A 425,287-nucleotide genomic window follows, 5' to 3' on the forward strand; every position below is an offset into this window, starting at 1 on the left:
GCAGTGCATCAAGCGCGACCTTCGCTTTAAACGCGTCCGTAAAATTCCGGCGTCTCGCCATTCTCGTATCCCTTCAAATCAATGGGATACACCTTAACAACCTGTCCAAATTTCCGGGAACACTTCACCAGAGGACATGGTCACCGTGACGGGCCAGTAGACACCGTGCTCGAGCAACTCAAAACTGAAATCAAAAGAGAGGCAGAACAATGAAACTGCATTGGTCACCACGCTCACCATTCGTCCGCAAGGTCATGATCGTCTTGCATGAAACCGACCAATTGTCAGAGGTCAACTGCGAGCGATCCCTCGTTGCTGTTCATTTACCGCCTAATCCTGATGTCATTGCAGACAATCCGCTTGGGAAAATTCCAACGCTGATTCTCAATGATGGCACAGCGCTCTTCGACAGCCGAGTAATCTGCGAAGTGCTCGACCTGAAAGCTGGAACAGAATTGTTCCCATCCCACCCGCCAAGCCGAATTCCTCACCTGCGCTGGCAGGCTCTTGCGGACGGGTTGACCGACATTCTCCTGCTGTGGCGCACGGAACTGACCCGCGAGACAGGTCAGTGGGACGCCGTGACCAGCGGTTGGCTCATCAAGGTCCGTGAAGCCATGGCTGCACTGGAGCGCGAAGCCGAAGCTCTAAGTGACACCCCATTTGGTATCGGCCATATCGCGGTAATATGCGCGCTTGGTCAGCTTGATTTCCGCTGGCCAGACTGTGCCTGGCGCGATCACTTCCCGGCTTTGGCAAAATTGGAAAACAACCTGTCCCAAAGGCCTTCAACTCGCGCAACTGCTGTGACTGATGATCAGGCCCCTGGGGCAAACGATGTCACAGCATCCCAGCTGACTTTTTCAAAGTGAGGTCCTTGCCAAATATATCAAAAGACTAGTTTTTATGATAGATAGACAGTACAAGCATCGATATCCTGACACCTCATCGAGAACCGCAGGCATCATCACGAATGGCCGACCCTAAAGCCGAGAATGCGACCGTCAAGGCGCTGAAGAAAAGCAATGTGGCACGCTATATCCAGCTCGCCAGCCTTTTCCGAAACCGCATAGAATCCTCAGAATGGGGCGTGGGCGACAAGATCCCTAACGTCGAAGCCCTGGCTGAACAGTGCGGTGTTGCCACGATGACGATCCGGCAGTCTCTCGACATTCTGGAATCAGAAGGTCTGATCGAGCGGTTTCGCGCCAAGGGCACGTTCGTCAAGGAACGGCCCAACCAGGACCTGTGGTGCGAAGTCAAAACGGACTGGACCGGACTTCTCATCGCCCGGGAAAACGCCACCATTGATCTTCTAGGCGATGAACGTGAGGTTCAACTGCCCAACCGAGGCGGTCTGACGGGAAATCTGGCTCCTAGCTACCGGCACCTCAAGCGACGTCATTCTCGCGATGGCGTCCCGTTTCTTCTGGCAGATATCTATGTTGATGAGCGGGTCTGCCCGCATATTCCGGAAAGCGCCTACACCGAAGTAACAGCCATGCGGCTAGTGGCTGATATTCCTGGACAAAAAATCACGGATGCGCATCAGATTGTCACCATTGGCGCGGCAGATCTGGAGACCTCAAACGAGCTCAACCTGTCCATCGGCGATCCGGTGGCCAAAGTTCAGCGCGTGGTCATCAATCAGGTCGGAGATCTGATCCTGGTCGCCAACGGCACCTATCGCGGCGACATGATGAAGATCTCTGTCAAGCTGCGCTGACACCAAAGGGTCGACCGTGCTATGAGCAAAGTCGGCCCCATTAAGCCAAACAGCACTGAAAATCAGCTTTTGAAGACCGGCGTGCGTCTTTCAGAAAATGCAGCCATCGCTTCTGCAGTGTCTTCTGAGGTCGAGAGTGCCTTGGTCTGTCCCTGCTCAAATCGATAGCCTTCAAAAATCGACAGGTTTTCTGTAACCTGAAACGACTTCTTGGCCGCACGGACAGCAGACGGACTTGCCTTGGCAATGTCAGCGGCAATCCCTTGCGCTGTCTCTAGCAGAGCCTCAGGCGCGCAGCAGGCTGAGGCGACATTCATACGGTGTAGATCCGCCCCATAAAATCGCCGCGCCGTGTAAATCAACAGCCGGGCATCAGATTCGCCGAAATGGCGGCGAACATGGGCAACACCGCCAGCCAGACCGACATTGACCTCGGTCATCTGCAAAAAACCCTTTTCCGAGACCACCAGAATATCAGCGCAGAGCGCCGTCACGCAGCCAGCGCCAATGGCTGCACCATTCACGGCCGCAATGATCGGCTTCGGACATTCCAGAAGACAGTCAAAACTGGCCCGAACACGTCGATTGTGCGCTGTGTAATGACCTGGATCCTGAGTTGGGCGCTCAGACAAATCAGCCCCTGCGGAAAAGGCTTTGCCTTCACCAGTGATCACGATTGCACGCACATCAGTGCGATCTCCCAACTGATCGATCACCTCCACCAGCTCGTCGCGAAATGCATTGTTCTGCGCATTGACCGGCGGACGAGCAATGGTCACCGTTGCGATAAAGTCGGCAACGTCCAGAGTGAGTGTGCTGTATTTTTTCATGTTCTCGGTCTCATTCTCTTGGCCGAACTTCTGGGAGATGCAGCACGAAGACTATATAAAATCACTTTTATATCTTTTACAGCCTCATTCAGCCATTTGACGACGGCAAGATGGCTAGTGAATCACGCGTGCCCGGCAGCCTGTCCGTCATGCCGGCAGGCAAGGGAATTCGGTGTACATTCAACGTCATTGCCACCATCGAATAATAGCCAATCACAGCCGTCAATTCGACTGCCCCAACCTCGCCCCAGCGTGAAGCCACAGCACGATAGGCTTGATCAGCCACATCACCGCCCTGTACGAGTTGCTGGGCAAACTCGTACACTTCGCTGGCTTCTTCATCGTCAGAAAAATCCGGGGCAGCACAGGTCCGAATAGCCGCCACGATGCTCGGCGCCAACCCGGCCCTGTCCGCATCCCTCGCATGGATCGACCACTCAAGGTCGCTGTTCCAGCGCCGTGCAGTCACCAGAATAGCGAGTTCATTCAGGTGGGTGGGAATAGAGGTCTCGAACCGTAAAACTTGTCCCAGGCGCTGCCAACGATCCGCCAGAACCGGATTATGCAAGGCTGCGCGCAGAGGACCGACGAGCGCGCCTCGCGGGCCAGACACGATTTGATCGTACACGTCCTTTTGTGCGGCGTTCATTGTCTCAGGCGTCGGAAAGCTAATTCTTCCGCCAGAAACAGACACGTCATTCTGCCGATGATTGGTTTGATCATTCATGTATTCACTCTCCAAGACCAAGCGCGGCGAGAATATCTTGCGTGTGTTGCCCAAGCAGCGGTGGAGCAACATCAAAGCTGAGCGGAGCGTTACGGAAGTTCAGCGGGGAGACCACCTGTGACAGGCTTCCTCCAAGCGGGTGCGGGATATCGCGCAGTATGTTCCTATGCACGACCTGCGGCTCCTCAAACACACGATCGACCGTGTTGATAGGCCCTGAGGGAACGCCAGCCTCGGCAAAGGCATCGACCCATTCCGTGATCGTGCGAACGGCCAAAGCTTCCTTAAGGATAACTTCCAGCTCTTCGAGATTTTCCACACGGGCTGCATTTGTGATGTATTTGGGATCATCAGCGAGTGCAGGCCGCCCGACAACGGCTGCAAAACGACGGAACTGCTCGTCATTGCCAACCGCAAGAACAATATAGCCGTCAGACACCGGATAGACATCCTGCGGCTGAATGTTTGGATGGCGATTGCCACGGCGCTCTGGCGGCTGACCGGACACCAGATAATTCATCGCCTGATTGGCAAGCATCGCAACGGACACATCCAGCATAGCCAGATCGATATGTTCGCCCTTGCCGGTCTCGCCGCGGTTCGACACAGCCGAGAGCACGCCAATAGCCGCATACATTCCCGTCATGATATCGACAATCGGAACGCCGACCTTCTGCGGTCCACCGCCAGGCACACCATCCGGCGCACCGGTGACACTCATCAATCCGCCCATGCCCTGGATCATGAAATCATAGGCAGCATCACCTGCCTTGGGTCCAGTCAGACCAAAGCCGGTGATGGAACAATAAATCAGGCTCGGATTGATCTTGGAAAGCGCCTCATAGCCAAGCCCCATGCGATCCATCGTGCCAGTTTTGAAGTTCTCAAGCAGGATATCGGATTTGGCCGCCAGCGCCCTGACAGCGTCCTGCCCCTCTTTGCTCTTGAGATCCAGCTCGACCGACTTCTTGCCCCGGTTCACCGAGAGATAATAGCCAGCTTCCCTTGTTGGGTTACCGTCTTTATCCTTCAAGAAAGGAGGCCCCCAGCGCCGGGTGTCATCACCAGCCCCTGCCCGCTCGACCTTGATAACCTCAGCTCCAAGATCAGCCAGAATCTGGCCGCACCATGGTCCTGCCATAATCCGGCTGAGATCAAGGACACGGATGTGTGAAAGCGGTCCCGCCATCATCGGATCTCCTTGTATTTGTTTTTGTCGAAGCTTGATGAGAGGCTGTCCAAAACACTCAGGAACCTCATGTCAGAGCCTCTAGAAACGCCAACAGCACTTTGTTGAAAGCCTGAGGTCTTTGGAAATTCGGAACGTGACCTGCGCTCTCGATTACCTCAAACCGTGCGTTTTTAATGTCGCTGAACTGACGGCGCATCGCGTCCGGCATAACGCCATCATCGGAACCAGAAATGGCAAGAAACGGACAGGCAATGCTGGATGTGACGGCTGAGCAGTCATAGCTCTGCAAGGCATGGGTCGCGGCAGCAAAGCCTTCGACAGGTGTCGCAGCTACCATCCGGGCCAACAGAGAAACGTTCTCAGATGCGGCGCTTTCTCCAGGCAGCCACCTGTAAGCAGTATCCAGCCCCAGATCACCAAGCCCATGTTGGCGGGCAGTTTCGCGCTTCTCGCTCCAGAACGCCTCGCGGCCTGGCGCGCTTTTGGCAACACCATCAACAGCAACGAAAGCCTGAAAGCGACCCGGAGCAGAGCTCATTGCAGCCAATCCGGTCGGAACGCCCATCGACAGGCCAACATAGACACAACGAGCGATATCGAGATGATCCAGCAGCGCTAGAACATCAGCGCCATAGTCCTCAAATGTCATTGGTCCGACTGAAATACTCGACTGGCCATGGCCGCGCTGATCGTAACGCAACACGGAGAACCGTTCGGCCAACGCCGCAGTCTGGTGATCCCAGATGCCAAAATTGGTCAGAACCGAGTTCGATAGAACCAGCCACGGCGCGCCCGCCGGACCGGTATCAACCTGAACATGCAGAGTTGCGCCATCGGCAAGTTGAATATTATCGGAACTGCAAACCAAAATACCGTCCTCTATTGCGGGTAGAAATCAGGAAACCGTTCTTGATCCATACTCACGAAATTCAGAGGACAAATTATCTCGCCAAACCATAAAAGTCAATTTTATACTTTTATGTTTCCAGTTTGTTTTCAAAGCACCTTTTGGGTGATACGGATTGCCAAATTTCGAATAAAGGCGGATAGCCTTTGAGCTGCCATCTAGAAATGAAAATCCTCCTGCCTTTACAAAAATGGTCGCTGTGGCAGTGAGCTACAGCGACCATTTAGGAGTTCAGGTTTTCGGCAACTTAACGTAGTATCAGGACTTCTTTTTGCCTTTTGCATCCTGAAGACCATAGCCGGAAAAGGAATTCATCGTATCGGCTATGTCCGCTTCGCTGAGAAGCACTGGGCCGCCGATCTGCAGGCTCAGGTAATATTGCCGGGCGATGGTTTCCAGCTCAACCGCCCGCCACATGGCTTTGGCAAGGCTCTCACCGACTGCGATCATGCCATGATTTGCCAAAAGACAAGCCGTGCGGTCTTCAATCGCCTCAATGGCCAGTTTGGACAGCTCTTCCGTGCCGAAGGTGGCATAACCTGCACAGCGTACGTTGGTACTGCCGAAGGCCGCAATCATGTAATGGCAGGACGGGATTTCCTTGCGCGCCATGGCCAGCGTCGTGCAGTAGGTCGGATGGGCATGCACAACAGCCTCAGCGTCCTTGCGCTCACGCAGAAGCGCATGATGGAACCGCCATTCGGTGGAAGGCTTCAGCGGCCCCTCCCAGGCACCGGACGCATCATTCAGATCCACCGAGGCAATCATCTCCGGTTCCATCTGGTCATAGGGCGTGGCCGAGGGCGAAATCAGCATCCGGTCCTCAAACCGAGCCGAAATATTACCCGACGTACCTTGGTTGAGGCCATTTGTATTCATCTCCTGGCAACAGGCAATCAGCTCCTGACGCAGTGCGAGTTCGGCTTTTTTCATCTGACGTGTCTCCCGTCGATCTCAAGTGTGCAGTTGTTTGTTTTTCCCGCTAGAACCGGCTCAAACCGAACCAGCGACATGAGAAGAATTCAGAACCTCAGCTGGTCCATGGCAAAGTCCGGCACGACGCCCTCTTCCACGAGCCCGGCCTGAACCCCGGAGGTGATCAAAAGGCTCTGGCATCCGGCGTTTCTGCCCCCCAGAATATCGTGGTGCAGGCTGTCCCCCACCATCAGACAACGGCTAGGGTCCCGCTGGCCGAGCGCTTCAAGGCCAGCTTCGAACATCGCAGCGCTTGGCTTTCCGAAATAGTCGATCGTTCCTCCGGCGGCGATGTAATCCTCTGCCACAACGCCTGGACCGAACGCGGAGCCTTCCCCCGTATAGATGCTGGTGTCCGGATTGGCGCAGATGGCTGGTACACCCGCACGGGCCAATGGCGACAAAAGACGATTGTAATCATCACGACTGTGGGTTTCAGGCTCAGCGCCACTAATGATCACCAGTTGCACGTCATCGCCAAGTTCTGCGACTTGCAGCTCAAGACCATCGAGCAGACTGGTATCATTTCCCCGTGCAAGGATCAGAATTGAACTGCCTGATTTTAGGCGACCATCTGACAACCGGCTGACGAGATCGTACCGGGTCAGTTCGCCCGAGGTCACCATCGCCTTGAAGGCCGCCGAAGGAAAGCCGAGCCGAACCAGACGGTCCATATTGAGTTTTGCACGACGCCCGGAATTGGATAGGGCCACAAGAGGCAGGCCTCGGCTGTGAAGTGCCTCAACGCACTCAATCGCGCCAGGAAATGCGGCATGTCCATCATGCAGCACGCCAAATTGGTCAAGCAGCAGCGCATCGACGTTTGAAAGAATATCTGAAAGGTTTGAGATGGTTCGCATGATGTCAGATCATCGCTCCCCTTGCGACAAGCGCCGATCCAAAGGCTGCTTCTCCCGCCAGCACTGGCTCTGCCGGAACACCGAGCAAATTATGGCGGATACGAGCCCACACGGGATTATTTGCACCGCCCCCTACACTCCTGATGCTTGCCAGAGAAGGTGCGCCCAATTCGGACAGACGTTGATAGCCGAGCGCTTCAATCCGAGCGATGCCGGTAAGCAGGCCTTTGAGAAACTCTGCATCATCTATGGGCCTCGGCGTTTCGCGCGATGGCAAGGTCGGGTCATCGATCGGGAACCTTTCGCCCGGCGCCCGAAGCGGGTAGTAGTCTAGCTCACAAGGGCTTTCCGGATCGATCTGGCCTGAGAGACCCCTTATTTCGTCAGGCGTAAAATGGTCCAGCAGCGCGCCGCCGCCGCTGTTGGACGCCCCCCCAGCCAGCCACAGATCTCCAATCCGGTGGCTGTAGATGCCATATTCGGGCGCAAACAGCGGTCCATCGCTCAGCAGCTTCAGCGTCATCGTCGTGCCCAGCGCGGTCACACCATCGCCCGGCCGGTTTGCCCCCGTCGCCAGAAAGGATGCACAGCCGTCGGTCATGCCTGCGACAATGGAAATGCCGGACGGCAACCCAAAGGCCCCAGAGGTTTTGGCAATGACAGTGCCGGTCGGAACAACCTCTGGCAAAAGATCCATCTGAAGGGACGTCGCCTTGATCCACTCGGGCCACTGCCGTGCGACCGGATCATATCCGCTTTTCAGAGCATTGCTCTCGTCGCTGGGCACCGGGTGCCCGGCCAGACGCTCGGCAATCCAGTCCGCCTGATGCACAATGCGGGCGACCCCTGAGCATTCCTGCAACATGATAGCACGCGCCAGAGCGGAACTCGCGCCATGAGCCGCACTTTCCCTTGGTGCATTCGCCGTGATTTCCCCCAGGATCCGTTGATCCCCCACCGCATCATTGTACATCAGCGCCGAGCCAATCGGCTCATGTTTGCCGTCCAAGGCCAGAATTGTGCCGGATGTTCCGTCGACACTCAGGGCGGTGAAATCGGTAGGGTCAACCTTCTGGCAAAGTTCAGCAAGACACTCTCCCAGCGCCTGGTGCCAGACTGAAGGATCACGGCGAATGACGTCATCTGTTCCAAACTCTGCCCGCGCGATTGCGGAAACCTTAAGGTCCGGATCAACAGCCACAGCGCGAACGCCGGACGTACCGATGTCGATACCCAGAAACAGGGCGGATCGTGTCATGATCAGCGCCCTTCCCTGTTGAGAGACTGCCGGTAAACCTCGGCATCCCAATCCAGCAACTCGGCCTCTTGTGCTCCGGACAAGCGGGAAACAGAAACTTGCGGCTCGATCCGCACCAACACATCTCCGAGAGCACGGGCTAGAGCGATTTCCGAAGGGGTCGCACTATCCGGTATGGCGACACCCTGGCCAGGCATAATGACCAGCTTGCTTGGGAATTGCTGTTGCCCAGCGCAGGTCAGCACGTCCTTAAGCTGTTCCCCCTCTCGGACAACCGTCACACCAGGACCCAGAAAGACCAGATGATCCGGATAAAGCGTCCGACCATCAGCAAGTGCAAGCAACCGCGCATCATGGGCAATCTGTTGGCTCGGTCCATGCGGCACTGGTATCCACTCACTCCCAGACAACTTTTCACAGAACGCTGCCGTGATGTCCGCCGACCCAGCAAGCGTTGAAGGCGTCAAGCGGGCACTGACATCGCGAAGGAGGCTATCGGCCTCGGCAACTGTCGCGCCGCAGGTAACCAGCCCGTGGTTGCCCAGGATCAGGATCTGCGTTCCGGCAGGCGCGTGCTGACGTATGGCACGGGCAAGGTCGATCCCGGGTTTGGCATAGGGGATAAACGCATAGGGAAGTCCTGCCAGCTTGGCCGCCAGAAACGTCGGCGCGTCTGTTCTAACAGCTGCCGCAATCGTCGCGACGCAATGGGTATGCAGCACCACTTTGGCTGGCATAGAGGCATGAACAGTCGCCTCAATGGACGCCCGCAGCCCGGACGGGTTTTCAGCGGCACAGGTGAAAGGTCCGACATCATTAGCCCTGCCATCATCAGCCACAAGCGCTGCTGCCAACACTTCATGGTAGACGGGGACAAACAGGTCTGTGGTCAGCGCGTCCGAGAGCCATGTGCCTGACGCTTTAACCCACATCAGATCAGCTGACTTGATGGAGGTATTCCCCCCCGGTCCCTGAACCTGCAGTGGATCGGAGCCAAGCCGTTCGGACACAGCGCACAAGGCGATAAACTCCGGATTGGCCTGAAGCTTTGAGTAGAGTGTCATGCGGCCCCTCTTATGCCTGTCAGCCATGTCTCGACGGAGGCCTTCTCATCATCTGTCAGGAACAGACCATGCTTTGTCCGGCGCACCAGTATATCATCGGCAGTTCGAGCCCATTCATGCTCCAGCAACCAGCGCGCTTCGACCTCATAGAACAGCCCGCCGAAGTGAACACCCAGATCAGCCAGACCAGAGGCCCCCGCCAGCACCTTTGCCGTGTCCGTGCCGTAACAAAGAACATAGTGTTCAGCCAGGCCTTCCGGCAGCCACGGGTTTGACTGGCGGAAAGACGCCGCCCAGTCGCTGGATGCTCCCCCTGAAAAATCAGCGCCTGGCAGAGAGGCACTCGCCGTCCAGGCAGGCTTCATCTTCGGGAAGAACGGAACCAGGTGATCAAGGGCGTGTTCGGCCAGTTTGCGATAGGTTGTCAGCTTGCCGCCAAAGGCACTGAGCAGCGGCGCTTTGTCCTTCTCACCACCTATATCCAGCTCAAAGGTATAATCCCGGGTCACAGCAGAGGCTGATTTGTCATCATCATCATTGAATAGGGGCCGAACCCCTGAATAGGAGTGCAGGACATCCGATCCGCTCAACTGCCGGGTAAAGTAGGTGTTCAAGATGCCGAGTAGATAGTCGATCTCATCCTGATCGATCTTCACGTCTTCAGGCCGCCCGTCAAACGGCACATCTGTGGTGCCAACCAGCGCCAGCCCCTCAAAGTAAGGATTGACGAAGATGATGCGCTTGTCCGGTGCTTGCAGAACAAAACCATTGTCGCCCGTCCACCACTTGGGCAAAATGATGTGACTGCCCTTCACCAACCGGACAGACGAGCCTGACTTAACCTTGTCCACGGAAGACAGAACCTTCTCCACCCAGGGTCCTGCCCCATTGAAGATAGCTCTTGCGTAGATCTTGCGCTGATCACCGGTCTCCACATCGCGGACAGTGGTGCACCACAGCTCCCCTTGGCGCTGGGCACCGGAGAGTTCGCTCCGGGTCAGGACCTCTGCCCCGCGCCGCGCCGCGTCCACTGCGTTCAACACGACCAGACGCGCATCGTCGATCCAGACGTCCCAATAAGCAAAGCCACAGTGGAATTGTGGGTTGATCAGCCCCTCCGGCCATTCGGATTGAAGGTTGACGGCCTTGGACGCCGGAATACGCTTTCTGCCTCCCAGATGATCGTAGAGAAACAACCCAAGTCGAATGAGCCAGCGTGGCCGCTGCTCAGGACTGTGAACCAGAATGAGCCGCAGGGGCTTGGCCAGATGCGGCGCGACATCCAGCACGACCTCGCGTTCAATCAAGGCTTCTCGCACCAGACGGAACTCGTAGTACTCCAGATAGCGCAGACCGCCGTGGATATACTTCCCAGATCGCGACGAGGTGCCCTCGGACAGATCGCCCTTCTCGCATAGGACAACGGACAAACCGCGCCCGACCGCATCCCGGGCGACACCGACCCCGTTTATGCCGCCGCCCACAACAAGCAGGTCAACGGGATCGGCCTCGGTTCCGAGTGTCGTTTGGTGTGACACCTTACCTGTCATGGTCATGATGTCCTCAGCATGGGTTCACGGGCGGCTCGCCATCCAGCCAACGGCGGACTTCCTCGGCCGCTTTGGCAGCCGCAATCCGAACCGTCTTAAGGGAAGCTCCCGCAATGTGCGGCGTCAGGGTGACATTGGGCAATTGCAACAGCGGCCAGTCGGGCGGCGTTGGCTCAATGGCAAAAGTTTCCAGCATGGCCCCGCCCAGATGACCGGATACCAGCGTGTCATACAGCGCGTCGTAATCCATCAAAGGGCCTCTGGCAGTGTTCACCAGAAAAGCACCCCGTTTCATGGATGCAAGCTCTTTGGCACCTATCATGCCGCGCGTCTCCGCAGTCACCCGCGGATGAAGAGAAACCACATCGGAGGTTTGCAGCAAGACATCGAGAGAGACATGCTTCACCCCGGCCAGCGCATCCTCTGCAGACAACTGAACGTAAGGATCACACACCAGAACTCTGGTGCCAAAGGCGCGCAGCAGTCGCACGACCCGGCTTCCCACAGCGCCATAGCCGATCACGCCAACAGTCATGTCAGACAGTTCATCACCCGCGATATCAGAGCGATAGAGATCCCCCCGATATGTGCCCTCCCGCAGGCCTTCGTGGCCACGGGTAATGTTGCGCGTCTCCGCGATGATGGCCCCAATGGTGAACTCGGCGACGGCTGAGGCATTGCGGCCCGGTGTGTTCACCACCAGCACATCATGGTCGGCGGCAGCCTCCATTGCCACATTAACGGGACCACCCCGAGAAACCGCCACCAGCTTGAGTGCAGGTGCAGCCTGAAACACGGACTTTGACAAGGGCGCAAGGTGGGTCACCAGAACAGGCGCATCGCCCAAGTGCTCCAGAACCATCTCAGGCGTGCCCATATACTCTTTCAAGCCCTCCATACCCGGAACGGCATAACCGTGTTCCATTGGCTCATCAGGCCAGGCAAGATCGAGCATCTTGCAGGTGATGCGGTCCCCGCAGGCGTCCTTTAGCGCGGAGGCAAACATTTCGGACAGCATGAACCGGTCGCCGATAATGGCCACTTCTGTTGTCATGACAGGGTTCTCCGGGCGAGGTCTTGTGCATGCCATGTTTCGGACATGGCCATTCGGGTGGACTGATAGGCAGGAAACAAGGCGTCGTAAACGTCGGCAAGCTCCGGATCGGGCTCCTCGGCGGTCTCAACCAGAGGATCGACCCAGGCGCGCGTGACAGACGTCAGGTCCGGATAGAGCCCTTGCTGAACCGCTGCCATCATGACAGCGCCTGCCGCTCCGGCCTCCGGCTGAGCCACGGTCTTGACCGGTGCCCGCAGGGCTGCGGCCAGAAGCTTTTTAAGCGCGACGGACTTGGCAGCGCCGCCGGTCAGGTGGATTTCACCTGGAACACGGCCAAGCGCTGTGTAGCAATCCCGGGAAGCCAGAACCAGACCATCAAAGACACCGCGCAGGATGTCAAACCATCCGGTGTTCTGATCCAGTCCAGACAAGGACGCCCGTGCCAGAGGCTCGGAAAACGGCCCCCGCTCTCCGGCAGAGGAAATATAGGGGAGATAGAATGCAGCACCCGGGCGGGCAGCCAAAACCTGATCGTCCAGCCGGGCCAGAAGATCCGCCTGCGTTGCCTCAACGCCGACAGCAGACAGAACCTCCCGCATCAGGCCCAGCGCCCAATCGATGTTCAGCGTTGCCGCCATGTTGGTCTGGATCTGCGCGAAGGCTCCCCCGGAGAATGGCATTGTGTATCCGGTTCGGTCGGAATTGAGCACAACCTCGCTGGCACTGCCCACAAACCGCATATGCATGCCGGTGGAGCCGAGAATGGTCATGCCCCGATCTGCAGACGCATCATGCAGTCCGGCTCCCAGCGCGCAGCACATGACATCCACGCTACCAAGACAAACCGGAAGGCCCGCCGGCAGTCCGATCATCGAAGCTGCCTGCGCTGTCATGGCATGTGTTTGGCTTGTGCCATCGACAATCGGCGGCAGAAGATGTCGGTAGGCTCTCAAACCCAGAGCATCCACCACGGCTTCGCTATAGGTTCCGTTCTTGTAGGAGCCGAAGGTGAACCCGGCTTCTGACACATCGGAGGCCATGATGCCGGTCAATTTGAGATAGAGCCAGTCCTTGCAATGCAAGGCAGCAGCGCTGCGCTCAAGAAGCTCTGGTGTGGTGCGCGCCATATGAACCAGGTGGGTGCGCATCTGGCAGACATTCAGCCCCGTCGCCGTCTCGCGGTAAATCGTGTCGATTGCATCTGATGCGCACAGATCTCGCGCCGTCTCCGCTGCCCGCGCATCCAGCCAAAGCCAGCCGTCATCGACAGGCTCACCGTCCGCGTCAATCAACCATGTTCCATCCCCCTGCCCCGTGACACCCAGCGCGCAGACACTGGCCGGACCGCCGGGCAGTCGTTCAACCAATTCCTTGAGCACCACAACCGTGTCCTGCCATGTGCGCGCCATATCCTGCACCACCCCGCCATTTGGCAAGGTAGTATAGGTATTACGCCGGTGGGCGATGACAATCTGATGGCCCTTGAGATCATAGGCGACGGCCTTGATGACCGAGGTGCCTGCATCCAGCCCAATCAGTACTTCAGGTTTCATTCCACACCTCCCCCGTGAGAGAAGGCAACGCCTGTGGAGGAATGGAACAGATGAAGATCACCGGCATCCAGTTCGATGCCGATGTTTTGGCCGGGCGCATGATCGGCCCGGTCGTGCCGGACCGAAACGATGGTCTGTCCGGCGAAATGCGCCGCGATATGGGTCTGATCTCCTAGCCATTGATTGGCAAAGACTTCAGCAGGCTGGCCGGTTTCAATAATTTTCACCGCATGCGGGCGCACGCCCATTGTGAATTTTTTTTCACGCAGCAAACGCGCCTTGAGGGGCGGCGAAAAGGCACCGGTGGGAAAGGACAGACTAACTCCCTCTTCCAGATGCAGCTTGACGAAATCATCTGCAACCTCTGCCTGGGCAGGAAAGACGTTCATGGGCGGCTCGCCGATGAAGGTTCCTGTAAAGAGGTTCGCAGGACGCTCCTTGAGATACTCGGGCGTATCATATTGCTGAAGGAAACCGCCTTCCATGACAGCGATCCGGTCCGAAAGCGCATTGGCTTCGGTCTGGTCATGGGTGACGAGAATAGCCGTCAGACCGCGTTGTTTGATGAAGTGCTTGATCCGACCGCGCAAAAGCGCACGAAGCTGGGGCTCCAACTGTCCCATCGGCTCATCCAGCAAATGCAGATCGGCTTTGCGGATCAATGCACGGGCCAGACTGACACGCTGTTGTTGACCGCCAGAAATTGATCCGGGTGACCGCTCCAGAATGTCTCTGATTTCAAGCAATTGGGCTATCTCGGCGACCTTGGCCTGGATCTCAGACTTGTTGAGACGTTCAGACTTGAGCGCGAAGGCGATGTTCTCTGCCACGGAGAGTGGCGGATAGAGAGAATAGCCTTCAAAGGCCATGGCAACATTGCGCCTTGCCGGATGCAGCCCGTGAACCGCACGACCCTTGATCAGGATTTCTCCGGACGTCACAGCCTCAAACCCGGCAATCATGCGCAGGGTCGAAGTCTTGCCGCAGCCGGATGATCCAAGCAGCGCAACGATCTCACCAGCGGCGACAGTCAGATCCAGGTCGCTGACCGCCTGAACCGGATGACGGGAGGTCTCATTGTAGATCTTGTTGATCCCCTGGAGGATGAGCAAACCATCACTCATGCTGCTCTCTCCGCTGCCTGATTGTTGCCATTCGGATCTATGCGAAGCCCTGTCTCCCGATCGAATAGAACCGCATCGCTCGGATCTATCGTAATATGGGCAGTGCCGGACGCAGGTGCAGGCGTGCCCGATGGCCTAGACAGTAGGATTTCCCGCTTGCGCAATGTGGTGACCAAAGTGACAGATTTCTCATTGAAAGGCGTTTCGGCTTCAATGGTAACGGGCACGCCGTCGCTGGCATCGGTGAAACTCAGAGCTTCAGGCCGCAGGCCCAGAACACAGTGTTTGCCCGCATAGCTTGCCAAACCGGGATCAAGCTGGATCCGTTGGTCGGACAGCATGGCGTAGACCCCGGTTGCATCACTGATCGGAACTACATCGAGCAGATTGATGGTCGGATCGCCGAACAGCTTAGCGATGTTGATGGTCGCTGGCTTGCGGTAAATCTCCTCAGGCGTTCCATTCTGGATGATGTGGCCACCGTCAAGCACCGCAATCCTGTCCCCAAGCGCCATCGCCTCCCGGTAGTCCTGTGTCACATAGATGACCGTCGCACCCTGATCAGACAGCAAGCGTGGCAGCTCAAGACGCATCTCGAACCGCAGCTTCGCATCCACATTGCGCAAGGGATCATCCAGCAACAAAACCTTGGGTTCTGACACCAATGCTCTGGCCAGAGCCGTTCGCTGTTTCTGGCCGTTCGACAAGGCCTTGGGGGTATGATCCAGAACGTGATCGATCTTCAGCAGTCGTGCGACGGCCTCAACACCCTCACGGATCTGATCAACTGTCTTTTTGCGCGCGGTCAGCGGACTGGCGATGTTGTCATGAGCGCTCATATGGGGAAACAGCGCGAAGTTCTGAAACGCCATGCCGATGCCCCGGTGTTCCGGCAACACATCGCTTACGTTCGCCCCGCCCAGAAGCACGTCGCCGCTGTCTTGTTCGATTGCCCCGGCAATGCAGCGGAGCAAGACAGTCTTGCCAGCCCCCGAGGGGCCAAACAACACCAGTGTGCTGCCTTGGGGCACATCCAGGTCAATGCCCGACAGAACAACATCTTCCTTGAAGCTCTTGGTGAGATTTTTGATTTCTATGCGGCTCATGAGATCATCCTTTCACCGCGCCGAGCGACAGCCCTTCCACCAGATACTTCTGAGCCCACAGGGCAAGCAGCAAGGTGGGAGCAATTGACATGACGATTGCAGCGGCGATCTGGCCGTACTGGATGCCTGATGCCGTGACAAAGGCAAGCGCTCCAACGGTCACCGGCTGCTTGTCGGCAGAGGCCAGAACCAGAGCAAAAACGAAATTGTTCCAAGCAAAGATGAACGCCAGGAGGCCAGCGGCTGCGATGCCCGGTCCTGCCAGCGGCAGAGCAATCTTTCTGAACGTGGCGAACCAGCCATGCCCGGCAATCCGGTAGGCGTGTTCGATGTCCGGGGAGATATCCTCAAAGTATCCACGGACAATCCACAGGATCAAAGGCAAGCAGATCAGCTGATAGACCCAGATCAGACCGACATAGGTATTCGCCAGACCGAGCGACTGAAAGTACAGTGTCAGCGGCAACAACACCAACAAGGGCGGCGCAAACCTGAAAGACAGCAGCGTGAACGCGATGTCTTCAGAGCCTTTGAACTTGTGCCGGGCAAAGGCATAAGCTGCAGGCACACCGAGCACCAACGCCAGCGCGACTGAACCGACCGACAAAATGACCGAGTTCATCAGATTGCCCATGAAGTGAATGCTCATGGAGGCAACATTGGAATCCAGCCGTCCTGCAATGATTGCCGCATAGTTCTTCAAGGTCGGCACAAAGGACATGCTCGGCGGCGAGCGCAGAATAGTCTCATTGGTCTGCAAGGACATCAGCACGATCCAAAAGATCGGGAACATGAAGAACAGCACAACGAGCGTTAAGGCGATAGCGCGAAGAATACGCTCCAGTGGGGACCTGTGATCCATGGTCATGCCTCCCCTTTGGCGCGCTCGCGAAGGCGCAGCCAGTTTTTGACGAAGATGTTGGACAAGACATAGGTGATGGCCCAAAGGATCATCAGCAGAGCCGCAGATCGCCCGACATTGGTGGATTGGAAGAAGTTCAAATAGGCCTCGACCTGGAACACCATCAGCCTGTCACCGGGTCCCCCTTGCGTCATGGCGTAGATGATATCGAACTGCTGGATGGAATCGAGCAGACGAAACAAGGCTGCTGTCAAAATGTAAGGCGACAGCATCGGCAGCGTGATCCGCCAGAACTGTTCAAGCCTCGGCACGCCATCCAGCGCTGCAGCCTCAAACGGCTGGGTCGGCAGCGAACGAAGCCCTGCCAGCAGCAAGATCATGATGAACGGCGTATAGACCCACACATCGACAAGAACGACTGTCAAAAGCGCGGTATCCGGCGAAGACGCCCAGCGGAAATCATGAAACCCGGCAAGCTGCATAAAATAGCTCAGGATGCCGAAATTCGAATTGGTCATCAGTTTGAACATCAGCGCAGCCAGCGCAGGTGCGGTCATCAGCGGCATCAACAGCATGATTGAGACGAAGTTGTTCACCCGGCTACGCTTTTGCAGTAGCAGCGCGATCCCCAGCCCCAGCAACAATTCCAGAACCACGGTCAGTCCGGCATAGGTGAGCGAGACTTGCAGCGTGTTCCAGAAATCAGAATCGGTAAAGAAATTCAGATAGTTTTCGCCCCAGTTCATGCCCCGGTTCCACGGCTGGGACATGCGATAACGCTGCAGCGAATAATAAACAGCCGTCCCGAACGGGATCAGGATCCCGATACACACCAAAAGTGCCGGCAAGCTCAGCAAATAGGGGAGCATCGTCCTGGAGAGACGGCTGGACCGCCGCATAACCGGCATGTCAGCTTGAACAGACATAAAACCTCCGTGACAAAGCGGCCAGGCAGCGCTGCTGCCATTGCCGTTTCGTCGGAAAAATGTGCAGGGCATCGCCCTGCACAAGTCAGTTGGGATTAAGAAACCTTAGCGCAATCCGGCTTCCGCCAGCTGCGTGTTCATGCTGGCAGCGAGCTGATCCAGCCCCTCGTCAACCGGGACTTCCTTTGCGACCATCCGCTGAAGCATGGCGGCCCAATCAGTTGTCAAGTCGAAGAACAGCGGCTGTGGCGTGAACTTGATCGACGCACCGGGCGCAGACGCATTGTACATGTCAACATAGCCAGGATAGCCTTTGTTCAGCTTCTCCTTAAACATGTCGTCTTCCCAGACCGAATTGCGAACCGGATCAACGAAGTCCATCTTGCGTGCGCCAAACAGCGCATGCTCTGGTCCGGATGCCCACTGCATGAAGTACCAGGTCGCATCCAGATCCTTGGAGGCCTTGGTCATGGCCAGCGACCAGATCCAAATGTTCGGGGTCGGAGCCTTGGCTTCTGGATTGGCTGCAAAACCAGCATAGGCCAACTCGCCCGCCATGGCGTTGTCGCCGCCATTCATGAAGTAGCCCAGAATATCCGCGTCAAAGATCATCGCCGATTTGCCAGCGCCCAGATCCGTGCCGACCTGATACCAGGTATGGGTCGACCAGTCGGCAGCACCGCTGTCCTGGATCATCTTTACCCAATCCGCATGGAACGCTTTGGACCCGGCCGTGTTCATGGCAGCCGACAGCTTGCCATCATCGTTGGTCAGGTCCATTTCGCCAAAGTTGGCATAGGCGGACAGGAAGCCAGGGTGGATTGTTGCCCAGGAACGCGAGCCGCGAACACCGATACCGTAAATACCATCCGTATCAGCCTGAACCTTGGCGGCAGCTTCCATCAGTTCATTCATGTTGGTCGGCACGGCAACGCCGGCCTTGTCGAGCATGCCTTTGTTGAAGGTCAGGTTGTTCTGCTCGTAGCCCCATGGAATACACCACTGTTTGGCATCATCAGATCCCAACTCACCACCTGGAACACCATTCCAGGCACAGGACTTGCGCACGCCCTCCAGCATGTCTGTCCAATTGTACATCGGGTTGGTTTTTTCCGGGTCATTGATCCATTCATTGTGATCAACAATCCAGCCAGCCGGACCATAGGTCCAGGTCATATAGGCGCCGGTCATGAAGGCATCATATTCACTGGATCCGGACGACAGCGCCGCCGTGACCTTGTCGAAATAGACATCTTCCGGGAACACGTCATAGGTGACGTCCATCCCGGTCAGTTCCTTGAACGCATCAAGATTTGCGATCATGGCATCTGTATAGGGGTGCTTATTCAAAAGCAGCTTGATGCTTTTGCCGGAATGCTTCTTCCAATCGAAATCTGCCGCCAGTGCCTGGGTCGCCATCAGATTGTGCAATGTTCCAGCCGAAGCGGCTGTCAGACCCAGAGCCCCAAGCCGCCGGATCAAACTTCTTCTGCTCATTCCGCCGCTCAAGAACGTGGAAATGAGATCCTTTTCCTTCTCATGCATAGTCTTTCCTCCCAAAAAGCCCTGACTCTTAATTTGCTCTCCGCATTTATGTCGGAGGCAATGCGACGATAGCCCGGGCCGTGGCCTCGTCAGTTATCAACCCAGTCAACAAACCGCTGTCTAACGCAGCGCTGATTGCCGGTACCTTGGTTGCCCCACCAGCAATCGCCACCACTTCCCTACCCTTCAGACTTTGAAGCGGTGCGGCCATAACGCGGTCATCATATGGGCTGGATAAGATACTTCCGTCAGCGCTCAAGAACTGGCCGAGCAATTCAGCAACGGCTCCAGCCTGGCGCAAATCTTCAGCTGCCAACGCCCCATCCAGCATTGAGGCGCTGATGCCACCTTCACCGCTGCCGATGTCTCCCACGCCAACGACAATCAGCGTAGCCTGCTCAATCAGGTTCATGGTTTCCGAAATGCCGAACTGCTGCAGCATGACCTGTTTGTCTTCCGCCGAATTCGCATAAAGCGGCGCAGGCATCAGATAGGACGCAGCGCTGGTCTTTTGCGACAGACGATGGATCACGTCATAGGGATTGGCGGCAAAGGAACGCGTCAAACCGCCCAGAACAGACACGAATTGCACATCCGGGGAGGCCTGGCGGCCCATGGCATTGACCGAGGCCGCCAGGGTTCGTCCATTGCCAACGCCGATCACACTATGCTTACGGCCGGCTGCAGCCTGCATGATGAAATCGGCACCGACAACGGACAGTGTCTTGAGAGGTATTGGATTGGAATCAGGCACCTCCATGCCGATCCGGCAATATCCCAAGCCATAGCGCCGCATCAGTTCCGTTTCGATGTGGACGCAATCGGTCGCCTCGACATCGACGAAAATCCGCACCAGGCCCTCATTTTGAGCCCGGGCAATGTAGCGATGCGCCCGTGTATTGGGCACGTTGAGACGCTTGGCCACTTCGCTCTGTGTCATGCCGCCGACGTAATGTAGCCAAGCTGCTCTCGCAGCAAGGTCCGCATCACTGTCGCTCTTCGCGGTCGCCAGGCTTCGGCCTTCAATCATCTACAACGCACCCTTGAGTGAAATATAATTCGCTATTGGAATTTATTTCAATCATCATAAACACAGGCCTTCAGAGAGTTCAAGCCCTCAAAAAAATCCAATCACCAGTGCTGATGTCAGCAGAAAAGAGCATTTTAAACGAGAGAGGTATTACGTCGAAAAACCCGCAAAATATCATCTAAATCGGATTAGACATGATCGACAGATATAAAAACAGACTAATATCTTAATTATGTTTTCTTCATATATTCAATAACTTGAAATTCTTTTTTAATCTGAAAAACTAAATGCAGACAGTTATGCTTTTCAACGAATGCCAATAGCTTCGTCAGAGCTGATTAATCCAAACCTCGTGCCAACTGTGCGGAACGTCACAGGTGCACCCCCAGTTTTCAGCTTAAGCTCTGTTTGAACAACATGCAGTGAACGCTTGGCCACACTATCAGCACCGAATTTGAAATGCCTGACGTCAAATATCGAGAAACGAGACATGAATTTAGGCCACTTCAATCGCCTGCCAAGAAGGCTGCCAGAATGATATTGGAAGATCTTGTGTCTCCATTTGTAAATACACGTGACCACAGACACGCATCACGGGCCAGGATGAACCTTTCCTGCGATGAAGCGCACCTAAGGGCACAGATTTATACAGCTATGACCCAAATAGCCGCGCCAACAACCTCATCAGTCCGTCAACGTGTGGGTCAAAACTCGTCGCAATCACGCGAGATATCTCTTTGACACTTGCATCAAGCGCCAATTGCTGCAGGTATCTCGCCAGCCACTAAGGAGATTAGAATGTCAGAAACCTTGGAAGCCGGACCACAGACAACCTCGGCACCTCATCTGCCGCCGCCCCATCGCCATGCCGGGACAACCCGCCTGCTCCATTGGTTGATTGCAGCATTGGTGCTCATGACCTGGCCTCTTGGCATCGTGATCCAGTTCGTCAAAAGTGATGTCGCCCTGAACTTCTACATCTTGCATGAAAGCCTGGGATTTCTGGTCCTCTGGCTGATGCTGGTTCGGGTGGGAAACAAGCTGACCGCCCAAAAGCCCCCCGCTGAAGGCCCCTTCCTGGAACGAATGGCAGCAAGCGCGGTCCATGGTCTTCTATATGCATTCCTGATCATCATGCCGCTCAGTGGTTTTCTGGCAACAAATGCTCATGGATTTCCACTCAAATGGTTCGGTGTCCTGACCGTCTGGAGCCCGATTGGTAAGTCACCGGACATCGCCTGGACGCTATCCGCCATCCATGAATGGAGTGCATGGATCCTGCTCGGCCTGTTTATCCTGCATTTCGGAGCCGTCATTTTCCATCATGTCATCAAGCGTGACACGACACTCTACCGGATCGTCTGACCCTGCAGCAACGTGGCCGGCTCCAGCCGGTCACGTTCTTTTGCCTATAGTCCAGCGGCCAAATCCCTTTCGGACCACAAGCCGACCTGAAGATCTTTCTGGCGGCCACGGATCGCACTGATCTCCATACGCGGGGCAAAAACGCCACCATCTTCTGTAATCTTGGCAGCATCTGTAAGATCGCCCGACAACGCCACGCAGGAGTGGAAATTCTTTGCCACCTCTTGCAGCCGACTGGCCACGTTGACGCAATCCCCGGTCGCAGCGATCTGTTGCTGGTTGTCATGCCCCAAACGCGACAAGACAACCGGCCCAAAATGTCCTCCGACCCTCAAAGTGTTGATTTCTGCCTCCAGACCGTTCTCGACAATCCACCGACCAACATTTTGCACCAGATCGAATGCACACTGGCAGGCATCAGCCGCATTCCTGGCGCTGGAGTCCGGAATGCCAAATCCGAGCATAGCCCCATCGCCCATGAAATCGAGAACGAGGCCATTGTGCCGATCCGTCTCATTGACCACCAGCGTATGAAAGGCTTTGAGAACATCACGGGTCTTGGCCGGCCCCAGCCGCTCGCTCAATCCGGTGTAGCCGGACAGATCTACGAACAAGATCGCCACATCCTGCTCCACCGGGCTTAAAAGGAAAGATGGATCTTCGGCGATCCTCCTGGCGATCGCAGGAGCTTGAAATCGGCTCAGGGCTTCACGGGCTGCGACCAACCGCCGGGTCCGATACCGATCCAGCACTTGCCGCAAAATGACCAGGGCAACGACCGGCGGAAGGCTCGCAACAATAGGAAGTGCACCGCTGAACCAGTAACCTTGGCCAAAAAGGATTGTGATCGCCATCAACCACCCGACCAAAAGTCCAATAAAAGCCAGCGACGCATTGGCAAGAGGCAGCACGGCCACCGCCAAAATGCCAAGGCCCGTGATCAGGAGCGCTGCAGTAACATCAACGGATCGAACGGTTCTATTCCGGATCAAAGCGGACCCATCCAGGAGATTAGCGATGCCCGTTGCCTGAATTTCGACGCCTGGCAACACTTGATCGAAGGGCGTTCCAAACCGATCCCCCACGCCGGTTGCAGTCACTCCCAGAACCACAAGCCGCCCAGAAAGGTCACCCACGCGCGCTAAACCATCAAACAGGGACTTCGCGCTGAGGGTTGTGACCGTGCCTTGCGGGCCGTAGTAATTCAAAGGCAGGTGCCATCCAAGATCAAGCGGCTGAACGCGTCCGTTGAGCCGTAGACCATCAAGTGTCACGGGCGGAATTCCCTCAAGATAAAGCCCTGCTGCACGCAGTCCAAAGGATGGCTCCAAACCATCAGGCGTCTTGAACAATAAAGGCACGTGCCTTGGCGTCCCCCCCGCATCAGTTGCAACATTCACAAGACCGACTGAGGAAGCGTTGGCAAGTTCCTGCAGGGGCATAAGCTGTTCTCTAGCCACCGGAACGAGCGAAGAAAGCCCACTATCTGTGAATTGTCCTGCTGCGGCAATAACCGTAGGGATCGATCCAAGCGCACGGGCCAGACTGGCGTCATCGGCAGGCTCAGAAGCGCTCACGAGCAGGATATCAACAGCCAGCGCACGGGCCCCTGCAGCCCGGATCTTTTCAATCAAAAGTGCGAGGCGGTTGCGTCCGATTGGATAGGCACCAGCAGCTGCAACCGTTTTGTCATCAATCGCAACGATCACGACCTCATCTGGCGCGTTACGCACTCCGGTCACAAGGATACGCCAATCAAGCAGGACCATTTCGACCCGGTCGATCATACTGCCCGTTCCAGCCAAATGCCGTTGCCCAAGCCAGCCTGCCCATAGAAGGCCGCAGGCCAATACGCTAGCGATAACCCAGATGGGCAGATAGCGTCTCATCGTCCGAAACGAGCCAATAACCTCTCAACCTTTACCGAAGGCCAGCGTGTGATGATGAGAGGCTCTCCCTCAAAAACCTCAACGCCAAAGCCAGGGGAAAGTGACACACCCTCAGAACCGTCCGAATGAGATACAACAACCTCTCCCCGCATCACGAAGACAGATGTCGAATTGTCAGTTACGTCAACGGCATAGACAGTGCCGCGCACTGCTGCGATAGCATGAGGGGTCAGAATCTGGAAAGGGCCGCTTCCCGGTTCCACCTCAACCAGCACGCCATCCTTGGTCAACTCTACTGTGTTCGGGCGCCCCGAAGCACCATTCGAGACAATGCCAAGTGCCGCAGCAGCTTCCGCTTCTAGCACCAAGCCACCTGCACATTGATAGACCACTCGAGGCGGATCACCCAATTCACTTTTTGGGCAGTGATTGACTTGCTGGGCGGAACTTGACAAAGGAACCATGACGATCAGCCAAGTCAGGGCAGCGAATATTGCAGACACACGAATTGGCATAGGATCCTCGATCAGCGCTCGTGAAGGCAGTTTCCCACCTCATGATTTGAAGTGGCACAAATACACTTCCATCGTTGCTACCATCTTTATAGTAGCCCGAATTCAGAGTTGAAAGTGCAATATATGGATGACCCAAAAAGCATGCAGCCAGACCGTAAAGGACCTGAAAGCATAGCAAAAGAAGAGCTCCTGAGCCGCAGTATAGTTTTTAGAGCTTTGGACGAAAAGAGCCGCCGCGAGCTGGCATCTTTCGCCCATATCAAGCATTACTCGGCTGGCGATGTTATTTTTAATATGGGCGCGCAGGGCCAAAGCATGATGGCAATCGCGGAAGGTACCGTGCGCGTTGGTAGGGTAACACCGACCGCGAAGGAGGTCACGCTCTGCGAATTGACGATTGGTGATGTGTTCGGAGAGATCGCCCTTCTGGACGGCGGCGAACGATCGGCAGATGTTAAGGCCTTGACCAACTGTACGTTGGTTGTTCTTGAACGTCGTTCTTTGCTTGACGTCCTGCAGCGCAACCCGGATCTATCGATCCGCCTCATCGAACTTCTGTGCCAAAGGGTCCGAAAATCCGATGAACGGATGATGGAAATCGCATTTCTGGACCTGCCCGCCCGCCTTGCCAAAGCCTTGCTTCGCCTGACCATTGCCCCCCCTGGAACCGCTGAAAAGCCCTTGGGGAAATTGTCTCAGTCCCAGTCAGAAATTGCCCGAATGATCGGGAACACACGCGAAAACGTCAACAGATGCCTGCGCAAATGGCAGCGTGCGGGTCTTATCGATCTGAAGGATGGATGGCTCATCATCCGTGACCGGCCGCAGCTGGAACTCATCGCAGAGCCTGAATAAACCCTGTTCTTGAGAAAACAAATGCCATTCCTGTTTGCTGAGTGTCGCGCGTCACAGGTACAGGCCCAGAACATCCCTTAGGTATTGGTCATCGACGCAGAAACAATCGGCGTTGACCTGAAACCAAAAGGATACGCACATGTTTGGCAAATCAATCCTGACCGCAGCAACCATTGCTGCGATTACCATCACAACAGCTTCAGTCGGCACAACCTCGGCCTTCGCTGGCAACCATGGCAAACACGGCCACGGCTTTCACAACGGACATGGCCACCACTTCAAACACCGCGGCCATCGCAATCGCGGCTTTCACGTCCGCAAGTTCCGGAACTTTCATGTCTCGGTTCAGTTCGGCAGACAGCATACCAACTGGTGCTCCAATCGCTACAAGTCTTATCAAGCTTGGAACAACAGCTGGTTGCCTTACAACAACGGCCATCGGAAGCAATGTATTTCACCATTCTACCGCGGCTGATCTGCTCCACAGCAAACCTAGCGCTGCAAACCGCGGTATGACCCGAAAAGAAAACCCTCTGGCCTGTGCCAGAGGGCTTCTTGTTTATAGTTTCAATCCACGCTGGCGACATCCTGCGTAAAATCATGGGCTAGATCATCAGGCTGCATCCTTGAAGATACTGCTGAAGTCTATCGTTTAAACGCCCCGCAAATAAGCGAAGTCACCCATCAGACGACCTAAGCTTGCGACTGAGCGCCAACGCTGCAAGGGTGCAGGCGGCACCAGAGAACATGTAGAGGCCAACGTAGCCCAGGCCGACAGTGCTCGCGAGACCAAGGGCCACCAGAGGTGCGAACCCGGCACCGATCAGCCAAGCCATATTTGATGTCAGTGCAGCGCCAGAATAACGATAAACTCGGCCAAAGTGCGATGAAACAGCACCTGCTGCCTGACCAAAGGACAGCCCAAGAACCGCAAAGCCAATGAGGACAAAGGCTTCCTCACCGGCCTCCCCCGCCTCTAGCATAAAGGGGGCCGCCAGGCTGAAAATTGCAATCACGCCAGCTGCGATCGCAAGCAAACGCTGCCGTCCAATGCGGTCAGCAAGAATGCCCGACAACACAATCGTCCCAACGCAAATCAAGGCACCGACCATTTCAATCAGCAGAAAGCTTGTGATTTCGTGTTGCGAATAGAGCGAAACCCAGCTGAGTGGAAAAACCGTGACGAGATGGAACAGGGCAAAACTGGCCAGTGGTGTAAAGGTGCCAATCAACACATCCATACCATGGGTCCGCAGGAGGTCGGATGTTTTTACCGGTTTTAGCTCCTGACGGTCGAGCATGGATCCGAACTCGCCGGTTGCGACAAGGCGCAGCCTGGCAAACAGCGCGACCACGTTGATAGCAAAGGCCACGAAGAACGGATACCGCCATCCAAATGTCAGGAAGTCTTCCAAGTGGAGACTGGCATAAGAAAACGCAAACAATCCACTGGCCAGGATAAAGCCAATTGGCGCACCAAGCTGAGGCATCATTGCATACCAGCCGCGCTGGTTCTTCGGTGCGTTGAGGGCCAGAAGCGAAGCCAGACCATCCCATGCGCCGCCAAGGGCAAAGCCTTGTCCCAATCTGAAGATCACCAGGAAACCGACGGCCCAATACCCGATCAGATCATATCCCGGCAGAAAACCAATGCCAGCCGTGGACCCGCCAAGGACAAACAGTGCGATAATAAGTTTGGTGCCCCGGCCGTAAAGCCGATCAATGACCGTAAACACGACGGTCCCGATCGGGCGCGCGATAAAGGCCAAAGAGAAGACACAAAAGGACAGCAATATGCCGGTCAGATGGTCATACATCGGGAAAAAATGCGTAGGAAACACAAGAACCGAGGCAATCGCATAGACAAAGAAATCAAAGAACTCGGAGGATCGCCCAATAATGACACCGAGCGCGATCTTGCCCGGATCAGCCTCGGAGCCTGCATGAATCGCACGTGCATCCTTCTCCATATCAAATGAAGTCGGTTGCTCCATCGCATAGCTTCCTGAGCTCATTTTTATCTCTCTCCCTGGTCGCGGCCAATCAGTATGGACTGCCCACTCTTTCTAACCTTTGCTCAAGTTAAACTATTAAATAAATTATTCGAGCCGTCTATACGGGATCAGGGATTGAGCTCCATCACAATGCTTTGCGATGCTGAAAAATGACAATTCCAACTGTTTGGCTGCCGAGATTCATTTGCAGGTTCATGTTTTACAGTGTTTTTTTGCACTGCGGCAACTCACCTCATCCCATTGTTGATTTAGATCAAATATGGTTTAGTTGCTTGGGAGGGTAAACAATTTGGAATTGATCGGTTGAGCACCCCATTAAAAAATCTAATCAGATTTGGAACTGTAGCCGCATTTGGCGCGCTTCTATCTGGATGTAATTTTGTCGTCATGGCACCTTCAGGCGACATCGCTTCTCAGCAACGTGACCTTATTGTCATCTCGACAATCTTGATGTTGATCATCGTCATTCCGGTCATTTCTTTGACGCTGTTCTTCGCTTGGCGTTACCGGCAGTCCAATACAACAGCCAAATACGATCCCGAATGGAGCCACTCCACCCGGCTTGAAGTGATCATTTGGGCAGCGCCGCTGGCCATCATCATTGCCTTGGGCGCGATCACATGGATCAGTACCCATACGCTTGACCCTTACCGTCCGCTGGATCGTATTTCTGCAGACAAGCCTTTGAACGCCGATGTCAAACCCATCACGGTTGAGGTTGTTGCGCTCGATTGGAAATGGCTTTTCATCTACCCTGACCTGGGTATTTCAACCGTCAATGAGCTCGCGGCTCCCGTCGATGTTCCAATCAATTTCAAGATCACCGCAGCCTCTGTGATGAACTCGTTCTACATTCCCGCTCTCGCTGGTCAGATTTATGCCATGGCGGGAATGGAAACCAAGTTGCATGCGGTCATCAACGAACCTGGCGACTACACCGGCTTCTCGTCGAATTACAGCGGCGCGGGCTTTTCCGGCATGCGGTTCACTTTCAAGGGCCTTGAACAGGACGATTTCGATAAGTGGGTTGAGACCGTCAAGGCATCCGAAACAGACCTGACCCGGAATGCTTATCTGGAGCTTGAAAAGCCAACGGAGAATGCACCGGTCAACTACTACGCCAAGACTGATTCAAACCTCTACGATGTCATTCTCGACATGTGCGCGGATCCTTCCGACCAGTGCATGAGCGAATTGGCGATGGTTGACGCGGGCCTGATTTGCCTGGCCCCGCCGAAAGTCCTTGATCAAACGGCAGCTCTGGCAGATCGCCCTCGATTTTCACCAAGAGTTGAATAACAAGCCCGACGAACTGTAGCCCGTTCAAATAACAGCATCCGTGGCAGACCATGCTCGGATATCGAAACGATGTTCGATATTAAGGAAATTCGATGCTATCGAATCCGGATATACTCAAATTCCTATTTGGCAAATTGTCTTGGGAATCGATCCCCTATCATGAGCCAATTCTGGTTGTGACCTTCGCAGTGGTTGCCCTTGGTGGCATCACTGTCTTGGGCGCACTGACATATTTTCGCGTCTGGGGTTATCTCTGGCGGGAGTGGTTTACGTCGATCGATCATAAGAAGATCGGCATCATGTACATCTTTTTCGCTATCATTATGCTGCTGCGCGGTTTTGCTGATGCGTTGATGATGCGCTTGCAACAGGCCATCGCCTTCAATGGAGCCGAAGGCTATTTGCCACCGCACCATTATGACCAGATCTTCACCGCCCATGGCGTCATCATGATTTTCTTCGTGGCGATGCCCTTTGTCACCGGGCTGATGAACTTCGTGGTGCCCCTGCAGATTGGTGCTCGGGATGTGTCCTTTCCCTTCCTGAACAACTTCAGCTTCTGGATGACGGTTTCCGGTGGCACGCTGGTGATGGTGTCACTGTTTATCGGTGAATTCGCCAAGACCGGCTGGCTCGCCTATCCGCCGCTTTCTGGTCTGATTTACAGTCCGGATGTCGGTGTTGATTATTATATATGGGGTTTGCAGATCGCGGGGATAGGGACCTTGCTGTCCGGGGTCAATCTGGTCGTTACCATCCTGAAGATGCGCGCACCGGGCATGTCCATGATGAAAATGCCTATTTTCACCTGGACAGCCTTTTGCACCAACATCCTGATCGTTGCCGCTTTCCCGGTTCTGACAGCCGTTCTGGCGCTTCTGACGCTTGATCGCTACATGGATATGCATTTTTTCACCAACGCACTGGGCGGCAACGCCATGATGTATGTGAACCTGATCTGGATCTGGGGTCACCCAGAGGTTTACATCCTCATTCTGCCAGCCTTCGGTGTGTTCTCTGAAATTGTCGCGACCTTCTCGGCCAAGCGCCTGTTTGGCTATACCTCGATGGTTTATGCGACCGTGGTGATCACGCTGCTGTCCTACATGGTGTGGCTGCATCACTTCTTCACCATGGGGTCAGGTGCCAGCGTTAATTCCTTCTTCGGCATCACCACAATGATCATTTCGATCCCGACCGGTGCGAAGATCTTCAACTGGCTGTTCACGATGTATCGTGGCCGTATTCGTTTTGAAGTCCCGATGCTATGGACCATGGGCTTCATGGTGACCTTCGTGATCGGCGGCATGACAGGCGTTTTGCTTGCCGTTCCACCCGCTGATTTCGTGCTGCACAACTCACTGTTCCTGATTGCGCATTTTCATAATGTCATCATCGGCGGCGTGGTCTTCGGTGTCTTTGCTGGCATCACCTACTGGTTCCCGAAAGCCTTCGGCTTCAAGCTGGACCCATTCTGGGGCAAGATGTCTTTCTGGTTCTGGCTCACCGGCTTCTATTTCGCTTTCATGCCCCTTTATGTTCTGGGCCTGATGGGCGTAACACGGCGAATGAACCGGTTCGACGATCCCTCCTTGCAAATCTGGTTCGTGATTGCAGCCTTTGGTGCCCTCCTGGTCCTGATCGGTATTGCGTCCTTCCTGATCCAGATTGTTGTGAGCATCAGGAAGCGCGAAGAGCTGAAAGATGTCACTGGCGATCCGTGGAATGGCCGCACACTTGAGTGGTCAACCTCATCGCCGCCGCCGGCCTACAATTATGCCTTCACGCCAATTGTTCACGATCATGACGAATGGTGGTTCATGAAAAAACATGGCTACGTGCGGCCAGAAGAAGGCTTCATTCCGATCCACATGCCAAAGAACACGGCAACCGGCATTATTTTGGGTGGATTGAGTCTGGCGTTCGGCTTCGCCATGGTGTGGCACATTTGGTGGCTGGCAATTGCCTCAGGGCTTGCCATACTCGGTGTCACCATTGTTCACACCTTCAATTACAACCGTGACTTCCACATTCCTGCTGAAGAAGTCGACAGTGTGGAACGGGAACGCACCCGTATCCTCGCGGCGGAGGCTTGAACCATGACAGCCCAAACACTCGAAAATGGCGCACAGCCAGTTTTCTACACGACGGAAGAGCACCATCCTGAATCTGGTACATTGATCGGGTTCTGGATCTATCTGATGAGCGATTGCCTCATCTTTGCGGTGCTGTTCGCCACTTACGCGGTGCTCAGCCACGCCTACGCCGGGGGACCGACCCCGCAAGAGCTATTCGATCTGCCGCTCGTGGCCCTCAACACTGCAATGCTGCTGTTCTCATCGATCACCTATGGCTTTGCCATGTTGCAGATGGAAAAAGGTGTGAAGAATGGCGTCATCAGCTGGCTGGCACTCACCGGCCTGTTCGGGCTCGCCTTTCTGTGCATCGAGCTCTACGAGTTCTCCCATCTGATCCATGAAGGAGCCGGACCAGACCGTAGCGCTTTCTTGTCGGCTTTCTTTACCCTCGTGGGCACGCATGGTCTTCACGTTACCTGCGGCTTGATCTGGATGGTGACCTTGATCACCCAAGTCATGCGCCACGGCCTGATCCCTGAAAACAAACGTCGCCTGATGTGCCTGTCGATGTTCTGGCATTTCCTGGATGTGATCTGGATCGGTGTCTTTTCCGTCGTCTATCTCGTGGGAGTTCTATAATGAGCGCTTCACCGCACACAGATCACGCTGATGGGCATGATCACCACCACGGCGATCATGCCAGTCACGGCACCGTAAAATCCTACATCACAGGATTCGTGCTGTCGGTCATCCTGACCGCCATCCCGTTCTGGTTGGTGATGGGCAAGGTGTTCGACAATGCAGCGCTGACCGGAATTCTGGTGATGGCTTTTGCCTTGGTGCAAATCGTCGTGCACATGGTCTACTTCCTGCACCTCGACACAAAGTCAGAAGGCGGCTGGAACATGATGGCGCTTCTGTTCACAGTGATTTTGGTCATGATCGCCATCACCGGGTCGCTTTGGGTCATGCATCACCTCAACACCAACATGATGCAGATGCCTCCGGGCATGTTCATGTAGGGTTTGCCAATAAAAATGCCCGAACCAAAACGATACGAAACTGCTCGGAACCCGCAAGGACTGCTGATCGCCGTCCTTGCGGTATTCTTTTGTGCGGTCTTTGTGTCGCTGGGCGTCTGGCAGGTGGAAAGACTGTCCTGGAAACGGGATTTGATCGCCCGCGTCGATGCCCGCATTCATGCACCGGCAACTCCAATTCCCGAGCCCGACCAATGGCCAAAACTCACTGCAAAGAATGATGCCTACAAGCATGTCAGCGCTACGGGGCGATTGCAGAACGACAAGGAAAGCCTTGTCTATACCTCTACGCTGCTGGGACCGGGATACTGGGTACTGACACCGCTGATCCGCGAAGATGGCACAGCTATACTGGTCAATCGGGGCTATGTTCCGCTGGATCACAAGGATCCGGAAACCCGTCCGGAAGCACCCGTCTCAAAGCTGGTCACGATCACAGGGCTTTTGCGGCTGAACGAGCCGGACGGCACATTCCTGCGTTCGAATGTTCCTGATCAAAATCGCTGGTATTCCCGCGATGTCCGCGCCATGGCCAAAGCCCATGGCATTCTGACTGTCGCACCATTTTTCATCGATGCAGATGCAAGCCCTGCGGTCACCTCTGCCCCTCGTGTCTCGCCTCTTGGGGAACTGCCAATCGGTGGGCTGACAGTTGTCAAATTCCCCAACAGCCATCTCTCCTACGCCATCACCTGGTTTACCCTGGCACTCCTGTCCCTCGTCGGCGGCGTTGTCGCGGTTAGATTTGGCCGGGATACCACTGGCCACTCACCAGTTTCACAACAGCCGACACATACCGAAACGCATTAAGCCCCAAATAGACAAGATGGCGAAGATTCGCTTAAAGTCTAAATCAGAGGAAATGGATTGTATTTCAATCCACGTTGCCGACATCCTGCGCAAAATCATGGGCTAACTCGGACAGAATGCTATTTACCGCAGTTGCCGGTTCTGACATCGGCAACTGGCCAGAAACACACAGCGACATATGCGTTTTCATATTCGGTTGCGTAATACGGTAAATATGCGCGCCTTGAACTTGAGCGCCAATGGCCGTTGCTGCCGAAAACGGTAAAATCGAATTCGCGATTCCGTTACGGATGGCATCGATCATCAATGAGATAGATTCGGTCTCTGCAACAACGGACGCTGAAAGTCCGACACGTGTCAGCGCCGTATCGATGACTTTACGGACAGTATGCATACGGCTTGGCAAGATAAGGGGCAGTCCGACAGCATCGGAAAAGGCTATTTCATTGCCATCCGCAGCCTCGATCTTGGTACCGATGTAATAGAGCTCTTCACTTAAAACAGGTTCAAACGCCAAGCCGGGTATTTCACCGGGCTCATAGATCAGGGCGATATCAACCTTGCCCATCATGACCATCTCGCTGATCACAGCTCCGACGTTTTCATTGATGTGCAAAATGATCCCAGGGTGTCTGTCGCGAACACTCTGCATCAAACGGGACGCAAGCAAGGTTCCAAGGCTCAAGGGAGCAAGAGCAACCGAAACTGAACCGGAAATGTCTTCCGAACTGTCCACAATATCGATCTGCGCCTGATCCATCTGTTTCAGGATCTGCAGACTGTGACGATATAGGAGCTTGCCAGCCTCTGTTGGCGTCACACCGCGTTTGGAGCGCAACAACAGCGCCTTTCCAAAGTGGGCTTCCAGTGCTGCAATTTGCTGGCTGAGCGCCGGCTGCGCGATATGGAGGATGGAAGACGCACGGGTTATGCTGCCTATGTCGACAATTTTAACAAACGCGTGAAGCCGCCGGATGTCCACGAAGTCAGTCCTTTCCCGCAATTTTCCATGCCACGACGATGAAGCACGAAGTCGCCGCGAATAGAACCCCGTTCTGACCGAGTTTATGATCATTCACCACTTCAGTGTGAAGATGCATAAGCAAACACTATCATGTCAGAGCGAAGTGTTCTTTTGCCCTCAACTGACGACTGGCTAGGCTAAAGCGTGCAACAGATGCTACGTCCAACCGGAATAGATATGCGCCATAACTTATCGTTCAGCGCAAGGAATATAAATCCGGGACGTACAGAGGGGAACCGAACACATGAGAAAAATCACGAATTTGATCCTGGGTGCCGCGTCCTTGGTGGCTTTGGCTGGAGCTGCAATCCAGCCTGTCGCTGCCGAGACACAGATGCGTCTTTCTGACGTTCTACCTGACAGCAACTTTATGGTAAAAAACGCGAATAAGTTCGCAGAAGCTGTAAAGACCGCCACAGACGGAGAAGTTGTCATCACCGTCAACGCATCCGGCTCCCTTGGATTCAAAGGCCCAGATCAGCTTGGCGCGGTCCGGGACGGCCTCATTGACATGGCTGACATCAACATCAGCCAGCAGGTTGGTATCAATCCGCTATTCGGTGCTGAGGGCGTTCCATTCCTGGTCAGCTCCATGGATGAACTGCGCGACTACCACGCTTTCCTGCGTCCAGAGTTCGAAAAGCTTGCAGAGCAGAACAACCAGAAAATCCTTTATATGGTTCCCTCGCCGGCTCAGTATGTTTACCTGAACGAAAAGGTAGACACCATTGAAGGCTTCCGCGGTATCACAGTACGCGGTGCGGACAAGAACACGGTTGATATCGTGACCTCAATTGGCATGGCTGGTGTTGTCGTTCCTTGGGGCGAGCTGCTGCCAGCTCTCGCATCAGGCCGCGTCAAAGGCGTTGCCACCTCGGCGACATCCGGTGTCGATGGGAAGTTCTGGGAATTCCTGAAATACATCTACCCAACGAACCACACTTGGGGTTCGAATGCTGTAACGATCAACCTCGACAAGTGGAAGAGCCTGTCCGCTGACGACCAGGCTGCAATCGAAAAGGTTGCTGCAGATCTGGAACCAGAGTTCTGGGAAGTTTCACGTCAAGGCGATCTTTCAAGCATCAAAACTATGACCGAACACGGGATGGTTATCGTGCCGTTGTCTGACGAGCTGAAAGCACAGATCGCAGATCGTGCCAAAAGCGTACAGGATGCATACTTTGAACGCGTCCCAGCCGCCCTCCCGATCGTTGAGGCTTATCGCGCATCTGTTGGGACCAACTGACATGAATGAACCGTCTCGCTCGACCGATTTTTCGGAACCGCGCGGACCTGCTGCGGCCCTGCAAAGGGCCGCAGACATGCTGTCGCTCGGGGCAGCGTGGGCAGCCGGCATCTGTATCTTGATGCTGACACTCCTGGTTCTGCTCGATATCTTTCTGGCTATGCTGTCGGGCTTCATCCCCTCAGTTCCAACAAGCACAGGAATCGGATGGGAATACAGTGCCTATCTGATGGGGTCCTCCTTCCTGCTTGGCTCTGGCATGACACTGCGAGCTGGCCTGCAGTTGCGGGTCGAAGTTCTGCTGTCAGCCGTCGGCGCTCGCATGGCACACGTCTTCGAAACCCTTTCAGCAGCTCTTGGAGCCGCGGTGACGGTGTCCCTCACCCTATGGCTCTCCTGGTTTTGCTACCGGACTTACAACTATGGGGAAGTGTCTCAGGACAGTTTCACACCACTCTGGATCCCACAGTTGGTGCTGGCAATCGGCGCAGCCGTTTTGGCATTCCAAATGGTTGCTCGCCTGATTTCATGTATCGCCGGTCATCCCCTCAATCGGACTGACCTTGGCGCGGCAAGCGCGATTGAATAATCGCGTTCACCCCTTTGAACTCAACATTTTCGTATTTAGAAAGGAACCAGGATGGGTGCCATTGTCGCCAGTCTGTTTGCATTCTTGTTTGGCACGCTGGCCGTTGGCGCATGGATCGGCATCGCCCTTCTGACCACAGCCATAGGCCTGGGCTGGTTCTTCACCAGCATCCCAATTGACAAGCTTTTCCCACAGTATGTCTTCAACATCCTGACCACACCGGATCTTGTCGCTCTGCCGCTGTTTATCCTGATGGGTGAATTCCTGTTCAGAACCAAACTGTCAGAAGCCCTATTTACAGGTCTCGCACCTTGGGCAGGTCTCCTTCCCGGTCGGCTGCTCCATGTCAACGTCGTAGGTTGCTCAATCTTCGCTGCGATATCTGGCTCCTCAGCAGCCACGACGCAGGTCGTCGGCCGCATGACACTGAAAGAGCTGTTAGCACGCGGTTATTCTCCTGAAATCGCCATTGGCAGTCTCGCAGGTGCCGGTACGCTCGGCTTTCTAATCCCCCCCTCCACAGTCATGATCATGTATGGGGTGTTGGCCAACGAATCTGTTCTTCGGCTGTTCACAGCAGGTTTCATTCCCGGCATGCTTCTGTCAGCTGCCTTTGCTGGCTGGATCATGATCCGGACAACGCTCAAGCCGGAGCTGGTGCCTGAAAGCGAACGGGCCATGCGCCACATGCCGTTCCGGGACAGACTTGCCGCCCTCAAGGACCTTGCACCTGCATTGTTCCTGATTGTCTGTGTGTTGGGCTCAATGTACGGCGGACTGGCAACGCCTTCCGAAGCTGCTGCAATCGGTGTTTTGGGCGCGTTCTTCGTCTCCCTCTCGCAAGGAGCCCTTACGCTCCGTGGCTTGCGCGACATCATGCTGGGAGCCGTTCAGACCTGCTCAGTCATGGGCATCATTATTCTGGGTGCCTCTGTTCTTGGAAACGTCACCTCGATCCTCGGAATTCCATCAGCTGTTGCCAGCACGGTGACAGCGTGGGACCTGTCTCCAATCGTTCTGATCCTGGCTCTGATTGTGCTTTACCTCATTCTGGGTACAGCGCTTGAAGGATTCTCGATGATTGCAACGACCCTGCCTGTTGTGCTTCCGTTGGTTGAAGCGGCTGGTTTCGACAAGGTTTGGTTCGGTATTTTCATCGTGCTTGTGGTTGAGATGGCGCAGATTACACCGCCAGTTGCCTTCAACTTCGCGATTATTCAGAACATCACCGGACGCAGCACAGCGTTTATTGCAAGGGTCACATTTCCATTCCTGCTGATCATGATCGCCTTTGTGATCATGCTGGCACTTTTCCCAGGAATTGTAACTTTCCTGCCCAATCTTCTGCTGGGATAATCCAAAGCAGATCAGTAAGTTCAATCTGCCCTAGTCAAAGCAATAAACCTCGACCAGGGCAGATTGGATCAAACGTCTCGCAATACGACATAAAAAAGCCCGTGCACCTAGAGGAGCAAGGGCTTTTTCATTTTAGAAAGTCGACGGTCTTAGAGGTCGGTTGTCAGACCCTTCGCCTTCAAAACCGCTTCCAGATTACAAACGTCAATGATTGTACGTCCGGACTTGTAAGCAGCGATGAAACCAGCCTCGGCGTCTTCGCGTTCCTGGGACTTCTTTGCGACTTCAGCAGCATCTTCACGCAAAACAGTGACAAGACCATCTGCATCACCGCGGATCGCATCACCTGGACGGACCTCAACGCCACCCACAATAATGTTGCCGTTGATTTGGCCAAGTGTTTCCTTGACGGTGCCCTTGATACAAACGCTCAACGAGAAAACCGGCAGACCCAATGCGATAAGTTCTGCCGTATCACGAACGCCCGTATCGGTAACCACGCCAGCGATCCCTTTAGCAACGCAGGCATTGCCAAGCACATCACCGAAACTTCCAGCTTCTTCATACTCGCCAGATGAGACAACAATAACATCGCCAGCCTGTGCATAATGTATGGCCAGCTGCAGCATGATGTTATCGCGCGGTGCGCTCACAACCGTGAAGGCAGGACCACAAACCGACATCGACCGGTCAATCGGCTTGATCCGTGAGCTAAGAGCTCCCAAACGACCCTGCGCTTCATGAATGGTCGCGCTTCCGAACTTTGACAGTGCCGCGATATCCGCAGGGTTAGTTCGTTCAATCTTCGTGATGATATGTGGCATCGTCATACTCCAATAATGTCCTAATGTCCGACAACGCTGTCGCACCGCCGTGACAGTCGATCATAAGGACCAGCGTGAAACCGCGATAAGAGCCGTTCGCTCTGACGTGATTTCAGTTCCCGATGCAACACAGCAAAACTCAGTCATTCTAAACCAGTCTGACATCATCATTTTCTGCTCATGCTAAAAATTTGAAAGGAAATACGCTGCGTTTAATGCGCAGAATACAGGGATTTAAGCCGCACAATGACCGTCGAAGCCGCGCATCTGACCTCCATCATGGAATGGATGTCAGCAAAAGGTGTGAAGGAACTGGACCTGACCGAAAATGGCGTCAGGTTTCAGATTGTCCGGGATGAAAGTGTGCCACCTGTCACGGTTGGTGGAGCCTCAACAAAAGATCAGCAGTCCATCTTGCCTGCCTCCAAGCCCGCCCCGGACAACCTGACTATCAAGGCCGAAATGTCAGGCTTGTGCCATCTCAAGCCGAACCCCGCATCTGCGCCATTTGTGCAAGTCGGTGACACCATTTCTGCCGGGCAAACTCTCTATGTGATTGAAGCCATGAAGGTGATGACATCCGTCAGCGCGAAAGCAGCAGGCACCCTGGAGGAAATCCTGATCACCAACGGAGTTCAGGTCGACCCGGGAACCCCACTTTTCAGGATCTCGGCATGACCAAGACGCCGCAAACAGTTCTCGTCGCGAACCGTGGCGAAATTGCCCTCAGGATTATCCGCGCTTGTCGGTATCTGGGTCTGCGCGTCGTCTGCGCTCATTCTGAGGCAGACCGAGATGCTCCCTATTTAAAAGCCGCTGACCAGTCCATCTGTGTCGGACCGTCTGCCGCTGGAAAAAGCTATCTCAACATCCCTGCTCTTCTGGCCGCAGCCAAGACCTGCGGTGCAGACATGGTTCACCCTGGCTATGGGTTTCTGGCCGAAAGCGCCGAATTTGCTGATGCGGTTGCTGCAGCGGGTCTGCAATTCATCGGGCCAAGCGGCGATGTCATGCGGATGATGGGTGACAAAGTCTCTGCCAAGCGCGCCATGATCGCATCTTCCGTGCCTTGTGTGCCAGGGCCAGATTCAACACTACCCGAAGATCCAGAGACCATTGCGACGATTGCCGACGAGATCGGTTATCCGGTCATCATAAAGGCTGCTGGCGGCGGTGGCGGACGCGGAATGCGCGTCGTCGAAAGCGCAGATGACCTGATTGAAGCGGCAATGCTCACCCGCCAGGAAGCTGGTCGGTTCTTCGGCCAGTCCGATATCTACATGGAGAAGTTCCTCGGCAAACCACGCCACGTTGAAATCCAGATCATCGCCGACAGCCATGGCAACGCCATCTGGCTCGGAGACCGGGACTGCTCCATGCAGCGGCGTCACCAGAAGGTCGTCGAAGAAGCTCCAGCTCCTGGCATTGATCGTACTCTGATTGCGGAAATCGGAGAGCGCTGCGCCGCATCCTGTCGCGAGATTGGCTATGTCGGCGCAGGAACATTCGAATTCCTCTATGAAGACGGTCAGTTCTTCTTTATCGAAATGAACACACGCGTTCAGGTCGAGCATCCCGTGACCGAGATGGTCACCGGTCTCGATATTGTCGCCATGCAGATCGACGTGGCTCGGGGCAAAGCCTTGACCTTGACGCAGGATGATGTGCACTCGACAGGACATTCGATTGAATGTCGGATCAACGCGGAAGACCCAACCAGCTTCACACCAAGCGCGGGCACAATCACGAGCCTTCATCTACCCGGCGGCCCCGGTGTACGTGTCGACACCCATGCCACAGCTGGCATGACGATCTCTCCGTTTTACGATTCAATGATCGGCAAGGTTATCACCTACGGCAAGACCCGCGGCGAGGCCATCGCGCGCGCGCGCAGCGCACTGGCTGAAATGCAGGTCGAAGGCGTCCTGACCAACATTCCGTTGCATCGGCAAATCATGGACGAGACAGAGTTTTGCGCAGGCGGCGTGAGCATTCATCACATGGAACACTGGCTCAAAACGCGGGAGGCCAACAATGCAGATTGAGACTTCTCGCCTCTCCATGCTCGGCAGCCACGCTGTGCTTTTCACGCCAGATTGCCCGTTCGATCTCGCGCACCAGCAACGTATATGGGCTATCGCGGACACAGCTGCGAACTGGCCTGATGTCCGGGAAGCCATTCCCGGAATGACAAATCTGACGCTGTTGTTCAACGACATACCACAGGATCTCGACGCCTTGAGTTCTCAACTTGATGCGGCTTGGGACAGCGGCATGAGCAAGCTTGTTGAAGGCACACTTCTGGAAGTTGGCATCCATTATGGCGGCGAAGGCGGACCGCATCTGGAAGATGTTGCAGACATGACAGGCCTCAGTGTCCAGGACGTCATCCGCCTGCACTCAGAGGCAGAATACACGGTTTACGCTGTCGGCAGCCACGCTGGGTATTGCTACCTCGGCGGTTTGGATCCTCGGCTCGAAACACCGCGCCGCAAAGTGCCTTTGACCAGTCTTCCTGGCGGCTCCCTGTCGCTGGCTGGCATGCAAACCGGCGTTTCCGCCTCGGCTGGCCCAAGCGGCTGGAACACAATTGGCACTGCCGACGTCAAGTTTTTCGATCCTCTGCGCAGCCCGGCCTCTTTGCTGCGGCCTGGGGACAGAATCAAGTTCAATCCCCTGGCGGTGACCCCATGATTGAGATCCTCAGCATCCCCCCCCTTGCCACTGTGCAGGATCTGGGCCGGGACAATCACTGGTTTCAGGGTCTTGGCCGTGCTGGTGCAATGGATCCGGTTGCGTTGAAATTGGCCAACATGATGCTTGGCAATGAGGCAGGCGCAGCAACGCTGGAAATTCCTCTGTCTCCGGCAAGCTTTCGGTTTTCCGAAGATCAGGTCTTCGCTTTGACCGGGGCTGCCTGCGGAGCCCGATTAGACGATGTTCCGCTCCCGCGTTATTGGGCAGGACTTGCCAAGGCTGGTCAGGAACTTCACATCGGCCCGTTTCAACAAGGTGGCCGCGTCTATCTCGCTGTTTATGGCGGCGTCGATGTACCGGAAATCCTTGGCTCGCGAAGCACCCAGCTGCGCGAAAGTTTTGGCGGGTTCGAAGGCCGAATTCTGCGCGCAGGCGACATTTTGAAGCCAGCACTCACGCCCCCTGCTGATTTCCCTTCAAATGGCGTCAGCATTTCACTTCCCGAATTAAGCCAACCACGCGGCGAGACGATTGAACTGCGGGCCTTGCCAGCAGCAGAACACGACAGCTTCACAGATATTGCCCTTACAGCTTTCTGGTCTGAAACCTATCGGATAACGCCTCAGAGCAACCGGCAAGGCTATCGCCTTCACGGACCGGAGCTGACCCGCGATCATGTGGGGGAATTGCGCTCACACGGCATCATTCCAGGCATCGTACAGGTTCCGGGCGGAGGGCAGCCGATCATCCAGTTGGCCGATTCCGCAACCATGGGCGGTTATCCCAAAATTGCAGCTGTAATCAGCGCGGATCTCTGGCGACTGGGACAGGCCTTGCCCGGCGATAGCCTTCGGTTTGTGCAGACAGATCTGGACGGAGCACGCTCTGCCGAACGCGACATGCAGGAGCTGTTCTCCACGTTGGCCAATGACTGTAAAGCCATGAAACGCCTGCAACAGGGCTGGAGATAATCATGACCTCGGAAGATCTCGATCAGCTTGTCACGGCCATGCGGGCCAATGCTGTATCTTCGCTTCTCGTGGAGGCCCCTGACCTGACATTGCGGCTGGTCTTGCCAGCGGACAGCGTAGCGCCAATGGCGACCGCTCCAACGGTTGTAGCCAAACCCGCACAGATTTCGGCCAAAAGCCCAGGTATCGGAACTTATGCGCCAAGGGGGCTCGATGATGGCCTTGAGCCAATAGTAATCGGCCAGAGCGTCGCGAGCGGTGAAGTTCTCGGCTACGTCGCACTTGGTTCTGCACGACAAACAGTCTGCGCTCCTATTGCAGGCACTTTGACCGGTGATCTGCCCGAAGCAGGCCGTATCACCGGCTATGGCGACACTCTCCTGACCTTGGAACCAAGCTCATGAAAATCGACCTGAATTCCGACATGGGCGAAGGCTTCGGCCCTTATCAGATTGCCGATGATGCGGCCCTGATGGGCTTGGTCAGCTCGGCCAATGTTGCCTGCGGCTATCATGCGGGCGACCCTGTCATCATGGACCGGACTATCCGTCTGGCAAAGGAGCATGGCGTCGACCTTGGCGCGCATGTCAGCTATCCGGACCTGATGGGCTTTGGTCGCCGCCGGATCGACATGGCGCTGCCGGAACTGGAAGCTCATGTGTTGTATCAGCTCGGAGCTCTATCAGCACTGGCCACCCGTGCAAACCATAAGATTACCCATATGAACCCCCATGGGGCATTGGGAAATCTTGCCAGTTCCGATCCGGATACAGCCGAAGCGCTTGTCCGGGCCACACGGGCCTTTGATCCGGAGATTGCTTTTCTGGTCCTGCCGGGCAGTGCGCTGGACGTCGCTGCATTGGCAGCTGGAAGCCGAACGGTCAAGCTGTTTCTGGCAGATCGTGCTTATACTCCAGACGGACAACTCGCGCCACGTGCCCAGCCGGGCGCTGTCATTCATGAACCCGATGCCGTTTTAGCCCGGGTGCTCAAGGTGATTGAAACGGCGACCATTGAAGCCATCGATGGCACGACTATCGATATGCCCGTGCGATCCATTCTCATCCATTCAGACACCGCCGGAGCGGTCAAGCTGGCGCAAATGTTGCGCGACGGCATTGCCCTGGCTGGCGGCACCATCACACCGCTGTCGCAAGACAGCTAAAGCAAAACTAACGAGATATTCACTCTCCAGGAAGGACTACAATGCCATTCTCCGACTATAAGACAGCCATCGTGACCGGAGCTTCTGCCGGAATGGGCTGGGCTATCGCCGAACGTCTGCGCGCCAATGGCATCACCGTGCATGCACTTGCACGTAACGCCGAAAAGCTTGCAGACCTTGAAAAGCACTGCGGTGTCATCCCTCATGCCATTGATGTGTCAGACTTGAAAGCTGTCACAGAATTGCTCAGTGGTCTGGAAGTTGACATTCTGGTCAATAATGCTGGTGTATCACGTCCGGGCAATCTGCTGTCGTCCGATGCCTTCGATGTTGACGAGCAGATCGACGTTAACCTGCGCGCAGCACTGCACCTGTCCCGCCTTCTCTTGCCTGGCATGATGGAGCGCGACAGCGGCCACATCGTCAACATCACATCCATTGCCGGTCATTACGAATTTGGCGGTCATACGGTCTATCACGCCACCAAAGCTGCCATGCACACAGTGTCGCGCCAGCTGCGCGTCGATGCATTTGGACGTCGTGTACGGGTCACCGAAATCTGCCCTGGCCGCGTCGAAACGGACATATTTGCCAAGGTCGAAAAAATTGATCCTGCTCTGGCCAAGAAGAAGTATTTCGAAGGCTTCGAGATGCCGCAGACGTCCGACATCGCAGATGCCGTCGCCTACGCCATTGACGCTCCGCATTACGTCAACATCGGCATGATTGAACTGATGCCAACCCTTCAGGTTCCGGGCGGACTTCGCACGGCCAAGCGCGATGGCGACAACGTCATCCTCTGACCAAACAAGACGTAGCCTGACTTCTCAGGCTACGTTTTCAATTGTTGAACTGTTCTACAAGAAACCCAAAATCCGGAGTTGACCGTGTCAACCTTTGTTCCAGCACGTCGTGTTTCAGACATTAGCATCTCACCCAGCACTGCGGCCGCCCAAAAGGCCCGTGATCTGCGTAATGCCGGCAAGGATATTGTCGACATGACCGTCGGAGAGCCGGACTTCGACACACCGGAAACAGTCAAGGCCGCCGGGATCGCTGCGATCAAGGCTGGAGAGACAAAATACACCCCGGTCAACGGCACACCTGCTCTCCGCGATGCAGTCATGCATGACTTCAAGCGGCGTCTGGGTCTTAACTTCAAGTCCAGCCAGATCTGTGTGGGCGGCGGCGGGAAACAGATCCTGTTTCTGGCGCTGATGGCCTCTGTCGAAGCTGGCAGCGAAGTCATCATTCCGGCACCTTACTGGGTATCGTATCCTGACATGGTGATTGCCAACGGTGGCAAACCTGTTGTGGTCAAATGCGCAGAAGAAGACGGCTTCAAACTGAACCCGGCCACTCTTGAAGCGGCCATCACACCGGCGACCCGCTGGTTGGTGCTGAATTCCCCGTCCAACCCGACTGGTGCTGCCTACACCGAAGCTGAGCTCGTTGCTCTTGGAGAGGTTCTCTCCCGGCATCCGCAGGTCTGGGTTCTGTGCGACGAAATCTACGACCAGATCTGGTACACATCTGGCTCGGCACAAACAATCTCCGCTGTCGTTCCGGCAATCGCGGATCGGACATTGATCGTCAACGGCGTTTCCAAATCCTACGCCATGACCGGCTGGCGGATCGGCTATGCCGCAGGCCCACAGCCCTTAATCGACGCGATCAACAAGCTTCAGTCCCAGATGTCCTCCTGCCCATCTTCCATCAGCCAGGCAGCCGCAGCCGAAGCACTGACCGGACCGCAGGATTTCGTCACGGACAGCGTCGCCGTTTACCGTGAACGTGCCGATCTGGCCGTTGCCCGGCTCAACGCGATCCCCGAACTTTCGTGCCTTGCACCTGATGGCGCGTTCTACCTGTACCCATGCTGTGCTGGCGCAATCGGCAAGACGACGCCATCCGGTCAGGTGTTGAAATCGGATCTGGATTTCGTCATCTATCTGCTTGAAGAAGTCGGCGTTGCGTCCATCCATGGCACAGCCTACGGAATGTCGCCATATTTCCGCCTGTCCATCGCAACCAGCACGGAAGTGATTGAAGAGGCCTGCAACCGGATTGAAAAGGCCTGCAGCCAGTTGAAATAAAGCGCTGTTTTGCACCGCAAGCAAGGAAACCAGCTTCCGAGTTTGCGGGGCATTCATTTGAGATAATGTAATACTTCAGCCCTGCCTGCGACCACAGGCGGGGCTGTTTTATGTTCAGGCTTTGATCGGCAACAGGTCCATTCTTCCTAAATAAAAAGGGCGCTACCAGAGCGCCCTTTCCTGATTCAGATGGTCTAAACAGATTAACCGAAGGCTAGCTGCACCTTCATAGCCTGACTGCGATCACCGGCCAGATCGAACGCTTTGACCGCGTCTGCAAACCCCATTGTGTGGGAAATCAACGGCTTCACATCGATCTGTCCAAGCTGCATCAGCCGGACCGCAATGGCGAACTCTTCATGGAAACGGAATGAGCCGCGCCAATCGAGCTCCTTCGCCGTCATTGCCTGAACCGGAAGGCTCATATCTCCGCCAAGACCCAACTGCAGAATGACCGCCCGCGGCTTCAAGGTTGGGATGGCACCAGCCAGAGCCGGAGCTGCGCCAGAACACTCATAATGGACGTCAAAATAGCCTTTGCCTACGGCATAGGCTGACAGGGCCTCAGGTTCGCTTGCCGTGTTGATCACCCGGTCTGCCCCGACCTGCGTCGCATAGGCCAGAACACTGTCTGACAGATCCGTCACAACGATTTCCGCCGCACCGGCAGACCGCGCCGCCAAGACGCACAAAGCGCCGATTGGACCGGATCCAGTGATCAAAACCTTTTTGCCCAGGATCTCGCCAGCTCTGCGTGTGGCATGCAGGCAGACAGACAACGGCTCTGCCATGGCAGCTTCACCAGCAGACAAGCCATCTGCCTTCACGCATTGCACAGCCTGCGCGACAAGGCTCTGCTGAAAAGCCCCCTGAATATGCGGGAATGGCATGGCAGAGCCATAAAACCGCATGTTCTCACAATGGTTATGTTGGCCCTTCTGGCAATAGCTGCAGCCACCACATGGCCGAGACGGAGACACGGCAACCAGATCTCCTAGCGCCAGACCGCTGACACCTTCCCCAAGAGCGCTGATTTTGCCGGAGACTTCGTGTCCGAGAACCATCGGCTCTTTCAAGCGAACCACGCCGAAGCCGCCGTGGTTGTAATAATGCAGGTCCGAGCCGCAAATCCCGCCAGCGGCAAGGCTAACCAGCACTTCCCCAGGACCAGGCGTTCCAGCTTCCCGCTCTTCGACCCTCAAGTCCTTGGCAGCATGAATAACAATCGCTTGCATGATAGGTCTCACAGAACCGGGGTGAGCAGCGGCTCACCGTTAAAATGAGCGGTCAGATTGTCCCGCAAAAGTTTCCCCATCGCCTGACGGGTTTCGAATGTGCCCGAGGCATGATGTGGCTGGAGCAGAACATTGTCCAGCTCCAGAAAGCGTGGGTTAAGGGCTGGTTCGCCCTCAAACACGTCAAGGGCAGCTGACCCCAGAGTGCCCGTTTCAAGCGCAGTCAAAAGCGCCTCTTCGTCAATATTGGACGCCCGGGAAATATTGATAGCCATGCCTTCAGGTCCAAGCGCCTCAATCACGTCGCGGTTGACGATATGGCGAGTTTGCACAGAGGCGGCCAAAGTCACGAAAAGGAAATCCGAGCGGCGGGCCAGCTCAATCGGATCAGCCTCAAAGGTCCAGTCTGGTGCGTAGTCTTTTGCAGCAACATCGCTATAGGCAATGTCCATGTCGAAGCCCGCCAGACGCTTGGCAACTTCAAAGCCGATACGGCCGAGGCCAAGAACGCCAGCCCGTTTGCCGAACACACGTTTTTTGAGCGGGTAAAGCCCCTTGGAGGACCAGCTGCCGTCCCTCACCCAACTTTCAGCGCCAATCATACCGCGCGACTGCACAAGCATCATGGCAACACCCAGATCAGCAACGTCTTTGGTGAGCACATCCGGCGTGTTGGTCACGCGAATGCCGTGGTCACGGCAGGCCGCCAGATCCACAGCGTCATAACCAACTCCATAGACCGAAATCACTTCGAGTTTCGGCAAGGCTTCGATCATGGCCCGCGTCGCGCCCAGTTCTCCGCGGGTTGCAATTGCGCGCACCTGACCGGCCACCTGCTTCAGATAGTTTTCCTTGTCGTCGGCTTCAAAATAACGATGCATTTTGAAGGCCGCGTCCAAAGGGCCTTGGTCCCAATCCGGATAGGGTCCGACCTGAAGGATCTCAACAGGTTCTGGGCTGGACGTCATGAATATCTCCGTCAGTTTCGTTGACAATGTTACCGATAACATATAGAGACGAATGACCATTGTCGACGGCAAATTTTCAGGAGCGCCTCATGACCGAAACCGGCTTGTTCAGCTTGACTGGGCGCACCGCCCTCATCACCGGCTCTTCACAGGGCATCGGCTATGCCTTGGCCAAAGGCCTTGCAGAAGCAGGCGCTTCCATCGTCCTCAACGGACGGGACAAGACCAAATTGCAGACCGCTGCAGACAGTCTTGCAGATACCGGTGCAACCATCCATCAGCTCGCTTTTGATGCGACAGATCATGCAGCTGTTCAAAAAGCCGTCGATAGCTTTGAAACCGAACATGGCCCAATCGAAATCTGCGTCAACAACGCAGGCATGCAGCACCGCGGTCCGCTGGAAGACTTCTCGCCAGAAGACTTCGACAAGCTTCTGCGCACGAACATCTCGTCTGTCTTTAACGTTGGACAGGCAACAGCGCGCCACATGATCAAACGCGGCCACGGCAAGATCATCAACATCGCCTCCGTTCAGACTGTCCTCGCCCGTCCCTCCATTGCCCCCTACACAGCCACCAAAGGCGCGGTTGGAAACCTGACCAAGGGCATGGCAACTGATTGGGCCCGTCATGGTCTACAGTGCAACGCCATCGCACCTGGTTATTTCGACACGCCGCTAAACGCCGCGCTTGTCGCCGATCCGGAGTTCAGCTCCTGGCTGGAAAAGCGTACGCCTGCTGGCCGCTGGGGCAAGGTTGAAGAACTGGTCGGTGCCTGCATCTTCCTGTCCTCCAATGCATCCTCCTTCGTTAACGGACATACTCTGTTCGTCGACGGCGGCATCACGGCATCGCTCTGATATGAAGCGCATGGTCATCATCATGGGTGTTGCCGGCTGCGGCAAAACCACCGTCGGAGAACATTTATCAGAGGCTTTGGATTGGCGTTTTCTGGACGGCGACAGCCTGCATCCTGCGGACAACATCGAGAAAATGTCGAAGGGCACGCCCTTGACGGACGAAGACCGCTGGCCGTGGCTTGGAGCCGTGGGCAGCGCCCTTCAGGGCAGCGAAACCTCGATCATCATCGGCTGTTCATCGCTTAAACGGATCTACCGGGATGAGATCCGCAAGACAGCCCAAGGGCCGGTCAGCTTTGTTCATCTGGCCGGCAGCAAAGAGCTGATCGCATTACGAATGCAGGAACGCGCAGGCCATTTCATGCCTCTGTCCCTGCTCGAAAGCCAATTCGCGGCACTGGAAACACCGGGCAATGACGAAAACACCGTGACCGTAGACATTGCAAAGCCCCTGAACGAAGCCATCGCAGATTTGGTGAATCACTTTGGCAAAGAAGAAAAGTAAGCAGCTGAATTTAAATCAACTTATTCCATATAGCCCCGACTTTCAGGTGCCATTCAAAAGCAATTGAGCTATGTCTGAAGTGCGCCCTAGCGAATGAATTAGGCCTGGCTCCGGCGGCAGAACAACAGACTGGCATTCCCAAATTTTGGATAGCTGGCCTGTCTTCCCGAAGCCAGGTCTGCTCACCAACTGAGAGGCGTGATCACTGCTAACAGGACTTCACTGCCATGTTTGCAGTGCTTCACCGCCGCCTTTAGACGACAACATCCAACTCTGGCGGTTCTTCGCCAGACAAGAGAGTTCTCAGGTTGGAGATCATGCGGGTCACGGTTGGTGCGAATCCATCGGCGGAAATGGCTGCGATATGCGGTGTGTTGATTGCAGTGTCCAGACCGATCAGCGGGTTACCCTGTTCCACCGGCTCCTGAGAAAATACATCACTTGCGGCCCCGCGAAGATGCCCGGATCGCAGGGCTTCAGCCAGATCAGCCTCCACCACCACGCCGCCGCGCGCCGCGTTCACCAGCAATGAACCGGGTTTCATCAATCCCAGGGTCTGTCGATTGATCATTCCTCGCGTTTCGTCCGTAAGAGCGCAGTTCAAGCTGACCACATCCGCCTGTGCTAGCAGATCCTCAAGTAAGGCATAGCGCACATTCAGCTCGGCCTCGACATCTGCACTCATCCGTGTGCGGCCGGTGTATAGGATCTGACAGCCAAAACCGGACAGCAACTTTGCCAGGACCTTGCCAACATTGCCCAGACCGACAATCCCGACCGTCTTACCTGAAAGCCGCATGGACGTGACACCGAGCTCAGACTTGGGCCAGAGTCCTTTCGCCACAGCCACATGCCCGCGCACCAGATTGCGGTTCAGTGCCAGGATCAGGCCAAGAACAGTTTCTGCCACCGCAACCGCATTGGAACCGGTCGTGCGCAGAACCCTGACACCGTGGGCACGGGCCGCTGAGCAATCGATGCTGTCATAACCCACACCCCATTTATGCACAGCGCGCAGTCCAGAGGTGGCCATCATGTCTGCCGTCACCGGCACATCCGACACGATGGCGAAGTCTGCGCCCTGCAGAATGTCCATCTGATCTTGTGGAGCGCGGGAGACAGCAGTCTCCAGTGTCCAATCGTCCGGCAGGAAGGCCTTCACCCGATCCAAACGTTCGACAGGAACAGGGTCCAAAATAACGATCTTTATCAATTACTTGACTCCGCATCTTCATCGGGAGACTGATCCGGCCAGAAGCGCACGCCAGGTCGCGCCAAGCCCCCACCGATGCCGATTGCTGTCCCATCGGCACGCCAGCAAGCGGCACCACTCATGCCATCCTCATCAAAGGAAATCGCGTTCATCCCGCCGCCGATATGTGGCACCACTTTGACGTCATGGCCTTTTTCGCGCAGCGCATTTTCCATAGGAGCAAGCGGCTCTTCGATCTCCACCTCCTGGCCCTGTGTCCAGATACGAGGAGCTTCGACAGCCTCCTGCAAGCTCATGCGGTGATCAATCAAATTGACAATCGCCTGCATCGCCGAGGGGAAAATCCTCAATCCGCCTGGAAGTCCCAGCGCAAAGCGTGGCGTTCCGTCCTTGCAGATGATCATCGGAGCCATCGAGGTCGGCACCCGTTTGCCCGGTACAATGGACAGGGCCTGACCCGGGTGCGGATCGTAATTCATCATGTAATTGTTCGGAATAATCCCCGTACCGGGCACCATCATCCGTGCGCCGAACAACCCGTTGATTGTATGGGTGGCACTAACGATATTGCCGTCCTTGTCAGCCACAGTGACATGGGTCGTATCACGGCTTTCATAGCCGGGCGCTGCAGGAGCCTTCACGCCAAGACGCGCCCGACATTCGGCTGCATAGGCCTTGGACGTCAGGTGCTCCACCGGCACATCGACGAAATCAGGATCACCCGAGGAAGCGCGGCGGTCCGCAAAGGCCAGGGCGATGGTGCGCGCCAGAAGGTCAAGCGTCTCGGGGCTGCCAAACCCCATGTCAGCAATGTCGTAACCTTCCAGAATATTCAGCATCTGGGTGACATGAACACCTGAAGACGCAGGTGGCGGAGGTCCAACAATCTCAAAGCCGCGATAATTTCCCGTGATCACCCCACGCTCAACCGGACGATAGGCGCGCAAGTCCTCAAGCGTGACCCAGCCTGCATCCGGGCCTCCCGTTTGCATGGACTCGGCCAACGCCGCCCCCAGCGCGCCGCCATGCAGCGCAGCAGCCCCTTCCCGCGCAATCAGACGCAGGCTTTCGGCATAATCATGCATAAAGACACGTTCACCAAAGCGCGGCGGACGTCCTTCAGGCATCATCACCGCAGCAAGCGACCGATCAGCTGCCAGATCCTCCTTGAATTCATTCACGGAGCCACTGAGATAGTGGGTGGCGAAGAAACCACGAGACGCTGCCCGAATGGCCGGTTCCACAAGATCAGAAAAGGGAAGCTTGCCGTATTTCTGGTGCAATTGATGCCACCCGGCCAGATTGCCCGGCACCGCCACGGCAGACGGGCCCACTGTGTTCCGGCGGTCCTTTGTTTCCATATAGCGTGGCATTTCGTCAGAGATCGGCTCATAGATCTGCGAATGCATACCCTTGGCAGCGCAGGCCAGCGCATCCATGACCACATGCGTGCCATCCGCCAATCGCAAATGTGACAGACCGCCGCCAGCAATCCCCACCATCATGGGTTCGACGACCGTCAGCGTCAGGAGAGCAGAAACCGCAGCATCCACGGCATTACCGCCCGCCGCCAGCATTTCAGTTCCAGCTGAACTGCCCAGCGGATGATTGGTAACAACAATGCCGGCAGGTCCGTGGGCAGTCTGTTTTTCGCATTTAAACGGAAGAGGATGGGTCATAATTGTTCCCGTTGGAAATCTGATTATTTCCAAATTAGCAGTGCTGTGGCGCATTGCCCAAAAGGTAATTTTTTTCAATTTCAAAAGAAATTTTATGAGTAAGTAGAATAGCCGACGCCAACATAAATTTTTTTTTCATGTAGAAAATTTTTTTCAATTGGACATGCCCCAACCTTATGGCGCGAACTGAAGGGATAGCCGACATATGAAGCGGCATAAAACCTTCCAGCTATCAAAACGGGGTGACATCAAAATGCCCGATCTTTCCCAAAATAAGTTGAATGTCAGCAGGCGTTCTGTCCTGACAGGTATTGGTGCAGGCATGACCGCGCTGGCCCTGCCCGGCCAGACATGGGCCGCCGATGGCAAGACGCTACGCTATGGTTTATCAACTTTTCCTCCCGGGCTTTCCCCGTGGAACAATACCGGAAATTCTTCAAACAACGTGAAACTTTGCCTCTACCGAGGACTGATGGGCTATGACCCCGAAGCAAACTTGGTGGCGGAAGTCGCTGAAAGCTACGAATGGCCAGATCCCAAAACGGTCATTTTCAAGCTTCGCGACAATGCGGTCTTTCACAACGGCGAGCCTGTAACAGCCGAAGATGTGATCTTTACTTTTGACTCCATTGTCGCCGAAGAGTCCTCAGCCTATCTGAAGTCCTCCTTCCTAAACATCGAAAAGATCGAGGCTCTCGACGCGAAAACCGTCAAATTCTCACTCAAGCTCCCATCGGCTATCTTCCTCAAGGAGCTGTCCAATTACTGCGCCGGACTGGTCTGGAAAGGCAGCGCCCCGGACAACCCGATTGGCTGTGGTCCATTTGTCAAAACGGCAGATGAACGCGGCGTCTTCATCGAAGTCACGAAGTTCGATGACTTCTACAGCCCAGATCAACCGATTTGCGACAAAATCCGGTTCACGGCCTATGCGGATCAGAACCTTCGCTACGCCGCCCTGGAAACCGGCGACGTCGATGTCATCGAATATTTGCCTTGGCCCCAATTCGACGCAGTCGAGCAATCCGAAACGCTTAAAATTGGCGCTACGGTCAGCCCGTTCATGCTTATGTTGTTCAACGTCGCCAAAGAGGGGCCATTCAAAGATCCCAAAGTGCGCCAGGCGGTGGGTTATGCGATCCAGCGTCAGGACGTGGTTGACGGAGCTTTTGCCGGAAGAGGCACGCCTCTGGTCGGCATGCCAAACCCTCCCGGCTCACCCTATGATGTCTCAGACCCATCGATCGAATACACTTTTGACCCGGAAAAGGCGAAAGCCATGCTTGCCGAGGCAGGTTACCCCAATGGCTTCTCCTGCAGGTTGCTGGCAACATCAACCTACGGCATGCACCAGGACACCGCTTCAATCGTCCAAGCCTATCTACAAATGATCGGCATCAATACGACTCTCGACTTGCCGGACTGGGCAACCCGGGTGAAGAAGGGAAAGGAAGGCGATTACGACATAGCCGTGCACGGTCTTTCGGGCTACTACAACGATCCAAATGCCCTCTGGCCGCTGCTTCATTCCGGCCCCGCAAACTATACGCGGTCGTTCGGTTTTGAATCTGCACGGATCGATGAGCTGCTCGAAAAAGGCCGCGCCACAATGGATGAGGCCGAGCGCGGGGCAATCTACAAGGAACTGGCCAAGGCTTACTTCGAGGAAGTACCGCAGGTACCAATCAACTGGCGAGCCCAAGCCCATGCGATGCAGAAGCCCGTCAAGGGATTCAAGGCATTTCCGGGTTGGCTCAACAGCTCATCGGCCTATTCGTTTGATGTGTCAGAACCGAGCTAAGCCAAGAAATGATACGTTTCGCCCTCAGTCGCGGCCTGGCAGCCCTCCTGATGCTCTGGATCGTGGGAACTGTCGTTTTCGCGGTCCTGTTCATCGTTCCCGGCGACCCGGCAGAACTTCTGCTGTCGTCGGACGGGGAAGTTGCCAGCCAGGAATCCATTGACAATCTCAGGCACAAAATGGGGCTCGACAGACCCATTGCGGCTCAGTACCTCGACTTCTTAACCGGAGCAATTCAGTTCGATTTCGGGTCCTCCCTGATTGACAAGGTTCCCGTGGGCGAAACGATTTCCCTGCGCCTGCCAAGAACGCTGGAACTTATTCTGGCCGGTTTGGCGCTAGGTTTGATCACGGGCATTCCGGCGGGCACCTTAGCTGGACTTCGCCCAGGCAAAAGCTTTGACCAAGTGGTCTCTGCGGCCAATGCCATTCTCATTTCGGTACCCGGGTTTGTGACCGGTACCTTATTTATCTACATCTTTGCCCAATGGCTACGCTGGTTACCAGCGGGTGGGTACGTAAGCTTTTCAGCAGATCCCCTGTTGCACCTGAAGCTTTTGGCTCTGCCCGCCATAACAGTCGGATTACATCTGTTTTCAATCATTTTCCGGATGACCCGTGCCAGCGTTTTGGAAATGCGCACCCATGACTGGGTGCGCACAGCCGTCGCGAAAGGGCTGCAGCGCAAGCTGGTTGTGCGACGCCATGTGTTGCGCAATGCACTGGGGCCAATCGTGACGGTGGTTGGGCTGCAAATGGGGATATTGCTGGGTTCCACCGTGCTGATCGAGTTTGTCTACAATTGGCCCGGACTGTCGGGCTACCTGGTGACTGCTGTGCAGCAGCGGGATTATCCCTCCGTGCAAGCCGTGATCCTAGTTGTTTCAGCCCTGTTCATCCTGATCAACTTCATGGTCGAAATGATCTATTCGGCACTCGATCCAAGGATCCGCCTGTCATGACGTTTGCCCGTTTGCCAATACCACGCAGGATGATCCTACCGAGCCTGCTGCTGCTATTACTGGTGTCCGCAATGTTTGCAGCACCGCTGCTGACCTCTGCAGACCCGATTCAGATTGCAATCTCAAAGCGCATGGCAGGCCCATCCTGGGGTCACCCATTCGGCCAGGATGAATTTGGTCGGGACAGGATGGCAAGGGTTTTATACGGCGGCCAAGTGTCCCTCACAGTTGCCTTTCTCGCCAGTTTCATTGCGCTGGCGATTGGAACATTCATCGGACTGATCGGCGCCTATTTCCGAGGCCCGTTCGAATTCATCGCGATGCGCGTATCCGATGTCGTCCTGTTCTTCCCGCCCATCCTTCTGGCTCTGCTTGTCGTGACCATCTTTGGCCCAGGAGCAACAACGCTGGTTGCTGTGCTGGCGCTTTTGTATTTTCCCTCGTTCTCCCGCATTGCCTATGCAGAAACGCTTAGAGTGTCTGCCCTGGATTTCGTCGAGGCCTCCCGCGCTTTGGGAACAAGGCCGCGCAGAATCGTTCTATCGACGATCCTGCCCAATATCCTGGGTGCGATCTCCGTTCAGTTCTCATTGACGGCTGCTGCGACAATCACCGTTGAATCAGGTCTCTCTTTCCTTGGCCTCGGAGTTGTGCCTCCGGCCCCGTCCTGGGGTCAGATGATCCGCGGTGCTCGTGGATTCATGGATCAGGATCCTCTTGGAATTTTTGTCCCCTGTGCAGCGCTCTGCCTGACAATCTATTCCATCAATTTTTTCTGTGACCGGCTCCGCGACGTTCTGGATCCCAAGGGCATGGAGGACGGCAAGGATGCTGTTTCATCCGCCAGTAAAACAACATCTCAGATTGTCGAACTTGCCCCGGACAACGTGGCAGAACTGAGCAACCTAACATTGGTGTACGATCAGGATAAGTCCGGCACGCAAGTCGAACTGGTGCGCGACCTGACCTTGACCATCCAACGCAACAAATGCACCGCTCTGGTGGGCGAAAGTGGATCAGGAAAATCCCTGACATCGCTGGCACTGATGGCGTTGCTGCCCTCTGCAATTCGCCCGGCAAACGGACATATTGCCATCGAACGCAAATCCGGTGCGACCGTGGATCTCACGTCTCTGGACACAAAGACCGCAGAGGCGGTGCGCGGCAACGACATTGCCATGATCTTCCAGGAGCCGATGACCTCGCTCAATCCGGTGCTACGGGTCGGGGCACAAATGATGGAAACCCTTCAGGCTCATATGGAACTCTCGTCCGACGACGCGCGAGACCGTTGCATCGCAGCGCTTGAGCGCGTCGGCATCCCGGAGGCAGCCAGGCGCTTCGACAGCTATCCGCACGAACTGTCGGGGGGAATGCGCCAGCGCATGATGATTGCAATGGCCTTGCTCTGCGAACCCAAAGTCCTGATCGCTGACGAGCCAACAACTGCGTTGGATGTCACCATTCAGGCGGAAATCATCAACCTTCTTCGGGATTTGCGCGCGGATCAGGCTGCTGGACTGAGTATGCTGTTCATTAGCCACAATCTCGGTATCGTAGCTGACATCGCCGACAGCGTGGCTGTGATGTATTCAGGCGAGATTGTCGAACAAGGACCTGCAGAGCAAGTTCTATTCGATCCGCACCATCCCTATACGGCAGCCCTCCTGGAGAGCATGCCGTCGCTGCACAACGAACTGCACTCATCACGCGGCGACAGACTTGGTGCCATCGCCGGCACACCTCCCTTGCGACATTCACGCCCCTCAGGCTGTTCCTTTCGCGACCGATGCCCCAAGGCACAGGATCTCTGCGCCGAGTTTCATCCGGCCCTTTACAGCTCCGAAGACGGCATTCGTGCCGCGCGCTGTCTGCTTGCACCAGAAGCAACAGCAGCGACAGCAGCGACAGAAATGCTCAAGGAGGCAATGTGATGAAACAAGCTTTGCTTGAAGTCCGGGGGCTCAACAAAAGCTATCCCACATCAAAGAAGGGCTTCTTCCGTAGGAGCCGCATTCCGGTGCTTCGGGACGTTGATTTGAGCATCGCGCCTGGCGAAGTGCTGGGTCTCGTTGGAGAAAGCGGTTCCGGAAAGTCTACTTTGGGCAAAGCAGTATTGAAGCTGATCGAAGCCGATAGTGGCACAATTAAATTCGACGGCCGGGACCTAGCCAACTTGAGCCCGGAAGATTTGCGGGCGGTCCGCAAAGACATCCAAATCATTTTTCAAGATCCCTACGCCAGTCTGGATCCGCGCAAGTCGATCCGTGCCGTGCTGTCGGAAGCTCTCGACACCCATCAGCTTCATATGGGTGCCAAGCGCGAAGGCCGGTTGAATGAACTCCTTGAAATGGTCGGTCTCTCGCCGGAGTTTCTCGGCCGCTTGCCACACGAGTTTTCCGGGGGGCAACGACAGCGCATCGGCATTGCCCGCGCGATAGCGGTTGAACCACGGTTCATCGTCGCCGACGAAGCCGTCTCTGCATTGGACGTTTCAATCCAGGCTCAGGTTTTGAACCTGCTGGCGGACTTGCGAGAAAAAACCGGCGTATCGATCTTGTTCATCAGTCATGATCTCTCGGTTGTGCGCTTCATCTCAGATCGGGTGATGGTGCTGTATCTCGGCAGGGTGATGGAAATCGGCCGTGCGGACGACATCCACTTCAGCCCTGCTCATCCCTACACGGCCGCTCTGGTTTCCGCCGAACCAAGCCTGAAACCCAGTTTGGAGCGCATGCGGCTGACCGGTGAGATCCCCTCGCCCGTCAATCCCCCTCCAGGGTGCGTGTTCAGCAGCCGCTGCCCCTATGTGCAAGATGCCTGCGCAGCCGAAATCCCGAAATTGCGTCAGATCGAGGAGACACGCTTCTCGGCCTGTATCCGCGATAACATATTGAATGGAGTTCAATAAATATGAGTTGGTCCGAAACCGAAAAGCTAAAAATCGCAGAGCTGACAAGCGGGGAATCCCGCCAGTTCCTGACCGACGAAGCTGTTGTCCTTGTTCCAATGGGATCCCTGGAAGATCAGGGAACACATGCACCAATGGGTGATTATCTGGGCGCAGAGTGCGTCGCCCTGGACATGGCTCGCAAAGCACGCGAATTTGGCGTTCCAACGTTTGTAACACCAAGCATTCCATTTGGTGGCTCAGACTATTTTGGTTCGACCCATGGCGGGATTGCCATCTCGCAAACCACTTTGGTTGCAATTCTGGACGATATTTTCAAATGCCTGACCCGGCACGGCATTAAGAAGATCATGCTGATCAACGGGCACGGTGGCAACGTGACCGCCATCACCGAGGTAACCCATCGCTGGCGCCAGACGACGGGCGTCTTCGTGCCGTCCATTTACCTTTGGCAGCTCAGCTACGAATTGCTGAAAGACATCCTTGGAACGGAAGGCGCAGCAAAATCATCTGGGCATGGTGGGGATCCGCTAACCTCGATTGGGCTGCACTACTATCCTGAGATTCTTCGGCTGGATCTGCGCGAGAAACCGTCAACGAGCGGCAAGGTTCGCGGCGTCGACGTCGGTGGTATCAATGCGATCAGCTATGGCGGAGCCAAAATCCAGGCACCGGTCGAGGCTCTGGAAGCTGCACCCCACGGGGTTTGGGGCGGCGATCCGGCCTATTCCAGCGCTGAAACCGGCAAGGAGCTGAGTTCAAGGCTTGTTGCCATCGGCGCAGGCCTTATCAGGGACCATGTATCCAAGGGTTTTGAAACGACCTAATCAGAAGTAGGTTCTTTGAAACTGACGTAGCGCGGGTTGGCCTCACACCATTCCCGCGCTGCTTTCTCGGCAATTCCATATATTTGCCGTACTTGCGCCTTTCGGGCCCGGTTCATGTGCACCCAGCAAATATCAAGCGGGGCAATGCTTTCGTCCGTCTCGATCAATCTGAGCGCTCCAGACACAAGGTCGTCTTCCACCTGAGCCAGAGCGACAGCAGAAATACCATATCCCCGGCGCAACATTTCACAGATGGACGAAAGTGAATTGCCGACATGGCGTGCATTAGGTCTCGTGCGGCTTTCATTCAACATACGCGAAAGGACTTGTGTCAATGGAGAGCTGGGCGGGTAGAGAATGATCGGCAATTGCCGTAGGTCCCGATTGCTTAGCGGTTGAACCAGGTCACCAAGCAAATCCGGGCTGCCAACCCACCCAACGTTATATTGAACGGTAAAGCTGTTTGGCACGCGCCCCAGATCTGCCTCATCAGTCAGAAATGCCATATCCAGAACACCGGCGCGCAGCAGACGGCGCAACTCCTGATTTGTGCCGGAATGAAAATCCAACAGGACATTCGGAGCAGCCTCCGCAACCATATCCCGAAAAAGAACTCCCCAGGTCATGGTGACCATGGTCACCATTCCTACGGCAAAATGGCGCTGCCGTTTCTCATCCAGACGCGAGTTCATTGCCTCACCGAGATTGACGAACATCTCCGCATATTCAGCGACTTGCTGCCCCTGCTCCGTCAACTGAAAATGCGGCATATCCCGCTCGATCAACCGCGTGTTCAAGACATCTTCGAGAGAAGCGATCCGAGCTGATACGGCTGGTTGGGTCAGAGAAAGCCTTTCAGCGACACGGCGAAAACTCTGAAGTTGTGTCAGCCAGTAGAAGGCCTCCATTTGTTTGAAGTTCATGAATATCGGTTTCCTCTTGGGCCACGATAGACCAGTCGCGGACTCACAAATGACTATGAAAGGTCAGGAGTAGATATTCTATGTTACAAGATACGAAAACGCCAAAAAATACGTTTTGTTTCAGTTACTTGAAACGCGTGTCGGAGAGAAATACAACTCTTCCTCTAAAAAAGGGTAAGGGTTTGATCCGTAGCGTCAAGACATTCAGCCGGGTAACAAGACCTTTTTTGCCTGATGTTTCTTGCTGTTTTCGGGAAATTGGAGCGTCGTTTCAAGCGCCATTAGAACGTCAATTATGAGCCCTGGCATCGGCCAGTAACCCAAAATAAAACGCCCGCCCCTTGGATTAATGCCATGAGGCGGGCAAGCCCTTGATTTCTCAGACCTGTAGATCGTGGTCAACTATTCGAGGCTCAATAGCCGCGTTTGGCGTCTGCGACATCTGCTACGGTGCCTGTTTTCTCGAAGGTTTCGAGATTGGCGGCAATGATCCGGCTACCTGTGCCCGCATCAATACGGGAAGCAATATGCGGTGTGACCGTAATCGCAGGATGACTCCAGAACCAGTGATCGGAAGGCAATGGCTCTGTATTGAAGACATCCAGTGTGGCCTGGCTTATCTGACCGCTTTCCAATGCCGCCAGCAGATCGGCTTCAACAAGATGAGGCCCTCTGGCAGCATTGATGATGCAAGCGCCCTTGGGCAACTTGTTGAAAGTCTCCGCGTTCAAAATGCCTTTCGTCGCATCCGTCAACGGCAGCAGATTAACAAGAATTTCCGTCCCTTCCAGAAAGGCATCGAATGTTTCTCTGCCAGCAAAACTCGTAACGCCGTCTATCTCACGCGGGCTGCGCGCCCAGCCGAAAGTCTGAAACCCAAGCCCCGACAAGGTTTGCGCTGCTGCCGCGCCCAGATTACCCAACCCCATCACGCCAACGCGCCTTTGGGTCGCCGGAGCAACCTCCACTGCATCCCACTCAGAGCGAGCCTGGGCTGCGGCTTGATGGGGTCGGTTGCGGTGATGACGCAAGACATGCAGGGCTACATACTCACGCATGAATTGTGTCAGGTCGGCACCAACGGTCCTGATGATCGGAACATGTTTGGGCAACTCAGTGTCCATTAGAACATGATCGATACCCGCACCAATCGAGACAATCGCCTTCAGGTTTGGAAACCTGGCCATATCGCCGACACGCGGACGCCAAACCACGGCATATTGGACAGAGCCCGGATCGATTTCATCGTCCAATGCGTTAATGCTCCAGTCTGGCATCAAAGCGCGGAGACGCCCCACCCAGGCTGTTACGGTCGTTTCTAGCGGCGCATAGATGACGGCTTTCACAGTGCATTCCCTTTAGATATCAAAACGGACAAGAACATCGCTTCAAGATCCCAGTTTTTCTGCCACCATGGCGCTCGCGCCTGACATTTGCCCCAGATGAGTGCCTGCGGTGATCTTGGCTTCGCCAACAGCGCCTCTTGCCGTCTTTTCCTCGCCCACGGTAAGCACTTCATCCAGATCCTCAGGCGCAATAAAGAGTACGCCGCAGTCATCTGCCAGCACTGCGTAGCCCGGCAGAACTGCTGCACTACCAATTGAAACGGGAATATTGAACCCACCACCGGAATTATAAAGCCGTGTCGTCACCGGAGACGGACCACGAGACCACATGGGAAAATCCTGGTCTTCAATTTCCAAAGTGTCTGTGTGAGGGCCGTCAATGCAACCGCCCTCAAGCTTCATCATCGCAGCCATACGTGTCACCCCTCCACCCCAGCAGGCGTATTTGGTGTCGCCAAGACGGTCAACGGCAAGGAAATACCCTGGACCAACGTCGCTCAGGCAATGATGTAGAAGCGTTGAATCAAGGCCCGGAATGGCCAGCGTACAGACCGTTGCGGCAATCGTCTTTCCCCGCAGCACTGGCTGTATTGCAGGTGCTGCAAAGCCGTAGTGATAGAAATGGCCGATGGTTGCTGTTTCCAGCTTTGCAAGACGATCCAGCTTCTCCTGCGGGATTTTTTCTGGCATCGGATTTATCTTGTAGATGAGATTGCTCATTGTACGTCTTTCGAATCTATTGGCGAGATTATTGAAGATTGGGACCCAGGATCAGGTCCGGCAAAAAGGTGGCCATGCCTGGCACATAGGTGATCAGGATCAACACAAGGATCAGCGGAATCAGGAAGGGCAATACGGCCAGCGCCACCTTCTCGAACCGCAGACGTCCGACCTCCGCAACAATGTAGAGACCAATGCCCATCGGAGGTGTCGCAATGCCGATCAGCAAGCCTAGCTGGATGATGATGCCGAAATGCACCCGGTCGATCCCGTATGCATCGATGACTGGCAAAAGAGTGGGCACCAGGATCAATTTGGCAGGCACACCCTCAACCACACAGCCAACCATGATGATGAAGATCAGTAGAAGGGCTAGAAAGACATTGCGGTCATCTGTCAGGGCGAAAATCGCATCGGCTAGTTTTTGCGATGTCAAATCAATCGCCAGAAGCCAACCCATGGCAATGGAAAATGAAATGATGATCATGATCACAGCTGTCATCATCGCGCTGTCAGTGAGCGCCGTCATGAAGCCCTTCATGGTAAGCTCGCGATACCAGATCCCCAGTGCGATACAATAAAGACAAGCTAAAACTCCGGCCTCAGTCGCGGTGACGAAACCGGACATGATGGATCCAAGGATGATCGCCGGGGCCATGAGAGCCAGGAAGCCATGTTTGGCGGTGCCAGCAACCTGAGAGACGGTTGCCCGTGGTTGTGTTGGGAAGTTCTGGAATTGCGCAACAATCCGTACATAGGTCATGAGGGCAAGTCCGACCACAAGGCCCGGAACCAGACCAGCCAGGAACATTCTTTCAATCGACTGCTGAGCCAGAAACGCATAGAGCACCAGCCCGATCGAAGGCGGGATCAATGGCCCGACCACGGACGAGGCAACGGTGACGGCAGCAGCAAAGTCACCGCGATAACCATTTTCGCGCATCGCCTTGATTTCGATGGCTCCAAGCCCTGCGCAATCGGCCACTGCGGCACCTGAAATACCTGCAAAGATCATCGAGGACAGAATGTTCACCTGGGCCAGACCTGCCTTCAAGTGCCCGACCAAAGCATTGGCGAAGTTGAAAATCCGCTCTGTCACGCCGGAGGCGTTCATCAGGTTTCCAGCCATAATGAAGAATGGCACAGCAGTCAGGGATGCCTTGTTCACCCCCTCGAGCATCTGTTGCGGGATGATTTGCAGGGCGTTGGAGAAATCAGAGGTCAGGAAAGTGACAAGAGTTGCGGCACCGATGGCGATGGAAATCGGAACACGCAGGAGGATCAGCGCCATGAAGGAGCCGAAGAGAATATAGGCCATGCGTCAGACCTCCGGGTGGTGGATCGATATGTTTTCAGGCATCCCGGCAAATTGCTTGGCAAGGTCGAGAAGAGCGGTCAGAAAAATCAGGATGGCGGAGATGAACAATGGCACTGAAAGGGCCTGGCGCATCAGCTCCTTGCCACCTGGAAATATCGCACCATCCACAACGCCGGTCGACGTTGCCAGCACGGTTGGCATTTGCTGAAGGAGAATAAAACAAACGCCCAGGGCACATAGATCAGACAGGCTTCGGGTCACCGCATAACCGGCCGTGCCTATCCGGTTGGCAAGGAAGTCAATGCGAACGTCCTTGAGGCGCACAAAAATAGCGAAAAACCCGAAGAAACTCAGCCAGACAAAGAAGACCATCGTCCAGGGCCATATCCAATAGGCCGACCAGCCAAAAGGCCTTGCGACAATCGTCAAGGTCGTCAAACCCAGCATGGCAAGAAGACAGATGTTGCACAGTAAGATGAAGACACCTCCAAGACGCCAGTTCAGCGTGTCGAGGCGAAAGAGGGCACGCTGAAGCGCGCCCTCCGGTTCGAAATTTTCCGGGGTCATTTCGCGGTCCGCGCTGCCTCGACTGCCGCCATGTAACCTGCAGGCATTTCGCCGCTTGATTCCATTTCGGCGTAAAAGCCCTTCAGCTTATCAACGAAAGGCGCTGTATCGAGCACGACATATGTTGCCCCTGCATCTTTCATGCTCTTGATGCTTTTGTCGGCAACTTCAAACATGACTTCACGCGAATAAGCCCCAGCTTCATTATAAGCCTTGAGCAACCCGGCCTGTGTGCTCTCATCCAGGGCATCATAGGCTTTCAGGTTCATGATGAACCCGATCGACTGCCAATATTCATCTGTTCGGCTGATGTAGGAGGCGACTTCGTTGAAGCGCATGGATTGAACCAATGCGATTGGAGAATTCACCGCATTCACGATGCCCTTCTGAATCGCCTGATATACTTCAGTCCAGGGCAACGTAATCACTTCAGCACCCAGATCTGACCATGTCGCGATGGCAAGTTTTGAAGGGTGCATGCGCAACTTCAGGCCAGTCACGTCTGCCAGAGAGTTTACCGGTTTGTTTGAAACCATAACCCGGAACGGTCCACGCAGAACAGCTGTAGGATTGCCAAGTGGTTTGACACCCGAAACTTCCGCTGCCTTGTCGAACCAACCCGTAACCAAGTCCGATCCCATAAAACGGACCCAATGGTCATAGTCATCGAACATGAAGGCCGGGGACGTCCAGGACAACTCCGGCGCCCATTTTTTCATGTAGCTGTAGCCCTCGGCATAGATATTGACGATGCCGGCTTGCAATTGTTCCAGAACCGCATCTTCCTTGCCGAGCTGCTCGTTCGGAAACACCTGAATGGTCAACTTGCCGTCGGTATATTCCTTGGTCAGGTCAGCAAACTTTTGAAAGACTTGGCCTTCGGGACTGTCGACCGGCATCTTGGTGGCCATGCGCCAAGTCTCTGCATGAGCCGACGATGCGGTCAACGCCAATATCATTGCCGCAGTTGTGGCGAATTTGGAAAACATTTGAAGATCCTCTTAGGTCGGGAGCGTGCGCGTTGCCCGCGCTTTTTCGCCCTGAAAGTCTCCCTTGTCTGAAAGGCGGCGGTCAAATTAGAAAGATTTTTGATCAGACAATTGTTTTTTATCACTGCAGATCGAGACCGAACCCGCCTTACTTCTGGCACCCAGAACAGCAGTCAGGTTCGTTTTGATGATGTTGAAAACTCCTAGCCAACAGCGATAGGTGAAAGCAAAGCCCTCCAAAACTCACCTTCGTCAAAACCTAATCACCTGACGATACGCATCACGTTTGTTGATTTTAGAACGAAGAAAAGAAATATCTTTAAAATCTCGGCTTCTGCGATCTGCATGACTTTGCTCAGATTTTCAAACACCGAAACAAACAGGATCCGCAATCAGACAACAGCCACCGGGATAAAAGCATCAGCTGAAGTCGACTTTTAAGCATGCACGAAATTCAATTGAACTTATAGGCATCAGTACATGGCCCATAAGAACTCAAAGGCCAGAAACTTACTGTGATTCAACTCTAAAGCTGCATGGGACAGAAACAGAACATTAAGGCTTGTGGAACACAGTGAGAACAGCTATGGTACGTTCATGATTTGTACCCAGCCGGTTCGCATTGGAGAAGTTGACGATGCTCACGCGCAAGCAATATGAACTGCTGATGTTCATCCAAGAAAAATTGAAGGAAACCGGGGTTCCACCTTCCTTTGATGAAATGAAGGATGCCCTCGACCTTCGCTCAAAGTCCGGTATTCATCGGCTCATCACGGCGCTGGAAGAACGCGGATTTATTCGTCGCCTGCCCAACAGGGCACGGGCGATGGAGGTTATTCGTCTGCCCGAATCAATTTCCCCCGGTCTGGGTTCTCCCCCGCCGCGCGGCAGTTTTTCACCTGAGGTCATCGAAGGATCTCTTGGCAAGACTGCAGCGGCACCTGCGCCCTCCCCCATAGCGGAAGCTACTGGCATCGAAATACCTGTGATGGGACGCATTGCAGCAGGTGTTCCCATTGAGGCGATCCAGACCCACAGCCACTCGATCACCGTTCCGCCTGAGCTCGTTGGCAAGGGCGAACATTACGCGCTGGAAGTGCGAGGAGATTCCATGATCGAGGCCGGGATTCTGGATGGAGACACGGTTTTGATCCGACGTACGGAAACTGCCGAGAGTGGCGACATTGTCGTGGCCCTTGTTGACGATGAAGAGGCAACACTGAAACGCCTCCGTAAAAAAGGTGCTTCCATTGCATTGGAGGCCGCCAATCCAGCTTATGAAACCCGCATTTTTGGGCCAGGCCGCGTTAAGGTTCAGGGTCGGCTGTCTGCATTGTTTCGCAAGTACTGACATCTGCATCTTTTATATTTGCAAGTGCGCGATGATACTTTGATGGGCAGGCGTTTAACCAGGCAACAACCAAGCTGTGGTCTGTTGCTGATTCCAGGGCTGCTCAATGGTGCGAAATTTTGGAGGCATGAGGTGTCCTTCAGAATGTGGCCAGCATCAGGGACGTGGCCTATGCCAAGGGCGTGGCGGGCGGGTTTTCGCACTCAGCCACTTTGTTATGACAGTTTTGGGCGGAGTTTTTACGCTAACACTGTCTGAAGCGGCAGCATGATCCTTATTAACATTTGATGCAGGAACCATTCTGCTCGTCTTGCCAAACACCAAGTTCATTACGCTGCTGGTAAAGCCCAGAAGCCAGTTTTCAGTCGGCTCTTTGTTGGTCAATTGCGATTTGCCGTTGCCCCCTCCAACAGATCGGTCATTGGACGCAGGCCAATCTGCTGCTTCCAGCCAAAGTGAGAGGGCACCGTGCGCGCGCCGTTCAGCAGCACCGATAACCAGACTGACATCACAGTCTTTTGGAACTGTCAGCTCGGTCACAATGATATCTGCTTCGATGCAATCCATCGCCAGTGCCTCGGCCTTCTGAGGCATCGCAATGCGTATGGGCACAGGCTTGTAAACAAGGCTCCCGGTCCTGTCAGATGCCATTAGGGAACCAGTCCTCATGGGCGCATAAGCCAGATAGACGCAGCCATAGGGGTCACACCTGCGCTGAGGCGTGCCCATTTTCTGGACCGAAAAGGCATCCTCTGGCAACCCTTCCCGCTGCAGCCATATGTCTGTCTCAAACCCTGCCCGCTTTGCGCTGAAACGCAAGATCCCATCGGCTCCTCTTGCTGCGATGATCGCGCCCTTTTCAGAGATCTGAATGTCCGGCGGACGGTCAAACACAAGAAATGCGCCCGCTATAATACCCAAAGGCAATGCGCCCAATCTGATCCAGCCGCGCGCCAGAACACCAAGGAACAAAGCGGCCATCAGGAGCAAGGTGACATTGGCACCGGGCGGTGACACATGATCCTGCCCAATATCCAGGTTTGCTGTCCATTCAGCAAAGCCAAGCAGGACATCTAACCCGGCGGACATCACCTGAAGCGGCAAGCTGGCCAGGCCAAAGGGCATCAAGACCAGAGCGAGAACTCCCATCGGCATGATCAGCAGCGTGAACACAGGCATGCCCAGCAGGTTTCCGATGACACCCATGGGAGCGATCCGGCCAAAATGATGAACACCGATCACCCCTGTTGCCAAACCTGCGACCAGAGCAGTCGCCGTCAACCCGCCCCAGAACAACATGGTCTGCCAACCGATACGCGACCAGAACCTGGGGCGCATAGACAAGGCTTGAACGCCACGTCCTGCCGAGCTGGTTCTCCAAGTTTCATAGACGGCCACAAGACAAATCACGGCAGCAAACGACATCTGGAATCCTGGATGGAGCAATCGCTCAGGGGCAAGTATCAACAGCAGAAGCCCAGCCAGGGCTACACTGTGGAGGGTCAGCCCCTTTCGCGAAACAATCAGCCCGAGAAAAACCAGCCCGATCATCACAAAGGATCGTTGTGTGGCCAAAGACCCTCCCGAAATGCCGAGATAAAAAATCGCTGCCAAAAGAGCCACACAGGCAGCAAGTTTATGAGAAGGCCATCGTAAGGCTATTGCTTCCCAAAAACTCAGGACGAGCAAGATGGCTGCATAGGCTCCGCCAGCAAAAAGCGCCATATGCAACCCGGAAATCGCAAGCACATGGGCAAGACCGGCTTGTCTGAGGATATCCTCGGTCTCATCTGACAGGCCGCTCCGATCGCCCACCAGCAAGGCCGCCGCCAGTTCTGCGCTGTCGCCAGGTTCCAAAGCACTTCGGATCTGCCTGCCGATACCAGACCTCAGATCATCAAGCTGACGCTGGAACCACAAGCTCGTGGGCATAGGCCCAAAATCAACAGGAACCGGAACGCCGTAAACGAACCCGGTCGCTCCCAGCCCTTGAAAATAGGCCCAGAAGGAAAAATCATATCCGCCCGGTCGCACTGGCCCTGAGGGCGGAAACAATCGAGCCTTCATACGCAAACCATCGCCAATACGCACATCTGCGGCTTTTGGCGCGGAAAGACGCACACGCTCGGGAAGATTTCCAGCGCCGACCGGATCTCCTGGCAACCGACGGGTTCCCCGATCCTCATAAGCCAGTACAGACAGGACAAGACGCGGACCGCGCCCTGTCATTTGTCGATCAATGACCCTTGCTTCCAAGGTCACGGTTCGCGCTACGGCCAGCCTCGGCGCCTCAGCAAGCAGGGTTCGCAAAGAGGCACATGCAGTGCCTGCAAAACCGGCGAGAATGAGCAACGCCCAGATGCCGGAGCGCCCTCGAACAATGCCTGGAATCAGTATGAAAAAAAGTACAAGGAACAGGCCTGCAAGCGCCCAAAAGCTCGGCTCGGCGGGCAAAGCCATGTAAATCAGGATACCGATTGAAAATGCAAAACCGCCCCAAAGCAGGCCCTGTTCCTCGACAGCGGCAGGCCGGCTCTGTCCAGGATGAGACGGCGAAGACTGCAGCCCACGAGCAGATGTCTCCTTTAGGTCCGAAGAATAGCGGATAGGCCGGTCACTCCAGTCATGAACACGACCAGATTTGGCAGCACTCCTAAACGCCTTGAGTATTTCAGCTAGCCGACGGACAGGTGTGGCAGGCCTCTTGCCCGCAACATCTTTTTGATCAGTCCGCTCGTCCTTTGCGCTACCGGTATTTCCATCGGTCCCGGCGCGCGCGCCAGACAGCGGATCGGCACCTCCCACGGCCAAATCCCCTTCCACCTCTTTGGACTTTCACAAGCCTATGCTAAGACCCCGCCAACAAGGCGGCTTGTCGCCCAATTCCTCATTCTGTCAGAGACCTATATAAATCACCATGGCCAATCAGATCGTCACACGCTTCGCTCCTTCCCCAACCGGCTTCCTGCACATTGGCGGTGCCCGCACAGCCCTGTTCAACTGGCTGTTTGCAAAGCATCATGGTGGAAAAATGCTGTTGCGCATCGAGGACACGGATCAGGCGCGCTCGACCCAGGAAGCCGTTGACGCCATTCTGGACGGAATGTCCTGGCTTGGCCTGGATTGGGACGGTGATCCCGTGTCTCAAGTTGCCCGTGTTGAGAACCACAAGGCTGCTGTCGAGCAGATGCTGGCAAATGGAACGGCTTATCGCTGTTATTGCACACCGGAAGAACTCGACGAGATGCGCGAAAAGGCCAGAGCTGAAAGCCGCCCGCCACGCTATGATGGCACATGGCGCGACCGTGATGCCTCCGAAGCTCCCGCAGGCATTGATCCGGTGGTGCGCCTGAAAGCTCCACAGACTGGTGAAACCGTGGTGGATGACATGGTGCAGGGCCGCGTTGTCATCCCGAATAAAGATCTGGATGATCTGGTTCTGATCCGTTCTGACGGAACGCCGACTTACATGCTGGCAGTGGTGGTCGATGATCATGACATGGGCATCACTCACATTATTCGCGGTGTCGACCATTTGACCAATGCTGCCCGCCAGACCCTGATTTTTCAGGCTCTTGGCTGGGATGTGCCCAAGATGGCACATATTCCGCTCATCCATGGCCCGGACGGCGCAAAGCTTTCCAAACGTCATGGTGCAACCGGCGCAGAGGCCTATCGCGCACTTGGCTATTTGCCGCAGGCCATGCGCAATTATCTTGTTCGTCTGGGTTGGAGCCACGGCGATGAAGAATTTTTCTCCATTGAAGACATGGTCAAGCTGTTCAGCTTTGACTCTGTTGGTCAGTCCGCATCCCGTTTCGACTTCAAGAAGCTGGAGAACCTCAACGGCCATTACATGCGCAGCACTGAGGATAAGGAGCTCCTGGGCCACTGGAAGGCGTGTCTGGCCCATGTGGAAGGTGGTGACACAGTCCTTGCCTGGATGGCAGACGGCACAAATGAGGCAACGGTTCTGACCGCCCTGCCCGGTTTGAAAGAACGTGCGAAGACACTCGTCGAGTTGACCGAAAGCGCAAGCTATCTCTGGCGCACTCGCCCCCTCGAATGCGATGAGAAGGCCAAAAAAGTTCTGGACGAGTCAGCGCTTGCCATTCTTTCTGATCTCACATCCATTCTCGATGGTGTGGCAGATTGGTCAGCCGAGCCACTTGAAGTGGCTGTCAAAGCCTATGCCGAGCAAAAAGAAATCAAGCTGGGCAAGGTGGCTCAGCCGCTACGTGCTGCCCTCACAGGCCGTGGTACTTCACCTGGAATCTATGACGTTCTAGTCGCTCTCGGACGAGAAGAATCTCTCGGCCGAATTGCGGACCAAGCCTCATAAGCGAACAAAGTGATGCAAAGCAGCAAAATGGTTTACGCTAGGTTTTCAGCCGATTTAATAACTTGAAGCAAAAGCGATAGAACCATCAACTTGCGGCCATGCAACAAATGGGATACGCAGAACGCGATCATTTCAATAGCTGCATCTTGCAGGGCACGTTCACCATGAAAGAACGCCGCCGTCATTCAATTGAATGCTGCAAAGAGTTTCTGAAAAGGGGTTACCTGAATGGCCGAAAACAACGCCAAACTGAACGTTGAGGGTGCAGAGCACGATTTCAAGGTTCTTGAGGGATCCGTTGGCCCGTCTGTTGTGAACATCTCCGCGCTCTATAAAGAGACCGGCATGTTCACATATGATCCGGGCTTCACATCGACAGCATCTTGTGAATCCAAGATCACATATATCGACGGAGATGAAGGAACACTGCTGTATCGCGGCTACCCGATTGACCAGCTCGCAGATCACGGTGACTTCCTGGAATCTTGCTACCTGCTTCTTTATGGAGAACTGCCGACCAAGTCCCAGAAGGATGATTTCGTCAGCCGTGTGACTTATCACACGATGATCCATGAGCAGATGTCCCGCTTTTTCTCCGGGTTCCGCCGCGACGCTCATCCGATGGCTGTCATGTGTGGTGTTGTTGGTGCCCTGTCTGCATTTTATCACGATTCAACAGACATCTCCGACCCGCATCAGCGCATGATTGCCTCGCTTCGCATGATCGCGAAGATGCCGACAATCGCCGCGATGGCGTTCAAGTACCATGTTGGTCAGCCGTTCGTTTACCCACGTAACGATCTCGACTACTCGGCAAACTTCCTGCACATGTGCTTTGCAGTGCCATGCGAAGAATACAAGGTGAACCCAGTTCTGGCGCGCGCCATGGACCGCATCTTTATTCTCCATGCAGACCATGAGCAGAACGCGTCCACATCGACAGTCCGTCTGGCTGGCTCCTCCGGAGCCAACCCGTTCGCCTGTATCGCAGCTGGCATTGCCTGTCTCTGGGGTCCTGCCCACGGCGGAGCAAACGAGGCAGCCCTGAACATGCTGTCCGAAATCGGCTCCGTGGATCGCATCCCAGAATATGTGGCTCGCGCAAAAGACAAGAACGATCCTTTCCGTCTGATGGGCTTTGGCCACCGGGTCTACAAAAACTACGATCCACGCGCTAAAATCATGCAGAAGACCTGCCACGAAGTTCTCGGTGAGCTTGGCATCAAGGACGATCCGCTCCTCGACATTGCGATGGAACTTGAAAAGATCGCCCTGAACGATCCGTATTTTGTCGAAAAGAAGCTCTACCCCAACATCGACTTCTATTCCGGCATCACACTGCGTGCTCTCGGCTTCCCGACCACCATGTTCACTGTTCTGTTCGCACTGGCCCGCACCGTCGGCTGGATCGCACAGTGGAAAGAAATGGTTGAAGATCCATCCCAGCGTATTGGCCGCCCGCGTCAGCTTTACACAGGCTCGACCAAGCGCGATTACATCCAGGTGGAACAGCGCTAACAGCGCGTTTTTAACCTGCAAATATAAAAGGGCGCCCAACGGCGCCCTTTTTCATATCTGGATCAAATACATATATGTTCTAGATGTCAAAGCTCTAGACAAGATCAGCGGCCGGTTGCACAGCGCGCACCGGCCAAGGCACATGGCTCTAGCCGTGACGGTTCAAGACCTGAACAACGACATCAGCAGCGGCTTCACTCTGAGATCCGCCATGTTCAAGCTGCATCTCATGATCCAGTGCGCGGAGCCCATCAATTTGGTCTTGCCTCTGTGGTGTATCTTGCAGAAGCAGCAAAAGCACATCCCTCAGAGCAGCAGGGCGAACATCCTCATCCAAGAACTCCGGCACTACATTTCGCTGCAGAATGATGTTTGGCAGCACCATGGACGTCACACCTGCAAATTTGAAAATTCTATTCAACTGCTTCAATCGGCGGAAGAACCAGTCCACCCGGTAAGCCACGACCATTGGAATACCGGATATCCCCAATTCAAGGGAAACTGTACCTGAAGCGGCAAGGGCTGCATGAGCGCGTCTGAAGGCTGCATATTTAGCCTCCTCGCCAATCAGAATGTGAGGTTTCACAGGCCAATCTGAAACACCAGAGCGAATTTTTTCCTCAAGATGAGGGACAGCTGGCAGTAAGATTTCCAGATCCGGAAACCGCTTACTCACCAGCCCAATGGTCTCACCAAAATCAGTAAGTAAACGATCAACTTCGCTGCCTCTGCTTCCTGGCAGCACCAATAGAACTTTTTTGTCATTCGATATGGGCGTTCGTTCACCATCAGCGGGCCGTAATTCTGCAAAACGCTCAATCAGTGGGTGGCCGACATAATGGGTTGTTGGGCCTCCTAGCTTCCGATGAACATCTGGCTCAAATGGCAGAAGCGCAAGAAGTTCATCAACATAGACCTTCATCTTGCTTGCACGGCCAGATCGCCATGCCCATACAGATGGCGATACGTAACCAACAACTGGAATATGCGGAGCACGCTTACGCACCCGCTTGGCGACATTATGTGTGAAATCAGGGCTGTCAATAATGACCAGCACATCAGGATTCTCGGCAATTATCGCATCGACTGTCTGGTAGACTCGTCTGACAATAATAGACAAACGTGCCATGACAGCTGAGAGCCCCATCACAGAAATATCTGAAATATCAAACAGAGTGCACAGCCCAAGTCGCTGCATGCGCGCGCCGCCAAGACCGCAAAAAGATACTCTCTCACCAAGGCGCCCCTGAAGAGCTTCCATAAGACGTGCGCCCAAGAGGTCACCAGATTCCTCGCCCACAACGATGGCGATCTTTACAGGGCGCTGCGCGCTCATTCGGCCTCTGTCCCTGCCTCAAACCCGAAGAGAAACAGCCCTCCCTGGTCAGCAGCAGCAATAGTCAGAACACGCTCTGCGATCAATGCGCCACCAGCCTCCACGGCAATGCCCTCAAGCCCTGCTGCAATCGCCAGCTCAACTGTTTTCGGTCCAATAGTTGGAAGATCTACGCGAAGGTCCTGTCCCGGCTTCACCGCCTTCACAAGAACACCGCAGCGCCCCTTCGCACGCACCCGACCGCTCTGTAAAAGCGAAGAACACCTTTCTAACATGGCGTCAGTGCCTTCGGCTCCTTCAACTGCGATGACCCGACCACCAAGCGCGACAGCTGCCTGCCCGATATCCAGGTCGCCAAGCCGACGTGTCGCCTCGATTGCTAGCGCCAGATCCTCACGTCCAGCAGCACTCGGACCAACAGCACCAAGCTGGCCGGATCCAGCCAGAATTTCAGGTGCTATATCCTTGATGCCAACCACCGAAAAGCCCTCCAGTTCAAACAACCCGATCACCTTGGTCAAGAGACTGTCGTCCCCTCCGACCAATGCCTTGATGATTCGGGGCAAACGCTTCAATGTGCCAAGATCTCCCACAATAGAAGCAAAATCTGGCCGTTTTGACACACCACCGATCAATAAAACTTCGCGGCATCCAGTATTTGATAATGCTCTAAAAAGACGTCCGATTTCACCCCAGCCGAGGGTAATATCAGCGCGTTCAGCGACACCGGCAGTAATTTCGCCCCGGATACCAACGATCAGGGAGGACCGACCACGTGCTTCCAGTGCTTCGAGCACTTGCAGCGGAATACTGCCGTTGCCGGAAATGACAGCGACCGGCGCATTATCTGCGCCGGTCCGGGTCATTTCAGGGCCTTTGGAGCTGACAACCATCACCGCAGGCTCAGTCGCCGTCACGCGGCGTGCAGAAACGGCGGTTTTCTTTTTCCAAAATAAAATCAGTCACAACGCGCACCAAAGACTGGTCATCCGCCTCAGCAGCACAACGTTCAGCGCGCTCAAGCAAAGTACCCTCTTCACCTTCGAACATAGCCCGATAGGCTGCCCGAAGTGCATGGATCTGCTCGCGCGGAAATCCCTTTCGTTTGAGCCCGACCAGATTGAGACCTGCCAGCCGCGCACGGTCTCCAATGACGGAGCCAAAGGGAATGACGTCAAACTCAACACCAGTCATGCCGCCGACAATTGCACCAGTCCCAATGCGGCTCCATTGGCGCACAGCACTGAGGCCACCCATGATCACATGATCCGCCAGTTCGACATGGCCAGCCAGCGTTGCGTTGTTTGCCAGGATGGCATGGTCACCGACGAGACAATCATGCCCCACATGTGCGCCCATCATGAACAGGCCATTGTTGCCGATTTTGGTCACACCGCCGCCGCCGACCGTGCCCGGGTTCATGGTCACATGCTCGCGGATCTGATTGTTCTCACCAATCTCTAGACGTGTATCTTCGCCAGAGTACTTGAGATCTTGTGGTTGATGTCCAATGCTGGCAAAGGGAAAGATCCGCGTCCCCGTTCCAATGCTTGTACGGCCGGCCAATGCAACATGAGACTCCAGCACGACATCGGCAGCCAATTGGACTTTCGGGCCAATGACACAGTAAGGACCAATCCGGCAGCCGTCTCCGATTACAGCACCGTCTTCAATAATCGCAGTCGGATGGATATCGGTCATTATTTCCTCACGCATCCACCAACATGGCGCTGATTTCAGCTTCTGCAACCTTGACGCCATCAACTGTGGCAACGGCATCAAACTTCCAGATCGTTGCCCGTTGGCGAATTTTCTTCACATTGAAATGCACTTGATCACCAGGCACGACCGGCTTGCGGAACTTCGCCTTGTCGATGGTCATGAAATAGACCAACTGAGGCGGGCTATCCTTCCCCTTTGCATGAACGCACAGAGCACCGGCAGTCTGCGCCATAGCTTCAATCAACAACACACCAGGCATGATCGGGCGGCTTGGAAAATGTCCCGTAAAATGCGGTTCATTAATGGTGACGTTCTTAATCCCGATACAGCTGTCATCACCATCCATTTCAATGATCTTGTCGATCATCAGGAAAGGATAACGGTGCGGCAGAACTTCCATTATCCGCATGATATCTACGCTATCGAGTGTCTTTTTTTCTGTGTCGTCCATCTTAAAGCCCCTTGGCGCCGGATGCGCCCTGACATCTTTGGGTCGATCCAAGACCCGATTTAGGTTGTGGTTCCACGTTCAGCCAATTTACGAATGGCTGCAAGCTCACGGAACCATTGTTTAACTGGCTTGGCTGGCGTTCCGCCGTAGCGTCCACCTGCTGGAACATCGTCGTTCACAATACTCACGCCTGCAATTTGTGCGCCCATGCCGATCGTCACATGCCCGCGAACACCAGTTTGGCCGCCGATAGCAACAAAGTCTTCCAGCGTACAGCTGCCCGAAAGGCCGACCTGCGAAACGATAACGCAATGCCTGCCAATCACCACGTTGTGGCCAATCTGAACCTGATTGTCGATCTTGGTCCCCTCACCGATCATCGTGTCCCGATTGGCACCCCGATCAACGGTGGTGTTTGCTCCGATCTCGACATCATCCTGAATAATCACCCGGCCGATCTGAGGGACTTTGAGGTGGCCACCAGGCCCCATAGCATATCCAAAGCCATCCTGACCAATGCAGACGCCTGGATGCACATACACACGATTACCGATCAAGGCATGTTGAACGGATGAATTCACGCCAATAACGCAATCCCTGCCAATGCACACACCATCGTCAATGACAGCATTGGCGCGAACAACAGTGCCAGAGCCGATATCAACATTCGCGCCAATCACAGCTCCTGACTCCACAACAACGCCTTCCTCAAGACTTGCTGACGGGTCAACTACAGCTCGATCGGAAATACCGCTTCCAGTAACAGGCCGAGGCACCATAGCCGCCGGGTAGAGCTTGGCCAATACCAAAGCCCAGGAGCGATAAGGCTCACGGCACAGTAGGACAGCAACCCCTTCCGGCACCTTGTCCTTATGCTTGCGGCCAACCAAACAGGCAGCAGCACGGGTCTCGCCAAGCTTGTCGAGATAGCTCGTATTGTCAAAGAAAACGAGGGATCCGGGCGCGGCATCTTCCACCGGAGCAACACCGGAGACCATCAAGTCCTTGTCACCCCGAACAATTTCCGCATCAGCCCATTCAGCGATAGTGCCAAGGGTAACAGAATCTGGTGAGCAAAAAAATACAGGGTCAGACATCAAGCTCTCTCAATAAAAAAACGGCCGCCGGGATGAGGCGACCGTCTTATCTCACAAATCAGGCTCAGTTAGAACCGAGTGCCGCCACTCAAGCGGAACACCTGAGTCTTATCAGCGTCTTCTTTCATGATCGGCCATGCAAAGTCAGCACGCAGCGGTCCAAAAGGAGAACTCCAGCGAATACCGGCACCAACAGATGCCCGAAGATCGAACCCGTTGGAGATGACCCGATTTGAGCCGACAGCTTTAATGAGGTCCTTATCAGCGTCCCAGACAGAACCTGCGTCAGCGAAAACAGCACCACTGAGGCCAAACTCGTCCGGGATTGCCGGGAACGGGAATGTTGTCTCAACCGTCGCCGCGATAAACGCTGTTCCTCCAATCGCATCTTGCGTCGTGGCATCACGGGGTCCGATACCCTGGTTTTCAAAGCCTCGGATCAAGTCACCACCAACCATGAATTGCTCGGATACCCGAAGACGTTCGTCAGCAAGAGCCGTAATGTGGCCGCCCTTGAGGCTGACCTTACCAACAACACCGTAGTCAGCAAGCAGCTCTTTGTAAGCACGAGCTTCTGCAGTTGTCTTGATGTAGAAGGAATCTCCACCAACACCAGCGAACTCTTGACCAAAGGACGCAAACAGACCGTCTGTTGGGTTCAAGTTGTTGTCCAAGGTATTATGAACCAGCTTATATCCAACCAGCGATGTTACGTACGTTCCGAGGGAGTCACAGATCGCAGGAGAAAGGTCCGGGTTATTAGCACAATCCCCAAGGCCGGTCGCCAAGTTGTCCGGATCCGTCATCTTGGTCTGGAAGATCTTGTAGAAGAGACGAAGCGTCAGTTCTTCTTCACGCAATGGAAGGGAGAAGCCGAAGCCACCACCGATCCGGTCTTCATCATATGACCGGTAATCGTTTGCATCCGTCACTTTCTTGTAAACATCAAGATCAAGAGCAATACGGCGACCAAGGAAGAATGGTTCGACAAAAGCAAATTCGTAAGTCTGCGTGTCAGCGCCACCGCCCACTGCGAGCTTTACGAATTGACCACGACCGAGAAAGTTCTTTTCCGTGATGGAAACATCACCAATCACGCCATCGGATGTCGAATACCCAATACCGAAGGAAACTTCACCAGTGGCTTTTTCTTCAACAAAGACGTTGATGACAACACGATCAGGAGAAGACCCACGAGCTGTCGTAACGCTTACCTTCTCGAAGAACTGCAGGTTCCGCAAACGACGCTCAGCCTTGTCGACGAGAGCCCGATTGAATGCATCGCCTTCAGCTAGATCGAACTCGCGACGGATTACATATTCACGTGTCCGGTCATTGCCGATGATGTTGATACGCTCCACGTAAGCACGTGGACCTTCTTCGATATAGTAGGTCAGCGACATCGTTTTGTTCTCGTAATCACGAGACGCACGTGGACGAACCTGAGCGAAGGCGTAACCGTTTTCGGCAACCTTGACCGTAATATCTTCAACACTCTGCTCAACACGCAGGGAATTGAATGTCTGACCTGACTTTGTGCGAACCTGAGAGCGCAGATCTTCAGCATCCACCTCAGCAAGAGACGAAACAACTTCAACGTCGCTAATCGTGTATTGATCGCCCTCTTCAACCGTAAAGGTCACATGGAAAACGTTTTGCTCGCGATCAAGGTCAGCAGATGCCGAAACGATGCGAAAATCAGCATAGCCTTTTTTATAATAATACTGACGTAGAAGCTCCTGATCGGCTGACAGACGATCTGGGTCATATGTGTCAGTGCTGCGCAACCAGCTCAGCAATCCGCTTTCACGCGTCCTGATCACATCGCGCAAGCGGCCGTCGCTGAACGCAGAGTTGCCGATAAAGGTGATGTGCTCGACGCCGGTCTTTTCGCCTTCGTTGATTTCAAAAACCAGATCGACACGATTGTTTGTGCGATCAATGATCTTTGGCTCAACGGAAGCGCCATAACGGCCAGAACGACGATAAGCTTCCAGAATATTCTGAACGTCCGACTGAACCTTTGCGCGCGTCAGCATCGAACGTTCGGTCGAGCGCACTGCAGTTTTCAAGGCATCGTTCTTGAGCTTCTTGTTCCCTTCGAAGGAAACCCGGTTGATGATTGGATTTTCAGTCACCGTCACCACTACATTACCGCCCTGCGGAGTAATCTTGACATCGGCGAACAACCCGGTCGCAAACAGCGCCTTCAGGGATTCATCAACATCAGCAGCACTATACGAGCGGCCAGGCTGGATCGTCATGTAGCTGAGAACAGTTTCTTCCTCGATCCGCGTTGTACCGCGAACCACGATATTACGGGCAACCGCAGCTTCAGCTGTCGTCGCCGAAAACGGCCCAAACGTATCTGGAAGAATCGCACCCGTGGAAAACACGGCAGCCGCAAGAACTACGGCACGAGTAAATTTCTGCAATCGCTGCATTGGTGCGCTATGCCTTTTTGTTTTCAAATTCCCATATGCCAGAGCACATGGGTCACCCCAGATTCTCAGCATCAGAAATCTTTTTACAGCCTTTTGCCGATTACGCAACTACGCGAACGGCCCAAAACAGATTTCAATTGAATGCGTTGCGACGATGCCACGGTCATTTCCACGCTTTTTTTACATTCAGGCGAGAACGCTAGCTCTTCGTAAGATGAACAACGTCATTCCATGTCGCAAAGACCATCAACAACAAAACAAGTCCGATTCCGATCCGAAATCCGATATCCTGAACCCGCTCACTCAGTGGCTTTCCACGCACAGCCTCTGCAAAGTAGAAAACGAGATGCCCGCCATCCAGCATGGGAATCGGCATCAGGTTCAGCAAGCCAATTGAAATCGACAGGACGGCAGCAAGGCTTAGCAGTGGGATAATCCCCTGCGTGGCCACCTGACCGGACACCTGCGCCACACGAATTGGTCCACCAAGCTGATCTGCAGCCTCACGACCAGAAAGCACCCCCCAAAGATAATCCAAGGTACGCTCTGCGATGAATACAGTCTCTTTCGTGCCGGCAGCCACGGCTTCAAGCGGGCCATAGGTCTTTTGAATCAAGTCTTCCTTTTGCGGGCTACGCGACACACCCAGAAGCCCAAGACGCTGAACATTGCCGAACCGATCAGTCAATTCACGATACTGAGGGGTCACTGTCAGGGTCACAACAGATGTCCCACGCTCAACCTCCAGCAAGAGCGGCACATCAGCACTCACTGATACAATGCGCTGCAAATCAGCAAAGGTTGGAATTTCTTTCCCGTCGACAGACAAAATCAGGTCACCAGACTGAAGTCCTCCAATTTCTGCCGCGCTTTCAGCTTGAACAGTTTCGACAATCGGCAAAGTCACGATCTTGCCAAACGTCATGAAGATCATCGAGAAGATTACAATCGACAGAATGAAGTTGGCGATTGGACCAGCAGCAACGACTGCCGCACGCTGCCAAACCGGCTTTGCAATGAAAGCACCCGAGCGTTCCTCATCACTCATGGCGGCGACCCGCTCCCGATCAGGAACGCTGGCTGCGTTTTCATCGCCTGCAAATTTCACATATCCACCAAGCGGGATCATGCACAATTTCCAGCGCGTACCCTTGCTGTCATTTCGGCCGAAGATCTCACGACCAAATCCGACAGAAAAGGCATCAACCTTGACACTGCACCAACGCGCGACAAGGAAGTGCCCCAACTCATGAAAGAAAACGACGATGGTCAGAACAAAAAGAAACGGCACGATATAGCCGATCAGAATGTCATAGGCCGACGAAAAAAGTTCCATTACGTGATCCTGATACGGCGTCTAAAGGGTGCTGTTGATTACAACATATAGGCTTTTCAATTAAGGCGGGTTAAAGGTTGCTACCTTTTTTACCCTCAAAGTACACAGAACGAGTCATCTGTTATCTTGCGGCAACCCAGTCGCGGCATATGAGGCGAGCCTCCGCATCCACTGACAGAACATCATCAACATCCACCATGTGGCGCCCACCATGTGCCTTATCCAGCTTGTCCAGGCAAAACTCGACTGCAGCCGGAATATCCATGAAACCAATCCGACGATCCAAAAACGCCGCGACAGCAATTTCATCAGCCGCATTGAGAACAGCCGTAGCACCGCCTCCCCGCTTCATGGCCTGAAGCGCGAGTGACAGACAGCGGAACCGGTTATAGTCAGGTGCTTCAAAGGTCAGTGTTGATATTTTTGCCAGATCAAGCCGCTCGACCGGCACATCCATACGATTTGGCCAAGCCAGACAATGGGCGATTGGCGTGCGCATGTCAGGCGCACCCATCTGGGCCAATAGCGAGCCATCACGATACTGAACCAGACCATGAACTGCTTGCTGAGGATGCACCAGGATATCAAGCTGGTCACTCGATAGAGGAAATAAATGAAAAGCTTCAATAACCTCAAAGCCTTTGTTCATCATGGTCGCACTGTCTATGGTGATCCGGCTGCCCATGTCGAAATTGGGATGCTTCAGCGCCTGTTCCCGCGTAACACTCTGCATTTCAGCCAGAGGCATGGTGCGGAATGGCCCTCCAGAGGCCGTTAAAATCACTTTTTCAACGTGCTCGGCATTCCCGGTCTCAAAGACCTGGAATATCGCATTGTGCTCACTGTCCAGTGGCAGCAAGGTGACCGAGTTGCGCGCAACCTCCGACATGAAGAGATCTCCGGCCGAAACAAGGCATTCCTTGTTCGCCAGCGCAACCGCCCGCCCTTGCTTGAGCGCCCGCAAGGTCGGCTTCAATCCAGCAGCTCCGGCAATCGCTCCAACAACCATATCAGCAGGACGATCTATCGCCTCGAAGACCGCCGCCTCCCCGCAGCCACACTCAATGCCACTGCCAGATAGAGCTGCGGTCAACTCACGACCTTTGTCTTCACGCGCAACAACAGCGCATTGAGCACCAACCTGCCGCGCCAATCTGGCCAAGTCTTCAACGCTGGAATTAGCGACCAAAGCAACCACTTCGAACCGCTCCGGGTTACGAAGCACAATATCAAGTGTGCTAAGCCCGACGGATCCTGTTGCGCCCAGAATGGTCAATCGGAGCCGCTCGCCAGTCTGATTTCCGGGATTGGTATTGGGGGTCGAGGAAATATCCAAGTCGAGAACTTTCTGTTGAAGAAGAACCTCAACCAGTGATCAGCTTAAGCCGAGCCCGGCAATAGGATCACCAAGACGGCCTCCGAACATCAGCCCAAGCGCCGCAGCAAGAATTGCAGCAGCAACCAGACCATCGATGCGATCCATAATGCCGCCATGACCAGGGATAAGGCCACTGGAATCCTTGACATCAAACCGGCGTTTGATCGCAGATTCCATCAAGTCACCCCCTTGGGAGAAAATGGAGAGCACTGCAGCCAGAAGGCCCCACCGGATCAGATCCATCTGCCCCGCTATCGCAGCAAAGCCAACGCCGAGCACAACGGCAAAGAACAACCCGCCAAGCGCGCCAGACCAGGTCTTGTTGGGAGATACGCGGCGCCAAAGTTTCGGGCCGCCCGCATAACGTCCGACAAAATAGGCACATATATCTGTTGCCCAGACCACGATCAGGAGAAAGAAAACAAAAACACGACCGCTTTCGCCAACACGAGCAGCCATCAAGGACAGAAGAGCAAGCCCCGAATAGATGATGCCCTCTGCTCCCCAACGGGCGGCTTGATTGAAGCGGCCTGCGCTATAAACACCCATCGCTCCAAGAGCAACGATGACAAGACCGATAAAGGGCTGATCTAAGAGGCAAGCGGCAACAGCAGCCACCAGCGCGCCATAGCCAATCAACGCAGGTGCACTGCGATCATGCGTCCCTGTGATCGAGAACCATTCATGTTGGAAAAGAACAGCAGCGACCAACACAAGGGCGACAAATGGTAATCCGCCGAAATAAGCAATAGCCAGAACCGCTGGCCCAAGGATCGCGGCTGAGATCACCCGCAGCTTCAGATCAGACATCTTTGATTGCGATTTCTGCCCGCCATTTTGCCCTGCCTCTGCCATTCAGAGCGCTTTTGCATTCAGGCCGCCAAATCGGCGCTCACGACCCGCAAAATCGGCCAGGGCAAGATCGAATTCAGCTTCGTCAAAGTCGGGCCAATGGCACTGGCAGAAATAGAACTCGGAATAAGCTGCCTGCCACATGAGAAAATTGGACAAGCGCATTTCACCGCTGGTGCGAATAATCAGATCCGGATCAGGGATACCAACGGTATCGAGACGAGACCCGATCATATCGCTGGTGATTGCATCTGGGTCGAGTGTCCCGGCGGCGGCATCGCGCGCCAGGCTTTTGACAGCCCGGGTTATTTCGTCGCGTCCGCCGTAGTTAAAGGCAATCACAAGTGTCATACCCGTGTTTGCCCGTGTCATGTCTTCGGAATCAATTAGCAACTTCCGGATACCCGGCTCCAGCCCTTCACGATCTCCGATCACCTGAATACGCACATTCGCCTTGTGTATTTCAGACAGGTCGCGCTGAACAAACCGCCGCAACAGCGACATCAGAAAGCTGACTTCGGTCTCCGGACGGCTCCAGTTTTCAGATGAAAAACTGTAGATTGTCACGTACTCGAGGCCAATTGTTACCGAATGCCGGATCATGCGCCGCAGCGCATCCAAACCGTGGCGATGACCTTCGGACCGGGACAGCCCGCGCGCCTTGGCCCAACGGCCATTGCCATCCATGATCACACCAATATGCCGCACACCAACGGTACGCCCGTCCGGCGATGCTTTCATTATCTCGGCGTGATCTGGATTCGCGGTCATCCCGTCCCCTGCGCTGGCATTTTAAAAGAGCGGTTTCTTGCCCAAAGACTGGTCTTCAGACTTGGGAAATTTCCGCTTCTTTCTTTACCAGCATGGCATCGGCTTCAGCAATCAGCCCATCGGTCAACTTCTGGATTTCATCCGAAACTACACGGCTATCATCCTGACTGATTTTACCGTCTTTTTCGAGTTTCTTAGCCGTATCCATGCCGTCACGACGCACGTGGCGGATAGAAACCTTGGCCTGCTCGGAATACTTATGCGCGATCTTGATAAGATCCTTGCGCCGCTCTTCGTTCAATTCCGGGATCGGCAAGCGCAGAAGCTGGCCGTCTACCACCGGGTTCAAACCAAGGTTTGATTCGCGAATAGATTTTTCAACAGCGGCAACCATGGTCTTGTCCCAGACCTGAACGGCAAGCATCCGAGGTTCAGGAACACTGACTGTCGCAACCTGACTGATCGGCATGGACTGGCCATAGGCATTCACCATGATCGGATCCATCATGCTGGACGAAGCCCGACCGGTCCGCAAGCCAGCGAACTCTGTCTTGAGAACAGACAGTGCACCTTGCATACGGCGCTTAAGATCGTCTTGGTCTACACCTTCTACCGGCATAACATCCTCGCTTCATTCTTGTTTTGTTGGCTTACTGTGTTTCAGCCGCGGCAAAGATCGCACACTCGTGTCGAAACACAAGGCCTTCACCTATGGTTATTGGCAAAAGAATCAGTCGCAGACAACCGTATAACGACCGGTCTCCTGAAGAACACTGACGAGTGCACCTGGAGTGTGAATGGAAAACACAATAACCGGAATTGAATTGTCGCGCGCAAGAGCTATGGCAGTGGTGTCCATAACCTTCAAATCGCGCTTGATGACTTCCTCATATCCGAGCGTCTCATAGCGTTCCGCTTCCGGATTGGTCTTGGGGTCATCAGAATAAACGCCGTCAACCTGCGTGCCCTTCAAAAAGGCATCGCAGCGCATTTCAGCAGCGCGCAAAGCAGCGCCGGAATCTGTTGTGAAAAACGGATTGCCCGTCCCACCAGCAAAGACAACAACTTCGCCGTCTTCCATATAGCGTTCTGCAACGCGCTGGCTAAAAGTCTCACAAATGGAAGGAACGGAAACAGCTGACAGGACGCGAGCCTGAACCTTTAGGCGGCGTAGCGCATCGGCGATAGTCAGGGAATTCATGATCGTGGCCAGCATGCCCATGTGGTCACCAGTGACCCGGTTGCCCCCCTTGGCTGCCACAGCCACACCGCGGAAGATATTCCCGCCGCCAACGACCACACCAACCTGAGCACCTAGCGCAACTGCGTCCGCGATCTCTTTCGCAATCCGTTCAACGATCGCAGGATCAATACCAAAGGGCTGTGATCCCATCAGGGCTTCGCCAGACAGCTTCAGAAGCACGCGCTTCCAACGCAGGGGTTTGGTCATAGTGTGGCCTTTTCTTCTAGTTGGTCCTTCTAAAAAAAAGGCGCCGGTAAAACCGGCGCCTTTTGAAAGCTTACTGCCCGGAGGCTGCTGCCACCTCGGCGGCAAAGTCTTGCTCTTCTTTCTCGATCCCCTCGCCCAAGGCGAAGCGGACAAATCCGGTGAGCTTAACATCAGTACCAAGTTCAGTGCCCAGAGCCGCCACAGCTTGTTCAACTGTCTTGTCCGGATCAATGACGAAGGACTGTTTTACCAGTGTGACTTCTTCATAGAACTTGCGGATGCGGCCTTCGACCATCTTTTCGACGATGTTGTCTGGCTTGCCGGACTCACGCGCCTGTTCAGCAAAAACCGAACGCTCACGTTCGACAACAGCCGGGTCAAGCTCATCCGTGCTCAGAGCCAGCGGGCTCGTCGCAGCAATATGCATCGCAACCTGGCGGCCAAGTGCATTCAGCTTGTCTTTGTCGCCGGATGATTCCAGTGCAACAAGAACGCCGATCTTGCCAAGACCATCTGCCACGGCACCATGAATGTAGCTTGCGACAACGCCCTCAGAAACGGTGAGAACCGCAGTGCGACGCAGGTTCATGTTTTCGCCGATTTTGGCAATAACATCCGTGATCGTGTCTTTAACGTTCTTCTCCGAACCCGGATAAGAAGCATCAGCAACAGTCTCAAGAGTGCCATCAGTGCCAACAGCAACTTCTGCAACAGTCTTGACGAGTTCCTGGAACCCATCGTTGCGTGCAACGAAGTCAGTTTCGGAGTTAAGCTCGATCACAGCAGCTTTGCCGCTGGCCGACGCAACGCCGACTAGACCTTCAGCGGCCACACGGCCAGCTTTTTTGGCAGCTTTTGCAAGACCCTTGGTGCGCAGCCAATCAACAGCTGCTTCCATGTCTCCGCCCGCTTCAGTCAGGGCGGTCTTGCAGTCCATCATGCCCGCGCCGGATTTCTCGCGGAGCTCTTTTACCATCGCAGCGGTAATGCTCATACGATTGCCTCGTGGATGTGGGTTATTGAGAGATACAGATTAGCCAAATGGCACCGTATCTTTATGACGAAAGCACAAAAAACCGTGCCAGCGCCTGCGAATTCAAAAAGGAACCCGCCGCGTTACCGCGACGGGTCGAAATCATGCTGTAGCAGGTGTTTCCGCAGCAGCTGCTTCTTCAGCTGGTGCTGCAACTTCTTCAGCCACGACTTCAGCAAGAGCTTCTTCGACAGGAGCTTCTTCGCCGCCGCCGATATCCATGCCAGATGCACCCTGCGCACGTGAGATGCCGTCGATCGCAGCACGCGCAATCAGGTCGCAATAAAGTGTCAGCGCACGGCCAGCATCATCATTGCCAGGCACCGGGAAAGTGATGCCTTCTGGATTAGAGTTTGAATCGAGGATCGCAGCAACAGGAATACCCAAACGACGGGCTTCCTGAATGGCAATCGCTTCACGGTTGGTATCGATCACGAAGATAAGGTCGGGAATACCGCCCATGTCCTTGATGCCGCCAAGGTTCCGCTCGAGCTTTTCGCGCTCACGGTCCATGAAGAGGCGCTCTTTCTTGGTCAGCGAGTTTGCTGCCGAGGAGCCAAGGGTTTCTTCAAGCTTGCGCAAGCGCTGAATGGACTGGGAGATTGTCTTCCAGTTGGTTAGCATGCCGCCGAGCCAGCGTGCGTTGACGAAGTACTGCGCAGAGTTGCGGGCACTTGATGCAACAGCTTCCTGAGCCTGACGCTTTGTGCCAACGAGAAGCACACGGCCACCGCCTGCGACTGTGTCGCTGACTGCCTTCAGAGCCTGGTGAAACAGTGGAACTGTCTGCGCCAGATCGATGATGTGAACGTCGTTACGTACACCAAAGATATACTGGCCCATACGTGGGTTCCAGCGATGCTTCTGGTGACCAAAATGAACGCCTGCTTCTAGCAGCTGACGCATGTTAATATCGGGCAAAGCCATGGCCCTGAACTCCTGATTTTCCGGTTTAACCTCCGCAAGAGGATGTAGACAGTCGAAAAGTCCCGACTGTCACCGGATGGAGAATCCGATAAGCTCGGTCTCCGCCCCTTGCGTGTGGAATGCGCGCCTTATAAGCGGGTGCTCACGTAAATTCAAGAGCCAAAGCCCCGTTTTGTCTTCAAAATATCGAGCTTAGCCGTGTCCCTGGGGCGTCAATCGGTAGCAGTGCAAAATAACTGACAGAACCACCAATAGAAAGCCTGTAAAAAACGCTTCCGAACGCCCAACTGCGGCCCGTTGATAGGACAGCCAAATCAGGCCATCTGAACCTCGGTTACTCCGGGCACAGCTTTCAACGCCCCCGCAATTTCTGGGGACAGACGGAACCGGCCTGGCAATTTAACTTCGACCTCACGTGCTCCGTTCTCAAGCAGAACAATCACCGTCACCTCCCCCTCGCCCCGAACCGCCAGATGTTTCGCAAGGCTTGGGATTGGCCGGTCGTCCCGCAAGAACACCCGCATGCTCTTTTGAACACGCGCAGCCATCTTCTCGATGGGATCCACCTGCTCAATAATGATGGAAGGTTCATCGTCTCGCATGTCGGCACCAACAAGAATCACCATGGAGCGCCCCGGCTCAAGGGCATCGCGAAACTGCTCGAGCTTTTCCTTGAACAACAGGCCTTCGAATTGGCCAGTGCTGTCGGAAAACCGAACAATGCCCATCTTGTTACCGGACTTGGTTCTGCGTTCCTGCTTTGAAATCACAGTTCCGGCCAAACGGCCAGCGGACGCGCCCTTCTTGACCGCCTCTGAGAACTTGGCCCAGGGCTGAACCCGCATCTTCTCCAAAAGCTCGCTGTATTCATCCAGCGGATGGGCAGACAGATAGAAGCCGATGGACGCATGTTCGCGCTGCAGGCGAACCTCAGGGGTCCAGCCATCCACATCAGGCATTGTCAGCGGTTCTTCGCTCTCGCTGCCGCCAAAAAGTTCATCCTGACCAAGGCTTTTGTTTTCTTCCGTGCGTTGCGCAAGACCGATAATCCGGTCGAGGCCTTCCAGAACCCTTGCCCGGTTTGGTTCCAGCTCATCAAATGCACCTGCCGCAATCAGATTCTCAAGGGTCCTCTTGTTCAGCTGTTTCGGCGAGATACGCCGTGCAAAATCACCCAGGCTGGTAAATGGCGTGTCACCGCGCACCTCAACCAGATGCTCCACCGCCTGCTCGCCAACACCCTTGATCGCGCCCATCGCATAGATGATCTCACCGTCCTGCACATCAAAATGAACCATCGAACGATTGATCGACGGCGTGACGATCTTGATGCCCATTCGCCGGACTTCTTGACGGAAATCGCCTAGCTTTTCCGTATTGCCCATATCCAGCGTCATGGACGCTGCCATGAACTCGACCGGATGGTTCGCCTTCAACCAGGCTGTGTGATAGGAAACCAGCGCATAAGCTGCCGCATGCGATTTGTTGAAGCCGTAGTTGGCAAATTTTGCCACCAGATCGAAGATCGACCCGGCTTGGGCTTTTTTCACGCCGCGCTCAACTGCACCATCAACAAACCGCGCGCGCTGAACCTCCATCTCCGCAGCAATTTTCTTACCCATCGCGCGGCGCAGAAGATCAGCTTCACCCAGCGAATAGCCAGACAGTACCTGGGCGATCTGCATCACCTGTTCCTGGTAGACGATGATGCCGTTGGTCTCCATCAGGATTGGTTCAAGCAACGGGTGCAGGCAATCCGGCTCCTGCTCGCCATGTTTGACCGCATTATAGACCGGAATGTTTTCCATCGGCCCCGGACGATACAGCGCCACCAGCGCAATAATGTCCTCGAACCGATCCGGCTTCATACCAGACACCGCGCGCCGCATGCCCTGACTTTCCAGCTGGAACACGCCGAAGGTTTCGCCCCGTGTAAGCATATCGTAGCTGGGCTTGTCATCGATAGGCAGGGCTGCAACATCGACTGTGATGCCACGGCGTGCGATCAACTTCACCGCCGTATCAATGACGGTTAACGTCTTCAGGCCGAGGAAATCGAATTTCACAAGGCCCGCGTCTTCGACCATTTTCATGTTGAACTGGGCAACCGGCATGTCAGAGCGCGGGTCGCGGTACAGCGGCACCAGCTTTTCCAGCGGTCTGTCGCCAATGACAACCCCGGCAGCATGGGTCGAGGCGTGACGATAAAGCCCCTCAAGCTTCTGCGCCATGGTCAAAAGCTTGTCGACAATCTCTTCATCACGGGCAGCTTCGCGCAAACGCGGCTCATCCGCCATCGCCTGAGCAAGTGTCACCGGATTGGCAGGGTTTGCCGGAACGAGCTTGCACAGCCGATCCACCTGGCCGTATGGCATCTGCAGGACGCGCCCCACATCGCGCAGCACGGCACGCGCCTGCAGCGATCCAAAGGTAATGATTTGGGCGACCTGCTGCCGACCGTATTTCTCCTGAACGTAACGAATGACTTCTTCGCGGCGGCTCTGACAAAAATCGATATCGAAATCCGGCATCGAGACACGTTCCGGATTGAGAAACCGTTCAAACAGCAGCGAAAACTGCATCGGGTCCAGATCAGTAATCGTCAAAGACCAGGCGACCAGTGACCCGGCACCAGACCCACGACCCGGTCCGACCGGAATGCCCTGAGCCTTGCCCCACTTGATAAAGTCCGCAACGATCAGGAAGTAACCGGGGAATTTCATTCCCTCAATAATGCCCAGCTCATACTCGAGCCGGTCCCAATATTCTTTTTCCTCAAGTCCCTTCGCAAGGCCATGAACATCCAAGCGCATCTGCAGGCCTTCACGCGCCTGACGCTTGAGTTCCCCCGCCTCGACTCGGACCGCTTCTTCCGGATCCGCATCAGCGCCAGCGAACCGGGGCAGGATTGGATCACGGCGAAGCGGGCGATAGCTGCAGCGCTGCGCGATTTCGATAGTCGACGCCAAGGCTTCGGGCAGATCGGCAAACAGCGCCTGCATCTCGGCGCGTGACTTGAAATAATGCTCCGGCGTCAGACGGCGTCGATCATTTTCGATGATCACACGGCCTTCCGAAATACAGATCAACGCATCATGGGCTTCATAATCATCACGGGCCGGAAAGAAAGCTTCATTGGTCGCGACCAGTGGCAACTCTAACTCATAGGCCAAATTGACAAGGGCATCTTCGGTCCGGCGCTCAGCTTCCATGCCATGACGCTGGAGTTCAACATAACATCGGCCATTGAAAACATCCGACAGCTGCTCCAAAACCTCGCGTGCCAAATCCTTGTGGCCCGCCAACAAGGCCCGACTGACGGGCCCGTTCATACCGCCGGTCAGCAGAATGAGACCTTCGGATTTCTTGAATAAATAATCCGACAACACATGCGGTTTCAGGCCAGTTTCTGTATCGAGAAAGGCTCTGGAGCTCAGCTCCATCAGGTTCTCATAACCTTGCTCAGAACTTGCCAGAACCACCACATCAGACAGTTCAGGGCCGCCGCGATGACTGCCTTCACCGGTAGGCTGTTCAAAAGCCACCGCAAGCTGACAGCCAATGATCGGCTGAATGCCGGCGCCCCAGCACTTGGCAGAGAACTCCTGCGCTCCGAAAAGATTTCCGCTGTCTGTAATAGCAAGCGCTGGCTGGTCATCGGCCTTTGCAAGGTCAAGCAGCTTCTTGATCGGCAACGCACCTTCAAGCAGCGACAATGCAGAGTGAACACGAAGGTGAACAAATCCGACACGGCTCGCCATCGAGGCATTTGAAGGCATCACTGCGGTCATGTCGGCATCACGGGGCATGTCATATCACTTCGGCTTGAAGGCCAAGCCTCCCGGTTCTTCAGAATCACCTTCCAAGTGAACCGTGTCACATCGCCCCTGTCGACCCGCCGACATCACATCCGACCAAGTCATCACCGTTGTTCACGGTTGACGAGGACAATAATGCCCCTCGCCCCTCTTCAAAAATCAAAATCAGCAGATGCCGGTCAGTTGATCGCCATCAGCACATCACCCCAAACAACGAGCGTAGCACAAAAGGCAACCATGGAACCGAAGGCAGCAAAGTCACGAGCCATGTGGATCATCTGTCTCTCCATCACGATTTAATCATCACTATGGAAAGATTATGTTCCACTTATGTTCACATTGCAAGCACCTTTTGTTCCATTGATCCAATTCTATAAATCTTCGGCAACTGCAGCGGCCACATCAGAGGATTGAGTGAGATGATGGATCACGCCCGACAACACGCCAAGTCCCTTGAGCAAGTCGGTGCGGTCAGTCTCTTGAACAGCGTCCAACATCGCCGCAACGCGTATCCGCCACTCGTCCCGAATAGTTTCAAGGATCGAGGTGCCCTCAGCGGTGAGATGCAATTCAACAGCCCGCGTATCTGTCACAGATGTTTCTCGGCGTACGATGCCTTTTTTGTAAAGGCTCGCAAGACTGCGGCTGACCGTCGACTGGAACATTCCGGTTTGCTCGGTAATCGCAGACACGCCGCAACCCGGATGATCGTAGATCACCGCCATAATGATAGCATATTGTGTGGTCAATCCATGAGCCCTCGCATTGGACGGGCGGAATTGGGCAAATTCGACAGCCAGTCTCTCCAGAGCCAATGCAGCATCTCGTTCAGGCGTCTGTCTCGCAGCCTGATTACTCTCTTCGGTCATAGAACTCCCCCTGTTCAGGTTTTTTTCGCATCCATTTGTATGCGTCTAGTCCACTGCCGCTCCCTGACGAACTGAGGTGTCTTGGCGCTTGATCATTCCCGGGCAGAAAAGCCGGGAAAAAGATAACACAGCGACAAACACAATCGCGCCCACAAGGATCGACAACAGGCCAGCAGGCAACTCATACGGCCGGGCCATCTGCCGCCCGATAAAGTCAGCAAAGACGATCACTGCCCCACCAGCCAAGGCAGAGCCGGCAAATTGTGTCACAGCGCTGCGCAGACCAAGCGCACGGGCAATATGCGGCGCAGCCAGACCGACAAAACTGATCGGCCCGATCAACAGGGTGGCTGCAACGGTCAAAAGAGACGTCGCCAGAATGATCAGGAACCGCGCGGAGGCCAAAGGCAGGCCGAGTGAACGCCCTGTCACCGCACCCAGCGGCAGTATTTCAAGCCAGCGCAAGGTAGGCAGCGCCAGAACGAGACCAAGAACACTTATACCGGCCGGCAAGAACAGCGTGTCGAACGTAATCCGGTAAGTTGACCCGGACGACAAGGCCAGCACCTCACCCAGACGCGGATCCCCCGTGGCAAAGAAGACAAGGATCAAGGCATCAGCCAGCGCGGTGATTGCAATACCGACCAGGATCAAACTACGCGGATCAAAGGACTGCCGCCGCCCGAAGTAAAGCACCGCTGCAAAAACCAGCAATGATCCCAGCAGCGCGCCGATCGTCTGCCCCGCGGCTTCCGCCATCGGCAGCAAAAGCATGACAGCGATAGTCCCGGTGATAGCGCCTGCCGAAATGCCCATACTTTCCGGACTGGCCATCGGATTGCCGATCAGCCGCTGGGCAAGACATCCGGCACAGCCAAGCGCACATCCAGCCAAAAGCGCTGCCGCAACACGGGGCAGACGCCAGACGGATATGGCATCCAGCCCGGACCAGGGAACACTGAGCGCGATCACAAGGCAAAGCACCAGCAGAACGCCAAGACCGGCTATGATCCGAACTTGGATTGCTGTTCCATGATTGACTGGCGCGCGCAACATCGGAGTGTCGTCCAGCTCCGGCCTTCTGGTTGACATTTTCATCATCAGATAGAGCAGAAGCGGAGCGCCCAGAAGGCCAGCAAGTGCGCCAGCAGGCAGGAAGCTTGCCAGATCCTGAAGCGCAAATTGCAAGCCCTGATCAGCAACACCCAGCAGCAATGCCCCCATGACAGCAGCACAGAGCAGCTGGGGAACAACACAGCGCGCGCCCATCATTCGGGCAATATGCGGCGCGGCAAGTCCGACAAAGGCAATGATCCCAACTGTCGCGGTGATGGCGGCCGACATCAAAATGGCCGCGCTCAACAAAATCGTGCGCGACAGACCTGCAGATACCCCGGCAGAACGGGCTACATCGCTGCCAAGCCCCAGCAAGGACAGCTGCCGACTCAAAGTCAAGACAACAATAGCGCCCAGGGCCAGTTTGGGAAGGAGGAAGGCCGTGCCATTCCAGCCATTTTGCGTCAGATCTCCCGCGCCCCAGATGAACATACTGTTGAGATAGCTGTCCTTGAGAACAAATAGACAGGTTGTGATCGCAGCCAATGTAAAGCTCACGATCATGCCGGTTAAAACCAGTGTCAGCGGATCTTCGAGGCGGCGACCAGCCAAAAGCGCAACGACTCCCCACGCCAGACAAGATCCGGTAAGGGCAATCGCAAAGGCATGATTGGCATGAAACTCAGGTGCCAGCAAAAGCGCGACAGTCAAAGCCAATTGGGCGCCGGATGACACGCCAAGCGTTGCAGGGGACGCCAGAGGGTTCAGCAATGTCTGCTGAAACACAGCACCGGCAAATCCGAGCCCTGCCCCGCACAAAAGAGAGATCACCAATTGCGGTAGATAGACATAGGAAAATTGCAGTGCTGGCGCGCTGTCACCCATGGGGCCAACCATCGCCGCCTCAAAGATCGTCGCCAATGATATCGGCGCTCCAAGGATCGTGCTGACGTTGCCAAACACGAGATACAACAGAACACCGCCAAGGGCTGCAAGCGGCCAGACCTTTAGGATCGAGAACTCAGGATTTTTCATGATCGCATTCCGGCAAATCGGCAGCCATCAGCGCCTTTGCCAAGGCTGTGGCTTCAGGCAAGCCGCCAAAAGACCAGATGGCAGGCAGCACGCGATATCGCCCAGCCTGAACGGCAGGCAAACGATCCAGCAATGTGTCACTTGCTCCAAGTGATCTGTCCGGCTGCAGCTGGCGCTGAACGTCCAGGGGCACTGGCCCGACAATCAGCAGTCCCGCCTCTGGCTGGCGCAAGAGTGCATTCAGGGACGCTGTGCCATAGCCCCAGAAATTCGTTGGCCGCGTCCATGCATTTCGAATACCGGCGGCCTTGAGAACATCACCATAAAGACTGCCATTGCCGAAGACCCGAACATGCGTGTCATCAACGAAGTTGACCATCAGGAATTCACAGGCCTTTTGAGCAGGTGTCGCAGTCTCCCGAAGCGCGTCAAGAGCCGCTGTGCTTTGAGCAATCAACTGCACGGCATTATGATCAAGATGCAGCATCTGGCCAAGTTGGCGCGTGATCTCCGTGGCATTTGCCAAGGGGGTTCTGTCCGGTGTGAACGTGGCAAAGCTCCGGGTCTTAGCAACCAGATTCAAACGCGGCTCAATGCTTGAAAATTGCGGCGTGATCAAAATCAGATCCGGCTGCAGCTCTCGCAAACGTTCCATGTCCGGGGCAAGGCGCAATCCAAGATCGACAGCAGTTGCAGGGGCTTGTCCATCGCCGACCCAGTCAGCATAGCTCTTTTTCTCTGCTATGGCAGGCACAGCCGCACCAAGGGCCAGAAGCGTAGATGTCAGTCCCCAGTCCAACGAGATCACACGTGGTGGCTGATCCGTGTCCGCAAGCTCAGCACGAGGGGAAACCAAGTGTTGGCAGAGAAAAAGTCCGGCAACAGCTGCAAGAATAAACCGTCTCATCAGGCGATGTATCCAACCGAATAGCCTTCAGCCGGATGAGTGAAGACCTGAATTGGGATGTCATAGACTTCGCTCAGGATGTCAGGCTGCATGACGATCTCCGGTGTGTCGAAGGCAACGACCTGGCCATCTCGAAGCGTCAAAAGCTTATCGCAAAACCGTGCAGCAATATTCAAATCGTGCACGATTAAAACGACCCCGATCCCATTATCATGAGAAATCCGGCGAAGTAGATCGAGAGTGCGCGCCTGATGAGCGATATCCAGTGCCGAAGTCGGCTCATCCAGAAGCAGGAACTGCTTGGCCTGTGCCAGCACCATGGCGATCCAAGCGCGCTGCTTTTCCCCGCCAGACAGCGTCGAGACAAGACGATCCGCATGAGGTAGACAATCAGTTTGCCGAAGGGCTTCCTCAATCGCCTTGTAATCTTCATCAGACCGGCGGCGAAAAGGCCCGTGCCAAGGGTAACGCCCTAGGGACACAAGCTCTCGAACGGTGTGATTTTCATTGGTTGGCAGAGTTTGCGGGAGAAAGGCAACGCCACGCGCTAGAGCCCTGGGGTTCCAGGCAGACACCGACTTTCCGCAAAACAACACAGTGCCTGTGTCTGGCCGGACATGCCCGGCCAGCATTTTCATCAAGGTGCTTTTTCCGGCACCATTCGATCCGACAATGCCCATGACTTGCCCGGGATCAATCTTGAAGCTGACATCACTCAAGATCGCCCGGCCATCGCGTTGAAGGTGAACGGCCTCCACTTCAAAGCTGGAAGGAGCGGGCGACGCCTCCCCTTTCTGCTCAGGAGAATTATCAGATCGGATCATTACCATTCGTAGCTTAGTCTCGCTGTGAAGGTCCGTCGTTCGCCGTAATAGCAGGAATTCTCTCCAGCACAGGCCGCGACGTATTTCTTGTCAAACACATTGCCCACATTCAGAGAGAACTCTGCGTTACCATATTTGTAACCGACACCCGCATCCGCCACAACAAAGTTAGGTACTGTCAATGTGTTAGCAGAGTCGGCGTAAGATTTACCTACATAGCGAACACCACCTCCAACGCGCAAGCCCTCAAGTCTGTCGTCAAAGCTGTGATCAAGCCAAAGCGACGCCATTTGCTGTGGAACACCGACCGGAACTTTGCCTTCGTCGCCTCGGTTCGACTTGGTGATTTCCAGATCAAAATTGGTGTAGGACGCAAGCAGGTTCCACCCCTTGGCCAGGCTTGCCTGCCCCTGCAGCTCAAGGCCGCGAGAGCGCACCTCACCGGTTTGAATGTTGTAGGTCGGGCTGTTCGGATCACGGGTAAGCACATTGCCACGGGTCAGATCAAACAGGGCTGCCGTCACACGGAAGCGACCATCCGGGTCCTGATATTTCGCACCGATCTCATATTGGGTTGCCGTTTCCGGCTCGAACGCTCGTCCATTCGCATCTGTGCCCGACACAGGATCGAAAGACGTACCGTAGCTGACATAAGGTCTCAGCCCTGGCAGAACTTCATAGCTGGCTCCAACGCGCCCAGTGAGCGCCGTATCAAAGGTGTCGGTTTTGGTTCCCGTCATATGATTTTTGAGCGAACTGGACACCCAGTCCTGCCGCAGACCTGCAGTGACATCAAACCGGTCAGTGACAGAAATCTGATCTTGCAGATACAGACCCAGCTTCTGGGTCGTGGTGGTTGCATCCGTAGTATAGGCAGGTCTATCCGGATTAATTCCATAGACCGGATTCAGGATATCCAGCGGATAATAGCTGTTGCCCGGACCATTGGAGGTCCCTTGACGATTGTCAAAGTCCTCATAGCTGTAGTCCACGCCTGCGAGCAGGTGATGCCCGATCGGCCCCGTGTCCAGGTCACCCTCAAGGTGATTGTCTGTCTGAAAAATACCAACGCTCTGATCCGTCGCCATTGCCTGACGAAGCAGAAGCGTGTCGGGCAAGCTCGGGATAAAACTGCTGGCAAGGCCGAGGCCATAAATTGTCTCATAGTCGGTCGAGACATAAGAATAGCGGGTATTCTGTGAGAACTTAATGCCATTATCAAAGGCATGGTCGAACTCATAGCCCAGCATGAATTGATCACGCTTGTAACTGTCGAGATCAGTGTCACCCGTGAAGAAGTCCGTCGGAATACGCCCGAAGGAAGCTTGTTCAACCGTCGCACCAAATGGCAAGAAGCTGGTCGACGTGCCAGCTTCATCCTTTTGAAACTTGGCGAGGATGGTCAGCTGCGTATCTTCATTCGGCTTGAAGGTGATCGAAGGCGCCAGGAAGAGATGATTATCATCAACATGATCAACCTGGGTTTCGCCCAAGCGTCCAAGAGCGGTAAACCGAGCTAGAATTGTGCCGCTGTCGTTCAATGCACCATTGACGTCGACCGTTACGTCACCACTGAGCGGCGATCCAGCTGAGACAGATAAGCGCGTAAAGGTGTCATCCTGAGGGCGCTTTGAGATCAGGTTGACCAACCCGCCCGGACTGCCCGCACCATAGAGAGATGAATTTGGCCCGAGCAGAACTTCCTGACGCTCCAAGCCAAACGGATCGACGCGGAAGTTGGCAAAGGACTGGGAATGAAGTTGCAGGCCATCCAGATAGAGCCCCTGAGCCTGGGAAGAAAACCCGCGAATGAAATACCAGTCATAGCGCGTGTCAACGCCATATGCTTCGCTTCGGATTCCTGGCGTGTAGCGAAGAGCTTCACCGACAGTCTCAATACCCTGCACGTCCATCTGATCACGAGTGACAACTGAGATCGACTGGGGAACGCGATCAATATCCGTCGCAGTCTTGGTTGCAGTTGCCGTGGACTTGGCAACAAAGCCGTTGTCAGGCCCGTCGGGATTTCCCTGCGCTCCAGCATCCTTGACGACAATCGTCTCAAGTGCCGTGACGCTGGAATCTCCATCTTGCGCAAAACCAGGAGAAGTCAGTGCTGTCGTGATCGTGAGAAAAGCCACCAGTGGGTGGAAACGTGTACCCGGAGTGCTAAGCCGCATTATGCCCTCGCTTTATAGCCCCAATTAATATATCACTGGTATGTATATTAACATGAGTATACAAGTCAAGTTTGATTATTCAGCTTTACCAAGAAGATGCGTGGCATTCGACTCGACAGCTCAATAAGAGCAGATGAAATCTGCCGGCACTTGGGTTAGGTAATTTTACCGGTAAAATTCAGCCAACAAACCAGCGTAGGAAGTGCAATTTCGCGCAAACCAGCACCACAATAATGACTGAGTGAGGAGAGCCGCCGGAACCATTGTCCGGCGCGTTCATTTAAAGCGTGATCTGGATAACCTGACCGTCTCTCAAGGTGACGCAGCGATCCATTTGTGCGGCAAGTTCCATATTATGCGTAGCAAAGAGTGTCGCCACGCCAGAAGCTTGAACCAGTGCTTTCAGCGCCTCAAATACATAGTGGGCCGTTTTCGGATCCAGATTACCGGTTGGCTCATCCAGAAGCAAAACACTCGGCGCATTGGCTACTGCACGCGCGACAGCAACACGCTGCTGCTCCCCGCCTGACAGCTCAGACGGACGATGTCCACTGCGCTCACCCATCCTCATGTAATCCAGAAGCGACTGGGCACGTTCCGCAGCCTCGGCTTTTCCAAGCCCGGCAATCATCTGCGGCATCATGATGTTTTCAAGCGCGGTAAACTCAGGCAGGAGATGATGGAACTGATAGACAAACCCAACATCATGGCGACGGATCGCTGTGCGGGCATCATCATCCAGCTCGGCGCAATTCACACCACCGACAAAGACATCACCCTCGTCTGGATGCTCCAGCAAACCTGCCAGATGCAAAAGCGTTGATTTACCTGTTCCAGATGGCGCAACCAGCGCCACCATTTCGCCGGGCTGAATTGCAAAATCCGCACCGCGTAGAATATGCAGTTCCCGGTCGCCTTCGGAAAAGGTGCGAGTCACATCGATTAAGGCAAGCGCTGCACCTGCCAGGACCGAGCCGGACCGGGACATACCTTCGCTCTCTCCCGCCATTATTCGTACCTCAGGGCTTCAACCGGATCGAGCCGGGCAGCCCGCCAGGCTGGATAAAGCGTTGCCAGAAAAGACAAGACAAGCGCCATGACCAAAACCGATATTGTTTCACCCGAATCTATTTCGGCAGGCAATCTCGACAAAAAATACAGCGTTGGATCAAATAATTGGGTCGACGTCAGCCAAGAGACGAACTGGCGAATGCTTTCAATGTTCAGGCAAACTACAAGACCAAGGATGAACCCTGCAAATGTTCCGACAAAGCCAATACTGGCACCGGTGATCAAAAACACCCGCATGATAGATCCGCGTGTCGCACCAATGGTTCGCAGAACCGCAATATCACGGCCCTTGTCCTTCACCAGCATGATCAGACCAGAGATGATGTTCAGTGCAGCGACAAGAACAATCAGCGTCAGGATGATGAACATCACATTGCGCTCGACTTCCAGCGCAGAAAAGAACGTTACATTGCGTTGCCGCCAATCAGTCACGAATGCAGGCCGGTCGGCCGCATCCTCGACCAGACTGCGCATGCCGCCCACCAGATCCGGATCGATCGTGTAGACCTCGATTCCTGTCGCCTTGCCATCCATATTGAAGAACGCCTGGGCCTCTTGAATCGGCATGAAGATAAAAGTGCCATCATATTCACTCATTCCGATTTCAAAGATGGCAGACACCGGATAGGCCTTGATACGAGGCGTAACCCCCATCGGCGTGACACTGCCCCGAGGCGACAGCACTCTGACATTATCCCCGAGCGCCACACCCAGTTCCTGAGCCATGCGGGTTCCAATGGCAACGCCCTTGCCCGCATCAAAATCGTCCAGAGATCCTGAACGGATATTTCCAGCCACCAGCGGAATACGGCGAAGGTCACTCTCGGAAACACCGCGAACAAGCCCCCCCAGGTTGCCCGAAGGCCCGGAGATCAAACCCTGCCCTTCGACAAATGGGATGGCAGAGATCACCCCCGGAACGCCTTCAATCCGCAGTGCAACGGGATCATAATCCGTCAGCGGCATATCGATCGGCTGAACCAGCATATGCCCGTTGATGCCAAGAATTTTGCCCAGAAGCTCAGAGCGAAAACCATTCATGACCGCCATCACGATCACGAGTGTCGCAACGCCAAGCATGATGCCGGCGAAAGAAAACCCGGCGATAACCGAAATGAAAGTCTCCCGGCGCCGCGAGCGAAGATAACGCCCGGCAATCATCCACTCAAACGCCGCAAAGGGGCGCGTGCCCCTTGGCGCTCCGGCAGATGCTTCCGCTTCAGAGCTTTTGTTCATGCGTGCCGCCATGGACTATTCACCTAACTAACCGCCTCGACGAATCCAGTTGCACGAGGATCGGCGAGCCGCCTCAAACCGTCAATGCCGCAGTCAACTTGTTCAAGGTTGCTTCAGCAGACAGCATCTCTTTTTCACCGGTTTTGCGATCCTTGACCTCCAACAGGCCATCTTTGAGGCCTCTTGGTCCGGCTATCACCTGATACGGCAACCCAATAACGTCCATCGCGGCAAACTTCGCACCGGCGCGCTGATCAGTGTCATCGTAAAGGACTTCGATGCCAGCAGCTTCCATCTTGGCATAAAGGTCTTCGCAAACCGGGTCTGTAAGAGCATCGCCTGGTTTCAGATTGACAAGGCCGACATGGAATGGGGCAACGGAAGCTGGCCAGATAATACCATTTTCATCGTGGCTGGCTTCAATGATCGCGCCAAGCAAACGCGACACGCCAACGCCGTAAGACCCCATGTGGACCGGCACATCCTTGCCATCAGGGCCCGTCACTGTTGCGCCCATCGGCTCCGAATATTTGGTGCCGAAGTAGAATGTCTGACCAACTTCGATACCACGGGCAGAGATGCGCTTGTCTTCAGGCACAGACGCTTCGAATTCCGCCATATCGACGACATCTTCAGTCGCGGCATAATTGGACGTCCAATCAGCCACAATCGCGCTCAGATCGCCGTCAAAGTCGACGTCATTGCCCGGGATATCCTTTTCAAGAAAATCAGAGTGGCAATAGACAGCACTTTCGCCGGTCTCGGCCAGAACGATGAACTCATGACTAAGATCGCCGCCGATAGGGCCGGTTTCAGCACGCATAGGAATCGCCGTCAGACCCATGCGACGATATGTGCGCAGGTATGCGACGAACATCCGATTGTATGATTCGACGGCTTTTTCCTGATCAAGGTCGAAGGAATAGGCGTCTTTCATCAAGAACTCACGTCCGCGCATCACACCAAAGCGTGGGCGAACCTCATCGCGGAACTTCCATTGAATGTGATAAAGGTTCAGCGGCAGATCCTTGTAGGATCGCACGGATGAGCGAAAGATGTCAGTGATCATCTCTTCATTGGTCGGACCGAACAGCATATCGCGCTCATGACGATCCGTGATGCGCAGCATTTCCTTGCCGTATGCTTCATAACGCCCGCTTTCGCGCCATAGATCAGCAGACTGCACCGTTGGCATCAAAAGCTGAACAGCCCCAGCCCGATGCTGCTCCTCCTCGACAATCCGCTGGATCTTATTGAGCACCCGAAGGCCAAGCGGCAACCAGGAATAAATCCCCGCCGATTGCTGGCGGATCATTCCTGCACGCAGCATAAGCCGGTGAGAAACGATCTCCGCTTCCTTAGGGTTTTCCTTCAAGATTGGCAGAAAATAGCGGGACAGGCGCATGTGATCTCTCTTGATAAAGGCGTTTGCCGAATTGAAGCGCAGTCAAAGCGCAAGGACGTGGCAAAAACAAGCCCCAGAAGCTGCAATGGTCGAGAAAATTGCATCGCCAGGACCAGAAACGCCCTTACGAAAGTGCGGGGAATACGCTTGCCATGGGAATGAACCTTTTATGCGCAAGCAAAAATTATAAGCTATTCAGCACAAATAGGTGACAACTCAATTTTGATACAGTATTGTCATAAACATAAGAAAAAGAGCTGTGGGTAGCAATACTAAACATCTCAACAGACATCGCGGTCTGAGTCTTGGGAGGAAGATCCCTCTGGCGCACCCGAATAGGTCGCTGCCGACCTATCTAAATCGAAAGGTTTTGATAGGGCACGAGGGTATTAGACGCGGAACTTTTAATAAAGTGGGGCTTCGGCCCTGCTTTTTTTTTGCGCTTTCTTTATGAATTTTAGAATGAGTTCAGGAACACTTCGATCCAAATGTCTGCTGCCCCAACCTCTGTCGCTATGTAAACGACGAATTTCAGGCATTACAGAGCCATCATTGAGCGAATTGAAAAACACTGGACAATGTCTTGAACGCAGTTCAACCACCCGAAAGGCGCGGCAAACTCAGAAAATCAGGCAAACGGCTCACTGCCCCCAGAAGAACAGTCGTTTGTCAGCGCATGGAAGGCGGCGTCAGGAACGAAATATCTTCCAGGGTCAGACCTGACTCGCGGATCCAATAATAGCCGAGGAACACAATCGTCGTCACCACAGACGTCATGACAATGACTCTGAGGAAATGAGGCCGATCTGGCGCACTCGCCTCAGTACCGGGCGAAACCTCCCCTGCCTCTTCCTGGGTTCGGCGTATACCGAAGGGAAGAATCGCGAACAGGACAATCCACCAGACCATAAAATAGACAGCAAGACCAAACGTTAATGTCATGAACGTCTACGCCTCTTCCAGCTCGGTCAATGTGCCCAGAAAGTCCTTGGGGTGTAGAAACAACACAGGCTTGCCATGGGCGCCAATCTTGGGCTCGCCATCACCCAGGACGCGCGCACCCGCTGAAATCAGCTTATCACGTGCGGCAATGATGTCATCGACTTCATAACAAACATGATGAACGCCGCCAGAAGGGTTCTTCTCCAGGAACTTCGTAATAGGAGATGCCTCCCCCAATGGCTCCAGGAGTTCGATTTTGGTATTGGGCAGGTTGATGAAGACCGTGCTCACCCCATGATCTGGCTGAGCCACCTTCTCGGACACATCAGCGCCAAGCGTATCTCGGTAAACCGACGTTGCTGCCTCGATATCCGAAACCGCAATAGCCACGTGGTTCAAACGTCCGATCATGATCTTCACTCCCTGTCAGTTGATCCGAAAACCCTCATTTCCGGACCATCTACAGCTCATAGCCTTGTTACAAGCACCTGACAAAGCGTCTTTTTGCCCCATACGTCAAGGACAGCGGACCGTGCAGCCCGCCGGGCAGCCTCCCCCACAAGATCCTTGTCCTTGCGGCGCGCTTTGGGAATGCTCGTCACGGCGCCCACGATGGCCTTGGAGATAATTTCCTCCATTGGCTCACCTTCGTCATCAGTATCCGGCAGCCCCATCAAGGCCAGCTTTGGATCATCCAGCAGGTCGCCTTGACGGTTGATCACCAGAGACACCACAAGCGCGCCGGCATAAGACAGCTTGCGACGGTCCCGAACGCCCGTGACTTCTGGGTCATCCAGGATAGAGCCATCCTTGACCATAATACCGAACGGCGCTTCATCGATGATGGCAGCACGGCCCGAATTAATCCGGATGATGTCGCCGTTCTTACCTCGAATGACTTCAGGTACCTTCATGGAGCGTGCAAACTCAGCATGCGCAGCAAGATGCAGCGGCTCACCATGAACAGGCACAACAACCTTTGGCTTCAGCAGATTGTAGAGCTGTTCCAACTCACCGCGGCGCGGATGGCCGGAGACATGAACCAGCGCGTCTTTGTCCGTTACAATGGTAACTTCTGTATTGGCAAGATGGTTCTGAACCTCACCAACGGCCTTTTCATTGCCCGGAATGGTACGAGAGGAAAAGATCACCGTATCGCCCTTGGAAAGGCCAATGTTGCGATGGTCACCAGAGGCAATCCGTGACAAGGCAGCCCGTGCCTCGCCTTGTGATCCTGTGCAGAGCAGCACGGTCTTTTCACGCGGCAGGTAGCCATAGGCTTCCTCGTCGTGGAAGTTTGGCAGTCCTTCGAGATAACCAAGCTCACCAGCAACCTCGATCACCCGATGCATGGAGCGGCCGACAACGACCACATCACGGCCGCAGGAAGCTGCAGCCTCAGCAATAGCCCGGATACGCGCAACGTTGGATGCAAACGTCGTAATCGCAATCCGGTGCTTAGCTTCCTTCATGACTTTTTTCAGTTCGACAGCCACATCGCCTTCGCTCGGGCTCACACCATCGCGAACCGCGTTGGTGCTATCGCACACAAGCGACATCACGCCTTCCTCGCCCAGCTCTTCAAGACGTTTCAGGTCAATCGGCTTGCCGACACCAGGCGTATGATCAATTTTCCAATCGCCAGTATGGACGACCAGACCGGCCGTTGTGCGAATAGCCAGAGCGCAAGGCTCCGGAATCGAATGGGTCATGGTGATGAATTCGACGTTGAACGCGCCGATATCAATGCGGTCGCCCTGTTTGACTACAGTCACAGGAACCTTTTCTGCCCCCGGTTCGCTGGCAATTTTCGCTTCAAGCAAGCTGGCTGTGAATGCCGTCGCATAGACCGGGATCTTGAGAAAAGGCCAAAGGTGGAGGATGGCACCATAGTGATCTTCATGGGCATGGGTGATCACCATACCTACAATGTTATCAACCTCTTCTTCGAGGAACTTAATGTCTGGAAAGACCAGATCAATCCCAGGCAATTCCGGTCCGGCAAAAGAAACGCCACAATCGACCATCAGCCAGGAACGGTTGTCCTCAGGCCCGATGCCATAGAGGGCGAGATTCATTCCAATTTCGCCGACGCCACCAAGCGGCAAAAAGACCATATCGTTGGCAGAAGCCATGTATTACTCCAAATCACGTGTTCGGGGTGTCGGGCGAGCCAACAGGCTACGAGCCCTCAATAAAGACATCACCGGCAAGAATGGTTTCCCGTTGCCCATTCTCAAGACCAAGAATCATATGGCCCCGATCGTCCAGATCCAAAAAGGTGCCGGACATCTCGCGATCCCCGTTACGCACCTTGATAATTTTTCCAAGATGGATGGCCCGTGCCAACCACGCCTTGCGAACAACCTCAAAACCTTGTGGCTGCCGCCAGTGTTCAAGCCAATTTCCCAAGCTCAGCGCCAGAGAACCAAACAGATCCTCGGCTGTTATCCTGTAGCCAAGAGCTGCAAGGTCGACCGTTGGATAGAGCCCCTGTTTCGGATGCTGAACGCAGTTCACGCCGAATCCCAGAACCAGGGCAATTTGTTCGGAAGAAACAGTCTCCGCCTCAAGCAGGATGCCGGAGAGCTTGGCCCCGTCAACGAGCAAATCATTCGGCCACTTCAACCCGACCATTTGGTGCGTTCCGGCACATTTGTCAATCGCTTCAGCCAACGAAACGGCAGCGACCAGTGGAAGTTCGCCGATCCTGGACCTCGGCCCCGGGTTAAGCATCAGATAGCTTGCAAACAGATTGCCCCGCATGGAGGCCCACTGCCGACCACGGCGCCCCCGACCGGATGACTGATCTTGAGCAATGATCCAAAGATCACCGGGATCGCCAGAGCGAGCGCGCTCAAACGCGAGCGTATTGGTCGAAGCAACATCATCGTGGCGCTCAACGCGCAAACCCGACGCCATGGACGCCGGGTTTGAAATACAATTTTGTCGATCAACTTCGGTCAGAAGAGCGCCCCCGCAGCCGCACTCGCTGCCTGGACAATCGGTCCAGGCATGGCTGCAAAGAAGATCACACAGATGCCAGACAGTCCAAGAACCACCTTGAGTTCCACCGGCATGGTCTCAAAAGCCTCAGTAGGCTGATCAAAGAACATGACCTTGATGATCCGCAGGTAATAATAAGCTCCAACAACCGACATGACGACACCGATGATTGCCAGAGGATATAGACCCGCCTCAACAGCTGCCGAGAACACGAACCACTTGGCAAAGAAACCGATGAATGGCGGGATGCCTGCCAACGACCACATGAAGATCGCCAAAAGGATCGCCATTGGCAGGTTGGTCTGCGACAGGCCTGCCAACTCATTAATGTCCTCAACCATCCCGTTCTTGCGGCGCATGGACAGGATGCAGGCAAATACCCCGAGCGTCATTGCCAGATAGGCCGTCATGTAAATCACAACGCCTTCAACACCAATCTGCGTACCGGCTGCCAGACCAACCAGCGCATAGCCCATATGGCCAATTGATGAATAGGCCATCAGCCGCTTGATGTTGGTCTGTCCGATGGCGGCAAATGATCCAAGCGCCATGGACGCCAGTGCCACGAAGACAAGAACCTGCTGCCAATCGGATGTGATCGGCTCAAAGCCACTGATCACAATCCGTACCAGCATACCCATGGCCGCAACTTTCGGTGCAGCAGCCAGGAACGCTGTCACAGGTGTTGGAGCCCCTTCATAGACATCTGGTGTCCACATGTGGAACGGCACAGCAGAAATCTTGAAGGCAACACCCGCCAGCACGAATGTCATACCGATGATCAGCCCGAGGGAAGCGCCCTCATGGGACACGACCTCAGCGATCTGCGGGAAGCCAATCTGGCCAGAAAAACCGTAGACCAGTGACATACCGTAAAGCAGCATTCCCGAGGACAGCGAGCCAAGCACAAAGTACTTCAGGCCAGCTTCTGTCGAGCGAACTGACTCACGATTGATCGCCGCGATCACATAGAGCGCAAGGCTCTGCAGTTCGAGGCCGAGGTAAAGGGAAATCATGCCATTGGCAGACAGCATCAGCAGCATGCCGAGCGTCGCCAGAACAATCAGAACCGGATATTCGAACTTGTCGAACGACTGGCTCTTGGCGAAGGCCCAGGACATGGCAATCGCAAAGAACGAGCCTATCAGCACCAGCAGCTTCATAAAGTAGGCGAATTCGTCGAGAATAAAGGCGCCGCCGAAAGTGACGCCCAATTTAGCCCCGAACGGCAACACAAACAGTGCTGTCGCTGCGATGAGGCCCATCGACATTCCCGTAACCAGGAAGCTGACCCGCTGACCGCCGAAAGCCCCGATCATCAAGAGCACGAGTGCTCCGACGGCCAGGAAGATCTCCGGCAGAGCCGGCATGAGATCAGGCAGTTGTGTCATATCAGACATTGGCTTTCATCTCGTCTTCGGATCGTTAGTGAGCCGCCGCTGGGGCATGCTGGATATGTCCGGCTACCTCAAGCGCTGCATGGTAATGCGTAATCAGGTTATCAACCGCCCCCTGTGTGACATCCAAGATTGCCATCGGATAGAAGCCGAAGAAAATCGTCAGGACGACCATTGGAGCAAGGATGACCTTTTCCCGCAGGTTCAGGTCAAGGATTGATTTCAGGCTTTCCTTTTCAAGAGGCCCGAACACAACGCGTCGGTAAAGGAACAAGGCATAGGCTGCTGACAGGACCACACCGGTTGTCGCAAACACGGCAACCCAGGTGTTGACCTGAAAAGCCCCCATGAGAACCAGGATTTCGCCGACGAAACCCGACGTGCCGGGTAGGCCGACATTCGCCATCGTGAAGATCAGGAATGCTACCGCATATTTCGGCATCCGGCTGACCAGACCACCATAAGCAGAAATCTCGCGTGTGTGCATCCGGTCATAGATCACACCGACACAGAGGAACAGCGCACTGGCGACAATTCCGTGTGACAGCATCTGAAACAGACCACCTTGCACGCCCTGCGGCGTCATGGTGAAGATCCCCATCGTCACGTACCCCATATGGGCAACCGACGAATAGGCGATCAGTTTCTTGATGTCTTCCTGAGCCAGCGCCACCAAAGAGGTGTAGATAATCGCCACCACAGACAGGGTGAAGATAAACGGCGCGAACATGTCCGATGCAATCGGGAACATCGGCAAGGAGAACCGCAGGAAGCCGTAACCACCAAGTTTCAGCAAAATCCCGGCCAGGATCACAGAACCTGCAGTAGGTGCTTCAACGTGAGCATCCGGCAACCAGGTGTGAACCGGCCACATCGGCATTTTCACCGCAAAGCTTGCAAAGAACGCCAACCAGAGCCAGGTCTGCATTTCTGAAGGGAACGGGTGGTTCAACAACACAGTGATGTCTGTTGTACCTGCCTCGAAATACATCGCCATGATGGCAATCAGCATCAAGACCGAACCGAGCAGCGTGTAGAGGAAGAATTTGTAGGACGCATACACGCGGCGCGCGCCACCCCAGACACCGATGATCAGGAACATCGGTATAAGGCCTGCCTCGAAGAACACATAGAACATCACCAGATCAAGCGAGCAGAACACGCCGATCATCAGAGTTTCCAGGATCAGGAAGGCAATCATATACTCCCTGACCCGCTTCTGCACGCTCTCCCAGGAGGCGAGAACACAGAATGGCATCAGGAACGCCGACAGGATCACGAACAGGACCGAAATCCCGTCGACGCCCATCTTGTAATTAATGGAACCACCAAGCCAATCTCCATCTTCCAACATCTGGAAGCCTGGATTGCTGTAGTCGAAGAACCCCCAGATGAAGAGGGAAACACCAAAGGTGAACACCGTTGTTGCCAGCGCAACCATGCGAATGTTGCGCTTGCTGTCTTCGTCGTCACCCGGCACCAGCAGGATGAACAGAACACCAATCAGCGGCAGGAACGTGACCGTTGAAAGAATGGGCCAGTCAATCATCAGTGTGCTCCTCCGACGGTACCAACACCGGTGAACATCGACCAGGTGATGAGGGCAGCCACACCAATCAGCATCGCGAAGGCGTAGTGATAGAGATATCCGGTCTGAAGCCTGACGACCCAGGTTGTGACATCCTGAACGCGGGCTGCAACGCCATTGGGTCCAAAGCCGTCAATCACCTTGCCGTCCCCCTGCTTCCACAGCACGCGACCAAGCCACAGTGCAGGACGTATGAACAGGAAGTTGTAGAGCTCATCGAAATACCACTTGTTGAGCAGGAACTGATAAAGACCTGAATGTTCCTGAGCCAGTCTCTTGGGAGTTTCCGGAGACCGGATGTAGAACTGATAGGCAACCAGAAAACCGAAGACCATCATCACGAACGGGGCAAGTTTCACCCAGGTCGGAACATGATGCATCTCATGAAGAACGTGGTTCTCAGCACCGACAAAGAGAGCCCCTTTCCAGAAGGCCTCGTAACCCTCACCGACAAACGGTCCATAAAAGACCATTCCGGCGAACACGGCACCGATGGACAAGACGAACAACGGCACAGTCATCACCAAGGGAGATTCATGCACGTGCTTCATCACATCAACCGGCGCTCTTGGCTTACCGTGGAATGTCATGAACGTCAGACGCCATGAGTAGAAAGAGGTCAAGCCGGCAGCGAGCACCGTCAACCAGAAACCGTACCCTGCAAAAGGGTTACCATGCTCACTGGAGCTGGCCGCATAGGCAGCCTCGATGATCGCATCCTTCGAGACGAAACCTGCAAAACCGATATGGCCACCGATCAACGGAATACCGACACCAGTCAAGGCCAACGTTCCGATCATCATCGTCCAGTAGGTAATCGGGATATGCTTGCGCAATCCGCCCATCTTTCGCATGTCCTGCTCATCAGACACCGAATGGATTACCGACCCAGCACAAAGGAACAACAAGGCCTTGAAGAAGGCATGTGTGAAGAGATGGAATACTGCAACTGAATAAGCACCAATGCCCAGGGCAACAAACATGTAGCCGAGCTGGGAACAGGTCGAATAGGCAATCACCCGCTTGATATCATTCTGGACCAGGCCAACAGTCGCCGCAAAAAACGCTGTTGTCGCACCAAAGAGGGTCACGACGGTCAAGGCCGTATGGGACAGTTCAAACAGAGGCGACAAACGCGCAACCATAAAGACACCGGCGGTCACCATAGTCGCCGCATGAATAAGCGCGGACACAGGTGTCGGGCCTTCCATCGCGTCTGGCAGCCATGTGTGTAGGAGGAACTGTGCCGACTTGCCCATAGCGCCCATAAAGAGCAACAGGCAGATCACGGTCATCGCCGAATGGGCATCCAGATGATAGCCCAAGAAGCTCATCACTGCTTCGTGGCCTTCCCGCTCCATGATACCGGGAGCGTTGGCAAAGATCGTCGACATGTCGATGCTGTTGAAGACGTAGAAGACGCCGAAGATACCGAGGGCAAAGCCAAAGTCACCAACCCGGTTGACCACAAATGCCTTCATCGCAGCCGCTGTAGCTGATGGCTTTTGATACCAGAAACCGATCAGAAGATATGATGCCAGGCCAACACCTTCCCAGCCGAAAAACATCTGCAGCAGATTGTCAGCCGTTACCAGTGACAACATCGCAAAGGTAAAGAGCGACAGGTAGGCAAAGAACCGCGGCCGATGCGGATCATGGTGCATGTAGCCGATGGAATAAACGTGAACCAGCGCGGACACCGTGTTCACAACAACCAGCATCACGACCGTCAAGGTGTCGATACGTAGGGACCAGGAAACATCCAGCGCACCGGCTGTAATCCAGCGCATGATATGCACCTGATACAGCCCGGTTTCACCCATCCCGACGGAGAAGAATGCGACCCAGGACAAAAGCGCCGATACAATCACCAAACCAGTGGTGATATATTCGCTCGCCTTAGCACCCAAAGCCCGACCAAACAGCCCGACGATCAGGAAGCCTAGCAGAGGCAGGAATACGATTGCGGAGTACATTCGCCCCTAGCCTTTCATCATGTTGATGTCTTCCACGGCAATAGAGCCGCGGTTTCGGTGATACACCACCAGGATTGCAAGACCGATTGCAGCTTCAGCAGCAGCAACCGTCAGCACCAGCATGGTGAAGATTTGCCCCATCAAATCTCCAAGATGAGATGAGAAGGCAACAAAATTTATGTTCACCGACAACAATATGAGTTCGATGGACATCAAGATGACGATCACGTTCTTCTTGTTCAGAAAGATCCCGAAGATCCCAATCGTGAACAGAATGGCTGCGACCGACAAATAATGGGACAGACCGATTTCCATGGGCGCCTCGCCGTGCTCCCCTCGTTAAACCCACCGGACCTGGCGCGGAGTAGCTCGCCTTGGTCCGGTCTAGATGAATGACGCCGAAGCGTTAGATGCCTTTACCCGTTTCGACCTTGCGAACCTCGATAGAGGTTTCCGGCCCACGAGCAACCTGTACGTTGATGTCCTGACGCCTGACGTAGTCCTTGTGGCGAAGGGTGAGAACAATCGCTCCAACCATTGCCACCAGAAGCACAAGACCCGACACCTGGAAGTAGAAGATGTATTTCGTATACAGAACGCTGGCGATAGCCTCGACATTCGTGACTTCAGTCAGAGGCGGTATCGGTTCAGATCCGTGTTTCAGAACCTCCGGTGAAATCACCCAAGCTCCCAACCCAAGGAACAGTTCCACCAAGAGCACAATTCCGACCAATGCACCGACCGGAAGATACTGAAGGAAGCCCTGTCGAAGCTCGACGAAATCAACGTCAAGCATCATCACGACAAAGAGGAACAACACCGCCACGGCACCGACGTAAACGACAATGAGAAGCATCGCCAGATATTCAGCACCAAGCATGATGAACAGCCCGGCAGAGTTACAAAACGCCAGAATCAGAAACAGGACCGAATGCACCGGGTTACGAGAGGCAATGACCATAAAGGCCGATGCCAACAACACCCCGGCAAACAGATAGAAGAAAAATGCGTTCAGGATCATGGAAAGACCTGCCTGTCGTCTGGCCGAAACCGGCCCAAGGAAAGACTATTGGCCGGATTGCCAATACGCCTCAGTGGTGTTTTCGCCTTAACGATAAGGCGCGTCCATTTCGATATTCCGAGCAATTTCCCGCTCCCAGCGATCCCCGTTGGCAAGCAGCTTGTCTTTTGAATAGTAAAGCTCTTCCCGGGTCTCAGTGGCAAACTCGAAGTTCGGACCTTCGACAATGGCATCGACCGGACAGGCTTCCTGACAGAAGCCACAGTAAATGCACTTCACCATGTCGATATCATAACGAGTGGTCCGACGAGTGCCGTCATTTCGTCGCGGGCCAGCTTCAATCGTGATCGCCTGTGCAGGGCAGATCGCCTCACACAATTTGCAAGCGATGCAACGCTCTTCCCCGTTGGGATAGCGGCGCAGGGCATGCTCACCACGAAAGCGCGGGCTCACGGGACCCTTTTCAAAGGGATAATTGACTGTCGGCTTCGGCTTGAAGAAATAGCGCATGGCCAAAAAGAACGCCGAAACGAACTCCTTCAAGAACAGCGATTTGGCGGCCTGATCTAGTCCCATCGCCTTGTTGCCTTCCTTAATACTCATCCGACAAGTTGACTGCCGGCCAGATACCCGATGATCGGAAATCCAATCAACGGAAATGCAAAACTCAATCCCCGTAGAAGAGCGCCGTACCTGGCAACCAGGCCTCCGTCGCCTCCTCCACGTCTGTTCTTTCCCTCAATTGCTTCCAAGATCCCTTTCAGGATTTTCCAATCGATCCAGCCAAGGTATCCCCCAAGCGCTGCACCAATAAGACCAGCAATTGAAACACTCACGTTACGGCGCCCACCCCATCGTCATAAGGACAGCAGCAACGATCACAACCATACCCAGTGACAGTGGCAGGAACACTTTCCAGCCAAGGCGCATCAACTGGTCGTAGCGATAACGAGGCACCATCGCCTTGACCATCGCGAACATGAAGAACCCGAGAAGGCACTTCAGAATAAACCAGATAATACCAGGCACCCATGTGAACGGTGCGAAGTCGAATGGCGGCAGCCATCCACCCATGAACATAATCGTCATGAGCGCGCACATCAGACAGATGGCGGCATATTCACCAAGCATGAACATCATGTATGGCGTTGAGCCATATTCCACCATGAAACCGGCAACCAACTCAGATTCAGCTTCAGCCAGATCAAATGGCGGACGATTTGTTTCTGCCAAAGCCGAGATGAAGAACACCACAAACATCGGGAACAAAGGCAACCAGTACCAGTTCAGCATCGTGAACCACGGCACGCCCAGCATGTCGGCCAGACCGGTCTTCTGAGAATAAACGATTTCAGTCAGATTCAGCGACCCTGCGCAAAGCAACACTGTCACAATTACAAAGCCGATGGATACTTCATAGGACACCATCTGGGCTGCGGAGCGCAGCGCCGACAAGAATGGGTACTTAGAGTTCGAAGCCCACCCGCCCATGATGATACCGTAGATCTCAAGTGAAGACACCGCAAAGACGAACAGAATGCCAACGTTGATATTCGAGATCACCCATCCGTCAGAGACGGGAATAACAACCCAAGCGGCCAGAGCCAGCATCACCGAAATCAAAGGAGCCAGAAGAAACAGCACCTTATTGGAGCCTGCCGGAATGACCGGCTCCTTCAGGACGAATTTCAACAAATCCGCAAAACTTTGGAGCAATCCCCACGGCCCGACAACGTTTGGTCCGCGGCGAAGCTGGACAGCAGCCCAGATCTTGCGGTCAGCGTAGAGCACATAAGCAATGATCAACAAGAGAACGACGAGCAGCAACACGCTCTGGAATACCATCCAGAGGAACGGAAAGCCGTAGGTCGTCATGAAGTCCGACATGTCTGTCCCCTGCCCTTATTCCGCTGCTTCCGCAGCCCGTGCGTTGGCCAAGGCGGAACATTCCGCCATCACGGCCGATGCACGTGCAATCGGGTTTGTAAGATAAAAGTCGCGAACAACATTCGCGAAACCTGAGCTGCCCATCTTGGCCGACGTATTTGCCAGCTTTTCGATGTCAGCAGCATCACCGGATGCAATTTCGCCAATTTCAGCAAAATGCGGATGAGCTTCAAAGAGTTTGGCGCGCAAGCCAGGTAGGGAATCAAACTCAAGCGTTTGACCCAAAACCGCCGATAGTGCCCGTAGGATTGCCCAATCTTCACGCGCATCGCCCGGAGGGAAACCAGCCCGATCACCCATCTGAACACGGCCTTCCGTGTTTACATAAAGAGCCGACTTTTCCGTATAGGCCGCGCCCGGAAGGATCACATCAGCGCGGTGTGCGCCACGATCCCCATGAGTGCCCTGATAGACAACAAATGCACCTTCTGGAACTTCGACTTCATCCACACCGAGCAAGAACATCACATCCATTGCACCAGGTGCCAGCATATCAGATGTGTCTTTACCGCCTTCACCCGGAACGAACCCGAGATCAAGTGCGCCAACCTGAGACGCTTCGCTATGAAGGATATTGAAACCGTTCCAATCGTCCTTGATAACACCGAGCGACTTGGCTGCAGCAGCCAGAGTTGCCAGAATTTCCGCTCCATCCGGACGGTTCAAAGCACCCTGCCCGATGATGAACATCGTACGTTCAGCCTTTGACTTGGCATGCTCGAGGAATGGTTTCAGGCTGTCCGGTCCGGCACCAAGATATGTAACCGGATAGGTCAGATCGGCATTCTCACCAACCAGACCGATATGAACATTGCCGCGACGATACCGCTTGCGGATACGGGCATTTAGAACCGGTGCCTCAAGGCGTGGGTTCGTACCGATCAACATGATCGCATCGGCATCTTCAATGCCTTCGATCGTGGAGTTGAACAGATAGCTTGAACGACCATTTTTCGGATGCAGTGGTGATCCGACTGCCCGAGCGTCCATGTTGGCAACACCCAGTTTGCCCATCAGGCTCTTGAGCGCGAACATGTCTTCAACGCCAGCCAACTGACCCGCCAGAGCACCGATGCGCTCCGGATTGGCAGCTTTTACCTTGTCAGCAATGATCTGGAAGGCTTCGGCCCATGACACAGGCTGGAGCTTGCCGTCTTTCTTGGCATAAGGACGATCGAGACGTTGGGTCTTGAGACCGTCCCAAATGTAACGTGTCTTGTCGGAAATCCACTCTTCGTTCACCGCCTCGTTCAAACGAGGCATGATCCGCATGACTTCCTTGCCACGTGTATCAACGCGAATCGCGGAGCCAACCGCATCCATCACGTCGACGCTTTCGGTCTTGGTCAATTCCCATGGACGCGCATTAAAGGCGTAAGGCTTGGACGTCAGTGCTCCAACCGGGCAAAGGTCAACAACGTTGCCCTGCAACTCGGAGGACAGCGCCGCCTCAAGATATGTGGTGATTTCAGCGTCTTCGCCCCGGCCAACAAGGCCCATGTCAGCAACACCGGCAACTTCCGTCGTGAACCGAACACAACGGGTGCAGTGAATGCAGCGGGTCATGATGGTCTTGACCAGCGGCCCAAGATGCTTGTTCTCAACAGCGCGTTTATTCTCACCGAAGCGAGAATTATCGACGCCATAGGCCATCGCCTGATCCTGCAGGTCGCACTCACCACCCTGATCGCAGATCGGGCAATCCAACGGATGGTTGATGAGCAAGAACTCCATCACCCCTTCGCGGGCCTTCTTCACCATCGGGCTTTTGGTTTCGACAACCGGCGGCTCGCCATTGGGGCCCGGACGCAGGTCCTTCACCGACATGGCGCAAGACGCCGTCGGCTTAGGTGGTCCACCCTTTACTTCGACAAGGCACATCCGGCAGTTGCCAGCAATGGACAACCGGTCGTGGTAACAAAACCGCGGAACCTCGGCGCCAGCTTCTTCACATGCCTGAAGCAGCGTATAGTCCGCAGGGACATCCACTTCATTGCCGTCGACGATCAGCTTTGTCATCGCCTGCTCTCCAAATCCCGTTTCCGCGTTACTCAGCTGCAACCATCGCCGGGGCTTTGCCCTTGGCGACATAGTCGTCGATGCGCTGTTCGATCACTGGCCTGAAATTCTTGATCAGACCCTGGATCGGCCAGGCTGCTGCATCGCCGAGTGCACAGATGGTGTGGCCCTCAATCTGCTTGGTCACATTGAACAGCATATCAATTTCCTCGTAAGAGGACTGTCCCTTGACCATGCGCTCCATGACACGCCACATCCAGCCGGTTCCCTCTCGGCAGGGTGTACACTGTCCGCAGCTCTCATGCTTGTAGAAATAGCTCAATCGGGCGATTGCCTTGATGATGTCTGTGGACTTGTCCATGACAATCACCGCAGCCGTTCCAAGACCTGACCCCAGACCTCGAAGCGTATCAAAATCCATCGCCGTGTCTTTGATTTCCGCAGCAGTCAAACATGGCACGGATGATCCGCCCGGAATAACAGCCAACAGATTGTCCCAGCCACCTTGAATTCCGCCGCAATGCTTTTCAATCATCTCGGAGAACGGGATGCCCAGCTCTTCCTCAAAGGTCGCAGGCTGTGTGACATGTCCCGAAACGCAGAACAGCTTGGTACCAGTATTATTAGGCGTACCAAGCCCGGCAAACCAGCTGCCGCCCCGGCGCAGAATAGTCGGCGCAACAGCGATTGATTCCACATTATTCACAGTGGTCGGACAACCATATAGACCAACGTTCGCCGGGAACGGAGGCTTCAATCGAGGCTGCCCCTTTTTGCCTTCAAGGCTTTCCAGCAGCGCAGTTTCCTCGCCGCAAATATAAGCTCCGGCACCATGATGGACATAGATGTCGAAATCATAGCCGTTCTTGTTGTTTTTGCCGATCAGACCCGCGTCATAGGCCTGGTCAATTGCCGCCTGAAGCCGCTCGCGTTCACGAATAAATTCGCCGCGCACATAGATGTAGGCAGCAATCGCGCCCATCGCAAAACCGGCAACCAGACAGCCTTCGACCAGCGTATGCGGATCGTGGCGCAGAATCTCGCGATCCTTACAGGTGCCGGGTTCTGATTCATCGGCATTCACAACCAGATAAGCCGGACGCCCATCTGATTCTTTCGGCATGAAGGACCACTTGAGACCTGTCGGGAAGCCAGCACCACCGCGTCCACGAAGACCGGAAGCCTTCATTTCATCGATGATCCAGGCTTGCCCCTTGTCGAGCAGCCCCTTGGTGTTATCCCACTGGCCGCGTTTCTTGGCGCCATCGAGACCCCAGTCATTCAGCCCGTAAATGTTGGTGAAGATCCGATCCTGATCCTTCAGCATATCGTTCCCCTACCCTTCGTTCTTGCTGGACGGTACATCGCCCTTTGCAACACGTTTGGAGAAATCGGTCTCGCCGCCCTCTGCCAAAATCTTGGCTTGAGCGACCCAACCGTCCCGCTCGATCCGCCCCTTGAACTTCAAGCGACTGTCGACCCATTCGATTTCCGCGGCACCCCAACCAGCAACCTGATCGAAATGATAGAAGCCCAGCTCATTGAGCGTACCTTCAAGCTTCGGACCAACGCCCTTCAGCTGTTTGAGATCATCAGCCTTTCCATCGCGTGCAGCCTTGAGCAACTGGGGCTCTTTCTCCGCAACAGCAGGCGCGTCATCTGCCGGCTTCGCCTTGGATACCGGCGCCGGCGCATCCGCTTTGGCTGCAGGCTTTTCGGCCTTCTTGGCAGGCTCAGCAGCAGCCGGTGCCTCAGCCTTGGCGGCTGACTTTGCAGCGAAAGTTGCCTTTACCTTGGCGACTGCGTCTTCAGCTGGTGTTGGGACACCGTTGTAATCATTACCCTGGGCATTGATAGGTCCGCCAGCGAAAGCATGAGATGCATACTCATTGCCTTTGACCAAATGCGGGACCGGAAGAACACCCTTGGTGTCGTCATCAATCTCGGTGAGGCTCGTCTGTCCGCCTGCTGCCATGCCAAAACGGCGGCCGTTCTGTGGGCCGGGCGTCACTTCCTTGCCTTCGGAGATATCGTCGAGCAGCTTGTTGAAGCTGTCGGTCGTCAAATCCTCATAGGTGTCCTTGAAGATCTGGACCATCGGCGCGTTTACGCAGGCACCGAGACATTCAACTTCTTCCCATGAGAACATTCCGTCCTCGGAAATCTCATGCATATGCTTGGCAATGCGAGACTTACAGATGTTTATGAGATCTTCAGATCCGCGCAGCTGGCATGGCGTCGTTCCACACACTTGAATGTGGGCTTTCTTGCCCACCGGCTGCAGCTGGAACATCGTATAGAATGTCGCAACTTCAAGAACACGAATATGAGGCATGTCCAGCAAGTCCGCGATGTAGCGGATTGCAGGTTCACATACCCAGCCTTCATGCTGCTCCTGAGCACGCCATAACAACGGAATGACAGCAGAAGCCTGTCGGCCAGCCGGATACCGGTCGATCAGCTTTTTCGCCCACACGAGATTCTGCTCAGTGAAGCTAAAGCTCTCAGGTTGTTCCGCGGCAAGTCTACGAACCGCCATGGTGCTATCCCCGTCTTGTGTCGATGACCGGAGCCGAGATAGCGGCTGCCAAGGTCGAATTTACAGTGCGAAGGCCGCCGATCACCGGTCAACCTCGCCGAATACGATGTCCATGGATCCAAGAACAGCCGAAACGTCGGCCAACTGATGTCCACGACACATGAAGTCCATCGCCTGAAGATGCGCGTAGCCAGGAGCCTTGATCTTGCAGCGATACGGCTTGTTGGTGCCATCTGCGATCAGATACACGCCGAACTCACCCTTGGGCGCTTCAACCGCGGCGTAAATTTCGCCAGCAGGTACGTGATAGCCTTCAGTATACAATTTGAAGTGATGGATCAAAGCTTCCATCGAGCGCTTCATCTCAGCGCGTTTAGGCGGAACGATCTTGCCATCCTTCGAAGAAATCGGGCCCGTTTCAACCGTCAGCTTCTCAAGGCACTGCTTCATGATGCGCACGGACTGGCGCATCTCTTCCATGCGGATCAAATAGCGGTCATAGCAATCGCCGTTTTTGCCGATTGGTATGTCGAAATCCATATCCGCATAGCATTCGTAAGGCTGCGACTTGCGCAAATCCCAGGCAGCGCCAGAGCCGCGAACCATGACACCGGAAAAGCCCCAGGCCCATGCATCATCAAGAGATACAACGCCAATATCAACATTACGTTGCTTGAAGATACGGTTGTCGGTCAAAAGCCCTTCAATATCATCCAGCGTCTGTAGAAACGGATCGCAGAAATCCCAGATATCATCGAGCAGATCGCGTGGCAGGTCCTGATGAACACCGCCCGGACGCACATAGGCAGCATGCATACGTGCGCCGCAAGCCCGCTCATAAAACACCATCAGCTCTTCGCGAGGCTCAAACCCCCACAAGGGCGGTGTCAAGGCCCCGACATCCATCGCCTGAGTTGTGACATTCAGAAGATGAGACAAAATACGGCCGATTTCGGAGAACAATACGCGGATCAACTGGCCGCGCATCGGAACTTTGATATCAAGCATACGTTCGACGGCCAGAGCAAAAGCATGTTCCTGGTTCATCGGCGCAACATAATCGAGACGGTCAAAGTATGGGATCGCCTGCAGATATGTTTTCTGCTCAATCAACTTCTCTGTGCCGCGGTGCAAAAGGCCGATATGCGGATCAACCCGCGTTACGACCTCACCGTCCAGCTCAAGCACCAGGCGCAAAACACCGTGCGCTGCCGGATGCTGCGGACCGAAGTTGATATTAAAATTTCGGACTTGAGCCTCAGCCATTTTGAGGATCCTGTTCTGGGGCGTAAAGCGCGAAGACTTCCGGCCCCGTCATACGCTTGGTATCGTTTGCAAAAGCATAATTTGCAGGTTGTTCGTCAACGAATATCTCGCTCGTAAACTTAAACTGTGAAGGATCATCAAATGCCTGGGCTGACACAGAGTTATGGGATCCATCCTGCATCCGCCAGATAAGTGTTGACCCGCAATCCTTGCAGAACACCCGCTCGCCGTAACCAGATGAGCGATAAATTCCGAGCGATGCTTCGTCAGAGAACTCAACACTGGAGCCACAAGCAACAGCCATATAGGTTCCACCAGTCCATTTACGACACATGCGACAATGGCATACCGCCATTTCACCATCAGCAGGCACAGCCGTAAACTTCACCGCACCGCAGAGACAACTGCCTGATAGTCTTTCACCCATCACAAGGACCTCAGCTCGCTTTCTCATCGCCGGGCAGCACGTAATCCGTGCCTTCCCATGGCGAGAGGAAATCAAAGTTGCGGAATTCCTGGTTCAGACGAACCGGCTCGTAAACGACACGCTTCTTTTCATCATCGTAGCGCACTTCAACAAACCCGGTGACAGGGAAGTCCTTGCGCAGCGGATGGCCGTCAAATCCATAATCCGTCAGGATACGGCGAAGGTCCGGATGACCGGAAAACAGAATGCCATACATATCATAGGCTTCACGCTCGAACCATTCGGCACCGGGGAATAGCGCTGTCAATGAAGCAACAGGCGTCTCTTCATCGGTCGAAACTTTTACTCGAATGCGCTGGTTCTGTACCGGAGACAGGAAGTGGTAGACCACATCGAACCGCTTTTCACGAGCTGGCCAGTCAACGCCACAAATATCGGTCAGATTGACGAACTTGCAGGCGCTGTTGTCACGCAGAAACCGCACAACATCCAGAACGTCCGGGGTGCTGGCAACGAGGGTCAGCTCACCATGATCGACGGTCCAGGACAAAAGGGAACCGCCGAGAGCAGATTCAATATGCTCTGCAAGTTCCTTAAGTGTCTCGTCCATGTCTTAAGACCTCACTCCGTTGGAGCCTTGTGAAGAGGCGGAAACCGCCGCCTTCAAATCTAGGAATTTAGCGTTCGATTGTACCCGTGCGCCGAATTTTCTTCTGCAACATCAAGACACCGTAGAGAAGCGCTTCGGCTGTTGGTGGGCAGCCTGGAACATAAATGTCGACCGGAACAATCCGATCGCAGCCACGTACCACCGAATAGGAATAATGGTAGTAGCCACCGCCATTTGCACATGACCCCATCGAGATCACATATCTCGGCTCTGGCATCTGGTCGTAAACCTTGCGAAGGGCCGGAGCCATCTTGTTGGTCAATGTACCGGCAACAATCATCACGTCAGACTGACGCGGAGATGCACGTGGCGCAAAACCAAACCGCTCAGCATCATAGCGCGGCATGGACATCTGCATCATTTCAACAGCGCAACAGGCAAGACCAAATGTCATCCACATCAACGAGCCTGTACGTGCCCACTGAATCAGATTGTCTGTCGAGGTAACGATAAAACCTTTATCAGCCAGCTCATCATTCACGTCCATGAAGAACGGGTCATTCGCTCCCACCGGCTTACCGGTATTCGGGTCGATGATCCCCTTCGGGCTTTCCGCGATCAGCGGGCCGGATGTGGCGGTCAATCCCATTCCAGCGCTCCCTTTTTCCATTCATAGATGAAGCCGATTGTCAGCACTCCCAAGAATACCATCATGGACCAAAAACCGTACCAGCCTAGATCGCCAAATTTGACAGCCCAAGGAAACAGGAAGGCAACTTCCAGATCAAAGATGATGAATAGGATTGAGACCAGATAGAACCGCACGTCAAATTTCATGCGCGCATCATCGAATGCATTGAACCCGCACTCATAGGCAGACATCTTTTCCGGATCCGGATTTCTGTAAGCCAATACGAATGGCGAGACGAGCAGAGCGAGGCCTATCACCAGCGCGATGCCGATGAACACGACGATCGGGATATATTCCCGCAAGAGTTCTTCCATGTCTTTCGCGTCCTTCGCATATGGAGGGCGGATCGGGAGGAGATCCAGCCTACACGGATTTGACTTAACGCAGCATTTAAAGCGCGGAATAAGCCAAGCCCCGTCGGCTCTTGATTGGCCAACATGCGAGGGCACGATTAGCTCACCCCTTGCTGCAACGCAAGACCCTTGCCTGCCAAACAAATGTCATGCTTTTGCCAGTTTTGGCGCACCTTGGCGCGAACCTTACCTTTAGAGCTCCTGCAGAACGGTTGAAAACTTTGAAAAAGTATAAGAAAGCCCTGATATTATTCAGAAGGCGCACGCATTGCTAAAGAATCGCGACATTGGAAAACCACTTGTCAAAATACGGCCGCATCATGAAACAAGCGACAATGCAGCGCACCCTGATCTACCGCGAATGACCGCCTCCCCGGGAGGGGAATAAATTATTCCATAATGAAGGAGAAGAGAGGATTTTACCGTAAGTGGCGCGAGTGACGGGACTCGAACCCGCGACCTCCGGCGTGACAGGCCGGCACTCTAACCAACTGAGCTACACCCGCGTACTTAACGGTATATCTTAGCGCCTCTTCCTTTCCTCTCGAAAGAAAGTGGCGCGAGTGACGGGACTCGAACCCGCGACCTCCGGCGTGACAGGCCGGCACTCTAACCAACTGAGCTACACCCGCTTCGCAGCAACGACGTTATGTCCTTGCGAAGTGGCGCTGATGTACGGCGGCTGAAGAGTTAAGTCAAGCGCCTGAGAAGCCACTTCATGACGTTTTTGCAAAACAATCCAAAACCCTGCCTCTCCGGCCATCCCTGCCCGTGTCTTCACTGTGGATAAAATGCAATCATCAAAGGAACTTGGCACAAATCGCCGATGCAATTTCCCATAAAAATTTCGGATCTGGATCAATCAAGAGAAATTCGTTTTACCGGGCAGCATTTATCGGGAGGTGCAGAAGCTCGATCCGGAAATTTTGTTGCCTGGAAACGAACCGAATGCCTGTACACATCATGCTGAACATCCACACCATCGCAAAAATGACGCAGACTCTGGCCATCATATCCCGAAGGAGCTAAAGCCAAGTTCAGATAAACACAGCAAGACTTCATACGAGGTCATAATATAAATAAGGGGAATGGTGGGCGATGAGAGACTCGAAGTCTCACAGAACGCCAAAATCCGACTGATTTTACTACGCTTTTTCCGACGCAGTGATGATTATGTGTACCAGCCGGGTGCACTCGGGTCAACGCCAGTTGTTGTTGGCCGCTCAGCCGCTCCCACCGATTCTTGCTTGTAACGCCCAGCAAATCACGGAGCCGCAATGGATATTGGAACAGCCACACTAGCCCGCGACCTCGATTATGCCCGAATGAGCCGTGCGATGTTCGAGCCTGATGATATTGGCGCTATCATCCGCTCCCATCTCGAATCTGAACAAACACTCGACTATGTTCTTGGCATTGTAACTCAGGTCCGTTTCAAGCCCGAGAGATTCCGAAATTTCGGACCAAAGATCGAGCTACTGAAATTGTTCGGCACCGCCCCCACATGGCTTGCCGCTATAACCACCTTCAATAACAAGCGGAATGAATTTACCCATCGCGGCAAAGAGACGATCACTGAGCAAGACGTCTTGGACCGCTATCACAAGATCCGGCGCATCTACCCGGCGTTCATGGCGCGTTCCGTGTCATAGCTGAAGGAACTCATGAACTAGTCGCTTCGTTCGATAACTGTAGCATCCGGCAACGATACGTCACCCTCATTTACCTTTTACTCGCGGGCCTTACGGTGCTCGCTCAAATCCCCGGGGTCAACTCCAACCAATAACAATGGCGCGGATGGAAACTAATCCGCCCCCTGATCTGTCGCCTGAACTATCAGACATGCTCGCTCATACAGTTCGTCATAGGTCAAAATTTCCGGACGTTGCAGATTTCGCCTAAATCGTTCGAAGCAACCAAATTTTTGCTCATTAACACCGTGATCTTGCTCAAACTCGGTCAGTCGACCACAAATCACGAATGAACGAGGCTCTGTGGTATAAAGAGTCTCGCCGGTTGGCTCTCCGTCTTGTCGAGTAATATTTTCCGAACGGCTCCATCGCTCCAAAGCCGCCGCTACGGTCCCCTGAACCTGCGCTACCGCCCCCGAAAGTTCCTTAGAGGGCGACCAAATACCAGACCGGTAAGTCTGCTTCTCAACCAACTCAGTCTGATGATGCTTCAATTCAACGAAGGCGCTTGTGCTCAGCGCAGCCCTAGAACGCAACAACGCATCAACCCTTTTACCAGGCCCCAAAACATCACTTCCACGCACCGTCTGCTCAAGTTTGCGATCTTCCAGCGGACCAAAATTTATAAGACTTAACGAATAGCCGAGAATCCAGACGTTCTTCTCGAGGAACCGCTGCCAAACGCCCTCAGGACCAAGCCCTTTTTGTTCCCGGCATTTTTCGAAAAAAGTGTCGTCAGAGAGAAGTCGCTCAAATACCTTGAGTTGCTCCTTCCGGTAAGCTAGTGCCACCACATCCTCAGTTGTGATCTCACTGCGAGCCACCGCGGCTAGAAGCTCTTGGTTATCAGCAGCAATTCTGCGCAGTTGATCAGGCTTTAATAACAACTCCTCAAGATCACTGTCTTGGATGTTTATCCGATTGTCATCTGGAAAGTGAATTCTCCGAACATCCGTCAGGAACTTAAGCAATTTCCCCACCTCGGCAGGCAGAAAAGTAAAATGTTGCTTTGGCTCACCTTTTCCGGAGAATTTCTGAATAGTCACTGTTTGGAATGATCGATCATCCTGAATAAAAGTCGCCTTAATTTGAACCCGTTGCTTAGGCGTCTCTCTTAAAATGATCTCGTCCTCCACCTTGGCGAAGGCTAGACTTTCCTTACCATCGATCACCTTGTTCGCGATACGAATCTTTTTCCCATCCCCATCAAGACTGCTTATTGCCTTGCTGACATAGGTCTTAATTGGCAAGGAGTTCCGGTAAATCTCATCATCTGAAAATTCGGACATCTCTCAGTAGCTCCTGATCAACTTCGAAGGGCAAGCCGCCTATTAGACACCAAGCAGAAGTATACTTAGTGATTCATAGCTCGCACAAGTTGGCCCCGCTTTACTTCCCCCTGAAATTTCCAAAAAGAATCTGAGGCATCAACCTCGACAGGCGCGGATGTCGCTTTCCCTCGGCGGGACCCATTTTCGTTGAACCTTACGCAACCTTCATTGCCCCGGTCGGCCTCCGTAATCCTCACGCTAGGGTCCACCAAGTTTAGAATGTGGCCACCCACGGATTGACCCTCCACACCAACAGCTTTGGACCTTCACGCAAAACTTTCCAGAAGGAGTTCACAGCTGCATGGGCTGCTACGAACAGTTCCTTCGCTTCCTTAGGATATCGAGCCCCAAAGTACACCTTGACGTAATCCTTGACCATGACGGTCCGCAGTCGGTCACTAACGGGGACAGTTAGCGGACGACCGTGGGCGAGTTTTCTAACATCTGAGGGGAGCTGAACGAGAATATAGCAAATTTTTTACGATAAGTACGGGGGAAGCCATTACAACTATCATTGTGGACCAGCGTTGTGTACGAGACAGAAAGCCGGAACCCAAGAGAGGTCAAGAAGTTTAGTAAAATCAATTAAAGGTAATGGTGGGCGATGAGAGACTCGAACTCCCGACATCCTCGGTGTAAACGAGGCGCTCTACCAACTGAGCTAATCGCCCTAAGCGCTCTAGTCGTTCGCGCTTGGTGAGGTGCTTTTAAGCAGTTTTTTTCAGCAATGCAAGAACTACAATTCAGGTTATCAACAAGCCATCTAATTGATTTGCCAAAGGTTCAAAACACGGCAGATATCAAGGCTCAGGAGCGCAGTTCTGCCTGTGGGAAACGGTCCACCGGCTTCAGCCATTGCAAGCATCAGGGATTTGCCGATGCCCTCACGTACGCCTGTGAGCAGCACACAACGACCAGGGCCAGCTTGCCCCTTCCCTGCCCTCTTGGCCACGGTAGCCACCACTTATCGTTCCTTGGGTACGGACATAGACACAAGAACGAAGCAGAAGCATTAGGACGAAGCCTCAGGCAAAAGAAAACCTCGCGTACCATTGGCACGCGAGGTTGAAGCGAAGTCGCTCTGTAAAACCCTCTTAGGAGTTTACTGCATCCTTCAGGCCCTTACCGGCCTTGAACTTCGGTGTCTTAGACGCCGGGATCTGGATCGTCTCACCGGTGCGCGGGTTGCGACCTTCGGTGGCTGCGCGTGCAGAAACAGTGAAGTTGCCGAAGCCGATGATACGAACTTCGTCGCCGCTCTTCAGCGTTTCGGATACAACGTCAAACGTTGCGTCAACAGCTTCGCCTGCCTGGGCCTTCGTAAGGCCGGTCTTTTCTGCGACGGCTGCGATCAGATCGTTCTTGTTCATAGCAGATACCTTTCTAAGAAACGGCGGTTGGCCAACGATTCCCGTTAGCGCCGTTGCCGGAAAATCGGTCCAAATGGCTCCGAACGCAAGCCATTTTTTCGCAGAAAACCGCCATTTTCAGGGATTATTCATAAGAAAAGCCCCAGCGAGGCCGGGGCTTTCCAATTTTTGCACAAAATCAAGCGCATTTAGTGCGCAACGACACCAGACGAATCACCGTCCGCAGGAGCAGGTTTTGCTGCTGCATCCGCACGAGCCTGATCCCATTCAATGGCCACTGGAAGACGAACAAGAGCTGTCTTGAGCACCTCATCCATGTTCGAAACCGGGATAATATCCATCGAGTTTTTCACCGAATCAGGAATATCAACCAAGTCCTTGGCATTGTCTTCAGGGATCATCACCGTCTTGATTCCGCCGCGCAGAGCCGCCAGGAGCTTTTCCTTCAAACCACCAATCGGCAGGATGCGACCACGAAGAGTGATCTCGCCAGTCATTGCCACATCGCGGCGCACTGGAATGCCCGTCAGCGTCGAAATCACGGCCGTTGCCATGCCGATACCAGCAGATGGTCCGTCCTTCGGGGTCGCCCCTTCTGGAACGTGAACATGAATGTCCCGCTTGTCGAAAAACGGTGGTTCAATTCCAAAATCAACCGCACGGGAGCGTACATATGACGCCGCCGCAGAAATTGATTCCTTCATCACATCGCGCAGGTTGCCCGTCACGGTCATCTTGCCCTTGCCAGGCATCATAACGCCTTCAATGGTGAGCAACTCGCCCCCCACTTCTGTCCATGCCAAGCCCGTCACAAGACCTACATGATCTTCGCTCTCGACTTCGCCATAACGATAGCGCGGCACACCGAGATATTCCTCGACAATTTCCGGCGTCACCGTGATGGCGGTCTTCTCGTTCATCAAGATGTCCTTGACCGCTTTACGGGCCAGGGTCGCCATTTCGCGTTCCAGATTACGTACACCGGCTTCCCGGGTGTAACGGCGAACAATGAACTCAAGCGCTGCGTCTTCAATGTAAAACTCGCCGTCACGCAGACCGTGATCTTTCACCGTCTTTGGAATCAAATGTCGACGACAAATCTCGATCTTCTCCGGTTCGGTGTAACCAGCGATACGGATCACTTCCATGCGGTCCATCAAAGGACCGGGAATGTTCAGCGTATTGGCGGTCGTGACGAACATCACGTCTGAAAGATCGTATTCAATCTCCAGATAGTGGTCCATGAAGGAACCGTTCTGTTCCGGATCAAGCACCTCAAGCAGCGCAGATGACGGATCACCGCGGAAGTCCATACCCATCTTGTCGATCTCATCGAGCAGAAAGAGCGGATTGGACTTCTTGGCCTTCTTCATGGATTGAATGACTTTGCCGGGCATGGAACCGATATAAGTCCGTCTATGTCCACGAATTTCAGCTTCATCACGCACGCCTCCAAGGGACATGCGAATGAACTCGCGCCCGGTGGCTTTCGCAATGGATTTGCCCAAAGACGTTTTACCGACACCTGGGGGGCCAACAAGACACAGAATAGGACCCTTGAGCTTGTTCGCCCGCTTCTGGACGGCGAGATACTCAACGATCCGTTCCTTGACCTTCTCCAGGCCATAGTGGTCCGTATCAAGCACTTCCTCAGCAAGTTTCAGGTCATGCTTGACCTTGCTCTTCTTGCCCCAAGGAATACCGACCAACCAATCGAGATAATTCCGTACAACCGTTGCTTCGGCTGACATCGGGCTCATCTGCTTGAGTTTCTTGACCTCGGCGCCAGCGCGTTCCCGCGCTTCCTTGGAAAGTTTGGTCTTCTTGATTTTCTCTTCGAGTTCAGCCAGCTCGTCACGGCCGTCTTCACTATCGCCGAGCTCTTTCTGAATGGCCTTCATCTGCTCATTCAAATAGTACTCGCGCTGGGTCTTCTCCATCTGGCGCTTCACGCGCGAACGGATACGTTTTTCGACCTGAAGGACGGAAATTTCACTTTCCATCATGCCCAGAACGCGCTCAAGACGCTCGGCAACAGAAACGATTCCCAGGATTTCCTGTTTCTCGGGGATCTTGATCGCCAGGTGAGAAGAGATTGTATCAGCGAGCTTGGAGTAATCCTCAATCTGATTAACCGCGCCCAGAACCTCAGGTGAAACTTTCTTGTTCAGCTTCACGTAGTTCTCGAACTCGGCAATCACTGAGCGCGAAAGCGCTTGGACTTCGATGTTCTCGCCATCTTGCTCCGGCAGCACAGTCGCGCTGGCTTCATAGTAGTCCGCACGGTCTGTATAGGAATCGATACGCGCACGCGCACCGCCCTCGACCAGGACCTTCACCGTGTTATCGGGAAGCTTGAGCAGCTGCAGCACTGTCGCCAATGTGCCGACTTCATAAATCTCGTCGGAATTTGGATCGTCATCCGCAGCGTTCACCTGGGTGGCGAGCAGGATATGCTTATCCGTGCTCATAACCTCTTCCAGAGCGCGAATCGACTTCTCGCGACCAACAAACAGCGGAACAATCATGTGCGGAAACACAACTATGTCGCGCAGTGGCAGCACAGGATAGACAGACTTGCTGTCTTCATCAAAAGAGCCGATTTCTTGATCGCTCATTCTAATTCCTTTCTCTGCGCATCCCGTCCCCTGATCAGTCAAGGCGGTACGAAATGCTGAAAGACGGCAGCAGATGGGAGATATCTGCAAAGGCCAAACCGAAGCACCCCGATTGGGCATGCTGCCAGTCCACTTAGCCGTCATGTTATCCTATTAGGTGGACACCCATATGCCCGGTGTCAAGGCAGTGCAGAAACTTGAACGCCAAACACTGCCAAGACTTAGATACGCGGTGGAAAACTCGCAGTTACACACCGTAAATACGCAAAAATGCCGCCCTTGCAGGCGACATTTTCAACGAGGTTGCCCCACAGTGCAATCAGGTCGCCTTAAGCGCTGGTTGCCGTAGATTCTTCCCGGTCCTCGTAAATGTAAAGCGGACGCGCCTCACCTTTCACAACTTCCGGAGAAATCACGACTTCCTTGACCTCTTTCAGGCCTGGCAATTCATACATGGTATCGAGCAAGATCGATTCCAGAATGGACCGCAAACCACGAGCACCTGTCTTGCGCTCGATCGCCTTGTTGGCAATCGCCTTCAGTGCGTCTTCATGGAATGTCAGCTCTACGCTCTCCATGTCGAACAAACGCTGATACTGTTTCACCAGAGCGTTCTTGGGCTCTGTAAGGATCGTAACAAGGGCAGCCTCATCGAGATCTTCCAGTGTGGCGATAACAGGCAAACGACCAACGAATTCCGGGATCAGACCGAATTTCAACAAATCTTCAGGTTCCAGAACAGACAGCAGTTCACCGGTCTTGCGATCTTCAGGTGCGTGCACCTGCGCCTTGAAGCCGATGGATGTCTGCGTGCTGCGATCCGAAATGATCTTGTCCAGACCAGCAAACGCACCGCCACAGATGAACAAGATGTTCGTTGTGTCGACTTGCAGGAACTCCTGCTGAGGATGCTTGCGACCGCCCTGTGGGGGCACAGACGCCACTGTGCCTTCCATAATTTTCAACAGAGCCTGCTGCACACCTTCACCGGACACATCACGTGTGATCGAAGGATTGTCAGACTTGCGGCTGATCTTGTCGACCTCATCGATGTAAACGATGCCGCGCTGTGCACGTTCCACATTGTAATCAGCAGACTGAAGCAGCTTCAGGATGATGTTCTCGACATCCTCACCCACATAACCGGCTTCGGTCAGCGTGGTGGCATCGGCCATAGTGAAGGGAACATCCAAAATCCGCGCCAAAGTCTGCGCAAGGAGTGTCTTGCCGCAACCAGTCGGTCCGACAAGAAGAATGTTCGACTTCGCCAGCTCCACATCATTGTTCTTGGAAGCATGGTTCAGGCGCTTGTAATGGTTGTGAACGGCGACAGACAGGACCTTCTTCGCGCTGTTTTGGCCGATTACGTAATCGTCCAATACGTGGCGGATTTCCTGAGGTGTCGGGATTCCGTCCTGAGACTTCACCAGCGATGACTTGTTTTCTTCGCGAATGATGTCCATGCACAGCTCGACACATTCATCACAAATGAAAACAGTCGGGCCGGCGATCAGCTTGCGCACTTCATGCTGGCTCTTACCGCAGAATGAGCAGTAGAGCGTGTTCTTGGAGTCGCTGCCGCTGGCCTTGGTCATTTATTCAACCCCACGTTCATTAGGAGGACATTCCCTCCTTATCTAACAAGATCAAGCCAAATTAAGGCAATTGGCTCGAATATCCCACCTAAGACCAATTTTACTCTTTATGGCGCCCAATGTGACCATGGTTCGCCGAAAAAAATCAATATAGGCTTAAGGCGGCTCCGGAATTTGACCATATCTAGGGTCACCTCCAGAGGAATCCACCGGTTTTCCTCAACCGGTGGACTATATTTCTTTAGCTGGCGATATCGCCAGCAAGGCTTGCGCGATCAGAAATCACATTGTCGATGATGCCAAATTCTTTGGCGCGATCAGCAGTCATGAAGTTATCGCGCTCAAGAGCGGTTTCAACGGCATCAAGAGACTGACCCGTATGCTTCACGTAAATCTCATTCAAACGATGCTTCATTTTCAGGATCTCCTGAGCATGAAGCATGATGTCTGCAGCCTGGCCGCGAAACCCGCCGGACGGCTGATGCACCATGACGCGCGCATTCGGTAGAGAGAAGCGCAGGTCTTTCTCGCCGGCAGCCAGGAGCAAAGAGCCCATGGATGCAGCCTGTCCGATGCACAGGGTCGACACCGCAGGACGGATGAACTGCATCGTATCGTAGATTGCGAGCCCAGATGTCACCAGACCACCAGGAGAATTGATGTAAACAGCAATTTCCTTGGTCGGGTTTTCAGACTCCAGATACAGCAACTGCGCGCTGACGAGCGTTGCCATATGATCTTCAACCGGACCGGTCAGGAAGATAATGCGCTCCTTTAGGAGACGCGAAAAGATATCGAAGGCCCGCTCGCCGCGGTTCGTCTGCTCGACGACCATCGGAACGAGGGTGTTCATGTAGATATCGACAGGATCCTTCATACCTTATCCATGCTTTGAGTACGCCGTGAATAAAGCTACACGGTCAGACCACAGGCCTTGAAGCAAAAAACTGCTCACGACCTGACTCGAAAAAAGCGACACCCCATACATAGGGGATGTCGCCCTGTTCGCAAAGTCATCGCAGATGTGGCGTGAAGGCAAGGTTAAGGCCGAGCCACATCTGGCGATTTTACGATAGAAAACGCTTAGGCGTCTTCTTCTTCCTCAGCCACAAGCTTTTCCAGCTCTTCCTTGGTGACGGTCTTATCCGTAACCTTGGCCAGCTCGAGCATGTAGTCGACGACTTTTTCTTCATAAATCGGCGCACGAAGAGATGCCAGAGCCTGCTGGTTGTTCTTGTAGAATTCGAACACCTGCTGTTCCTGACCCGGGAACTGACGAACACGTTCGTAAAGAGCGCGCTGCATTTCCTCGTCAGAAACCTGGATTTCGTTCTTTTCGCCGATTTCAGACAGAACCAGACCAAGGCGAACCCGGCGTTCAGCAATCTTGCGGTAATCCGCCTTGGCTGCTTCTTCCGTGGTGTCTTCGTCTTCAAATGTCTTTTCGTTGCGCTTCATGTCTTCTTCGACCTGCTTCCAGACAACGTCGAATTCTGAATTCAGAAGGCCTTCAGGCAGATCAAAGGAATAATGATCGTCCAGCTTGTCGAGAAGCTGACGCTTAACCCGCTGACGTGTCATTGTACCGAACTGGCTTTCGATCTGGCCGCGAACGATTTCTTTCAGCTTGTCGAGTGATTCCAGGCCGAGGTTCGTTGCAAACTCATCATCGATCTTGGCTTCACCAGGTGTGCCGACTTCCTTGACTTCAACATCAAATGTCGCAGCTTTACCGGCCAGATGTGCAGCCTGGTAATCCTCAGGAAAGCTGACTTCAACAACCTTCTTGTCGCCGACTTTGGCGCCAATCAGCTGATCTTCAAAGCCAGGTATAAAGGAGTTGGAGCCCAGAACGAGCTGTCCATTTTCATCAGCACCGCCTTCAAAAGGCTCGCCATCAATCTTGCCAAGGTAGGACATGGTGACCCGGTCGCCACTTTCGGCAGCACCGTCCTTGTCGGAAAATGGCGCGTTGTTATTGGCGATCTCGGCGATCTGATCATCGATTTCCGCATCAGCGATCTCAACGACAGGACGCTCGATCTCGATACCCTTGAAATCAACGATGTCGAACTCAGGCAGAACGTCATAAGACATTGCGAAAGAAAGATCGGATGTGCCCGCCAAAATAGCTTCGGCCTGCTCATCAGGAAGATCAATCGAAGGCGTCAGCGCAGGGCGCTCGGAACGATCCTCAAGAGCCTTCTGGCTTGTTTCCTGAATTGTGTTGCTGAGAATTTCAGCCATGGCCTGGCGACCATACATTTTCTTCAGATGAGAAAGTGGCACCTTGCCTGGACGAAAGCCCTTGATCTGCGCCTTGGACTTCATGTCGTCCATATAGGCATCAAGCTTTGTAGCCAGATCGCCAGCCGGAATTTCGATTTTCAGCTCTCGCTTAAGGCCCTCGGCGAGGGTTTCGGTTACCTGCATGGGTTTTGCTTCGTCCTCGGTCCGCAGCGGAAACCGCCCCGGATGTTTTGTTTATATGAATCCGTTGACCCTGCCGCATGCACTCCCCTTTTTACGAGAGCGTTCAAAACAGCAGCGCCGCCCCTGAACAAAGGTCAGGACGCACGATGTGAGCGCGATAAAGGCTAGGCACCAAAGTGTCAAGGGCGAGGGAGTATGCCGGGGGCATGATCCGCGGCCTGAAAACACCAGAAAACCGAGGGCTTCCGCCCTGAAATGCACAGAATTGCGGAGACTTGCGCGGCTTTCTATTATGGCAAAACGCTTTAGATTCAGGCGATGTCTTGCATCACTACAGAACCAACGCATTTGCACAGGAATCCCAAAGCGCGCGGAGCGACCCTGACAATTCTAATAATTTTTAAGGGGACAATCAAATTGTTGGTACGGATGGAGGGACTTGAACCCCCACGACTTGCGCCACTAGAACCTAAATCTAGCGTGTCTACCAATTCCACCACATCCGCATTCGGCTACCAGACCTTGATCTGAAGCGCGGCCTCTATAACACCCGATTTCTCAGGGTCAAAGAGAAAATGACAAATTTATGTAATCATACACTCAGCTTATCCCCACAAGCTTCGCAATCACCAGCCGAAGAGCCGGTACAAGATCTTCCGCAATCAGCCCCGGACCGACTTCTGCGCCCGCTGCACCATGCAGCCACACTGCCATAGATGCAGCCTCAAAAGCTGAAACCTTCTGTGCTAGCGCTGCGCAGACAATACCTGCCAAAACATCTCCTGACCCTGCCGTGGCGAGCCATGCAGGCGCATTTTCGTTGATCACGGCACGCCCATCTGGTGACGCAATCACAGTATCCGCCCCCTTGAGCACAAGCACAGCACCAGACCTGAGCGCCGCCTGGCGCGCTTTCTCAAGCTTGGGCAGCCCCATCAAATCCGGGAACAGCCTCGCAAACTCTCCATCATGCGGTGTCATGACCACCGGCCCCGCCCGCTTGTGAATGGCATCAAACAATTCAGTTGGCTGATGTTGAAAATTAGTCAGCGCATCCGCGTCCAGAACCAATGCGCAGTCTGATTCTAAAATCGCCTGTATCGCTGCGCGTGCGTTATCCCCAAGGCCATAGCCCGGCCCGATCAAAGCCGCATTCAAGCGTGGGTCTTTTAGCAGCTCCAAGATCCCACCAGCTTCCTTGACCGATTTCAGCATGACAGCCGTCAATTGTGTTGCATTTGCCATCACGGCTGACGGCGGCGAGACCAGCGTGACCAATCCGGCCCCTGCCCGCAGCGCAGCCCCTGCCGCAAGCCTCCCAGCCCCGGAAGTCATCATAGGCCCGCCAAAGATCACTGCATGGCCGCGATCATATTTATGGCCACCGAGTTGCGGAACCCGAAAGAAGGAACTCCAGACATCCGGACCATTGATGAAGGTTGTAGGACCAATCTCCGACAAGGCATTTTCTCTAATTCCAATATCGACACAATCGACCCGCCCGCAAAGCACCCTTCCTGGTATCAAATAATGCCCAGGCTTGTGCCGAAAGAACGTGACGCTTCGCTCTGCACGGATCGCACAACCGCCCTCTCCTCCCATCACCTGCCCCGTTTCACCATTTAGGCCGGACGGAAGGTCGACGGAAAGAACAGGAATGCCACTCTCATTGATAGCACTTACAAATGCCTCTGCCTCGCCCTGAAGCGGCCGGCTGAGGCCTGCACCAAATAAAGCATCAATCACCAAAGAGCAGCCCAACAGCTTCTGGCGCAGCCCCTCTGTCGTTGTCAGCTCGCCTTCAAACCCCATACGGGAATAAGCAATGGCCGCATCTCCGGTCAGGCTGGACGCTTCTTTCAGCAGAACAACATCCACCTGCCTTCCAGTGGCTTGCAAACACTGCGCCGCGACAAAACCATCACCACCATTGTTACCGGGGCCGCAGACAACGAGAACCCGTCCTTCCGTCCCGCACATATCTCGGGCAAGCCTGGCAACGTGATCCCCGGCACATTCCATCAGATCAATACCGGGCACCCCGGAGTCAATCGTGATTTCATCAGCACGCTTCATCTCGGCAGGCGTCAACAGCGCAGATTTCATCATCGGCACACTCCCTGCCCCTAGGTTAGATCCATGAATTTCAGCAGTCAAAATCAACTCCTCACCACCAGATGGCAGAACACAGGAACCCTACGCCAAACGCACAAGACCAAGAAACAGGCCCACACCTAGAAAACCGCACCACCGGCGGGTCAAAATGACGAAACGCATACAAAAAAGGCATATTGTTTATAATTTATTCAAATAATTGCCGGTCATCAGGGCGCGCAACACAGCAGAAAATCAAGAATGCCCCTTTTTTCGGCGAGTTCCGCCTTCTATTCCAATTGGCACGGCATATGCTAATAAGTGTCACGCAATGAGCATTCGCGACTTGACGTCGGCTTGCGGTTTCGCGCCAGACCATTCGGCCATCAGATTCGGCCAATAAATTCGGAGAGAGACGAAGGTGATGAAAAAGATCGAGGCCATCATTAAACCCTTCAAACTGGATGAAGTGAAGGAAGCTCTCCAGGAGGTCGGTCTTCAGGGAATCACCGTGACCGAAGCCAAAGGCTTTGGACGCCAGAAGGGCCACACAGAGCTCTATCGTGGCGCGGAGTATGTCGTTGATTTTCTGCCGAAGGTCAAAGTCGAGATTGTACTCACCGGCGATATGGTGGAAAAGGCTGTCGAAGCAATTCGCTCGGCCGCCCAGACCGGTCGCATCGGAGACGGCAAGATTTTTGTTTCAAATATCGAGGAAGCAGTTCGCATTCGAACCGGCGAGTTCGGCGAAGACGCTATCTAAGCCTCAATTTTACACGGCCGTCCGGCCAGAACTTTCAATCCGCGCATGTTGCCTGCAGAACAAGGCAACTGCTGGACTGGAACAAACCCGAATGAATTATAAATCACTAAAGGGATGGACAGTATGACCACCGCCTCTGAAATCCTTAAGGAAATCAAGGAAAAAGACGTTAAGTTCGTCGATCTGCGCTTCACCGATCCGCGCGGCAAGATGCAACACGTCACCATGGACGTCACACTCGTTGACGAAGACATGTTCGCTGAAGGCGTTGCATTCGATGGCTCCTCAATTGCTGGCTGGAAGGCCATCAACGAGTCCGACATGATGCTGATCCTGGATCCAGAATCCGTCCACATGGACCCATTCTTCGCTCAGTCAACGATGGTTATCATCTGCGACGTGGTCGACCCGATCACAGGCGAAGCTTACAACCGCGATCCACGTATGACGGCCAAGAAGGCAGAAGCCTACGTGAAGTCCGGCGGTTTTGGTGACACCATCTTCGTTGGCCCAGAAGCTGAATTCTTCATCTTCGACGACGCTCGCTTCGCAGCGGACCCATACAACACGGGTTTCAAGCTGGACAGCTCCGAGCTGCCATCCAACATGGATGCCGAGTATGAAACCGGCAACCTTGGCCACCGTCCGCGCACAAAGGGCGGCTACTTCCCGGTTCCGCCAATCGACAGCTGCCAGGACATTCGCTCCGAGATGCTATCAGTCATGGCTGACATGGGCGTTTCCGTTGAAAAGCATCACCACGAAGTGGCTGCCGCTCAGCACGAACTCGGCATGAAATTCAACAAGCTGACTATCTGTGCCGATCACATGCAGATCTACAAGTACGTTGTGCACCAGGTTGCTCATGCTTATGGCAAAACAGCGACCTTCATGCCAAAGCCAGTCTTCGGCGACAACGGCACAGGCATGCACTGTCACCTGTCGATCTGGAACGAAGGCGCTCCTGTCTTCGCTGGCAACCAGTATGCTGATCTGTCCGAGAGCTGCCTCTACTTCATTGGCGGTATCTTGAAGCATGCCAAGTCTCTGAACGCCTTTACAAACCCATCGACCAACTCATACAAGCGTCTGGTCCCGGGCTACGAAGCACCTGTTCTGTTGGCATATTCCTCGCGCAACCGTTCGGCATCTTGCCGTATTCCGTTCTCATCCAACCCGAAAGCAAAGCGCGTTGAAGTTCGCTTCCCGGATCCGTCCGCGAACCCGTACCTGTGCTTCTCTGCTCTGTTGATGGCTGGCCTTGACGGGATCAAGAACAAGATCCATCCGGGCGAAGCCATGGACAAGAACCTCTATGACTTGCCGCCAGAAGAGCTGTCCGAGATCCCAACGGTTTGCCGCACTCTGCGCGAAGCCATGGAATCCCTGGACGCAGACCGCGACTACCTGAAGGCCGGCGGCGTATTCGATGACGATCAGATCGATGCCTACATCGAACTTAAGATGGAAGAAGTCGAGCGTTATGAAATGACGCCGCATCCAGTCGAATTCGACCTCTACTACTCCGTTTAATCCATTATTGGATAAGACACGAAAAGGCCGGGCAAATGCCCGGCCTTTTTGCGTTTATGGAGAGGCTTTCTTCAACGCTCCTGCGCGTCAACTCGTTTGGGAAAGCACTATTTCTATGCCCACAACAAGGCATGTCAAAAACAACATGTAGGCAGCGAACCGACTGTGGTCCTGCCCGTCAATAACCACCTTGCGCAGCAGAGACCCGAAAATATCCAGCAATGAAACAGTCACGAGAATTATCAAGAGAATTGCAGCGCCGGACGAATAATCGAAGCCACGCAACGCTTCCGATAGCGACATGCCGATACCGCCTGCCCCAACAATGCCCAGCACAGTCGCTGCCCGGACATTCGCCTCGAACCGATAGAGCGAATAAGAAATCCATAAAGGCAGCACCTGCGGGACAACCCCGTAGACAATCTCCTGAACAGCTGGTGCTCCCGTTGCCTTGATGCCCTCAACGGGACGTGGATCGATCGCCTCAACGGCTTCGGAAAACAGTTTGGCCAACGTCCCGGTCGTATGGATGACCAGCGCCAGAACTCCGGCAAGCGGTCCAAGACCGACAGCGGCAACAAAAATCAAGGCAAACACCAGCTCATTGATGGCGCGGAACGCATCCATCAGCCGCCGAACAGGAAACACCACCCAAGACGGCGCAATGTTGGACGACGACAGCAAGCCGAACGGAACGGCCAGAAAAACGGACAATGCAGACCCCCACACCGCCATCTGGACGGTTTCTAGCATCAGCTCCATGTAACTCCGCCAATAACGAAAATTGGGCACCATAAAGTCTTCAAGCAGCATCGCCATATTGCCACCGCCGGTCAAAACGTCACCGAGCCGGTTCATTTCCGCAGGCTTGAAGCTCCACACGAGCATGGCAATTAGGCCGACCCATATCAGCAGGTCAAACACCTGCTCCTGACGGTTTCGTCCCGGAACCGGAATTTCCTTTTCCGCAAGGCTAATCGTGTGAGTGACGCCGGTCATGGGAAGTATCCTGTCTATCTCTTCAAAAAGACGGGAGGGCCAACTGGCCCTCCCGATTTTCACAACCACCATTCACATTATTTCCGAGGACGTGCCGCAGCAGCCGCTCGGATTTCATCGATCTTGGCGTTGATAGCAAGGATCTTAGTGGTCCGTTCGTCATCTGAGAACGTCGTGTCCCCTTCAAGGGACATACGCTGGCGGATTTGATCCATCTCATAAAACGGCCAAAGCTGGGCATTGGACGAAGGAACAAAAGGTCCCATGTCGATGAGAGCAAGGTTTTCACGCGCTTTCACAACGTCTTCATCACTGCCAAGGCGGCCATAGCTCATGAAGAAGGACATGATCTCAGCTTTCAGCTCATGATCAAGTTCTGGACGCCAAGCGATCGGGTCAGAAGCAATCAGGGGAGACCGCCAGATTTCCTTCAGCTCCGCGAAAAGCTCAGGCTTTGCTTTTTTCAAACGCGAGTACATGCCGGTCGAGGAAGCCACCGCTGCATCAACCTGCTTCGTTGCAGCTGAAATGAGGTTCGTTTCGTGGTTCGCATTACGAACTGTCTTGAAACAATCCTTCGGGTTAACACCCTCTTTTGCGAACACAAATGTCGATGGAACCAAGAAGCCCGATGTTGAGTTCGGATCACCAAGACCAAAATTCAAGGTCTTGTCGCATTTCATGACGTCTTCATAAGTCAAACCTGAGTCTTTATGAGTGACCATCACCGACCAATAGCCCTGCTGGCCATTGGATTCTGTCGTCTGCGCGAAAATTTCAGCACCGGCGCGATCAACAGCAACCATTGCGGATTTATTGCCGTACCAAACCACATCAACCTTATCGAAACGCATGGCTTCGATAACGCCGGCATAATCAGAGGCGAAGAACGCTTTGACCGGACGACCAATCGACGCTTCCATGGCAGCCAACAACGGCCCCCATTTTTCACGCTGAGCCGAACTGGATTCGGTCGACAGAATGCCGAAATACAATTCATCTGGGTTTTCACGATCAGCAAGGGCTGGGGTGGCAAGGCCAATCATGACCGCTGCAGAAGCAACGAGACGTGCAAAAAGTTTCATGGAATGAATCTCCTCTCGGATATATCAGGCCAGTGCCGTCATTGGCTCGGTCCCGAAGTCGTCAGCGTCAGGCAGAATGAGTTCCTCACTCGCCTCGCCGTAAATCTCTCTAAGAAACTGGGTGGTTAGCTCGCTGCTCGGCCCATCGAAAACGACTTGCCCAGCACGCATGGCAATCGTCCGCTTGCAGTAGCGTCGCGCATATTCAACCTGATGAAGGGAGACCAATACGGTGATGCCGTCTTCGACATTAATCCGCGACAGAATGCCCATCACCCTTTTGGCTGAGGCCGGATCGAGTGAGGCAATCGGCTCGTCAGCCAGAATAACCTTCGCTCCTTGAACAAGCGTTCGGGCGATTGCAGCTCTTTGCTGCTGCCCACCCGAAAGGGTCGAGGCGCGTTGGCGGGCAGCGTGAGCAATGCCAACTCTTTGTAGTGCCTGCATGGCCAACTGGTTTTCATGTTTGTGAAACAGCCCAAGCATGCCCCGCAGGACAGGCAGCTTGCCCAACAAGCCTGCAAGCACGTTGTTCAAGACGCTCAGACGCGGCACAAGATTGAACTGTTGGAAGATCACGCCGATTTCGGTGCGGGTGGCGGATATGTTCCGCGATATGCGACCGCCCTCCTGAACAACCGCCCCATCAACACAGATCTTGCAGCTGCTTGCATTTTTGTCTGCACAAACAAGCCCGGCGATGTGGCGGATCAAGGTCGACTTGCCCGAACCGGACGCGCCAATCAGTGCAACCATTTCACCCTGTCCAACAGAGAGGCTCACACGATCAAGAGCACGCGTGTTGCCGAGATACGTTTTCGAAAGTCCGGAAATAACAATCGCACTCATGCCCGCCCCCTGAAGTTTGGCAGGGGAATTAGCAATTTCCTCTGACAGGTGAGTGAAGGATATACGTCAGAATGAAGTTACCTCCGCACGGCGGGCAGCTCCTGGCTTTATCCAGCCCCCGCATATTAATGCCTCAACCCATTTTCAGCTTTTTTCCGCTGGCCACGTGAAATCTTGCCTGACTTCCGATATAGCGGGGCGAAATGGTTTTAAGGTCGGACGATCCGGCATGCTGTCACGGGAAAAATGCATATGAGCGAGTTCAAATCGGAGTTCCTGAAGGTTCTTTCTGAACGCGGGTTTATTCACCAGATTTCGGACCCCAAGGGGCTCGACGAGCTTTGCGCAAAGGAAACCGTCACAGCCTATATCGGCTTTGACTGCACAGCCCCAAGCCTTCATGCCGGTTCACTCGTGCCCATCATGATGCTGCACTGGTTCCAGAAGACGGGCCATAGACCAATTGCGCTGATGGGCGGTGGCACTACCCGTGTCGGTGATCCTTCCGGCAAGGACGAAAGCCGCAAGCTGCTGACAGAAGAGATCATCGAGGAAAACAAGGCCGGTATTCGCAAGGTCTTCGAAAAGCTGCTGACCTTTGGCGACGGCCCGGGCGATGCCATCATGATGGACAACGCCGACTGGTTGATGGGCCTCAACTATGTCGACTTCCTGCGTGACATCGGCCGACATTTTTCCGTCAACCAGATGATCCAGCGGGACTCGGTGCGCCTACGACTTGAGCGTGAGCAGCATCTTTCGTTCCTTGAATTCAACTACATGCTGCTTCAGGGATACGATTACCTTGAAATCTATCGCCGCACCGGCTGCCGTCTGCAGATGGGTGGTTCGGATCAATGGGGCAATATCCTGTCCGGTACTGATCTCGTTCGCCGCATGGAGAACACCGAGGCCTTTACGCTAACGTCCCCGCTCCTGACAACCTCATCCGGTGCGAAAATGGGCAAGACCGCAGCCGGTGCTGTCTGGCTCAACGAGGCGCAGTTGTCCTCCTATGACTACTGGCAGTATTGGCGCAATACCGAGGATGCCGACGTAGAGCGCTTCCTGAAATTGTTCACTGTTCTGCCCATGGATGAAATCACACGTCTAGCTGCCCTGGAAGGCGCTGAAATCAACGAGGCCAAGAAGGTTCTTGCCACCGAAGCCACGGCACTTATTCATGGCAGGGAAGCCGCCGTTGCCGCAGCAGAAACCGCACGCAAGGCCTTTGAAGAAGGCACCATGGCCGAGGGCTTGCCGACCGTTGATGTTCCAAAGGCAGATCTCGAAGCCGGTCTTGGCGTTCTAAGTGCATTTGTCCTGGCCGGTCTATGCGCCTCCAACGGCGACGTACGCAGGAACATCAAAGGCGGTGCTGTCAAGATCAACGACAAGGGCGAGCAAAGCGACAAGCGCCAGATCACATTGGACGATGTCAGCGAGGATGGCATCATCAAGCTATCTCTCGGCAAGAAAAAACACGTTCTCCTGCGTCCGGTGTAAGCTCACCTGAAACTTACTTATCAGCGAGACAAAAGGCCGGATACTCCATCCGGCCTTTTTATTGAAACTCGAACATCTTTCTGAAAATGCCAGGTGCTATGGCGGAAATTGGGTTCACCGACAATTCGGGATTCGCAACGGGGCCGGACAGACGATAGGTCACACCAATCAGACCCTCCCCGGTGTCGCCGCCGAGAGCTAGCCCGAGCAGAGGGATTTTGGCGAAAAAGTTGTTCAGGGCATAGATGGGCACAAAAGTACCATTGAGATCCATGGTCTGTGCATCCAGGTCGACTTCACCTGAGACCGTCCCGCCGATCACAGCGCCCTCAAGGGCTCCGCGAGTGATCGTCAGGGTTTCGTTCAGGCGAGTAAAGGCAATATCCATCGTCTCAAACGACGCCTCTCCTCCGTTGCCTGCTCCACCTCTGGAAACCACAACAGCACCTTGTGAGCGATTGGAATTCGCACCGCCGCGTTGGCTCAGTTTCTTGATCGCCGGATCTTCGGTGATCGACAGGTCAGTGACCCCAAATGTTCCGTTCCAGGTGGTGTAGTCCGCCATATCGACACGAAGGGTCCCCTTGCCTCCTCGCATGCGCTGATAAAGATCAAGGAACTTCAACAGCGCGCCAGAATCATCAAAAGCTCCCACCGCAATACGGCCACCGCCCTGCGGCGCATCATCAATTTCGAAACTGAATGCCGCCCGTCCGTTCAAAAGACCGGTCACATCTGCTGCGGTGACCCCCATGGCATCCGTCTGGATGATCCCGGCAAACCCGCCAATGCTGACCCCGTTAAAGCCTTTCACACGGGACAAGTTGGCGGTAATGGCAAGTCCGTTGGAAAAATCTGAGCTGCTGTCGCCTGTTTTCGTTTTGCCAACCTGCCGGATCAGACCACGTGCATCAAATTCCTCTCCGGAAATCGCAACCTTGTAACGACCATTCTTGCTGCGATTGATCACCAGGGACGCATCATCTCCATTGCGCAACTGGAATTTGTTGAACGACGCATTCAAAAGGTCCCCCGCAAGGGAAAGTGCCAGATTTCCTGCGACATCAACGCCGTCAGAAGTCAGTTCAAAGTTCTGGACCTGCCGGTTCTCATCCGTCTCATTCAACTGGAATGTTACCCGGGCGGGAACGCCTGGAGATTTCTCCCACCCAAGCGCCGACAGTTTGAGCCGCGTCTTGGTCAGGTCAACGTCAAATGCCTTGATCCCGTCAACATCCTTAAAGCTCATTTTCATGGTGCCGCTCAGGAAGTCCGTTAAATCGATGCCCCGTTCTTTCAACTGTTTCGCCGATACATCCAGGACAACTCCCTGGCGCCCCTGAACCTTAGACCCGCCAAGCGGCAGCAAGAGATCAATATCTGCGCTGATACCATCCAGGATGCCTTTGCCCTTGATATCAAGCCGGGTCCGGTCCCCCGTCATGTGAAGGTCTGCACTGGCAATCGAATAACCCTTGATCAGCGCTTTTGAAGTGAAGTTCTTTGCCGTCCCTTCGGCCTTCCATTCGACATCATTCATATTCAGATTTTTCACGAGGGGAAACTGAGCCTCGAAGTGCATCTTTGCAGTGCCGGAAACGCCCTCGGACACCAGGTCAGACTTGTCGAGAATAAAGAACGGGTCACTGTTGAGAATATCGGCAAGGTCCTTGGCACCCCCATCCAGGTTAACGTCGACCACACCAATTTTTCCATCCCGCTCGCGCAGGTTCAAAATGGTAAACATCCCTTCGGGGACGTTGACCTTGCCTCCGTCTTCCGTATCCGAATGACCATCGATTCCGTGCACAAAGAGGGTCTCATCTGCCATCTTCACAGTGCCATGCAGGCCGACAATCCGGGGCACCTGCCCGACAGGATCAACGCTCGCACCGGAATAGGTCATGTCAAGCAGCATGTCGTTACCAGACCAACCCGGATCCGGATCTCTGTAATCAAACGCAGGCGGCCGAACAGAACCCATATATTCTAGGTGTTCGATTTTCCCGGCCTTGATTCGGTCAATAATCCAGCGCCTTGCAGGTGGCACAAGCGTGATCGGCCAGACCTGCTTGGCCAAACCTATCGGAAAGTCTCTGGCATCAAGCGCCACAGCCAGATAGGGGCCATCGCCGCGGATCTCCAACGAACCTGACGCAAATGCCTTAGAAGGGCCAGCAACCAGGGAGGCCTTGTCAAAAAACAGCGTGCGACCGGACGGTGCAAAACGAGCATCGACAGTGATGCCGTCCACCATGATCGGTGAAATGGGAATATCGGAGGAGCCAAATTGAGCCCGATCGGACGACAACCGCAACGCCCAGTCTCCCCCTGGCTCTTTCGGCGGCTGAATATCACCACCAAAATAGATCTGCGTGTTGCCGCGTATCGCATGGGATTTCGCGATCTGGATACCAGGAACGTCGCGTTTCCAGTCAAGCGAGAGAGCGACATCATCGAAACGAACTGCCGTTCGGCCCAATTGGAACCAGCCGTTGCTCATCTTTCCAACCAGATTGGCAAAGGCAAAAGACCCATCAGATTCAAATCGGCTCTCGAAAAGGACACTGAGCGGCAGGCCCAGTCCCTTGCCAACTTTGAGGTCTGTCTCCGGGCTCAACAATTCACCGATGGTGATGTCCTTGATCAAAACCGCCAGACGGCGCTTCTGCGCTTCATGAGAACTATCAGAAACATCACCTTCACCACCGGGACTTCGGGTCATCTGTATTTCCCATGGCCCAACACGTCCTGCAATACGCGCAGTAGCGTCAATCCGTTTACCGTCGCTGCGGGTGACCGACGCATCAATGCCTACAAAAGACCTGGCAAAGACCCCCGTGATTTCCACCTCGCCATTTTCAACATTCACATGTGACAGATTTCGCCGCGCAAATTCGGCATCAACCACATCAGCGACGCGATCAATGGCCTCCATCAAATGGCTCATTTCAGGCAGTTCACGGTCGCTTTTGGGAACGCCAAGGATAACTTTCGGGCGGTCCAGCAGCAAAGACTGGAAGTTAATCGAACCGCTCAGCAGTGCGGACCCATTGAGGGGCGCTTCAACACGAGGCAAAATAATTTCAACCGGGACATCGCCATCCAGACGTAAATGCGCATCCCGCACAACCACCCGAACCCCATCCTCATGAGTAAAATCTATCGATGCATCAACAATTGAGAGTTTGGCGGGCCCAGTGCTGGCTTGTTCTGCCATAAACTTGGCAAACATAGGCAGATGGATCGGACCACTTAGAACAGCGTAGACGAGCGCAGAAACACCCAGAACCAACAAGCCGAGAACAGCAGTTAAAATTATACTGCGTCGACTTCGTTTGCGTTTTGTGGAGGCTTCAGCCTTCAACTCTTTATCCATAAACGTCCAAATACCTGTTCGCCGTTAGCAAGTCATCTCTCCGCATACCGGTAAAATGCGAGTTTTACGGCACCTCAGGAGTTGAACAAGCCGCGTTGCGACCTATGATACTGACAACCAGTTGAAAAGCACTAAAGTGCTTGGGAATAAAGTAGATTTTACCCAGCCAATAAGCGGCTGAGTGTGACCAGAGGATGGCATTATGAGCGAATTGGCAGTTGGCAGTGCGGCACCGGATTTTAACCTTGAAGCAGATGGCGGCCAAAGGGTCAAACTCTCAGACTTCTCCGGTCGTCCTGTCGTGGTTTATTTCTATCCGAAAGACAACACTCCAGGCTGCACCAAGCAGGCAATTGGCTTCACAGACCTGGCAGCTGAGTTCGAAAAGCTCGATGTCACAATCATTGGAATCTCACCAGACAGCGTTGCAAAACATGACAAGTTCATCGCCAAGCATGACCTGAAACTCAAATTGGGCGCCGACCCGGACCAAGAGGCAAGCAACGCCTATGGCGTATGGGTGGAAAAATCCATGTATGGCAAAAAATATATGGGCGTAGAGCGCTCCACTTTCTTGATCGACAAGAGCGGCAAAATCGCAAACCTTTGGCGCAAGGTGAAAATCCCTGGCCACGTTGAAGCAGTTCTCGAAGCTGCGCAAGACCTCTGAGCACACCAATATCCCGGCAGCATGTGCATACAGCCATCTGCCGGGGGTGGGCTTATGTACCCTGGAAGCCCGGCTCCAGCACCAGGCGAGAGCGTTTAATTTCCAAGATCATGATCAAGAATCGTGGCTGTGGCATCAACGGTGCAAATCCAGCCTGTTTCTTATCAAAGTGAGGAAACATTCATACACTCCGGCCTGCAAGTCATTGTTTGCAACCTCGTGAAAAGAACCGATAACCATTTAGGAAACTGATTTCGCTACGGAAACTCTATCAAAAAGGCACCAACAAGCCTCAGAAGCAGAGTTTATTAACCTTACCAAGGTCTAATCGGCATGTTGAATAAGCACGCAGTTATGAGTGATGCCGTTGACCCTTTTTCGCACCGACAAGCCCTTCAAGGCCTATAGTCAGAATCCAACAGAAAGTCAGACGGCTTTCGCTTCAACGGATATATTGCGCTCCATTCAGGCAATGCGCCCAAGAATGACAATCGCTGCTGCATCTGTTTTTGCCGTTGTTTCACTGGGCTTGATTGGCTCAACTGCCTATTTGGTTCTGCGCGATAATGGCCTCGAGGCCTCTCGCAAGCAGCAATTGGCGCTTGAGACAGCCTATCAAGACCGCATTTACCGATTGCGCGCCGAAATCAACCGGCTTGCCAGCCGCCAGGCTATAGATAGAGAAAGTGTCGAGCAGCAGGTTTCCAACCTCATCCAGCGACAGAAAGCCCTCAACGAGCGTCACTCTGTAGTCAGCGATCTGATGAAGCGTGCAGAACGCAATGGCATTCAGCTCGCCATAAGAAACCCGTTGCCAGCTAAAAAGCCGACAACTGATGAAGATCTGTTGGCAGCGATTGCCGATGACGACGGATCTGCTATGGGCGGCGAATCAGAGCCTTTGAAGGATCCGCTTAAAGCACTTGGTTTGCGGGGCTCTACCAGTTCGCTGCCAGAGCAACCAACTGCTGAGAAGATCCAGATTGGTTCTGACGAACAGGCCTCTCTACAGAAGGTTCAAAACGATCTACAGTCGATGGATCAGGAAAGCCGCGTTGCCTTGAACGCATTGGCTGTTGCAACAGAAGCTCGTATTGATGAGATCCTGTCAGCAACCCGCCCTCTCGGCGTCAACCTCAACACGACAAGCGCCTCAGACGCGCGCTCCGGAGTGGGCGGCCCCTACATTCCTTATATAGGGACTGGTTTTACCGGTCGGGCGAAGCGAGCTGAGCGTGCCCTGACTGTTCTGGACGGACTGAAAGCAGCAGCAAAACGGCTGCCAATAAACCGTCCAATGAAGAACGCCAGAATTTCCAGCCAATTCGGCCCGAGAATTGATCCATTTCTGGGTAGAATAGCCATGCACACAGGCATGGATTTCAAGGCTCCCTATGGTGCGCGCGTATATGCCTCTGGCCCTGGTACAGTTATTCATGCCGGCCGCAAAGGCGGCTACGGAAATCTTGTCGCCATTCGCCACGCCAATGGATTTATCAGCCGCTACGCACACCTGAGCCGTCTTCAAGTAACCAAGGGTGACCATGTGACGGCAGGAGATGTCATCGGCAATGTCGGATCGACCGGCAGGTCCACTGGTCCGCATTTGCATTACGAAATCCGTTTGGGAACCGAGCCGCTCAACCCGGCCGGTTTCGTCAAAGCAGGCGACAAGCTGCGAAAAATGATCGATAGCTGAGCTTGAAGTTCATTTAATAAAAAAGGCGCTGCAAACTGCAGCGCCTTTTTTGGGTTATGTAGAAGATCATAATCCTAATCGATGTCGTCTACGACCACCGGATCCCCGCCAAAGACTCGCTGGGCCAGGGAGGCTTCCATGAACTTGTCCAGATCACCATCCAGAACGTCTTGAGGTGAAGTGCTTTCGGTTCCGGTTCTCAGATCCTTGACCAACTGATAAGGTTGCAGAACGTAAGAACGGATCTGATGGCCCCACCCAATGTCGGTCTTGGAGGCTTGTTCCTTGTTCGCAGCTTCTTCCCGCTTCTTCAGCTCCGCCTCATAGAGACGTGCCTTCAGCATTCCCCAAGCAGTCGCCCTGTTCTTGTGCTGTGAGCGTTCGTTCTGACACTGCACCACAATGCCAGACGGCTGGTGTGTGATACGAACAGCAGAATCTGTCGTGTTGACGTGCTGTCCACCAGCACCGGATGCACGATAAGTATCAATCCGGCAATCGCTTTCATTGATGTCGATATCAATCGAATCATCAACCACCGGATATACCCATGCACTCGAAAAGCTCGTATGCCGACGGGCTTGGCTATCGTACGGAGAAATCCGGACCAATCGGTGAACGCCAGATTCGGTTTTCAGCCAGCCGTAGGCATTCTCGCCCTTGATCAGGAGAGTGGCCGACTTGATGCCAGCTTCTTCACCATCATGATACTCAAGCATCTCCACCTTGAAGCCACGCTTTTCCGCCCATCGGCGGTACATGCGCAACATCATGGAAGCCCAGTCCTGACTCTCCGTGCCACCGGCACCGGAGTTGATTTCCAGATAGCTGTCATTGCCATCAGCTTCACCGGACAACAAAGAGTTGAGCTGCAGCTCATTCACCTTGACCAGCAAACCACGAAGCCCCTGCTCCGCCTCTTCGATCACCGACTTGTCATCTTCCAGCTCACCGAGCTCAATCAACTCAATGTTGTCGGCCATATCTTGGGTAAGCGAACGCACACCATTGACGCCATCATCAAGTTGCTGGCGCTCACGCATGAGTTTCTGTGCGTTCGTCGGGTTATTCCACAGCTCCGGATCTTCGGATGCTGCATTGAGTTCATCTAGTCTGACGAGGGCCTGATCCCAGTCAAAGATGCCTCCTCAACAGGCTTATAGCCTGCTTGATTTCATCGACGATGGCTTCCATTTCGGCGCGCATCGGATACCTCGCTTTAGGTGTGAAAGAAACCCGGCGACATATCCCTCTTCAAGAGATATGTCGCCGGGCGAAATCTGAGCCGGACATTAGCGATCAGGAGAGCACCTGTAAACCAAGGCGCAGGTGGATCAATAAAGACCGCCCGTTCCGCTGAGCACGGCTTGTCCTGCTTCTGGCGACACGGTCCTGGGGACCCCCATGTCATCCTGGAAGCCAATGATCGAATAGCTATCAGGTGGTGCCATGCCAGGCTTGAAGGCCTCTAGAATCGTTCCTGGAGTACCAGCAGCGGCTCTAAGTCCCGTACGACGGTTGATCGGGATAAGCTGCAGCCCCTTTGGCACGCGGAACTCGACCGGCGGCCTGTCAGCCAATGCCGCCTTGACGAATTCAGTAAAGATAGGAGCAGCGATCTGACCGCCTGTTGCTCCCCGCCCCATCGACTTTGGCGTGTCATATCCGACAAACACACCAACGGCCAAATCAGGCGTAAATCCCATAAACCAGGCGTCTTTTTCTTCGTTTGTAGTCCCGGTCTTGCCTGCAACAGGTCGGCCGACAGCCCGCACGCTCGTCGCAGTTCCGCGCTGAACCACGCCTTCCATCATAGATGTGATCTGATAGGCGGTCATGGGGTCAAGGATCTGCTCGCGGTCATCAATCAGCTCAGGTTCGTCCTGTCCGTTCCACTCATCCTGTGTGCAACCATCACAAATGCGACTGTCGTGCTTGAAGATGGTACGGCCATACCGATCTTGAATCCTGTCAATCAGGGTTGGCCGAATGCGCCGACCACCATTTGCGATCGTGGCATAGGCTGCCGTCATCCGCATCACGGTGGTTTCACCCGCGCCCAATGACATCGACAGAACCGGTAGCATATTGTCGTAGATGCCAAAGCGCTTAGCATATTCGGCAACCAACGGCATTCCCATGTCCTGGGCCAGTCGAACAGTCATGACGTTGCGCGAAAGCTCAATACCTGTGCGCAAGGTCGACGGCCCATAGTATTTATTGCTGTAATTCTGTGGTCGCCATGTACCAAGTCCGCCGCCCTGGTCGATTTCCAGCGGCGCATCCATCACCACAGAGGATGGGGTATAGCCATTGTCCAGCGCAGCGGCATAAAGGAATGGCTTAAAAGAGGATCCGGGCTGGCGATAAGCCTGCGTCGCCCGGTTAAACTCGCTTTGCGCAAAACTAAAGCCACCGACCAGAGCCAGAACACGGCCCGTGTAAGGGTCCATAGCAACCAGTGCTCCAGAAACCTTGGGAATCTGCCGCAGCTCATAGCTGCCAGGCGCAACCGAGCTTTCCTGAACATAGACGACATCGCCGGGTTTCAACACGTCATCAACGCTATCTGGCGCACGACCTGATACACGGGCCCATTTCATGGTCTCCAAAAACAGCTTGCCCGTCACACGGTCTTCGGGAAGTTTGCCATTGGCCAGTTTCTTTGGCTGAAGCCCAACCGTCGCAACCGAACCGCTACTATCCAGTACAACAGCCAATTGCCATTCAGGCAGATCCTCAAGGGCTTCGACCTTGCTCAGATCTGCCCCCCAGTCTCCAGCAATCGAAATATTATCGACAGGCCCACGCCAACTGCCACGCTTGTGATCAAAGGCGATCAATCCATCCTGAAGAGCTCGCCGCGCGATCAGCTGCATTTTCGGGTCAAGAGTCGAGCGGACTGAAAGTCCCCCTCCATAAAGACGATCCTCACCGTAGATATCAGCGACCTCACGCCGAACTTCCTCGGTGAAATACTCCGCAGCACGAACCTTGGTTCCGCCCTGGCGCGGGGTTACTTTCAAAGGCTTTGCCTTGGCGGCCTCCCCCTCCTTGGCGGTGGCATAACCATTTTCCACCATACGGTCGATCACCCAGTTTCGCCGGGTCGTCGCCCGCTCGCGATCGCGATAAGGGTGGTAATTGTTCGGTGCCTTAGGCAGAGCCGCCATATAGGCCATTTCTTCAAGCGTCAGCTCATGCACCGACTTATCGAAATACAGCAGAGAAGCCGCTGCGACACCATGTGCGCCAAGCCCAAAGTAAATTTCATTTAGATAAAGCTCTAGAATCTCGTCCTTCGTATAGGCCTGCTCAATGCGCAGCGACAGAATCGCCTCCTTGATCTTCCGATCAAAAGATACCTCATTGGTCAGAAGAAAGTTCTTCGCGACCTGCTGCGTAATGGTCGAGGCTCCCTGAGGGCGCCTGCCCGTTCCGATATTCTGGATGTAACGAAGCACAGCACGGGCAATCCCTTCTGGATCGACGCCAATGTGATTGTAGAAATTCTTGTCTTCCGCAGACAGAAAAGCCTGCTTCAATTTTTCAGGAATAGCCTGAATCGGCAGGAAAATACGCCTTTCACGCGCATATTCAGCCATCAGGCTCCCGTCAGCGGCATGCACGCGGGTCATAACCGGTGGCTCGTAGTTTTTCAGAGCAGTGTAATCCGGCAACCCTTCATTCAAGCGCTGCAGATAAATCCACATGCCAGCAGCCAGCAGCAAGCCGAGGGCCGCGCCAATGCCAAACAAATATCCAAAAAACTTCAACAGAAACTTCATACTGCGGGCTCGTCTTTCCCCGGCCATTGATATCGCACAGGTCTTAGCACAAGACTTGTGAGGAGCGCACCGGCCAAGTGCCGGAATTCACAATCACTCAAGATGCCTTCCTCCAGCACCAATATGGCGATGCTGAGGCGTGGTCGTCTAGATCAGCTTTCAAACCTACTGCGCAGCTTTGCTGTTTTCCTGCGCGAATCTTGGACGGAAGAAGCCGTTGATAGCCTCAACCATCGCCACGGCCATCCGCTCTCGCCACTCGTCGGACACGAGGAGCTTTTCATCGTATTCATTTGATAGATAGCCCAGCTCCACCAAAACCGATGGAACATCATGCGCCTTAAGAACGATAAATTCGGCAGAACGATGAGGGTTATTGATCAACCGAACGGCACTCTTCAACTCGGAAACCAGCGTTCGGGCAAAGAAAACCGAGAAATTGCGCGTTTCACGCCGTGCAAGATCAATCAGGATATCCGTCACATCGGCAGGTTCATCATGCAGCTCAACACCGGCAATAATATCTGAATTGTTTTCCTGTTCGGCAACTTCGCCAGCCAAATCATCTGACGCTTCTTCGGACAATGTGTAGACCGTCGCACCGCGCACCAGTTTTTTGCCGCGCCGGACAGAATCAGCGTGAATAGAGATAAACAGGTCCGCATCCAATTTATGGCCGATCTGAACGCGCTCGCCCAGAGGGATGAATGTGTCGTCTTCTCGTGTCAGATAGACTGAATAAAGTCCGGTTTCCTCCAGCTTGCGCTTCAAGATACTGGAGAAATCCAGAACGACAGCCTTTTCCAGCGTCCCGGCAACCCCAACGGCTCCTGTATCAATGCCGCCATGCCCTGGGTCCAGAACAATGACAGGCCGTTGGCCTGAGGTGTCCTTCGGTTCAAGTCGGTCCCCCTTGCGCGCAACCTTGCCCTCTTGCAGTTTCTTGCGGGATGTCCGGGCGAATTCGACAAAATTCTCACGGGTGGTTTTGACAAGGTCAATCACCAGACGGGCCGGCTGATCATCCACAGACGGCAAAACAAACGTCTTGTCGATGGAAACAGGTTCGGCAAGATCGATAACGATCCGAGACTTGCCAGCAGCAAACAAGCCATAGCGCCAAGCTTGGACCAGCCCCCGCCCTTCGTGTCCGGCTTCTTTTGGAAGCTCAAAACGGACCTCAGGCAAATCCAAAATCAGCCGATAAGGATCAGACAGGCCAGAAAGTGTGACATCGACATCTTGAGACAGGTCCAAAACGAATCGCGTTCGAACGCTGTCACCGGCAACACGCGCCCCGAGAATGGTCGGTATCGGTGGCTGCGTCGAAACCGTCTCACCAGCGGCATGGGCAAATTTTCCAAGTCCGCAAATTGCAGCCAGCAAGACAAATATAGAAGTGATACGCGCGCCGAACAGAGGCGCTTTACGTCTCCACTGTCTTGTCGTCACTCTCATTTTAGCCCAACAAACCGCCATAAAATCCATCAATTCGCACAATGCCCGACGTCTTTCAACAGCCGAGAAAAGTCGTCCTGAATAGTCCAAATCTACGTACCACATTCACATTGCTTGCAAAGACGTCACATGGATCGTAAAAGTACCTTATGGATTTCGGTCTGAAACCGATACCATCCCCGGTGATGTAATGCGTATTGTATCCACACATCATCGTGTCCGACGGAAGCGTCAGGGGCCAAATACGAGGCCAACCCCTGCGAAGCAAGCCCGGGCACAGCGGCGGATCGGCATCGGTCGGACCAGGCAAAGTCCCGCCATTGAATATGTCATTTCGTTTCAATCGAATGACTGTCAGGACGGTTCGGAGCAAATTCGTTGCGCATGGGGCGGCTCATAAAGCGACTTTCCGTCGTGAATCGGTTTCCATGTAAGATAACAATGACTTTACCAATCGGGCCGGCGTGCCCCCGAAGGACAGCGCGATGCAAATGGCAAAGAAAATACAAGCAGGCCCCGCTTCGGCGGCCGCTCGTATGCTTTGCATGACCGCGCCGAACGCCACATCCCGTTTCATTCAAATAGACACCCAAAATACGGCAGCACAGGTCGCTTCGGGCGATCCGCGCAGATATTGCGCGATAAATTACGCTGCCGTGGAGACACTCATCAATGGCAAACAAGATGCTGATCGACTCGGCACATCCGGAAGAGACCCGGGTCGTCGTCGTACGTGGCAATCGGGTTGAAGAATTCGACTTCGAAGCAGCTAATAGGAAGCAATTACGCGGCAATATTTATCTAGCCAAAGTCACAAGAGTAGAACCCTCCCTGCAGGCAGCCTTCGTTGAATACGGCGGCAACAGGCATGGTTTTCTTGCGTTCAGCGAGATCCATCCGGACTATTATCAGATCCCCGTCGCTGACCGTCAGGCTCTGATGGATGCGGAAGCCTCTGAAGCTGGGCATGGCGACGACGAAGCGGAAGAAAAGCCCAAGCGGCGTCCACGTCGCCGCTCAAGCGCTGCTACAAACAACGCGGATGAAGCCGTTTCTGCACCAGCAGAAGATGGCGAATCTTCGGAAGATACCTCTCCATCCGACGGCGAACAGCCAGCGGTGAATGAGAATGACGACGTCAAAGCTTCCAACGACGGCGACGAACATGCTTCTGACAGCGATGACGATAACGCGGACGATGAAGATCACGTTGAATCCGTTGGCGCAGAAGACGCCATGGAAGAAGTTCCAGTCCGTCGCCAATCGCGTCGCCAGTACAAAATCCAGGAAGTCATCAAACGCCGTCAGGTGATTCTGGTTCAGGTCGTCAAGGAAGAACGTGGCAACAAGGGCGCAGCCCTGACCACTTATCTTTCCCTTGCTGGCCGGTACTCGGTCTTGATGCCAAACACGGCACGTGGCGGCGGCATCAGCCGCAAGATCACGCAGCCAACCGACCGCAAGCGCCTCAAGAAGATCGCGTCCGAGCTTGATGTGGCTGAAGGCATGGGCGTTATCCTGCGCACAGCTGGTGCAAGCCGCACCAAGGCCGAAATCAAGCGTGATTTCGAGTATTTGATGCGACTGTGGGAAACTGTTCGAGATCTGACTTTGCAGTCGAATGCGCCAAGCCTCGTCTATGAGGAAGGCAGTTTGATCAAGCGGTCGATCCGAGATCTTTATAACAAGGACATCGATGAAGTCCTTGTGGCAGGCGAAGACGGCTATCGCGAGGCCAAGGATTTCATGCGCATGCTCATGCCGAGCCATGCCAAGAACGTCCAGCCCTACCGCGAGCCCTCCCCGCTGTTCATCCGCTATGGCGTCGAGTCCCAACTGGATGCAATGTTCTCGCCCCAGGTAACCCTGAAGTCCGGTGGCTACATTGTCATCGACCAGACGGAAGCCCTTGTATCCATCGATGTGAACTCCGGAAAATCAACCCGCGAGCATAACATTGAAGACACCGCCGTTCAGACCAACCTGGAGGCCGCCGAAGAGGTAACCCGCCAGCTGCGTCTGCGCGATCTGGCGGGTCTTGTCGTGATCGATTTCATCGACATGGAAGAGAACAAGAACAACCGGGCTGTTGAACGCAAGCTGAAGGATTGTCTGAAGAACGACAGGGCCCGCATTCAGGTCGGCCGGATTTCGCACTTCGGTCTTCTGGAAATGTCCCGTCAGCGCATTCGGACAGGCGTTCTGGAAAGCTCCACCTCGCCATGCCCACATTGTAACGGCACCGGCATGATCCGCTCAGTTGAGTCGGTTGCACTGCATGTCTTGCGGTCTGTGGAAGACAATCTCCTCAAAGGCGCAACACACAACCTGCAGATCCGGACCAGCACGGAAGTCGCGCTTTATATCCTCAATCAGAAGCGTCGCAATCTATCTGCTTTGGAAGCACGCTTTGCCGTCGAGATCGAAGTTCAGGCTGACGAGATGATCAATGGTCAGCTCTATGTTCTGGAGCGCACGGATCTTGTTGACAGGAATCTGCATCCACAACCTGTCATTCCGATTGTCCAGCCGGACACGATAGACCCACGCGATGAAGAGCCCGATGAGCTCGAAATCGAAGAAGATGAAGCCGAAACTGAGGTTGAAACGAAAGAACAGCCTGAAGAAGAAGCTGATGGTGATCGTGATCGCCGCCGTCGCCGTCGTCGAAAGCGTCGCAGAGGTGGTTCAGACAACACTGATAGCGAGAGCACGACCGAAACAAGCAGCTCATCTGACGAAACCGCTGCAACTGCACAGGGCGAAGCCAGTGAAGCTGAAGAGCCGTCTCAGGCAGATGGCGAAGAAGAGCCACGGCGCAAGCGCCGCAGAGGACGTCGTGGCGGTCGCCGGGGACGTCGTGGTGGCGAGGAGAATGCTCAGCTTGACGAAGATGGCAATGTAATTCCAGCTCAGGAAGGAACTGCAGAACCCGCAGATGCAGCGAATGGCGCTGCGAATACCTTTCCAGGCACAGGGACAACGGAAACCAAGACAGCAGAAGAAAGCTCGTCAGAGGCGTCCCCGAGCGAAGCAGGAGTCGCCAACGCAGCTGAAGCACAATCAGCAGCCACAGCAGAGCCAGGTTCCAACGCAGCCACCACAGCAACAGATGCCGATATTGAAACCACTTCAGCGCCTGTTCCGGAAGTTGTGGCCGCAGAAAAAATAACGGAAGCGGCAAAGGCTATCGAAACACCTAAGGTCAGTGAGCCTGTTGCGGAAGAACCTGCAACGGCTCCGACACCAAAGGCTGTTAAGCCTGAGACTGTTGCTGAGCCAGAGGCCGTAGAAGGTGTCACACCGACAGCGGCTGAAGCTCCGGCACCGAAAAAGGCTAAGGCACCTGTCGAGCCCGTCGTTACCAGCGAACGCTCGGACGATAGCGAACACAAGCCAAAGCGCGGTGGCTGGTGGCAGCGCCGCTCGTTCTTCTAGGAACCACCATAATTACGAACGTAAAAAAGGCGGCTTCATCAGCCGCCTTTTTTATAGCTGCCTAAAAGAAGGCATCCATCCGCACGAAAATTATGTCAGGCAATCACCCTAGCCATGACTTCAGGTTCGTTAACGCCAGCTTCATATCGTTAAAGGATCCCGCGAAGGAAAACCGCGTAAAACCCGCACCCTTGGTGAGATCAAAATCGGCCCCGGGCGTCGCTGCGACACTGGCCTCGTGAAGCATGGCACGTGTAAATTCAAGGGAGTTCTGAGAAAAGCCGCTTGTGTCAGCGTAGATGTAAAAAGCACCATCGACCGGCAACAGTCTGTCAAATCCGATCTCCGGCAGCCCTTTCAACAACAGTTCCCGGTTCCGCGCATAGCCTGCCTTGACAGCCTCCAGCTCATCACCGCCAGCAAGAGCTGCTGTTGCTGCAATTTGAGACAATTCGGGCGGTGAAATATACAGGCTCTGCGCAATACGCTCGACCGGTCGCATCAACACCTCAGGCAGAATCATCCAGCCGATCCGCCATCCCGTCATGCAGTAATATTTGGAGAAGCTGTTGATGACGATGACGTTCTGTGAAGTCTCAAGGGCTGTCGCCTGCTGCTCCTCATAGGCCAGTCCATGATAAATCTCATCCGAGATGAACCAGATGCCCTCATCTTCACAAAAACCAATCAGGGCGGACAAGGCATCCGGCGACATCATCGTTCCGGTTGGATTGGCCGGACTGGCGACCAATACTCCGCGAACTGGACCGTCAACTTGGGCAGCTGCAATCAGATCCGGTGTCAGGCTCCACCGGGTGTCCGGACCAACTTCAATCTCGACCGGCACCAGCCCCAATGCCTTGATGATATTCCTGTAGGCAGGATAGCCAGGCGACGTCAGGACAATTCGGTCTCCAGGATCGAACGCTGCCAGAAACGCCAGGTTGAACCCAGCAGATGACCCGGTGGTCGCCATAAAGCGCTCTTCGGGCACATCAACGCCATATGTCGTCTGATAATGCTTGCGTAAACCGGTTCGGAGACTTAAAAGACCGCGCGCGACAGTATATCCAAGTCGACCATGTTCAAGAACTGCCCGCGCAGCTTCGAGAGCTGTCTGAGGAGCTGGAGCCGCAGGTTGCCCCACTTCCATGTGAATAATCCGGCGACCTTCAGCCTCAAGTTTCGCGGCCTCTGACATGACATCCATTGCTAAGAAAGGCGCGACATCACTGCGCCTGGAAGCTGTCAGCCGGTGGTCAGACATTCACATATTCTCCAAATTTATCCGTTCACGGCTTGCTTCTAGCATTTCGATGACCAATTTGTAACAAGAGCGCTGCTTGACCCCGAGAGCATGCGTCACCTAGGGTCAAAGATCGTTTGGAAAGCTGAAACATGGCGGCTCGCCGGGGATTCATGAAGCAAAATAGACTGTTCGAATTCGCAATACCGTTTTGTAGAAAGATAACGGCAACAGCTTGCGCGTCCGCAATCGCACTGCCTTTGATCGCAGCTCCAGCCAGCGCACAAGGCGGAAAACTTTCTCTTGTGCGCGACGCTGAGACAGAAGATCTACTGAAAGACTACGCGAGACCGATTTTCAAGGCCGCTGGCATCGGCGACTCTCCGGTGGAAATCATTCTCGTCAATGACAAGACCTTCAACGCCTTTGTGCCTGATAGCCGCCGCATGTTCATCAATCTCGGCGTCATCATGGAGGCAGAAACACCCGGCGAAGTCACGGGTGTCATAGCCCATGAGACCGGACATATCGCAGGCAGACACCTAGTACGGCTCCGCTCAGCTGCAGCCAATGCCCAGATCATGACAGTAATAGGCATGATCCTTGGTGCCGGAGCCATGGCAGCCGGGGCAGCAACAGGCACTCCAGGCGCTGCTCAAGGTGGCGCTGCCGCAGCGCTCGGCGCAGGCTCCATCGGCCAGCGCTCATTCCTGTCCTATCAACGCGGTGAAGAAGCCGCTGCCGATCGCGCCGCCCTCAAGTACCTCCGGGCAACAGGCCAGAGTGCGAAAGGCATGCTCAAGACATTTGAGCGTTTCGCCGACCAACAGCTGTTTGCCTCACGCTTTGCCGATCCTTATGCGATGAGCCATCCAATGGCCCGCGACCGCTTTCGAGCATTGGCTGAAGCCGCGCAAAAGAGCAAATATTTCAACACCCCTGATTCTGCTGAATTCACACGGCGTCATGCCATGGTGCGCGCCAAGCTTCTAGCCTACACAAGCCACCCTCGGGCTGTCGCACGGGCTTACCCACGTTCTGACAAAAGCATGCCGGCACAATATGCACGTGCCATTGCGGCCATGAAAAGCCGAAGCCGGGGCGCGATAAAACAGATTGACGCCCTGATCCGCCAGCAGCCAAACAATCCATATTTCTATGAAGTCAAAGGACAAGCCCTGCTTGAAAGCGGCAATCCAAAAGCTGCTATTGCGCCATTTCGCAAGGCCGTCTCCCTGAAGCCGAACGAAGGACAGTTTCTCATCTGGCTGGGCTATGCCCTAGTTGGATCAAACAATCCGGCAGTTCTTGCTGAAGCTGAAAGCGTCTTGAAAAAAGGTCTGCACCGGGACCCGAACTCAAGCGTTGGCTACAGCCAATTGGCCATTGCCCATGCCCGCCAGAACGAGCGGCCACAGGCTGATCTGGCCACAGCGAGAGGTTTGATGGTTGCAGGTGATTTTGATGCCGCAAAGCGCTATGCGGCGCGTGCTCAAAAGAAATTGAAGCGTGGAACACCCGCATGGCTTCAAGCAGATGATATTGTGTCCTACAAACCACCTAATTTGAAACGCAGATAGGCCACAGAAGCCTTTCCGGATCACCGGATACGCCCAACACGCCGCTGACCAAAGCGGCACAGGAGACATTGATGTTCGACCTCCCTCTCGCCCTGCACCGCGCTGCAAGCTCGTGCCGCGCACTGGCCGCTGGAACGGCCCTTAGCGTCTGCGTCCTGGCGGGCCTGGCAGCCCCGACACCGTCTTATGCACAGGCACTGGACAAATCCGGCGTTGAAACAATCGTTCGCGATTATCTCATCCAAAACCCGGAGGTCATCCGCGAAGCACTCGAAGAATTGGACCGCCGCGAAAAGGCTGCTGCAGAAACAGCCCGACTTCAGGCCGTTACGGACAGTGCAGACGTACTGTTCAACTCCACTCGGCAGGTTATTCTTGGAAACCCGGACGGTGACGTCACTCTGGTTGAGTTTTTTGATTACAACTGCGGCTACTGCAAGCGCGCCTATGGAGACATGGTTCGCCTGATGGAAGAAGACGAAAACTTGCGGATCGTCCTGAAAGAATTTCCTGTTTTAGGACAAGGCTCTGTTGAAGCTGCCCAGGTGGCCGTGGCCGTCAACACTGTCGCCCCAGATAAATACGGCGCATTCCATGAAGCGCTCTTGCTACAGCGCGGCCAGGCCAATTTGGCCAGCGCAGTCAAGGCTGCAACAGATGTCGGCGTTTCGGAAAACGACCTGAAAAAAGCCATGGAAGGCGATGAAGCCGGGCAAACAATCGAGGAAGTTTACACGCTTGCAAACAAACTCGGCCTCACAGGAACGCCATCTTACGTTGTCGGCGATGAAGTGGTCATGGGCGCTGTCGGCTTTGATCAACTGAAGCAAAAAGTCAGTTCAATGCGCGATTGTGGCCAAACGACCTGTTGACCGGGAAGCTTCGATTAACGCCATGTGCAATCGGGGCTTTTCCTTGCCATAATCAATGCTTATAAGATGCAGAACCGAGCGCATGATGCGCTTGAAAAAATTCCTTTTGCCCTCCTGCTGCTGATGACGATTTCATCAGATGCAGGCGGGCAAACAAATTAGTGTTAGCTGGCGAGGCCAAACCATGGACGACTGTCTCATGTGGTCTCACAGCCGTTGACCGGAACCACGTGGCGTTAAGTGATCGCCCAGATGGCCCGGGCAAAAGAAAGCCCGAATACGGAAAGCCCTGAAGCATGTCGAAAGATAACAATAAATTTGACACGGACCTGGTTCGCGATCTCGCGGTTCTGCTGGATGAAACGAATCTGAGCGAGATCGAACTGGAGCAATCCGACTTCCGCATCCGCGTCGCTCGTCACATCCATTATGACGCGCCTGTTGCCTTTACAGCACCTGCCGCACCAGCAGCCCCTGTCGTGGCATCATCTGCTCCTGAAGCACCTGTCGCCCCTGCAGTCCCAAGTGGCCCGCATCCAGGAATAGAAGCCTCTCCAATGGTCGGCACGACTTACCTGTCGCCAGAGCCTGGCAAGCCACAATACATCCATGTCGGCGACAAGGTGACAAAAGGCCAGACGATCCTCATCATCGAAGCGATGAAAACCATGAACCACATTCCGGCGACAAAGTCCGGTACGGTGAAGGAAATTCTCGTGACCGACGCCCAGCCCGTCGAATTCGGCGAACCGCTCATCATCGTCGAATAAGGACCGCCTCGGCATGTTCTCCAAGATTCTCATTGCCAACCGCGGTGAAATCGCACTCCGTATCCTTCGCGCCTGCAAGGAACTGGGTATTTCGACCGTGGCAGTCCATTCAACAGCTGACGCTGACGCGATGCATGTTCGCCTGGCCGACGAAAGCGTCTGCATTGGGCCACCTTCTGCCCGCGACAGTTACCTGAACATTCCACAGCTCTTGGCTGCCTGTGAAATCACCGGCGCCGATGCTGTTCATCCTGGCTACGGTTTTCTGTCGGAAAACGCCCGTTTTGCCGAGATCCTCGAAGCTCATAATATCGTCTTCATCGGCCCAACATCCGATCACATCAAGATCATGGGCGACAAGATCCAGGCCAAGCAGACGGCCAAGGAGCTGGGTATTCCAGTTGTTCCAGGATCTGATGGCGGTGTTGCGCCTGAAGATGATGCCCATGCAATTGCCAACGAAATCGGCTATCCGGTTTTGGTCAAGGCAGCAGCAGGCGGCGGTGGTCGTGGCATGAAGGTCGCCATGACCTCAGCTGATCTGGACAATGCCATGTCAACGGCCCGTACAGAGGCGAAAGCCTCCTTTGGCGATGATGCGCTCTATATGGAGAAGTATCTTGGCAAGCCGCGCCACATCGAGATCCAGGTTCTGGGCGATGGCAAGGGCAATGCTGTTCATCTAGGTGAGCGCGACTGCTCCTTGCAGCGTCGTCACCAGAAGGTGCTGGAAGAAGCCCCCTCTCCTTGCCTGAATACAGAGCAACGCTCGAAAATTGGCGAAACGGTAGCCGCCGCCATGCGCAAGCTGAAATACCGCGGCGTTGGCACAGTCGAGTTCCTCTATGAAAACGGCGAGTTCTATTTCATCGAAATGAACACCCGTCTTCAGGTCGAACATCCTGTAACGGAAATGATCACTGGCATTGACCTGGTCAACGAACAGATCCGGATTGCCGCTGGCGGCTCCCTTGACATGACCCAGGATGACATAAAGTTCGAAGGCCACGCGATTGAGTGCCGGATCAACGCTGAAGACCCACGCACCTTCATGCCGTCTCCTGGAACGATCACTTATTACCACCCCCCTGGCGGATTGGGCGTCCGTGTCGATTCCGGTGTCTATCAGGGCTACAAGATCCCGCCGTTTTACGACAGCCTGATCGGCAAGCTGATTGTTCATGGGCGCAACCGCGTTGAATGCCTGATGCGGCTGCGCCGCTGCCTTGACGAAATCGTCATCGACGAGATCAAGACGACTATTCCGTTGTTCCGCGATCTGGTGGACAATCAGGATATTGCCAACGGCCAATATGACATTCACTGGCTTGAACAATATCTGGCTGAAAAGGCGGACTGACTTTTGAAAAGTGCCCTATGACAGAGCACAATGACAACATCGTTATGGAAATCACGCCGCAGGTTTTGCTGAAAGCTTATGCCTGCGGCCTGTTCCCGATGGCTGAATCGGCTGACGATCCAAGTCTGTTCTGGCTTGAACCAGAGCAGCGCGGCATTCTTCCGCTCGACAAATTCCACATACCGAAGCGACTGAAGCGCACCATTCGCGCAGACGTATTCGAGATCCGCGTCAGTACCGATTTTAACGCCGTGATCAGCGGTTGTGCTGCTTCAGTTGGAGAGCGGCAACAGACCTGGATCAACGCAGAGATCCGCCGACTTTATGGCGAACTCTTCGAGATGGGCCATTGCCAAACCGTTGAGGCCTGGCAGGACGACAAGCTGGTTGGTGGCCTTTATGGGGTCAATCTCAACGGTGTTTTCTTCGGCGAAAGCATGTTCACCCGCACCACCGACGCCTCAAAGGTTTGCCTTGCACACCTTGTTGCCCGGATGATTTCCGGTGGCTATGCCCTTCTGGACACCCAGTTTGTCACCGAACACCTGACCCGCTTCGGCGCCATCGAAGTCAGCCGCAAAGAATACAGCGGCATCCTGTCCTCTGCCCTGAAGCTGAAAGGCGACTTCCATGCGCTCAGTAGCAGCACCGACTTCCATGCGCTCAGTAGCAGCACCACAGGCACTGACATCTTGGATGTGCTTGATGCCCATTGCACCGCCTCAGCCGCCGGTTAAACGTCCATCATCAGCAACTCACACGAATTTACTAGTTCTTAAACTCTCAGACAAAATCGAGGATCGTTTCGACGACTGCCTTATTGACTTTTTGCTGATTGATTGGTGGATCAATCTCACTGTTCAAATTGAATGCAGGCGAATTCAACGGAATCGACAATGAATACCGGCTCTCGATTAAATCACCGTTCTCAAAGTAATTCACAGCCTGGAACACATAATTTCCTGAGGTTTTTCGATTTTCGTCAAGTTCGATCGCCTCTTTCTGCAAATCGTAGTTTATTCGGAATTCTGCGCTACGACCTGCCTCGGGTTCAATCTTCATTTTAAAGCGGGCTCCGCCAGTTCCTTTGTCTACCTTAACCGGAACATCTCCCAACGCCGCAAAAGATCGAAAATCTTCTGGCTGCCCCGCTCCGCCAGGATAAACTCCTGTGGTGCCGTCTTTCGCTCCCAGCCCACCAAGGAAAACCTTATCGCCCGCCAATCCAACCGGCGCTTCAACATCAAGAGTCGCCTCTCTGCGCAAAATCGTTACGGACCCCGCTGGGGCGCCATTGTTCTCAATCGTTATCTGGATACCATTCTTGCCGGTCAGATAGCCGAATTTCACCGTTACATTGGCGCCGGAGACCGGACTGGTGGGGAAGTCATTGGCAACATAGCTGGTTGCAGAGACCGGAACAGCGATGTTATTGCGCCTCTCATCAGTATGGGATTTTTCTGACTGGCTTGTTCGGGTTGTCGTCTTCGTATTGGAATAAGGAGACCCAATCTCAACCACATCCGCGACCCCCACCGAAGGGATGGAAATGGTGCGCGACGTTGACCGCTGATAAATCTCAATATTCCCGCCCTTGTCGCTCGACGCGGTTTCAAACGTGTTCGTAATATCAAGGCCGGTGGGGTTTTTCCTGTAGGGAATCAGGAAACGCAGTTTCTCAAGATTAGCGAACATGATTTTCATGTTATTCGTGACGTCAATCGACGTTACCAGGGTAAAATTGGCGATGTAACTGCGAGAATCTCCAACAAATGTAGCGTACCGGATGTTGGTGAGCACATCCCCCTTCGTCCCGGTTCCTGCTAAAGATATCCCGCTCTCATTCAAATCCTGGCTGATCACATAGTCGTTGCTGCGATTTTCATTGTAAGTCTCTACAGCGTTTCTAACGTTGAGCTTAATAGTGTCATAGGCGTCCGTAGCTCCAATATTGGCGAAGACGCCTTTTCCGGATGAAATCAAAAGTCCCTTTTCCTCCTTCGCCTTGTTTAGGTATTTCACCGCCAGAGCAATGATCCGAACTCCATAACGCTCATATTTCTTGGTGTCATTGACCTTCCGCACCGTACTGAAATAGGTGGTCAATTCTAGAATTGCCTCAATATCAAAGAGATCAAGAGTTTGGTCACTTACGGTAACATCCGAGTTTTTTGTCTCGGCGCCAATTGCGTAATTCTCGCCGCGGCTAGAGGTTGTCTCAATAGTACGCAAAGGGAAAAGATTGGCCGGATCCTTATCCGACTTAAAGCCAAATTTGAGTTCCTTGAGGACCGTAATGAATTCATTTGGAAGCATTTTTTCAGGCGTTGGAACATCCCGCAATGCAGCCATACTTTTCAACTGAACCAAATCAGCGGAAAGTTCAGCCGTGGCCAACAGCCGACTCTTCAGTGAGTCTCGAATCTCAATATAGTCATTGTTGATCCCCTGGCCAGGTTCCGTGGGGAGCGGCGTCTCAAGGCGCTTATAATTGACAATCATGGTTCATCCCTCGGCAACAAAGTGTGTCTGCCGGATAGGACGCACGAAAAGTAGAACTGTGATGTAAAAATCACCAACCAAGTATATGGCTGTCTTGGGACGGTTATGACTAAAACGGCTTGCTGCGAGGAACCAAAGCGCTGCTAGAAGAGCCATCATCAGGTCCGGCCAACGGGTCTTGGCCATCGCCAACGTATTCCTGCACTGGAGGCCCTTCATAATCATCTGGCGGAGCCACGGAAGACGACATCCGGCAATCTGTCAGCCAGACATCATAGACCGCATGTTCAACCGCATGCAGGCCCGGGCTGGCCGCATACATCCAGCCGGAGAAAATCCGGCGCACTTCATTATTCAGCGTGATTTCGTCAACCTGAACAAAGGAGGTTGTCAGCGGGCTTTCTGTTGCCGGGCGCGTATGACAGACACGCGGCGTGACTTGCAGCGCGCCAAATTGCACGGTCTCGCCGATATAAACGTCAAAGGAAATGATCCGGCCCGTGATCTTGTCCAGGCCAGAGAAAACAGCGACCGGATTTTCGATCTTTTCGGCGAATGCAGGACGTCCATCACCCAAAATGGACACGGCAAAAATCAGGCTGCCAAATGCACACAGACCCGCAGTTGAAATCCGCATATGCCGTGCTGCCAAGCTCTTGAGGGTCTGCCGCATTTTGTCCTGTCTACCTAGCCCGATCACATTCAATGAAGAGTACCTAGCATCGGAATAAGGCCCGGAAAAGACAAGGGTCTTTTCCGGGCCTTATCGTATTTGAATTAAAGATCAACCGATCTCTGCAAGGCGGCCAAGGGCAACCTGAATTTTCTCCAGCTTGCCTTTTGCCTCTGTAACCTTTTCCCGCTCGCCTGCAACCACCTCATCGGGGGCCTTTTCAACAAACTTCGGATTGGTGAGCTTTTTCTCAATCTTGGTAATTTCAGCCTGAAGCTTGCCGGCGTCTTTTTCCAAACGGGCCTTTTCAGCACCATGATCGATGACACCAGCCAACGGCAGACAAACCGTTGCTTCGCCAACGATGATCTGGGCCGAGCCGGACGGTGCAGCCTCAGCGATTGTGATGTTTTCCGCCCGTGCCAGACGCAGAACCGCCGACTCATGGGTGGAGATGCGGGCCTTGGTCGTGTCATTTGCACCGCAAATCACAAGCTGCACCTTCGCACCGGCTGGAATATTCATTTCCGCACGAACCGACCGGATTTCGGAAATCAGACCAACCAGCCAGTTGATTTCGTCCGCAGCAGCGTTGTCAGACACCTTAGGCGCAGGCCATTGGCTGAGCATCAACAAAGTGTCAGCCTTTGTCCCCTCGTCTCCAAGGCGGTCCCACAACTCTTCAGTGAGGAAAGGCATGAAGGGATGCAGAACCTTCAGGATCTCGTCGAGAGCCCAGGCAGCGGTCGCACGTGTCTCTGCCTTGGCCGCTTCGTCATCCCCGATAAAGATTGGCTTGGCCAGTTCCAGGTACCAGTCACAGAAGCTGTTCCAGACAAAGCGATAGACTGCACCAGAGGCATCGTTGAACCGGAGTTCATCCAGAGCGGTGGTTACCTCGGTGATGCAACGCCCTGTCTCGGTCGCAATCCAGCGGTTCAAAGTATGCCGGGTTGTTGCCGGATCGAAGCCTGCGACACGCGCACAGCCGTTCATCTCTGCAAAGCGTGCTGCATTCCACAACTTGGTTGCAAAGCGCTGCCCGCCGTCAGCTGCCTGATCGGACATACGAAGTGTCCGGCGTCCCTGAACTTCCTGACTCACCAGTGCAAAGCGGGTGGCATCGGCACCGTATTCGCTGATCAACACCAGCGGGTCGAGAACGTTGCCGAGCGACTTCGACATCTTCTTCCCGTTCTTATCGACCACAATCGAGTTGATGTAGACGGTGTGGAACGGCACTTCATCCATGAAGTGAATGCCCTGCATCATCATCCGGGCAACCCAGAAGAAGATGATGTCGAATCCGGTGATCAGAACATCGGTCTTGTAGTAACGCTCCAGTTCAGGCGTCTGGCTCGGCCAGCCCATGGTCGAAAACGGCCACAATGCTGAAGAGAACCAGGTGTCGAGAACGTCCTCATCGCGTGTCAGCGCTTTGCCACCAGCCAACTCAACCGCAGCTTCTTCGGTCAGAGCGCAGTACTCATTGCCCTCTTCGTCATACCAGACTGGGATCTGGTGCCCCCACCAGAGCTGGCGTGAAATACACCAGGGCTGGATATCGTTCAGCCAGTTGTAATAGGTCTTGTCCCAATTGCCTGGAACGAATTTGGTCTCACCGTCCTGGACAGCCTTGAGCGCGGGTGCTGCAAGGGTCTTGGCGTCGACAAACCACTGATCCGTCAGCATCGGCTCAATGACGACCTTCGAGCGGTCACCGAAGGGCTGCATGATCTTCTTGGATTCTACCATTGGGAGCTCGGCCGGACCTTCTTCGTCTTCCCCGAGTTTGTAGATGACAGCCTTGCCTGCAATGGTCCATTCTGGAGCCTTGCCCTTCATCCAGGCAATCTCAGGATGGTCGTTAGGCACCATAACCGCCAGACCTTCGGCGGTGATCTGATCGATGACACGTTTACGTGCCTCAAAACGATCAAGTCCGCGCAGGTCCTCTGGAACGATATTGATGAGATCGACCTCATTGATGGTCATCTCGGTGCCGTCAATGATTGCCTGTGCTTTCGCAGCTTCTTCGTCATAAGGCGCGCCGTCTGCACGCATGGCACCCTGGGTGTCCATCAGGCGATACATCGGGATCCTGTTCCGTTGCGCGACGCCATTATCGTTGAAGTCATGCGCACCAGTGATCTTGACCGCGCCGGAGCCGAACTCCGGATCCGGATATAGATCCGTAATAATCGGGATCAATCGACGGTGTTCTTTCGGGCCGACCGGGATCTCACACAGCTTGCCAACGATGGAAGCATAACGCTCATCGGACGGATGAACCGCAACCGCGCCATCACCTAGCATTGTTTCCGGCCGCGTCGTTGCTATGGATATGTAATCACGTGTCTCGCGAAGGGTGACGTTCCCCTCCTCGTCCTTTTCGAGATATTCATAGGTCTCGCCGCCGGCCAGCGGATACTTGAAGTGCCACATGTGGCCATCGGTTTCGATGTTCTCGACTTCAAGATCAGAGATTGCGGTCTCGAACTTCGGATCCCAGTTCACCAGCCGCTTGGACTTGTAGATCAGCCCTTCATTGTAAAGATCGACAAAGACCTTCCTCACAGCCGCCGACAAATTATCCGACATGGTGAACTCGGTCCGGCTCCAGTCACAGGACGCCCCAAGACGCTTCAACTGGCCAAGGATGGTGCCTTCTGATTTATGTTTTTGCTCCCAGACCCGCTCAACAAAGGCTTCACGTCCCATCTGCCGCCGGCCTGGCTGCTGTGTCTCCATCAGCTCACGCTCAACAACCATCTGGGTAGCGATCCCCGCATGGTCGGTTCCCGGCTGCCAGAGAACATCAAATCCCTGCATCCGCTTCCAGCGAACCAGAATATCCTGCAGAGTGTTGTTGAGGGCATGCCCCATATGCAAGGAACCGGTCACATTGGGCGGCGGAATGACGATGGAATAGGTTTCAGCGCCCTCTTTGGCACCCGCGCCGGCCTTAAATGCACCAGCCTGTTCCCAGGTCTCATAAATCCGCGGTTCAACGCTGGCCGCATCGTAATTCTTGTCAAGCATAAGGAGGTCTCAAGCGTATGATTTTATGTTGATCCGTGTAAATCGGATGCGATGGCCCAAGTCAACCTTGGAGGGCCATGGAATGCCGGAAATGAGCCATGCGCTGCTACAATATCAAAAGCGCCACTCTTCCAAGCGGCGCTTCGCAACAGGCAGGAATAGAGCGACTATCGTCCTCGGGTGACGCGCTGGATTTCTTTTTGGATCATTTGCTCGACCATTCCAGGAAGGTTCTGATCAAGCCAGGCTTTCAGCATTGGCCGCAACATTTCGCGCACCAGCTCTTCTACGGTCTGGGCTTTTGCACCAACAAACAAGTTAGCAAGATTATCGAAGGCAGCGTGAACAACCTCACCGGTCATGTCGGACGTCAACGGCGCATCCGACTTCACCTCTGGCAAATCGGTGTCAGGCACCGGAGTCGTGGAAACCGTGGATTTCGGAGGAGGTGGTGGTGCCGCGGCTTCCATCAAAGCCGCCATATCCAGCGGTTTGGGAGCGCTTTCCTCTAGAAAACCAATATCGCCATCGCCTGCCTCGAGATCATCCGGCATACCGCCGACCAAATCCATAGGCTCTTCCGCAACAGAAATATCATCTTCCGACAATTCCATTGCTTCGTCTAGCTCAAGAACGCCATCCGCTCCGTCGTCTTCGGCTGCAGCTTCTGCCATGGCCATCGCCATCTCGTCATCAGCTTCTTCCTCGACTTCCAACTCGGCGACATCATCATCGGAGTCGTCCATGTCGAAAAGCTTGTCCAGATCGTCCTGGTTCATTTCAGACACGTCACTCATATCCTCAGCTGCCTCGGCTTCACTTGGGTTATCTGCAGACGCTGTATCACCGACTTCACCAACATCGCCATCACTACCCTGGGTGTCTTCATCTGATATAATCCGGCGTATCGATGCAAGGATTTCCTCCATCGATGGCTCTTCCGCCTGACTCGCCTGCGCCATGACATCCCCCGGTACTGATAGGCTACGCTGCCGAATCGCTAGCCGCAAAACTGAACGATTCATTAACCGAAACTATAAAGGTGCCGATAGGCAAGCGAAAAGCGAAGCGGCCAAATGACTTCGCCTTATCCCCCGTAAGCTGACTTTAGCCGTAAAAAGGCGCAAACAATGAAACGCTGCCGGAATTTCTTCCGGCAGCGTGAACGGTTCACTAAATCATGTAAATTTTAGCAGGCTTAGTCGCACCGATAGCGATTACCGTCCATCAGGGGTGCGCAAACCAAACCACTTATCGCGTACAGCCTTGTAATGCTTTTTCGGCTGATAATGGGCAACTGACAGGTTCAACGTATTGGCATCAAGCTTGCCGATCGAAGACACCAACTGATATCCGCCGACAATCCTGTTGCGCTGAGCTGTTACCAAATTCACCTGCTGGTTGACCAGTTCGCGCTGCGCATCCAAGACATCCAGCGTCGTACGCTGTCCGACACGCTGCTCTTCGATAACACCTTCAAGAGCCAGTTTTTGTGCTTCAACGGCTGCAATCGCAGCACTAATAGACGCTTCAGCGGCCTGATAGACACCCCATGCAGAAATGACATTTGCCCGAACCTGATCGCGTGTCACATCAAGCTGCAATTTTGTCTGCCCAAGAGACTCTTTTGCCTGGCGAACCCGAGAGCTGACAGAACCAGCCTGATAAATCGGAATGCTTACACGCCCAACAAGAGACGCTGAATTCTGCTGACCAATTGTAGTCGATGGATTCCAGCTTCTTCCAACATCACCATTTACTGTAACCGTAGGAAGCAACTCACCCTCAATCGCCTTGGTGCTAAAGATAGCCGCATCAACCAAGTGCTGAGCCTGACGAATGAGCGGCTGTGCATCTTCACTCACACGCAAAGATGCATCAATTGACTTAGGGACAAGAACACTAATCGTCGTGTCTGGACTGAGATTTTTCGCCTCAATACCTACGTTTTGTCGGTAGACAGCACGGCTGGTGTTAAGATTCGCCAAGGCCGTATTCAGGTTGGCTTTGGCTTCAGCTTCTCGCGCTTCTGCCTGCGACACATCCGTCCGGGTGCCCTCACCGACTTCAAAACGATCTTTCGCGGCGCGAACCTGCTCGGCCAAGAATTTCAAATCACTGCGCTGCAAAGAAACAAGCGCCGTATTCTGGATAACATCCACATAGGATTGAGCTGCCGAAAGCAACACATCCTGTTCGGTCGAATTAAGGGATTCTCGCTGCGCCCGCACGATGGCTTCGGCCTGACGAGTGGAATTCACTGTCCGAAAGCCTCTGAATACAGCCTGACTAATCCCAAGTGAAATCGAAGCATTGTTACGATACGTATCAAAATTGCCGCTGCTGGTGGAATAGGAACCCACATCAGCACTCGCTGAAACAGTCGGACGCCACCCCGCGAGCGCCTGAGGGACATTTTCATCGACCCCACGCAGCTCAGCCCGTGCCGCATTCAGCGTAGGATTATTGGAATAGGCAAGCGCCAAAGCTTCCTTAATGGTTTCAGCTTCCGAAGAAGTCACTGCGCCCATCATAAAAACCGTTAATAGCGCAGATCTCATCTTAATACGCATAACCAACTGAAACTCCTTCACGACAACGGGCAAACTATCTTACAGCACAGGTAAACTTACCAGTGTTTTCACGCAACCCTCCTGCGCTCTTTCCGTCGAAAAAATCGAACTGAGGCAGACATGCAACAAACGGCCGTCATTGTCGCAACTTTTAATTGAACAAAAACACAAACCAACTCAACAGTTCAACTCCAGCTTATCGACCAGGTGCAACCAATTGGATTAGCTTCAGTCGCCCTGACCGCTAAAACACAAACTGAGGAACTTTTTCAAAGCCAGGCAGCAGAGCAGTGGATGCATTAAAGCCGAACCGAGGCGCAATTACACCATCAGAATTCTGATAGACCCGCGCCGAAGCCGCACCGCCCTGTCCCTCAATCGCAACAAGACGACCAGCGCCCTTAAGTTGCGTAAGAAGCTTTTCAGGAACTTCTGCAGCAACTGCTCCGTCGACGACAATCACATCATAGGGGCCCTCTGATGCACAGCCATCTTTCAAAATGCCTTCAACAACAGCCGCATTTTCAATTCCGAGCTCGATCAGCATCTCGCTGGCACTGGCTGCAAGATCCGCATCCTCTTCCACTGCAACCACAGAAGCTGCAAGGCGAGACAGAACTGCTGCGCTGTATCCAGACCCTGCCCCCACAACGAGAACAACGTCAGCTTCGCGCACTTCAGCCAACTGAATAAGTTTGCCGAAAATATGCGGTTTGATCAAAAAGCGCGTCGCCGATGAATTCACCGGCAGCTCTTCATCGATATAGGCAACCGACTGCTTGGAGGCTGTGACAAACTTTTCGCGCGGCACCCATTCCATTGCATCCAGGATACGGTTATCCGTGACGTCATTGGTGCGCAGCTGGTTGTCCACCATTTTACGGCGGGACTGTACATAGTCAGTCATCATGACCCTCTTCCTCGGTAGCGACCTCTCACTCTCTGGTTCATTAGCGAGTGAGACAGCCACTGACAAGCGCTTGATTGCCCCATTCCCCTGTCATGACCCCATCAACAGCCTCTCTTACGCACATATATCATCCACACCCCTGTCATTTTCACGCAACAGAACCATTGAGCTTTCCGAAAGCCTCTGCTAATCACCTCGTCCATCGGTTGGCGCTTCACCACGCGTCGATTTGCAAAGCCTTCGTTTCACGAAGCAATAGGATGGCCTCTTGGCGGAGTGGTGACGCAGCGGATTGCAAATCCGTGTACGCCGGTTCGATTCCGGCAGAGGCCTCCATTTTCTCCCAGAATTTAAAACATGATTACTCAATTTGAGCCACGCTCAAATTTCATCAGAGCATCAAATTTGCGAGCCCCGCCAATCCGGGAAGCAGATAACCTGTACTCAGCCCCCATAAATCGCATAGAAGTCAGGCAATGATGAAGGCAAAGGCCGGATAGAGACAGGGCGATACATGATGCTGCATGGCGGCGATTTGGCGCAAGCCATCGAACAATTTGGCGGCACCACAAGCAGCTGGCTGGATCTGTCCACTGGCATCAACCCGCATGCCTATCCGATTCCAAACGGTCTAGCCGCCAACATCTGGCAAAACCTTCCCGGACAGGCTGCCCTCGATCACCTACTCGGCGCTGCGCGAAAAGCTTATGATTGCCCGGAGGCTCTATCTCTGGCTGCAGGTCCTGGCACACAAGTGCTGATTTCGCAGATCCCTTATGTGCTGCCTGAAGGCCCTGTCATCCTGTGCGGCCCAACCTATTCCAGTCACGCAGCCAGCTTTGCACGAGCTGGGCGCGCACCAGAAGAAGTCAGCACACCTCATGCTCTGCCGGAGCGGGCCAAAGTCGCAGTTATCGTCAATCCGAACAATCCAGATGGACGATTGATTGACCCGCAAAGCCTGCTTTTTATCGCAAGGGAATTTACGAACAGGGGCGGAGCCCTTGTCCTCGACGAGGCATTTGCAGATGTCATGCCCGGGGCGAGTCTCCTGCCCCATATCACTAACGAGAACGTCTTGATCTTGCGCTCATTCGGTAAATTCTTTGGTCTGGCAGGACTGCGCTTGGGCTTTATGGCAGCCGCGCCCCACATCGCCCGGAAAATGACAGAGCGCCTGGACAGCTGGGCCGTCAGCGGTCCTGCGCTTGAAATTGGCCGAATCGCTCTGAACGACGACAAGTGGCAGGCATCGATGGTTCGCCAGCTGGCCGATGAAGTCGCAGATCTGACGATTTGCCTGGGCGAAAATGGCCTTGGCGTCTTTGGTGGCACACCGCTTTACGCGCTGGCCTCCCACCAACAAGCTCATGCCCTGCATCAGGCTCTGGCCAAGCGACATATCTGGACACGCATCTTTGACTACGCCCCCACATGGATGCGCTTTGGCCTACCTGGCTCAAAAACGAAGCTGGACCGGTTGTCAGAAGCCCTTCAAGAGGCGCAAAGCGAACTGGCCAGCAGCGACATTCCAAATAAACCTGCTGGAAACCGCCAGCGGCGCAGGAAACGCTGAATGCTGCTCTATCCAGATGCGCTTGTCCTGCTGTTTCTAGCCATCCTTCTGGACGCACTTATCGGCGATCCGGACATTATTTGGCGGCGATTGCCTCATCCGGTTGTCTTCATCGGCGCAGCGATCAAAGCCTTGGAAAAACGCTTTAACTCTGAGAACTTCTCCCCCTACCAGCGCAAGGCAGGCGGCGTTCTGACTCTGGTTATACTGCTGATCTGCAGCCTAGCCCTTGGCGCTATGCTGCATTGGCTCGCCAAACTGATGCCTTTTGGTGAGATCCTGGTTGTGATTCCGGCCGCGATCCTGATCGCCCAGAAAAGCCTCTACCAACATGTTGCAGCGGTGCGAGATGGTCTGGTCAACGAGGGGCTGGACGGCGGCAGACAGGCCGTTGCCATGATTGTTGGCCGGGATCCGGACCGGCTTGATGAGGCGGGCATCTCCCGTGCAGCCATCGAATCTTGTGCAGAAAACTTCTCCGATGGCGTTGTCGCGCCTATTTTCTGGTTTGCCGTCCTCGGCCTGCCCGGCCTGATCGCCTACAAGGCCGTCAACACGGCAGACTCCATGATCGGCCACAAAACAGAACAATATGGTGACTTTGGTTGGGCCTCGGCGCGTTTTGACGATCTGATCAACCTGCCCGCCTCGCGCCTGTCAGGCTTGTTGTTCGTGTTATGCGCGCCCCTGATTGGCGGATCTCCGGCAAAGGCCATCAGCGCTGTTGTCACAGACGCCGACAGCCATCGCTCTCCCAATGCCGGCTGGCCGGAAGCCGCTATGGCGGGTGCCCTCGATCTGGCTCTTGCAGGACCGCGGATCTATCCCGGCTACACCGTCAACGACCCCTTCATGAACAGCACAGGGCGGACTTCTGCAAGCGCGTCAGACATCACGGCAGCGCTGAAAATACTTATTGGAGCTTGCGCCCTGCTCTCTTTGCTGGTTTTTCTATTGGCACTCGCCATATAGATTGTAAGTTTTACAGGCAAAAACTGATCAGGGACCAGACATGCTTCCGTTTTCCGCTGCCGCAGATAACAACAAACGACCCATTCTTGAAAAACTAAAAGACGCCTTTTCAGAGGCCAGCCGTATCCTCGAGATCGCCAGCGGAACAGGTCAACACGCCGTATTCTTCGCCGAAAAGCTGCCCCATCTTGATTGGCGCCCAAGCGACCTGGACGAGCACCTGCCTGCCATCGACCAACGAATCGTCGAAGCAGATAGCGAGCTCGGGAACCTCCTGTCTCCGATTGAACTGGATATCAGCGACCTGCCATGGCCTGTGTCTGCCAGCGATTATGAAGATGCCTATGACGGCATTTACACTGCCAATTCACTGCACATCATTTCATGGGAGCTGGTCGAGAACCTGTTTGAGGGCATTGGTGATGCACTGAAAGTGGGCGGCACTTTGTGCATCTATGGCCCCTTTAAATATGGCGGAGCATTCACAGCGACAAGCAATGAAACTTTCGACAAAGGCCTACGAGATCGCAATCCGGACAGCGGAATACGTGATTTCGAAGCTGTTGATGAGCTTGCCAAAAAAATCGGACTGACCCTGGTGGCAGATCATAAAATGCCTGCCAACAATCAGTTGCTGGTTTGGAAGCGAACGGAATAAGGCAAGATAAATGCCGGATCACAGTGGTTGTTTACCGATCCTGGGCAATATTCAAGAGCAGCTCCACATCCATGGAGGCTTCAAGATGGACAGCCAAATCGTCCAGAACAGCATCAATGCTCTGCTCATAGGCCAGATCAGACACAGCGCCAAATCCGGAAAGATAGGCTTTTCGAAACCGATCATCGGCGAAAAGCCCATGCAGATAGGTGCCTGACACCCTCCGATCTTCAGATTGCGCGCCGTCCGCATTGCCGCCAGAGAGCTGCATCATGGGACGCGCGTAATCTGGCCCAAATGTACGGCCAATGTGGATCTCGTAGCCGGAAACAGGCGCACCCGTCATCACATGGGTGCCCTGCGCCTCGACCAGTGATTTTTCCGGTGTCAGTTCTGTCGTCACATCCAGAAACCCCAGCCCCTCAACGGTCCCAGCAGCTCCCTCGATACCTTCAGGATCTGAAATGCTCTTGCCCAGCATTTGATAGCCGCCGCAAATTCCCAGAATATGCCCACCGCGACGATGATGAGCCTTCAAATCAATATCCCAGCCTTGTTGCCGGATGAAAGCCAGATCACCAACCGTCGATTTTGAACCGGGCAACAGCACAAGATCTGCATCTGCTGGCAGCGGCGAACCAGGCTGAACAAGTTCCAGCGTGACGCCATCCTCCAAGCGCAAAGGATCAAGATCATCGAAATTGGCGATTCGGGAAATCACCGGAACCACGATCTTGATCTCCCCGCGCCCCGTCCCATCGGTTAGCCCCAGAGCATCCTCAGCCGGAAGCTTCGAGGCATCGGAAAACCACGGAACAACACCCAAATTGGCCCAGCCAGTCCGTGCCGAAATCTGACGCATACCTTCATCAAAGAGGCTTGTATCGCCCCGAAACCGATTGACGAAAAAACCCTTGATCCGGTCCTGCTCGTCTTTTTCCAACACCGCATGGGTGCCGACAAGCGACGCAATGACGCCGCCGCGATCAATGTCACCACATAGGATCACGGGCAGATCGGCAGCTTCAGCAAAGCCCATGTTGGCAATGTCCCCAGCACGAAGATTAATCTCGGCCGGGCTGCCAGCCCCCTCGACGATGACCAGGTCCATGCCGGATTCAATTTCTGCGAAACTGTCCAGAACCTTCGGAAGCAATTGATTCTTTTGCCGACCATACTCACGCGCTTTCATCGTGCCAAAGCGCTGTCCCTGAACAATCACCTGCGCGCCGGTGTCTGTCTCAGGCTTCAAGAGCACAGGATTCATGTGAACGCTCAACGGCACCCGGCAGCCCATCGCCTGCAGCGCCTGAGCCCGACCGATTTCACCGCCATCGGACGTCACAGCAGCGTTGTTCGACATGTTCTGCGGCTTGAACGGCTTGACCTTCAAACCCCGGTTGGCGAACAGTCGGCACAATCCCGCAACAATCAGGCTCTTGCCGACATTTGAACCGGTGCCTTGAACCATAAGAGCTGGGGTGCGCCGGGCCATTAAAGTGTTTCAACCACCTCTTCAGACCCATAAGGCCTGAATTCCCTAGGCACGGGCAACCGTGCCAAATGCAATTCCAACATCAACCGAATCGACGGCCTGACGGCAAACAGCACCGACCCGATCAAAAACATCCAGGTACCCGCATAGATCAGGCTCTCATAGAAGAAAAACACACTGCCAATGATGAAGGTCACCGCTGCGAGAAATTCAACGACCGTTCGGCCAAGTTCATAGCGGCGTACAGCTTCCGCATGATGTGCAGAAGCTGTACGCAGGCTGTCATCAAACAATTTCATAATTCCTCCAGTAGACCAGGTCATCGACCTGAACAACAACCTTAGTTCCAGACACCGGTCGCGCCTTAAAACTCAATGCCTTCTTGCGGCTTTACGCCAGAGCGGAAAGGATGCTTGATCTGGGTCATATCAGTGACAAGATCCGCAATGTCGATCAGCTCGTCCTTGGCATTACGACCGGTTATGACGACATGCACGCCTTCCGGCTTTTCATCGCGCAGGAATTCGACCACTTCAGAGATTGGCAGATAATCATATCGCAGGACAATGTTCAGCTCATCGCACAGGATCAGGCGATAGTCGCCGCTGGTGATCATTTCCTTTGCCGCATCCCAAGCCTGGCGTGCTGCATCGATATCCCGCTGGCGGTCCTGGGTTTCCCAGGTGAAGCCCTCGCCCATGCGCTTGATGGTGACCAGATCGGAGAACCTCTCCAGTGCCATGCGCTCACCAGTTTCGATCCGCCCCTTGACGAATTGCACCACACCAACCTTGTGCCCATGCCCCAAAGACCGGAAAACCATGCCGAACCCGGCCGTTGATTTACCCTTGCCCTTGCCGGTGTGGACAATCAGCAGGCCTTTTTCGATGGTCTTGGTCGCCATGATCTTGTCGCGAGCAGCTTTTTTCTTGCGCATTTTATCCGCATGGCGCGCGTTGAGTTCTTCTTCACTCAGCTCTTGTGTCTTGTCGCTCATGACATTCTCCCGTCGGTCGTGGCTTGGAGCTCGGTAATGCGAGCATGTGTGCTGTTCTTGCGCGGTGTCCATAGGCCGCGCCGAAGCGCATCTGAAAATCGGTCGAGGATCTCTCCATAGGCCGCTGGGTTGGCCTCAATCAGAAACTCACGAACCTCATCCACCTCGATATAGGCCTCAAACAATTGATCGAAATGATGATCTCCAACCGCATGAGTCGTAGCTGAGAACGCAAAGAGATAATCAAGCGTCGCAGCAATCTCGAAGGCGCCCTTGTAACCATGGCGCATGGCACCCTCGATCCACTTGGGATTCGCGGCGCGGCCCCGCACCACTCGGCCAATTTCTTCCGACAATGACCTTACAACAGGTCGCTCCGGCCTGGAGTGATCATTGTGATAAATCTTTGGCGCGGCCCCTTTCAGGACCTCGACAGTTGCTGCCAATCCACCTTCAAACTGATAATAATCATCGCTATCAAGCAGATCATGCTCCCGGTTGTCCTGATTGTGCAACACCGCATCGACGCCGGATAGCCGGGTTTCCAATTCACTGCGCGCAGCCGTTCCGGACGCACCGCCTCCATAGGCATAGCCGCCCCATTCCAGAAATGCCTCGGCGAAATCGCCGCGTTCATCCCAGATACCTTCATCAATCAACGCTTGAAGTCCTGCGCCATAGGCTCCTGGCTTGGAGCCAAAAACACGGAACCCGGCACGCAGAAGTGACTCACCGGCATCAAACCCTTGCTGTTCGAAGTTGAATCGATCCTTGAGCACTTTGGCAGCAATCGGATTAGCCTCTACAGGCTCTTCCAAAGCGGCAACTGCCCGCACTGCGCTGTCGAAAAGGTCAACTTGATGCGGAAAGGCATCACGGAAGAAACCCGAGATCCGAAGCGTCACATCAATGCGCGGACGTTGTAGCTCAGCCAGCGACAGAACATCAAACCCGGTCACCCGGCCAGAGCCCTTTTCCCAGACGGGCCGAACACCGATAAGGGCCAACGCCTGAGCAATATCATCGCCGCCCGTGCGCATGTTCGCGGTACCCCAACAGGTCAGCACCAGTGAGGTCGGCCATTCACCTTCCTCCTGGAAATAACGCTCGGCAACCAGAGCCGCAGATTGTTGGCCTAGTCGCCAGGCTGTTTCTGTCGGCACAGCGCGCACATCGACCGAATAGAAATTACGACCCGTCGGCAGCACATCCGGACGACCTCGCGTCGGCGCGCCAGAGGGACCGGGCGCAACAAAGCCACCTGATAGCGCCGTCAATACAGCCCTGGTTTCAGCCAGCCCAGATCCGGCGACAGCAGGACGGAGGTTTGCTGCGATATCGGCCAGCACCGCATGCGTGCCAACCCAATCCGGCTCAGCGGCAAGCTCACCAGCGACCAATTTCTGCGCCAACAACTCGATTCGCTCGACCGTATCCCCATTGGACCGCCAAGGATCATCGCAAAGTGATGCGAGCACCTCCGGCTTTTCCCCCGTCCAGCGCGCCGAGAAGTCACAATCCAACGGATCAAAACCAGCAAATTTCAGGTCATCCGCAATCGCCCACTGCAGGCTTTGTTGAGTCGTTTCCTTGCCGCGCGGGACACGGACCAGCGCAACCAGGAGATCGGTTAGGAGGTTGCCCATCGGGCTTTCACCCAATATGTGCAAGCCATCCCGGATCTGCAATTCTTTCAAGTCGCACAGATGGGCGTCAAGGCGAGCAAGCCGAGTGGCTTCGTCCATCTCATCCGAGATGCCGATATCCTTGTCGAGCCCATTGCGGACGGCGACATCAAGGATATCGCTTGTCAGTGCCTTGAGCCTGCGCGGATCAACACCGCTGGCAAGATAATATTCATCAAGGAGAATTTCGAGTTCGCCCGCCACCCCATGGCTTTCGGCCCGGGTCAAAGGCGGTGTCAAATGATCGACAATCACCGCAGACGTTCGTCGCTTGGCCTGTGCCCCCTCACCCGGATCATTGACAATGAACGGATAGATGTTCGGCACTGGCCCAAGCACGGCTTCAGGATAACAGCCTTCAGACAGCGCCAACGCCTTGCCCGGCAGCCATTCCAGATTGCCATGCTTGCCAAGATGCACGACCGCATGAACGCCAAACACCTGCCGCAGCCAGATGTAGAATGCGAAATAGTGATGTGGCGGAACCAGATCCGGGTCGTGATAGGTTTCCTTGGGATCAATGTTGTAGCCGCGTGCAGGCTGAATACCGACCATCTGATTACCGAACCGATGCAGCGCCAGACGAAAGCCGCCATCCAGTACATGCGGATCGTCTTCCGGCCGGCCCCAACGTTCCATGACGCCGCGACGGACACTCTCTGGCAAATCTGCAAAGGCCGCCCTGTAGGCAGCAAGCGGCAGGGTCTCAAAGTGTTGTCGTTGCTCTCGCCCGCCCAGCGCATTGGTCACACCTTGCGTGAGGATATCCATCAAGGCCCTTGACGACTCTGGGGCACCCTCAGCATCAAAGCCCTCTGCCTTCATGGCTTGAAGCAGCCCAGCGCAAGACGCAGGCGTATCCAGCCCGACCCCATTTGCAAGCCTGCCATCCTTGTTTGGGTAATTCGCAAGGATCAGAGCCGTTTTCTTGTGTTGTACCGGCACATGCGACAGCCGCGCCCAATTGGCAGCAAGTTGAGCCACGAAAGACACACGGTCCGGCACCGGAACAAAACGTACAGGCGTGGACTGAGTGGCCTCCTCAAAGCGGTCTTCTTCCTTGAAGGAGATCGCCCGCGTCAACAGGCGTCCATCCACCTCCGGCAAAACCACATGCATGGCAAGATCGCGGATCGACAGCCCTTGATCGCTGTCTTCCCAGCCTTCCTTGGAGGACGACGAAAACACCACTTGCAGCACAGGCTTCCCGGGCGCATCAAGCGGTGTCGTCTGATGGGCAACGCCTACCTTGGAAACGGCGAAGGCGGTCGCATTCAGAACCACATCAGGCGAAGCTGCCTCAAACAGGCTTGCCAGAATGTCAGCGGATTCGGCTTCCTTCAGCGAAGACAAAAACACAGGCAGCGCATTAACGCCTGATCTGTCCAAAGCCTCGATCAACGCATCAACAGGCGCAGTCTGGGCCCCTTGCACCAGAGCACGATAAAACGTGATGGCAGCAACTGGTCTTGATTGATCGGCCCATGTTGCTTTCAGCGTATCAACACTTGGCGCTGTGTGACCTGGAAGATAGATTCCCGCGCGCGGAAGTGGGACCGGATGGGCAGGCTCTTCGGCTCTCCCAACCAAGTGAGCAAGAAAAAGCAGACCATTTGCATAATTGCCCGGCCCGCCCTCAACACAATAGCGCCAGAACCGGCGCACTGTTTCCAACGGCACCGTAGACCTTGAGGCCAGCGCCTCATCCCATTTGTCATCACCTGGAATGAGAACCAATTGGACATCGAACGCCCTTGCCTCTTCCTCCAGCCGCTCAACCCCATAGCGCCAGTATTCCACCCCCCCGAGAAGACGCGCAGCAACAATCTTCGAGCCGCGCACCGTCTGCTCTGCGTAAAGGTCGACCGAGTAAGGGTGAGACAACGCCATGATACTGGCAAGGCGCAGGCTGCAGCTCTGCGCACCAAGCCCATTATGAGCGCTGGAGAAAGACCCCAGTTCCGTGTCAGCCGCCGACAGGAAAACGATATCAGCGGGCGCCTGACCCAGATCAACCGCATCCCCGCCGTCATCGATCCGCCGTGCCTGACTCGCAAGTATGTGCATCCGCTACCCCTTGCAGCCAAGACAGTTGGTCGAGTGAATCCGGGATGCATTTAGGCTGTGACGGATAATCAGCGTCATGCCGCTTCCGCAGTGCTGCCGAGCAGTGTCTTGACGTCCTCAAGATCAAGGCCTTTCAGCCCGATCACCACCAGACGCCCGGAACTCTCTGCCCCTGCAGCGAACCATGTCTCGACCCGAGGGCCGACCGCCTGAACCATGGCCGGAGCAGCTTTGCCATCAATGACAAGCGCGCCCTTGATCCGTAGCACGCCTTTCAAGGCCATGGCTTCCAGCACCTTGGCTTCTGCAGCCTTCAAACTCGCGAAGGCAGACACCGGCAACACATGGCTTTCGAAATCATCATGGTGGTGATGGTGATGCTCATCATCGTGGTCATGGTCGCCATCGTGTTCATGTTCATCGTGCCCGTGGTCATCATCGTGATCATGGTGGTGATGTTCGTGGCGCGCTGCCATGTCATGTTCGGCAGCAGATTGACGTCCCAACAGAACTTCAATCGGCAAAGTGCCTTTTTCCGATGAGACAATGTGAACGCTGTCTCGCACATCGGCAGATATCTTTGCCCGCACCTTGGCAAGTGCATCACTGGAGATCAGGTCCGCCTTGTTCAGAACCACCAGATCAGCGCAGGTCAACTGATCATGAAACAACTCTTCCACAGGGCTCTCGTGATCCAATGCGTCATCCGCTGCGCGTTGGGCTTCAAGGGCTGCTTCATCCAGTGCGATCCGGCCTTCGGCAAGAGCTGCTGCATCCAGCACTGTCACCACCCCATCGACGGTTACCTTGGTCTTGACGCTCGGCCAGGAAAATGCGCGCACCAGCGGCTGAGGCAAGGCAAGGCCAGACGTTTCAATAACGATGTGTTCTGGCGGATTGTCCCGCGCCAAAAGCATTTCCATGGTGGGCAGGAAATCATCGGCAACCGTGCAGCAGATACAGCCATTGGTGAGTTCCACCACTTCCTCTGCAGCGCAATCGGGATCCGCGCAACCGTTCATGAGAGAACCATCAAACCCCATATCGCCGAATTCATTGACGATCAGCGCGATGCGGCGGCCATCAGCATTCTTCAGCAGATTGCGGATCAACGTGGTTTTGCCTGCGCCCAGAAAGCCTGTGACGATGGTGGCAGGAATTTTCTGTCCGATGGTCATATTTTGATATCCGGGTGAGAAGAGGGTTTTAAAACAAGCGGCAAACCGGCAGCGACAAAAATCACCTTCTGCGCGACCGCCGCGATATCCTGATTGAGACGTCCTTGTGCGTCACGAAACGACCGCGCCAGAGCATTTTCGGGCACGATGCCCATGCCAACCTCGTTGGAAACCAGCACGCACGGGCCTTTGATGCTTTCCAGAGCCTCCGCAAGGCGGCGGGCCTCCAGTGCGACATCACGTTCACGATAAAGAAGGTTGTTCAGCCAAAGGGTCAGGCAATCAACGAGAATGACGGTATCGGGCGCAGCTTCACGGGTCAGCACACCAACAAGATCGAGTTCTTCCTCGATGGTGCGCCAGTCATCCCCACGTTGGGCACGATGCAACGCAATGCGTTCATCCATTTCCGTATCAATCACCGGACTGGTTGCCACATAGACACGTCGTAGACCGCTGTTCATCGCCAGCTCTTCTGCAAACCGGCTCTTTCCGGAACGCACACCGCCCAGAATCAATGTGACACTCGTCTTAGCCTGCCCGCTCATAAGTCAGGGCCGGAGAAGCGCACACCGCCAAATCGGCGGGTGAACAAATGTGTGAAAGATCGACCGCAGCAGCGGTGTAAATATAGCATTCAGCCTGGCTCCTGCCGTCCACCCGACGGCTGTTGAACTAAGGTCACTGAAATCAATGACCCAAAGATTGTCAGGCCGGTCTCCTGGCTTGCGGCTCAATCAGGTCTCTGCGCCTTCCCGGTCCGGCCAGATTGGCCTGTTCCAGTGGCATGTCGCAGAGCCCCTTGCCGCTTACAGTTGCGGGGGCAGCCGCGGAATTGGATCCCAATAAAGATCCGCACCGCATTCCCGTTTCATTTCCAACGCGCAAAGAGCACGCGGAAAACCATGACACTCCTTCTGTAGCGGCTTGGCAGGCGACAAACAAGCCAAGCCTAACCTCCCTCGATCATTCGGCAAGGATCGGCACTAACAAGCACCAATCACAAGCGCACCTGCCGACCGTTTGCTTTTTGAAAAACAACAAGCCGCATTGAAAGGCATTTGCACAATTCCCCAACCTAAAAATTCCGCTCAACCTACTGAAAATAATAAGTTATCCAACGCAATCCACGACGATTATATCTTTTCAATGAAAATAGTTTGATGAGGGGCTTGGCAAACCGGCAAAGCGTTTGTTATACGCTCATCCATCGACGGAGCAGACACGTTCCGCCACCACGTTGGTGATCCCCGATAGCTCAGTTGGTAGAGCATTCGACTGTTAATCGAATTGTCGCAGGTTCGAGCCCTGCTCGGGGAGCCATTGCTCCTTCTTTTAAAGATTTGACCGCTTTGAAGATCATCAAGAAGACTTGATGATGACAGCGTTGATTTGCATTGCATCACGCACGGCCTCAGAATTGTCATTTCCGGCTGAACGACCTCTTCACCCTCCCCATGGAAACCCATCCGCAAACACTTGCTTGCACGATAAAATTGCAGATCCACACCCGGAATTACTTGACTACCACCCTCATATTTCATACCCACAATACCTGATACTGATTGTCATATATCGCATGCAGGCAAGATGCTAATGCCATCTGCTGAACCAGCTATTCAGCCGCCCGTAGCTTTAAGACTCAAAACCGAGTGTGGGGACAATATGCGTAGTTTCATGAAGCAAACGTTTGGCAAAGGCTTTCTTTCACATCGCCGAACAACTGTTTGCCTTGCTGCAACAATGGCTTATGCACTATCGGCCCCCTTCGTGGTTCAAGCTGCCGAAAACAACCTGTCACTCGAATTGAACCGGGCATCAGAGACAGCCAACGGCTGCATGCTGTCTTTTGTAGCCTCCAATTCGACAGGCCAAGCCCTTGGTGGACTGGCTTACGAATTCGTCCTGTTCAACGCTGACGGACTGGTCGATCAAATGACCGCCTTCGACTTCGGTGCCATCCAGGATCAAAAAACCGTCGTGCGTCAGTTCGAACTTGCCGGCGTCAAATGCCCGTCAATTGGCAAGATCCTGGTCAACGGAGCCGCACGTTGTGACCTGGTTGATCCGCAGCCCGGCACCGAAAATATGTGCATCACGGCCCTAGAGCCCAAGACCCGCACCACAATCGCCTTCATCAAGTAAGAGTTAGCCCCATGGATCAGACCAGTTTTTTCCAGCCTGTTCTAAAATTGCTGGACGCCGGCGGACCGGTGGTCTCCCTCATTGCCGTCCTGTCCGTCATTGCGCTCGCTCTTGTTCTGATGAAAATCTATCAGTTCTGGCGCGAAGGTGTTGGCAACACGCGACGCTCCCGCCAGGCCGTATTCCTATGGCGTAATGGCAATCAGCTCGAAGCCATCCGCAAGATTGGTGTGCCGCGTACAGCTTCTGAGGAAACCGTTGCAACAGCCATGCGCCTGTCGCTGACCGGGACCCTCGACAAAACCGCAATCGAGGAAGAGATTTCAAGGCGCGCGCTCACGCGGCTGCACAACCAGCAGTGGGGCCTGAAAGCCTTGGATGCTATCGGACAGGTGTCACCCCTTCTGGGGCTGTTCGGAACAGTGCTTGGAATGATTGAAGCGTTCCAGAACCTCCAGTCAGCAGGGAATTCAGTGGATCCATCCATGCTCGCAGGCGGCATCTGGGTCGCACTTCTGACAACTGCTGCCGGTCTTGCCGTCGCCATGCCAGTGTCCCTGCTGCTGACATTCTTTGAAAGTCGGATCGACAACGAGCGGGTCGCAATCGAAACTCTGGGCGCAGGGATTTTGCTCTCCGATGTTCCAGATGCAGCAACCATTTCAGTGGACAATATCATTAAGACTGCAGCCCCAAATCAGATGAGCGCACAGGCAATTCATGCGCATTGATCTGCCACAGGCACGGTCCCGGAAGCTCTCGCTAACATCCCTGATTGATGTGATCTTCCTTCTCCTGCTGTTCTTCATGCTGACGTCAACATTCACCAAGTTCGGTGAAGTTGAAATTGCTCCACCAGGCGGTAACGGCAAATCATCCGGCAAAGGGCCTGACATCATCATTTCGCTTGTGCCGGACGGGTTGCGGATCAATGGCCAGCAGGCGACATTGGATACAGCAGAAGCCATTCTTGCGGGCTTTGCCCAAAAGGGTGCGAAATCTGTGCTGATCCTGCCGAAGGAAAAAGCAACTGCCCAGGACCTTGTAAGTGCCATGGAAACCATTCGGCGGGTCGAAGGTCTCAGCCTCACTGTCGCCAAATAACAGCTGCGGTTCTTACGCGCTCAATTTCCCGTCGTTAGGACGGATCTGACAAGATGAAAAAACTGCAACTCACGCCAATCCAGCGCAAAAGCGAAAACACGATTTCGCTGATCAACATTGTCTTTTTGATGCTGATCTTTTTCCTGATCGCAGGCCAGTTGGCTCCGCCCATGGACAGCGAAGTCGATTTGATCGACAGCACCGAAACTGATCCCGTGCCACCGCCCGACGCTTTGGTCGCGCGTGAAGACGGGTCTCTGCATTATCGCGGCAACCCAATCACAGTTGAGGCCTATTTGGCCAACGCCCCAGGCTCTGACGCAAGTGAGACATCCGGTGAGACCTCGCAAGGCAGCACTCCGAGCAATATTCCAGTGCGCTTGGTGGCAGACAAGGACATGGCGGCCAAGACGCTTGTCGATATTGTCGGGCAACTGCAGTCAGCTGGCGCTGGCAAGGTGACCGTTGTCACCATGAGGTCGCAATGAAGGATAGCCACAACATTTCTCCGGGCTGGCGCTGGCTTGCCCTCGCGCTCGTTTTGTCCCTCGGCCTGCATATGGGGATCGCGGCCTGGGCGACGTTGAGCAACAAAGACGAGATCCTGACCGCAGGCGGTGCTGAAACGAGCGCCGCAACCATAGGTCAGGCTTTCGAAAACATGCTGATTGCCGGAACCGCCATGCCTGTGGCGGAACCTGAAGAAGCCGACCTGGATGACATGGTCGAGCCCGTTGAAGACATTGAAACGCCGATCGTCCAGCCACAGCCCGTCGAGGCAACGTCCCCTGAGCCTGTTGAAACGATCCAAAGCGCCCAATTGGACAGTGCAATTGCGCCTTCTCTAACATCGACGGTGATCAATTCTGCAGCAGAAGGGAAGTTTATAAAAGCAGAGAAAACCCTCGAAAAACCACTTGAAGCAGAGCCCATCATTCAAGAGCTGGTCGAGCCGGTAGAAGAACCGGTGCTGCAGAAACCCGCAGAGAAGCTGCCAGAGCTGAAGTCGGAAAAACCGGAAGACGCGCCTCTATCGGCGAAGGCTCCTATAGAAACAGTCCCTGCCCCGGAAAAAACCGATCCGCTTAAGGAAATCAAACCGCAGCAACTCACAGAGGTGAAGCCAGAGCTTACAAAGCCGGTTGAGACAATCGAACCGATCAAAGCCACCCCGCCAGATTTGGAACAACCAGAGCTGCCAACCGAGGTCGCGCAAAGCGACATCGTTCCGGTCCCCCAGCTACGGCCAAAGCCGCTGGTGCGCGATCCACCAAAAAAAGTAAAGCGCAAGACGAAGCAAAAGTCTGCCAAGAAACCTAAGAAAACCGCCAAAAAAAGCAACACAGCGACAGGCGCGGGCGGAGGTAGCAAAAGAACGGCTCAAAAAGGTGGTGCCGTTTCTAAGGGCAGAAGCTCGGAAGCTGGCAATGCCAAAGTTTCCAATTACAAGGGAAAGGTCAGGCGTAAGCTTAAGCGTTCCCTCAGATACCCACGTGCCGCGCAAAGAAAGCGCATCACTGGCGTAGCAGTTGTAAGCTTCACTTTGGACAGTGCTGGTCGGGCAAGCAGAATTCGAATTGTTAGGAGTTCAGGATCAGCTCTTTTAGACAAGGCCGCTCTCGACACAGCTAGGCGGGCAAGCCCTTTTGGAAACTTTCCGCCTGAATACGGGAAAAAAAGCTGGCCCTTTACAATCCCACTCTCGTTCGAGTGAGAGTGGGGCCAGCAGCAGGGTAACGATCGCGTAAAGCCGCTCGGTAAAGTTGGACAAAGAGTTTCCCTGGCGAATAAAGACACCGGCAACGCTGCAAGTGCTCAATCGAACGGAGTTTCTCTTTAAGCGCGTTCAAGCCAATCCCTTCAGACTCAACTGCTTTCTCGTTGAAAAAAGCCAGCCTCGCATTCTAGATCACCTTGCTCAGGCTGTTGCGGCATCATCTTGAGTGATTTCTTACAAAACAAGATAATTTTTCATTTTATTTGATTGAAAACGATCTGGGAGCATAAATTGGCTGCGTAATTTTGAAAAAAACAATCAGAATACGTTTCAAAAAAGAATAGCAATTACGGTAGTTTCGCCGATTAATGCATAAATACTTAAAAAAATCATGCAGATTTAAAATTTTGAGTACACCACTTACCCAAAATGTGGTGCAATCATGGCAAAATCATAACCTAAAAAAGTCAGCCCCATTTGACGCAGCCACTCTTACGTCAAAGCACGGCAGCAATTTTTTTGACCGCTATGATTGTATTTACCTTGGGAGGCACACATGCAGCAATTGATGACGAGTATGCTCAGGCACCCACAGCAGCGCTCCTTGAATATTGCCTTGATTCTAGTTGTTCTGACATCATTTGGCGCAACGGCAGCCACTCTTCCCCAAGAGACCGTTACACTCCATCAAGACAAACTCGCGGTGACACTTGCCTCTGCCAACGTGACGGATACAGACCCGTTCGATAGTGATTTCACGATATGGGTCGGTCAGATAGACTTGGATGGAAAGAAGGTCATCTGGGTTGAACTGATCGATTCATACGGCGAAGTGATCTACGATTCAGAAGTGGGCGCGAACGAAACACATCTTCTGCCAGACGGTCGCGCCGTTGTTGTAAGCTCCATCATCCCCGAAGTGCAATTGGCAAAACGCGACCAGTCCCGCATTGAAAGTGATGGGCCATTGATGGTCACGCGCCGCATCGTTGAAGAAGGTGATCAAACAACGGCTATCGAGTTCATCGAGACGGCAAAAGAGCGCCCAGCCTCTCGCAGTCTGCAATTTGAATCTCTCGGAAAAACCCTATGGAACACAGTATTTGCGTTCTTTGACACTGCGGCTTCCCATGTGGAAGTCACCTGGAGCTGGCTGGTAGACACCATCCGCGCCTGAAGGCTTTCCGCTCTGACAGACTACATCCTGTGAATGACCCGAGACCATCTCGGGTCATTTTTTTATTGTTTTCAATATCCAGTTCGTCAATTCCGTGATCCGGCGAACACATCGATCCGTAAAGAACTTACAATGTTTACATAGCCTGGCTCAAACAGAGGCAGGAACAAAAGGAATGACCATGCGGATTGCCGTTATCGGCTCCGGCATTGCCGGAAACAGTGCAGCTTGGGCCCTCAGCGACAAACATAAGGTCGTCTTGTATGAAAAACGTCAGCGCCCCGGCGGCCACAGCGCAACAGTCGATATCGACTACGATGGCACCAAGATTGCTGTCGATACCGGGTTCATTGTTTACAACGAGCTGAATTATCCGCACTTTACCGCCCTGCTCGATCACCTTGGCGTAGCCACAGAAGCCAGTGACATGAGCTTTGCGCTGTCGTCCGATGAAGGGCGGCATGAATGGGCCGGGCAAAACCTGAACACCATTTTTGCCAAACGCAGCAATCTGGTGTCGCCGCGCTTCCTCTGGATGCTGCGCGAAATTCTCCGCTTTAACAAATCCTGCGCAGCTGACAGTGCCGCCGGACATTTGGAAGACCTGTCTCTTGGTCAATATCTTGAGCAGAACAGCTATTCGACGGCCTTCATAAACGACTATCTGCTGCCGATGGGGGCCGCGATCTGGTCCATGCCTCTCAATCAAGTTCTGCAATATCCAGCCGAAAGCTTCGTCTCATTCTTCGAAAACCACAAGCTCATCAATTTTGACCGCCCAACCTGGCGGACCATTTCTGGCGGCAGTCGCAACTATGTCCAACGGCTACTTGCCCCTCTGGCCGGGCACATCCGCTATGGTGCCATGGTGGCCAATGTACAACGCAAGAACGGTAAGGTGCAGGTGACAGACAGTTCGGGTGAAACCGACACATTCGATCAGGTCATCCTTGCGAGCCATACAGACCAGTCTCTAGCCATGCTGTCTGATGCGACAGTTCAGGAGCGCACTATACTCAGCGCAATCAAGTACCGCCCCAACACCGTCTATTTGCACCGGGATGAAAACCTTATGCCGAAGCGAAAAAGGGTCTGGGCTTCCTGGAACTATTTGGCCAGTTCAAATATAGGGACCAATGATCTGGTTTCCGGCAATGAGGTGACAGTCAGTTACTGGATGAACAAGCTCCAGAACATCGATCAATCCAAACCGCTGTTTGTGACGCTGAACCCGACAACCCCACCCCACGATGATCTGACCTTCGCCCAATTTGTCTATGACCATCCCCAGTTCAATGCGGAAGCTATCAAGGCACAGAAGAATCTGGACAGCATTCAAGGCATCGACAACATCTGGTTCTGTGGCGCCTGGGCCGGGCACGGCTTCCATGAAGATGGCCTGTCTGCCGGATTGTCCGTTGCCCGCCGTCTTGGCGCTGAGCTTCCATGGGAAACGACGGCGGACAAAGAAACCTTGCTGGAAGCTGCCGAATGAATACAAACACGGCCACCAGTATGCGCGACAACGGCCCGCTGCCAACAGCAGCAGCAACCCTTTACAATGGGACGGTCATGCATGCGCGCATGAAACCGGCGGTACACCGGTTTGACTACAAGGTGTTTTCCCTTCTGATCGACCTCGACAAGCTGAAGGAAGCGGATCGGCAATCCCGTTTTTTTTCGGTCAGGCGCTTCAACCTTGTGTCATTCCATCCAAAGGATCACGGACCACGGGACGGGAAGGATCTACGCAAGCATATCGATGCGCTTCTGACTGACAAAGGCCTTGAGCGCCCTGCCAGAGTGTTGCTTCTAGCCTATCCACGCATCCTGGGAACAGTCTTCAACCCGCTCGCTGTCTACTATGCCTATGACATTGATGGCCATTTGGCTGCGGTCATCTACGAAGTGCGCAACACCTTCGGCGACCTACACCAATATGTCATTCCAGTCACCGATGGACAGATGAGTGAAGCCGGCCTTCGCCAGGATCAGGAAAAGCTCTTTTACGTCTCCCCCTTCATAGACATGGAACAGCACTATCATTTCCGCCTGTTGCCACCGGGAAAATCAGTCAGGATCCGAATCCTGGAAACGGATCCGGAAGGACCACTTCTGTCGGCAACATTCATCGGCAATGCTCTGCCGATGACATCACTCGCCCTCGTGAAGCTCTGTTTCAAAATTCCATTTTTGACATTCAAGATCCTTGGCGGCATCCACTGGGAGGCCTTTAAAATCTGGCGCAAACGTGTACGATTTTATCCTCGGCCCGCTAAAGGTGCATCAGCTCCCTCACCTTCGATCACCCAAACGGCCCGATAACGGCGATTGAGTGAATTTGTTTTGAACAAGGTAGAGCCCGAGGGTTTGGCCATGACTGATTTGACAATTGTAAGCCGGAAAAACGCCAGTGAGGCGATGTCCGGTCTCCCCCGCATGGTACGCATGGGGTTTAAGATCCTGTTGAAACTCAAGATAGGTTCCCTGACCGTGACCATTCCAGATGGTCGGCGATATCTTTTTGAGGGCAGCGAGCCCGGCCCTGCCGGAGAGGTGAACGTCCACGACTGGAAGTTCGTCAATATGGCCATTCAAGGCGGAGACGTTGGCGTTGGGGAAGCCTTCATGGCCGGGCATTGGTCATCGCCTGATACAACAACTTTTCTGGAACTGTTCTGCATCAACAGGGATGCAACCCGGCAGGCCTTGAAAGGGCGCCCCTTCGCCCGCCTCGCTCTTGTGCTGCGGCATTGGCTCAACGCCAACACCCGCAAGGGATCAAAGCGAAACATTTCCGCTCATTATGATCTGGGCAACGCCTTCTACCAGGAATGGCTTGACCCTTCGATGACCTATTCATCGGCGATCTTCAATGACCAGACCCAAGACCTGGAAGCCGCACAGAAGCTGAAATATGCCTCTCTCGTACGTGAAACGGACATTCAACCAGGACACACGATGCTGGAGATTGGCTGCGGATGGGGCGGATTTGCCGAATTCGTCGGCAAGGAAGTGGGCGCAAAGGTCAAGGCCCTGACCATATCGCAAGAACAATTCGACTATGCACGAGAGCGGATCTTCAATGCCGGCTTGACCGAAAAAGTCGATGTCGTCTTTCAGGACTACCGCGATGAGCGTGGACGATTTGACCGCATCGCCTCAATTGAGATGTTCGAGGCTGTCGGTGAACGCTATTGGCAGACGTACTTTCGTCAACTGTCTGACTGCCTCAAGCCCGGTGGGCGCGCTGGCCTGCAGATCATCACGATCCAGGACCGCATGTTCGACGATTACCGCAACAGTACCGATTTCATCCAGCGACATGTGTTTCCCGGAGGCATGTTGCCACCACCTGGAAAACTGGTGGAGATTGGCAAGCACCTCGGCCTCGACCTGGCACAGCAGAGTATTTTTGGCCAAGATTATGCCCGAACACTGGCCGAATGGCGTATGAGATTCCGGGAAGCGTGGCCGCGGATCAGCATTCTCGGCTTCGACGACAGATTCAAGAGGCTTTGGGAATTCTACCTGCACTATTGCGAGGCAGGTTTCAGGTCCGGCAACATTGATGTGCGCCAGATGGTCTACGTTAAAACAAGCCGATCCAATTAGAAGACCTGAGCAATGCAGCTCAGGTCTTTTTGGACCATCCCGTGGATTTCGAAATCAACTTGAAATACAGCCAATAAGGCAGAATGCGAAGCAATTTCAGCTGGCGAACGAACGCCTTTGGAAAAGCAATCTCGAAGGCACTTGGATGAACAAGGCCTTTGCGAATTTCGCCTGCAGCCTCCTCGACACTGATCAAATGCGGCATCGGAAAGGGATTGTCCGCCGTTGCTGGCGTATCGACAAAACCCGGATTGATCACCTGAATGCGGAGACCCACACGGTCCAGATCAAACTTCAGTGCCTCCGCCATGTTGATCAGAGCCGCTTTCGTGGCACCATAGGCAGCCGACGTTGGCAGGCCACGATACCCTGCAACCGATGAGACGATTGCAATCTGTCCCTGACCTGCGGTCTGCATGGCAGCGATAACAGGAAGCACCACATTGACGGTGCCACTCAAATTGACATCAATTGTCTGCTGCCAAGCCTTCAAATCTCCCGCTAAGCCATCTTGCGGCAAATACACACCGGCATTGGCAACCAGAAGCGCGATGGGCCCGATATCACGGCCAATGTGCTCCACAAGCGACGCCATGTCCTCGCACTGGGTGACGTCACCAACATAGGCATGAATTGTTCCCGGCAGCGCCTGTGCGTCTTCACTCAAACTGTGCAATTTATCAGAAGATCGCGCGGTTGCGGCGATGGTCCAGCCATCGCGAGCAAATGAAAGTGCAAGCGCTCTGCCAATCCCGGAACTGGCGCCGGTGATCCAGACACATCCATCACCAGGCTGCGCAACATAAAGACTGGACATTCAAACCTCCTGAGGACCACTGCTGTCTACGCAAGGCACCCGAAGGCTGGATCAATATCTCGAACCTAAAACAGCACTTATGAATTCAGGTCAGCGCATAAACGGTGCGAAGAAACGACCGACAGGCCCAGTCAAGCGCAAGCTGCCTTCGGTCACAGCGAAACAGATGCAATCCTCATCGTCGTCCGCAATCGGTCTATGGTCGACTTCATGATCGGCGAAGGCAATGTCGCCACGTACGAAATGACCGTCTTCATCCCGGAATCCGCCCTGCAACACCAAGGTCAGCTCTGTTCCCTCATGGGTATGAGATGGCATGGCACGTCCGGCTCGAACCCACAGGAGCGAGGCAGCGCAGCCATCGACTTCGCCGAACTTGCACTCCTTTACACCCGGAAGCAACGTCTTCCACGGCAGGGCATCAAGCGGTTTTCCGACAATGTCCTTCAGGCTATCGGGCATCTGAGGATCATGGCTCTGGTTTCCGCGAAAGTCAGACGCGTTAGCCATATCAACAGAAATGGCATTCGACGCAAAGATCTCAGCTAGAGCCTTATCCCGATCAGACAGCGCAACAGGCTGGGCTTCCTCGATACCAAATCCGGCCAGATCTTCCAGCGAAGCAACATAGTCACGGTTTTGTTTTGACAACTCAAGATGAGCGCCAACCAAGGCTTGCGCCGGTTCTGCCAGAGTTCCTGCTGCAAAGCCTGCAAGCAGCTCATTCAGACCGGTTACGTTTTTTTCCATATCGTCGCTCATAGGGCTCCCGTAATCGGAAATAGCAATACTATTCCAGCTTACGGCGCATCGAGGGGGGCAGATCACTCATATCGCGGCTATTTTTGTGCCATGACTCATATAACTTCATCGTACAATAGAACAACAGGTATCTGACTTCCAAGAATTTCGCCCTTGCTTGCAGATAGACCCGCTTGATCGGACCGAAAAGGATCATTAGGTCATAGTCAGAAAAATGATCTAGTTTAGTATCTTGATGCTTTTCCAGATGCTCATCCTGAATTGGGAACGATCCGAAATGACCGTGTGCAAATCTGTTGTTGATGCCATTGGCAACACGCCCCTTATCCGCTTGAACGCCCTGTCGGAAGAAACCGGCTGCGAAATTTTCGGAAAAGCCGAATTCATGAACCCGGGCCAATCCGTGAAGGACCGCCCCGCACGTCAGATGATTCTGGCTGCTGAAGCACGCGGCGACCTAAAGCCAGGTGGTGTGATCGTTGAAGGCACCGCAGGCAACACCGGCATCGGTCTGGCGCTTGTCGCCAGTGCCCGTGGATATCGCACGGTGATCGTGATCCCGGACACGCAAACTCAGGAAAAGAAGGACATGCTGCGCATGTGCGGCGCGGAGCTTCTGGAAGTTCCCGCCAAACCCTTCAAGGACCCGAACAACTATCAGCATGTCGCCCGCCGCCTGGCAGATGAACTGCGCGCAAGCGAGCCAAACGGCGTTCTCTTTGCCGACCAGTGGAACAATCTCGACAACCGTCAGGCTCACTACCTGACGACCGGGCCGGAAATTTTCAGCCAAACAGGTGGCAATATTGACGGCTTCATCTGCGCGGTTGGCTCCGGCGGCACGCTTGCTGGGGTCTCCACCTATCTGCGCGAGCAAAAACCAGACATCAAGATTGGCTGTGCTGATCCGCTGGGCGCAGGCATGTATCATCTTTTCAAGGATGGCGAAGCCAAGGCGACAGATGGCGGATCGATTGCAGAAGGCATTGGTCTTGGGCGATCCACAATCATCATCGGTGACATCAAGGTGGAGCATCCTTACTCGATCCCCGACGACGAAGCCCTGCCCCTTGTGTTTAACCTTGCCGAACGAGAAGGTCTGCTACTTGGCGGTTCATCTGCCATCAACATGGCGGGCGCGCGCAGGCTGGCCAAAGACTTAGGCCCCGGCCACACCATCGTGACCATCTTGTGTGACCATGGCACCCGCAGCCAGTCCAAGCTGTACAACCCGGCTTTTCTGAAGTCTAAAAACCTGCCGATCCCAGGCTGGCTGGAACGCCAAAACACCCTCAAGGCACCATTGCTCTGAACAAAGAAAAGCGCATGCGGGACAGGTAGGGAGATGACATGGCAGGAACCGGGAATGGCAATATCATCGCAAATGCCGCTGAAGACGTGGCAAGCGATGCGATCATTGTTGACACGATTGCCAACAACCTCGGCATAGTCGCGGCAATTGCAGCAGCCTTTTATTTGGCAGCGATAATCTGCGCTGTTCGCGAGATCATGAACAGTCGAACGGCACAAGGCTCCATCGCCTGGCTACTGTCCCTGTTCTTCCTGCCCTTCGTCACGGTTCCCCTGTATCTGATCTTTGGCTGGCGGTCCTTTTCCGACTACATCCGCGTTCAACACCGGCTTGGCCGGAATGAGCGCAGCAGCCGGGCCAGAACGATCAAGCTCATGGATCAGGAAGGCACGCGAAATTGGCCAGTCCTGTCCAAGATCGCCGGAATTCCCTTCCTTGCCGGAAACAAGGTCGACCTCCTGATCGATGGCGATGCCACATTCGCCTCAATACTGGACGGCATTTCCAATGCCAAGCACACCATCCTCGTACAATTTTTCATTGTGCGCGACGACCAAATTGGCCGGGATCTGGCCGATGCGATGATCGAGCGGGCCAAGGCCGGTCTGAACGTCTATTTTCTATATGACGACATTGGTAGCAAAAACCTGAGCAGCAGCTATCTGACCAGACTAAGAGATGCTGGCATAAAAGTCAGCGGCTTTAACGAGACCCACAAGTATCTGCGGGTGCTCGGCCCCATGCGGCTCAACTATCGAAACCATCGCAAGATCGTCGTCACCGATTTTGAGCATGCCTGGGTTGGCGGATTGAACGTGGCCGATGAATATCTTGGCCGCTCCAAAAAGTTCGGACATTGGCGTGACACTCACGTGAAAGTCTCAGGACCAGCCGCCGCCGCCTGTGTTGTTTCTTTCGTTGAGGATTGGCAATGGGCCAACAGCACAGACATTTCCCTCGAGCGGATCACGAGCTTTGACCAGCCTGGCGATGAATCCGTTTTGGTCATGCCCACCGGCCCGGCTGACAAGCTGGAAGAATGCTCCATCGCGTTCGCCGAAGCTGCTGCGCAAGCGCGCAAACGCCTTTGGATTACATCGCCCTACTTTGTTCCCTCCGCCGATATGGTCACTTCGCTCTATACAGCGGCCATGCGCGGTGTGGACGTTCGGATTCTGTTGCCGGAAAAAGCAGATCACACCATTGTCTGGCTGGCGAGCCACGCCCACGCCGATGAGATGGTTGATATGGGCATCAAGATCTACCGTTATACGGATGGCTTCCTGCACCAAAAGGTAACCCTCGTCGACGATAACCTTGCCTCCGTCGGCACGGTGAACTTCGACAACCGTTCCTTCCGGATCAATTTTGAAATGACCCTGTGGTTCACCCATTCACGCATGATCGAGAAAATTTCAGCAATGCTGGAGCATGATTTTGCAGGAGCGCGACAAACCGCCCCCGATGATCTGGACAACCGCAGCTACGCTTTCCGCGTTCTGGCTCAGGGCGCAAGGCTTCTGTCTCCGATTTTGTAACAAGCGCTTGGATCAGGCAGGGCTTTCGCCTTGGCAAAACAGGACGCCAAGCGTACAACTTGGTCTAGGTTTGACCTCTTCAAAAACGTTGGGACCACCATGTCTTTCATCCCGGATTTAAGCATCCTTGCCGCTTTCACGCTGGCAGCAGCTGTCCTCACGATCACGCCGGGCCCGGACATGACCCTGTTCATGAGCAAGACACTGCAGCAAGGCCGTAAAGCCGGGGCCGCTGCCGTAATCGGAGCCGCCTCCGGCGTTGTCGTCCATTCCCTGTTTGCAGCGCTTGGCATCTCAGCGCTTTTGGCGACCTCGGCCACAGCCTTCGCGATCCTGAAGTATGTCGGTGCAGCCTATCTGATCTTTCTGGCCGTTCAGGCTGTTCGCAATGGCTCTGCGCTGACGCTCGAGGCGGCGGCCAATCGGAACGAGCCTCTAAGCCGCATCTGGCTACAGGGCCTGACAATCAATTTGCTCAACCCAAAGATCGTGCTGTTTTTCGTGACATTCCTGCCGCAGTTTGTCTCCGCATCTGATCCCCATGCGCCGCAAAAGCTATTGTTCCTTGGACTTTACTTCATCGCCATGGCTGTTCCCGCCTGTCTTGCCATGGTCTTTGGGGCAAGCGCCTTCGCCCGCTTCCTCAAATCCTCACCAAGGGCCATGCGTGCCTTCGACTGGACCTTTGCCGGTGTCATGGGCACATTCGCCATCAAGCTTCTGGCGGCCAAGGCAGCAGCCGAATAACCTGCGCGCCTGAGGAGTTATCGAGCAATGAAACTGGACGGTCGCTGCCAATGCGGAGAAGTCTCGTTCTCCCTGGAAAGCAAAACCCCTTACCCTTACATGCGCTGCTATTGCTCGATTTGCCGTAAAACCGATGGCGGTGGTGGCTATGCAATAAATCTACTGGGTGAAGCAGACAGCTTAAACATCAATGGACAAACTTCCAAAGGCAGTTTCCACGCGACGATAGACGGCAAAGAAAGCCAGGCGGAGCGGCACTTCTGCAAGGCTTGTGGGTCTTCTCTCTGGCTCTGGGACCCGCGCTGGCCACAGCAAGTCCACCCCTTTGCCTCAGCCATTGATACCGCTTTGCCCAAACCACCTGAAACAGTGCACATCATGCTGGACTTCAAAACTGACTGGGTGGAAGTGCCAACAGGCCCAGGCCATGTTCACTTTAAAGGTTACCCGGAGCTCTCCATTGTGGACTGGCACAAGTCACATGGTCTCTATGACATCGAAAAACAGGACGACACATGACCTATGACCCGCTTGTAAGCACGAAATGGCTGGCAGATCATCTGGACACACCCGATGTGGTCGTTGTCAACGCCTGGATGCCGCCTGTGACGGACCCAAGCATGGCTCCGAAATATCCTGACGGACATATCCCCGGCGCAGTGTTCTTTGACATCAATGCCATCTGCGACACAACAAGCGATCTGCCGCATATGCTACCTGCACCGCATGTGTTCTCCTCAGCTATGCGCAAGCTCGGCATCGGAGATGGCCAGACTATCGTCGTCTATGATGATTTCGGCTTCTATTCGTCCGCGCGGGTCTGGTGGACCTTCCTGGCCATGGGCGTGGGGCGGGTCCATATCCTGGATGGCGGCATGCCAAAATGGCTCAGCGAAGGCCACGAAGTGACACAGGATCTGCCGCATCGCAGCGAGAGCCACTTCACTGCCCGTCTCGACAACAGCGCAGTCGCTGATGTGAATGACGTTCGTCGCAATCTGGCCAATGGAAGCCGCCAGGTGCTCGACGCCCGCTCTGCTGCCCGCTTTGCCGGATCAGCGCCTGAACCCCGTGCAGGTCTGAAGTCTGGTCATATGCCCGGCGCTCTCAACCTGCCCTTTAACAATCTCATCGCAGAAGACGGAACCTTCAAGACTGGTCAGGAATTGTCCCAGGCCTTTACCGACGCAGGGCTGGATCTGAACAAACCCGTCACCACAACCTGTGGTTCCGGCGTTACCGCCGCGATATTGACCCTTGGCCTTACGATGGCAGGCGCACGCGATCTGAGCCTGTATGACGGCTCATGGAGCGAATGGGGCAGCCGTGACGACACCGAGGTCGTCACCGGCAGCTGATTGGATCACCGCACCTCGACCAGACGAACGACTTCCTCACCTTGACCGTCAAGCAGAAGAAGCGCTTTTTCTCCAGGTAATTTCTTGAAGTCCCGCGTCTTGGCCAGAGCTTTGAGGAAGTCCTTTTCCTGATTGAGAATGTCCGGCGGACAGGATTTACGGGTCACGGAAAGAGGGCCAATCCGGATGTTGCGATCATCAATCCGCAGCGGACCGAAAATCGTGTTGCAGCCCCCATTTCCATCGACAGTACCAGCCTCTTCAAATTCCAGGAGGCTGGCACTACCAGCAACGACTTCTGTCCCCTCAATGGTCTCAGCTTTCCACTTGCCCAGAAGGTCAATTGGAACATCCGCCTCCTGCGCGAAACTTCGATGCCCGGCGAACAAGCTGGCAGCGCAGACAATGCAAAACGCGAAGAAACAGCGTGGGAGCATGTGACCTGTCATGAGCATATCCTCTTTGACCCCTATTCGGATCGAACTGTGCCGCAAGGCATATAACGTTAGGTAAATTTAAACATAAACTGAGCGTCGTTTTAAAGACAATTTGCTAATTGACGGGCACTTAAATTTAAATTCACTATATATAACAACAACCTGAAACACTCTTCTCTCATCGACTTGACGCAATTGCACCACACAGATACCCAATAAACAGGCTGCAGACGCCTGCCACCCGCTGACAATTCTGTCTTGGTTAAGTTCTGCATGTGCTTGATGTCACTGTCCTCCACGTACATCGCGCGGATGGGAACGCGGGTACCCTTCATTCACTTGCGCGATCCATGCACGAGGAATAACTGTCTATGCCGAACTCTCCAGATCAGGCCAATAGAGCTGGCACTGAGCACAATGCATTTCTGTCTGGCTCAATAGCATCCACTTACACCAGAACGGCGCTGCCGATTATCTTTGTGATGACTATGAACGGCCTTCTGACTGTCGCTGATGCGCTGTTCCTGGGCCATTACGTTGGACCGCAAGCGCTGGCCGCTGTCACCTTGATGTTTCCAGTCTATATGCTCATCGTAGCGCTTTCGACCCTGGTCTCATCGGGCATGTCCAGCCTCCTGGCTCGCCACCTGGGCGGCAATCATCTCACAGAGGCGCGCGCGGTATATGCAGGTGCACATGGCTTGGCTTTGATAGTCGGAGCTGCTCTGATCGTTCTGTTTCTCCTGTTGGGCCGCCAACTGTCCTATCTGGCCGCAGAAGGATCCGCGAACTTGGCTGAGATGGGACTGACCTACCTGCGGATCACGACGTTGTTTTCACCGCTCCTGTTTGTCCTGGCGGTCAACTCTGACACGCTGAGAAACGAGGGCAAGGTCGGCTTCATGGCCGCTATGAGCCTTTTGGTTTCGCTGGCCAATATCGGTTTCAATTTCTTGCTGATTGCGGTTCTGGACATGGGGGTCGCCGGATCTGCCTATGGCACAGCAATGGCACAAGGACTTGCCTTCACGATCATCATGATATTCCGGTTTCGCGGCGAGACGCAATTGCGTCCCTCTGCCCTGCTGGAACACAAGCTCACCAATGCGTGGGGCCGCATCCTGTTACTTGGCGCCCCCCAAAGCCTTAACTACATTGGTTTGGCATTGGGCTCTGCTGCTATTATGACCGCACTCCAGATGGTCGACAGCACCACATATAACAGCACGGTAACGGCCTATGGGATAATCACGAGGGTGATGACATTTGCCTATCTGCCGCTCCTGGGCCTGTCCTTTGCCATGCAGACAATCACCGGAAACAACTATGGTGCCGGACTATGGCAACGAACGAACAACACTCTCCAATTCGCAATACTCGCAGCCTTGGCTTACTGCACCGCCATTCAATGCGGAATGATGTTTTTTGCGCAGCAAATCGGCAGTGCCTTCGTCGATGATCCCATTGTGATTGCAGAGGTTGCACGTATTTTGCCGATCATAGTCGTGATGTTTTTCATAACCGGACCTTTGATGATGATTGCCACCTACTTTCAGGCCATTGGGGATGCAGGTCGCGCAATGCTTTTGGGCGTATCAAAATCCTATTTGTTTGCGATCCCGCTAACCTTCTCCTTGTCGTCAACCATTGGAGAAACCGGCATCTGGTGCGCGGGTCCGGTCGCTGACGGACTACTGCTGGTGCTGACACTCCTCCTGCTCATGCAAACCGCACGGCGTCACTCGCTTCGTTGGGGCATGTTTCAAACGGGTAAAAGCGAGCACGTTGATCCGTCCAAGACGGCGAAAGAAGCGCGGTAATTCGCAAAAAATCTAAAAGGCATTTTTGAAAAAAATCCTGGGCCAACTTGTGGCCCAGGATGATGTTGTCGTCTTCAAAGGATCAACCGTAAAGCAGATCTCTTATGGCCCTCAGGCTAGTGATGCAGGATCTGGCTGAGGAACAGTTTGGTCCGCTCATGCTGCGGATTGGTGAAGAATGGCTCAGGGTCATTCTGTTCAACAATCTGCCCGGCATCCATGAAGATCACCCGGTTTGCCACTTTTCGGGCAAAGCCCATTTCGTGGGTCACACAGACCATGGTCATGCCCTCTTCAGCAAGACCGACCATCACATCCAGAACTTCCTTGATCATTTCCGGATCGAGCGCCGAGGTTGGCTCATCGAACAACATGATCTTCGGGTTCATGCAGAGCGAGCGGGCAATCGCCACACGCTGCTGCTGACCACCGGACAGCTGACCTGGATACTTCAACGCCTGTTCGGGGATCTTGACCCGCTCAAGGTAATGCATCGCAGCTTCTTCAGCTTCCTTCTTCGGCATTTTGCGAACCCAGATTGGAGCCAGGGTGCAATTTTCCAGAATGGTCAGATGCGGAAACAGGTTGAAGTGCTGAAAGCACATGCCAACTTCACGGCGGATCTCATCAATCTTTTTCAGATCATCCGTCAGCTCATTGCCATCGACAATGATATGCCCCTTTTGATGCTCTTCCAACCTGTTGATACAGCGGATCATTGTGGACTTGCCTGATCCCGAAGGACCACAAACGACGATACGCTCGCCTTTCATGACCTTCAGATTGATGTCGCGCAGAACATGGAAGTCACCATACCACTTGTTCATGCTCTTGATTTCAACAGCAACTTCAGTTTCTGAAACCTGCATCTTGGTACGATCAGCAGCGATTTCTTCGGCGGTTTGAGACATAAGTTTTCTCCAAAATAATAACTGGTGGAGCGGACTGTGATCCGCTCCGGCTTGCCGAAGAACGGCTAACGTTTATGGCCAGTGTGCAGTCTGTTCTCCATGAAGATGGAGTAACGAGACATGCCGAAACAGAAGATCCAGAACACAATCGCTGCAAACAGATAGCCTGTATGCCCCTGTGTCGGCGTGGACCAAGTGGGATCGGAGAACGAGGACTGGATCTGGCCAAGAAGGTCGAACATTCCGACGATCAGAACCAGGGTTGTATCCTTGAACAAGCCAATGAACGTGTTGACGATGCCAGGGATCACAAGCTTCAAGGCCTGAGGCAAGATTATGAGCCCCATCATCTGCCAGAATCTCAGACCCAGCGCCATAGCACCTTCATATTGCCCCTTCGGGATCGCCTGCAAACCGCCACGCACGACCTCCGCCATATAGGCAGCGGAGAACAGCGTCACGCCGATGAGAACCCGCAACAGCTTATCGAAGGTCACCCCTTCCGGCAGGAACAGTGGCAGCATGACCGAAGACATGAACAACACTGTAATCAACGGAACACCGCGCCAGAATTCGATGAAGATCACCGAAACCAGTTTGATGATTGGCATGTTCGAACGCCGACCAAGAGCCAGCGCAACACCCAATGGCAAGGAGGCAACGATCCCGGTGACCGCAATCACCATCGTAACCAGAAGTCCGCCCCAACGCGCAGTTCCAACGATGGGAAGAACCACCGTATCGCCGAACACCAATCCGGTGAGCAGGAAGTAGGATACGACCGGAAAGACAACCAGGAACAAGATTGCATTGGCGGTCTTGAAAGGCATTGTTGGCATCAACAATGGCACCAGCAACAAGACGAACATCGCATAGACAATGTTGACCCTGTAGACCTCATCAGTGGGATACCGGCCATAGATAAACTGCGGCAGGTAATCAATGACATAGGCCCAACATGCTCCGGCATGGGTCGCCCCTTCCACCGGAAGACAGGCGGTTCGATCACTTCCAGTCCAGACCGCATTGATGATGGCGAACTGGATGAAGGGCATGATGATCCAATAAGCAATCAAAATGCCTACGATGGTCAGGACAGTGTTCGCGACGGAAGAGAACAGGTTCTGCCTCATCCATCCGACCACGCCCCTGGTTGACACCGGCGCTGCAAGCAGCGGCGCGTCTTCGGTTCTTATTTGAAAGATATCTGTGTTTGCCATGGTGCTGCCCTACCGTTCCACGAGCGCCATGCGCTGATTGTACCAATTCATGAAGCCGGAAGTCAGAAGGCTCAGCGACAGATAGACAACCATCCAGATACCAATGATCTCAATTGCCTGTCCCGTCTGGTTCAAAACCGTTCCGCCAACAGACACGAGGTCCGGGAAGGCAATGGCAACGGCCAGAGAGGAGTTTTTCGTCAGGTTGAGATACTGGCTTGTCAGGGGTGGAATGATGACCCGCATGGCCTGTGGAATAATGACCAAACGCAAGGTCGGCGCATTACGCAGTCCAAGGGCATGCGCTGCTTCACTCTGGCCATGGCTGACAGCCTGAATACCCGCACGTACGATTTCCGCGATGAAAGAAGCCGTGTAGATCGCAAGAGCAACCGTCAACGCCAAAAATTCGGGGATCAGGTTGAACCCGGACCCAAGCGTGAAACCGCGGCTAAAGATCGGCCCCGTCTCTACGAATTCCGGGTAATTGAAATGAACCGGCATTCCGGTCGCAAGATAAGCAACGAGCGGCAAACCGATGATCAGACCCAACCCGGTCATGAACACAGGAAACTGCTGCCCGGTCGCTTCCTGTCGCTTGCGCGACCATTTGGAAATAACGAAAGCAGCAATGATCGCAACAATCAGCGCATATCCCATCGCTCCGGAACCTTCCTCGAACACTGGCTGCGGACCGCGCAAACCAGAGATATTCAGGTGGAAGGAATCAAAAAAGAAAGACCATTTGTCTCTCTTGCCCGGAACGGCGCGAAGCACCGCAAAATACCAGAAGAAGATCTGCAAAAGCAGCGGAATATTGCGCACCAGCTCCACATAACAATAGGCGATTTTGGAAATCACCCAATTGTTGGAAAGCCGCGCAACACCGACCACAAAGCCGATGATTGTCGCAAGGAAAATCCCGATGATTGCGACAACAAGTGTGTTTAGGAAACCGACATAAATTGCCTGCCCATAGCTAGACGTTTCCGAATAGTCGGACAACGCCTGAATGATCCCGAAACCTGCGGTATTTTCGAGAAACCCGAAACCGGAGGAAATATTCTGACGCTCAAGGTTGGTTATCGTATTGCTGATAATAAACCAGCCAAACGTAACCAACGCCAGAATGAGTACGGTCTGGTAAAACAGCCCTCGTACTTTAGGATCGTTCACTAGCGAAGCACGCGCCGGCGCCCCCGCCGAGTCCTGCTCCTGAATTGACATATACCCTCGCCCGAGTTTGTGCCTCAGCGTCTTTGATGCCTAATTACAAAAGGTCTATCGCTGAGGACAGAAGGCCACTCCTACCCAAATCCCCTAAAGACATGAGCGGCCAATGCTCCAAACGGCCATGCAGCTTAGTGCTGCTTTTCGGCCTTTTAAATGTTCCCCGGCAGCATGCTGCCGGGGAACAAAATTATAGCGACCGATCAGATCTTAGCGGATCGGCGGAGCATAAAGGAAACCACCCTGGGACCACAGAGCGTTAACGCCGCGTGAGATTCCAAGTGGTGTGTCTGGGCCAACGTTTGCGTCAAAGGATTCGCCATAGTTACCGACGCCCTTAACAACATTGTAAGCCCAGTCATTGCCGAGGCCGATGGCTTCGCCATAAGCACCTTCAACGCCGAGAAGACGCTTGATGGATGGGTTGTCGGAACCCTTCATTTCGTCAACGTTTGCAGATGTAATGCCGAGCTCTTCAGCATTGATCATTGCGTTGAGGGTCCACTTGGCAATGTTGAACCATTCGTCATCGCCCTGGCGAACAACTGGTCCAAGAGGTTCTTTGGAAATAATTTCCGGCAGAACCATGTGGTCAGCTGGGTTTGTCAGCTTCAAACGCTGAGCATAGAGGCCGGACGCATCAGTGGTGTAAACGTCACAACGACCTGCATCATATGCTGCAACAACTTCATCAGCCTTTTCGAAGGCGACAATTTCGTATGGCATGTTGTTTGCGCGGAAGTAATCGGCAACGTTCAGCTCGGTTGTTGTGCCGGTGTTCGTGCAAACGGAAGCGCCGGACATTTCCAGAGCGGACGTCACGCCGAGATCCTTGCGTACCATGAAGCCCTGGCCATCATAGTAGTTCACGCCAGCGAAGTTCAGGCCAAGACCTGTATCACGAGACATGGTCCAGGTTGTGTTGCGCGACAGTACGTCGATTTCACCGGACTGCAGAGCGGTGAAACGCTCTTTTGCAGACAGCGGTGTGAACTTCACCGCACTCGCGTCGCCGAAGATTGCAGCAGCAACAGCGCGGCAGAAGTCAACATCCAGACCGGTCCAGTTGCCCTGCGCATCAGGATTGGAGAAGCCCGGAAGACCCTGGCTCACGCCACACTGGACGAAACCCTTGGCTTTTACGTCTTCGAGCGTTGTGGCGTTGGCAGCAGTCGCGGCAACGCCCATAGCGGCACCGAGAACTAGCGGAAGGAGTTTGTTTGTCATGGATTATGCAGCCTTTTTTAATTTACTCTTATTATTAATTCATTGGGTCAATTGACGAATGCCCTCAACACTCAGCCGAAACCTTGTATGTAATCGTTTGACCGACCACTTCCTCCGGACAGGCGCCATACTTCCCAATAGCATCATACCATTGCATTTGGCGCAGATGGTCAAGGGGTTGCAGTCTCACTTGAATGAGATTTCCTAAGGCTACTCGCCAAATTGGTTACCAGAGAAATGCACAGAAGGTGAACATGACTAAAAATAAGACGAACCCTGCCTTCAAAGCAGACACGTTGCTGGCCCACACCGGCAGAACCCCAAAGGAGTTCTACGGATTCGTGAATCCACCGGTGGTTCATGCTTCAACGGTTTTGTTCCCAGATATTGAAACCCTGACGACGGGAAACCAGCCTTACGTCTACGGTCGCAGAGGCACGCCGACCACCGAAGCCCTCGAAACGGCAATCTCTGAGCTTGAAGGCGCGGCTGGTGCCAAACTTGCAACCTCAGGCCTGAATGCAATCGCCCTGGCCTGCCTGTCCTGCCTAAGTGCCAATGATCACATTCTGATTCCCGACACGGCCTATGGCCCGACCCGCCATTTTGCAGACACAGTGCTTCCCAAATACGGCATTGAAGTCACTTATTATGATCAGGCATTGGCGGGCGACATAAAGACCGTGTTCCAGCCCAACACGAAAGCCGTGTTCACCGAGGCACCAGGATCTCTGACATTCGAAATGCAGGACATCCCGGCCATCGCAGCGGCAGCAAAGTCCATCGGCGCAACTGTGCTCATGGACAACACCTGGGCCAGCCCGCTTTACTGCAAGCCTCTAAGCCTCGGCGTTGATCTCTCGATCCAGGCTGGCACCAAATACATCGTCGGTCATTCTGATGTGATGCTTGGCACGATTGCCGCGAGCGAAGCTGCCTGGCCTGCACTTGATGAGTTTCATGGCGCAATGGGCATTCATATTGCTCCTGACGACATCTATCTTGCTCTGCGCGGCCTAAGAACCCTCTCAGTTCGTCTTGAGCGTCATATGAAGAATACGCTTGAAGTCGCGCATTGGCTGGGCACACGCAGTGAAGTTGGCGACATCCGTTACCCTGCGCTCGAACGCGATCCTGGACATGCAATCTGGAAACGCGATTTCACCGGAGCCTGCGGTCTGTTCGCCTTTGATTTCAAAGCTGGCACAACAGAAGCCCAATCGACAGCCTTCTTCAACGCATTGGAGATCTTTGGCCTGGGATACTCATGGGGCGGTTTTGAAAGCTTGGCACTCCCTGTCAAACTGAAAGGGATCCGGACGGCGACCGTAACCGATCCCAACCTCAGATCTGCGCGGCTCCATATCGGCCTGGAAGATCCGCAAGACATCATTGCAGATTTGGATCAGGCTTTCGCGAAAGCCTTCACCTGATGATTTAAAAACCGGCGCGGCTACTCGCACAATTTGTAATCACTGGTTTCAAATGGTCGGGTCGCGCCGTTTTTCTTTAAAAATCAGCCACAAATTGCGGAAATAGATCACCAATCCCAGGCCTTGGCCGAGAATGATGATTGGCTCTTTCTTGATGACGCCATAAACAAAGAGCATCACGCCACCCGCAATCGAGAAGAACCAGAATGCAATCGGCACGATAGAGCGCCCGACACGTTCGGATGCCATCCACTGCACGACAAAGCGCATCATGAACATGCTTTGAGCAGCCAGGCCAAAGAGCATCCAGAAATCAAAGTTCTGAATGAAAACAACATAAAACCAATTGATCAGCGAATCCATAAGGTGCCAGTCCGTGTGTTCCAGGTCTTCGCGGTCACTTGGTCAGCGCGCTGACAATCGGAAGATTTTTGCGCCGACGGCGAAGCCACCAGACGCCAACGAGGTCGAGAATACCAATGAAGGCCCGGTCGAAGATGCCATATTTCGACGTGCCATGACGACGTTGACGATCCTGCACATCAACATGCACCACGCCATACCCCTCACGGATCACCAGAGCAGGTAAAAACCGGTGCCAGCTGTCAAAATAGGGCAGCTGCAAAAAGACGTCCCGGCGCATGGCCTTCAGCCCGCAACCACTGTCGCGAGTGTTGTCTTTCAAAATGGCACCGCGAACCTTATTGGCAAACTTGGATGCATACCGCTTGCCAAGGCTGGCCTTGCGCCCCAATCTCTGACCTGCCGCCAGCGCGACCGAAGGCCCGGCAGCTTCGAGAGCATCCAGCAGCTGCGGAATATAGGCGGGATTGTTCTCGCCATCGCCATCAATCGTCGCAACCACATCGCCGCGCGCATTCAAAACACCCGTGCGCACCGCACAGCTTTGCCCGCAAGCGGTCTCATGACGAAAGGGACGCAGCCAGGGATGTTCAGCAGCATAAGCCTGCAAGACCTTGTCCGTTCCATCGCTCGATCCATCGTCGATAACCAGGACTTCAAAACTGCGACCAGACAGGGCCTGCCCAATTTCATCCAGAAGGATCGGCAGGTTTTCTGCTTCGTCCTTGGCAGGCACCACGACGCTGACCGCCAATTGTCCAGCTGAGGCGGCAAGCGTTTCAGCGTAACTGCTAGTCATTTTGTTCTCGTTTCATGTCAGGATCCACAGCTGGCGCATCTTCAACCGGAACTGTCCATGCCTGGCGGCGTCCGCTGATGGCATACCAAATCGCACGTAAACAGATACGTGCAGAATATTGGCTGATGATAGGCTCAATTCGGCCTGCGTTGGAGATCTGGAACCCGATGCGCCGACGGGCAAGCGCCCTGGCTGTGAAGAACGTAAAGGTCATTCCCAGCAAAGTGCCTGCGATAACATCAGAAGGGTAATGTGCACCGACCATAATACGACTGAAGGCAACCCAAAACGCAGTCACAATGATCAGCCAGCGCCAAGTCGGAAAAATCAGTGCGAGCGCCGTTGCCATCGCCCCGACTGTCGTCGAATGACCCGACGGGAAACTCGTGTACGCGCCGTTGAGGGCAAAGAAATCGAACTCAACCGGCCCGACAAGTTCATAGAGCTTGGGTCTTGCGCGACCAAGGCTCCACTTGAAGATAATAGCCAGAATGCCTGTCGCGGCGACCGTATAGAAAATAAAGCCCGCATAAGTGAAAGCGGCGCCTACCGCCATGCGCAGACGAAACGTCAGCAGAGAGGCATCCAGTGCCAGAAGATAGAGGCACAGCAGACCGCAGGACCACAAGATCCAATGGGCCTTGCCCACATCTGTAAAGGTCGCGAAGGAATTGCGATACTGATCCGGCAAGGACCGAAGCCAAGGATAAGTCGGGATATCAAACACAACAACGGCGATGCCAACTGTCAAAAGCATGATTGCAAAAATATCTTGCGGCCTTTGACCAGGGCGCAAAGGGTCCTGAAACTGTTCGGCCCTACCCGCACGGCCCGCAATGGTCTGGCGCACGCGCTTGAAGTTCGCCAGCATGCGCGATCCGATGCGCCGCATCTTGTCGGCATAACTCTCTGTCATCATCCCAGTCACCCGGCCCGTCAATCGGCGTTTTCATTAGGTCGCCCGGCCCTGTAAAGCCCGATATCAAGCTGTTTACCGCCATTGATATTCAGGCCGTCTAGCCTGCTTACCAGTTGTGGCACAAGTCCGATTTCTTTGGCAGCCCCAAGAAAGCCTTCCTCCTGACGGCTTTCTATGACCGCAATGCGGCAAGGTACCCCAAGGGCTGCCTGTTCCTTCAAGAAAGCAGCGGCTTCTTCCGCCGAAACAATCTTCGTGTCTGTACCTTCAAGAAAAATGAAGCTGGGTTCGTGAAACCCGGTTGTCACCACCAATGGGTTTTCACAGGCAGGCGCATTTTCAATGGCCGCCACAAGACGCGGGCTGACCCAAATTGTGGTCAGCGCAGGACCGACGAAACCCCAGAACCCAACAGCAATGGCAAGCGCCGCTGCAACAGCACTCGGCACTGCGTGGATCGCAGCCCCGCTCAGCAACCGAGACGCTGCAACAAGGCCAAGTGCTGCACCAATTACGCAAAGCACAACCCCGGGAGGCGATGGCCAGGTGCCCAGATAAAGCGGCCCGACAAAGGACGCGGCGGCCAGTGCAAGCGGCACGAGAACCACCAAGAAGGCACACGCCCGGCGCAGACCCTTTTTCGCGTTCGCGCCAGCACCATCCACCAGAGCTGCAGCAACAGGCAACGCAAGCGCTGGCAAGAGCGGCATGGTGTAATGTGGCAATTTGGTCGCAACCAACTCAAACACGACCCAGGACGGCACAAGCCAAGCAAACGAGAACACCACCAAACGGCTCGCGCGTTCGCGCCAAATTGTCGACAGTGACAGGAGCGCAAAGGCTGGAAGTGGCCAGAAAATGGCAAAGCTGACAGCCAGATGGGTGAGCGGCGGAGCGCCATGACCTTCCTGCCCCTGCCCCACCTTACCAAGCAGATCCTTGCCAATGGCTTCCTGAAAGAATGTGCCGTCGGTCGCAATCCAGATGGCGACAAACCAAGGCACAACAAGACAGATGAACCACAGCGCACCCAACAGCGGCACCGCAGACTTGAACCACCGGACCTTGCGCGTGAGAGCAAACAGGGCAAGCACAGTCAAGCCAACGATCATAGGTGCGACCGGCCCCTTGATCAGAACGCCGGCAGCAAGGGCCGTCCAAAATACAAAGGCAAGTCCCCAGCGTCGTGTCTCGCCGTCCTTCAGCCACAAACGCGCCAGCGCTCCCTGTGCCAGAATGATCGTCGCCATGAGAGCCGCATCCGTTTTGGCCAGCCGTGATTCAACACCGAGAATAATTGCAGCTGCCATAAACAGACCGACCAACAGAGAAGCCGGAGGACCAACAAAGGCCCTTGCCGCCCAATAGGACAGCAAAACGGCCAACACGCCGCCAATCAGAGACGGCAAGCGGTACGCCCAGAGCGGAGCACTCGCATCATGTCCGGTTAGTTTAACGGCCGCCGCTTGAAGCCAATAAATCCCGACCGGTTTCTTGTGCCGCGCGGCATCCTGGAACCGGATATCCACATAATCGCCGGTCTCCAGCATCTGCTTGGTCGCCTGGGTAAAACGAGGCTCATCCCGGTCCAGCGGTGGAATGGACCATTGACCGGGAGCAAACAGTGCGATCGCCAGAACAAGCAGCAAAAGAGGCGCAGAAATGTCATGTCCAAACAGCCGCATCCAGATTGGCTTGGGGCCGGCATCTGGTTTTTGCCCACCTTCTGGGGGCATTCTTTGCGGAGAACTCTCGGAAGCGTCATCCATCTCCGGTGATGCCTGTGTTGGTTCGGTCATGTCGAAAGACCCGTCTGCTCTTAACGTTTAGTGACAAAACTGTCATAGATCGCGCTTATTGCTGCGCGCTTCTTCCTCCTACATCAGCCGGAGGAAAAGGGAAACAGGTGCTTGCCACCGAGACACGCTCCGCTATCGTCATTCCCGGTCACCGACTTGCCATCCTTCAGGAAGCCCCATGACACTTATTGCCCAAATCACCGATCTTCACCTGCGCCCAAGCGGTTTGACATGCTACCGCGTTAGCGACACGAACATGCTTGCAGAGCGCGCAATCAAGGCAATCCTCGGCTTGGAAGACCGCCCTGATGCCGTCATTGTGACCGGAGATCTGACCGACCGTGACGACCCACGCGAGTATGCAGTTGCGCGAACAATTCTTGCAAAGCTGCCGATGCCGGTCTTTATGATTCCCGGTAATCACGACACATCTGCAGGAATGCGCAGAGCGTTTTCGGATTATCCCGGCATTTCTGAGTCCACTGGTGAAAAGCTCTATTACAGCGCGGACATCGGCTCCCTGCGTCTGATTGCCCTCGATTCCAATGTTCCCGGCAAACCTTATGGCCAAGTTGGCGAAACTCAGCTGGAATGGCTGTCCAAGACCCTTGCAGAAGACGACCGCCCTGCTCTGGTGGCCATCCACCACCCGCCAGCGAACACCGGCATTCCGCATATGGATGGCATCGGCTTGATGGATTCAGACGCTCTTGCCGACGTAATCCGCCCTCACGCACATGTCGAGCGCATTATCTGTGGCCATGTCCATCGTCCAATTGTTGCAAGCTTCGCTGGCAAGATCATGACGTTGGCTCCAAGTGTAGCTCATCAACTTGTTCTGGATTTCAAGGAAGATGCACAGGCCATGTTCAACTTTGAACCATCCGCCTTCTTCCTGCACAAGCACACCCCCAAGTCCGGCACAGTGACCCACACCGCCTACGTCGAGAATCACCCTGGCCCCTTCCCGTTCTGGTCTGATGAAGGTGTCACATGGCCCGGAGACAAGCCTGAATGAAGCTGACACGCATTTCCATGAGGGCTCTGCATAGAGCCCTCATCCTTCTGCCTATGCTGGCACTTGCCGCTTGTGGTTCGATCAATTCCAGCAAGGATCTGGAAGAAGCTCCAGTGATCAGTCAGATTCCGGTCGACGGCACTGCCATGCTGACAATGCTGAACTCTTATCGTGCGAAAAACGGATTGCCGCCGCTTGCGCTGGACGAAACCCTGAATGCGGTTTCAATCAAAATGGCGCGTCACATTGCCGAGAGGGACAGCATGGATACTTGGGCGCACAGTGATTTCGGCCTGTCACAGCGCCTGGAAAAAGCCGGCTACCGCAACTATGCAGGCGCTGAAAACTTAGGCGCGGGCTATGCTTCGCTGCAAGCAGCCTTCGACGGCTGGGAAGGATCCAGCGGCCACAATAAGAACCTGCTCAACCCCTATGTGACCCGAGTGGGAATTGGACGAATGGTCCGTTCAAATGGGAAATGGCGGAACTTCTGGGCCATGACCCTAGCACGCCCCATTGAAGATGGCCGTCCGTCGGTTCGCTAAGTCTGGAAATGATCTTGGCGCTAGAAACGAAGGCTTTTTATAAGCCTGTCTGTCACCAAGAAAAAAGGCGAGCCCAAAGGCCCGCCCGAAGTTTGGTTTCCAGAGACCCCAAAGGGGCACCGGCAATCGCCAGTAAGAACGCCTCTCCAAAGTAGAGTATAATTCTCATGTTTTAAATACCCACCTGCTCCGCACCTGTCAACTCTCTCAATAACGCCGTCTCCTCACAGTCCAGCAGTGATTGTCCTGTTTCAAAACGGAAACGGCCGCGCGCGAAAAAGGCCCTCATCAGCCTCACTCTGCGCCCAGCCGCGTCTAACGACCCCTTCATATAAGCGACGCTTGCCAAACCTTGGCTCCCAGGAGCACAAATCAGGCGATAGCACCTTCACGCAAGGTATCTTCAGATCAGGCCGTGTCGCATCAAAGGCCAAAAGCTGAATGGAATTTTCCTGGCAGCTGTTCAGCAATTCATCTTCGCCAAATTCCAAATCCAGGCGCACCGCATCCACAGATCTCGCCGCTGCAAAATCAAGGTCATCAGCAATGCGCATGGTGCTGGCATAGCGCACCGCCGATGGCAGGCTGTCATCCAGATTGCCAGAAAGATGCGCCCGGACCATTGCCCCCAGGGATTGTTCGCCTTGCAGCATTTCCCCAAGAGCCGATTGGGCAGCATCAGCCACGCTGCAACCGACTGAGGCGCCAAAGCAAGCCCCTAGTCCATCTCTCTCATGAGAAATTGCAATCACCACGTGGCACCTAAAATCAGTGTCAACGATGAAAAAACGTGTCCTCCGCTCTCGCTCATCCAGATACTGGCAGCAATTTCGGTGGATAAATCCGGGCCAAAAGGGCCTCTCAAGACAGGTTATCCCCAGGCGGTTGTACCAAAGCTGACCAACAGCATCGCGCTCCACCAATTCCTGGACCGCACCTCTGAGAGCCCCTTCCCACGTTGACCAGACAGCAGTGCCGCAGGTTGATGTCAGGCTCAGACCTCCGAGCCCCAACCCTGATCCTTCTCCCATCAGAACACCATAGGCTGGAGCCTGTACCCTTTCGCCAGTTCTGATGTCCGTCAGGTCTACATACCGCTCATCAATCCGGTTCCAATCCAGTTGTCCATCTCGTAGATGATCAGACAGACTGGGATGGGTCTGCGTCATGTCCTGTTCCTGTCTCGCGCTGAAGCCGAGCAACTCCCCTAAAGCGGCTTCTGCAACGGTCTCACAGGCTGAGTTTTTCCGAATGTGAACCCTTGGATCATGGCCCCCAAAGCTGAACAGACTCAACCGTTCAGCCATTTCTCCGAGGCAGGACGTCAGCGCTTTTCCGCCATCCAGCCCCTGCCCGCCGGAAACCAATTTGACGGCAGATCTTTCAGTCTCATTCCACTCAGGGCCGGGCACATCCGCCAAGGCTGCCATGAGCACAACAGGACAACCGGGTAACGACGTGTCGCGTATTTTCAGATCAGCCATATCCAGCAAGGGAGCAAACAACTCCAAGCGCTCCACAGACCAGGATGGCTGCAGGTGAAAGCCAGCCTCATCGATCTCTGCCACACCCCAGGCACAAAGGCTCTGCATGGCTTCTCTGGTGCTGGCTTCCACGCCCCCAAAACAGGATTGGCCACCGCTTCTCCGAAGCCCTTCTGCAAGGTCACAGAACGCACCTCTTCGAGAATTTTCATCCCTCAATTTAGATCTCCACACCCCTTTAACCACCCTGAATTGAACCACCGTAAAACAACACCTGTCACGATTGCCATTGTTTAAATCCTGAAGAACCATCCAAGGGCATTTTCAAGGGATTTAACGCTGCACCCAATGGTCTGGTCGACCCAAGCAGCGCCTGAGAAGAGCTTGTTGACGCAACGCTGAAATTGATCGTTGCCAATAAAATCGAAATCGAATTTATTTTGAGAGGCTTTCATGTCACAGCTGAACACACACGAAGAAACAATTGCTTTCGGTGCTAAAGTCGGCGCAGCAATCCAGGGTAGCGAAACGCGTACAGCCTTGCTCGAAACCCTTAAAACCAAGGGTGACGTAACCGTGTACGCAGACACTGCAGACACCATCCATCTGGTCGTGCCTTCCAGCGTTGATGCTTCAAAGATAGAAGATGAAGCCTATCTGGAAGAACTCGGACGCCGTGCCCTTGGTAACTGCATCTATCACATCCAGCCTGATTAAGATTTTCCCCTCTCTGCCGCGTCAGCTTATTGGCTGGTAGCAGGGAGGGGCGACATCGCCTCTTCCATATCGACATACTTCAAGACGTAAATTCGGAAAACCAATTATGGCGCGCTTTCCTGCCACTGAAAAGAACATCATCTCTCTGGGGAAATTGCTCGCAGAGGCCGCGACGAATCCACAACTCCGGAAAAAACTGGCCGAGAACCCCAAAGAAGAGCTACGTCGTATAGGCCTTCCTGAACGGACAGTAGAGCTGCTGAACTTTAAAGTCGTGGTGGAAAAAGAAGATGAACCGCCAACGATCGTTTTGCCCTTCAAGCTCAATGATCAGCGCCTTTTATCTCGGGACCCGGAGTATCTAACCCAGCTCGCAAAACTCATTCCTGAAAACACGATCAATTAATCAATTGCGTTTCCAATATCATCTAGGTCATCTAGAAGTTCTTATATCCGTGCAAATTTTTCCATTTTTTCATGACGCTCTAATACATCAGATACGACAAAACCATATCGGCTCCCCGCTTGTACCTCATTCTGGTTTCCGAATTTTGATAGAGATTTATGCGGCTCAACCATCCGACGATTTCCTCCGGCCGATCTGCTCTTTCAAAGGCAAACCTGCAAGAGTGTCGTTTTGACAAGAGATCTAGCGTTTCCCGCGCCTCATTTTCCCGGTTCAAGCCCAGGCAGGCTGCGGTCCGGGTAGTAATGGACATAATGCCGTCCTGCGGCGCACGATCCAGCAATTCAAGCGTTGTGGCATAGTCCCCGGACGCAAATTTGATGTTCGCCAGATACTCATAAAAGAATCTTGGCACGACAGATAACAAAGCAAAAGCACGTTCTGCTTGTTTTTGCGCCTGTTCCACATCTCCAATATAGGCCAGCCCTTCGGCAACCGACATGAGGTTTGTCGGATCGAAAGGGTTTAGTCGAGCTGCCTCCAGAAAGGAGCGTTTTGCATCTTCACAATGCCCCGTTTGAAGCAGCGACCAGCCATGCATTCGCCGATTAACCACTTGCCAGGGATCCAGGACAACGGCTTTTTCTGCGAGATCAAGAAATGTATCCGTTTCAGCCTTTTCTGCATTGAACTCTGGAAAATGCAGAATTTTTTTCAAACCAACTGAAGCCTTGCCGGAATAGATGACAGAATACCCTGGATAATGCTCTTGTACTTCATTCAAGATTCGAAGGGCCTCTTCGTCAGCTGACTGGCTAAATTCACACAACAACGCTTCTGCCTGACACCAGCGCAAAAAAGGTTGTTTACTGCCCAATGTCCTCAGGCGTCCAATCACGCGCGACTGAATACGATTGACCGTTTGAGAGGTAACTTCGCGCAAATCAGTTAGACCGACAATGCTATTCAGCTCAATGACTTCGTTGAAAAGAACTTGACCAGAAATACGATCCTCCAGCTGCAGGTAAATGAGCGCCAACTTCTCATCATAGCGAAACCGCAGCACATAACTGCCCAACTCATCCCCTGCATCAAGGAGTGTAACCTTCGTCGCGCCACCCTGGATCTGATAGTCGCCCTCATAAAGTTCTATGTTCCGATAGGCTCCAAGACAGGTTCGAATATCGTCCAACATCGTCTGGGCACAATTTTCAAGACCTGAAAAAACTGCAAAAGGCACTATGGTTAGCCTGGGCAACAAAATTTTCCCGTCGCTATCTCCCTGTCGCAGATTTACTCCAACCATTCCCCAAATGGGCTCCGTAGCAAACCGCAACGAGTCATTGCCAGAGGGCGGGTGCTCAAAAAGACGATAGGTTTCATCCTCTGGTGCGACATCCAGATGGGTTTTAAGTTCAGCTTCGCATAATTTTAACTGCTGACGGGCTTCTGCTTTCCGTCCCGTCGCAAGATACATTTTGATCAGGATCTGATGTGCAGGCTCACAGGCACTGTCCAGCGCCAGAAGAAACCGGCACCCGGCCTCCACACGCCCCGGATCATCAGCAGCAGACAGGCCATCCACCACCTTTATTGCAGCAGAGGTAAAGTCAGACATCAGGCGCTGGCGCTCAATGGTCAGCCAGTCATGAAACACCGGATCCAGGGTCTCATAGCCATTGAGAAGTGGACCTCGGATCAGCTGCAGCGCCGTTTCAAAACCATCGATGCTGCCCGTCTCCAGAAGGTCGGAGACCTGCTCGATATCCAGCACAAGAGCATTGCCGATCAAGCCAACATGTTTCTTGTCAATGGCGAGGAAATTTACGCCACTTGCCTCTTCCACCCTCCGAAGCTGACGTAAAGCCTGACGAAATGACTGGACCGACTTTTCCTGTGGGACCGTGCTCCACAAAATATCAGCGATTTGCTCGCGTGGCACCAAACGCCCAGGCGTTCGAAGCAGATAGATCAGAATAGCCAATGACTTTCTGGTCGGACTGGATATTGAACGCCCTGCATCATCCAAAAACTCAGGTGTTCCGAGGCAATTGACATAGAGTCTCAAGATCATAATCCACAAAAGCAATTAAAAGTTGCAATTTCCACTAAATAAGGTGGAAACTAGATAACACTAAAACACCGGTTACATATTTCTCCCAATTATATCACGGTAATTTCACGCAGGATACCGATGGTGAAATTAACACGTTAGGTTGAGCTTGAGTTGTGGTAATAACTACAATCAGTGAACATCGTGGACGCTGGACCATTATCGAGCTGTCAATTTGAGAGCAAAGAAAGATCAGTGTTCTGGTTGAGGAAAGTTGAATAACGGTGGGTGTTTCTATGTCCAAATCTACTGATACAGACCAGGCTGCGAATGTCCTTGATCAAGAAGATTCGTTAAAGCGCATGATTTTTTTCACCAAGCGTGAAGCCGAGAAAGACGGGCGGACATTCTGCGCCTATCTACTTGACCTCGCTCTCAATGCATTGAATGAAGACAATCCCGAGATGAACCAGGCTCTCAGGGCAAAAATCACGCCCTTGTCCATGGACCTTAAAACATCGGCACAATCGAATGATGAAGTTGCCGCTCATAGCTGAGCCGAACAAACCAACATTATGTGTTGGCGGCCTGTAGCCAATGTTTATCCGTGTTAAATGCAAATAAAAAGGCACCAATTTTGGTGCCTTTTTTGTGAGCTCGCCCGAAGTAAAGACAGATCACTCGAACGATCCTAAAACCTCGGCGGAAAGTTCGAAAAATCAACCGCATCCAAGCCTATTGGCTCGAATGCGGTTGAAACTTCGAGGCGACGGAAACCCTTCGTCAGTGCAAGGCAGGCTTAGCCAAGCACTTCTTTGACGGCATCGGCTGTTGCCGAAATAACCGTATCGGCTTCTTCCCGGGTCAGGCAGAGCGGCGGTGCAAAACCGAGAATGTCGCCTTGTGGCATCGCGCGGGCGATGACGTCGCGCTTCAAGAGAGCGGCGGCAATAGATGGCCCAACTTTCCTGGTCGGATCGAAGAAGGTGCGATCATACTTGTCCTCGACAAACTCAACGGCACACAACATACCGTCACCGCGCACATCACCGACATGGTCATGATCGCCAAGAGCGGCAGCCATCGCTGCGTTGAAGTAGTTCCCGACTTCGCCAGCATTCGCGACAAGGTTCATCTCATCAATCAGCTTCAGATTGGCAACGCCTGCAGCCGCGCCAATCGGATGCGCTGAATAAGTCCAGCCGTGACCGATTGGACCGTTTTCGTCCGTGCCCTGTTCCAGAACTTTCCACATATCTTCGCCAATGATGGATCCGGACAGCGGCGCATAGGCAGATGTAAGTCCTTTTGCGATGGTGATGATATCAGGCTCGATGCCGTAATGCGTGGAGCCCATCATGGTTCCAAGCCGACCAAAGCCTGTCACCACTTCATCTGCAATCAACAATATGTCCTGCTTTTTCAGCACCTTCTGGATTGCGGCCCAATACCCTGCAGGTGGCGGTACAATGCCGCCAGTGCCAAGCACAGGCTCACCGATGAAGGCCGCAATGGTGTCCGCGCCCTCGCGTTCGATCATCGCTTCCAATTCGCTTGCGCAATGTGCAACGAAATCGGCTTCCGACATGGACAGGTCTTTACGGCGGAAATAATACGGTGCCTCAGTGTGAAGCACTTGCGAAAATGGCAGATCGAACTTCTTGTGAAACAGCTCCAGCCCTGTCAGCGAGCCTGTCATCAGGCCAGAGCCATGGTAGCCGCGCCAGCGCGAGATGATCTTCTTCTTTTCCGGCCGGCCAAGGATATTGTTGTAATACCAAACCAGTTTGATGTTGGTTTCATTGGCATCAGAACCGGAAAGACCGAAATAGACACGGCTCATGTTGGCCGGTGCCCGATCAATGATCATCTTTGCCAGCGTCACGGACGCTTCGGTTCCATGTCCAACGTAAGAGTGGTAATAGGCCAGTTCCTTGGCCTGGGCTGCAATCGCCTCGGCAACTTCCTGACGGCCATAGCCGATGTTGACGCAATACAGACCGGCAAACGCATCGAGAAAACGATTGCCGTCCCGGTCGTTGATGTAAACGCCTTCACCGCCTGTGACGATCCGGTTGGACAATTCACCACGGGCAAACTGGCCCAAATGGGTCGAGGGATGGAAGAAATGATCGTGGTCCCATTGATCAAGCTGATCATTGCGCAACATTCTATTGTCCTTTTCTAAAGTCATGCCCAGTCGCGGCATACATATTTGACGTCTGTGAAAGCTTCCACGCCAAGGCGCGATCCCTCACGCTCAAGTCCCGATTGTTTCATGCCGCCAAAGGGGATCGGGGCCCCGGTTACCTTGGTCCGGTTGACCGCCACCATGCCAAACTGAAGAGCACGGCTGGCGCGATAAATGCGGCGCGGATCCTGGGTGTGCAGATAGGCAACGAGGCCATATTCGGTATCATTGGCGCGAGCGAGCACATCTTCCTCGCTGTCAAAGACTGCGATTGCCGCAACCGGACCAAAAGTCTCCTCGTGCATGATCAGGGCGTCGTCGGGCACCTCTGCCAGAACGGTCGGCTCAAAGAACAATGAGCCTTCGCTGCTGCGCTTGCCGCCAGTCAGCAAGCGCGCGCCCTTGGCAAGCGCATCTGCAACGTGCTCTTCCTGCTTGGCTACGGCCTTCTCGTTCATCAATGGACCAAGATCTGGATCATCCAAACCTTTTCCAAGGGTCAGCTTTGCAGCCGCCTTGGTAAAATCTTCGCAGAACTGGCCATAAACGGACCGTTCCACATAGAACCGGTTTGCACCCAGACAATCCTGACCGGATGTGGCGAACTTCGCCTTCAGGGCCTCATGAACGGCCTGGCCCAGATCCGCATCAGCAAACAGAATGAAAGGCGCATGGCCGCCAAGCTCCAGAACAAGGCGTTTGACCGTATCAGCACTTCGTTTGTAAAGCAGCTTGCCGATCTCTGTAGAACCTGTGAAGGAAACGGCCCGCACGCGTTTGTCTTTCAACCAGGGCGCAACGACCACTGGTGCCGCGCCCGTCACCACGTTGAATGCGCCAGCCGGAAAACCGGCCCGCTCGGCCAGCTCGGCAAGAGCCAGAGCTGAATAGGGCGTTTCTGCAGACGGATGAGAAACAACCGTACAGCCTGCGGCAAGTGCTGCCGCGGCCTTACGGGTCAGCATGGCACAGGGGAAGTTCCAGGGTGTGATCAACGCCGCAACGCCGACCGGCTCACGCCAGACCTCAACCTCGGCATCTGGAAGATGAGACGTCACGCTCTCGATGTTCGGGCGCTTGGCTTCCTCGGCATAAAACTCGACAAAAGACGCGCCATAGTCGATCTCACCACGAGCCTCAGAAATTGGCTTGCCCTGTTCCATGACCATGATCCGCGCCAGATCTTCCTTGTGCTCAATCATCAGCTCAAACCAACGCCGCAAGATCACGGACCGCTGTTGCGGTAATAGCTTTGACCAAACACCAAAGGCCTCTTGTGCCGCATCCACCGCCAACGCGCTATCAGCAGAAGACAGGCTTGCGACGTCGCCCAGATGGTTGGCGTCGGCAGGATTATAGACCGTAAAGGTTTCAGCGGATGCGCCCGCAGTCCAGCGCCCCCCCAGATAGGAGAAGCTCCGCAGCAAGGCCGGATCGGACAGGCCCCAGTCAGTTGTCTTGAAACAAGATTGATCGATTGGCATCGAAGCGCTCGCTAAAAATTGCATTGGCTTATGCTAGCGGCACGCGGGAAGAGGAATTCTCTTTTGCCCAGACCTCGGGCAGACGTTTCGTCCAATTTAGGCGCTAAAACCCGTCAGTCCTTCTGCGGCTCAGATGGCCGCAAAACATCGAATGGTGGAACAGGCGAGGTTTTTACAGGCTTTGTCACGATATAGGTGAAATATCGCGCCAGCCCGACATGGCGCGCAAGCAGATCGTCAATGAGACGCTGATAGCTGTCGATGTCTTTGGTCACCACATTCAGAAGATAATCAAACCCGCCGCCCAGCGCCCAGCAAGACGTAATCTCATCGTAGCTCTCAATGGCCTTTTCAAAGATCTGAAAAGTCTCGGCACGGTGGTTCTCAAGCTCCGCCATGACAAACACCGCAACATGAGGCGCTACAAGCCTCAACTCTATGTCTGCGCGGTAGCCGGAAATGATCCCTGCCTTCTCCAAGCGTCGAAGCCGTTCCCAGCAAGGTGTAGCGCTGAGGCTGACTTGTTTTGCCAGGTCAGCTTTTGACATACGCCCCTCCCGCGACAAGGTCGCAAGAATCTTTATGTCACGGTCATCAAGCTTGAGTGAGGTCATCTGTGTCTTTTGAGGCAACACCAAGGGCTTGTCAATTGTAATGATTAAGACCATAATAAATCATGACAATATGGCCTCCAAAACCCGAAGACCTCCATCGACCTGCTTATCGCTCCCTTGCTGATGTCATCACACGCGCCATCAAAGCGGGAGAACTGAATGAAGGCGACCGCCTGCCGACACATCGAGATCTGGCCTTCAAACTGAACCTGAGTGTCCAGACCGTCAGTCGCTCTTATGACGAACTGGTCAGACGCGGTGTTGTTCTCGGCGAAGTGGGGCGCGGAACCTTTGTCCGCTCGCAACGCAGCGATACGCAAACGCCATTTCTTCCGGAAAGCCAGTATGGAGCCATCGTTGATTGCTCAATGCTGAAGCCGGTTTTCGAGGCCCTTCATCTGGATGCCATGCGTGATGGCCTGGCCAAAATGAGTCTGGATTTACCAGCCTCTGCCGCCTCCTCCTTTCGGCCATCCCGCGCGCTTGGAACATATGGCAACACATCTCGAAAATGGCTCGCCCGCTGCGGTTTGGAAACCTCATCAGAAGGCCTGATCCTGACCAACGGAAACACATCAGCGATGACTATCGCGCTGATGACAACTGCAAGCCCTGGCGATCTGATCGTTACCGAAGGCATTGGACATCATGCTCTCAAGCCACTTTGCCGATACCTGGGGCTACGTCTTGCCGGACTGGGCGTTGATGCAGATGGCGTCATCCCTGAGGCCTTTACCCGGATATGTCAGAAAACCAAGGTCTCGGCCCTTTATCTGATGCCCGCAGGCTTGAACCCGAAAGCCTACACAATGTCCCGGGAACGGCGCATCGAACTGGTCAATCTGGCGCGGCGGTTTGACGTTTCGATCATTGAAAACGACGCTTGGGGACCCTTGCAGCCGAACCGAACGGCTCCAATCGCCACGCTTGCCCCTGAGCGTACGTTCTATTTCACCAGCCTGACCAAATGCATCATGCCGGGGCTTCGATTTGGCTATCTCGTTGTGCCTGAAGCTTACGAATCTGCAGCCGAAAACCGACATCTGGTCACCAATTGGATGGCCACATCCCTGATGAGCGAACTGGCCTGCAGATGGATTGAAGACGGCACGGCCGAAGACCTGCTTCAGTGGCAGATGACAGCCCTTGGCGAGCGAAATCAGTTAGCCGCAGACATCCTGTCTGACATTCCGTTCAATGCCAGCGAAAATGGATTACATATCTGGCTCCCGACACCCGAAACATGGAGTGAGGAGGCCTTTGTCGCCCATACACGGCTGAACGGCGTCGCTATAGCGTCCGGATCTTCGTTCAAAATGTCCGATGACGTCAAAGACAGCGGTGCTCGCATCTGCCTGGGTGCTGAAAGCATTGAGTCTCTCAAGCAAGGCTTGATGGTGATCTCGCGCCTTGCACGCAGCAATCCAGAGCCTGCACTCCAAACTTTCTGACACCCCGCATAGAGCCCATTCACCGATGAGACCGCCAATTGTTGTTATTCATCTCGTCTGGTCATATTGTCATGATTTAATATAAATATTGACTCACTATTGTCTCTGTTTAAACCTCCAAAAATCGGCCTGAGACCAAGACCCCAGAGCCGCCATTTTCAGGAGGCTGCAATTGAAACCTTGCCCGGTGTCACTTTCCAAGGAAGCGGTCCAGTTTAACGATGTGGCAGATACTGCCCGTATCGGACTGATTGCACTCGCAACGGATCTGACCAGCGAAGGTGACCTCTACCGGCAGCTGCCTGAGGAAGGCGTCTCGATCCACGTTGCCCGCATTGCTTTCGAGAACCCGATTTCACCTGAACAGCTCCGGACCATGGCGCCGCGCCTCACCGGAACTGCTGGGCTCTTGGCGCCCCTGCAGCCCTTGCGCGCAGTTTGCTACAGCTGCACATCTGCCTCGGTCGTGATCGGGGACGCCGAGGTCCTATCCGCCGTTCAAAAAGCTGTCGGCAATGTCCCGGTGGTCACACCGACCAGCGCAGCCCGTATGGCATTTGCAGCCCTTGATGTGACACGCATCGCCGTTCTCACGCCCTATACCGTTGCCACCAGTCAGACTATGGCCGCCTATTTCACCCAGCACGGCTTTGATATCGCCCGCTTTGACTGCCTTGGGCTGGAAGACGATCGCGACATGGCACTGGTCAGCGATCAGACCATCATCAAAGCCGCAATGGCAGCTGACACTCCGGATGCGGAAGCCCTGTTCATCTCATGCACCGGACTTCCGGCCATTCGCGTGATCGAAGAGCTTGAGCACCACCTCAAGAAGCCCGTTGTCACATCAAACCAAGCCAGCGCATGGGCCATGTCCCGGCTCGCAGGCCTGCATGATCACAAGCCATCACGATACGGCCAATTGTTCAGCTGCCCACCCCCCAAAGACGCTTTCAGCTAAGCAGCGGCCGACGCGAAAACTGCCTGAAAGCAGCAGACTTCACCCCACAAATGCCGGACACAAACGATGCCAGCACTCAGCTTGAATTTCAGCCAGGACGAATACCGGCAGAGGCTGGTGAAGACGCGACGCGCGATGGAAATCGCAGGCGTCGATGTCATTATTGTCTCTGATCCTTCCAACATGGCCTGGCTGACAGGCTACGATGGCTGGTCGTTTTATGTTCATCAGTGCGTTGTGGTGGGCCCGGATGGTGATCCCGTCTGGTTCGGGCGCGGTCAAGACGCAAATGGCGCTAAGCGCACCTCCTATCTGGCTGATGCAAACATCATCGGCTATCCGGACAATTACGTTCAATCAACTGAGCGCCACCCGATGGACTATCTGTCTGCCCGTCTTGCCGACCTTGGCTGGGCAGACAAACGCATCGGCGTCGAGATGGACAATTACTGGTTCTCCGCCGCAGCCTTTGCGTCGTTGCAGAAACACATGTCAAATGCGCAATTCTCGGACGCGACCGCACTGGTCAACTGGCAACGTGCGGTGAAGTCACCGCAGGAGATCGACTACATGCGCAAGGCCGCAAGGGTGGTTGAACGTATGCATGCGGCCATCTTCGAAAAATGCGAGCCGGGATATCGCAAATGCGATCTGGTCGCCGATATCTACAGCGCAGGCCTGCGCTATGACGAAACACTTGGCATTGGCGGAGACTATCCTGCCATTGTTCCCCTGCTCCCGTCAGGAACCGATGCCGCAGCTCCCCATCTGACATGGGATGATCAACCAATGAAAGCTGGCGAAGGCACATTCTTCGAGATCGCCGGGGTCTACAAACGTTATCATTGCCCCCTCTCCCGCACCGTGTTTCTCGGCAAGCCGACACAGGTCTTTCTTGATGCTGAAAAGGCCGTTCTGGAAGGCATGGAAGCAGGCCTGGAAGCTGCCAAGGCTGGCAACCTGTGCGAAGACATTGCCAATGCCTTTTTCACCGTTCTGAAGAAGCATGGAATTTCCAAAGACAACCGCACCGGCTACCCAATCGGCCTGTCCTATCCACCCGACTGGGGCGAACGCACCATGTCATTGCGGCCCGGCGACAAAACGGTTTTGGAAGAAAACATGACCTTCCATTTCATGACCGGCCTGTGGATGGACGACTGGGGATTTGAAATCACCGAAAGCATCGTCATTGGCGCAAATGGCCCCGAGTGCCTGGCAGATGTGCCGCGCCGTCTTCATGTGAAGGATTGACCCAGAATGCCAACCAATCCGATCACGCCGACAATCCCGCTGGACGCAGACGGAGAACATCACGGTTTCTTGCGCCTTCCCTATAGCCGCGATGATTCAGCCTGGGGATCGGTGATGATCCCCATCACCGTGATCAAAAATGGCGATGGGCCAACAGCGCTATTGACCGGAGCCAATCACGGCGATGAATACGAAGGCCCGATTGCCCTGGTTGATCTGGCTCTGACCTTGAAGGCACCAGACATCACCGGGCGCGTGATTATCATTCCCGCCCTAAACTATCCCGCATTCCAGGCAGGTCTGCGGACGTCCCCGATTGATCGTGGCAACATGAACCGGTCGTTCCCCGGCAAGCCGGATGGCACCGTCACGCAGAAAATTGCCGACTATCTCTTCTCGGTGTTGGTGCCTGAGGCTGACGTGGTCTTGGATTTCCACTCCGGCGGAAAGACCCTCGATTTCATACCTTTTGCTTCGGCCCATGTCCTCGACAACAAGGACCAGCAGGCCGCATGTCTTGCAGCGGTAGAAGCCTTCAATGCACCCTACACGGTGATGCTTCTGGAGATCGACAATGTCGGCATGTATGACACTGCCGTCGAAGATCAGGGCAAGGTCTTTGTGACAACCGAACTGGGCGGTGGGGGAACAGCGACCGCAGCCTCAGCCGGGATCGCCAAGAAAGGTGTCCGAAACGTCCTCAAACATGCTGGCATCCTGAAGGGCGACATTGAGAAAAGCCCATCCGTGATACTCGACATGCCTGATGGAGATTGTTTCGTGTTCAGCGAAGACAGCGGCCTGATCGAAACTATGAAAGATCTGGGCGACACGGTTGCCAAGGGAGAGATCGTTGCCCGCGTGTGGCCCGCCGACCGCACGGGCTGCCACCCGACCGACTACAGGGCCAATCGTTCTGGCATTCTCGCCTCCCGGCATTTCCCAGGTCTGGTGAAGGCAGGTGATTGCATCGCCGTCGTCGCAGTTGTCGTCGAGTGATTGCACTGACCTCCCCTTATCTCACTGATTAGAAAAAACCGAAGCAAGGCTGTGCGATTGATTGCTTTACCTAACAGCGTAGTATGGCAAATTGGGCCATCCAATGGAAATGGGTGAGCTGTTCCCGTGACTTAACCGTGTTTTCTGAATCTGCATCTCAGAAACCGATGCGCGAAAGGTTTGAAATGTCCGCCGAAAAAACAGACACACTGATTGTCGGTGGCGGCCAGGCCGGTCTTGCCATGAGCGAGCACCTCAGCAACGCGGGCGTATCTCACCTCGTTCTGGAACGTAACCGGATTGCCGAGCGCTGGCGTTCGGAAAGATGGGACTCCCTGGTCGCCAATGGCCCCGCATGGCACGACCGTTTTCCAACCATGGAATTTTCCGACGTCGATCCCGATGGCTTCGCCTCCAAGGAATCAGTAGCTGATTATTTCTCCGCCTTCGCCGAACTGATCAAATCGCCGATCCGTTGCGGCGTGGAGGTTAAAAAAGCTCAGAAAATCATAGGAAAACCGGGCTTTCGGGTTGAGACCTCAGATGGCCTGATTGAAGCCACCAACATTGTGGCAGCCACCGGACCTTTTCAACGTCCGGTCACTCCAAACGTGGTGCCGGATGATGCAGGCGTCAACCAAATCCATTCCAGCGCCTATCGCAATCCAGAACAATTGCCCGATGGCGCTGTGCTCGTGGTCGGTGCCGGATCTTCCGGCGGACAGATCGCCGATGAACTGCTGCGCGCAGGCAAAACCGTCTATCTATCTGTCGGACCCCATGACCGCCCTCCACGCGGCTATCGCGGGCGAGATTTCTGTTGGTGGCTTGGCGTGCTTGGCAAATGGGACGCCAGCACGCTGACGCCCGGCAAGGAACATGTCACGATTTCAGTCAGCGGCGCGCGCGGCGGTCAAACGGTTGATTTCAGACGTTATGCCTCAAGAGGCATGAACCTCGTTGGCCGAACAGAAGCGTACGAGGACGGTGTCTTGCACTTCGCGCCGGACCTTGTCGACAACCTCGCGCAAGGCGATGCAAACTATCTATCCGTACTGGATGAGGCCGATGCCTATATCGAGCGCAACGGGATAGACCTTCCCCTGGAGCCTCAAGCACGCGATATTGCGCCAGACTCTGATTGCATCACAAATCCGCTTCTGATCTTGAACCTTGCAAAAGCAGGCGTCACCACAATCATTTGGGCGACAGGATTTGCCCTTGATTACAACTGGCTGGACTTCGACCTGTTTGATCAAACCGGCAGACCTCGCCATGAACGCGGTGTGTCGAACGAACCTGGGATCTACTTTCTGGGCTTGCCGTGGCAATCACGTCGAGGCTCCGCCTTCATCTGGGGTGTCTGGCATGACGCCAAATATCTGGCAGACCATATTGTTACCCAGCGCAGCTATCTTGAGCACCACATTTCGGCGCAACGCGCCTCTGGAAACTGAGACCCAACATGGCCCATATCCGCATTAGAAAATTCAACACCTCAGACACGTATCCTGAGCAGAACCTCGACAATGACCTGTGCCAGGCTGTCGTGACAGAAGGTGGCAAAACAGTCTATTTACGCGGCCAATGCCCGCAGAACCTAGATAATGCCAAGAACATCGACAGTCATGACCCGGTCGAGCAGACCCATAAAGTCATGCAGAACATACGTCAGCTGATCCAGGAGGCTGGTGGCGACATGGAGCATCTGGTCAAGGTCGTTGTCTACATTACCGATGTACGCCACCGGGAAGCCGTTTACCGCACCATGGGCGAATACATCAAAGGCGTCTATCCGGTTTCAACCGGTTTGGTGGTCCAGGCGCTCGCAAGACCTGAGTGGCTGGTTGAGATCGACGGAACTGCTGTGATCCCCACATGACTTTTTCCCTCGTTGCCCGCTGCGCCCAGACCGGCATGTTTGGTGTCGCAATTTCGTCTTCCTCCCCAGCAGTTGCGGCGCGATGTTCCTACACACGCGCTGGCGTCGGGGCCGTGGCAAGCCAGAACATCACCGACCCGATCCTGGGGCCTTTCGCTCTGGATCTGATGCAAGGCGGCATGTCCGCTGCCGAGGCAATCGCCGGGGTTCGTGACCAGGGCCGTTTCATCGAATACCGACAGGTTCTGGCCATCGACAAGCATGGCAATACCGCGATTCATTCCGGGCCGCATTCGCTGGGCATCTGGACAGATGCACGCGGCACCGATGTGATCTCGGCGGGAAATCTCCTGGCAAACGAAGGCGTGCCGCGGGCCATCGTCGACGGATTTACCGCCTCGGCCGGACATCTGGGTGATCGGTTGATTGAAGCGATGCGCGCTGGCCTTGCAGCTGGCGGTGAGGCCGGGCCTGTTCATTCAGCAGGCATCCAGCTTTCCGACAAGGTTGGTTGGCCTGTGGCTGACCTTCGTTGCGACTGGACTGAAGAGTGCCCGATTGAAACAGTCGCGAAGGCCTGGGACGTCTATAAACCCCAACTGGATGCCTACGTGCAACGAGCGCTCGACCCACGCGAGGCTCCTTCCTATGGCGTACCCGGCGACGCCTGAGATAAGCGCCTTAGAAAACCCCAAGCCCTCTGGGTCGCAACCAAAACTTGATCCAAGGGTACATATCGGCGTAGCTAGATCATGCCTCGACGCTTTACGTTCAGACAGTTGGAATATCTGGTTGCCGTCGGTGACGCTGGAACCATTGCACGCGCCTCGCAAAGGATCAGCGTGTCGTCGCCGTCCATCTCCGCTGCAATCAGCCAGTTGGAAACTGAATTCGGCATCCAGCTGTTCGTTCGCCACCATGCACAAGGCCTGTCACTCACCCCCGGCGGACGGCGTATATTCAATGAAGCCAAACGCATACTAGATAGCGCGGATGCCCTAATCGATCTGGCTGGCGACTTATCGGACAAAGCACGCGGGCCAATTGGTATCGGCGCTTTGACAACAATTGCACCGCTGATCAGCGCCTCGATACGCCGTTCGTTCGAGACCAATTACCCCGATGCCGACGTCACCCTGCGCGAGGGGCATCAAGTCGATCTTCTGAGAATGTTGGGGCGCGCCGAAATTGACGTCGCCATCACATATGACCTCGAAATTCCGAAAGACATTTCATTTGAGCCGCTCGCCTCATTACCGCCCTACGTAATGCTGCCTGAAGGGCATCCGTTGGCTGCAAAAGACCACTTCACCCTGCAAGACCTGGCAACTGAGCCGATGATCCTGCTGGATATCCCCTTGAGCCGCGATTATTTCCTGTCGATGCTTCAAGTCGCCGGAATACGCCCAATCATAGCTGAGCGGACGTCAGATTTATCCGTCGCCCGCAGTCTGGTCGCCAATGGGTTCGGCTTTGGTCTGATCAACATGCGCACAAAAACCAACCTCGCGCCAGACGGAGAAAAACTGGTGTTTATCCCTTTGGCAGGCGAACATCGCCCGATGGTTCTTGGGCTTGCCACCAAAACAACAGACCACCGCTCACGCATCGTCGCTGCGTTTCATGATCACGTGCAAACACGGGTGAACAACAGCGACCTGCCATGGCTCCCTAAAGATAAGTAGAGATCTGGATAGAGACATCCCAATATATCTACGGCTGCAATTTCAAGAAATATTTCCAAGGTCGACTTCCGGAACGAAAACGATATTCTGACTCGGCATATCGCCTTTGCTGACAGCAGCCTCCAGCACCAGCTGGGCCGCGATCCTGCCAATTTCGTTTCGTTGAGTGCGCGATGTCGCAATGCGCCCCGGGAATCCATCGGCAACATCAAGGCCATTAAAGCCAGCCAGCGCCAACTGGTCAGGCACTGAAATGCCCGCATCTATGCAGTGAAACAACCCTCCGACCGCAACGTCATCATTTGAAAAATACAGACAATCAAGGTCTGGCTGTTGTTTGAGGACAGCAGCCGTTCTCTCCCGCCCCTTGGGAATGGAGGATAGACCTTCTGCAATGCTGCTGGCCAGAAATTCCAATCCGTGTCGCTTCAAAGCGGCTTCAAAACCAAACCGGCGTTTCGCTGCACGCTTATCCAGCTCCAGGCCACATCCGATATAGCCGAACCGCCTGAAGCCCACCTCAATCAACGCCTCCGCAATGGCGCCTCCGGCTTGCTGATGAGAAAAACCAACACAAGAATCCACCGGATCACCATCATTGTCCATGATCTGAACCACAGGGATATCGGCATTTTCCAACAGCCGCCGCGTTGCTGGAGCCTGATCCAGCCCGGTCACAATCAATCCAGCCGGTCGCCAGGACAACATGCTGCGGATGATGTCATATTCCTTTTCCTCGCTGTAATCCGTCACGCCGAAAACCGGACGAATCCCACTGCCCGCAATCCCATCGGAGATCCCCGAAAGCACCTGAGCGAACACGACATTGCTCAAATTGGGCACAACAGCCCCAATCAGCTCGGATCGCTGACTGGAAAGAGAAGCGGCAAGGTGATTACCGACATAGCCAAGGTCTTGAGCCGCGCGACGCACAATTTCAACACTGGAAGCCGACACGTCCTTGGCACCACGAAGGGCTCTGGACGCCGTCATTTTGCTGACATTTGCTGCTGCGGCAACATCCGCAAGGGTCGTTTTTTTCTTCATTTGTCTCGCATTCTGGCCGCCCGGTTGGTTTGTTTCCAACTCTTGTTGATACGCCTCACTTTGCCCAATAAATGGTCAGTGAGAGTCGTTCAGCAGCAGCAGCAAATCATATTGACAGTGGCTCGGACTACTTGCTACTGGTATCGATACCGGTATCGATACCACCCAATAGTGGTGGTGGACGGGCGTCCATGTCAACCATGGATGCGTCTCACCTGAAGCAGCTCTTCGGGAGAGATGGGAGATTTTTAGATACATGGCCGTTTGCGCGGTCAAGGGAGGAACGAGCATGATCAAGATTTTCAAAACCTCAATCGTTGGAGGCCTTGCGGTCGCTGCCAGCCTGATGGGCCCGGCTGCCCATGCACAGGACTATCAGTGGACATTCCAGACGTCGGCTCAGGCGGGAGACAACTTCTTCCCGATCCAGCAAGAATGGGCCGAGCGCGTCAAGGTCATGACCGACGGACGCATCGACATCACAGTGGTTCCAGTTGGCACAGTCGTTGCGCACAATGAAACACTAGATGCAGTCGGTGCTGGCATTCTTCAGGGCCACATCACCGATCCATCCTACTTCTCTGGCAAGGATCCGGCATTCGCAATGCTGGGCAACCTGGTCGGCGCATGGTCCGCTCCGCAGCAGATGTTCAACTACATGAACTATGGCGGCGGCAAGGAACTCTTCAACGAGCTGGTCAACCCATACGGCCTTGAGTTCCTGGGAGCTTCCGCCACCGGTGTTGAGGCCTTCCTCTCCACCAAGCCAATCAACGGCGTTGAAGACCTCAAGGGCATCAAGATGCGTGCTCCTGAAGGCATGGTTCAGGAAGTCTTTGCAGCCGCGGGCGCAGCGCCTGTGAACCTTCCAGGTTCTGAAGTCTACACAGCTCTTGAAAAAGGCGTGATTGACGCAGCCGATTACACCGTGTTTTCGACCAACCACATCCAGGGCATGCATAAGTTTGCCAAGTATCCGCTGTACCCTGGCTTCCACTCCATGCCTGTCATTGACGTATCGATGAACAAGGAAATCTATGATGGTCTGCCAGCAGATCTGAAAGAAATCCTGGCTGTATCAGTTCGTGATTTCGCGCAGGACATGGTTGCACGTCTGGAAGCGGCCAACCTGATTGCCGTGGCTGAAGCAACTGCTGATCCCGACATCACCATCATCAATTGGTCGGATGAAGAGCGCGCCAAGTTCCGCGCCATTGCTCAAACACAGTGGGCAAACTGGGCAACCCGTTCAGACATGGCTGGCAAGGCCTATGAAAGCGTAACCGCTTACCTGATCGGCGCAGGTCTCCTGGCTAAAAAGTAAGGCGTTCTGCCTTTCGGGAGGGGCCAAACACGGCCCCTCCCATAAAAAATTAAAATGATTTCCCGTGGGAGGGGTTTAAAATGGGGTCGACTGCAGCCGCAGACGCAGAGATGAACGAACAGCTGGAGGCCCTGAAAAGGCTTCATGACGAGGACACCGCTGGCGCGCAAACACCGCTGGACCGTGGCATCCTCAAGTTCGGTGGAACTGTCAGCTTTTTGTTCGCCATTGCGACCGTCATTTCCCTTTATGAAATTGTTGCAAGATATGCCTTCAACGCACCAACCATCTGGGTGCATGAAAGCGTCATTGCACTGATCGCGGTCTGCTATCTCTATGGTGGCATGCAATGTTTCGCCGCGGACAAGCACATTCGGATCGGCTTGATCTATTTCGGCACCACTGGCGGAACCCGCCGCCTTCTTGACATCGTCAATTCGGTTCTGGCTTTGGTTTTCGCCATCGCAATTGCCTATGCCGCCTTCACCATGGTGGAAAAATCATGGTGGACTCCTCAAGGTGACTTTAGGCTTGAAAAATCCGGTTCCGCCTGGAACCCGATCACACCAGCCCTCATCAAGATGGCCCTGCTGATCACATCCGTGGTTCTGGCCATGCAGTCACTTGGTCATACCTGGACCGCTTACAAAGGTACCGGCTTCCGTCAGAGCGCTGCAGAGCGCCCAAGCCTGACAAGCATTATCGGCATCACGATTGTATTTGCGCTTTTGCTGACTGGTGGGGCCGTCCTCTTCACCTATGGCAGAAGCCTAGGCATTCAAACCGGATCCATGATGCTGATCGGCAGCATTATGCTGATGATCCTGACCGGAATTCCGCTGGCTTTTGTGACAGGCCTGATCGCCATCTTGTTCACCCTTGCCTGGTTCGGCCCGATGGGCGTTCCTCTGGTGTCCAGCCGTATCTACAGTTTCGTCAATGAATATGTCCTCGTAGCGGTCCCGATGTTCGTGCTGATGGCATCCCTGCTGGATCGCTCCGGCATGGCACGTGATCTCTATGACGCCATGCGCCTTCTTTCCGGACGGATCAAAGGCGGCGTCGCGATCCAGACGTTGATCGCAGCTGTTTTCCTGGCTGCCATCTCAGGCATCATCGGCGGGGAAATCGTCCTCCTTGGCCTCATCGCCCTGCCCCAGATGCTGCGCCTTGGCTACAACCGCGCACTGGCCATCGGCACAGTGTGCGCCGGCGGTTCGCTGGGAACCATGATTCCACCATCCATTGTCCTGATCGTTTATGGACTGACTGCCAGTGTTTCCATCGGCGACCTGTTTCTGGCAACCGTAATTCCTGGTCTGATGTTGGCCGGTTTTTATGTCGCTTATATCTATATCCGGTGCTCTCTTGATCCCACGATGGGACCACCGATCTCCAATGACGAACTGGACATGCCGCTCAAGGAAAAGTTGAAAACCCTGAAGGGTGTCATCTTGCCGGTCGGTGTTGCAGCGCTTGTTCTTGGCTCCATTTATGGCGGCGTTGCCTCGGTAACAGAAGCTGCGGCCATGGGCGTTGTCGGCGTGTTTCTGTCGGCTCTCATTAGGCGCGAACTGTCCTTCAAGTTGATCAAGGACAGCCTGAACCAGACCCTTGAAACCTGCGGCATGATCATCTGGATTGGCCTTGGAGCAGCTGCTCTGGTGGGTGTCTACAATCTGATGGGCGGCAACCGTTTCATCGAGAGCACCATCCTGGATAGCGGCGCATCACCGATGGTCATCATCCTGATCATGATGGCAATCCTGATCGTGCTGGGCCTGTTCATGGACTGGATCGGCATTGCGCTTCTGACCATGCCAATTTTCGTACCTATCGTGGTCAAGCTGGGCATGGATCCGGTTTGGTTCGGCATCCTGTTCGCCATGAACATGCAAGTCAGTTACCTGTCGCCGCCATTTGGTCCGGCAGCCTTCTATCTGAAATCCGTGGCCCCGAGCGATATGAGTCTGTCGGAAATATTCCGCGCCCTCGTTCCGTTCATCTGCATTCAGTTGGTCGCTCTGGCTATCGTCTTGCTCTTCCCGCAAGTCGCACTTTGGCTCCCACAGGCGATGAACTAACGAAAAAACATACGTCCTGAACGAAACGACGAGCAATGCCAGTTCGTGTTGAGAGAACATGAACTGGCATTGCTCAAGATCAAAAGAGAAGAGCAAGAACATGCAAGTTGCCGCCATTGGTTTGGGATCTATGGGTTACGGAATGGCGGCATCTGCCCTCAGAGCTGGCCACACAGTCTGGGGCTTTGACGTCAACTCCGCCCAGAAAGACAAGTTCCGTGCAGACGGTGGAGCAGATGGCTCCCTTGCAGACATCGCAGGAAGTCTTGATGCAGCCATGGTCGTGGTTCTGAACGCCGCCCAAACCGAAAACGTTCTGTTTGGCGACAATGGTATCGTGCCGAAAATGAAGCCCGGCTCTGTGGTTCTGGCCTGCGCCACCGTCGCACCGGAGTTTGCCCGTACAATGGCCAGCCGCTGTGCCGAAAGCAGCGTTCTTTACCTGGACGCCCCGATTTCCGGCGGCGCCACAAAGGCTGCCGAGGGACGATTGTCCATCATGGCTTCTGGAAACACAGAGAGTTTTGCAGCAGCCCGCCCGCTTCTTGATGCCATCGCAGAGACAGTCTTCGAATTGGGAACAGCTGCAGGCGCAGGCTCTGCCATGAAAGCCGTCAACCAGCTGCTGGCAGGTGTCCACATCGCCGCCATGGCCGAGGCCATGACTTTCGGCATGACACAAGGTGTTGATGCTGAGACATTCCTCGATGTCATTCCGAAATGCGCTGGCACGTCCTGGATGTTGGAGAACCGCGCGCCGCATATTGCCAAGGGCGACTACACGCCGCTCAGCTCGGTCAATATCTGGCCCAAGGATCTTGGCATTGTGCTCGATATCGCCCGTAACGCAGACTTTAATGCGCCGATCACAACAGCTGCACTTCAGCAATTCAAGGCAGCAGCCGATATGGGCCTTGGCGGGGAAGATGACGCCGCCGTAGCCAAAGTCTATGCACGTGGAGCTGGTCTGACCCTTCCAGGCGAAAGCTGATTAACTGCCATCATTGAGCGAAACGACGACAAAGGAAAACGGCAATGACGACCGTTCTCGGCTGCATTGCCGATGATTTCACCGGCGCAACGGATCTGGCAGGCATTCTGGCCCGCAGTGGTGTCAAGGTTTCACTTCGCATTGGTGTCCCGACATCGCCGCCGACAGAGACCGCAGCCTTCGAGGTCATCGCCTTGAAATGCCGCACCTCACCGCTCGCCGATGCCATAGCCGAGTGCCGTGCGGCTCTTGAATGGCTTCAGGCCGCTGGCGCGCAGAGATTCTTCTGGAAATATTGCTCGACCTTTGACTGCACAGCCGAAGGCAACATCGGACCGGTCGCAGAAGCCTTGATGGCTGATCTTGGAACAAACCAGACAATCTACTGCCCGGCCTTTCCAGAAAATGGTCGTTCAATTTTCATGGGGAACCTGTTCGTCGGGCAACAGTTGCTGGCCGAAAGCCCAATGAAAGACCATCCGCTGACCCCCATGCGCGACAGCAATCTGATGCGCCTGCTTGAACCCCAGGTCTCATACCCTGTTGGCCTTGCAGACAGACTTTCAGTTGCTCAAGGCGCGTCTTTCCTGCGCGCCAAACTCGACCAACTTCAATCGCAAGGCGTTGCCCATGTTGTCGTGGATGCGGTTGCCAATTCCGATCTGGAAATCATAGCAGAAGCCTGCCGTGACATGCCTCTCCTGACCGGGGGCAGTGCCCTCGCCATGCCTCTGCCTGCGCTTTATGTCGGGGATGGAACGCTGGCAGCAGATACACCGCGCACGCCTGCTCCGAAATTGTCCGCAGGCACCATCGTCTTGTCCGGCAGCTGCTCTAAAATGACATTGGCCCAGGTCGACGCTTATCTGTCGACCGGTGCGCCATCTTATCAGCTGGACCCATTGGATCTTGCGGAAAACGGCGTCCAACAAGCAATGGAATGGCTGGCGGCCCAAGACCTCGGCAAAGCCCCCCTCATCTATGCGTCCGCAGACCCAGCCAGCGTCCGGCAGGCACAGCACAAACTGGGCGTTGCCAAAGCCGGAGCCATCGTCGAAGACACGCTGGCGCAACTGGCAACAGCAGCACGCGAAGCCGGTGCACGTCGTTTTGTTGTCGCAGGCGGAGAAACCTCAGGAGCTGTCACCAAAGCACTGGGCGTTGCTCAATTGACTATAGGCGCGGAGATTGCACCCGGTGTGCCCTGGACATTCTGCACCTCCGCTGGCCATGACATCGCGTTGACTCTGAAGTCCGGCAACTTCGGAGCCGAAAGCTTCTTCTCTGATGCCTTAAGCAAGCTGGAGCCAGCATGAGCCAGGAAGCGCAGCTTCGCGAACAGATCTGCAGCCTTGCCAAGTCCCTGTTCGACCGGGGCTTGACCGGCGGTTCAACCGGAAATATTTCTGCACGAACAGAAGATGGCGGGCTATTGGTCTCGCCGACGGGAACGTCGTTTGGCAGACTGGATCCGGGCCGTCTCAGCCGCTTTGACAACAAGGGCACGTTGATTGGAGGCGACAAGCCAACCAAGGAAATGCCTCTGCACAGCGCCTTTTACGACACGCGATCAACCGCTGGCGCGGTGGTGCATCTGCATGCCTGCCACTCAGTGGCGCTGTCCATGATGCCTGATGTCGACCCAGACAACTTCCTGCCACCCCTGACACCTTATGCCATCATGAAACTGGGCAAGGTCAAGCTTTTGCCGTTCTTCTTGCCAGGGGACGCAGCCATGGGCGAAGCCGTGCGTGGCCTTGCCGGAAAGCGCTCAGCTGTGATGCTGGCCAACCACGGCCCGGTCGTTGCCGCCAAGGATGTCGAGGCTGCCTGTAATGCAGTGGAAGAACTCGAAGACACGGCCAGACTGGCAATGCTGACCAGAGGGCACAGTCCTCGCCAACTTTCAGAAAGCCAAATCAAGGCTCTCGTGACCCAATTCAACATCGAGTGGGATTGAATAGACAATGCAGTTTTCAGCAAATCTTGGATTTCTCTGGAAAGAACTCTCCCTGCCCGATGCGATCTTAGCTGCTAAAAATGCAGGTTTCGCCGCCGTTGAATGTCATTGGCCCTATGATGTCCCTGCGGAAAAGGTCAAAGCAGCGTTGCAGGAGACTGGCCTCAAGATGCTCGGTCTGAACACCCGACGCGGCGATACGTCAGCTGGAGACAACGGCCTTGCCGCCATCCCGGGCCGGGTATCCGAAGCCCGTGCGGCCATTGAGGAAGCCATTGCCTATGCCAGCGAAATTGGCACGCCGAACGTCCACGTCATGGCCGGATTTGCGCAAGGCGATGAAGCGCGCGCGACTTTTCTGGACAATCTGCATTATGCCTGTGAGCTAGCCGCACAAAGCAATATTACAATCCTGATTGAACCGCTGAATCACTATGATGCGCCAGGCTATTTTCTTTCAACAACTCAGCAGGCCAGCGATCTGATTGCACTTGTTGGAAAAACCAACCTGAAACTGATGTTCGACTGTTATCATGTTCAGCTGATGGAAGGCGACCTTAGCCACCGCCTTGAAAAGCTCATGCCGCTGATCGGCCACATACAATTTGCATCGGTACCTGACCGAAGCGCGCCGGATCATGGCGAGGTCAATTACGAGTACATCTTCAAGCTGCTGAACAGCCTCTCCTACCCCAAGCCACTGGGCGCTGAGTATAAGCCTTCCGGCGATACCAGCGCTTCCCTCGGCTGGATGTCAGCGCTAAAGCATGCATGAAGACTCAGGATCCACATCTGAGACACAATGCCAGAAAAGAGCGATACGGGAGGCTTTCTTCAGCCTCACAAATGCCCTCCTAGAGGGACTCTTGATGGCGGGGAAATCGAATTTGCAGTGTCTTGTAGTGCAGGCAGAACTTCCGCGATAAGGCGTTCTGGCGTCCATTGAAGAGCAGAAACCGAACACTGAACTGCCGAATAGGCGCGCCCGTCCGATCCTTTGATGGGGATACCTATAGCCAGTTCATTAAGTATCATCTGGTTTCCTGCAATCGCATATCCATCTGATACTGCAGCTTCCACCAAGCCCCTGATTTCCCTGCGATCAAGCTCAGTATAGGGGGTGAATCGCTTTATTGGCCATGTCTCGATAGCATGCTGACGCTCATCCTCTGGAAAAGTTGCCAGCATAGCGCGCCCCGTTGTGGTAGACAGGGCTGGCAGCCGCCGTCCCGGCACTGTCGCGGCGAAATTTGTTCGCTTGCATGGCAAACGCGCCACATAAATGATGTGATCGCCAGACAGTTCGGTCAGATTGACGGATTCGCCCAACTTCTGTGACAAGTCTATCAGACTCGGCATTGCTTGACCGGTCAACGGGTCTGACCAGAAATAGGTGTAGGCAAGCTGCAACCAAGCATGAGACGGCCTGAATCGCTTGGTAACCGGATCCTTATCCAGCATTCCCTCAAGATGCAGAGTATTGGCCAGTCGCTGGGTGGCACTTTTATCAAGACCACTATGATGAACAAGCTCAGCGAGGGATAACTCGATGTTGGTTTCATTGAATACCCGCAGGAGCTTAAGCCCCTTGGCCAGAGATCCGACAAACAGCGTATTCTGCTTGGTTTTCATGCGACCCTCATTTTTAGGCACAAACACGTCCAAAACACTTGACGAGTCGATTTACAATTTGGTTAGTTAGATTATAGAAAAATATATAGTATTACAATATAATACTTCCAGTCTAAGTAAAATGCGCAGGACGCGTGCGCAGTACAGAGGGAAACGGCGAATGAAATCTACTCGTCTCAGAGCAGCACTAGCAGCAGCAACACTCCTCACGTCCGCAGGGGCAGCATGGGCAGACAAGGCCAACGACACCCTGAACGTGGCCTTCACCAAAGAACTTGAAAACGTTGACAGCTATTTCAATTCATCGCGCGAAGGCGTTGTTATGCAACGAGCGATCTGGGATGGATTGATCTACCGCGACCCGGCAACCAACGAATACAAGGGCAACCTGGCCACTGCGTGGGAATGGATTGACGACACCACCTTGGAATTCAAGCTGCGCGAAGGCGTGACATTCCACAACGGCGAGCCTTTCAACGCAGACGATGTGGTCTACACGGTCAATTACGTGGCTGATCCGGCCAATGGCGCAAAGACCCAGCGCAACGTCAACTGGATGAAGTCTGCTGAGAAGATCGACGACTACACAGTCCGGATCCATCTTAAGGACAAGTTCCCGGCTGCTATCGAATTCCTGTCCGGGCCCGTATCGATGTACCCGAATGAATATTACGCAGAAGCCGGCCCATCGGGCATGGGCTTGAAGCCAATCGGAACGGGTCCATACAAGGTCACCGAAGTTGTTCCAGGACAGCACTTCGTGCTGGAAGCAAACGAGGCCTATCATGACAGTCCAAAGGGCAAGCCGACCATCAAGAACATCGACATCCGCACGATTCCGGATGTAAACACGCAGATGGCTGAGCTGTTCAGTGGTTCACTCGACCTCATCTGGCAGGTCCCAGCAGACCTTGCGGAACGACTGGCCACTATGGAACAGTTCACGGTCTCCAATGAATCCACAATGCGCGTGGGCTATCTGGCCATGGATGCAGCGGGCCGCTCCGACCCGGAAACGCCTTTCAAGGACATTCGCGTCCGGCAGGCCGTCAACTATGCAATCGACCGTGAAACGCTCGTTGCTGCTTTGCTCAAGGGTAAAAGCCAGGTTGTCTGGACCCCATGTTTCCCAAGCCAGTTCGGCTGTGAACAGGACGTCAAGCATTACGACTACGACCCTGAAAAAGCCAAGAAACTCCTGGCTGAAGCCGGATATCCGGACGGGTTCACAACCGATTTCTACGCATATCGCAATCGGGATTATGCAGAAGCAATCACGCTTTATTTGAATGCTGTCGGCATCAAGACCAACTTCAAGATGCTGCAATATTCCGCATTGCGCGAACTCAACATGAAAGGTGAAGTTCCAATCACCTTCCAGACCTGGGGCAGCTATTCGATCAACGATGCCTCTGCGATGGTCAGCCAGTTCTTCAAACATGGCTCGCTCGACACGTCACGTGATGACGTCGTGCTTGCGGACCTCGACATCGCTGACAGCGCGACGGACCCGAAGGTTCGTGAAGAATACTACAGCAAGGCCATCAAGCGGATCGCGGATGAGGCTTACTGGGCTCCGATGTTCTCCTACAACACAAACTACGTGTTCAAGGACGAAGTCAACTACACGCCGACACCCGATGAGGTTCTGCGCTTTACAACGATGGCCTGGAATTAATCCAGTTCGGGCAGCGCTGAACGTTTCAGCTCTGCCCGATTTTCTTTGCTTGTATTGTAATACCTTCCTGTTCTCTGTCGAGAGACGGACACCGTCCTCACGTGCCTGGAGAAACGCGGTCGTGCTGCATTTTATTCTGAAAAGACTGCTTCTGGCTGTCCTGGTGGCTGGCACAGTCTCCTTCATAAGCTTTAGCCTGATGTTCTTGTCCGGTGACCCTGCCGCCGCTTTGGCCGGGGAAACCGCCAGCGGCGAGGACGTTGAAGCCATTCGCGTGCTTTATGGCTTTGATCGGCCCATGCTGGTGCAATATGCCGAGTGGCTTGGCGCAGCTGTAACCGGCGACTTCGGCGAGAGCTATTACTTCAAACTGCCAGTCGCTTCCCTGATCGCCGAACGACTCAGTGTGACTATGATCCTGGGCGTGTGCGGAATATCCTTTGCCTTGCTCACTGCGGTACCACTCGGGGTCATCGCGGCGATCCGCCCGAACTCTCTGATCGACCGGGCAGCCCTGTTCCTGTCGGTTGCCGGACAGGCCATGCCAAGCTTCTGGTTCGGGCTTATTCTGATTGTTGTATTTGCCATCAAGCTTGGATGGCTCCCCGCATCAGGGACCAGTAGCTGGCAAAATTTCGTCATGCCCACGATCGTGCTTGGCTATTACGCCATGCCCGCCATCATGCGCCTGACCCGTGCCGGAATGCTGGATGTTCTGTCATCAGAATACATTCGCACGGCACGTGCCAAGGGCGCATCGGAAGCACGGGTACTGTTCAAGCATGCCCTGCGCAATGCAATCATTCCGGTGGTCTCCCTGGCAGCCGTCCAGATGGGCTTCATGCTGGGTGGTTCCATCGTTGTGGAGTCGGTCTTCGCGCTTCACGGTGCTGGGTATCTGGCTTGGGAGAGCATTGGCCGCAACGACCTGCCGACAGTCCAGGCTCTGATCCTGATCTTCTCGATGTTCTACATCGTCTTTACTTTCCTTTCCGACGTGCTGAATGCATGGCTCGATCCACGTATGAGGAGCAGCTGACATGACGGATATGCAGTTAAACGATCCTCTTCTTGAGGAACACGTAGGGCCAACACCCCGCCAGTTACTGATCCGCCGGACTTTTGGTCATCAGGGGCTTATCATCGGCACGAGCATTGTCGCCCTGATGGTGCTGATCGCCATTTTCGCGCCGCTTCTTGCCCCCCATGATCCCTATGCCCAGAGCTTGATGTACCGCATGAAGCCACCGGTCTTTCTAGGTGGTACATGGGAATTCCCGCTCGGCACCGACCATCTTGGACGTGATTACCTGTCACGTCTGATTTACGGCGCAAGAGTGTCCTTGTTGATCGGTCTTGTTGCGGCCCTGATATCAGGCGTCATTGGCACCGCACTCGGAGTAGCTGCTGGCTACTTCGGCGGCAAAGTCGATGCTGTCGTGACATTCCTGATCAACGTTCGCCTTGCGATGCCGGTGGTGCTTGTCGCTCTGGCAGTCGTTGCCATCCTGGGCGGATCGCTTCAGGTTGTAATCTGTGTTCTGGGCTTGCTGCTCTGGGACAGGTTTGCCGTGGTGATGCGCGCATCAACACTCCAGATCCGCGGACGCGAGTATGTATCTGCTGCGCGCGCAATCGGAGCCTCGACGCCCCGGCTGATCCTGTCCGAGATCATGCCGAACATCGCCAACAACCTGATTGTGATCGTCACCCTTGAGATGGCCCATGCCATCCTTCTGGAAGCGGCCCTCTCCTTCCTGGGCCTTGGCGTTCAGCCACCAACCCCAAGCTGGGGACTGATGGTCAGCGAAGGCAAGCAGATGATGCTGTTTGAGCCCTGGCTGGTCCTTATCCCCGGAGTCGTTCTGTTTTTCCTCGTCCTGGCCATCAACTTGATGGGCGACGGATTGCGCGATGTCACTGCACCAGAGAACAGGAGCTGACCTATGGAAAAACCGCTTCTGAATGTTCGCAATCTGAAAATAGACATTCCCGTTGGCTCAGGCACATTGCACGCGGTCCGAGGCATCGACTTTGACCTCAAACGCGGCGAAACACTGTGCATTGTCGGCGAAAGCGGCTCCGGCAAGTCTCTGACATCTCTGGCCTTGATGGGTTTGCTGGGAAAAAACGTCCAGCGCTCTGCAGACCAGATGGAGTTCGATGGACAGGATCTGCTGACAATCGGCAAACGTGACCTGCGCAAATTGCGCGGCGGGCGCATGTCGATGATCTTTCAGGAACCGATGACGTCTCTTAACCCGGCCTATACGATTGGTGACCAGCTGATGGAAGCCTTGCTACTGCATCAGCCGGTCGGCCGAAAAGCTGCACGCGAGCGCGCCATCGAGCTGCTGGAAAAAGTCGGCATCACGGCTGCCGAGAGCCGATTGTCGCAATATCCGCACCAACTATCGGGTGGTCTGCGCCAACGGGTGATGATCGCCATGGCGCTGATGTGCGGCCCGGAGTTGATCATTGCGGATGAGCCGACAACCGCGCTTGACGTAACGATCCAGGCCCAGATCCTGCGCCTTTTGTCCGATCTCATACGCGAGTTCAACATGGCCATGATCCTGATCACCCATGATCTGGGTGTGGTGGCACGAGTCGCTGACAAGGTCGCGGTCATGTACGCAGGCGAACTGGTCGAGACTGGCCCTGCTGCAGAGATCTTCGCCAAGCCGAAACATCCCTACACGCGCGGATTGCTGAATTGCATTCCCCTGCCCGGCAAGACCGAACGCGGCAGCAAACTGGGCACCATTCCAGGCATCGTTCCCTCGCTGGTGGGCGACATTACAGGCTGCGCATTCCGCACCAGATGTGACCATGCCCATATGGATTGCCGTTCTGAGATCCCCCTTCATGCCGATGGCGTCCATGGCTTCCGGTGTATCCACCCAGATGGCGGCAAAGAGGCACAGGCATGAGCGATCAGACCAAACCCATTTTGGAACTCAAGGACGTCAGCAAGACCTACCGGGTCAAGCAGGGTCTATTCGGCCGCGCCAAACCTCTCACTGCCGTCAATCAGGTCTCCTTGTCGCTGAAACGCGGCGAGGTTCTAGGACTTGTCGGGGAATCTGGTTGCGGCAAGTCCACATTGTCCAAAATCCTGCTCGGACTGGAAGCGCCCACTGCCGGACAAGTGCTTGTTGACGGCGAGGACATCGGTTCACAGGATCGCTTGAGTCTGGCACGACGGATCCAGCCGATCTTTCAGGATCCCTATTCGTCTCTCAATCCGCGCAAACGCATTGCCGACGTCATTGCGCTGCCATTGGTCGTCCACGGCATCGGAGATCATGCCTCTCAAATGCAGGAAGTCCGCAAGATGCTCGACATCGTTGGCTTGCCGGCCCGCGTGATGGAGTCTTATCCGAGCCAGATGTCCGGCGGACAACGTCAGCGCGTCGCGATTGCCCGGGCCCTGATCATGAAACCGGAAATCGTGATCTGCGATGAACCGACGTCCGCACTGGACGTTTCAGTCCAAAGCCAGATCCTCAACCTTCTGGGCGATCTGCGTCAAGAATTCGGGCTGACGTATCTCTTCATCAGTCACAATCTTGCCGTGGTCGAGCATCTCGCCACCCGCGTTGCTGTGATGTATCTGGGCCGGATTGTTGAAGAAGCCAATGTTGGCGGGCTGTTCGATACCCCTGGCCATCCCTACACAAAAGCATTGCTCAAATCGGTTCTGACACCGGAGCCCGGTCTAGGTGTGCCAGATACTCAGTTGGGCATGGCTTATCCTAACCCGATTGATCCCCCTTCCGGCTGCCATTTCCATCCCCGTTGTCCAAAGGTGATGGACAATTGCAAGACCCTCGCCCCCGATCAGGTGGCAACCCCAGAAGGTCATGTTGAATGCCATCTCTTTACTTCCAAGGAGACTTCCCAAAACGTTTCCAATCCAGCCATGCCCAATTAAGGCAAAGCAATATGAACACCATAAGCCATGCATAATATCTCCGCCCTGTCGAATACACAGACCACCCGTAAGACCGTGGTCGAGACGGAACATGGCGTTGTCGCCGCTCAAAACAGCATTGCCGCTCATGTCGGTGCGGAAGTGCTTGCAGCAGGCGGCGATGCCGTTGATGCAGCTGTTGCAACGTCCTTTGCGATTGGCGTCGTGGAGCCTTGGATGAGCGGTCCTGCGGCTGGGGGGGCCATGATGCTCTGGCGTGCAGACGCCCAAAAAGCCATTGCCCTGAACCATGGCATGAAGTCACCGGAAGAACTTGATCCGGCCAATTATCCGCTGACCGGCGCTGGCAAGGCCAGCGATCTCTTCCCCTGGGAACAGGTCGTGGACGATAGAAACGTTCAGGGTGCGACTGCCATTGCCGTACCGGGCACGGTCGACGGGTTGGGCCAGGTTCATCAGCGCTTCGGCCGGATGCCATGGGCAGAGCTGTTGCAGCCAGCCATTGAATGCGCCCAAAAGGGCACGCTGGTCGACTGGTATGCCGCTCTCCTGATTGCATCGACGACACGGCAACTGGCCAAGGACCCGGATGCTGCAGCCCTGTTTCTGGAAGACGGCCAATGGCCGACCATATCTGGCTGGACCGCGCTTGCCGAAAAGCGCCTCGACCAAAGCCGGATGGCAGACAGTCTTGAGCAGATCGCCCGCAATGGCGCTCGCGAACTCTATGACGGCGACGTTGGCGCTGCGATGGTGGCAGATGTGCGCGCAAAAGGCGGCGCTCTGTCGCGCCGAGACCTGCAAGCCTACAATGCTGAGTTCCACGATGCCTTGAGCTTTGCCTATCGCGGTGGACATATGCATGCCGTTCCCGGCCTCACCGGCGGACCAACGCTGCAGGCAACCTTGAATGAATTGTCGAAAAGGCAACCGGAACTTTCGAAAGCCCCTGGGCCAACAGACTACACTGCCTATGCCGCAGCACTGAAAGCTGCCTATGCACAACGGTTTGCCTCCATGGGAGACCCCGGCGAGAGTCCGGATGCGCCAGGCTGCACAACGCATTTTTCCGTTGTTGACCGCCAAGGCAACATGGTGTCTCAGACTCAGACATTGCTGTCCATCTTCGGCTCCCGCGTTGTGTCTCCCTCCACCGGTTTCCTGATGAACAATGGCATCATGTGGTTCGATCCGGTCGCAGGACAACCCAATTCCCTTGGGCCGGACAAACGCTGCCTGATGAATGTCTGCCCGGCGATTGGCGAGATCGGCGACACCCGCTTTGCCTTTGGGGCTTCAGGCGGTCGCAAGATCGTCTCGGCGGTTGCGCAGATGTCATCGTTTGTGATGGACTTCAACATGGATCTGGAGGCCGCCTTCCATCAGCCCCGCATTGATATGTCAGGCGGGCCGCTGGTGGTCGCAGATGAAACTCTCCCCAACGACGTCATCGATGCTCTATCGCGGGACCACGACGTGCGCCGCGTACCGCGTACAGTTTTTCCCTATGCCTTCGCCTGCCCGGCTGGCGTCATGCGGCGCGGGTCGTTGAACTCAGGCTGCACCGAAATCATGTCGCCATGGGGCGACGCTGTTTCTGAAACAGACACATTAGACAGGTAATTTCATGACCCGCGATGTTGCGATTGAGTTTGCGTCGTCCTATTTCGACAAAGGTGACTTTCAGAGCGAACTTGCAGCCCTGATTGCCTTTGAAACCGAAAGCCAAAACCCGGATCAAATCGCTGAACTTCAGCGCTATCTGGACGAGGCAATGATGCCCCGTCTGGCATCTGCCGGATACACCTGTGAGATATTCCCAAACCCGGATCCATGTGGCGGTCCGCTTCTGATTGGCGAACGGCACGAAGGTGATGACCTGCCCACCGTCCTGACCTATGGCCACGGCGACGTCATCCGCTCTCAGACAGACCAGTGGCGTGAAGGCCTGCACCCTTTCAAACTTGTGGAAGAAGGCGACCGGCTTTATGGCCGTGGCACCGCCGACAACAAGGGTCAGCACCTGATCAATATTGCCGCGATTGAGGCCGTCATTGCCGCACGTGGCAAACTCGGTTTCAACAGTCGCTTTGTCATCGAGATGAGCGAAGAAGTCGGGTCATCCGGCCTCGCAGAATTCTTTGAGGCCAACAAGGATCGGCTCTCAGCTGATGTGTTGATTGCTTCCGACGGACCAAGACTGCAACCAGAAACGCCGACCATGTTCATGGGATCAAGAGGCGGCATCACCTTTGACCTTTCCGTCAACCTGCGCGAAGGCGCTCATCACTCCGGCAACTGGGGCGGGCTTCTGTCTGACCCGGCTATGATCCTGGTCCACGCCCTGGCGACCATCACCGATGCACGTGGACAGATCAACATACCCGAGTGGCGTCCGAACAGCCTGACACCGGATGTCAAAGCAGCCCTCAAAGGCCTGCCAATCGAAAGCGAAGGCGGACCGGCTATCGATCCGAACTGGGGCGAGGAAAGCCTGACCTCGGTCGAGCGCGCCTATGGCTGGAACAGCTTTGCCATTCTGGCCATGACAAGCGGCGTGCCGGAAGCGCCTGTTAACGCGATTTCGGCCAAGGCAAACGCCACATGCCAGCTACGCTATGTTGTCGGAACGCCCCCAGAGGATATCCTCCCGTCCCTGCGCCGTCATCTGGATGCAAATGGCTTTGAGGCGGTCGAGATCACACCGCATGATCGTGGGTTCTTCCGGGCGACACGCCTGTCACCAGATCATCCCTGGGTGCAATTCGTTCACACATCTCTGACGAAAACTGCTGGCAAACCACCCCACGTACTGCCAAATCTCGCCGGGTCCCTGCCAAATGACAGCTTCAGCGATATTCTTGGCCTGCCAACAGTCTGGGTGCCTCATTCCTATCGGGCTTGTTCCCAGCATGCACCAAATGAACACGCCCTGAAATCGGGCAGCCGAAATGCACTGCAGGTCATGGCCGGCCTGTTTTGGGACATTGGGGCTGGTGAAACACCAAAAGCTTAATTGTGCAAGAACGCGCGCCAGGATCGACAGCCTTTCAAGACAGGACAACCACGTGACCAGCCCTCTTCAGCCCAAGCCGACTGATCCCGCAGACTTTGGCGCGGCTGAAGCCCGCGCTCTGATTGCCAGAAAACAGCTTTCCCCGGTGGAGTTGGCGGACGCCTGTATCCGCCGGGTGGAACAGGTTGATCACGCCGTGAACGCTCTTGTCGCGCGCGATTTTGAAGACCTGAACACCAACAGCAAGGCCGCCGAAGCTGCTGTCATGCGCGGCGATAATCTTGGCCTACTTCACGGCCTACCCATTGGCATCAAGGACATGATCGACGTCAAAGGTCTGCCGACCACCTATGGTTCGCTGATCTTTCGCGACAACATCGCCGCACAAGATGACCCGATGGTCACCGGCCTCAGAGCCGCCGGGGCAATGCCCATGGGAAAGACCAACAATCCGGAGTGGAGCGCGGGCGCCAACACCGTCAATCGGGTCTATGGGGCAACGGCCAACCCTCATGACCTGACCCGCAGCAGCGCAGGTTCGTCAGGAGGGTCCGCGGCAGCACTCGCCTGCGGCATGATGCCTTTGGCCAGCGGATCAGACCTCGGGGGTTCTTTGCGAAACCCGGCAGCCTTTTGCGGCGTCGTCGGCTATCGTCCGAGCTTCGGCGTGGTGCCAGGACCGGCCCGCCCCATGGCCTTGCTGCCCCTGAGTACCGTTGGACCCATGGCCAGATCGGTCAAGGACGCAAGCCTGCTCCTGTCGGTCATGGCCCGCGCCGACAACCGGGATCCCTTTACAGCAGTTGTCGACGGCAAGACCACATGGTCACCGTCAAGCTTTGCCCATCTGCCGCCCTGCGATCTGTCATCGCTCAAAATGGCTGCAACAGAAGACTTCGGCTTTGCCCCGACTGAGGGCATGATCCGCAAACACTTTGCCAGCATATTGCCGAAGATTACGCCGTTTTTTGCAAGAACGGAGATGACAAGCCCTGACTGCACCGGCGCAGATCGCATTTTCTCTGTGCTCAGAGCCATCGGGTTTGTCGGCACACACGCCAAATTCCTGGATGAACAGCCTGATCTGGTCGGAGAGAATGTTGCGCAGAATGTCCGCGAAGGACGGTCCTACACAGCAGACGACATCGCCCAGGCTCTGGTGATGCACGGTGGCTACCAACGCGCCTGGAATGCGTTTTTCGCTCAGCACGACTATCTGCTGACACCGGCTGTCACCATCAGCCCGCGCGACTGGCACGAACTCTATCCGACCCAGATCGACGGGGTTGCGACCAAGAGCTACTATCATTGGCTCGGGCTTGCCTATGCCTCGACCCTGGCCGGACACCCCTCCATCACCATTCCCTGTGGACGGGATGCAAACGGGATGCCCTTCGGCCTGCAAATCATTGGCCAGCGGAACAATGACCTCGGCGTCCTCAGCGTTGCCGCAGAAATCGAAGCACTCATTGCGGGCACCCCGGACCTGGCTGTGAGCGGCCCGGACATCCAGACCCTCCGCAACGCCCCGCCCCTGCGCGATGCACCCGGCTTTTTGACGGTCGGATAAGCAGCAGCACGTAAGGCCAGAACGTTCTGCGCTCTGGCCTTTGCCATTAAAAATTTTGTAAAAAGTGGTGACCCCGACAGGACTGCTAACACCACTGAAAATAAAGGGTTTTTTGCTCCCCGCACCTATGAAATTTTTGGATTTTGGCTATTTGAAATCATTGAGAAATTTAGCCACCTCCCCGCACCTAAACAGGCAATTGCGAACGCATAACGCCGATCACCCACCCGCATTTGGGCAGCTTCCGGTCGAAGTCTATGCGATCCGCGTGAACGGATAAGGAAAGAAATTGAGCCGAGCGGAGCCGGATTCGAATCGGAGTTCCCTCGATGTTCATTGGAGTGCGCAAACCAACTGCACCACCCGCTGATAATCCCGAAGGATCAGAGCGCTAAACAATAATGCGCATTTAAATACGCACATCCCTTGCCTTTGATGCGCAAAGTGCGTATTATTATACACATCAAATGGAGCGGAAACGATGGAAACCAACAGCAGAAAGATCCTCAAGAAGCTTGAAAAAGATGGCTTTGAGCTGGTCAAGGTTGTTGGTTCACATCACAAGTTCAAAAAGGGAAACCTGATCGTAACGGTCCCTCATCCCAAAAAGGACTTGCCGCTCGGAACCGTCCGCAGCATCTACCGGCAAGCCGGTTGGCTCTAACAGGAGTAATTGACATGCATGTTTATATTGGCTTGGTGCATCAGGAAGGCGATAGCGCCTATGGCATTCAGTTTCCGGACGTGCCCGGCTGCTTCTCTGCATCGGATGATCTGGATACCCTGGTTGTCAAGGCAAGCGAGGCGCTCGCCCTCCACCTTGAAGACGAAGACCTTCCCCATGCACGCGAACTTGCCGAGGTCAGAAAAGATCCGGAAGTCCTAGCCGAACTTGCAAAAGGGGCTTTCCTTATTCTTACCCCGCTGGTGCGCCTCACCGGACGGAGCCAGCGGGCCAACATCACCATTGACGCCGGGCTGCTTTCTGCAATCGACAAAACAGCCACCGACCGTGGGCTGACCCGCTCTGCCTATCTGGCAGACCTTGCCAGAACAGACATTACATACGGATAGTCTGAAATCGCACGATAATGCACATAATTAGAGGGAGTGAAGTTCTGAAATCAAAAATTGCAACCACCATCATAGCCGGGAACCTTGAAGCTTAAAAGGCAGATCTTGAGAAAGCCCTTAAGGAAGTGCCCCGCGCTGTTGACGCAATTTCACACGGAAAAAGAAGCTGAGCCTTCCCCTTTGAATTGGTCCCCCTGTGTTTAGGAAAACGGAGGACCAGAGATGGCGGTTAAGAGACCGAAGCCAAAAGGTGTTATAGCCCTTAGGTCATTGCTGAGACCGTCAGAGATTAGATCAAAGCCGTTGGGGCCAAAACGGCATACATCTAGCTAAGGTTGTCCTAGGAGAACGAATACTGCGAGAGCTTCAATGGGAGGATGCGGGATGAAAAACTGAACGGGCGAAGTCTTCTATTCGGTACGCGAGGCCCAGATAATCATCCTTTCAAGCTGGACCAATAATGTTGAGCTGCTCATAGCCTCTCTCATTTGAAAAGTATCGTCATCCATAAATCGATCAACATTTCCAGTTACTTGCGGATTGACAACAACAGGCAAAAACATAAACAACGCGAAGGCCAATTAGACTGCCCTATAAAAATTTACTGCGTCCTTTTACATAAATTCCACAATAATTTGAAAAAATCACTTTTTAGTGTAATACTTATTATTACAATTTTAAATTTAATGGAGTTAAATTTATGATTATACCATCACCACCAGCAAGTGTAGATTTTAACGGCACATGGGAAAATGGCCTTGGCTCTGAAATGGATCTGGTCGTTAATGTCAATCTCCTGTCAGGCGAATACAGGACAAACGTAGGTCTCCCAGCGCCTAGTGAAGAATTCGATCTTACTGGTTTTGTAACTGGAGACTTAATAACATTTACAGTCAATTTTGGGCGCTATGGTTCCTTGACAACTTGGGCTGGGCAACAAACGGAAACCAGCACAGGTCAAGTTGAAATCAAGACACTTTGGTATCTAACAAAGAATGTGCCTGATAGCCGTGAGCCAAACGAATTATGGTCTTCCATTTTAGCGGGCGCGGGCACCTTTACGAGACCATAGTCTTATCCTCCAAGGGAATCTCTTCCGTCATGCTGGCGGAGAAAGGCCGGATAGTCCGGAGCGTTTGCGCGCTCCGGATCCCTCGTTACTGAGGAATTTCAGAAATGTGTTTGACCTGGGAAAACATTCCAGCCGGGTCACGATTGAATGCGTCCGGTCAGAAAGAATGCAGCGTGCTTGCCATGGCAACGGGCGCACGCAATGCGCGGATGTCTATGTTGAAGTGAGGTCTGATTATCCGGGCGGCAACGACGCGTGGGTGGAACAAGCGCATCGACATATTCGATTAGGGAAGCTTCCCTTGGTTCTTCAGATTTTGTTCGAGGTTTGACCGCATAAATTGAGTATTTGGATGCGCCTCACCCAGCACCCGTTCGAGAATTTCAAGACCCTTGCGGAAAAGCGGCTCGGCATCGGAATAAAAGCCCTGAGCATTCAGATTGGAGGCCACGTTGTTGTAGCTGCTCGCCGTTGAAGGATGATCCTCACCCAGAACACGCGCGCGGATCTCAAGACCCTTCCGGTAAAGCGGCTCGGCATCGGAATAAAGGCCCTGAGCATTCAGATTGTAGGCCACGTTGTTGTAGCTGGTCGCCGTATCAGGATGATCCTCCCCCAGAACACGCGCGCTGATATCAAGACCCTTCCGGTAAAGCGGCTCGGCATCGGAATAAAGGCCCTGATCATCAAGGTTCGAGGCCACGTTGTTGTAGCTGGTCGCCGTATCAGGATGATCCTCACCCAGAACACGCGCGCGGATCTCAAGACCCTTGCGGAAAAGCGGCTCGGCATCGGAATAAAGGCCCTGAGCATTCAGATTGTAGGCCACGTTGTTGTAGCTGCTCGCCGTATCAGGATGATCCTCACCCATAACACGCGCGCGGATCTCAAGACCCTTGCGGTAAAGCGGCTCGGCATCGGAATAAAGGCCCTGATCATCAAGGTTCGAGGCCACGTTGTTGTAACTGGTCGCCGTATCAGGATGATCCTCCCCCAGAACACGCTCGAATATTTCAAGACCCTTGCGGAAAAGCGGCTCGGCATCGGAATAAAGGCCCTGAGCATTCAGATTGTAGGCCACGTTGTTGTAGCTGCTCGCCGTATCAGGATGATCCTCACCCAGAACACGCGCGCGGATCTCAAGACCCTTGCGGAAAAGCGGCTCGGCATCAGAATAAAGGCCCTGAGCATTCAGATTAGCGGCCAAGTTGTTGTAGCTGATCGCCGTTGAAGGATGATCCTCCCCAAGAACACGCGCGCTGATCTCAAGAACCTTGCGGAAAAGCGGCTCGGCATCGGAATAAAGGCCCTGAGCATCAAGATTAGCGGCCACGTTGTCGTAGCTGATCGCCGTTGAAGGATGATCCTCGCCAAATACGTCACGCAAGCAGCCAAGTTGCTGTCTATAGAGCTTAACTGCTGAACTAAAGTTGAAGGTTACCAATGCAAGTTCGGCGCGCTTGGCTAAAATCAAGGCCCGGTTTTCCTTGTCCCGCTTGAGTTGCTCATCCCGTTCTTCGATGATCTCCATATAACGAGCATCGGCCTGGGCGAGCGCAGTGTCTGCGTCATCAAGGGAAAAACCAGCCCCCAAGGCAAGCGCAGCATCGGCCTTTTGCAACAGGGGCAGGATTTCGGGGGCTTCATTGGCGAGCGAACTCAAATCTCCCATGCTGCTCCGCAGATCTGTCAATCGCTCGTAAGACTTTTCGAGGTCTTGCAGAAGATCGTCGCGAGAAACCCGCTTTTCCAGAATAAACGTCAGCAACGCAATCAAGTCGGACTCGGTCGCATGCAATGTTCTCTGGGCAATAGTCAGCTCGGCCGCATATTCCTCTCGAATTGCACGTGTATCTTCGCGAATAGCGCTGGTATCGGCTTTTAATTCTGCTTGTCCTTCCAATACACCCCGCCAAAGATCCGGTGCGATTGTGGAGAGGTAATCCGGACTTTCAGTCAAAATCTGATAAGTTTGGAATGTCAGCGTGAAGAGAAAATCACGGGCTAATCTCGCCGTTGGATTGGCTGGATCACGGTCAGCATAAAGCTCTGGCCGAATGTTTTCTGCGCGCTGAAGCACCAGGTGGGCGACTGCGCTTGCATCCAGCTGTTTTCCGACAATATCCCCAGCGCTTGGCTTGCATTGCAGCGCAACCTCTTCGAACGAGGCAACCGCATTTACAAGATCTCCTTCACTTGTTCCGGAGGACTGTTCGACCCAGCCGCGCCACTCGCTTTCAACACGCTTTGCAATGTGTGTTGAAAGATGTTGAGCATCCTGCTGACGTTTACCGCGCAGGTGGCTCAGCAGCCCTCCCCCCGCGACCAGTGCAACCAACCCACCTGGCGCAACTGTAGCGCCCAAACCTGCAGCACCAGCAACCGACGTTCCGACAAGGATTGTTACAAATTTCTCAAGGCAAGTTTTATCTTTGAACAACAGCTATCCACCCCAAACTCTATGCTCGCCAGAGTAGCGGTTGGTGCAATCTCTTCAAGAGGTATTTTGCTACCGATCCCTCCCTCGCCAGATCCCGAGCACCTCCCGCGCAGCGCTTGCCGGATCCCTTGAGGCCCGGAGGATGAAGATGGCGATATTCCGGCCAGTCATGGCCAAAATACCGGCCATGCCATAGGCCCAGGTGTCGGACAGGGCCAGCAATTCCCGTACAGGTTCCCCGAACACCAGAGCCGCAAGCCCGCCCACAAAGAACGCTTGCCCCCGCTGGCGAACCGTCAGATCCTTTGGCAGGCTTGCCCCTATGAAGGCGAAGGCCGCGATCACCAGAACGCGGCCCGAGACTTGGTCTTGCATCCATTCAAGATAATCCCGCATCACGGCCTCGCCAGTTCAGTGTCTAGTGTTTCATAAAAGCTCTGCCACCCTGCCCGTCTGGCCTCGCAGGCAGCCAAAGCCGCCCGGTGCCTCAGGGCATCGCGCCCCTTGTCTCCGGTCAGGCCCGGGTCAGGGCACGGCACCAAGAGGTCAGTTTCCGGCTGAGGAAGATCCACCAGTGCTGCCGACCCGGATGTTTTGCATCCGGGCAATGTAATCAGCGTCAGCAGGGCAAGCGACAGCCGCGCCAGCCGCCAGGGCATCCGTGTATTCATCCTGCATCTCCTGGAGTGATTGCATCTGTTTGGATCGCGCCAACGCATCAGCCTGCGCCGATTGCATCGCCCGTTTGTAAGCAAGGGCTCTGCGGGACAGCTCCGCAGCCTCCTGCCGCATTTGCCGCAAGTCCTGTTCCCGGTCGTGGTGCAGCGCAGAGAAGTGCCAGGCGGACACCACCAGCGCCACCGCCACCAGTGCCTCAGACAGGAAGCGCGGCACCTCCGGTCGCCATCGCGCCAGAAAGAACACAACAGCCGCCACAAGCCCGCCATAGGCCAGCAGCGTTGTAACGCCCATGCCCACCAACAAAACCAACGCCTCAATCATTGGCGAAGCCTTCCGGTGGCAAATGATCAGGCCCGCCATGCGGACGGCCCCACCTGCCCTGTTTGGTTGCCGCATCCAGCCCAAAGGCCGCCGCAGCAAAGCCGATGAACGGCAAGGCGAACAACGATGCCCATTCAAGCGCGCCGGTACCGCCGCCAGACAGCAGATCGAAAATAGCCAGGAACAACAGAAAGAAGATCATCAACAGCGCGGTTTCCCGCTTCCATGTTTTTTGTGGGGGTGTCTTTTGCGTAAGTGTTTTTTGCATCGCCTAAAGCCCCGCTGCCTGGACATGCATCCAGTCGAAATCACGCGCCTGGCCAAGAGAGGTCCAGCCCTCGTCCTGCCAGATTTTCCAAAAGCGATCCGCGTCGGCACAAGACAGCCGCGCCTTTGGCCGACGCCAGCGAAGCTGGTTCCGGACAGGATCCCAATCGATTGCAATGCCCCAGGAATGCATCGAATAGGCATTGCCGCCCCGCATCCTGCGGACGTTCAACGAGCCACCAAACAAGTGCAGACCAAGTTGGCGGATCTGCTCGTCCGAATAGGTCTGCTTGATCCGGGCGAAGATCCGCTCCGCAGAGGGCGCGACAAGCTCATGCAACGTCATGCCGCTGACCTGAACATTCGTGTCCCAGGCGAGAAACAAATCCCAGGGCACTTTGACCTTGACCTGCCGGGTGCCGACCTCGCCAAAAACCTTTCGTACGTCCCGTTGGCGTGGCCAGGTACGCCTGTCGGTGTCTGTTCTCAAATCGGGAGATCGATTTGGCAGACGTGCCTTTTCGGCATCGGAAAGGACAGAGCTTGATGTGCGGAGCGCTGCCACCACCGCATCATCTGCCGTGCCATCAACCGGCAGTCCGTGCCGCCGCTCGAAGGCCTTTATGGCCCGAACCGTCGCATTGCCAATCACGCCATCAATCGGCCCGCAGGCATAGCCATGCGCCGTCAGTCGGCTTTGCAGCCACTGTTCAAACTTCATATTGTCCTCGCTGAAGTATGTGCCGGTTTACCGGCTGTCTTTGCCCGCCGCACCGGAGGGCTGCTTTAACTCAAGTCTTGTGGTGGCCCCTCCGCTCCGACTTGCGCGATGCGTTACCGAAACAATCCGGTAAATTCCGTCTATGCCGGGGCGCGCGCCGGTCAATTGGAAAAGCCCCTCGGCCTGGGCTTCGGGAGCCAGGTCCAGTTCGACAGTTCCGCCTCCCCCCTCCCGGCTCACTTCTTCCCGCCTTGCTGTGGCAACATCTTCTGCCTGGCTCTTGTCAGCAGCGACTGAACGAACCACGTTCACCGCTTCCGGCTGGCTGTCTTCGCTTTCGACTTCAGCATCAACCTCTTTGAACTCAGAGGCCTGACGATCAAAATAACGGACTTTGATCTTGGTGAACCTGCTGCGCGTCGAGGTCGGCGCAATGTCCCATGAGATGACATTCGCCCCATCAGGACCAACATTGCCGACGACCATCGGCAAGCCAAGATCCATTCCCCGTTTTGCAAGGACCGCATCCAGCCCGCGAAGCTTGAAGGTCCCGCCCAACTCGCGCGCCAGGCGTTCTCCAGAATGCAAGAAACTCTCGCCATCGGCGACCAGATAATCGCGCGCAATATTGGCCAGCTCAGGGGCAACCTTCATGTTGAAGCCAGCACGCTTTGCAAGCTTCTCCAGGAAAGACCCGACCGTCCCATCGTCCTGGTGAAAATGTTGCGGTTCCTTGACCTTGCCCCGCGCATCAAAGCCCTTTGCCGCGACCTTCAGGAGCCTTCCGCCGCCACGAGAGCCGGAGGATTTAGGGACATCGGAAACGCCTTTGAAAACCTGAACCCCGTCAAGGCGAACCACGACGCTGGTACCTGCAGTTGGCAAACGTATCTGTCCGGCCTCATCATCGAAGGTCAGTGAGCATGTGTCGGAAGCCTGTCCATCCTTGTCTGTGACCGATAGATCGGTCAGGAACGGCCGCATTTTCGCGGACATATCCTGGTCACCAATGATCACTTTCCAGTCTGTTTTCCAGGCCATGCACTATCCAAACAAGCTGACGACCGCGCGGTCTGCGGATCCCGCAGGCGGCAAGGTCGGAAAACGCACAATTGATCCGGGCGCAAGGAACGCTTCTTGCCAGCTCAGCTTCGGATTGAGCTCAAGAGCCTCCTCCAGAAGACCTTGCCCACGGATCCCGAAACGACGCCACAACAACAGATCAAGGGTGATATTGTCGCCAATTACCGTGACTTCTTCGGCCATACCTACTCCTACAGATTGTTGAACAGGGACAAGAGACCTTGCACTGTTTGACGCCGCCCGCCCTGGTCTTGCTGGACGCGTTGCATTTGGATCGAGTAGCTGACCACAAATCCGACACCATCACGCAAGAGGGTCTTATGGCTTTCACTTATGGCGGCAATCGCAAAGGTTCCAAGGCGTGCGCCATCGCCGCGCATGACGGGAAACCGCGCGCCTTGTCGCCGCATTTCCTGAAGGGCTTCCAGCTCTGTCAGGCCACCGATCTTGCTCGGCAGAAGTTGACCCGAAATAGTCAGCGTCTCCCCACCATCACCGGTGAATTCTGAAGGAGCCATCCCGCCAATGACCGGCTTTTTCACCAGATCCGCCGTTCCATTGCGCTGGACGTCATCGGCGCTGAATGGCCGAGTGTCGATCTCGACCGTTCCAAGCATGTAAAGCATAGCTCTCCCCTTATGCGACCGACCACTCGCTGTCGGCCTGTAGACCTGACAGCCGCGCCTCAAGTTCCGCCCCGATCAGATCGGCAATGGCAGAAGGATCCTGAATTCCCTGAATTACAATGTCTCCGAAGGAAACAGACAACGGAGCGGCGGCTGGAGACCCGGATGCTCCGGCAAGAATCCGCTTGGTCGAGGCCGCGCTATGAATGAAACCGTTGCGGTCGGGCGTATACAGCTCGTCGCCCTTTTCGTTGACCCGATAGGTACGCCCCGCGACAACAGGTCCACCGGCAGCGCGCGCACCATCTATCGCGGGCCTTACGGCTGCCGCAGGCGCTCCACCAAGCCATTCGGGCATGGATGGCCATGAAAACAATCCCGTCAGATCAATGCTTCCTATTGCCTCTCGTACCCGTGCAGGAATCGAGCTGAGAAATTCCCAAAGCGCCTGGAAAGCTGATTTGATCCCATTAATCAGGGCCTCGCCAACTCGTCGGCCAGAATCGCGAAATTCGGCCTCGGCCTCATCTGAATAATCCTTGACCGAAAAGAGGTTGGAGAACCAATTGCCGACCGCAGCCGGTAATCCGGCAAATGCCTCGACAATCCAGCCAATAGCATTCCCGATCACAGACTTTGCGCGATCAAGAGCTGCTCGCACGGTCTGCTCATCAATGCCGAGCCAGCTCCCTATGTCGACCAGGCGGTCACCCGCCCAACTTGCAACCATTGACGCAATCTCACCTGCAAAAGCGCCCAGAGCATCGACAACAGGACCGAGTGCGTCCCCGATTGAGGAAGCGAACCCAGCCACAAAATTCTTGATTGGTTCCCAATACCGATAAATCGCCAAGCCGACAGCGGCAGCAGCGGCAATCAGACCCCAGATCGGCAACGTGACCCCGGCAATCGCCGACCCGATAGCAGTAGCTGTTGCGACGATCACACCAGAGGCAGCCGAGGCCCCTGCGGCCAAGCCTGTAAATAACCCGCCGCCGCCAACAGACGAAAGCATGCTGGCTGCAATCACAGCCAGGCGCATTCTTTTGGTCCCCGCCTCGATCAAACCTGCCCCCCTGGAAACGCCCATACCCGCATCGAGCGCGCCGCCTTTCAGAAACAGGAAAGCGAATCTGGCCGATAGGGTCGCCACCCTCAAGGCGACCAAACCAGCCGTCAGACCAAATACGGCGACGGTAACTTGCGGATAAGCAACCGCCAGACCGGTAATCGCCCCGATCAAGGGGGAAAGGATATCCATCAAGCTGCTCAGAGCCGGAAGCAAAGCGTTTCCGATTGCAATCGCAGCTTCAGTCAACCGGTTTTTGAAAGACTGAAGGCGCGCATCAAAGGTTGTTGAGCGAACCTCGAATTCCTTTTGTGCTGAGCCTAGATATTTGGTTTCACTGGCAACCTCGGAAAGCGCATTTGCCAGCAAGCCCGAATTGGAGATGAGAGGCATAAGCGCCCTTGCCTCATCGCCAAAAAGATCAGAAACGGTCGAGGACTGGATTTCTTTCGGCAAAGCGCGAATCCGGGCAATCACATCCTGCATGGTGCCCACGGCATCCTTTTGCAGGCTTGAGGCAACCGTCTTGGCATCAAGCCCCAGAGCCTTCAAGGCTCGTCGATTTGCCGTTGTGGCAGAGGCTCCGCGCGCCAGGGCCTTGCCCATGTTCCGGAAGCTGGTCGCGGCCACATCCGCAGGCGCTCCTGCTGCGATCATCGCCGATCCAAAAGCTGCCGTTTCGCGCGCAGCAAAACCATATTGCAGACCAACCGAGCCGACCCGTTTCATGAAGTTGAGCAAATCCGGCGCAGAGCTGGCCGAGGTGTTGGACAGGTGATTGAGAACATCGGCCAACTCCGAAGTCTGATCGACGGTTAACCCCAGGGCGGTCTTGATCTTTGCCAGAGCCTCGCCAGTTTCGTCCGCTGAAATATCAAAGGCCACACCAACTTTTGCGGCGATCTCGGCAAAGGCCAGAAGCTCCCCACCCTTCATGCCTGCCTGGCCAGCGGCAGCAACAATGTCAGCGATCCCGTTGGCAGCAACCGGCAATCTGCGCGACATTGCCAAGATATTTGCAGACATTTTCTTCAAGCCATCAGGCTCAGCGAAGTCAACAACCTTATTCACATCGGCCATTGAGCTTTCAAACTCTCGCGCCGCCCTGACAGGCGCAGCAATGGCCTGAGCCAGGATGTACCCCACACCAGCCGCATCGAGCATTCGGCCACGCATTTGGTTCATGGCCCGGTTATTGGCAGAAGCCCGATCATGAAGCTTGCCGAGTGATCCGCCTATCGCGCGTGCAGGAGCCGTCACGCGATCCAGCAAGGAAACCACCAATTTGGAAGCAAGCGTTGCCATTATGCATAGCCTTTATTTTGGGTCCGGAAAATTGAACGATTTTGGAAGCACCACCCCAACGCAAGGCAGCCACAGGCAAGCATGCACCTGCCTGCGGGAGATCCTGAGTGAGGGAATTTATCGACTTGGCGGAGGTGCCGCCTCTTGCATGGCAATGCGCTCCACCGTGTCCGCATAAGCCAGAAATCGGTCGATATCCCATTCCTCGCAATCGATGACCGAGGTGTTAAGCGCGCGCGCCACGCGGGCAATGAGATCGCGCCAGGGGACTAGCTTGCCGCCTTCGCCTTCGCTTTTGCCTCCTCGAGCGCCTTTGCCCCCGACTTTCCCATCATTGGGATGGCCGCCTCCGTCAGCTTTTCGAAGTCCTCAAGATCCAGCTCTTGGATCACTTCGACCGAAACACCGGCCAGAGCGGCAAACATCAGAAAACCGGTCTTGGCTTCGCTCTCTACCCCCTCGCCGACCAGCGCGTCCCCCGCCTTCATTCTGCGAAGCGTCAAACTGCTATAGGTCACCCCTTCGACCTCAACCGCCTCATCAAGCGGAACTGTTATAGTCTTGGCTTTTGTAGTCATTACGTTGTCTCTCAATTGTCAGAAATTCGAACGGCCTATGGACAACCATCCGGCAAGAAGAATTCAGGCCATCGGATTAACCGAGGGCTTCACGCACACCAGCAAAGAGATCCTCGCCATTTGTCCGCAGCACCCGCTCGAAAAAGTCGATGTAGTAAAGTTCCGTGCTATCGAGGCTCAGCTCGAAGTGGGTCACTTCCTTGAAGACGTGATTGCATCCCTGGAAATCGGAGGGATCGCTTTCGTCGGGCTCCCATTGGGATATGACACCTTCGATCACCGCACGTCCGGGGATGTCGACCCCCGTTTGTTTGTCGCGCCAGGCCCCGGCGAAGATCCAACGATCCTTTGCTCCCATCCCCCGGAAAACATCGGTATCCATACCCTTGACCGCAAAAGCAGGCTCCAACGCTTCGATGCGCGGCAAGGTAAAGTCGACCGCCATCACGCCGCCGCCCGGATTGTGGCTCGCATTCATAAAGTTGATCGGTGGGATCGTCAGCTTGGCAATCGTTGTGGCACGGGAGGAATTCTCCTCTTCGGCACGCCGAACATCGACGGCGGTCAGCATATAAAGCGCAGGCATTTCTAGTCCCTTCTAAGACTGGATTGTTCAACTTCATTGCGCGCGATTAAATCGACGCATTCAGGCTGGAAACGATTTCATTCACCAAGCCCTCGACAGCCGGGCGATAGCGCGCGATCTCATGATCTGCGACCTTGAAGACTGGACACCCTTCGATGCCGATATTCAGCTTCAGACGGCCAAGGCGGATGCTCTCAGGCGAATTCTGGCTTTTTTGAAACATCTCGTTTTTGGGTGTGTACCCGAGGATACGGTCCGCCGCCTTGTGGTCACGTAAAGCGAAGGCAATGGAGTTGATCCAGCTCTCGACGGAGCTGGCCGTTATTTTGCGGCCAAGGAATTGTCGCGTGATTGCCATGAGCTGAGTGACAATATAATCAGCGCCGCGCACCTGGTGGATTTGCTCCCAAAGCTCGCCAGTTTGAGCGTTGTCCGTTCCGATAAAAACGTACCCACCATCAGCGACCGCACCATCGACACCGGTTTCCCCCTCCGACACGATTGATACATTGGCAGCCAGGAGCTGCTGGCCTTCCGTCGACCCGTCAACGAAAGAAAACGGGATTTTGCGGGAGACACCAGCCAGGCCGTAGATCGCGCGATTTGCGAAGGGATCAAACGGGAAACCTGATTTCTCATTATCCACCCGCATCATCAGCCCGGCGATCCGGGGTGACATTGGCCTTGTGACCAGCGCACCTGCTTCATACACCCTTGCTGCAATGCCAATTGGAAAAACGCGCTCGGACGCCATGGTCTCGCGTGCGTCAATGGCGTTGGCCGCTGAAGTGTCATCAACATCGACTGGAGCAACCGCCAGGATCTTGCCCAGATTGGCCTCCAGAGCGGCCACAACTGGACTTGTGGTGTCGAGATCCTCACGCCAGGCCGTCCGCCCCGCCAGAACGATACGGGGCGTTGCGTTCACCTTGGAGGGGATTTCACTCATCGTATTGACGATGGCAGCTATATTGGCAGCGGTCGCCGCGACATCCGCTCCCTCGGCAACACGGACGATGGTTGCATCTGCACCGGCATTGATGGTGTTGAGCTGGTCATTGATGCCCTGGACATAGGACGCCAGCATCCCGGTTCCCAGATCGGCAACCTTGGCCGCATCACTTGTTGAGATCCGGATAGGCGTATCGAGTGGATAAGTTGCAGCATTTGCATCTTCCGAAGTCTCGATAATAAGAACCTTGGAGAAATCAGCTCCAAGGGCAGGAACCGGACCGCTATCAGGCCGGGTGAAGGTCATACCAAAAACAGGGACAGTCATCTTTGTGAACTCCATTTCACAGGGATTTCAGGCACAAAAAAACCCGCTTAAAAGCGGGACATAAACGGAGCAGTCAGGTTGTTCGGCGGCTACTCGGCAGCGACCATGGGCATTTCAATCTCGGGCAATTCCGGCCGGATGAGATCCCCCCCGATATGCTCCAGGACACCGCCTGTCAGGTGATAGAGCGCCCCAGCCAGAACACCTGTACGAAAATGAAATTCCGTATTGCAAGATGCCGCCCAATTGCCTGAATTCTTTTCAAGATACATGCAGCCACCGGCACACTGCTGAAGGACAGGACAAGACCCGCATTCATCCCGGCCAGCCCAGTGCCAGGACGTATCAAGCTTGACCTTGTCCAGAGACATCATATGGCCAAGCCGATGCTTCCCACGGCTCGCCGTGTTTTGACACGTGGTCACATTGCCGAGCAGGTCGACGGCAATGTTTTCCTCCCGATCCATCCCGCACCGCTGGCCAAGCGCACTCGACGGTCTCCGGTTGGAAAGGGTTTCAAGGATCGAGTTCACCGACCCAACAAAAAACGGACTGCTCAGCAACGAGCCGTCCATGATGCCGATTGCGATATGATTTTGCATGTCAGCAAGCTTGTCCTGCGTCCAGCGCGTGCTTGCGTCTCCATGATAATCGTAACCAATGCCCTCGAAGTTTGACGGCACGCTCGGAAACCGTTGCGCAAACCATTCTATGATCGCGTTGCAATCGTAATTCCCAGAGGTGATCACTGAATTAAAGCTCACACGACCGAGCGGGGAAAGCGCTGCAACCGCCCTGCGCAACCACTCACCCGCCTCCGGGTCATCGAGCGGATCCGGCCCCCTTTGATGTTGGCCAGGTCCGTCATGTGAGACCGCAACCGTAAACTCATAGTCGAGAATATCCTGAAGGATCTCAGCATTGAACATCGAGCCGTTGGTTACGATGCTCATTTGTGCTTTGGGCCAACGTTCTCTCAGCGGCTCCAGAAGGAGCCGGACCTTGTGCCAATAAAGCATCGGCTCACCGCCCCAAAACTCGATGTTCTGAACATCCTCGCCGAACCAGCCATGCCGCTTGATGTTTTCGAGGAATATTTCAGCATCCCGCGTGCTGGTCTTGATCTGATCACCGAGCTGGGTCGCTTGCAGGCAATAGGAGCATGAATAATTGCAGCCCAATCCAAGCTGAATTTTCAAAGTTCTCGTTCGCCGGCTCTTGCCAAGGGGGGCATCAGGAGACACTTGAGGTGCCGTTTCCCAAATATACCGGGCACTGGCCTCTGAAGGCTCAACAACCGATTGCCCTGTCCCTTCGAAAACCAGTTCCGAAGTATGATTGTCATAGAGAAGATAAAAGACCTCACCTGACTCTGGGCGCTTCATTGTAAATCGAAACGGGAAAGCACGCGCTTGATGCTCGTTCATACTTCATCCTCGGGATCTGGCAGATTATCAAATTTGAAATTTGCGACGATTTGCATGTGCGGCATCCGATCCGGTCCAGCGCGGAACGGATGCTGATTATGCGGAACACGGCTCGGAAAGATTATGCAGCGACCGGGCTTTGGGCAGACAGAAAAACCGTGCCGCCCCTCCCAGGGCATCCTCTGCTCATCAAGCCGCAATCGCTCATCCTCAATGACAAAACGCGGATTGCCCACCGTGTTGATGTCCTGGTTCTGACCGGTCAGAAAATAGACCGCCGTAACATCCCCTTCACGGCTATCGCTATGAGTGCTGATATGCCCATAATCCTGAATAATCAGCGCACGGTTCTCAATGGATACAGGCAGGCTTTGTGCCCACCAGTCCCCCATGTAGCCAGCGACCGCCGCCAAAATATCCGTCTTGATTTTTATGGCCTCCGGAAGATCCAGCACATCACTCACCCGGCGCTCCAATGAGTTCATCGGGCCACTTTCTCCATCGCTGAGCGGGTGGAGGTCCAATAGCTTTTGAAAGAGTGACTGGCAGTCCTGTGCCGTCTCATCAAAATCCGCATAACCAATGTGCGTTGCATGCAAGAGCAGCCGCTCAGCCATGTCAATTTCCTAACTACTGAATGTACAGTTGCCGCTTCGATAGACGGAGCTGTCACTGTCGCCCGTTCTGTTCTCCACATCGCAATTGTAACGGGTCTGCGCAAAGGTCATGGCAAGCTTGCCATTGCCATCGACCCGAAGGTTTACGCTTGAACTCCATTGAAAGAATTTTCCGGATCCGGACTGAGTATTGGTGCTCGATCCAGCGGAAGAACTTGCAAGATTTTGGAGATTCCTGTTTCCATCGACCACGGTTGTGCCGTTGATTTTAAGGCTGGCCACATCTGCCTCCTAGCATCTGCAATCACAGTTACAATTGCAGTTCACATACATGTCGTCGCAGTTGTATCCAGTGCGAACAACTTTTAGCCGAAGCTTTCCGCCGACAACTTCCAGCGCACTGTTTTTGTAATGAAAGTATGCACCAGAGCCATTGCTGCTGGTGACGGCACCAATGCTGCTGGCACTCAGATTGGATAACTCACGAGCATTGCTTATGACCGTGGTGCCATTGATTTTGAACGCCATGGGTTCCGCCCTTCGCCGTTAGCATCGGCAATCGCAATTACAATTAGGGTTGGTAACTACGTCACAATTGAAAATCGACTGGTTCAAAAGCAGACGGGGCCGACCTTGGGAAAAGTCAATTTTTGTGCCGGAATAGTTGAAGTATTTTCCGCTGCCGCTAGAACTTTTTCCCGTTGATGCGACCGAACCAGACCCCAAGCCCTGCAACACCCGGGCGCTGCTGATTACGACCGTTCCACTAATGCGAAGCGTCATCTGCCTACCCCTGGTTCCGTAGGAGTTCCGATACGGGTTTCTTGATATGGGACCGGCTCGTCTTCACATCGCACATGACAGGGATACACAGTCTTTGCTCCCCACCGAAATAGGTGCTGTCGTGCGGGATATGCCCCTCGAAGACCACCATCATTCCAGGTTCGGGGACAATGTTGTACCAACCGTTTTGCACTAGCCCTGGATTGCGGTTCGGCCAGGGACGAACACCAAGGTTTTGCGGATCATAAAAGCGGAGGGCACCCTGTCTGAGTGGGTTATCTTCACCGGGTTCGCACCCCGTGTTCAGATAGTAGGTTGCAACCAGATCCGACTTGAAATGAGTATGGCAATTGATGCCGACATTCTGCCCCTCCTCCCGGTTTTGCCAAAAGGTATCAGACATCATGTCTATCTCGCCCTCGTGATCATAATGATAGACGGCTGATAGGTATTCCCGAACGGTATGGTCGACCATTTTTATGAACTGCGCGACCACCGGGTCCCTGGCATCATCAAGGAAATTGTGACGCAGATGTGCAAGATGCGTTACATCTTCGCCGATGGACCGATCATGCCCCCCAGCAGGCACTCTGTTGGCCATTGCGTCTGCAATCGCCAGTTCCATAAGCTGCTCATTGAAGCCTGGTGCCAGCTCAGGGAACCGCTTACGCATGACAAATCGCGGGTAAATCGTATCAATCTGGATATCCTGCTCCATCACTGGACCTCAATCTGAAAAGACCCAACACCCGAAAAATGCTCGGTGTTTATCTTCACCTTCATTATATCGCCCGCGATTAAATCCAGCGCGCGAACTCGGATTGTCGCCTTTCCGGCCTCAAACCTGATCCGTCTCTTGGGCAAATAACCGCAATCACTGGAAACCCGCAGAGTAAGATCCTCTTCGCAAAGTCCTCCCCCCTCATTTTGCCGAATGACCACCGGAACATCGACAAGATCACCGGCAGACACTTTCAGACTTCCATCAGCATGGACGTGCCAGAAATGGCTCTGCCAGAGAGCTGCGCCATAGCCAGGCAAATCCGCCTCATCGACAATGTTGTCGATAGGGTGGTTTATGATCGGGTCGTATCCAGAAGACACGACATGAATATGCTGATCGAAAAGACTTTCCGAAACGAACGGAAAGTAGATGCTCACCGCCATCCGGGCATTCTGACTGGCACGCCAACGAGCTGCATGCAGCACCTTACCGCGCCTGGTTTCCTGCAATCGGTTCACCCAGGGGCTTGGCTGATACCCCGCAGAGGTCAGAAGATCGATGATCGAATACGGCACAACCTCATCAGCGCCGACCAAACCATCCAGGAAGAAACTTATTTTCCCGGTCGACGTAAAAACCGGCTTGGCATATGGATCCGGAATTTGGTCCTCCGGGGCAAGCAGATTGCGGAGTTCCAGGACTTCGACCAGCTCATCTGGGCTCCAATCGATATCATCGAAAGTCACCCGAATACCGGAAACGCTCAGATCAGGCGCACCTGTGCGGCCATTTGAGGTGCTGGTCGTGGTGAAATCTGCCTTGCGGCTTTCATATTGCACTGGTTGATCTGCCAGCAGGTTATGGGTCCTGTTGGGAGGTTCCTGAATAAAAGTCGCAACCGTGAGGCTTTTCTCTTCGAGTGTAATGACAAGACGGGTCGGAAGAGCGGCCTTGGACGCTCCTCGCACAACTTCAATGCTCATGACATCACCTTAGTTTGCCGCTTGAAGGGCCTTAATTTCAGCCCCCTGGGCTTCAATGACTTCGTTCAGCTCCCGAATTGCCTCGACCACCGGCCCCATGAGATTGGCTATTGCCAACAGCTTGTTACCATCCTGATCTTCACTCACAGCCTCAGGGAATTGAGCCTCAACCTCTTGGGCTATCAAGCCTATGCTCCGCTTGTCGTGCCCTTTGCGCATAAACGTCAGGCCATTGAGCTGCAGAAGCTTATCGAGAGCGTTCTCAATTGGCTGGAAGTCCTCTTTAAGACGCTTGTCGGATGTCGAGTTCATGTCTCCGTAGACGGTTACACCCGCCGTTGTTGTGCGTAGCCGCTCGACACCCGAACAATAGGCGCGCAGGTAATAGCCATCTTGAAGTGTGACGATCGTCCGAAGCGTGCCCCCCGAATCCTCGCCCTGGAAATGAAACTCCGCAGCATGGACGCGATTCCGGAGATAAATATTCCCAGTGTAGTTATCGAGATAAGCATGAGAACCATTGTGAAATACTCGAAAGTCATCGCTGTTTCCAAAATTTGCCTTCACATTGTCGTTGAACCGGACGTTCCCGGTCAGCGTTCCACCGGTTCGCGCAAGCTTGGCTGATGCCGATGCACTCACTGCAGCAATCTGGCTGGCCACCGTGGTGGCAAAATTCGGGTCATCTCCAAGCGCCGCCGCCAGTTCGTTCAAAGTATCAAGAGTGGTTGGAGCGGCACCGATCACACCGGCCAGAGTATTATCGATGTCTGCCTGGGTAGCTTTGGATGAATGCAGGTGGACCAGAGCATCCTGAACGTTGTTGGCCGTGATACCGCCGCCTTGAGACACCGCAAGATTTGCAGCATTCATGACAGCGGCTGTCCACACCCCCCCAATAAATGCCAGGACCATGTTGGTCTGGGCAGATGTCACGTCAACATCCGACAAGTCCCCCAAAGCGTGCGTGTGGTTCCCGGATGAATTTGCCAGATTGGCCAGCACATCCGACAGTCCCTCAATCTCGGAAATCAGATGTTGGTGATCGCTCAGTGCACGTTGTGAAACGCTCGACAACAAATTTGCAATGTCGTTATCCACCAGACCTAAAGCCGAAGCGATCCGGGGAAAATCTACGCTGATATCGTTTGCGGGATCCGGAATCGGATACCCGCGAGGTGTCTTTGTATCCTGCATGGTATTTCCTTAAAAACCGAAGGCCCTAAGCCGGGCAATCGAAGGCCTCGCCGCCGGACTACCTGAGAGGCGAACACGCACACGGCCACCAAGCGGGGCAGTGAAAGCATCAAGCTCATGGACAGGCTCATTCCACCCGCCCCCGAGTTGTCTCGTGCTCACAGGAGCAAGGCCTTGCCAATTGTCGTCAGCCTGATCGACACGGACATCAATCTCAGACCCGGCTGGCTGAGAACTGGCAAAGACCGCGACGCATTTTGTGCCCCCGGCAATCGGAAACACTCTGGAGACATAAGTCCCTTCGCTCCGGACCCGTCCAAAAACCAAACTTGTGCCGGGATACAGAATTGGCGACACGTCCGCAGAGCCGGAAAGAACGGCCCTCAATGTCACCGTTTCGGTAAGAAAATCATCGAATTCAATTGACTGGCCAGGCGCGAGTGCATGGACATCACCATTCTCTCTCACCAACTCATATCGGAAGCGAGCAGCGCCGGTCGGAATGTCGACGGTCCCACGGACAATGATGTCCGAAACCCGGTCAAGTTCTCCCGTCCAAAGAACCACAGTCTTTTCCAGAGGGCTGAATTGCGCCCCCACAATGTTGAACCAGAGATCCGCATCATTGTGCGCTTCCCAGGCAAGGCGGTTTGATGATGAAAACAGGACGCCAACCGTATAAGGCTGGCTGGAAACCCGCGTTTGATTTTCCGGATCAACCTCGCCAACCCGAGCGATAGCGAGAGAATGATCGGCATCATCTGTCAGGACGACAAAACAAAACTGCCGATTTGAAGGCAGATAGACGGGCACATCGAAACGCGCCTGCAAAATATCACCCGGACTGACCCCCTGCATGGGCAGGAAGGTTTCGGCCAGAAGCTCATTTGTTGGATAACCATTCAACGTGGTTGCCAATTGAACACGAACACCATTGTCCGGGTTTCCGATGGTTCCGGCCCTGATATCGACCCCTGCAACATGCCCACCAGCCACGAGACTGAACGTTTGGGCAAGAGGGTCATTTTGACCTCCATTGTTATTGGTGACCGTATTGGTGACGTTCACAATATTATTAATGATCGTAACCGGAGGAGGAGCTGCGCGCGAAACAAGCGTTACGCGCCGCATGACTTCTGTCTCAATCGTTCCCTCACCGACAAAAAAGGCTTCGGCAAAGGACCCCGCCGCTCCCTGAGCACGCACCACCCGCGATCCTGTAGGCACCAACGCAGGAATCTTGAAAGTTCCAGAGATCTGTCCAACGCCATCAGCAACAAGGACAGGTGCAGGTGTGACATCGATCCCATCAAAAGTCAGACTTTCAAGGTTCTCACCTGCTCCGAAGCCTGCCAGATCATAATTGATATCGATTTGCCGCAGGACCTTGGCACTGGACACGCTCTCGGAAACCTCTTCATTCAAGCTTGTCGTGCCTGGAGGCGTATCCGGTGCCGCGGTAAATTCCTGCGTGACCGGAGAGGCCCATTGAGTGACGTGGTCGGTCCAGAAATCAACCGGTGGGCTTAACCGCAGATCACCCGGCATGGTGTTGAAGTTTGCATATGGGTTGATTTTCATTTCGCTGGACGCCAGACCCTGGGCAACCAGAACGGTCTCGGTCCAATCGAGAGCTGCAAGGTCTTCACTTGCCTGGACGCCGACAACGTCGACAGCCAACTGCAAAACCCCCTGATTGATCGCCGCTGTTTGAGGCTCGCCCTGATCCCGATAAAAATCATCTGTAAAGGATTCGGTGAATATTCCGTCCGCAGAAACGGCAGCCCGCGATTGCACATCACGTTCCGATTCCGAGCGGTCAAATTGTCGGGCCATCTTGATCAGGAAATCGAAGAACCGCCTTTGCTGGTCAAAGGTATAGTTTCTCGTCCCGTTAGCTATGATCTCAGGTGTCCCTTGCCAGTCATTATGGACCTCCGCAAGCTTCAGAAGATCCGCAGGTGCAGCTGGGGGCAAAGCTCCCTTTCGTGCCGAGATCCCTTCCACATATTCCGGCAATCCCTCCAGGTTGAGACAAACCAGATCTATCCGTGGAAGTTTCGACGTGTAGGAAATCAAAACGGAACGACCCTGGACACCCCCCGACAGGGTAACGCTGGTCTCACTCACGGCATCAGGCGTGACCACATCGTTGTAAAGATAGGTAACCGAATAAGTTGAAGCCTGGAGAGGCTCATCACCCACCGGTGCCCATGAAATCATGTCACCGGTCAAGGAGTATTCCGAAGGATCGAAGGTTACCTGCCCCTGCTTCACACTTTGAATTTCAACGATGGATGATTGACTAAGGCCATCAGATCCTCCCGGAACAGCTCCCCGAATTACAGATTCAGTGATTTGCTTCGTGACAATCGCAGAAGTCACCACCGCAATGGGAGGTCGGGAAACTTCAATAATCGAGGTCCCAGCAGTGGCGAAGACATGCGGCTCGGCAACAATTGTTTCCAACTGCGGTTTTTCCGTCACCGGGAAACGTATCGCCGCCTCGCGTTTACGCTTCCAACCTTGAATATTCGCCGTGCCTGCCGTGATTGAAAATACTTGATCGGCTCCATCCTTACCAAGAGGCACCACATTGCAACCATCCACAATGTAGTGCCCATTTGCCTGGGCATCATAAACCGATAGCGTCTCCAGAACGCCTGTCAGTGACGGTGGCGGAGCCTGATCAATCACCGTACCTGCGTGCAAGAGGTAGACCGGAAAGAAGTCACCAACCCCGCCGTCCCCCTCAATCGACCAAATCAAGCCCTGGACTTCCCGCGCGGCCCCAGGCTCATTTTCAGAAAGCGTACCAGGCTCCAGGCCGAGAAGTGTTGGGTCATCTTCATGGGTGATATAAGATGTTTGAAGACGAACACCGGCGCGCACATCACCGACAATCGAGACATTTGCGATTTCACGCGCCTCTATCAGCAAAACGCGCCCGCCGACATAAACACGACCGGCTTCAAATTGCAGCGTTGCCGTCAAAGCTGGCGCGTTCGGGTCCAAGGGGTTCACGTCAGGAACCACAACAATTCCCGCTCCACTGCGCCGATCACCGTCTTTGGCAATCAGATCACCAACGCTTGCGACCTGCGTTCGCAAGATTGTTTGCAGCTCGTTAAGCTCAGAACCTTGAAGAAAATTGCCCTCAGAAAAGACCAGTCCCGTGCGATCTGGATTCTCAGGACCACGATCATGCGTTGCCGGTAAACCGGATTTATGTTCGAACATCAGAACCCCAAAAGAAATTGAATGTGTTCACGGGAGGTTTCCCCGAGTTCAAGGGTCAAGGCCCCCGATACCGTTTCAATGCCAGCGAGAACTTCGCTCGGCTCAAGCCAGAGTTTCCCGTCAGGCACACCAGGTGCTAGCTCAGCATCAAAGACGACAAACGCATCAGAAACCGTTTGGCCGGCACCATCTCCAAAGCCCGTCCTTGCTTGAACAAGCAGCTTTTCAGGCCGATCCTCATCCGGCGCATAACCGACGCCATCAACGACATAAGGACCTGCGGGAATTGATGACACAGTACGAGCAATGGCACGGCGATAGCCGATAATCCCCCCATCCCCATTGTCTAACCGGATCAAAGTCGGTCGATGATCGAGCGCTGCCCCGATAGTCTGACGCCGAGCCTGCTCTGCAGGTAACGACCAGGCGAAATTCGCCTCAGACCAAAGGAACTGCATATCCGCCCAAAGCGAGCCTATGACCTCTGGTATCCAAGTCTCCAGCTCAGTTAGGTCAGGCTCTTTCAGGCTCCCTTGGAGCACGAAGGTTCTGCCAAAAGACCATTTTGCACGACCACCATCGATCCGTGCGCCACTGTCATCCCCGAAAATTGAAAAACCAATTCTCGTAAAACCACCCTCCGCAGCCGGTACGTCATAACCATGAACGCCGCGCCGAAAGTGCGATCTGGCCGGGCCTGAAAGGGAAACAATCCCCTCGATCCGGGGCAAGTCATCCTCATCTTCCCGTATACGGTCGAGATTGAGCTGGAAGTCGGCCCAGGCATTGCGGCGAGTTGGTGGATTTTCGATTGTCCCGAAATATCCGAGCCAGCCAAGGCCCTGGGTAATAGATCCATGCGTTCCGCGTATTCTGGCCCATTGCCGACCTTCGGAAACCAGCTCGTATAAATTCGGAATAAAGGGTCGTAGATCCTCTAGCCCATATTCATAAACAAGGAACGGCAACAACGCCGCTGGCTTCGTGACCACTTTCCAACCAGGGATAGAGGCAATTCCAGAACTGATCCGAGGCCCCAGATCCACAGCATCTGCCAGGCCAAGCTCGAACGGTGTCGAATTTAGTGGCATCAAAGAACTCATCGGCCACGTCCCGCAAATTCAATGCTGACGGTTCCAAGCCCGATAGCTTCATAAGGTTGTGCAACCGTGTCTTGCTTCGGCTCCAAAACTTCAACGGCAGTAACACCTGGCTGCATCGCATGCGCCACGATCCAAGAGCGTGCCAGATCGAAACCCAATAAATCCTCAGTCAGCCAATCGAGTGCAATCTTGGCTTTAAGCCTTGAAAGAATTTCCTCGCTTGCATCCGGGGCAAGGCGAACTGACAGGACCACATCAACAGTCTTTTGAACCGCTGAAGAAACCACAAATGTATCGGATACAACGCGCACATCCGGCGCATTGAGAGCCTGCAAGACATTTGACAACAACGTCGGTGTCGGAGCGCCGCCACCAACGGACGAAAGCACGGCAACGCGAACTGCAGGGTCTCGCCCGTCACGCCAAATGGCGACATCTCGAACGTCAAGACTAGCTCCCAGCGCAATCGCTCGATAACGGCTCTCAGGCCCACCTGCTGAGCGGCCACTGGTTGCCAGCTGATACCGGAGGCGCAAGCGCGCATCATCCTCCCCCTCCAAGCGGGTCACGCCCAACCAGGCCACCAATTGATCGAGGTCACTGCCACTTGCAAAAGCAAGAAGATTAGACCGCGCCGCTTCATTGATGCGTGCCCGCAGAAGGGTCTCTCGATAGGCCGCGATCTCTAAAACGACCTTCACCGGGTCGGTTTCCAGCTCACCCACATCCCAATCGACACCTAACGAAGCCAGTTTTTCCCGAGCATCCGCAACCAGGTCCGAAAGAACAGTTTCAAAACCCAGGCTCTCAATCACCTGGGGCAGAGGAAGCTGATCAAGATCCGTCATCGTCAAGAAATCCTAGAGAGCTGTGGCCTTGCCGCCTGCAAATGAGAGCGAAAAATTGACTGCTCTCTCCACTGTCGGGTCGCCCAAATGCGCACGAGGCCGAAAATCAGCCTCAATCCGTAAACTCGCCCGACCGACGCGAAGGTTATCGACCGTTCCGTCAATTCCAATTTTTCGGATCGTTAGCCGTGGCTCATGTTCATCAATCGAAAGACCGACAAGTTGCCGAAACGCATTGAAGAGCTTCGGGGTAAGCGCACGGCCAAGCAAATGGACAACGCCCCCTCCAAACTCCCGCCGCATCACCCGCTCGCCAATTCCCGTGGTTAAAATCACCTCAACGCTTTGCAGCGTAGAGGACAGGTTGTTGATCGGCTGGAATGTGTTCCGATCAATCCCCACCATCCCCGCCTCCATGCATATCTTTGCCGGGAATGGGCTTCATATGCTCCTTGTCGGACGGGACCGATGACTGTCGTTTTTTCCGCTTGGACACGTAAATCCGGCCTAATCCAAGATCGAACCGAGCCTCTGCAGGCGTGAGCGAAACCACCCCGCCTTCAGGCACCCGCGCACCATTGACAAAGGCCACGCCAGGCGCGACCGCATAAGTCGTTTTTGTCATTTGAATTCCCCTTAGAGAGGCCCTTTTGTCGTCGAACCGCCAGGCACTACGCCCTTGTGAACATGGTCATCACCAATGTTCTTGCCGTTGTGCTCAACATGACCGCTTTCGAAATCAACGTTGCCCACCAGACGAACATTGCCTTCGACTTCCAAGTCTCCCTGCAGTCTCAGCTTTCCATCTTTGATGGTGATGGTTATGCCTAGGGTTTTTAAAACATTAGCCAGAAGATCCTGACTTGGTGCAGAAGCATCTCCGGAAAATCCGCCGCGCAAGAGAACACCTTGGCGACCATCTCCCGATGGATTGACGACCCCGACGATCTGCCCCTTTGAAAGGGGCATCCAGGAAAGCGATTGTCCGCCAGATTCGGGATGAGGATAGAACGGCGAAAGCACCGGCCCATCCGGACCATCAGCCAACTTGACCCGATATCCTCTGGCAGGATCAACCACCTCAATCGGTCCAACTTTCAACGAATTGCCAAAAGCCGTCTTCAACATTTCCAAATCAGCACGTTGGCGAAGAAGAATGTCATACATTCTTACGCCCCCCCTGAAACAAACTCACCCTGTCGGCCAGGAATATCCAGAACGACGCTCGCTATGGGCTGCTCTGACTGGGCTGTGTCTCCAGCCAGACCAAGCAATGCGGCATTTGTCAGTCCAAGCCGTTCCTGAGCCTGCTCCCAGGCTTCCCCAGAGGCTTTCAATTCAGAACGCATCAAGCCAGCGACCCGCTGGTCATCGCCCGATCCTGCCTCCAGGAGAGCCAGCAACCGGGAAAATGGACCGCCATCCGGTGCATCGTCCTCAGTAATCGGGTCTGGCAACAAAACGCCTGTCAAGGCGATCTGTTGCGCGGCAACCGCCTGCCCCTCGCCATCACTTTCGCGACGCCGATCAATCTGGATGCTACCCTGAAACAGCCCTCGAAAAATGTCAGCCGGGGCGCTTTTAGGATCGGAAAGCGCCCTGACAATTTGAGCGCCTAAGAGATCGAGATAGGTTTCTGCTGCCGAACTGGTGAACGGGATGCCAGGCACAACGGATCGGATCGTTTGCCCCGGATTGTCTGGATCGTCCTCATCTATCAACATCTGTTCCGTGATGCCGAATTCAATCCGCAGAAGCAGCTTGCCGTTGTCGTAAAGCGAGCCTTGCCCGTCATTGCTACCGGTTGCCTGGTCAGTGTAAACGGCGATAAACCGCCCCTTCCCGCTGACAGCAAGATTGCCTAAATGGTCAATTTCAACAGCCCCGATCTCACTGTCTAGCACATTGTCACCCGCCAACGTTCGACCCTTGAGGGCCAAAACACAGGCGCGGCGGACGGCTATTCTGCAAAGGCTCATGTGTCACCGAGCTCCACAATGAGGCGCACGTGATTGCGTGCGTCTACGGTCTGGATGCTAAAAACAGGACACCCGGCGCGATCCAGAGCCTTGACCCGGTCGCCCTTGCGTAGATCCAGATCCGGATACTTCGTTCGGTCAATTTTCAACACCGCACCGCCTGTCGCAATATCGCTTGACCAGCCTTTGGAAGTGCCACCGCTCAGGGATCCGACGCTCTGGTCGCGGGTTCTCAAGACCGCTTCAATCGTGACAACCGGGCGCGCTGGATCAGAACGACCGTCCTTCACAAAGTTGAGCTGGACCTGCTCGGCGAGCACGCCATCGACTGCTGTCGTCAAACTATTGCGCAGGCCGTCAAAGAGAGCGGACATAGACCCTCCTAGCTACCGGACACGGCGTCAGTCAGAGCCTGCGTGGCTTCATCAAGAAGAACCTGAGCCGCAGCTTTTTCTTCATCCGTATCAGCCGCATCAAGCCCTTTTTCAGCTTCAATCACTGCGGCTTTCAGCTCAGTGAACGGATCGGCTTCGTCTTTCTTCTCCGGCACCGCTTTTCGCCCGGAACGTGAGGCTTCTTCGGCAGCAACAGCAATGCGCCGCTCGATAAGGTGGGTGGCGTAAGTCTTTGGAACCTTTACCGGCTCGCCAGGCTCGCAGACGCGATCCTTTTTGGCTCCCAGAACCTTTGCGGGAATTGTTCCCCCACGTGGAAATTGTATCAGCATGCTGGATTTTGCGGCCATGATAAGCTCCGTTCAACATCGAAACACCGCGCACGATGCTTGGATCTGCAAAAGAAAACCCGGAGTGTTTCACTCCGGGTTCTATTGTCTGAGTGAGGTCCGTTGGACTGGTTAAATCGAGATTTTCAAAGTCCGGAGCGCACCTGGCCGCGTGCACAGTGAAATCGGATTTGATTGAACCTCGATGTCAGCAGCCTTACCATTTGGGCGCACGACAATGTTTGAGTAACGCGGCAAACCCGGCGTGTTGACAGTGTCCATGTAATCAGCTGGCGCAAAGCGTGTGATAAAGAGACCCGGAACGCCAACTGGCGTAACGCACCCCTCATCATCGGCGATGTAGGACGTGCCCAGGTCAGCTTTTGCTTTTTTACCGGTCTTGTAACGCTCGAATATAAATTTGCCGATTTCGAACTTGTCTGGCACAGGCCCACGAAGGGCAGACGCCCCATTGGTCGCAAGATAGGTTTCGCGAATGCGCGGATGGTTCCACATACTCAAATGGAATTCACGCCCGCACCACACATGGAACCCGTCGTAAAACGTGTCCAGAGAGTCCTCGATCGACCAGGCAACATCCTTTTCCAAAAGCTCATCGACTTTGGTTCCATCGCTGTCCAATGCCATATTGATAGGCGCAGGAACCCCTATGCCAAAACGCTGGTAACAGTCTTCAAGCACCCGTCCGGACTTGGTGACAACAATGCCCTTGGTTGCTCCGACACGTTGATGTTCAAGGGTCATATCAAGGTCATTCAGATGCCGCTGGGTCTTGCTGCGAAAGCGATCCAGAACCTGTTCGGTTTCGCTTTCGGTCCCAAATGCCCTGATGCCCTGAATTTCATCAGCCTTGATTGCATCATCCCGCTCATAGTGCGGAACATTAAAGGGGATCAACTTGCGCTTATCGTCGCCCGTTGTCTCTCCGGGCCCACCGCGTTCGCTGGGCTCGACGAGCCCCAGATTTCCATCTTGCTCTTCAATGGAAATAACCGTGGTGGTCACGCTGCCTTCTTCAAAGATACCCGATGCAGAGATCTGCCCAGGACGATAAGGCTGATTGTTCACCGTTGCCGTTAATGACTGCAGCCGAAACGCATCATCATTGAAAATATCCATACCCGCCATGTGAGCGTCTCCCTATCGCGCTTTGATGCCGACAGCACGCAGCTGCTTGAGCTTTGTCTGTTGCTTGTCTGTGTCATTGACAGATGCCGCAAACACGAGCATCGGCGATTTGACCTCCGCATCGGCAGTGACCAGCACCGCCTCAACATCAGCATTGGTTGCGTCAACCCGGTAGCAAAGGATCGCGGACGCCGTTTCAGCGCCCTCCTTGCCCGCAACCTCGGCGTTTGGTGACGCAACATATTTCTCGGAACCCGTGACCTTCCCCAAGACAGTGCCGGGTTCAAGGACACCCTCCCCTGACGCAATCGTGGTTGTGTCGAGTGATCGCTTGCCGGACGCCTCTGAAAGAAGAAAAGCAAGAGCGCGCGGCCCCATTTCCTTGTTGCCCATGGCTTATGCCCCCTTCATGGTTGCTGCACGGGACGCAAAGATATTGCCCCGATCAATGGAAGCCACCGCACCTGGCTGTTTTTGGCCAGGCATTGACTGCGATGATGACCGCAGGCGCTCCGCCTCGTAGGCCGCAGGATTTGCGCCATCCTGCTCCTGACTTTGTTCGGATGCCTCAGGAACTTTCGGGGCAGCCGCGAGCATTGCCTTAGCCGCAACAACATCCATGTCCGTCTCAAAGGCAATATGATTTGCCATTTCGCCACGCCCTTTTGCTTCATCAAGGCTTGTGATTTCCTTGATCCGGGCCTTTGTATCGGCGGCAGCTGCCGCTTTCACCGTTTCAGTATCGGAGGGCTTTTCTTTCGCCCCGGTTTGATCAGCCATTGGGGTCTCCTGTTGGCCGGTGGGTGCGACAGACGCCGCATTGAGACTGACCGCTGAGCTCAACGACCAGCCCTTGTCTGATGAGAGGGCGACCAGATGGCCTGGTGCGTTGGAGTAAATCCGGTAATCGAAGGCAGACACCGGCTTTGCTTTTGCGACATCGGCCTTGTCTGCGTATCCGGACGCAACCGCTTCTTCAGCAGTGAACCAGGTCTCATCTTTCATGACCTGCCGGACATCGTCGGTCTTTTTTTCACTGCGCGCCGCATAGACAGACGCCATCTGAGAGCCGAGCTTATCCAGAGCGGTTTTTGCTTTCTCGTGCTCGTCAGCTGTCCCAAATGTGAGGCCTGAAGGATCATGGATCATCATTTCAGATCCGGCGCGCATTACGATCTCATCACCAGCCATCGCAATGATTGAGGCAGCCGATGCTGCGATAGCGTCCACATAGACCGTGACTTTGCCCTTGTGGGCATACAATGCGTTGTAGATCGCCTGACCTTCGAAGGCATATCCACCACCGGAGTTGATCCGAACCGACAGATCTTCATCTGACCCGTGTTCCGCCAAGGCCTGCAAAACCTCGTTTGAGGTAAAGCCTTCACGCCATAAGCTATCGCCAACGAACCCGTACAAGACGAGTTCACCGTTTACATAAACCGGCATGTCTGAAGTTCCTTGTTAACGCCACCGCACTGGACGGGCACCGCGCCGTCCAGCCCGTCCGTTGAGTTTTCGGCAAAGCCCCTCATAGTGGCGAATAAGATCCGCCAACCCTGAAGCGTTGCTCTTGGTGTAAGTGACCCGTTCACCGCCAAGTTCGATGGTTTCTGATTTGTCACCGCTAACGACAGCAAGTTGCACTTTGCGCAACGCCAGTGCGACATCACAGGGCCTGTTGATATCAACCTGATCGGCACCAATTTTCGTGAGTGGAGATATACTCATGTAGATCCATCCCTTTTGGCGGACCCATCAATGAGCGCATCATTTGCGGAGGCTGTTCCACGAGGTTCATAGGGGGACCGCATCCCGGCAGCGATATAGCGTTTGTGTGTGGTAAGACGCTGATCGAATATCTCTTCCGGATCATGCCCTAAATCGGTCGTCTCGATGTCAACCGAAGACGTTCCATTTTCAATCCGCTCCGACGCTGCTTTTGCACTCTTGAAATCGTCGGCTGTCGGTTTGGCTGGTCCCTGCCACTGAGCCCAATTTACCCGCGAGCGGTTTGCAAGATAGGCTCGATAGCCACCCTTGAAGGGGATACGGCCTTCGCCGATTTCTTCATCAAGCCAGCTCTCGTAAACTGACTGACAAAGCGGGGCTGCAATCCGTTCGCGTCGGCGCATCACAACTGGCCAGATTGATGACGTCTCCATGCGAACGGATGAGTAAGTCGCGTTGCTGTGGTCCATCGTAAGACCGCCGTATGTAATGCCGATAGCGCGCGCCATGTCGCGAGATAAAGCCGCAGCAAACGGCAAATACTGGCCACCGGGTGTCCCTGCTGTCTTGATATCGAACTTCTCACCAGGTCCGAGGTGCGAAATCTGCGGATCGGCGCTGAAGTTGATCGCGCTCTCGGAGAGCCTGTCCAAATTGGATTGCATGTAAGCAATCATGTCAGCCGCGTATTCGCCCCCTTTGACCATGTCCGCGCCTTCGCCGAACTCTTGATCCTTCAAACTCTCCAGGGCTTCAAATGCATCAGCCTCAGGCTGATCGCTTGTGATCACTGCAGCGAAAACCGTTTGAAGAATGGCCGTCTGAAGCGTCGCATCATCCAACATTTCATGCTGTATGTGCTTCTTGATGCCAGCCGTTATCCCAGAGATACCTCTGACATCGGTCGCGTCCTGCGGATCAAAAATATGCAAAACGATTTGGCGACCGCTTGCATCCCGCGCAGGATGGCGAACATTCCGAACCATAGCACCAGTGCGTTCGGCGAAGAGGTAGCCAGAAGGTCTGCCATTTTCGTCGTGATAGACACCCTGAAACAGGTTTTCAAAATCACGGGTGTCCTGGACCAGCCTTGTCGGCGGAATGAGGCAGAGTTTGGTTCCCGAAGTGATCCCATATCGTGATCGCATTTTCGTTGGCATGTAATCGAGTAGGCCCGTAATTTCCCCATAGGCCATGTTCCATCGCAAACTGACATCAACCAACTGAGGCAGCGTAAACTTGCCTCTGAAATCACATTCCGCTGCATCCCAAGCGTAGCGTTTCCAGTTTTCTTTGATAAGCCGGATCAGATCAGCTCGTTCATTATCATCGTACCCTAAGCCGTCCAGGTTTGGCTTTGGTGACAACTGCAGTTCAACTCCGACAGTGTCGGCAAGAACCTGGTCAACAGCCCCCTTTAAACGCCCTGAGTTCTGGATGAGATCAATCGCAAGTCCAGCAGCCCGTCCCCAGGACTGACGAATATCGTCACGGCTATCTCGAAGAGATGACGAACGTGCAGCGATGACACCTGAGCGCGTGTCACGTAGATAGCGGGAGGTCGCTCGCGTTAAATTTGATCCTGCGCGCAACGGTTGGCCATGGCGGTCAACCAAACCTATTTGTTCAACCATCTATTGCGCCTTGCGTCTCTTGAACTTGTCACGCCGTGGCGGTCGCCCCGATGCTTTGACGGTATTGAATGGCCCAACCTCGGATTTCTCCGAAGTCGGGATTGCCTTGACCACATTTTCAAACAGATCAGGCGCGCTAGAAGGTATCAGACGCGCTCTCAATGCAGCCCATTGCTCCGGGCGCAAACGGCTCATGCCCAGATGCTCTGCCATCGCCATCGCGTAAATGCGGCAATCGAGAAAATGGTTATCCCTGCGCAGAGGCTTCCACTCTTCAATCATCCGCCCTCGCACGAGGCGTTGATCGAAATACTCAGCCGTCATCTGCTTGAAGTATTCTTCGCCGAGCCACATCGCAAAGTGACAATATCCAGGCGGATCGCAAGGCTCACCGGCTGCAAGACCAGGCTTGTGCATATTGCCGTAAAGCTCTGACTTCAGAGACCATGTGCCAACCGGCCACACCATCACCGAACCAAACCGTTTTCGCTTTCCCTTGCGTGTGACCGACTTTTTTGACGCCTGCCCGATGGCAGGAACACCGCGCCCACCAAGCCCCTTGATCGCATAACGATCTGGGCCACGGCGGCACCATTCATAGACTTGGTTTGCCCGGCCACCGTCACCGGAATCAACCGCAAGCGCTTCGATCTTTCGCTTCTGGCCATATGCATCTGTAAGCGGCTGCGAGACGAAGGCGTCCAGCAACACCCATGCACCGCGTCCCGGATCATCGGTGGCTCCAGGAAAGAACTCAGCCTCGACAGTCCAGGTCTGCCTATCTTCCGCAAATGCAACAACTTCAAGAAAGATGCCGTTGTGCTGCACATCAGCCCCGGCGCTCACGATCAAGCCTTCTGCCGGGATGACACCGCGCGGATAGTCCTCTCGCCGTTCCATCAGCCTTTGATAGTCTGGCGCATTGCCCTTCATTGCATAAGGCAGAGCCAGAACCAGATTGAAAAAGTCCTTCTCGCCAGCCTCGCCAAGGCTCCTCGACTTGATCTGGTCATCGGCAATGTCGCCGTAGCTCATCATCAGGCTTGCAAACGCATCAACATGAAAGCCCGGATGACGGTCTGGGCCAGACTTTGTTGCGACAAACCGGCCTTTGCGAACGGCTAGAACACGCTCGGTCTCAGTTATTTCATGTCCACAAGCTTCGCAGACATAGGTCGATTTATGCGGGTGCGCCTCATTGATCTTGAAGTTCTGGAAAAATTGAGCCTGTTCAAATGAACATTCCGGGCACCTGATATTCCAGAACCGCTGGTCGGACCTGATAAACGAACGGTCAACGCGACAATGTCCCGGTTCTTCTCCAAGCTCATCGCCTGTATCGATCTCCGGCGTTGAAAGCTCAAAGATCTTGAACGATTTCGTTCTGCGGAACGCCGTGAAACGACCGAAAAACAACGTCTCAGGATCTTCGCCGGTTTTCAGAAGCTCCCACTTGGATACCTCGTCTTTGACTCCGTATCTCGAAGTCTTTCCGGACATGTCCATTTTTGAATTCGTGTTGCCGAGGAAAAGCGAACCTCCTGCAAACTTCTTCTCATAAGTAGTGGATCCGGTCCCCGTCTTGTTCGTTGGCGGATCGATAATCCGTTTGCCCGTCTTTCGCTGCCAGTTGTCAATCAGCGGCTGAAGTTTACCGCTGTTCATGTCCTGCAGAGCATCTATGCCGGGAACCGCATACAGAATATTGTCCGGCGCTTCGTCAGCGAGATAGAGCGACCACGACAGCCCCAGAATTGAAACACCCGTCTGCTGAGCCTTTCGAACCGTCACATAGTTGCAAGGGTTCTCTATCGACAGGCAATCGGCAATCTCCAGCAGATAAGGCGCGTCTTCAGGCGACCAGAACTCACCCTTTTTGGGACCATCGACAAGAACAATGTTCGAGCCGAGCCAATCGCGAAACGGCATCGGCGGAACTGGACGTATGATCTTGGCCAATTCCCTGGACAGAAACGCCAAGGCACCCGGATGATGGCTCAAGTTTCCACCTCTTCAATCATCGGGTCACTGACCGGCGCGTTGTCTGAGATGCCTTCCAGCTGCTCCGCAACACGCTGATTCAAGTCGAACGCGATCTTTCGCAAGGCAACCCGCAAGCCATGTGCGCCTTCTTTGGACACTTCCATAGCCAGGTCATCTGAATGATTAGGCAACCTCGCGACCGCACTTTGGATTTCACGACCGCACTGCTGAACTGCCGTTAACAAAATATCCGAACGAATGAGCGCTCCACGCTCTTCCTGCTGCTGCAGTTTGGCGCGCGTAACTTTGAGCCAGGCCTCTTGCCGCAGGGCTTCGTCCCGCGAGGCCGGGTCCAGACAAGGACCGGCGACCGGCTTGCTCGACTTTCTGGCAGCGGTTGTTTTTTCCGATGAGCCGAACCGCTCACGATGATGATCGAAATGAGCCTGCGAAAACCGGACTATCCGCCCCCGTCCATCACGCTCGACCGGAATGTCATGCTGATCGACAAGGGTGCGAACCAGTTTTGTAACGGCCTGCTTAGTAATTCCATCCCGCGCGGCAACATCCGCAGGAGTGATAAAGACCAGCTCTTCGTCTTCCATCGCACCGCCTCGCCTGACAACTAAACTCAGCGGCCTGACAACCCTGACAACCCAACTTTTCGAGGAGTAACGCAGACAGTTTTCCGGGCTGCTTTCGCCCCGTCTGTTTTTGGGGCGGTTTTACGGTCCCTAAAACCATATCCGTCAGCCGAAGACTTTCCCGGTCGCGCGGCGGACTTCATGGCCGAAACGCTGAGGCAGGAAGCGGGCGATAGTGCCCTGCCATGCCTTGGCTGTCTCGCCGCGCACCATCTCTTTGGGAATGATTACGCCAGACTTGATATTACTGATGCCCAGCCGTGCCTTGCCATCCCGCTTGAACACCTGCCCCTTCAGACCAAGCCCAACCCTGGCAGGGAACCGCCCGCCCTTGATGAACGTGCCCCTGAAGATCTGCCGTTGATTGAACGGCTTGGCCGAAACGCCGCGCCTTGTCTCACGCGCACCAAAATGCCTCAGCGAGATATCCCCACCGGTTGCCTTGATGACATAGGAAACATTGGCCGCAGACGCGCGCCTGACCCGCATGGCCTTATTGATCGTTTTTGATTTCAACCCGGTTTGAGCAACCAGCTTTTTCTTGCTCTGGGTTCTGCCCTTGGCACCCGAGTGGTTGATAGCCCGCGCACTCACACCGGCAAACCGTTTCGAGCCGAGCACCTTCAGCGCCTTGTTCATTGCCTTCAGCCCGGAGACATCAGACCACCGCATGGTCAATTCGCTCATCGCGCCCCCAAACGAAAAAGGCCCGCATCCCTGCGAGCCACCTGTTTACTGTTTATTTGCCTTGCGCCATAGAAAACCGTCGCGCCAACTCCACCGTTTCGGTGTCTTGTGTTGGCCGGGATCGCCGCTTAGATCGCTCTGTTAATGACGTCCAGAGGGACAGCCCAGGCTCTAAGGATCCGACAATTCATCCTGCGGCAATCATCTGCCCACGGCCCGGATCTTGTCAACAGGCGCAACCACAGGAACCTCCTGCCCAAGCATCAAAGCCGTGCCCGTGACCATGCCCTTCGCCGCATCATAAGCGGTCACCGTTGCCTCAAATCCCTTGAACGCATCGGTCAGCAGCATGAACTTCGAACCAATGTCAAAACCTTGTAATTCCTCATATTTTCGGTTCGTCTGCGCCTTGCGCACCTGATCGACAATCACCGCCATCTGCGCTTTTGGAACGATGTGCGGACGGCTGTCCAGATGGAACGATAAAATCTTTTCCACACCGTCACAAACCCGCGCCAGATTGCTGTCCTTGCCGCCCATCCGGTCCAGCCCGACGAACAAATAGCGCGTGCAAAGCGGCCTTGATGCATCGCTGATCGTCTTGCTGCGCCCATGTTTGCGCGTCTCGGACACCATCGGCAACCAGGCGATCAGGCCCGCCGCACGCAGGCTTTCCAAAGCCCGCATTTCGCAGGCCGGATTGGTCCGGATCACGATCCAGTCGATCCCGGCACAGCCGACCAACTGCTTCAAAAGCCCATAATCCGCCATCAACGCCCGCGTCACCGGTATCTGTTGCAACTTGCTCATTCCGCCGCATCCTTCTGGCCCATATCCAACCGTTCAACCGCACGCACGAACTCATCCACAGCCCCCGCCACATCCGCCCCCGCAGGCATCCAGACCCATTCACGCGGACGGCAATCCCCCAGCCACGGCCAGCCACGGGCCTCATGCAGATCGGCCCAGGCATTCCAAAGCTCAGAGCCGACCCGCACCTGCTCAAAGCAATCCGCAAGAGGCTCAAGATGCGCCGGAACCAACGCCCCGCGCCAACGGTTGGCGTCCGCGTGCATCCGGTTCACTTCCGGCCAGCCATATTCAGATTGCCGCCTCAGCTTCTCCCGCTCTGCCTTTGGCCCACCAGCCTCCAGAAAGGTCTTCAAAAACCCCTTGGCTGGCGGGATATGGCCGTATGGCTCCCTCAGCAGATCCACCATCCGCGCAGCGCCCCAAAGCTTGCCGAAAGGCGCAGACACCTCGCGTTTCTGGCCGCAATCGCCAGCAACAGGCTCCAGTTTTTCCCAGCATTTTTCCTTCAAATACCTCGGAAAACCAACGATCAGCTTTCGGCCCAATTTACGATTGAGCTCCAGATACGGCTTGATCCCGACCGTTGCAGCGTGTCGCTCCGCTTCGCTCAAGTCGAACCAGGCCTTTTCCGTGGTTTCCCGGCTGTCGGTCGCGTGGCTGGGCCACGTGGCATGAGCCCTCCTGAGCCGGGCCAGCCACGTCTTCCGCGTCGGCCCAGTTTCACTTTGCGTGCTGCTTGGGGTGCCGCTTGCCGTATCGTTTTCGGCCTCGCTTACCGCTACCCCAGCCTCCCCTGTCGCGCCGACAGGTGCGCCTGCATCCGCCCGCTCGCACGCTCTCTCAATGGAGGGGTAAAGGGAGGGGTCTAAAGGAGGGGTTGGGTGACATCTGGTGTCACCCTTAACACACCCATTTGTCACCCTAAGCGCGTCGCCCATGTCACCCTTAGGATCAGCAGTTAAGGGTGACACCCTGTCACCCTTAACATCAGCATCCGAACCAGCGTTCTCATCAGAAGCGACCTCGGCAACAGCTCCCACATAAGCATCCCAGCCCACCTTGGCGATTTCCCAAAGCGCATCCAGATTCATCGCATATTCATTCGTGGACCGGCGTCCCTTGCCCCCTTCCCGAACTTGCCGGATCAACCCCGTATCGAGAAACAACTTGATTTCACGTTGCACAGTGCGGCTGGAAACTTGCGCCGCACGCGCCAGTGTCGAAACCGCCGGATAGATCCGCGTACCGTCATCTTCACAGGCGTCAATCATCTTCAAAAGCAAGAGCTTGCGCGCACATGTTCCCATGTCAGCTTTAAAGCCCACACCCAGCAGATAGGCACTCATCCCCCCACCTCCTGACATTCGAAATCACAGCCGAGCGTGACAGACATCAGCCCGCCGATGCCCTCCGCCACAATCAATCCTGCATTGCGCAGGTCCCACAGCGCTGCCGCAACGCGGAAATGATCCATCTGCACCCGCCGGGACACCTCCGCCGTCGGCAGACACAGCCCGCCGCGCTCATGGGCATTGGCCAGCGTCAGGAGAACGTCGCGCGTGTCCGGGTCCGGCACGTCCTGGGCAATCGCCCATGTCATGGCTTGATCACTCATGATGCACACCTCCCGTTCACGGGCGCACAGCCTTGCGGCCAGCCCTGCGCAAACGCGGGCTGAGCTCTCGGCGGCTGCTCGCCTTGCGGGCCTTGCCCGGTATTCGGAAACCAGCCACGGCTCCCCACACTCAGCACCACCTGCCGTCCCAGAGTGTTATCCGGACCCCGATCCGGGACCACACCCTTGCCCCACACCGCACGCTCTGGTCTTATACGCTCAGTTTTAAAACCCGTTTGAAAGCCCGCCGCATGAGCGTTCCTGACGCCGCCAAGCCAGCCCCGAAAGCGCCGAAACCGGAAACGAATTCCGCCCCCAGTGACACCGGTTTTCGCCCGCCCGAAACCGTCATCGCAGGCATAATGCTTGGCTTTGTCGGTCTGGGCTTGGTTCTGCTGATCGCAGCCAATTGGGAGGTCGAATGGACATGGGATTGTTGGGAAAAGGCTTCGACCATCGTCCGCAACTTTGGTCTGATCGTGATAGCCATCCCTGCATTGTTGCTGGCCTGGAGCCGCACACGAACCGCCACCCGTCAGGCTGACATCGCCAACGATCAAACCAGAATCGCGGAAAAAGGTCTGATCATCGACCGCTTCCAAAAAGGCGCGCAGATGCTGGAGAGCTATGAGCTGTCCGTCCGTCTCGCGGGGATTTATGCGCTCAAAGAGCTGGTCAAGAGCGACCCCAAAGAAACTTACATCATCGTGCTGGATCTGCTGTTCGACTTTGTACGGGAGCGCAGCAAAGCGCGAAAACCGGTTTTCAGTCCGATCCCACGGAAAAGGCAGGATCCAGATTACGGCCCCTTCCCTCCAGACCTTCAAAAGGCACTGGAAACAGCAAGTTGGCTTCGCAACAACGCTCGAAACGCGATCAGCATGGAAAAAGACGACACATGGTGTGCAGACCTCTCGGAGGCTAATCTGTCCAGAGCAAGGCTTGTTAAAGGCAATCTCTCTAGCGCAAACCTCAACGGCACCAATCTGTATGGCGCAATCTTTGTGAACGTCAATTTGTCCTTCGCTACTATTTGGCATAGCAATCTGTCTCAAGCACATTTGCCGGATGCCAATTTGTCCGGCGCAGAACTCTGGGGGGGCACACTCTTCAACACAGATCTGTTTTTTGCCGACCTCTCCAAGACTGATCTGGCTGAAATTAAGCTCAATACCAAAACGAAAATTTCCAATGTTTTTGCCTATTCTGATCAGCCGCCGAAAAACATGCCTGACCAAATTGCAAAGGCCATCACCTATCGTCTCCCCGGTGAAGACATGAATGTATTCCAATCCCGCATTGCTCTCGAACGGAAACAGCGCACCGAGGCAGAAGAAACCACCCCGAGCGACTGACCTCCCCACGCCCAACACCACCCGCCTTCCCTGCCCCCGATCCGGGACCACGCCCTTGCCCCACACCGCACGCTCTGGTCTTATGCGCTCAGTTTTGAAACCCGTTTGAAAGCCCGTATGAGCCAGCCGCCAGACACCGACCTTGCCGTGCGCCACAGGGCGCTGACGGATCAACTTGATGCTGCAAATACCCGCGCTGCGGCCAAACCGGAGACGGACACCAGCACCGCCAGCAACGCTCCGACCTTGCGCCCCTTGATCCGCAAGGCAACCCGCTTTGCCCTCAGCCATGCAGCCAAGGCACTCCGCGCTGTCCATAGCTGGATCAATTACAAAAAGACCCTGATCTGGACTGCAATCGGACTTGTCACAGCGCCGCTCTGGCTGCCGATCCTGACAGCGTTTCTGACCTACAGCATCGCCATTTGGCTCAAGTTCAATCCCTTCGCCATGGAAAGCCTTGAAGCCGCCAAGGCCTTGCCGGACGGGAAAAAACTGTTTGAAGACCTGCGCAACATCGGGCTGGTTCTGCTCGGCCTGATCGGCCTGCCCCTCGCCGTCTGGCGATCCTGGCTTGCCCATCAACAAACACAAACCGGATTGCGGCAGGCCGCGACTGCCGAACGCGGCCTGATCATCGACCGCTTTCAAAAAGGCGCTGAGATGTTGGAGAGTAGAGAGCTGTCGGTGCGTATTGCCGGGGTCTTCATCCTGCGCGAACTGGCCCTGAGCGACCCGGTCGAAACCTATATTCAGGTGCTGGATCTTCTGGCCAGTTTCCTGCGAGAAAAATCCAAGGGCCGCACACCTGCTCCGAGCGAACACACCAAGACCAGGCCGCCCCCCGACTTCGGACCATTTCCGGCCGATCTGCAGGAGACGGTCAAAGCAATATCCCATCTGCGCAACAATGTTAAAGAAGCCGAAGAGCGCGAAGAACGGGCCGAGTGGAGGCTGGATTTGAACGGCAGCAATCTGTCCGGCGCGGACCTCTCCAAAGCCAATCTGTCCGGCGCGTGGTTCAACCACGCCAATCTGGCCGGCGCGTGGTTCAACCAAGCCAATCTGGCCGGCGCGGAGCTCATCAACGCCAATTTGTCCGACGCACATCTCGCCAGAGCCAATCTGACCGATGCGGACCTCGATTATGCCGATCTGTCCAGCGCGCGCCTTATGAAGACCTATCTGTCCGGCGCGATTTTCGCCGGTGCCAATCTGTCCAGCGCAAACCTCCATGGTATTGTAATTTCTAAACACACGGATTTCGCCGCGTGGGCTTTCGAAAATTCCTTGCCACTGAGAGCCCCGGATCAAGTCTCCAACCACATCGCCATCCGGAAACAGGACGAGCCCTGGAGCGCCTTCGTTGATCGGATCATAGCAGAGCGTCCAGAGCTCGACTGGGATGAGCTTCTGTAACACTGAAACCCTGACTGACATCATCCTGCCCTCCGGGTTTCATCGGATGGCGGGGCCCCGTTGGCGGCGCTGCCGTCACGAGGGCGAGTGCCCGCCGCCCGGTCAGGGCGCGCCTGCGCAGGGCAGGCCGACAGGCCCTGCGCCCGTGAGCAAGACAGCCCATAAATCCGCTCAATTCCGTCTGGCAGGTCATGGGCCTTGTCCGAAATCAGCTCGATGAGCGTTTCGGCAGCGGCGATGCCGGGGTGGTTGCCCACACCCGGCACATCGGACAAAGCATCGATCACCGATTTCAGCCCATAGGCCAGATGGCACAGCTCAAAAGCGCGCAATTGCAGCCGCAGCATGTCATCAAAGGGCGTTATTTTGGGGGTGGAAGGAATGGGCTGGCTCATAGCACACCTCCATTCGCATAGGCCGCACAGGCCACTTTAGCGGTCGCGCCCTTGCCCACGTGGCAATCATCACAAAGGATCTGGCAATTGTCGGGACGAAACGCCAGCTCCGGATAAAGATGGCGCGGCAAGATATGATCCAGCTCAAACGCCTTGCCGCTGCCCCCCTTTGCACCGCAGGAACAACAGACCCTGCCGTAGCAAGACAGAAAGGCAAACCGGAACTTCCGCCATTCAGCCGTCTTGTAGAACAGCTCGGCAGGCAAGCCGCCAAGACCATGGCGGTTCTCGTCCCAAATCCGGGTGTAGAAGTCCCAAAGCGCAGTAATTTCGCTTTTGCGATCAGTGTTCCGTTCCATCCGCTTCTGGATTTTCGGAACAAGCCGTTTAAAGCGCGCTTGGCATTGTTTCTCGAACCAAGGACGACCATAGCCCCTGTTCGTCGCCGCCTGATGCAAAATGCTGCGTTTTGCCTTTGCAGGCAGACCTTGCAAGCCGGGATAGCCATTTCGGGCAGATATGGCGTCGAACACCTCAGCCAGCGTATCCGCTGGCGAGGCGATGACATGATAATGTTCTCGGGCAAAGCTGATGTGGGCGGAATCCACCCGTATTGGCGCTCTGTTCATAGCGACCTCCGTGAGCAATCCGCCGCACGGTGTCCTAATCCCGGATGGCGGAGTGAGACAAACAGGTTAGGACTACCCGGAACACACCTCACGGTTATGCGTTCGGGTCCGCTTGCGCGGCCTGAATGCTCACTCCATAGGGATCCAACTGGTCGCTGGAAACACAAATCCCGCGCAAAAGCGCGGGGGGAGCGCCGTGAAGATGTCAGGGTCCTAATCCCGGCGGGCGATTTTGCGCCACGCAGATCTACATTGCGCTGATTTGGGAATCCCGTCAAGTTGCGGGATTGATGAGGAACAACTTGATGAATGCGTTTTTGGCGGCAATTGCCGCAATAATTCTTATTGGCGTGATCCCATCCCTTTTCGGATCCACAGAGCATCTTGCCTATTTGGCCACGCCATTGGCCGAAGGTGGGCAAACCCCTTTCCAAATGATTCAGGCGTTTGTCATCGCTGCCGGTGCGGCGCTCACATTGTGGCTGGCCTATAAACGGACCGAAGCAATCAACAGCCAGGCTAAGACCGCCCAAAAACAGGCGGAAGTGGCCGAGCAACAAATGGTGTTGAACCAGAGAAATCTGGAGCGCGCAGACAGCATCCACCTGCAGGACAAATATCAAAAAGCGCTGGAAATGATCGCAAACCAAGATGGTGGCGCGTTGTCCACCATTGGAGGGATCCGGCTTTTGGAAGAAGTCGTCAAAGCCGCCCCAGCGGACTTCTATGGCAACGCCCAACACATCCTGCTCCGCATTGCTTACACTCTGACAAAAGATGAATGCAGCCAAGTGAAGATGGCAGTCACCAGTCAGAAAACGGGCGAAGTCGTAAATGAAGCATCGTGGCCCGAAGTTTCGGTCAGTCGAGCCGATTTTCTGGATGCAATCGATACGTTTGTTCGTCTTAGAGACTTTGCCCCGGATCCGAACAATGATGCTCACTGTCTCTTTGGCATCGCTATAAAGACCGCTCTGTTTAAAGGCGATAATTTTAGCCAAATGGAAATTGACGGTGTCTTTGAGAAATGCACCTTCACCGGCTGTGACATGACAGGAATGCGTTTCAAGAAATCGCTTTTTAAAAACTGCAAGTTCAAAGATTGCGACATGCGAGGAGCTGAACTCTCGGGGCACAGCTTCGGCACCTGCTCCCTCATCGACTGCAGGGTCGATGACGCTACAATTGATATCGATGGTTACTGGACCATTCAGAACAATGGGCATGCACCTGATGCGCCGCCGAAATCCTTCCCCTACCAAACCCGGCCTTATCAGTCCCATATTGATGAAGAACTTGCTCTCTTGCAGACTAAATTTGCTCAGGCTCAAGAGAGAGGTTTTAAGGAGGGTGAGGAAGCTGAGTTGAGCATACAGTTCAAATTTCGCAAAGAGCAAGTCCCGGCATTGCGTGTTGTCGACTAGCGTCACCAAGCCCGCCCCGTTGACAGCCAGGGCGACCAAACCGACGCCCCGCCGAACGTGGTGGACCTGATCGGCAAACTGAAGCCGTAAAGCGGAGGACGCACCGCCCTCGCGCAAGGCAGGCCGACAGGCCGCCCCCCCATGAGCGAGAAACCTCACACCCACTCGCAATGAGGGTGGTGACGCTAGAAAACGCACGCAAAAGCTGCTAAAATTGCCAAATGATCCAAATTGCCGGGTGGGGAGACAAGACCCGGCTTTGGTCAGCTGAATACGGCTGACCGCGCTTCGGGGGAGGCAATCATGAAATTGCGCGTCATCATTCCTGTTGTCATTGCGGCCGTTGCTGCGGTCATGCTGTTCGTCGTTTGGCGAGCCAATGAAGGGATAGAATTTAGCTCTGCCCTTGAGGAAAGCGTCATGCCTCCTTCGGGTGAAACCACTTTGCGGATGTTCAGCCCCGACGATAAAGCCCTCGTGCCCCTTGACTTGCCGGTCCCTTCCGGAACCATTCAGCTGGAAGACCAATTGGTTTTGGAGCCGCCAGCTGTGGAAATTGAAAATTCGATCTCCATACCGAACGCCTCCACGGACGACAGCAGCTGGAGCATTGCCAGAGGTCCGGCCAGCATTGAAACCGGAGACGTAGGGCAAGCCCCGGGTTCCCCGCAGCCTCCAACATTGACGACCCTGTCGACCAGCCAATTGGCTGCCAAATTCGCCACTTCGGGCTCCGCCGAGCAATCCGAGATCATCGATCTGATCAAACTGAGGGATCAAAGGGTCACACGGGTAAGCGGCGAGTTTTTTCCGGATATGGCCTATGAAGAAGAACACAACGCCTTCATCACGGTTTCCCGTGGCCGCCTCGGTGACAGTGAAGCCCCCGCTTCGGAAAACACGCAATTGTTTACGGCCGGTACAATGGAACCGACGGCTTTTGAGGTCAAAAACACAAAAACCACAAATCTGATTGGCGCGCAGCTCGTGGGGGCCAACTTCGAATTCACACCGAGCGAAATTCAGTGGCGCTACGTCCTGGACGGCGGCGAAGACACATTCAACTGGGTGGTTAAACCGAAAAAGGAAGGCAATCTCCAGCTTACGGTTGTCTTGAAGAACAAGCTGAGAATTGGCGATACAGAGCTTGTTCTTCCCGTCAGCCAATTTCCCAAAAACGTAACCGTCTCTGTCGATATCTGGACCAAACTGGGCCGCTTGACCACCGGTGCCGAGACCGCAATTGACAAGGCTCAGAAAATTGGCCTGGGCCTTGCCGCTCTCTTTGGCTTTGGCAGCATTGGCGGTGCTTGGGCAGCCATTGGCGCGTGGCGCAAACGGCGCGCTGGTCCAGCGTCCCCCTGAGCTGTTCACCGCAGCACGCCCACCCCTGACGGCCAAGCCGTCACAAGGGCGACCACCCGCCCCTGCGCCACAGGCGCAGAAACAGACATGCGGCGAACTTCGCGCCGGCGCTGATGCGAGGCGCACGCGCAGCGCAGGCCGAAAGGCCCGCCCCTGCGCGACACGCGTAGAATCGGACATGCACAAGGCAGGCCGACAGGCCGCCCTCACCGCACGCCCACCCCGGCTTACAGCCGCAAGCGTAACCGCGCGTCGGCGCTGATGCGCCGCGCCCTCGCAGGGCAGAGAGCGAAGCGAACGAACGCCCGTGAGAGACAAAGCATCAAAACAAGCCGCGCCCATCACTCATCACCCGCCTGGGGCCCGGACTGCGCGCCCAAAGGACGCTCGACCGGCACACAGTTCAGCGCCCGGTGGGCCTTGCAAAAGCAATGGCTCGTGTCCGGATCCTGCGCAGCGCCGCAATACAGCCGGTCTTCAGGCGCAGGATCCGCCGCGCCAGTCCAGCCCCATAAAGGCTGGCGACAGGACCGGGTCGTCAGATCGGACAAAGCCAATCCCGTGCCATTGGCGTGAAAGCTGGTTGCCGCCAGCGCGGCCCGTTCGTCTTTCGTCTGGCCAGCCTTTTCCAGCTGGCCTTTGCGTTCGGGCCTTGACGGCGCAGGCCGCTGTCCGGCGCTTGCTTGCGCAGCACGTTTTCTGGCGGCCACAGCAGCCAAAACCCGCCGGTCATCATTCGGGCCACTCAGAAGCTTGATGTCATATCTTTTGCAAAACCAACTGATCGTGCCCTGGCTCAGCGAAGACCCATCTGCCTTGCAGCACATGCGCGAAATCGCGGAAAGGCTCAGACCCTGCCCCAGTTGCCGGGTGACAAACGCGACCTTAGCGGCCTGAGACATCGCGCTCCAGTCGCGCAGGCCAGCCCGATCCCGCAAATCAGATGTCTGCGCCCTGCCCTTTTTGCGTTTGTCATCGCCGAACGCACAGGCCCGCTTCAAAACCAGCGCCTCCCGCTGACAGTAAGAGACCACCGCATAGCGCGACACAGGATGACCGGCCCGGGAGAAACGCTCCGCGATCTGCGTGCCGCTCAATCCTTGCTCGACAAGAGCCGAAACGGCCGCCCGCTTCGCCGCAGCATTTCGCGTTGACCAGCTGACATCCGGCTTGAACATGACATTCATTCCTCGTCCTCCCGCATCACCTGTTCACAGTGATGCAACAGCACCACCTGGGCCTCGATGGATTCATGCAGTTCGCGGATCAGATCCATGTCCCGGATTTCGTGAGGGTCCACCTTGCCGTTGTCCGCAAGGGCGGTGCAGAGCTTTGCCGTCGCCTCGCCGCCTTCACGCACAGCCGCGGCAATCTCCGCTCCCCAAACGCCCCTAACGCACAAATCGCCATGCCCGCCCTTGCGGCGCATGGGCACAAACGCCCCATTGGCCAGACGGCACAGCTCGCGCACAACAACCGGGTCATCTGCGTCAATCGTCAAATCCGCCAGAACATCCACCGGCATCTGGTCTTCATGGTGCCTGGACCCATAGCGCGACAGCGCAGGTTGACCGACACGGGTGACCTCGGCTGCAGACGCCTGCCCGCCAGATGCGCGCAAAAGCTGTCGAACCGCCCGTTTCAGGGCCAGCCGGTCGTGGTCAGTGGTTGGACGAAGGCTCATCGCATAACCCCATCCGCATTATGCGATGACGGTTGCTCCGCTTTAGGGGATGATTGGCTCAGGAAATCACGCTGGCTCGGGGTTAAGACCAAATCTTGCGCTTGAAGCGAAAATCCCTTGCGATGACCAAGCAAAAGGACATGAAAAACTGCCCCGTGGGGAACGACACCGCCGGTTCCCCCCTTATCACGAGGTAAACGCCATTTTTTGACACTATGAACATTGCGATCAACGCCTTGCGCGACCGCAGTGAGCCCGCCAAGTAACTTTATTATGGAGGCTGCTGGTTCCATGAACTTGCCCGATCTGTGCGATAACAGACCATTCAATGCAAAATTGTGCAAAATAAGTCAAGTCACAGGTGGTAATAATTGTGCGCTATTAGTCAAGGACAGTAGCGCTCGGCGTGTGCATAATTTGCCCATGATGACAACAACAGCTAACGCAATACTATCTAAATGGCTTGATGAAGCCATAGGGAAAGCAGGGACAAACCAGTCTCAGCTTGCGCGCGCGGTCGGATTAACATCACAGAAGATTAATCGGATGGTGCAAGGTTCACGGGTGATGACAGCTGAGGAGCTTATACGGATTTCCCAGTTCCTAAACGCCCCAATTCCTTCGCTTTCCGACGCTCCAGATAGCGATGACTTGCTGCTTGCCAATGCAGATTCTGATAAAAAACATCTTGTTAAAATTGGTTCTGATGATCAGGATTTTGATCACGCCTACAATCGTGCATGGGCGGCGGCACTTGAGATTGAATCCACTGAATACAATGGCGATATGCCGTTTGAAAAATTCATCGAAGCTGTTCGCATTGGGCTAAAAGCACAATTGCATGGGCGCTAATCGCCTATTTTTCTTGCATGAGCTGTATCGACCATGCTTCCCTACCCTGAGTAGGAATAGGAGCGTTGATGAGAAAAGAACCTGAAAGCCACCCTCCGAAGAAATTTGAATTATCAAATCGAGAATTAAATTTCTACGAGCTATTGAAGACAGCCCTTTTACTGGATTGCCAACACATTCTGGAATGGGAGTGTTTCCTCGCCTACAAACACACTAGTCTTTCCAAGTTGAAACCAGAGGAACAGGAGTGTATTTATTATAAAACTCGCAAATCGATTATTCGTGAACTACATCGATTGGGCCGCCAGGAGCCAATTAAGGGAACAAGGCAGTGAAAGAATTCGTTCACTTGCACGCCATTGCCGAACTCCAACGCGGGTCAATGGACGTTATTGGTCAAAATCTAATTAGAATTTGGATGGAAAACCGTCATTCTAGGTCAATGCCTTCTGAACTTGCTAGTTTTTCACCACACCTTATTTTAACGGCAGCAGAAGCCACTGACGGCGACAGCCCGGACATACTATTCGTCGGGCCAAAAACAATGTGCGCACAAGTGGTCCCTTCAAGTGTTGAAACAGAAGATTGTGCGCCCAAAGCTCTATTTGACATCAATTTTAGAATGGGCGTGCATGAGGGCTATCACATAGCCATTGATGGCCAACCATGTTACGAGACAATTTCAAAACGGCTAAAATGCATCGATGGCCACGAAGTTCACCTGCTATACGAGCGACTTATTCTTCGGTGGAATTTAAATTCTGGGCTTTCTCAGCTAACAACATATGTGAAGCCCTTGGAAATTCGTCGCCAAATCGATCTAACCAATCCAGTGCCCAATCACGCCGGTTCACGCCTATTACAAGATCGCTGTCAATTGTAACTGGCTCACGCCCCTTCAACCACTGGATACCCATTGGGTGTACAGCGGAGAAGCCGTAGGCAAGAGGATACCGCTTATTCCATGCGCTTGGCCTCACCCAACAATATATCCAATCTGGGTGCCATTTCTGCAGGGCAACAAACATAGTGAGTGGTGTTAGCCACTCATGGATCTTTTTCCTCTGATGATCTCGCGCCACCCATAGATCACCGAGATAAGCGACTTTCCCACTAATTTCACTTAAAAATCGAGGCTGCACTGGCGCAGCTGCAACGCCATTTTGCATTTTATCTGGGTAACATCGCCACCAATAGTTTCGAATATACTCACCTAAGTTCTGCGAACCAAGTTGATCTACTCGTGCAGCTATTACAGCAATAATGCGACTGTCTTCATCTACAACCTTGACCCAAAAAGCAGTATCCGGTGTGTAGGTGTTCAATGCCATTCGAAAATGTTCAGTAAGTGCTTTTTTGTCTGTTTCGGCTAAATCATCTTCAAGTTTACGAAATTCCGCGCCGTACTCAACCTTATATCCTAAACCATATAGTCGACTCTCTAAGCCATTGATAACCCGAGCAAATGTTCCCGGGTCAATCCATTCTTCGAAACGATCTAAAGCAGCCAATTTCGATCTCCGTTTATTGGATTTTTCCTGAATTGGCCTTAAAACGCACAATTTCGCTTGACGAAACTGTGCTTTATTCGCACAATTCATCATCAATCACTGATGGTAGCGGTTTTATATCACCATGCACCTTCCCTACATTGTCGGAATTCAACGCGTCCCCAACAACACACGTCTTATACGTGCGCGCTGCATTCTTGCGACTTTTCAGCATTCGATTATCCTCATGCTCTTGCGCGTGTCTCACCCTGTCCGGCAGTCTTCGCTGGCCGAATCCGACTTTATAATGGACAGGGACTGCACACATGACCGCCTCAATTGGCAACGCAAAACGCGCCATCGAATTGCTCACCACGCACGCAAAAATGCTGACAGAGCAGCACAAACTGCGCGATCTGATGATCCTGATAGACTCTGTTCGAAAATGCATGGACAGCCTCGCCAGTCAGCTGGCGTTTTACGAGGGCATCAAAAGCCCTCTGCGCACCATGCAGGTCGCGCAGCCGGACGGCGCATGCAAAACCGTCTCAGCCATGGAGCTGATCGCACTGGATCTGCCGGGCAGCGACCACAAGGTCTACGGCAAACCAGAGGCCATCGCGGCGCTCAAGGCGCTGCTGGCAACGCCCGATCAACCGGAACAGGGGCGTGAACCATGCACGATATCTCCCCTGAAACAGCCCTGCTCCTAACAGAACTGGCAAGCCTGCGACACACCATCGCCCCGCTTGTCATCTGGACAGCGCTCCTGTTCCCCGCTTTCACATTGGCGGCGCTTGCCCTCTGCACATTGGCAAAGGCAAGCGCCGCCCGTGACGCGGACCGCCAGTTCGGCGATTTCCCAGAATCATCAGACCTAACAGAACACACCCAATCGCCCAAAACAGCAGAGCGAATCCTCCCCGCATCTCTGCAAAGGGCCACCTTGGCCGTGGCTTTCGGCATCGCTGCAGGTCACGGCCTCTTTCTTGTCTGTCCGGAGGTGTGAGGCATGACCAGCATTCCCCAAGAACTGGAAACCGCCGCCATAAACTTGAGCCTTGCTGGCTTTGAGAATGAGGCCCGGACCCTTTGCCTGATCGCTGAGACGGTCCGCAAAAAACTGCCCTTTGAAACTCTGCAAATGTTCACCGTGCGGGTCGAGAACAAGATGCACGGCTACCAGTCCACCGCGAAAGACTTTCAGGTCACAGGCTACACGCTGGAAGAAGCAGAAACCGCTGCACGAGCCCTCTACGACGACCCACTCGCCAGCACCAAAGTCATCGCCAACAACCCGGCACCAACACAATGAAGGCCCGATAGATGAGAGACCCAAGCCCTGTAAATCTCATGACGCCTGAAGAAAGCCGCGCAGGCGGCTGGCAGGCAGAAGCCCGCGACAGCGACGGGCATTTATGCTCACAGCATGCCCCATTTGATGACGACGAAGAGCAAGCGCAATACGTGCGCGAAGCGACCGAACGCGGGCACACGGTCACCATCTGGCCGATCAGCGATTAGAGGCACGGAAGACCATGGACGACGCGCAGACGTTTAAGAAGGCACTTGCCGACATCGTGATGAGCGCGGTCCTGGTGCCGGGCTGTCCTGGTCAGGAATACGTCTCAACGCAAGTGCTGGATCAAGCCCGCTTTCTGCTCGACAGCGAAGACCTTACGCGCTCAGCAGAGCGCAGCCGATCAAAAGGAAACCAAAGCCCCTCAAAGGACGATAGACGATGAACACCCACGCCACCTTCAAGCAAGTCGACGTCAAACGCGCTGTAAGAGCCGTTGTTGATGCCGGTTTGCCTGTGGATGGCGTCGAGATTACCCGTGAAGGAACCATCCGAATTTTGACAAGCCCCAAGATAGAGCTTGAAAACCGGCCGGAACCTGAACTCTAATGTCCCTCATGCCGCGCCCTCGCCTCCCGAATCTGATCAAGGAAAAGACACGACACGGGCGGGTCACATGGGTTTATCGCGTTGGCAAAGGCAAGAGAACTCGCCTGCCTGACCAATACAGCACAGAGCCGAACTCCGAGTTCATGCAGGCCTATAATGCCGCTGCACAGGACAGGCCCGCCCCCCAAAAGCCCCGAAGCCGATACAAGCGCCATACGCTGGGCTGGTTATTTGACATTTATCAGCAGAGCACACGCTTCACCAACTTGTCAGAAGGCACCCGCAGGGCACGAAGCAATATCATCAAGAGGATCGTCGATAAATCAGGCTCAGCGCTGCTGTCTGACATCACACCAGGCGTTGTCCGAAAAGCCAGGGAGCGCAGAGCGCACACCCCGGAAGCTGCGAACAACTTCCTCAAGACCATAAAAGCTGCATTTTCGTGGGGCATAGATTCCGGCCTCCTTGACGGCATTCTGGACGAAGATCCAACCGCAAGCGTCAAAAAGATCCAGGCAGAAACTGCAGGCTTCCACACCTGGACCGCAGAAGAAATAAAGAAATTCGAGGATTGCCACGAGATCGGAACGATGGCCCGACTCGCGATGGACCTCATGCTTTACACGGGCCTGCGCCGACAAGACGCCTGCCAGATCGGCAGGCAACACATCAAGGACGGCGAACTCCACTTTCAAACCGGCAAGACCAGAGAATGGATTTATCTGCCGATTGTCCCTGCTCTGGCCCGATCCATTGACGCTTCCAGATCAGGAACCTTGACCCTGCTCCTGACGACCAGAGGCACCCCTTTTTCAAGCGCTGCCAGCTTCGGAAACTGGTTCCGCAAACAGTGCCTTGAGGCCGGTCTGGAAAAGGGCCGCGCCCACGGGCTGCGGAAAGCCGGAGCCGTACTCGCAGCCGAACGGGGAGCGACATCTCATCAGATGATGGCGATATTCGGCTGGACCAGCGAAGACATGGCAACCCTCTATGCCAAGCAGGCAAACCGCAAGAAAATGGGCCTCGAAAACGGCGGATTATTGGACCGAAGCTAGAACAAATTCCCCGCACCTTCCCCCCAAGGTGCGGGGAAATATCGGATAATCACAACAAAATTAATAACTTAGAAGAAAAGTGGTGACCCCGACAGGATTCGAACCTGTGACCATTCGCTTAGAAGGCGAGCGCTCTATCCAGCTGAGCTACGGGGCCATATTTGGCAATTAGACAAGAGAGCTTGATGGTCAATCAGGCAAAAGCCCAATTCGTCCAAGCCCTTTCAGGATCAAGGCCCCTTTAATGGGTCCAGGGAGCCTGCCTGTCAAATTTGAAGTTGTCAGAGTAGGCAGCACCGCGAACAACCCGTTCACGTGCTTCCTCGACGCGGTGTTCTATGCCATTGCGCTGTGCATAGGCAACTGCATCTTCCTTGGTTTCAAAGTAGAGCCGAATTTGCTGTTTCATATCGGAAGAGGACGTATAGCCCATCAATGGCTCAACAGAACGAGCCACTTCAGGCTCATAATCCAGAACCCACCGTTGGGTCTTGGCTTTGCCGGACTGCATGGCCGTTTTGGCCGGTCTGTAGATACGCGCAACCATAGTGCTCGTTCCTTGCGTCTTGAGGCCCAGGTACCGATCAAGCGGCACATCCAAACTCTAATACAGCTTTTTCCCGCCTTTGAAGCGGAAGTCAACAGCCGATCGCTCACTGGCATCCTCAGCCAACAATCTATGTAATGCGTTAACCAGATTCACAGCTCTTGCGCAAATTGTGTATACAACCCTAAATGGTTTGTGCGACTTCTATCGCCTCGAACAAAGCCGACATGCCGTACTTCTTAGATACGCCGCGTCCAAACATAAAGAACACTCATGCACACACCGCTATGTTTCCGCAGTGAAATTCATGTGCCCGGCCTCGGCAATTCGGTCAAACAGGACCTAAAGACACTGAAAGCCACGGTAGATGAACGCAATCTGACTGATATGTGGGATATGATGCTCATGCTCGATTATAATGTTGCTAACGCTGATGACTTAAGTCCAGAGACACGTGAAGAGTTCTACGGTATAATTTCCCTGCTTCTCAAAGCTTTCAAAGAATGACCTAAGGCCTGTCAAACAGGGAATTTAACGCGGTGCCGACCAAGAACGAGACAGTTTTTACCGAATTGGGAACCAGGGCAATTGAAAAAGGCCTTGCTGATCCTCAGTTGACTGCGTTCTACGACAGCATGATGTCGTCCTCCGGGCTTGTATCGGACAAGATTCGCGAACATATGCCCTACCTGAGCTTGTGCTCAGACAAGCTGATCAAGAACTACCCTCCGCCAATTTTCTATGTCGGACGCAGGTCAAGCCAGCGCGTTCTGTTTGGTGAAGACTGGGCCATGCAGCAGGATCAGGAACTCAAGACCCCCGATCCAGACCTGGAAGAAGCCTCGACAGCTGCTTATCGTGCGGCGTTGAGCGGCGGCCCCTATTACGGCTATGCGCGTGCTTCCATTGATATTGGGGGCAAGATTGTAGACATCGCCTTCGAACGGCTGATCATCGCCCTGCGTCCGTCTCCAAAGTCTGAACGACGGTTCTGCGCTTATTTCGGCGTTATTCAGGACCTTCAGCAGCAATAGTCCGGGCCAGTGTAATTAGGTCATTGCGCGTCGAATAGACAAGCCAATCATCCGGGCGCACATGCTCTGGCGACTTGACCCAATGCGTTCCCCTGGGCGCGAAGCGCCGATACCCGACACGGATCCCGAAGCCTTTCATGGCATTGCGAGCGGCCATCAGGCCGTAAAGATAATCCGGCGACCATTTCAATAGCGAAATCAGAAACCCCAGTTGGGTCAAGGCCTCAGCCAATCCCTTGCCGCGCTCCTGACGTCGCAGCCAAAGGTTCCCATGATAGACAATGCGCCCTCGAATGAAGAAAGCATCATGAGCGTGTTCATCGCCAAGCTCCGCATCTTGTGACGGGTCAACGAAGATCCGGCGTTGCTGCTGCTGCCAATACTGACCAAGACTTCGATCCCGCAGGTCTTCAATTTTGGCAGCTTGAACAGACACCGGCTCTCCGCTCTTGTCCCAGGCCCCAATCCAGAAAGCACTAGTTCCATGCAGATCAAAAAACTTGCCGGAAAAATCTTCCATGAGATAACGGTCTTCAGTCGCCCGGATCGTATCCTCAAACAGGGAAAAATCCGTGCTTTCCTTCAAACGCAAGCCAGCTGACCGGATCTTCTCCTGAAGCAGAGCCACCGCCTGGGTGATCCTGAGGGTGTCATCGCCAATTTGATCCAAATACATTTCGCGAACCACCCTGATTTTAACTGCACAAGTGGAGGCATGGTGGTCAAATTTTCATCACGAGAAAAGCCACAAAGCCAATTTCCATCATGTCTTCACCGGATTTAAAAAACTCACGCTGCGTTTTCTAATTAAGATCCCTGCACAACACTCGCCAAAACCTGTCGAATGCAGTTCAGGGGCCCACAGGCAGCCGCTGAGCACATATGTGAGCGCGTTTGCAAATCATCATCGGACAAGAATGGGAATTTGAGACAAGCGACAGAGCACTTCATCCTATATCTGGCTTTTCGCTCAGATATTTACAGCGGAGAAAACTCGCAATAAAAACTGCTAAGCAGTCTCCGTATCAACCATCAATTTTGGAGAAAATGGTCGGGGCAGCAAGATTCGAACTTGCGACCCTCTGGTCCCAAACCAGATGCGCTACCAGGCTGCGCTATGCCCCGACTTCAGTGTGTAACACCTTGATCGTGGGTATAATCAATTTGTCAGCGAGTTCAAGACACCATTTCAGCATCTTTGCGATATTCACCAAATTAATGACCCCAAACCCAACTTTTCAACAGGCCCAATCAGCTACCTCACAGCCGATATAGATGGTGAAACCAGCCTGTCTCCCGCAGAAATCCCTAGTTTTTCAGATTGCCCGGCATTTAGCTCCAGCACAAACATTGCAGCTTCTCGGGATGGAATAATTTTCTGGGAAAAAGGTGTGGTTCGCTCGGCGATCCGAACGATCACGCCGTCTGCATCTGCGAAAATAATATCCAGAGACAGCGGCGTATCCTTCATCCAGAAGTATCGGTCACCTTCCGCGTCAAAAACGAACAGCATGCCATGATCACCCGCCATGGTTTCACGCAGCATCAATCCCTGTGCCCTTTGCCTGTCCGTACTGGCGACTTCCACCTTGAACTCGTGCGTCGCCTCAACGCTCACAATGCTGAGGTCTTCCATCGGCAGATCAGCAACACCCTCGGCACCTATCCCTGTCCCTGCCCCGGCAACGAACAACGTGATAAGGCCAACACACACGACAGCTGCCCGGGAGGCCGCCCGCAAAGCGATCAGCCAGGCGGAAGGAAGCCTGTCGGCCAAAACGGATTTCATCATAAACACCTCACATCGCAGGACTTCATTATACAGCTAGCCCTCATTTACGGCTGCACCATGTCTCGTTCCAGCTGCTGCCAGGCACCTGCTGACTGAAACAAATGCATTTGACAAAAAGAAAGGCCGGACAATGCCGACCTTTAATATCTTCAACTGCAATTCTCAAAAGCAACATATGTGCTCAATGGGATGACGGAATGTGAACACCCGTTGTTCCCGATGGCCTGATCTCTGCAGCCATGCGCCCCTTAGGCCCCATTCCGAACCGAACCAGAACCTCCTGGCCTGGTCGCAACTCGGTAATGCCGAAGCGCCGCAATGTTTCCATATGAATAAAGATGTCCTCGGTCTCTTCCCCTTGGGTCAAGAATCCGAAGCCTTTCACACGATTGAACCATTTGACAGTGGCCTTCTCGAACCCACTTTCAGGAACAACCTGAACATGCGTGCGGGAGGGAGGAAGCTGCGAGGGATGCGTTGCAGTGGATTCGTCCATGGACAGGATCCGAAAGGCCTGAAGCCCTCTTGGCCGGTCCAGAACTTCGCAAACCACATGCGCGCCTTCATAAGCTGTTTGATACCCGTCACGCCGAAGACAGGTCACATGAAGAAGAATGTCTTCCTCTCCATTATCGGGAACAATGAAGCCATATCCTTTGGCAACATCAAACCATTTGATAGAACCCGCAACCTCGATCACGTCGACGGCAACATCCTCTGCCGCTTCGATCGCGCGGGGATCCGTAAAGGTATTTCCCCCCATAACAACTAGCCCCGTATCTGGTTCGCATCTTTTACCCGCCAAATCCCTAAAACGACTCAGCGAGTGGGTGATTCCTAACAAAAGGATAACACCCCGCCCCAAAGCGAGAAGAGGAATTGTCCAACTAACCACAGACCATTTCTCTCGACATCTGATGCAGCATTGGCAATTTCACAGGCAAATGAGGTCAGACTGCCGATGTATTGAGCCAAGGAAACTTCATGCCTGTTGAAAGCACCAATAAGCAGGACGATGTCGACACCTTTAACTTGCAGAGCTATCAAGGCTTGTAATTTCTGCCATAGTGCAAATCTTGTAGTCCAGATTTGAAGAACACCACTCCAGCAATGGGAAAATCCATGCGCTATCTGCACACCATGGTCCGCGTCACCGACGTAGACGCCTCTCTCGACTTCTATTGCAACAAGATGGGGATGACCGAGGTCCGCCGCATAGACCATGAAGCCGGTCGTTTCACGCTGATCTTCCTTGCAGGTTCAGATGACATTGAAAGCGGCAAGGCTGTCAGCGCACCACTTCTGGAACTCACTTACAATTGGGATCCGGAAGAATACGACAGCGGACGGAACTTCGGTCATCTGGCTTATGAGGTCGACAACATCTACGATTTTTGCGCTCAGCTTGCGGAAAAAGGCGTCATCATAAACCGCCCGCCACGGGACGGTCGCATGGCTTTTGTTCGTTCGCCGGACAATATTTCCATTGAGCTTCTGCAAAAGGGCGAAGCCCTTGAAAAGGCAGAGCCATGGGCTTCAATGCCCAATACCGGCGAATGGTGAGTTTGACATTTATTCCAAGCTTTTAAGCCATTCACAGGCCCGGCTTTCCGGGCCTGTGAATTTTGTGACATAACCCCCTTGCAGGCACAAAGAAATCTGCCTATAAGCCTCCCACGACGCGCAAGCGTTGACAGTGCGCCCATCGTCTAGCGGTTAGGACGTCGCCCTTTCACGGCGAAAACAGGGGTTCGATTCCCCTTGGGCGTACCATTTTTCCCAAATGATCATTCTTCGACAGTTAAGTGCCAATTTCGGCTGCTCCTGATCGATATTGCAGCTTTAAGCACTGGTACGATTGACCAGCAGCTAGCCTGTACCCTATGACGTTTACCTGTGATCCAGCCACCTAGAGCATTTCCGGTTTCGTCTGGGGCACGTTTTGATCCGTCCAAACGGGCAGAAATGTTATCCAGGAGCTTTCCATGACCGCCAGCCCGCTTGAAATCCGCACCATGAGCGAAGCTGACCTTGTTCTTGCCCTCACCTGGGCAAAGGAAGAGGGCTGGAACCCCGGACTGGAAGATCTTGAACCCTACCGGGCAGCCGATCCCGGCGGTTTCTTCATGGCCTGGAACGAAGGCGAACCGGTTTCCTGTATCTCGGCCATTCGCTACGGCGAAACCTATGGTTTCATCGGCTTTTACATCTGCCGCCCTGAACACCGTGGCAAAGGCTATGGCATGTCCATCTGGGACCACGGGATCAAGCACCTGGAAGGCCGCACCATTGGCCTTGATGGCGTTGTGGCCCAACAGGACAACTATCGCGAATCCGGTTTTGAATTTGCCCACCGCACACTTCAGCAAAGCGGTCTGTCTATGGTTGATACGCCGATGGATTCGCGATTGTGCACATTGGGGCAAGGCATCTTCCCTTCAATCTGGGACTATGACCGAGCTTTTGTACCCGCAGAACGCACAGACTTCCTGAAGCTGTGGTGCGCGCCCATGCTGGACACCAGGCGCGGCTTTGCCTTTGTGGAAGATGGCACAGTCAAAGGTTATGGCGTCATTCGCCAGTGCCACGACGGTTTCAACATTGGTCCATTGTTCGCTGACACCCCGGAGATCGCGGATACGCTGTTCCGGGCGCTGGCAGGACAGGTGAAAGGACAAACAATTCATCTGAACACGCCGGAAACCAATCAGGCTGCCCTCGCTCTTGCCGAGCGCTACGAGCTTTCACCGTCTTTCGAAGCCGCCCGCATGTACAAAGGCCCCGCGCCGGATCTGCCTCTCGACAAGACATTCGGCACGACGACCTTTGAACTGGGCTAGGCTCAGAAGCCTGGATACCTACGACAGATCAAAGATCATCATCACATAAGCTGCAAACAAGGCCAGGTGCACCGCGCCCTGCAGGTAATTTGTCTGTCGACTGGCAAAGGTCACGACACTGACAAACAAGGTCAGGGACAACAGCACAATGTCTTCCATCTCAAGGCCAAGCTCGACCTGTTTGCCGGTCACCCAACCAATCGCAAGCACGGCCGGCACAGTCAGTCCAATCGTGGCCACAGCCGATCCCAGGCAGATGTTGACCGCGCGCTGCAGCTTGTTTTCACGCGCAGACTGAAGTGCACTGAGGCCTTCCGGCATCAGGATAAGGGCAGCAACCAGGAAACCGCCCAAGGCAATTGGCGCGCCCATGCCTTCGATGCTGTAATTGGCATAAAGCGCCAGTTTTTTGGACAGCAGAATGATCGGCAGCAAAGCACCCAAAAGCCCGACAATATGAAATGGGATAGTCCGGACCACTCCGCCGTGATGATCGTCATCATGACTCTTCCCATCGGAATCCGGTTGCTGGAAAATATCACTGTGGGTGCGGGTCTGAATGGCCAGAAACACGCCGTAGAGCACGACTGACATGATGATCTCGAACCCTGTCTGCAACGGCGACAATTGTCCGCCTGGCGCAGAATGGGTGATACGCGGCAACACCAGCGCAAAGATTGCCAGCGGAATCAAAACCGATAGAAAGGCGTTCGCCCCTTGCAAATTGTAGCTCTGGCTCTTGTGGCGCAGCCCCCCGACGAGCAGGCAAATCCCCACCAATCCGTTCAATACAATCATCACAACTGAGAACATGGTTTCGCGGGCCAACGTCGGTTTGGCATCCCCACCCAGCATCACAGCAGCAATAAGAGCGACCTCAATTCCGATGACAGCCAATGTCAGGATCAAGGTTCCATAGGGTTCCCCCAGCAGCGTCGCCAAACCGCCCGCATGCCGGACCACAGAAAAAGCGCACCACATCATGGCCAGGAACAGGACCGACAGAACCGCGAGACCACCACCCAAGCCAATCTGATCCGGGCTCACAAGATCGCCGAATGCCACAAAGGCACCGAACAACAAAAACCCGACAAGGGACGGAAACTCAGATTTAAGGCTACCCATCCAGTAAAACTCTCTTTTCAACATTGTCCGACGTCAAGTCGATTTCAGCGCTTGGAACTCTCATAAGCGAGAATAGCGCCTGCGAGATCTTCAAGAGCCGCACCGACTGACTTGAATAATGTAATTTCACTATCATTGGTGCGGCCAATATGTAATCCCCGCGCAAGTTCATAAAGGTCTGCCTTGACATCAGACAACGCCAAAACACCGGATGCCAACGGTTGGACAATGTCGCCACCTTCTTTTGTACAGCCGTTCCTTGTATCGACAAAAACACTTGCAACACGGATCGCCTCGTCGTCGCTCTCCCGCATCGTTGGCTTGAACGCCCCGACCAGGTCAACGTGTGTCCCCGGTTTGAGCCAGGCTCCATGGATCAATGGCTCAAGGGAAAGCGTGGCAGCACTGACAATATCAGCCGCACCGACCGCAACTTCAAGATCCGAAACGCCCTCAGCCTCAACGCCGTAAAGGCTCTGTGCTTCAGCGGCCATCGCATCGGCTTTCGCGCGGTTTCGTCCCCAGAAGCTGACCTTGGTAATTGGTCGAACTGCCATATGTGCGCCGACCAGATTGATCGACAGCCTGCCTGTACCTACAATAACCAGATGAGAGGCATCAGAGCGTGCCAGATAGCGCGCAGCAAGGGCCGAGGCAGCAGCTGTTCGCCGTGCGGTCAGTTCGCCGCCGTTGATCATGGCGAGCATCTCTCCGCTTCGCCCATCTGACAGCAGATATTCTGCCGAAATCGCTGGCAGGCCGCGATCCGAATTGCCCGGCATGACATTGACGATCTTCACGCCTACATAGGCCCCTGGCACCCAGGCTGGCATCAACAGCATGGTTGCATCCGGTTCGCCGGGAACCGCCATGTCGTGGTGATGGCGCACCGGCATCTCGCAGCCTGTCATAAACATGGCGTCAAGCGCATCGATCAGGCGGTCAAAAGGCAAAGCCTTGCGCGTTTCATCCTGCGACAGCAACAGCATACGAATCATTTCCTCAATCATGCGCCCAACAGGTCGCAATTACAAAAAAACCGGCGTCTGATTGACGCCGGTTCAAATGCAAAACCATGAGAATCGCTGAAAATCAGATTGCCAGATACTCATGCCTCAATTCAACATTGTCGAGAACCTCTTGGGCAGTGCCGTCAAAAACGACCTCTCCCATATCCAGGATCAAGGCCCTGTCAGCCAGTTTCAAGGCTGCAACAGCATTCTGCTCAACAATAATTGTCGTAATACCAAGCTCCTTGATCCCTTGAAGGATCCGCTCGATTTCCTGCACGATGACCGGCGCAAGCCCCTCATAGGGCTCATCCAGCAGCAGAAGCTTGATGTCACGAGCCAGAATCCGCGCCAATGCGAGCATCTGCTGCTCACCGCCTGACATGGTCGTGCCTTCCTGGTTCCGGCGCTCGGCCAGTCTTGGAAAGTGCTCATAGATACGCTCGATCGACCAACCCTTGGGCTCGGCAATCTGGGACAATTCGAGATTTTCCTGAACCGTCAGCCCCTGAATGATCCGCCGATCCTCAGGCACAAGACCAACTCCCAATCGCGCTGCCTGATAGCTCTTCATGTCATGAAGAGGCTGATGATCAAGCCAGATCTCGCCATGTGTCAGTTTCGGATCATCCATCCGGGCAATGGTCCGCAGTGTTGAGGTCTTCCCTGCCCCGTTGCGGCCCAGCAATGCCAGAATCTCACCTTCCCGGATGTCAAAGCTGACACCTTGGACGATATAACTTTCGCCATAGTAGGCATGCATGTCCCAGGCAGAAAAGAACGCTGGCGCGCCACCTGCCGGCTTCACCGGCTTGATTCCAGGCACGGATTTGTTCGCAACTTGCTCATCGGCGATGCTCATAGATGCGCTCCTCCCAAATAGGCTTCCTGCACGCGCGGGTCGCCCTTGATATCTTCCGGCTTGCCTTCCGCAATCACTGTGCCTTGGGCAAGAACACTGATCTTGCTGGCCAGCGAGAACACCACATGCATGTCATGCTCGATCACGACTTTGGTGATGCCACGATCAGACCCAATACGCTGCAGAAGATCGATGGTGTTATTGGTATCAGCACGCGACATGCCTGCGGTCGGTTCATCCAACAACAAGAGCTTTGGCTCCTGGACCAGGCACATGGCCAGCTCGAGGCGACGTTTATCACCACGTGACAGACTGTTTGCAATCATACCTTTCTTGGACACAAGGCCAACGTCCTCCAGCATGTGAAGGGCTTTGTCACGGACCTCCGCATCCTGATCAACACGGGACCAGCAATGAAGCGCAAACTCACCGTCTCGCTTTGCCATCGTCGGGATCATGACGTTTTCCAAAAGCGTTAGATCACCAAAGATTTCCGGTGTTTGAAACACACGGGACACACCAGCCTGATTGATTTCATGGGCCTTCAAGCCGATCAGCGAGGTGTCGCCAAACATGACAGTTCCGGTATCGGGAATCAGACGTCCTACGAAGCAATTGAGCAAAGTTGACTTGCCCGCCCCATTGGGTCCGATGATCGCATGAACCGCGCCTTCCTCGATACTGAGGTTGACATCATCAAGGGCACGAAGCCCGCCAAAGGCTTTGTTGACGCCCTGGACTTTCAAGATTTCCATTTGGTTCGTCCTTACTCAGCCGGAGCGTGTTTTTGGCCTGATTTGTCGCCAGACGACCGCTTGAACAGACGTCCAATGCGCTCTACCCCTTCCATGATGCCACCTGGCAGGAAGATCACGATCAACATGAACAGAGCCCCGAGGGTCAGATGCCAGCCTTCGCCAACGAAAAGCCCTGTAACCGCAACAACAATCGTCTGCAGGAAGTCCGGCAGAAAACCGAAGATCTGGTTCAGAACCTGATCGTTGAACGCCGAGAAGATGTTCTCGAAATACTTGATCAGACCAGCGCCGAGGATCGGCCCCATCAGCGTGCCAGCACCACCCAGAATGGTCATCAGAACCACTTCACCGGACGCAGTCCACTGCATGCGCTCAGCCCCTGCAAGCGGATCTGTAATACACAGAAGCGCACCAGCAAGACCGGCATACATGCCAGAGATGACGAATGCAGCAAGCGTATAGGGCCGTGGGTTCAAGCCGGTGTAATTCATCCGGTTCTGGTTCGATTTCACAGCGCGCAGCATGGTGCCGAAGGGCGAACGGAAGATACGCTGGGCAATGTAGAACCCGATGATCAGGATTACTGCACAGAAGTAAAAGCCCGGATACCCGCTCATGTCGTAGCCAAAGAGATTTGAAACCAGCGGACCATCAGTCGAGTCAACTGCGTCAAATAACCTGGGGTCGGACTCCAGAACACGCAGGCCAGTCTCGCCATTGGTGATCGGCGTCAGAACCGAATAGGCCAGATTGTAGGACATCTGGGCGAACGCCAATGTCAGGATCGAAAAGTAGATCCCGGACCGGCGCAAACTGATGTAACCAATGGCCAGGGCAAAGACCCCGGACGTGGCAACCGCCATAAAGACCGCTGGAACCGGGTTCATGCCAAGCAGCTTGAAGGTCCACACGGCTGTGTAAGAACCAATTCCCAAGAAAGCCGCATGGCCGAAGGACAGGTATCCGGTCAGGCCGAACAGGATGTTGAACCCGGTCGCGAACAATCCGTAGATGGCGAATTTCTGCAAGAGATCCGGATAGCCGGCCCCAACCGGAGCCAACCAGACGGGCATCGTCATTACAGCCACGGCGAAGATCGCAAAGATCACGAAATCGCGTGTAGGAGACGTTTGGGCACTCATTGTCATTAATTCTCCATGACGCCCTTGCGGCCCATCAAGCCGCGCGGACGCACGAGCAGGATAACCACGGCAACAAGATAGATGATGATCTGGTCGATACCCGGCAGGATATCCTTGACCTCATTCATCGACGCGAAAGACTGCAAGATGCCAAGCAGGAATCCTGCGGCCACCGCACCGGGCAACGACCCCATTCCGCCAACGACAACCACCACGAATGACAGCACCAGAAAGTCCATGCCCATGTGATAATCCGGCGGCAAAATCGGCGTGTACATGACACCAGCCACCCCGGCGACAACCGCAGCCAGCGCGAATACAATGGTAAAACGTCGTTCGATATTGATGCCAAGAAGCCCGACAGTCTCGCGATCAGCCATGCCAGCACGAACGACCATTCCGAATGTGGTGAATTGAAGAAAGGCGAAGACGGCTGCTATGATACCGCCAGCAAACAACAGATAGACCATACGCCACCAGGGATAGACGATTGTTCCGGCCTCAAACCCGAGCATCGCTCCAATGTCAGCGGCTCCACGAACAGCTTCAGGTGCAACCTGCGGGATCGGGTTCGCCCCAAAGATCGCCTTGATGATTTCCTGCAAAACGATGGCAAGGCCAAAGGTCACAAGGATCTGGTCAGCATGCGGCCGATTGTAGAAATGCTTGATCAGGCCACGTTCCATGACGAAGCCAATCAAAAGCATGACCGGTATGGCCAGCAGAATCGACGCAGGAACGGAATAATTCAGGATCCAGCCCCCAAAGTCGCCCAACAAGGCTTCGATGTAGGGGGTGCGCACTTCCATCGGTGTGCCCCAGGCCGTCGTGCGCTCAGGGTCCAGCACGATTTTTTCAAGGCTTAGGAACTTGTTGAACGTGACAGCGCAGAAGGCCCCCATCATGAACAACGCGCCGTGCGCAAAATTTACGACACCAAGCGTGCCGAAAATCAGGGTCAGTCCGAGAGCGATAAGCGCATAGGCCCCGCCCTTGTCCAGCCCATTCAGAAGTTGAAGTAGAATGACATCCATCGGTTTTGCCGGTGTTCTCTTTGGCTAAAAGCCATACCCCTGTAGGAAAGCGGCCACCCGAAAAGGCGGCCGCTCTTTGAGTTCAAACGCAGATCAAGCGCCGTTGTTACAAGTGCCGAGATCGCCGGCCACATCAGCCATGTCAGGTGCGTATTCGACCTGTGCACGAGGCGTAACTTCCACAACTTCAAGAAGATCGAACTGCGATGACGGGGCTTCTTTACCCTTCACGACAAGAACGTCCTTGAAGCACTGGTGATCAGCGCCACGATAGAGGGTTGGGCCATTGCCCAGACCATCGAAGTCGAAGTCTTCTAGCGCTGCTGCGACTGCACAAGGCTCAAAGGTTCCTGCGCGCTGGCATGCATCAGCATAAAGAATTGCCTGACAATACGTCGTGTGAGCTGCCTGGCTTGGCGGGAAGCCGTATTCCTGACCGAAAGACTTGACGAAAGCCTGGGAGCCTTCATCGGTCAGCGACCAGTTCCAGTTGGTCGATCCGAAGATACCCTTGATCGCATCGCCAGCACCCTGCGCCATCAGACGCGAGAACAGTGGAACAACGATTTCGAACTGCTTGCCGTTGACCATCTTGTCACGCAGTCCGAACTGAACGGCCTGTGTCAACGAGTTGACCATGTCCTTACCGTAGTGGTTCAGAACCAGCACGTCAGCACCGGAGTTCAACACAGGCGTGATGTACTGGGAGAAATCGCCAGCACCAAGAGGCGTGCGAACAGCTGCAACTGTGTCCCAACCGATCTTCTCTGTGTACTTCTTGATCGAGCCTTCCTGAGACCAGCCCCAAGTGTAATCGGCTGTCAGGTGATAGGCTTTACGGTCGGAACCGAAAGCGTTTTTCAGCACAGGAGCAAGCGCTGCACCAGTCATTTCAGTGTTGAAGAAATGACGGAAGCCATTGGCCCGGCGATCCTTACCCGTGGTGTCATTGGAGTGTGTCAGCCCGGCCATGAAGACAACGCCAGCTTCCTGACAAAGAGACTGCACCGCAATCGCCACGCCGGAGGAAGAACCGCCAGTGATCATGATGGCGCCGTCTTTCTCGATCATACGCTTGGCAGATGCACGCGCTGCATCAGACTTGGTTTGCGTATCACCAGTCACATAAACGACCTTCTTGCCGTTCACACCATTACCGCCCAGCGCTTTGGACGAGAAGGTGTTTAGCATGCCGCCATCCCCTTCGCCGTTGATGTGCTTGACAGCCAGCTGATAAGCGCGCAGCTCATCTGCGCCTTCATCGGCATAAGCACCAGTCTGCGGAACGTTAAAGCCGAATGTGACTTCCCCGCCCTTGGGCTCGTTCAGATAAGGCGCCGACCAAGCGGAGCTCGTAAAGATTGTAGGCGCAGCCAAGCCGATGCCACCAGCGGCACCGGCGCGCAAGATGGAACGACGGCTCAGTGGTTTACGAATAAGTGTCATGCTTTCCTCCCAGAAAGGCCCAAAAGCCTAAACGAATGTCTGCAAACGGTTTGCAGTATGCCAACAGATACAGCAGCGATTTCCGACCAATTCATCGGCCCTCTGCCAGGCTGACTGCGAGCTGCTTCAACTTTAAAAAAACCCATGACAAACAAGCAATACGACTATCGGCGTGGGTCAGCCAGAAGTCGAACATAAATGTAAAATCAAGATCTATGTATTTCTTCGCAGTCAAAACAATTGACGCAATGCAACATTCACCTAACTAACTATTTTTTATTTGCATTTAGAATATAATATTGCAACGCCACATAGAATATGTTCGTCAGACTGTTCAATGGAACGAAATTCCGCATTAGACAAAAGTCAAATAATTCTTTTTTCATATGACCATCTTCGACCGCATGCATCGTGGCAACATACGACCAACACGCAGCAGAATCATTGTGGCCAAGAGCGACAGGGACTAACTAAAAGCCTACAGGACCTGAACAAATGAGGACGCCCCTGATGTCGCATCGGATTGAAACCATCGAACAGCTTGAGCAGATTTACACGGATCCCGGGGCTGCCTCGACGGTGAAGGTCAGCGACCGGATCACACCGCTGTATCGGCGGCTCATCGAGGCATCCCCTTTTTGCGCCTTGGCAACATCCGGCCCTGAAGGACTGGACTGCTCGCCGCGCGGCGATGCCGAGCAATGTCTGGTTATTCAGGATGAAAAAACGCTTCTGATGCCCGACAGGCGCGGAAACAACCGTGTTGATTCTCTGCGCAATATCGTTCGTGATCCCCGCATTGCCTTGATGATGCTGATCCCCGGATCCGGGTCTACCCTACGCATCAATGGCACAGCTCATCTCAGCACGGATCCAGACCTGCTCGCGCAACTGACCACACAGAACAAGCAACCGCGCTGCGTCATCCAGATCACCGTCTCGGAAATCTACTTCCAATGCGCCAGGGCCGTCTTGCGCGCTGGTCTTTGGGACAACGAGAAGCACGTTGATCCGGCGTCTCTGCCAACACCCGGTCAAATCCTGCAGGAAATGTCCGCGGGCAATGTCAACGGCAAGGCCTATGACGATGAGTGGCCCGGCCGCGCAGCAAAAACCATGTGGTAGAGGCCAGGCCCCAATGATCACCCGCAGACAATTCAGCAAGGGCTTGGCCAGCAAGAGCGTGATGGTCGCAGCGCTGGGCTCAGGAGCACTGCCAATGGCCAAGGCGCAAGCAACACCTTTGGGGCTACCATCCGGCTTTTACGTGCCAGCAGAAGAGACGCCGCACGAGCGGACTTTCATGCAGTGGCCCGTCAACCGCACGGTTCACCCTGACCGTTATTTCCTGAACGACCTGCAAAAGACCATCGCCGACATTGCCAATGCAATCGCGGACTTCGAACCAGTTGTTCTGATGATGGATAAAAGCGAAGCCGCCAATGCGCGGCGCTATTTATCATCCAACATCGACATCTGGGATATCCCGACAGATGATCTATGGTGCCGTGATTCCGGACCATTGTTTGCCATCAACGACCATGGAGAGATCTGCGTCTCCCGCATTGCCTTCAATGGTTGGGGCGGCAAACAGGTTTGCGACAATGACGCGAAGATTTCACGGCGTGTGGCCGAACGCCTGAACCTTCCCGTCTATGATAGCGGTCTGTACGGCGAACCTGGCGGCGTGGAGTGGGACGGAGCTGGAACCCTGCTTGCCCATGAAAGCTGCTGGGTGAATACCAACCGCAACACCTTGCCCAAAGTCGGCGTCGAATCCCGCTTGCTTGCAGCCTACGGTGCCGAGAAAATAATCTGGGCACCGGGTGTGCGCGGGCTCGACATCACGGATGATCATATCGATGCCTTGGCACGTTTCGTCCGTCCGGGTACGGTATTGATCCAGGTGCCTTATTCCGAAGACGACGATGCTTTCTCAAATTCGGCCAGAAAAACGCTCTCAATTTTGCAACAGGCGACAGATGCCAATGGAAACAGGCTAGAAATTGTTGAAATCCCATCACCAGAACGCACACGCATCATCACTGATGACTTTGTCTCTTCCTATGTAAATTACTACGTGTGCAACGGTGCCGTGATTTGCGCTGAGTTCGGTGACCAAAAGACCGACACAATCGCCACTGAGATACTCAGCCAGCTCTATCCCGGCAGGCAAATCATCAGCCTGAATGTGGACCCTGTCGGCGAAACCGGCGGCGGCATTCATTGCGCCACACAACAGCAACCAAAAATCGTATAGGCTCGGCGAGCCCCCCCTGTTTCAGACCTGTTTTGAAAAGACATATCTCACATGGCATCCTTGACGCCCCTCCTGAACGCCGGTCCGTTAATTGCCAGTCACGCATTCGCTGCGATCGGTGCCCTTTGTCTCGGTACCGCTCAGATGGTTGCCCCCAAAGGCACGATCAATCATCGTGTTCTGGGATATCTCTGGTGCATCCTGATGATGTGGGTCGCAGGGTCGAGCTTATTCATCTTCGGCTTCCGGCTGATTGGCCCTTTCGGCCCGATCCATTTTCTGTCCTTGTTGACACTCGTCGCCGTTCCAGCAGCTGTCATCGCAGCCAGATACGGCCGGATATCAACCCATAAAAGGGCCATGACAGCTCTGTTCTTCTGGGCCTTGATTGTCGCTGGCCTGTTTACGTTCGTGCCCGGCAGGATCATGCACAGCGTCGTGTTTGGCAGCTAGACCATGCCAAACTTCATCATCCTGTCAGGCTGTTCGGGAGGCGGAAAATCTACTCTTCTCAAAGAGCTTGAAATTCGTGGGTACCCTGTAGTCCAAGAGGCAGGGCGCCAGGTGGTCGTGACCGCCATGACCGAGGGATCAGACGCCCTTCCCTGGGTATCACCGGAAGCATTTGTTCGGGCTAGCGTAAAATTGCACCTGGAAGACTTGAAACAGTGCCTTCGTCCGATCAGCCAGTGTTTCTTGACCGCTCTGTGATTGATACCATCACCTACATGAGCTTCCAAAATCTGCAAATCCCTTCGGACCTCCAGAAGATTCTCACTCAACCGCGATATTCAAAGCTCGTATTCCTGACACCGCCCTGGCCGGAAATATTCAAAACTGACAAAGAGCGACAAAAACCTTTTGAAGAAGCTGTTCTGGAGTACCGGCATCTCTATAAATCCTTCCAACAGCTAGGATTTGAGACTGACATTCTCGCACCAGCAGCAATTGACCAACGAGCTGACTGCATAGAGGCAACCTTGGAAACAAAGTCTGCGCTCTTGGAATAGAGCGCTCACCACGCCATATCTAATGCAACATAACCAAACGCGCACCAAGGACCGTTCCATGACCGCCAATCCGCTTCTCGACAAATGGTCAACACCTTTCGAGCTGCCACCTTTCGGTGACATAGAGCCTGACCACTTCATGGATGCTTTCGAAGCGACAATGGCCACAGCCCGCGCTGAGATTGACGCGATTGCGGACAATCCTGACGCCCCGTCCTTTGACAATACGATTGAAGCACTGGAAAAATCTGGCGAGCTGCTAAGCCGCACAGCCCGGACATTTTACAATCTGACCGGCGCGCATACGAGCCCAGAGCTTCAGTCCATCGAGCGCGAGATGGCCCCTAAATTCGCCAAACACGGCTCGGAAACGTTTCAAAACAACGCGCTTTATCAGCGTATTGCGACCCTTTGGGAAAACCGCGAAAATCTCGATCTTGACGAGGAAAAAGCACGGGTTCTGGAACGTTATCACTCCATGTTCCAGCGCGCCGGTGCCGGGCTTGAGCCAGAGGCCAAGACGCGAATGGCCGAGATTTCACAGCGCCTTGCAAGTATAGGCACCCAGTTCGGACAAAACATGCTGAAGGACGAGGCCGACTACCAGCTCGTGCTGGAAACCAAGGACGACCTGGCAGGACTTCCAGATTTCCTGATCTCGGCTGCCGCAGAAGCCGCCAAGGACCGTGGGCTGGAAGGCAAATACGTTATTACTCTGTCTCGCTCCTCGATTGAGCCTTTCCTGCAGTTCTCGACAAACCGCACCTTGCGCGAAACAGCCTTTAAGGCCTGGTCCAGCCGCGGTGAAGGTGGCGGAAACACCGACAACCGGAAAATCGTCGCGGAAACCATTGACCTGCGCGCCGAAAAAGCCCGTTTGCTCGGTTTTGACAGCTTTGCCCACTTCAAGCTCGACGACACGATGGCCAAAACCCCGGAAGCGGTCCGCGAACTTCTGACGAAAGTCTGGACACCGGCTCTGAAACAGGCGCACGCTGAGGAAGAAAAGCTGGCAGAGATGGCGCGCTCCGAAGGTGATAACTTTGAGATCGCCCCATGGGACTGGCGTCACTATTCGGAGAAAGTTCGCAAGGCGGACTTTGATCTCGACGAGGCAGAGCTGAAACCCTATCTGCAACTCGACAAGATAATAGAAGCTGCGTTCGATACGGCAAATCGCCTGTTTGGCTTGAGCTTTGAAGAAAAGCACGGCCTTCCCGTCTACCAGCCGGATGTGCGGGTGTTCGAAGTCAAGGACCGGAACGGCAAGCATGTTGGCCTGTTCCTGGGCGATTATTTCGCGCGCGCCTCCAAGCGCTCAGGCGCATGGATGAGCGCATTCCGGGGGCAGCATCGTCTCGACGGAGATGTATCGCCGATCATCGTCAACGTCTTGAACTTCTCCAAGGGCGCTCCGGGTGAGGCAACCTTGTTGACCTTCGAAGATGCCCGCACTCTGTTCCACGAATTCGGCCATGCGCTGCATGGACTTTTGTCGAATGTGACCTACCCGATCATCGCAGGAACAGGCGTTGCCCGTGATTTCGTTGAGCTTCCATCCCAGCTCTATGAACATTGGCTGTCGGAACCTGACGTGCTGTCCCGCTTTGCGGTTCACTACAAGACTGGTGAGGCCATGCCGAAAGCCTTGCTCGACAAGCTGCTGGCTGCGGAGAACTTCAATCAGGGCTTTGCCACGGTTGAATACACAGCCTGCGCGCTGGTTGATCTGGAAATGCACCTGCTCGACAGCGGCAAGGACTTGGACGTCAGCGAATACGAGCGCAAGACCTTGGCTGACATCGACATGCCCAAAGCCATCACAATGCGTCACCGTATCCCCCACTTTGCCCATGCGTTCTCAGGCGATGGCTATTCTGCCGGCTATTACAGCTATATGTGGTCAGAAGTAATGGACGCGGACGCCTTCGGGGCCTTCGAGGAGAAAGGCGATATCTTTGACCCGGAAACGGCGGAAAAGCTCTACACCCATATTTATTCCGCAGGCGGACGCCCTGATCCGGCAGAAACCTACAAGGCGTTCCGAGGACGGGGGCCTGACATCAAGGCCCTCTTGGAAAAACGCGGTCTTGCGGCGTAACAATTCTGGCTTGAAGTCAACTCAGGCAGGGGACGACTGAAGAGGTCCCCTGCCTGATCCCCAACGTGCCAGACCATGACAAGGTCTCCGAGGAAAACACCATGAGCCTGCGCAGCCTTGCAGCACCTGATGCCCCGACCTCCCCAATAATGCGCGCAGCCCTCGCCTTTGGCGGCCTGACCGGAGCCTGCGGTGTGACTTTGATGGCGATGGCTGCCCATGTCGATACCAACGGCCTCGTGCGAACCGCAGCTGAAATGATGCTGTTTCACGCAGCCGTTCTTCTGGCCATCGCGGCCCTGGCTCAAGTTCGACGGATCCCGTTTCTGGTGGTAGCCTTGGCGCTACTGGTTGTCGGGCTTGGCCTTTTCTGCGGCGACCTGTTGAGCCGGGCTTTCCTCAATCAACGCCTGTTCACCATGTCTGCACCAACGGGCGGCATGATGCTGATCCTCGGCTGGGTAGCTCTCACTTTATCCGCCCTGCGCATTCATCCGCGTTAAAGCAAACTACCAGGTGGCAAGGATTCAAAAATAAGGCTAGTCGGGGCAACACGATCTGAAATAGAAAGACAACTCTGGGCACTTCATCAAAAAAGGCATGCCACTTGACCGTCGCAGTAACACAGCCGAAGACAGCAAAGACCGAGGATTTCATCCCGCCATACCCACACCGCTTTGAGCAAACACCTCCGGTTTGGACGTTGATCGGGATGGCGAAAAAGAACTTCTTGTCGATCTGGAGTGTTGGGGATTTTCAAAGTCGACTGAGAAGTCAAAAAGTCTTCACGCGTGAAATGGTCCTCTGCAATCGTCCAGACGTCGTGCGCGAAGCCTTTCAGACCAATCATGTGGCCCTGCAACGCAAAAGCCCTCAAATGCGTCATGCGCTCGAACCGCTCCTGGGCGACGGGCTCTTTGTCAGCGATACAAAAACTTGGGCAAAACGACGCAAGGTCGTAGCCCCGATCATCCATGGATCTCGCGTCCCAGGCTTTGCCCCCATTATGGTTGATACTATTATAGAAAAACGTTCGGACTGGGAAAACAAGCCTGAAGGCACCGAAGTTGATGCCCTTGCTGAGATGGCGCATCTGACGGCAGAAATCATCAGCAGAACAATTTTCGGCAGAAATCTGGGAAAAAATTACGCCGAAGAGGTCGTTAAAGGCTTTTCGGACTATCAGCGCCATATCGATCAGATCGACTTGATCTCAATGTTTGGCCTGCCGGAATGGCTGCCACGCTTCCGCGGCAGCGCCATCCGAAAATCAAAAGACCGAATTCTGAATGTGCTGGACGAAATCATTGATAGCTATGCAAATCAAAAAGAGGCCGGGGAAGCTTCCGTCATTGGAGGGCTCCTCGAAGCACGTGATGAAGACGGTAATCCCTTAAGCCGGGATGCAATCCGTAACGAGGCAGCGGTTATCTTCATGGCCGGTCACGAGACCACTGCCAACACGCTTGCTTGGGCCTGGTTTCTTCTCTCGCAATCGCCGCAAACCAGAGTAAAACTGCATGCGGAGGTCGATACGGAGCTAGGCGACCGCATCCCGACTTTTGCCGATGTTGCCAACTTGCGTTACACGCGTGCGGTCATAGAAGAGACATTGAGGCTTTATCCGCCCGTGCCCATTCTGGCCCGCGAAGCAATCAAAGCCACCGTGATCGGCGGCAAGCCAATTCCAAAAGGCGCATTGGTTATGGTCATTCCATGGCTGATGCACCGCAATCCGGTACTTTGGAGCAAGCCGGATGCATTTTGGCCAGAGAGGTTCATCCAAAAATCAAAACGGCCAAACAAATACGGCTATGTCCCGTTTTCCATTGGACCACGGATCTGCGCAGGACTGCAGTTCGGCATGACGGAAGCAATCTTGAGCCTAGCCGTTTTGGCGCGAAAATTCGACCCTGAACTGAAACCAGGGACCGATGTGCAGCCTGTTTGCCGCCTGACCCTGCGCCCAGGCGACGACCTGCCCATGCTGCTAAAAACACGCACGACATGATCTTAGAGCCGGACCGCAGCCGGAAACGCAAGAAGCAACGACTGGAAGACATTCCGTTTTCAGAAACTCTGCCGAGCGAACCGCAAGCGCCAGCACCGGCGGCTTTGTTCAGCAAGGACATCGAAGCCCGACATGCAGCGAAGCTTCACTGGATCAAGCACCCAATCGAAGGGGCATTCAACACCCTCTTCCACGCCTTGTTGTCTGTGCTGCCGTCCAACTTCATTTCCGCCTTTGGCAGCCATGCAGCGGACCTGTCGCGCTGGCGGCACCAGGACCGCATATTCGCCAAAAGAATATCTCGGAATCTCAATGCGCTGTGCCCGGACCTCGCGAGTCATAAAGAGGCAGCGCAAACGGCCCTCAAGCGCTGGTGGCGCAACATGGGGCGAACCATGGCCGAGTTTTCCAAAGCCAATCACCTGTGGCCGGACGGCAATATAAGCTTGAAAGGACAGGAAAATCTGGAGGCGGCAAGACAACTTGGTGGCCCGCTTATTTTCGTCTCCGTACATTTGGGAACCTGGGAAGCTGGTTTTACAGCGGTTCATCAGGATTTGGCTCCCCCCAGCATTGGACCGTTTCAGCCTGAACCCAACCGGTTCACCAACCGGATCGTCTACAAGCTCAGGCAAAAGCGAAACCAATATCTCTTCCCGCCAGGTCAGCGCACGGCCATACGGCTGCGCAAACTTCTGACAGACGACACTGTCTCGCTAACGATCTTCATCGACGAGGTGCGTGATCGACAAGTTCACATGCCCCTGTTTGGCCGCGCCCTGCCCGACAAGGGAAATGCCACAGTTGCGATCAAACTGGCCAATGTCAGTGGCGGCACACTGGTGCCCTTCTATCTGACAAGGACAGGTGGACCAAAATTTGATCTGGTCATCCTGCCACCTATACCTCCCCAGACAGCTGAACAGATGCCGACACAGGCACAGGCTCCTGCAACACAAAAACGCTACGGGATTGAGCCAACTCTCAGCCAGTTGAATGCCATTTTTGAGCCGGTGATTCTGTCTGAAATCGAGCAATGGTACATGCTGTCTGAGCTGCGTCTGCCTGTAGATTTCGAAACCAATCAGGAAACCCAAAAGCACCTGTCTGATCTTCGCAACCAACAGGCACCTGCCCAACGTGCCGACTAGCGGCACACCTTCACGTTTCCATTCGACTTTGCGTTCGACACTTGGCAACGACATGTCAATCCTGGAAAAAAGTCAGGACAAAAATTAGCAAGGCAGGGTCTCATGAACATCGTCATTCTCGGAGCAGGCGCTCTAGGCTCGGTCCTCGGCGGTCTGATGGCCCGAGCGGATATTTCGGTGACTTTGCTGGATCTGAACCAGGCTCATATGGATGCGGTGAGCACCAATGGACTGACGCTCACCTGCGATGGCGAGAGCTTTAACCTGAAGCTCCCCGCCATGCGCCCTGAAGCCTATAAAGGCCCCGCTGACCTGATCATCCTCCTTACCAAGACCATGCATTCAGGCATGGCCTTGAAATCAGTCCGGCACCTGATCGATCCGGGCCCCGGCAAGGCTGGTGCCTATGTCCTGACCATTCAAAACGGCCTCGGCAATTCAGAACGAGTTGCAGAACTTGTCTCGCCTGACAGGATCTTGGAGGGAACGACAATGATCAACGGTCGTTTTCTGGGACCGGGCAGCGTGGCAACCAATGGCACGTCCAAAACCACATTCAGAGCCATAAGCGAAGCCGCAAGGCCATTTGTCCGCGAGCTTGAGCAGCTCCTCAGCCCGATTGGCTTTGTTCATGACCCTGATGCAAATATTGTCATCTGGCAGAAAGCAGCCTTCAATTGCGCCATGAACGCAATCGCGGCCCTCGGTGGAGCCCGTGTCGGCGATATCGCCAATGAGCCAAGCGCCATCGTTCTGGCAAAGGCAGGGGCCGCAGAAGTTGTTGCCATCGCTAATGCAAAAGGCATTGCGACGGATCTCGGCGCTGTATACGCCCAGATCGACAAGGCGCTTGCTGAACACAAGCCGCACAAGCCCTCAATGCTTCAGGATCTGGAGGCAGGACGTGCAACTGAGATCGAAAGTCTCTGTGGCACAGTCGAGAGGGAAGCTGAAAACCTGAGCCTTGCAGCGCCGATCAATATGGCCCTCGCCGCCCTCATCCGTTTGAGGGAAAACGCAGCCAAGGCATCATGGGACGGCTAGGTTTTTAGCAAAACCCAGCCGCCTCAGATTCAATTATCCGTGCAAACGCTTTGCATGCCATTCAACGTGATCGCGAGCGAACGTCGAGACGAAAAAGTAGCTGTGGTCATAGCCTTCCTGCAGCCGGAATACGGATGGCTGACGTGTTTTTGTCAGCACCTCTGCAAGGGCCTCGGGTCGCAGAAGATCAAGGAATTGATCACTCGCGCCCTGATCGATCAGAATGTCGTCATGCCACCCCTTCTCCTTAAGAAGGATGGTCGCGTCATAATCCGCCCAGCTGCTTTCATCAGCCCCAAGATATGCCTCCAATTGCTTGCGCCCCCAGTCAGACTGGGTCGGGTTTGCAATTGGCGCAAAGGCCGATACGGATTTGTAGCGATCCGGATTGCGCAGAGCGATGGTCAGAGCGCCATGGCCGCCCATCGAATGCCCGGTGATGCCGTGGCTTTCAGACACAGCAAAGTTGTCCTGCACCAAGGCCCGGAGCTCCTTGATGACATAATCTTCCATCTGGAAATGCGGTTTCCAGGGCGCTTCAGTGGCGTTGACGTAGAAGCCCGCACCCTGCCCCAGATCATAGGCCTCGTCATTTGCAACGCCATCGCCTCGTGGGCTGGTGTCAGGCAGTACAATCGCAACGCCGAACTCGGCCGCATGGGCCTGAAGACCCGCCTTGCTCATGGCGTTGTCATGGGTGCAGGTCAGGCCGGACAGATACCAGAGGCACGGCACAGGGCCATCTTTTGCTTGTGGAGGCATGTAAACTGCAAACGTCATATCGACGCCGCAGACCTTGGACGCATGAGTATAAACGCCCTGAACGCCGCCAAAGCTGAGGTTTTCGGAAACTGTAATCATCTTGAATGGATCCTTGTCGTCCAAATCACGGCTTGGTCAGATCCCGGTACATCACCAGGGCATCGACATAGCCCTCGCTTGGATGACGGAATGCGCCTGGCAAACGGCCAACGACGTCAAACCCGTAATCCTGCCAGATAGATATGGCACGTGTATTTGTCGAAACGACGAAATTGAACTGCATGGCCCGGAAGCCCTGGTCACGCGCTGTTTGAAGGGCATGTTCCAGCATTAATCTGGCAACGCCTTTGCCTCGGGCAGCAGGCGCTGTGACGAAACCGCAATTGCAAACATGGGACCCACCGCCACTCTGATTGGCACAGATATAGTAGCTGCCCAATATTTGCGGTGAATCGCCATCGGTGGTCTCGGCAACGAACACATCATGCCCGTCGCGCCACTTGGCCAAAGTGCCGTCCCGCGTCATGTCCGTATCAAACGCATAAGTGTCCCCAGCCGCAAAAACCGGCTGGAGAACGCTTATGAGCACATCATGATCTGACGCGCGAACCGGGCGCAAAGATATCCCGGTCATGACTGCCTCAATACAACACGACGGATCGGATGGATTCGCCTGCATGCATGAGATCAAAGCCCTTGTTGATGTCTTCCAGTGGCATCGTGTGGGTGATCATCGGATCGATCTCGATCTTGCCGTCCATGTACCAGTCGACAATCTGGGGAACATCCGTCCGCCCACGCGCGCCGCCAAAGGCTGTACCGCGCCAGTTGCGGCCCGTCACAAGCTGGAATGGACGGGTGGAAATTTCAGCGCCAGCCGGTGCCACACCGATGATGATGCTTTCGCCCCAGCCCTTGTGCGAGGCTTCCAGCGCCGTGCGCATCACATTGACATTGCCTGTGGCATCAAAGGTGTAATCCGCGCCGCCCTTGGTCAGATCGACCAGATAGGACACAAGATCGCCTTCCACTTCTGCCGGATTGACGAAATGGGTCATGCCAAAGCGTTCGGCCATCGGGATCTTCGCCGGGTTCAGATCAACGCCCACGATCATGTCAGCACCCGCAAGACGCAGGCCCTGTAGAACATTCAGACCAATGCCACCCAGACCGAAGACAATCGCCTTGGAGCCAATCTCGACCTTGGCCGTGTTGATCACAGCGCCAATGCCCGTCGTCACGCCACAGCCGATGTAACAAACCTTGTCGAACGGTGCGTCTTCGCGGATTTTCGCCAGCGCGATCTCCGGAACAACCGTGAAGTTCGAGAACGTCGATGTGCCCATGTAATGCAGGATCGGATCCCCATCCAGGGTCGAGAACCGCGCAGAGCCGTCCGGCATAAGACCCGCCCCTTGCGTCGAGCGGATCGCCTGGCACAAGTTTGTCTTCGGGTTCAGGCAATATTCACAGGTCCGGCACTCAGGCGTATAAAGCGGGATCACATGATCGCCCGGCTTCAACGTGGTCACACCCGGTCCAACTTCAACAACAACACCGGCGCCCTCATGGCCCAGGATCGCCGGAAACAGACCCTCAGGGTCAGCACCAGACAGTGTGAACTCATCCGTATGACAAATGCCTGTAGCCTTGATCTCAACCAAAACTTCAAAAGCCTTCGGCCCCTCAAGATTGACCTCCATAACCTCAAGTGGCTTACCAGCCTGAACCGCTACAGCTGCACGCGTCCGCATATTCATAGTCCCCCTGCTCAAAACACTGATATCGATAGTGATATCAGCAAATACATTTCCACCGTTGATAACGATACGGAACTCTGAAAGAAACCGGTATAATTTGCATAGCACTCATCAAGAGACACTCCATAAATGCAGAGCCCAAAGCGGTGGCTAAACGATGCCATGTCGGTTTTTGGCAAGTAAGCGACTGAAACCGGGCACGAACAACGCTGCAAATAGACAAGATGCGCAGTGTGTCGCTCCCGCGTCTTGTATGTAAGACCGGTTGCCGTTACCCCTGAAAATGTCAAAAGACCCGTTTGAAGGTCTGCCCTTTTGCCCGGAGCACGTCCCACCCATGAAGCGATTCTCCTTCCTGGAACTGGCGAAAAACGCCTTCAACGCCCATCAGAACTGGGGCCGCCAGTGGCGTGCGCCAGAACCCAAGTCCGAATATGACATCATTATTGTCGGCGCGGGTGGTCATGGTCTGGCAACAGCTTACTATCTGGCCAAGGAACATGGCCTGAAGAACATTGCCGTGATTGAAAAAGGCTGGCTCGGTGGCGGCAACACAGGCCGCAACACCACAATCGTGCGCTCCAACTACCTTTGGGAAGAAAGCGCCGCGCTTTACAATCACGCTATCGGCCTGTGGCAGGGCCTGTCGCAGGACCTGAATTACAACGTCATGTACTCCGCACGCGGTGTCATGATGTTGGCCCATACGGTTCACGACGTTCAAGTGTTCAAGCGGCACATTCACGCCAACCGCCTGGCTGGCGTTCAAAATGAATGGCTCGGCCCGGAAGCGGCCAAGGATTATTGCCCGCCGCTCAACATTGAAAAGAACATCCGCTATCCGGTGATGGGCGCAGCGCTTCAGCGCGTTGGCGGCACCGCTCGTCATGATGCGGTTGCCTGGGGCTATGCCCGCGCCGCAGATGACATGGGCGTCGATATCATCCAGAACTGCGCCGTGACCGGCATCCGCCGCGATATAAACGGAGCGGTCGAAGGCGTCGACACCGCCAAGGGGTTCATCAAGGCCAAGAAGGTCGGCATTGTCGCCGCAGGACATACATCCGTGTTGATGGATATGGTCGATGTGCGCATGCCGCTGGAATCAACGCCGCTACAGGCTCTGGTCTCAGAACCGGTGAAACCCGCCTTCCCTTGCGTGGTCATGTCCAACACCATTCACGCCTATATCTCACAGTCCGACAAGGGCGAGCTGGTGATCGGCGCGGGAACCGATCAGTTCGTGTCCTATAGCCAGACCGGCGGGCTCCACATCACGACCCATACGATTGACGCGATCTGCGAGCTCTTTCCAATGTTCCGGCGTATGCGCATGTTGCGCAACTGGGGCGGCATCGTCGACAACACGCCGGATCGCTCTCCGATCATTACCAAGACGCCAATCTCGGGGCTCTACGTCAATTGCGGCTGGGGAACGGGCGGTTTCAAGGCGACACCCGGATCGGGTCATGTCTTTGCCCACACCATCGCCAAAGACGAACCTCACCCGATCAACGCTCCGTTCACGCTCGACCGGTTCCGCACAGGCCGCCTGATCGACGAAGCGGCCGCTGCCGCAGTTGCGCACTAAGAGGGTATTGAAATGCTCCTGATCCATTGCCCCTATTGCGACGTTGAGCGCCCGGAGACCGAGTTCGTCTGCCGCGGCGAAGCTCACCTTGCCCGTCCCGCTGATCCATCCTCTCAAACGGATGAACAATGGGCTGAATACCTTTACCTGCGCGAAAACCCGAAGGGTCTTTATGCAGAACGCTGGCGTCATATCTATGGCTGCGGACGGTTCTTCAATGCGGTGCGCGACACTGTGAGCGACAAGTTCGTCTGCGTTTACAAGACCGGAGAACCCAAGCCCGACTTCGAAGCTCTGACACGGGAGCTTGGAGCATGAGCCAGTCCTATCGTATTGAATCCGGCGGACGCATCGACCGTGACAGAAAACTGTCATTCACCTTCGACGGTGAGCGCCTTGAAGGCTATCAGGGGGACACGCTGGCCTCTGCGCTGCTGGCCAATGGCGTTCATCTGGTCGGTCGGTCCTTCAAATACCATCGCCCACGCGGCATCCTAACAGCCGGATCAGAAGAGCCGAATGCTCTGGTCGGCATTTACCGTAAGGGCGATCAGACACCGAATATGCGTGCAACCCAGGTCGAGCTCTATGACGGCCTGGAAGCGATCAGCCAAAACCGCTTTCCCTCGCTCGGCTTTGACGTTGGCGCGGTGAATGATTTTCTCTCGCCGCTGTTGCCTGCAGGCTTTTACTACAAGACCTTCATGTGGCCGAAAGCGTTCTGGGACAGGGTCTATGAACCAATCATTCGCTCGGCTGCCGGTCTCGGCAAGCCGCCGAAAAACCCGGATCACGACCGTTACGCCAATCTCTACGCCCATTGCGATGTGCTCGTTGTTGGGTCCGGTCCGGCAGGATTGGCAGCGGCCCTTGCCGCCGCCGAAGCCGGTGCCCGTGTCATCCTGTGCGACGAACAGTCTGAATTCGGCGGTTCGCTGCTGAGCGAGACAAGCGCAACAATTGACGGCAAAACCCCGGCGGACTGGGCTGATGATGCCATTGACACGCTGCGTTCCTTGGACAACGTCACGCTCCTGCCAAAGACAACCGCCTTCGGCTACTTCGCGCAGAATTTCGTCGCCCTGGCCGAACGTGTGACAGAGCATCTTTCCGATCCGGATCCAAAGTTGCCACGCGAACGCCTCTGGCAAGTGCGCGCCAAGGAAGTCGTGATTGCTGCAGGCAGCATCGAACGGCCGATGGTGTTCCCGGAAAACGACCGCCCCGGAATTCTGACCGCCAATGCCGGACGAACCTATCTCAATCGATACGGCGTCAAGGTTGGCCAGAAAGTTGTGGTCGCAACAGCCTGCGACACAGCTTGGCAAAGCGCATTCGATCTGGCAGATGCCGGCGTTGAGGTTGCAGCCATAGCGGACACCAGGAGCGATGTTCCAGACGCCCTGCTTGCAAAGGCAGAAGCCAAAGGTCTCCGCGTCGAGACATCTTGCTCGGTCACCGGAACAACAGGCCGCAAGCGCGTATCAAACGCCTTTCTTGGTCGCATTACCCCCTCTGGCTCGGTCACCTCGGCAGGCGAAATCGCTTGCGACGCCCTGCTGATGTCCGGCGGATGGACACCAACCGTCAGCCTGTATTCCCAGTCTCGCGGCAAAGTCATCTGGGATGAGACAGCTGGCGCTTTCCTGCCGGGTGAACACGCTCAGAGCGAACGGTCTGCTGGTGCAGCGCGTGGCCTGTATGGCCTGAACGCCACCCTTGCAGACGGTTATGCCGCAGGTGAAACCGCCTCCAAATCCGCAACCGGCAAAAGCGCCAAGACCACTTATGCCGTTGCCAGCGGCGCTGACATGGGAACCGGCGGAACCCTCGGCGCATTGCCGCACGACCGGATCGCCTCTCGTGTCAAAGCCTTCGTCGACTACCAAAACGATGTCACAGCCAAGGATATCAAGCTGGCCGTGCGCGAAGGCATGCATTCCATTGAGCATATCAAACGCTATACGACGACGGGCATGGCAACTGATCAGGGCCGTCTCTCCAACATGAATGCCCTCGCAGTCGCAGCAAAGGAACTCGGCAAACCACTGCCGCAGGTCGGCCTGACCACCTTCCGTCAGCCCTTCACCCCGACAACCTTCGGCACTTTTGCGGGGCCATCCCGTGGCGATTTCTTCGATCCGGTACGCAAGACACCCTCGCATCAGTGGGCAACGGACCGCGATGCCGCCTTTGAAGATGTCGGCCAATGGAAACGTGCCTGGTATTTTCCAAAGCCGGGCGAAGATATGCATGCGGCCGTTGCCCGCGAATGCAAGATCGTGCGCGATAAGCTCGGGCTGTTCGACGGGTCGACCCTAGGCAAGATCGAAGTCGTCGGAGCGGATGCTGCCGAATTCCTCGAGCGCATGTATACTAACCCTTGGAAGAAGCTCGGCGTCGGGCGTTGCCGCTATGGGCTGATGCTCAATGAGGCAGGCTTTATCATCGACGATGGTGTTGTCGGACGCATTGCCGAAGACCGTTTCCATGTCACCACGACAACCGGCGGCGCGGCCCATGTCTTTGCCACCATGGAGGATTATCTTCAGACGGAATGGCCGGATCTGGACGTCTGGATCACCTCCACCACCGAGCAATATGCTGTTACTGCTGTTCAGGGGCCCCTCGCCCGCAAGGCCATCGAGCCATTCGTCGAAGGCATTGACCTGTCGCCCGAGGCTTTTCCGCATATGAGCGTTGCCACTGGCACCTTCTGCGGCGTGCCGTGCCGCCTGTTCCGCATATCCTTCACCGGTGAAGTCGGCTTCGAGATCAACGTCCCGCGCCGACATGGCGAGATGGTCTGGAAGACGCTGGCCCATGAAGTCGAAAAACTCGGTGGCACCCCTTATGGTACGGAGACCATGCATGTGTTGCGCGCTGACAAGGGCTACATCATCGTCGGTCAGGAAACCGATGGCACGGTGACACCCGGCGATGTCGGCATGACATGGGCGATCGGCAAGAAGAAACTCGACTTCGTCGGCAAGCGCGGAATGATGCGTCCGGACCTTGTTGCAGATGGTCGCAAACAACTGGTCGGGCTTTTGACCACAGACCCGAACGTGGTTCTGGAAGAAGGTGCGCAAATCACCACAAGTGATTCACCGGCCATCGGAACTTCGGCTGACGGCCATGTCACATCCGCTTATCACAGCCCGGCAATGGGCCGCTCGATTGCGTTGGCTCTCGTCAAGAATGGCCATGCGCTGGAAGGCAAAACCCTGCATGTCCCGATGCCTGACGGCTCAATTCCGGTGACAGTCACCGGCCCGGTGTTTTTCGACCCAAAAGGAGAGCGTCTCAATGGCTGACGATCTTATCGGCTCCGTTTATACGCCCGATGCTGGTGAAACACCGCTCCTGTCCCTGGCTGATGTTTCGATCCTGAAGGCAGCCCCCCTTGCGCGGATTTCCCTGCGTGCAAGAGAGGCCTCGCTTGCAGAAATCGGAACAGCCTTTGGCACAAGCATTCCGACCAGACCCCTGACTGCTGAAACGGCACAAGGCCGCGCAGCTCTCTGGCTTGGCCCGGACGAATGGTTGCTGCTGGCATCGGAAGCTGATCTGGAGCCAATCCAGACCAGCATTGCAGACAAGCTAGGCGCCCAGCCCCACGCCCTGGTCGACGTTTCAGACAGGCAAGACGCCCTGATCGTCACTGGCAGCAAGGCAGAATGGCTTTTGAATTCAGGCATTCCGATTGACCTGGACATCACAGCTTTCCCGGTTGGAATGGTCACACGAACGCTTTTTCACAAGGCACCGGTCATGGTCCTGAGAACCGGATCTGAAACCTATGTGGTTGAGGCCTGGGGATCGTTCATGGACTATGTGACAGGCCTGTTGCTGGAAGCCTCGGAAGAGCTGGCCGTTTAACGCATGCCAATTTCGTTGATTCGAAACAGAACTGCGCGGGTAGACCCTGCGCAGACATCAGCAATAATCTGTGCCTCTGAAACACAAATTCTATTGATTCCAGCTGCAATTGCTTGATTGCGCAGTAGGTATCCAGCAAGACTGCACCGATGATAAAGATCGGTTCCTACAACATACAAAAAGCCATCGGCATGGACGCCCGGCGCAAGCCAGAGCGGACGCTGAAGGTGATCCAGGAAATGAACTGCGACGTCATCGCGCTTCAGGAGGCCGACAAGCGGTTCGGCCCGCGCGAGGCCACGCTGACACCGCAGCAGATTGCCGAACACACCGATTACAAGGTCGTTCCCCTGGCCACACGAGACGCCAGCATCGGGTGGCACGGCAACGCCATCCTCGTGCGCCGGTCCATGGACATACTGGAATTTGAACGGCTGGACCTGCCAACCCTTGAGCCTCGCGGGGCTGTCATGGCCGACGTCCAGATCAATGGACACAGGGTACGCGTTGCCGCCATGCACCTGAGCGTGATCGGCACGTTCCGAAAACGCCAGATCGCATCGCTGATGGACCAGCTTCATGCGCGCTCCAATGCCTTGCCCACGGTCCTGCTTGGCGATCTCAATGAATGGCGCGACAAGGCGAAAAGCCTGAAAATGTTCCCGGATCATTTCGAAGTGACAAGTCCGGGGCGCAGCTTCCCTTCAGCCTTTCCGCTGGCAAGCCTCGACCGCATCATCACAAGTCCGGAGTTCACAGTGCAACAGTCCGGCGTTCACCGCTCTGACACGGCCCGCGTCGCGTCTGACCACCTTCCAGTCTGGGCGCATCTTTTAATCGGATCTCCCGACACACCATAAAGCTGGGCCAGCCCAAGACAAAATCTGGACACCCCAACAGAACTCTCCCAACCAGATCAACGCGATACACATTCTGACAGAGCCAATTCTGTCGGAAAATGCATCGCTGTGCCCAAAATGTCGAAAAAGTTGTCCTACGTACGTCAAACAGCGCTTTTCATTTTACGAAATAACGCTATTATTTTTACCAGAAGTAAATTTTGGATCATAAAGACAAATTATGCAGGATTTTGCAGACTCCTTTTCTCTTGCCGGTCATCTGCTCATCAGCGGAGACGCTGCCCTTGCGGAGATTGTGCTTCTTTCCTTGCGTGTGACGGTGTCCGCCCTGATCATCTCGGCCCTCATTGGCTTGCCCATTGGCGCTCTGCTAGCCGTGGCCCGTTTTCCAGGGCGATCTGTACTCACCGTGCTGGCCAATTCCCTGATGGGCCTGCCCCCGGTGGTGGTTGGCCTTACGGTCTATATGCTTCTGTCCAATGCGGGACCTCTGGGCGTCCTGCAGCTGCTTTACACGCCCAGCGCAATGATCATTGCGCAATCGATCCTCATCACTCCGATCATCATCGCATTGACCCGTCAGGTGATTGCCGATCTCAACGCGGAATATGCTGAAACCTTCGCCTCCCTCGTCGTCCCGCGTCATGTTGCCATCGCCGCTCTCCTCTGGGATGCGCGTTATTCGCTGATGACTGTGCTGCTCGCAGGCTTCGGACGCGCCATTGCGGAAGTCGGTGCTGTCATGATTGTCGGCGGCAACATCAACCATGTGACCCGCGTCATGACGACCGCTATCGCGCTGGAGACCTCACGCGGTGATCTGGCGCTGGCTTTGGCCCTTGGTATGGTTCTGTTGCTGATCGCCCTTGGCGTTAATGGCGCATTGTCTGTCCTGAAGACCGCAGACCGGAGCATGGCTCATGCCTGAGATCCTCAGCTTCACAGCCCGCTCCGAAACCACCTTGAAAACCGGGCCTTCTCCCATGCCGCTGTCTGTCCGCCACCTGGCTTATAAGATCGGCGACACGCCCATTCTCAAAGGGATTGACCTTGACCTGACCAGCAATGCACTGACGGTGCTGATGGGACCAAATGGCGCAGGCAAGAGCGTCTTCCTGCGCCTGCTTCACGGTTTGCTAACGCCCACCTTTGGCGAGGTCCACTGGAATGGAACCAACCTGACACACGATTCACGCAAGTCACAGGCGCTTGTGTTCCAGAAGCCCGTTTTACTGCGCCGCTCGGTGAAAGCCAATCTGAATTTCGCACTCGGCCTGCGCCCGATTTCCAACCGTTCTGAAAGGCTTGAGTTGGCGTTGGACCAGGCAGGTCTGAGCCATCTGGCGAGCCGCCCGGCTCGCGTCCTGTCAGGCGGAGAACAGCAACGGCTGGCTTTGGCGCGCGCGCTCATCCTGGATCCGGACGTGTTGATGCTGGACGAGCCAACCGCCAATCTCGATCCGGCCTCGACACTCGTCATAGAGCAGACAATTGCCCGTGCCCGCCGCCTCGGCGTCAAGATCATCCTGGTGACACATGATCCCCATCAGGCCCGCCGTCTGGCCGAGGAAGTCGTCTTCCTCCACGAAGGGCAGATCGCCGAGCATACGGCGGCAAAGGCCTTTTTTGACTCACCTCATTCAGCTGCTGCACGGGCATATCTGTCTGGCGACATCCTGATTTGAGCCAAGGAAACACCATTTCAAAATCAACGGAGCCACAAGAATGACACTCCTTAGGACACTCAAGACATTGCAGATTGGGGCACTGGCCCTGGCGATGACAGCCAGCTTGGCTGCAACCTCTGCCATTGCAGAAGATTTCATCGTGGTACAATCCACCACATCCACCCAGAATTCAGGCCTCCTGGATGCAATCCTGCCAAAATTCCAGGACAAGACCGGCATTGAAGTCCGTGTTGTCGCTGTGGGCACAGGCCAGGCACTCAAGAATGCAGCCAATGGCGATGGTGATGTCCTTCTGGTCCACGCAAAGCCATCTGAAGAGAAATTCGTCGCGGACGGAAATGGCGTTGAACGCTTCGACGTCATGTACAACGACTTTGTTATCGTTGGACCCAAGAGCGATCCAGCAGGGATCAAGGGCATGAGCGATGCAACCGCAGCGCTTGCCAAGATCGCCAGCAGCGAAAGCCTGTTTGCCTCTCGCGGCGACGACAGCGGAACGCACAAGAAGGAAAAGGCGCTCTGGAAGCTGGCCAAGGTGGATCCTGATAAATCCTCAGGTGCCTGGTACCGTGAAACCGGCTCCGGCATGGGCGCAACCCTCAATGCTGCTGCTGGCATGAGCGCTTACACCATGTCCGACCGCGCAACCTGGCTCGCCTTTCAAAACAAGGCCGGTCTTGAGGTCCTGACCCAAGGCGATGACCGCCTGTTCAATCAGTATGGCGTGATCCTGGTCAATCCGGCAAAGCACCCAACGGTAAAAGCAGAAGCCGGTCAGGCCTTCATTGATTGGCTCACAGGCCCAGAAGGCCAGAAAGAAGTCGCCGCCTACACTGTAGACGGTGAACAGCTGTTCTTCCCGAACGCCAAGTCCAGCGTTTCCAACTAAGTCCAGGCACAAACCTGACAAACGAAAAACGGCGCCAGATTTGGCGCCGTTTTTGTTTCAAAGCCAGAATGCAGATCCACCGTCAGCCGATGATACGCACCAATCCGAAATACAGGAGACCGGACAACGCTGCCGCCGCAGGCACAGTGACGACCCAGGCCGCCACAATCGTCAAGAAGTGCGCCCGGCGAACCAGCTTGCGCCGCGCCTGTTCTTCACGATTCCGGACCGGGCGTACTTTGCTGACCTTGCCGCCATTTTTCACACTTACATACTCAAATCGGCGTCCTGAGCGTTCCGTATACCACTCCCGGAAAAAGCCAACACCAAAAACGGCCCCCACCGCAATATGCGTCGAACTGACCGGCAGCCCCAGCGCTGAAGCAATAATGACCGTGATGGCAGCGGACAACGCCACACAATAGGCCCGCATCGGGTTCAGTTTGGTGATCTGCTGTCCAACCATGTTGATCAGCTTTGGTCCGAACAGCAAAAGCCCGAAGGAGATGCCAAGCGCTCCAACCGCCATGACCCACAAGGGGATTGTGACCTTGGACGCTACATCTCCAAACTCGGCTGTATGAACAATCGCAGCCAACGGGCCAACCGCATTGGCAACGTCATTTGCCCCATGAGCAAACGACAGCAAAGCCGCTGAACACACCAAAGGAATGCCAAACAGCTTGCGCAAGGACTGATTTCGATTTTCCAGCCCCACAGATTGACGCGCAATCAACGGCCGCGCCAACGTCCAGGTAACCAAGGCGATAGCCCCACCGATCATAAGGGCTGTCTGGAGGTCAATCTTGATGATCTTCTTCAGGCCCTTCATCGCCAGATAAGCTGCAAAGACGCCTGCCATCACGGAGATCAGCACCGGCACCCAGCGTCGCGCTGCGGCGATCTTGTCATCCTGATAAATGATGAAGGTCTTGATGAAAGCTAGAAACGCTGCTGCAATGATTCCGCCCAGAAGCGGCGAAATCACCCAACTGGCGGCAATCCCGCTCATTGTGCCCCAATTCACGGCAGAAATGCCCGCTGCCGCGATACCTGCCCCCATCACGCCACCAACAATGGAGTGTGTCGTGGACACCGGCGCGCCAACCCATGTCGCCAGATTGATCCAGAGTGCAGACGATACCAGAGCGGCCATCATTGCAGCTGTAAAGATAGCTGGATCAGACACCGCAGCAGGATCAATAATGCCCTTTGAGATCGTGCCCACAACGTCGCCGCCTGCAATCAGCGCGCCTGCGCTTTCGAACACGGCCGCAATAACCAAGGCACTGACGAGGCTCATGGCACGAGAACCAACCGCAGGCCCCACATTGTTGGCGACATCATTCGCGCCGATGTTCAGAGCCATATAGGCCCCAATCACGGCAGCAGCCACAATGACCGCACCGCCCGGCATGTCGAACATATAGGCTCCGGCTACAACGCCGCACAAAACGACAAACAGCAGAGCAAGACCTGTTGAAACGAGGCCCTTACCAAGACTGCCAGCTGCTTCTTCCATATAGCTGAGCTTGTCCAGATCCTTGTCAAGGGTCGGTTTCTTATAGCTATCCATGTCTTTTCAAGCGCCCATGTCTTTGGCGTTATCGGGTTTCAAACGCACACATAACGTATTTCCACCAGATCATGGCAGAAGTTTCAGACATCGCGATAAAGGATCTCAGCAGAAGGTCAATTGCTAAGGTTACTGACTGGAAAAATAATTAGCCATCTCAGCATTAAACTTGCTCAACAGTCGGCTCAAACCCTGTTCATCAGCAAGCTTGATAGCATCATCGATTGCAAGCCAGCGAAGTTCGCGCTGACCGACTTCAGGATAATCATCCAGAGTATCTGTAACCTGAATCAGGAAAATCATCACTTGGGTGCGAATCTTAAGCCCGCCAGCATGGCCCTTGTAGGAGTTGAAGGTGCCAAACGGCTTCTTCGACACATTACCGACGATGCCCGCTTCCTCATAAGCCTCAATGCTTGCGGTCTTGTGAGCCCGCCTTTTCAGGATCGGCCAGCCCTTTGGCAGTATCCAGCGGCGCGAAGACCGCGAAGTCACCAGAAGAACCTCAACATCCCCCTCGCGAACCCGATAGCACAAGGCTCCGATCTGCAAACGAGCAGGCCGCCGGAAAAGGCTTTTCAGATCACGGAAAAGCGGCTTGGTGACCGCCCAGGAAGAATCAATTGAGGACATAAATCTTACACATCACCATCTATTCGAGTAGGTACTTACTAAGGGAAACCAGCAAAGGTTGTCCAGACAAAAGTGCACAAGGTGCACATTACGGTGTTTCAGGATAGAAATACACTAATCAGTTTTCGTGACCACAATATGGCCAGCAGTCCAGGCACCCGGCCAAACTTCTGCCTCGCCATCACGAAGCTGCCGCACCTTGCCAACCGGAACAGTCACAAACAGAAACGGATTCTCGCCATTGTCGCCCCTGGTTGGAGCAATCGATGCCGCGACGCCTTTGAAGCCAAGCGCCTCTTCGCAAGGCGTAAACAGAGATGCCCCAGACACATTGGTTTCGATCTGAGTTGTGCCGGGCGTCCGCCCAACCGTGCCACACACCGCAACACAGGTCATCAATTCGATGGCTCGGGCTTTGGCGCAATCAAACACCCGGTGATAGCCTGACAGCATTTCTGTCATTGATGGCACCAGCAGCAAGTCCAGACGCTCACGCGCCAGAAGACAGGACAGCGCAGGCATTTCAACGTCCAGACAGATGAGGATAGCCACCTTCAGACCATCAAGTTCGAAGGTTTTCAGCTCTTGCCCGCCCTGAAGCTGCCAGGCCTCCGGATCCATTTCCCCTGGCGTCAACGACATTTTGTCCTGGCGTATTTCACGCCCATCCGCTGTAAGCAGAACCGCAGTGTTGCTGTGCCCGGCTCCTCGCGCAATCGGCATGGACCCCGCAAGCAGGGAAACACCGTATTTGGCTGGTAGCGGGCGGAGCAATTCGAGCAGATCCAAGCCAACCTTCGCAAGGAAATCCATTTCCTCGGTTGGCTTCAATCCTGCTGGTTTGAACGACAAACAAGCCTCAACGGCATATTCTGGCAAGACCAGAAGTTTCGCCCCGCCATCGCGGGCCTCTCTCATGCGCGCTTCAACATGGGCTGCAAATGCCTCACACCCGTCAGGCGCAAAGCCAAGGTTCAAGGCCCACAGGGCAACAGCATAATCTTGCATGGGATTTCAGTTCCATAGTGAAGAAATATCAGAACGAATCGGTCATTTAAGACATCGCGACGAGGTCACAGATCCATCCGTCCAACGGCAGCGTTTCACATCAGGATAAACGGATCAAGGGTCGCTATAGCTGGATCCAGTGGGCGGCCATGTAAAGGAACAGTGATAACGCGCCAAGCTCTGCAAGCCGCAAACACCGAGTGGGGGGAACCCGGTCCAGCTTGCTTGAGGATCGAATGGTCTGAATGCCCTCGAGAGCACGATCAGTCGATTGCTCAAGCTCGACGAATATATCCTTAAGCTCGTTCTGAGCAAACATGGCCAACCCCCGGCGATTTCTTCACCAGAAGCACAATAAGCTGCAGAGGCTTTCCAATTGGTTAATTTCAATTAAGCATAATTCACAAGGGTTGATATAAAGGGCATTTGCATCTTAGCGGCGAATTTTTTGCGGGTCGGCCACGTCCAGAATGCGCAATTGCACTTTCGGAGACCCTTGCCAGGTATCAATCGACAGGGTTCCGGCGACATGAAGAGTGCTGCCCCGACTGGCCAGCAGCATTTTGCCGTGCGGCTTGTCTTCTGCCTTGAAACTGATGGCCTTGATCGCGGTCCCGTCAGGCGCTGAAATGCTGGCCCGTACATGTCCTTTGCCGACCACATCAGCGAATTTGACCCGATGAGCGGGGAACGCAAACACAGGCTCCGAATGCCCTGCCCCATAAGGTCCGGCCTTTTCCAAAAGCTCCATCAACTCAAGGTTTGCGCCGGTCGCAGTCAGAGCTGCATCGATCTTGAGATCCCGGAAAGACCCTGCAACTTCGACGTCATCCCTAAGTGTTTCTTCAAAAAAGGCGCTGAGCTCATCGGATTTCTCACGCAGCACGGTCAAGCCTGCTGCCATGGCATGTCCACCGCCCTTTTCCAGCAGTCCCAAATCAACAGCCTTGCGAACCGCCTTGCCCAGATCCACCCCCTGAATCGAGCGCCCCGATCCGGTGCCTTTTCCGGACGAGTCATAGGCAATGGCAAAAGCCGGACGCCGGTGGGCGTCTTTCAAACGCGAGGCAATCAGACCGACAATGCCCGGATGCCAGTCTTCAGACCCGGTGATCAGAACGGACGGCGTATCCCGCTCCATGGCAATCACGGCCTGCGCGCCAGCTTGTTCCAGCATGACCGCTTCCATGGTCTGCCGGTCCGTGTTGAGCTGATCCAGCCGCTCGGCAATCCCGCGCGCTTCCAAAGGATCATCGCAGGTTAACAGCCGCGCACCCAGAGCCGCATCGCCGATGCGCCCGCCCGCATTGATCCGCGGTCCAAGTAAAAATCCAAGGTGGTACGAAGCGGGCTTTCCGGCCACCCGTGCCACATCGGCCAGTGAGGACAAACCCGGATTAAAGCGTTTGTGCATCACCGCCAGACCGCGGGTGACATAGGCCCGGTTCAGCCCTTGCAGCGGCACCACATCGCAGACCGTGCCAAGGGCAACCAGATCCAGCAGGCTCATCAGGTCAGGTGCTGGCTTGCCGTTGAAAAAGCCACGATTGCGCAGTTCGCGATTAAGGCCGACCAGGAACAGGAACGCAACGCCCACAGCGGCCAGATGCCCCTGCCCGGACAAATCGTCCTGCCGGTTCGGATTGACCAATGCCACCACATCCGGCAGCGTTTCGCCGACCTGGTGATGATCGATCACCACAACATCGAGATCCAGCCCCTTGGCGACTGCAAAAGCCTCGAACGACGTGCTGCCGCAATCGACGGTGATCAAAAGCTCCGCACCATCCTGATGCAAGGCTTCAATCGCGGGACCATTGGGGCCATAGCCTTCAATGATCCGATCCGGAATATGAATGACCGGATCAAGCCCCATCCAGCGCAGATATTTCGCCAGCACAGCCGAAGACGTCGCACCGTCCACATCATAATCGCCGAAAATGGCGATCTTCTTGCCACTTTGAACCGCGTCAGCAACCCGTGCCACAGCCGGATCCATGGCCACAAGACGCGACGGATCAGGCATCAATGTCTTCAGCGATGGATTGAGGAAATCCTCGGCATGATCGGGCTCGACGCTGCGCGCTGCCATGACCCGGGCCAGCACATCCGGCAAGCCGTTTCTCTGGGCAATAGTCATGGCATTCAGGGCTTCAGCAGCGCTCAAACGCTCGCGCCAGGCATTGTCATTGGCCGAGCGGCCAACACCCAGAACAAGACGGCCCGTACCGCTGTCTTCGGTCGGGCCGCTCATCGGGTCGTCCAATCTGCCGGGTTAGGAAACCCCACCATGATCAGTTTATTCCTTAATCGAGGTGGAATTTTTCCAGCTGATGATGCTGCGCCTTGATGTAGCGCACAGTGCCGGTGGATGAGCGCATAACCACTGTGTGTGTAGAGATATGATTCCGGCCGAAACGAACGCCCTGCAGCATATTGCCATCGGTCACGCCGGTGGCAGCAAACAGAACATCTGGGCCAGCCATTTCCTCGAGCGTGAATTTTTTCTTGATGTCCTCAATGCCCATGCGGTGAGCCCGGTCGACCTGCTCATCGCGGGTGATGACAAGACGCGACTGCATCTGGCCACCAATACAGCGCAGCGCAGCTGCCGCAAGAACACCTTCCGGCGCACCACCGATGCCGACATAGATATCAATGCCGGTCTCTTCAGGGTCTGTCGTGTGGATGATACCAGCCACATCGCCATCGCCGATCAAACGGATCGCTGCACCAGTGGCACGAATGTCTTCAATCAGGCGCGCATGACGCGGGCGATCCAGAACACAGGCTGTCACCTGATTGATATCGACGCCCTTTTCCTTGGCGACGGACGCCAGGTTTTCTGCAACAGGAGCATCAAGATCAATAACGCTGGAGGAGTAGCCCGGTCCAACAGCAATCTTGTCCATGTAGCTGTCCGGTGCGTTCAACAGGCCGCCATGGGGAGCCAATGCAATCACGGCCAGAGAGTTCGGCAGGTTCTTGGCGCAGATCGTCGTGCCTTCCAGCGGATCCAGCGCGATGTCGACCTTGGGGCCGTCCTTGGTACCAACGTTCTCGCCAATGTAGAGCATCGGAGCTTCATCACGCTCGCCTTCGCCAATGACGACAGTTCCGTCGATCGGCAAACGGTTGAGTTCACGGCGCATGGCATCCACAGCCGCCTGATCGGCAGCCATTTCATCACCATGACCGCGCAAGCGCGCAGCAGAAACGGCAGCTCGCTCGGCAACACGAGCCAGCTCCAGCGTGAGAATACGATCCAGACCGCTTGCGGCAGAAACGTTTATTTTAGACATCAAAATTCTCCAATTTCTACCGGCCTGTCCCGCGCCCCTGGCACAGCGACCTCGTCACCGTCTCAAGACAATTTTTCGATCCGGATCATCTGTGGCGCGTCAGAAACAACGCCCTTGCACACAATGGCATCCAGTGCATCTCGAACCGCAACTTCCGTGGTTTCATACGTGATCAACATGACAGGTTGAGGCGTGACATCCGTCTCACCGCGGGAACCGGCTGCACCTTTGCGGCGTTGGACGATGGATTCAAGAGAAATCCCCGCATCAGCCATGCATTTGGCAATTTCAGCAAAGGCACCAGGGCGATCAACGACAGCCAAACGAATATAGTAGCCGCCTTCATGGACCCGCATACCAGCCTGCGTAAAGTCTTCAAGATCCCTTGCCGGCATGCCCAGAACCGGCGTTAGGTCACCCCGCGCAATATCAGAGATATCGGCGACCACAGCAGATGCAGTGGCATTGCCACCAGCACCGGGGCCAACCAGTACAATCTCGCCGACATAATCGCCATCAACCGCAACTGCGTTCAACACACCATCAATGCGCGCAATCGCAGAGGATTTGGGCACCATGGTCGGATGCACACGCTGCTCGATCCCGCTGTCTGTCCGTTGTGCCACGCCCAGAAGCTTGATCCGGTAGCCAAGTTCATCAGCTGCCTGAATGTCCGCAGTCGTGATGGACGTGATACCTTCGAGATAAATATCGTCAGCGGAAATCTTGGTGCCGAACGCCAGGCTGGTCAAAATAGCCAGTTTATGCGCCGTATCATTGCCCTCGATATCAAAAGTCGGATCAGCTTCCGCATATCCAAGACGCTGCGCATCAGCCAGGCAATCCTCAAACGAGATGCCATCTGTCTCCATCCGGGTCAGGATGTAGTTACAGGTCCCGTTCAAAATGCCGTAAACTCTTGAAATGTCATTGCCTGCCATGCTTTCGCGCAGGGTCTTGACGATTGGAATGCCTCCGGCAACGGCGGCCTCATAGCACAGGCTCACGCCTTTGGATTCCGCGAGGATCGCCAGAGACACACCATGTTTGGCCAGAAGAGCCTTATTGGCCGTGACCACATGCTTGCCGCTTTCAAGCGCGGCACGGACACTGGCTTCCGCTGGGCCATTATCTCCGCCGATCAACTCAACAAAAACGTCAATCTCATCACTTCGGGCAAGGTCCACAGGATCCTGAAACCAGGAAAACCTGGACAGGTCAACGCCCCGATCACGGCTCTTGTCACGGGCGCTGACAGCACGGACCCGGACGGCCTGACCGCTGTTGACAGCAATGCGATTGCCCTGCTTGTCGAGGAGACGGATTACAGAAGCACCGACCGTACCAAGGCCAGCAACCCCAAGTCTCAAAGCATTAGCCATATGTCGTAAATTCCAGTTGTTCGATATTCAGCGGGAAGACCCGAGCGGGATCACGTTGTGCAATGTTTCGTCCGCGCCATCAAGGAAGCGGCGAATATTTCGGCCAGCTTGTCGTAGGCGCTGCTCATTCTCGACCAGTCCGATACGGACAAAATCATCGCCGTACTCACCAAAGCCGAGTCCGGGGGCAACCGCGACCTCCGCCTTTTCCAACAGAAGCTTCGAAAATTCAAGGCTGCCAAGCGATTTGAATTTCTCAGGGATCGGCGCCCAGGCGAACATGCTCGCCTCCGGAGCCGGGATATCCCACCCCGCCCGACCGAAGGCATCAACGACAACATCGCGGCGTTTTTTGTAGATCGCACGCGTTTCGACAATACAATCATCCGGTCCGTTCAGCGCTGCAGTCGCCGCAACCTGGATCGGCGTGAACGCACCATAATCAAGGTAAGACTTAACCCGCGCCAAAGCCGAAATCAGCCGTTCGTTGCCGACAGCAAACCCCATACGCCAACCGGGCATGGAAAATGTCTTGGACAGGGATGTGAATTCAGCAGCCACATCCATGGCACCTGGAACCTGCAAGACGGATGGCGGCGGCGTCTCACCAAAGTAGATCTCGGAATAAGCAAGATCCGAAAGAATGAAGATCTCGTGCTTGCGAGCAAAGGCCACAACATCACGGTAGAACTCGATATCAGCGCAATAGGCTGTCGGATTCGCAGGATAACACAGGATCACAGCCAGAGGCTTGGGCACCGAATGAATAACGGCGCGTTCAAGCGCATGGAAAAACTCAGGGCCCGGCTCGGCAGGGATCGAGCGAATGGCAGCGCCGGCCATCAGGAAGCCGAATGTGTGAATTGGATAGGAGGGATTGGGGCTCAGCACCACGTCGCCAGGCGCGGTAATCGCCTGCGCCATATTGGCAAAGCCTTCCTTGGAGCCCAAAGTCGCAACGACCTGCGTGTCCGGGTTCAGCTTAACTCCGAAGCGGCGGCCATAATAGGATGCCTGCGCCTTGCGCAGGCCATGAATGCCTTTTGAGGCAGAGTACCGATGGGTCCTTGGATCCTGAACCGCTTCTGTCAGTTTTTCGACAATGTGCTTGGGCGTGGGAAGATCAGGATTGCCCATGCCAAGATCGATGATGTCCGCGCCTTCCGCTCGCGCCTTTGCCTTCAAACGGTTTACTTCCTCAAAGACGTAAGGCGGCAGCCGCCGTGTCTTGTGAAACTCTTCCATGGCAAAGATCCTTAGCGAAGCTCAAATAGACAAGTTCAAATGCCGCTCGGGTCCATTCTCGTCCGTCGGCTGGGATCTTTTAACAGCACCTTTTGCATTCCGCACCCGTCTTTGGGCCTATAGACAGCTAATTTTCCGCAAGCACCGCATTTCCAACGCTATTTGGGGGGGCGATTTGCGGGTCTGCCCCCTAAACCGAGGATGAACGAAAATTGCCATTCGACGCTGATATGGAACATATGTCATAAATTACGTGTAGTTGCAGAAATTGAGATCTGGAAAACAACGGATGTCATTCGCAAAAGAACAAGATGAATTCGGTCATTGCCTTGACCAAGAGGAATGCGCGAAGATTTGTGACTATTTCAGGCGCACGAGACTAAAAGCCGGAGGAAACTGTACGAATGGCCGATAATCGACAGCATCCGATGCTGCAATACATCATCGAAAATCCAGAAGCATTCGCACAGAATCTATCCAAGACTGCCGAAAGCGCCGCCAAGGCTCTGGCCGCCTATCTTGAACCGCGCGAAAAAGGCGAAGTGAAACAGGACAGCAATGATGAGCTGACCGGCATCATCAAGACCCTCGGACAGGTCGGGGAATACTGGATTTCCGACCCACAACGTTCCGTTGAAGCCCAGTCGCGCCTGATGACCGGCTATATCGATCTGTGGAACTCATCTCTCAAGCGCATGATGGGCGAAACAGCTGCCCCCGCCGCAGAAGCTGCCCCACGAGACAAGAGGTTTGCCGACCCGGACTGGAACGACAACCAGTTCTTCGACTTCATCAAGCAGATCTACCTGATCACCAGCAAATGGGCCGAAGATCTCGTCGTCGAAGCCGAAGGGCTGGATGAACACACCCGCCACAAGGCGGAGTTCTATGTCACGCAAATTTCCAATGCCTTGTCGCCGTCCAACTTCCTCTTGACCAATCCGGAACTTTTGCGACTGACGGTTGAAAGCAACGGCGAAAATCTGGTCAAGGGCATGCAGCACCTGGCCGAGGACATCAAAGCCGGCCACGGCGACGTCAAGATCCGCATGACCGACACGTCGAAATTCGCGCTTGGCGAAAACCTGGGCCTGACCCCGGGCAAGGTCATCTCGGAAAACGACGTCTGCCAGGTCATTCAGTATGACCCGGCCACGCCGGACGTGCTGAAACGCCCATTGCTGATCGTGCCGCCATGGATCAACAAATTCTACATTCTCGATCTGACGCCGGAGAAATCATACATCAAATGGGCCGTCGATCAGGGCCACACGGTGTTTGTCATTTCCTGGGTCAATCCGGACGAGCGCCAGGCCCAAAAGAGCTTTGAGCACTATATGAAGGAAGGCATCCTCAACACACTGGATGTCATCAAACGTGCCACGCGCCAGCAAGAGGTCAATGCCATTGGCTATTGCGTCGGCGGCACACTTCTGGCCGTCACCCTTGCCTATATGGCCGCCAAGGGCGACGAACGGATCAAGACCGCGACGTTCTTCACCACCCAGGTTGATTTCACCAACGCCGGAGACCTGAGAGTCTTCGTTGATGAAGAACAGATCTCGATGCTGGAAAAGAAGATGGCAGAACAAGGCTATCTGGACGGCTCGAAAATGTCGGCGGCCTTCAACATGCTGCGCTCCAACGATCTGATCTGGTCCTATGTGGTCAACAATTACCTGAAGGGCAAAGACCCCTTCCCGTTCGATCTGCTTTACTGGAATTCAGATTCAACGCGGATGCCTGCTGCAAACCATTCATTCTATCTGCGCAATTGCTACCTTGAGAACAATCTGGCCAAGGGCGAAATGGTGATTGACGGCGAGAAACTTGATCTGGGCAAAGTCACGATACCGATCTACAATCTGGCCACACGTGAAGACCATATTGCGCCGCCTCTGTCTGTCTTTGTAGGATCCAAGTGCTTTGGCGGGCCTGTCGATTATGTGCTCTCAGGGTCCGGCCACATTGCAGGCGTCGTCAATCCACCCAGCCGAAACAAATATCAGTTCTGGACCGGCGGAAAGCCTGAAGGCGAGCTGGACAGCTGGATCAAGTCCGCTGAAGAACACCCTGGTTCCTGGTGGCCGCACTGGGATGCCTGGATCCGCCAGCAAGACGCGACCACCGCCAAAGCCCGCAAACCCGGGGCCTACCGGATGAAGATCCTCGGCGATGCTCCCGGGTCCTATGTTGCAAATCGTATCTAGGGTTAGGGTTCGTTTGGACACCCTGCGCGCAGCCCTCGCGAAGTTTTATTGAGCTAATCAGGCAAGATGAGATAAGATGGCAAAAGGAAATTTTCGCCGTGGAATGGAAATAGGGTGACATCATGAGCCAAGTGCAGAACATGCAGCGCCCTCGCCCCATGCCCTCTCCGATGCCTGCAGGCCAGCTGAAGGCCCTCGGGATGGATCCGGCTGTCTGGCAACGTCATGCTTCGCCTTGGAGCGTTTACTCCCGTATGGCCACGCTGCCGTTTCTCATTTGTGCTATCTGGAGCCACAATTTATACGGCTTCGGCGTTGCAGCCATCGCAACAATTGCCGTTCTGGTCTGGCTGTGGATCAACCCGAGACTGTTCCCTGCCCCCAAGAGCACAGACAGCTGGGCCTCCAAAGCCACCTTCGGCGAGCGCATTTGGCTCAATCGCATGTCCGTCCCAATCCCACCACAGGAAGCCAAGACAGCCCTGGTTCTGTCCCTCGTGACTGGCGTCGGTTTTCTGGTGGCCCTCTATGGTGCCTACGCCGATGAACTCCTGATCGCCGGTACAGGCATGATCGTGACCTATGCAGGCAAATTGGTGTTCCTGAACCGCATGGTTCAACTCTATGACCGGATGCGCAACTCACACCCGCTCTACAGGTTCTGGTCGATATTCCCGGACAACGACAATTCCAAACGCGCCAAAGCGGCCTGAGACAAATTTGCCTGAAACAGACACCTAGTCCGTTTGAAGCACAAAATCCGTGATTGCAGGCTCCACACCATCAGCCAGAGGCAGATGCGGATTGCTGTAAGTCGCCATGTTTTCAGATACATCAGAAGACGTAACCGCTTTCAACATATGCGTGGTGTCATTCAGCATCCTCAACTCTGCTGAGGTGTTTGCTGCAGCCAGCATCTGCGCATCCTCTGCCGTGACTTGAAGATCGCGTTCACCCTGCAGGATCAGAGTCGGTCCATCATAGGCAGCAATGAGCCGGGCTGGATCATGGGAAAACAGATCAATCATATAGCGCTGCAAGCCGGGACTGAACAACGACGCGAGCGCGGGATGAAAGCCGTCCGTATCGACGCGCTCGCCCCGTTCCAGAGCGTCAATGGCCGCATTTGCATCCTCAAGAACCGGCGCGTTTGACGGATTGGCCGCCAATTGCTCCCTGAGCAAAACACCAACAGGCCGTCCGGGAGCTGCAACCAGCAGAAGTCCGCAAATCTCAGAGCGATTTTCAAGACTTTCAACCGCCTTCAAAGCAACCAGTCCGCCCTCGGAATGTCCCAGAAACCAGACACAGGACAAGCCGGTCTCCCGGCGCAGGACATTGCTCCATGCGATGAGGTCGTCTCCGTAGCCAGCAATCGTGACATTGTTCGGGTCTGAGATTGCAGCGGAACTTGAAAACATTCCCCGCTTGTCGATGCGCAGACTGCTGATGCCTTTTTGCGCCAGAGCCTCAGCCAACAGCTTGTAGGTGCTCGCTCCGCTGCCGTTTGCAAAATTTCCATCCCGGTCAATCGGTCCTGAACCGGGGATAATGACAACGCCAGCCTTTTGCTCTTCAGCGCGGAGCAGCATTCCCTTCAAGAGGCCATCTGGACCAGCCGCGCTGACTTCCTGAGCCTCAAGTGCTGCGGATTGGGCAAGGCAAACCACTGCGAGCACCCCGCAAAAGATAGTGATGAAAGAAACCAAACGAAGATGCACACGGACCATAGGGTATAACTTCCTTTCGCCAATTCCATAGGAACCAGCCTGCAAGTTCTCCCTCATGTCATCGAATAGCATGAAACATTGTCTATAGATGGAGTGCAAGACACCATCCTATCAATCAACAGACCGGAAACATCAGCCCTCGCGCGCTTCAATCCGCTTTTCCGCCAGAAGTCCGAAATAATGCTGGGCAACGGTTGCCCCTGCAATCGCAGTGATATCGGCATGATCATAGGCCGGCGCCACTTCAACGACATCACCGCCGACGAAATCCAGATCCCCCAGGCGGCGCAAGATCATCAAGGCTTCACGACTTGAAAGACCACCGGCGACCGGCGTTCCTGTTCCTGGGGCAAAAGCCGGATCCAGACAATCAATGTCGAAGGTCATATAGGCCTTGGCATCACCGACGCGGTCCGTGATCAGCTCGACAACGCCGTTGACCCCGAGTTGCTCGACTTCTTCACCAGAGAGAATTTCAAGGCCGCATGTTTCCGGCGCATGGGTGCGGATGCCGACCTGGATCGACTTCTCCGGATCAATCAGCCCCTCGCGCACGGCACGACCGACGAATGTGCCGTGATCAATCCGGTCGCCCTGATCGTCCCAAGTGTCCTGATGGGCATCAAACTGCACCAGCGCCAAGGGGCCATGCTTGGCCGCATGGGCTTTCAGCAGCGGATAGGTGACAAAATGATCGCCGCCGATGGAAAACAGATGCACATCCTGCTCCAGGATTTCCCTCGCCTGAGCTTCGATAAAGCCCGGGATATCGGTATTTCGGCCATAGTCGAAAGAGCAATCGCCATAATCCACCACCGCCAGTTCCTCAAACGGATCAGCATTGAACGGATACTGGGGATCGCCATCAAAAATAGCAGAGGCCCGCCGAACAGCCTGAGGTCCAAACCGAGCCCCCGGCCGGTTCGACACGGATGCATCGAAGGGAATGCCCAGAACTGCCGCATCCACTCCCGTCAGATCGCGCGTGTATCGCCGCCGCATAAACGACAGAACCCCGCCATAGGTCGGCTCATGAGATCCCCCCTTCAAGGAAGTTCCCAAAAAGGCATTATCGGTCGGGCGGGGATATTTGGTGTCCATCAGTGCGATCCAGCTAACACATTGCATAAATTGAGTTTGGCCCTCCGAGCATATCCACCCGGAAACACTCACAGACCTCCCACACTCATGAGAATGCGTCAAACAGTTTGACGGCAGAAAAAGCGGCCAACCAAAGACATCAATGAGACGCCTGATGTTTGTCCTTGCAAACGCGCCTCGAAGAGCTTTTTGTCTGCCGCAACAGTCTCTCAGGAACCGTTGCAAATGCCAGACCCGGAAAATCCAGACACCGTCCTCTCATCAGGTCACAAGCGAGCAGATCACGAGGGAACAGGCCACAAGGCACATGAGCATGCCTCTGGACATGCTCACGGCCATGACGACAGTCACCGACACGATCATGGCCATTCCCATGCGCCGGATGTAAACGATAAAAACGCCCGCGCGGTCGCAGCGGCGGGTCTGCTGATCGCCTCATTCATGTTCGCGGAGCTTGTCGGTGGGTATTTGTCGGGTTCTCTGGCCCTGATGGCCGATGCTGTTCACATGGTGACGGACGCAGCCTCCCTCGGACTGGCCTGGTGGGCCTTTCAGCAAGTCAAAAAGCCAGCCACCCCGGCCCTCAGCTATGGCCGACACCGGCTGCCGGTTCTGATGGCGTTTGCCAACGCCATCTTTCTGCTGATCGTCACAGGTTGGATCTGCATTGAGGCTGTGGAACGCTTTCTGAAACCTGAGAAAGTCCTCGCCGGTCCGATGCTGATCATCGCGGTAATCGGTCTTTTGGTGAACATTGCAGCGTTCATGGTCTTGCGCCGGGGTGCTGACAACTCGCTCAACATCCGATCCGCCGTCTTGCATGTCATTGGCGATATGCTCGGCTCCGTCGCCGCCATTATCGCGGCGTTGGTCATCGCCTTCACCGGCTGGTATCCGATTGATCCGATCCTGTCGATCTTCGTCGCTCTCCTGATCGTACGCTCGGCCATCGCAATTCTGAGCCAGTCCAGCCATATCCTGCTGGAAGGCTCCCCTGTTGAGATCGACCGCCAGGACCTGATTGCAGATCTGGTCCGCGATGTGCCGGATCTTGAGGCCATCAGCCATATGCACATATGGTCGCTCGCCGAGGGCCACTTGAACGCCACCCTTCATGCGCGCCCCTCAAGGCCGGAAGCTGCGGAACGCGTCACGAAGGCCCTGCGGGACAGTCTGAACCAGCGCGGCATCGGCCATGTCACGATTGAGATTGACCATCAGTGAAACGTGAGATGGCCAATCTCCAGGGTGAGATCAAAACGGCGATGCTGGAGTGCGAAATGCCTCGACAATCTCCCGCGCTGCATTTGCGCTCGTCAGAGAGAGGTCATGATGTTCGCCAAGCCAGGCCAATGTCTGGTCGAGGCTGGAATAAATACAGCCCGGAACACCAAACACCGCTTCGACGCTGACATTTTTTTGCGCGTCGAAGTAAGAGGCCGGCATGACAATGGCCATTGCCGAGACCAGTTCCTTCATGGCCTCTCCAGCCCCATTTTTCAGCCACTGCTTTGTTGCCTTGCTAACGCCAGCCACCTGTTCGAGAGCGGCTCCATCAGCGTAGACCCGCAACGGAATGAAACGCTCCTTGCGGGCAAACCAGTCATCCCAGATCTCAAGCATATGCATATGCTGCTCGAGGGTTTGCCTCCCCTCCACCATCATAAGACCAAGTGGCCAGAGGGAGTGATCACAAACAACGCGTGCCATGGACATCAAAAACTGGCGCTCAGGCCGAGACGAAAGCTCCGCGGCTGGAGAGAGACGGACGTGTCATCCGCTGGCGTGGCGCCAGGGTAGTAAGCGACCGGCTTGTCAGTATCAAAGATGTTCTTCACCTCACCGAAAACCCGGAAGTTGCCAAACTCATAGCCAAGCTTTGCGTTGGCCACGACGTAAGGGTCCGTCTTGCCGCGAGGACGATTGTTGATGTCTGTGAAATAGCCGTCCGAATAGCGCGCCGAGATGCTGGCGCTCCAGCCATCATATCCCCAGGACACACCGGCATTTGCCGTGACATTGGGAGCCCCGAACAGGTGGTTCCCCTGTACGCCTGAATCTGGAAAGTCTTCCACCTTTGTCTGGAGCAAACCGACATTTCCGAAAAGGTTGAAAGTATCAGTCAGGGCAAACGACGCGCCCAGTTCTGCACCATAGGTAACGACCCTGTCCGCATTTCTCACAACAAACAACTCATCCCGAGTGTCCAGAGGTGTCAGATCGAAAGGTAGTTGCATGTCGGAATAGCGCGCATAGAACAGGTTCTGCGTCAGCCTGAGTTTCCCATCCATCAGCTCCTGACGCCCATAGACCTCGTAGTTCCAGACCGTTTCAGAATCATACTGATAATGCACAATTGGGAACGGGTTCGGAGAACCGGTCGCAATGCCCCCGCCGCCAGCATTATAGCCTTTGGAGACCAGCACACCATAGCTCTGGGTTTCCGTTGGCATCCAGTTCAGGTCGATCCTGGGCAGAAACGCATCAAATGTTCGGTCGCTCTTGATGGCAGCAATGGCCCCGGTCGCATCCCCGCCACTGCGCTTATGATTTTCAAGCTCGTAGCGGGCGCCAAGCGAGACTTCAAATGAATCCCCAAGCGGGATGATTGTCTCGCCATACACCGCATAGGTGTCGACCTTGTCCTTGAAATTCTGCTCCGCGATGAACTCGATGAATTCATCTTGCCAGGACTTGTAAAAATGCAGCCCCATAATGGCTTGCACACCGTTTTCACCGGAGTAGCGAAGACGTGGGTCGGCCGAGAGTTCGATAGCGTCGATATGCGCATTCGATGTGTTTGGTGTCACCTTGCGGCTGAAGCTGAAATCCGTGAAGGATGCGTCAAGCTCAAACCGCCAGATCTCGCTCAGATCCACGCCGAACTCAGTGCTCAAGCTGGTGGTGGAGACTTCATGGACAGGTTGGGCCGGAAAGTTCGAAATCCGGTCATTGAATGGGCGCACAATGATCTCGCCCTGAGGGCCTTTGTACTTGTTGTGTGCAGCTGTGAGCAGGAATGTCGACCCAAGAGCAATATCCGGCTGCGCGAGGATTTTTCCGCGCAAAGTCAGGGATTCGATATCGCCTGGATCATCCACACCGGGGAACGACTGGTAATGTACGGCAGACTTTCCCCTCTGCCAGTCTGCAGCGAACCGCGCCGCCAGCATGTCATCAACGACGGGAACATTGAGCATTGCGGAAATCCGCCGATGGTCAAGATTGCCAGCGGAAGTCTGAATGGCTCCCGCATAATCAAAGATCGGGTCATTTGTCTTGATGGCCACTGTTCCAGCAACCGCATTCCGCCCGACCAGCGTGCTTTGTGGTCCGCGCAGGATCTCAACCCGGTCGACATCCCAAAGATCCGCATTGCCAAACACGATCTCATTGTAGTTTGCAGGCCTGCCATCGATCCGAAGCCCAACCCTGGCCCGGCTTCCGGCAAAAAACGCATTGGCGTTTTCAGCGGGGCCCGTTGTGTCGACACCGCGTATGGTGGAGCCTTTCGCAGCCCCAGTCGGCATCGTGACATTCGCAGTATCTTCAAGAACGTCACGCACGCTGTTCAGCGCCGGGCGCTTTTCCAATTGCTCCGCATCCAGCACTTCAATACTTGTTCCCGTGCGCTGCCAGGATTGCCCAATCAGGTCACCATTGATGATGATGCTGTCCAGTTCTGTAACATCAGCTGCATCCTGTGCCCCTGCAGGTAAAGCAGCACACAGCAGGATGGCAGCGCTTGAGACGCTGTATTTCAATTTGGTGACTATCATCGGATCATCTGGGCCTTGAAAACAAAGTTGACGCTCTTACCCGCAAAGAGGTACAAAAATTAAAGTTGAATAGTCTACTCCACTTATACTCAAAACAATCCGAAAGCGGGTTATCAAGACCCTGACCAAAATGAAGCACACCAATTGGGCAGCCGAGCGAAATCAGTTTGAACATCGGATGAGCGCCCGCGAAGTCGAACCGTCCGAATTGTTTTCAAACCGGGATGGCAGCACCTTGCTGGCTGTCTCGACGCTGGATGCAATGGAGGGAGAGTTTGAAGCGTCTCCCTATTTGATACTGGCCATGTCCCTCGGCCGGGCGGGCCGTTTTCTTAGGTCCGGAGACTGGGGCAAGATCGACGGCGTTTTTAGCCCCGGCAGCATCGCCCTCGCCCTTCCCGGCGCAAAAGCGGAAGGCTATCAGCCAAAAGCCAGACTGTTGGGCATTTTGATGAATCCAAAAGTTGCCCAAACCATACTGGCGGACAACGGCGGGTTGAATGCTCTACAGCCTGCCACAACCAGCCTCCTCAATGACGATCTGATTGAATCGGTGATGATCGCCCTGTGGCGCGATGCTGATGCCCACGGGCTTTCCTCAGCATTTTTCGATCATGGTCTCGAATTGATCCTGCGCAAGCTTACCAGTTTTGATCAGCCGAAGAGCCCTGCCAGACCGGTGAGATCACTGTCCCAGCAGCAATTGCAAAAGGCGCTGGAGCTGATCGAAAGCCGAATTGGGCAGGACTTGCGTGTTGACGAAATTGCCAGCGCACTGGGACAAGACGTCCGCAGTGTGACCAGGGCCTTCCGGGCGACCACCGGCTACGCGCCGTTTGAATATCTCACCTTCCGGCGAATGGAGCGGGCAAAAGAACTGCTGAACACCAAAGCTACGATCATGAGCATCGCTCTGGATGTCGGCTATGCAAACCCGGCCAAATTCGCAGCCGCCTTCCGACGCTTTCACAGCTGCCCCCCCTCTGAATGGCGCAAGCAGCAGCGCTGATGATGATCCTTTTGGCAGCAGCGCGTTATGGTTTCAGCTGCGACCATCTGCGATCTCTATTGATTATCTTCGACCATAAAAAACTGCCGACAGTGCATGCACTGTCGGCAATTGTTGTTGAAAGCAACACCTGATGAACGCTGTTATCCAGCCCTGACCGTGATCAGGAATTTATCAACCTCAGACCGAAGGCGACCGCTTTCACCGGACAAGGACTGGGCAGAATTCAGCATCTGATCTGCAGCAGATCCTGTTTCCTGAGCACCCAACGTCACATTTCCAATGTTGTTGGCAACGCGCTCGGTCTCCTGAGCCGCCTGATGGATGTTCTGAGCGATCTCGCTTGTGGCCGAGCCTTGCTGGTCCATGGCACCAGCGATGACTTTACCGATTTCAGAAATCTTCCCAATCGTGTTGCTAATTTCCTTGATCGCGGCGACCGAATCTTGGGTCGCCATCTGCATCTCGTTAATCTGTGTGCCGATTTCCTCGGTCGCTTTGGAAGTCTGGGACGCCAATTGTTTGACCTCAGAGGCAACAACAGCAAAGCCTTTGCCCGCATCACCTGCGCGCGCCGCTTCAATTGTCGCATTGAGAGCAAGAAGATTCGTCTGCTCCGCAATCGCTGTAATCAGTTGCACCACATCACCAATGCGCCCACCGGCGGCAGACAGAATGGCAATCCTCTCATCGGTCTTTTCTGCCTGTGCGACGGCTTCAGTCGCAATCACAGTTGATTCCTTCACCTGACGAGAAATCTCATCAATCGAGGACGTCATTTCCTCCGCTGCAGTGGCCACCGTTTGCACATTTTCCGACGCATTCTGCGACGCAGATGAGACGCCAGAGGCAAGCTGTTGCGTGGTTTCCGCAGTTTCAGTCAGACCAGTTGCCGCACTCTCAAGTTGCTGAGATGCTGATGAGACCGTATCAACCACAGAACCAATTGCAGTTTGAAACTCATCAGCAAGCTGGTTCATTTCTTTTCGCCGCAGCTCAGCTGAATCAGCCGCCTGCTTCGCAGCATCGCGTCGAAGTTCTGCCGTTTCCAACGCATTTTGCTTGAAGACGTCGACGGCCCGCACGATATCTCCAATTTCATCGTTCCCCTTGTGCCGAGGAACTTCAACATCGAGGTCTCCATTGGCAATCTGGAGCATGACATTTGTCAACGGACGCAAAGGCCGAAGAGCTCTAACGTTCCAAATAGCAAAGCCGACACCGATAATCAGAGAAACGGCTGCAACCAACACCATTAAGATGCCGAAATTACCGACGATTTCATTAACTTCTGCCCCAACAGCCTGGTTCTTGGCTTCCTGGAAATCGATAAACTTATTGATAACCCTTAGCCATTCGACAAATGCGGGGCGTGCGTCCCTCATGAGGATCTCGCGAGCACCATCAAAATTACCAGCATTGCGGGCGGCAATTACCTCGCCAGCCAGAGGCATGGTCATCGCCTCAACTGCCTTGATCTCCGTAAGGATCTGAAGATCTTCCGTATTTGCAGGCGCTCCATTGAACATGTCGTCCATCGGGCCTGCAGACTTAACGTAAAAATCTTCAAGGCGTTTGATGTCCGCAAGAATTTGGTCCAGCTCGGCAGCATCACTGACCAAAGTTACATCGCGTATCGCAATAGCGCGGTCATGAACACTGCCGCGGAAGTTGATGGCATAGCGCTGCTTTAGGCTGTTAACGTTGTTGATTTCAGAAAGCGCCGAATTGATCGTCGACACTTCATAAATACTGAATCCAGACAGCGCCACCACCAACAACAGGATCATACCAAAACCAGCAATAAGCCTCTGCTGGATTTTTGCTTTAGCCATTTTACCAACGGAAAGTGCCGACGCAGGGTCATTTACATTTGGGAAGTTCGATTTTGTTGACATCTATCAAAGACCTCTAATCCGTAAATCAACGTATTAATTTTTTAATCAACGATAAATTAAGAAAAGATAAATATTTATTTATAAAATGACGCATAGTAACTGTCTTTATCATTAGTATTTTTTACAATAAAATTAGATCTATACTTTTCACTCACCCACTTCATCAGCAATCAGATCCCTGATCCATTTGTGAGACGGATCGCGTTTGAAACGCGGATGCCAACTGAGATGAATAATGACTGGAGGGACATTGATCGGGATCGGAAGCGATTCAAGGCCGTGATGCTCAAGCTCAGCGAGACTGCTCGGCACAACAGCGACCTGGTCCGAGTTCCGAACGATTTCGGGAACCAGAAGAAAATTCGGCACAGAGCAAGCAATATTGCGCTTTAATCCTTTCCGGCGCAGGCTCTCATCCAGATCAGAAAACAGCCGCCCGCTCTTGATCGTAACCGCCAAATGATCAAGTTTGCAAAACGCCTCGACAGACAAGGCGGGGTCAACCAGAGGATGACCCTTTCGATATAGGTATCGAAACTCATAGCCGCTGACCCTGCGAGACGGGAAACCTTCCGGAGTGTTGTCCGCACTGGCCACTGCAAAATCAATCTCGCCGCGCTCCATCTTCTCAGCCAGCAGATCGATATCGAGCGCCACCGCATCCAGAGTGATCCCGGGTGAACGGGCCCGCAGGAGCGGCAGCAATCGCGGCAGAACATACAGATGAGCCAGATCCGAGGCCGCAATGCGGAAGACACAATCCGCTGTCCTGGGATCAAAATCAGCTTCCGCATGGATGAGTTCGTTCAAGCCTTCCAGAAGTTTGTGCAACGGCGCCTGCAGATTCTCGGCCCGCGGTGTGAGCACCATGCCATGAGCATTGCCAACCAGAAGATCATCGCCAAACAGAGTGCGCAGACGGGCAAGCTGAGCAGAAAGCGCAGGCTGGCTGATCCCAAGTCTTCGACTCGCTGCCGTTACACTGCCTTCAGCAAGAAGAGCATCCAACGAAACCATGAGACTGAGATCACCGCGCTTAAGATCCATTTGGATTATCCCACCCATAACAATTATTGATTTTGATTATTCTCGTTTCACCCTCATAAGTCGAGTGGGAGGTGTTCGTATCGAGGACCTTAAATATGTCGACTTTCACCAAGACCGTTTTGACCGCACTGGCCGTCATCGCCCCCCTTTCCGCAAGCGCAGGTGAAATTGCCCTGAATGCACCGATGCAAGGTGCGACCTTGCAGGAAAACGGCGTTGATATGTCCGTTTACTTCACTGAAGCAGATGGCGTCGGATATCAGCTCGTCGCGACCTATGTCGCCCCCAGCGAGGCTCCGAGCCGTTTCCAGATGCGTCTTGCAGATGGCGACAGCGTCAGCTTCTCAGTTCCAGGCCACATGAACACACTCTATCGCTTTAGCCGCAACCAAACCCAGGTTAGCGTGAAAACAGAGCAGGCTGAGCAGATCGCCAAATTGACGAACTGAGCCGCTGCGACCACGTCTCAAAATCGGAGGCCTCCAAACCTCCGATTTTCGCGTTTGATCCGCCGCCTGCGATCAGCCCCGCGACCGCCGCCGAAGAATTGGCACGAGACACGCTGACATCGCCAGCACAGCCAAGACAACAGCCGCCCCGAGAAAGACGCTCGCAAAGCCTGACGCCTGAATGAAAGGTGTGAGCGCGAAGGGCGAGATGATCTGCCCCAGGAACAGCGAAGTCGTCATCATGCCGGATGCGCTGCCTCGCCTATGCGCAGGTGCCAGCTGCAACGCCAAAAGCAAAAGAGCGGGCTGAACAAGAGCATAGCCAGCGCCAATCAGCGCTGCGCCCGGCAGCAACGCCATCCAGTTTGCTTGCGTCCCAAGCAAGACAAACCCCGCTCCCATCAGAGCGAAACCGGCAGCAAATGTCATCGGCGTGCCACACCATTCCTTGATCCGACTGAATAACATCGCAACCACGCCACCTGTCAGGGTCAAAGCCCCCAGCACAAATGCTGTTGCCGAAGCGCTGTCAAAACCAGATTCATCCAGATAGAATGGCACCTGGCTTGGCATCATGAAAAACATCATCACGGTCAGGACGGCCAGAGCTGCCGTTGCCAGCACAGGCAAGAGCCACGCCGCTTGGCTGGCTTGTTCTACAACCTGACCCGCCTCCGATATTGTCCCCCCTGAACCGCCATGCCCACCGCCCGTTCCTTTGGAAGCCCGCGCGCCCAAGGTCAGGAACACCAGCGGCAACAGCAAAGCGGGCAAGGCATAGATCAAAAAGGGAAAACGCGGTGAGACCGTCGCAAGTGCGCCCGCCATCGAGATATATGCGAATCCGCTGAAATTAATGGCCGCCACCTGAAGCCCCATAAACCCGCTGCGGCGTGCGCCAACATACATATCCCCGACAAGCGCCACTTGCGCCGTCATCACCATGGCAACGGCAACGCCGAGCACAAGTCGGCTGGCCACAATGGCCTGCAAATCCGGCAAATACAGTCCCGCGGTGCCGGCAGTGGCAAACAGGACAAGACCGGCCAGCAATAGCCCTCTACGGCCATATCTGTCGCAAAAAATGCCCGCAAACGGCGCGACCAGCACAACAGTCAAAGAGGGAGCCGACACCAGAAACCGGGTCAGATAGGCAGCATTGGCATCCGTTGCAAAGCTCGCCTCCAGAGCTGGCAATGCCGGACTGATTGTTGCGTTCGCCATGATTTTCAAGGTCGCAATCAGCAGCAAGGTGATTGCTGCGCCATCACGCCAGAGCGCGATGTTCATAGGATCGGACGGCTTCATCAGTCAATTTCCTCTTGTTCAAACCACGTCATGCTCCTAGCCTACAAGTTCAAGTCAACTTGAGGTCAAGCCATGAAATTGCTCGATATTTCAGAAATCTCGAAACAGACAGGTGTGGCCGCCTCGGCTATGCGTCACTATGAGGAAAAAGGCCTGATCGTCTCGGTCGGTCGGCGGGGCATGAAACGCCTGTTCGGCCCGGAGATCCTAGATCAACTGGCTCTGATAACACTTGGAAAAACAGCAGGATTTTCGCTTGAGGAAATCAAATCCATGTTCGGACCGAATGGCCAGCCGCAGATTTCGCGCCACATGCTGTCTGCCAAGGCAGATGATCTGGATGCCCAGATCCGCAAGATGACCAGCCTGTCGAGGCTGCTGCGTCATACCGCCGACTGCAAGGCCCCCTCCCACATGGAGTGTCCGACCTTCCGCCGCTATCTGGCAGCTGCGTCCGGGCACAATCAGCGCAAGAATGCCCCTACAAGCAAGCGGCCAAACACACCACCTCAAACACTAAAGAACAGCCGGAATGCTCCAGCGGGGTCTTCGAATTCGTAACCCTGTCGCCCAAGGATGAACGCCTGAAAACAGACCCAAAAGCGATCACGATACTTGTTTACAAAATTTATTTAAGGTGCATTATGAATTAACACAACCCAAAATTAAAAGGGTAGCCGCATTGAATACATTACTAAAGCATCCTGAAGACAGACTAAATGTGGCAAGGTCATTTATTGCACCCATAATATTCTTCACACCAGTCTTTACGGGACTTCCTGCAGGTTATGAGTTTTCAACAGCGATAGTGATCTATTTTTTTATTGGAGATTCCAACTATATACTCCACCTCCACATACATAACCCGTTCACACGCAACAAATATCTGAACCGAACAATCGATTTAATGTTGGCATCTGTCACTGGCATGACAGCCTCCAATTGGAAAATACAGCATCTTCATGGACACCACCTTGGAAAGGACATTCTTTTCAATGGATCAAAAGATTGGGAAGTCGAAAAATACTCCCCGTTGAGAGCCCTGTCCTATTGCTTTCGATCCATGTGGTACACCTTTTGGAGGCCATTCGTAATTTCGCTAAGAAACGGCCTCAAAAACAAGAAACAGCCCATCAACTACCGCTGGGCTCTGACGGAACACCTCCTGCTGTTCGCATTGATCGCTCTTCTTCTTGTTTTCAATACGAAAATATTCCTGACATACATCCTGCCACTTTATGCTTTGACATTCTTCATCACGAGATACGTAGACTATCTCAACCACTACGGGTGTGACGAGACAAGCAGCAATGTTTATGAACATTCGAACAATTGCCTGAACCCATCCTTCAATCGGTTCACCCACAATTTTGGCTATCACACTGCCCATCATCTGAAGCCTGGCGCACACTGGACACAACTGCCTTCGCTTTACGAAGAGGTCGCCGACAAGATTCCTGATCACTGCAAGAAGGATTACAGTTGGTCTTGGGTTTTAATTCCCTACCATTTTTATTTGTCGCAAGTTGGGAAGATGTGACTGGCTGCGCTTAGCCTTCAACAAAACCTCTGAAAAGACTGAGATTGTTGCAGTTAACTGATCACTCTCATGATTCAACAACACTGCCACAGGGTTCAGCCCCCCTAAACACAAAAAACCCGCTGGATTGCTCCAGCGGGGTCTTCGAATTCGAAACCAGTTTCGCCCAAGAATTAACGCTTGGAGAACTGGAAGCTCTTACGGGCTTTAGCGCGGCCGAACTTCTTACGTTCAACAACACGGCTATCGCGGGTCAGGAAGCCTTCCTTTTTCAGGATAGCGCGCAGATCCGGCTCGTAATGGGTCAAGGCCTTTGAAATACCGTGACGTACCGCACCAGCCTGGCCGGACAAACCGCCGCCGGCAACAGTTGCGACGATATCGAACTGGCTTGCACGATCAGCGACCATCAGCGGCTGACGCAGGACCATCTGAAGAACCGGACGAGCGAAATACTCGGTGAAGTCCTTCTTGTTGATCATGATCTTGCCTGTACCAGGCTTGATCCAGACGCGGGCAACCGCATCTTTACGCTTGCCAGTCGCATAGGCACGACCCTGTGCATCCAGTTTCTGGACATACACATGTACTTCAGGAGCAGCAGATTCGACAGCTCCACCCAGTTCTTCCAGGGATTGCAGATCAGCCATCGTTAAGCCCTCTTGCCATCGTTCTTTGCGTTGAGGCTCTTAACATCGACCAATGTCGGTGTCTGAGCTTCATGAGGATGCTCGCTGCCTGCGTAGACACGCAGGTTCTTGAGCTGCTGATTGGACAGTGGTCCACCCGGCATCATGCGCTGCACAGCCTTCTGAAGGACCCGCTCCGGGAAACGTCCTTCGATGATGGCACGCGCTGTGCGCTCTTTGATACCGCCAGGATGACCGGTGTGCCAGTAGTACTTCTTATTGTCGTACTTGCGGCCGGTCAGAACCACTTTCTCAGCATTGATGACGACAATGTTGTCGCCTGTGTCAACGTGAGGTGTGAAGATTGGCAGATGCTTGCCGCGCAGATGGTTAGCGATGTAGGCAGCCAGACGGCCCACAACCATGCCTTCAGCGTCGATCAAAATCCACTTTTTCTCAACCTCAGCCGGTTTGGCAGAAAAGGTCTTCATGTGTTCGATCCATGATTTGGTCTAGAAACAAAAAGCCCGCCGCGCGCCCTTCAAAGGCTGCAAGACGGACTTAACATTCGTCGACGCAGCTTATACGTCAGCACCCACCATGGGTCAAGAACACTTCTTCGTTCAACGTGTTAAATTTATCATAAAAATCAGCAGCTTATAAAAACGGTATTATATTACCGTACATTTCATCGACCAAATCCACGAAAATGACGCGACTTATGAGCCGATGCTGATCGTATGAAGGGTCAGCTCGTCACAACGCCACTCAAAGTACAGCAACCAGAATTCACAATATTTAAACAAAAAACACCTCTAATGCAGAATGAAAAAATGTGTGAGGCTACTTGAGATGAAAAACATCAAAAGAAACACAATAACAACTCTCAGTTTCGCAATTTTAGTTATTCTATCTATTGTTATTTATGCTAATGTTTTAAACAGAACAATTCAAAAACAAGTTGAAGGCGGAGTTAAATTTTACTCAGAAGAACATATAAAGACATGGTTGTATGAGTTCTTCTTGATGATACCGGAATCTGAAGTTCTGGCTACAAACAGCATGCCTCAGTTCATTAACATTATCCGTATCGAAGACCCCATGTCTCGAAAACAGCCCCTTCAGTTCAAATTTTACAACTCAAAGGGTGACATCACCTATCAATCAACCACGGTTTACTACGAAGATGACGAAGCGGACTCCAAACAGAAAGTCGAGTTGGTCTTAAAGTCGGGTGCACCATTGATCGAGGCCTTTCACGATGAAACACATAGCGAACACGGCAGATCAACACAGCTAGATGCCCCCTCCGATCAAATTTATGACGGCGAACATAAAACGGTAAACCAGGCACCTCAAAATCAAGAGCAAGGCCATCATGCTTTCACCAATGCTTTTATTCCTGTGATCTCCGAGAGCGGCGAAACCATTGGCGTGCTGAATGCGAAAATGAACGTCAGTCACGTTCAGAAATTAATGGAAAACGCCTTCTACGACATCAGCGATCTGACAATGATCGGTGCTGCGGGTATTTTGCTGATCCCGATCCTGGCATTGGCGCTGCGCACGTGGCAGGTCATGCGGTCCGACAGGAAGTTGCTGGAGCTCGCAAAATATGACCAGACGACGGGCATCTATAACCGTGCAACAGCCTTGAGGGTCTTGGCCAAGGCCTTCCCTCCGCCAAATGCACGAGAAGGTTATGGCATCCTCTTCATTGACGTCGATTACTTCAAGAGGGTCAACGACACATTCGGTCACCATAGCGGTGACTTGGTCCTCAAACACATAGCCACAGTCCTGCAAACTTGCATTCGGCAAGAACGGGACATAGTGGCCCGATATGGCGGCGACGAATTCTTGATTATCTGCCCGGACATCAACATGCAGGGATTGCGCAGGGTCTATCAACGGATCGAACAAAAAATCAAAGAACCGTTTGAAATCGCAGGCAAGCCCCACAAGATAGGCCTCAGCATCGGAGCCTATGTCTCGACCAAAAGCGACAGTAAAATCAGTGCACTGCATAAGGCTGACCTTGCCGTTTACGCTGCCAAACGCGCAGGACGTGGCCAGAGTGCAGAATATTCAAGCGATCTGGAAACAGACGCCGTAGATCCGGAGCAAAACCAGGAGCAAGAAGCAGTTTCAGCTGCTGAGATGCCTTTGAAGTCAGCATAGCCAGCGACCTGCCGCCGCCCAGTCACAGACAGAGCCCCACCCGGGATCATCGTCTGCAAGCTTAACGTGGCGGCACCGAATAGGTCGCTGACGCGTGAGCGACGAAGCCTTCAGCCCCCTTAATGCTCCCCTCACCGGCAATCGCGCAATCCACCACCGCCAGCCGCTTGCCCAGTTTCAAAATCCGGCAAGTGCATAGAAGATCGCCGGGCTGCGGCTTGCGCAGGAAGTTGATGTTGAGATTGGTGGTGACAGCCAGTGCCACCGGGCCGATATGCGCCAGGATCACCACATAGGCCGCAAGATCCGCCAGGGCCATCATAGACGGCCCGGAAACGGTACCACCCGGACGCAAGTGCATCTCAGTGGCGGACAGTCGCACAATGGCCTGCCCGTCAGACACGCTGTCGATTGAATAGGCCCGCCCGCCTGCATGGATCTGAGGGAACTCCCGATCCAGAAACGTCGAAATCTCATCAGCTGTCATCACGGGTGTCATTCAGCGTCCTCCAGCAGAACCCTACAGCTGATTCCGCAATTCAGTTTTCATCCCACTAACGTTTGCGTCAAACCATGATCAATGCAACTGCCAGATACCATTGGAGTGTCCTCAGTCATGTGAAAGCGTGAACCAGCTGGTACTCTAAATTGCGACATTTAAGCTGGTGACCGCAGGTGGGACATTGTATTTGATGGACTGAGATAAGGTTCGGCGCGAACCGAACCACCAGACACAGCCCAGCTGGCAACTCCACGGCAGGCAAGTCCCCAGCCGGAAACGCCCCAGCAGGTAAATTCGAGGAATCCCAATGTCCGACACTGCCGCATCACCAACACCTCAAGACACACCCGATACGCCGATCCTGGGCACGCTCTTGCATGAAGGCGTCTACCGGATCGTGATGCAGCAGCCGAAGGCAATGAATGCGCTTTCCCGGCAGATGATGAGCGCCCTGTCCGCCGAGTTGACGGTCGCAGCCGAAAACCCGGATGTGCGCGTCATTCTTCTGGGCGCAGAAGGCAAGGTGTTCTGCGCTGGCCACGACCTGAAGGAACTGACAGCAGCCCGCGCCGAAGCTGATGGCGGCAAGGCGACCTATGAGGCGATCATGCATCAGTGTTCAGACCTGATGCAGCAGATTGTCCGCTTGCCCAAGCCGGTGATTGCCGTGGTCACCGGCGTTGCCACGGCAGCAGGCTGCCAGCTGGTGGCCTCCTGTGATCTGGCCATGGCTGTGGACACGGCAACCTTCTGCACACCGGGCGTCAACATCGGCCTATTTTGCTCCACGCCAATGGTGGCCCTGTCCCGCAATGTTGCGCCGAAACAAGCCATGGAAATGCTGCTGACCGGCGAAAGCATCGATGCTTCAACAGCCAAGGACTTCGGCCTGATCAACCGCATCGTGCCGCGCGACTATCTCGATCAGGTGGTGCAGAAATACGCCGAAATGATTGCCTCCAAGTCGGCCCATACGCTCAAGATCGGCAAGGAAGCCTTCTACAAGCAGCTCGAAATGCCCCTCGACAAAGCCTATGATTTTGCCGCCCAGACCATGGTCGACAACATGATGGCCGTTGATGCAGAGGAAGGCATCAACGCCTTCCTGCAAAAGCGCAAGCCGGACTGGAAGGATTGCTGAGGCGCTCGAAACGCTGTTCTTCAACCTTGAGAATCAACTGCCAAAACGATAAGTTTCCGGAGGCCCTGCCCGGGCCTCCTCCCTCCGCCTGGGAAAGCATCACACATGCGGGGCATTTTGTTTTCGGAACCCAAATGTTCTGAGCCAGCGCATAAGGAGGGGTTGCGACCATCGCTCTTCAGGAATGAGGGTCCAAAATGAAACTATCCGCACCAATTTTCCGTTTGAAACGACAAGCCAAGCTGCTCGCCCGAACGGAGCGCATACAGCTTGCCGCCGCGCTTGACCGCATCGCAAGACAGGAAGGCTATGCCGCCTGGAGCCACCTTGCCCACCGACAGACCGCCAATGATCCGGCCCAAAACATTCTCAACGCGCTGACGCCCGGCGATCTGGTTCTTCTGGGTGCACGACCCGGCCACGGCAAAACGACGCTCGGTCTTCAACTGGTGCTGAACGCCGTCTCAAGTGGCCGCACAGGCTGTTTTTTCACCCTCGAAATGCTCAACCGCGACGTTCTTCACACTCTGCGATCCTTGGGCGCAGATCCGGATCGGGTGGCCTCATCGCTTGTCATCGACACCTCAGACGACATCAATGCGGACCACATTATCTCCATTGTCCGCGCAGCGCCGAGCAACGCCCTGGCCGTGGTCGATTATCTGCAGCTGCTCGATCAAAAACGCTCCAATCCGGACCTCGATACACAGGTCAGTGCATTACGGAACTTCGCCCGGACATCCGGCCAGACAATTGTGCTGACTTCCCAGATCGACAGGATCTTTGAGGCAGAAGGGCGCTCCATGCCCGGTCTGTCCGATGTAAGACTGCCAAACCCTCTGGATCTCTCCCTCTTCACAAAAACCTGCTTCCTGCACGAAGGCGAAATCGAAATATCCAAAGCAGCCTAAGATCAAGCGTCTGAACCGCAATGGCTGTCGGCTAACAAGACATCTGGCCGACAGCCATTGCCAATCTTAACGAGGAAGGTAAGCTGCCCTTCCCTATGCCAGCGCTTCAGAGTTCCAAATGAACCACGACACCTATTCCGACAGTTACATCAAGGCCATCCTCGATGAAGTGAAGACCATCGCCATGGTCGGCGCCAGCGCCAACAATGTGCGCCCGTCCTACTTCGTGCTGAAATACATGCTGGCAAAGGACTATGATGTCTGGCCGATCAATCCGGGCTATGCAGGCAAGGAAATCCTGGGCCAGATGACCCACGCCAGTCTTGATGATCTGCCTGCCATGCCGGATCTGGTTGATATCTTTCGTAACTCTGACGCAGCCGTTCAAATCGTCGACGATATCATCTCGTCCGCTGACAAACGCGGCGGGCTGCCAAAGGTGATCTGGATGCAGCTCACCGTGCGCAATGATGAGGCTGCCAAACGGGCCGAAGATGCAGGCATCAAGGTGGTCATGGACCGCTGCCCGAAGATCGAATATGCTCGGTTGTCCGGCGAAATCGGCTGGGCCGGCGTCAACTCCCGCACCCTCTCCTCCAAACGCCCCGCCCTCAAAACCGGTTTTCAGCACCGGGGGCTCAAGGGCTGAGACAATCCCCTTGCCTTTAAGGTCACACCAAATCCCATGCCCCCTTTCGTAACACCGCACGACCCTCTCTGGAAAACCGCATTTGAGGCCGAGGCCCGCGCGATCACCTCATCGCTTGGGGATCGATACATCGCGCTGCATCACATTGGCAGCACGGCAATCCCGGGCATCCTGGCCAAACCGATCATCGACTTGATGGGAATTGTGTCTGACCTTGACGACCTGGACCTGCAGTCAAAATCCATGGAATCGCTTGGCTATGAAGTCATGGGCCCCTATGGCATCGACGGCAGGCGCTATTTTCGCAAGATCACCCCGGCGGGCCAACGCACACATCAGCTGCATGTCTTTACCAGCGGCTCGCCGCATATTGAGCGGCATCTGGCATTTCGCGACTATTTGAGGGCCCACCCCAGGGTGGCCGCAGACTATTCCGCGCTCAAGGCGTCGCTCACAAATGGACACACCCCAACCTGGGAAAACTACATGGACGGAAAAGACCCGTTCATCGCGACAACAGAAAAAGACGCTGTAGAGTGGTTCCGGTCACAAGCTTCGCCAATGTGATCGGGCACCGAAGCTGATCAAGACATAGACTGCTCGCTGTCCCCTTCGTCCTCACCCTTCTGTCACGCTACGCGACACCTCTGCACCGTCCTGCCATGACCCGATCATGGCATCCAATCCCCGCCCTTGCCAAACAGAACCACCTCGACCTGCAGCCTCAAAACGGCGCTCGCTATTCACACCCGGCAGTCATCCCCGACTCGATCGGGGATCCAATGCCCCTATCGACAAAACGGAGAGATCGGCCTTTTGGGTAACACGCTTGTGCCTTTTCTGGACCGCCTCTGGCCCGTGCTGATTGGTGGAGTGGATCCCCGATCAAGTCGGGGATGACACCGGAGTTCGTGGCAAGGATTGCCTCCTTCACCGATACAGGCTCAACACCTGCAGATGGACCTTCTGCGTCTACTGGGCCCCTGCCCGCGCTGGGACGGCAGTGTGCATAAGCCCGGCGCTCCCTCCTCCGTCATGCCATGACCCGATCATGGCATCCAAACCGTGACCTTGCGAAACAGAACCACGTCGATCTGTAGCCTCAAAACAGCGCTCGCCATTCACACCCGGCGGTCATCCCCGACTTGATCGGGGATCCAATCCACGTGTCAGCGAATTCAGGGCTATCGGTTCAAGTCGCCATAAAGATCCCGCCAGTCGGGGTTGAGTATCTCAATGGCTTGGATTTTCCAGCTGCGGGGCCAGCGCTTCAGGCGCTTTTCACGTGCGATGGCCGTGTGCGGAGTGTCAAAGACTTCGTAGTAAACAAGCCGGGTCACATTGTAGCGATCGGTAAAACCCTTGTTGGTTTTGCCGCGATGCTCATGGACCCGTCGCGCCAGATCCTTGGTGACGCCTGTGTAAAGCGTTCCGTGCTGGCGGCTGGCCAGAATGTAGACGTAGAACGCCATGGCGTATCGTGACGTGGAGTGGATCCCCGATCAAGTCGGGGATGACACAGGAGTTCGTGACAAGGCTTTGACCCATTCACAGACACAGGCTCGCCCCGAGGAGCCATGCCGCTCATGCTCCAAGGCTTATCCTTGAATGTTGTGAGACTTAACCGGCGCAAACCACTGAAAACCAAAAGAATACCCGACCCCAAAATAACTTATCCACCCCTCTCAAAAACCGCCCTATCCTAGAACTGTTCCCATCACGCGGGGCCGAGTACGGACCGTCCGTTCGCGGTGGTGGGAACCGGGTTTCGAGGTGTCAGCTGGCGGTGTAACGGACCGCAGCTGGCATCGGTGACAGGCAAACCCTGACCGAGGCGATGGGATCTGGCATCGCAGCTTTGAGGGACGCGTCTCATATCTGGCAGAGCGAAGGCCACACCCCACTTTCGCCGCGCAGAAAAGAGAAAGGCGCAAGAGCCTGTCATTCCGGGAAACGAAATCCGGGCAGGTGCGAAGCGCCTTGTCATCTTCTCACATCCCACACTCCCAGCGCGCGCGGCAAGACCGTGAAGCGCCTGCCATCCCGTTCTCGAACGAGCGGATGAAAGAGACAGAGTGAGCCGAAACGCCGGGGAGAGATCCTGCGGCGGGTTTTGTGCTGGTCGTTTGGTATCTCATACTGACCAGGCTGGTAACTGCCGCAAGATCTTTGCTTTACGGCCTCTTCTGCATCCGCCACTATGCGGCGAAATTTCTTTGGAGGAGGCTCTCATGAGCGACGGAATACCTGGCTTTTCGACATTGGCGATTCACGCAGGCGCGCAGCCTGATCCGGCGACCGGAGCACGGGTCACGCCGATCTACCAGACCTCGTCCTTTGTCTTCGATGATGTTGACCATGCAGCCTCCCTGTTCGGTCTTCAGGCCTTCGGCAACATCTACACCCGTATCACCAACCCGACGACCGCCGTTCTGGAAGAACGCGTCGCAGCACTGGAAGGCGGCACCGCAGCATTGGCGACAGCCTCCGGCCATTCGGCCCAGCTGCTGTGCTTCCACACCATGATGCAACCCGGCGACAACATCGTTGCGGCCAACAAGCTGTATGGCGGCTCCATCAATCAGCTGAACCATTCGTTCAAGAACTTCGGCTGGGCGGTCAAATGGGCAGATCCGGATGATCTGTCGACCTTTGAAAACGCCATTGACGAAGACACCAAGGCCATCTTCATCGAGAGCCTGGCCAATCCGGGCGGCATCGTTGTCGACATTGAAGGCATCGCGGCCATCGCCAAGGCCAAAGGCGTGCCGCTGGTGGTCGACAACACCATGGCAACGCCATACCTGTGCCGTCCGATTGAACATGGCGCAGATGTCGTGTTGCATTCCCTGACCAAATTCATGGGCGGCCACGGCAACTCCATGGGCGGGATTCTGGTCGATGGCGGCACGTTTGACTGGTCCGCTGGCGATCGTTATCCGATGCTCAGCGATCCGCGCCCGGAATATCAGGGCATCGTGCTGCATGAGACCTTCGGCAACTTCGCTTTCGCCATTGCCTGCCGGGTGCTCGGCCTGCGCGATCTTGGACCGGCGATCTCGCCGTTCAACGCCTTCATGCTCCTGACCGGCATTGAAACCCTGCCGCTGCGCATGCAGCGCCATTGCGACAACGCCATGAAAGTGGCGCAGCATCTGTCAGCCCATCCGAAGGTGTCCTGGGTGTCCTATGCCGGACTGCCGGACGACAAGCACAACGCCATGCAGCAGAAGTATATGCCAAAGGGCGGCGGCGCTGTCTTCACCTTCGGCCTGAAAGGTGGCTATGACGCAGGCGTTGGACTGGTATCCAATGTGGAGCTGTTCTCTCATCTGGCCAACATCGGCGACACACGCTCGCTGGTGATCCACCCGGCCTCCACCACCCACCGCCAGCTCTCCGATGAACAGAAGGTGGCCGCTGGCGCCGGACCGGACACGGTGCGGGTTTCCATCGGCCTGGAAGACGCAGACGACATCATCGCAGATCTGGACCAGGCCCTGAACGCGGTCTGATCTGATCCACCAGCCAAACAAAAAGCCCGCCTCCAGATCAATGGGGCGGGCTTTTTTTAATGTGCATGAGGTCCAGAAGCTTAACTCAGACCAAATGGTGGATCAAAAGATCCCCATCCAGGGTTCGGCCCCTAGGCGGCGCGAACACCCGACAGGAAAGCTTCGACCTCAGTTTGAAGCGCTGCAGCGTCGCGGCTCACCGCTCCAGCTGAGGTCGCGACATCAGAAGCTGCTGTCTTTGTCTCGCTTGCCGAATTTGACACACCCAAAATGTTGTCGGTGACATCCTGAGTGCCACGAGAAGCCTGCTCAACATTGCGTGCGATCTCGTTTGTTGCAGCCCCCTGCTCCTCGACAGCGGCAGCAATTGCGCCGGCGATGGAATTCATTTCCTCAACGGTCTTGCCGATGGACTGAACAGCAACCACAGCCGTCTGCGTTTCAGACTGAATAGACGAGATCTGAGCGGTTATTTCCTCGGTCGCCTTGGACGTCTGCGAGGCAAGTTCCTTGACCTCGGAAGCAACAACGGCAAACCCCTTGCCAGCTTCCCCGGCGCGGGCCGCTTCAATCGTTGCATTGAGCGCCAGAAGATTGGTCTGCTCGGCAATGGCAGCAATCATGCTGACGACCTGACCGATTTTCTCTGCCGCATTGGCAAGGCCCTGGATCTGGCGATCCGTGCGAACAGCTTCAGACACAGCCTGAGATGCAATCGAGGAAGACTTGGAGACCTGAGATCCAATCTCGGAGATAGATGCAGACAGCTCTTCAGTGGCCGACGCGACCGTTTGCACATTGGCTGCAGCCTGTTCAGCGGCGGTGGCAACATTTGTGGAACGCGAATTGGTGTCATCCGCATTGTCTGCCATGCCAGCGGCGCTGCGCTCCATTTCAGCAGCTGATGCTGTCACCGTCTGTAGCAATGACGCCGCACTTTCATCGAATTTCTTGGTCATCATTTCAATTCGATTGGCACGTTCTTGTCTGACCTTCTGCTCTTCCTCCTGAGCATGCGCCAGTTCTCCGGCCCGGATCATGCTGTCACGAAAGATCTCTGTGGCTTCTGCCATTTGGCCAATTTCATCACAGCTTCCAGCACCCGGGATTGTTGTGTCCATCGCCCCTTCAGCCAGCTTCCGCATCGCAACAGTAATGCCTGCGATTGGTTTCGTGATGCTGTTTGAAAGAAGGAGAGAAGCTCCTGCGATGAGCGAGACGAGAGGCAGGATCCAAAGAGCCATTTTCCAGAGTTCATCATAAAAAGCGGTGAAAACATCATCAACATAAAGAGCAGAAATTATTGCCCACTGCCATGGTTCATACGCCAATGAATAAGAAACCTTGGGCGCAGGAACTGTTTCGCCAAGTCTTGGAAATTCAAATTCTGTAAATCCGCCGCCATTCCGTGCAGCCGCTATCTGGTTAACGACAAATTCGACACCGTTTCCATCCTTGGCAGTCCAAAGGTTTTTCCCAACCAGCTTGTCATTCGGATGAGCGATTGTAAGGCCTTTGTTCTTCGGGTTCAGGTCAATGACAAGAAAATAGTCAGAGCCATTAAACCTCAACGAGCTCAACAACCTTTTCGCAAGCTCCTGTGTCTCTTCCAAAGGCCTGTTTTCGGCGGCGCCTTCTCTGACTAGATTTTCAACAAGACTTCTCGCTGTTTCAACCTGGGAACGAACCATTTCCCGGCGATCAGCCATCATGGTTCCGTAAAGAGAGTAAGCCTGAACAAACACAACCAAGAGAAGTGACGTAAGAGCCAACGCGACGAGCGTTAGTATTTTATTTCTAATTGACATGAAGGACCTATGATTTAACCGTACACTTTCTCCCCCCTCGCATGCCAATGCCTCCCATAACGTTAAGAGAATACGTGTAATTTTCCTCAACGGAAAATCCACGGGGGAAAAGCACCGGAGCCTATATGTTCTCACTGAAAATGAATATTGCTCTGGCACTCATGGCTGTTGGGCGAACGCCTCTGCGTCAGACAAAAACTCACTGCTAAATGACTATTCAGCCGCCTTGATCCCGGCAGCCTCTGCTGCCTTGATCCGCAAACTTTCCGCATGCGCCATCATCAGTGGCCCAACGCCTTTGGAATCGTCTGCCACAATGTCTTCGGTCAAATAATATTCAGGTGTCCCGTCCCGATAGACGCCTGAGAAACCTCCAAGACCCGCCACATGACACATCTGCTCGAACCGGGTCACGCCGTCAGCACCTGTTAGCAAGCCCTCGTCATAAAGCGCCTGAAGCGCCTGGTATCCATGTGCCTTTCCCTTCGGCCAAAGTCCGGTCCGTCCAGCGCGCAAGGCCGCATAGGTAATCATCGCAGACGCTGAACTTTCCGGAAAGTTTCCAGAAAGATCTGGCATGTCGATCACCTGGAGCCAGCGCCCCTCCTGACATTGAAGAGCCATCAACCTGTCGAACAGCGACCGGGTCCGCTCTCCCAATCCGCTCTGCTCAGTTTGTTCTGGCCCAACAAGCGCAGAGATATCGCTCAGCGCCATGGCCAACCAGCCAAGCGCCCGCGCCCAGCAGGCAGGAGACTGACCGGTCTCCGGGTCGGCCCAGCTCTGTTGGCGGGATTCATCATACCCATGCACATAAAGCCCGCTGGCCGTAGCCGTCAGATCCATCGCCCGGAACAACTGCTCCAGCGCATCACTCACAAGCTCCGGCCTGTCTGTCACCTGTCCATATTCAATTTGGAACGGCAGCCCCATATAAAGTCCGTCGAGCCAGACCTGATGCGGGTAGATTTGCTTGTGCCAATAGTTGCCAGCCTCCGTCCGGGGGTGCCTTGCCAACTGATCAGCCAGCAGCGCAGCCACTTTCATGTACTTCTCATTGCCGGTCATCTGATCAAGATAGAACAGGCAGCGTCCAGCCATAATGTTGTCAATGTTGAATTCATCAATACGGTATCCGGACAAGCTACCACCCGGGCTTATCTGGCGATCAGACAAGCGGAGCAGATGATCGAGAAATCTCTGCTCTCCGGTTGCCTCATGCAGCATCGCAAGTCCGCGATAAATCAGGCCATCCTCATAACACCAGCTGCCACGCTTATAAGGCTTGTAGGCTTTGGCAAAGGCATCGAAATACTCAAGCGGCGTCATAGCGACACTCCTTCATGAACGCTCATGCCGGGTTCGCCGCCTGGTCCCTCACTGATCACCTCAGCATGTTCAGCAACCAGCGTCATATGACGCATTGGGCGAACATAATCGGCCATCAGGGGAACAGCAGGCTCTGCCGACGGGTCGAAAGAAACGGATATGTTTTTCAGGTAAATACCGGTGATCGGAGCTTCCGGAAGACCGAGAAAAGCCCCAACGGCGATCGCAAGTCGGCGAATGGTGACATCTTGAACGCGAATATCGAAAATATGAGGCGTGGTGTCATCCACAGGTGCTGCGGACCGATCCTGCACCCATGCGTCATGACCATCAGCATCGCAAAAATAAAACGCATTGGCTGTCAGCGCTGTCTGAACCCGGTCCATATCGATCCGCCGGAATGTGACGCCAGACACCGCCCCGCCTCGACCACGACGTGTCTTGATACGCAGACCGCGATCTGTCTCCGACATCTCGCAATCTTCAATTGTGATATCGTGAATGCCACCGCTCATCTCGGATCCAAGCACCACACCGCCATGCCCTCGCTCCATGCGGCAATAGCGAATAACAACATCGCGGGTGAGCACCAGATGGCTGTTATCGTCATCCCCCCGCTTGCCAGCCTTGATCGCAATACAGTCATCACCAACGGAGAACCGGATGCCTTCCATGCGGACGTCTTCACAGCTCTCCGGATTAAAACCATCGGTGTTGGGACTGTCGGCCGGGTTGGAAATGCGCAAGGCTGAGGCCACAAGCCCTTTGCAGTCATAAGGATGAACGGTCCAAGAGGGCGAATTGCATATATTGACCCCAAGCAGAACGGTATTCTCACAACCGATCAAATGCAGGGTCCTGGGTCGACGAGCACCACCGCGGGTTTCCTTGGGCCAGGACCACCAGTCCCCGCGATCTCCCCCGCCATCAATTGTACCTGCTCCGATAATCGCAAGATTTCGGGCGCCTATTGCCGTGACCACACCGGCATAGCAGCACTCAGGCAACCCCTCCCAGGAACCCAGTACATGACCATCCTCATTGCGCGCTTCCAACTGCGGCCAGTCATCCCGCTCGCCAATAGCAAAAAGCTCGGCCCCATCGTCAAGCAGCAATGTCATGTTGGATTTCAGGAACACAGGTCCAGTGCGCCAGCGACCAGCAGGAACCCTCAAAGTCCCCCCCTTGGGCACGAGCGAAACGGCCCTTGTAAAAGCAGCGCTGTTGTCTGGATTCGTTTGCTCCGCACCGGAATCAGTCAACGTTACGAGGCCCGCACAGGGCTCTGTCTCAAACTCACAGGCAGGACCTTCCTCCGAGACAAGCCGATAGCCCGTAGAAGGTTCCAGGTCATGCAAGGCCAGAACCGTCTCATGCGATATACCCTGCCGGATGGTCTCAGCACCCCGAAGCAAACGCCAGGCAACTGGATCAGGCAGATGGAATTTCGCGCCGTCGACGAGAAAAACCACAGCAACAGAGCGCGACGAAACCGCGCTAAGGCGAAGAGCGTTAAGCGTCATTTGAAAACCGTCAGGCAAGCTGGATCGAAAGCCACCGCCCAGACCCGGGCGGTGGCTGGTTTCAATAAGGTCAGTTGAATTCAGACAACGTATTGTTCACGTCGCCGATGATCTGATTGGCTGCTGCAAGTGGATTGATCTGGCCGTAGCTGTATTCCTCCAGCGTATCCAGGAAAGCGCTGCGCACTTCCGGATGCTCGTTCAGGGGCGAAACCGTTGGTCCCGTCGCAGCCATCACAAGTGCATTGGCCTCGGCAAGCTCAGGGCGAATGGATCCACCATCCTTCAACTGGGTTGCCGCAGCGCTACTGGCCGGCAAACCGCGCGTTGTGCCAAGCGCTGCAATGCCTTCTTCCTCATTGAGAAGACAGTTCAGGATCTGCGCTGCAGCTTCCGGATTTGCCGAGTGCTTGGAAATCGAGAACATCATCGACGGCTTACGGTAGATACCTTCCGTAACCGCACCATCTGTCATCAGGAGTTTCACAGGCACCAGTTCCTGGCCCTCTCCAAGAGGATCTGAGTATTTGAAGAAGGTCGAATCCCATTCGTAGGATCCAGCAATTTCCCCGTCCGCCCACTTTGGATTTTCATAAAGGCGCACATTTCCGGCAGCAGCAACATCCTTCTGGGACATCACAACGCCTTCAGCGACCATCTTGCCGTAAAAGTCGATACCTGCGGCCAGTTCGTCAGCCGTCCAGGCAACCTGGCCCGTTTCAGGATCAACCAAATCCTTGCCGGTCTGCTGGGTCACGTAAAGCGAGACGAGCAGTGCTGCAGTCTCCTTGATGGCATTCATGGGATAATAGCCGTCGCCAAGCTTTGCCTTCAGCGCCGGACCGGCTGCAAAGAGCTCTGCCCAGTTTGACGGAACCGCAAGCCCCGCCTTGTCGAAAGTGGCCTTATTGAAGAAGAATGTCCGACCGGTTGTCGACAAAGGCAAGCCATTCAACTTGCCGCCAATGGATGTCGATGCCAACTGCGCATCAGTCCAATTGTCCAGTTGAAGTGTACCGGAGAGCTGATTCAAGTCAGCAAACCCGTCCCCGCTTGCCGAAAACAACGGCAGCCATGGCCAGTTGATCTGCATGATATCAGCTTCTGTGCCGCCTGCGATCTGCGTGGTCACTTTGGCCAGATGGCCTTTCCAGCCTGTGAATTCGGGTTTGATCGTATGGCCGTGCTTTTCACCACAGATCTTGAGAGCTTCCTGGGTTGCCGCATGACGGCTGTCGCCTCCCCACCAGGACATTCTCAGTTCCACAGCACTGGCGGCAGTGGTTGTCAGAAGAAAAGCGGTCGCGGCCGCACTCAGAATATACTTACCTGTCATTTCCAGTTCCTCCCATTTCGAACCGAAGGGTTCCTTCAGGCTGCCTGTTTGGACAGCGAGACGTTTTCGCCACTGGCGGTATCGAAGACATGAACCGATGTTGCATTGGGGCGAAGACGAACCTGTTCTCCAGACAGATCCATCGCCTCAAAGGCTTCGGTGCCAACGACGGCGATCACCCGGGCATCGCCCAGATCGATGTGAAGATAGACTTCGTGCCCCATGAACTCGACGTGGGTCACCCGGCCATTCAGGCCGCTCTCTGCCTCAGATCCAACAAGTTCAAAATGCTGTGGCCGCACGCCCACTGTTGCATTGGCCGCTGAACTCAAGTCCAGGCGAGACCCCACTTCCCGCCCGAGCCGCACACTCTGCCCACCGAGGCTGAACACAGGGTCGGATGGCCCCTCAACCCGTCCAGCCATCAGGTTCATTTCCGGTGAACCGATAAAGCCTGCAACAAAAAGATTGGCCGGACGGTTGTAGAGCGTCTTGGGATCAGCAACCTGCATGATGCGCCCCTCTTTCATGACGCAAATCCGATCTCCCATCGTCATGGCTTCGGTCTGATCGTGGGTGACATAGACAACGGTCGCAGGCTTGCCTTCCTGCTTCAAACGACGGTGCAGATCGATGATACGAACCCGCATGGAAGCACGAAGCTTGGCGTCCAGATTGGACAGAGGCTCATCAAACAGGAACACTTCCGGCTTCTTGATCAGCGCACGGCCAAGGGCAACCCGTTGAGCCTGACCGCCCGACAACTGCTTTGGCAACCGGTCCAGCAAAGGCTCGATTTCCAGGATCCGTGCGACTTCATCCGTCGCAGCTGCAATCTCGGCCTTGGGCAGGCCCTGGATGCGTAGACCGAACGACAGGTTCGACCGCACCTTCATATGCGGATACAGCGCATAATTTTGAAACACCATGGCAATGCCACGCTTGCCCGGAGGCAAGGCATTGACGACTTCATCGCCGATGCGCACTTCGCCGCCGCTGACGGTCTCCAGACCTGCGATCATCCGCAAGGTGGTTGACTTGGCGCAGCCGGAAGGACCGACCAGAACCATGAACTCACCCTCTTCAACATCCAGATTGATGCCATGGACAGCCTTGAAGGCGTTGCCGTAAGTCTTTTCAAGGTTTCTAAGTTGCAAGCGAGCCATGGTTATCCCTTTACCCCACCGGCTGAAATTCCTTCGATGAAGTATTTCTGAGCCAGGAAGAACACGATGAGAGCTGGTGCGAGCGCCAGGACCGACATCGCCAGGATGCGGTTCCACTCAAAGGCTTCCGTTGTGTCGATTGAAAGTTTCAACGCCAGACTGACAGGATATTTATCGACCGACGAAATGTAGATCAGTGGTCCGAGGAAGTCGTTCATCGTCCACATGAACTGGAACAGACAAACCGAGATCAAGGCCGGTGCCAGCATCGGCACGATGATGAAAATCAGCGTCTGGAAGCTATTGGCGCCGTCCACACGCGCCGCCTCTTCCATGTCTCTTGGAATGGCCCGCAGAAACTGCACCAGCATGAAGACGAAGAATGCATCACCTGCCAGGGCAGAAGGCACCCACAACGGCAGGAAAGAATCCAGCCAGCCGATATCGCGAAACAGCAGATACTGTGGAATGCGCGTGACCACATTGGGCAACAGCAACGTGGCAATCAACGTGCCGAACAGGATCTTCTTGCCCGGGAATTCAAATCGGGCAAACCCATAGGCCACCGCCGTGGCAGAAATCGCAGTCCCGATGGTCTTGGGCAGAATGATCAGGAACGTGTTCCAGAAGAAATGCCCAAAGGTGTAAGGCGTCGATGTCTTCCAGCCGTCGATGTAGCCCTGAAAGGTTGGCTCATCTGGGATGAAACCCGGATTGGCAAAAATCTCCGAATTCGTCTTCAGCGATGCACCAATCAGCCAGATCAGCGGATAGAGCATGACGAAGCCAACGGCCACCAACAGCGCATATCTGATGGCTGCAGAAATGCGTTCAGATCTCAGCTGGCGAGCAGCATAGGCCCTTGAGGCAATGAGACTTTCGCTATCGAGTTCAACCATATCCTCGTGAGCGGCAGATGCAGCAGATACTGGTGTGCGTGCGTCCATGGATCAGCTCCTCTTGTCGCCGGCGTAATAGACCCACTTCTTGGATGACCAGAAGGCCACAACAGTCAGAGTCATGATGATAAGGAAGAGCACCCAGGCAATCGCCGATGCGTAGCCCATGTTGAAGTTCTGAAATGCTTCTTCATAGATGTAGAGAGAGAGCAGATAGGTCGATTTAAGCGGCCCGCCCTCGGTGATGATGTAGGGACCGTTGAACTCCTGAAACGCCTGCACCATCTGCATGATCAGATTGAAGAAGATCACCGGCGTGATCAGCGGAATGGTGATGAAGATGAACGTGGTGACCTTGCCAGCCCCATCAATGGCAGCAGCCTCATAGAGGGTTTTGTCAATCGACTGCAGCGCAGCCAGAAAGATCACCATGGCGGAGCCGAACTGCCACATCCTCAGCAATGTGATGGTGAACAGCGCATTCGTCGGATCGCCGAACCAGTTGACCGCATCAAATCCAAGCCCGGTCAGCGCCATGTTGACCAAGCCGGTGTCTGCAAAAATATAGCGCCACAGCACGGCAATCGCGATGGATCCACCCAGGATCGACGGCACATAAAAGGCCGTGCGAAACACATTGATGCAGGCCAACCGATAGTTGAGGATGTAGGCAATGAACAACGCAAACGCCAGCTTCAACGGAACCGTGGTGAAGACGTAGATCAACGTGATCCACAGCGACTTGCGGAAGGTCCGATCGCGGGTGAACAGGTCGATATAATTCTCCAAGCCGGACCACTTGGGCGCGCTCATCAGATTGTAATCCGTAAAGCTCAGGTACAACGACGCCAGAAACGGCACCGCAGTAAAGGCCAGCAAGCCCAAGATATAGGGCGACAGATAACCAAGCCCGAGAAAGCGACCGTTACCCATAGACACATCCCCTTAAAAGGGAGCTCAGGTCACCTGAGAAATAGTTTTCGATTTCGTACATTTATCCACGTGTGCAACAATATCTCCCCACTCCGGACATACACCCAGAACAGATCGTATCGTCGCCTCCTCCCAGCGTTCACATAAGCTTCCCTGCGGAATACTTTAGTGCTCGCACTTAGCTTGCCTTGTTTATGGCCTTGATCTAGCCTTCATGAAATTGACAATTTCGGAAAAAAAGATGGACGAAATCGAAGGTAGCATTCTGGCCGGAATTCCGCCGCAAGCGCTGAATTTGTCCCTGACACGCTCAACCATTCGAATGCAGCATTCATCCAGCTGGCACATCGACAAAACCAACAAGGTGGACGATCTGGTCATCTGCCTGGAGGGTGAAGGCCGCTATCTCATCGGCGACAAGGATGTATCCCTGCTGCCGGGAGACGCCATGTTCATCCCAAGCGGCGTCAGGTTTCGCGGCTGGAATCCCTCACCAAGCCCTTACACAGGCATCGCCCAGCACTTCAGCCTGACGATCTTCAATCAGCATGATCTGATGGCCCAAATGGATCTGAACGAAAAGGTCCATCTCTCACGCTGGCCGGTTCTGGAGCCGCTTGTCAGCTACTATCGCAATTCCTCACCAGCAACTTCAACGACACTGACCCAGCATCACCTCTTCATGTTTTTGCTGATTTCCTACATCGACGATGCCTTTGTCGCCTGGCGTCGGCATGATGAGGGCCTGCTGGGCACAAGCGACGCCCTGGCCTTGTCCATCATGTTGGCCGCCACCCAGATCAGCGCGGATCCCCTCAACGCGCATGTTGCAGACACTGTTGTGGAAGCCGCCCCCTATAATCCAGACTACTTTCAGCGTGAATTCCGCAAGCGCATCGGCTGGACACCGCGCAAATTTCAGGAATTCAAGCGCATGGAGCGGGCGATGTCGTTTCTGGAATCAGGCAGAACTGTCAGCGAATCCGCAACAGAGGTCGGCTATCAGGACGTTTATTATTTCTCGCGCATGTTCAAACGACACATAGGCACCAGTCCGCGTGGTTATGTGGAATCCGTCAGACTAAGCCGGGACGGCGCCTTTCCGAGAGGCGAAGAAGACGGTCTGGTGCAATATCCGATTTTGCCCGCCGCAGCGAAAGCCAATCAGGGTTCATCGCCCGATCAGGCAGCAGATGAGAGCTTCGGCAAAAAGGGGCATTCTTCGACAGAGCCATCAGTAATCTGAATCACACTCGACGCCCTCACTTCCACCCAACTGTCCAAGGCGTCATCCAACGGCTCAGACACAACAGATGTGCCGTCTGAGAAGCTGCGGTAATAAAGGCTCGGGGCTCTGTCGTCAGAAGCGTAGCGGCCGGCAAAAAGATGACACCCATCCGACCAACTGGCCGCAAAACGCATATGCGGCCCCTTCCCGTTTGCCAACGAGACCTCCTCGACCTCTTGAACAGCCCGCGCCATGGCCCCCACAGGGTCATGTTCAAGCCCATGTCCAACAGCAATCAGGAACAACGCCTCGCTGTCTGTGCCGCCGGTTCGGTGGCCGTAAAGCCGGTCCGGGATCATCCCGTCCAATTGCTTGCGAATGGCGGAATAGCCGCCAACCTGGCCATTGTGCATGAAACACCAGCGGCCAAACGTAAACGGATGACAATTGTCCTGATTGGTCGCTGTGCCGGTCGATGCGCGAATATGCGCCAGAAACAGGGGCGAGCGCACATGATGGGCAAGCTGCTGTAAATTCGCATCCGCCCAGGCTGGCCGCACATCCTTGTAGACGCAAGGTTCCTCGCGGCTATCATACCAGGCAAGGCCGAAACCATCTGCATTGACCGGTGTCTTGCAGGAAAATGCGTTGCGGCTTTGATGAATAAGCGAATGCTGCGGATCGCGGATCAACTCTTCAATGTATTTCGGAGCTCCGCTCCAGGCTGCCCAACGGCACATCAAGCGACCTCTGCTCGGGCATTGAAGCGGGCAGTCGTCTCATCGCAGTCATAGGCCTCGCACATGGGATAGGGCATGCGGGCAAGCAGATCGACAGCCGCAATGACCGTGTCAGCCTTGTCATCGCTCAAAAGAGCGGACAGGTTCAAACGCGTCCAGCCAGGCTTTTCAAGCTCTTCTCCAGCCAGAATGCTAGACCGCAGCGCATCTGAAACCTGACGGTCATAGCCCAGGAGGCGATGCGCATAAGGCCCCGCGCAGGCACATCCGCCGCGCGCCTGAATGCCGTAAAGATCGGACAGCATACGCGTGACCAACTGCTGGTGCAGATAGCCGCCTTTCAGCCCATCGCGCACTCGGAATGAAAACATCGGCACTACATAGTCTGCTGCCTGATTGCCCAGAACCTCAATATTCGGATTGTCAGCCCAGGCAGACAGGGCCCGCTGACGCAGCTCCAGATGGCGGCGATCCAGAAACTCTTGCCCAAGAGCCTCCTTGACCATGAAGCAGAGAGCGGCCCGGATATCACCGACCACATTCGGGGTTCCAGCCTCTTCCCGCGATGCAAGATCGCTACTGTAGTCATGACCCCAGGGTGAGACGAACCTCACGGTACCACCACCTGGAAACACCGGACCAGACCGGGTCACAGCTGCCTTGCGGACAATCATCACGCCGGACGCGCCCGGCCCGCCGATAAACTTGTGCGGCGAGACGACAACCGCGTCTTTTTCGGCGTCCGTGCCGGCCTTCATGTCAATCGGCAAATAAGGTCCGCTGCCCGCGCAATCCCAGACGCTGAGCGCGCCATGGCGCTTCAGGATCCGGGTGACCGCATCGGTATCCGTGACGATACCCGTCACGTTGGACATCATGGAAAACGCCCCAACTGTCAGACGTCCGGATGCTTTCTCACCCAGCACAAGTTCCAGTTCTACCAGATCCGGCCCGCCGGTCTCCGCCTCGCCAATCTCGATCACTTCCGCACCGCTTTCGCGCCACGGCAAGATGTTGGAGTGATGCTCATACGCCCCAATCAGAACGAGCGGTCTGTCGTCAGAAGATTGAAAGGGTGCAGATGCACCGAGCAAATGGACAAGGCGGTTCAAGCCGGCCGTTGCGCCTGATCCCGCGAACACGGTCGCAAAATCATCATTGGCACCGCAAATCCGAGCGATCTCACTGCGAGCAGCTGCCCGCATACGCGTCATAAAAGACCCGCACCAGGACGCTTCCGTGTGGCTGTTGGCATAATAAGGCAGAATGTCATTCAGAACGAATTCCTCCACCTGCCGCAAAGCACGACCAGAGGCGACATAATCGGCGTAGATCAAGGGTTTCGGCCCAAACGGCCCATCGATCATGGCCTTGTCGCCGATCAAGCCGCCCTGCAGTTTCTCCAGAAGATCAGCGCCTTGAAGCAGCAATCGAAAACCGTCCAAAGCTGATGAATTTGTCTCAACCGGCATTACGTCACCCCAAATCGCCATGTGTTGAGGCAATATTAGAGTAATCACGCCTGTGGCTTCCTCACCTATTTCAATCGCATCAGAGGCCATTTTGTGTCATATGAACGGTTATGACCCATAAATTAGACAAGATTGATCGACAAATCCTAAAATGCCTGCAACAGGACGCCCGGCTGTCTCAACGTGAAATTTCGGAGCGAGTCGGCCTGTCCCAGAATGCTTGTTGGCGTCGACTGAAGGTTTTGGGCGAAAGCGGACTGATCAAGGGCCATACGATCCGGCTCGATCCGGCTGAAATCGGGCTGAACCTGACAGTCTTCGTGATGATCCGCACACGACATCACTCACGAGAATGGCTTGAGCAATTCCGCAAGGAAGTCTCTGACATCCCGAATGTGATCGATTTTTACCGGATCGCCGGCGATTATGATTACATGCTGAAGATCATGGCCGAGGACATGAACGCCTTTGACCAGATCTACCAGCAGATGATCGACAAGATCGATCTGGAAACCGTCACGTCCTACATGACCATGGAAGCCATAGCCGACAGCCGCGACTTTCCGCTTTAGCGTCAAATGCCGCCCTTGCTGGAGCTGTTTGTCAACAAGGGCGGCATTTTGATCTCAATTATGTTCCCGTGATCTAGCGTCGACGTCCGCCGCCCCGATGGCCACCACCTCGATTGCCTCCACCAGACCTTTGCGGCCGAGACTGAGACCGCGTTCTTTGCACATTGCGCTGGCGGTTGACGTTTCGGTTACCGGCTTGACGGGTGCGGGAGTCCCGGTTCAGGTGAGCCGGTGCCTGCGGACGTGTCGCCGGGCGGGTTGCAGGTCGCTGCGCAGGGCGCTTCTTAGCCGCCTGCGTCCTGGCGGGCGTCTTTTGAGCAGGACGTTGGGCCTGTGTCGGACGTTTCCCCGAAGGACGTTTCGCTTCCGGACGGCTCCCTGCAGGACGGTTCGCAACCGCAGCCCCTCCCAAAGCAGCACCGGCCCCACCCAAGGCGGCAGCCGCCCCAAGGTTACCTGCGTTGTCTCGGATCTGATCCCTTGACGGACGGTCGACCCCGGCCCATTTCCCGCCTTCGAACTTCTGCCAGTCATCACCATTGCGCCGATAGACAGACCCATCGCGGCCAGCGAAGACATCGCCGCGACGATCCAGCGACGAAATATTTCCGCCCTGGCCGTCTGCCTTCCAGCGCTTTTGCGCATTGGCACTCAAATCAGCCGTCCGCGCCCATTCAGAGCCACGGGTAACACCGCCCCCTGTCCAGGATCCATATATGTTGCGACCGCCCGCAATGACGGCCTTGTTGCCCGTGCGCGGGTTATAGGCTGCAATGAAACCAGCACTGCCACGCGGCCCACTGACCGCTCCACCCCGGATATAGCCACCAGTGCGTGGGTTATAGACCCCGCCGCCAGCGATGCCCCGGCGTGGGCCATAGGCATAGCCATAGCGACCATAGGTTCCGCGAATGGGGTTGTAGAATGCGCCGATGCCATAGGTGACCGGACGCGGAAAATAGATCGGACGAAGACCTGGACGGTACCAGGGATTATGATACCAGCCAGTGCCGTAGACGAAGACGCCCCAGGACAGGTAACCGGCCAGATACCCCATGGTATAGCCATACCAGACGGCATTGGGTTCACTGTCATAAACCCGCACATAGGTCACGTTATAGACCGGCGAGGAAGGCGGAATCGTGTAAATTTCATCCGGAACAGCAGTCGCCACCTGGAACGGCCCGTCCGGGCTGTCGCCAACGAACCAGACACCATTCTGCAAGACATAATACTGATCGCCGACCTTGATCACCTGATCATTGGTGTTGACCGCATAAGACAGGGACGTGCCGTCGATCGGGGTAAACTCCGGATCGCCTGCATAAGCGACATCGGCACTGACCGACCCCAGTTCAACGCGGGCCGTGCTTGGAATGCTCGCCTTCAGCCGGGCCTGATCCGCTTCCGATGTGCCTGGAACGGACGCACGAACACTATAGTACGGCGCATCCTCGGGAATATTCAGAAAATCTGCTGGAAGGTCAGGTGTGGTGAAGACCCAAGGGCCCTCAAGAGAAGCGGATTTGAACCAGCGACCAGACACCAGAATATACCAGGTCGAAGTCTCTTTCAGATAAAACACATCGCTATCGGTGTTCGAGGCCCATTCAAGCTTCGTTCCGTCCACGGCTTCAAGTTTTGGTTCGCCCTCGAACAAGATCATCTCGGCGGGCTTGTCCGAATAAACCACTTCAGGCGGTCCGGTATCCGGGAACGCCTGGGCTGGAATTCCTTCGCGGGTTTCGCTCCAGTTTTCATCATCCGGCAGGGACTGGATCAGCTTTGGCAGCTCCGTGACCGGCTCCCATTTGCCCGCAGGATCTGAACTGGTCAGCCAGGATTTCTCATCACGCAGATAATAGGTTTCCCCCTCATCAAGCTTGAGAACATCCCAGTTGCTGTTGACCACGAAGCTCAATCCCTGAACGCCCTTGACCGGCGCCAGAATTGGCTCGCCATCGGTCTGAACAAGGATCGAGGGAACAGTCCGCACAAAGATCGTCGGTGCCTCGGCGTTCAATCCCGCGACATCATCCATCCGCTGGTGTTCGGCTAGCCCGGCTGTAATCCGATCTTCTTTCACGGTGATCGAACCCGTCGGCATGATCTTGCCAACCTGCAGGGTCAGATCGGTCAGCGCGGTCCGATCCAGCGCTGAAAAGTCAATTTGCGTGATCTTGATATCCCGTACGATGACATCATTGTCCTTGCCATCAGCAACCGTACTGCCGCTCACGCCAATAACGCCGAACACAGGCTTGGCCTTGTCATCCTTGATGTATTCGGCAGCGACCAGGGCTTTCAAGACCTTGAAATCCTGCCATTCGGAAAATTGCGGCTGATAGAGAACCAGCGTCGCGCCACCATCCGTCTTGAAGCTGCGCGGCCAACCTGTGGCCTTTTCTGCTTCGCTCAGCTCAAGATATTGGCCGCTGACGAAGCCGGTCTGGCCATTGACCACAACCGAACACCAGGCCCCGCTGTCATCACAGTTTTGAAGGTCCAGCTTGGTGCCGCCGGAAAGTGTGCCATTTGAACCATAGTTGGTTCCAGGCCCCTGACGGAAATTCACGTTGGATGTCGTCATCGCTGGCGCTGCCAGGGCAGCTTGGCTGACGAGACAGCCCGACAGGACAATGGCAATCAATCGGCGCATATTTTTCTCCTATTCATTTTTCCGACAGCACATGGCCAGAAAAACTTGAACACGTTACGTCAGCCTAGCAATTCATGCATCGTATTTTTTACGTGTGCCAGAACAAAAGTAGCAAGATCGCCGATTGCTGCTGACTAGCAAAAAACCGTTAAACGCCCCCTGCAGTGCGCTTCTGATCATGGTTTCAGACAGTGGAATTTCAGCAAAACCCGTCCAGTTTCCAACCAAGTCACAAGTCTTCAAGCCCGCCCGCGAGACAACAAACGTTGACCTCGACGCAGGAAAAGGCGACAAATTCAAAAAACTGCATATATGGAGGACGTCATGCCACGCACACCTGCTTTTCCGGTCGCACCTCAAGCAATGACCCGGCGCACGGTGCTCACAGGCAGCGCAGCTCTCGCGCTCTCCATCAGCACCGGAATTGCAACAAGATCCGCCTTGGCCAATCCAATCGCATTGGGGGATGCTGAGGTTCAGATCTTTTCGGACGGCAATTTAAACCTGCCAATGAACTTTGTTCTGCCGGACCAAAGCACAAAAGACATCAAAGCCCTGCTGCAACCCCATGGAATCGCAACCGATACATTGACGCCAGACTGCAATGTCACGCTCTACAGAACCGGCGACAGGCTTGCGCTGTTTGATGTCGGATCCGGTGCCAACTTCCAGCCCAGCGCGGGCGAATTGCTGGCTCAGCTAGAAAACGCCGGTATTGATCCGGCCGATATTACAGATGTCATCTTCACCCACGCCCATCCGGATCACCTGTGGGGTGTCCTTGATGATTTCGACGATCCGCTGTTCTCCGAAGCGCAATATTGGGTACCGCAAGCCGAATGGGAGTATTGGCTGGCAGACGACACGCTGGCCAATACTCCCGAGGAACGAAAAACCTTCGTGGTGGGGGCTCAAAGCCGTTTTGAAACCATTTCCGACCAGGTGGAAATGATCCGCCCGGGCATGGAAGTCATCCCCGGTGTTGAAGCCATAGACACGTCCGGGCACACGCCGGGACACATGTCCTATATGCTGCATAGTGGATCCGAAAACCTGCTCGTGGTCGGCGACGCCATTGCCAACGCCATTATCTCTTTCGAAAAGCCGGACTGGCACTATGGATCGGATCAGGACAGGGAAAAAGGCGCTGCAACGCGCAAGACGCTGCTGGACCGGATCGCGGCTGAGAACACAAGGATCATCGGATACCACCTGCCTGAACCGGGCATGGGCCGCGCTGAACGCAGCGGAACAGCTTATCGCTTTGTGATCGATGCATGAGGGTGAGCTGGTGAGGCTGATAACACCCAGATCTTGCGAAGTGACCCGTCGCCCGACGGCCGCAAGATCTAACGGATTGCGCCCTTGGAGCCCACCTCATTGCGCCGAAAGGCAGCCAGCACAGTTCCTTCCAGAAGATAGGCCAACCCGATTCTCGCACCAAAGGCCATGGACAGCATCACCAAGGGTGCGGAGACAGCAAGAGTCGAAAAACCAGAGATCCCCTGCCCGACCGTGCACCCCATGGCAAACACACCGCCAATACCCATGAAAACAGCGCCCAGAAGATGGCGGGAAAGCTCCTGTGCATCATCACAGGCCTCCCACCGCATGTCCTTGTTCCAACGGGCGCCAGCAATGGCCCCCAGCAATGTCCCAGCCACGAGACCAACACCATAATCCGGCAATGTGCCCGTATAGGTCACTGCCTGCAGGATCGCATCTCCCACCGGCACCACGAAAGATCCGGCCTCGATCTGGACCGGCGCAAAGGCAAATCTGGAAACATAGGTCGTTGCCCACCAGCCGAAGGCGATGGCTGAACCGATGGAGATACCGCTGAAAAACTGACCCTTCTGGTGGCGATAGCCCCTGTCCCGGAAAATCCAATAGAGCAGCGCGCAAAGAACGACAAGAACCACCAAAGCCCGAACATCCACCCCGGCGAGTGCCGAGATCAAGCTTCCGAGCGACCGGTCAGTGGAAAATGATAGTTCGAGCGCGAGATTATCGACGATATGAACTCGTCCCAGCCCGACCAGACCGCGCTGCGCGGCCAGAGCTGAAAGGCCAAGCACAAGCAAGACCACCAAGGCGCGCAAACTGCCCCCGCCAAGCCGGACAACCGCGCCAAAACTGCAAGTACCCACCAGGGCCATGCCAATGCCGAACAGCAGACCGCCCAGGATCGCACCGCTCCAGGCGAAGGGCGAGGAGATGTAAAAAGACTGCTCAATATTCGCAAGCCCAAGCGCTGCCAGCGACTGCGTCACTGCCAAAGCTGTGGCGGCTGCGAGTACCCAGGTTCTCAAACCCGTCGCATCCCCTGCATACCAGTAGCGTTCAAGCGATGACAGCGTGCAGAACCGGTTCACGCGGGCAACAAAGCCAAGCACGACACCCGCTGCAACGCCCAAAAGCGGAAGCAAAACCAGGGGATCCAAAGACCCCGCCAGAAATCCCATTGGCCTCTCCTCCCAAAGCCATTGAGTGGCCACACTGAAGGCGGCCATTAAGTGCAGCGTATCAACCCGGACAACAGGTCGCAATCAAGCATTTCCTGCGATATTTTCTCAAGACCAACAGAATACAGATTAATTACTCTGCAGTAGCTCTAACCTCTTTACAGAACAGGTCATAGAGAGACGAAATGATCGTGCTGACTTCACCGTCTATCAGACTGTAATAAATCATCCGGCCTTCCCGCCGTGACGACACCAGTCCGTCAGACCGCAGCCGGGCCAGCTGCTGCGATACGGCAGCTTGCGGCATGGTCAGGATCTCTTCCAGTTGGGAAACAGATTTCTCGCCTTCTGAAAGAATGCAAAGGATCAGCAGCCGCACTTCATGAGACAAGGCCTTCAGCAGTTCGCTGGCCTTTCGCGCCTGCTCGACCAGAACATCAAAATCCTGCGGATCAGTCTTTGCGTTCAGGATTGGGAGTGTCATTTCCGCACTGCTTTTCTGTATTTCATCTTCACTCTGCAACACTGTACATATTGCATAGCACAAAACCATCACAAGGTTTCGACGTCCAAGGCACTAATTGACAACCTGCGGCAATTTGAAAAGCATGTCGGACAACATTGGCCAGAAGAAATTATCCCCCGGGTAGCCTCGCAAACGCGCCACTTCCTGGCCCTCGTCAATCAGAATGAAAGTTGGCGTCATGCGCTCACGGCGCACATTCTCAAGATCGGACGGCCAAGCCTCAGTGATATCCACCCGCCGCAATGGGGCCTGCCGGCCCTCTTCGGTCTTAGAATAGATCACCCCGATTTCCTCATTCCAGCGCTTGCACCAGACACAGCCGGGCTGTTCAAGCATCAACAACTCTGCAGCTGAGGATGGACCAAAGGAAAAGACCAGGGCCAAACCAGCCAGAAGTCCGACAAAAATTGCTCGCACGTCTCACCTCTTCTAATTCTCTGATTGCAATATATAGCAAGAACTGAATATTTAAATCCCCATACGGGCAACTGGCAGATAGATGGACCTGCGCCAGTTGTCCGGCAAGAGGGGGAGCAAAATGTTCGATATATCCGTTAGCGCGGCTTTTTTGGCCGGACTGCTGTCTTTCGTCTCCCCTTGCGTACTTCCCATAGTTCCGCCTTACCTGTGCTATCTCGCCGGTGTCAGCGTTGCCGAACTGAAGAACGAAGACGGCAATGCCGCAACAAGTCGCCGGATCATCCTGTCTTCCGTCGCATTCGTTCTCGGCTTTTCTGTGGTTTTCGTGGCCTTGGGCGCAACGGCCAGCGTTCTGGGGCAAACAATAGCCCGGTATTTTGATACGCTCTCGATGGTCGCAGGCATCATCATCATCATCATGGGCCTGCATTTTCTAGGACTGTTCCGGATCTCGCTTTTATTCAGAGAGGCGCGCATACATGTTGAGCGCAAGCCCCCAGGACTGCTTGGCGCGTTCCTCATGGGTCTGGCCTTTGCGTTTGGCTGGACACCCTGCGTTGGACCGGTTCTGGCCGCCATTTTGTTCATGGCAGGTTCCACCGGCTCCATGGCAGAAGGCGGACTTCTATTGGCATCCTATGCTCTGGGGATCGGCATTCCCTTTATCTTAGCCGCGGCTTTCGCCAGTCGGTTTCTCGGCTGGGCACAGCGGTTTCGCAAGCACATGGGAACCATTGAAAAAATCATGGGCGGCTTTCTGGTGCTCACAGGCGTGTTGTTCATCACCGGCCAGATGTCCGCCATAGCATTCTGGCTGCTCGAGACTTTTCCTGTATTCAGTCAAATCGGATAAAACCACAACACTGGAGGACATCATGATCAAAGTTCTGACACCCTTTCTCCTGCTGACCCTTTTGGCAACGGGCACTGTGGCCGCCGAAGTCGGAGAAGACGGTTTGCACAAGCAGGACTGGTTCACGATCAGCTTCAGGGATATCGCAGAAGATATTGAAACGGCAGCAGCAGAGGGCAAGCGCCTTGCGATCATCTTCGAGCAGCGCGGCTGCATTTATTGCAAGGCAATGCATGAAAAACTGCTGTCTGATCCGGAAGTCAGCGACTTCATCAAAGACCATTTCATGGTGGTCCAATACAACATGTTCGGCGACGAAGAAGTCATTGATCTGGACGGGGAAACCCTGACTGAAAAGTCAGCAGCCCGCAAATGGGGCTATGTCTTCACGCCGACCATCGTGTTTTTGCCCGAATCCGCACCAGAGGGCAAAACAGTCAATGAAGCCGCCGTTGCAACCATGCCTGGAGCCTTCGGCAAGTGGACATTTTTAAACATGTTCCGCTGGGTTTCAGAAAAAGGCTATGCTGGCGACGAGCATTTCCAGAAGTACCACGCAATAATAATCAATGACTTGCGAGAAAGTGGCCGGTTGGAAACGGAGTGAAATTTTCATAAACCTGCGAAGATGTCGCTTTAAGGTGAAAACACCTATTGGCAACACATGCAGAAAATTATATATATCTAATGAGGAGGAAGTCGGGAATCTAAAACATCCCGGCTTGGGGTTGGATTTTCCAGCCCCTGGAGAGGAGGAAAGCCGACGCGATGACCACGGGCTTTACAATCATATTTGCGGCCGCATCCCTGGCACTTGCCAGCGCAGCCGTCGCTGAAACGGTTGCACCTGAAAATGTCAAAATCAATGACATGGAAGTTGCCACTGCCCTGACCGACAAGGCAGGAGATCCCATCGTTGGACGGGAAACCTTTGCAGACCGGAAAAAAGGCAATTGCCTTGCCTGTCATGCCAACACAGATCTGAAAGAACAATTGTTTCACGGCGAAGTCGGCCCTCCCCTGGATGGTGTCGCCGAGCGTTGGACGCCTGAAGAACTGCGCGCCATTTTGGTGGACAGCAAGCTGGTCTTCGGTGAGCAGACAATCATGCCCGGTTTTTACACCTTGAATGTCGGGATCAATGTTGCAGAAAAGCAAGTTGGAAAGACCATCCTGTCCGCTCAGGACGTTGAGGATGTTGTCGCCTATCTGACCACGCTTTCCCAGTAACCTTTAAAGAGCCAAGGAGATAGGGATGTCCCTTACCAGACGCGAAGCGCTCGGCCTGACGGCAGGCGCGGCTGCCTTCATCACCTTCGGCGGCCAGCTCGCATTCGCTGCAGCAGCTGACACCGAAGAAGCCATCAAGGCATTTGCCGGCGGGTCAATGCCTGGCACAGGCAAGATCACGCTGAATGCCCCGGAAATTGCCGAGAACGGCAACACCGTTCCGGTTTCGATTTCCGTCGAAAGCCCGATGACGACCGACAACTACGTTGAATCGGTCATGATCCTGGCAGAAGGCAATCCGAACCCGACTGTCGCCACCTTCCACTTCACCGCCATGAGCGGCGAAGCAGCGGCCAAGACCCGTATCCGTCTTGCAAAGACCCAGAACGTCATTGCCGTGGCAAAAATGAGCGATGGCTCAACGTTCATGGACACCAAGGAAGTTAAAGTCACCATCGGCGGCTGCGGCGGCTGATCGGGCGGAGGATAGACACATGGCAACTGCGAAACCGCGCGTTAAAGTTCCGAAAAAGGCTTCCAAGGGCGAAGTGATCACACTCAAGACGCTGATCAGTCACCCAATGGAATCCGGCCTGCGCAAGGACAAGAAAACTGGTGAACTGATCCCTCGCAAGATCATCAACAAGTTCACCTGCGAGTTCAACGGACAGGTTGTTTTTTCCTGTGACATGGACCCGGCCGTCTCGGCGAACCCCTACGTGGAGTTCACAGCCAAGATGAATGAAAGCGGCACGTTCAAATTCAGCTGGGTCGACGACGACGGCACCGTCTACACCCAGGAAAAGAAGATCACGGTCGAATAGCGGATGCCGGATAATTCCGCACTCACGCAAATCGGGAGGAGACGATTTGACCAATTTTAATAAGATGGGCGCACTGCTGGGGGGCCTGCTTGTCGCAGGTGTCAGCTGCGCAGCATTCGCCGGAGGGCCGGTGGACGAAGAACTGGTGATTGACGGCGAACTGAAAATCACCACCCGGACAGCCGCACCGGAAGGCCACCCGCTCGACGAGGTGATCTCCGGCTGGCACTATCGCACCAAGGAAACTCGTGAGCTTGAAGCAGACAGCTTTGAGAACCCGGGCATGTTGTATGTCGAACGGGGCGAAGAAATCTGGAACACTGTGGATGGGAGTTCGGGCAAGTCCTGTGCGTCCTGCCATGGTGACGGACAGGATTTCCTCAAGGGCATTGGCGCCAACTATCCAAAGTGGAATGCAGCAGCAAACAAGCCTTTCAACCTGGAACTTCAGATCAATGCCTGCCGCGAAGAGCATATGGGGGCCAAGGCTTACAAGTTCGATGCTGCAGACCAGAAAGCACTCGTCACTTTCATCAAGCATCAATCCATAGGCATGCCGGTCGGCATCGACCTCAGCCAGGGCGAAATGCAGACCTGGTGGGATAAGGGCAAAGAGACTTACTACTCGCGCACCGGTCAGCTGAACCTGTCCTGCGCCACCTGTCATGAGGATTACAACGGCAATTATATCCGCGCCGATCACCTCAGCCAGGGCAATGTTAACGGCTTCCCGACCTACCGTCTGAAGCAGAGCGCCATGGTGTCCCTGCACAACCGGTTCCGCGGCTGTATTCGCGATACGCGCGCCGAGTTCCCGGCAGCCTTCTCGGACGAGCTGATGGCTTTGGAAGTCTATGTCACATGGCGCGGCACCGGCCTTTCCGTCGAAACCCCGGCGGTTCGCCAGTAACGATCAAGCGGTCAGGCTCCTGACCGAAAGAACACCAGATGCGGCGGTTCGCTGCCGCATCTTTGAACGGGACCGCAAGACTGAAACGCGGGCCGGAAAAGAGCTTTAATATCATCGGTAGGCAGCCCTCCGATGCACGGGTGTTCGTGCGTCAATGCTATTGCCTTGTTTAAAATGGACTTGCCCGAAGATACCCTGCGCAGAGCTGCGCGCCGATGAGCTGGAGAGAAAGACATGTTTTCACGACGCGAGTTCCTGATGGCTGCGACCGCCACAAGCGCCCTGCTTGGCTCTGGCATGGGCGGCAGCTGGTCGAAGCTCATGGCACAACAAGGCCTGAGCCAGGAAACACTGCTGTCGATGAAGCCGACCGGCACTGTGACACTCGTGCACATCACCGACATTCATGCCCAGCTCATGCCACTGTATTTCCGCGAACCTTCGATCAACCTCGGCATCGGCGATGTCAAAGGCCTGCCGCCCCATGTCACCGGCGCGGATTTCCTGAAGCTCTATGACATTGAGCCAAATTCACCGGACGCCTATGCACTGACTTCCGAGGATTTCGCAGCTCTGGCAAAGACCTACGGCAAAATGGGCGGCATGGACCGGGTCGCGACCATCGTCAAGCACATCCGGGCCGATCGCGGCGCAGACAACTGCCTGCTTCTGGATGGCGGCGACACCTGGCAGGGCAGCTACACGGCCAACAAGACCCTCGGCCAGGATATGATCACGGTCATGAACTCTCTGGAGCCGGATGCCATGACCGGTCATTGGGAATTCACCTATGGAACCGACCGGGTGCAGGAAGTCATTGAGGCCCTGCCCTTCCCGTTCCTCGGCTCCAACATTTACGACAATGAGTGGGATGAACCCGCTTTCGAGGCCTGGAAGATGTTCGAACGAGGCGGCACGAAGATCGCTGTCATCGGACAGGCCTTCCCCTATACGCCGATTGCCAACCCGCGCTGGATGATCCCCGGTTGGTCTTTCGGCATTCGTGAGGAAGACATTGCAGCCCACGTGGAGGAAGCCCGTTCACAGGGCGCAGAACTGGTCGTGCTGCTGTCCCACAACGGCTTCGACGTTGACCGCAAGCTGGCATCAAGGGTCGATGGCATCGATGTCATTTTGACAGGCCACACCCATGATGCACTGCCTGAGCCGGTAATCGTCAACAAGACGCTGGTCATTGCCTCCGGATCGAACGGCAAATTCGTCTCTCGTCTGGATCTTGATGTCAAAGACGGAAGGATCGCAGACTACAGCTATCGCCTTATTCCGGTGTTCTCCGACGTTATCACGCCCGACCCAGAGATGACCGCCCTGATCACTGAGGTCCGTGCCCCCTTTGCTGAGGAGCTCTCCCGCAAGATCGGCACGACCGAAAGCCTGCTGTATCGGCGCGGCAACTTCAACGGCACCTTTGATGACCTGATCTGTGAGGCCCTTCTGGAAGAACGCGATGCCCAGATCTCCCTGTCTCCTGGCTTTCGCTGGGGCACAAGCCTTCTGCCTGGTCAGGACATCACCGTGGAAGACCTGCACAATGCCTGTGCAATGACCTATCCAGCCGCTTATCGCTCCTCCATGACCGGCCAGACTATCAAGGACATCCTTGAAGACGTCGGCGACAACCTGTTCAACACAGACCCCTATTATCAGCAGGGCGGCGACATGGTTCGCGTAGGCGGCATGGGCTACACGATTGACCCGACAGAAGACATCGGATCCCGGATCACAGGCATGACGCTTTTGGCAACCGGTGAAGCCATTGATCCGTCGCGGGAATACACGGTCGCCGGCTGGGCCTCTGTCAATGAAGACACAGAAGGACCGGCGATCTGGGATGTGGTCGAAAACCACCTGAGCAAGAACCCGACCGTAAAGCTTCCGGACAACCAGTCCGTCAAGGTTATCAGTCCGACCTAAGGGACGGGCAGCCAAACAGTTTCCATAAACTTCCCCAGGATGAAACAAGACCCGAGGAATTGACATGACAGACATAGATGTTTCGGGACAGCCGTCGAAAGGCAGCGGTCCGAATGTGAGCCGCCGTGCCCTTCTCAAGGCCGGTCTTGCCACCGGTGGCGCTGCCGTTAGCGCTGGCGCACTGATCGGCGCGGCGAAGGCTGAAGGCGATCCGCTGATCACCGAGATCCAGGACTGGAACCGCTATCTGGGCGATGGCGTTCAGGCCAATCCCTATGGGACACCCTCCCCGTTTGAATCCCATGTGGTACGCCGGGATGTGGAATGGCTCACCGCCTCCACTGAAAGTTCGGTAAGTTTCACCCCCCTGCACGAGCTGGACGGCATCATCACTCCGAACGGGCTCTGCTTCGAGCGCCACCATGGCGGCATTGCGGAGATCAATCCTGCAGACCACCGCTTGATGATCAACGGTCTGGTCGACACGCCGCTTGTCTTCACCATGGAAGACCTGAAACGCTTTCCGCGGGAAAACCGGGTCTATTTTCTGGAATGTGCAGCCAACTCGGGCATGGAATGGCGCGGCGCACAGCTGAACGGCTGCCAATACACCCACGGCATGGTCCACTGCGTGGTCTATACCGGCGTTCCCTTGAAATATCTTCTGGAAGAAGCGGGCGTCAAAACAAACGCCAAATGGGTGATGCCGGAAGGCGCTGATGCCTCTGCCATGACCCGTTCCATCCCGTTGGAAAAGGCGCTGGACGATTGCCTTGTCGCCTTCAAGATGAACGGCGAAGCCCTGCGTCCCGAACAAGGTTATCCCTTGCGCCTGGTTGTGCCGGGCTGGGAAGGCAACATGTGGATCAAGTGGCTGCGTCGCCTGGAAGTCGGCGACCAGCCTTGGCAGCAGCGTGAGGAAACAGCCAAATACACCGATCTTCTGACCTCAGGCAAAGCCCGCCGCTTCACCTGGGTTATGGATGTGAAATCCGTTGTCACCAACCCGAGCCCCCAAGCCCCTGTGACCCACGGCAAAGGCCCGCTGGTCATCTCGGGCGTTGCCTGGTCCGGCAATGGCAAGATCACCCGCGTGGATGTGACCACCGATGGTGGCCGCAACTGGAAAACCGCCCGGATTGACGGACCAAGCCTGCCCAAAGCCATGCACCGCTTCTATCTGGACATCGACTGGGACGGCTCGGATCTGTTGATCCAGTCCCGTGCCATGGACGAGGACGGCTTCTTCCAGCCGACCAAGGATGAGCTGCGGATCGCACGCGGAGAAAACTCCATCTACCACAACAACGGCATCCAGACCTGGCATGTCAAAACGGATGGGACGGTTGAAAATGTCGAAGTTGCTTAAGTCCCTCGCCCTCGGAGCGAGCGTTTTATCCGCCGTCGTCTTTGTCGCCGCCACCTCCGCCGCAGCAAGCGGGGATGCTGACAAGGGCGCAAAGGTCTTCAAAAAATGCGCCGCCTGCCACGCAGTCGGAGACGGCGCAAAGAACAAGGTCGGCCCGCAGCTGAACGATGTTTTCGGTCGCAGCGCTGGTGGCCTGGATGGCTATAAATACTCCAAGGCGATGGTAAAGGCTGGGGCAGAAGGTCTCAACTGGGATCAGGGCACGCTGACCACCTATCTGACCAAGCCCAAAGCCATGATCAAAGGCACGAAAATGGCCTTCGCGGGCCTCAGAAAACCGGCAGACATTGAAAACCTGCTGGCTTATCTGGCGCAGTATTCAGCTGAAAGCACTTCCAAGGACGAGGCTACAGCTCCCGCTGCCAAGCCACAGGAAAGCGCCAAAGCAACAGCCAACACGACTCCGGCTCCAGCTCCTGCGTCTTCGGCTTGGCCAACCCGCGCTGGCGGTGTCTTCGGCCTCGGCAGAGTTGCCACAGAAGACGAAGTCGCAGCCTGGGATATCGACATCAGGCCAGATGGCAAAGGACTGCCTGAAGGATCAGGCACGGTCGCTGCTGGCGAAGAGCTCTACACGGACAATTGCGCAGTCTGCCATGGCGATTTTGGCGAGGGAGTCGGTCGCTGGCCCGTTCTGGCAGGCGGTCAGGGCACCTTGCAGGAAGACCGACCGGAAAAGACCATCGGTTCCTACTGGCCCTATCTGTCAACGGTCTATGACTATGTCCGCCGTGCGATGCCCTTTGGCGACGCCCGCTCTCTGTCCAACGACGATGTCTACGCCCTCACCGCTTATCTGCTCTATCTGAATGATTTGGTCGATGACGAGGACTTCGAGCTGTCCAACAAGAACTTCCAGGACATCCGTCTGCCCAATGAAGAAAACTTCATTCCAGATGGACGGCCAGAAGAAGCCCACAATGACAACAAAGGCGACCCTTGCATGGAAAACTGCACGGACAGACCGGTCGAGATCACCATGCGTGCCCGCATCGTCGATGTCACACCTGGAGCAGGTGAAACGGAGAATTCCGTCGGCACTGTCGACTGAACATTCACAAGGACAGCAGAAGGTCGCTCACCGGGTCAGCAATTTACCCGGAGAGCGCCCTTCACCATGCGACGAGGCCATTTTCATCCGAAAAGGTCCCGGTTGGACCACTCGCGTCGAGCAAAGCCAGGCGAACCGCTTCGCGCGCGCCCTCTTCAACTGTGCGGGCTCCAGAGAAATTGTTGAGCGCCGTACCTGTGTGACCGGGACAAGCAATGTTGACCTTGATATTCGTTTCTTCGAGCGAGAAGGCAAATGCCAGAGAAACGGCATGCGCTGCTGATTTCGAGGTCGAGTAATTACCGAACATGGCACGATGGGCATTCCCCGGCTCGGAGTTCCATGCCAGTGACCCGCCAGTGCTGCCCATATTGACGATCCGCCCGGCAGGCGCTACGCGCAGCAGAGGCAGCATCGCCTGCGTCACGGCAATAACGCCAAACACGTTAACCTCCCAAACTGCGCGAATATCGTCCATCGTTGCTTTTGTCAGAGAGTTGAAATCCAGGTTGGATGGAAACGGATCGCCCGACTTGCCCGGATGCGATATGCCAGCGTTGTTCACCAGAACATCCAACCTGCCGAACTCGGACTGAATTCGCGCGGCTGCCGCAGCAATAGACGCAGGGTCTGTGACATCAAGCTGAAGGGCATGGGCTTCAGGCCCGATCATGGCTGCAGTCGTCTCGCCATTTTCAAGACTGCGGCTTCCGATCAAGACACACATCCCCTTTTCAACGAGGTCCGTTGCGATTTGAAGGCCGATGCCTTTGTTTGCACCTGTCACCAATGCGAGAGGTTTGTTTTGCATCTCATTTCTTTTTAGAAGTCATTTTGGTCAATCAGACTGAAACACATCAATCCACAAGTGGAACGCAGATCCACTTGTATACGGAACAATGTTCCGTTTAACAAGAGGTGATCTTGTGAGCAATGATTCTGGTCCTGATGACGCCCGCTCAGCCGTTCCAGTCGAGATGAAACGCAGCGTGCGTGCAGACGCGCAGCGCAATGTTGATGCTCTTCTGGAAGCGGCCAAAACAGTTTTCGCAGCTGCTGGCGTCGACGCTCCAGTTCGGGAAATCGCCAAGGAAGCCGGCGTGGGAGTTGGTACGCTCTACCGCCACTTTCCCGACCGGGCAGGCCTGATCGCCGCAGTGTTCCGAAGGGAAGTTGACGCCTGCGCAAAGGCGGCGCCGGAACTGGCTGCCAACAGGCCGCCATTTGAAGCGCTCGCGGACTGGATTCAGCTTTTTGCGGGCTTCATCACAACAAAGCGCGGGCTGGCATCTGCCCTGCACTCAGGCAGCTCGGCATTTGAGCCCCTGCCCTCCTATTTCGACCAGCATCTTCGGCCTGCCCTTGAGACCCTGCTCGCGGCGGCCCGGACCGCAGGCGCGGTCCGCACGGATGTGGATGCAGATGACATTATCGGCGCTGTGGCAAGTCTTTGCATGTCCACCAAAATTGACCAGCCCGATCACGCGCACCGCATGGTGTCCCTGTTTGTAGACGGTTTGCGCTATGGCGCTCAAGGCTGAGGTCTTCCTCAGTTGGTAATAACCCAATCTCTCAAATTCATCATCACGGCAGCTCACATTTCAGGCCATGCAATTACAAAAAACCAATGCTCACGCTCGCCAATTATGACGTAAGGGAAATACACTCAATCCAGAACAAATAATAAGTGTATTGTTAAATCTATAAATCTATAGTTGGCCTCCAAGTGCGATTTCCGGGCTCTACATGGCCCGTGCTTCATCAGCCTGGACCGCACGGCAACGGCAGCGATTGTGACATTGCATGATTTGCAACGCAGCGCGCAGTCAGGAGGACACTTGAGATGACCATTTCCAACCCCTACCGCGTCGGTGAATGGCTCCCCTCGGATCAGGCAGTACTTGATGCCTGGATTTCTGACCAGATCCTGGCCAGTGAAGCCCAGCCACGAAAGCTGTTGCCTGTGATCCAGGAATTTCAGGCCTTTATCGAAGAAGACGCCGCTGTCTTTATGCTGTTCAGCCAAATGTTCACGGAGGTGCATCAGACCAAAAACCCGACGGGAAAACCGCAGGTCAAGGATTACAAGCAATTCCTGAGATTGCTCAACCACATCATGACCCATGCACCCAGATTCAACGAAACCGGATTGGTCGGGTTCCCGATCAACGCGCTGCTGGACTGGTCAATGGGCACAGCCAGCGGCTTTGCCGCCTTCCTGCGCAGTGACATCAATGCGCAGCTTCAAATCGTGCTGGATGAATGGGCCCGGTTTCTCGGCTCTCCCGACTCCGTTCATGTGCTGGTGGACAAGCCCTGGGGATGGCTTGGCGAGGCCGCCTTCAAATCCCTGGCGCCTCCCGGCACCCAAAACCCTCGGCAATACTTCATCGAAAATTTCAACTGTGATCCCTATGCACCCCATTTCGGCTTCACCAGCTGGGATGACTTCTTCACCCGGACCTTCCGTCCAGGAGCCCGTCCGGTCGATGGACCAAACCACAACCGCATCATCAACAATGCCTGTGAATCCGCCCCCTATCGGATTGCCCGAAATGTCTCCCGCAAGGACCAGTTCTGGATCAAGGGCCAACCTTATTCACTGGAACACATGCTCGACCACGACCCGCTACTGGAGCATTTCATCGGCGGCACCATCTACCAGGCCTTTCTCAGCGCTTCCAGCTTCCATCGCTGGCACAGTCCCGTTAATGGGCAGATAATCAAGGCCTATAACATCGACGGCACATATTATTCGGAATCCCTGATGAATCGTCATGATCCGGCAGGCCCGAACAACAGCCAGGGCTATATCACTTCGGTGGCAGCCCGCGCCCCGATCTTCATTCAGGCTGACAATCCCGACATCGGCTTGATGTGCGTCATGCCGGTCGGTATGGCGGAGGTCTCAACCAACCAGATCACGGTGTATGAAGGTCAACAGGTGAAAAAGGGCGATCAGCTGGGCATGTTCCACTTCGGCGGGTCGACCCATTGCATGTTTTTCAGACCGGAAACCCGCCTGAAATTCCACTTAGACGAAGAACCCGGACTCAATTCACAAAACCTCTTGGTCAACTCCAAACTGGCCACTGTTGAAAAGAACAGCCCGGATATTGCAGTCGACTGAAAATGTCTGAACGGGCAGCAAGGCCATCCCCCATCGCACTCCGAACCTGCCACGGTTTGGAACAAGAGTGATGTATCGGAAAAGCTGTTGTTGTCGTGCCCCGACTCCCGCTAGGTTGCGCCAAAATCAGCTTGGAGGCCAGACATGGAACTTATCGCAAAGGCAACGGCATTGGTGGGCGGTGCAGTGGCGCTGATGCGCCGTATTGGGGCGCCTTCACATCAGGCCATGGGGACGGCCCCACAAATTCCCGATGCGCGCAAGCAGGGCATCATGACCCTGAAGATGCCTGTCGCCCAAGGCTGGCAGGACGGCCGCCTTCCCACCTGCGCGCCTGGCTTGAAGGTCAACGCATTTGCATCGGGCCTGGAACACCCCCGCTGGATCGAGGTTCTACCGAACGGTGACGTTCTGGTCGCCGAATCCAAGGAAGAACCGGGCCCGCCCAAGACCCTGATGGCCCACGCCACCCATGCAACCATGCGCCGGGCCAGGGCGATTGGGGTCAGCGCCAACCGCGTGACCTTGTTCCGCGACGCCGATGGAGACGGGGTGGCCGAAATACAAACGGTCTACGCCGAGAACCAGAACCAGCCTTTTGGCATGGCCCTGGTCGGCACGAAATTCTATCTCGGCAACACCGACGGTATCACGGCTTTCGATTACACTGAGGGCGCAACATCGCTGCCAAGCGTCGGCAAGAAGCTTATCGACTTCAAGCCGCATGGCCACTGGACGCGCAGTCTGATCGTCTCGCCTGACAATTCCAAAATCTATGCCGGGGTCGGATCGCTCACGAACATCGCAGATCAAGGCATGGAAGTGGAAGAGGGCCGCGCAGCGATCTGGGAGCTGGACGTTGCAACCGAACAAGCGCGTATCTTTGCCTCAGGCCTGCGCAACGCTGTTGGCATGGCATGGGAGCCAACGAAAGGCACCCTTTGGACCGTTGTCAACGAACGGGACGGCCTGGGTGATGAAACACCGCCCGATTACCTCACCTCTGTGCAGGACGGTGGCTTTTACGGCTGGCCCTACTCCTACTGGGGAAAGACGGTTGATGACCGGGTACCGCAAGACATTGATATGGTCGCCAAGGCGATCACGCCGGATTATGCCCTTGGCGGACACACAGCATCTCTTGGTCTGTGCTGGATGCCGGCGGGCACATTGCCGGGCTTTGGCGATGGCATGGTGATTGGCCAGCATGGATCATGGAACCGTTCAAAGCTGAGCGGCTACAAGTTGATATTCATCCCGTTTGAAAACGGCGCGCCCAAGGGCGAGCCTCGCGACATTTTGAGCGGCTTCCTGTCTGAAGACGAAAAGATCGCCTACGGACGCCCTGTTGGCGTGACGATTGGCGCGGACAAAAAATCGCTCCTGATGGCCGATGACGTCGGTGACATCATCTGGCGCGTCACAGGCGCTTAAGGGCTGCCTTGAATAAGGACAAGCGTTCGCCTCGTTGGCAGGTGCAGGACCAAACCGGCCTGGCTCCTGTTGAAGGAGCGAGCGTCTTCAAATTCCAAGATACTTTGCGGCAGTCACCACATGAACTTACGCGGGCCGATCAGCACCCGGGATTAATGGCAAAATGACGCCGCTTCTCAAACGACGAACAACAGCGATCCTCGCTCGCGGCCGAGATCAGCAAAACCGGATTTCACATCTGCCGAAAAGTCATTACCCTCGACGCAGATCATCCGGGCATCAACGGCCGTTCGGGCCCACGCCAGAAGGGCAAGCCCACCCACATCGCCAATGGAGCAATCAACAAGGCCCAGCTCTACCAGCGTCGTCGGAAACGCCTCGGCAAGCGCCAAAACGCCCGCATCGGTCAGCTCCGGATTTTAGCTTGCACTGAAGGACCGAAGGACAGGGCGCGAAGATCCGTTCGTCTCGTGCAGAGCATCAGCAAGGACGCGCGCATTCCCTGCATCCATGCCCGCGCGACGCAAATTCAGATCAAAGCTGATGCTATTGGGATCCAGCGCTGCCAGTCTGTTGGCAGCTGCCAAGCAAACGGGGTTTCCAATATTATTCAGGGCGGAAATCAATGTATCCATGCGCGTCCCTCCGATCAAAACTCCACTTGTGACCGCAGCAGAGATGCCCGAGACGCCAGCAAGCACAGATGACAGACCAAACCCCGCCACCATACCCGTTTTAAGCACCGTACGACGCGACAGATGTTGGTGTGCAAGTGACATGTTGCTCCTCGTTCATCGCCCTCAGCAAAGACACATTAAGCGCAGAGTCAAAAAAACTGCACCCAGGGAAAACAACGTCGATCAGGTCTTTATCGACAGCCCGCAATCTCTGATCCAGCGCGGCCATGCGCTATCATGCAGATCGAAGGAAGCAACGCCTCAAGAGGATCATAGCATAAGAAGCTCCAACGGTCGTCGCAGCAACACAAAGAAACTTCTGCCCAAATGAAATTTCCAAACCGGAATAAAATCATAATAACAACGCCTTGTGGATCTTCACCAAATCAGCGCAGTCAACAGATCAGAAGAATATTTGCATTCAGATCACACTTCGGGATCTCCCCGTGGAGGTTCCAGCCCCCAGTACACTCGAAAAGCGCAAAAATCCCGCGGCAGCCCGATCAGGATATAGCAATATCGAAATAAAGGGGAATGGAGGAGAGGAAGGGATTCGAACCCTCGAAACCATCGCTGGTTTACTCCCTTAGCAGGGGAGCGCCTTCGACCACTCGGCCACCTCTCCGGTGGCTTTCGTTTACGCGGCAAACCTTGCTAAATCAAGGCGTTTTTTGACATCTCTTACTTTTTCCACCGCATGGCCTCTCGCAACTTCTCGCAGGAACGCGCAGGGAACGAACGGTGAACTGCAGAAAGATATCTACAAAACCCAAACAGTGATGTTCCAGTTTCGTTCTGATTTTCCATGAAATGGAACCGCATGGCGCTTAACTTCAGCTCCAAGCACCAGCGAGACCTTCCTCACCCTCTCTTCAAAAACTCAGCGATGACAGGCCTCCAAGAATAGAGCGCCACCGCACCCGTCAACAGCCCGCCGCCTGCCCACCAGAGAAGACGACCAAGCTTTCCGGCGCCTTTGGCCTGCTGCTGATACAACCTGACTTCTGCCATCGTAGGTTCAGACGCTTCGACACTCTTTTCGACCGCATCGACCCGTCGCTGCAGTTCATCAAGTTTCTCGTAAACGCGACGCCTGCTTTCCGACGCACTCGCCTGCTGGTCGCTCAGCATCGCCCGGACTTCCCGAAAGCCTTCATCCATCATCTTCATGATGGCGGTATTCATGGCCTCACTCATTGCAGCGGCTCCCATCCGCAAAGGGCTTCACCCTTCTCGTTGTGCTCAAGATCTGCCTGCTTTTCGGCGAGCGTCTTGCCATTCAATGTATCGAGATATTTTGGCCGCGCCCCGTCGCAGAAACTGCCCTCACGGCTTACGCAGCCAGCGAGACAGACGCTTATCAACATCGCGCTCAGAAAGGCCTTGGACATCGTTTTCTATCTCCCGTGATACTTTGGACGCCTTTGCATCCTTCAACGCCTGACGGCCTCTTTCCTCCTCAGCGCCAGACGACCTGCCCTTGAGGAAAGCAAAAGCAAGGGCAGCAAGCACCGCCCCTGCCCCGATCAACCAGCCTTTCAGCTTGGCAATGAGCCCCGCAATCATGCTGCGCCCTCACCAGGTCGGCGCCAGACGGCAATCAGCCGACGGATTGCATCCCGGTTGAGCCAGGCAGCAACGCCACCGGCCACCAGCAAGGCGGCCAGTCCTATTCCTGCCACCCAGATCCACGGGACTCCGAAGACACCACCACCGCTTGAAGCGGCTGCAACCGTTGCCAGGACCTTGGAAGCTGGTTTCTTGAGGCTGACCAGATCAGCCCGGATTTGTGCCAGCGTTGCCGGGCCAATGATGCCGTCTGCAATCAGATCCGGGTGTTGCCGCTGATAGGCCATGACAGCCGCTTTGGTCTTTGCCCCCGCCCAGCCATCGATGCTGCCAGTATCGAAGCCAAGACGCTTGAGACCGGTTTGCGCCTCGCGCACTTCCTCTTTGCCAGATCCAGTGCCAGACCCGGCCGCACGAACATGCGCAAGACCATACTGGCCATGTTGAAGAAGCGCGGCCTCATCCGCACGGCGCTTTACCAGCCCCGCCAGCTTGCGCCCGCCTGCTGTTGTACCTGTGCTGCGCAGACGCTTTGCTGACAACACCAAATCGCCTTGCTTGAGCGCCGCAGCCCATTTCCACTTCAAGGCACCCGGGCCAAGATTGTAGACGACTGAGACAACAGCATCGAACTGCGTTTGCAGCAGGCTGTCGCCAAAATGCTTGCGGACATATGTTCCATATTCTTCCGCGATCAAACGACCCAGAACCTCATCAGCCTCTGCCCGCGTGATCGTGTCGCCATGTTGCAGACCCCGGCCCATCTTCGCCCGCCAATAGGCAGCAAACACAGTCGATCGCATCGTAAAGCCGTAGCCGATTGTCAGCACACCAGCGCTGTCCAAATACGCCTTGGACACAAAGCCTTCGTGCGCGGCAACGAAGGCCACGCCGTTCTTACTAATTTTCATGGAGTTGCCCTTTCTGAAGGCACAAAAAAACCCGCACATTGGCGGGCGAAATTCGGAAATCTATCGACGTACGTTTATTGCTCCTGCGCCTCCATCCAGAGCGCGTCCACTTCTTCTGGCGTAAAACCCAAGTGTATAGAGAGATTTACCACCAGCGGATGGAGACGGCGGAAGCTCGTGGCATATTGCCATTCAATCTGGGCAGCAGCTCGGTCTTGTGCGTCCTCAATTACAGCTATTGCCTCATCGACCTGTTCCAAGACGCGCCCACTGGTGATGAGACCCAGACGAAACTGACGGGCAGAAAGCGGAGGCATTTCTTCTCGCAATTGCTCATCTGTTGGCGGGGCGTAAGTGGTTACCTCTCCCCCGCTCGCCAGAAAGTCGGAGACAGCTTCGCGGACCTGCATAGCGTTTCGGCTTCCATCCTCGGGGCGAAGACCATATGCAAAGTCCTCAGGTGTACCGAGGTCAATCTCTCCACGAATTGTCACGATGTAAACATCGGTCTCAAGGGTTCCCGCAACAGAGAGAATTTTAGTTACGATCATTATGCTACCCTCTGAAAATTTGCGATCTCGAGGTTCCCTCTGCGTCCATGAGCACGATATGTCCCCGCAAGAACAGCGCCACTCCCGCTAGTGGTGTACTCAGACGTATTATTGGTGCTCAAGCGGATGGTGTACGTCGCGTTTCTCGTCCCAGACGGAGCCCCCGCAAGCACCGTATGGCCCACAGGGAAATCAGTATTATCGCGGGATGAACCGTCGTACATCAGGCAAAGGCGCTGATTTCCTCCGTCGTTTTCTTCGGCAACAAAGCAGTTCCGGCTATCATCCCATCCGAAGTAACGCCACGCATTTGAGTTGTCGTCATAGAACTGCATCCAGCTGTCGCCACCGCCGTTATAGCCGCAGTAGAGATCACCCTTCACTGTGAAGTTGCCCGTTACGGTATATGAACCAGACAGGGTGTCGCTGGTATCGGAACGAACGAACTGCGAGCTATCAATTCCGTCGAGCGTACCTGCGTTGTAGCTTGTGGCCCCAGCCGGGCCTTTAGCACCAGTGGCCCCTTTGGCACCGGTAGTTCCCTTCTCAGCAAGAACGCCCCAATAAGCATTCTGAGTGCTTGGGTTCTTATTTGTGCCTGGCGCAATCGCGACATATGCCGTTCCATTGTAGTTCGCGACATCATCAACGGCGTAGGCATTTCCGCTCCCCCACGCGCCTCGATAGTTCAGCCCCTTACTCCCGCGAGGACCTTGGGCACCCGTTGCACCGGAAGCCCCTTGAATGCCCTGCGGGCCTGTGGGACCAGTCGGGCCTTGCGGGCCAATATCGCCTTGATCCCCTTTTGGGCCAACAACGCCTTGAGGCCCTTGGATACCCTGTGGCCCTTCAGGACCTATAGGACCGGTCGCGCCCTCCACGCCTTGCGGACCTTGGCTGCCTTGCAGACCCGTATCACCGCGCCCAAACGTTGAACCATCAGACCAAGCTGCAACTTCATTGGAAAGTTTCCAATAGAGAACTCCCGCCTCACTATCGAGGAACGAGAACCCTCGTGGCTCAGCGTCGTAGTTTGAGCGATCAGACGTAATGCCCACTTGATCAGGCTCGTAGGATTTTCCAATGGGCCCCTCCGGGCCTTGAGAGCCTTGCGGCCCCGTCAAACCAGTTGGCCCTTGCGCACCCGTGGGACCCAATAGGCCTTGAGGTCCTTGAGGACCGACGATCCCCATGGGCCCTTGGTCTCCTTGAAAACCTTTTGCCCCCTGAGGTCCAACCCTGCCAGTTGGCCCTTGAGGGCCTTGCGCTCCAATTGGCCCCTGTGGCCCAGCATCGCCCTGAGGCCCTTTCGCCCCTTGAGCTCCTGGAAGAGAGGCAATCTCGAGAACTTGCTGCAATGTTGCCAGATCTGAGTTTTCCGCCGCCTCAAGCGCGTTAATCAGGCGACGGCCTTTCAAGTCAAACGATCCGCCTTCCTCAACAAGCGCCCGACCAGCAAGTGACTGCATATTTATGGCAGTACGATCAAGCGCCCTTTCAATCACCGTCGGATCTATTTCGCCGCCGTCAAAATTATAGGGCTGATCGAAATCGCTGATAAGCGTAACGGTCAAATGTTCACCCGGCCGCAAATCCCCAGGCGAAAAGAAAACCGTTCCAACGTCGAAGTTACCGCCGCTGAAATACCAGGAGCCCGGCACTTGCCGGTAGATCCACGGCGTATCGATGCCGCTCGCATCTGTGTGGATTACCTGCAGATTGCTTTGGTCCACGAATGCAAAATTCAGGTCAGCACGACCCGTTACACCGTCGCCCGCGATTTCAACGCGACCGGTGTCAATTTTCCCGATTGTCATGATTTTCCCTTTAATCGACAGCGTTTATGAGTGCTGGCTTGACTTGGGTTTGAAGCAGCGAACGAACACCCGGCAACGTTCCACCTGGAACATTGCGAAGCATTGCACCTGCACCTTGTTTGTTGACCTCGCCAGAGGCCGCTTGCGTGGCGATTGTTGCCATGTCCTGGATGGCACCCACGCTTGGACCAAAGATGGCACCAATTGTATTTCGGTTTGCAAAGCGGGACACACCAGCGCTGCGATCCTCATCGCCTGCAATGGCTTGCGCTGCACTCTTGATGCCAAATGGCGCACCAATTTTCTCGGCAGTGTTTGAGACATCCATCAGAACCGTTGCTATGCCCGTTCGGTCGAAACCATCCGCGATCCATAGCCCTGGGTTTTCTGTCAGCCTCTCAACCCCTTCATAATCCCCGCGTTCAAGAAGCTTGAGATAGGAAACCATCATGCCGCCAAGTGTTCCAAACAAAACGAACTCGGCAAGGTGCCTTTGCCTGCCTTGAAGCCTGGACATTAAAACGCGCTGATGAGCAGAAAGACCAAAGCTCTTGAACTGCATGACCACCTTGCCGGTATTGGTCCGCGTCCAAAGCGGCTTGTCGGCAACGCCAGGAGTGACAACAGTTCCATCAACCTCCTTGTTCAAAGCAGCAGCAATAGCCCGGCGAGCCGCCGCGTCATCCCACTTGGAAACGTTCAGGCCCCAGATCCCCTTTTCCTTGAAACCAAACCTTTGAACCTGATCAGCAATGCGAGAGGCCATGCCCTCGTCAATTTCAAGCTTCCCAAGGTATCCTTTGTCCCACTTGCTCAGTCCCTCATAGGAAACTTGCTTGCCGGTCACCTGGCCACCCGCTTTAACGTCAACCAAATTATCCAAGAGCAGGCGGGCTACTCGCTGCTGCGTTTGAAGTGAGACAACCTGTTTCAGGAAATCGTTCCACCGATCAAGAAACGTTGCCTTTGCAAACATGTTGGTCGCTGCGTCCATGAGCCTTTCAGGAATGGAACCGCTTGCGTAGGGGTCTCCAAGATCTGCAGCAGCTGCAAGCCTGGACTGCAGAGATGTTTCCGTAACTGCACCAAGTTCAAAGCTGTCCCTCTTGGCTATCCTCGCGGCCTTTGTGCTTGAAACCAATGGCCCAATTCCGTCTTGCATGAACGAATTCAGGCCATTCTTGGTCATCACACCAAAAGCGTCTGGCAGGCTCGAAAGAGCAACGCCACCAAGCTTGGTAATAAAGTTCCAACTCAGAGCCATCCGCGTTGCCACCGACCAGCCCGTCCCCTCATTCCCGGTAAGATATGTTCCACGCAGAATGTCTCGGAAAGCTTCAATGTTCGAAAGAACACGTCCCTCCTCATCTGTGAGCTTGTTCAGCTCCTTTTCGCCCATTGCCCGTGAGCGAAGCCGATTGTAATCAGCTTTGATTTCCGCAACTTGATCCTGCATATCAGCACGGCCAAATGCCCTTGCAAGCTCGATCTCAGCAGACATTTTCTTGATGTATTGACGGGTAATCACCTCAATATCATTTTCAAGAAACCGCTCGATCAACTCATCAGGAATATCAAATGTACGGCCCTTGAGAGGCCCGGTCGCAATCGGCACTATCCAATCAGGAACATCAGAGTTTCCGCGCCCAGTCACATTTTCAAAAATGCTATCCACGATCCCTTCAACATGCGACACGAGGTCATCATCGTCTATGAAATCAAGAACATCACCTTTGTCTTTCGGCAGCATGGGCTTGAGCTTTTCAACCCGGTGCTTGGACTTGATCACCTTTTCATCGATGGCGTTCTTGTCGGTTCGAAGAGCCCGAAGCTCGGCCTCAAGTTCGGGTGTTGCGCGGCCCTCGCTTGAAACCCGTTCGATGGCTTCAATGCGGTTTGCTGCCTTCGTCTGATCGTACCGGTTCTTAGCAAAACCCTTCCTAGCATCGGCAAAGTCCACCAATAGCTTTACCCTTGGAGAGGCATTCGCATACTCTCGAACCGCGTTTATTTTGGCGTCCAGCAAGTTCAGCTCGTCTTGGAACCTGTTCGCCTCGGCCTCCGCAATAAGCCGCTCATTGCTGATTTGATCCGTAAACCGATCAAAGTCCTCCAGCTCACCGTGCATTTGACCAATCTTCTGATCAAGTTCGCCCAATTTGCCTTCGTTGCGTAACGCCGAGTCCAGGTGATCCCGCACTTCTTTCGCCGTCGCTCCGCTATCAAGGCCAATGGTCCCAAGCCATTCGTCAACATTGCGACCAAGAACATCCAGAGCTGCCTCGAAGGCTGCATCGTCTTCCATTTTAAGCGGCGCACCTGCCATTTCATCGCGGATCGCAGCCAAGATCTCGCCTGGCTCCGCATAGCCATTCTCATCCACATGCATGCGGGCCAAAAACAGATCCTCGCTGGCAACAAAATTATCAACAGCGGATAAGCCACCCTCTTTTTTGAACAGCCCAGGCGCGCTTTTGGGCGTTACGCCCATGTGCCGCAATTCATCATCAAGCGGAGATCCAATGCGGACACCGCCACGATCCTTCAACAAGCCAATGATCGGCTTCTTTCGGGTCTGCTTTACCGTTGTTGAAGCCTCTGCAACAGCGCGCACCATCACATCATCGTCACGAGCTGCCTTTGCCGCTTCAATGACATACTCAGGGACGCGGCCCCTCAACAATTCAAAGCGCTCGCCTTCCGCCTTACGGATCAAATCCAGCTTTCGGCCACGGCTCAGTTTTCGTTCATCCAAGCGCCCCTGAACCCGTCCAAGGCGATCAAAAGCGCCTGATAGTTTCTCTCCCAGATCATCAGAGCGAACGATGTCACGGGCTATTCCTATTTCTTCCTGCTTGGCCCGTGCCCGCTCAACCATGTCATTGACCCATGGACGAACAGCAGCCCGGAACTCGGCCTCTTGGCCAATGATCTGCTTCCGATTGAACATGCGATGCAGATAGCTGGGAGCCGTTGTGACTTTGACGTTTTGAGGAAGAAGGCCGACCTTGACGGCTTCCTCTTTCATCGGCTCGAAAACCCGTTCTCTTTTGGCCTTGGCTGCAGCTGTCACATGCGGGTTAGCATTTGGATCAATGTCGTTCCGCCTGGACGCAGCTGATACTGCGGCATTGAAATCCTTCCGCGTTCCTTTCCATCCGTCATTACGAGCCGCTTTGAAGAACGTCTTGTCTTCCTCAAGCGTGGTAGCCAGAACACCGCGCCGCCAATACTGCATGTTCGTTTCAACAGCAGGACCGATGGGACGGCCATCAAGTTCGCCAGCCGTGCCAACATGATTTTCAAATAGTTTGACACCAATCTCCCGTGCCCTTGGTGACGTTGCCTGAAGGACTGTAATTCCTGGATTAAGCCGCACGGCAGCCGTTGCAGCAGCAATTGCCTTAACAGTGCGCGAGCCGCCTATCACTGTGTCTTCAGGGTTCGAGGTTTGCGCTGCAGAGGCCCCCGCGCTTCTGAGCTCATGGACCATTGCCCGATCTATATCGGAAGCATTGGGAACACCCTCCTGAAGCTCACCTTCAAGCTGCTTGCTGATCCGGCCAAATTCGGAAGCACCAAGAATTCTGGCGCCTGCACCGCCAATTATCCCGCCAAGAACGAACGACCCGCCAACAGCCATCAGGCTGTCTTGCATGGATCGCGTCTGTTGAGTTGCCTGCAAGACGCTTTCGTCAATTACCGCCGCGCCTCCAGCAGCAGCACCGACCGCAAGAGCTGATCGCCCGACGCTGTAGCCAACCTTACCTACGCGCACCAAAGCGCCACCAGGAAGAACGCTTGTTGGTGAAGCGACCGAAGACAGTATTCCGGCTGCTGCACCGCTCCATCCCGCCGCTTCAATAGTATCCTGATCCCGTTTTTCACGGTCGATATCGGCTTTAATCGCAGCCGTTACAGTCGGATTATGCGCATCAAGAAACTTGTCGTGATGCTCCTCATAGCCAACCAGCTCGTCACCATCATAAGGGCTATAGCCTTCTTCGACCCTGCGAAGCTCAGCACCGCTCAAATCTGATTCTTCCGAAGCCGCAAAGGAACCGATAAGGTTCTCCGTTCGAAAGGCAGGCCCAACTGCATCAAGAAAGCCCGGACCCTGAGGCGCTGCAGGCTCACCAAGATCAAATGGGCTATAGAGCTGCCCACCCGATAATATTGGACGCGTTTTATCAATCGGCATTGGTGCGAGCCCTTTCGCTATTTTCTCTTGCGCGCCGGGAGCGTGGGTTCCCACCATCATTAGGGTTTAAAGCCATTTCACTGAGACCATCGAAGATTTGCCCTCCGGCATCGACGACAGCGTTTGCACCGCTTGCAACACCACTTGAAACTGCATCGGAGACAATTCCGAAAAGCTCTGCATTGCTCGGTGCAGATGGGCTGTTGTCTCGTGCCTTTTTCCGATTGCCGAATTTTACCAGCCGCTCAGCTCTCCGAGCATTTTCAGCTGCCAGATCGACGACCTCTTTAGCTTTGCGCTCCGCCAGTTCAGCTTGCGCGCTCTCAAGATCTGGCGTGAATGCGAGCGGGAATGTCTGAAGCAATCCATCCCCATCCCGATAATTGATCGCCATTGCAGGCAACCTGCCTGCACGAATGTCCTGCACCGTGTATTGGTCAGTCCCCACAACACCGACAGGATCAAATTCAACACCGTTTTCGCTCAGCACCTCTTTTGCCTGCGTCCGGATGTATTCATGGCTTTCATCAATCGCAGGAAAGATCTTCTCTGCCGGATATTTGACGACAACCCCATCTCCAAACTCGTTGAGCTCTGACGTTCCCCAAGTCCTGGAAAACCGGTCTTTCGCCAATGCCTCAGCCGCATCGATGTCACCGCCAACATCACCAATGCTTTCCTCAAGAATTTGCTTGAACTCAGCAACAGCAACAGACCGGCCCGAAGCTGTCGCACCGAGCGTTGGAGCAAATGACCAGATGCCAGGATCAAGCAGCCCCTCGATGTAATCGGCATCAACAAGCTTCAGCTTTTTAACAACTTCTGGAGACCCCAATATTGCCTGACGAACCCGTGCATTATCCGGCTCATTCAATGCACCAAGTCTCTTTCCGGCCTCCTCAGGAGATAGACCAAGGCTCTCCGTATAGACCCGCCACTTGATGGCAGCATCTTCAACAGCATCCCCGCCCTCAGCACCCCGAACAGCAGCTTCGTTTGCTGAGAACATTCTTGCTGCACGCTGATAGGCCAGCCCCGTTTGTTGCGGGTTTGTTCCATTCAAGCCATTTCGGATCAAGTTCATGAATTGCTTCGGGATCACGCCCTTACGATCAACAATGGCATCCGCCAGAGCATCTGGGCTTTCCACTTCCTCAGACAAGGCATCCCAGATTCGCCCTGCAGCCTTGCGGTCATCTGCAGAAAGCGGATTGCCTTGCCCCTCACCATTGAACCAATCAACAGCACTTCGCCTCTCCTGCCCCTCTTTCAGGGCCGCATTGCGACTCTTGATCAAAGCAGCCTTCTGGCCATCATCGAGAACATCATCAGATACGATGGATATTTGGGTAACCGCCTCCGGATCTTGAGCAATTGAAAGCGCAAAGGCGTCCTTTCTATCTGCCGCAATCCCGGCCATGTCGCGTTGAGCCTGGTCTGATAGTTTGATCTGGTCTTCGTAACGGAGAGCATCAAGGCGGGTCTGAATTTCGGGCGGAGCATTGGGAATCCGGCGAACACCGCGAACGATATCGGCTTCCTCCTGTCGACGGCTTGAATTGATCCCGGCATTGTCACCCTTGAGACCTTCAATCGCAGTGGCGATCTCCTCCAGATCCCCGGACTTGACCGCGCCATGAAGACGTGAGGGCAATTCGCCGTAGTTGTAAGTGATCGAGGTCAGCGCGGCCTGCGCACGTATTGGCAATGCTTGCCAAGCCCCAGACCCGACTGACTGCACCGCAATGCCTTGAAACTCGTCAAGACGGCGTTTGAGGTCTCGTTCTGCATCAGCGCGGGTGACCACAGTATCCTTGGTCACCCGGACAACCGTTCCATCTTCTTTTGTCACTGTGTCGGAGCCATAGCCAGCCCGCCAACCTGAAAACTGCTGACCGTCAGGCCCGCCCTTGTCTGGATATGCTTTCGACTGAAAGCCTTCCTTTGCCCGAAGCAATGAACCCGCATCAACGCTGGCACCATTGAACAGCCTGGACCGCTCCGATGCTGGAAGGGTTTCGACCCATGCAAGGGACGCCATACGGTCCCATGATCTAAGCGCTTGCTCCTTTTCGATCCGGCCAAGCCCTGTGGTTTCGATCAAACGCCGACCATTCGCCTTGGCCTCATCAAATGCATTCGGATTGCTCCGGATCGATTTGGCGAGTTGGTCTGTTCCCTCGGCAACGTTTTGCTTGAAGAAGCGAGTGCGTTCATCAAGCTCCGTTTGCGCATAACGATCGATAAATTGCGACCGCATGCGCTTCACATCGATTTCGGCTTGAGCGCGCACTGCCTCCGGTAAACCAGAAACAAACTTCTCGCCGTCTTCATCAAAGCGCGAAAGCATGCCATCCGTGTATCCAGAAGCTCCAGGGGCAAGCTCCTGAGTAGCTTCCAGTTCCCGCTCAGACATGGCCGAGGAAAAGTCGAGTAGCCCTTTTTCCCGCTGCACATTATCAATTTGCAATTGGCGCAGCTGCAAGCGCTCTGCATGCTGGCCCACTTGAGCCGCTGTGCTTTGGAGCTGCGCGCCAAGGCCAGCGATTGCCCGACCACTTGCAGTATCTGCGACCACTTGCGGCTGGCGAACGTTCGGCAACGCGCCGGTGCCTTTGTATCTTGCGAGATTTGCCATTGTTGCCTCAGATTATGTCGTCGGTGGTCTGCGATAGAGGGAGTTTCCAAGAGACGTTGCAGCCCCGGTCAAACCGCCGAGGGCGGCCCCAAAAGCACCGATGCGACCTGCTTTGCGCGAAGAGCTTGCGCGGGAGCGAGCATCAGCAGCCTCCATAGTGAGATTGTCCCGCTCGCCCTCTGCCCGGTAACGGATCGCCTCAAGGTCTTGCGCGGCTTCATAGGCATTGTCATCCATCACATCGACAAGCGAACCGGTGTCAGACAGCCCACGCTCTGCACCCGCTGCACGGTTGTTCCCGATGACCTTAGAGAGCTGCTGCAAAGAGCGTTTGCGCTCAAATGAGGCCTGCGTCTGATTGACCTCTTTGGCCCGGTCTGCCAATTGCGCCCTGCGTTCCTCAGCATCGGCCTGAGCATTCGCCTGGGATTGTATTCCTGCCGCCTGTATGCCGCCTCCCACGAGAGAACCGACCACAGAAATTGCGGTTAATGCCATAGGGCACATGATCAAGGCTCCATAGATACGTTGGCGTTCAAGGCAAGGACGGTGCAAGGCTTTCCGCCAGAGGCTTCGAAAACGATCTGACCGCCATCCTCCCAGCGAATTTCGATATTCGCGTCAATGCGCCCCGTCTTCAGCGGCGCTGGCTGGCCATAGGTATCGCCCGCCTCATATTTGATTTGCTCGTCTATATAGGTCCCATCGGAACCCATCCGAAGCGTCCCTGTCTGGAAGACAGAAACATGGGTCACATCGATTGAAATCTTGCGGCCAAGCGAAGATCCATCTTGTGAACCAACAGGAGGCGAGAGGGTTTTAGCCCTCGCCTTTACATCGAACCCAATCAGGATCTTTGATGCGGTGCGACCATTGGGAAGACTAACCTCTCCATCTTTGACAGACGTCAGATAGTCAGAACCATTGGCGTAAAGAATGACGCTTTCGCCTTCCAGGTGTTCCAGACCAGAGACCCTATTGGCTTGGTTGCCCTCGTAAAGAACAGCGCAATCAAGATGCCACGCATCGACAACGTCCTGATCAATGAAAGGGGCTTGCATGATCTCGATGTATCGCCGGGTCTGGCCATTGATCTGGCGGCGAATGACCATCCAGACCTCGTCAAATCCAGAGCCTGACAGAGAGGCCATACACTCGACAACGCCGCCGAACTCATGGCGATGCATCCCGTAGACTTCCTGTTCGCGCTCATAGGTGAACCCGATTGATCTGCCATTCACATCCCAGCACCAAATGATCGAGGATGGGTATTGCTGATAACAGGCCCCTTTGATGCCAGGGCGGAACAAGTGGGACTGCACTTGCGATACGGATTGAGAAACCCGGCCATTTGAACCCAAGTCATAGACCAACTCACGCATGTCCGTCGCATAGCGGCCAAAGTAGAGCAGGACCGACCCCACCTTGATCGGCTGAATACCGCAGGTGCCAAAGTTTGTTGCAGGCGTTTGATCAACATTCTCCGGCCCGAATGGATCTTGCTCCGTCGCCTTCCCGATTTGGCGAACAGCACGAGACGTTCCAACGAGCAAATCATTGTCGTCATCTAGCCATTTGATCCGATTGACCTGACCAGACAGGATACCGACCGAGACGGCATCAGAAGCAACAAGAGGCTGCGATACTGCAAAGTTCTTGAAGTCATCGCTCTGACTTTCCCAAACTTGGGTCGGCTCAGCGTCTGTTCCAGAAAAGGCCAAGCGGTTCTTGTGCCAACCAACGGCAGATGGCCATCCCGTCCTGTCAGACCAGGAGCCAAGACGCCAGAGGCTAATTGCCGATCTGTCCAGCAGGGCTTGACCGAAGAGGCGAACCATCACGCTGGAAGCAGACACAACGCTATCAATTTCAACCCAACGCCAAACGCCATCAGAACCGCGAAGGCGGATATGCCGCCCTATGTCTTCGGTTCCAAAACCTTCCCCTTCATTGATCCCGGCAATAGAGGACGCCGAGAACTCGAACGGCGCCTGATCTGCCGCCCCTTGGTGCATGACAAGCTGGCCAATCGAGGAATTGTCCGAGGTTGCCCCGCCACCTTGAGAAAATTTGAACCGGTAATGCTTGTAGGAAGTCTCATTTGCGAATGAGAAACGTCGCCATTCACTAGACGCCCATGTGCTTTGTGCATCCCGCACATCAAGAATTGTCCATGCTGCACCATCATTGGATGCTTCAACCGACCAAGCAGCCGGCATGTCGTCTTTTTCGGCATTATCGCTTGGGGCTTGCAGCATATAGGCGTCAACCACAACCGCTTCCGGGAACTCATAGGCAACCCACCCAGAGGCATTTGAAGACAGAACGACAGTGCCCTCACCCTGAGCAAAGACCTGCCAGGCTGAACCGCTATTGTTTGAAGACGTGACCAATCCCGAAGGCTCAGAATTGCTTGTCATTTTGGGAACCGGGTTCCCGGTGCCTGCGGGTGTAAAGTTGGTCGCGCTGATATTGACCGGCAGGTAAGGCCCATCAAGGAACTGCATTGGCTCAAGCGCCCATGACGTTTCCCCATACCGTTTCAATGCATGTTGGCGACAGCCCCCTCCTGCAATGAACAGGGTATCCGTTGATTGTGTGAACTTCAGCTCGAAGGCCGCAGACAACGGATAGGGCGTTGCCACCTCGACAGAGCCAACGCGCCCCATTGACGTGTGAACCCGGAAATAGCCCTCACCAAGCTCCAGCATATAGGACTGGTCATCGCCAAACTCGAAAGGCACGAGCCTAGCTCCGGCGCTATGGTCTTTGACTGCCCCATTGAATCGCGTCCCGCCACGGCGGCGAAAGCCCCCCCGCTTCAAAGTCACATAGTTGACGCACTCATAGAGCCCGCCCCGGTAAAGTTCGAGGTCCGGACGGTCAACAAGCTCCGGATCAATTTCGCCGCGGCTAAAGGTTGATTGCAAAGCATAGGTCATCGCTCGGTAATGATCTCCGGCACTTCCATCGGCTCCGGAGTGCTTTGTTCAGCATCCACGGTACCGGCTAAATCAAGGGAACTTTCAGCCGCTTCCTGCATCGTTTGCACAAGGCTGTTCTTGCCTGCGATCACATGGGCAGCGCCCGCAGCCAGAAAGAAGGAAAACCCGTTCACAAAGAGAGGCGGAAACCGAGCCTCACTGTCCACGCGGGCCACGTAGCGAAGAGGAAAAGGCGGCTGATAGTCAGTCATGAGCTTGGCCCCAACCACCTCGGCTTTGATCCTGTGCCCATTGTGATCGCCGTTCTCTGTTTGAACCGGCAACCGCAGGAAGTCAGAAGGCAAAGAGTATTGGAACCGCCAACGGAATGGCGGCCTGATCGTGTCCGCCCCGATCATGGCCAAGCCCATGGCGAAGTCCCAATCATGCATTGCCAAATAGGCGTCTCGCTTGGCCACGTAGTTGTTGCGAAACCAGCGAGACGCAACGCTCGAAAAGTCAAAGTCCTGAATTGCCGGTTCCTTGAGGTGCGACAAGGCAAGGTTTGCCATGTCGACCTTGGTGTTCACCGTGCCCGCCATTGCCGCCCCCTGTTAATTGCTAACGCTCAATGCAGCCTCATAGGCCTCAAGGACGGCAATGGACGAGGCTTTGTCGGTTGTTTGAGCACCTGCGAAATCCGCAGCCATGCTTTGCAGCGTCTTCCAATGTTCATCACGCCATCCATCCGGCAGCGGCACACCAGGCTGTTGTGAACTCTCAGCCTTTGACGGGCTGGCATCAGAGGCTTGGCCTGCGATCTTCTGCCTTGCCTCCTTCTGTCGCTTATTCCAAAGCGCGGAAACATCATCGCTCAGCTTCTCGCGCTTCTTTTTCTCCGCTGTCTTTTGCGGCAGGCGTTCGGCAATGTCGCTGACAGCATTTGTTTGCAGCCGCTTCATATGCCGCTTGTGCAGGTCGTCCATGGGGATCTCACGTGTCTGGCCAAAGAAAAGGGGGCTGGTTTCCCAGCCCCCTCATGGATTGCTCTTGGCGCGCCTTAGACGTTAACGTCCAAAGCAGCGATCCGAATGTTTTTGCGCCTGTACTTGCGCTCCCAATTGGCCGCATTCGCCAGTTCTGAAAACGTCGCGCCGTTCGGATCTGCCATGTTTGTAGAGGTCCAGGACATGCCAGAGGGGTGCAGCAGCTCATAGCGACGGGTGATCAGCTCATCTTCGCCGCCGCCATTGCCAGTCTTCGGATCGCGAGTGATTTCCGTACCCATGTTGCCGTACATGGTTGGTTCGGTCGGCACCTCATCAATGTGCTTGAACGCCCCCGCGCCATACAGGAAGCAGGTGTATTTATCGGAATTGGCACCCGCAGTGACAGGGAACATTTCCGAATGCAGCACCAACATTTCCATGTAGGTCGGAACTTCGAACGGCAGATCCGAAGGCTTCACAAACTCGATCTTTTCATCATCAAGCAGGTTGGCATAAACATGCGTGTGCATGCCGATTGCCCGAAGCTCACTCATCGCATCGCCCAGAGTAAGGCGAGCACGGTTGACCGCCTGGGAGGAAATCCGGTTGGCAGCAACAGGCGCGGCAATGTCTTGGTAGACAGGGAAAACCATATCGCCGTCATGGTTGGCAACACTGTCGGCAATGACCCCTTTGGCAAGGTTCATAATCCGCATTTCCTTGACCCACGCCCAATAGGCGTTGACGCGGCTTGCGACCTGTTCCATCGGGGCTTTGGGATTTCCCGTTGCGACCATGCCTGCAACGCTCTTGGCAGCCCATCCCTTGGCCATCCGATGCTTTGCGGCCGTCATGTCGTCAGCAGTGATCTTGCTCATGGCAAGCTGATCGTCACTGTCATTGATGATCGTTGGTTCGGTGCGGTCAAGATCATCCCAATAGGGCACTTCAATCTTGCGGCCACCAGCGGAGAAGCGGCTCTGCACCTCTCCGTCAGCAGGTGACAGAATGCCGGAACGCTCCAGCATTACCAGCTTTTCAGGCCTGTTTTCCTGCATGTAAGGCGTGAAAGTGCGCGGCTCTACAATGTCCGCAATCTGAGTGGTTGCCATTGGTTAGGCTCTCCCTGTCAAAGATAAAACTGTTTCGGTTCCCGGCCTGCTGCCGTGATGAGTGATCGCGCCCGATCCGGATCGCTGCGGATCAAAGAGGATTGCGCGGCAAGGTCAGGATTGGTCTTGTCGAACGGATTTGAACCCGCACCACCGCCTCCCGGTGAAAGCCCATCTTCCGTGAATGCGCGATCATGGATGAATGCCAGGAGCTTCACCGCCACCGGATCGGCCACCTGCTGCAGCCCATTGTCATCGGCGTCCGACAGAATGCCTTTTTCAGCAAACCAGCCGTTCACATCGATGCCTTGAGCTGTAAGGTTGTTCATGGCCCGGTCAGCCTTTGCCACAACATTGTTGTAGCCATCGGTTCCGGGCTCTCCGTACTCCTTCACAAGCTCCCGGTGAGCCGTGTCAACCGCTTCTGCTTGTGCCTGAATACGCTCGTTGGCAGCTTCCACGGACTGCCCGTGTGCTTCCGCCATTTTGCCGATCCACTTGTCATGCAGCGCTTGCGCCGCGTTCGGGTGAAGTCCGGCATCCTTGAACCAATCCCCCGCCTCCTTGGCGAAGTCCTGATCATAAGGAAAGTCTTCTGGAAGGCCGTCTGGCATGGCAAAGGAATAGCCATCGCTCGGCGTCCAGGTCTTCGATACGCTCTGATAGAATTCTGCCCGCTGTTCATCGCTCGCGCCTTCGCCCGGCAGAGCAACAGAGTCAGAAAACTTCGCGTTCAACGACTGATAGCCCTCAATGACAGAGCCAATGCCATTCCAACCGTTTTCCTGCGCAATACCGCGCTGGTCTTCGTTCAAGCTCGACAGGAAGTCGCCGGATACAGCTTGCTTTCCTTCATCATTATTTAAATCGCCCGCGATCTTATCGCCAGCCACCCCATCGGCATTACCCAAGTCCATTGCTTTCAGTCCTCATCTAGTGGGAGAGTTTCGAGGCGCGCTGCTTCCTGCAAAGCTGCGTGTTCCTCTGGTGAAATCCGAAGGCAGGAAAGGATGCGGGCAAAGAGTGCCTTGCGCCCGTCCTGATAGCCTCCTTGCCTGTCCGTGAGGTCAAAGGGAGGCGCTTGGTACATGCCGCACTCTGCTGCCAGATCCGCCAAGACGATCTCGCCTTCCGGACACAAAAAAACGGACCGATAGGCCCGTTCCAATTCCCTTGCTCTGTAATGCCGACCCAGAACGGCCCGCTTCAAGCTAAGCCACGCCATTGCCTCCCTCGCCTCCCATCATTTGAGCGATTGGAGCCGCGTCCTTGGCCATACGAGCCATGCTTTCGCCTGCTGCCAATTGCTCTTGTTGTGCCTGCTGTTCTGCCCGCGCTTCGCGATCTCTGGCGATTTCTTCCATGGGTCGAAGCAGCTTTGCTGGAAGGCCAAGGGACTGCTGCGCAAGCTTGCGCTCCTCTTCCTCGTCCATCCAATCGGCAGCGCCGGGGTTCGTCTGCATGGCAGCCGCCTGATATTCCTTGAAGTTCGCCAGCCCTTCGAAATTGCCCGCTTCGCGCATCTGATCAATTGGCGAGGTTGAGCGAACCGAAATATCCATTTCAGCAACGCTCTCGGTCGGCTCCAAAGGCGAACCAGGCTGGAACGCACCGCGCCGTCCGATAATCCCAATCTCACGGTCAAACATCGTAGAGTTGGGCGCCTGAATGTTCGTGGTGAAAGGCCCGATCATGTCTGCCTTCTCTTGCGCCCTGATCGTGGCTTCTGTCGCCGTACGTCCATTGCCTTCAAGCAAGGTTTGCCAGAGATCGCCATAGAGGCCGACCCGCAAGCGTTCTTCGATCTCCTGGACCTTTGCATTGGCTGCACCCGGATTGGCTGTCTCAACCATTGAGCGGAACAAGGGACGCCCTGCCTCGTCAATGAGCCCCGGATTAACCCGGCCCGGATTTAGATCCAGCGGGCGCTCCTGTTTATGCACGGCAAGCGGAGGACGAACGCTTTGACTGCTGGCGGTCAGATCGTCTCTCGAAAGCGATTGCAGGGACTTGATATCCCCCATCAGCTTCGCTTGAGGCGGTGACCCATATGGGGAAAGTCCATCACGATCCCAACGGCGGATGACAAGCGGAAATTCAAAGAACGCAGACTGGCGGCAAATATGCTTGGTCTTCTCCTCAAAATGGATGCTCTCGTATTCCGAATGCTTGCTGTCCACCGCCCCTTTCATTCCCCCATCACGCAGAAAGCAGGCATGGATAAAGGTTGCCTTATGTGTCTTTCGGTTGGGGTCCTCAGCATCCCTCTTAAGCTCTGCAGACACGTTGCCGCTGTATTCCTTCACAGCCTGCCAGGCTTCCAGTTCTCGCACTCTGAAGAAGCCGCAATCGTTGCCCTGACCATCAATGATCAGAAACATTTCATAGAGGGGGACATACCGATAAAAGACGGGTGCCTTGATGTCGCTCAGCCGGTCATTCTCGATTGGGAACAAAATGCCTGTTCCAAGCTTGCAGGCAGAGGCAGTTGCCGCACGATTGGCAAGCTCAAAGCCAGATCTCCCAGAATAGCGAATACGAAACAGGTAATTCCTAAGCGTCTCGAAATACTCTTCGTCCCCTTGAGATGGCTCAGGCGCAAATGGATCATCATAGGCAATCCCATGCCAATGCATTCCTTTTGGAAACGTTAGGCTTTCAACGCCATTGACCAGCCGGTCCAAAAGCCAGACCGCCGCCGAGTTGAAGATATGGCGAGAACGCTTGCGGGCAGCTGAGCTTTGCAGCGCCGCCATGCCAGTGTTTTGAACGGACGAGGGAAAGCTGAACCCACGCTCCATATCGGGCGCAGTGTATTTCACATAGTCGGACCAATCGCTTTCGTATGAAGAGCGAGCGGAGCGCGCTGCCCCCAGTTCCTTTTTCAAATCATCAACGATACCCATCAGGCCCGCCCCAACAGAGTGACACCACTTCGCGACTGGCTTCCATAGTTGGAAACCCCAAGCGGGCTTGTGAGAGTGGTTGCCCCGCGACCATAGGCACTGGCCCGCCGCCTCCGTTCGTCATCCTGCAGCGCAGATGCCTGACGTTCCGGATCAGCCTTGCGAGGTGCGGGAGGGGTTTCAACGCTCTGCGCTTTCGCGCCGCCGACCATGCACATGACACACCTCAAATTAAAAAGAACAAAAGAGAAACAAGGCCAAATGCGACCGCACCAGAAGCAAGCTGATCGGCATAGACATTCTGGTTGACCACACCCGCCACGCTGGACACGTAGGAGAAGCCGGAGGCTGCGATTGCGAATGCAATCCCCCACTGATCAGCCGCAATGGCGTTGGCGCAAAAGAGCATCGCCAGAGACAGACACCCATAAAGGTAGACCCCCGGCACATAGAGCTTATTCATCGGTGTTCCCTTCCTCTCTAAGCCAGGCATAGACCGCGAAGGCTTCTCCGTTGCGGCCATAGCCATGCAGCACCCCTTCCCGCTTGGCCCCGCACTTGGAGAGCCAACGGTGTGAAAGATCGTGGTCAAGGTGTGTGAGAACCTGTAGACGGCGGCAATTGGCCTCTATCAGGTCCCGTATTGATTGAAGGTGGCGTGTCATCAATGGCACCACACGGCGGAAGCGATCAGTGCCAAAGGCCCACGCCTGCCAATGCTCAGGATCGAACGGAGCCGCATAGCTCATGCCGTAGGCTGCGACCGGCTGGCCTTCGTTGTCTCTAATGGCCCAGGCAAAGCCCGGCACAGAATGCTCAACCGCAAAGATACCAAGCGCCCGCGCATCAAACTCTTGCCAGAGGCAGGAAATTTCTTCGAAATCAGCCGCCCTCATGTTCGCAGCGACGTAGGAGGCATCCCGAATGCAAAGCTCGACGATACGCGCCATTACCAGTCCTCAAGAGGGTCTGCGATAGGAGCAGAGAACAAGCTGCTGTGTGCCCGCGTTACTCTCTGGAAGGTCGCCAGCTCCCGAAATCCCCAGGCAATGACAATCCCGTCTGCCTCATCAGGAGACGAGCCCACGCGTTTCTTGATGTCTTCCTTTGCCTCGATCAGGATTTGACCACTGCGATCCTTCCAGCGGTGTGCGGTCAATTGAGCCTTCACTCGCGACGAACGCTTGATTGCGACGTTGTCACCACTCTTGGGGTTCAAAGCCTCCATGAAGGTCCAATACAACTCGGCCCGCTTGTTGAAGAACTTGAGGCCGGAGCCCTTGGCGCAGCGGTTCGACCCTGCAGAGAAAATACACTTCTCAACCGGGATTGAATGCTCTCGCGTCAGGAACCCGATTGTATCCCCTGCCCACCCTCCTGTGGCATCGACGGCAATCAGCGCATTGTTTCGCCGTTCCTTGATGATAAGACCGCCAACATCCGCGCCGTCCTTCGTATCAACGCCCTTGCGAATGACGTTCGCGGGGAAGCGGGTGCCGTGGAGAGGCTGCAGGACTGTCTTGTCCTTTCCACCTTGCGCTATATCGACCCCGATAACAGTCATAGGCTCGTCTGCACCAACGCCAGCGTCATAGCGATCAAAGGCAGCTTCTATCCAATCGGACGGGATCACCTGCCATTCATGGTCTTGCCGGGCTGCCATGAAATCGCCCGTGAGAAGCGCAGTTCGCCTTGGTTCCGGCTGCGCGTTGATCTTCGCCTTGTAGGCTGGATCCAGATACTTGTTGTCGCTCATTCTGGCAGGGATGAAGGTCCGAGAAGGAACCCAATGCATCTCGCCGTCAATCTCAACCTGAGTTGGCTCGGTGAACCATTCTGATCGGATATCGCTGCCTTCACTTATGAAATTCGCCCACAGCAGCTCCCCAGGTGCAGCAACACCGAACAGCGGATGCATGGGATCAAGCCAGGGGCCAAACCATTCGAGAAGGTAGTCCCCTTCCCCGCCCATTGGAGGATTGGAGGCCAGAACAATACGGCATCGCTGCCCTGGACGCGTAGTGCGGTTCCAGCCGCAAACGAACAAGATCTTATCGGGCGCGATCTGTGCTGCCTCATCAAAGCATTTCAGATCGTGGTCGCGCCCCTGCCAGGACTTTTGCGCATCTGGAAGACCAAGGTGGCCGAACTCTATTTTCTTGCCGTCAGGGCCATCCCACTTCTTTGGATTGCCTGATACCTTCCCCTTGCCCGAAAGGCGCAGGATCGCGTTCATTCGATCAACGATGCCCTGCATCTCGCCTGACTGCTGCCGGAAGATCCCCACACGGTGATGGGCAAACAAAGACAGGCCACAGATGATGTCGGTGTTGTGGGTGACGAGAAAATGCTCAGTCACAAACAACGAATTGGGGTGATCAACAGCAATGCAAACCGTGTTGCCCGAGCCGCAAGGTTCAATGGCTTCAAGCGTAAGGCCCATGGACTGATAGGTCTTGCCAACCGCCCGCCTGCGCTTGCGTTCCAAATGGAAAACCCGCTCAGGGGCAGGCATTTTGATCCGAAGCGTATAAGCAGGCTGCCCGCTCCTGCGCTCTCCATTGTGATGGTAGAAAGGCTGCTTTTGTCGGATGGTGACAACAGCGCCCAGAGAACGGAACAAATGAAGAACATCATCCCGAAGCCTTTCCGAAACCGTGCAGTAGTGGATATCGCCGTCCAGGTCGGCCCAACCGTCTGCGTCCATCAAGCCTTGAGCAAGTGCGAAGCGGTCTTCAACCGGAGCAAACAGATAAGGGCGCGGGATGAATTTGTTCTCGGAACGACAGCCAAGAAGACCAAGCTCCTCCAAGCTGCGGCAAGCATAGGCATTGGGAATGCGGTAGCTTGGAGTTTTACCTTCCGCTCCCCGGTACACACCGAGCTCGCAATCAAGCTCGCTGGAGACGCGGGCGGCAATCTCAGGGTCTTCCGTGGTAAAGCGGGCGCAGCCATTGCTCAGGCTCCCATCGCCAATCAGAACACCAATCACATAGGCAGGCAGGTCACGGCCAACGAAGTTGCCAGCCCCTCGCAATTGCCCTGCCACGTTGAAGCGCACCGGCTCAGATACGATCGGGATCTTGAGGCGAGGCTTTCCAGCCTCATAATGCTTGCAGATCTCAGAGGTAACCCATTTGCGGCCACCTGATTGGCCTGCTGAACGTGCATTGCCGATCTTGCGAGAGCCCCGGCACACCCAAGCCTGCCAAATGTGATCGCCATCGCAAACGATTGTAGAGCCGTCAGAGAAGCGAAGCCGGTAGAGAGGCTGCTGGCCCCTATCAAACTTCCCGATGACCCGTGTAACCGTGCCATCTGTCGCGCAAACAGCACTCCCAACCTTGAGCTTGCCTATTGCCTTCCAGCCATATGGCGTCAACACAGGCGTTTCAGGAGGCAGGCCTTTCCCACCCCCAGCCGCTCCCCCATACAGCAGCATGTCAGCTTCGGAGAAATAAGCCTCTGTCTGTGGCCCCAACTGAGGCTGCCAATGATCAAAAGCATCCAGAGCACCTGCCTGACGAAGCGTGTCCTCAAGCTCCTGACGGGCATCAGGCCTCATGTTGCCGATCTGGGCGATAAGGTCCTCAAGAGCCTTCATTTTGGCCCTTTGCAATCAAGGAAGCCACTGCAAGAGCCAACTGCTGTTCTGGAATGCTCTCGGTCTTGGTCTCAATGGCACCACCGTTCTTGCCGGTGTGTTCATTGCGTTCAGCAAGGCCGAGATCGCGAGCGATGATGTTGGCATTCAGCAGGTCAGCAGACGCGCCCTCGAACTTCTGGACGCGGATAATTTCCTCCACACGGGCGATGACTTCCGAAAAAACGGCAGCTTCCGACTTCTTCCATTCATCCCAGGTGGACCGGGCGATATCGAGGAAAATGCAAAGGCCTGCAATGGTCATGGCCCTCATCTTCGGGATCGCAGCAACGGTCACATTGCCCTGATGAGCAAACGCCTTGGATTCCTTTAGAGGGTTTTCCTCTACCCATGCGAAGTACTCTAGGCAGGCGAGCCAGAGAGCGTCAGCGCTTTCAAAGATTGGCTTGCGCCCACGGGAAGAACGAGCCTCCCAGAAGCGGTTGCCTTGAGCAAAGCGGCCCTTGTTGTCGCGGGTCTTGCTTGGGACAGGGGCTTTCCGGGCACCACGTGTCTTTCGGGTGACAGAAGCCTTGCGGGCGGCGGGGGCATTCTTTTTCTTGTCGGCCATTGGCTTACCCGATCCTTTTCCAGCGGGTTCCGCATTGGGTGCACTTCATGTGCTGGATGCGAAGGCCCTCACGCTTGGTCTTGTAGAGACGCAGGTGCTGCCCCTTCCCCGGAGCGCAGAGGCACAAGGAGGCGGGTTTGATTGGCGCTGGCATCTTGGGAAGTCCTCAACATGAGGGCATGAAAAAGGCCCGTCAGTCCGAGGACTGCGAGCCTGAATGTTTTGCGATGTGCTTTGACCGCATGTCCCCTCAGGGCTGACACCGCGTCTTACGCGTCTGGGAGGCTATTGCCTGTCAGCGGGGGGACCGGGGCACGAATGAACAGCCCTGCATGCGTCACTCAGAACACGATAGGAAAATAAGCCTAAGATGTAAAGAGGGAAAATGAATGATCATTTGCAAGCGGACGCTTCGCTGAAATCTTGACTTGTACAACTAATTGTACATATAAAAGATCAAAGGAGTTCAGCCATGAACGTCATGACCTATTCAGATGCACGCGCCCAATTAAAGAGCGTGATGGACAGCGCAATCAATGACCAGCAAGAGGTGATCGTCACCCGCAAGCAAGGCGAAGCCGTGGTTATCGTATCCCTTGAAGCCTGGAATGCCATCAACGAAACGCTGCACCTCTTGTCGAACCCGAACAACGCCTCTCGCCTTCGTTCCTCCATTACCCAGCTTGATGCTGGAAAAGGTCAAGAACGTGAGTTGATCGATTGAAGCTGGTCTTTTCGGATGAGGCCTGGGAGGACTACCTCTATTGGGCAGCAAGCAACGAGAAAATTCGTGACCGCATCAATGAACTGATCAAACAATGCAAGCGGACGCCGTTCAAAGGCGTTGGCAAACCAGAAGCCTTGAAAGGCGACCTGAGTGGTTGGTGCTCACGCCGGATCTCTCAAGAGGACCGCATGGTCTACCGGGTGAGCGGATCGGGCGACAACCAATGCCTGGAGATCGCACAACTGCGGTTTCATTATTGAGAGGCATCTGAAAATAGCTTCTTCATCGAGCTATCCTCCACACTCATCAGGCCCTCGACAGGCCAGAATTCGTTCATTTAACTGAACGGACAGCTCTTTGCGTTCATTTTAATGAACATCGATGGCGGCAACGAGGCAACACAAGCCATATTGGAGCTGTCCCGCTTTCGTGCCGCCCCAAGTGCTCTCTCAAGCCACCTTCCTGAGCACCCCAACCGGCAGCCGGACCTTGCGGCCTTGAAGCTCAAAAGTAACGTCCCGTCCCAACTTGCGACGTAGGACGGCAAATTTTTCGGTTTCAACATCTGAAAAATATTTCGATTAACTGCAATGGAAACTGATTTTAACAACAAAAATCAGTCTCAAGACTTCATAATAAATGAACAAATATCGTAAAAAATACAAGTATATACATACCGTTTGCTTAGATATGATCTTCGAGCCGGGTTACCGTCTAAGAGCCAGGTTTCATTCACATGACTTCAGCATAAATCCAGCGTTTATACATTATAAAGTTGTGTTATATTTTTTCATTTCTTAAGATTGTATTTGTTAAGAGATCAAGTGGAGGAATGTATAATGAGTGGCAAGGAAGAAGTGATAGATGTTGGTCTGTTTCTTTTGAGACTCAAAACCGACACAGGAAGCAGGCTTGGGGCTGCCAGCAATGATTTGACGCTAACGGTTTCTACTCCCAACCAAACCGTAAGTGGTCATTCATCGGTTACTTGGGCTGTTAGTCCGCCTGTTGATGTTCAATCGCATGTCACAGGCGTTCTGATCTATGAGACTGTGATGCCGCCCGGCGAATCGAAGATAAGAATAGACTTGTCTGGATGGCCAGAGATTAATTGGCCTATCAACGGCGGGGTAGGCCCGGTCATCCCTCAGAACTACAAGTCAATCATTATATTGAAACCCGATTACAGTGAGGGATTTATTGTCTATCAGTTCCGCACGGATATCAGCGGGAAGTGGATAGAAATTCGGGAAAAAATAAAGCGCGTCTGAAAACTGATGTGCAAAGCGACATTTCACAATCTGAAAAAGGGCATTCTCGGAGTGCCCTTTTCTCCCCTAATCTATATCTATGGCTAGAGCGAAAAAGTCACTCTAGAGACGAACGTCGATATCCTCAGTCAACGAGATAGACGTCTGCGCACCCAGCGTGAGACAGGCCAGTCCCCCAGCTATATCAGCGAACCTTTTACAACTCCTGTAGTTGCTGCACCTGCATCACTCAAGCAACCTTCCTGAGCATCCAAACCGGCAGCCGGACTTTGCGGCCGTTAAGCTCAATCGTCGCGTCCCGTCCCAACTTGCGACCTAGGATGATCACGGTCGCGGTTTCTACATAGATCGAACCGCAATATCTTAATCCACGAGTCAGAGGTTCAGGTCACTCTCCCGCTACCATCACCTGCTCGTGCTATTGCCTCCACTCTTCTTTCGTTGAATTCCAAGTCCACTCACTCCGTGCGCGAAATCAACGCCCCAATGATGACCAAACGACTGAGGCTCGAAGGAAGTATTGAACGCCCTCTTCCCAGACAGTCAGAACCGATAAAGCACGCTGAGCCGTCCGGAGTGTTCCTGGGCAGTCGCACCAATCTCGCCCTGGTAGCTGAGGGAGAGGCTAAGGGTCTCGTCCTTTTCCAGCGATAGGCCTGCCTCGAACAGCGCCGTATTATCGTCAATTGGCGTACCGGAGACGGAGAAGGCATTCCCGCCACTGGCAAATCGCATGGTCGATGTCGGGTCGACGTCGCCGAAGGCATGGCGCCAAGCGAGCGAGCCATTCAGAGAAGCAGTGAAACCGTTTAGTTGGCCGATGGAAGTCTCACCGCGCAGTCCCAGTGTGGTCACCCCCATCACATCTGTGTTGCTGGCGCTCGCCAGCGCCGCCGAGCCACCCGTTTCCGTGAACCCGTCCGTGTGCTGGCTGACGACCGCAAGGCCAGCAAACGGCTCGAAGGCCGCCGAGGC

The 425,287-nt window shown here is 54.7% G+C and carries 392 protein-coding genes, 10 tRNA genes, 2 pseudogenes and 1 riboswitch; of the genes and pseudogenes, 161 read left to right on the forward strand and 243 right to left on the reverse strand.

The window, feature by feature from the left end; translation table 11 throughout:
- Positions 1–209 precede the first annotated feature (209 nt).
- Entirely contained in the window at positions 210–872 is a 663-nt protein-coding gene (locus tag V6575_RS08960; protein WP_340273959.1) for a glutathione S-transferase, read from the forward strand.
- A 101-nt stretch (positions 873–973) separates the two neighbouring features.
- Positions 974–1,726, forward strand: coding sequence for a GntR family transcriptional regulator (locus tag V6575_RS08965; RefSeq protein ID WP_340273960.1), 753 nt, complete (start codon positions 974–976; stop codon positions 1,724–1,726).
- A gap of 62 nt (positions 1,727–1,788) precedes the next feature.
- On the opposite strand, the gene V6575_RS08970 is transcribed toward V6575_RS08965, so the two are convergent.
- The 17 genes from V6575_RS08970 to V6575_RS09050 form a co-directional block, all read right to left on the reverse strand.
- The gene (locus tag V6575_RS08970; protein ID WP_340273961.1) at positions 1,789–2,556 is read right to left on the reverse strand and encodes an enoyl-CoA hydratase/isomerase family protein; all 768 of its coding nucleotides are present in this window, start codon (positions 2,554–2,556) and stop codon (positions 1,789–1,791) included.
- Between the two features lie 88 nt (positions 2,557–2,644).
- On the reverse strand, positions 2,645–3,283 hold the full coding sequence (locus tag V6575_RS08975; protein ID WP_340273962.1) for a carboxymuconolactone decarboxylase family protein: 639 nt from the start codon (positions 3,281–3,283) through the stop codon (positions 2,645–2,647).
- 4 nt (positions 3,284–3,287) lie between these two features.
- A complete protein-coding gene (locus tag V6575_RS08980) occupies positions 3,288–4,475 on the reverse strand; it encodes a CaiB/BaiF CoA transferase family protein (protein ID WP_340273963.1) in 1,188 nt (395 codons plus the stop codon).
- A gap of 64 nt (positions 4,476–4,539) precedes the next feature.
- Positions 4,540–5,343, reverse strand: coding sequence for an alpha/beta fold hydrolase (locus V6575_RS08985; protein ID WP_340273964.1), 804 nt, complete (start codon positions 5,341–5,343; stop codon positions 4,540–4,542).
- A 297-nt stretch (positions 5,344–5,640) separates the two neighbouring features.
- Positions 5,641–6,315: a class II aldolase/adducin family protein gene (locus V6575_RS08990; RefSeq protein ID WP_340273965.1), complete on the reverse strand. Its 675-nt coding sequence runs from the start codon at positions 6,313–6,315 to the stop codon at positions 5,641–5,643.
- An 89-nt stretch (positions 6,316–6,404) separates the two neighbouring features.
- Positions 6,405–7,217: a TIGR01459 family HAD-type hydrolase gene (locus V6575_RS08995; RefSeq protein ID WP_340273966.1), complete on the reverse strand. Its 813-nt coding sequence runs from the start codon at positions 7,215–7,217 to the stop codon at positions 6,405–6,407.
- Positions 7,218–7,221: 4 nt separating this feature from the next.
- Complete coding sequence (locus V6575_RS09000) at positions 7,222–8,478, reverse strand: FGGY-family carbohydrate kinase (protein WP_422785559.1); 1,257 nt, start codon at positions 8,476–8,478, stop codon at positions 7,222–7,224.
- A complete protein-coding gene (locus V6575_RS09005) occupies positions 8,478–9,539 on the reverse strand; it encodes a class II aldolase/adducin family protein (protein WP_340273968.1) in 1,062 nt (353 codons plus the stop codon). Before V6575_RS09005 ends, V6575_RS09000 begins: the two co-directional genes overlap by 1 nt.
- Complete coding sequence (locus V6575_RS09010; RefSeq protein ID WP_340273969.1) at positions 9,536–11,095, reverse strand: glycerol-3-phosphate dehydrogenase; 1,560 nt, start codon at positions 11,093–11,095, stop codon at positions 9,536–9,538. Before V6575_RS09010 ends, V6575_RS09005 begins: the two co-directional genes overlap by 4 nt.
- 7 nt (positions 11,096–11,102) lie before the next feature.
- Positions 11,103–12,143, reverse strand: coding sequence for a 2-hydroxyacid dehydrogenase (locus V6575_RS09015; protein ID WP_340273970.1), 1,041 nt, complete (start codon positions 12,141–12,143; stop codon positions 11,103–11,105).
- On the reverse strand, positions 12,140–13,699 hold the full coding sequence (locus tag V6575_RS09020; RefSeq protein WP_340273971.1) for an FGGY family carbohydrate kinase: 1,560 nt from the start codon (positions 13,697–13,699) through the stop codon (positions 12,140–12,142). The genes V6575_RS09015 and V6575_RS09020 overlap by 4 nt, the downstream gene beginning before the upstream one ends.
- Positions 13,696–14,823 carry an ABC transporter ATP-binding protein gene (locus V6575_RS09025; RefSeq protein ID WP_340273972.1) on the reverse strand — a complete coding sequence of 376 codons (1,128 nt, stop codon included), beginning with the start codon at positions 14,821–14,823 and terminating at the stop codon, positions 13,696–13,698. The genes V6575_RS09020 and V6575_RS09025 overlap by 4 nt, the downstream gene beginning before the upstream one ends.
- Positions 14,820–15,929, reverse strand: coding sequence for an ABC transporter ATP-binding protein (locus V6575_RS09030; protein WP_340273973.1), 1,110 nt, complete (start codon positions 15,927–15,929; stop codon positions 14,820–14,822). Before V6575_RS09030 ends, V6575_RS09025 begins: the two co-directional genes overlap by 4 nt.
- 4 nt (positions 15,930–15,933) lie before the next feature.
- Positions 15,934–16,791 (reverse strand): carbohydrate ABC transporter permease, encoded by an 858-nt coding sequence (locus tag V6575_RS09035; RefSeq protein WP_340273974.1) that lies wholly within the window; start codon positions 16,789–16,791, stop codon positions 15,934–15,936.
- A 2-nt stretch (positions 16,792–16,793) separates the two neighbouring features.
- The gene (locus tag V6575_RS09040) at positions 16,794–17,717 is read right to left on the reverse strand and encodes a carbohydrate ABC transporter permease (RefSeq protein ID WP_340273975.1); all 924 of its coding nucleotides are present in this window, start codon (positions 17,715–17,717) and stop codon (positions 16,794–16,796) included.
- A 105-nt stretch (positions 17,718–17,822) separates the two neighbouring features.
- Positions 17,823–19,262, reverse strand: a complete 1,440-nt coding sequence (locus tag V6575_RS09045; RefSeq protein WP_340273977.1) for an ABC transporter substrate-binding protein — start codon at positions 19,260–19,262, stop codon at positions 17,823–17,825.
- A 46-nt stretch (positions 19,263–19,308) separates the two neighbouring features.
- Positions 19,309–20,292: a sugar-binding transcriptional regulator gene (locus V6575_RS09050; protein ID WP_340273978.1), complete on the reverse strand. Its 984-nt coding sequence runs from the start codon at positions 20,290–20,292 to the stop codon at positions 19,309–19,311.
- 798 nt (positions 20,293–21,090) lie between these two features.
- On the opposite strand from V6575_RS09050, the gene V6575_RS09055 reads away from it, so the two are divergent.
- Positions 21,091–21,657 carry a cytochrome b gene (locus V6575_RS09055; RefSeq protein WP_340273979.1) on the forward strand — a complete coding sequence of 189 codons (567 nt, stop codon included), beginning with the start codon at positions 21,091–21,093 and terminating at the stop codon, positions 21,655–21,657.
- A 44-nt stretch (positions 21,658–21,701) separates the two neighbouring features.
- Here V6575_RS09055 and V6575_RS09060 read toward each other — a convergent pair whose 3' ends face one another.
- Together V6575_RS09060 and V6575_RS09065 are read right to left on the reverse strand one after the other, a co-directional pair.
- Positions 21,702–23,546 carry a CHASE2 domain-containing protein gene (locus V6575_RS09060; RefSeq protein WP_340273980.1) on the reverse strand — a complete coding sequence of 615 codons (1,845 nt, stop codon included), beginning with the start codon at positions 23,544–23,546 and terminating at the stop codon, positions 21,702–21,704.
- Positions 23,543–24,061 (reverse strand): FecR domain-containing protein, encoded by a 519-nt coding sequence (locus tag V6575_RS09065; RefSeq protein ID WP_340273981.1) that lies wholly within the window; start codon positions 24,059–24,061, stop codon positions 23,543–23,545. Before V6575_RS09065 ends, V6575_RS09060 begins: the two co-directional genes overlap by 4 nt.
- Positions 24,062–24,184: 123 nt before the next feature.
- On the opposite strand from V6575_RS09065, the gene V6575_RS09070 reads away from it, so the two are divergent.
- On the forward strand, positions 24,185–24,916 hold the full coding sequence (locus V6575_RS09070; protein WP_340273982.1) for a Crp/Fnr family transcriptional regulator: 732 nt from the start codon (positions 24,185–24,187) through the stop codon (positions 24,914–24,916).
- A gap of 199 nt (positions 24,917–25,115) precedes the next feature.
- On the opposite strand, the gene V6575_RS09075 is transcribed toward V6575_RS09070, so the two are convergent.
- Complete coding sequence (locus tag V6575_RS09075) at positions 25,116–25,280, reverse strand: hypothetical protein (protein WP_340274371.1); 165 nt, start codon at positions 25,278–25,280, stop codon at positions 25,116–25,118.
- 36 nt (positions 25,281–25,316) lie between these two features.
- Between V6575_RS09075 and V6575_RS09080 the strand changes: the two are divergent.
- Positions 25,317–25,391 (forward strand): annotated as a pseudogene (locus V6575_RS09080) (BA14K family protein); the annotation flags it as partial.
- A 202-nt stretch (positions 25,392–25,593) separates the two neighbouring features.
- On the opposite strand, the gene V6575_RS09085 reads toward V6575_RS09080, so the two are convergent.
- Positions 25,594–26,931 (reverse strand): MFS transporter, encoded by a 1,338-nt coding sequence (locus V6575_RS09085; protein WP_340273983.1) that lies wholly within the window; start codon positions 26,929–26,931, stop codon positions 25,594–25,596.
- Positions 26,932–27,258: 327 nt separating this feature from the next.
- Here V6575_RS09085 and cyoA point away from each other — a divergent pair, with 327 nt between their 5' ends.
- From cyoA to V6575_RS09110, 5 genes are all read left to right on the forward strand, one after another.
- Positions 27,259–28,230 (forward strand): ubiquinol oxidase subunit II, encoded by a 972-nt coding sequence (gene cyoA, locus V6575_RS09090; protein WP_340274352.1) that lies wholly within the window; start codon positions 27,259–27,261, stop codon positions 28,228–28,230.
- A gap of 92 nt (positions 28,231–28,322) precedes the next feature.
- Positions 28,323–30,326 (forward strand): cytochrome o ubiquinol oxidase subunit I, encoded by a 2,004-nt coding sequence (gene cyoB, locus V6575_RS09095; RefSeq protein WP_340273984.1) that lies wholly within the window; start codon positions 28,323–28,325, stop codon positions 30,324–30,326.
- A gap of 3 nt (positions 30,327–30,329) precedes the next feature.
- Complete coding sequence (gene cyoC, locus V6575_RS09100; RefSeq protein ID WP_340273985.1) at positions 30,330–30,947, forward strand: cytochrome o ubiquinol oxidase subunit III; 618 nt, start codon at positions 30,330–30,332, stop codon at positions 30,945–30,947.
- Positions 30,947–31,330 carry a cytochrome o ubiquinol oxidase subunit IV gene (gene cyoD, locus V6575_RS09105; protein ID WP_340273986.1) on the forward strand — a complete coding sequence of 128 codons (384 nt, stop codon included), beginning with the start codon at positions 30,947–30,949 and terminating at the stop codon, positions 31,328–31,330. The genes cyoC and cyoD overlap by 1 nt, the downstream gene beginning before the upstream one ends.
- A 15-nt stretch (positions 31,331–31,345) precedes the next feature.
- Positions 31,346–32,158 carry an SURF1 family protein gene (locus tag V6575_RS09110; protein ID WP_340273987.1) on the forward strand — a complete coding sequence of 271 codons (813 nt, stop codon included), beginning with the start codon at positions 31,346–31,348 and terminating at the stop codon, positions 32,156–32,158.
- A 64-nt stretch (positions 32,159–32,222) separates the two neighbouring features.
- Here V6575_RS09110 and nac read toward each other — a convergent pair whose 3' ends face one another.
- Positions 32,223–33,140 (reverse strand): nitrogen assimilation transcriptional regulator NAC, encoded by a 918-nt coding sequence (nac, locus tag V6575_RS09115; protein ID WP_340273989.1) that lies wholly within the window; start codon positions 33,138–33,140, stop codon positions 32,223–32,225.
- 286 nt (positions 33,141–33,426) lie between these two features.
- Between nac and V6575_RS09120 the strand changes: the two genes are divergently transcribed.
- Genes V6575_RS09120 through V6575_RS09130 form a run of 3 tightly spaced genes read left to right on the forward strand, consistent with a single transcriptional unit; the run spans position 33,427 to position 36,373 of the window.
- Entirely contained in the window at positions 33,427–34,428 is a 1,002-nt protein-coding gene (locus tag V6575_RS09120; protein ID WP_340273991.1) for a TRAP transporter substrate-binding protein, read from the forward strand.
- Between the two features lies 1 nt (position 34,429).
- On the forward strand, positions 34,430–35,017 hold the full coding sequence (locus V6575_RS09125) for a TRAP transporter small permease subunit (protein ID WP_340273992.1): 588 nt from the start codon (positions 34,430–34,432) through the stop codon (positions 35,015–35,017).
- A gap of 51 nt (positions 35,018–35,068) precedes the next feature.
- A complete protein-coding gene (locus V6575_RS09130; RefSeq protein WP_340273993.1) occupies positions 35,069–36,373 on the forward strand; it encodes a TRAP transporter large permease in 1,305 nt (434 codons plus the stop codon).
- A 149-nt stretch (positions 36,374–36,522) separates the two neighbouring features.
- Here the strand turns inward: V6575_RS09130 and V6575_RS09135 are convergent, their stop codons facing one another.
- Complete coding sequence (locus tag V6575_RS09135) at positions 36,523–37,197, reverse strand: 4-carboxy-4-hydroxy-2-oxoadipate aldolase/oxaloacetate decarboxylase (RefSeq protein ID WP_340273994.1); 675 nt, start codon at positions 37,195–37,197, stop codon at positions 36,523–36,525.
- 246 nt (positions 37,198–37,443) lie between these two features.
- Between V6575_RS09135 and V6575_RS09140 the strand changes: the two genes are divergently transcribed.
- From V6575_RS09140 to V6575_RS09175, 8 genes are all read left to right on the forward strand, one after another.
- Positions 37,444–37,875 carry an acetyl-CoA carboxylase biotin carboxyl carrier protein gene (locus V6575_RS09140; protein WP_340273995.1) on the forward strand — a complete coding sequence of 144 codons (432 nt, stop codon included), beginning with the start codon at positions 37,444–37,446 and terminating at the stop codon, positions 37,873–37,875.
- Positions 37,872–39,242: an acetyl-CoA carboxylase biotin carboxylase subunit gene (gene accC, locus V6575_RS09145; protein ID WP_340273996.1), complete on the forward strand. Its 1,371-nt coding sequence runs from the start codon at positions 37,872–37,874 to the stop codon at positions 39,240–39,242. Before V6575_RS09140 ends, accC (V6575_RS09145) begins: the two co-directional genes overlap by 4 nt.
- Positions 39,232–39,891, forward strand: coding sequence for a 5-oxoprolinase subunit PxpB (gene pxpB / locus V6575_RS09150; RefSeq protein ID WP_340273997.1), 660 nt, complete (start codon positions 39,232–39,234; stop codon positions 39,889–39,891). Before accC (V6575_RS09145) ends, pxpB begins: the two co-directional genes overlap by 11 nt.
- Positions 39,888–40,865, forward strand: a complete 978-nt coding sequence (locus V6575_RS09155) for a 5-oxoprolinase subunit C family protein (protein WP_340273998.1) — start codon at positions 39,888–39,890, stop codon at positions 40,863–40,865. The genes pxpB and V6575_RS09155 overlap by 4 nt, the downstream gene beginning before the upstream one ends.
- 2 nt (positions 40,866–40,867) lie before the next feature.
- Positions 40,868–41,269: a hypothetical protein gene (locus V6575_RS09160; RefSeq protein WP_340273999.1), complete on the forward strand. Its 402-nt coding sequence runs from the start codon at positions 40,868–40,870 to the stop codon at positions 41,267–41,269.
- On the forward strand, positions 41,266–42,030 hold the full coding sequence (locus V6575_RS09165) for a LamB/YcsF family protein (protein ID WP_340274000.1): 765 nt from the start codon (positions 41,266–41,268) through the stop codon (positions 42,028–42,030). Before V6575_RS09160 ends, V6575_RS09165 begins: the two co-directional genes overlap by 4 nt.
- Before the next feature lie 41 nt (positions 42,031–42,071).
- Positions 42,072–42,833 carry an SDR family oxidoreductase gene (locus tag V6575_RS09170; protein ID WP_340274001.1) on the forward strand — a complete coding sequence of 254 codons (762 nt, stop codon included), beginning with the start codon at positions 42,072–42,074 and terminating at the stop codon, positions 42,831–42,833.
- 84 nt (positions 42,834–42,917) lie between these two features.
- The gene (locus V6575_RS09175; RefSeq protein ID WP_340274002.1) at positions 42,918–44,126 is read left to right on the forward strand and encodes an aspartate transaminase; all 1,209 of its coding nucleotides are present in this window, start codon (positions 42,918–42,920) and stop codon (positions 44,124–44,126) included.
- Between the two features lie 203 nt (positions 44,127–44,329).
- Here V6575_RS09175 and V6575_RS09180 read toward each other — a convergent pair whose 3' ends face one another.
- Complete coding sequence (locus tag V6575_RS09180; protein ID WP_340274003.1) at positions 44,330–45,361, reverse strand: L-idonate 5-dehydrogenase; 1,032 nt, start codon at positions 45,359–45,361, stop codon at positions 44,330–44,332.
- A gap of 8 nt (positions 45,362–45,369) precedes the next feature.
- The gene (locus V6575_RS09185) at positions 45,370–46,329 is read right to left on the reverse strand and encodes a 2-hydroxyacid dehydrogenase (protein ID WP_340274004.1); all 960 of its coding nucleotides are present in this window, start codon (positions 46,327–46,329) and stop codon (positions 45,370–45,372) included.
- A gap of 89 nt (positions 46,330–46,418) precedes the next feature.
- On the opposite strand from V6575_RS09185, the gene V6575_RS09190 reads away from it, so the two are divergent.
- Both V6575_RS09190 and V6575_RS09195 read left to right on the forward strand, forming a co-directional pair.
- The gene (locus V6575_RS09190; RefSeq protein WP_340274005.1) at positions 46,419–47,189 is read left to right on the forward strand and encodes an SDR family oxidoreductase; all 771 of its coding nucleotides are present in this window, start codon (positions 46,419–46,421) and stop codon (positions 47,187–47,189) included.
- A 1-nt stretch (position 47,190) separates the two neighbouring features.
- The gene (locus tag V6575_RS09195; protein ID WP_340274006.1) at positions 47,191–47,694 is read left to right on the forward strand and encodes a gluconokinase; all 504 of its coding nucleotides are present in this window, start codon (positions 47,191–47,193) and stop codon (positions 47,692–47,694) included.
- Between the two features lie 253 nt (positions 47,695–47,947).
- Here the strand turns inward: V6575_RS09195 and V6575_RS09200 are convergent, their stop codons facing one another.
- On the reverse strand, positions 47,948–48,907 hold the full coding sequence (locus V6575_RS09200) for a 2-hydroxyacid dehydrogenase (protein ID WP_340274007.1): 960 nt from the start codon (positions 48,905–48,907) through the stop codon (positions 47,948–47,950).
- Positions 48,904–50,586, reverse strand: a complete 1,683-nt coding sequence (gene ggt / locus V6575_RS09205; RefSeq protein ID WP_340274008.1) for a gamma-glutamyltransferase — start codon at positions 50,584–50,586, stop codon at positions 48,904–48,906. The genes V6575_RS09200 and ggt overlap by 4 nt, the downstream gene beginning before the upstream one ends.
- A 253-nt stretch (positions 50,587–50,839) precedes the next feature.
- On the opposite strand from ggt, the gene V6575_RS09210 reads away from it, so the two are divergent.
- The 5 genes from V6575_RS09210 to V6575_RS09230 are packed head-to-tail and all read left to right on the forward strand — an operon-like array spanning position 50,840 to position 57,087.
- Complete coding sequence (locus V6575_RS09210) at positions 50,840–52,387, forward strand: ABC transporter substrate-binding protein (protein ID WP_340274009.1); 1,548 nt, start codon at positions 50,840–50,842, stop codon at positions 52,385–52,387.
- Positions 52,388–52,395: 8 nt separating this feature from the next.
- Positions 52,396–53,349, forward strand: coding sequence for an ABC transporter permease (locus V6575_RS09215; protein WP_340274011.1), 954 nt, complete (start codon positions 52,396–52,398; stop codon positions 53,347–53,349).
- A complete protein-coding gene (locus V6575_RS09220; RefSeq protein ID WP_340274013.1) occupies positions 53,346–55,283 on the forward strand; it encodes a dipeptide/oligopeptide/nickel ABC transporter permease/ATP-binding protein in 1,938 nt (645 codons plus the stop codon). Before V6575_RS09215 ends, V6575_RS09220 begins: the two co-directional genes overlap by 4 nt.
- On the forward strand, positions 55,280–56,260 hold the full coding sequence (locus tag V6575_RS09225) for an ABC transporter ATP-binding protein (protein ID WP_422785549.1): 981 nt from the start codon (positions 55,280–55,282) through the stop codon (positions 56,258–56,260). Before V6575_RS09220 ends, V6575_RS09225 begins: the two co-directional genes overlap by 4 nt.
- Before the next feature lie 2 nt (positions 56,261–56,262).
- Positions 56,263–57,087, forward strand: a complete 825-nt coding sequence (locus V6575_RS09230) for a creatininase family protein (protein ID WP_340274015.1) — start codon at positions 56,263–56,265, stop codon at positions 57,085–57,087.
- Here the strand turns inward: V6575_RS09230 and V6575_RS09235 are convergent.
- The 6 genes from V6575_RS09235 to V6575_RS09260 all read right to left on the reverse strand — a co-directional run bounded on the left by V6575_RS09235 (position 57,084) and on the right by V6575_RS09260 (position 62,950).
- Positions 57,084–58,010, reverse strand: coding sequence for a LysR family transcriptional regulator (locus V6575_RS09235; protein ID WP_340274016.1), 927 nt, complete (start codon positions 58,008–58,010; stop codon positions 57,084–57,086). The two genes, V6575_RS09230 and V6575_RS09235, sit on opposite strands and share 4 nt — an antisense overlap.
- A 413-nt stretch (positions 58,011–58,423) precedes the next feature.
- Positions 58,424–59,356: a 2-hydroxyacid dehydrogenase gene (locus V6575_RS09240; protein WP_340274017.1), complete on the reverse strand. Its 933-nt coding sequence runs from the start codon at positions 59,354–59,356 to the stop codon at positions 58,424–58,426.
- Positions 59,357–59,398: 42 nt separating this feature from the next.
- Positions 59,399–60,076, reverse strand: coding sequence for an RraA family protein (locus tag V6575_RS09245; RefSeq protein ID WP_340274018.1), 678 nt, complete (start codon positions 60,074–60,076; stop codon positions 59,399–59,401).
- A gap of 28 nt (positions 60,077–60,104) precedes the next feature.
- Entirely contained in the window at positions 60,105–61,394 is a 1,290-nt protein-coding gene (locus V6575_RS09250; protein ID WP_340274019.1) for a TRAP transporter large permease, read from the reverse strand.
- A gap of 3 nt (positions 61,395–61,397) precedes the next feature.
- Positions 61,398–61,961 (reverse strand): TRAP transporter small permease, encoded by a 564-nt coding sequence (locus V6575_RS09255; protein WP_340274020.1) that lies wholly within the window; start codon positions 61,959–61,961, stop codon positions 61,398–61,400.
- On the reverse strand, positions 61,958–62,950 hold the full coding sequence (locus V6575_RS09260) for a TRAP transporter substrate-binding protein (RefSeq protein ID WP_340274021.1): 993 nt from the start codon (positions 62,948–62,950) through the stop codon (positions 61,958–61,960). The genes V6575_RS09255 and V6575_RS09260 overlap by 4 nt, the downstream gene beginning before the upstream one ends.
- A 637-nt stretch (positions 62,951–63,587) precedes the next feature.
- On the opposite strand from V6575_RS09260, the gene lexA reads away from it, so the two are divergent.
- Positions 63,588–64,301: a transcriptional repressor LexA gene (gene lexA, locus V6575_RS09265; protein WP_340274022.1), complete on the forward strand. Its 714-nt coding sequence runs from the start codon at positions 63,588–63,590 to the stop codon at positions 64,299–64,301.
- A gap of 156 nt (positions 64,302–64,457) precedes the next feature.
- Here lexA and V6575_RS09270 read toward each other — a convergent pair whose 3' ends face one another.
- Positions 64,458–67,106 carry a ComEC/Rec2 family competence protein gene (locus V6575_RS09270; RefSeq protein ID WP_340274023.1) on the reverse strand — a complete coding sequence of 883 codons (2,649 nt, stop codon included), beginning with the start codon at positions 67,104–67,106 and terminating at the stop codon, positions 64,458–64,460.
- A 112-nt stretch (positions 67,107–67,218) separates the two neighbouring features.
- Between V6575_RS09270 and gltX the strand changes: the two genes are divergently transcribed.
- Both gltX and gltA read left to right on the forward strand, forming a co-directional pair.
- Positions 67,219–68,643: a glutamate--tRNA ligase gene (gene gltX, locus V6575_RS09275; protein WP_340274024.1), complete on the forward strand. Its 1,425-nt coding sequence runs from the start codon at positions 67,219–67,221 to the stop codon at positions 68,641–68,643.
- A gap of 228 nt (positions 68,644–68,871) precedes the next feature.
- Entirely contained in the window at positions 68,872–70,161 is a 1,290-nt protein-coding gene (gene gltA / locus V6575_RS09280) for a citrate synthase (protein WP_340274026.1), read from the forward strand.
- Between the two features lie 148 nt (positions 70,162–70,309).
- Here gltA and lpxB read toward each other — a convergent pair whose 3' ends face one another.
- The 45 genes from lpxB to V6575_RS09505 all read right to left on the reverse strand — a co-directional run bounded on the left by lpxB (position 70,310) and on the right by V6575_RS09505 (position 119,773).
- Positions 70,310–71,497, reverse strand: a complete 1,188-nt coding sequence (gene lpxB, locus V6575_RS09285; RefSeq protein WP_340274027.1) for a lipid-A-disaccharide synthase — start codon at positions 71,495–71,497, stop codon at positions 70,310–70,312.
- A complete protein-coding gene (locus V6575_RS09290) occupies positions 71,494–72,414 on the reverse strand; it encodes an LpxI family protein (RefSeq protein WP_340274028.1) in 921 nt (306 codons plus the stop codon). Before V6575_RS09290 ends, lpxB begins: the two co-directional genes overlap by 4 nt.
- Positions 72,401–73,198: an acyl-ACP--UDP-N-acetylglucosamine O-acyltransferase gene (gene lpxA / locus V6575_RS09295; protein ID WP_340274029.1), complete on the reverse strand. Its 798-nt coding sequence runs from the start codon at positions 73,196–73,198 to the stop codon at positions 72,401–72,403. The genes V6575_RS09290 and lpxA overlap by 14 nt, the downstream gene beginning before the upstream one ends.
- A 7-nt stretch (positions 73,199–73,205) precedes the next feature.
- Positions 73,206–73,670: a 3-hydroxyacyl-ACP dehydratase FabZ gene (gene fabZ, locus V6575_RS09300; protein ID WP_340274030.1), complete on the reverse strand. Its 465-nt coding sequence runs from the start codon at positions 73,668–73,670 to the stop codon at positions 73,206–73,208.
- A 59-nt stretch (positions 73,671–73,729) separates the two neighbouring features.
- On the reverse strand, positions 73,730–74,767 hold the full coding sequence (gene lpxD / locus V6575_RS09305) for a UDP-3-O-(3-hydroxymyristoyl)glucosamine N-acyltransferase (RefSeq protein WP_340274031.1): 1,038 nt from the start codon (positions 74,765–74,767) through the stop codon (positions 73,730–73,732).
- 68 nt (positions 74,768–74,835) lie between these two features.
- On the reverse strand, positions 74,836–77,211 hold the full coding sequence (bamA, locus tag V6575_RS09310; protein WP_340274032.1) for an outer membrane protein assembly factor BamA: 2,376 nt from the start codon (positions 77,209–77,211) through the stop codon (positions 74,836–74,838).
- Between the two features lie 199 nt (positions 77,212–77,410).
- A complete protein-coding gene (gene rseP / locus V6575_RS09315) occupies positions 77,411–78,547 on the reverse strand; it encodes an RIP metalloprotease RseP (RefSeq protein WP_340274033.1) in 1,137 nt (378 codons plus the stop codon).
- A 121-nt stretch (positions 78,548–78,668) separates the two neighbouring features.
- Positions 78,669–79,877 (reverse strand): 1-deoxy-D-xylulose-5-phosphate reductoisomerase, encoded by a 1,209-nt coding sequence (gene dxr / locus V6575_RS09320; protein WP_340274353.1) that lies wholly within the window; start codon positions 79,875–79,877, stop codon positions 78,669–78,671.
- 45 nt (positions 79,878–79,922) lie between these two features.
- Positions 79,923–80,735, reverse strand: coding sequence for a phosphatidate cytidylyltransferase (locus V6575_RS09325; protein ID WP_340274034.1), 813 nt, complete (start codon positions 80,733–80,735; stop codon positions 79,923–79,925).
- A gap of 45 nt (positions 80,736–80,780) precedes the next feature.
- Complete coding sequence (locus V6575_RS09330) at positions 80,781–81,518, reverse strand: isoprenyl transferase (RefSeq protein WP_340274354.1); 738 nt, start codon at positions 81,516–81,518, stop codon at positions 80,781–80,783.
- An 85-nt stretch (positions 81,519–81,603) separates the two neighbouring features.
- A complete protein-coding gene (frr, locus tag V6575_RS09335; protein WP_340274035.1) occupies positions 81,604–82,167 on the reverse strand; it encodes a ribosome recycling factor in 564 nt (187 codons plus the stop codon).
- A 111-nt stretch (positions 82,168–82,278) separates the two neighbouring features.
- Positions 82,279–82,998 (reverse strand): UMP kinase, encoded by a 720-nt coding sequence (gene pyrH, locus V6575_RS09340; RefSeq protein WP_340274036.1) that lies wholly within the window; start codon positions 82,996–82,998, stop codon positions 82,279–82,281.
- Positions 82,999–83,068: 70 nt separating this feature from the next.
- Positions 83,069–83,992: a translation elongation factor Ts gene (gene tsf / locus V6575_RS09345; protein ID WP_340274037.1), complete on the reverse strand. Its 924-nt coding sequence runs from the start codon at positions 83,990–83,992 to the stop codon at positions 83,069–83,071.
- A 141-nt stretch (positions 83,993–84,133) separates the two neighbouring features.
- On the reverse strand, positions 84,134–84,958 hold the full coding sequence (rpsB, locus tag V6575_RS09350; protein WP_340274038.1) for a 30S ribosomal protein S2: 825 nt from the start codon (positions 84,956–84,958) through the stop codon (positions 84,134–84,136).
- Positions 84,959–85,272: 314 nt separating this feature from the next.
- Positions 85,273–88,719 carry a DNA polymerase III subunit alpha gene (dnaE, locus tag V6575_RS09355; RefSeq protein WP_340274355.1) on the reverse strand — a complete coding sequence of 1,149 codons (3,447 nt, stop codon included), beginning with the start codon at positions 88,717–88,719 and terminating at the stop codon, positions 85,273–85,275.
- Positions 88,720–89,147: 428 nt separating this feature from the next.
- A complete protein-coding gene (locus V6575_RS09360; RefSeq protein WP_340274039.1) occupies positions 89,148–89,645 on the reverse strand; it encodes a MarR family winged helix-turn-helix transcriptional regulator in 498 nt (165 codons plus the stop codon).
- A 45-nt stretch (positions 89,646–89,690) separates the two neighbouring features.
- Positions 89,691–91,736 carry a Fe(3+)-hydroxamate ABC transporter permease FhuB gene (gene fhuB, locus V6575_RS09365; protein ID WP_340274040.1) on the reverse strand — a complete coding sequence of 682 codons (2,046 nt, stop codon included), beginning with the start codon at positions 91,734–91,736 and terminating at the stop codon, positions 89,691–89,693.
- Positions 91,723–92,643 (reverse strand): ABC transporter substrate-binding protein, encoded by a 921-nt coding sequence (locus tag V6575_RS09370; protein WP_340274041.1) that lies wholly within the window; start codon positions 92,641–92,643, stop codon positions 91,723–91,725. The genes fhuB and V6575_RS09370 overlap by 14 nt, the downstream gene beginning before the upstream one ends.
- Entirely contained in the window at positions 92,643–93,467 is an 825-nt protein-coding gene (locus V6575_RS09375) for an ABC transporter ATP-binding protein (RefSeq protein WP_340274042.1), read from the reverse strand. The genes V6575_RS09370 and V6575_RS09375 overlap by 1 nt, the downstream gene beginning before the upstream one ends.
- On the reverse strand, positions 93,467–95,647 hold the full coding sequence (locus V6575_RS09380; protein WP_340274043.1) for a TonB-dependent siderophore receptor: 2,181 nt from the start codon (positions 95,645–95,647) through the stop codon (positions 93,467–93,469). Before V6575_RS09380 ends, V6575_RS09375 begins: the two co-directional genes overlap by 1 nt.
- Before the next feature lie 280 nt (positions 95,648–95,927).
- Positions 95,928–96,656: an ABC transporter ATP-binding protein gene (locus tag V6575_RS09385; RefSeq protein WP_422785550.1), complete on the reverse strand. Its 729-nt coding sequence runs from the start codon at positions 96,654–96,656 to the stop codon at positions 95,928–95,930.
- A complete protein-coding gene (locus V6575_RS09390) occupies positions 96,656–97,966 on the reverse strand; it encodes a lipoprotein-releasing ABC transporter permease subunit (RefSeq protein WP_422785551.1) in 1,311 nt (436 codons plus the stop codon). The genes V6575_RS09385 and V6575_RS09390 overlap by 1 nt, the downstream gene beginning before the upstream one ends.
- Positions 97,967–98,027: 61 nt before the next feature.
- A complete protein-coding gene (gene proS / locus V6575_RS09395; protein ID WP_340274044.1) occupies positions 98,028–99,359 on the reverse strand; it encodes a proline--tRNA ligase in 1,332 nt (443 codons plus the stop codon).
- Positions 99,360–100,028: 669 nt separating this feature from the next.
- Positions 100,029–100,301 carry a DUF1467 family protein gene (locus V6575_RS09400; protein ID WP_340274045.1) on the reverse strand — a complete coding sequence of 91 codons (273 nt, stop codon included), beginning with the start codon at positions 100,299–100,301 and terminating at the stop codon, positions 100,029–100,031.
- Between the two features lie 6 nt (positions 100,302–100,307).
- Positions 100,308–100,712: a methylmalonyl-CoA epimerase gene (gene mce / locus V6575_RS09405; RefSeq protein WP_340274046.1), complete on the reverse strand. Its 405-nt coding sequence runs from the start codon at positions 100,710–100,712 to the stop codon at positions 100,308–100,310.
- 56 nt (positions 100,713–100,768) lie between these two features.
- Positions 100,769–102,436 carry a ribonuclease J gene (locus tag V6575_RS09410; protein ID WP_340274047.1) on the reverse strand — a complete coding sequence of 556 codons (1,668 nt, stop codon included), beginning with the start codon at positions 102,434–102,436 and terminating at the stop codon, positions 100,769–100,771.
- A 46-nt stretch (positions 102,437–102,482) separates the two neighbouring features.
- The gene (locus V6575_RS09415; protein ID WP_340274048.1) at positions 102,483–103,223 is read right to left on the reverse strand and encodes a biotin--[acetyl-CoA-carboxylase] ligase; all 741 of its coding nucleotides are present in this window, start codon (positions 103,221–103,223) and stop codon (positions 102,483–102,485) included.
- A 41-nt stretch (positions 103,224–103,264) separates the two neighbouring features.
- Entirely contained in the window at positions 103,265–104,707 is a 1,443-nt protein-coding gene (gene nuoN / locus V6575_RS09420; protein ID WP_422785552.1) for an NADH-quinone oxidoreductase subunit NuoN, read from the reverse strand.
- A 25-nt stretch (positions 104,708–104,732) separates the two neighbouring features.
- Entirely contained in the window at positions 104,733–106,253 is a 1,521-nt protein-coding gene (locus V6575_RS09425) for an NADH-quinone oxidoreductase subunit M (protein ID WP_340274049.1), read from the reverse strand.
- A complete protein-coding gene (nuoL, locus tag V6575_RS09430) occupies positions 106,253–108,268 on the reverse strand; it encodes an NADH-quinone oxidoreductase subunit L (RefSeq protein ID WP_340274050.1) in 2,016 nt (671 codons plus the stop codon). Before nuoL ends, V6575_RS09425 begins: the two co-directional genes overlap by 1 nt.
- 6 nt (positions 108,269–108,274) lie before the next feature.
- Positions 108,275–108,583, reverse strand: coding sequence for an NADH-quinone oxidoreductase subunit NuoK (gene nuoK / locus V6575_RS09435; protein ID WP_340274051.1), 309 nt, complete (start codon positions 108,581–108,583; stop codon positions 108,275–108,277).
- Positions 108,584–108,674: 91 nt separating this feature from the next.
- A complete protein-coding gene (locus V6575_RS09440) occupies positions 108,675–109,289 on the reverse strand; it encodes an NADH-quinone oxidoreductase subunit J (protein ID WP_340274052.1) in 615 nt (204 codons plus the stop codon).
- An 87-nt stretch (positions 109,290–109,376) separates the two neighbouring features.
- Positions 109,377–109,865 (reverse strand): NADH-quinone oxidoreductase subunit NuoI, encoded by a 489-nt coding sequence (gene nuoI, locus V6575_RS09445; protein ID WP_340274360.1) that lies wholly within the window; start codon positions 109,863–109,865, stop codon positions 109,377–109,379.
- Between the two features lie 23 nt (positions 109,866–109,888).
- Positions 109,889–110,125, reverse strand: a complete 237-nt coding sequence (locus V6575_RS09450) for a hypothetical protein (protein ID WP_340274053.1) — start codon at positions 110,123–110,125, stop codon at positions 109,889–109,891.
- 1 nt (position 110,126) lies between these two features.
- Entirely contained in the window at positions 110,127–111,176 is a 1,050-nt protein-coding gene (gene nuoH, locus V6575_RS09455) for an NADH-quinone oxidoreductase subunit NuoH (RefSeq protein WP_340274054.1), read from the reverse strand.
- A gap of 15 nt (positions 111,177–111,191) precedes the next feature.
- On the reverse strand, positions 111,192–113,255 hold the full coding sequence (gene nuoG, locus V6575_RS09460; RefSeq protein ID WP_340274056.1) for an NADH-quinone oxidoreductase subunit NuoG: 2,064 nt from the start codon (positions 113,253–113,255) through the stop codon (positions 111,192–111,194).
- A gap of 28 nt (positions 113,256–113,283) precedes the next feature.
- Entirely contained in the window at positions 113,284–114,582 is a 1,299-nt protein-coding gene (gene nuoF / locus V6575_RS09465; protein ID WP_340274057.1) for an NADH-quinone oxidoreductase subunit NuoF, read from the reverse strand.
- 9 nt (positions 114,583–114,591) lie between these two features.
- Positions 114,592–115,794: an NADH-quinone oxidoreductase subunit E gene (locus V6575_RS09470; RefSeq protein WP_340274058.1), complete on the reverse strand. Its 1,203-nt coding sequence runs from the start codon at positions 115,792–115,794 to the stop codon at positions 114,592–114,594.
- Positions 115,795–115,875: 81 nt separating this feature from the next.
- The gene (locus tag V6575_RS09475; protein ID WP_340274059.1) at positions 115,876–117,060 is read right to left on the reverse strand and encodes an NADH-quinone oxidoreductase subunit D; all 1,185 of its coding nucleotides are present in this window, start codon (positions 117,058–117,060) and stop codon (positions 115,876–115,878) included.
- Entirely contained in the window at positions 117,053–117,514 is a 462-nt protein-coding gene (locus V6575_RS09480; protein ID WP_340274060.1) for a GFA family protein, read from the reverse strand. The genes V6575_RS09475 and V6575_RS09480 overlap by 8 nt, the downstream gene beginning before the upstream one ends.
- Entirely contained in the window at positions 117,498–118,097 is a 600-nt protein-coding gene (locus V6575_RS09485) for an NADH-quinone oxidoreductase subunit C (RefSeq protein WP_340274061.1), read from the reverse strand. Before V6575_RS09485 ends, V6575_RS09480 begins: the two co-directional genes overlap by 17 nt.
- 67 nt (positions 118,098–118,164) lie before the next feature.
- The gene (locus V6575_RS09490) at positions 118,165–118,746 is read right to left on the reverse strand and encodes a NuoB/complex I 20 kDa subunit family protein (RefSeq protein ID WP_340274062.1); all 582 of its coding nucleotides are present in this window, start codon (positions 118,744–118,746) and stop codon (positions 118,165–118,167) included.
- Complete coding sequence (locus tag V6575_RS09495; RefSeq protein ID WP_340274064.1) at positions 118,737–119,102, reverse strand: NADH-quinone oxidoreductase subunit A; 366 nt, start codon at positions 119,100–119,102, stop codon at positions 118,737–118,739. Before V6575_RS09495 ends, V6575_RS09490 begins: the two co-directional genes overlap by 10 nt.
- Positions 119,103–119,570: 468 nt before the next feature.
- Positions 119,571–119,647 (reverse strand) — tRNA-Asp (locus V6575_RS09500).
- A gap of 49 nt (positions 119,648–119,696) precedes the next feature.
- A tRNA-Asp gene (locus V6575_RS09505) sits at positions 119,697–119,773 on the reverse strand.
- Between the two features lie 645 nt (positions 119,774–120,418).
- Here V6575_RS09505 and V6575_RS09510 point away from each other — a divergent pair.
- Entirely contained in the window at positions 120,419–120,793 is a 375-nt protein-coding gene (locus tag V6575_RS09510; protein ID WP_340274065.1) for a hypothetical protein, read from the forward strand.
- A gap of 152 nt (positions 120,794–120,945) precedes the next feature.
- Here V6575_RS09510 and V6575_RS09515 read toward each other — a convergent pair whose 3' ends face one another.
- The 10 genes from V6575_RS09515 to V6575_RS09560 form a co-directional block, all read right to left on the reverse strand.
- Positions 120,946–122,121: a Shedu immune nuclease family protein gene (locus V6575_RS09515; RefSeq protein ID WP_340274066.1), complete on the reverse strand. Its 1,176-nt coding sequence runs from the start codon at positions 122,119–122,121 to the stop codon at positions 120,946–120,948.
- 637 nt (positions 122,122–122,758) lie between these two features.
- Positions 122,759–122,834, reverse strand: a tRNA-Val gene (locus tag V6575_RS09520).
- 92 nt (positions 122,835–122,926) lie between these two features.
- On the reverse strand, positions 122,927–123,127 hold the full coding sequence (locus V6575_RS09525; RefSeq protein ID WP_340274067.1) for a hypothetical protein: 201 nt from the start codon (positions 123,125–123,127) through the stop codon (positions 122,927–122,929).
- 130 nt (positions 123,128–123,257) lie between these two features.
- Positions 123,258–123,533 (reverse strand): HU family DNA-binding protein, encoded by a 276-nt coding sequence (locus V6575_RS09530; RefSeq protein ID WP_340274068.1) that lies wholly within the window; start codon positions 123,531–123,533, stop codon positions 123,258–123,260.
- Between the two features lie 188 nt (positions 123,534–123,721).
- A complete protein-coding gene (gene lon, locus V6575_RS09535; RefSeq protein ID WP_340274069.1) occupies positions 123,722–126,151 on the reverse strand; it encodes an endopeptidase La in 2,430 nt (809 codons plus the stop codon).
- Positions 126,152–126,480: 329 nt separating this feature from the next.
- Positions 126,481–127,746, reverse strand: coding sequence for an ATP-dependent Clp protease ATP-binding subunit ClpX (gene clpX, locus V6575_RS09540; RefSeq protein WP_340274071.1), 1,266 nt, complete (start codon positions 127,744–127,746; stop codon positions 126,481–126,483).
- Between the two features lie 241 nt (positions 127,747–127,987).
- Positions 127,988–128,623, reverse strand: coding sequence for an ATP-dependent Clp protease proteolytic subunit (locus V6575_RS09545; RefSeq protein ID WP_340274072.1), 636 nt, complete (start codon positions 128,621–128,623; stop codon positions 127,988–127,990).
- A 206-nt stretch (positions 128,624–128,829) separates the two neighbouring features.
- A complete protein-coding gene (tig, locus tag V6575_RS09550) occupies positions 128,830–130,179 on the reverse strand; it encodes a trigger factor (RefSeq protein WP_340274073.1) in 1,350 nt (449 codons plus the stop codon).
- Between the two features lie 421 nt (positions 130,180–130,600).
- Positions 130,601–130,685, reverse strand: a tRNA-Leu gene (locus V6575_RS09555).
- Positions 130,686–130,779: 94 nt separating this feature from the next.
- Positions 130,780–132,288, reverse strand: a complete 1,509-nt coding sequence (locus V6575_RS09560) for an NAD(P)H-hydrate dehydratase (protein WP_340274074.1) — start codon at positions 132,286–132,288, stop codon at positions 130,780–130,782.
- 409 nt (positions 132,289–132,697) lie between these two features.
- Here V6575_RS09560 and V6575_RS09565 point away from each other — a divergent pair, with 409 nt between their 5' ends.
- Positions 132,698–133,036 carry a P-II family nitrogen regulator gene (locus tag V6575_RS09565; RefSeq protein WP_340274075.1) on the forward strand — a complete coding sequence of 113 codons (339 nt, stop codon included), beginning with the start codon at positions 132,698–132,700 and terminating at the stop codon, positions 133,034–133,036.
- Between the two features lie 123 nt (positions 133,037–133,159).
- Positions 133,160–134,569 carry a type I glutamate--ammonia ligase gene (glnA, locus tag V6575_RS09570; protein WP_340274076.1) on the forward strand — a complete coding sequence of 470 codons (1,410 nt, stop codon included), beginning with the start codon at positions 133,160–133,162 and terminating at the stop codon, positions 134,567–134,569.
- Between the two features lie 87 nt (positions 134,570–134,656).
- Here glnA and phnE read toward each other — a convergent pair whose 3' ends face one another.
- The 3 genes from phnE to phnC form a co-directional block, all read right to left on the reverse strand.
- Positions 134,657–135,568 (reverse strand): phosphonate ABC transporter, permease protein PhnE, encoded by a 912-nt coding sequence (gene phnE / locus V6575_RS09575; protein ID WP_340274077.1) that lies wholly within the window; start codon positions 135,566–135,568, stop codon positions 134,657–134,659.
- Positions 135,569–135,645: 77 nt separating this feature from the next.
- Positions 135,646–136,653, reverse strand: coding sequence for a phosphonate ABC transporter substrate-binding protein (gene phnD, locus V6575_RS09580; protein ID WP_340274078.1), 1,008 nt, complete (start codon positions 136,651–136,653; stop codon positions 135,646–135,648).
- A 24-nt stretch (positions 136,654–136,677) separates the two neighbouring features.
- The gene (gene phnC / locus V6575_RS09585; RefSeq protein WP_340274080.1) at positions 136,678–137,502 is read right to left on the reverse strand and encodes a phosphonate ABC transporter ATP-binding protein; all 825 of its coding nucleotides are present in this window, start codon (positions 137,500–137,502) and stop codon (positions 136,678–136,680) included.
- 252 nt (positions 137,503–137,754) lie between these two features.
- Here phnC and tyrS point away from each other — a divergent pair, with 252 nt between their 5' ends.
- On the forward strand, positions 137,755–139,008 hold the full coding sequence (tyrS, locus tag V6575_RS09590) for a tyrosine--tRNA ligase (RefSeq protein WP_340274081.1): 1,254 nt from the start codon (positions 137,755–137,757) through the stop codon (positions 139,006–139,008).
- Positions 139,009–139,066: 58 nt separating this feature from the next.
- Here tyrS and V6575_RS09595 read toward each other — a convergent pair whose 3' ends face one another.
- Entirely contained in the window at positions 139,067–142,387 is a 3,321-nt protein-coding gene (locus V6575_RS09595) for an AsmA-like C-terminal domain-containing protein (RefSeq protein WP_340274082.1), read from the reverse strand.
- 202 nt (positions 142,388–142,589) lie between these two features.
- On the opposite strand from V6575_RS09595, the gene bcp reads away from it, so the two are divergent.
- Both bcp and V6575_RS09605 read left to right on the forward strand, forming a co-directional pair.
- Positions 142,590–143,057, forward strand: a complete 468-nt coding sequence (bcp, locus tag V6575_RS09600; protein WP_340274083.1) for a thioredoxin-dependent thiol peroxidase — start codon at positions 142,590–142,592, stop codon at positions 143,055–143,057.
- Between the two features lie 367 nt (positions 143,058–143,424).
- On the forward strand, positions 143,425–144,756 hold the full coding sequence (locus tag V6575_RS09605; RefSeq protein WP_340274084.1) for a M23 family metallopeptidase: 1,332 nt from the start codon (positions 143,425–143,427) through the stop codon (positions 144,754–144,756).
- Between the two features lie 74 nt (positions 144,757–144,830).
- On the opposite strand, the gene prfB is transcribed toward V6575_RS09605, so the two are convergent.
- The 3 genes from prfB to V6575_RS09620 form a co-directional block, all read right to left on the reverse strand.
- Positions 144,831–145,962 (reverse strand): peptide chain release factor 2 gene (gene prfB / locus V6575_RS09610; RefSeq protein WP_340274085.1). Its coding sequence is split into 2 segments (ribosomal slippage): positions 144,831–145,892 and positions 145,894–145,962, totalling 1,131 coding nucleotides; the frame shifts between segments, so codons are not numbered across the junction.
- A gap of 128 nt (positions 145,963–146,090) precedes the next feature.
- Positions 146,091–148,544 (reverse strand): penicillin-binding protein 1A, encoded by a 2,454-nt coding sequence (locus V6575_RS09615; RefSeq protein ID WP_340274086.1) that lies wholly within the window; start codon positions 148,542–148,544, stop codon positions 146,091–146,093.
- A 165-nt stretch (positions 148,545–148,709) separates the two neighbouring features.
- Positions 148,710–150,002: an N-acetylmuramoyl-L-alanine amidase gene (locus tag V6575_RS09620; protein ID WP_422785553.1), complete on the reverse strand. Its 1,293-nt coding sequence runs from the start codon at positions 150,000–150,002 to the stop codon at positions 148,710–148,712.
- A 672-nt stretch (positions 150,003–150,674) separates the two neighbouring features.
- On the opposite strand from V6575_RS09620, the gene V6575_RS09625 reads away from it, so the two are divergent.
- Complete coding sequence (locus tag V6575_RS09625) at positions 150,675–153,440, forward strand: Rne/Rng family ribonuclease (RefSeq protein ID WP_340274088.1); 2,766 nt, start codon at positions 150,675–150,677, stop codon at positions 153,438–153,440.
- A gap of 103 nt (positions 153,441–153,543) precedes the next feature.
- Here V6575_RS09625 and V6575_RS09630 read toward each other — a convergent pair whose 3' ends face one another.
- Positions 153,544–154,707 carry a pyridoxal phosphate-dependent aminotransferase gene (locus V6575_RS09630; RefSeq protein WP_340274089.1) on the reverse strand — a complete coding sequence of 388 codons (1,164 nt, stop codon included), beginning with the start codon at positions 154,705–154,707 and terminating at the stop codon, positions 153,544–153,546.
- A 152-nt stretch (positions 154,708–154,859) separates the two neighbouring features.
- Between V6575_RS09630 and V6575_RS09635 the strand changes: the two genes are divergently transcribed.
- The 5 genes from V6575_RS09635 to aat all read left to right on the forward strand — a co-directional run bounded on the left by V6575_RS09635 (position 154,860) and on the right by aat (position 160,005).
- Entirely contained in the window at positions 154,860–156,266 is a 1,407-nt protein-coding gene (locus tag V6575_RS09635) for a M48 family metalloprotease (protein WP_340274090.1), read from the forward strand.
- 71 nt (positions 156,267–156,337) lie between these two features.
- Positions 156,338–157,138 carry a DsbA family protein gene (locus tag V6575_RS09640; protein WP_340274091.1) on the forward strand — a complete coding sequence of 267 codons (801 nt, stop codon included), beginning with the start codon at positions 156,338–156,340 and terminating at the stop codon, positions 157,136–157,138.
- Positions 157,139–157,434: 296 nt separating this feature from the next.
- A complete protein-coding gene (accB, locus tag V6575_RS09645; RefSeq protein ID WP_340274092.1) occupies positions 157,435–157,908 on the forward strand; it encodes an acetyl-CoA carboxylase biotin carboxyl carrier protein in 474 nt (157 codons plus the stop codon).
- Between the two features lie 13 nt (positions 157,909–157,921).
- The gene (accC, locus tag V6575_RS09650) at positions 157,922–159,268 is read left to right on the forward strand and encodes an acetyl-CoA carboxylase biotin carboxylase subunit (protein WP_340274093.1); all 1,347 of its coding nucleotides are present in this window, start codon (positions 157,922–157,924) and stop codon (positions 159,266–159,268) included.
- A 17-nt stretch (positions 159,269–159,285) separates the two neighbouring features.
- Entirely contained in the window at positions 159,286–160,005 is a 720-nt protein-coding gene (aat, locus tag V6575_RS09655) for a leucyl/phenylalanyl-tRNA--protein transferase (RefSeq protein ID WP_340274094.1), read from the forward strand.
- A 46-nt stretch (positions 160,006–160,051) separates the two neighbouring features.
- Here aat and V6575_RS09660 read toward each other — a convergent pair whose 3' ends face one another.
- The 6 genes from V6575_RS09660 to V6575_RS09685 form a co-directional block, all read right to left on the reverse strand.
- Positions 160,052–161,770: a hypothetical protein gene (locus V6575_RS09660; protein WP_340274095.1), complete on the reverse strand. Its 1,719-nt coding sequence runs from the start codon at positions 161,768–161,770 to the stop codon at positions 160,052–160,054.
- Positions 161,771–161,879: 109 nt separating this feature from the next.
- Positions 161,880–162,443 carry a DUF2155 domain-containing protein gene (locus V6575_RS09665; protein ID WP_340274096.1) on the reverse strand — a complete coding sequence of 188 codons (564 nt, stop codon included), beginning with the start codon at positions 162,441–162,443 and terminating at the stop codon, positions 161,880–161,882.
- A 111-nt stretch (positions 162,444–162,554) separates the two neighbouring features.
- Positions 162,555–165,485: a valine--tRNA ligase gene (locus V6575_RS09670; RefSeq protein WP_340274097.1), complete on the reverse strand. Its 2,931-nt coding sequence runs from the start codon at positions 165,483–165,485 to the stop codon at positions 162,555–162,557.
- Between the two features lie 167 nt (positions 165,486–165,652).
- Entirely contained in the window at positions 165,653–166,447 is a 795-nt protein-coding gene (locus V6575_RS09675; protein ID WP_340274098.1) for a DUF2497 domain-containing protein, read from the reverse strand.
- Positions 166,448–166,702: 255 nt separating this feature from the next.
- The gene (locus tag V6575_RS09680) at positions 166,703–168,058 is read right to left on the reverse strand and encodes a TolC family outer membrane protein (RefSeq protein WP_340274099.1); all 1,356 of its coding nucleotides are present in this window, start codon (positions 168,056–168,058) and stop codon (positions 166,703–166,705) included.
- Positions 168,059–168,302: 244 nt separating this feature from the next.
- Positions 168,303–168,965 (reverse strand): protein-L-isoaspartate O-methyltransferase family protein, encoded by a 663-nt coding sequence (locus tag V6575_RS09685; protein ID WP_340274361.1) that lies wholly within the window; start codon positions 168,963–168,965, stop codon positions 168,303–168,305.
- A 265-nt stretch (positions 168,966–169,230) separates the two neighbouring features.
- Between V6575_RS09685 and V6575_RS09690 the strand changes: the two genes are divergently transcribed.
- The 4 genes from V6575_RS09690 (at position 169,231) to V6575_RS09705 (ending at position 172,174) form a co-directional block, all read left to right on the forward strand.
- A tRNA-Cys gene (locus V6575_RS09690) sits at positions 169,231–169,304 on the forward strand.
- 178 nt (positions 169,305–169,482) lie between these two features.
- Positions 169,483–170,544, forward strand: coding sequence for a threonine-phosphate decarboxylase CobD (gene cobD, locus V6575_RS09695; RefSeq protein WP_340274100.1), 1,062 nt, complete (start codon positions 169,483–169,485; stop codon positions 170,542–170,544).
- Complete coding sequence (gene cbiB / locus V6575_RS09700; protein ID WP_340274101.1) at positions 170,545–171,516, forward strand: adenosylcobinamide-phosphate synthase CbiB; 972 nt, start codon at positions 170,545–170,547, stop codon at positions 171,514–171,516.
- A gap of 40 nt (positions 171,517–171,556) precedes the next feature.
- Entirely contained in the window at positions 171,557–172,174 is a 618-nt protein-coding gene (locus V6575_RS09705; protein WP_340274102.1) for a DUF938 domain-containing protein, read from the forward strand.
- Between the two features lie 31 nt (positions 172,175–172,205).
- Here V6575_RS09705 and V6575_RS09710 read toward each other — a convergent pair whose 3' ends face one another.
- The 6 genes from V6575_RS09710 to cobU form a co-directional block, all read right to left on the reverse strand.
- Entirely contained in the window at positions 172,206–173,669 is a 1,464-nt protein-coding gene (locus V6575_RS09710; protein ID WP_340274103.1) for a cobyric acid synthase, read from the reverse strand.
- Positions 173,669–173,968 (reverse strand): YrhK family protein, encoded by a 300-nt coding sequence (locus V6575_RS09715; protein WP_340274104.1) that lies wholly within the window; start codon positions 173,966–173,968, stop codon positions 173,669–173,671. The genes V6575_RS09710 and V6575_RS09715 overlap by 1 nt, the downstream gene beginning before the upstream one ends.
- 65 nt (positions 173,969–174,033) lie before the next feature.
- Entirely contained in the window at positions 174,034–174,666 is a 633-nt protein-coding gene (gene cobO, locus V6575_RS09720; protein WP_340274105.1) for a cob(I)yrinic acid a,c-diamide adenosyltransferase, read from the reverse strand.
- Positions 174,663–178,418: a cobaltochelatase subunit CobN gene (cobN, locus tag V6575_RS09725; RefSeq protein WP_340274106.1), complete on the reverse strand. Its 3,756-nt coding sequence runs from the start codon at positions 178,416–178,418 to the stop codon at positions 174,663–174,665. The genes cobO and cobN overlap by 4 nt, the downstream gene beginning before the upstream one ends.
- A gap of 74 nt (positions 178,419–178,492) precedes the next feature.
- Positions 178,493–179,596: a cobalamin biosynthesis protein CobW gene (gene cobW / locus V6575_RS09730; protein ID WP_340274108.1), complete on the reverse strand. Its 1,104-nt coding sequence runs from the start codon at positions 179,594–179,596 to the stop codon at positions 178,493–178,495.
- Positions 179,593–180,144, reverse strand: coding sequence for a bifunctional adenosylcobinamide kinase/adenosylcobinamide-phosphate guanylyltransferase (gene cobU, locus V6575_RS09735; RefSeq protein WP_340274109.1), 552 nt, complete (start codon positions 180,142–180,144; stop codon positions 179,593–179,595). The genes cobW and cobU overlap by 4 nt, the downstream gene beginning before the upstream one ends.
- 147 nt (positions 180,145–180,291) lie before the next feature.
- Positions 180,292–180,519, reverse strand: a riboswitch (cobalamin riboswitch).
- A 324-nt stretch (positions 180,520–180,843) separates the two neighbouring features.
- On the opposite strand from cobU, the gene V6575_RS09740 reads away from it, so the two are divergent.
- From V6575_RS09740 to V6575_RS09785, 10 genes are all read left to right on the forward strand, one after another.
- Positions 180,844–180,919, forward strand: a tRNA-Asn gene (locus tag V6575_RS09740).
- A gap of 354 nt (positions 180,920–181,273) precedes the next feature.
- A complete protein-coding gene (locus tag V6575_RS09745) occupies positions 181,274–181,741 on the forward strand; it encodes a hypothetical protein (RefSeq protein WP_340274110.1) in 468 nt (155 codons plus the stop codon).
- Between the two features lie 11 nt (positions 181,742–181,752).
- Entirely contained in the window at positions 181,753–182,472 is a 720-nt protein-coding gene (locus tag V6575_RS09750) for a MotA/TolQ/ExbB proton channel family protein (RefSeq protein ID WP_340274111.1), read from the forward strand.
- Entirely contained in the window at positions 182,462–182,845 is a 384-nt protein-coding gene (locus tag V6575_RS09755) for an ExbD/TolR family protein (RefSeq protein WP_340274112.1), read from the forward strand. The genes V6575_RS09750 and V6575_RS09755 overlap by 11 nt, the downstream gene beginning before the upstream one ends.
- Before the next feature lie 53 nt (positions 182,846–182,898).
- Entirely contained in the window at positions 182,899–183,333 is a 435-nt protein-coding gene (locus V6575_RS09760) for an ExbD/TolR family protein (protein WP_340274113.1), read from the forward strand.
- On the forward strand, positions 183,330–184,559 hold the full coding sequence (locus V6575_RS09765; protein WP_340274115.1) for an energy transducer TonB family protein: 1,230 nt from the start codon (positions 183,330–183,332) through the stop codon (positions 184,557–184,559). Before V6575_RS09760 ends, V6575_RS09765 begins: the two co-directional genes overlap by 4 nt.
- Before the next feature lie 559 nt (positions 184,560–185,118).
- Positions 185,119–185,739, forward strand: a complete 621-nt coding sequence (locus V6575_RS09770) for a hypothetical protein (RefSeq protein ID WP_340274116.1) — start codon at positions 185,119–185,121, stop codon at positions 185,737–185,739.
- A 181-nt stretch (positions 185,740–185,920) separates the two neighbouring features.
- Positions 185,921–187,234, forward strand: a complete 1,314-nt coding sequence (locus V6575_RS09775; RefSeq protein WP_340274362.1) for an NAD(P)/FAD-dependent oxidoreductase — start codon at positions 185,921–185,923, stop codon at positions 187,232–187,234.
- Entirely contained in the window at positions 187,231–188,064 is an 834-nt protein-coding gene (locus V6575_RS09780; protein WP_340274117.1) for a DUF1365 domain-containing protein, read from the forward strand. Before V6575_RS09775 ends, V6575_RS09780 begins: the two co-directional genes overlap by 4 nt.
- Positions 188,065–188,115: 51 nt before the next feature.
- Positions 188,116–189,354: a class I SAM-dependent methyltransferase gene (locus tag V6575_RS09785; protein ID WP_340274119.1), complete on the forward strand. Its 1,239-nt coding sequence runs from the start codon at positions 188,116–188,118 to the stop codon at positions 189,352–189,354.
- A gap of 19 nt (positions 189,355–189,373) precedes the next feature.
- Here the strand turns inward: V6575_RS09785 and V6575_RS09790 are convergent, their stop codons facing one another.
- Both V6575_RS09790 and V6575_RS09795 read right to left on the reverse strand, forming a co-directional pair.
- On the reverse strand, positions 189,374–190,171 hold the full coding sequence (locus tag V6575_RS09790) for an SDR family NAD(P)-dependent oxidoreductase (protein ID WP_340274120.1): 798 nt from the start codon (positions 190,169–190,171) through the stop codon (positions 189,374–189,376).
- A gap of 90 nt (positions 190,172–190,261) precedes the next feature.
- The gene (locus tag V6575_RS09795; protein ID WP_340274121.1) at positions 190,262–190,933 is read right to left on the reverse strand and encodes a ChrR family anti-sigma-E factor; all 672 of its coding nucleotides are present in this window, start codon (positions 190,931–190,933) and stop codon (positions 190,262–190,264) included.
- 277 nt (positions 190,934–191,210) lie between these two features.
- Between V6575_RS09795 and V6575_RS09800 the strand changes: the two genes are divergently transcribed.
- The 5 genes from V6575_RS09800 (at position 191,211) to sseA (ending at position 195,888) form a co-directional block, all read left to right on the forward strand.
- Positions 191,211–192,245, forward strand: a complete 1,035-nt coding sequence (locus tag V6575_RS09800) for a cysteine synthase A (protein WP_340274122.1) — start codon at positions 191,211–191,213, stop codon at positions 192,243–192,245.
- 38 nt (positions 192,246–192,283) lie between these two features.
- On the forward strand, positions 192,284–193,783 hold the full coding sequence (gene cls / locus V6575_RS09805; RefSeq protein ID WP_340274124.1) for a cardiolipin synthase: 1,500 nt from the start codon (positions 192,284–192,286) through the stop codon (positions 193,781–193,783).
- A gap of 99 nt (positions 193,784–193,882) precedes the next feature.
- Complete coding sequence (locus V6575_RS09810; RefSeq protein WP_340274126.1) at positions 193,883–194,530, forward strand: LysE family translocator; 648 nt, start codon at positions 193,883–193,885, stop codon at positions 194,528–194,530.
- A gap of 27 nt (positions 194,531–194,557) precedes the next feature.
- Entirely contained in the window at positions 194,558–195,049 is a 492-nt protein-coding gene (locus tag V6575_RS09815) for a GFA family protein (RefSeq protein ID WP_340274128.1), read from the forward strand.
- Positions 195,046–195,888: a 3-mercaptopyruvate sulfurtransferase gene (sseA, locus tag V6575_RS09820; protein ID WP_340274130.1), complete on the forward strand. Its 843-nt coding sequence runs from the start codon at positions 195,046–195,048 to the stop codon at positions 195,886–195,888. The genes V6575_RS09815 and sseA overlap by 4 nt, the downstream gene beginning before the upstream one ends.
- Before the next feature lie 5 nt (positions 195,889–195,893).
- On the opposite strand, the gene V6575_RS09825 is transcribed toward sseA, so the two are convergent.
- The gene (locus V6575_RS09825; protein WP_340274131.1) at positions 195,894–196,337 is read right to left on the reverse strand and encodes an META domain-containing protein; all 444 of its coding nucleotides are present in this window, start codon (positions 196,335–196,337) and stop codon (positions 195,894–195,896) included.
- A 359-nt stretch (positions 196,338–196,696) separates the two neighbouring features.
- Between V6575_RS09825 and V6575_RS09830 the strand changes: the two genes are divergently transcribed.
- Positions 196,697–198,145 carry an MATE family efflux transporter gene (locus V6575_RS09830; RefSeq protein WP_340274132.1) on the forward strand — a complete coding sequence of 483 codons (1,449 nt, stop codon included), beginning with the start codon at positions 196,697–196,699 and terminating at the stop codon, positions 198,143–198,145.
- A 116-nt stretch (positions 198,146–198,261) separates the two neighbouring features.
- Here the strand turns inward: V6575_RS09830 and V6575_RS09835 are convergent, their stop codons facing one another.
- From V6575_RS09835 to V6575_RS09850, 4 genes are all read right to left on the reverse strand, one after another.
- Positions 198,262–199,056, reverse strand: coding sequence for an amino acid ABC transporter ATP-binding protein (locus V6575_RS09835; protein WP_340274133.1), 795 nt, complete (start codon positions 199,054–199,056; stop codon positions 198,262–198,264).
- A gap of 65 nt (positions 199,057–199,121) precedes the next feature.
- Positions 199,122–200,276 (reverse strand): amino acid ABC transporter permease, encoded by a 1,155-nt coding sequence (locus V6575_RS09840; protein ID WP_340274134.1) that lies wholly within the window; start codon positions 200,274–200,276, stop codon positions 199,122–199,124.
- Positions 200,277–200,285: 9 nt separating this feature from the next.
- Positions 200,286–201,503, reverse strand: a complete 1,218-nt coding sequence (locus V6575_RS09845; RefSeq protein WP_340274135.1) for an amino acid ABC transporter permease — start codon at positions 201,501–201,503, stop codon at positions 200,286–200,288.
- Between the two features lie 213 nt (positions 201,504–201,716).
- A complete protein-coding gene (locus V6575_RS09850; protein ID WP_422785560.1) occupies positions 201,717–202,694 on the reverse strand; it encodes an amino acid ABC transporter substrate-binding protein in 978 nt (325 codons plus the stop codon).
- Between the two features lie 293 nt (positions 202,695–202,987).
- On the opposite strand from V6575_RS09850, the gene metC reads away from it, so the two are divergent.
- Positions 202,988–204,166, forward strand: a complete 1,179-nt coding sequence (gene metC / locus V6575_RS09855) for a cystathionine beta-lyase (RefSeq protein WP_340274137.1) — start codon at positions 202,988–202,990, stop codon at positions 204,164–204,166.
- Positions 204,167–204,214: 48 nt separating this feature from the next.
- On the opposite strand, the gene V6575_RS09860 is transcribed toward metC, so the two are convergent.
- The 4 genes from V6575_RS09860 to V6575_RS09875 are packed head-to-tail and all read right to left on the reverse strand — an operon-like array spanning position 204,215 to position 208,046.
- Positions 204,215–204,529: a lipid-A-disaccharide synthase N-terminal domain-containing protein gene (locus tag V6575_RS09860; RefSeq protein ID WP_340274138.1), complete on the reverse strand. Its 315-nt coding sequence runs from the start codon at positions 204,527–204,529 to the stop codon at positions 204,215–204,217.
- Between the two features lie 34 nt (positions 204,530–204,563).
- Positions 204,564–205,328: a glycosyltransferase family 2 protein gene (locus tag V6575_RS09865; RefSeq protein WP_340274139.1), complete on the reverse strand. Its 765-nt coding sequence runs from the start codon at positions 205,326–205,328 to the stop codon at positions 204,564–204,566.
- Entirely contained in the window at positions 205,321–206,247 is a 927-nt protein-coding gene (locus tag V6575_RS09870; protein ID WP_340274140.1) for a phosphatase PAP2 family protein, read from the reverse strand. Before V6575_RS09870 ends, V6575_RS09865 begins: the two co-directional genes overlap by 8 nt.
- A gap of 17 nt (positions 206,248–206,264) precedes the next feature.
- Positions 206,265–208,046 (reverse strand): ArnT family glycosyltransferase, encoded by a 1,782-nt coding sequence (locus tag V6575_RS09875; protein ID WP_340274141.1) that lies wholly within the window; start codon positions 208,044–208,046, stop codon positions 206,265–206,267.
- Positions 208,047–208,224: 178 nt separating this feature from the next.
- On the opposite strand from V6575_RS09875, the gene V6575_RS09880 reads away from it, so the two are divergent.
- Both V6575_RS09880 and V6575_RS09885 read left to right on the forward strand, forming a co-directional pair.
- The gene (locus V6575_RS09880) at positions 208,225–209,064 is read left to right on the forward strand and encodes a phosphodiesterase (protein WP_340274142.1); all 840 of its coding nucleotides are present in this window, start codon (positions 208,225–208,227) and stop codon (positions 209,062–209,064) included.
- A complete protein-coding gene (locus V6575_RS09885; RefSeq protein WP_340274143.1) occupies positions 209,061–209,609 on the forward strand; it encodes a CAP domain-containing protein in 549 nt (182 codons plus the stop codon). The genes V6575_RS09880 and V6575_RS09885 overlap by 4 nt, the downstream gene beginning before the upstream one ends.
- A gap of 251 nt (positions 209,610–209,860) precedes the next feature.
- Here the strand turns inward: V6575_RS09885 and V6575_RS09890 are convergent, their stop codons facing one another.
- On the reverse strand, positions 209,861–211,312 hold the full coding sequence (locus V6575_RS09890; protein WP_340274144.1) for a YcaO-like family protein: 1,452 nt from the start codon (positions 211,310–211,312) through the stop codon (positions 209,861–209,863).
- Between the two features lie 234 nt (positions 211,313–211,546).
- Here V6575_RS09890 and V6575_RS09895 point away from each other — a divergent pair, with 234 nt between their 5' ends.
- Both V6575_RS09895 and V6575_RS09900 read left to right on the forward strand, forming a co-directional pair.
- Entirely contained in the window at positions 211,547–211,810 is a 264-nt protein-coding gene (locus V6575_RS09895; protein WP_340274145.1) for a hypothetical protein, read from the forward strand.
- Positions 211,811–211,916: 106 nt separating this feature from the next.
- Complete coding sequence (locus V6575_RS09900; protein ID WP_340274146.1) at positions 211,917–212,216, forward strand: hypothetical protein; 300 nt, start codon at positions 211,917–211,919, stop codon at positions 212,214–212,216.
- Positions 212,217–212,295: 79 nt separating this feature from the next.
- Here the strand turns inward: V6575_RS09900 and V6575_RS09905 are convergent, their stop codons facing one another.
- A complete protein-coding gene (locus V6575_RS09905; RefSeq protein WP_340274147.1) occupies positions 212,296–214,284 on the reverse strand; it encodes an AfsR/SARP family transcriptional regulator in 1,989 nt (662 codons plus the stop codon).
- A 281-nt stretch (positions 214,285–214,565) separates the two neighbouring features.
- Between V6575_RS09905 and V6575_RS09910 the strand changes: the two genes are divergently transcribed.
- Positions 214,566–214,826 carry a hypothetical protein gene (locus V6575_RS09910; RefSeq protein WP_340274148.1) on the forward strand — a complete coding sequence of 87 codons (261 nt, stop codon included), beginning with the start codon at positions 214,566–214,568 and terminating at the stop codon, positions 214,824–214,826.
- A 242-nt stretch (positions 214,827–215,068) separates the two neighbouring features.
- Here the strand turns inward: V6575_RS09910 and V6575_RS09915 are convergent, their stop codons facing one another.
- The 3 genes from V6575_RS09915 to V6575_RS09925 all read right to left on the reverse strand — a co-directional run bounded on the left by V6575_RS09915 (position 215,069) and on the right by V6575_RS09925 (position 218,558).
- Positions 215,069–216,439, reverse strand: a complete 1,371-nt coding sequence (locus V6575_RS09915) for an aspartate aminotransferase family protein (protein WP_340274149.1) — start codon at positions 216,437–216,439, stop codon at positions 215,069–215,071.
- Between the two features lie 20 nt (positions 216,440–216,459).
- On the reverse strand, positions 216,460–217,944 hold the full coding sequence (locus V6575_RS09920) for an NAD-dependent succinate-semialdehyde dehydrogenase (protein WP_340274150.1): 1,485 nt from the start codon (positions 217,942–217,944) through the stop codon (positions 216,460–216,462).
- Positions 217,945–218,057: 113 nt separating this feature from the next.
- Positions 218,058–218,558, reverse strand: coding sequence for an Lrp/AsnC family transcriptional regulator (locus tag V6575_RS09925; RefSeq protein ID WP_340274151.1), 501 nt, complete (start codon positions 218,556–218,558; stop codon positions 218,058–218,060).
- Positions 218,559–218,620: 62 nt separating this feature from the next.
- Between V6575_RS09925 and ehuR the strand changes: the two genes are divergently transcribed.
- The 8 genes from ehuR to V6575_RS09965 all read left to right on the forward strand — a co-directional run bounded on the left by ehuR (position 218,621) and on the right by V6575_RS09965 (position 226,790).
- Positions 218,621–220,009, forward strand: coding sequence for a MocR-like ectoine utilization transcription factor EhuR (gene ehuR / locus V6575_RS09930; RefSeq protein WP_340274152.1), 1,389 nt, complete (start codon positions 218,621–218,623; stop codon positions 220,007–220,009).
- Between the two features lie 172 nt (positions 220,010–220,181).
- The gene (locus V6575_RS09935) at positions 220,182–220,970 is read left to right on the forward strand and encodes an aspartate racemase/maleate isomerase family protein (RefSeq protein ID WP_340274153.1); all 789 of its coding nucleotides are present in this window, start codon (positions 220,182–220,184) and stop codon (positions 220,968–220,970) included.
- Between the two features lie 66 nt (positions 220,971–221,036).
- Positions 221,037–222,224: an ectoine hydrolase DoeA gene (gene doeA, locus V6575_RS09940; protein ID WP_340274154.1), complete on the forward strand. Its 1,188-nt coding sequence runs from the start codon at positions 221,037–221,039 to the stop codon at positions 222,222–222,224.
- 6 nt (positions 222,225–222,230) lie between these two features.
- The gene (doeB, locus tag V6575_RS09945; RefSeq protein WP_340274156.1) at positions 222,231–223,223 is read left to right on the forward strand and encodes a N(2)-acetyl-L-2,4-diaminobutanoate deacetylase DoeB; all 993 of its coding nucleotides are present in this window, start codon (positions 222,231–222,233) and stop codon (positions 223,221–223,223) included.
- A gap of 185 nt (positions 223,224–223,408) precedes the next feature.
- Positions 223,409–224,680: a flavin-containing monooxygenase gene (locus tag V6575_RS09950; protein ID WP_340274157.1), complete on the forward strand. Its 1,272-nt coding sequence runs from the start codon at positions 223,409–223,411 to the stop codon at positions 224,678–224,680.
- Between the two features lie 8 nt (positions 224,681–224,688).
- A complete protein-coding gene (locus V6575_RS09955; RefSeq protein ID WP_340274159.1) occupies positions 224,689–225,105 on the forward strand; it encodes a RidA family protein in 417 nt (138 codons plus the stop codon).
- Positions 225,102–225,776, forward strand: coding sequence for a DUF1028 domain-containing protein (locus V6575_RS09960; protein WP_340274160.1), 675 nt, complete (start codon positions 225,102–225,104; stop codon positions 225,774–225,776). Before V6575_RS09955 ends, V6575_RS09960 begins: the two co-directional genes overlap by 4 nt.
- Positions 225,777–225,857: 81 nt before the next feature.
- The gene (locus V6575_RS09965) at positions 225,858–226,790 is read left to right on the forward strand and encodes a LysR substrate-binding domain-containing protein (RefSeq protein ID WP_340274161.1); all 933 of its coding nucleotides are present in this window, start codon (positions 225,858–225,860) and stop codon (positions 226,788–226,790) included.
- Between the two features lie 42 nt (positions 226,791–226,832).
- Here V6575_RS09965 and V6575_RS09970 read toward each other — a convergent pair whose 3' ends face one another.
- The gene (locus V6575_RS09970; protein WP_340274162.1) at positions 226,833–227,837 is read right to left on the reverse strand and encodes a LacI family DNA-binding transcriptional regulator; all 1,005 of its coding nucleotides are present in this window, start codon (positions 227,835–227,837) and stop codon (positions 226,833–226,835) included.
- A 289-nt stretch (positions 227,838–228,126) separates the two neighbouring features.
- On the opposite strand from V6575_RS09970, the gene V6575_RS09975 reads away from it, so the two are divergent.
- The 6 genes from V6575_RS09975 (at position 228,127) to V6575_RS10000 (ending at position 234,971) form a co-directional block, all read left to right on the forward strand.
- On the forward strand, positions 228,127–229,161 hold the full coding sequence (locus tag V6575_RS09975; protein WP_340274163.1) for a TRAP transporter substrate-binding protein: 1,035 nt from the start codon (positions 228,127–228,129) through the stop codon (positions 229,159–229,161).
- Positions 229,162–229,241: 80 nt separating this feature from the next.
- Positions 229,242–231,245, forward strand: a complete 2,004-nt coding sequence (locus tag V6575_RS09980; protein WP_340274164.1) for a TRAP transporter large permease subunit — start codon at positions 229,242–229,244, stop codon at positions 231,243–231,245.
- A gap of 100 nt (positions 231,246–231,345) precedes the next feature.
- Positions 231,346–232,236: an L-threonate dehydrogenase gene (gene ltnD / locus V6575_RS09985; protein WP_340274165.1), complete on the forward strand. Its 891-nt coding sequence runs from the start codon at positions 231,346–231,348 to the stop codon at positions 232,234–232,236.
- 44 nt (positions 232,237–232,280) lie between these two features.
- Entirely contained in the window at positions 232,281–233,552 is a 1,272-nt protein-coding gene (gene otnK / locus V6575_RS09990) for a 3-oxo-tetronate kinase (protein WP_340274166.1), read from the forward strand.
- A complete protein-coding gene (otnC, locus tag V6575_RS09995; RefSeq protein ID WP_340274167.1) occupies positions 233,549–234,196 on the forward strand; it encodes a 3-oxo-tetronate 4-phosphate decarboxylase in 648 nt (215 codons plus the stop codon). The genes otnK and otnC overlap by 4 nt, the downstream gene beginning before the upstream one ends.
- A gap of 7 nt (positions 234,197–234,203) precedes the next feature.
- The gene (locus V6575_RS10000; protein WP_340274168.1) at positions 234,204–234,971 is read left to right on the forward strand and encodes a hydroxypyruvate isomerase family protein; all 768 of its coding nucleotides are present in this window, start codon (positions 234,204–234,206) and stop codon (positions 234,969–234,971) included.
- A gap of 65 nt (positions 234,972–235,036) precedes the next feature.
- Here the strand turns inward: V6575_RS10000 and V6575_RS10005 are convergent, their stop codons facing one another.
- Complete coding sequence (locus V6575_RS10005) at positions 235,037–235,828, reverse strand: IclR family transcriptional regulator (RefSeq protein ID WP_340274169.1); 792 nt, start codon at positions 235,826–235,828, stop codon at positions 235,037–235,039.
- 160 nt (positions 235,829–235,988) lie between these two features.
- Here V6575_RS10005 and V6575_RS10010 point away from each other — a divergent pair, with 160 nt between their 5' ends.
- The 12 genes and pseudogenes from V6575_RS10010 to V6575_RS10065 all read left to right on the forward strand — a co-directional run bounded on the left by V6575_RS10010 (position 235,989) and on the right by V6575_RS10065 (position 248,175).
- A complete protein-coding gene (locus V6575_RS10010) occupies positions 235,989–237,506 on the forward strand; it encodes an ABC transporter substrate-binding protein (RefSeq protein ID WP_340274170.1) in 1,518 nt (505 codons plus the stop codon).
- A gap of 121 nt (positions 237,507–237,627) precedes the next feature.
- Positions 237,628–238,545: an ABC transporter permease gene (locus tag V6575_RS10015; RefSeq protein WP_340274171.1), complete on the forward strand. Its 918-nt coding sequence runs from the start codon at positions 237,628–237,630 to the stop codon at positions 238,543–238,545.
- A gap of 1 nt (position 238,546) precedes the next feature.
- Positions 238,547–239,449 carry an ABC transporter permease gene (locus V6575_RS10020; RefSeq protein ID WP_422785554.1) on the forward strand — a complete coding sequence of 301 codons (903 nt, stop codon included), beginning with the start codon at positions 238,547–238,549 and terminating at the stop codon, positions 239,447–239,449.
- A 3-nt stretch (positions 239,450–239,452) separates the two neighbouring features.
- Positions 239,453–240,439, forward strand: coding sequence for an ABC transporter ATP-binding protein (locus V6575_RS10025; protein ID WP_340274172.1), 987 nt, complete (start codon positions 239,453–239,455; stop codon positions 240,437–240,439).
- Positions 240,436–241,443: an ABC transporter ATP-binding protein gene (locus V6575_RS10030; protein WP_340274173.1), complete on the forward strand. Its 1,008-nt coding sequence runs from the start codon at positions 240,436–240,438 to the stop codon at positions 241,441–241,443. Before V6575_RS10025 ends, V6575_RS10030 begins: the two co-directional genes overlap by 4 nt.
- Positions 241,444–241,470: 27 nt before the next feature.
- On the forward strand, positions 241,471–243,066 hold the full coding sequence (locus tag V6575_RS10035; protein WP_340274174.1) for a gamma-glutamyltransferase: 1,596 nt from the start codon (positions 241,471–241,473) through the stop codon (positions 243,064–243,066).
- A 4-nt stretch (positions 243,067–243,070) separates the two neighbouring features.
- The gene (locus V6575_RS10040; protein ID WP_340274175.1) at positions 243,071–244,459 is read left to right on the forward strand and encodes a M20 family metallopeptidase; all 1,389 of its coding nucleotides are present in this window, start codon (positions 243,071–243,073) and stop codon (positions 244,457–244,459) included.
- 52 nt (positions 244,460–244,511) lie between these two features.
- Positions 244,512–246,029 (forward strand): amidase, encoded by a 1,518-nt coding sequence (locus tag V6575_RS10045; protein WP_340274176.1) that lies wholly within the window; start codon positions 244,512–244,514, stop codon positions 246,027–246,029.
- 481 nt (positions 246,030–246,510) lie between these two features.
- Positions 246,511–246,693 (forward strand): type II toxin-antitoxin system HicA family toxin, encoded by a 183-nt coding sequence (locus V6575_RS10050; RefSeq protein ID WP_340274177.1) that lies wholly within the window; start codon positions 246,511–246,513, stop codon positions 246,691–246,693.
- Between the two features lie 14 nt (positions 246,694–246,707).
- Positions 246,708–247,103 (forward strand): type II toxin-antitoxin system HicB family antitoxin, encoded by a 396-nt coding sequence (locus tag V6575_RS10055; protein WP_340274178.1) that lies wholly within the window; start codon positions 246,708–246,710, stop codon positions 247,101–247,103.
- A 344-nt stretch (positions 247,104–247,447) separates the two neighbouring features.
- A pseudogene (locus V6575_RS23325) lies at positions 247,448–247,544 on the forward strand (integrase core domain-containing protein); the annotation flags it as partial.
- Positions 247,545–247,803: 259 nt separating this feature from the next.
- On the forward strand, positions 247,804–248,175 hold the full coding sequence (locus tag V6575_RS10065) for an avidin/streptavidin family protein (RefSeq protein WP_340274179.1): 372 nt from the start codon (positions 247,804–247,806) through the stop codon (positions 248,173–248,175).
- A gap of 286 nt (positions 248,176–248,461) precedes the next feature.
- Here V6575_RS10065 and V6575_RS10070 read toward each other — a convergent pair whose 3' ends face one another.
- From V6575_RS10070 to V6575_RS10255, 38 genes are all read right to left on the reverse strand, one after another.
- Positions 248,462–250,615 (reverse strand): tetratricopeptide repeat protein, encoded by a 2,154-nt coding sequence (locus V6575_RS10070; RefSeq protein ID WP_340274180.1) that lies wholly within the window; start codon positions 250,613–250,615, stop codon positions 248,462–248,464.
- A 69-nt stretch (positions 250,616–250,684) separates the two neighbouring features.
- Complete coding sequence (locus V6575_RS10075; protein WP_340274181.1) at positions 250,685–251,011, reverse strand: hypothetical protein; 327 nt, start codon at positions 251,009–251,011, stop codon at positions 250,685–250,687.
- 150 nt (positions 251,012–251,161) lie between these two features.
- Complete coding sequence (locus V6575_RS10080) at positions 251,162–251,617, reverse strand: hypothetical protein (RefSeq protein WP_340274182.1); 456 nt, start codon at positions 251,615–251,617, stop codon at positions 251,162–251,164.
- Positions 251,610–251,885: a hypothetical protein gene (locus V6575_RS10085; protein WP_340274183.1), complete on the reverse strand. Its 276-nt coding sequence runs from the start codon at positions 251,883–251,885 to the stop codon at positions 251,610–251,612. The genes V6575_RS10080 and V6575_RS10085 overlap by 8 nt, the downstream gene beginning before the upstream one ends.
- 3 nt (positions 251,886–251,888) lie before the next feature.
- Positions 251,889–252,605 (reverse strand): peptidoglycan-binding protein, encoded by a 717-nt coding sequence (locus tag V6575_RS10090; RefSeq protein ID WP_340274184.1) that lies wholly within the window; start codon positions 252,603–252,605, stop codon positions 251,889–251,891.
- A 27-nt stretch (positions 252,606–252,632) separates the two neighbouring features.
- On the reverse strand, positions 252,633–253,646 hold the full coding sequence (locus V6575_RS10095) for a phage late control D family protein (RefSeq protein WP_340274185.1): 1,014 nt from the start codon (positions 253,644–253,646) through the stop codon (positions 252,633–252,635).
- A 3-nt stretch (positions 253,647–253,649) separates the two neighbouring features.
- The gene (locus V6575_RS10100; RefSeq protein WP_340274186.1) at positions 253,650–253,871 is read right to left on the reverse strand and encodes a tail protein X; all 222 of its coding nucleotides are present in this window, start codon (positions 253,869–253,871) and stop codon (positions 253,650–253,652) included.
- Between the two features lie 8 nt (positions 253,872–253,879).
- Positions 253,880–254,314, reverse strand: coding sequence for a phage tail protein (locus V6575_RS10105; protein ID WP_340274187.1), 435 nt, complete (start codon positions 254,312–254,314; stop codon positions 253,880–253,882).
- 10 nt (positions 254,315–254,324) lie between these two features.
- Positions 254,325–256,688 (reverse strand): phage tail tape measure protein, encoded by a 2,364-nt coding sequence (locus V6575_RS10110; protein WP_340274188.1) that lies wholly within the window; start codon positions 256,686–256,688, stop codon positions 254,325–254,327.
- Between the two features lie 269 nt (positions 256,689–256,957).
- Entirely contained in the window at positions 256,958–257,266 is a 309-nt protein-coding gene (locus V6575_RS10115; RefSeq protein ID WP_340274189.1) for a phage tail assembly protein, read from the reverse strand.
- A gap of 76 nt (positions 257,267–257,342) precedes the next feature.
- Positions 257,343–257,852: a phage major tail tube protein gene (locus V6575_RS10120; RefSeq protein WP_340274190.1), complete on the reverse strand. Its 510-nt coding sequence runs from the start codon at positions 257,850–257,852 to the stop codon at positions 257,343–257,345.
- A 46-nt stretch (positions 257,853–257,898) separates the two neighbouring features.
- The gene (locus tag V6575_RS10125) at positions 257,899–259,131 is read right to left on the reverse strand and encodes a phage tail protein (protein WP_340274191.1); all 1,233 of its coding nucleotides are present in this window, start codon (positions 259,129–259,131) and stop codon (positions 257,899–257,901) included.
- A gap of 89 nt (positions 259,132–259,220) precedes the next feature.
- Positions 259,221–260,558, reverse strand: a complete 1,338-nt coding sequence (locus V6575_RS10130) for a radical SAM/SPASM domain-containing protein (RefSeq protein ID WP_340274192.1) — start codon at positions 260,556–260,558, stop codon at positions 259,221–259,223.
- Positions 260,555–261,175 carry a 2OG-Fe(II) oxygenase family protein gene (locus tag V6575_RS10135; RefSeq protein WP_340274193.1) on the reverse strand — a complete coding sequence of 207 codons (621 nt, stop codon included), beginning with the start codon at positions 261,173–261,175 and terminating at the stop codon, positions 260,555–260,557. Before V6575_RS10135 ends, V6575_RS10130 begins: the two co-directional genes overlap by 4 nt.
- A gap of 9 nt (positions 261,176–261,184) precedes the next feature.
- Positions 261,185–261,457, reverse strand: a complete 273-nt coding sequence (locus V6575_RS10140) for a hypothetical protein (protein WP_340274194.1) — start codon at positions 261,455–261,457, stop codon at positions 261,185–261,187.
- A 505-nt stretch (positions 261,458–261,962) separates the two neighbouring features.
- Positions 261,963–262,676 carry a putative 2OG-Fe(II) oxygenase gene (locus V6575_RS10145; RefSeq protein WP_340274195.1) on the reverse strand — a complete coding sequence of 238 codons (714 nt, stop codon included), beginning with the start codon at positions 262,674–262,676 and terminating at the stop codon, positions 261,963–261,965.
- Entirely contained in the window at positions 262,676–263,665 is a 990-nt protein-coding gene (locus tag V6575_RS10150; protein ID WP_340274196.1) for a hypothetical protein, read from the reverse strand. The genes V6575_RS10145 and V6575_RS10150 overlap by 1 nt, the downstream gene beginning before the upstream one ends.
- A gap of 9 nt (positions 263,666–263,674) precedes the next feature.
- A complete protein-coding gene (locus V6575_RS10155) occupies positions 263,675–264,862 on the reverse strand; it encodes a tail fiber domain-containing protein (RefSeq protein ID WP_340274197.1) in 1,188 nt (395 codons plus the stop codon).
- A 9-nt stretch (positions 264,863–264,871) separates the two neighbouring features.
- Positions 264,872–268,102, reverse strand: a complete 3,231-nt coding sequence (locus V6575_RS10160) for a DUF4815 domain-containing protein (protein ID WP_340274198.1) — start codon at positions 268,100–268,102, stop codon at positions 264,872–264,874.
- On the reverse strand, positions 268,102–269,205 hold the full coding sequence (locus V6575_RS10165) for a phage tail protein (RefSeq protein WP_340274199.1): 1,104 nt from the start codon (positions 269,203–269,205) through the stop codon (positions 268,102–268,104). Before V6575_RS10165 ends, V6575_RS10160 begins: the two co-directional genes overlap by 1 nt.
- The gene (locus V6575_RS10170) at positions 269,202–270,053 is read right to left on the reverse strand and encodes a baseplate assembly protein (RefSeq protein ID WP_340274200.1); all 852 of its coding nucleotides are present in this window, start codon (positions 270,051–270,053) and stop codon (positions 269,202–269,204) included. Before V6575_RS10170 ends, V6575_RS10165 begins: the two co-directional genes overlap by 4 nt.
- Positions 270,054–270,065: 12 nt before the next feature.
- A complete protein-coding gene (locus tag V6575_RS10175) occupies positions 270,066–270,458 on the reverse strand; it encodes a GPW/gp25 family protein (protein ID WP_340274201.1) in 393 nt (130 codons plus the stop codon).
- Positions 270,445–270,678 (reverse strand): hypothetical protein, encoded by a 234-nt coding sequence (locus tag V6575_RS10180; protein WP_340274202.1) that lies wholly within the window; start codon positions 270,676–270,678, stop codon positions 270,445–270,447. The genes V6575_RS10175 and V6575_RS10180 overlap by 14 nt, the downstream gene beginning before the upstream one ends.
- 11 nt (positions 270,679–270,689) lie before the next feature.
- Complete coding sequence (locus V6575_RS10185) at positions 270,690–271,220, reverse strand: baseplate assembly protein (protein WP_340274203.1); 531 nt, start codon at positions 271,218–271,220, stop codon at positions 270,690–270,692.
- Between the two features lie 2 nt (positions 271,221–271,222).
- A complete protein-coding gene (locus V6575_RS10190) occupies positions 271,223–272,032 on the reverse strand; it encodes a hypothetical protein (protein WP_340274204.1) in 810 nt (269 codons plus the stop codon).
- A complete protein-coding gene (locus V6575_RS10195) occupies positions 272,029–272,406 on the reverse strand; it encodes a hypothetical protein (RefSeq protein WP_340274205.1) in 378 nt (125 codons plus the stop codon). The genes V6575_RS10190 and V6575_RS10195 overlap by 4 nt, the downstream gene beginning before the upstream one ends.
- An 8-nt stretch (positions 272,407–272,414) precedes the next feature.
- On the reverse strand, positions 272,415–272,777 hold the full coding sequence (locus V6575_RS10200; RefSeq protein WP_340274206.1) for a hypothetical protein: 363 nt from the start codon (positions 272,775–272,777) through the stop codon (positions 272,415–272,417).
- 111 nt (positions 272,778–272,888) lie between these two features.
- Positions 272,889–273,905 carry a major capsid protein gene (locus V6575_RS10205; protein ID WP_340274207.1) on the reverse strand — a complete coding sequence of 339 codons (1,017 nt, stop codon included), beginning with the start codon at positions 273,903–273,905 and terminating at the stop codon, positions 272,889–272,891.
- Positions 273,906–273,917: 12 nt separating this feature from the next.
- A complete protein-coding gene (locus tag V6575_RS10210; protein WP_340274208.1) occupies positions 273,918–274,298 on the reverse strand; it encodes a head decoration protein in 381 nt (126 codons plus the stop codon).
- A 3-nt stretch (positions 274,299–274,301) separates the two neighbouring features.
- Positions 274,302–275,354, reverse strand: coding sequence for a head maturation protease, ClpP-related (locus V6575_RS10215; protein WP_340274209.1), 1,053 nt, complete (start codon positions 275,352–275,354; stop codon positions 274,302–274,304).
- A gap of 15 nt (positions 275,355–275,369) precedes the next feature.
- Positions 275,370–275,636 carry a hypothetical protein gene (locus V6575_RS10220; protein ID WP_340274210.1) on the reverse strand — a complete coding sequence of 89 codons (267 nt, stop codon included), beginning with the start codon at positions 275,634–275,636 and terminating at the stop codon, positions 275,370–275,372.
- On the reverse strand, positions 275,633–277,270 hold the full coding sequence (locus tag V6575_RS10225) for a phage portal protein (protein ID WP_340274211.1): 1,638 nt from the start codon (positions 277,268–277,270) through the stop codon (positions 275,633–275,635). The genes V6575_RS10220 and V6575_RS10225 overlap by 4 nt, the downstream gene beginning before the upstream one ends.
- Positions 277,271–279,271 (reverse strand): terminase gpA endonuclease subunit, encoded by a 2,001-nt coding sequence (locus tag V6575_RS10230; protein WP_340274212.1) that lies wholly within the window; start codon positions 279,269–279,271, stop codon positions 277,271–277,273.
- Entirely contained in the window at positions 279,268–279,858 is a 591-nt protein-coding gene (locus V6575_RS10235) for a hypothetical protein (RefSeq protein ID WP_340274213.1), read from the reverse strand. The genes V6575_RS10230 and V6575_RS10235 overlap by 4 nt, the downstream gene beginning before the upstream one ends.
- Before the next feature lie 144 nt (positions 279,859–280,002).
- Positions 280,003–280,584 carry a phage tail protein gene (locus V6575_RS10240; protein WP_340274214.1) on the reverse strand — a complete coding sequence of 194 codons (582 nt, stop codon included), beginning with the start codon at positions 280,582–280,584 and terminating at the stop codon, positions 280,003–280,005.
- A gap of 201 nt (positions 280,585–280,785) precedes the next feature.
- Positions 280,786–281,394 (reverse strand): transcription termination/antitermination NusG family protein, encoded by a 609-nt coding sequence (locus V6575_RS10245; RefSeq protein ID WP_340274215.1) that lies wholly within the window; start codon positions 281,392–281,394, stop codon positions 280,786–280,788.
- On the reverse strand, positions 281,391–282,743 hold the full coding sequence (locus tag V6575_RS10250) for a hypothetical protein (RefSeq protein ID WP_340274216.1): 1,353 nt from the start codon (positions 282,741–282,743) through the stop codon (positions 281,391–281,393). Before V6575_RS10250 ends, V6575_RS10245 begins: the two co-directional genes overlap by 4 nt.
- A complete protein-coding gene (locus V6575_RS10255; RefSeq protein ID WP_340274217.1) occupies positions 282,740–283,012 on the reverse strand; it encodes a hypothetical protein in 273 nt (90 codons plus the stop codon). Before V6575_RS10255 ends, V6575_RS10250 begins: the two co-directional genes overlap by 4 nt.
- Before the next feature lie 32 nt (positions 283,013–283,044).
- Between V6575_RS10255 and V6575_RS10260 the strand changes: the two genes are divergently transcribed.
- Positions 283,045–284,367: a pentapeptide repeat-containing protein gene (locus V6575_RS10260; RefSeq protein ID WP_340274218.1), complete on the forward strand. Its 1,323-nt coding sequence runs from the start codon at positions 283,045–283,047 to the stop codon at positions 284,365–284,367.
- Between the two features lie 117 nt (positions 284,368–284,484).
- The gene (locus V6575_RS10265; RefSeq protein ID WP_340274219.1) at positions 284,485–285,786 is read left to right on the forward strand and encodes a pentapeptide repeat-containing protein; all 1,302 of its coding nucleotides are present in this window, start codon (positions 284,485–284,487) and stop codon (positions 285,784–285,786) included.
- Between the two features lie 20 nt (positions 285,787–285,806).
- On the opposite strand, the gene V6575_RS10270 is transcribed toward V6575_RS10265, so the two are convergent.
- Complete coding sequence (locus tag V6575_RS10270) at positions 285,807–286,181, reverse strand: hypothetical protein (RefSeq protein ID WP_340274220.1); 375 nt, start codon at positions 286,179–286,181, stop codon at positions 285,807–285,809.
- The gene (locus tag V6575_RS10275) at positions 286,178–286,810 is read right to left on the reverse strand and encodes an HNH endonuclease (protein ID WP_340274221.1); all 633 of its coding nucleotides are present in this window, start codon (positions 286,808–286,810) and stop codon (positions 286,178–286,180) included. The genes V6575_RS10270 and V6575_RS10275 overlap by 4 nt, the downstream gene beginning before the upstream one ends.
- Positions 286,811–287,115: 305 nt before the next feature.
- Between V6575_RS10275 and V6575_RS10280 the strand changes: the two genes are divergently transcribed.
- Positions 287,116–288,234, forward strand: a complete 1,119-nt coding sequence (locus V6575_RS10280) for a pentapeptide repeat-containing protein (RefSeq protein WP_340274222.1) — start codon at positions 287,116–287,118, stop codon at positions 288,232–288,234.
- A 303-nt stretch (positions 288,235–288,537) separates the two neighbouring features.
- Positions 288,538–289,599 (forward strand): hypothetical protein, encoded by a 1,062-nt coding sequence (locus V6575_RS10285; RefSeq protein ID WP_340274223.1) that lies wholly within the window; start codon positions 288,538–288,540, stop codon positions 289,597–289,599.
- Between the two features lie 341 nt (positions 289,600–289,940).
- On the opposite strand, the gene V6575_RS10290 is transcribed toward V6575_RS10285, so the two are convergent.
- Positions 289,941–290,786 carry a hypothetical protein gene (locus V6575_RS10290; RefSeq protein WP_340274224.1) on the reverse strand — a complete coding sequence of 282 codons (846 nt, stop codon included), beginning with the start codon at positions 290,784–290,786 and terminating at the stop codon, positions 289,941–289,943.
- Positions 290,783–291,283, reverse strand: a complete 501-nt coding sequence (locus V6575_RS10295; protein WP_340274225.1) for a hypothetical protein — start codon at positions 291,281–291,283, stop codon at positions 290,783–290,785. Before V6575_RS10295 ends, V6575_RS10290 begins: the two co-directional genes overlap by 4 nt.
- 291 nt (positions 291,284–291,574) lie before the next feature.
- Here V6575_RS10295 and V6575_RS10300 point away from each other — a divergent pair, with 291 nt between their 5' ends.
- The gene (locus tag V6575_RS10300) at positions 291,575–292,135 is read left to right on the forward strand and encodes a helix-turn-helix domain-containing protein (protein WP_340274226.1); all 561 of its coding nucleotides are present in this window, start codon (positions 291,575–291,577) and stop codon (positions 292,133–292,135) included.
- 737 nt (positions 292,136–292,872) lie between these two features.
- Here V6575_RS10300 and V6575_RS10305 read toward each other — a convergent pair.
- Positions 292,873–293,646 carry a hypothetical protein gene (locus V6575_RS10305; protein WP_340274227.1) on the reverse strand — a complete coding sequence of 258 codons (774 nt, stop codon included), beginning with the start codon at positions 293,644–293,646 and terminating at the stop codon, positions 292,873–292,875.
- 305 nt (positions 293,647–293,951) lie between these two features.
- Between V6575_RS10305 and V6575_RS10310 the strand changes: the two genes are divergently transcribed.
- The 7 genes from V6575_RS10310 to V6575_RS10340 are packed head-to-tail and all read left to right on the forward strand — an operon-like array spanning position 293,952 to position 296,589.
- Positions 293,952–294,338: a hypothetical protein gene (locus V6575_RS10310; RefSeq protein ID WP_340274228.1), complete on the forward strand. Its 387-nt coding sequence runs from the start codon at positions 293,952–293,954 to the stop codon at positions 294,336–294,338.
- Positions 294,302–294,634: a hypothetical protein gene (locus V6575_RS10315; protein WP_340274229.1), complete on the forward strand. Its 333-nt coding sequence runs from the start codon at positions 294,302–294,304 to the stop codon at positions 294,632–294,634. Before V6575_RS10310 ends, V6575_RS10315 begins: the two co-directional genes overlap by 37 nt.
- A gap of 3 nt (positions 294,635–294,637) precedes the next feature.
- Complete coding sequence (locus V6575_RS10320; protein WP_340274230.1) at positions 294,638–294,940, forward strand: hypothetical protein; 303 nt, start codon at positions 294,638–294,640, stop codon at positions 294,938–294,940.
- 11 nt (positions 294,941–294,951) lie between these two features.
- Positions 294,952–295,149, forward strand: coding sequence for a hypothetical protein (locus V6575_RS10325; RefSeq protein WP_340274231.1), 198 nt, complete (start codon positions 294,952–294,954; stop codon positions 295,147–295,149).
- Between the two features lie 14 nt (positions 295,150–295,163).
- Positions 295,164–295,370 carry a hypothetical protein gene (locus V6575_RS10330; protein WP_340274232.1) on the forward strand — a complete coding sequence of 69 codons (207 nt, stop codon included), beginning with the start codon at positions 295,164–295,166 and terminating at the stop codon, positions 295,368–295,370.
- Complete coding sequence (locus V6575_RS10335; protein WP_340274234.1) at positions 295,367–295,534, forward strand: hypothetical protein; 168 nt, start codon at positions 295,367–295,369, stop codon at positions 295,532–295,534. Before V6575_RS10330 ends, V6575_RS10335 begins: the two co-directional genes overlap by 4 nt.
- Positions 295,534–296,589, forward strand: coding sequence for a tyrosine-type recombinase/integrase (locus tag V6575_RS10340; protein WP_340274235.1), 1,056 nt, complete (start codon positions 295,534–295,536; stop codon positions 296,587–296,589). Before V6575_RS10335 ends, V6575_RS10340 begins: the two co-directional genes overlap by 1 nt.
- An 80-nt stretch (positions 296,590–296,669) precedes the next feature.
- Here the strand turns inward: V6575_RS10340 and V6575_RS10345 are convergent.
- Positions 296,670–296,746: transfer RNA gene (locus tag V6575_RS10345), tRNA-Arg, on the reverse strand.
- A gap of 84 nt (positions 296,747–296,830) precedes the next feature.
- Positions 296,831–297,136 carry an ETC complex I subunit gene (locus tag V6575_RS10350; protein WP_340274236.1) on the reverse strand — a complete coding sequence of 102 codons (306 nt, stop codon included), beginning with the start codon at positions 297,134–297,136 and terminating at the stop codon, positions 296,831–296,833.
- A 273-nt stretch (positions 297,137–297,409) separates the two neighbouring features.
- On the opposite strand from V6575_RS10350, the gene V6575_RS10355 reads away from it, so the two are divergent.
- Positions 297,410–297,643 (forward strand): hypothetical protein, encoded by a 234-nt coding sequence (locus tag V6575_RS10355; protein WP_340274237.1) that lies wholly within the window; start codon positions 297,410–297,412, stop codon positions 297,641–297,643.
- 32 nt (positions 297,644–297,675) lie between these two features.
- Positions 297,676–298,170, forward strand: a complete 495-nt coding sequence (locus V6575_RS10360) for a hypothetical protein (protein WP_340274238.1) — start codon at positions 297,676–297,678, stop codon at positions 298,168–298,170.
- Here the strand turns inward: V6575_RS10360 and V6575_RS10365 are convergent.
- The 4 genes from V6575_RS10365 to V6575_RS10380 form a co-directional block, all read right to left on the reverse strand.
- Positions 298,145–298,846 (reverse strand): hypothetical protein, encoded by a 702-nt coding sequence (locus tag V6575_RS10365; protein WP_340274239.1) that lies wholly within the window; start codon positions 298,844–298,846, stop codon positions 298,145–298,147. The two genes, V6575_RS10360 and V6575_RS10365, sit on opposite strands and share 26 nt — an antisense overlap.
- A 372-nt stretch (positions 298,847–299,218) precedes the next feature.
- Positions 299,219–299,295, reverse strand: a tRNA-Pro gene (locus V6575_RS10370).
- Between the two features lie 130 nt (positions 299,296–299,425).
- Positions 299,426–299,962 (reverse strand): DUF192 domain-containing protein, encoded by a 537-nt coding sequence (locus tag V6575_RS10375; protein WP_340274240.1) that lies wholly within the window; start codon positions 299,960–299,962, stop codon positions 299,426–299,428.
- A 181-nt stretch (positions 299,963–300,143) separates the two neighbouring features.
- A complete protein-coding gene (locus V6575_RS10380) occupies positions 300,144–300,725 on the reverse strand; it encodes a cold-shock protein (RefSeq protein ID WP_340274241.1) in 582 nt (193 codons plus the stop codon).
- A gap of 359 nt (positions 300,726–301,084) precedes the next feature.
- On the opposite strand from V6575_RS10380, the gene V6575_RS10385 reads away from it, so the two are divergent.
- The 3 genes from V6575_RS10385 (at position 301,085) to V6575_RS10395 (ending at position 302,802) form a co-directional block, all read left to right on the forward strand.
- Entirely contained in the window at positions 301,085–301,525 is a 441-nt protein-coding gene (locus tag V6575_RS10385; protein WP_340274242.1) for a VOC family protein, read from the forward strand.
- Between the two features lie 135 nt (positions 301,526–301,660).
- A tRNA-Glu gene (locus V6575_RS10390) sits at positions 301,661–301,735 on the forward strand.
- 212 nt (positions 301,736–301,947) lie between these two features.
- Positions 301,948–302,802 (forward strand): GNAT family N-acetyltransferase, encoded by an 855-nt coding sequence (locus tag V6575_RS10395; protein ID WP_340274243.1) that lies wholly within the window; start codon positions 301,948–301,950, stop codon positions 302,800–302,802.
- 18 nt (positions 302,803–302,820) lie between these two features.
- Here V6575_RS10395 and V6575_RS10400 read toward each other — a convergent pair whose 3' ends face one another.
- The 7 genes from V6575_RS10400 to V6575_RS10430 form a co-directional block, all read right to left on the reverse strand.
- Positions 302,821–303,927, reverse strand: coding sequence for a calcium:cation antiporter (locus V6575_RS10400; protein ID WP_340274244.1), 1,107 nt, complete (start codon positions 303,925–303,927; stop codon positions 302,821–302,823).
- Between the two features lie 44 nt (positions 303,928–303,971).
- Complete coding sequence (gene lhpI, locus V6575_RS10405) at positions 303,972–304,916, reverse strand: bifunctional Delta(1)-pyrroline-2-carboxylate/Delta(1)-piperideine-2-carboxylate reductase (protein WP_340274245.1); 945 nt, start codon at positions 304,914–304,916, stop codon at positions 303,972–303,974.
- 103 nt (positions 304,917–305,019) lie between these two features.
- Positions 305,020–305,799, reverse strand: a complete 780-nt coding sequence (locus tag V6575_RS10410; RefSeq protein WP_340274246.1) for an ABC transporter ATP-binding protein — start codon at positions 305,797–305,799, stop codon at positions 305,020–305,022.
- On the reverse strand, positions 305,796–306,554 hold the full coding sequence (locus tag V6575_RS10415) for an ABC transporter ATP-binding protein (RefSeq protein WP_340274247.1): 759 nt from the start codon (positions 306,552–306,554) through the stop codon (positions 305,796–305,798). Before V6575_RS10415 ends, V6575_RS10410 begins: the two co-directional genes overlap by 4 nt.
- Before the next feature lie 11 nt (positions 306,555–306,565).
- Entirely contained in the window at positions 306,566–307,699 is a 1,134-nt protein-coding gene (locus V6575_RS10420; protein ID WP_422785561.1) for a branched-chain amino acid ABC transporter permease, read from the reverse strand.
- A 5-nt stretch (positions 307,700–307,704) separates the two neighbouring features.
- Positions 307,705–308,733: a branched-chain amino acid ABC transporter permease gene (locus V6575_RS10425; RefSeq protein WP_340274248.1), complete on the reverse strand. Its 1,029-nt coding sequence runs from the start codon at positions 308,731–308,733 to the stop codon at positions 307,705–307,707.
- Between the two features lie 93 nt (positions 308,734–308,826).
- Positions 308,827–310,179 carry a substrate-binding protein gene (locus V6575_RS10430; protein ID WP_340274249.1) on the reverse strand — a complete coding sequence of 451 codons (1,353 nt, stop codon included), beginning with the start codon at positions 310,177–310,179 and terminating at the stop codon, positions 308,827–308,829.
- A gap of 510 nt (positions 310,180–310,689) precedes the next feature.
- Between V6575_RS10430 and V6575_RS10435 the strand changes: the two genes are divergently transcribed.
- The 10 genes from V6575_RS10435 (at position 310,690) to V6575_RS10470 (ending at position 319,756) form a co-directional block, all read left to right on the forward strand.
- Positions 310,690–311,304 carry a pyridoxamine 5'-phosphate oxidase family protein gene (locus V6575_RS10435; RefSeq protein ID WP_340274250.1) on the forward strand — a complete coding sequence of 205 codons (615 nt, stop codon included), beginning with the start codon at positions 310,690–310,692 and terminating at the stop codon, positions 311,302–311,304.
- 13 nt (positions 311,305–311,317) lie between these two features.
- Entirely contained in the window at positions 311,318–312,439 is a 1,122-nt protein-coding gene (locus tag V6575_RS10440) for an agmatine deiminase family protein (RefSeq protein ID WP_340274251.1), read from the forward strand.
- A gap of 51 nt (positions 312,440–312,490) precedes the next feature.
- Positions 312,491–312,892: a DUF2306 domain-containing protein gene (locus tag V6575_RS10445; protein WP_340274252.1), complete on the forward strand. Its 402-nt coding sequence runs from the start codon at positions 312,491–312,493 to the stop codon at positions 312,890–312,892.
- Between the two features lie 3 nt (positions 312,893–312,895).
- Positions 312,896–313,150, forward strand: coding sequence for an AAA family ATPase (locus tag V6575_RS23330; protein WP_422785555.1), 255 nt, complete (start codon positions 312,896–312,898; stop codon positions 313,148–313,150).
- Positions 313,108–313,449, forward strand: coding sequence for an AAA family ATPase (locus V6575_RS23335; RefSeq protein ID WP_422785556.1), 342 nt, complete (start codon positions 313,108–313,110; stop codon positions 313,447–313,449). Before V6575_RS23330 ends, V6575_RS23335 begins: the two co-directional genes overlap by 43 nt.
- Before the next feature lie 58 nt (positions 313,450–313,507).
- A complete protein-coding gene (locus V6575_RS10450) occupies positions 313,508–315,550 on the forward strand; it encodes a M3 family metallopeptidase (RefSeq protein WP_340274253.1) in 2,043 nt (680 codons plus the stop codon).
- A 101-nt stretch (positions 315,551–315,651) separates the two neighbouring features.
- On the forward strand, positions 315,652–316,053 hold the full coding sequence (locus V6575_RS10455) for a DUF423 domain-containing protein (RefSeq protein WP_340274254.1): 402 nt from the start codon (positions 315,652–315,654) through the stop codon (positions 316,051–316,053).
- A 104-nt stretch (positions 316,054–316,157) separates the two neighbouring features.
- The gene (locus V6575_RS10460; protein ID WP_340274255.1) at positions 316,158–317,561 is read left to right on the forward strand and encodes a cytochrome P450; all 1,404 of its coding nucleotides are present in this window, start codon (positions 316,158–316,160) and stop codon (positions 317,559–317,561) included.
- Entirely contained in the window at positions 317,558–318,712 is a 1,155-nt protein-coding gene (locus V6575_RS10465) for a lysophospholipid acyltransferase family protein (protein WP_340274256.1), read from the forward strand. Before V6575_RS10460 ends, V6575_RS10465 begins: the two co-directional genes overlap by 4 nt.
- A gap of 102 nt (positions 318,713–318,814) precedes the next feature.
- Positions 318,815–319,756 carry a ketopantoate reductase family protein gene (locus V6575_RS10470; RefSeq protein ID WP_340274257.1) on the forward strand — a complete coding sequence of 314 codons (942 nt, stop codon included), beginning with the start codon at positions 318,815–318,817 and terminating at the stop codon, positions 319,754–319,756.
- A 33-nt stretch (positions 319,757–319,789) separates the two neighbouring features.
- Here V6575_RS10470 and fghA read toward each other — a convergent pair whose 3' ends face one another.
- The 3 genes from fghA to V6575_RS10485 are packed head-to-tail and all read right to left on the reverse strand — an operon-like array spanning position 319,790 to position 322,272.
- Positions 319,790–320,617 (reverse strand): S-formylglutathione hydrolase, encoded by an 828-nt coding sequence (gene fghA / locus V6575_RS10475; protein ID WP_340274258.1) that lies wholly within the window; start codon positions 320,615–320,617, stop codon positions 319,790–319,792.
- Between the two features lie 25 nt (positions 320,618–320,642).
- The gene (locus V6575_RS10480) at positions 320,643–321,143 is read right to left on the reverse strand and encodes a GNAT family N-acetyltransferase (protein WP_422785562.1); all 501 of its coding nucleotides are present in this window, start codon (positions 321,141–321,143) and stop codon (positions 320,643–320,645) included.
- A gap of 16 nt (positions 321,144–321,159) precedes the next feature.
- Entirely contained in the window at positions 321,160–322,272 is a 1,113-nt protein-coding gene (locus tag V6575_RS10485; protein WP_340274260.1) for an S-(hydroxymethyl)glutathione dehydrogenase/class III alcohol dehydrogenase, read from the reverse strand.
- A 343-nt stretch (positions 322,273–322,615) separates the two neighbouring features.
- On the opposite strand from V6575_RS10485, the gene V6575_RS10490 reads away from it, so the two are divergent.
- From V6575_RS10490 to V6575_RS10525, 8 genes are all read left to right on the forward strand, one after another.
- Positions 322,616–323,869 (forward strand): sarcosine oxidase subunit beta family protein, encoded by a 1,254-nt coding sequence (locus tag V6575_RS10490; RefSeq protein ID WP_340274261.1) that lies wholly within the window; start codon positions 322,616–322,618, stop codon positions 323,867–323,869.
- 12 nt (positions 323,870–323,881) lie between these two features.
- Complete coding sequence (locus tag V6575_RS10495) at positions 323,882–324,187, forward strand: sarcosine oxidase subunit delta (protein ID WP_340274262.1); 306 nt, start codon at positions 323,882–323,884, stop codon at positions 324,185–324,187.
- Positions 324,184–327,186 carry a sarcosine oxidase subunit alpha family protein gene (locus tag V6575_RS10500; protein WP_340274263.1) on the forward strand — a complete coding sequence of 1,001 codons (3,003 nt, stop codon included), beginning with the start codon at positions 324,184–324,186 and terminating at the stop codon, positions 327,184–327,186. Before V6575_RS10495 ends, V6575_RS10500 begins: the two co-directional genes overlap by 4 nt.
- Entirely contained in the window at positions 327,179–327,751 is a 573-nt protein-coding gene (locus V6575_RS10505; protein ID WP_340274264.1) for a sarcosine oxidase subunit gamma, read from the forward strand. Before V6575_RS10500 ends, V6575_RS10505 begins: the two co-directional genes overlap by 8 nt.
- A 149-nt stretch (positions 327,752–327,900) precedes the next feature.
- Positions 327,901–328,611 (forward strand): endonuclease/exonuclease/phosphatase family protein, encoded by a 711-nt coding sequence (locus V6575_RS10510; RefSeq protein WP_340274265.1) that lies wholly within the window; start codon positions 327,901–327,903, stop codon positions 328,609–328,611.
- Between the two features lie 220 nt (positions 328,612–328,831).
- Positions 328,832–329,539 carry an ABC transporter permease gene (locus V6575_RS10515; RefSeq protein WP_340274266.1) on the forward strand — a complete coding sequence of 236 codons (708 nt, stop codon included), beginning with the start codon at positions 328,832–328,834 and terminating at the stop codon, positions 329,537–329,539.
- The gene (locus V6575_RS10520) at positions 329,532–330,296 is read left to right on the forward strand and encodes an ATP-binding cassette domain-containing protein (RefSeq protein ID WP_340274267.1); all 765 of its coding nucleotides are present in this window, start codon (positions 329,532–329,534) and stop codon (positions 330,294–330,296) included. The genes V6575_RS10515 and V6575_RS10520 overlap by 8 nt, the downstream gene beginning before the upstream one ends.
- Positions 330,297–330,336: 40 nt before the next feature.
- Positions 330,337–331,188, forward strand: a complete 852-nt coding sequence (locus tag V6575_RS10525; protein ID WP_340274268.1) for an ABC transporter substrate-binding protein — start codon at positions 330,337–330,339, stop codon at positions 331,186–331,188.
- Positions 331,189–331,270: 82 nt separating this feature from the next.
- Here the strand turns inward: V6575_RS10525 and V6575_RS10530 are convergent, their stop codons facing one another.
- The 8 genes from V6575_RS10530 to V6575_RS10565 form a co-directional block, all read right to left on the reverse strand.
- Positions 331,271–332,764 (reverse strand): inorganic phosphate transporter, encoded by a 1,494-nt coding sequence (locus V6575_RS10530; protein ID WP_340274269.1) that lies wholly within the window; start codon positions 332,762–332,764, stop codon positions 331,271–331,273.
- Positions 332,765–332,893: 129 nt separating this feature from the next.
- Complete coding sequence (locus V6575_RS10535; RefSeq protein ID WP_340274270.1) at positions 332,894–333,397, reverse strand: NUDIX hydrolase; 504 nt, start codon at positions 333,395–333,397, stop codon at positions 332,894–332,896.
- A 114-nt stretch (positions 333,398–333,511) separates the two neighbouring features.
- Complete coding sequence (locus V6575_RS10540; RefSeq protein WP_340274271.1) at positions 333,512–334,405, reverse strand: nitrilase-related carbon-nitrogen hydrolase; 894 nt, start codon at positions 334,403–334,405, stop codon at positions 333,512–333,514.
- Between the two features lie 124 nt (positions 334,406–334,529).
- Positions 334,530–334,724 carry a hypothetical protein gene (locus V6575_RS10545; protein WP_340274272.1) on the reverse strand — a complete coding sequence of 65 codons (195 nt, stop codon included), beginning with the start codon at positions 334,722–334,724 and terminating at the stop codon, positions 334,530–334,532.
- Positions 334,725–334,838: 114 nt separating this feature from the next.
- Positions 334,839–336,659: a single-stranded-DNA-specific exonuclease RecJ gene (recJ, locus tag V6575_RS10550; protein ID WP_340274273.1), complete on the reverse strand. Its 1,821-nt coding sequence runs from the start codon at positions 336,657–336,659 to the stop codon at positions 334,839–334,841.
- A gap of 52 nt (positions 336,660–336,711) precedes the next feature.
- Positions 336,712–337,707 carry a class II fructose-bisphosphatase gene (glpX, locus tag V6575_RS10555; RefSeq protein WP_340274274.1) on the reverse strand — a complete coding sequence of 332 codons (996 nt, stop codon included), beginning with the start codon at positions 337,705–337,707 and terminating at the stop codon, positions 336,712–336,714.
- A 62-nt stretch (positions 337,708–337,769) separates the two neighbouring features.
- Positions 337,770–339,089 carry a homoserine dehydrogenase gene (locus V6575_RS10560; RefSeq protein WP_340274275.1) on the reverse strand — a complete coding sequence of 440 codons (1,320 nt, stop codon included), beginning with the start codon at positions 339,087–339,089 and terminating at the stop codon, positions 337,770–337,772.
- A gap of 27 nt (positions 339,090–339,116) precedes the next feature.
- On the reverse strand, positions 339,117–340,334 hold the full coding sequence (locus V6575_RS10565) for an LL-diaminopimelate aminotransferase (protein ID WP_340274276.1): 1,218 nt from the start codon (positions 340,332–340,334) through the stop codon (positions 339,117–339,119).
- A 404-nt stretch (positions 340,335–340,738) separates the two neighbouring features.
- On the opposite strand from V6575_RS10565, the gene V6575_RS10570 reads away from it, so the two are divergent.
- Both V6575_RS10570 and V6575_RS10575 read left to right on the forward strand, forming a co-directional pair.
- Entirely contained in the window at positions 340,739–342,544 is a 1,806-nt protein-coding gene (locus V6575_RS10570) for a PHA/PHB synthase family protein (protein WP_340274277.1), read from the forward strand.
- Positions 342,545–342,666: 122 nt separating this feature from the next.
- A complete protein-coding gene (locus V6575_RS10575; RefSeq protein WP_340274278.1) occupies positions 342,667–343,257 on the forward strand; it encodes a DUF6653 family protein in 591 nt (196 codons plus the stop codon).
- 24 nt (positions 343,258–343,281) lie between these two features.
- On the opposite strand, the gene V6575_RS10580 is transcribed toward V6575_RS10575, so the two are convergent.
- Together V6575_RS10580 and speB are read right to left on the reverse strand one after the other, a co-directional pair.
- Positions 343,282–344,274, reverse strand: coding sequence for an alpha/beta hydrolase (locus tag V6575_RS10580; protein WP_340274279.1), 993 nt, complete (start codon positions 344,272–344,274; stop codon positions 343,282–343,284).
- 132 nt (positions 344,275–344,406) lie between these two features.
- A complete protein-coding gene (gene speB, locus V6575_RS10585; protein ID WP_340274280.1) occupies positions 344,407–345,375 on the reverse strand; it encodes an agmatinase in 969 nt (322 codons plus the stop codon).
- A 225-nt stretch (positions 345,376–345,600) separates the two neighbouring features.
- On the opposite strand from speB, the gene V6575_RS10590 reads away from it, so the two are divergent.
- Positions 345,601–346,599 carry a cation diffusion facilitator family transporter gene (locus tag V6575_RS10590; RefSeq protein ID WP_340274281.1) on the forward strand — a complete coding sequence of 333 codons (999 nt, stop codon included), beginning with the start codon at positions 345,601–345,603 and terminating at the stop codon, positions 346,597–346,599.
- A 30-nt stretch (positions 346,600–346,629) separates the two neighbouring features.
- On the opposite strand, the gene V6575_RS10595 is transcribed toward V6575_RS10590, so the two are convergent.
- Entirely contained in the window at positions 346,630–347,091 is a 462-nt protein-coding gene (locus V6575_RS10595) for a hypothetical protein (RefSeq protein WP_340274282.1), read from the reverse strand.
- Entirely contained in the window at positions 347,091–349,154 is a 2,064-nt protein-coding gene (locus V6575_RS10600) for a TonB-dependent receptor (RefSeq protein ID WP_340274283.1), read from the reverse strand. The genes V6575_RS10595 and V6575_RS10600 overlap by 1 nt, the downstream gene beginning before the upstream one ends.
- A gap of 130 nt (positions 349,155–349,284) precedes the next feature.
- Between V6575_RS10600 and V6575_RS10605 the strand changes: the two genes are divergently transcribed.
- On the forward strand, positions 349,285–350,163 hold the full coding sequence (locus tag V6575_RS10605) for a helix-turn-helix domain-containing protein (RefSeq protein ID WP_340274284.1): 879 nt from the start codon (positions 349,285–349,287) through the stop codon (positions 350,161–350,163).
- Between the two features lie 143 nt (positions 350,164–350,306).
- Here the strand turns inward: V6575_RS10605 and V6575_RS10610 are convergent, their stop codons facing one another.
- A complete protein-coding gene (locus V6575_RS10610; protein ID WP_340274285.1) occupies positions 350,307–351,998 on the reverse strand; it encodes a methyl-accepting chemotaxis protein in 1,692 nt (563 codons plus the stop codon).
- 210 nt (positions 351,999–352,208) lie between these two features.
- Positions 352,209–353,108: a LysR family transcriptional regulator gene (locus tag V6575_RS10615; RefSeq protein ID WP_340274286.1), complete on the reverse strand. Its 900-nt coding sequence runs from the start codon at positions 353,106–353,108 to the stop codon at positions 352,209–352,211.
- 95 nt (positions 353,109–353,203) lie between these two features.
- On the opposite strand from V6575_RS10615, the gene V6575_RS10620 reads away from it, so the two are divergent.
- Positions 353,204–353,557 carry a hypothetical protein gene (locus tag V6575_RS10620; RefSeq protein WP_340274287.1) on the forward strand — a complete coding sequence of 118 codons (354 nt, stop codon included), beginning with the start codon at positions 353,204–353,206 and terminating at the stop codon, positions 353,555–353,557.
- 72 nt (positions 353,558–353,629) lie between these two features.
- Here V6575_RS10620 and V6575_RS10625 read toward each other — a convergent pair whose 3' ends face one another.
- Entirely contained in the window at positions 353,630–354,865 is a 1,236-nt protein-coding gene (locus V6575_RS10625) for an MFS transporter (protein ID WP_340274288.1), read from the reverse strand.
- A 72-nt stretch (positions 354,866–354,937) separates the two neighbouring features.
- Here V6575_RS10625 and V6575_RS10630 point away from each other — a divergent pair, with 72 nt between their 5' ends.
- Together V6575_RS10630 and V6575_RS23340 are read left to right on the forward strand one after the other, a co-directional pair.
- Positions 354,938–355,426, forward strand: coding sequence for a helix-turn-helix domain-containing protein (locus V6575_RS10630; RefSeq protein WP_340274289.1), 489 nt, complete (start codon positions 354,938–354,940; stop codon positions 355,424–355,426).
- 247 nt (positions 355,427–355,673) lie between these two features.
- Positions 355,674–356,405: a fatty acid desaturase gene (locus V6575_RS23340; RefSeq protein ID WP_422785563.1), complete on the forward strand. Its 732-nt coding sequence runs from the start codon at positions 355,674–355,676 to the stop codon at positions 356,403–356,405.
- A 173-nt stretch (positions 356,406–356,578) separates the two neighbouring features.
- Here the strand turns inward: V6575_RS23340 and rpsI are convergent, their stop codons facing one another.
- The gene (rpsI, locus tag V6575_RS10640) at positions 356,579–357,055 is read right to left on the reverse strand and encodes a 30S ribosomal protein S9 (RefSeq protein ID WP_340274291.1); all 477 of its coding nucleotides are present in this window, start codon (positions 357,053–357,055) and stop codon (positions 356,579–356,581) included.
- A 2-nt stretch (positions 357,056–357,057) separates the two neighbouring features.
- Positions 357,058–357,525 (reverse strand): 50S ribosomal protein L13, encoded by a 468-nt coding sequence (gene rplM, locus V6575_RS10645; RefSeq protein WP_340274292.1) that lies wholly within the window; start codon positions 357,523–357,525, stop codon positions 357,058–357,060.
- Positions 357,526–358,060: 535 nt separating this feature from the next.
- Here rplM and V6575_RS10650 point away from each other — a divergent pair.
- Positions 358,061–359,215, forward strand: coding sequence for a GGDEF domain-containing protein (locus tag V6575_RS10650; protein ID WP_340274365.1), 1,155 nt, complete (start codon positions 358,061–358,063; stop codon positions 359,213–359,215).
- A 61-nt stretch (positions 359,216–359,276) separates the two neighbouring features.
- On the opposite strand, the gene V6575_RS10655 is transcribed toward V6575_RS10650, so the two are convergent.
- The gene (locus tag V6575_RS10655; protein ID WP_340274293.1) at positions 359,277–359,714 is read right to left on the reverse strand and encodes a PaaI family thioesterase; all 438 of its coding nucleotides are present in this window, start codon (positions 359,712–359,714) and stop codon (positions 359,277–359,279) included.
- Positions 359,715–360,024: 310 nt separating this feature from the next.
- Between V6575_RS10655 and V6575_RS10660 the strand changes: the two genes are divergently transcribed.
- The 4 genes from V6575_RS10660 to V6575_RS10675 all read left to right on the forward strand — a co-directional run bounded on the left by V6575_RS10660 (position 360,025) and on the right by V6575_RS10675 (position 362,985).
- Positions 360,025–360,858: an enoyl-CoA hydratase gene (locus tag V6575_RS10660; protein ID WP_340274294.1), complete on the forward strand. Its 834-nt coding sequence runs from the start codon at positions 360,025–360,027 to the stop codon at positions 360,856–360,858.
- Between the two features lie 197 nt (positions 360,859–361,055).
- Entirely contained in the window at positions 361,056–361,769 is a 714-nt protein-coding gene (locus tag V6575_RS10665; RefSeq protein WP_340274295.1) for a DNA helicase, read from the forward strand.
- A 118-nt stretch (positions 361,770–361,887) separates the two neighbouring features.
- Positions 361,888–362,418: a CoA-binding protein gene (locus V6575_RS10670; RefSeq protein WP_340274296.1), complete on the forward strand. Its 531-nt coding sequence runs from the start codon at positions 361,888–361,890 to the stop codon at positions 362,416–362,418.
- Between the two features lie 36 nt (positions 362,419–362,454).
- The gene (locus V6575_RS10675; RefSeq protein ID WP_340274297.1) at positions 362,455–362,985 is read left to right on the forward strand and encodes a GrpB family protein; all 531 of its coding nucleotides are present in this window, start codon (positions 362,455–362,457) and stop codon (positions 362,983–362,985) included.
- A gap of 617 nt (positions 362,986–363,602) precedes the next feature.
- On the opposite strand, the gene V6575_RS10680 is transcribed toward V6575_RS10675, so the two are convergent.
- The gene (locus tag V6575_RS10680) at positions 363,603–363,890 is read right to left on the reverse strand and encodes a GIY-YIG nuclease family protein (RefSeq protein WP_340274298.1); all 288 of its coding nucleotides are present in this window, start codon (positions 363,888–363,890) and stop codon (positions 363,603–363,605) included.
- A gap of 759 nt (positions 363,891–364,649) precedes the next feature.
- On the opposite strand from V6575_RS10680, the gene V6575_RS10685 reads away from it, so the two are divergent.
- Positions 364,650–365,933 (forward strand): O-acetylhomoserine aminocarboxypropyltransferase, encoded by a 1,284-nt coding sequence (locus tag V6575_RS10685; protein WP_340274299.1) that lies wholly within the window; start codon positions 364,650–364,652, stop codon positions 365,931–365,933.
- A 131-nt stretch (positions 365,934–366,064) separates the two neighbouring features.
- Here the strand turns inward: V6575_RS10685 and V6575_RS10690 are convergent, their stop codons facing one another.
- The 7 genes from V6575_RS10690 to V6575_RS10720 form a co-directional block, all read right to left on the reverse strand.
- Positions 366,065–367,642, reverse strand: a complete 1,578-nt coding sequence (locus tag V6575_RS10690; RefSeq protein WP_340274300.1) for a methyl-accepting chemotaxis protein — start codon at positions 367,640–367,642, stop codon at positions 366,065–366,067.
- Between the two features lie 312 nt (positions 367,643–367,954).
- Positions 367,955–369,070, reverse strand: a complete 1,116-nt coding sequence (locus V6575_RS10695) for a glycoside hydrolase family 88/105 protein (RefSeq protein ID WP_340274301.1) — start codon at positions 369,068–369,070, stop codon at positions 367,955–367,957.
- Positions 369,067–370,593, reverse strand: a complete 1,527-nt coding sequence (gene pglA / locus V6575_RS10700; RefSeq protein ID WP_340274302.1) for a polygalacturonase PglA — start codon at positions 370,591–370,593, stop codon at positions 369,067–369,069. Before pglA ends, V6575_RS10695 begins: the two co-directional genes overlap by 4 nt.
- Positions 370,594–370,663: 70 nt before the next feature.
- Positions 370,664–371,929, reverse strand: coding sequence for an ABC transporter substrate-binding protein (locus V6575_RS10705; RefSeq protein ID WP_340274303.1), 1,266 nt, complete (start codon positions 371,927–371,929; stop codon positions 370,664–370,666).
- A gap of 35 nt (positions 371,930–371,964) precedes the next feature.
- Positions 371,965–373,095: an ABC transporter ATP-binding protein gene (locus V6575_RS10710; RefSeq protein ID WP_340274305.1), complete on the reverse strand. Its 1,131-nt coding sequence runs from the start codon at positions 373,093–373,095 to the stop codon at positions 371,965–371,967.
- A gap of 2 nt (positions 373,096–373,097) precedes the next feature.
- A complete protein-coding gene (locus tag V6575_RS10715) occupies positions 373,098–374,042 on the reverse strand; it encodes a carbohydrate ABC transporter permease (RefSeq protein WP_422785557.1) in 945 nt (314 codons plus the stop codon).
- 3 nt (positions 374,043–374,045) lie between these two features.
- Complete coding sequence (locus V6575_RS10720) at positions 374,046–374,927, reverse strand: carbohydrate ABC transporter permease (RefSeq protein ID WP_340274306.1); 882 nt, start codon at positions 374,925–374,927, stop codon at positions 374,046–374,048.
- A gap of 241 nt (positions 374,928–375,168) precedes the next feature.
- Here V6575_RS10720 and V6575_RS10725 point away from each other — a divergent pair, with 241 nt between their 5' ends.
- Positions 375,169–376,173: a helix-turn-helix domain-containing protein gene (locus V6575_RS10725; protein ID WP_340274307.1), complete on the forward strand. Its 1,005-nt coding sequence runs from the start codon at positions 375,169–375,171 to the stop codon at positions 376,171–376,173.
- Here V6575_RS10725 and V6575_RS10730 read toward each other — a convergent pair.
- Complete coding sequence (locus V6575_RS10730; protein ID WP_340274308.1) at positions 376,110–376,895, reverse strand: class II glutamine amidotransferase; 786 nt, start codon at positions 376,893–376,895, stop codon at positions 376,110–376,112. The two genes, V6575_RS10725 and V6575_RS10730, sit on opposite strands and share 64 nt — an antisense overlap.
- On the reverse strand, positions 376,895–378,367 hold the full coding sequence (locus tag V6575_RS10735; protein WP_340274309.1) for an aminotransferase class V-fold PLP-dependent enzyme: 1,473 nt from the start codon (positions 378,365–378,367) through the stop codon (positions 376,895–376,897). Before V6575_RS10735 ends, V6575_RS10730 begins: the two co-directional genes overlap by 1 nt.
- Before the next feature lie 110 nt (positions 378,368–378,477).
- On the opposite strand from V6575_RS10735, the gene V6575_RS10740 reads away from it, so the two are divergent.
- Complete coding sequence (locus V6575_RS10740; protein WP_340274310.1) at positions 378,478–378,939, forward strand: Lrp/AsnC family transcriptional regulator; 462 nt, start codon at positions 378,478–378,480, stop codon at positions 378,937–378,939.
- A gap of 73 nt (positions 378,940–379,012) precedes the next feature.
- On the opposite strand, the gene V6575_RS10745 is transcribed toward V6575_RS10740, so the two are convergent.
- Positions 379,013–381,598 carry an SH3 domain-containing protein gene (locus V6575_RS10745; protein ID WP_340274311.1) on the reverse strand — a complete coding sequence of 862 codons (2,586 nt, stop codon included), beginning with the start codon at positions 381,596–381,598 and terminating at the stop codon, positions 379,013–379,015.
- Positions 381,599–381,922: 324 nt separating this feature from the next.
- Here V6575_RS10745 and V6575_RS10750 point away from each other — a divergent pair, with 324 nt between their 5' ends.
- Entirely contained in the window at positions 381,923–382,879 is a 957-nt protein-coding gene (locus tag V6575_RS10750; protein ID WP_340274312.1) for an MBL fold metallo-hydrolase, read from the forward strand.
- A 68-nt stretch (positions 382,880–382,947) separates the two neighbouring features.
- On the opposite strand, the gene V6575_RS10755 is transcribed toward V6575_RS10750, so the two are convergent.
- The 3 genes from V6575_RS10755 to V6575_RS10765 all read right to left on the reverse strand — a co-directional run bounded on the left by V6575_RS10755 (position 382,948) and on the right by V6575_RS10765 (position 385,006).
- On the reverse strand, positions 382,948–384,063 hold the full coding sequence (locus V6575_RS10755) for a YeeE/YedE family protein (protein ID WP_340274313.1): 1,116 nt from the start codon (positions 384,061–384,063) through the stop codon (positions 382,948–382,950).
- Positions 384,064–384,196: 133 nt separating this feature from the next.
- On the reverse strand, positions 384,197–384,547 hold the full coding sequence (locus tag V6575_RS10760) for an ArsR/SmtB family transcription factor (RefSeq protein ID WP_340274314.1): 351 nt from the start codon (positions 384,545–384,547) through the stop codon (positions 384,197–384,199).
- 93 nt (positions 384,548–384,640) lie between these two features.
- Positions 384,641–385,006: a transcriptional regulator gene (locus V6575_RS10765; RefSeq protein ID WP_340274315.1), complete on the reverse strand. Its 366-nt coding sequence runs from the start codon at positions 385,004–385,006 to the stop codon at positions 384,641–384,643.
- 121 nt (positions 385,007–385,127) lie between these two features.
- Between V6575_RS10765 and V6575_RS10770 the strand changes: the two genes are divergently transcribed.
- The 9 genes from V6575_RS10770 to V6575_RS10810 all read left to right on the forward strand — a co-directional run bounded on the left by V6575_RS10770 (position 385,128) and on the right by V6575_RS10810 (position 393,241).
- Positions 385,128–385,862: a cytochrome c biogenesis CcdA family protein gene (locus tag V6575_RS10770; RefSeq protein ID WP_340274316.1), complete on the forward strand. Its 735-nt coding sequence runs from the start codon at positions 385,128–385,130 to the stop codon at positions 385,860–385,862.
- A gap of 22 nt (positions 385,863–385,884) precedes the next feature.
- Positions 385,885–386,469: a SoxW family protein gene (locus V6575_RS10775; RefSeq protein WP_340274317.1), complete on the forward strand. Its 585-nt coding sequence runs from the start codon at positions 385,885–385,887 to the stop codon at positions 386,467–386,469.
- Positions 386,470–386,630: 161 nt separating this feature from the next.
- Positions 386,631–387,092 (forward strand): sulfur oxidation c-type cytochrome SoxX, encoded by a 462-nt coding sequence (gene soxX, locus V6575_RS10780; RefSeq protein ID WP_340274318.1) that lies wholly within the window; start codon positions 386,631–386,633, stop codon positions 387,090–387,092.
- Between the two features lie 25 nt (positions 387,093–387,117).
- Positions 387,118–387,567, forward strand: a complete 450-nt coding sequence (gene soxY / locus V6575_RS10785; RefSeq protein WP_340274319.1) for a thiosulfate oxidation carrier protein SoxY — start codon at positions 387,118–387,120, stop codon at positions 387,565–387,567.
- Between the two features lie 19 nt (positions 387,568–387,586).
- Complete coding sequence (soxZ, locus tag V6575_RS10790) at positions 387,587–387,916, forward strand: thiosulfate oxidation carrier complex protein SoxZ (RefSeq protein WP_340274320.1); 330 nt, start codon at positions 387,587–387,589, stop codon at positions 387,914–387,916.
- 64 nt (positions 387,917–387,980) lie between these two features.
- A complete protein-coding gene (gene soxA, locus V6575_RS10795; RefSeq protein WP_340274367.1) occupies positions 387,981–388,826 on the forward strand; it encodes a sulfur oxidation c-type cytochrome SoxA in 846 nt (281 codons plus the stop codon).
- 234 nt (positions 388,827–389,060) lie between these two features.
- Positions 389,061–390,761 carry a thiosulfohydrolase SoxB gene (gene soxB, locus V6575_RS10800; RefSeq protein ID WP_340274321.1) on the forward strand — a complete coding sequence of 567 codons (1,701 nt, stop codon included), beginning with the start codon at positions 389,061–389,063 and terminating at the stop codon, positions 390,759–390,761.
- Between the two features lie 64 nt (positions 390,762–390,825).
- Entirely contained in the window at positions 390,826–392,130 is a 1,305-nt protein-coding gene (gene soxC, locus V6575_RS10805) for a sulfite dehydrogenase (protein WP_340274322.1), read from the forward strand.
- Entirely contained in the window at positions 392,114–393,241 is a 1,128-nt protein-coding gene (locus V6575_RS10810) for a c-type cytochrome (RefSeq protein ID WP_340274323.1), read from the forward strand. Before soxC ends, V6575_RS10810 begins: the two co-directional genes overlap by 17 nt.
- A gap of 61 nt (positions 393,242–393,302) precedes the next feature.
- Here V6575_RS10810 and V6575_RS10815 read toward each other — a convergent pair whose 3' ends face one another.
- A complete protein-coding gene (locus V6575_RS10815) occupies positions 393,303–394,052 on the reverse strand; it encodes an SDR family NAD(P)-dependent oxidoreductase (RefSeq protein ID WP_340274324.1) in 750 nt (249 codons plus the stop codon).
- A gap of 166 nt (positions 394,053–394,218) precedes the next feature.
- Between V6575_RS10815 and V6575_RS10820 the strand changes: the two genes are divergently transcribed.
- From V6575_RS10820 to V6575_RS10830, 3 genes are all read left to right on the forward strand, one after another.
- The gene (locus V6575_RS10820) at positions 394,219–394,782 is read left to right on the forward strand and encodes a TetR/AcrR family transcriptional regulator (RefSeq protein WP_340274368.1); all 564 of its coding nucleotides are present in this window, start codon (positions 394,219–394,221) and stop codon (positions 394,780–394,782) included.
- Between the two features lie 302 nt (positions 394,783–395,084).
- A complete protein-coding gene (locus tag V6575_RS10825) occupies positions 395,085–396,371 on the forward strand; it encodes a phosphatidylserine decarboxylase family protein (RefSeq protein ID WP_340274325.1) in 1,287 nt (428 codons plus the stop codon).
- 144 nt (positions 396,372–396,515) lie between these two features.
- Complete coding sequence (locus V6575_RS10830; RefSeq protein WP_422785558.1) at positions 396,516–397,805, forward strand: PQQ-dependent sugar dehydrogenase; 1,290 nt, start codon at positions 396,516–396,518, stop codon at positions 397,803–397,805.
- A 176-nt stretch (positions 397,806–397,981) separates the two neighbouring features.
- On the opposite strand, the gene V6575_RS10835 is transcribed toward V6575_RS10830, so the two are convergent.
- The 23 genes from V6575_RS10835 to V6575_RS10945 all read right to left on the reverse strand — a co-directional run bounded on the left by V6575_RS10835 (position 397,982) and on the right by V6575_RS10945 (position 422,314).
- Positions 397,982–398,197, reverse strand: a complete 216-nt coding sequence (locus V6575_RS10835) for a hypothetical protein (RefSeq protein ID WP_340274326.1) — start codon at positions 398,195–398,197, stop codon at positions 397,982–397,984.
- Positions 398,198–398,224: 27 nt separating this feature from the next.
- Positions 398,225–398,584 carry a hypothetical protein gene (locus V6575_RS10840; RefSeq protein WP_340274327.1) on the reverse strand — a complete coding sequence of 120 codons (360 nt, stop codon included), beginning with the start codon at positions 398,582–398,584 and terminating at the stop codon, positions 398,225–398,227.
- Positions 398,585–399,017: 433 nt separating this feature from the next.
- Positions 399,018–399,107, reverse strand: a tRNA-Ser gene (locus V6575_RS10845).
- Positions 399,108–399,343: 236 nt separating this feature from the next.
- Positions 399,344–399,679, reverse strand: coding sequence for a hypothetical protein (locus tag V6575_RS10850; RefSeq protein WP_340274328.1), 336 nt, complete (start codon positions 399,677–399,679; stop codon positions 399,344–399,346).
- A gap of 129 nt (positions 399,680–399,808) precedes the next feature.
- Positions 399,809–400,048 carry a hypothetical protein gene (locus V6575_RS10855; RefSeq protein WP_340274329.1) on the reverse strand — a complete coding sequence of 80 codons (240 nt, stop codon included), beginning with the start codon at positions 400,046–400,048 and terminating at the stop codon, positions 399,809–399,811.
- Positions 400,045–400,962 (reverse strand): glycoside hydrolase family protein, encoded by a 918-nt coding sequence (locus tag V6575_RS10860; RefSeq protein ID WP_340274330.1) that lies wholly within the window; start codon positions 400,960–400,962, stop codon positions 400,045–400,047. The genes V6575_RS10855 and V6575_RS10860 overlap by 4 nt, the downstream gene beginning before the upstream one ends.
- Before the next feature lie 74 nt (positions 400,963–401,036).
- A complete protein-coding gene (locus tag V6575_RS10865; RefSeq protein WP_340274331.1) occupies positions 401,037–401,513 on the reverse strand; it encodes a hypothetical protein in 477 nt (158 codons plus the stop codon).
- Positions 401,513–403,330 (reverse strand): hypothetical protein, encoded by a 1,818-nt coding sequence (locus tag V6575_RS10870; RefSeq protein ID WP_340274332.1) that lies wholly within the window; start codon positions 403,328–403,330, stop codon positions 401,513–401,515. The genes V6575_RS10865 and V6575_RS10870 overlap by 1 nt, the downstream gene beginning before the upstream one ends.
- 10 nt (positions 403,331–403,340) lie before the next feature.
- Positions 403,341–407,531, reverse strand: a complete 4,191-nt coding sequence (locus tag V6575_RS10875) for a hypothetical protein (RefSeq protein ID WP_340274333.1) — start codon at positions 407,529–407,531, stop codon at positions 403,341–403,343.
- A complete protein-coding gene (locus V6575_RS10880) occupies positions 407,521–410,169 on the reverse strand; it encodes a lysozyme (RefSeq protein ID WP_340274334.1) in 2,649 nt (882 codons plus the stop codon). The genes V6575_RS10875 and V6575_RS10880 overlap by 11 nt, the downstream gene beginning before the upstream one ends.
- Before the next feature lie 12 nt (positions 410,170–410,181).
- Positions 410,182–410,676 (reverse strand): virion core protein, T7 gp14 family, encoded by a 495-nt coding sequence (locus V6575_RS10885; RefSeq protein ID WP_340274335.1) that lies wholly within the window; start codon positions 410,674–410,676, stop codon positions 410,182–410,184.
- Positions 410,677–410,678: 2 nt separating this feature from the next.
- Positions 410,679–413,111, reverse strand: a complete 2,433-nt coding sequence (locus tag V6575_RS10890) for a phage tail protein (protein ID WP_340274336.1) — start codon at positions 413,109–413,111, stop codon at positions 410,679–410,681.
- Complete coding sequence (locus tag V6575_RS10895) at positions 413,108–413,695, reverse strand: phage connector family protein (RefSeq protein WP_340274337.1); 588 nt, start codon at positions 413,693–413,695, stop codon at positions 413,108–413,110. The genes V6575_RS10890 and V6575_RS10895 overlap by 4 nt, the downstream gene beginning before the upstream one ends.
- Positions 413,696–413,707: 12 nt before the next feature.
- On the reverse strand, positions 413,708–414,079 hold the full coding sequence (locus V6575_RS10900) for a hypothetical protein (protein ID WP_340274338.1): 372 nt from the start codon (positions 414,077–414,079) through the stop codon (positions 413,708–413,710).
- A gap of 74 nt (positions 414,080–414,153) precedes the next feature.
- Positions 414,154–415,194 carry a hypothetical protein gene (locus V6575_RS10905; protein WP_340274339.1) on the reverse strand — a complete coding sequence of 347 codons (1,041 nt, stop codon included), beginning with the start codon at positions 415,192–415,194 and terminating at the stop codon, positions 414,154–414,156.
- A gap of 17 nt (positions 415,195–415,211) precedes the next feature.
- The gene (locus V6575_RS10910; RefSeq protein ID WP_340274340.1) at positions 415,212–416,111 is read right to left on the reverse strand and encodes a hypothetical protein; all 900 of its coding nucleotides are present in this window, start codon (positions 416,109–416,111) and stop codon (positions 415,212–415,214) included.
- 5 nt (positions 416,112–416,116) lie between these two features.
- Positions 416,117–416,419 (reverse strand): Bbp19 family protein, encoded by a 303-nt coding sequence (locus V6575_RS10915; RefSeq protein WP_340274341.1) that lies wholly within the window; start codon positions 416,417–416,419, stop codon positions 416,117–416,119.
- Complete coding sequence (locus V6575_RS10920) at positions 416,406–418,100, reverse strand: portal protein (protein ID WP_340274342.1); 1,695 nt, start codon at positions 418,098–418,100, stop codon at positions 416,406–416,408. Before V6575_RS10920 ends, V6575_RS10915 begins: the two co-directional genes overlap by 14 nt.
- Positions 418,100–418,318 (reverse strand): hypothetical protein, encoded by a 219-nt coding sequence (locus V6575_RS10925; protein ID WP_340274343.1) that lies wholly within the window; start codon positions 418,316–418,318, stop codon positions 418,100–418,102. The genes V6575_RS10920 and V6575_RS10925 overlap by 1 nt, the downstream gene beginning before the upstream one ends.
- Positions 418,319–418,326: 8 nt before the next feature.
- Complete coding sequence (locus tag V6575_RS10930) at positions 418,327–418,563, reverse strand: hypothetical protein (protein ID WP_340274344.1); 237 nt, start codon at positions 418,561–418,563, stop codon at positions 418,327–418,329.
- Positions 418,556–419,050 carry a hypothetical protein gene (locus V6575_RS10935; protein WP_340274345.1) on the reverse strand — a complete coding sequence of 165 codons (495 nt, stop codon included), beginning with the start codon at positions 419,048–419,050 and terminating at the stop codon, positions 418,556–418,558. Before V6575_RS10935 ends, V6575_RS10930 begins: the two co-directional genes overlap by 8 nt.
- Complete coding sequence (locus V6575_RS10940; protein WP_340274346.1) at positions 419,050–421,704, reverse strand: LAGLIDADG family homing endonuclease; 2,655 nt, start codon at positions 421,702–421,704, stop codon at positions 419,050–419,052. Before V6575_RS10940 ends, V6575_RS10935 begins: the two co-directional genes overlap by 1 nt.
- Positions 421,691–422,314 carry a DNA-packaging protein gene (locus V6575_RS10945; protein WP_340274347.1) on the reverse strand — a complete coding sequence of 208 codons (624 nt, stop codon included), beginning with the start codon at positions 422,312–422,314 and terminating at the stop codon, positions 421,691–421,693. Before V6575_RS10945 ends, V6575_RS10940 begins: the two co-directional genes overlap by 14 nt.
- A gap of 472 nt (positions 422,315–422,786) precedes the next feature.
- Here V6575_RS10945 and V6575_RS10950 point away from each other — a divergent pair, with 472 nt between their 5' ends.
- The 3 genes from V6575_RS10950 to V6575_RS10960 all read left to right on the forward strand — a co-directional run bounded on the left by V6575_RS10950 (position 422,787) and on the right by V6575_RS10960 (position 424,312).
- Positions 422,787–423,038, forward strand: coding sequence for a type II toxin-antitoxin system Phd/YefM family antitoxin (locus V6575_RS10950; protein WP_340274348.1), 252 nt, complete (start codon positions 422,787–422,789; stop codon positions 423,036–423,038).
- On the forward strand, positions 423,035–423,301 hold the full coding sequence (locus tag V6575_RS10955; protein ID WP_340274349.1) for a Txe/YoeB family addiction module toxin: 267 nt from the start codon (positions 423,035–423,037) through the stop codon (positions 423,299–423,301). The genes V6575_RS10950 and V6575_RS10955 overlap by 4 nt, the downstream gene beginning before the upstream one ends.
- A gap of 579 nt (positions 423,302–423,880) precedes the next feature.
- Positions 423,881–424,312 (forward strand): DUF1842 domain-containing protein, encoded by a 432-nt coding sequence (locus tag V6575_RS10960; protein ID WP_340274350.1) that lies wholly within the window; start codon positions 423,881–423,883, stop codon positions 424,310–424,312.
- Positions 424,313–424,855: 543 nt separating this feature from the next.
- Here the strand turns inward: V6575_RS10960 and V6575_RS10965 are convergent.
- A partial coding sequence (locus V6575_RS10965) for an autotransporter outer membrane beta-barrel domain-containing protein (RefSeq protein WP_340274351.1) occupies positions 424,856–425,287 on the reverse strand: 432 nt, incomplete at its 5' end.

The organism is Roseibium algae (assembly GCF_037783265.1).
Taxonomy (GTDB): Bacteria; Pseudomonadota; Alphaproteobacteria; order Rhizobiales; family Stappiaceae; genus Roseibium; species Roseibium algae.

Excerpts from the sequence above, each read along its gene's own strand:
- V6575_RS10250 (WP_340274216.1), bottom strand. The coding sequence starts at position 282,743 with ATGAGTGCCTATCTGCTGGGTGTGGGCTTTAAAGCTGACATGGGAACA.
- V6575_RS10820 (WP_340274368.1), top strand. The coding sequence starts at position 394,219 with ATGAAACGCAGCGTGCGTGCAGACGCGCAGCGCAATGTTGATGCTCTT.
- V6575_RS10315 (WP_340274229.1), top strand. The coding sequence starts at position 294,302 with ATGCACGATATCTCCCCTGAAACAGCCCTGCTCCTAACAGAACTGGCA.
- V6575_RS10105 (WP_340274187.1), bottom strand. The coding sequence starts at position 254,314 with ATGCTTTACATGCTTGGAACGGTCGAGATCGACACTCGGCCATTCAGC.
- V6575_RS10420 (WP_422785561.1), bottom strand. The coding sequence starts at position 307,699 with ATGAGTGCCCAAACGTCTCCTACACGCGATTTCGTGATCTTTGCGATC.
- V6575_RS09965 (WP_340274161.1), top strand. The coding sequence starts at position 225,858 with ATGCCTCGACGCTTTACGTTCAGACAGTTGGAATATCTGGTTGCCGTC.
- V6575_RS10580 (WP_340274279.1), bottom strand. The coding sequence starts at position 344,274 with ATGGTCCGTGTGCATCTTCGTTTGGTTTCTTTCATCACTATCTTTTGC.
- V6575_RS09790 (WP_340274120.1), bottom strand. The coding sequence starts at position 190,171 with ATGTCCAGTCTTTATGTTGCGCAGCCTGGTGATGGATGTGTCTGGATC.
- phnE (WP_340274077.1), bottom strand. The coding sequence starts at position 135,568 with ATGACCGGCGTCACTCACACGATTAGCCTTGCGGAAAAGGAAATTCCG.
- V6575_RS10895 (WP_340274337.1), bottom strand. The coding sequence starts at position 413,695 with ATGGCGGGCACGGTGAACACCAAGGTCGACATGGCAAACCTTGCCTTG.
- V6575_RS10600 (WP_340274283.1), bottom strand. The coding sequence starts at position 349,154 with ATGATAGTCACCAAATTGAAATACAGCGTCTCAAGCGCTGCCATCCTG.
- V6575_RS10490 (WP_340274261.1), top strand. The coding sequence starts at position 322,616 with ATGAAGCGATTCTCCTTCCTGGAACTGGCGAAAAACGCCTTCAACGCC.
- V6575_RS09410 (WP_340274047.1), bottom strand. The coding sequence starts at position 102,436 with ATGGCTTCTGCCAACGATATGGTCTTTTTGCCGCTTGGTGGCGTCGGC.
- V6575_RS09380 (WP_340274043.1), bottom strand. The coding sequence starts at position 95,647 with ATGCGGCTTAGCACTCCGGGTACACGTTTCCACCCACTGGTGGCTTTT.
- soxB (WP_340274321.1), top strand. The coding sequence starts at position 389,061 with ATGTTTTCACGACGCGAGTTCCTGATGGCTGCGACCGCCACAAGCGCC.
- V6575_RS09515 (WP_340274066.1), bottom strand. The coding sequence starts at position 122,121 with ATGTCCGAATTTTCAGATGATGAGATTTACCGGAACTCCTTGCCAATT.
- V6575_RS09470 (WP_340274058.1), bottom strand. The coding sequence starts at position 115,794 with ATGGCGGTTCGTAGACTTGCCGCGGAACAACCTGAGAGCTTTAGCTTC.
- V6575_RS10185 (WP_340274203.1), bottom strand. The coding sequence starts at position 271,220 with ATGTATGACATTCTTCTTCGCCAACGTGCTGATTTGGAAATGTTGAAG.
- V6575_RS10225 (WP_340274211.1), bottom strand. The coding sequence starts at position 277,270 with ATGGTTGAACAAATAGGTTTGGTTGACCGCCATGGCCAACCGTTGCGC.
- V6575_RS10840 (WP_340274327.1), bottom strand. The coding sequence starts at position 398,584 with ATGTCACTTGCACACCAACATCTGTCGCGTCGTACGGTGCTTAAAACG.
- V6575_RS09975 (WP_340274163.1), top strand. The coding sequence starts at position 228,127 with ATGATCAAGATTTTCAAAACCTCAATCGTTGGAGGCCTTGCGGTCGCT.
- V6575_RS09795 (WP_340274121.1), bottom strand. The coding sequence starts at position 190,933 with ATGAGCGACGATATGGAAAAAAACGTAACCGGTCTGAATGAGCTGCTT.
- V6575_RS09870 (WP_340274140.1), bottom strand. The coding sequence starts at position 206,247 with ATGATGACAGAGAGTTATGCCGACAAGATGCGGCGCATCGGATCGCGC.
- V6575_RS09675 (WP_340274098.1), bottom strand. The coding sequence starts at position 166,447 with ATGGCGCAGGCGAGTCAGGCGGAAGAGCCATCGATGGAGGAAATCCTT.
- V6575_RS09530 (WP_340274068.1), bottom strand. The coding sequence starts at position 123,533 with ATGAACAAGAACGATCTGATCGCAGCCGTCGCAGAAAAGACCGGCCTT.
- V6575_RS09400 (WP_340274045.1), bottom strand. The coding sequence starts at position 100,301 with ATGACATTAACGTTTGGTCTTGCTGTCTATTTTATGGTCTGGTGGATT.
- V6575_RS10075 (WP_340274181.1), bottom strand. The coding sequence starts at position 251,011 with ATGCGGGATTATCTTGAATGGATGCAAGACCAAGTCTCGGGCCGCGTT.
- V6575_RS09165 (WP_340274000.1), top strand. The coding sequence starts at position 41,266 with ATGAAAATCGACCTGAATTCCGACATGGGCGAAGGCTTCGGCCCTTAT.
- V6575_RS09215 (WP_340274011.1), top strand. The coding sequence starts at position 52,396 with ATGATACGTTTCGCCCTCAGTCGCGGCCTGGCAGCCCTCCTGATGCTC.
- V6575_RS10195 (WP_340274205.1), bottom strand. The coding sequence starts at position 272,406 with ATGTCCGCTCTCTTTGACGGCCTGCGCAATAGTTTGACGACAGCAGTC.
- V6575_RS08995 (WP_340273966.1), bottom strand. The coding sequence starts at position 7,217 with ATGCGAACCATCTCAAACCTTTCAGATATTCTTTCAAACGTCGATGCG.
- pyrH (WP_340274036.1), bottom strand. The coding sequence starts at position 82,998 with ATGACCAAACCCCTGCGTTGGAAGCGCGTGCTTCTGAAGCTGTCTGGC.
- V6575_RS10240 (WP_340274214.1), bottom strand. The coding sequence starts at position 280,584 with ATGAGCGAATTGACCATGCGGTGGTCTGATGTCTCCGGGCTGAAGGCA.
- V6575_RS09015 (WP_340273970.1), bottom strand. The coding sequence starts at position 12,143 with ATGACAACAGAAGTGGCCATTATCGGCGACCGGTTCATGCTGTCCGAA.
- nuoH (WP_340274054.1), bottom strand. The coding sequence starts at position 111,176 with ATGTCGGACTTCATGACGACCTACGGCTTTCCGTTCCTCTGGATGGTA.
- V6575_RS10570 (WP_340274277.1), top strand. The coding sequence starts at position 340,739 with ATGGCCGATAATCGACAGCATCCGATGCTGCAATACATCATCGAAAAT.
- V6575_RS10175 (WP_340274201.1), bottom strand. The coding sequence starts at position 270,458 with ATGGTGGGGATTGATCGGAACACATTCCAGCCGATCAACAACCTGTCC.
- V6575_RS09920 (WP_340274150.1), bottom strand. The coding sequence starts at position 217,944 with ATGCCAATCGATCAATCTTGTTTCAAGACAACTGACTGGGGCCTGTCC.
- V6575_RS10425 (WP_340274248.1), bottom strand. The coding sequence starts at position 308,733 with ATGGATGTCATTCTACTTCAACTTCTGAATGGGCTGGACAAGGGCGGG.
- V6575_RS10235 (WP_340274213.1), bottom strand. The coding sequence starts at position 279,858 with ATGGAAGACGAAGAGCTGGTCTTTATCACTCCTGCGGATGTTGCCGCG.
- V6575_RS09980 (WP_340274164.1), top strand. The coding sequence starts at position 229,242 with ATGGGGTCGACTGCAGCCGCAGACGCAGAGATGAACGAACAGCTGGAG.
- V6575_RS10040 (WP_340274175.1), top strand. The coding sequence starts at position 243,071 with ATGACCCGCGATGTTGCGATTGAGTTTGCGTCGTCCTATTTCGACAAA.
- V6575_RS09255 (WP_340274020.1), bottom strand. The coding sequence starts at position 61,961 with ATGACCCCGGAAAATTTCGAACCGGAGGGCGCGCTTCAGCGTGCCCTC.
- V6575_RS10450 (WP_340274253.1), top strand. The coding sequence starts at position 313,508 with ATGACCGCCAATCCGCTTCTCGACAAATGGTCAACACCTTTCGAGCTG.
- V6575_RS09865 (WP_340274139.1), bottom strand. The coding sequence starts at position 205,328 with ATGACTAGCAGTTACGCTGAAACGCTTGCCGCCTCAGCTGGACAATTG.
- V6575_RS10595 (WP_340274282.1), bottom strand. The coding sequence starts at position 347,091 with ATGTCCATGGCACGCGTTGTTTGTGATCACTCCCTCTGGCCACTTGGT.
- V6575_RS09620 (WP_422785553.1), bottom strand. The coding sequence starts at position 150,002 with ATGAGAGTGACGACAAGACAGTGGAGACGTAAAGCGCCTCTGTTCGGC.
- V6575_RS10285 (WP_340274223.1), top strand. The coding sequence starts at position 288,538 with ATGAAATTGCGCGTCATCATTCCTGTTGTCATTGCGGCCGTTGCTGCG.
- V6575_RS09020 (WP_340273971.1), bottom strand. The coding sequence starts at position 13,699 with ATGAAACCTGAAGTACTGATTGGGCTGGATGCAGGCACCTCGGTCATC.
- V6575_RS10330 (WP_340274232.1), top strand. The coding sequence starts at position 295,164 with ATGGACGACGCGCAGACGTTTAAGAAGGCACTTGCCGACATCGTGATG.
- V6575_RS09010 (WP_340273969.1), bottom strand. The coding sequence starts at position 11,095 with ATGACCATGACAGGTAAGGTGTCACACCAAACGACACTCGGAACCGAG.
- V6575_RS09260 (WP_340274021.1), bottom strand. The coding sequence starts at position 62,950 with ATGTTTTCCAAATTCGCCACAACTGCGGCAATGATATTGGCGTTGACC.
- V6575_RS09160 (WP_340273999.1), top strand. The coding sequence starts at position 40,868 with ATGACCTCGGAAGATCTCGATCAGCTTGTCACGGCCATGCGGGCCAAT.
- V6575_RS09960 (WP_340274160.1), top strand. The coding sequence starts at position 225,102 with ATGACTTTTTCCCTCGTTGCCCGCTGCGCCCAGACCGGCATGTTTGGT.
- cyoB (WP_340273984.1), top strand. The coding sequence starts at position 28,323 with ATGCTATCGAATCCGGATATACTCAAATTCCTATTTGGCAAATTGTCT.
- V6575_RS10030 (WP_340274173.1), top strand. The coding sequence starts at position 240,436 with ATGAGCGATCAGACCAAACCCATTTTGGAACTCAAGGACGTCAGCAAG.
- V6575_RS09120 (WP_340273991.1), top strand. The coding sequence starts at position 33,427 with ATGAGAAAAATCACGAATTTGATCCTGGGTGCCGCGTCCTTGGTGGCT.
- cobN (WP_340274106.1), bottom strand. The coding sequence starts at position 178,418 with ATGCACATACTTGCGAGTCAGGCACGGCGGATCGATGACGGCGGGGAT.
- V6575_RS10740 (WP_340274310.1), top strand. The coding sequence starts at position 378,478 with ATGACCCATAAATTAGACAAGATTGATCGACAAATCCTAAAATGCCTG.
- gltX (WP_340274024.1), top strand. The coding sequence starts at position 67,219 with ATGGCCAATCAGATCGTCACACGCTTCGCTCCTTCCCCAACCGGCTTC.
- V6575_RS10690 (WP_340274300.1), bottom strand. The coding sequence starts at position 367,642 with ATGGCTGATCGCCGGGAAATGGTTCGTTCCCAGGTTGAAACAGCGAGA.
- V6575_RS10215 (WP_340274209.1), bottom strand. The coding sequence starts at position 275,354 with ATGCCGGTTTATGTAAACGGTGAACTCGTCTTGTACGGGTTCGTTGGC.
- lon (WP_340274069.1), bottom strand. The coding sequence starts at position 126,151 with ATGAGCGATCAAGAAATCGGCTCTTTTGATGAAGACAGCAAGTCTGTC.
- rpsB (WP_340274038.1), bottom strand. The coding sequence starts at position 84,958 with ATGGCTTTGCCCGATATTAACATGCGTCAGCTGCTAGAAGCAGGCGTT.
- V6575_RS10430 (WP_340274249.1), bottom strand. The coding sequence starts at position 310,179 with ATGACACTTATTCGTAAACCACTGAGCCGTCGTTCCATCTTGCGCGCC.
- V6575_RS10025 (WP_340274172.1), top strand. The coding sequence starts at position 239,453 with ATGGAAAAACCGCTTCTGAATGTTCGCAATCTGAAAATAGACATTCCC.
- V6575_RS10770 (WP_340274316.1), top strand. The coding sequence starts at position 385,128 with ATGTTCGATATATCCGTTAGCGCGGCTTTTTTGGCCGGACTGCTGTCT.
- pxpB (WP_340273997.1), top strand. The coding sequence starts at position 39,232 with ATGCAGATTGAGACTTCTCGCCTCTCCATGCTCGGCAGCCACGCTGTG.
- V6575_RS09325 (WP_340274034.1), bottom strand. The coding sequence starts at position 80,735 with ATGTCTGATCTGAAGCTGCGGGTGATCTCAGCCGCGATCCTTGGGCCA.
- V6575_RS10350 (WP_340274236.1), bottom strand. The coding sequence starts at position 297,136 with ATGGTTGCGCGTATCTACAGACCGGCCAAAACGGCCATGCAGTCCGGC.
- V6575_RS10275 (WP_340274221.1), bottom strand. The coding sequence starts at position 286,810 with ATGAACAGAGCGCCAATACGGGTGGATTCCGCCCACATCAGCTTTGCC.
- V6575_RS09510 (WP_340274065.1), top strand. The coding sequence starts at position 120,419 with ATGGATATTGGAACAGCCACACTAGCCCGCGACCTCGATTATGCCCGA.
- V6575_RS10815 (WP_340274324.1), bottom strand. The coding sequence starts at position 394,052 with ATGCAAAACAAACCTCTCGCATTGGTGACAGGTGCAAACAAAGGCATC.
- V6575_RS10130 (WP_340274192.1), bottom strand. The coding sequence starts at position 260,558 with ATGAACGAGCATCAAGCGCGTGCTTTCCCGTTTCGATTTACAATGAAG.
- accC (WP_340274093.1), top strand. The coding sequence starts at position 157,922 with ATGTTCTCCAAGATTCTCATTGCCAACCGCGGTGAAATCGCACTCCGT.
- ltnD (WP_340274165.1), top strand. The coding sequence starts at position 231,346 with ATGCAAGTTGCCGCCATTGGTTTGGGATCTATGGGTTACGGAATGGCG.
- cls (WP_340274124.1), top strand. The coding sequence starts at position 192,284 with ATGGCAGGAACCGGGAATGGCAATATCATCGCAAATGCCGCTGAAGAC.
- glpX (WP_340274274.1), bottom strand. The coding sequence starts at position 337,707 with ATGTCTAAAATAAACGTTTCTGCCGCAAGCGGTCTGGATCGTATTCTC.
- V6575_RS10470 (WP_340274257.1), top strand. The coding sequence starts at position 318,815 with ATGAACATCGTCATTCTCGGAGCAGGCGCTCTAGGCTCGGTCCTCGGC.
- V6575_RS08990 (WP_340273965.1), bottom strand. The coding sequence starts at position 6,315 with ATGAAAAAAGCCGAACTCGCACTGCGTCAGGAGCTGATTGCCTGTTGC.
- V6575_RS10590 (WP_340274281.1), top strand. The coding sequence starts at position 345,601 with ATGCCAGACCCGGAAAATCCAGACACCGTCCTCTCATCAGGTCACAAG.
- V6575_RS10685 (WP_340274299.1), top strand. The coding sequence starts at position 364,650 with ATGAGCGACGGAATACCTGGCTTTTCGACATTGGCGATTCACGCAGGC.
- V6575_RS10150 (WP_340274196.1), bottom strand. The coding sequence starts at position 263,665 with ATGAGCATTGAAGTTGTGCGAGGAGCGTCCAAGGCCGCTCTTCCGACC.
- V6575_RS10510 (WP_340274265.1), top strand. The coding sequence starts at position 327,901 with ATGATAAAGATCGGTTCCTACAACATACAAAAAGCCATCGGCATGGAC.
- V6575_RS10880 (WP_340274334.1), bottom strand. The coding sequence starts at position 410,169 with ATGGCAAATCTCGCAAGATACAAAGGCACCGGCGCGTTGCCGAACGTT.
- V6575_RS10495 (WP_340274262.1), top strand. The coding sequence starts at position 323,882 with ATGCTCCTGATCCATTGCCCCTATTGCGACGTTGAGCGCCCGGAGACC.
- V6575_RS09180 (WP_340274003.1), bottom strand. The coding sequence starts at position 45,361 with ATGCAAGCGATTGTTATTCATGCTGCCAAGGACTTGAGGGTCGAAGAG.
- V6575_RS10605 (WP_340274284.1), top strand. The coding sequence starts at position 349,285 with ATGAAGCACACCAATTGGGCAGCCGAGCGAAATCAGTTTGAACATCGG.
- V6575_RS09250 (WP_340274019.1), bottom strand. The coding sequence starts at position 61,394 with ATGGCCTATATTCTCTTCGGCTCCTTCATGGCGCTGATCCTCCTGCGT.
- V6575_RS09765 (WP_340274115.1), top strand. The coding sequence starts at position 183,330 with ATGAAGGATAGCCACAACATTTCTCCGGGCTGGCGCTGGCTTGCCCTC.
- V6575_RS10855 (WP_340274329.1), bottom strand. The coding sequence starts at position 400,048 with ATGATTGCGGGGCTCATTGCCAAGCTGAAAGGCTGGTTGATCGGGGCA.
- V6575_RS09475 (WP_340274059.1), bottom strand. The coding sequence starts at position 117,060 with ATGGCTGAGGCTCAAGTCCGAAATTTTAATATCAACTTCGGTCCGCAG.
- pglA (WP_340274302.1), bottom strand. The coding sequence starts at position 370,593 with ATGACGCTTAACGCTCTTCGCCTTAGCGCGGTTTCGTCGCGCTCTGTT.
- V6575_RS09915 (WP_340274149.1), bottom strand. The coding sequence starts at position 216,439 with ATGTTGCGCAATGATCAGCTTGATCAATGGGACCACGATCATTTCTTC.
- V6575_RS09135 (WP_340273994.1), bottom strand. The coding sequence starts at position 37,197 with ATGCCACATATCATCACGAAGATTGAACGAACTAACCCTGCGGATATC.
- V6575_RS09185 (WP_340274004.1), bottom strand. The coding sequence starts at position 46,329 with ATGACGTCCAGCCCAGAACCTGTTGAGATCCTTCAGGTCGGACCCTAT.
- V6575_RS10300 (WP_340274226.1), top strand. The coding sequence starts at position 291,575 with ATGAACTTGCCCGATCTGTGCGATAACAGACCATTCAATGCAAAATTG.
- fabZ (WP_340274030.1), bottom strand. The coding sequence starts at position 73,670 with ATGGACGACACAGAAAAAAAGACACTCGATAGCGTAGATATCATGCGG.
- V6575_RS10410 (WP_340274246.1), bottom strand. The coding sequence starts at position 305,799 with ATGAGCATCGCCGATGAGCAAGTTGCGAACAAATCCGTGCCTGGAATC.
- lpxA (WP_340274029.1), bottom strand. The coding sequence starts at position 73,198 with ATGACCGATATCCATCCGACTGCGATTATTGAAGACGGTGCTGTAATC.
- V6575_RS10355 (WP_340274237.1), top strand. The coding sequence starts at position 297,410 with ATGCACACACCGCTATGTTTCCGCAGTGAAATTCATGTGCCCGGCCTC.
- V6575_RS09900 (WP_340274146.1), top strand. The coding sequence starts at position 211,917 with ATGGCGCGCTTTCCTGCCACTGAAAAGAACATCATCTCTCTGGGGAAA.
- nuoF (WP_340274057.1), bottom strand. The coding sequence starts at position 114,582 with ATGCTGAAGGATCAGGATCGGATCTTCACCAACATTTACGGGCTGAAT.
- V6575_RS10575 (WP_340274278.1), top strand. The coding sequence starts at position 342,667 with ATGAGCCAAGTGCAGAACATGCAGCGCCCTCGCCCCATGCCCTCTCCG.
- V6575_RS10650 (WP_340274365.1), top strand. The coding sequence starts at position 358,061 with ATGATACCGGAATCTGAAGTTCTGGCTACAAACAGCATGCCTCAGTTC.
- V6575_RS10545 (WP_340274272.1), bottom strand. The coding sequence starts at position 334,724 with ATGTTTGCTCAGAACGAGCTTAAGGATATATTCGTCGAGCTTGAGCAA.
- V6575_RS09685 (WP_340274361.1), bottom strand. The coding sequence starts at position 168,965 with ATGACTGACTATGTACAGTCCCGCCGTAAAATGGTGGACAACCAGCTG.
- V6575_RS09815 (WP_340274128.1), top strand. The coding sequence starts at position 194,558 with ATGAAACTGGACGGTCGCTGCCAATGCGGAGAAGTCTCGTTCTCCCTG.
- bamA (WP_340274032.1), bottom strand. The coding sequence starts at position 77,211 with ATGCAGCGATTGCAGAAATTTACTCGTGCCGTAGTTCTTGCGGCTGCC.
- V6575_RS10935 (WP_340274345.1), bottom strand. The coding sequence starts at position 419,050 with ATGGCGCGTATCGTCGAGCTTTGCATTCGGGATGCCTCCTACGTCGCT.
- V6575_RS09415 (WP_340274048.1), bottom strand. The coding sequence starts at position 103,223 with ATGGCGTCGGGTTTGCGCGTTGAGCGCCACGATGATGTTGCTTCGACC.
- V6575_RS10170 (WP_340274200.1), bottom strand. The coding sequence starts at position 270,053 with ATGACGGATCTTGATCAGCTTCCTCTGCCCCAGGTGATTGAGAGCCTG.
- V6575_RS09640 (WP_340274091.1), top strand. The coding sequence starts at position 156,338 with ATGTTCGACCTCCCTCTCGCCCTGCACCGCGCTGCAAGCTCGTGCCGC.
- V6575_RS10625 (WP_340274288.1), bottom strand. The coding sequence starts at position 354,865 with ATGAAGCCGTCCGATCCTATGAACATCGCGCTCTGGCGTGATGGCGCA.
- nuoG (WP_340274056.1), bottom strand. The coding sequence starts at position 113,255 with ATGACAAAGCTGATCGTCGACGGCAATGAAGTGGATGTCCCTGCGGAC.
- doeB (WP_340274156.1), top strand. The coding sequence starts at position 222,231 with ATGCCAACCAATCCGATCACGCCGACAATCCCGCTGGACGCAGACGGA.
- V6575_RS10515 (WP_340274266.1), top strand. The coding sequence starts at position 328,832 with ATGCAGGATTTTGCAGACTCCTTTTCTCTTGCCGGTCATCTGCTCATC.
- V6575_RS09055 (WP_340273979.1), top strand. The coding sequence starts at position 21,091 with ATGTCAGAAACCTTGGAAGCCGGACCACAGACAACCTCGGCACCTCAT.
- speB (WP_340274280.1), bottom strand. The coding sequence starts at position 345,375 with ATGGACACCAAATATCCCCGCCCGACCGATAATGCCTTTTTGGGAACT.
- V6575_RS10335 (WP_340274234.1), top strand. The coding sequence starts at position 295,367 with ATGAACACCCACGCCACCTTCAAGCAAGTCGACGTCAAACGCGCTGTA.
- V6575_RS08975 (WP_340273962.1), bottom strand. The coding sequence starts at position 3,283 with ATGAATGATCAAACCAATCATCGGCAGAATGACGTGTCTGTTTCTGGC.
- V6575_RS09025 (WP_340273972.1), bottom strand. The coding sequence starts at position 14,823 with ATGAGTGATGGTTTGCTCATCCTCCAGGGGATCAACAAGATCTACAAT.
- V6575_RS09170 (WP_340274001.1), top strand. The coding sequence starts at position 42,072 with ATGCCATTCTCCGACTATAAGACAGCCATCGTGACCGGAGCTTCTGCC.
- V6575_RS09210 (WP_340274009.1), top strand. The coding sequence starts at position 50,840 with ATGCCCGATCTTTCCCAAAATAAGTTGAATGTCAGCAGGCGTTCTGTC.
- V6575_RS10865 (WP_340274331.1), bottom strand. The coding sequence starts at position 401,513 with ATGATCGTAACTAAAATTCTCTCTGTTGCGGGAACCCTTGAGACCGAT.
- V6575_RS09565 (WP_340274075.1), top strand. The coding sequence starts at position 132,698 with ATGAAAAAGATCGAGGCCATCATTAAACCCTTCAAACTGGATGAAGTG.
- V6575_RS10135 (WP_340274193.1), bottom strand. The coding sequence starts at position 261,175 with ATGGCTGAGCGGCTGCTCTTGCATGCAACGCACATTGGTTATGCGGAT.
- V6575_RS10950 (WP_340274348.1), top strand. The coding sequence starts at position 422,787 with ATGAACGTCATGACCTATTCAGATGCACGCGCCCAATTAAAGAGCGTG.
- V6575_RS10125 (WP_340274191.1), bottom strand. The coding sequence starts at position 259,131 with ATGACTGTCCCTGTTTTTGGTATGACCTTCACCCGGCCTGATAGCGGT.
- V6575_RS10295 (WP_340274225.1), bottom strand. The coding sequence starts at position 291,283 with ATGAGCCTTCGTCCAACCACTGACCACGACCGGCTGGCCCTGAAACGG.
- V6575_RS09440 (WP_340274052.1), bottom strand. The coding sequence starts at position 109,289 with ATGATCCTGAACGCATTTTTCTTCTATCTGTTTGCCGGGGTGTTGTTG.
- V6575_RS09230 (WP_340274015.1), top strand. The coding sequence starts at position 56,263 with ATGAGTTGGTCCGAAACCGAAAAGCTAAAAATCGCAGAGCTGACAAGC.
- V6575_RS09190 (WP_340274005.1), top strand. The coding sequence starts at position 46,419 with ATGACCGAAACCGGCTTGTTCAGCTTGACTGGGCGCACCGCCCTCATC.
- V6575_RS09490 (WP_340274062.1), bottom strand. The coding sequence starts at position 118,746 with ATGGGATTGACCGCCACATCCGGCCCGCTGATCGCGGAAAGCCCGAAG.
- V6575_RS10775 (WP_340274317.1), top strand. The coding sequence starts at position 385,885 with ATGATCAAAGTTCTGACACCCTTTCTCCTGCTGACCCTTTTGGCAACG.
- V6575_RS10290 (WP_340274224.1), bottom strand. The coding sequence starts at position 290,786 with ATGAATGTCATGTTCAAGCCGGATGTCAGCTGGTCAACGCGAAATGCT.
- V6575_RS10560 (WP_340274275.1), bottom strand. The coding sequence starts at position 339,089 with ATGGCTAATGCTTTGAGACTTGGGGTTGCTGGCCTTGGTACGGTCGGT.
- V6575_RS10165 (WP_340274199.1), bottom strand. The coding sequence starts at position 269,205 with ATGAGTTCTTTGATGCCACTAAATTCGACACCGTTCGAGCTTGGCCTG.
- nuoN (WP_422785552.1), bottom strand. The coding sequence starts at position 104,707 with ATGTCTGATATGACACAACTGCCTGATCTCATGCCGGCTCTGCCGGAG.
- V6575_RS09495 (WP_340274064.1), bottom strand. The coding sequence starts at position 119,102 with ATGGAAGAACTCTTGCGGGAATATATCCCGATCGTCGTGTTCATCGGC.
- V6575_RS10680 (WP_340274298.1), bottom strand. The coding sequence starts at position 363,890 with ATGGCGTTCTACGTCTACATTCTGGCCAGCCGCCAGCACGGAACGCTT.
- V6575_RS10695 (WP_340274301.1), bottom strand. The coding sequence starts at position 369,070 with ATGACGCCGCTTGAGTATTTCGATGCCTTTGCCAAAGCCTACAAGCCT.
- V6575_RS10825 (WP_340274325.1), top strand. The coding sequence starts at position 395,085 with ATGACCATTTCCAACCCCTACCGCGTCGGTGAATGGCTCCCCTCGGAT.
- V6575_RS10265 (WP_340274219.1), top strand. The coding sequence starts at position 284,485 with ATGAGCCAGCCGCCAGACACCGACCTTGCCGTGCGCCACAGGGCGCTG.
- V6575_RS08980 (WP_340273963.1), bottom strand. The coding sequence starts at position 4,475 with ATGATGGCGGGACCGCTTTCACACATCCGTGTCCTTGATCTCAGCCGG.
- cobU (WP_340274109.1), bottom strand. The coding sequence starts at position 180,144 with ATGAGCGGGCAGGCTAAGACGAGTGTCACATTGATTCTGGGCGGTGTG.
- V6575_RS10665 (WP_340274295.1), top strand. The coding sequence starts at position 361,056 with ATGAAACTATCCGCACCAATTTTCCGTTTGAAACGACAAGCCAAGCTG.
- recJ (WP_340274273.1), bottom strand. The coding sequence starts at position 336,659 with ATGAGCGGCCCGACCGAAGACAGCGGTACGGGCCGTCTTGTTCTGGGT.
- V6575_RS10715 (WP_422785557.1), bottom strand. The coding sequence starts at position 374,042 with ATGGACGCACGCACACCAGTATCTGCTGCATCTGCCGCTCACGAGGAT.
- dnaE (WP_340274355.1), bottom strand. The coding sequence starts at position 88,719 with ATGGCGAGCCGTGTCGGATTTGTTCACCTTCGTGTTCACTCTGCATTG.
- V6575_RS10900 (WP_340274338.1), bottom strand. The coding sequence starts at position 414,079 with ATGGACGACCTGCACAAGCGGCATATGAAGCGGCTGCAAACAAATGCT.
- V6575_RS10875 (WP_340274333.1), bottom strand. The coding sequence starts at position 407,531 with ATGCCGATTGATAAAACGCGTCCAATATTATCGGGTGGGCAGCTCTAT.
- V6575_RS09635 (WP_340274090.1), top strand. The coding sequence starts at position 154,860 with ATGAAGCAAAATAGACTGTTCGAATTCGCAATACCGTTTTGTAGAAAG.
- soxX (WP_340274318.1), top strand. The coding sequence starts at position 386,631 with ATGACCACGGGCTTTACAATCATATTTGCGGCCGCATCCCTGGCACTT.
- V6575_RS10750 (WP_340274312.1), top strand. The coding sequence starts at position 381,923 with ATGCCACGCACACCTGCTTTTCCGGTCGCACCTCAAGCAATGACCCGG.
- V6575_RS10380 (WP_340274241.1), bottom strand. The coding sequence starts at position 300,725 with ATGGGGGGAAATACCTTTACGGATCCCCGCGCGATCGAAGCGGCAGAG.
- V6575_RS10615 (WP_340274286.1), bottom strand. The coding sequence starts at position 353,108 with ATGGATCTTAAGCGCGGTGATCTCAGTCTCATGGTTTCGTTGGATGCT.
- soxC (WP_340274322.1), top strand. The coding sequence starts at position 390,826 with ATGACAGACATAGATGTTTCGGGACAGCCGTCGAAAGGCAGCGGTCCG.
- V6575_RS09085 (WP_340273983.1), bottom strand. The coding sequence starts at position 26,931 with ATGAGCTCAGGAAGCTATGCGATGGAGCAACCGACTTCATTTGATATG.
- V6575_RS10200 (WP_340274206.1), bottom strand. The coding sequence starts at position 272,777 with ATGGCCGCAAAATCCAGCATGCTGATACAATTTCCACGTGGGGGAACA.
- V6575_RS10375 (WP_340274240.1), bottom strand. The coding sequence starts at position 299,962 with ATGATGAAATCCGTTTTGGCCGACAGGCTTCCTTCCGCCTGGCTGATC.
- V6575_RS09880 (WP_340274142.1), top strand. The coding sequence starts at position 208,225 with ATGACACTTATTGCCCAAATCACCGATCTTCACCTGCGCCCAAGCGGT.
- cobD (WP_340274100.1), top strand. The coding sequence starts at position 169,483 with ATGATGCTGCATGGCGGCGATTTGGCGCAAGCCATCGAACAATTTGGC.
- otnC (WP_340274167.1), top strand. The coding sequence starts at position 233,549 with ATGAGCCAGGAAGCGCAGCTTCGCGAACAGATCTGCAGCCTTGCCAAG.
- metC (WP_340274137.1), top strand. The coding sequence starts at position 202,988 with ATGACTAAAAATAAGACGAACCCTGCCTTCAAAGCAGACACGTTGCTG.
- V6575_RS09480 (WP_340274060.1), bottom strand. The coding sequence starts at position 117,514 with ATGAGAAAGCGAGCTGAGGTCCTTGTGATGGGTGAAAGACTATCAGGC.
- V6575_RS10745 (WP_340274311.1), bottom strand. The coding sequence starts at position 381,598 with ATGCGCCGATTGATTGCCATTGTCCTGTCGGGCTGTCTCGTCAGCCAA.
- V6575_RS10310 (WP_340274228.1), top strand. The coding sequence starts at position 293,952 with ATGACCGCCTCAATTGGCAACGCAAAACGCGCCATCGAATTGCTCACC.
- V6575_RS10385 (WP_340274242.1), top strand. The coding sequence starts at position 301,085 with ATGCGCTATCTGCACACCATGGTCCGCGTCACCGACGTAGACGCCTCT.
- V6575_RS10085 (WP_340274183.1), bottom strand. The coding sequence starts at position 251,885 with ATGCAAAAAACACTTACGCAAAAGACACCCCCACAAAAAACATGGAAG.
- V6575_RS10440 (WP_340274251.1), top strand. The coding sequence starts at position 311,318 with ATGATCACCCGCAGACAATTCAGCAAGGGCTTGGCCAGCAAGAGCGTG.
- V6575_RS10020 (WP_422785554.1), top strand. The coding sequence starts at position 238,547 with ATGACGGATATGCAGTTAAACGATCCTCTTCTTGAGGAACACGTAGGG.
- V6575_RS09065 (WP_340273981.1), bottom strand. The coding sequence starts at position 24,061 with ATGCCAATTCGTGTGTCTGCAATATTCGCTGCCCTGACTTGGCTGATC.
- accB (WP_340274092.1), top strand. The coding sequence starts at position 157,435 with ATGTCGAAAGATAACAATAAATTTGACACGGACCTGGTTCGCGATCTC.
- V6575_RS10525 (WP_340274268.1), top strand. The coding sequence starts at position 330,337 with ATGACACTCCTTAGGACACTCAAGACATTGCAGATTGGGGCACTGGCC.
- V6575_RS09755 (WP_340274112.1), top strand. The coding sequence starts at position 182,462 with ATGCGCATTGATCTGCCACAGGCACGGTCCCGGAAGCTCTCGCTAACA.
- nuoL (WP_340274050.1), bottom strand. The coding sequence starts at position 108,268 with ATGTACTCCGCAATCGTATTCCTGCCTCTGCTAGGCTTCCTGATCGTC.
- proS (WP_340274044.1), bottom strand. The coding sequence starts at position 99,359 with ATGCGCCTGTCCCGCTATTTTCTGCCAATCTTGAAGGAAAACCCTAAG.
- V6575_RS09885 (WP_340274143.1), top strand. The coding sequence starts at position 209,061 with ATGAAGCTGACACGCATTTCCATGAGGGCTCTGCATAGAGCCCTCATC.
- V6575_RS10730 (WP_340274308.1), bottom strand. The coding sequence starts at position 376,895 with ATGTGCCGTTGGGCAGCCTGGAGCGGAGCTCCGAAATACATTGAAGAG.
- doeA (WP_340274154.1), top strand. The coding sequence starts at position 221,037 with ATGCCAGCACTCAGCTTGAATTTCAGCCAGGACGAATACCGGCAGAGG.
- V6575_RS09040 (WP_340273975.1), bottom strand. The coding sequence starts at position 17,717 with ATGTCTGTTCAAGCTGACATGCCGGTTATGCGGCGGTCCAGCCGTCTC.
- V6575_RS10395 (WP_340274243.1), top strand. The coding sequence starts at position 301,948 with ATGACCGCCAGCCCGCTTGAAATCCGCACCATGAGCGAAGCTGACCTT.
- V6575_RS09005 (WP_340273968.1), bottom strand. The coding sequence starts at position 9,539 with ATGACACTCTACTCAAAGCTTCAGGCCAATCCGGAGTTTATCGCCTTG.
- phnC (WP_340274080.1), bottom strand. The coding sequence starts at position 137,502 with ATGAGTGCGATTGTTATTTCCGGACTTTCGAAAACGTATCTCGGCAAC.
- lexA (WP_340274022.1), top strand. The coding sequence starts at position 63,588 with ATGCTCACGCGCAAGCAATATGAACTGCTGATGTTCATCCAAGAAAAA.
- V6575_RS10065 (WP_340274179.1), top strand. The coding sequence starts at position 247,804 with ATGATTATACCATCACCACCAGCAAGTGTAGATTTTAACGGCACATGG.
- V6575_RS10095 (WP_340274185.1), bottom strand. The coding sequence starts at position 253,646 with ATGGCCTGGAAAACAGACTGGAAAGTGATCATTGGTGACCAGGATATG.
- V6575_RS10080 (WP_340274182.1), bottom strand. The coding sequence starts at position 251,617 with ATGATTGAGGCGTTGGTTTTGTTGGTGGGCATGGGCGTTACAACGCTG.
- cyoC (WP_340273985.1), top strand. The coding sequence starts at position 30,330 with ATGACAGCCCAAACACTCGAAAATGGCGCACAGCCAGTTTTCTACACG.
- V6575_RS23330 (WP_422785555.1), top strand. The coding sequence starts at position 312,896 with ATGCCAAACTTCATCATCCTGTCAGGCTGTTCGGGAGGCGGAAAATCT.
- V6575_RS09130 (WP_340273993.1), top strand. The coding sequence starts at position 35,069 with ATGGGTGCCATTGTCGCCAGTCTGTTTGCATTCTTGTTTGGCACGCTG.
- V6575_RS10925 (WP_340274343.1), bottom strand. The coding sequence starts at position 418,318 with ATGTGCATGGTCGGCGGCGCGAAAGCGCAGAGCGTTGAAACCCCTCCC.
- V6575_RS10340 (WP_340274235.1), top strand. The coding sequence starts at position 295,534 with ATGTCCCTCATGCCGCGCCCTCGCCTCCCGAATCTGATCAAGGAAAAG.
- clpX (WP_340274071.1), bottom strand. The coding sequence starts at position 127,746 with ATGACCAAGGCCAGCGGCAGCGACTCCAAGAACACGCTCTACTGCTCA.
- nuoK (WP_340274051.1), bottom strand. The coding sequence starts at position 108,583 with ATGGAAATCGGTCTGTCCCATTATTTGTCGGTCGCAGCCATTCTGTTC.
- V6575_RS10465 (WP_340274256.1), top strand. The coding sequence starts at position 317,558 with ATGATCTTAGAGCCGGACCGCAGCCGGAAACGCAAGAAGCAACGACTG.
- V6575_RS09425 (WP_340274049.1), bottom strand. The coding sequence starts at position 106,253 with ATGATTGACTGGCCCATTCTTTCAACGGTCACGTTCCTGCCGCTGATT.
- V6575_RS09075 (WP_340274371.1), bottom strand. The coding sequence starts at position 25,280 with ATGCTGTCTGCCGAACTGAACCGAGACATGAAAGTTCCGGAACTTGCG.
- soxZ (WP_340274320.1), top strand. The coding sequence starts at position 387,587 with ATGGCAACTGCGAAACCGCGCGTTAAAGTTCCGAAAAAGGCTTCCAAG.
- V6575_RS10705 (WP_340274303.1), bottom strand. The coding sequence starts at position 371,929 with ATGACAGGTAAGTATATTCTGAGTGCGGCCGCGACCGCTTTTCTTCTG.
- V6575_RS09680 (WP_340274099.1), bottom strand. The coding sequence starts at position 168,058 with ATGCGTATTAAGATGAGATCTGCGCTATTAACGGTTTTTATGATGGGC.
- V6575_RS10210 (WP_340274208.1), bottom strand. The coding sequence starts at position 274,298 with ATGGGCAACAAGGAAATGGGGCCGCGCGCTCTTGCTTTTCTTCTTTCA.
- frr (WP_340274035.1), bottom strand. The coding sequence starts at position 82,167 with ATGCCGGTAGAAGGTGTAGACCAAGACGATCTTAAGCGCCGTATGCAA.
- V6575_RS09030 (WP_340273973.1), bottom strand. The coding sequence starts at position 15,929 with ATGAGCCGCATAGAAATCAAAAATCTCACCAAGAGCTTCAAGGAAGAT.
- V6575_RS10280 (WP_340274222.1), top strand. The coding sequence starts at position 287,116 with ATGAATGCGTTTTTGGCGGCAATTGCCGCAATAATTCTTATTGGCGTG.
- V6575_RS09485 (WP_340274061.1), bottom strand. The coding sequence starts at position 118,097 with ATGGACGAGACACTTAAGGAACTTGCAGAGCATATTGAATCTGCTCTC.
- V6575_RS10050 (WP_340274177.1), top strand. The coding sequence starts at position 246,511 with ATGGAAACCAACAGCAGAAAGATCCTCAAGAAGCTTGAAAAAGATGGC.
- V6575_RS10945 (WP_340274347.1), bottom strand. The coding sequence starts at position 422,314 with ATGGCCGACAAGAAAAAGAATGCCCCCGCCGCCCGCAAGGCTTCTGTC.
- V6575_RS10620 (WP_340274287.1), top strand. The coding sequence starts at position 353,204 with ATGTCGACTTTCACCAAGACCGTTTTGACCGCACTGGCCGTCATCGCC.
- lpxB (WP_340274027.1), bottom strand. The coding sequence starts at position 71,497 with ATGAGCGCGCAGCGCCCTGTAAAGATCGCCATCGTTGTGGGCGAGGAA.
- V6575_RS10930 (WP_340274344.1), bottom strand. The coding sequence starts at position 418,563 with ATGAATAAGCTCTATGTGCCGGGGGTCTACCTTTATGGGTGTCTGTCT.
- V6575_RS10090 (WP_340274184.1), bottom strand. The coding sequence starts at position 252,605 with ATGAAGTTTGAACAGTGGCTGCAAAGCCGACTGACGGCGCATGGCTAT.
- V6575_RS09140 (WP_340273995.1), top strand. The coding sequence starts at position 37,444 with ATGACCGTCGAAGCCGCGCATCTGACCTCCATCATGGAATGGATGTCA.
- V6575_RS09235 (WP_340274016.1), bottom strand. The coding sequence starts at position 58,010 with ATGAACTTCAAACAAATGGAGGCCTTCTACTGGCTGACACAACTTCAG.
- V6575_RS10110 (WP_340274188.1), bottom strand. The coding sequence starts at position 256,688 with ATGGCAACGCTTGCTTCCAAATTGGTGGTTTCCTTGCTGGATCGCGTG.
- V6575_RS10485 (WP_340274260.1), bottom strand. The coding sequence starts at position 322,272 with ATGCGGACGCGTGCAGCTGTAGCGGTTCAGGCTGGTAAGCCACTTGAG.
- V6575_RS10325 (WP_340274231.1), top strand. The coding sequence starts at position 294,952 with ATGAGAGACCCAAGCCCTGTAAATCTCATGACGCCTGAAGAAAGCCGC.
- V6575_RS10630 (WP_340274289.1), top strand. The coding sequence starts at position 354,938 with ATGAAATTGCTCGATATTTCAGAAATCTCGAAACAGACAGGTGTGGCC.
- V6575_RS09810 (WP_340274126.1), top strand. The coding sequence starts at position 193,883 with ATGTCTTTCATCCCGGATTTAAGCATCCTTGCCGCTTTCACGCTGGCA.
- V6575_RS10655 (WP_340274293.1), bottom strand. The coding sequence starts at position 359,714 with ATGACACCCGTGATGACAGCTGATGAGATTTCGACGTTTCTGGATCGG.
- V6575_RS08970 (WP_340273961.1), bottom strand. The coding sequence starts at position 2,556 with ATGAAAAAATACAGCACACTCACTCTGGACGTTGCCGACTTTATCGCA.
- V6575_RS10530 (WP_340274269.1), bottom strand. The coding sequence starts at position 332,764 with ATGGATAGCTATAAGAAACCGACCCTTGACAAGGATCTGGACAAGCTC.
- V6575_RS10400 (WP_340274244.1), bottom strand. The coding sequence starts at position 303,927 with ATGGGTAGCCTTAAATCTGAGTTTCCGTCCCTTGTCGGGTTTTTGTTG.
- V6575_RS10205 (WP_340274207.1), bottom strand. The coding sequence starts at position 273,905 with ATGGCGGGTATGGATATTTTCAATGATGATGCGTTTCGGCTGCAGTCA.
- V6575_RS10100 (WP_340274186.1), bottom strand. The coding sequence starts at position 253,871 with ATGGCCGAAGAAGTCACGGTAATTGGCGACAATATCACCCTTGATCTG.
- V6575_RS10920 (WP_340274342.1), bottom strand. The coding sequence starts at position 418,100 with ATGGGTATCGTTGATGATTTGAAAAAGGAACTGGGGGCAGCGCGCTCC.
- V6575_RS10160 (WP_340274198.1), bottom strand. The coding sequence starts at position 268,102 with ATGTTCGAACATAAATCCGGTTTACCGGCAACGCATGATCGTGGTCCT.
- V6575_RS09545 (WP_340274072.1), bottom strand. The coding sequence starts at position 128,623 with ATGAAGGATCCTGTCGATATCTACATGAACACCCTCGTTCCGATGGTC.
- V6575_RS09895 (WP_340274145.1), top strand. The coding sequence starts at position 211,547 with ATGTCACAGCTGAACACACACGAAGAAACAATTGCTTTCGGTGCTAAA.
- fhuB (WP_340274040.1), bottom strand. The coding sequence starts at position 91,736 with ATGAAAAATCCTGAGTTCTCGATCCTAAAGGTCTGGCCGCTTGCAGCC.
- V6575_RS10035 (WP_340274174.1), top strand. The coding sequence starts at position 241,471 with ATGCATAATATCTCCGCCCTGTCGAATACACAGACCACCCGTAAGACC.
- lhpI (WP_340274245.1), bottom strand. The coding sequence starts at position 304,916 with ATGCTGTTGCTGTCGCAGGATGAAACGCGCAAGGCTTTGCCTTTTGAC.
- V6575_RS09195 (WP_340274006.1), top strand. The coding sequence starts at position 47,191 with ATGAAGCGCATGGTCATCATCATGGGTGTTGCCGGCTGCGGCAAAACC.
- V6575_RS09780 (WP_340274117.1), top strand. The coding sequence starts at position 187,231 with ATGAATACAAACACGGCCACCAGTATGCGCGACAACGGCCCGCTGCCA.
- phnD (WP_340274078.1), bottom strand. The coding sequence starts at position 136,653 with ATGAAACTTTTTGCACGTCTCGTTGCTTCTGCAGCGGTCATGATTGGC.
- V6575_RS09850 (WP_422785560.1), bottom strand. The coding sequence starts at position 202,694 with ATGGGCGTTGCCGCGACTGCTGCCAACGCCACAACGCTCGAAGACGTA.
- V6575_RS09910 (WP_340274148.1), top strand. The coding sequence starts at position 214,566 with ATGTCCAAATCTACTGATACAGACCAGGCTGCGAATGTCCTTGATCAA.
- V6575_RS09835 (WP_340274133.1), bottom strand. The coding sequence starts at position 199,056 with ATGTCTCAAACCGCCGAAGAAATCGCTGCTGATCGTACCAAGATGCAG.
- V6575_RS09955 (WP_340274159.1), top strand. The coding sequence starts at position 224,689 with ATGGCCCATATCCGCATTAGAAAATTCAACACCTCAGACACGTATCCT.
- accC (WP_340273996.1), top strand. The coding sequence starts at position 37,872 with ATGACCAAGACGCCGCAAACAGTTCTCGTCGCGAACCGTGGCGAAATT.
- V6575_RS10905 (WP_340274339.1), bottom strand. The coding sequence starts at position 415,194 with ATGGCAACCACTCAGATTGCGGACATTGTAGAGCCGCGCACTTTCACG.
- V6575_RS09840 (WP_340274134.1), bottom strand. The coding sequence starts at position 200,276 with ATGGCAAACACAGATATCTTTCAAATAAGAACCGAAGACGCGCCGCTG.
- V6575_RS10120 (WP_340274190.1), bottom strand. The coding sequence starts at position 257,852 with ATGCCTGCGCTTTATATGCTGACCGCCGTCGATGTTCGGCGTGCCGAA.
- cobO (WP_340274105.1), bottom strand. The coding sequence starts at position 174,666 with ATGAGCGACAAGACACAAGAGCTGAGTGAAGAAGAACTCAACGCGCGC.
- V6575_RS08960 (WP_340273959.1), top strand. The coding sequence starts at position 210 with ATGAAACTGCATTGGTCACCACGCTCACCATTCGTCCGCAAGGTCATG.
- V6575_RS09750 (WP_340274111.1), top strand. The coding sequence starts at position 181,753 with ATGGATCAGACCAGTTTTTTCCAGCCTGTTCTAAAATTGCTGGACGCC.
- tsf (WP_340274037.1), bottom strand. The coding sequence starts at position 83,992 with ATGAGCATTACCGCTGCGATGGTAAAAGAGCTCCGCGAGAAATCCGGC.
- V6575_RS09760 (WP_340274113.1), top strand. The coding sequence starts at position 182,899 with ATGAAAAAACTGCAACTCACGCCAATCCAGCGCAAAAGCGAAAACACG.
- V6575_RS10610 (WP_340274285.1), bottom strand. The coding sequence starts at position 351,998 with ATGGCTAAAGCAAAAATCCAGCAGAGGCTTATTGCTGGTTTTGGTATG.
- glnA (WP_340274076.1), top strand. The coding sequence starts at position 133,160 with ATGACCACCGCCTCTGAAATCCTTAAGGAAATCAAGGAAAAAGACGTT.
- V6575_RS09800 (WP_340274122.1), top strand. The coding sequence starts at position 191,211 with ATGACCGTGTGCAAATCTGTTGTTGATGCCATTGGCAACACGCCCCTT.
- V6575_RS09775 (WP_340274362.1), top strand. The coding sequence starts at position 185,921 with ATGCGGATTGCCGTTATCGGCTCCGGCATTGCCGGAAACAGTGCAGCT.
- V6575_RS10755 (WP_340274313.1), bottom strand. The coding sequence starts at position 384,063 with ATGGGATTTCTGGCGGGGTCTTTGGATCCCCTGGTTTTGCTTCCGCTT.
- V6575_RS10005 (WP_340274169.1), bottom strand. The coding sequence starts at position 235,828 with ATGAAAACCAAGCAGAATACGCTGTTTGTCGGATCTCTGGCCAAGGGG.
- cobW (WP_340274108.1), bottom strand. The coding sequence starts at position 179,596 with ATGACCATCGGACAGAAAATTCCTGCCACCATCGTCACAGGCTTTCTG.
- V6575_RS10565 (WP_340274276.1), bottom strand. The coding sequence starts at position 340,334 with ATGGAAGAGTTTCACAAGACACGGCGGCTGCCGCCTTACGTCTTTGAG.
- V6575_RS10830 (WP_422785558.1), top strand. The coding sequence starts at position 396,516 with ATGGAACTTATCGCAAAGGCAACGGCATTGGTGGGCGGTGCAGTGGCG.
- V6575_RS09705 (WP_340274102.1), top strand. The coding sequence starts at position 171,557 with ATGCTTCCGTTTTCCGCTGCCGCAGATAACAACAAACGACCCATTCTT.
- V6575_RS09770 (WP_340274116.1), top strand. The coding sequence starts at position 185,119 with ATGCAGCAATTGATGACGAGTATGCTCAGGCACCCACAGCAGCGCTCC.
- V6575_RS10055 (WP_340274178.1), top strand. The coding sequence starts at position 246,708 with ATGCATGTTTATATTGGCTTGGTGCATCAGGAAGGCGATAGCGCCTAT.
- V6575_RS09785 (WP_340274119.1), top strand. The coding sequence starts at position 188,116 with ATGACTGATTTGACAATTGTAAGCCGGAAAAACGCCAGTGAGGCGATG.
- V6575_RS09375 (WP_340274042.1), bottom strand. The coding sequence starts at position 93,467 with ATGATCCGATCTGATAATTCTCCTGAGCAGAAAGGGGAGGCGTCGCCC.
- V6575_RS10910 (WP_340274340.1), bottom strand. The coding sequence starts at position 416,111 with ATGGACTTGGGTAATGCCGATGGGGTGGCTGGCGATAAGATCGCGGGC.
- rplM (WP_340274292.1), bottom strand. The coding sequence starts at position 357,525 with ATGAAGACCTTTTCTGCCAAACCGGCTGAGGTTGAGAAAAAGTGGATT.
- V6575_RS10145 (WP_340274195.1), bottom strand. The coding sequence starts at position 262,676 with ATGGAGCAGGATATCCAGATTGATACGATTTACCCGCGATTTGTCATG.
- V6575_RS10890 (WP_340274336.1), bottom strand. The coding sequence starts at position 413,111 with ATGACCTATGCTTTGCAATCAACCTTTAGCCGCGGCGAAATTGATCCG.
- V6575_RS09360 (WP_340274039.1), bottom strand. The coding sequence starts at position 89,645 with ATGACCGAAGAGAGTAATCAGGCTGCGAGACAGACGCCTGAACGAGAT.
- V6575_RS10885 (WP_340274335.1), bottom strand. The coding sequence starts at position 410,676 with ATGTGCCCTATGGCATTAACCGCAATTTCTGTGGTCGGTTCTCTCGTG.
- V6575_RS09825 (WP_340274131.1), bottom strand. The coding sequence starts at position 196,337 with ATGACAGGTCACATGCTCCCACGCTGTTTCTTCGCGTTTTGCATTGTC.
- V6575_RS09070 (WP_340273982.1), top strand. The coding sequence starts at position 24,185 with ATGGATGACCCAAAAAGCATGCAGCCAGACCGTAAAGGACCTGAAAGC.
- V6575_RS10710 (WP_340274305.1), bottom strand. The coding sequence starts at position 373,095 with ATGGCTCGCTTGCAACTTAGAAACCTTGAAAAGACTTACGGCAACGCC.
- V6575_RS09035 (WP_340273974.1), bottom strand. The coding sequence starts at position 16,791 with ATGGATCACAGGTCCCCACTGGAGCGTATTCTTCGCGCTATCGCCTTA.
- fghA (WP_340274258.1), bottom strand. The coding sequence starts at position 320,617 with ATGATTACAGTTTCCGAAAACCTCAGCTTTGGCGGCGTTCAGGGCGTT.
- V6575_RS10660 (WP_340274294.1), top strand. The coding sequence starts at position 360,025 with ATGTCCGACACTGCCGCATCACCAACACCTCAAGACACACCCGATACG.
- V6575_RS10455 (WP_340274254.1), top strand. The coding sequence starts at position 315,652 with ATGAGCCTGCGCAGCCTTGCAGCACCTGATGCCCCGACCTCCCCAATA.
- V6575_RS09370 (WP_340274041.1), bottom strand. The coding sequence starts at position 92,643 with ATGAGACGGTTTATTCTTGCAGCTGTTGCCGGACTTTTTCTCTGCCAA.
- gltA (WP_340274026.1), top strand. The coding sequence starts at position 68,872 with ATGGCCGAAAACAACGCCAAACTGAACGTTGAGGGTGCAGAGCACGAT.
- V6575_RS09950 (WP_340274157.1), top strand. The coding sequence starts at position 223,409 with ATGTCCGCCGAAAAAACAGACACACTGATTGTCGGTGGCGGCCAGGCC.
- aat (WP_340274094.1), top strand. The coding sequence starts at position 159,286 with ATGACAGAGCACAATGACAACATCGTTATGGAAATCACGCCGCAGGTT.
- V6575_RS09390 (WP_422785551.1), bottom strand. The coding sequence starts at position 97,966 with ATGGCGGCACGCATGAACAAAAGCTCTGAAGCGGAAGCATCTGCCGGA.
- V6575_RS10850 (WP_340274328.1), bottom strand. The coding sequence starts at position 399,679 with ATGAGTGAGGCCATGAATACCGCCATCATGAAGATGATGGATGAAGGC.
- V6575_RS09595 (WP_340274082.1), bottom strand. The coding sequence starts at position 142,387 with ATGGATAAAGAGTTGAAGGCTGAAGCCTCCACAAAACGCAAACGAAGT.
- ehuR (WP_340274152.1), top strand. The coding sequence starts at position 218,621 with ATGACAATATGGCCTCCAAAACCCGAAGACCTCCATCGACCTGCTTAT.
- V6575_RS10000 (WP_340274168.1), top strand. The coding sequence starts at position 234,204 with ATGCAGTTTTCAGCAAATCTTGGATTTCTCTGGAAAGAACTCTCCCTG.
- rseP (WP_340274033.1), bottom strand. The coding sequence starts at position 78,547 with ATGGAACTTTTTTCGTCGGCCTATGACATTCTGATCGGCTATATCGTG.
- V6575_RS09560 (WP_340274074.1), bottom strand. The coding sequence starts at position 132,288 with ATGATGAAATCTGCGCTGTTGACGCCTGCCGAGATGAAGCGTGCTGAT.
- V6575_RS09220 (WP_340274013.1), top strand. The coding sequence starts at position 53,346 with ATGACGTTTGCCCGTTTGCCAATACCACGCAGGATGATCCTACCGAGC.
- V6575_RS10180 (WP_340274202.1), bottom strand. The coding sequence starts at position 270,678 with ATGACAAAAACGACTTATGCGGTCGCGCCTGGCGTGGCCTTTGTCAAT.
- V6575_RS09745 (WP_340274110.1), top strand. The coding sequence starts at position 181,274 with ATGAAGCAAACGTTTGGCAAAGGCTTTCTTTCACATCGCCGAACAACT.
- bcp (WP_340274083.1), top strand. The coding sequence starts at position 142,590 with ATGAGCGAATTGGCAGTTGGCAGTGCGGCACCGGATTTTAACCTTGAA.
- cbiB (WP_340274101.1), top strand. The coding sequence starts at position 170,545 with ATGCTGCTCTATCCAGATGCGCTTGTCCTGCTGTTTCTAGCCATCCTT.
- ggt (WP_340274008.1), bottom strand. The coding sequence starts at position 50,586 with ATGACCCATCCTCTTCCGTTTAAATGCGAAAAACAGACTGCCCACGGA.
- V6575_RS10505 (WP_340274264.1), top strand. The coding sequence starts at position 327,179 with ATGGCTGACGATCTTATCGGCTCCGTTTATACGCCCGATGCTGGTGAA.
- V6575_RS09385 (WP_422785550.1), bottom strand. The coding sequence starts at position 96,656 with ATGGCGGGAGAGAGCGAAGGTATGTCCCGGTCCGGCTCGGTCCTGGCA.
- V6575_RS09970 (WP_340274162.1), bottom strand. The coding sequence starts at position 227,837 with ATGAAGAAAAAAACGACCCTTGCGGATGTTGCCGCAGCAGCAAATGTC.
- V6575_RS09625 (WP_340274088.1), top strand. The coding sequence starts at position 150,675 with ATGGCAAACAAGATGCTGATCGACTCGGCACATCCGGAAGAGACCCGG.
- V6575_RS10535 (WP_340274270.1), bottom strand. The coding sequence starts at position 333,397 with ATGTCCTCAATTGATTCTTCCTGGGCGGTCACCAAGCCGCTTTTCCGT.
- V6575_RS10500 (WP_340274263.1), top strand. The coding sequence starts at position 324,184 with ATGAGCCAGTCCTATCGTATTGAATCCGGCGGACGCATCGACCGTGAC.
- V6575_RS09925 (WP_340274151.1), bottom strand. The coding sequence starts at position 218,558 with ATGACCTCACTCAAGCTTGATGACCGTGACATAAAGATTCTTGCGACC.
- V6575_RS09045 (WP_340273977.1), bottom strand. The coding sequence starts at position 19,262 with ATGCATGAGAAGGAAAAGGATCTCATTTCCACGTTCTTGAGCGGCGGA.
- V6575_RS09665 (WP_340274096.1), bottom strand. The coding sequence starts at position 162,443 with ATGCGGCAGACCCTCAAGAGCTTGGCAGCACGGCATATGCGGATTTCA.
- V6575_RS09060 (WP_340273980.1), bottom strand. The coding sequence starts at position 23,546 with ATGAGACGCTATCTGCCCATCTGGGTTATCGCTAGCGTATTGGCCTGC.
- V6575_RS09245 (WP_340274018.1), bottom strand. The coding sequence starts at position 60,076 with ATGAGCAATCTCATCTACAAGATAAATCCGATGCCAGAAAAAATCCCG.
- V6575_RS10445 (WP_340274252.1), top strand. The coding sequence starts at position 312,491 with ATGGCATCCTTGACGCCCCTCCTGAACGCCGGTCCGTTAATTGCCAGT.
- V6575_RS10190 (WP_340274204.1), bottom strand. The coding sequence starts at position 272,032 with ATGAGCCTTTGCAGAATAGCCGTCCGCCGCGCCTGTGTTTTGGCCCTC.
- otnK (WP_340274166.1), top strand. The coding sequence starts at position 232,281 with ATGACGACCGTTCTCGGCTGCATTGCCGATGATTTCACCGGCGCAACG.
- V6575_RS09125 (WP_340273992.1), top strand. The coding sequence starts at position 34,430 with ATGAATGAACCGTCTCGCTCGACCGATTTTTCGGAACCGCGCGGACCT.
- V6575_RS09050 (WP_340273978.1), bottom strand. The coding sequence starts at position 20,292 with ATGATTGAAGGCCGAAGCCTGGCGACCGCGAAGAGCGACAGTGATGCG.
- V6575_RS09670 (WP_340274097.1), bottom strand. The coding sequence starts at position 165,485 with ATGCTTGACAAGAATTACGATGCGGCCAGCGTTGAACCGCGGATTTAT.
- rpsI (WP_340274291.1), bottom strand. The coding sequence starts at position 357,055 with ATGGCTGATCTGCAATCCCTGGAAGAACTGGGTGGAGCTGTCGAATCT.
- V6575_RS09830 (WP_340274132.1), top strand. The coding sequence starts at position 196,697 with ATGCCGAACTCTCCAGATCAGGCCAATAGAGCTGGCACTGAGCACAAT.
- V6575_RS09110 (WP_340273987.1), top strand. The coding sequence starts at position 31,346 with ATGCCCGAACCAAAACGATACGAAACTGCTCGGAACCCGCAAGGACTG.
- V6575_RS10670 (WP_340274296.1), top strand. The coding sequence starts at position 361,888 with ATGAACCACGACACCTATTCCGACAGTTACATCAAGGCCATCCTCGAT.
- V6575_RS10870 (WP_340274332.1), bottom strand. The coding sequence starts at position 403,330 with ATGACAATCGGGAAAATTGACACCGGTCGCGTTGAAATCGCGGGCGAC.
- V6575_RS10365 (WP_340274239.1), bottom strand. The coding sequence starts at position 298,846 with ATGTATTTGGATCAAATTGGCGATGACACCCTCAGGATCACCCAGGCG.
- V6575_RS08965 (WP_340273960.1), top strand. The coding sequence starts at position 974 with ATGGCCGACCCTAAAGCCGAGAATGCGACCGTCAAGGCGCTGAAGAAA.
- V6575_RS09845 (WP_340274135.1), bottom strand. The coding sequence starts at position 201,503 with ATGTCAATTCAGGAGCAGGACTCGGCGGGGGCGCCGGCGCGTGCTTCG.
- V6575_RS09860 (WP_340274138.1), bottom strand. The coding sequence starts at position 204,529 with ATGGATTCGCTGATCAATTGGTTTTATGTTGTTTTCATTCAGAACTTT.
- V6575_RS09630 (WP_340274089.1), bottom strand. The coding sequence starts at position 154,707 with ATGTCTGACCACCGGCTGACAGCTTCCAGGCGCAGTGATGTCGCGCCT.
- tig (WP_340274073.1), bottom strand. The coding sequence starts at position 130,179 with ATGCAGGTAACCGAAACCCTCGCCGAGGGCCTTAAGCGAGAGCTGAAA.
- V6575_RS10520 (WP_340274267.1), top strand. The coding sequence starts at position 329,532 with ATGCCTGAGATCCTCAGCTTCACAGCCCGCTCCGAAACCACCTTGAAA.
- V6575_RS10435 (WP_340274250.1), top strand. The coding sequence starts at position 310,690 with ATGTCGCATCGGATTGAAACCATCGAACAGCTTGAGCAGATTTACACG.
- V6575_RS10540 (WP_340274271.1), bottom strand. The coding sequence starts at position 334,405 with ATGCAAGATTATGCTGTTGCCCTGTGGGCCTTGAACCTTGGCTTTGCG.
- V6575_RS10220 (WP_340274210.1), bottom strand. The coding sequence starts at position 275,636 with ATGAGTATATCTCCACTCACGAAAATTGGTGCCGATCAGGTTGATATC.
- V6575_RS09155 (WP_340273998.1), top strand. The coding sequence starts at position 39,888 with ATGATTGAGATCCTCAGCATCCCCCCCCTTGCCACTGTGCAGGATCTG.
- V6575_RS10810 (WP_340274323.1), top strand. The coding sequence starts at position 392,114 with ATGTCGAAGTTGCTTAAGTCCCTCGCCCTCGGAGCGAGCGTTTTATCC.
- V6575_RS10675 (WP_340274297.1), top strand. The coding sequence starts at position 362,455 with ATGCCCCCTTTCGTAACACCGCACGACCCTCTCTGGAAAACCGCATTT.
- V6575_RS10415 (WP_340274247.1), bottom strand. The coding sequence starts at position 306,554 with ATGGAAATCTTGAAAGTCCAGGGCGTCAACAAAGCCTTTGGCGGGCTT.
- lpxD (WP_340274031.1), bottom strand. The coding sequence starts at position 74,767 with ATGTCTGACCCTGTATTTTTTTGCTCACCAGATTCTGTTACCCTTGGC.
- V6575_RS10725 (WP_340274307.1), top strand. The coding sequence starts at position 375,169 with ATGGACGAAATCGAAGGTAGCATTCTGGCCGGAATTCCGCCGCAAGCG.
- nuoI (WP_340274360.1), bottom strand. The coding sequence starts at position 109,865 with ATGGGACTAGATCAGGCCGCCAAATCGCTGTTCTTGAAGGAGTTCGTT.
- V6575_RS09330 (WP_340274354.1), bottom strand. The coding sequence starts at position 81,518 with ATGAAAGCATCGCCGGACGGGCGTACCGTTGGTGTGCGGCATATTGGT.
- cyoD (WP_340273986.1), top strand. The coding sequence starts at position 30,947 with ATGAGCGCTTCACCGCACACAGATCACGCTGATGGGCATGATCACCAC.
- V6575_RS10245 (WP_340274215.1), bottom strand. The coding sequence starts at position 281,394 with ATGAGCAAGTTGCAACAGATACCGGTGACGCGGGCGTTGATGGCGGAT.
- V6575_RS10720 (WP_340274306.1), bottom strand. The coding sequence starts at position 374,927 with ATGGGTAACGGTCGCTTTCTCGGGCTTGGTTATCTGTCGCCCTATATC.
- V6575_RS10915 (WP_340274341.1), bottom strand. The coding sequence starts at position 416,419 with ATGGCGTGGCTTAGCTTGAAGCGGGCCGTTCTGGGTCGGCATTACAGA.
- mce (WP_340274046.1), bottom strand. The coding sequence starts at position 100,712 with ATGATCGGACGTTTGAACCACGTGGCTATTGCGGTTTCGGATATCGAG.
- V6575_RS10320 (WP_340274230.1), top strand. The coding sequence starts at position 294,638 with ATGACCAGCATTCCCCAAGAACTGGAAACCGCCGCCATAAACTTGAGC.
- V6575_RS10960 (WP_340274350.1), top strand. The coding sequence starts at position 423,881 with ATGAGTGGCAAGGAAGAAGTGATAGATGTTGGTCTGTTTCTTTTGAGA.
- V6575_RS10940 (WP_340274346.1), bottom strand. The coding sequence starts at position 421,704 with ATGAAGGCTCTTGAGGACCTTATCGCCCAGATCGGCAACATGAGGCCT.
- V6575_RS10270 (WP_340274220.1), bottom strand. The coding sequence starts at position 286,181 with ATGAGCCAGCCCATTCCTTCCACCCCCAAAATAACGCCCTTTGATGAC.
- V6575_RS10115 (WP_340274189.1), bottom strand. The coding sequence starts at position 257,266 with ATGACTACAAAAGCCAAGACTATAACAGTTCCGCTTGATGAGGCGGTT.
- V6575_RS10760 (WP_340274314.1), bottom strand. The coding sequence starts at position 384,547 with ATGACACTCCCAATCCTGAACGCAAAGACTGATCCGCAGGATTTTGAT.
- V6575_RS10010 (WP_340274170.1), top strand. The coding sequence starts at position 235,989 with ATGAAATCTACTCGTCTCAGAGCAGCACTAGCAGCAGCAACACTCCTC.
- tyrS (WP_340274081.1), top strand. The coding sequence starts at position 137,755 with ATGAGCGAGTTCAAATCGGAGTTCCTGAAGGTTCTTTCTGAACGCGGG.
- V6575_RS10735 (WP_340274309.1), bottom strand. The coding sequence starts at position 378,367 with ATGCCGGTTGAGACAAATTCATCAGCTTTGGACGGTTTTCGATTGCTG.
- soxA (WP_340274367.1), top strand. The coding sequence starts at position 387,981 with ATGGGCGCACTGCTGGGGGGCCTGCTTGTCGCAGGTGTCAGCTGCGCA.
- V6575_RS09660 (WP_340274095.1), bottom strand. The coding sequence starts at position 161,770 with ATGATTGTCAATTATAAGCGCCTTGAGACGCCGCTCCCCACGGAACCT.
- sseA (WP_340274130.1), top strand. The coding sequence starts at position 195,046 with ATGACCTATGACCCGCTTGTAAGCACGAAATGGCTGGCAGATCATCTG.
- V6575_RS09615 (WP_340274086.1), bottom strand. The coding sequence starts at position 148,544 with ATGAAGTTTCTGTTGAAGTTTTTTGGATATTTGTTTGGCATTGGCGCG.
- V6575_RS09710 (WP_340274103.1), bottom strand. The coding sequence starts at position 173,669 with ATGGCCCGGCGCACCCCAGCTCTTATGGTTCAAGGCACCGGTTCAAAT.
- V6575_RS10860 (WP_340274330.1), bottom strand. The coding sequence starts at position 400,962 with ATGAAAATTAGTAAGAACGGCGTGGCCTTCGTTGCCGCGCACGAAGGC.
- V6575_RS09715 (WP_340274104.1), bottom strand. The coding sequence starts at position 173,968 with ATGAAATTGTTTGATGACAGCCTGCGTACAGCTTCTGCACATCATGCG.
- soxY (WP_340274319.1), top strand. The coding sequence starts at position 387,118 with ATGTCCCTTACCAGACGCGAAGCGCTCGGCCTGACGGCAGGCGCGGCT.
- V6575_RS10255 (WP_340274217.1), bottom strand. The coding sequence starts at position 283,012 with ATGAGTGATCAAGCCATGACATGGGCGATTGCCCAGGACGTGCCGGAC.
- V6575_RS09875 (WP_340274141.1), bottom strand. The coding sequence starts at position 208,046 with ATGACCGAACCAACACAGGCATCACCGGAGATGGATGACGCTTCCGAG.
- V6575_RS10155 (WP_340274197.1), bottom strand. The coding sequence starts at position 264,862 with ATGCAGGATACAAAGACACCTCGCGGGTATCCGATTCCGGATCCCGCA.